Origin of the sequence: Corynebacterium simulans, assembly GCF_001586215.1 — a bacterium.
GTDB lineage: Bacteria > Actinomycetota > Actinomycetes > Mycobacteriales > Mycobacteriaceae > Corynebacterium > Corynebacterium simulans.
In genome coordinates, this window is sequence record NZ_CP014634.1 from 1669712 (window position 1) to 2131084 (window position 461373).

Below are 461373 nucleotides of genomic sequence, written 5' to 3' on the forward strand. Positions count from 1 at the left end.
ACCTCGACCCACGCAAGTACGACTCCCGCGCTTTGCACCGCCGCGTCGATGTCGAATACAACGGCTGGTGGATGTGCCTCTTCCCGCGCGTCGTAGCTGAGACCAACGGCCAGCCGCTGCCGCTGTTTATTAAGTGGGATGACACCGAGTACTCCCTGCGCGCAGCCGCTAACGGCTTCCCAACCGTGACTTGGCCAGGCGCTGCCATCTGGCACATGGCGTGGGCGGACAAGGACGACGCCATCGATTGGCAGGCGTACTTCCACCTGCGCAACCGCCTCATCGTCGCTGCGATGTACCACGACGGCGACGTCAAGGGCATTACGAAGTCCATCTTCAAGTCCACCCTCAAGCACACGATGTGCATGGAATACTCCACCATGGCTATCCAGCTGGAAGCTATGAAGGACTTCTTGGCCGGCCCAGATCACCTCTTCGACATCCTGGAATCCTCCCTGCCGCGCATCGCGGAAATCCGCAAGAACTACTCCGATGCCGTCATCATCGAGTCTGCCGACCAACTGCCAGCTCCGACCGGCGCGCCGGGCGTACCGACCCGCAACATCGGCGGCCGCCTCGGCAAGGTCAAGAAGCTGCCATGGCTGCTGAAGTCCGCAAAGCACCTGGTCACCAAGGAAGACCGCGCGCACCACGAGGCGCCGCAGCTCAACCTCACCCCAGACGAAGCGCGCTGGTTCACCCTGTCCCGCGTGGACTCCGCAACAGTTTCCACCGCAGGTGGCACCGGCGTGGCCTTCCGCAAACGCGACCGCGATCTGGCCACCGACCTCGTCAAGCAGACCCGCGGCCTGCTCAAGGAGATCGAGGAGAACTTCGACGATCTGAAGGCGCAGTATCGCGCCGCGATGCCGGAGCTGACCTCCCGCGAATCCTGGAAGAAGGTATTCGATGCCCAGTAAGCTTTCTGTAGCGGAATCACACGTTCTGGAAAGCATCCAGAACGCAGCTTTCGACGTCCCTGGAGTTGTACCTGCCGCCCGCGGCCTTAGCCACTTGGGTGAGCATGCCCTGGGCTGGATGGGAACTTCCGCTCTCATGTACGTGGTCAATCGCGCGGACAAAGCGAAGGCTCGCCAGTGGGCATACGTCGGCGCGAGTGCTTTTACCGCCCATGCGGCCAGCGTTGTGTTAAAGCGCATCGTTCGCCGCAAGCGTCCCGATTACCCGTACGTGCGTGTGGGCGTGGCAACGCCGTCTAAGCTGTCGTTTCCTTCTTCTCACTCGACGTCGACAACCGCGTTCCTCGTCGCCGTCGCGCATCTTTTGTCCACCCCAGCGCCGCTTGTCGGCGTGCCCGTGATGATGGCTTCGCGTATGGTGCTCGGAGTGCATTATCCAACGGATACCGCGGTTGGAGCTGCGATCGGCGCAGTCACCGCAGAGGCATTAACTCGCTACGAAAGGAAGACCGCGTGAGCGATTCCCACCACGACGACGGTACGCAGCGCGTGTTCCACTCTGAACCGCATACCGCAGGCATCGACACTGGCCGCAAGCGTAAGCCGCCGAAGAACCTCGCCGACGGAATGGTAAAGGCCCTCCGCCCAAAGCAGTGGGTCAAAAATGTCCTCGTCCTCGCTGCTCCAGCAGCAGCGGGTGCGGACGCACTGTTCCATTCGCGCGTGCTTCTCGACGTCCTCCTTGCCTTCATCGTCTTCTGCATGGGCGCGTCCTCGATTTACCTCATCAATGACGCACGCGACGTCGAAGCTGACCGCGCGCACCCGACCAAGCGTTTCCGCCCGATTGCCGCCGGCGTCCTACCGGTTGGCCTGGCCTACGCCATGGCGGCAGTGCTCATCGTTGGCTCCATTGCTTTGTCCTTCCTGGCCACCGCTGGCCCACAGCTGGCAATCGTGATGGCTGTGTACATCGCTTTGCAGCTGGGCTACTGCTTTGGCTGGAAGCACATGCCGGTTATCGACATCGCGCTGGTTTCCTCTGGCTTCATGCTGCGCACAATGGCCGGTGGCGTTGCCGCGGGCATCGTCTTGTCGCAGTGGTTCCTGTTGGTTGCGGCATTCGGCTCGCTGTTTATGGCTTCCGGTAAGCGCTACTCCGAGATTCTTCTTGCGGAGCGCACCGGCGCCAAGATTCGCAAGTCCCTCGAGGGCTACACGCCGACCTACCTACGCTTCGTCTGGACCCTTGCGGCTACCGCTTTGGTCATGTCCTACTCGCTGTGGGGCTTCCAGCTTTCCAACGCCGCCGATGGCCCAGCTGGCGTCTGGTACCAGGTTTCGATGGTTCCGTTTACCATCGCTGTGCTGCGCTATGCCGCTGACGTCGACCGTGGCAATGGCGGTGCACCTGATGAAATCGCCCTGGAAGACCGCGCACTGCAAGTCCTTGCGCTCGCGTGGCTGGCCTGCATCGCTATGGCGGTCTACATCATGCCGATGCTGTAGAGAACAGGGTTCTCTACAGGGGCAGGGCGCTCTACAGGAACGGAATATGACACCATAAAGAATGTATTCTGGCAGCACAAAGCTAGGAATATAACCAAATAAGATGGGTAATGTTAAACTTTTACCCCGTGAATAACACTAATAACAAGAATCTGGTCCGGCTCAGCGCCGCGGCATCGGTGATTGTTATTGGTGTTTTTTCTTTTTGGGGTGGCTTCGTACGCCGCTGGATTTCCGACGATGGCCTCATCGTCCTGCGCACCGTACGCAACCTCGAAGCCGGAAATGGCCCCGTGTTCAACATGGGCGAGCGCGTCGAGGCTAACACTTCCACGCTCTGGCAGTACCTGATTCTGCTGCTGCGCTGGATCACTGGCGCCGACCTCGCAGGCATTGCCATCTACTTAGGGCTTTTCCTTGCTGTCTGTGCGATGGCGCTCGGCGCATTTGCCACCGCTGGTCTTGTTTCGCGGGGCAAGAGCGCAACCCTCGTCGCTCCTGCCGGCGCACTGGTCTACCTCGCGTTGCCACCAGCTCGCGACTTTTTCACCTCCGGCCTCGAATGGGGCCTAGCCATCTTCTATCTGGCCGTGCTGTGGTGGATGCTGCTGAAGTGGGCTCGGGGCGTCGACAAGCATGCGGCGAATGCCAGCGACTCCATGCCATATTGGCTGGCTGTCTGGGCTGGTCTGTCCTGGCTCGTGCGCCCAGAGCTCGCTCTCTATGGCGGGTTGGTTGGTGTGCTGCTGCTGGCTGCCCACCGTAATTGGAAAGCATGGCTCGGCATTCTCGCTGCGGCGCTGCCTTTGCCGCTGGGCTACCAGATTTTCCGCATGGGCTACTACGGCCTACTTACCCCGCACACTGCGGTGGCGAAGTCCGCATCCGGCGCAGTGTGGAGCCACGGCTTTAACTATTTGGGCGACTTCGCTCTGCCTTATGCGCTCTACGTACCGCTCATTGTCCTCGCTGCGTGGGCGCTGTGGAGCCTGCGTCGTGAACTGCGTCCCAGTGGGTTTCGTACTCCGGCCACCGCAGCCTACCTTTTGCTCGCGGCCGGTCTTTTGCATCTGATTTATGTCCTGCGCGTCGGCGGTGACTTCATGCATGGCCGAATGCTTTTGTTGCCGCTTTTCGCTTTGCTGTTGCCGGTCTTCGTCCTCCCGTTGCGTTCGATTCTTGGGGGTCTAACCGCTGCTATCTGCGCAGTCTGGGCATGCGTGATTGTTCTGCGTGGGCATTCCGTTGACTGGGATGATTTTTCTGGCCCGCTCAACATCGTCGACGAGCGTGAGTTCTGGACGCATGCCACCAAGCGCCAAACCGGCCACCCGCCGCGCTCGCTGGAAGACTTCGGCCACATGCGCTTTATTGAGCACTACAAAGAGGGCATGGATGAGCTCGAAGCTGGCGACGCCCTTGCCGTTCTTTATGCCAAGAAGGGTGAGGAGGATGCCTATGGCTGGATGGGCATCGAACGAGACCCCAGCATTGATGAATTACCCACGGTCTACTTCATCAACATGGGCATGACTTCTATGTACGCACCGCTCGAGGTGCGCGTGCTCGATGACATCGGCTTGGCGACGCCGCTCGCCGCCCGCCAACCACGCATCGCCGACGGCCGCATTGGTCACGACAAGAGCCTGCCGACATATTGGCAGGCGGCGCAGACCGCGGTGGATATCGACGAGCTGCCGTCCTGGTACGACAAGGAAGAAACCCGGAAGGCACGCAAGGCGCTGCAGACAGAGGACTTCCAGAAGCTGTTTGCCACCTACAAAGATCCGCTTGATGCGAAGAGATTTTTCGAAAACATCAAATTCGCGCTAACCGACGGCCGCACCCTGACTTTTTCTGAAGATCCTGACGATTACCTTGGGAAACGATAGGGATTTAATCTCCGTTACGGCGTGGCAGCTTCCCTAAACTGCCCTGCGCCTACTCAGTTAACGTGGTTCTGGATGGAACTTTCCTGGCTAAGTGGGTTAAGCTGCTAGAGATTCCTCGTTATATTTCTGTGACGTTAACGTTTCCAGATGTGGCGACGATATGTGTCAGTAGCACTAAATTTTTCTATCTAGCTCTTGTTGAGAAGTACATAAAGGAGAGACATGACTTCACTGAGTTCGGGTCTCAAGGCGCGTGTTCTCACAGTCGTGATGGCCGTTGCGGTCGCGCTTGGACTCGCTGTTGCTGCCGGTAGCCAGGAAGCGTCCGCTGCAAACCGCGACTTTTTGCGTGCCGATGCCACGGGCACCTGTGACTGGGATGCCGTCGGTTGGTGGGTGCAGCGCTGTGACGTTTGGTCCCCAGCAATGGGCCGCAACATTCCGGTGCAGATTCAGCCGGCTAAGAACGGCGGCAACGCTGGTCTGTACTTGCTCGATGGCCTGCGCGCGACGAACCGCACCAACGCTTGGGTTAACGACGTAAACGCTGCCCGCACCTACGAGCCGCACAACATCACCCTCGTAATGCCGGTTGGCGGAGAAGCCTCCTTCTACGCTGACTGGGAGGGCCCGGCTACCTACAACGCTGTTTCCCCGATCAACTACAAGTGGGAAACCTTCCTGACCTCCGAGCTCCCAGGCTACCTGGAGCGCAACTTCGGCGTTGCTCGTAACAACAACTCTATTGCTGGTCTGTCCATGGGCGGCACCGCAGCCATCACCCTGGCCGGCAAGCACCCAGGCCAGTTCCGCCAGGTTCTGTCCTACTCTGGTTACCTGACCACCACCTTGCCAGGTGCACAGACCTTCATGCGTCTCGCGCTTCTCGACGCCGGCGGATTTAACATCAACGCAATGTACGGTTCTCTGGTTAGCCCGCGCCGTTTCGAGAACGATCCGTTCCGCGTCATGGGCGGTCTGCGCAACACTGACGTCTACATCTCTGCAGCTTCCGGTATCCCAGGCGCAGGCGATGCAGGTTACTTGCCGCAGCATCAGCTGTCTGGCGCCGTTTTGGAGATGTTCGCTGGTGCGACCACCCGCATCTGGGAGGCTAAGGCTCGTGCAACTGGTCTGCGCGTGACTTCCAACTACCCAATGCAGGGCCTGCACAACTGGGCACAGTTTGGCTACCAGTTGGAGCACTCTAAGCCACAGGTTCTCAATGTGATGAACGCTTGGTAAGCATCTAGGGAATTCGTTAGGAAATCGCTCCGGCGAATTGTCCTAGATGGGTTCTTAACCGGCCGCAGGTTTTCCTGCGGCCGGTTTTGTGTTTTTGGCGTGTTCCTCTTCCAAAAGTCTCAAGTTCAACTTAAACTTGAGCGCACGATAGACAGCACTTCGCGGCCTAGATGAGGAAAGTCCGGAGGAGGGGAACCTTCGGAAAACCACGCCTAGTCCGCTACCTCGACATTAAAACCTCGACTTCATACAAGGACTCATCTATGCGTAAAAATGCGTCTGCATCCAGCCTGCGCTCTCCAGGTTCCCCGACCAAGGCTCGTAAGGGTCTGGCCATCGCAGCTTTGCCTACTGCTGTAGCGGTGGGCTTGTCTCTCCTGCCGAATGCAACGGCTCAGTCCTCCCTTGGTTCATTGACGCAGAACCTGGGTAGCTCCAACCTATCTGATGCTTTCGCTCCTGGCACCCCGCCGGAGCGCACTCCGATTCAGACCGAGTACCCAGAGGTTGAGGGGCTTCCGGAAGGCGTCGATATTTCCCGCGTGGAATACCTGACCAACCGCAACCTGCGCGTCTACATCAAGTCCGCAGCGATGCCGGACAAGGAGCAGGTTGTCCAGATCCAGCTTGCTCGTGACTGGTACTCCAGCCCGGATAAGAGGTTCCCAGAGGTATGGGCACTCGACGGCCTGCGCGCACGCGATGACGAGTCCGGCTGGACCATTGAGACCGACATCGAGACTCAGTTCGCTGACCGCAACGTCAACCTCATCATGCCGGTGGGCGGCGAGTCCTCTTTCTACTCTGACTGGCAGAAGCCGGACAATGGCCGCAACTACAAGTGGGAGACCTTCCTGACCAAGGAGCTCGTCCCGATTCTCGATAAGGCCTACCGTTCCAACCAGAAGCGCGCCGTTACCGGCATCTCCATGGGCGGTACCGCGGCTATGAACTTGGCGGAGCGTAACCCGCACCTGTTCAAGTTCGTTGGTTCCTTCTCTGGCTACCTGGACACCACCACGCAGGGCATGCCTGAGGCTATCGCCGCAGCCCAGATGGATGCTGGCGGATTCACCTCCACCAACATGTGGGGCCCGCACTACTCTCAGGATTGGATCGACCATGATCCGAAGCTGGGCATCGAAGCACTCAAGGACATGAAGGTCTACGTCTCCGCCGGCTCCGGTAAGGACGACTACGGCAATCTGAAGTCCGTGGCAAAGGGCCCCGCAAATGCTGCTGGCGTTGGTCTCGAGGTAATCTCCCGTATGTCTACCCAGACCTTCGTCGATTACGCGAAGCGCGCCGGTGTGCCAGTTGTTTCCCGCTTCCGCCCATCTGGCGTTCACAGCTGGGAATACTGGCAGTTTGAAATGCGCGAGGCTTGGCCAGTCATGGCTGACGCCCTCGGCATCGCTAAGGAAGACCGCGGCGCAGATTGCACCCCGGTTGGAGCTATCGCAGAGGCAACCAAGTCCGGCATCCTGGGCTCCTGCCTGAACAACGAGTACGACGTCGCCGGCGGAAAGGCCGAAGACTTCCAGGCGGGTACCGCTTACTGGTCCCCAGAGACCGGCGCACACGCCATCTTTGGCCGCATCGGCGCACGTTACGCAGAAAGCGGCGGACCGACCTCCTGGCTGGGCTTCCCAACCACCGGCGAGACCAAGACCCCAGACGGCAAGGGCCGCTTCGTCCACTTCCAGCACGGCTCCATCTACTGGACCGCAGAAACCGGCGCTTGGGCTATTCCAGGTGACATGGTTGAGGCATGGGGCAAGAACGGCTTCGAAGGCGGCGACCTTAAGTACCCAACCGGCCCGGTCACTAAGGTCGGCGAGGGCTTCGCACAGGACTTCCAGAATGGCGTTCTGACCCGTAACCCGGATGAGTCCCACTCCATCGTCCACGGTGCTATCGGTGCCAAGTACAAGGAGCTGGGCGGCCCGTCCTCCCCGCTGGGCTTCCCGAAGGGTGGCGAAAAGCCAATCAAGGGCGGCTTCTTCCAGGAGTTCGAGCACGGCAACATCTACTGGTCCGCTGAATCCGGTGCGCACTACATTCTGTACGGCGCAATCATGGACGAGTGGGGCAAGCGCGGCTTCGAGCAGGGCGAGTTCGGCTGGCCAACCAGTGACTACAACCAGATTGCAGCCGGCGGCATCTCCCAGACCTTCCAGCACGGTGAGATCCGCGAAATCATGGGCAGCGTTCAGGCGGAAAAGAAGTAATCATGCGTACCTCCTTCCGGGTTCCTGTAATGTGCGCAGCCTTCATGGCTGCAGCACTCGGCCTAAGCGCCTGTGGTTCCGCAACGGTTGAAAGCGAGAACTCTCCCGAGCAGACGAAAGTCGCCCCGCTCGAGCGTTCTTCGCAGCCTGCAAGTGCTTCGGAAAGCGCCTCTGAAGCTAGCTCGCAGTCGGCGGATTCTTCGGACGAAAAGTCCTCTTCGGAATCCAGCGCTGCTTCGGCAAGCGATGAGCCTGAAGACCGTGGCGCCCGGGAAATCTCCGCTATCCCTTCGCCTAGCCAGACTCAGGGACCTGAGCAAGATTTCCTAGCTGCAGTTCAGAAAGCTGGAGTAGAAACAGAAGGTGCAGAAGATCAAATCATCGGTGCAGGCCAAGCTGCATGCAACGAAGGCGATGCCGTAACCATCCCCGCTGTTGCAGGTCAGCTCATCGAGCAAGGCCGCGCACCTTTGTCACATGAGGAGCTAACCGCCGTCCTCACGGCCCAAGCGCGCGGCACCCTGTGTGCTAAATAAGGTAGAAATTTATGCGAAAAACACTCACGGTTGTTGCCGTCCTCGTCGTATTAGCTGTCATCGGCGCGGGAGCGGTTCACTTCTTAAACGCCAACAAGGCAGGAGAATCCAACAATCTGAGTGAGCCGGCGCCCACCGAGCAGGGCGGGGGAGTCGAGGCCCCTGCCCAGCCGGATTGGTGCCCGCGCTTCGAAGTGATTTCTGCCCCTGGCACTTGGGAATCTAAGGCCGATGATGACCCCATCAACCCGAGCGCCAACCCCAAGTCCTTCATGCTTTCCATCAGCAACCCGCTGAAGGAGGCCTACGTTCCTGAAGACGTAAAGGTCTGGACGCTCCCTTATACCGCGCAGTTTAAAAACATCAACGCTCAACAGGAGATGAGCTACGACGAATCTCGTGATGAGGGTACCTCTCGCCTCGAGGGCGAGCTGACCACCATGCACGAGAACTGCCCAGCCACCAAGTTCATCATTGCCGGTTTCTCTCAGGGCGCTGTCATTGCGGGCGACGTCGCAGACCGCATCGGTGGTGGCAATGGCCCAATCCCAGCCGAGGCTGTCTCGGGCGTTGCGTTGGTGGCAGATGGGCGCCGCCAAGCAGGTGTAGGCCAGAACCCCGGCGTGCCCGTTGCTGGTGTCGGTGCAGAGATTGCTCTGCAGCCGGTTGGCATGCTCATCCAGGGCATCGTTCCTGGCGCATCCATGCGTGGTCCACGCGCAAACGGCTTCGGTTCCTTGGCAGATCGCACCTTCCAGATTTGTGCACCTGATGACTCCATCTGCGACGCCCCACTCGATGGCCCAAACGGCCTTGAGCGCGCACGCGGGCTCATTGAAGCAAACGGTGTGCATGCAATGTATGCCACCAACCCGAACGTGATTCCGGGTACCACTGCTAACCAATGGGTCGTCGGCTGGGCGCGGGAAATTATCGACCGCACCTAACTTCGTTCAAACTTAAAACGGCCGCGTTATGTAACACTGCGCGTCTCCGAGATGATATTTTTAATGTCAAAAGTAAACAATCTAAGCCCAAAAGGAGATTAGATGGACCTCCAAGCATTGATTGGCCAGTTCTTTGACGGGAATGGTCGCATTGTTCTGCCGCCTCACTTGACCCTGCCGGGGCTTGGTGAGCACGTCTTTGAAATGGAACAACAATCAGGAGTTCCTGATCGCCCGGTTTTGCGCCAGTGGCTTTTTGATGATGACCCCGCTGGTACTCCGCGCGATTTCACCCGCTCAGAGGTAAACAAGCGAATCAAGGTTGTGGCCGCGCGCCTGCAGCAGGTCGGCGCAGTAGGGGACCGTGTAGCCATCCTCGCTGGTAACTCTCCGGAGTACCTGTTTGGCTTCATGGGTGCGATGTATGCCGGAATGACTCCGCTGCCACTCTATGATCCCAACGAGCCCGGCCACTCCGAGCACCTGCGCGCAGTCTTTGGTGATTCGAATCCTTCGATTGTGCTGACTAACAACGTTTCTGCAGCCGCAGTTCGCCGCTACTTCGCAGACTTGCCGTCGGCGCAGCGCCCACGCGTGATTTCCATCGATTCTCTGCCGGATTCGCTCGCGGCTTCGTGGAAGAATCCAGTTGAACAAGGCGCCGGTGAGGGAGCAGCAGCGCCCGTCGACGCTCCCGCTTTCCTCCAGTACACCTCCGGCTCTACCCGCACTCCAGCGGGCGTGTTGCTGACTAACCGCTCGATTTTGACGAATGTGCTGCAGATTTTTGCTGCGGTACACATTAAGATGCCGCCGCGCATCGTTTCCTGGCTGCCGTTGCACCACGATATGGGCATTATTTTGGCTTCTTTCGCCACCATTTTGGGCTTGAACTTCGAGATGATGACACCGCGTGACTTTGTGCAGCAGCCGAAGCGTTGGGTACGCCAGATTAGCCGCCAGCCAGGCGATGAAAGCTTCGCAGGAATTTATGCCGTGGTTCCGAACTTTGCTCTGGAGCTAGCTGCTCGTTATGGCGCACCGGTTGCGGGTGAGGATATTGATCTGTCGCATGTCGATGGCATTGTCATCGGCTCCGAACCTGTAACAGAGACTGCAGTGGACAATTTCTGGGAGGTCTTTAGCGAATACGGGCTCAAGCGCGAGGCTATGCGTCCTTCCTACGGCCTGGCAGAAGCTTCGCTGATGGTGGCTACTCCGCAGGAAGGCGAGCGCCCGCTCATCACGCACTTCAACCGTGAGCAGTTGACGGCAGGCAAGGCCGTTGTGGAGGACAAGTCCGAGCAGACGGTGGCTTTTGCATCAAATGGTCAGGGCATGCCTGCTCAGTATCTGACGATCGTGGATCCAGAAACCAAGGCTGAGCTTGCCGACGCCCAGATTGGCGAGCTGTGGTTGCACGGCGACAACATGGCGGCCGGTTACCTGGGCCGCGAGGACGAGACAGCTTCTACTTTCCGGAATACTTTGGCCACGCGCCTGCCAGAGGGCTCCCGCGTTGTTGGGGCGCCGGAAGATGACAAGTGGATGGCCACGGGCGACCTTGCCACCATCGTGGATGGTCACCTCTACATCACGGGCCGTTTGAAGGACTTGATCGTGGTTGCAGGACGAAACCACTACCCGCAAGATATCGAGGCAACCGTCCAGGAGGCCTCGGCGCATGTGCGACCAGATTCCATCGCTGCTTTCTCCGTGGAAGGTGGAAATACCGAGCAGCTAGTGCTGCTGATCGAACGTGCTGATGATGCAGATTCTGCAGGCGATGAAGCAGCGACCGAGGTTATTCGTACCGCCGTCTCGAAGGCACACGGTATTACGCCGGAGGTCATTCGCTGGTTTAGTGCGCATGAAATCAATCGCACTTCTTCTGGGAAGATTGCACGCCGTGTAGCAAAGAAGCACTTCCTCGCGAGCTAACGCCGCGCTCTAATCGCTTTTACACCTCTGCTGTATTGCACTGCCATATAGCAGAGGTGAGTTGTTATCGTGACAGAAGTTAACAAAATGAGACAATAAAGCGATAAAGATTGCAGGCATGCGGCAACCAGTGCTGTGCAGAATTGTGCGGAAACTCCCCATTTATAGAAAGCTAATTTAGATGACTGTTGAAGAACTACGAGGCTGGCTACGCAATTGGGTCGCGCAAACCACCGGCCTATCCGCTGAGGAAATTACTGATAGCAAGCCTCTAGAAAACTTCGGGTTGTCCTCCCGCGATGCAGTAGTTCTCTCCGGTGAGCTGGAGAACCTACTCGGGATGAAGTTAGAACCGACTGTCGCTTATGAATACCCGACTATCGCACAGCTCGCTGACCGTCTGGTCAACGGCGTAGCATCCTCGAGCAACTCCGCGGTCGATTCCAGCAGCGGTGCCGCCTCCACGCGCAATGCCGGCATCATTGGCGGCGATATCGCGATTATCGGTGAAGCTGGCCGTTTCCCCGGAGCACAGAACGTCAAAGAGTTCTGGGACATGTTGGTCGAAGGCCGTGCCGGAACCGGCCCGCTACCTATGGGCCGCTGGTCGGAGTACGCCGCAGAGCCGACGGTCTCGGAAAAGATTGCTAACCAGAACACCGATGGTGGTTACCTCGAAGACATTGCTAGCTTCGATGCGGAGTTCTTTGGGCTTTCTCCCCTCGAAGCCGCGAACATGGACCCTCAGCAGCGCATTCTTCTTGAACTAGCTTGGGAAGCGCTCGAGGACGCAGGGCTTCCAGCCAACCAGCTGCGCGGCACTGCAACGGGCGTGTACATGGGTTCGACTAACAATGACTACGGCATGCTCATCGTCGCTGACCCTGCAGAGGCGCACCCTTATGCCATGACCGGCACTTCTTCTGCAGTGGTGGCCAACCGCATCTCCTACGCACTGGACCTGCGTGGCCCTTCCATCAACGTGGACACTGCATGCTCTTCCTCGCTGGTCGCTGTTAGCCAAGCCGTCAATGACCTGCGCACAGGTGCCTCTGACGTAGCTTTGGCCGGCGGCGTTAACATCCTCGCTGCTCCGCACGCCTCGACTGGATTTAGCGAACTTGGCGTTATCTCCCCGACCAGCGCTATCCACGCTTTCTCCGACGACGCCGACGGTATCGTCCGCTCTGATGCCGCCGGCGTTTTGGTGCTCAAGCGTCTCGCCGATGCTGAGCGCGATGGCGATAACATCCTCGCCGTCATCAAGGGCACTGCCGTTAACTCCGACGGCCACTCCAACGGACTAACCGCCCCGAACCCAGACGCGCAGGTTGACGTCCTCGAGCGCGCCTACGCCGACGCTGGTATTGACCCGCAGCTAGTCGACTACGTCGAAGCACACGGCACCGGCACCATCCTCGGAGACCCAATCGAGGCCACCGCCCTTGGCCGTGTTCTCGGTTCCGGGCGCGAAATGGCAGCGCCGATGCTTCTCGGTTCTGCGAAGTCGAACATCGGTCACTCTGAATCCGCTGCCGGCGTAGTTGGCCTCATTAAGGTCATCGAGTCGATGCGCCACGGCGTCATCCCGCCAAGCATCAACTTCTCCGCCCCAAACCGCTACATCGATTTCGACAACGAGCACCTCGAAGTCGTTGAGGATCCCCGCGAGTGGCCGGAATATTCGGGTCAAAAAGTCGCTGGTGTTTCAGGCTTCGGCTTCGGTGGCACTAACGCGCACGTCGTCCTCACCGACTACCGCGGCCTGACTGCCGAGACCGCAGCGCAGGTCAACATCGACGAGGGCGCTCCAGTCTCCCTGCCGATTTCCGGTCTTCTGCCATCCCGTCGCGCGGCTGCTGCAGGCCAGATCGCTGACTACATCGAGCAAGAACATCCTGACCTGCTTTCTCTCGCGCGCACTCTTGCGCGCCGAAACCATGCACGCTCCCGTGCAGTGGTGACGGGCGTCAGCGAAGAGGACGTCGTCAAGCGTTTGCGTCAGGTAGCCGACGGCAAAGTCTCCATGGGAATCGCCTCTGCAGATTCCCCGTCTGTACCAGGCCCCGTCTTTATCTACTCCGGCTTCGGTTCCCAGCACCGCAAGATGATTAAGGACGTTCTCGAGATTTCTCCAGCGTTTAAGGAACGCTTGGAAGAACTCGACCGAATCGTCGAATTCGAGTCCGGGTGGTCCATCCTCGACATCGTTACCGACGACGCCCAGACCTATAACACCGAAACCGCCCAGGTAGCGATTACCGCAATCCAGATTGCTTTGACGGACCTTCTTGCATCCTTCGGTGTTCGTCCGGCGGGTGTTATCGGTATGTCCATGGGCGAAATCGCTGCTGCCTACGCTTCCGGCGGTATCACTGCAGAAGACGCCATGCTTATCGCCGCTCACCGTTCCCGCTTGATGGGCGAAGGTGAAAACTCGCTCGGTGAGGAAGAACAGGGCGCAATGGCTGTTGTCGAGCTTACTGCTGCTGAAATCGAAGCTCTGGACGGCAACATTGAACCTGCCGTCTACACCGGCCCTGGTATGACAACTGTTGGAGGTCCGCGTCCTGAGGTCCTCGCTTTGGTGGAAAAGCTGGAAGCAGAAGGAAAGTTCGCACGCGCGCTTAACGTGAAGGGTGCAGGACATACCTCGGCTGTGGACCCAATTCTGGGCGAGCTGTATGCAGACATCGCTGGTATCGAACCACGGCCGCTGCACACGACGCTGTACAGCTCTGTCGACCGCGGTGAAATCTACCGCCCAGGTGCCCTTGTCCACGATGAGGATTACTGGATTCGTATGACTCGCCAGCCGGTCATGCTGCAGGATGCTACGGAAGCCGCTTTTGCCTCTGGGCATACGCAGATTGTGGAAATATCACCGAACCCGATTGCGTTGATGGGGCTAATGTCGACTGCTTTTGCGGTTGGTAAGTCTGATGCGCAGTTGCTGTTTAGCTTGAAGCGGAAGGTCGATCCGACGGAGTCTTTGTTGGACCTTCTGGCGAAGCTGTATGTGGCTGGCGCACCGGTAGACTACACGGCGGTCTTTGGTTCGGGCGCGCTTGTCGACGCCCCTCACACCCAGTTCAAGCGCCAGCGCTTCTGGACGAATGCCCGTCCTTCTTCTGGCATCTCTGGTTTGCCAGGTGCGCGGGTTAACCTGCCGGAGGGCAAGGTTGCGTTCTCGACGAATGCAGACCAAGCTCCTTCTGCTCTGGCAATTTTGGAGGCTGCTGCTGAGGCAGTTACCCCGGGCTCGCAGATTGTGGCTTCGGAGGAGCACGGTGACTTGCCGCCGCAGGGTGAGGTAACCACTGTGGTGTCGAAGTCATTGGGCGGCCTGTCGATTGCGGTTTACTTTGTGAACGGTCCGGCTACGCAGCTGGTGGCAGAAGGCTTTGCATCTGCGCTGAACTTGACTGAAGCTTCTATTCCGGGCGTGGCTGCGATTGCCGAACCTGCCGCACCGAGTGCACCGGCGTCGTTTACTGATGTGAGCGATGTGGAGGCTGTGCGTTGGGACCCATCGAAGGAGACTGTGGAGGAGCGGCTTTCGCTGATCGTCTCTGAGTCAATGGGCTACGACGTTTCTGACCTGCCGCGTGAGTTGCCGCTAATCGACCTAGGCCTGGACTCGTTGATGGGCATGCGTATTAAGAATCGCGTGGAAAATGATTTCCAGATTCCACCGATGCAGGTGCAAGCGCTTCGCGACGCCTCCCTCGCCGATGTCATCACCATGGTCGAGGATGCCGTTGCTGGTAAGTCTGTTGCTGGTGCTGCCGAGACCGGCGCCGTGGACGTCGGCGCTGGAGAAGTCGGCGCCGTGGACACCGGCAATGCAGGAGCCAACTCTGCAGAATCTAGCGCTGCGGAGGTAGGCGATGTAGAAGCCGATGCTGAAAAGGACGGCGTCGACAAGCACGATGCAGAAAACAGCGCTGAAGGCGTGGGTGTTGCCCCTCGTGATGCCTCGGAGCGCATGGTCTTTGGTACCTGGGCAACGTTTACGGGCAAGGCAGCAGCGGGCGTGACCTCTCAGCTTCCGCAGATTGATGAGTCTGTAGCGGCGGATATCGCGCAGCGCCTGAGCGAGCGCGCCGGCATCGAAGTCACAACTCAGCAAGTCCTCGATGCACAGACCTTGGAGCCTTTGGCAGACCTCGTACGCGAGGGGCTGGAGACTGAGGTCGAAGGCAACATCCGCGTTCTGCGTGAAGCCGAGGGGCCCGCTGTCTTCATGTTCCACCCAGCTGGCGGAACGACGGTTGTCTACCAGCCACTGGCGCGTCGACTGCCAAGCGATGTCGCAGTTTACGGTGTCGAAAGGCTCGAAGGCTCCTTGGAGGAGCGCGCTACTGCCTATATAGATGACATCATCAAGTACGCCCGCGGCCGCAAGGTAGTTCTCGGCGGCTGGTCCTTCGGTGGTGCTTTGGCTTATGAGGTTGCCTACCAGCTAGCGGACCGCACAAAGCGCGGTGAGGAAAGCGCAGAGGTTGCTTTCATTGCTCTGCTCGATACCACTCAGCCTTCAGATCCTGCTCCGGATACTCTCGAGGAGACTAAGGCGCGGTGGGGTCGTTACGCTGCCTTCGCAAAGAAGACTTATGGCCTAGACTTCGAGCCGCCATACGAGATGCTCGAGACCATGGGCGAGGATGCTTTGATGACCATGCTCGCAGAGTTCCTGTCCAACACGGATGCTTCTGAGCACGGCCTGGCTGCTGGTGTCCTGGAACACCAACGTGCGTCCTTCGTGGACAATCAGATTCTGGGCAAGCTGGATATGCAGCGTTGGGCTGATGTTGACGTTCCGGTGATTTTGTTCCGCTCGGAGCGCATGCATGACGGTGCCATTGAACTCGAACCGCGGTATGCCGAGATTGACCCGGATGGCGGCTGGGGCGCTATCGTTGAAGATCTGGAAATCGTGCAGCTGCAGGGCGATCACCTAGCAGTTCCTGATGAGCCGGCTATCGGTATCGTGGGCAAGCACATCAATGATTGGATCGAGGAGAAGATTCGGTAGTGACTACTACTGCTCATAAGCTGGAAGACCTGCGCCAGCGCTTGGAACGCGCGCAGGACCCAGGCAGCGAGCGCTCCCGCAAGCGCCGCGATGACGCCGGCCGCTCAACCCCACGCCAGCGTATTAATGCGCTGCTAGACGAGGGATCTTTTGTTGAAACGGGTGCTTTGGCAAAGACCCCGGGTGACCCGGACGCGATTTACTCGGACGGTGTCGTCACCGGTTATGGTCGCGTGAATGGCCGCCCAGTGTGCATCTATGCGCACGATAAGACGGTTTATGGCGGTTCGGTTGGCGTCATCTTCGGTAAGAAGGTTACCGAGATTATGGACATGGCCATCAAGATCGGCTGCCCAGTAATTGGTATTCAGGACTCCGGTGGCGCGCGTATTCAGGATGCGGTGACTTCGCTGGCGATGTATTCGGAAATTGCGCGTCGCCAGCTGCCACTTAGTGGTCGTAGCCCGCAGATTTCCATCATGATGGGTAAGTCTGCTGGCGGTGCTGTGTACGCCCCGGTTACTACTGACTTCGTTATCGCAGTCGATGGTGAGGCCGAGATGTATGTGACCGGCCCTAACGTCATCAAGGAGGTCACGGGTGAGGAGATTACTTCCCATGACCTTGGTTCTGCGCGCCAGCAGGAGCTAAACGGAAACGTTAGCGCTGTGGTTGCCTCGGAAGACGATGCTTTCGATTTGGTACGAGACTTGCTGGACCATCTGCCGCTGACTTGTTTCGATGAGGCGCCGGAGTTTGCAGCTCCCGAGGATTCGGAGCTCGAAGATCCAGAGCTCAATGAGTTCATGCCTGACGACACAAACGCGGGCTATGACATGTTGGAGCTTTTGGCACAGCTTGGTGATGACGAAGAAATCATCGAGCTACAAGAAAACTACGCGCCGAACATGATTACCGCCTTTGGTCGAATTGATGGCAAGGCTGTCGGTTTTGTTGCCAATAACCCGATGCATCTGGCCGGTTGTATCGATGCCGATGCTGCGGATAAGGGCGCGCGCTTTATCCGTATTTGCGATGCTTATAACATTCCGCTCGTCTTCGTCGTTGATACTCCGGGCTACCTGCCGGGCGTTGAGCAGGAGAAGGCCGGTCTGATTCACCGCGGCGCTAAGTTCGCATTCGCGGTGGTGGAGGCAACGGTGCCTAAGGTATCGCTGATTGTGCGTAAGGCTTATGGCGGCGCTTATGCGGTTATGGGTTCGAAGAACCTGACCGGCGATATCAACTTGGCATGGCCTACCGCTCAGATTGCGGTTATGGGTTCGGCAGCTGCCGTTGTGATGATTGCGGGCAAGCAGCTCGAAGCTGCAGAGACCCCGGAACAGCGTGCATTGACGAAGAAGATGTTTATGGACTTCTATGACGAGACCATGACCGCTCCTTATGTCGCTGCAGAGCGCGGCTACTTGGATGCGATGGTGGAGCCGAGCCAATCGCGTTTGGCATTGCGTCAGGCATTGCGCCAGCTGGCCACGAAGACCGAAAGCGACTTGCCTAAGAAGCACACCATCGCGCCGATGTAACGCCCTAAAGGGGAGCGGACGATAAAGGTGGATGAAACGACCTCAGAAATGAAGGAGAAAGTAAATGTTGCTGTCTAGCGCACTCGATATCGTCGGTGAAATCATCAACTACGCCGTTATGATTTTCAACCAGGGCGCAGCAATGTTCAGCTAAGAACTTCTGCCAGAAGCCTTTCTGGCAGCCGAAAGCAGTCTTCCCACAGGGCAACTTGTGGGAAGACTCTTTTTGTATAACGGGGTTTACATTGCGGGGCTGGGAATTACGACTGGTCTGCCACCGCCGGGCGGCAGCCAACATATTCGACCTCTCAAGCGGCCCATTCTTCCGCGGCCGGTTGGTTTATCGGGCGAGTCATCGTTGATGGCGTTGTGGTAGTGGCATAACGGAACCAAGTTATTGATGTTCGTCATCCCGCCGTCTTCCCATCTATCAAGATGATGGAATTGGCATTCGTTGGCTGGGCGCCGGCACCCCAACCATGCACAGGTGGGATGCTCAGCGGCCAACATGGTGCGCTGCTTTGCTGAAGCGAAACGCCGAGTGCGGTATAAGTTAACCGGGCCCACTTCCGGATGGACGAGCGTGACGAAGCCGATGTCTGCGAAACGCTTCTGGATGAACTCAGCGCCGCTTAGCGTTCCGCCATCTGTGGCCAAGAGCTGGATATCGTCGCCGTCACCGCGGGCGATTTTATCTAGCTGTTCCAAGCGCACAATCACGTGTGTATGCAGCTGCGGCGCGCTGGAGCCAGCACCGCTAAATACCCGGCGGACTGCTCCGAGCAAGTCGGGGCCGGCTGCAGATGCTTCAGCCGCTGTTGCGGCGGCAGTGGGGTCTTTAGCAGTGGCTTTGATGGTGCCGAATAAATCGGCAATAGCGCGCGGGGAGTCAGTGATAACAAGGCTGTGTGGGCCATTATCGCGCCGTAGCACCTTTACCCCGCGGGCAACCTGCGGTGGTTTCCTTAGCTCTTTAAGGCGGGCGACAGCCACCTTGGCAATATCGCGCTCCCTGGTGGCACACAGTTCTTCGCGCAGCCGCCAAGCTTTGCGCTTATCTTTTACGCGGCCGACGTACCTTTCAATCTCTCGCAGCGATTCCAAAGAGTGCGAAGTATTTCGCGCCGCGCGCTGCATGGCGCTGAAAGCAGTCTTTCCAAAATAGATTTCATGCAAGGACAACAAGGACTGCGCAAAAGACTCGGTGGCGCCCATCGCCACCAACTCGCTGCGGTTGTGGCCCGCACATAACGAGACCACGTGCATACCGCGCGCAAGTACCCCGAGTAAGTCCCCCAACTTCATGCCCCACACCATAAACGGGGTGGGGTGGCCCCGCAACCGGAACTAGTGGCGGCGGGAAGCGAGTGCGGCGATACCTCGCCAGCCGAAGAAGAACAGTGCCGACATCGTGGTTGCAACGATAAGGAAGCTGTAGTGCGGAAGGCGGCCATTAACCAGCATCCATAGAGCCATTCCGCCAATTACAGCAGAAAGCCAAACCACGAGGCCTTCCTTCCAACGACCTTCCATTTTGGTGGCGAGGATGATGACCCAACCAATTAGTGCGCCTACAGTCCACGGCCAGAAAGCATCGACCCAGCTACTGAAGGAGAGCCCTCCATGCGCAATTCGGGCGAGAACGGCGAAGATGGCGAGGGCGATGATGTCGATAATCGGTGCTGTGCGCATGAGTGTTTAAGTGTCCTTTCGATTCAGCGCTTGGTAGGTCAGCCCCTTGCTGGCGTAATGCACAAAGTAGATGACCCAGCCAATGATAGTGACCAGAGCAAAGGAAATAAGGCGGTAGATAATCGCAGCGGAAGTGGCATGAGCTGCAGTCAGGCCCGTAGCCACCAGCGGTGCGATAAGAGCGGCCTCCACCGTTCCAAGACCACCCGGTGTAACCTGCGCCGAGCCCGCCAGCTTTGCGGCGAGGAAAGCGAGGGCGATGCCGGCCATCGTTGTGTGGTCTTCAGCGGCGCGTAGCCAAGGGATTTCTCCAGTAATGGCCCACACGCTGGCCCATAAAGCGAGCATGTCGCACAGGCGGTGCAACAGCGAGGAGATACAAATGACCGCAAACGGGCCGCGGCTCAAGTGCACCTCGTCAAGGTTGTTTACTTCCTGGCGGACGCGCGCTAGCTTCGCACCCTTGAGAACTCGCTGGTGGTTTAGCCAGCGCTGAATGGTTGCCGGGTGGGATGTAATCCAGAAGATAGCGCCCATTGCGGCCAGCATGAGGACGATGGTGGTCAGCAACGACCCCAGCGCCATATCGGCGTTCAAGAAAAACACACCGGCGACGCCGATGAGAGCCAGGAACATCGAGGAAATGATCGATGACAGGAACAGGAAGTAGCTACACAAAGCCACCGAGGCGCCCCAACCACGCTGCACCTGGAAAGTCAGGATCGCAGCGAAGGCCGGGCCTGCGGGAAGGGTGGTGGACCAGGAATTCGAGGCCAGCGTAATCGCATAAGTTTCCCGCAGCGGGACCTCAATCTTGCCGGCCTTGATGAGCAGACGCATGACCTCCGCCATGCCGGCAATAGACCCGAATGCGAATAACACAACCAATACAACAGGCAGTGGCTCCGCATGCCGAAGGCGGCTTAGGCCCTCGGCGATAAAACTCAGGTGGTCACGAAAGAACCATCCGAGTGCAATCAGGATGAGCAGCGAAACAATCCAGGTCAACCAGTTCTTTTTCATCGCTCTCCCGTGCGCTTATCGGCTTGGAGGCGTTGCATGAGCTCACTAAATGGGATGAGGGAAGAGTCTTCCGCGAGGGAACGGCCACTGCGTTCAGGGCCATCGTACTTGTCCTGGGCTGGGGCGGGTTCGCGGCCGTGACCCAACTTGTCGTAAGCGCGATGGATGAAGCGGGGCGCCCACCAGTTGTCTTCCCGCAGCAAGTGCATGACGGCGGGGACGAGCAGCATGCGGACGATGGTGGCGTCGATAAGCAGTGCAAAAATCATGCCGAAAGCGATGTACTTCATCATCACGATGTCGGAAAAGCCGAAAGCGCCTGCCACCACAATCATGATGAGAGCCGCAGCCGTGATAATGCCTCCGGTGTGCGCAGTGCCGATGGCGATGGCTTCATCTGTATCGGCACCGTCCGTACGACGGCGAGCCTCCACCATGCGGGAGACTAGGAAGACCTCGTAATCGGTGGAAAGACCGAAGACGATGGCAATGATAAGCACCAGAATTGGACTCATCAGCGGGCCGGCAGTAAAGCTCAAAGCGCTCGCTCCCAAGCCGTCGACGAACATCAGGGTCAAAATGCCCAGCGTTGCGCCGAGGGAGAGCAGCGTCATCAAGATGGCCTTAATCGGCAAGATGAAAGAGCCGAAAACTAGAGACATCAGCACGAATGTTGCCAGTACGACGTAGAGAGCCATCCACGGCAGCTTGTGGAAAAGGGCATCCAAAGACTCAACCTCCATGGCCGGAGTGCCTCCCACGTAGAGCTCAACGCCTTCAGGGGCTTCCACCTGCTCGAGTTCGTGGACGATACGGGCGTAGTCATCACGGTCCTTGATACCTGCGGCAAGGACGGTGGTGCCGTCCTTCGTTGGAGTAACAGGGCCCATCGGCTTGGTGAGGCCTTCGAGCTGGCGTACTTGCATGACGACGTCGACAAGCTGCTGATTGGTGGCGTTAGTTACCACTAGCTTTACCGGCTCAGTGCGGAAGGACGGGAACTGTTCATTGAACTCGTCCTGAGCCATGCGGGTTTCATGTTGTGGCGGCAGGTAGGTCTCGTTGATGCCGCCGAACTTAACACCAAGAACTGGCAAGGTAAGGGCAATGAGCAGGCCGCAGATGGCCACGGTCATGAGCTTGGCATGGCGCATGGCCCAACGAGGAAGCTTGTACCACACTGTGTCTTCTAAGCGGCGGGCCTTTCGAGAAGTCTTGCGCACGGCGAACTTGTCGATGCGCTTGCCCAGCAGGCCGAAAAGCGCCGGCAAGACGGTCACAGACAACAGCGCTGCCAGGCCAACTGCAGAGATTGAGCCATAAGCCACGGACTTCAGGAAGGCCTGCGGGAACAGGAAAAGACCAGACAACGCCACGGTCACCATGCCCGCGGAAAAGACCACGGTTTGGCCGGCTGTGGCGGTCGTGGTGGCAACGGCATCGGGGGTCGAGCGGCCTTTATCCAGCTCCTCGCGGAAGCGGGAGACCATGAACAGGCCGTAGTCGATAGCAAGGCCCAAACCGAGCAGCGTTACGACGGCCTGGGCAAAGACGTTGACCTGCTGGAAGCCAGCGAGCACAGACAAAATACCCAGCGAGCCCAAGATAGAAAGGCCACCTACAACAAGCGGCATGCAGGCAGCGACAACCGAGCCGAAGACAATCAGCAGTAGGAGACCAACCAACGGAAGGGCTGCTTTTTCAGCGCGGGAGATGTCGTTGGCCATGCCCTCATCGAGAGCATCGGCCACAGCGGTAGCACCAGCGACTTTGACCGGGATGTCGGTGGCGGTGAGGTCGCTTTCAATCGCGCGGAAGTCCTTCAGCGTCTGTTCGCCGTCGCCTTTGAGGCTGATGGCGGCAAAGGCAGTGCTGTGGTCCCGATTGACCAAGTTTGGGTTCTTGGTATCGAAGTAGCTGGTGATTCCATCGATTTCCTGCGGGTGCTGTTCTTTTAGCGTTGCGAGGTGGTCCTTTGCTGCGGCAAAGTTCTGATCAGGATCAGAAAACAGCAAAATGACATCGCCGGAGTTGTCGCGCCCGAAGGTTTCCTGTTCGATGCGGGCTGCGCTTGTCGACGCCGCGCCGGGGTCCTCCCAGCCTTCCTGGCTCATGCGCTCGCCTAAGCGAGTGCCGAAGCCGATGAAAAGCAGCAGGATGACGCCAACAATGACGAGCGGGACGACTTTGCGATGCGCATAGGAAAAGCGGCCCCAAGCGTAGAACATGGTCCTCCTAACGCTGCTTGAGTAGGGCGGTGAGCGGGCGGAATGGTTGCAACCAGGCGCCGCCTTCTGGCAGGTTGTCGAGGTTGATGCGCGGCAGTGGCTCGCGGAAGACGCCTTCGATGTCCTCGAGGTCGACGAATTCGATGTCATCGTGTGTCACGGCCCAGGAGGCATGCTCGTGGAAGCCGAGAACGCAGACGGGCTTGCCCTCGGCTGCGATTTCCTCGAGGAGGGGCTGGAAATTCTGGCCGTCGGCGGAGGCGACGATGACGCCTTCGAGTTTGTCGCGGTTGGCCTGGATGTAATCCACCATGTCTGGATCGACATCGTCGTCCTCGTGCAGCTTCGGCTTGGCAAAGACTGCGAAGCCGACGTTACGGATCGCCTCGACCCACGGGCGGATGACGTCAGCGCCGCCAGGGGTGACGTTGGTGAAGACGGCAGCTTCTGGCTGGGCGTCGTTCTGCAGAGCGATATCGACGAGCCAGCGGCCGATGGCATCAAAACGTGGGCGGTGCGCTGCTGTTGGGCGGCCACCGAGGATGGCGCCTAGCCCCATGTCCATGTTGGGGGCGTCCCAGATGAGTAGGTAGGAACCTTGCATTAGATCTTCTCCCACAGGTACTCGGTGATGACGTGGTCTTTGTCGAGGCCCTTGCCCTCGAACTTGGTGATGAGCTGGCGGTCAGTCAGCTGCGGGCACTCGGGCCATGGCCAGCCTTTGTAGCGGAGGGTGGGCTCTACCTCGACGAGTTCGTTGATCCACTCTGCGTACCCCGCGTGGTCGGTAGCGACGTGCAGAACACCGCCCTTTTTCAGACGGGAGGCAAAAAGGTTGAGGGTGCCGGATTGGATGATGCGGCGCTTGTGGTGGCGGGCCTTCGGCCATGGGTCGGGGAAGAAGACACGGATGCCGTCCAAGGATTCTGGCGCAAACATGCGGACCATCACCTCGATACCGTCGCCGCGGATCATGCGGATGTTGTCGATGTCGTTGCGAACGACAGAGCCTAGGAGCTTGGCAAGGCCGGGCTTGTAGAGCTCGACGGCGATGATGTTGGTGTCCTGCTCGAGCGGTGCCATAGCGGCGGTGGAAGTGCCGGTGCCGGACCCGATTTCGACGATAGTCTTGGCGCCGGTGCGGCCGAACCAAGAATCGATGTCGAGGCGTTCGTCGGCAAGCATTGCTCCTAGGCGCGGCCAGTGCTCTTCGAAGAGGGCATTCTGGTTGTCAGTGAGCGTGCCGCGTCGGAAGGTGACGTTGCCGAGGCGTGGGTAATCGAGGTCGTTGCCGAATTTAGCGTTGAAGTCGGTCTGCAGCGGGCGGCCGTGAGGCATTTCGCCGGCTGGGGAGTTTTGAGGATTATCTGCAGTATTCATTGCTCTTTATTGTTCCCTGTGCTTATGTCTCTAACAAAGTGCCGCGCCGCTTTTCGCTGGGTGGTGGAGGGAACTTTACGCGGTGGATATAACCGGGTTGAGTCTCGAGGGGTGGATTATTCCAGACAAAGCTGCGCCCACTTCTGAACATTTCAGCCCCGTATTGGGGTGGGGTGAGGGGCTGTATGCTGTATGTCACAACGGCATACGCTTGGTTAAGTTGTGGTGAACGGCATGGTTATAACCATATTGGCTTTGAATGCCTAATTTTGACCCTAATTCGCGGCGACGTGGGGTTAATCTTGTGGTGAAAGACCCGTGGGGGACGTGTGCTCCGGCCAAGAACCCGGTAGATGTTCCTCGGCGGTAAAAATCCTCACGAACCGGACCACTAGGAGATTCTTAGATGACCGCCACCATTAAAGGCCTCGTCGGCGAGTTGCCAACGAGCAACGAAAAGCTCATTTCTTGGATTAGCGAAAGTGTTGAACTCTTCCAGCCGGAGCGCGTGGTCTTCGTAGACGGCTCCCAGGAAGAAGCAGATCGTCTGGCAGGCGAGCTCGTCGAAAAGGGCACGCTCATCAAGCTGAACGAGGAAAAGCGCCCGAACTCCTACTTGGCTCGCTCTAACCCTTCCGACGTCGCGCGTGTGGAGTCCCGCACTTTCATCTGCACTGAGTCTGAGGAAGATGCGGGCCCTACCAACAACTGGGCACCGCCGGCGGCGATGAAGGAGGAGATGACGGAGGCATTCCGCGGCTCCATGAAGGGCCGCACCATGTACGTCGTTCCTTTCTGCATGGGGCCAATCAGCGACCCAGAGCCAAAGCTGGGTGTGCAGCTGACTGACTCCGAGTACGTCGTTTTGTCCATGCGCATCATGACCCGCATGGGAGCACAGGCCCTGAAGAAGATCGGTGCGGACGGCGACTTCGTGCACGCTCTGCACTCTGTAGGCGCTCCTTTGGAGGAGGGCCAGGAGGATGTGGCTTGGCCGTGCAACGAGACCAAGTACATCACCCAGTTCCCAGAGACCAAGGAAATCTGGTCCTATGGTTCCGGTTACGGCGGAAACGCCATCTTGGCCAAGAAGTGCTACGCGCTGCGTATCGCTTCTGTTATGGGCAAAGAAGAGGGCTGGATGGCTGAGCACATGCTCATCCTGAAGCTGACCAACCCAGAGGGCAAGAACTACCACGTTGCGGCGGCTTTCCCGTCTGCTTGTGGCAAGACCAACCTCGCGATGATCACCCCGACCATCCCGGGCTGGTCCGCAGAGGTTGTCGGTGACGACATCGCGTGGATGCACCTGCGCGAGGACGGCCTGTACGCCGTCAACCCAGAGAACGGCTTCTTCGGCGTTGCGCCGGGCACCAACTACGATTCCAACCCGATTGCCATGAAGACCATGGAGCCGGGCAACACCATCTTCACCAACGTTGCGCTTACCGACGACGGCGATGTCTGGTGGGAGGACATGGGCGAGGCTCCAGCCCACCTCATCGACTGGCTCGGCAATGACTGGACCCCTGAGTCCACCACCAATGCGGCACACCCGAACTCTCGCTACTGCGTTCCGATTACCCAGTGCCCGACCGCCGCACCAGAGTTCGATGACTGGAAGGGCGTCAAGATTGATGCCATCCTGTTCGGCGGCCGCCGTGCAGATACTGTTCCACTGGTTACCCAGGCATTCAGCTGGAACCACGGCACGATGATCGGCTCCCTGCTGGCTTCCGGCCAGACCGCTGCCGCAGAGGGTAAGGTCGGCGCACTGCGCCACGATCCAATGGCTATGCTGCCGTTCATCGGCTACAACGCTGGCGATTACCTGCAGCACTGGATTGACATGGGCGAAAAGGGTGGCGACCGTATGCCGTCCATCTTCCTGGTCAACTGGTTCCGCCGTGGTGAGGATGGCCGCTTCCTGTGGCCGGGCTTCGGTGAGAACTCCCGCGTTCTGAAGTGGATTGTGGATCGCATCGAGGGCAAGGCTGAGGCTGTCGAGACCGTCGTCGGCCACACCGCTCGCGCTGAGGACATCGACATCGAGGGCCTCGACTTCGATATCCAAGATGTCCGCGAGGCACTGTCCGTCAACGCTTCCGACTGGGCTGGAGACATGGAAGACAATACCGAGTGGCTGCACTTCCTGGGCTCCCGCGTTCCTTCCGAGGTGTGGGACGAGTTTAATGCTTTGAAGTCCCGCGTGGAAAACGCCTAATCTTCTTACTTCCCGCGATTGGCTAACTCTAAAACAGTTAGCTGATTGCTGAAGAGGCTGACGTCAGGCTGTTTGGGCCTCTAGGGTCTGGTTCCGATCGTGCATCGGAGCCAGACCCTTTGTGTTATTTCGGGCAAATGGTAGGTCAAACAATGGTGCAGCTGTAGTTATTTTTACCCACGACGAACGTGTTCGGAAACAATGTTTCCGAACGTTTGAATTGGATACATTTTGCGGGGAATCGGGTTCAGCGGCGTAGCACGAGGACGAGGTTTGAGGTAAGGAACTCGCGCAGGACGGGCACCCGCGTGACCCACCACGCCCAGCTGGGGTGGTAGCGCGGGAACGTCGCTACTAGCGTCGAACTATCCACTGAGGCGCCGCCAGGTGCGGCGCCACTGCTGGTGATAGCTTCCGCCCACTTAAGGCCCTCGCGGGCAGAGACCGCGAAAAGCGAAGTGCCGAAGACGTTCTTCGGCAGGTGGCCGTGGCGGCGGGTATAGCGATCGCGGGCGAAGGCGCCGCCGACGTAGTGCTCCCACAGGCCGGTCTCATGCCCGCCGAAGGGGCCCAGCCACACGGTGTAGCTGAGCACAACCAATCCGCCGGGCTTGGTCACGCGCAACATCTCTTCTCCCATATCCCACGGATGCGGGATATGTTCGGCCACGTTGGAGGAGTAGGTGATGTCGAAGGTATCTGCAGCAAAGGGCAGCTGCGTGCCATCTCCGCGCACCGCGTTGGTCAGCTGGATTCCCGCGGCCGACATCTCGCCCGCATCGGGCTCAACGCCAAAGTAGCGCGCCCCGCGGCGGGCGAAGGCCTCTGCGAAATAGCCCGGGCCGCCGCCTACGTCGAGAACGCGCGCGCCGGCGAGTTGGGTGCCGACGTCGTGGCAAAGGGCGTCGATGAGCAGTGCAGTGTCTTCGGCCAGACCGCCGTAGAAAATTTCCGGCGCAGTCTGCTCAAAGCGGAAAGAACGTAGCAGGCGCCACGAACGCGCGAGCGTGGCCAAGGCACGGGTTTGTTTCATAACCCACTAGGCTAGTAGTTCGACATGAAGATTCTTTTACTGTGCTGGCGTGATTCCACCCACCCGCAGGGCGGTGGCTCGGAACGCTATCTGGAGCGCGTCGGGGAGTATCTGGCGGCGCAAGGCCACGAGGTGGTCTTCCGCACCGCGCGGCACATGAATGCTGCAAAGCGTGAGCATCGCGAAGGCTTTTTATATTCTCGCGGCGGTGCCAAGTTCAGCGTGTATCCGCGCGCGTGGCTAGCCATTTTGGCCGGGCGCTTGGGGCTTGGCGACGCCAAGAACATCGATGTCATCGTCGATACCCAGAACGGCATTCCTTTCTTCGCCAAACTGGTCTCGAAAGCGCCAACTGTTTTGCTCACCCATCATTGTCATCGCGAACAATGGCCGGTTGCGGGCCCGCTCTTGGCGCGTTTGGGATGGTTCTTGGAGTCGAAGGTTGCGCCAAGTGTCTACCGCAATAGCCCTTATGTAACGGTCTCGCAGGCTTCGAAGCAGGATTTGGAAGAGCTGGGAATTAAAGGCGCGCACATCATCGAAAATGGTGTCGACCCACTGCCAGAACATGTGCCGACCCTGCAACGCGAGACGGCCATCCATCTGGTGACGCTCTCGCGGTTGGTTCCGCACAAGCAGATTGAACATGCGATGGACACGGTGGCAAAGATGCCTGGCGCGGTCCTCGACGTCATCGGTTCCGGCTGGTGGGAAGCGCAGCTGCGTGAGTACGCCGAGCGCATTGGAGTGGCCTCGCGGGTTCGCTTCCGCGGGCAGGTTACCGAGGACTATAAGCACGCTTTGCTTGCGCTTGCCGACGTCCACCTCATGCCCTCGCGCAAAGAAGGCTGGGGGCTGGCAGTGATGGAGGCCGCGCAGCACGGTGTGCCGACGGTGGGCTATTCCTTCGGGCTGCGCGATAGCGTCATCCCGGGCCAGACTGGCGTGCTGGTCGATACCGAGGAAGAGTTTGTGCGGGCAGTCCGCGAGCTTGTTGCGGATGCGAATTTACGCCGTCAGTTGGGCGAGAATGCCCGTGAGCTGGCAGCACACTACTCCTGGGAGAAGACGGGGCGCGCTTTTGAGAAGTTGCTAACGCAGACCGCTCGTGCGACGGCGGGTAGCCAGAAGGCCCGGACGGACTAGCAGCCAGAGCACTAAGCAGGCCAGCGGGCTGGCCACCCAGGCGGCGGTAAGAGCCCACGGAACCTTGGGCGCGGGGGCGGGTGGCTCGGCGACGATGCGGCCGTCAACAACCACCGCGCCCACGCCGAGTTGGGCGAGCTTATCTAAGTCCTGGTCCTGCCAAGCTTGCAGCGCCGCGCGGTAGGCGGGCTGGGCTTGGTCGACCACAACGCCGTCGACGCGCAGTTCGCCGGATTCCAGTTTGTTCACGGCCTTCGAATACGGGTCGACTGCGGTGGTGCCGTCGGACAAAGTGACGAGGGAGGGGCGTTGCGGGAAGAGTGCTAGCCGGCCGTCTAGCTCTTCGACGAGCTGGTGATCAATGCCGCTGGGGCGTGGCGTGAGGACAGCTAGCTCGCGTGGAGTGTCGGGAGCCTGAAGCAGGCAGGCGAGGAGTGCCAAGGCCGCGGGGAGGTTAGGCAGGGCGCCGATACCGGCGACGTAGAGGGGTAGGGCAAGTAGCGTTAGCTTGGAGGCGTCGCGAAGCAGGCCCGCGCCGGGGACCGTTTCAATCAGCCACGCCAGTGCGCCGGGGCAAGCCCAGGAAATAAGCGCGCTGCCGAGGCCTACGGCGGCGAGGAGGAGCAGGGGGCGTCGGCAAGCGGGGGCGAGGCGGCGGGCGCCGAGCAGCGCAACAGCTGCAACCACGAGCCCTGCGAGCGCAAAGCCGTGGTGGCGGGAGTCGGGAACGGCGTCGGCGCTCCAGATGCCGCTGAGACCAAGGAGAGCGCCGACGGTGCCCACGCCAGCTTCCGCGCGAGGCGCGAATGCAGCCACCTGCGCGGCAGCCGGACCGGGAACTGCGTTGTTGGTAATCGCCGGCACCAGCCACGGCAGGCACAGCGCCACGCCACCCGCGGCGAGCTTGAAACGGCCAGTAACAAGGGCGATTAGCACGCCGAATACGCCGCCGGTGGGAGTAAGGGAACTTGCCCACAGACTCAGCCACGCGGGAATCGCGCGCTTGTGCAGGCACGCCCATGCAAGAACTGGCGCGAGCCATCCCGCAATCGCAAGGGACCAGTGCCCCAGGAGCAGGCGCTCGACGATGAAAGGATTGGCCACCGCACAAGCCATCGCAGCGGCGGCGGAAAGCGAAGTGCGGGCCCACTTCGCGGCAACGTATGCGCTAGCACTTGCAGAAGCGGTGACGAGCACGCGTGCGAACCAATCACCGCCCAGCAAAGCTAACGCGCCGTCCTGGGGCGCATTACGCGCGGGCAGCGAACCCAGCCCAAAGTTGGAGGCGGTAAAACCGGGGTTGTGGAGTAGAACCATATCGCGCCAGACCAACTCGCCGGGCAGGAAAAACGGCCAGCACACTGCCACCACGAGCAGGGCGCCCCACAGCCCTAGGCCCCAGCGCGCGGACCTGCGGCGCGCGGATCTGCGGCGCGCGGGTTTAGGCGCCGACACGGTGGCGGCGCATGTACATAAAGGCGGCATAGGCCAGCAAGATAACGCCGATGACCTTGCCTAACCAGCCGACGATGCTGAGAATCTTCACGTTGTTGATGGTCGTGCGCACCGTGTCCAAACGTTCCTTCTTGGTGGCATCGGACCAGTTCAAGTTGGCCTGGAAGAGGGAGCGGTCGGCAGTGTCGTCCTCGGCAACCATCTTCTTCGCCTGGTCCTGGTCGGTGGCGAGGAAAATCTTTATGTCCTCATGAGCATCGACGATGGTGCCGGTGGTTGGTTCTACCCAGACGTCACGCGTGACCGTGTAGAAAGGCTCGAGGCTGACGTGCTCGGTGGGGTCCAGCCCGAAGCGGCGCAGCGACTCCTCATCGAACATCGCCTGCGCCGGGCCGGAGCGCTGTAGCTTCTCTGGGCTCGTGCGTGTGGCTTTCTCATCGGGGGTTTGCTGCTGCAAGACACCCAGCGAATAGGCCAAGGCAACCGGCTCAATTTCCTGGTGGAAGATGTAGGTCGGAATCGTCTCGCGCTTTTCGGTGCCGGTGAAGTCGATGGGCGCTGTGGTCTGCGTCATCGGATCGAAATACGGGTAGCTGCGCTGTTCCGCCTTAGCCGGGAAGAAGTAGCTGATGCCATCGCGCGAAAAGTCGTGGCCTGCCGCAGAGATATTCAGCGGGGCGATATCAACCTGCTGTGAGCTATTGGGCCCTGCTACCGGATAAGCTGATTCGCGGTTGAGCAGAGAGTTTTCCTTGATCTCCGCGATAGTCTGGCCATTCGAGGTGACCTGGAGGAGGGAATCGGCGGAAGCCACGGCGTCGTCGGCAGTAGGCGAGGTGCGGGTGGTGCGTTTGAGCGAAACGTCTCGTTCCTCTGCATAGCAATAGAGTGGAGCATCCTTGGCATCGCAGTCAGGGTTGCCATGGGTATCCGCTGGCTTCTTGTGTTGCACAGCGCGGCTGACGTTGATTGCTGGGCCCTGGGTAGGAGCGGTGTCGATGGTGAAGTTTAAGTCATCTGGCAGCGGCCGGGCTTGATTGTTGTACAACGGCGGCAGCACAGAACCGAGGAGCAAAAAGACGATTGCGGCGACGATCACCTTCGTCATCCGCGAGCTCCAGTTAATCAGCCGCTTCATTACAGTAGAGTTCCAATCAGTTTACGTGCGCCGTGCATTATGAGGAGGAAGGAAAATTAGTGTGGCTTCCCATTCTTCCTTAAAGAGCCTACCCCGCCATATTTCTGAGTTGGATGGTATGCGAGGCTGCGCTGCTTTGGGAATTGTGGTCACGCATGTCTCCTTTCAAACGGGCACCGGTTGGGGGATTGCGGAGCGTTTCGATTACTTCGTTTCGGTGTTCTTTGCGCTGAGCGCTTTCCTGCTGTGGCGCCGGCGCGCCCTGCACAGCCCGCGGGATTATGCGTGGTCCCGCGTGGGACGCCTGGCGCCTGCGTATCTGGTGTGCGTGGTGCTGGTATTCGCACTGCTTCCCGACGCCCATTCCGCCACCGCTACCCAGCTATTCAGCAACCTAACGGGCACGCAGATTTATGTAGTCGACGGTCTGGCGCCGGGGCTTACGCAACTGTGGTCGCTGTGTGTGGAGTTCGCGTTTTATCTGGTGCTGCCGCTGCTGGCGGCGGTGATGCGCGGATGGTCGCGGCGGCGCAGGGCGTGGGCCATTGCCGTGGCGGCGGTACTGAGCTGGGGCTGGGGGTTTGTTCCCTTCGTGGCTGATTACGCCAAGGGGGACGTGAATTCGCAGATTTGGCCGCCGGCGTATGCCTCGTGGTTTGCAGTCGGGATGCTGCTGGCTGAAGCAGAAACTGCGCGCGGGCAGTTTCCTGGGTGGCTAAAACGTGCGCTGCGGATGCGGTGGGCGTGGTGGCTGGCGGCGTGTGGCTGCCTGTGGCTGGCTAGCCGCGAGTGGTTTGGCCCGCGGGGTTTGGCGCATCCGGAGCCAGGTGAGTTCGCGCGACGCATCATGGTGGGCGCGGTCTTTGCGGTGTGCGTGATGGCGCCTGTGGCTTTGGCCCCACGGAAGTCTTCGTTGCTGAGCAACCAGTGGGGGCAGGCTTTGGGGCGTTGGTCCTACTCGCTGTTTTTGTGGCACGTTGCGGTGTTGTCGGTGGTCTTTCCCTTGCTGGGAGTGCCGTTGTTTTCGGGCAAGGTCGTGGACTTCTGCGTGGTCTTCGCGGTGACGGTGGCGGGCAGCCTGCTGGTCTCGGCCGTTAGCTACGCCGTGGTGGAAGAACCCGGAAGGCGGTTGGTTGGTCAGTTCGCGCGGCGGCTGGGCCACAGGACGCAGGCTAGCGAGGCAGCGCACAAGCAGGTCACGAGGACCGAATCGCCGGCATAGCTGCCGCTGGCCCACGGCGCGCGGGCAAGCATGGTCCCAGCCGCCGCCGTCAGGGCGGCGGCTAAAGGAGCAGCGCTTAGCGACGTCCATCTCAACACCACCCACGCAGCTACACCCGCGAGTACGGCGGGCAGGCCGAGCAGGCTGAGCGTACCCAGGCCGCATACTGCAGCGAGAATGTGGGCGCCGCGGCCATCGTCTGGCTGCCACGGCGCGGTGGGGCGGCGGCGAAGAGAAAGCAGGCAGCCGGCCACGGTCAGCAGGGCCAGCGCGCCGCCTAAGCCAAGCGCGGCCTTATAGGTACGCGCCGCGGCAAAGCTCATGCGGAAGCTACCGCTTCTGCCTGCGGGAATAACAAAAGCCTGGAGGGAAGCGTTGATCTCTCGCGGCGCGAGGTCGATGCTGCCGGCCTCCGAATCGAGGTGGCCCTGCAGGCCGGGGTTAAACGCATTGCCGGTGATAAGCAGCCGGTCCTGCCCCGTGGCTTCGATGGTGCCGGAGGTTCGTTTGCTGGCGGCGGCCGGTGACCAGCCCACCTCGCGCAGGCTGATCCATCCGCCGGTGCTGCGCACGCGGTGGGTGCCGGAGCGGAGGGTGAGGTGCGCACCGGGGTTATAACGCACACCGTCGATAAGCACGGGCTTGCGGGCGTCCAGCTCCAACCGCATGGTGCGGGGCACCGTGAAGTCACGGATGAGGATACGGGTGTCCTGGGCTAGCTGCTGGAAGAAGAACTGGTGGACGTCCGGGGAAGTCGCCGGAACGGTGACCACGCGCTCGATGGGGGAGCCCACGACCTGCGCGTTGGCGATGCCCACGCGCTCGGAAAGATCGATGCGGATGCTGCGGGTATCCCCACCCGGCACGCGCACTTCTCGGGAGCGGTAGGGCTTGAGCTTAACCTTGACCTTCGCGCTTCCCGAGCGCACGGTGACCTCGGTGTGGGCAGTGGCCATGAGCTTGACCACCGGCGCGTGCCACGCCGGCGTATTCGGGTCCTTGTTTAGCTCCAGCCAGCCGGTATCGCCGGGGGCGGGCCACCAGGCGGTGGAATTTTCGCCGTCAACAGCAGCGGTGCGCGAGCGCGCGGGATTGGCGCCGCCGAAGGCATCGGCGTCGGCAGCCGAGGAAGAAGCGCGGACTGTGCCGCCGTGCGAAACCACCTTTGTCAGCGGCCCGGCGGAGGGGTAGTCGCGCAGGCGGTTATTCACCGTCGAGGGATCTCCCTCGGCCAAAGGCGCGGAGATGGGCCCGTCGAGGGTGCCGTAGTTGCGGTCGGTCAGCGTGGGCGTATCGGTGACGATGTCGGCGTCACGATCGACGAGCTCGTAGGCAGGAGCCGAACCGTCACCATGGGCATCCAGGAAGGCCAGGGACTCCCCGCCGCCGGCCACGCGGACGGGATTGGCGGAGGTCAGTGTGCCTACGGCGTCGTCGGCAGGCGGGAGGATGATGACCTCCACCTCGTCATCAGGGCCGAAGGAGTGGACCTGCCCGCCGTAGGAGGAAGCATCGCGCCAGGCCGCCAGCGGGGAGTCATCGCGGCCGTTCGCGCCTTCTGTAGACGCTAAGTCGTGGCGCAGCAGCACCGCACCGATGCCGAGGCGGCGCAGCGCGGCGCTACCGGTGGCGGGATCTTCGTGGAGGGCTGCCACCACGCCGTCGAGTCCGCGAATGGCCTCGGGTGGGACGAGGGGGATGGCGTCGCGGACGGCCCACGGGACGTCGAGAAGCGGCTGTGCCGGCTCATCGCGTGTCCAACCCCAGTTTTGGCGTGCGAAAGAAGCCTCGGGGAACAGCAGCGTGCGCGTGCCCTGGGCATGGGTGTTGAGGAAGTCCGCAGCCTCGTGCCAGTACTCCGGGACCTTTTCGTAGGCGCCCTTGGGAAGCAGGCGCCCAGTCCACGCGGGCGAGAAGGACGCGCAAGCAATGGCGGCCACCAGCACCGCCACCGCTTGGCGACGCCCCGGCCGCAACCACTCGTCCCGCACCCGCGGCAGGGGCAGGGCGGAGGTTGCCGCGGCGAAACCGAGCAGCAGGGGGATGCGCACGAGCGGATCGAACTTGTGGAGGTTTCTTAGCGCGGCGAGCGGGCCGTCGAGCGCGTGGAGATACCAGGCGGCGTGGGTGCCGAGGATAGCGATGCCCACGCAGGCCATGACCGGCCAGACTCGTGGCAGTCGTGCTAGGCCGTAGAGGCCAATTGCTGCCACCGTCATGGTGACCAGCCCGAAGAAAGGCTGGGTGGCCAGTGCATATCCGGCTACGCGCTCCGTGTCGACGAAGGGTGCCCAGCTGGTGGTGCCGCGGAGAATTTCCGGCAGGTTTAGCCAGCGGGTGGTGACATAGGAAGACTCGATGAACTCAGTAAACGGCGGGGCGTAGCGCCCCAGCACCAAAAGCGGCACTATCCACCACAGAGAAACCGCTGCGCAGCCAGCCAGCCACACAAGGCCGGGACGCCAGGCTCGGCGGTACAAAAGCACCACCGCTGCCGGAACACACGCCGCGAGGGTAGCGGTGGCATTGACCGCGCCCATCGCTGCCACCGGCAAAACTGCTGCCGCAGCGCAGCGCCACGTTAGCTCCCGGCGCAAGAAGGGCAGGATGACCCACGGCGCCAGCATGACCGGCCAGGTCTCCGAGGAAATTGCGCCTATCGTAGTCAGCGCGCGGGGCGAAAGCGCGTACAGCAGCGCCGCAAGAAAAGGCCAGACGGGCGAAATCTCCCGCCTAATGCCCTCCCTCCTAAGGCCTCTGAACTGCGGAGGAAGAGACGCATAAATCAGCCGGTGGAAGCCCCAAAAGCCCACGCCTAGGACGAGTAACCACCACAAGCGCTGAGCTACCCAATCCGGCAGCGGCGAGGTAAGAAGAAAAAACGGGCCCTGCGGGAAAAGATAACCATAAGCCTGGTTCTGTAACTGGCCGAGCGTAAAGACCTCGGTATAGGCGCTGGTCGCCCCGCGTAGAAAGCCTAGGGGGTTAGCGGTGAGATCGTGCTTGGTATCCGCCGCAACCAAGCCAAAGGGCTGGGTAAATACGAAAACAGCGAGAGCTAAAAGCCCGCCTATGCGCCAGCGGGACTGCGCATTCATTAGTTCCTAGAGCCGTACTCCGGGCCGCCCATTACGGCATCAGAAGCGGAAACTGCACCGTCCGACGGAACTGCATCAGCATTAGAAAACTGCGCGATGCCGATGATGGTGATGACGCCGAGGGCGATGCCCACGACGGTGCTGCCCACGGCGGGGCCGAGGGTGCGCTTGTTGAGGGAGTCCGTCTCGAGTGCCATAAACCCACATCCTAGCAGCTACCTGCTAGAAATTTAGCTATCTTCTTCCTCCGCGTCGTCGTCCAACTCGGGCGGAACAATAAAGACCGGAAGGCCAGCGTTACGCACGATGTGCTCGGCCGTGGAGTTGGTCCACCAGCCGCGGAAGCCACTGAGAGCGCGGGTGCCGGTGACGATGATATCGACGTCGAGTTCTTGCGCGGCGTCGACAATAGCGGAGGCAATCGTGGTCACCGACTCCACCAAGTGGGCGCGGCCGGAAAGGCCCAGGTTTTCTGCAACCTCGACTCCTTGCCTACAAATCCGCAGCGCTTCCTCATAGGCCGGATCATCTTCCACCGCTTCCGGCGCCACCGTGGACTGGTGCATGCCAGTACGGCTGACCGCACGCGCTGCCTGACGGGCCATCGGCTCCCACGCCGTCAAAATCTCGACGTGGCGCGGGCGCAGCAGGCGGGCTGCGTGCTCCATCGCGCGGGCTGCCCGAGTGGAGCCGTCGTAAGCAATTAACATCGTCTCACCGTTACTCATGGATGCCATACTAACCCCCTCCGCGGGCATATCGCTGGGAATCGTGCACACTGGAAGACATGGAACTTTCCCCGTCCCCGATGTTCTCGGCCCGCACTGCGGCTACCGCTGTCCTCACGCTTGGGCTTGGTTTTGGCCTGGCTTCCTGCGATAGCGAGCAGCCGGAAAGTACGCAGGAGCCCGCGGCGTCGAGCTCGGCGCCTGGTGCGGCGTCGGCAAGCGCGGCACCGAGTACAACCCCCAGCGAGGAAGTGCCTGTGCCCGTGGACCGCCGCCAGCTGGCCGCATCGGTGCTCATGCCGCCCGCGGTGAACTACGACGACGCGCTGGCCAAACTGCAGGCCGGCGCCGGCGGAATCTTCATCCCCAGCTGGGCAGACCCGGCGCTGCTCAGCGAGCCAGGACGCGACATTAACGCCCTGCGTGCGGCAGTGGGCCGCGATTTCCAAGTCTCCATTGATTTCGAAGGCGGGCGTGTACAGCGCTTTTCCGAAATCCTCGGCGAGCATCCCGCGCCTGCGCAGATGGCCGCCGAGCATAGCCCAGAAGAGGTCGAGCAGATGGGGGCCGAGATCGGGCGCGTGCTGAAAGAACACGGCATCAACGTGGACTTCGCGCCGGTTCTCGACGTCGATGGTGGCGAACTCGAAGTAGTAGGCGACCGTTCCTTTTCCACCGACCCCAAGCAGGCCGGCGAGTACGGCGCGGCTTTTGCCCGCGGCCTGGAATCGGCGGGAGTAAAGGCTGTGTTCAAGCACTTCCCAGGTCACGGCCGCGCTTCCGGTGACACCCATCTCGGCGAGGCTGTGACTCCGCCGCTGGAGGAGCTTTACGGCCACGAGTTTGTGCCTTTCCAGGAGGCGATCCCGGCGGCTCCTGCGGCGGGACTCATGATGGGGCACCTCGTTGTGCCGGGGCTGGGCGACGGGCAAACCCCCGCCTCCATCAATCCCGCGGCATACCAGCTTGCGCGCGAGCAGCTGCACTATGGCGGGCCTATCTACACCGATGACATCGGCGGCATGGCCTCTATCGCAGACACCATGAACGTCCCGCAGGCGGTGGTGGCTGCGCTGGCTAGCGGCGCGGATATGCCACTGTGGTCCACGGATGCTGAATTCCCCGCGGCTGTCGATGCGGTGGCCGCAGCACTCGATGACGGCACGCTCACCGATGTGCAGCTGCAAGCCTCCGCCCAACGGCTTACGGGTGGAAAATTGCCCGAATAGTAAGAGCTGATCAGGACCTTACTAGGAAAGTTTCAGCTTGAACGATAGTCTTTAAGGCGTGAAAAAGGCAGTAGGAAAGCAAACTGGCAAAGGCTGGCACATCACACTCGGTGTGATTGTCGGCCTTCTCCTCATCGCAGGCATCGCCTATGGGTGGGATGTAGTTGCGAATCAGGGCAAGGTCCCGCGCGCGACGTCGGTTGGCGGCGTCGACATTTCCGGAATGGAGCGCACCGCAGCGGTTGAAAAGCTGGAGCGGGAGCTTGGCGACGTCGAGACCAAGCCTGTCTCGGTCACCTCTGGAGAAAAGTCATCCCAGCTGGTGCCGAATGAATCCGGCTTATTTTTGAACTATCAAAAGGCCGTGGACGGTATCCCTGATGCTTCCTATAATCCGTTTAGCCGCCTGTACAGCTTCGTGAAATCCACCAAGGAAATCCCGGTGACCGTGGACGTTGATGCAGCGGCTTTGGACAGCAATTTGGAACGGGTAAAGAAGGAACTTTCCTTCGAGCCGAAGGACGGCATGCTGGAGCTAAACAACGGCGGTCTGAAGGCAACTAAGCCGGTCCTTGGCCAGACCGTGGATGATGCGGATCTGAAGAAGTCGGTGAAGGAGAACTGGTTGGACCCAGCCGGCGTTGAGGTGGCTCCTGTTGTTGTGGAGCCGGCGATTAACGACGACGCGATTGAAGCAATGCGCACCGGTGACGTCGCGAAGGCTTTGGATAACCCGCTGACCTTGAACGGTGAGAACAATGTCTCCGGCACGCTGCACAAGGATGAGATCGCGCAGTTTGTTTCCATCGAGGCAAAAGACGGCAAGCTGGAACTGAAGGTGGATACCCCGAAGGCGCAGCAGTTGTTTGAAGAGCACATGGATGGCTCGCAGGTGCCAGGCCAGAATGCCAAGATTTCCTTCAGCGGCAGCAAGATGAACGTGACTCCTTCGGTCGATGGCTCGATTATCGACTGGGAGAAGACCATGAAGGATTTCGACAAGCGCGTTAAGGGCGACGAGCGCACCTGGGATGCGGACTACAAGCCGGATCCGGCGGAGTACACCACGGAAATGGCGGAGAAGGCAACCTTCAACGACACTGTTTCTGAGTTTTCTACCGGTGGCTTTTCGGGCGCTTCGGGTGAGAACATCCGCCGCGTGGCGGAGGAAGTAAACGGCGCTGTTGTCAGCCCGGGCGAGACTTTCTCTCTTAACGGCTACACCGGCCCGCGCGGTACTGCGCAGGGCTATGTGGAATCCGGCATCATTATTGATGGCCACTCCGGTACTGCAGTGGGCGGCGGCATCTCGCAGTTCGCCACCACGTTGTACAACGCTGCCTACTTCGCTGGCATGGAAGATGTGGCGCACACGCCGCACTCATACTACATCTCACGCTACCCGGCGGGCCGTGAGGCTACCGTGTACGAGGGTGCTATCGACCTGCAGTTTAAGAACACCACGAACACCCCGGTCCGCATTGAGACCAGCTTCGGTGGCGGCAAGATCACCGTCCGCTTCAAGGGCGTGAAGACCTACAACGTGGAGTCTGTCAACAACGGTCGCTGGGCCACTACCCAGCCAACCCGTATGTCGGTGGGTGAGGATTGCTCGCCGTCGTCAGGCGCGCCGGGCTTTACTACCTCGGATACCCGCATTATTAAGGACCTCTCCGGCCGCGAGATTTCGCGCGAAACCACCACCACGGTCTACGACCCGCAGCCCATCGTCTCCTGCGGTTAGGTCATGGCTCGGCCGATGCACACCGCGGTGAAGGACCCGGCGGACGTCGATCAGCTGGCCCAGCACCCGATTGCCTTTCGCCGCGTGGCCGGCCTTTTCGCAGCCCACCGCGGCACGCTGCTTGTGGTGGTAGCGCTCATCATCGCGACCTCTGGGCTGACGGTGGTGCAGCCTTTCTTGGTGCGCCGCACCGTGGATGAGGCCATTCCCAACCACGACACCGCACTGCTTCTGTGGTTGGTTGGCGGCATGCTGGCCATCACCGTGGTCTCCCAAGCCATTGGCGTTATCCAGTCCTTTTTATCCGCGCGGGTGGGGCACACCATCATGCACGAGCTGCGCACGCAGGTCTTTGCCAACCTGCAGCGCCAATCGCTGCAGTTCTTCACCAATAACCGCGGCGGCGAAATCCAGTCCCGCCTGACCAATGACATCGCGGCGATGCGCGGCATGGTGACCACAACCGCGACATCCGTGGCCAGCAACCTCACCATGACTGTGGCTACGTTGGTGGCGATGGTGGCGCTTTCGCCTACCCTCTCGCTTTTGTCCCTGGTGGTACTGCCGCCTGCAGTGTGGCTGACCCGCCGCGCCGCCGTTCTGCGCCGCAGCCTCATGGAGAAAAACAGCCGCGCGCAGGCGACGCTGCAGCAGACCATTTCGGAGAACCTGTCCGTGTCCGGCATGCGCCTGGCGGCCACGCTGGGTGCGCAGGAGCGCGTCTATGACGGCTTTGAGAAAACCTCCCGCTCCCTCATCCGTTTGGAGCTGGAATCGCAGTTGGCCGGGCGCTGGCGCATGGCGCTGACGCAAATCATCTTCGGCGTGATGCCGGCCCTGATTTACCTGGCGGCCGGCTTGCGCCCGGGCATTACGATTGGCACGCTCATCGCCTTTTCCACCCTGCAGACCCAGATCTTCCGTCCCATTACCGGCCTGCTCAACGTGGGCGCGCAGTGGGTGGCGTCGATGGCGCTGTTTAGCCGCATCTTCGAGTACCTGGACCTGGAGCCCGAACTCACCGAGGCCACCCAGCCCGCCCAGCTTGCCGACGCCTCCCTCACCCTCCAGCACGTCTCCTACCGCTACCCCGGCACCGACACCGACGCGCTTTCCGACGTCTCCCTTTCCATCCCCGCCCACACCACCACCGCGCTAGTGGGGCATACCGGGTCCGGCAAGTCCACGGTGGCCGCACTGTTGGCGCGCTTAGCCGACCCCACCGAAGGCACCGTGCACCTGGGCGGGGTCGACCTGCGCGATATTCCACCTGAGCAGCGCGCGGAGGTCGTTGGCGTGGTCTCCCAGGAGACCTACCTGATTCACGGCACGGTGCGGGAGAACCTCCTCTTCGCGCAGCCGAATGCGAGTGAGGAACAGATGTGGGCGGCGCTTAACGCCGCGCGCGTGGACGAGGTCATCGCCGCGCTGCCGGAAGGTCTGGACACAGTGGTGGGCTCGCGCGGCTACCGCTTCTCCGGCGGTGAGCAGCAGCGCCTTTCGCTTGCCCGCACGTTGCTGCGCCAACCACGGGTGCTCATCTTGGATGAGGCCACCTCCGCCCTCGACAACGAGACGGAGCGCGCCATCCAGGAGGCAGTGCTTGGCGCGAATGCTACCCGCTTGGTCATCGCCCACCGCCTGTCCACTATCCGCGATGCCGACCAGATCATCGTCCTCGACGCTGGCCGCGTGGTCGAGCGCGGCACCCACGCCGAGCTGCTTGCGTGCGGCGGTGCCTATGCGGCGCTTCTTCGTGCTGTCGACGAGGCTCAGAGTACGTAGAGAGCTCTTGTCAGGAATCTTAACGCTATTAACTCTTTGGTACGTGGGCTGTTGAAGGCTGAGAATCTAAATGAGTTCAGGGTACCTTGAGCGCTCTTGGTGACGCTTCCTTTTATGGGTCATCAAAGGGGATGTTCTACCTGGTGGTATTGGCAGCATATATGGTTCGTTTCGTCGTCGTTGGAAGGTGCTCTCTGGGAAGCTACTCTCCTGCGTGAAGCTTGCATTCTATGTAACGGGTGTAAAATCGAGCAGGCTTACCCCCTTAAAGGGGCAATGTGTTCAATTTCACACGAAACTAGATGACGTCTCGAAAGCATTAGTTGAACTGCAGAAGGAGTCTTCACGTTTGGGTGGACCGTGCGGATTCTTGAGAAGTTTAGCCGGTTTTGCGGGGGAGGAGCTTTAGTCGGGGACTTTGCCCAACACGCTGGGATAGCATCTAGTTATGTAATCCACAGGCTATCGTTAGTTAAGGTTGGCGCCTGCGTAGACGTTTCCACCTGAAAACTACTCTCGGCAGGTGAAAGATTCTTAGCAACGAGTCAGGTCATGGTGCGTGAACCGTGGGGAATGGATTGCACACAGCCAATGGGGCGCGGTGCCTCATTTCAGAACTCGTGTAAAGGACCAATTTCCGTGAACAAGATCTCTCGTACCGCTCGTTCGGTTACCTTCGCTGCCGTCGTTGGCCTCTCTATGGGTATCTCCGCTCCGGGGGCCCTGGCGCAAGACGGTACTGCTGTTGAGCAGCCTGCCGGTGAGCAGGGTGCTGTAAACAAGGCAAACATCAATTTCTCCAAGAAGGGCTCGATCACCCTCTACAAGAAGAAGGGCGCCGAGACCACTAATCCGGCCACTGGTAAGGAAATGACGGGCGTCCCGGGTGAGGCTCTGTCTGGCGTGACCTACAAGATCACCAAGCTCGATTACGATCTGCAGAACGGTGATTGGGCAACGTTCCCGAAGTCGGCTGCTGACGTCAAGGACGAAAATAAGACTACGGATACCAAAGAAGCAAAGACCGACGATGACGGCAAGGCAGCTTTCACTGACCTGCCATTGGGCATCTACTTGGTAGAGGAAACTAACGCTCCGGCCGGCATCGTTGCTGGTGCCCCGTTTATCGTGTCGGTGCCGATGGTCAACAAGTCTTCCGATTCGTGGAACTACGACGTCATCGCATACCCGAAGAACACGGAAACCAAGACCGAGAAGACTGTCCAGGATGCTGGCAAGAACATCCAGGACGAGTACCGGTACACCATCAATGCGGATGCCCCGACCTGGGCTGAGGGGAAGAAGCTGACTGCCTTCCGCTTTGAGGATCAGCTGGACAAGCGCCTGGACTTCCAAGCGGTCACTGAGGTTAAGGCTGGTGATACGGTTCTCACTGCGGGTGACTACACGGTCAATGACCCGAAGGCCAACGGCAACAAGCTTGTCGTAACCCTTACCGAGCAGGGCCTTGCCAAGGTCAAGTCCGGTGCCAAGATGTCCCTGACCTTCGAGGTTAAGCGCAAGGCGGTTGGCGACACCACTGAGCTGAAGAACCAGGCTGATGTCATCTTCAATAGCCCGAACACCGGCAAGGAAGTCAAGAACCAGACCAACGAGGTCGTGACCTATCACGGCAAGCTCAAGGTTGTTAAGAAGGACGGCAAGGAAGCCGACAAGGTCCTGGAAGGCGCTGTGTTTGAGCTCTATCAGTGCACCTCGGCCTCCGAGCTGGGTTCCAAGATCAAGATTGGTAACGCAGAGAATTGGACCACCGGCGCTGACGGTACCTTCACCATCGATGGCCTGCACGTCACCGACTTCGAGGACAACAAGGAAGCACCGGCTACCAAGAAGTTCTGCCTGAAGGAGACCAAGGCTCCGGCCGGCTACGCGCTGCCGGAGAAAGACGTTACTGAGATTGACTTCACCCGCGACAAGATCGCGGAGATTGGTGAACTGAACGGTGACGACAAGATTACCCTCGTGTCCGAGATCGACAACATTAAGCAGGACACCCCGAACCTGCCGATGACCGGTGGCGCCGGTGTGGGCATCCTGGCTGCTATTGGCGCAGCGATTGTTGCTGCTGGTGCTTGGTTCGCTCGTCGTACCGCGCGCAACTAATAGCCGGGCATAGTTCCGGTGGCGCAGACTGTCCATGATGGTCTGCGCTGCGGGTCGGGTAATCAAAATATGGTGCTCGACCCAGTGAGGGGACTGGGCTAGGTATAGACTTCAGTCCCCTTCATTCTCTTTCGTTGTAATCCCGGTCGCGCTGCGCTAGCGCGTGGGACATTCTTTTGGGTGGTGCGGGTCGTTGACTACGGTGGTAGGCCAAAATGCAGGCCGACGGCACAGGCGCCGTGGAGGCCTAGTCCTTCCGGCGGTAGTCGTTGTCGTCGGGTTGTTGGTGATGCTGTACCCAGTGGTCTCGACCGCATGGAACAATTGGAATGCCTCAAGGGTGGCGCAGGAATATGCGCGACTGGATAAAGAGACACCGGCGCAGGTTCAGGATTCGGTTTGGGATGCTGCGCATGCATACAACGAGGAGCATACGTCGGGTCCGATTCTGGATCCGTGGCTGAACCGTATCGGGGTAGACAATCCCGACTATGAGGCTTATTTGAAGCAGTTGGGTGAGACCGAAGCGATGGCCCGCCTCGTGTTCCCGGAGGTAGACGTTGATCTTCCGGTATTTCATGGCACCGCAGATAAGACACTGCAGCGTGGACTGGGACATTTATATGGTTCTGATTTGCCGGTAGGCGGATCAGGAACCCACTCCGTCATTACGGGGCATACGGGTCTGGCAAATTCGACGATGTTTGATCACCTCGACTCTGCCACCGAGGGAGACGTGTTCTACATCCAGGTTGCTGGCCACAAATTGAAGTACGTCGTCGACAGCATTCAAGTGGTTCTGCCGAGTGAGGTTGATGGTCTACGGCCAGTCGCCGATCAGGATTACGTCACGCTGATTACCTGCACCCCGTACGGGATCAACACACATCGCTTGTTGGTACGTGGCCATCAGGTTCCTATGGAGCCGGGGGAGGAGTCGGTATTTGAAGGCTCCCACGGCCCGGGTTGGCAATGGTGGATGTACGCACTGTTGGCTGCGGTGATTGTCATTGGTTGCTGGCTGGTGTGGTGGCTGCGACGGCAGAAGGCGGCCGGAGCGCAAGAAATTATTGGTGAGGAAAGTAGCGTGCGGGAGTAAGGCGATGAAGAGGTTGACAAATACTTGGTCGGCCCGAATGGTTGCCGTCGGAGTAGCGTGTGCAATTGCGTTCGCTGGGCCGGGCATGGTTGCTGCGGGTGCGGTACAGGTTGCCGGGCAGCAGTCCACTGGTGCGGAACGCACTTCGGCTACGGATACAGTGACAATCCGGCTGACACAAGGCAATCCCAACGACGATGGCCAGGCGCCCTCGGGAAAAATCCAAGGTGTCACAATTCATCTGGACCGGCTTGCCGGTTTGGACCCGACCAACGCTGACGACGCAGCCCGCGTACGGAACGCGAATCTCGACGAGGTTCGTGATTGGCGCACCGATGTGCACGTGGATCTGGTCACCAATGCCAATGGCGAGGTGACGTTTGATGGTCTAGCTCATGGCTTCTATGTGGTGACGTCTACAGCGCCGGATGATTCCTACCGAGAGATAAACCCGTTTGTGGTGGCGGTTCCATTCCACACGGTGGTAGATAACCCGAAACCAGTACCAGGAGTAATCGTGGCTAAGACCCACAAACCGGGTGAAACGCCGACGCCACCCACGTCGTCATCTGCTCCGAGCGCTCCGCCGTCACGCCCGGATACCCCGCAAACACCTCCGAACTATCCACCGACTAAACCAGGGAAGCCACCTCACCAACCCGAGACAACGCCGCCGGGTACTCCAAGTGCCGGTAAGACCTCAACCCCAGTAACGCCGTCGGGCAATGGTGGCTCATTGGCGATGACCGGTGCACAGGTAATCGGTGTAGTAGCCGCAGCGTTGGCATTGATTGCCACTGGTTTCGTGATGATTGCCTTTAGCCGTAGGAAGAATTCAGAAAGCGAGGGACGGTAATGTCCTGGACAGATTCTCATCTGGTCGAGCCGGTAGCGTATCGCTGGCGCGTCGTAGGGGCGTTCGCTGCAGTGCTGGCCCTAGTTTTTAGCGTCGCTGCGCCGGCTGCTCTTCCAGGTTTCATTGGCGCTGTCGCCGAGGCACAAACCACAGCGTTGCGTGTCGAGCTTGATTCCGCAGACCAACTGAGCCTGACTGTTGGCGACTCCGCAACATTTGAAGGCCACTTTGTTGACGCCGGAACCGTGGAGGAGTTGGAATTCACTGTTGAGACTGCAGGACTGGAGTTCGACGGCTCGGCCTACACACTGACTATCGACGGCGAAGTGATCCCCGTCCGCGAAGGAGACAACCTCGTTGTAAAATCAACCAGTTCTTCAGTGACTTTCCGAATCGCTGGCCTTTCTACTGACGTGCCAGCAGGGGCAGCTTTCTCACTGAAGATCCCAGCGGTCGCAGAGGAATCCGAACTGAGCGGGATGTCCGTCGACGTGCGTGGAGTAGCCGAGGAGACTACCAGCACGTCATCACCTGAATCCAGCGAAGCCTTAGAAGCCCCTTCGGAGGTGACTGAGCCGCTTGATATTGCTGACGTTGACGCGGCCCCAGCCCGTCTGATGGCGGCGCCGAACATTACCCCGTACGCTGCAGGCGACCGCACCATCACGATGGTAAACGATGGATACGTGCTTAAGGGAAGCCGATATATCCCGAACTTTAAGATTCCGTCCGGTGAGCTTTTTGGCGGCCAGCTGTCCATTCCGCAAGGCACGGTGGTTACCCTCAAATCCAGCGTTAACAGTTATTTATCGACTAACCCTGATGACCTGACGATCTATTACACCGGTGCCAACGGAGGTTGGTATGAGGCGAAGGTGACCTACAAAAGGATTAGCGCCAAGGAATACCAAGTCATCCTGCCGCAGATTACTATTGGTGGCACCGCACAGATTCAGTTTAAGGGTGTTCACCGCGGGCCAGACAATACAGTGTTTACAGCTTCCTTCACTGTTCCTGCGAAAGAAGAGTGCCAAGATCCGGTTACAAGCAGGCAGCCAAAGCGCGAGCTCACCCCAGCTGAATTTGCTGACGGTAGCCCTGTCTACGTTGTGACCAGTGAGCCTGCAGGCCGGACCCGCGATACCTCTGTCCTGCGCCGGCAGATCGACCAGGGCCGCGATTACCGGCAAGTAGGCGAGAAGACCCCATGGGTTTATAACTCTCTAGCATTCAATTCGAGCGACAACTGGCTCTACGCGGTGAGCCAGATTCGCGGCGAAAATGGTGATCCTTGCTACCCAGCAGGACATCTCCTGCAGATTAATCCGGCGACCGGTGTGGTACATAACCTTGGGCCTATCCTTACGTCCGGAAGCACCGGTACCCCTTTCGAAACGAGCAGCGACCGGGATCTGCTTAACGCGGGCGTGTATACCAGCGAGGGTTTCTTCGTGGCTAACACGTCTAACTCTGGTACTCGGCGCCTTTATAGAATCGATGTCGATAATGTCACTGCTAAACGCGTGTTCGGAAACCAGCAGTCTTTTTCGGAGGACTGGGCGGTGCTCCCGCAAGCCCAGAAGTACATGTGGGGCTTCCAGAGTAGAGGTAAGGCCGGCGACAAGCTGATTCTTGAACGCATCGATACTCAGACCGGGGCAGTCAAGACCTGGGATCTCACGGGAATCAAGACTTTGGACGGGCGCACTATCTCCAACCCCTCCTCCTCGTGGGGCAAGGCATGGACCTATTCCAATGGAAACCTAGGGTTTGGATCGGGTAGTTCGAATGCGAATCAGCTGGGTTTTGAGCTAAAAATCAGTAACCCGGACTCCGAAAGTCCGACGTTCGAGTTGGTCAACATAATGAACAACCTGCCTGCTTCATTTAACACGGATGCTGCTTCCGATCTGGTGCCGCCGCCGCCAGCGCTGCAATCCAACATTGCAGTGAAGAAGCAACGCTCCGAGACCAAGGTGGTAAACGGCGAGGTCCGTACTTTCTGGACCATTTCGGTGGAAAACACCTCAGCTAACGCCAGCTCGGGAGGCACGTTCTGGGAGTACCTACCAACGGATACTCACTATGGGGTGAATGCTTCCGGTCCCACTGCTAAGTTCGAAGGCTTTGGGCCTGGATCCACACTCGTCAACGGGCGTAATCCAGGGCCTAACGAGATTGGCCCGGGGGCCGGTATTTATGCAGGCATGACTGTCCCGTCCGGAGCGGACGGTGAGTCCCGATACATGATGGGCTATGTTGGTACACTTCCAGGACACGCGAAGGTAGAGTATGTCGTCTCTGCGCCGGCGCGAACGGATAAAAACGGCAACCTCAAGACGGTGTGTAGCCCGAACAAAGTGGCTTTCCAAGCCACTGATGGTGAGGCCGGTAGCGACAACGTTGCTACTGAAGCCTGCTTCAGCAAGGTTGCTGTCGACAGTGCACCGCAACCTGTTCCTGGTGCGGCGAATGAATATACCGCGAAGTACAACGTCGTAGTAGCCGCCCCGGATGCTCCCGGCTTCGACACCAATGAGGTGATCTACGGAAAGCTGACGGATACCCCGAAGTTCGTTGGTGCCGCCACGGTTACTGGGGCCACTGTGGTCTTCAAGGACGAGTTCAACAAGACCAGCCAGCCGCAGTCGTACCAGGGGGCCGGTCCGTATGAACTCAACAAGAACGACACTCCAAAGATCATTAAGCCCAAGGGCGTCAATGGAAGCTCCGGGCAGCACGTCTACGAGGTGACGGTGCGCTTCAAGCTGGATCGAACCAAATTGAATAGCACATCCGTCCCTGCCGGGTACCCGAGTCAGCCTGCCGGTAACTCCCGCTGCTACACCAAGGGTGGCCTACATGAACCCAACTTTGGCCTCATGAACGAGGCAGAGATGGGTGGTTGGAAAGACACCTCTTGTATCCCGCTGGAGAGCAAACAGATGGATGTCCTGCTTGAGAAGGTTAGCTATGATCCAGCCGCGCCGGACAAGATCCAAACCGACGGGTTGCTCGGTGGCGCGCAGTTCACCGTCCACCGCGGTGACGCTGATGGAAACCTGAAGCTAAACCCAGATGGCAGCGTCAACACTGATGCTAACCCCGTGGTGAAGCAGTCCACGACCACCACCACAGGCCGCGTCAAGCTCGAAGGCTTGGACGCCCCTGGCGTGTACTACCTCATCGAGACTAAGGCGCCGAACGGCTATAACCTACTGCCCACGCCGATCAAGTTCTCCACGGAATGGGATCAGAACGGCAATGCAGTCATCAAGGTTCTCTCCGGAGGCACAGCGATCACCAGTAATAGGTGCGCTGAGTCCGACACTGCTGCCAATTGCGTAAAGAAGGTCGGCATCCTTCAGGTCGCCGACATCACCAAGGGTGCACTGCCCAAGACCGGTGGTGAGGGCGTAGGCCTGTGGGCGCTCGCTGGTGGCGCGATTGTCGCGGCAGGGTGCCTCGCTTTGCGACGCCGCTGGGTATAGAACCACCGCTTGCGGCTACTTTTAGAAAAGGCCCGCTCTTCCAGGGAAGGGCGGGCCTTATTGCATGTTCATTGGCGGTTAGGAGTCTTGCGGGTCGTCGTCAAGCGCGGTGTCCTTGGCGTTGCTGACATATTTGCGCCACCAGTAGATGAGCAGAAGCACGATGATGGCAGCGGCAGCCAGGATGGCCCACATCCACCACTGCCAGTGAACACCCGAGCTGTTGAATGCGGCCTCGTCTTCCGGATCCATCGGCACTCGGTGGCCGGTGACGAGCAAGCGGTGGGTATTTACGCCGTAGGGAGTGCAGGTAATGAGCGTAACGAGGTCCTGGCCAGGCTCACGGTGAAGCGAGCTGGTGTCTGCGGGCTCGACGACGCGAATATCGTGCACCTCGTACTTGAGCTTCTCGCCGCCGGCGGCGATATAGAAAGCATCACCCTTCTTGACCTTGGTCAGGTTGTCCCACAGCGTGGCGTTTTGTAGGCCCGTGTGAGCGGAAAGTGCTGCGTGCCGGCCCTCACCATCACCTACGCCGCCGACAGGTAAGTCCGTGCCATAGAGGTGGCCAGCGCCGCGAGAAAGTGCCTTTTCTGAGGTGCCGTGATAAATGGGCAGATCGGAATTGATGGAGGGGATAACAATGCGGCCCATGGCATCGGTCTCCGACAATACAGACAGGTATTGGCGGTAGCGCTGGTATTCGGGAGAGTCTTCGTCATCGGTGGTGGTCCAAGCGTCTTCCACACTGATGTGGCCCAGCTGGGCATTGTAGGCCTGTGCCTCGTCCCACGCGGTGTGCAGTACCTCAGGCGGGGCTTGCTTCTCCAGTTTGGCGTATTCCTCCGCGGCGCGGGATTGGGTGTGGTTGTTCCACTGCGTGGCCACGACGGGGTAGAGCAAGACACCGAGACCGACGAGGATCAGAATTAACGCAATGATGGCGTTGGGGTTGACGACGCCCTTCTTCTTGGGTGCGTCGCTGATTTCCGCTGGTTCGTGCTTGCCCATTGTGTCCTGCCTGTGTGGGGGTCTGTTGCCGCGCGTCCTAGGGGTTGACGTGGGGTACATAACGTGAGTGTTAGAACCTCAGACTAGATCGGAGAGAATCCGAAACTGTGCCTAGTCGCCGATAACGAAGCACAGGGCTTCATACCGATTTAGAGTGGCCTCATCGATGGCTAAGTTTTGATCAACCGCGCACAGTTCGCGGAGTTCATCGATTGTGCGGGGCGCAAGCTCTTGGAGTAGATGCTCACACTCAGCGCGAAGATCCGCTGTGGTTTTGGGCGTGAAGATAGGGGCTGTCATGGTCCATCCTGTAAGTATGAAATTAGTCCATGAACTGGGAAAATAAGTGGAGCCGACGACGGGAATCGAACCCGCGCCAGCAGCTTGGGAAGCTGCAGTTCTACCATTAAACTACGTCGGCGCAATGCATCTTGTGCATCGTCGTAAAGCTTAGCACCGCCGCCGCCTAAGGCCATAAAAGGCCCAGTGGGGAGGTAGACTATCAACCGTGCTTCTTTCTGATCGTGATATCCGTGCCGCCATTTCCGCTGATGCTCCCGAGCGTTTGAGCATCGACCCTTTCGACGCCGAGATGGTCCAGCCTTCCTCCATCGATGTGCGCTTGGACAAGTTCTTCCGCGTGTTTAATAACTCGCGCTATACGCATATTGACCCCAAGCAGGAGATGCCGGACCTCACCAGTGAGGTGGAGGTGGCCGAGGGTGATGCCTTCGTCCTACACCCCGGCGAGTTCGTGCTGGGCGCCACGCTGGAAAAGTTCACCTTGCCGGCCAACCTGGCAGGCCGCTTGGAGGGCAAGTCCTCCCTGGGTCGCCTAGGCTTGCTGACGCACTCCACGGCAGGCTTCATCGATCCGGGCTTCTCCGGACATATCACACTCGAGCTGTCCAACACCGCTAACCTGCCCATTTCGCTGTGGCCCGGGATGAAGGTGGGCCAGTTGGCTATCTTTAAGATGTCTTCGCCGGCGGAGGCTCCGTATGGTTCCGGCGCGCTGGGCTCGAAGTACCAGGGCCAGCGTGGACCGACGCCGTCGAAGTCCTATCTGAACTTCCGTTAAACTTTTCGTTCTCGCCGCGCGCTTCAGGTCAACCGCGCCTAAAATTCCCGGTTATGCGTATGACTGTGATTGGTACCGGCTACCTAGGTGCGACTCACGCCGCCTGTATGGCGGAGCTCGGCCACGAGGTACTCGGTGTAGATGTTGATGAAAGCAAGATTGAAGCTCTCAAGAACGGCCGCGTGCCGTTCTACGAGCCCGGCCTGCCGGAGGTACTCGAGCGCAACATCGAGGCCGGCCGCCTAGATTTTTCCACCAGCTATGACGACGCCGCGGAGTTCGCCAACGTGCACTTCCTCGGCGTTGGCACCCCGCAGGCCCACGGCTCCTACGCCGCGGATCTCACCTACGTGAAGTCTGTCATCACGGAGCTCGTACCGCGCCTCAAAGGCGAGCACGTCATCTTTGGTAAGTCCACCGTTCCCGTGGGAACTGCGGCGGAGCTGCAGGAGATGGCGAATGAGTTGGCCCAGGAGGGCAGCCACGTGGAAATCGCGTGGAACCCAGAGTTTCTGCGCGAGGGCTATGCAGTAAAGGACACCATCACTCCAGACCGCATCGTTTTGGGCGTGCGGGGCGGGCAGTCCCGCGGCGAGGCTGTAGCCCGTGAAGTCTATGCCAAGCCGTTGGCGCAGGATACGCCGTTTATTGTGACTGACCTGCAGACTGCCGAGCTGGTCAAGGTCTCTGCGAATGCGTTTCTGGCCACCAAGATTTCCTTCATCAACGCCGTGTCTGAAATCTGCGAGATTGCGGGCGCGGACGTCGTAAAGCTTGCCGATGCTATCGGTTACGACGAGCGCATCGGCCGTAAGTTCTTGGGCGCGGGTCTGGGCTTCGGCGGTGGCTGCCTGCCGAAGGATATTCGTGCGTTCATGGCACGTGCCGGCGAGTTGGGCGCGGACCAAGCGCTGACCTTCCTGCGTGAGGTCGATGCCATCAACATGCGTCGCCGTGACCGCACCGTGGACATGGCTAAAGAGGCCTTCCAAGGTTCGCTGTTAGGCCACCGCGTGACAGTTCTGGGATGCGCTTTCAAACCGAACTCTGACGACGTTCGCGATTCGCCAGCGTTGTCCGTGGCGGGCTCTTTGTCCTTGGCTGGCGCTGCGGTTACCGTCTATGACCCAGAGGGCATGGATAACGCCCGCAAGGTATTTCCTACGTTGAACTACGCCGCTGACTGTGAGGAAGCTCTGCGCGAGAGCGAGCTGGTTATTCTCGCCACCGAATGGCAAGAATTCCGCCAACTGGACCCTGCCGAGGTGGCGGAGCTGGTCACCAACAAGCACATCATCGACGGCCGCAACGTCCTAGACGTTGAGGCGTGGAAGCAGGCCGGCTGGACCATCGAGGCGCTGGGCCGCAGCCTCTAGCGAACGGACAGGGCGCTATTAGTAGCGTCAGGTTCGGGACCCGCCTCACGCTGCGGGATGGTCAGCGCTGCGATGAGAGTGGTGATGGGCACTGCTAGGGTCAGTGCCATTGCACCCACGGCGGAGCGCAGGAGCTCGGTGGCTACGAGGTCGCTGGAAAGAATCTGGCCCGCCGGGCGCTGAGCTGCTGTAATCAGCATGAGCAGCGGCACTGACGCGCCGGTATATGTGAGGACGATGGTGTAGACCATGGAAGCGATATGGTCGCGGCCGACCTTCATGGCGGACTTGAACAGCTCCGCAGGGCCTGCTTCGGGGTTGAGCTCATTGAGCTCGCGGACGGTGGAGGCCTGCGCGATGGAGATATCGTTGAGGCTGCCCAGCGCGCCGATGATGAAGCCGCAGAGCAGGACACCCACGATGGAAACTCCGGGCATGTAGAGCAGGATCTTGAGGTTGTCTTCGGAGCTAAGCCCCTGCAGGCTCGTTGAGTTGATAGTGGAGCTGGCCAGGAAAGCCGCCAGCAGCAGGGCGATGAGTGCACCGCCCAAAGCAGAGGCGGACTTCCAGTTGAACCCGTGCACGAGTGGTACAACGATGAAGATGATGGCGGCGCTGGTTACCAATGCCAGGCCCAGCGGGCTGCTTCCCTCTACGAGCGCGGGAAGCAAGTAGAAGAATACGATTGCCAGCGAAATTGCCAGGCCAATGAGCGAGCGTAAGCCGTGCCATGCCGCAAAAGCAATGATGACGATAGCGGCGATGATGGCCCAGAGGACGAGGTTGCCGCTGCGTTGATAATCAGCAAAGGCATAGTCTACGTCCCCGTTGGGGCCGGTGGCCTCGGAGAGCAGGATCTTGTCGCCTTCGTGCAAGTCTGGGTCGCCTGCGACACCAAAGTGCACCAGCTGGGTCATCTTGCCTGCGTTGTCCCCGGAGGTGATATCGATGAGGGAGCGGGTGCAATCGCCGCCCGGCTCAGCGGGTATGAGGGGCGCTTTGTCGAAGGCCTTGCCGGTCTGATCCGACTGGCAGATGGCGTGGTCGACAGTCTTGACCGTGCCCTCGGCCTGCGGATGGTTCAGAGCGTAGGTCTGCGAGAACTCTGCGCTCGTGTGCTCTACCGAGGAAGTGGTAGGGCGCAGGATAATAGTGCCGATGATGGTCGCAAGGACGGCCAGCGCAAGCCCGATGAGCAGCGCAAGACGCCACGGGTTGTGGTTCGTCGATAAAGAAAGGCGGCCTCCACTAGGAAAGGAGACCACCGGCTTGGAAGCCGTCGTATGTTTGCCCATGCAGCTTATTGTGAACGATTGTCAGTTCAAATGGCAACTGCACACAAAAATTGCAAACAAATACGAGGCCTTTCACTTAGAAAGGCGGCTTGAGCTACTGGCGGTAGCTGGCCAGGAAGTTGCCGAGGCGCTCGATAGCGTTTTCCAGCTGGGAAGCCCACGGCAGGGTAACCACGCGGAAGTGGTCCGGGTTTGGCCAGTTAAAACCAGTGCCCTGGACCATCAGGATCTTCTCCGAGCGCAGGATATCCAGCATCAACTTGGAATCGTCGTGAATCTCGTAGACATTCGGGTCAAGGCGCGGGAAGCAGTACAAAGCACCCATCGGCTTGGTGACGGAAACGCCCGGGATCTCGTTGAGCTTCTCGTAGGCCACGTTGCGCTGCTTGAGCAGGCGACCGCCCTCGCCCGTGAGCCCGTAGATGGACTGTCGTCCGCCGAGGGCTACCTGGATTGCGTGCTGCGCCGGAACGTTTGGGCACAGGCGGGTGCCCGCCAGTAGGTCGAGCCCCTCGATGAAACCACGCGCGTGGCTCTTCGGGCCGGTCAGCACCATCCAACCAGCGCGGTAGCCCGCCACACGATAAGCCTTGGACAGGCCGTTGAAGGTAATCGTCAGCAGATCCGGAGCGAGGGACGCGATCGAGATGTGCTTCGCGCCGTCGTAAAGAATGCGATCGTAAATCTCATCCGCCAAAATTAGCAGGTTGTACTCACGCGCTACGTCTACAATGCGCTGCAGAACCTCACGGGAGTAGACGGCGCCCGTTGGGTTATTCGGGTTGATGACCACGATGGCCTTAGTCTTTTCCGTGACCTTCACACGGATATCCTCGATCGAAGGATTCCAATCATCCTCCTCATCACACAGGTAGTGCACCGGCGTACCGCCCGCTAGGGAGGTGGCGGCAGTCCACAAAGGGTAATCGGGAGCTGGGATGAGTACCTCGTCGCCGTCGTTAAGCAGCGCCTGCGTGGTCATGGTGATGAGCTCAGAAACACCATTGCCCAAGTAGACATCGTTGACGTCGAAGTGCGGGAAATCCTCCAGCTCGTAGCGGGTGACAATCGCGCGGCGTGCCGGAATGATTCCCTTCGACGTGGAATAGCCCTGGGAAGTCGGCAGCGCTGCGATCATGTCGCGCATGATGACGTCCGGGGCATCGAAACCGAATACGGCAGGATTGCCGGTGTTCAGCTTGAGGATGCTGTGGCCGTCTAGCTCCATGCGCTCCGCCTCCGCAGAGACCTCACCACGGATGTCATACGCGACGCCTTGAAGCTTGGTGGATTGGTCAAAAATGCGGTTGTTCGGTGTAGTCATGGAAAATATTCTGCCACTTACAGGCTATTAAGGTCTCAACTAGACTACTTTTTGTTCCATTGCTCAAGCTTGCGCTTGGCCAGATTCATGGCCTCGCTGGTCAGCTCACCTGCTTGGCGGCGCCTCTCCGCCCACTGCGCTTGCTCCAAAGCCTTCTGCTGGGCGCGCTCTTGGGCCGTTAGTTGCAAAAACTCGCGGCGGTGCTGGCGCTCAATCTTGCGCGGGGAGGGCTGGTGCCAGGACTCTGGGCCGATTTTGGCGACGTAGAGCATAATCCACAGCGCTGGGATGAGGAACAGTGCGCCCACGCCGCTGAGGAGAGCAATCGTGCCGGCGGTTTCGGAAACGACGAAGCAGGTGGTGGCGGCGAAGGTTAAGGCCATCGAGCCAATCAGCGCGGTGGCCAGGCGCGGCTTTTTGCTGGACTGATAGGCACGCTTGACCTCGCCACGGGAATAGACCTTGATTTCGGTGGAAGATACGGCTGGAATATCGGCAAACAGCGGCACGAGTTCGCGGCGCGTGTTCGCGCGCATGACGTCGTCGGAGCGCTCCTCGAATTCTTTCATGCTGAGCCTGCCCTCGCCGACGGCGCGGGCGAGATCGTTGATGGCGTCGGTCTTCTCTGCGTCGGAAAGCCGCATTGAAGAGGAAGGATCGAAGGGCGAGGAACCGTAGCTGTGAGTCACAAATTCTACTATAGGAAAACTATTTGCCTTTGTGGTCAGCTGTTAGTGATCAGCTTTCTTCTGCTTCGATTCCGGCTGAGGTTTAGGCTCTGCGGGTTCGTTTTCTTGCTTGCCTTTGACCAAGCTAGATAAGAGCGGGAAGAGCGCTACAGTCAGCGCGCCACCGGCAACAAAGATAGAGGCGGTTTCGGTATCGACGATTTTGGAGCTGACCGCGATGGTCATGACAGCGACGATGATCGGAAGACCCGTGGCGGCGTAAAGGGCGACCTGCAGGCGCTCGCGGGTGGTTTCGATATCGGAGCCGGTGTGGTGGATGTTCTCACGCAGGAATACCGGCAGGCCGCGGGTGACCAGAATCAGCGCGGGGATGCCGATGACCTTGAGAGGGCTATTGGCGATGACGTGCCAATCGATGGCCATGCCGGAGACCACAAAGAAGACGGGGATCAGCATGGAATAGCAGACCACATCGAGGCGGGTTTCGAGGCGCTTGTGGAACTCGTCCGGAATGATCCGGTTGAGGATGATGCCTGCGGCGAAGGCACCGAGGACGATGTCGAGCTCGAAGACCGAGGTCACGGCCATGAGGATGGCCAGGATCAGGATGATGAGGCGGAGGATGGTTTGGTTTGTGGAACCTGCGCCGGAAAGGAACGCCGTCTTGAGCCACGGCACTGCGACGATGAGCGCGCGCGGCATGACCGCAACGACGACCGCGATGATGATGAAGGCCAGCAGAATTAGCATCGTGGTCAAGGTGGAGCGGGTACCGAGCAGCAGAGCCATGGCGGTAATCGGTGCGACCTCGCCGATGGCGCCGTGGATGACGACGGAATTGCCCACCTTGGTGCCGAGGAGCTTGTCCTGCTTGAGCATTGGGGTGATGGTGCCCAAGGCCGTGGAGGTAAGCGCGATGGCCATGACGATGGCACTCGGAATGTCATCGAGCAGGAAATAAGCACCCACGAGACATGCCACCATGCAGATAAACCAGGTGGAAAAGCCGGTGACGGCTTGTTTAGATTTCAGCGTCGCAAGATCGATTTCGAATCCCGCGAGGAGGAACAAAGCGCCGACGCCCAGCTCTTTGAGCATGCCGATACCAGGGTCCTCGTGTGCGAGGTCTAATACAGACGGTCCCAGGATCATGCCGAACAAGATAAGCAGTGCCACGGCGGGCATCTTGTTTTTCAGCATGAAAGAAACCAGTGGCGCTAGGAGGGCGGCGGCCATGATCCAAGCGAAGGAGACGAGGGACGGGGTGTAGTCAGCTTCCCCAGATGCGAGCACCAATGTGTCGGCGGCTCTAGTCGCGACATTAAGCATGTCAACAGCGTACGCGTCGAATCTTCCATGTGCCTATTCGGCGAAGCATGTGCCTTTTCCACCTAGTCCTGTCTATCTGCTGATAGCCCCTTTACTCGGCTCCTTTTATCAAGCTCCCCTTGCTGCCAAATGCCTTGATTTTCGGTTGATTCGGCTTTTAGCTACTCGATAAACAACCATTTGCAACGGACCGGATGACCGGGACCATTTGGCCAAAACGACGAAAGGGCAGCCTGGGTATCCCAGACTGTCCTCGTGAATGGCCAACCAGCTTTACTCTGACGCTGGCGGCTTGGGCGCAGCTGGTGGCTGTGGCGCTGCGGGTGGCTTGGGCGCTGCGGGTGGCTGCGGCGCTGTTGGCGGCTTTGGCGCGGCCGGTGGTTCAGGCGTGGCTGCCGCAGGTGGCTTTGGCGCAGTCGGTGCTGCAGGTGCAGCGGGCGCCGGGGCACTAGGCGCCGACGGCGCAGCTGGTGGTTTCGGAGCAGCAGCCGCTGGGGGAGTAGGAGCACTCGAGGCCATCGGTGCTGGAGCTGCAGGTGGTTGTGGTGCAGCTGGCGCGGCCGGTGGAGTTGGAGCTGGCGCCGAGGGAGCGGCTGGTGCGGCTGGTGCGGCGGGCGCCGAGGGAGCGGCAGGTGCAGCAGGAGCAGCCGGGGCAGCGTCTGCGGGCGCAGCTGGCGCTGCAGGCACGGCCGGAGAAGGTGTAGAGGGGGCAGCTGGGGTTGCGGAAGCGGCCGAAGCAGACGCAGCTGGGGCGGAATCGGCAGATGCTGGGCGCTCCGCGGAAGTCGCAGGCGTCTGGGAAGGCGCCTTGCGGCGGATTGGCGTGCCGAGGAACGCCTTCGGCCGCGGCTCGGGGAGGGCGCCGTCGGCGTCGGCGACGGAAGCGCGGAGCATGAGGGCAACGTCGGTGACGGCAGGTGCAGCGGACGCTGCTGCAGAACCGGGGGCGTCGGCAAGCGCTTTAACGCCGCCGGTGAACATGACGTTGCAGAATGGACAACCCGTGGCAATCTCCTCCGCGCCGGTGGCGCTGGCCTGCTCCGCGCGGAACTCGTTGATGCGGGTGCCTAGCTTTTCCTCCATGAACATGCGCGCGCCGCCAGCGCCACAGCAGAAGGCCTCGTCGCGGTTACGGTCCATCTCACGGAGGGAAACGCCAGTGGCTTCCAGCAGCTCACGCGGCGGATCGAAGACCTTGTTGTGGCGGCCCAAGAAGCACGGATCGTGGTAGGTAATTGGCTTGCGGTTTTCCGGGGTACGCGGGATCGGCTTGAGCAGGCCCTCACGCACTAGGCGGTTGAGCAGCTGGGTGTGGTGGAAGACGTCGAAGTGCCCATCGAAGTCTGGGTACTCGTTACGCAGCGTGTTGAAGCAGTGCGGGCAGGTGGTGATGATCTTGCGCTGGCCTTCCGGAACGCCTTCGAAAGCGTTGTTTAGGGTCTCAACGTTTTGCTGCGCCATCATCTGGAACAGGAACTCGTTGCCAGCACGGCGCGCGGGATCGCCGGTGCAGGTCTCACCAGTAGAAAGCACGCCGAACTTCACGCCCGCCGTGTGCAGCAGGTCCACCACGGCGCGGGTGGTCTTGCGGCCCTGTTCGTCGTAGGCACCGGCGCAGCCGACCCAGAACAGGTACTCCATGTCGGCAAAGTCCGTGGCGTCCTCGCCGATGATAGGCACCTCGATGCCGTCGGCGCGTGCCTCATCGATCCAGGCGCGGCGCTCAGAGTTATTGCGGCCCCACGGGTTGCCCTTGGTCTCAATGTTCTTGAACAGTCCGGTCAACTCAGAGGGGAAGTCGGATTCCGCCAAGACCTTGAAGCGGCGCAGGTCAGCGATGTGGTCGATGTGCTCGATGTCGGTCGGGCACTGGTCCACGCAGGCGCCGCAGTTGGTGCAGGACCAGAGGACGTCGTCGTCAATAGCGTTTGCCATTGCCAACACGTTGACGCCCTCGTGCGGGTTGTAGTTCTCGACGGCGGCATCGCGCATGTCCATCACGAACTTCTTCGGACTCAGCGGCTTCTCGGTGTTCCACGCCGGGCAAAGGTCTTGGCAGCGGCCGCACTCGGTGCACGAGGTGGTATCGAGCAGCATCTTCCAGCTGCCGGGGGCGATGTCTTCTTCGAGGTCCGGGGTCGGAAGGGAGCCGAGTGCCTTGTCGCCGCTGACGTTGCGTTGGAAGAAGATGTTGAAAAACGCCATGAAGCGGTGCCACATGACGCCCCAGGTGAAGTGGCGCGAAATCAGGAAGATGAAAATCAGGCCGGTAAGCAGCTTGAACAGCGCGAAGAAGGACACCAGCGCCGGTGAGGCGGGAAGCAGCTTGGCCAGGTGGCTGGAAAGGAAATCCGCCCACGGGGAGCCGTGGCCAAACGCCGCGATTTTCGACGCCTTGACCAGCAGCATTCCAAGCCCCTCCAGGAAGACCACGGCCTCGACGATGCGGGCAGGGCCTGGCTGGGAGTTGTAGAAACGGGAGCCGCGCTCGGTGTGTCCATACTTGAGGCGAACGCCGATGAGGAAGCTAATGCCCACAACGGTGGCGATACCGAGGACCTCTTCGATGAAGTGATAGACCGACCAATGCGATAGCAGCGGCCAGCCTCGCGACGGCGCGAAGGTCTGGATATAGGCTTCAAACCAGACGAGGATGCCGAAGAGGAACCCCACCATGACTGCCCAGTGTGCCGCGTTGACGAAGGGCCGGCCCTTGAAGTGCGTGTGGCCGAATACTTCCACCACGACCCGCCACAGGCGCTTGCCTAGGTGGTCGAAACGCTGCAGCAGAGTTGGCCCGCCGGAGCGAATGAAAGCGAACATGCCCCATGCGCGGTACGCAAAGTAGCCCCACACGGGGATCGAAACGAGGATGGCTAGCCAACCGAAGACGGCTGTCATTTCACGGACTCCTTATAAAGTTGCGCGCAGATATAAACAGCCTAAACGGTGGGCGCGCAAAGATGGGAGTCGGTATTCATCGCGGTTTCGAACCGAGCCCAGCCGGCAAACGCGAGGCACAGCTTTTCGACGCTCTCGCCGAAAGGCTAGTCTTCCTCGGCGAACTGCGCCTGATTAAGCCGCCAGTAGGCGCCTTCGCGGGCAAGCAGCTCGGCGTGGGTGCCTTGCTCGACGATGCGGCCTTCCTCCATGACGAGGATGAGGTCCGCATCCCGGATGGTGGAAAGACGGTGGGCGATGACGAAGGAGGCGCGGTCGGCGCGCAGCGCATTCATCGCGTGCTGGACGAGCATCTCGGTGCGGGTATCCACAGAGGAGGTGGCCTCGTCGAGGATGAGCAACGCCGGCTGGGCCAGGAAGGCGCGTGCGATGGTGATAAGTTGGCGCTCGCCAGCAGAGATAGCGCCGGCGTCTTGGTCGATGAGTGTGTCGTAGCCATCGGGCAAAGCGCGCACGAAGCGGTCCACGTAGGTGGCCTTTGCGGCTTCGATGACCTCCTCGTCGGTGGCATCTAGGCGGCCGTAGCGGATGTTTTCCTTGATGGTGCCCTCAAAGAGCACGGCGTCCTGGAGCACCATGCCCACCTGCGAGCGCAGTTCGGTGCGCGACATTTCGGCGGTGTCATTGCCATCGATGGTGATGGTGCCGGAATTCAGCTCGTAGAAGCGCATGATGAGGTTGACCAGCGTGGTCTTGCCCGCGCCGGTAGGCCCGACGATGGCGGCGGTCTGGCCCGGCTCAACGCGCAGGTTGAGATCCTCGATGAGCGGCTTGTCTTCCGAGTAGGAGAAGTCCACGCTGCGGAACTCCACCAAGCCCCGCGCGCGGCCTTCGAAGTGCGAGGTCGCGGTGTCCGGGCGCTGTTCCTCAGCGTCGAGGAATTCGAAGACGCGCTCGGCGGAAGCAACACCGGATTGGATCTGCTGCATCATGCCGCCCAGCTGGCCCAGCGGCTGGTTGAACTCGCGGGAGTACTGAATGAAGGCCTGCGCGCTACCCAAGGTGAGCTGGCCGTGGGCCACGCGCAGCGCGCCCATCACGGCGATGACCACGTAGGACAGATAAGAGATGAACTGCATGACCGGCATCATCATGCCGGAGAGGAACTGCGCTTGCGATGCAGATTTATAAAGCTCCTCATTGCGCTCATCGAATTCTTCGGTCATGGCGTCCATGCGGCCATAGACCAAGGCGAGGTCGTGCCCGGAGAAGGCCTCTTCCACCTGGCCGTTGAGTTGGCCGGTGGCACGCCACTGGGTGGCGAATTGCCTCTGCGAGCGCGAGCCGATGACACCAATGACGATGCCGGTCAGCGGCAGCGAAAGCAGAGCCACCAGCGCGAGCTGCCAAGACACGGAGAACATCATGACGGTAATTCCCACCACCATGAGCAGGTCGTAGAAGACCTGCGAGACCGCTTGCTGGAGCGCGGTCTGGATATTGTCGGCGTCGTTTGTCGTGCGCGAGAGCAGGTCGCCGCGGGAGTTGGTGTCGAAGTAGTTCAGCGGCAGCGCGTTGACCTTGGCCTGGATGCGTTGGCGCAGGTCATAGACCGCGCGCATCACCAATGAGTTGAGAATATGACCCTGCCACCACTGGAAGAGCGCGGAGACCAAGTACATCGCGATGACGATGGTGATGATGCGGCCCAACTGCGTGAAGTCGATGCCCAGGCCCGGGCGCAGGTCCATGGCGGAAGCCATGTCCGCGAAGGTGTCCTTTCCTTCCGCCCGCAGGCCCTCGATGACCTGCTCCTTGCTGGTGCCCGCCGGCAGCTGTTTGGAAAGCACGCCGGCGAAGATGACGTCGGTTGCCTTGCCCATCACCTTCGGTGCGTAGACCGCGAGGAATACGCAGACGATGTTCATCAATGCGATGATGATAAGCCGCGATTTGAAGGGCATGAGCAGCCCGAACAAGCGCTTCGCGGAAGGCCAGAATGCCTTAGCCTTGCGTGGGGCGTTGCCGGACCAATCGTCCCCGGCGGTCTTGGCTTCGAGTTCGTGGAGCTCTTCTTCGGTCATGCCGTGCGCATCTTGTGCAGTGCTTGCCATTACTGCTCACCTCCTACTGGTGTGGCTTGAGAATCGACGATTTCCTTATAAGTTTCAGAGCTTTCGACCAGCTCGGCGTGGGTGCCACGGGCGACGATGCGGCCGGCTTCCATGACCAGGATTTGGTCGGCGTCCATGATGGAGGACACGCGCTGGGCGACGACCACCATCGTGGCGTCGGCAAGCAGCGGGCTCTCGTGCAGGGCCTGACGTACGTTCGCGTCGGTGACCACGTCAAGGGCAGAGAAGGAGTCGTCAAAGAGCAGCACCTTCGGTCGCGCAACGAGCATGCGCGCGATGGATAGGCGCTGACGCTGGCCGCCGGAGACATTGGTTCCGCCTTGGGAAATGGGCATGTCCAGGCCCTTTTCGTCCCTCTCCACGAAGTTTGCTTGGGCGATGCGCAGCGCTTCCCACAGCTCTTCGTCGGTGGCTTCAGGGCGGCCGAGGCGCAGGTTAGAGGCCACGCTTCCGCTAAACAGGTAGGGCTTTTGCGGCACGAGGGACACGCGCTTGACGATGTCCTGTCGGTCCATGCGGGAGACATCCGCGCCGTCGAGAAGCACTTGGCCCTCGGTGGGCAGATACAAACGCGGAATCAGGTGCAGCAGGGTGGACTTGCCGGAGCCAGTGGAGCCGATGATGGCGGTGGTCTGGCCGGGGCGGGCGGTGAAGGAGATGTCGTGGAGGACCGGGGCGTCGGCGCCGGCGTAGGTGAATGTGACGTCGCGGAACTCGACGACGCCGTCGTTGCGCTCCGGCGTTACGTTCTTCGCAGGCTCGACGATGGAAGGCTCGTGCTCCAGTACCTCGGTGATGCGCTTAGCGCAGATAATGGCGCGGGGCAGCATCATGGCCATGAACGTGCCCATCATGACGGCGGCGAGGATTTGCAGCAGGTATTGCAAGAACGCGGTCAGCGCGCCGACTTCCACAAGGCCCTCATCCACGCGGTGGCCGCCGAACCACAGCACGGCGCCGGTAGCGACGTTGAGGATGACAGTGATGATGGGGAACATCAGGATGAAAATCTGGCCGATCTTCAAGGAAAGTTGCGTGAGATCGTGGTTGGCCTTGGTGAAGCGCTCGGTCTCGTGGGCCTCGCGGACGAAGGCGCGCACGACACGAATGCCCACGATTTGTTCGCGGAGGGTGCCGTTTAGGGAATCGAGTTTGTCCTGCATGCTGCGGAAAAGCGGCATGAGCTTGGCGATGAGCGCGGAAATCACGCCGAGGAGAACCGCCACGGCGACCCAGACCAACCAGGACAATCCGGCATCCTCGCGCACCGCCATGACGATGCCGCCGATGGACATGATGGGTGCGGCCACCATGAAGTCCAACATCATCAGGTAAACCATCTGCACCTGCTGGACGTCGTTCGTGCCGCGCGTGATGAGGGTGGGCGTGCCGTAGTGGCCCATGTCCTCGGCGGAGAAACGAGCGACGCGGCGAAAGACCTCGCTGCGCAGGTCGCGGCCGACGCCCATGGCGGTGCGGGCTCCAAACCACACGGCGGCGACGGCGGTAATGACTTGGGCGAAAGCTACGGCGAGCATGATGCCGCCGGTGTGCCAGATATAGTCGATGTCCACCTTGACCACGCCGTTGTCGATGATGTCAGCGTTGAGCGAGGGCAGATACAAGGTGGCGGCGGTGGATAGTGCTTGGAGCACAATGACTGCAAGCACGAAGCCACCATAGGGTTTTGATCGAGAGACCAGAATGCGAACTAGCTCCACTAGACCGACCTTTACTTAAGAATTGAAATTAACTCGGTCGAGTCTAATGCGAATGTGAAGAATGTGACTAGCCGCGTGCAGGTGGTATCGGCTGAATCACGTTTGAGTGCTAAAAGCAGACTGGCGCAAGTTGCGCGCGGCGGGTGACGGTGGCCCAGTCTTCGGGTTGCTCGGTGGGCTGGCGCAGACGAGGTCCACACACATGCCGGCGCCGATGAGCCTTTCAGCTGTGGATAGCGCCGCCGGGCCATCGCCGACGATTGCGACACGCTGCATGGAAACCTCCTTGATCTATTGTTTATAGACCGTTTTGTCTAATAATCTAGTCCGACCTGTTCAGTTCTGGCAATTTTTATTCTTGCATTGCCCCAAGCTCATCGGACTATTCGCGTGTTCAGCGCGCAATGTCTCCTGCACGAATGCGCCGCCTTGCCTAAAGTGAGTCGGCATGACCCAATCGTTAAACCTGCTGGACGGCGACAAGCCCTACCGCGACCCCAGCATTAGCCCGGAAGGCACGCGCGATACCGCGCCGCTCAACCAAGATATTGCCGCGAAAAACGAGCGCCTTGTCGATGAATGGGCGGACAAGCTCTATGCAGAATCCGCCGAAAACATCATGGCGTGGGCTGCAGAGCACGCGCCGGGCCGGCTGGCAGTGACGATGTCGATGGAAAACACGGTGCTGGCGGAGCTCGCGCACCGCGCACAGCTGGACGCAGACCTGCTCTTTATCGACACTGGCTGGCACTTTCCGGAGACGTTGGCTGTGGCCAACGAGGTTGAGGAGCGCTATGCGGATCTTCCTCTAGTCCGCGTGAAGCCGCTGCTGAGCCCGGAGGAGCAGGACGAAATCTATGGTCCGCGGCTCTATGCACGTGATACCAGCGCATATAACCGTATGCGCAAAGTGGAACCGCTGAACATGGCGATGGACCCATACGTTGGTTGGGTGACCGGTCTGCGCCGCGCGGATTCTGAACATCGCGCCACGGCCCCAGCGCTGAGCCTGGACCAGCACGGAAGGTTAAAGATTTCGCCGATGATTACCTGGGATTTGGAAGATACGGATCGCTATATTGCGGACAATGATCTGATTATCCATCCCTTGACGCTGAAAGGCTATCGCTCTATCGGCTGTGCGCCTTTGACCTTCCCGGTGGGTAAGGGCGAGGACGCTCGTTCCGGCAGGATTTTTGGAGACGGCAAGACAGAATGCGGGTTGCACGAATGACACAGAAAAACACACTTTCGCCCCACTTAAAGGACTTGGAAAATGAGTCCATCCACATCCTGCGCGAGGTAGCAGGCCAGTTCGATAAGGTCGGCCTGCTTTTCTCCGGCGGCAAGGATTCCGTGGTGGTCTTCGAATTGGCGCGCCGTGCCTTTGCGCCGGCGGTGGTGCCTTTCGAGCTTTTGCACGTGGATACTGGGCATAACTTCCCAGAGGTCATCGAATTCCGTGACCGCTTGGTTGCTGAGACCGGTGCGCGCCTGCACGTGGCTAAGGTACAAGATTGGATTGACCGCGGCGAGCTGCAGGAACGCCCTGATGGTACACGCAATCCGCTGCAGTCGGTGCCGCTGGTTGAAACCATCGCGCAGCGCCAGTACGACGCCGTGCTGGGCGGTGCCCGCCGCGACGAGGAGCGGGCACGTGCGAAGGAACGCATCTTCTCCATCCGCGACTCCTTTGGCGGCTGGGATCCGCGCCGCCAGCGCCCAGAGCTGTGGGATCTCTACAACGGCGGCAAGATGGCCGGTGAGAACGTGCGCGTTTTCCCAATCTCCAACTGGACCGAGTCTGATATCTGGGAGTACATCGGCGCACGCGAGCTGCAGCTTCCTTCCATCTATTACTCCCACGAACGCGAGCTGTTCAATCGCAATGGCATGTGGCTGTGCCCAGGCGAGTGGGGCGGCCCGCGCGAGGGCGAGGAGCTTAAAAAGAAGACCGTGCGCTATCGCACCGTGGGCGATATGTCCTGCACTGGCGCCGTTGAATCCACGGCCTCGACCCCGGAGGAAATCCTGGCGGAGATTTCCGTTTCCACCCTGTCCGAGCGCGGCGCGACCCGCGCGGATGACAAACTTTCTGAATCCGCCATGGAAGACCGCAAGAAGGAAGGCTACTTCTGATGACTAATTCTTCACTCGTCGAACGCCTCACCACCCGCGAGACGCTGCGCCTGTGCACTGCGGGTTCTGTGGACGACGGTAAGTCCACGTTTGTTGGCCGCCTTCTTTATGACACCAAGTCTGTGCTGGCGGACCAGGTAGAATCCATGGAACGCTCCTCGGCGGACCGCGGTTTCGACGGCATGGATTTGAGCTTGCTTGTCGACGGCCTGCGTGCCGAGCGCGAGCAGGGCATCACGATCGATGTGGCCTACCGCTACTTTGCGACGGACAAGCGCACCTTCATCTTGGCGGATACCCCGGGCCATGTGCAGTACACACGCAACACGGTCACCGGCATGTCTACCTCCCAGGCAGTGGTGCTGCTTATCGACGCCCGACACGGCGTCGTCGAGCAGACGCGTCGCCACCTGAACGTGGCTGCGCTGCTGGGCGTGCGCCACGTGATTCTTGCAGTCAACAAGATTGACCTGGTGGATTATGATGAGGCTACGTTCCGCGCGATTGAGGCGGAGTTTGGTGAGATTGCACGTCGCCTGGGAATTACAGATTCCACGGTCATCCCGATTTCCGCTCTGAAGGGTGATAACGTCGTGGAGAAATCCGCGTCGATGCAGTGGTACACCGGCCCGACGGTGCTGGAAACCCTTGAGACCATCCCGGTGGCCGGTGGCCGCGCGGAGGAGCTGGATTTCCGTTTCCCCATTCAGCACGTGATTCGCGAGCATGCCTCGGACTACCGCGGCTACGCGGGACGCATCAAGGCGGGCACGGTTGCGGTCGGTGACGAGGTGACCGCGCCGCATGGTCGGACGACGAAGGTAACTCACATCGACACCACCGACGGCGAACTTGGCCCCGACGAGCGCGCGACCGCCGGTGATTCGGTGGTGCTGCGTTTGGCCGATGAAATTGACCTAACTCGTGGTGACCTGCTGGCGGGCAGCGCCCGCCCGGCCGATGTCCGTGAGTTTGCTGCGACTGCGGTGGTGCTCACAGAAAAGGACATCACGCCGGGGCAGATGCTCAAGCTGCGCTATGGAACCTCGCTGGTCAAGGCCCGCGTGGCATCGGTAGACCGCATCCTGGACTTGGATGGTGTGGCTGACGATGAGGCGCCGGAGAAGGCGAGCCTCAACGATATCGCGTACATCACCGTGCAAACGCAGGCTGAGCTGCCTGTTGAGGACTACGCGGCGCGCGGCGCGGTGGGTAACTTCTTGCTCATCGACCAGGCCAATGGCAACACCCTGGCCGCGGGCTTCGTGGGCAAGCGCCTGCGCGGCTAGGGCTTCACTGGTGCAACGGTAGAATTCTTTAATGTGATTGATTACAGCGCCCGCATTCTGTTTGTTGCTGCCGTCGAAAAAGAAGCAGCCGCTCTTCCGGAAGGCACGCCTTTACTCGTTACGGGCATTGGTACTCTGCCTGCGGCAATTTCGCTCACGGAGTACCTCACCGTCGCGCGTGAGGAGGGTACTTTGCCGGAGCGGGTGGTCAACATCGGTACGGTGGGCGCGCTGCGCGATGGTCTGGATGGGGTCTATGAGGTTGACCGCGTGGTCAAACACGACTTCCAACTCAAAGTGTTAAGCGATATCTCCCGCTACCTGCTGCCTGCGGTTATTGAGCTTCCCACGAGTGGCAAGTTCCCGGTTCAGGGTCTGGCCACTGGTGACATGTTTGTTTCTGACACCGCTACTCGTGACCGCTTGGCTGTCGACTCTGGACTTTGTGACATGGAGGGCTACGCCATTGTCGCAGTGTGTCAGCGCTTTGGCGTACCAGTCACCCTGTTGAAGCAAGTATCTGACCCAGCCAACGAGTCCTCCGTTGGCGCGTGGGATGATGCGCTTCCCCGAGCTGCACATGAGCTAGCTGATGCTGTGCGGGAATTGGGCTTTCTACCGCGCTCCTAGCTCGGCGGAATTGGGGCCGGTGCAATTTGGTCCGGCCTTAGATGGTCCGGCCCCAAATGGTGAGGAACAAATGGTGAGGTCACGCCACATGCGTCCCAGCAGGTAACTGTAGCCGCAGGAGTTGTGGGGTGACCTCACCATTTGGAGAGCGGGTCCGCGAAGAGGACTAAGCGGAAGCCTTCGGCGCAATCATGTTGTAAAGCTCGCGGACCTTGGCGCGTGGGGAATCCGGGTCGAGTTTCTCCACGGAGCGGGCGGCGTCGAGCTCTGGGCTGCTGCCGGAAGCATCGATGTGGGCCTCGGCGTCTTCCTTCTGCTTCTGCAGGCGGGCCTTGCGCTTCGGCTTCGGGGCGCCGGTGACAATCTCCGCCTCGTTCGGGTCAACCTCGCCAGCGCGAATGGAGGTAACCAGCGCCTGGTAACGGAAGGTGACGCCAATGGTCGCCGCCACCGGCACCGCGAGGAATGCGCCGATAATGCCAGCCAGCGCAGAGCCCACCGTGACAGACAGAAGGATGACCGCAGCGTGCAGGCCCATAGCCTTGGACTGCAGGATCGGCTGTAGGACATTGCCCTCAATCTGCTGGACTGCAACGACCACGAGCAGGGCAAGCAGTGCGGTTGTCAGGCCGTGGGAAACCAGGGCCACGATAACGGCGAGGGCACCGGCGGTAATCGCACCGACCAGCGGAATGAAGCTCGCGAAGAAAGTCACGACACCGATGACGAATGCCAGCGGTACCTGCAGGACCATGAGGCCGAGGCCGATGAGAACGGCATCGACAAGCGCGACGGTGGCCTGGGCCTGGATGTAGCCCGAGAGCGTCTTCCAAATGCGGTTGCACAGCTCAGTCAAGTGCCAACCGGCCGGGAATCCGGTGTACTTGCGCATCCACGGTAGGAACTTCTCGCCTTCCTTAATAAAGAAGAAGGTCAGGAAGAGCATGATGACGATGGTCACCACGATGGAGCTGACCGTGGAGAAGCCGCTCATGACGCCGGTGGCGATGTGGGAGGCCTGGCCCTTAACCGCGTTGGTGACATCATCGATGAGTTGCTGAACCTTGGTCTCATCAATATCGACAGGGAGCTTCTCGCCGAGCTTGATGAGCTCATCGATGCCGCCTTGGGCCTGGTGGATTAAGTCCTGGCTCTGGTTTTTCACGGTCGGCGCCATTGCGGCGAAGATGCCGGTGACGATGGCGAAGAAGCCCAGCAGAGTCGTGGCTGCGGCCAGCGCGCCGGGGAAGCGCAGCTTCGTGCGCATCCATGCGGTCACAGGGTAGAGGACCGTGGCGACCAAGATGGCCAGGATGACTGGCAGGAGGCCGGTCCATAGGAACTTCAGCAGGTAACCAGCAATGGCCGCAGCCGCGATGATGAGGATAAATCGACCAGAGGCCTTTGCCAGCGTGCGGAAATCTTTTGCTAGGACCTCCGTCTTCAGGTCCTCGCGAATCGGCTTCGGCGCATCGGAGCCCACGCCCTCGGCGTCATTGCTGACGAGTGGCTGCGGTAGCCGGTGCTCGGCATTCTCAGCGCCCTGTGGGACTGCCACGGAGTCTTTGGCAGATGAGGCAGATGTATCTTTGGAATTCACCTGACCTATCTTGCCATATGAATACATCTGCCCGTCTCCTAAAAGTGCAGGAGACGGGCGATTGCTACGCAGCCACGGTTGGCTGCTGGTAGCGGCTGGGCGCCGGGTTAGCGCTCGATGCCGGCGACGGAGCGGATGATGCCGAAGCGGTGCATGGTCACCGATACGGCCTGTTCCAGCAGGTAAGGCAGCAGCTCACGACGGCCGTCGGCCAGAACTGGCTGGTCAAGAATGACGGAGTTGGACTCCACGGCTGCCTCGCGAGCGGTGTCCGCGACGGCGCCCAGCGTGCGTACACGAGCAGACTCGGCGCGGGAGAGCTCGGATGCGAAGGCGGCATCGGAAAGCTGGCGCACCTCGATGCCCAGGACCGCGAGCTGCTCTGCGACGGCCGGGGTAGCGGAGAACTCCACCTTGGTTCCGGTGACTGCGGCGGCGAGCACCTGGCGGATGACGTCGCGCAGTGCGAAGCCTTCGCCGATGCGCACGCGCAGCTTGTCCAGCAGCGGTACGTAGCGGAAGATGTTCGCCTCCGAAATCAGGCCGGTGCGGTCATGGTCGCGGCCGAATTCTTCCATCCAGGCCAGCTGGTCGAGCTCGGCGGCGCGCCAGAGCCATTCGACGTCGGCGTCGGAAAGCGCGGCGCGGCTTGCCAGGTTACGCAGCTCGTTGGCCACCGCCGTTGGGACGTCGACCTCGCGTGGGCGCAGCTCGCCGTCTGCCCAGGAGCCCATCTGCGGCACGTAGTTCGGGCCGCCTGCCTTGGCGCCTGGGCCCATGACGGACTTCTTCCAGCCTCCGAAGGACTGACGCTGGACAATGGCGCCGGTGATGCCGCGGTTGACGTAGGCGTTGCCGACCTCGACGTTGTCGATCCAGTACTGGATCTCATCGTCGTCGAGGGAGTGGATGCCGCCGGTCAGACCGTAGCCGGTGGAGTTCTGCCACTCGATGGCTTGCTCGAGGGTTTCGGCGTGCATGATGCCGAGCACTGGGCCGAAGCACTCGTTGAGGTGGAACCAGGAGCCCGGCTTCACACCATCGCGGATGCCTGGGGACCACAGGGTGCCTTCCTCGTTGAGCTTTTCCGGCTTGAGCAGCCAGCTCTCGCCTGGCTCCAGCTGGGTAAGGCCGCGCAGTAGCTTCTCGCTTGGTGCCTCGGCCAGGCCGTTCATGGTGGTGGTGATGTCATAGCCTGGGCCTACCTTGAGGGTGCGCACGGCGTCGAGAAGCTGGTCGCGCAGGCGCTCGGAAGTGCCGGCGGCGCCGACGAAGATGACCAGGGAGGAAGCAGAGCACTTCTGACCAGAGTGGCCGAATGCGGAGAGATAAAGATCCGCAATAGCCAGGTCAGGGTCCGCAGCCGGGGTGATGATGAGCGCGTTTTTGCCGGAGGTCTCCGCCATGAGGTTCATCTCTGGACGCCAGGAGCGGAAGAGCTTGCCGGTATCGGATGCGCCGGTCAGGATGACAGCATCGACATCCGCGTGGGAGATGAGAGCCTTGCCTGCTTCGCCCTCATCGGTGAGCACGAGCTGGACGAGGTCGCGGTCGAGGCCGTGCTCCTCCAACGCGGCGTGTACGCACTCGACTGCCACCTTGGCACAGTGGACAACCTGTGGCGCCGGCTTGATGATGACGGCGGAACCCGCAGCTAGGGCGGAGAGCATGCCGCCTACCGGAATAGCGATAGGGAAGTTCCACGGTGGGGTGACCACGGTGACGCGGTTCGGGGTGAACTTAGAGCGTGCCTCATCGAGCAGGCGAGCAGAGTGTGCGTAGTAGACGGCGAAGTCGATGGCCTCAGAGATTTCTGGGTCGGTCTGCGTGATGGTCTTGTTGGCCTCGTAGGCTGCGACGTTGATGAGACGGGAGCGGGTAGCCGCCAGCTTGTCTGCCACGGTCTCGAGGACGGCAGCGCGCTCTGCGCCGGGCTTGGCGCCCCACGCGTCGGCAAGCGAAGAGGCGGTGGCAACTGCCGCGTTCACGGCCTCCGGATCGGTGACCTCGTCGATGCCGTGGTGGCCTGGGTCCTGGCTCAGCAGCTTATGCGCCCACTCGCGGTTGGCTTCCAGGGCTGGGTCGGTGTCCGGCTCGTTGGTGAAGCGGCCACCGCGTGGGGCCTGGCGGCCTTCACCCGCAGCCTCTTCTTCGATGCGGTTCTGGGTGCGCTCTGGGCCGGCGAAGGTCTCCCAGCGGTTTTCTACTGCCGCGCGGAAGTGAGCTTCCTGCTGCTCAATCGGGGTGCCGGCACGCTTGTTGCCACGGGAATCGCGCTCCGGTTCATCCGGCGCGAACAGCGCGTAGAGGAAGTTCTGGCTGGCGGAGTTCTCCTCCAAGCGGCGGACTAGGTAAGACACGGCAACGTCGAAGTCCTCCGCGTGGACGACCGGGGTGTAGAGGATCTGGCGGCCCTCGTAGACCTCGCGGACTGCAGCCTGTTGTGCCGGGGACATGCCCTGCAGCATCTCGGAGTCGAGCATGTGCAGCACGCCGCGGGCGTTGCCGAGCTCGTAGCCCAAAGCGGCGGTGAACAGGTTGTGGGTAGCAACGCCGATACGCACGGAGTCGGCGAACTCCGGGCGCACGATGTAATCCAGCAGGCGGTAGTAGTTCGCATCCACGTCTGCCTTGTCGGTGTAGGTAGCAACCGGCCAGCCATGGACCTCACCCTGGACGTGCTCCATGGACAGGTTCGCGCCCTTCACGATGCGGACCTTGACCTTGGCGCCGCCGGTTGCCACGCGCTCCTTGGCAAACTCCGCTACTTCCTGCAGGGCCTCGAAGGTATCTGGCAGGTAAGCCTGCAAGACGATGCCAGCTTCTAGGTTCTTGAATTCCGGCTCGGAGAGCAGCTCCTTGAACAGGCGGATGGTCAGGTGAAGGTCGTGGTACTCCTCCATATCCAGGTTGATGAATACGTTAGGAGAGCGCTTGACGGCCTCTTCATACAGTGGGCGCAAGCGCTCCTTCAGGCGCTCGACGGAACCATCGATGTCCCATGGGTTGAGCTGGGCCACCATGGAAGAAGCCTTGACGGAAACGTAGGTGACCTTTGGGTTCTTGATCAGGTCGAGCGTGCGCTTTGCACGGGAGCGGGCCTCGTCCTCGCCCAGAACTGCCTCGCCCAGCAGGTTGAGGTTGAGGTGCTCACCGGATTCGGCTGCCTTATCCAGCATCTTGTCCAAGGACTCGGACTCAGCGTCCAAAACGAGGTGGCCTACCATCTGGCGCATGCGCAGGCGTGCCAGCGGCATGACCAGGTTCGGCAAAATGGGGCCAAAGAAACCACCCATGCCAACCAGGGTGCCGTTGATAAGGCCTAGGGAGGCTGGGTCGAATCGCTGGGTGATCTTCTTCAGTGCGTTGGCTGCGACCTTATCGTCTTCCGGGCGCATGACTCGGTCGACGAAGTCCATGGTGAATGCGACGCCTTCAGAGTCGCGGAGCAGCTGGGCCAGCTGCTCGGTTCCCTTATCCTGTTCGCCTTCGCTGGCACGCAGCCAGGAATGGGCGCGGGTAACGGCCGCGTCGACGCAGGCCTCGACGTCGCCGGATTCAGGAAGGCGGGTGTGTGCAGAAGTTGTCATAAGCAGTGTGTACCTCAGGTGAATACCTGGCGCTTCCACGCGCTTTTAAATAGATGGGTGCCTTTTAAAGACAGGTATGCAAAAGCTATCTGCGCGCGGAAAGCGTCCAGAGCCGGTTTGATTACTTAATTTCAAGAAGTTGAAAGTGCGGTCTCTAGCGCAGCGTCTGCGCGCAATGCACCGGTGGGCGGTCACCCTGGCGACGGGTACGAGAATGATTCGAATTCATCGCAACCGTCCTTTCCAAATGTTTCCGCACCAATTGCCCTTCCGCTCCGCCAGCGCCTGCCAGCGCCTTTAAAATCCCCGCCGGTAACTGCGAAAATTTGCGCATTCGGGCAGGCGAGAACTTAAGAGGAAAGGGAGTGTGAAGGAGTCAGCTTAGTGAGCTGGATTAAATAAAGTGCGAACCTGTGATCGGTATCGCTAATCGAAAATTAGCGGTCGAAAGGCAGGTTGGTCAAGAGGAGGGGAGTAAGGGGGTAGAGAAATCTTTTCCACCTATAGTCCAAATAGATTTTGGGCCGTTCAACTGGGGGAATATAGAAAATTTCAAAAAAGTTGAGCGAAGTGGGAACAACTTTGGGTTAAGCGCGGTTGAAGAGGTTGAGTGGATCGCGCTCAGGTTCTTGTAGCAAACACCGAAACTTCTGTTAGAGTGGCGCAAGAGCCAACGAGAAGTTGAGCCACCTGAAATCAACTTAAAGCTAAAAACAGTCTTCTAAGACAAGCAAGGAGAAAATTCATGGGACGCGCAGTAGGCATTGACCTCGGTACCACCAACTCGGTTGTTTCCGTTCTGGAAGGTGGCGAGGCTACCGTCATCGCTAACTCTGAGGGTGCACGTACCACCCCATCCGTCGTTGCTTTTGCAAAGAACGGCGAAATCCTGGTCGGCCAGTCCGCCAAGAACCAGGCTGTCACCAACGTTGACCGCACTATCCGCTCCGTCAAGCGCCACATTGGTACTGACTGGACCATCGACATCGATGACAAGAAGTACACCCCGCAGGAGATCTCCGCTCGTACCTTGATGAAGCTCAAGCGCGACGCAGAGGCATACCTCGGCGAGGATGTCACCGACGCAGTTATTACTGTCCCGGCATACTTCGAGGACTCCCAGCGTCAGGCCACCAAGGAAGCCGGTCAGATTGCAGGCCTGAACGTCCTGCGTATCGTCAACGAGCCAACTGCGGCTGCATTGGCATACGGCCTGGAAAAGGGCGAGCAGGAGCAGACCATCCTGGTCTTCGACCTGGGCGGCGGCACCTTCGACGTTTCCCTGTTGGAAATCGGCGACGGCGTCGTTGAGGTTATGGCAACCGCTGGTGACAACCAGCTCGGTGGCGATGACTGGGATCAGCGCATCGTTGACTGGCTCGTTGAGAAGTTCAAGTCCGCTAACGGCATCGACCTGACCAAGGACAAGATGGCCCTGCAGCGTCTGCGCGAGGCCGCTGAGAAGGCAAAGATTGAGCTGTCTTCCTCCCAGTCCGCAAACATCAACCTGCCGTACATCACCGTTGACTCCGAGAAGAACCCGCTCTTCCTGGATGAGACCCTGTCCCGTACCGAGTTCCAGAAGATCACCCAGGATCTGCTGGACCGCACCAAGGCTCCGTTCAACCAGGTCATCAAGGATGCAGGCCTGTCCCTGTCCGAGGTTGACCACGTCGTTCTCGTCGGCGGTTCCACCCGTATGCCGGCTGTTTCCGAGCTGGTCAAGGAACTGACCGGCCGCGAGCCAAACAAGGGCGTTAACCCGGACGAGGTCGTTGCAGTGGGCGCTGCTCTGCAGGCAGGCGTTCTGCGCGGCGAGGTCAAGGACGTGCTGCTTCTCGACGTCACCCCACTGTCCCTCGGCATCGAGACCAAGGGCGGCGTGATGACCAAGCTCATCGAGCGCAACACCACTATTCCGACCAAGAAGTCCGAGACCTTCACCACCGCGGAAGACAACCAGCCTTCCGTTCAGATCCAGGTCTTCCAGGGTGAGCGCGAGATGGCTTCCGCTAACAAGCTGCTCGGCTCCTTCGAGCTCGGTGGCATCGCTCCGGCACCGCGTGGCGTCCCACAGATCGAGGTCACCTTCGACATCGACGCCAACGGCATCGTCTCCGTTTCCGCTAAGGACAAGGGCACCGGCAAGGAAAACACCATCAAGATTCAGGATGGTTCCGGCCTGTCCCAGGAAGAGATCGACCGCATGGTCAAGGACGCTGAGGCACACGCCGAAGAGGATAAGAAGCGCCGCGAGGAGCAGGAGCTGCGTAACCAGGCAGAGTCCACCTCCTACCAGACCCGCAAGTTCCTGGATGAGAACTCCGACAAGGTTTCCGAGGACGTTAAGACCCAGGTCACCGAGGCTGCCGACGCCGTCGATGAGGCTCTGAAGGGCGATGACATCGAGGCCATCAAGTCCGCAGTTGAGAAGCTGGGCACCGTCTCCCAGGAGATGGGCAAGCAGATCTACGAGGCACAGGCCGCTGAGGCCGGTGCTGAGGGCGCCGCAGCTGGTGCCGAGTCCGACCCAAACGTTGTTGACGCAGAGGTAGTCGACGAAGACGAGACCAAGGATGGCGACAAGTAATGACTCAGAACAGCGGAATGCCGCAAAACCCAGGCGACCCGGACAACACTGATCCAGAGGTAACCTCGGCGGACCGCGCTGAGGCAGCTGCCGCGGAAGCACAAGAGGCTCAGGCTGCACAGGACGCGCAGGCTGACTCCGCCGAAGAGGCAGAACTTGATCCAACTTTGGATGCGGATATGGAAGCCGCGCTTGCCGACGTCTCCGCAGAAGACGCAGCCGACCAGGCTGAGGCAGCAGCCGACGCTGCCGCTGACCAGGGCAACTCCCTAGAGGCGCAGCTGGCTGAGCGCACCGAGGATCTGCAGCGTCTGAATGCGGAGTACACCAACTACCGCCGCCGCACCGAGCGCGAGCGCCAGGCTGTCATCGAGGCTTCCAAGGCCAAAGTCCTGGCAGAATTCCTGCCTATCCTTGATGACCTAGAGCTCGCACGTCAGCACGGCGACCTCGAGGAGGGCCCACTGAAGGCTATCTCCGACAAGCTCTCCGGCGTGCTGGAGAAGAACCAGCTGCAGCCATTCGGCGAAGAAGGCGACGCCTTCGACCCGGAAATCCATGAGGCTGTGCAGGATCTCTCTAGTGGTGGCGAGCAGGCAGTCGGTACCGTTCTACGCCGTGGCTACAAGGTAGGCGAGAAGCTGGTGCGCACCGCGATGGTAATCATCGCGGATGCACCGGACGCCTCCACGGAGGCCGGCGAGGGCAGTGCTGAATCTGCCGGTTCGGAATCTGCTTCCGAATAGTGCGAGGTGGCGTCAGGGCTTAAACAAACAAATGCCTTGGCGCCATTTCACTGTTTAGTGAACTTAGAACAAATCTTATTTAGTTATATTTTGTCCCCAATAGCCGCCAAAGCTGGCGGTTTCAAGGAAGGAGGGGATGCCCAGTGAGCGCCAAACCCGAATGGGCAGACAAGGATTATTATGCGGATCTGGGGGTCTCCTCGTCCGCTACGCCAGAAGAAATCAAGCGCAGCTACCGCAAGCTAGCGCGCGAAAACCACCCCGATACCAACCCGGATAACCCCGCGGCAGCCGATAAGTTTAAGCGCGCTGCCGAAGCCTATGATGTGCTTTCCGACGCCACGATGCGTAAGGAATACGACCAGTTCAAGGCCATGCTGCGCAACGGCGGTGGGTTTGGACGGATGGGAGGCGCCGGGTTCCCCGGCGGGTTTCGATCTTCGCACATGGGCCAAGGATCTGCGGAAGAATTCGACCTCTCCGACCTCTTCGGAGGAAGAACGCCTGGAGGAGCGGCTCAAGGCGGCGGTTTTGGGGATATCTTCGGTAGCGTTTTCAACCGCGGCGGTAGTGCTGGCCACACAGCTCGGCCGTCGCGGGGGGCCGACGTCGAAACGGAAATAACCCTCGAATTCCGGGAGGCTGCCACCGGCACCACTATCCCGCTGCAGCTAACTGGCGACGCCCCCTGCACCACGTGCCATGGCTCCGGTTCCAAGTCAGGTAAGACGAGCTCCTGCAAGAACTGTAAAGGCACTGGCTTTACCTCTGAGAACCGCGGAACCTTCGGCTTCTCCGCGCCGTGCACTGAGTGTGGCGGCACCGGTCAGAAGATTGAGGATCCATGCGCGGACTGCAATGGTTCCGGCACCGTGCACCGCACGCGCTCTATCACCGTGCGTATTCCGGCAGGCGTCATCGACGGCCAGAAAGTGCGCTTGGCCGGTCAGGGCGAGGCAGGCCCCAATGGCACGCCAGCGGGCGATCTCTTCGTCGCGGTGAAGGTAAAGCCGGACAAGATTTTCACCCGTGAGGGCGACGATTTGCATGTTACGGTGCCGGTTTCCTTCGCGGAATTGGCGTTGGGTGACACCATTACTGTGCCAACCCTGGATTCGCCGGTTCGCGTGAAAGTGCCGGCGGGCACCCCCGATGGCCGTACGCTGCGCGTGCGCAATCGCGGCATCGAGAAGCGCGGCGGCAAGGCCGGCGACCTTCTGGTTACCGTCCAGGTCACCGTCCCGACCCACCTTGATGGCGCCGCCACGAGTGCGCTGCGCACCTACGCGCAGGCGGAGCGCGACTCCGGTTTCGACCCGCGCGCGGGCTGGGAAGGCAACGTCGCCCATGGAAGCGCCGCAGGTAGCGCATAAAAGGAAGGTGCAACGATGAGCAAGGAAAATCAGGCAGGGGCCAACGCGGTCTATGTCATCTCCGTTGCCGCTGAGCTGTCCGGAATGCACGCGCAGACCCTGCGCACCTACGATCGCATCGGCTTGGTCTCGCCCGCCCGTACTCAGGGCGGCGGGCGCCGCTACTCCGACCGTGACATCGAGTTGCTGCGCAAGATCCAGACTTTGTCGCACGACGAGGGCGTTAACCTCGCTGGAATCAAGTCCATCATTGAGCTGACCGAGGAGCGCGACCAGCTAGAGGCCGAGCGCGATGCATTGCTCGCTGAGGTTCAGCAGCTGCGCGAACGGGTTGGTGAACGCCAGCCGCGCGGCGAGCTCGTGCACGTGCCGCGCTCGACGTCAGTGGTCATGTGGACCCCACGCCGCAGCCGCCGGCGCGTCGAAGCCGGCCACGAAGGCTAGCTTTTAGCCTCCACAATCTTTCCGAGACCCCGCAGAAATGCGGGGTCTTTGAAGTATGAGATGTGGTCTCCTGGCAGGCGGTTTGCGCCTGGTAGTGGGGAAGCCCCAAAGTTGGGAGTGCTCGGATCCGGGCCGTGAATGCCACCGCGCGGGCCGGTAACCACGCCGATGGGATCGTGCGCATTCGTTGCGGCCCAGCTGCGTGCCTGAATGTCATCGGCGCTTTCGGCGGTGGTGCCAGGGCTGCCCACGAAGACCACGTCTTCGGCCACGCCGGGCGCCTTCGCGGCTTTTCCTGCCACGACGGAACCATAGGAATAACCCACCACTATCCGCTGTGAGCGGGAAAAGCGTTTGCCTAATGAGCGTTGAAAGCGGCGTAGGTCCTGCGCGCCACGTGCCGCCGGGGAATCGTGGCCTGCCTGTGCGAGGCTGTCTGGTGCGCGGTAGCCAATCCAGGCCACCGCGGGACCGCCCGTTGCACGCGCTACTGCCCGCGCGCGATCGATACTGCTTTGCCAGCCGGACGGATCCGAAGAATGCACCCCGGAGACCACCGTGGAAACGCTCGCCGCGGAAGTGCCCAGCTGGCCGGGATCGACCAGTGCTGCAACGCGACCGGGCCCGGCTTCAAGCAGCTGCACGTCCGGATTGCTCTCCGCTAGCGCGACGGCCTCTGGCGGGGCGGTGCTCATAAGCATCTGGTGGATGGCCTCGATGGGTAGCTCCTCGTAATCCTCCAGATAGCCGCCGCCGGTGGGCAGCTCTGGCGTGCACAGCGCATCTATTTCTCGGGCGCATGCCCAATCCAGGCCGTCGCCCAAAGCATCGAGCGCATTCAGCATCGCGCCTATCTGGCTGCTCCACGGTTCTATCTCATCCATCCGTGCTAGCAGGCGGGTGGCCTCGGCGCGCAATTGTTCGACCCGAGCCAGGATGGGCGCATAGGCGCGAAGAGTCTCTGCCGCAGCCTCCATGCTCTGAGCGGGTAGTTCGAGTTGTTCCGTGGTGTTTGTCAGCTGGGCGCGCGCGGCGTCGGCAAAAGCGCCAATTATTTCTAGGTCATGCCAACTATTGTGTAGTCCTTGTTTGAAAACGTGCAGGTTAGCAGCGCCAGACTGCATTTCTTGAGAGGCTAAATAAAGGCTTAGCGCGCGTCTCACGGCAGCCCTCCGTCCAGCTTGTTGGCTAGGGAGGCATCGATTTTTCTGCTGTGCCTGATGAACTCATCGAGGTCTTGGAGCATGGCGTCGTGTTGCTTAGCGTTAGCGGCAAGCTGACCGTCCCAGTGTTTTGCCACGCGCGCTAGGGCGCTGGCCGTGCGCGGATACTCGGGCGGCGGCGGGGTAGTGAAGCGGTGCCTTTGGCCCATGTGGGAGCGGATGGTGTTGCGTGCGTTGTCAGCGATGTAGAAATCCATACCTCAAGCTTTGTGGGCCAAGTTCAGTAATTTCTAGACCCAATTTCTGATTAGGGCGAAATCTGTGGATAACTCATCGCGACTCGGCTAGTTTGGGGTGTCATGTTGGTAGCAGCAGTGCAAATTTTGACCGGCGGTAACCTCGAGGAGAACCTTGAGCTGGCCGTGGAGAAGATCCGTGAGGCCGCTGAGAATGGTGCGCAACTGATCGTGTTGCCTGAGGCCACGTCCCAGGCCTTCGGGGCTGGCCGCTTAGACGAGCAGGCCCAGGGCCTTGATGGTTCCTTCGTCACCACCATCCGTGCGGTAGCGCAGCAGCTGGGGGTCACCGTCGTGCTTGGCATGTTCAGCCCAGCGGACACCGTTGAGCGTGATGGCAAGACCATCAACCGCGTGAGCAACACCGCGCTCATCGCGGGCCCGGACGTTCTTGGCGGTTACGACAAAATCCACACTTATGACGCCTTCAATTACAAGGAATCCGATACCGTGCGCGCGGGTGAGGCGCTCGTGGCTTTCGACGTCGCGGGCATTACCGTTGGCGTGGCCACCTGTTATGACATCCGCTTCCCAGAGCAGTTCAAGGAGCTGGCTCGCCAGGGCGCGCAGGTAATCGTCGTTCCTACTAGCTGGGCTGACGGTCCCGGCAAGCTGGAGCAGTGGCGTCTGCTCACCGCGGCGCGTGCTCTAGACTCCACCTCTTATATCGTGGCTGCGGGCCAAGCCCGTCCAGGCGGCGCGGAGATGGCTGGCCAAGACTCTGGTCCCACCGGCATTGGCCATTCAGTAGTTGTAGCCCCCGATGGCACCCGCGTAGTCGAGGCCGGCTACGAGCCGGAGATCATCTACGCCGAGATCGACTCCGACCTCGTTGCCCTGACCCGCAAAGCGCTGCCGGTCCTCGAGGCTTAAGTTTGCGTCCACTCCGACTTCTTCCAGGCCGCCCACGCATCCCAGTCCTCCCAGCCGTCTAGGTCTGCGGCGGATGCGGCCCACTCGTGGCCGCGCTGCCAGGATTGGGCGTGGATATTGCCAGCTGGGATGCCGGCTGCTAGGAGGGATTCGCGTGCCACCTCGACTCGGTCGGCGGGGCCTACCAAGATGAAGCGCTTGTCCTTGGCTCCGTCCTTCTCGTGGTCCTTCTCGTGGCGTAGCACCACGGCGATTGGGTCTTGGGATTCGCCGGCGGTTTCGGATGCGAAGCCCTCTGCCTGCGGCTGCGCGCCGAGCAGCCAGGGATCCTGCTCGCTGCGGGAAATGCTATGAAACGAAAGCTCAGGCAAGAGGGCCTGGAGATTAGCCTGGAAGTGGGTGTCGTAGTGTTCGCCAGGGGAAGAAGCCACGCTGTAGACGCTGAGGTTCTTCGGCACTTCGCCGGCAGCCAAGCAATCTAGGAGAGCGGCGCGGGCGCCCGCCCATCCCGTGCCGAAGCTTATGAGCGCGGTGGCCTTGCCGTCGTGCAAGTTCGGAAAGTTTCCGGCAGGGTTACCCAGGGTCCACCAATCGCCGGGCTTTGCCTTGGCCAGCATAGAGGAGGCGTCGCCAGCCAGCGCAATGTGGAAGAGCAGCTGGCCCGTAGTGTCCGCCGGATGCGCCGGGGTCAGCATGCGCCAGGTGCCGGGCAGCAGCTGCGAGGTGATGGGAAAATGCTGGCCCGCCTCGTATTCGATGGGCGCACCGGATTCCAGCCGCACCACCGCAGTATTGCGGTTGGGGTGTTCTACGGCGACTACCTGCGCGCTGTGGGCCGGGGCGATGCCGGCGATGTCGGCAGCATGCGCCGCCTGTGCCATCGTGGTGCACACAGTGTGGACGGCGCGCTTTGCCACCACTAGCTGGTGCTGAGTCAGTCCCAACGCGATAAACCCCTCGTTCAGGGAGGCCTCGAACTTGGGATAAATCTCTGTGGGGAAGCCGTGGCGGCGGTGCTCCTTGCCTAGCTCGCGGACGCGCTCGATGGTCTCTTCTGGGAGGAAGCCGGCATCGTCAGCCGCATCCAATATCCACGCCACTGCAGGCGCCAGTGCCGGGTGGGTATCACGCATGGATAGAGCGAAGATTTGGCGCGACTCCGCGACGGTGGCAAAGAAGTGCTGATGCACCGCATCGCGGTAATCGTCAGCGTGCCTGCGGATGTGTTCGCCCAATTCCTTCATGCTGGCCCATCCTACTTGCCCGCGGCCGCGGGCGATCTGGTTTAGGGAAGCCGCTTCGAGGTGGCTTCTCCGTATGATGAGCGCATGGAGGTCGCACTACCGCACGAAGTTCGTCGAGCGGGCCGTTCGTATCTGGACGCCGCCGATCGGCTGCTGCCTGGAGCGATCACGGGTGTCGTGGTGGGCGGTTCTGTTGCGCTGGGTGCGTATCGCCCGAAGGCCAGCGACATCGACCTGATCGCCACGCTTGATGACGCCTGGCGGGAGCGCTCCGACCTGATCCCACGCCTGCGCGCTCTGCACCTCTCCCAGCTCCCGCGGCTGCTCGGGCGAGCTGTTCGAGGAATGGGCATCAGCGCGTGCTGCAACACCTCGTTCGTGTGGGACTCGGAGATCACGCGCCCTGTGACACAGATCGAGCCGATCGCTTCCCACGTGGGCGAGATCTTCAACCCCAGGGGCGCGTTCGATGTGAATCCCGTGATCTGGCACGAGCTCGAGCACGGCGGCATCGCGCTACGGGGAGGGGACGTCTCGACCTGGGGCCTAGACCCGCAGCCCGACGAGCTCCGGCCATGGACCCTGAACAACCTGCTGGGGTACTGGAAGCCGCTGATGCTGCGCACCGAGAGAGGGCGTGGAGCCCTCGGAGCCGGGAGGGTTCAATGGCGGCTCCTCGGACCTGCGCGGATGCACGCGACGCTCACGACGGGTGAGGTCATCAGCAAGCAGGAGGCCGGAGCGCGTGCTCTCGGATTGTTCCCTCATCACGCACCGATCCTCGGCGTAGCACTTGCTCATCTCAGCGGAGAGAATGCTCCAAGCGCTCCACCGAAAAGCGAATGGCGACGACTGACTGCCGTCTGCATGCGCGAGATCATCTCCAGGTCGGAGCAGCTTCCGAGCTGAACTTGACGCCACCTTCGGCCTGTTTCTGGCGCTAACTCGCGACGGGCTGGTGGAGCTGGGGATTGAGCCGGAAGGCCAGGTGGCCTACGTCTGGAACCTCGCACGATTGTGCGGTTTCCCTTTTCTATGCGGTGCCTAAGTGCTCAGCGAAGCGATTAAACGGCAAGGAAAACTTGAGTCTGCTACGCTCAGGCAGGGAAGAAAAGAAAATTTGAAGTTGAGTGGAACAAACTCAACTTTGGATGCGTTGTTGTAAATATCAGGCAATAAACCTTCTAATAAACAACTTCCAAGGAGGAAGCAATGAGTGCTTTCAACCCCACCACCAAGACCCAAGAGGCCTTACAGCAGGCGCTGCAGACCGCCTCTTCCAACGGCAATCCGGACATTCGCCCGGCGCACCTACTAGCGGCCATCCTTAGCCAAGAAGACGGCATCGCCGCACCGGTCCTCAAGGCCACCGGCGTCGATCCGGAAACCGTGCTCAAGGAGGCGCGCGCACTTGTGGATTCCTATCCCAAGGCTGAGGGCTCTGGGATGGCGAACCCGAACTTTAACCGCGACGGTCTCAACGTCTTGACCCGCGCGCAGGAGCTGGCGGGCGAATTGGGCGATGAGTACGTCTCCACCGAGGTTCTTCTCGCTGCTATCGCCGGCTCTAAGACTGACGCCGCCGAGCTGCTTACCGGCCGCGGCGCTACCTTTGATGCGCTGAAGGGCGCTTTCCCTTCGGTGCGCGGGGCCGCGAAGGTCACCTCTGAGAACCCAGAGGAGCAGTTCCAGGCGCTGGAGAAGTACGCCACCGACCTAACCGCCCGTGCGCGGGAGGGCAAGATTGACCCGGTTATCGGCCGCGACCAGGAAATTCGCCGCGTCGTGCAGGTGCTTTCCCGCCGCACAAAGAACAACCCAGTCCTTATCGGTGAGCCGGGCGTGGGCAAGACCGCCATCGTGGAGGGCCTGGCTCGCCGCATCGTGGCACGCGACGTCCCGGAGTCCCTCAAGGGCAAGACCTTGCTGAGCCTCGACTTGGGCTCCATGGTCGCCGGCGCGAAGTACCGGGGCGAGTTCGAGGAGCGCTTGAAGGCAGTGCTGGATGAGATCAAGGCCTCGGAAGGCCAGATCATCACCTTCATCGACGAGCTGCACACCATCGTCGGCGCGGGCGCCACGGGCGAGGGTTCCATGGACGCTGGCAACATGATTAAGCCGATGCTGGCCCGCGGTGAGCTGCGCCTGGTGGGCGCTACCACCTTGGACGAGTACCGCAAGTACATCGAGAAGGACGCCGCTTTGGAGCGCCGCTTCCAGCAGGTCTATGCGGCTGAGCCCTCTGTTGAAGATACCGTGGGCATCCTGCGTGGCCTGAAGGAGCGCTACGAGGTCCACCACGGTGTGCGCATCATGGACTCCGCGCTGGTTTCTGCAGCTGAGCTGTCTAATCGCTACATCACCAATCGCTTCCTGCCAGACAAGGCAATCGACTTGGTCGACGAGGCTGGTTCCCGCCTGCGCATGGAGATTGACTCCTCCCCGCAGGAGATCGACGAGTTGGAGCGCGTCGTGCGCCGAATGGAGATCGAGGAGCTGGCGCTGAAGAAGGAAAAGGACGCCGCCAGCCAGGACCGTCTGAGCAAGCTGCAGCAGGAGCTTGCCGACGAACGCGAAAAGCTCGGGGAGCTCAAGGCTCGCTGGGCCAACGAGAAGAAGGCTATCGATGAAGTCCAGCACGCCAAGGAGGAGTTGGAGGATCTGAAGCGCCAGGCCGAGATTGCCGAGCGCGACGGTGACTACGAGAAGACTTCCGAGCTGCGTTATGGTCGCATTCCCGAGTTGGAGAAGCAGCTTGCCGACGCCGAGGTGCGCGCCAACGCACAGTCCAACACCATGCTGGTAGAGGAGGTCACCCCAGACACCATCGCTGAGGTGGTTTCCGCGTGGACCGGCATTCCGGCCGGCAAGATGCTGCAGGGTGAGACCCAGAAGCTGCTCAACATGGAGGCCGAGCTAGGCCGCCGCGTGGTGGGTCAGAAAGAAGCGGTCAAGGCCGTCTCCGATGCCGTGCGTCGCGCCCGTGCGGGCGTTGCGGACCCGGATCGTCCGACCGGCTCCTTCCTCTTCCTTGGGCCTACGGGCGTGGGTAAGACGGAGCTGGCCAAGGCTCTGGCGGACTTCCTCTTCGACGATGAGTCCGCGATGGTGCGCATCGACATGTCTGAGTACGGGGAGAAGCACTCCGTGGCTCGCCTCGTCGGTGCCCCTCCGGGATACGTTGGTTACGATGCCGGCGGCCAGCTCACTGAGGCTGTGCGTCGCCGTCCGTACACGCTCGTGCTTTTCGACGAAGTGGAAAAGGCGCACCAGGACGTCTTCGACGTTCTGCTGCAGGTCCTCGATGAGGGCCGCCTGACCGACGGCCAGGGCCGCACCGTGGACTTCCGCAACACTGTCATCATCCTGACCTCGAACCTCGGTGCCGGTGGCACCAAGGAGGAGGTCATGGAGGCCGTCAAGCGCAACTTCAAGCCGGAGTTCATCAACCGTCTCGATGACGTCGTGATGTTCGAGTCCCTGTCCTCGGAGCTGCTGGCCGGCATCGTCGACATCCAGCTCGATGCTCTGGCATCGAGGTTGCGAGGGCGCCGCCTGAACCTGCAGGTTTCCGACGCCGCGAAGCTGTGGCTCGCCGAGCGCGGCTACGACCCTGCTTACGGCGCCCGCCCGCTGCGCCGCCTGGTGCAGCAGGCCATCGGTGACCAACTCGCCCGCCAGCTTTTGGCCGGCGAGGTCATGGACGGCGACACCGTCCACGTTGACGTCGCTGACGGCGGCGAGCACCTGGAGCTCAATAGCAAGCGCGGCTAACCTGCGTAAGAAGCGCCGAAGTGCTCATGGCCCTAGAATCTAGAGCCATGAGCAATTTGGTTTCTCCAAGCGAACTCCAGCAATCCATTTACCGCGGCGAGCGCGTCGCACTTCTTGCATCTTTGTGGGCACCAGGTGAGGGTGAGGCATACAACCAGTTCGCCTCCCTGCACATTCCTACCGCGCAGTTCGCCGACGCTGCGCACTCCTTCGTCGGCCTTCCTGGCTCCAAGGTGGGCCGTAACCCGTTGGTGAACCCGGAGCGCTTGAAGGAGAGCTGCGAGGCATGGGGACTGCGTCCCGATTGGGAGATCGTGGTCTACGACGAAGGCCGTGGCCTCTTCGCTGCACGCGCTTGGTGGACCCTGCGCTGGGCGGGCTTTAAGAACGTACGCATGCTCGATGGTGGCTTGGCTAATTGGCGCCGCCAGGGCTTTGCCACCCTTACGGGCCCAGGAAACCTGGGCCTTGCCACCGAGGTCGAAATCACGCCGGGCTCTATGCCGACTGCCACGATTGAGGACGTTAAGGCCCACGACGGCCTGCTCATCGATACTCGTACGGCAAACCGCTTCGCTGGCCGCCGTGAGCACCTCGATCTGAAGGCCGGCCACATCCCCGGTGCAGTGAACCTGCCGGAGCGCCAGTTCCACAACGAAGACAAGACCATCAAATCTGACGAGGAAATCCTAGAGATCCTCGACAACGCTGGCATCACCAAGGAAAACGTCAAGGACGCCATCATTTACTCTGGTTCCGGTAACCACTCCGCGCTGACCATCGGCATCCTTGAGGGCCTTGGATTTACCGGCCTGCGCCACTTCGTCGGTGGCTGGTCCCAGTGGTCCGCAGACCCATCCAACCCGGTCGAGCGTGGCGACCGCACGACTGTATAAATAACCTGCGTAAATCAACCAGCGCGCCAGCCTACTCACCCCAAGACTTCCTCCTAAAGCCTACTCACCCCAAGACTTCCTACTAAAGTCTTGGGGTGATGCCTATTCTGATCCTTGCCCTAGTCCTCGCCGCGGCCGGCGTCGCGCTTCTCCTCCTCGACAAGCGCCAGCGCACCAACCAACTTGACGGCACTACCCCTGTCGAGAGCCTCGAATCGCCAGAGTCTCCCACCGCTGACGAGGCACAGGAAGCCGAAACGTTTGAACCGCACGAGGAAGGACTTGCGTCTGCGGAGAACGCAGTGGAGCAAGAGCCTGCCTCAGTACAAGAGCCTGCCCCAGTAGAGAAGGACCAGGCGGCCCCTGAAACAGCTATGGCAGAGCAGCAGGCGGCGCCGGAGCGCAAGAACGAGCACCTGCTGCGTGCGCGTGACTTGGTGCCCGGGTCGCTGCGCCGTGAGCGCAAGGCATGGGGCGAGCATCACCAATTCGAGTACACCAAGCAGGATGACTATCTGGCTGATGAATGGATGCGTGGCGCAGCGGCCCTGGGGGCGGCGCCGAAGGATATCGTGGCAGGGTTCGTGCATGGTCACGAGATGCTGCTGATGGACTTGGGCGGCATCAACGTTATGGCGATGCGCACCGGTGCGGCATCAGACATCGTGGTGGATTTCCGCCGCATCGGCCTTACAGAAGAACACTTTTCGGAGGACCTGATCAAGGTCGACGACGTTGAAGGATTCGAGATGTTCGCAACCGACGCGGGCGTCGGCAAGCGGCTCATCGATGAGCGCCTGGAAGTGGCCCTCGAGCAGATGCCCGAGGAGGTCACCGCGGCGTGGATGGAATCCGAATGGGTGCTTGCCCAAACCACCAAGCACGCGCGCGGCGCGCAGTGGGATGCCATGCTGGCGCCGCTGGCAAAACTTGCCGATTGTGCCCGAGTTCTGCCGCCGCGTTCGGCCGCGATGCAGGTGCTGCGCGTGGCTGAGCTGGACCCGAGCCGCGAGATCCCCGAGCCGCCGCAGCCCGAGCCGACCGGGCCCACCCTTGTGCCGGACCACGAGGAAATCCAGCGCCCGCACATCCAGCGCCCGGAAGAGCCGGTAGAGCTGCCGAGCCGCACCCGCAGTGAGACCCTCGGCGAGGTTGACCACAGCGCGCTGGGTGCGGACGAAGTCGACGCCATTGCCGACGGCCGCGAGCGCCCCCTGCTCGATAAGGCGCAAGCGCGCATGCGCCGTGATCTCAACGGCCGCTCGACCATCTTCGGCGACGAAGAAGCAAACGAGTAGTCTTAAAGCGATAATCCCGCAAAACATGGCGGGACAAGAAGCGGCATAAGAAACCAAAAGGAGCGCCATGAGCTTGGATGCACAGAAAAAGGCCCGTCTGGCAGAGCTGGTCAAGGAACTGGCTGTTGTACACGGCAAGGTCACCTTGTCCTCCGGCAAGGAGGCTGATTACTACGTTGACCTGCGCCGCGCCACCCTTCAGCACGAGGCTTCCCGCCTCATCGGCTCCTTGCTGCGCGAGCTGACCGCGGACTGGGACTACGTGGCAGTTGGCGGCCTGACCCTGGGCGCTGACCCCGTCGCTACCTCCATCATGCATGCCGACGGCCGCGATATCGACGCCTTCGTGGTGCGCAAGGAAGCCAAGAAGCACGGCATGCAGCGCCGCATTGAGGGCTTCGACGTCACCGGCGCTAAGGTCCTCGTGGTCGAGGACACCACCACCACCGGCAACTCCCCGCTGACCGCCGTCGAGGCACTGCGCGAGGCAGGCGCCGAGGTCGTCGGTGTGGCCACCGTTGTGGATCGTGCAACCGGCGCCGGCGAAGTTATCGCCGCTGAGGGCCTGGAGTACCGCTACCTGCTGAGCTTGGAAGACCTTGACCTCGCCTAATAACCCATCCGCGCAAGAGACTGTAGAGACAGGCAAGGGCCCTACCGAGTGGAACGAAGGCCGCCACGGCGTCGGGCCGTGGGAGGGCCCCTGGCCAGACGGCGCGCAGTATGACCCAGAGCTGCTGCGCGAGGGTGATCGCCGCAACGTGGTCGACGCCTACCGTTACTGGAGCAGGGAAGCGATCACCGCGGACATCGATAAGCGCCGGCACGCCCTGCACATCGCCATCGAGAACTTCGAGAACGATTCCAACATCGGAACCGTGGTGCGCACCGCGAATGCCTTCGCCGTCGACACCGTGCATATCGTGGGGCGCCGCCGTTGGAATCGCCGTGGGGCCATGGTCACTGACCGCTACCAGCACCTGCAGCATCATGCCACGGTGGAGGAGCTTTTGCAGTGGGCCAACGCCGAAGGGCTAACTGTTGTCGCCATCGATAACACCCCCGGATGCGTCCCCCTTGAAACAGCCGAGCTGCCGGAGCGCTGCCTGCTTTTGTTTGGACAAGAAGGCCCCGGCGTTACCCAAGCAGCCCAAGATGCAGCGTTAATGACCTGTTCCATTGCCCAATTTGGCTCGACTCGTTCGATCAACGCGGGCGTCGCCGCGGGCATCGCCATGCATGCGTGGATTCGTCAGCATGCTGACTTAGAAAAAGCGTGGTAAATCGTTATCTCAAGTAGATACGATGGAGTAACGAAACCATTATCGAGAGTGATAGATCTACAGTGGAAGAGACATGGGCACACCGCGCGGACCTCGCGGAAACCGCCATCAATGAACGCCATGCGCAAAACGTATGGTCGATTCCGCGTACCAATCTTGCGGTCGTCAGCTGGCCGCCGACTGGTAAGGAGAAGCTCTTCGTCCACTGGCACTACTGGTGGCAAGCTCATTACCTCGATTGCCTGGTAGACGCCGCGCTGCGTAACAACACCAAGGCGCGCCGCGCCCGCATCGTGGACACCATGCGCGGTATCCGTATTCGTAACATGAGCCAGCTTACGAAGAATCGTTATTACGACGACAAGGCGTGGCTGGCCCTGGCTATGGAGCGTGCCGAGCAGCTCAAGCGCATCAAGCCGCATAAGCGCCTAGGCTCCTTGCAGCGCAACATCCTGGAAGGTACCGACCCCCAAATCGGCGTGCTGCCGTGGCGCGAGGGCGAGACCTTCCTGAACGTGCCATCCAACGGCCCCGGCGCCATCATGCTTGCCCGCATGGGGCGCATCGACGAGGCCCGCCACATCGTGGACTGGATCTATGACCATCTGGTTGATGATGACGGCTTCATCATGGACGGCGTGCGCATGCGTATGGACGGTCCGGAAATCGTGAAGGCTATCCACCCGTATTGCCAGGGCGTGGTTCTGGGCGCCTGCCTGGAAATTGCATTGGCACTGCGTGAGAAGGCTGGGTTGACCTCCCTGGAGAGCATCGACACCATTCAGGAAGCCGAGCTGGCAGCGGATACGATGCACTACATCACCAACATCCGTGGCCTAGTGCAGGCGGTGGCAACCGGAATGGCTACTCCGTCCGGCGTTATCAACTGGATGACGGGCGACGGCGATGGTGGCCTGTTCAAAGGCATCCTCGTGCGCTACCTTGCGGACGTTGCTGTGCGATTGCCGGGCGATTCCCCGGCTAACCGCGCCACCAAGAAGCTTGCGGCTCGCATGGTCGTGGCCTCTGCTGAATCCGTGTGGGAACACCGCTTGGAGGTAGATGGTCTACCTATCTTCGGCTCCGACTGGACCACCGATGCTCGCCTGCCACATAACTATGGCTTCGGGCCGAATACCGTCGGCGAAAAGGTAGGCATCATCCGTGTTGCAGAGCGCGATCTTTCGGTCCAATTGTCGGGCTGGATGCTGCTCGAGGCCTGCGCACGAGTCATGAAACACCAGTCCCAAGAAAAATAAAATCGCATTACAACCGTACTATTTTGTGGTTTCACCTGCGTATCGGCAACCGCCCACCAGGCGCCTGCCTGCATTAAGGAAGTTCACAAAAATTCTGGCGGCGAAACCGGGCAAAAACAGGCATACTTGGGATTTGGAACGTGATTGCCCCAACACACTAAGGATGGAACTTCATGCCAATCGCAACTCCTGAGGTCTATAACCAGATGCTGGATACCGCCAAGCAGGGCGGTTTTGCATTCCCGGCCATCAACTGCACCTCTTCTGAGACCATCAACGCGGCTCTGCGCGGTTTCGCAGAAGCTGAGTCTGACGGCATTATCCAGTTCTCCACTGGCGGCGCTGAGTTCGGCTCTGGCCTTTCTGTGAAGAACAAGGTGGCAGGTGCTCAGGCTCTGGCAGCTTTCGCTCACGAGGCGGCAAAGCACTACGGCATCAACGTTGCGCTGCACACCGACCACTGCCAGAAGGAAGTTCTGGACGAGTACGTCCGCCCCCTCATCGCCATCTCCCAGGAGCGCGTTGACCGCGGCGAGCTGCCTTTGTTCCAGTCCCACATGTGGGATGGCTCCGCAATCCCAATCGACGAGAACCTCGTCATCGCCCAGGAGCTGCTGGAGAAGGCACGCAAGGCAAACATCATCCTCGAGGCTGAGATCGGCGTCGTTGGCGGCGAAGAGGACGGCGTCCAAGCTAAGGCCGGCGCAAACCTCTACACCTCCGTTGAGGATTTTGAAAAGACCATCGATGCACTCGGTACCGGCGAGAAGGGCCGCTACTTGCTGGCCGCTACCTTCGGCAACGTCCACGGCGTTTACAAGCCGGGCAACGTGAAGCTGCGCCCAGAGGTTCTCGACGAAGGCCAGAAGGCCGCCGTCAAGAAGCTCGGCCTGGAAGAGGGCTCCAAGCCATTCGACTTCGTGTTCCACGGCGGCTCCGGCTCCGAGAAGGAAAAGATCGAGCAGGCTCTGTCCTACGGCGTTGTGAAGATGAACGTTGACACCGATACTCAGTACGCGTTCACCAATCCGGTTGCCCGCCACATGTTCGCTAACTACGACGGCGTCTTCAAGATCGACGGCGAGGTTGGCAACAAGAAGGTCTACGACCCACGCTCCTACATGAAGAAGGCAGAGCAGTCCATGGCTGAGCGCGTGGTTGAGGCCTGCACCGACCTGCACTCCGTGGGCAAGTCCATCTCCAAGTAAGACTGACCACTAAACCCACACCACACAGAGCCGTTCCCCCACACCCCGCAGCCGCAGGGAACCCCGCAGCCGCTGGGAACCCCGCAGCCGCTGGGAGGGAGGAGCGGCTTTGCTGTGTTTAGCGTCAAAGAATGCGCCGGCAAAGTCCCCGACCAACATCCTCGCCCGAGTCAAACCGGAATCAAAACCCAAATGGTGAGGTCACCGCACAACAAAAGGGACTAGTGTAAACCAATGGGGCAAATGAGGCCCGCAAGTGGTGAGGTGACCTCACCATCTAGAGTGAACCCAGCCACGACCCAGGCCGAACCCAGCCACGACCCAGGCCGAATCCAGCCACGACCCAGGCCGACCTCAACCAGAGCCAAGCAATCCACACGGGCGAACTAAGATAAGGAAACCATGGCGGAAGCAAAGGATAAGAGCACCAAGGACCGGGTCAAGCTGACCACGCGCCAACAGCTGCGCAGCTTTGACCGCTCGGTTAAATCCCGTTTTGCGCGCGTGAAGTCCCGCTTCCTCTACATCGTCCAGTCCACCCTCGGCGCCGGCCTGGCCTTCTTCGTCGCGCACGTCGTCTTCGGCCACGCTCAGCCGTTCTTCGCGCCGATGTCCGTCATCATCATCTTGGGCCTGTCCGGCGGGGACCGCCTTAAACGCGCGGTGGATCTCTCCATCGGCGGCATCGTCGGCGTTATCGTGGGCACCCTCCTGGTTGACGGCCTGGGCACCGGCCCTATCCACATGACCATAATCATCGGTTGCTCGCTGCTCATCGCGTCCTTCGTGACCGAGTCGCAGCTCATCAGCAACCAAGTGGCCATCGGCGCCATCCTGATCGCCACCATCATGCCCCCGGAGGAGATGGGCGGACTCTCCCGCGCCATCGATGCCATCATCGGCGCCTTCATCGGCATCTGCATGGTCGCCCTCATCCCGACCTCCCCACTGCGCGCCGTGCGTAAGGAAGTATCCAAGGTTCTGCGGGTGGCTTCTGCAGTGCTTTCCGACGTCGCCGGTGGCCTCCGCGACGGCGATAAGAAGGCGATCCTGGAAGCTCGTGACGCCGTCCGCGGTACGCAGAGCGATATCAATGACATGCTCCAGGCGGCCAAGGGCAGCGCCGAGACCGTCAAGGTTTCCCCATTCCTGTGGAGCTGGCAGCGCAACATCCGCTCCCTGGAGCGCATCCTCACCCCGGTGGACAACGCCATCCGCGGTGTGCGCGTGCTTTCCCGCCGGGCCTTGGTGCTTTCGGAGGACGGCGACCACGTCACCGAAGCCCAGCTTGACCTCATCGACGAGCTTTCCGACGTCACGTATGAGCTCGCCGAGCTCTACGGCCGGGCCAGCAGCAAGGAATCGCGGGCCAACGAGGCCGTGGTCATCCCGGAGATTGTGTACCGCTTACGCGTCCTTGGTGCGAACGCCACCATGGACGTGCTTGGCGAGGACGGCGTTCTTTCCGCCTACTCACTCCTCGCGCAGACCCGGTCCATCATCGTTGACCTGCTGATGGTCTGCGGCATGTCCCGCGAATCAGCCGTGGCGCAGCTTGCCCCCACCTCTGATCATCCGGCCTACCCACCGGAAGTGCTCGACGCCGACTAAACGCACGAAGTAAAGCCGTAATAATTAAGGCCGTACAACCTGCAGATCACGCAGATGCCGGTAGAAAGTCACGCGCTTGACGGCTCGCTTTGCGCTGACGCCATCGACAATCACGCGCAACTCCGGGCCGCCCGCTTGCACCGCGCGGCCGGTACAGATGCTGGATTCATCGAGCTGACCGGAGGCGATGGGGGAGGAGAACTTCGATCGCAGCCATCCGCCGAAGCCGGACTTTGCGACTTCAGCAAGCCCTAGGTCTGCAGATTCAGCAACGGGGGAGATAGCCTTCGCTGCCAAAATTCCCGGTGCATCAATCATTGGTACCAACCGGGCACCATACGTACCGATGCCGGCCTTGCCGGTACCTTCGTGGCGGACGACAACATGATCATCCACGATGATCTCGCCGGTGATGTCCGTGTTATTCCATTCGGAAATCGAAGCCGAGCCTGCCACGGCAAGACCTGCATCATTGCGGATGAGTGGCACTGGGTGAACCGGTGCTGAAAGCGCAACGCTGAGCGCAGATTGCAGATCAGTAGGCAGACCCCAGTTGCGGGCAGCGGGCGAAGAAGAATCCGTGGGCACATAGGCGAGCTCGGTCCACAGGTAGTCGCCGCGCATCATGCGGCTAAGAACTGCGCTCAAGGCGGCGTCGTCTCCAACCACGACGATGCGTAGTGGTTCCACCAAGTGGGGCGCTTGCGGCGCGAAGGCGGGGGTACTCAAATGCCGGACGTCTGGCTGGGCGGCAATCTCATCGAGGGAAGGGGTGGGATCTTCCGGCAGTGCGGTCTTCGCGGCTATATCTAGCGGACGAAGCTCGGAGCGGGTTGGAACCGCGCTGACGTCGAGAATTTCTGCGTGTGGGGGCAAATCCAGGCTGAGTCTGCTACCGCAACGAACAACGATTAGGGTCACCGTGAGTTACCTTGCCTTTCCCAGCGAATCACCCCGCGAATTGGGGCATAACTTCTACACCCTACAACGCAAATTACCCCCCTTGATAACCGCCAATTGGGGTGGAGGGGGCCACATGGGGATATATTTTTAGTCCACACTACTTTCAACTTCACATTTTATTTATCTTCGTGCTGTGGCACACAGGTAACTATCCCGACAACTTCACGGAGGCTTCATCTTGGCAATTGAATTCACCATGATCCAGTCCATCGGCATCGCTGTCGTGTTGCTCTTGCTGGGTATTTGGCTCAAGCAGCGGATCTACTTCTTTGAGCGTTTTGCTATTCCGGCCCCGGTTATCGGTGGCTTCCTCTTTGCTTTGATCAACCTGGTGCTGCACCAGACTGGTATCGCTGAGATTACGTTCGATACCACGCTGCAGAGCTTCTTCATGGTTATCTTCTTCACCACGGTGGGCTACGGCGCATCGTTGAAGGTGCTGCGCGCCGCCGGCCCGAAGGTAATGGTCTTCCTCGTTGTGGCGATTGTTCTGACCATTCTGCAGAACGTCGTTGCCGTGGGCCTGGCTCCAATCGTTGGTGTCGATGCCAAGTTGGCTTTGATGACGGGCTCCGTTTCCATGACCGGTGGTCATGGTGTTTCGGGCGGTATCGCGCCTCTCGTCGAGCAGTCTGGTGTTAGCGGTGCAGAAACCGTGGCTTACACCGCAGCTACCTTCGGCCTCATCATGGGCTCGCTCATGGGCGGCCCGCTGGCTAACCGCCTGATTACCAAGGGCAACCTGATGGATCAGAAAGCAGCAAAGGTCGATATCGATGAGTCGCTGATTGCTCACGTCGCCCGCAAGCTGCGCGGCGACGCCATGCTGCACGCCTTCGTGATGATTCTAGTTTCCATGCTCATCGGTAGCTTCGTGACCGATGCGATGAACCACTTCGTGGGCATGCTCACCGATAAGGCAGCCTTCCCGCTTTACTTCGGCTCCATGATCGTGGCGATTATCCTGCGCTTCATCAATGACTCCCGTGAGCAGAAGGAATACAAGGAACTGGTCCCAACCCAAGAGGTTGAGATCCTCGGTGTTATTGGCTTGAACTTCTTCCTGGCGATGGCTCTTATGAACATCAAGCTCTGGGAGCTCGCTGAACTGGCTGTCCCGATGCTCATCCTGCTGGTGGGCCAGACGGCACTCATGTGGCTGTTTGCCAACTTTGTCACCTTCCGCGTCATGGGCCGCGACTACGACGCCGCGGTTCTTACCGCTGGCCACTGCGGCTTCGGTATGGGCGCTACCCCGAACGGCATGGCAAACATGGACTCCGTGGTCACCAAGTTCAAGGAATCCAAGCTGGCTTTCTTCATCCTGCCGATCATTGGTGGCATGTTCATCGACTTCGCGAACATCGTTAATATCTTGGTATTCCTGAACATCGCGTAAACGCGGTGAGGCAGCCGTGTTAAAAATGAGAGCTGTCAATTAATACCCGTCTGCACACTTCTAGGGGTAAAGTGGTTGCGTATTTGGCTTCAATCATTAGGAAGTGACACCCAGACATGGCAGCAATCGTCATCGTTGGCGCTCAATGGGGCGACGAAGGTAAAGGTAAGGCCACCGATATCCTCGGTGGCAAGGTTGACTACGTAGTCAAGCCGAATGGCGGCAATAACGCTGGCCATACTGTTGTAGTTGGCGGCGAGAAGTATGAGCTCAAGCTCCTTCCCGCCGGCATTCTCTCTGAGAATGCAACTCCGGTATTGGGCAACGGCGTTGTTATTAATCTTGAAGCTCTCTTTGATGAGATCGACGGCCTTGAGGCACGCGGCGCGAATGCCTCGCGCCTGCGAATCTCCGCGAACGCTCACCTGGTAGCGCCGTACCACCAGACCCTGGACCGCGTGCAGGAGCGTTTCTTGGGCAAGCGCGCCATTGGCACCACGGGCCGCGGTATTGGCCCGGCTTACTCCGATAAGGTCGCTCGCATCGGTATCCGCGTGCAGGATATCTTCGATGAGTCCATCCTGCGGCAAAAGGTTGAGTCTGCGCTGGACATCAAGAACCAGATGCTGGTGAAGATGTACAACCGCAAGGCCATCGATCCGGAGCAGGTTGTGGAGTACTTCCTGAGCTACCGCGATCGCCTGCGCCCGATGGTTATTGAGGCCGAACTGGAGCTGAACCAAGCCCTGGATGCCGGCAAGCACGTCCTCATGGAGGGCGGCCAGGCCACCATGCTGGATGTGGATCACGGCACCTACCCGTTCGTTACGTCCTCGAACCCTTCTGCCGGCGGTGCTTCAGTTGGCTCCGGTATTGGCCCGACCCGCATTAAGACCTCGCTGGGCATCATCAAGGCCTACACCACTCGCGTGGGCGCCGGCCCGTTCCCCACCGAGCTCTTTGACAAGTGGGGCGAGTACCTACAGACCACCGGTGGTGAGATCGGTGTTAACACCGGCCGTAAGCGCCGCTGTGGCTGGTACGACTCCGTCATTGCGCGCTATGCCACGCGCGTTAATGGCTTCACCGATTACTTCCTGACCAAGCTAGATGTATTGACAGGAATTGGTGAGATTCCGATCTGCGTGGCTTACGACGTTGATGGCAAGCGCTACGATGAGATGCCGCTGACCCAGTCTGAGTTCCATCACGCCACGCCAATCTTTGAGACCATGCCGGCATGGGATGAGGACATCACGGGCTGCAAGACCTTTGAGGAGCTTCCGCAGAAGGCTCAGGACTACGTCCTGCGTCTGGAGGAACTCTCTGGCTGCCGCATCTCCTACATTGGTGTCGGCCCCGGCCGCGACCAGACCATCGTGCGCCACGACGTCATGCAAGACCAGTAAGGCGCCAACAAGTTCAAGCCGCACAACCTCAGGCACCGCCTCACGGCGACGGTGCCAGCCAATAACCGCCCCACTTCTCCTACAGCATCGTGCACACAACCATCAGCACGCACCATGCATAGGGAAGCGGGGCGGTTTGTGTTCTTATGGCTACATTTGTGCGTTCAATACGCCCTGCTTGGTGCCGCCTCCGGCAACGCCGCTTACCCATGCGCTGGACAAAACACCCCCGTAAGGAGTTTATTCCTGGGGAAATGTTACGGATGTGGCGATGTGAGATATTTAACAATATTAATCGCGTGTCGCGATCGGAGCAAATAAGGGCAGGTCAAGCATATGTCTTAACTTGTTGTCCCCAAAAAAGTTGTATTCATGGAATTTTCAGGGTTCTGTACGGTTTCTTTAATTCGTGAATGGCGTTAACGTTGGGGACGAGTTTGTTCATCGACCCTTGGAACCTCTGATCTTCTTCCAAGGTGGCAAATGTGAGCTGCTCTCGGTTGCGTAAGCCGGTTTTACCCCTTGCGCGGTCGCGCACCCCTAGCGTGATCAATACTTTCAAGTCTTAAGGAAAGGACTTCTTGATATGAACAAGAAGGCAATCAAGCGTACTGCTGTACGCCGTCGCGGCACTACGATTGCTGCCGCGGCGCTCTCTGTTGCACTGGTTGCTCCGTTTGTACATCCTGTTGTTGCACCGCAGACGGCCGCCGTGGCGTCTGCTGCTGAGATCACTGATGCAGATGGTAACTACATTCCGGCGGATACTGGGCGAATTTACGACAACGGTGAGGATGACGGCCTGCGATATGCCGGCCTTTTGCCGGAGTTCGTGGATGCACAGCAAAACGACCCGCAGTACGTGTTCAAGGTTCCGCATTTGAGGAAATCGGTTTGGAATACCGGTAAGACCCCGGAGGGGGATACAGATGCGAACGGTCAGTTCATCCGTTTCCGTGACAAGGCGCTGTACGACGAGATTTCGCGCATCGAGCTGGTGGGTGTGAATGGTGATCACCAGGGGTCGTTTGTAAAGCGTGATCCTCAAGGCTCCGAGTGGGGTCTGAAGTTCGAGGCCTCCAAGAACTTTCCAGGTGCCTCGGGCGTTCCGTATGCGTCCTACATTCAAATCTTCCTGAAGAACGGGACCCCTATTACCGATCTGGCTCTTCCGAAGGAGGGTTCCCAGGTTGACTACTACTGGGTTCGCAAGGACGGCCGGATCTTCAACAACTCCGTCCAGCACGTAAACATTGTGGATCAGGGGCAACTTGCTGCTGATACCAACGTACCGGCGGAAACCTTCGAAGGTACGGGCGCGAATGTTTACCACAACGGTATCTCGAAACAGCTGAAGTATGATCAGAGGAACGGGGTCATTAAGTCCACCACAACCGCTACTATGGCGGGTAGGAACTTCGGTGGAAACAGCTATTGGAACTGGATGCTCAATGAGTACATCAGCCCAGATGTAGCAAAGCACATCACCGACGTCACGGTCTACAAATCTGACATGGAAGGCAATCCAGTAAAGGGTGCCAAGAAATGGAAGATGGACTTCGACAAGGAAACCGGTTTCGCGACCACCGCGACTCGGCCCGAACTGTCCTACAAGCCACACGAGCCTGGCATCGATGCCAAAACCAAGGATGAAGTGTGGGCCAACATGGACAGTATCGTGGGCATCCCCGCTAATGTGACCGGTAGCTACACCATCGAGTATCAGCTTGAGGAGGGGGCTGAAAACCTTGCCAACTCCCCGTATGGCAAGCGCATCGACACCACCTCCTGGATCTCCGTGGACTTCACTGATGCGTGGCCGAAGACGTTGCCGAACGAGGATAAGCAGGACAGTGGCGCCGATCCGACGCTGCTGAAGAACACGCTGAAGTTCGACTACCTCAACATTGCCGATTCTGACGGTGATGGCCTCACCGACGACTACGAACGTGAGTTGGGTACGGACCCGTCAGTCGAAGATACGGATGGCGATGGTATCCGCGATGACGTGGAGGTCCTTACCGATGACACCGATCCGTTAGACCCGAAGTCTTTCCTCCCTGCTGCTCCACAGCCGGAAGCTAAGCAAGTTCTCCCACAGCCTGAGTCTCTGTCCGGCACGATTGCTCGCGAACAGGATAAGGACACCAAGGGCGAGGATATTCCGCTGCTTGATGTCACCAATGCGGATGCGGCGCCGGTGAAGATTGTTGCTGTTCCTACCGACAAGCTGAGTGAAGACGAGAACGGTAAGCCGACTTTCGACGCTGCAGACGCCATTGACGTCGCAACGCTTGATGACGTCGCCGCGATTAAGAAGGGTAAATTTACTTCCGGCAAGCTTGAACTGCAAGACGGTACGGATTACACCCTCGTTGCGGAGTCCCCGAATGGCGAGCGCACCAAGGGCGGTACGTTCAAGGCCACCAAGGATGCCCCGACTGAAGCAACCGCGACCCCGTCCATCGAACCAGTGAAGGCTGATGACACCAAGGTCACTGTCACGGCTCCTGCAGGCAGTGAGGTGAAAGTAACCCTCCCGTCCGGTAAGGAAGTCACCGCAACCGAGGACCCGGACAAACCGGGTACCTTCACTGCAGGCATTCCTGAGGGCGAAAAGCTCAAGGAAAACGATGAGATCTCGGCTACTGCAACGGAGGATGGTAAGAAGCCTTCCGAGCCGGCAACCGTAAAGGTTGAGGCTGCGGACGCACCGGGGCCGGAGACCCCAACCGACCCTGAGGCTGATAAGACCTACGGCGTTGACTACCCAGCACTGCAGAACCTTGCCGTGGACGGCGAGAACGCCACCGCTAAGGTTTCTCCGAAGCTGACCCTCAACGGTGAGGCCGTGGATACCTTGCCTGAGGGATCCACGTTCACGGCAGATACCTCCAACGCCCCTGAGGGCACAGAGGTGACCTTCGATGAGAATGGTGTTGCAAACATCACCGTTCCGAAGCAGGAGCCGGGTGCGCCAGCCAAGGTTTTTGAGTTGCCGATTACCGCGACTATCGACGGCACTGAGTACACCGATACCGTCGTTGTTAACGTTCCTGCCGGCGATGAGAAGCCGGCGCCGAAGGATTTGGTCATCGACAAGCTCAAGGGCCAGGAAGCATGGTCCGATGATGCCATCACTCCGATTCAGGTCTCGGCCAAGACAGCTGATGGTGCGGCGCTGTCCAACCCCACGTATGAGCTCGTCGGCGCACCCGAGGGAATCTCCATCGATGAGAATGGCAAGATTACGGGTACTCCTGCGTACAACAAGGACGCGGCTGACCTCGTGACCGAGGACGGCAACGCCGTCTACAACGTCACCGTGAAAGTCACCGATGGTGAGAGCACCGGCACGCAAACCTTCCCGCTCGTGGTCAAGGACGCCACCGCGGACACTGACGGCGATGGCCTGACGGACAAGGAAGAAGCCGAAAAGGGCACCGACCCGAAGAAGGCCGACACTGATGGTGATGGTCTGACCGATAAGGAAGAGGTTGACGGTTCCAAGAACAACGGCCAGCCGACCGATCCGACCAACGCAGACAGCGACGGTGACGGCGTTAGCGACGGCGACGAGGTCAACAACACTGATGCTGAGGGCAACCCTGCCCCCACTGATCCGAATGATGCGAATGATAAGCCTGCTGGTGAGTCTGAGGGTAAGACCTCGGTTGAGGGTGCTGAGAACCCGAAGACTGTGAATCCGTCTGATGAGAAGCAGGACACTGGTGTGAAGGTCACCAACCCGGGTGAGGACACCGAGGTTTCTGCTACCGATGAGGATGGCAACAAGGTTCCGGCTGAGATTGACGAGAACGGCAACGTTGTTGTTACTCCGGGTAAGAAGGTTGATGGTCCGATTACCGTAGTTGTTAAGGATCCGGATCTGCCGGGTGGCAAGGTCGAGGCCGAGGTTCCGGTTAAGGGCCACGAGAAGGGCCAGGACAACAACGGTAACGGTAAGCCTGCTGGTGAGTCTGAGGGTAAGACCTCGGTTGAGGGTGCTGAGAACCCGAAGACTGTGAATCCGTCTGATGAGAAGCAGGACACTGGTGTGAAGGTCACCAACCCGGGTGAGGACACCGAGGTTTCTGCTACCGATGAGGATGGCAACAAGGTTCCGGCTGAGATTGACGAGAACGGCAACGTTGTTGTTACTCCGGGTAAGAAGGTTGATGGTCCGATTACCGTAGTTGTTAAGGATCCGGATCTGCCGGGTGGCAAGGTCGAGGCCGAGGTTCCGGTTAAGGGCCACGAGAAGGGCCAGGACAACAACGGCAACGGCACGCCTGCTGGTGAGCAACCGGGAGAGCCGAACGAGCCTACTCCGAATGAGAACCAGCGTTGCTTGGCTACTGGTCTGGGTGTTGGTATCCCGCTGCTGTTCCTGATTCCGGTTGGTTTGGCTTCCCAGCTGAACATTCCGGGTCTGAAGGACTTTGTTGCTCCGATTGATAGCCAGATTCAGGCTTTGAATACTCAGCTGCAGAAGCAGGCTGGTGTGTTCAATGGCCCGCTGGCTGGCCAGGTTGCTGGTATTGATGCGCAGCTGAAGCGCTTCGGTATCAATGGCAGCACCCTTGCTTTGGTTGCTGCTGGTGCGCTGGCTATCGGCCTTATCGCTGATGCTTGTGCTCCGGGTGCAGGTTCTTCCAACGGTTCCTCCAAGTAAGAGAGACGCTGACGCACGCCGAGGGCCAGTCGGCCCTTAGGGGCCGGCTGACACATAGAAGGTCAGTCTAAAGACCAAGCCCCCTTTTCCACCGTTTCCCTGCGGTGGGGAAGGGGGCTTTGGTGATCCTGGGGCGAAGGGCGTGTTGTGTGCTGGTGCTCGGGTGAGGGAACGGTGAGATTGGGTAGGTGGGGGTTTGGGGGACGTCGCCAAGCAATGCAGCGCTAGAAGTGTGCGATAATTCGAGAATGACTACCGTAGGCGACATCGCAGGCCACATCGGAACCCCTCTGACAGGAAACGCCACCAAGGTGCTTCTTTTGGGGGCGGGCGAGTTGGGCAAGCAGTTGGTAATTGCCTTTCAAAACTTAGGGCTGGAGGTCCACGCCGTGGACCGCTACGCAGGAGCGCCGGCGCAGCAGCTCGCGCACTTTAGCTACATCGCAGATATCAGGGACCCGCACAAGGTGTGGGAGCTTACAGAGCGAATCAAGCCGGACTACGTGGTCCCGGAGGTCGAGACCGTCGCGGTGGAGGCGCTGAAGCGTATCGAGGAATTCGGCACCACCGTCGTGCCGACGGCGCGGGCCTGTGAGCTCACACAGTGCCGTGAGAGCGTGCGTGAGGTGGCTGAGAGCATCGGCCTGCCGGTTACGGCCTATCGCTTTGCTGAGTCCGCTGAGCAGCTGCAGGAGGCGGTGGGGGAGCTGGGACTGCCGTGCATCGTGAAGCCGGATATTACGACCTCCGGCAAGGGGCACGTCCTTCTTAAGGAAGAAGAAGATGTGGAGGAGGCCTGGGCCATGGTGCGCCACGTGTCCTCCGATAATAAGCGCGTGGTGGTGGAGCGCTTCGTTGACTTTGATTATGAGGTCACGCTCCTTGCTGTACGCTCCATTGACCCGGCTACGGGCAAGATGGCCACGTGGTTCAGTGAGCCCATTGGCCACCGCCACGAGAACGGTGACTTGGTGGAGTCCTGGCAGCCCATGGCGATGAGTAAGGATGCGCTGGCGAATGCGCGCTCCGTCGCGGCGCGTATCTCCAACGAGTTGGGTGGGCGCGGCGTCTACGGCGTTGAGCTCTTCGTGGCGGGCGATGAGGTGTACTTCTCCTCCGTCTCACCGCGTCCTTTGGATACCGCCATGCTGACCGGCTACACGCAGCGCTTCTCTGAGTTTGAGCTTCATGTCCGCGCGATTTTGGGCTTCCCCATTGACGTGACGATGGTCAGCCCTGGTGCTGCGGTCATCCTGCACGCGGACGCTGAGCTTGACGACGTCTCCTTCACCGGCCTCGACACCGCCCTATCCTATGAAGAGACCGACGTGCGCCTGTTTGGCAAGCCCTGGGCCTACGCCGGACGCCGCATGGGCATGGTGGCTACGACCGCCGAGGACGTTGAGACCGCCCGCGACAGGGCAGCGCTCGCGGCCGGGAAGATTACTGTTGGGCCGAATACTGATAAAACCGTCCACGGTGACTCACAGCCGGTGGAACCGACGCCCAATGCAGTCTCCGATATTGAGGTCATTGAAGTCCCGGAACCGGTGGTCGATGTCGATCCGAAGCTGACCCGCTCCGCCGATGACTAGGCCTAGTTAAGCGGAGGACTCCTCTAGCCGCGCGATATGCAGCGTCAGGTAGGAGACTTCATCGGGGGTTAAAGTGCTGTCGAGGCGCAGCTCAATCAGGTTGGCTACCATCTGGGCGGTCTCGACGGCATCGGGGTAGCGCGCGGAGATGGCGGTGGCCACCTGGCGGTCGTCGGAGTCGAGCTGCTGGTGCTCCGCCATGCGCACGAAGAGATAGCGCAGGTGGGTAATGAAGCGGGCGACGGAGATATCTTCGCTGTTGAGCTCCGTATCGTTGTGAGATCCGATAACGGCCAGAATCTGTTGGATGAGGCCCGTCATGCGGTAGGTGCCGGAGAGATCCCCCACCGCGAACCCGGCGTTGACCAGGTGGAGGGTGATGGCCACGGCCTCATCAGGAGCCAGAGGTTTGTGCAGGCCGCTGTTGATGGCGGCGAGTAGCTGTTGCGCGAGGGAAAAATCGTCGGCGTAGAGGTGGCGGACCTCCGCTTCCAGTGGATAGGACACGGTGTTGCCGCGGCTGACTGCGCCGTGGATGTGATCCGCAATTGCCACGACCAGTGTGAGCTTGCTACGCAGTGTCTCCGACATGTCGACGGAGTGCATGGCGTCGATGACTAGCTGGACGTATTCGCCGGGAATACCGGCAATCATGGCGGCCAGGTGGTCCGGATCGCGGCCGGAATCAGGGACGAAGACCTTCACCACCTTGGCCGGGTCAATCTCAGCACCAGGTTTGGCTTGGAAGCCGATGCCGCGGCCGGTGACAATGACGTCTTCCGCACCGCGCCGCGCGAGCACGACGTTGTTATTGAACACGCGCAACAGTTGCACAGGGCACCTTTCTGGTTGGGGTTAACCGGTTAGGGCGAAAACGACTAAAGCCGGCCACGATGGTGGTTCCATCGAGCCAGCTTAGTCAGGGTTCGTTAGAGGCGTGCTAAAGGTTTCCTAGTGGGTCCTTTAGCGGGTCGTGGTGATGACCGTATCGCCAGCGGCGGCGTGGTTCAGACCAGCCGGGGTGACGGCGGACAGCGCCTTGGTGTTGGTGACGGCCAAGACGATGGTGGTGTCGTAGCCGGCTTCGGTGACCTTGGCAAAGTCAACGGTGGCAAGCAGCTCGCCCTGCTTGACCGTGTCGCCCTTCTTGACGGCTGGGGCGAAACCTTCGCCCTTCATCTTCACGGTGTTGATGCCGATGTGGACGAGGACCTCCACGCCGTCCTCGGTCTTGATGCCGTAGGCGTGGCCGGACTTCATGGCACTCATGACGGTGCCGCTGACGGGGGCGTAGACCTCGTTGCTCTCGGGGACGATGCCCACGCCATCACCCAGTGTGCCGGCGGAGAAGACCGGGTCATCGATCTCAGCCATGGGGACAACCTTGCCGGTCGACGGCGAAGCGATGTCGGTGGTGGTACCAGCGGCAGGCTCAGCCGCCTTGGCGGGGGCGTCTTCCTTGGTGGCCGTTGCGGTGGCAGCACCGGCGCCAGCGCCGGCAGCGGTGGTTGCGGGGGCGTCGGCAAGCGCGGCGTTGTCGGCGGTGTTGGCGTTGTCGAGCTCGGCCTTTTCGGCTGCCTCGCGGGCGGCCTTAGCCTCAGCGCGCTCCTCCGGGGAGCGGTAGTCAGTGATGAAGACCGCCAGGAAGGCCACGACGAATGCCACAGCAATGGCGATGGCGTACTTGGCCATCGGGCTAAACACAGAGATGGTGAGCACGGAGGTGAAGACGAAGGCATCCGTGGTGATGCCGTTGGAGCCCAGGGTCAAAAGTGCCACGGTCAGGCCACCGGCAAAGCAGCCCACCAGCATGCGCGGGTAGATGCGCTTGTAACGCAGGTGAATGCCGTAGAGAGAAGGCTCGGAGACGCCGCCCAGCAGGCCCGCAACCAATGCGGAGCCGGCGGTCTGACGCATCACGGTGTCTTTGTCGCGGATGGACAGTGCCAGCACGGCGGCGGTGGCGCCGAAGCAGGCGAAGTTCCAAGCACCCATTGGGCCCTGGATGAAGTCATAGCCCAAGGTCTGGATGTTTACCAGCATCAAGGCGTTCAGTGGCCAGTGCAGACCCAGCGGAACCAGGAACGGGTAGATCATCGGGATAGCCAGGGCGAAGACGAATGGAACGTTGTCATTCATCCAGGACAGGCCGGCGCCGATGCCGTTACCGGCCCATACGCCGAACGGGCCGATGATAAATGCCGTGAGAGGGATGACGATGAGCATAGTGAAGAACGGGACGAACACCATGTGCAGAGCCGAAGGAATGATCTTCTGGAAGAAGCGGTAGACCAGCGCTGCCACAAAAGCCATCATCAACGGCACGAAGACATTGCCGCCGTACCCCGGAAGCTGCATGGTCATGCCGAAGATAGGAATGGAGCACTGCTCGCTGCCCAACGTATCGTTGACCACGCACTGGACGGCAGGGTTCTCAGAAAGGCCCAAGAACTCCGGAGTCAGCAGGGCGGCCATGATGGCGCCCGGGACCCATGGGTCGATGCGCAGCTTCTTGCCGGCGTTGTAGGCCACCATCAGCGGCAGGAAGTAGAAGACGGAGCGCCACATGGCGTCGACGAAGAACCACGAGGCGGGCTTGTCCTCGGCGCGGAAGTCGACGATTCCGAATGCGTCGAGGATCGACGCGAAGGCGATAATCAGCGAGGCGCCAAGCAACACACCCAGAATTGGCCGGAAAGAATCGGACAAGTACTCGAAGAACTCGTCCATAAAAGGAACCTTGCCCTTCGCCTTCGAGCGGGCCGCGGCTTTGATGTCCGCATCCGAAGCGCCGCCGCCTTTCATCTCCGGCAAAGCGTTGATCTCGTCGTAGACGGTAGCGACGTCGCCACCGATAACTACCTGGTAATTTGAGCCGCCTTGCGGCACGGCGCCGAGCACCTTGGGGATGGCGTCGAGCGCTTCCTTGTCGGCTTTCGAGGCGTCGTTAAGCTGGAAGCGCAGGCGGGTGGCGCAGTGCGTGAAAGAGGCAATGTTTTGCGCGCCGCCGATGCCATCCAGGATGGCCTCAGCTGTAGAGCGCGTTTGCGTCGACATGAGATTTCCTTTCGAACTTCTTACCGGGCGCAATGCAGTTCGCGACGTCCCTGGGGCCTACCCAGGAGGCTAAAAACTACAAAAGACCCAGGAAGCTGGGTCTTTGAATTTCACAGTTCAGTGGAATGCGCAGCGCGCACAGCATCCTAGGTCTTGCCCGAAGTAACAATCCTTATAAATTCAACCTACTCTGCGGCTCTCACTCTGAGCAATTTATGTGACTCACCACACCACTTTTCCGGGCGGCTGGGCGATTGGAGGTTCCTAAATGTGTTTTAGATTGCACTAAGCCTTTTTAAAACGGCTAAATTCGGACATCTCCAGTATGGTGAAGAGGTCACTGTATGTTGTGCCTCGTGACGCGCAACACACAACATCGTCTACTCTTTGGAAAGAGAAAGGCTAGCAGTAAATGTCTTCACAGAACTCCGCACTCGTGAGCGTCATTGGCCGTGGTTTTGACGGCCTCGATATCGCCTCCCTGGCAACCGACCTCGGCGCGACCTTCGCGCAGCTCGATGACCTGGGCACCACCCTGGACCAGATTCTGGTCACCGTTCCAGAAGGCGACGTCGTGTTGCAGGGCACGGGTGTGATGGACTTTGATGCCAAGGCCGCAGCGGCCCTGGGCATCCCGTTCGTTCTGATTTCCAACGCTCCGCAGCGAACCTCCGACCTGGCCCTTGCACATGCCCGTTCCCTGGGCGCTGAGGTAGTAGGCGCGTTTACCGACGTCGCGTCTGTCCCCGGTGCGCTCGCGGCCATCGAGTCCGTCGCGCCGGTCATGAGCGCGGAGGTCTTCCAGAAGCAGCTGCTCGACCAGGCCCGTGCCGCCGGTGCACACATCGTTCTGCCGGAAGGCGAGGATGACCGCATTATCGAGGCAGCCGGAGCGCTTATGGCGGGCAAGGTGGCGAAGCTGACCATCCTGGGTGATGAGGCGGACGTCGCCAAGCGTGCGGAGCTCCTCGGCGTGGATCTCACCGGCGTAGACGTCATTGACCACCTGAACTCCCCGCTGGCAGAGGAGTTCGCGGCCGACTTCGCGGAGCTGCGCAAGAAGAAGGGCGTTACCCTCGAGCAGGCGCGCGAGACCATGAAGGATGTTTCCTACTTTGCCACCATGATGGTGCACAAGGGCCTGGCAGACGGCATGGTTTCCGGCGCTGCGCACACCACCGCGCACACGATTAAGCCTTCCTTCCAGATCATCAAGACCGCGCCTGGTGCATCCGTTGTTTCCTCCATCTTTTTGATGGTGATGCGCGGACGCCTGTGGGCTTTCGGTGACTGCGCGGTCAACCCGAACCCGACCGCCGAGCAGCTGGGTGAAATCGCCGTGGTTTCTGCGAAGACCGCAGCGCAGTTCGGCATCGACCCACGCGTGGCCATGCTGTCTTACTCCACCGGCACCTCTGGCTCCGGCCCGGACGTCGACCGTGCAGTTGCTGCTGTTGAGGCTGCCCGCGGTATCGATTCCTCCGTCAAGGTGGATGGCCCGCTGCAGTTCGACGCCGCTTGTGACCCAGGCGTTGCTGCCAAGAAGGCACCGGAGTCCGAGGTGGCTGGACAGGCAAACGTCTTCATCTTCCCGGACCTGGAGGCGGGCAACATCGGCTACAAGACCGCCCAGCGTACCGGCGGCGCACTGGCAGTCGGCCCGATTCTGCAGGGCCTGAACAAGCCGGTCAACGACCTTTCCCGCGGCGCTACCGTTCCGGACATCATCAACACCGTCGCAATCACGGCTATCCAGGCAGGAGTCAAGTAAATGGCCTACGTACTCGTTCTTAACTCAGGATCTTCCTCAGTCAAGTTCCAGCTGGTTGACCCAGCAGGCAAGGCTACCGACGCCCCGCTGGTCTCCGGCCTTGTGGAGCAGGTCGGCGAGCCGATGGGTGCCGTCACCGTCAAGACTGGTGGCGAGGAATACAAGGAAGAGCTGGAGATTCCTACCCACTCTTTCGGCCTGGAGCGCGCGTTCGACATTATGCATCAGCACAATGTCGGCCCGATGGACGTTGAGGTCATCGCTGTGGGCCACCGTGTTGTGCACGGCGGCCGCCTCTTCTCCGATCCACAGCTGATTACGGACCAGATTGAGTCCATGATTGAGGACCTCATCCCGCTGGCTCCGCTGCACAACCCGGCCAACCTGGACGGCATTCGCGTGGCTCGCAAGATGCTGCCGAACATCCCGCACGTGGCCGTGTTCGATACCGCGTTCTTCAACACCCTGCCGCCGGCTGCTGCGCTTTACGCCATCAACAACGAGGTGGCCTCCAAGTACGACATCCGTCGCTACGGCTTCCACGGCACCTCCCACGAGTTCGTCTCCCAGCAGGTACCGCGCCTTCTGGATAAGGACCCGAAGCGCGTCAACCAGATCACGCTGCACCTGGGCAACGGTGCTTCGGCAGCCGCAATCCGCCACGGCCGCCCGATTGACACCTCGATGGGCCTTACCCCGCTGGCTGGTCTGGCAATGGGTACCCGTTCTGGTGACATTGACCCGGGCATCATCTTCCACCTCTCCCGCCAGGCGGGCATGTCTATCGATGAGATTGACAACCTGCTCAACAAGCAATCCGGTGTGAAGGGCATTTCTGGCGTCAACGACTTCCGTGTGCTGCGTGAGCGCATCGAAGCCGAGGACCAGGATGCATGGCTGGCATACAACATCTACATCCACCAGCTGCGCCGCTTCATCGGCTCGTACATGATTGCGCTGGGCCGCCTGGATGCGATCACCTTCACCGCGGGTGTGGGCGAAAACGACACTGAGGTGCGCCAGGATTCGCTGTTCAACCTGGGAATGTATGGCATCCACTTTGATAAGGAAGCAAACCTTGTCCGCTCGAAGGAGCCGCGCATGATTTCCACGCCGGACTCGCCGGTCAAGGTCTTCGTGGTGCCGACCAACGAGGAGCTGGCTATCGCACAGAAGTCCGCTGAAATCGCCGATATGGCGCGTGAGGCGGGGCTGTACTAGTCCGCGTTTGGAAGGGGCCAACCTGGTGGTTGGCCCCTTCGTCGCGATGAGTTATCCACAGATTTGACCTGTTGCGCCAATTCCCTCTTGCGCTAGTACTGGCCCTGCTAGTGGACTAGCCCTATGGAACAATTCGGGGGAGTAGTAGAAGGGCAGTCGCTGCCTTGGCATGAAGAGCAGCTGGCGCGGTGTTTGCGGGCGGGCCATAGTGCTAGGCGGGCGGTTCTCGTAGGAGTTTCGGCGGCGCGGGTGCATGGGCTGTGGGTCCTCCCGCCGCGGTGCGGCGAGGAGCCGGTGATGCTCGCTCTGCGCTCCGGCGTTATGCCGCCACGGAGAGACTGGGGCCACGGCCGAAGCTACAAGAAGATGCGTCTGCCAGATTCTATGGTCGAGAAGGTTCAGGGCGTTCGCGTGACGTCTGCTTTGCGCGCCGCGTTGGATGTCGCGCGCTTCGAAGGCTGGATTCGCGGCTTCGTGGCGCTCGAATCATGGTTCCGGATGCACCCTGAACTCGATGTCGAGGCTGCCAAGGCTATGGCAATGGATTGCCTCGAAACTATGGGGCGGGTCAAAGATATCGCTGAAGCACGTCGAGCTATATCGCTTCTTTCTGGTCAATGCGAGTCGCCCTACGAGGCATTATGCATCGCGTTATTGGCACACGCAAAGATGGGTCATTCCATCCAACAGCAAGTCTGGGTGATTCCCAGTGTTCGGGTTGATGTTCTGATTGATGGTTGGCTGGTATTGGAAATTGATGGAGCCGTGAAGTATGACGGCGAAACCTATGACTCGGATACCCGGCGGGTAATCGTGGAAGAGCGTCGCCGCGAGGTGCGATTGCAGAATGCCGGCTACACGGTATTCCGTGTGACTTCGACTGAGCTGTTTCATCAGCCGCAGAAGTTCCTCGCAGATTTGCGGGCAACTTGGGTGTCTGGCCGTGAGCGGGGACTGCAGCAAGTGGTGCGCCAGGCGTAGGCGTTTTCGCGTTTCCTCTCACCAGGGATCCTCACCATTTGCAGGTAGTTGGCTTAAATGGTGAGGTCGAGCTGTAACTCCTGTGACTGACGTCGTCTGCTGGGGCTGGTGATCGCTCACCTCACCATGTGGTCCTCACCATTTGGGCTGCGGCACGACGTGAATAGTCAAATGGTGAGGTCGCGATGTGGCTAGTGGAGTCAGTGTTCATGGTTGGGGCTAGTGATGGCTATTGAGGTGACGTTCGGGACGGTTGACCTCACCATTTGGAAGGGCAGACATGGCGGAAGGCAGAGCCATCGAGGGGAGCCGCGGAGGCGGCCCAGGCTAAAAGTTGGTCACAGGCCGCACTTGGTTCGCCAGGTCCACCAGCGCGTAGCGGTGCCGCGCGAAGGGCGCCTGCCGGGCCAAGGCACGCAGAGTATCGGCCAAGCCGTAGCGTAAGCCACGCTGCGTGAAGGCGAACTCGAAGAGGTCGTTCGGAGAGGCCGCTGCATCGAGGTCACAGTCGCGGAGGAAGTTCAGGCCCGCGGAGATGACTGCCGCCTTGACCTGCAAGAATCGCGGCTCATTTTGTGGGATCTCCTCCAGACGGCGGGCAGCGCGGCGGATACGAGACTCGGAAAGATCGTGCAGTACCAGTTGCAAAATGGTGGTCAGCCGGGCCATGCGGTAGTGGCGCGAGGCGTTGGGCACGCGATCTAGCGTCGCCACGGCCAGCTCCACCTGCTGCTCCGAGCGCATCTGGCGGGCCAGGCCGAAAGCGGAAGAGACCGTGGTCGGGTAGGTGGCCCACACGATTCCGTACAGACGCATCGAGTTAAAACGCAGGTGAGCCGGGTCATCGGTGACGTGATCCCAGATTCCTCGATCGTCGGTAAACAGTTCGTTCGGCAGCTCGTCCAGGCTGGTAGTGAGGTTCGCACATGCCCGCGCGATGGCAGGATCGATGAGCGAGACTTCGTTGTAGCCCAGCTGCTGCAAGATGAGCTCGTTAATCGCCGCGATAGCCAGCTTCGGCGCCGGCTCGCCCGGCAGCAGGTTGAGGACGTTCGCGAAGTGCACTTGGGCGGCGCGATACTCGTCGAGAAGCAGCACGGCGACGCCGGAGTACCACTGGAAGCGCCAATCGTTTCCGAGCTTGTCCTCGATCGAGGCGAGCCATTCGCGGGCCTGGCCGGTATAGCCCAGGTCGATCATGGAACGCACCACGCCGAGCGGGATTTCTGCGGATTCCTCGTACTCCGGAGCCTGCATGGCCTGGCGCAGCGTTTCGAGGGCTTCCTGCGGCTCCGTGTAGGAAGCACCCTGCAGGAGCGCGGCGCCCACGTCGGAGCGGTCCACGAGGGGCGCCGGCAGCGCCGAGACCACCTCGGAGGCGGTGATGCGCACGGTGCGGTCGATGCCGTCAATCAGCTGGTCCGTGCGAAAGACCAGGTGCTTGGTGCCGAAGGTCGTACGCTGTGGGGAAAACAGCGAGTGCTGCGAGGGATGCTGAACGCCATCGCGCAGGGCGATGACCTCGCGGAGCACACCAAAGAGCTGGTTCCGCAGCTGCGATACGCTCTGAAAGCGCTTGGCCGGATCTGGGTCCGTGGCGCGCAGCAGCAGCCGGTAGAAGGAGAGGTAGCGGCGCAGCAGCGGCTCGTCGGCAGGGGAGGGCAGTCCGGGTAAGTAGACGCCGTCTTCCTGCGGCAGATGGAAGGTCAGGCAGGCCAGCGTGCGGCCGATGGTGTAAATATCCGAGGCTACCGAGGGGCCATCCTTGGCAATCTCTGGGGCTTGGAAGCCCTTCGTGCCGTAGATGTGCCCGAAGGCGCCGATGCCGGAGACCGCGCCAAGGTCAATCAGCTTGACCTGGTCCTCGGTGATGATGATGTTCGAGGGTTTTAAGTCGTTGTAGACCACCCCGCGCGCATGGAGATAGTCCAGCGCCGGCAGCAGCTCCAAGATGTAGGCAATCGCGGTATCGACCGGGAACAGGTGGTCTGCCTGGTCGTTGCGCCGCTGTTTGAGCGAGGGGCCGCCCACGTACTCCATTACGATGAAGCCGCCGTCCACGCGGGGGTCATCGATGAAGTTGAAAATCTTCACGATTCCCGGGTGCGTAATATCCGCCAGGAACTCGCGTTCGACCTCCGCAGTGGCGGTCTCGTCTGATGACTTTTCCGCCTGCATGCCCTTGAGCACCACGATGCGCCCGGAGACGAAGTGGTCATTAGCCAGGTAAATCCAGCCCAGACCGCCGTGGGCAATAACGCCCAGAATTTCGTACTGACCTGCCACGATATCGCCGGGAGAAAGCTGCGGCGGGGCGACCTTCTCCTTTACGGGGTCGATGAGCGCCTCCGTAGGGTTGCGCGGCACGATGAAAGGCAAGCGCGCCATGCCGTCGGCCACCTCGCGGTCGGTGCGCTTGGCCGCACGCCGCTGGCGGAAAGTATCGATGGCCGCGCGCCGCGAGCGCTGCGAGGCATCCTCCTGCTTGCGGCGGTCACGCAGCTGCCCCAGCTCCGCAATCAGGGCGCCGATATTATCCGGGTCGTTGAAGTCGCTGTCCGCATCCGCACCGTCCTCGTCCGCGAAGGGGTCGAAGGCCACGGCCGAGGTACCCTCCTCATCCGCAAACGGGTCGAAGGGTACTGCTTGGGTGGCATCATGCGCCGCGCTTGCCGACGCCGCACTGGACGCCGTGTGCATTACCGCCGCCGTCGCCTGATCATCCGCGCGCTCGTTGGGCTCTTCCAGCTTCTCCGGCTCCAAGTGGTCGAGCTCGTCCTCGCTGAAGTTATGGCCTTGAGTAGGGCTCAACGCTTATGCCTCCTCATCGTTTACGTAGTCAGGGCTGCCCAAAGCCGGCTTGGGCAGGTAGTCACCGAGCCAGCGATCAAAAATCTTGTCCCAGGCGCCGTCGCTGCGGATGCGCTCCAGGGTGGAATTGACCTGGCGCAGCAGCGGCCGCGAATCATGGGTGGAATCGGGCTTGCGCACGGCCACGCCGTAGTCCTCCGTGGTCAGCGGCTCGCCGACGATCGAGGTATAGGAGTCTTGGGCCACCATGCCGGAGAGGAGAGCGTCGTCAGCCACCACGCCGTCGACCTGGTTGAGCTGCAGCGCCATGAGGCAGTCTCCCCAGGCGCGGGTCTGCAGGATATTCGCGGTGGAGGCCGCACGGCGGATGGTGTCCACGATGGTGGAGCCCTGGACCGCGCACAGCGTCTTGCCAGCGGTGTCATCGATGGAGCGGATGCCGGAGCTGGTCAGCACCAAAAGGCGGGTCTTGGTGGTCATATACGGCGCGGAGAACGCAACCTCACGCTGACGCTCGGCGCTAATGGACATCGTGCGAATGACAATATCCACGCTTTCATCGTTGAGCGCTCTCGTGCGCTCTGAGGACTCGACGAAGCGGAAGTCAACCTTGTCCGGGTCGCCGAAGATATCGCGGGCAATCTCGCGTGCGATATCCACCTCAAAACCACGTACCTCGCCCGTGGCGGTGTCGCGGTAGCTCATCAGGTTATTGGAGCGGTCCACGCCGACGATGATGCGCCCGCGTTTATAAATGGCAGGAATTCTTTCCTTCGCGCTCTTGCCGTCCGGTTTGTAGGTGCCCTTCAGCGGCGTGTCCAATACCGGCCGGGGCTCGGCGCTGCCGGCGGGCTCGAAGATGGAGTTATCGGGAAGGGGAGGGCCTGCCTCCGCGTCTAAGGAAGCGCGCGGAATCCTTTCTTCCTCGCTGCCTAAATCGGGGACACCGCAGGAGGCGGCACACAGGGCGGCCGCAGATAAGACGGCTAGAAGGCGAGTGGAATGAGCCATTAGAGGTACTCCTGGAGTCGCGGACGAATACCCAACCAGACGGCGATGATAGCGCCCATGGTCAGCAAGAATACGGCCGTGGCCACCATGGTCATCGCGTTGAGGCCTTCTTCCAGATAGGAACGCATGGCCTCGCGCGCCTCGCCGATGAGCTCCGCCAGCGCGGAATCCACGTCGTTGAAGGAGCTCGCGGTGGTCGGAGCGCCGTCCGGGGTAATCGCCGTGGCTTCGTGGATAGCGTCGTCATAGTGGCCGTCGGCAAGCGCGTTCATGAAGACCTCGTGCGAGGCCTCCCATTCTTTGGTGGCGCTTTGTGCGGCTGGCAGGAGGGCGGGATCGGTGACGGGAATGTCGTTGTCGGCAAGCGCGGCTTCGTAGTCCTCGAGGGCCTGGTTGATGGAATAGACCGTCGAGCCAAAGCGCACCGTCATGTCGGACTCGGAGGAGCGCAGGACCAGCGCCAGGGTCTCCGAGGTGCGGGTCTGCTGGGCCTCAATCCGGGAGGCGGTGAGCGAGTCCCACGGACGGGAGACCGTTTCGAAGCCGTGATAGCCGGAGCTCCAGGTGGCGAAGTTCGCCATCGCGGCCCAGGAAAGCGCCAGGAAGAGCAGCACGCTGGCGGCCAAGAAGCCACGGTTGAAGCGGCGGCGCGTCAGGCGCCACAGCCACCACTGCGCGACAAAGAGGAAGAAAAGCGCCGCCACTAAGCCGGAAAGCGGGACCCACTGGGGGCTGGTCAGGCGCTGCTGTTGCTCCTTGACCTTGGCCGTGGTGAGTGAGAAAAGCTCGGCGGCCGCGGGCAGGATCTTGTCACTCATCAGCGAAGAGGCGTTGGACATATACGAGTTCGCCACCGCATTGCCCGCGCGGTGGTTGGTTCGCGCCTTTTCCACCAGGGCGGTATAGACGGGCAGCTCGCGCTGGATAAAGGTGACCAGCTCGCGAATGCGGGCGTCGTTAGTGTTGGTGCCCAAAACGGACTCGGTGGCCGCCACGGAGGCAGCGTCGATGGCCTTGTTATAGCGCTTGCGGTTGATCTCGGAGTCCACGCCCGCCTGGACGAAGCCCGTGGTGGCGACGGTATCCGCCAGCGAAAGGTTGGTGTAGAGGTGGTGCGCCGCGTTAGACATCGGCTCGGTGGAATTGAGCAGCTCGTCCAAGGCCTCGTGGCGGCTGGCGGAAGTATTCGACATCGACAAGCCGGCGGCGGCGAGCGCCACCGTCAGAATCACAGTGACGGTAAAAAGCTTGCCTGGGGTAGTGGCCGCGAAGTGGTAGAGACGGCGGGCCAACCGCGCCGGGCCAGCGAAGGAGTTCATGGCCAGCTGCGTGGCGTTGTTGAAGGCCGGGGTAGCGGGCTCGGTGACTTCGTCGAGCCAGTGATCGCCTGGATGCGCTTCGTGCGCGGCCGGATGCTCGCTGGGACGTGCGGCAGCATCCTCCAACCCTGTGCCAGTCATTCCCATAGAATAGCGCAGTTCCGCGCCGCTTTGGTGATGCACGCCACCGCTGTGCGCTGTCGCTGCACGCTGTCGCATGCAGCGAGAGGATCGTAGGATGGGCGCCATGAAGCAAGGAGAGCACATAAGTGGCGATGGCTGGGCAGCCGGCCCGGGCGGGATAAAGCTATGGGGCAAGTTTGGCGCGGCCGGGCTTTTCCTCCTTGCCGGCGAGCGCGTGCTGCTCCAGCACCGTGCGGAGTGGACCAACCACGGCGGCACCTGGGGCATTCCCGGCGGCGCGCGGGATTTCCACGAAAGCGCCGTTGCGGCTGCACTGCGAGAAACGCAGGAGGAATGCGCCATCGCGCCTGCCGACGTCCTGGTGCTCGGCGAGCGCGTCACCGCCGGGCCCTATCCCGCAGTGGGGGAGCTGCCCGGCAACTGGACCTATACCACCGTCATCGCACGCACCCGCGATGATGAGCCGTTGGACGTTATTGCCAACGAGGAGTCCAACGAGCTGCGCTGGGTGCACCTCGACGAGGTGGAAGAATTACCTCTGTTGGGGGCATTTCGTGAGGCCATTCCCTCCTTGCGGGCCTTTATCGCGGGCCAACCTCGGTGAGGAAGAAGAAACTATGGCACCCTTGACAGCATGATTGAAGTTGAGGGACTGACGAAACAATATAAGTCTGTCCGTGCAGTAGACGACCTCACCTTTAAGGTGGAGCCAGGCATCGTGACCGGCTTTCTAGGTCCGAACGGTGCGGGCAAGTCGACGACCATGCGCATGATTCTGGGCCTGGATAGCCCCACGGCGGGCCAGGCCCGTATTAACGGCAAGGCCTACCGCGAGTTGAAGAGCCCGCTGCGGGAGGTCGGCGCGCTGCTCGATGCCAAGGCCGTGCACCCGAACCGCACCGCGGCCAACCACCTGAAGTGGATGGCGCAGTCCAACGGCATTCCTGCTTCCCGCGTGGACGAGGTGCTGGGGCTGGTTGGGCTTTCCGACGTCGCCGGTAAGAAGGCCGGCGGCTTCTCCCTCGGCATGGGCCAGCGCCTCGGCCTGGCCGGCGCCCTGCTGGGTGACCCGGGAATCCTCATCCTGGACGAGCCGGTCAACGGCCTCGATCCAGAAGGTATTCGCTGGGTTCGCTCCCTGGTTCGCGCGCTCGCGGCAGAGGGCCGTACCGTCTTGATTTCCTCCCACCTGTTGTCGGAGATGTCCATGACCGCAGACCACCTCGTGGTCATCGGCCGTGGCCGCCTAGTGGCTAGCCAGTCCACCTATGACTTTGTAAAGCAGCACTCGGATTCCTCCGTTATCGTGCGCTCCGATCACCTCGAAGAGTTCGGCGGCGCGCTGCGTGAGGCCAACGTGGCTTATACAGACGGCAGCGACGAGGAAGGTCGCAAGACCCTCATCATCAATGACGTCAGCACCGATTTCATCGGCCAGCTGGCATATTCCACAGGCGTTCCGCTCAACGAGCTAAGCCTGAAGCGCGCTTCGCTGGAGGATGCGTTCATGCGCATGACCGGCGAGGACGTGCAGTACCACGCCAGCACCCCCGGTGCTGGGCAGCCGAACCAGCCTAACCAGCCTGCCGCATAGGAGGAATGCTAAAAGTGATTATCAATACCCTCCGCGCCGAGTGGACCAAGCTGCGCACCACCAAGTCCTTCTACTGGACCACCGGCCTGATTTTTCTCCTGTCCTTCCTGTGGGCGCTGTTCAACGGTCTCAACGCTGAGATGGACCCAGCGATGCCGATTAGCCCGCTTACTGCCGAGGGCATGAACTCCATCCTGCTGATGCTGGGCATCCCGATCATCATGATCCAGGCCATCATGATCGTGACCACCGAATACCGCTTCGGACTGCAGTCCACGGTCTTCATGGCGAACCCGAATCGCTCCATCGTCGCGCTGGTCAAGCTCCTGATGTACGCGGTTATTGCCGCAGTCATCCTGTTCCTGGCTCTGGTGCTGATTTACTTTGTCTCGGACCTTTCCGCATCCAAGGAAATCGCGGACATCTACAAGCCTTTCGAAGAAGACGGCGGCAAGCGCGCACTGTGGCTCCTCCCGCTGCTGGGCTTTATGGTCGTGATCTTTGTGCAGGGCTTGGGCTGGCTGCTGCGCCAGACCGCTGGCACCGTGGCACTGTCCCTGATTCTCTACCTGGGCATTGAGAACGTCGTGCGCCTGCTGCCGAAGGTCGGCGACGACTTCATCCCCTACATGCCATTTTCCGCCTTCGGCAACTGGGCTTCGGACACTGTGCCGGAAAACGTCCCATGGGACTCCTCGGCGGGAAGCGCCATCGTCTTCATCGTTTGGGCGGTAGCGCTGTGGATCCTCGGCGTCTTCGTGCTTGAAAAGCGAGACGCATGATCTCTTAGCCACTCCTGGCTACCCTGGCGCTGTTGTCTTCAACAGCGCCTTTTGTCACTCGTCGCCATTTGCAGCGTGCTTCCTCACCATTTGGCTATCTACCCAGGGCTGAAAACCCAGACCTCCTGTTCGTGGATCGCTGCGCTTGCCGACGCCCCTCATTCCAGCAGAGAGCTGCATTTCCAGGTCTGGGTATTTAGTGGGGAAGGGGCCAAACGCGACGGGAGCGCAGGCAGTGTGCGGGGGAGGGCGGCCCAGGCGGCGCTGACGGTGCCGGTGGCGCTATTGCAGCGCCGAGGTCAGGCGCATCACGTTGTCCATGTAACGGCGCACGAAGCCGCGCTCGTTCCATTCCTCCAAGGTCAGCTCATGGCACACCGCGCGGTAGTTGCTAGCAAGCTGGTTAAACTCCGCCAATAAGTTGCCCTTGGCCACCAGCATCGTGGATTCGTAGTTCAAACCGAAAGAACGCATGTCCATATTCGAGGAGCCGAACATGCACAGCGGGTGGCGGCCCGGCTCGTCTGGGTCCGTCATGATGAACTTCGAATGCAGCACGAAAGGCTCTGGGAATTGGAAGATCCGCACCCCTGCCTCCAAAAGTGCCTGGTAGTAGGAGGACTGCGCGTGGTTGACCATGAACTGGTCCGCCTTGGCCGAGACATAAAGCTCCACGTCCACGCCGCGATAGCAGGCAGTGGTGACCGCCTCCATCAAAGATTCATCGGGCACGAAATAAGGCGAAACCATTACCAGGCGGTCTTTGGCGTGGTGCACCAGTGAGTTGAACATGCGCAGGTTCGGCTCCGTGGTGTAACCCGGGCCGGACGGGATGAGCTGGAGGAAGTTGGAGTCCTCGGTATCCGCGTCGTCGTAAGGCAGTAGCTCCAAGGAAAGCTCTTCTTCTGATTCCAGGTACCAGTCCACCGCAAAGACCGCCGACATGGAGGTGACCACCGGGCCGGTGAGCTCTACCATGTAGTCCACCCAGTAGCGGTCCTTGGTGCGGTAGCTGCGCTTAATCATGTTCATCGAGCCCAGAAAGCCCGTTTGGCCGTCGATGATGACCAATTTGCGGTGGTTGCGCAGGTCAGGACGGCGGAAACGAAGCTTGTGCAGCTGCAGCGGCAGCATCAAGTGCCAGTCGACGCCGATGGCGGTTAGGCGCCGGCCGAATTTCCAATAGCCGTGGTACTTCAGGCTGCCAATCTGGTCTAAAAGCAGCTTGACTTCCACGCCCCGCGAGCGGGCGCGTTTGAGAGCCTGGTAGAAGACATCGGTGGCCTCGTCCCAGGATTGGATATAAATCTCGATGTAGACGTACTTCTCGGCGCGGTCGACGGCGCTGGAAATCGCGCGTATTGCCTCGTCGTAGTCGGCGTAAATGCCACGATTGTGGCCCACGAGCGCCGGGAAACCCGTCAGATTGCGATTGAGCGCAATGACGGATTCCACCTCCGGAGAAAGCCTGCCCAGCGGATGATTCGGCGTACTCGCCGTGACGTCTTCCATCAGGTCATGGGCCTCCTGCTGGATGCGGTGGCGGCGGCGATTGATATATGGCGAGCCCATCAGTAAGAACAGCGGCAGGCCCACGATGGGCAGCAGCAAAATAGCCAGCAGCCAGGCCGTGGAGCTCGAGGGTCGGCGGCCTTCGGGCACAAATCCGATGGCCAAGATTTTGATGCCGTAGTCCAAGATGAGGAAAAACAGCTGCCAGAAAGAAAGATCGATGTTTAGTGAGAAGTCCATGCCCCGGTAGGTGCTCCTAACGCACCGAATCGAAGTCAGGCAGATCGAAATCTGCCAGCAGCGGGCAGTGGTCAGAGGTCTTGTCGCCGGCGCGTTCTACCATGTCTACCTGCGCAGTTTTCACCGTCGCGGCCAAGGACTTCGAGGCCAGCTGGAAATCGATGCGCATGCCCTCGTTCTTCTGAAAGCGCATCGACTTGTAGTCAAAGTAGGTCCAGCGCTGCTCTTCCGTAAAACGCCGCGTAACCTCCTCTAGGCCTGCCTCCTCCAGCATCTGGAAGGCCGCACGCTCTGGCTCCGTAACATGGGTCTTGCCGCGGAAGGCCTCGATATCCCAGACGTCCTCATCGCGCGGGGCAATGTTGAAATCGCCGGTGAGCAGCAGCTTCGACTGTGCGCGGCTCTCACTGTAGTGTGCCAGCGCGTAGAGGAAGCGCAGCTTGTAGTCGTAGTGGCGGTCGGTGATTTCGCGGCCATTGGGCACATAGAGCGACCAGATCTCTACGCCGCGAATCCGCGCGCCCACCGCACGGGCTTCCAAATCCTGCGGCTTTTCTGGGTCCTTGGCAAAGCCTGGCTGGCCGGGGAAGGAGTAGAAGACTTCCTCCGGCTCCGCCTTGGAGACGATGGCCACGCCGTTCCACTGGTTCAGCCCGTGATGGGTGACGTGGTAGCCGGCGGCTTCGAATTCCATAACGGGGAACTTATCGTCGGCAACCTTGGTCTCCTGCAGGCACAACACGTCGATGTCGTGTTTGGCCAGCAGGTCTACCGCCCGCTGCACGCGGGTGCGGACCGAGTTGATGTTCCATGTGGCTATGCGCATGGACTACAGGGTACCGCCTTTGCGCACGGCATACCTACGGCGATGGTGTTCTAAGAATCCGACTTCACTAAGGAGGGCCAACGCTGTGCTTTCCGACGCCTCCACCTCCACGAATGCATTCTCCGCACCGTGTGCTTTGCCCCAGGCCAAAAGCGCCTCCAGCTGTGAGGCGGTGGCATTGCCAAGCAGTGAGATTCCTAGCCACACGCGCTCGTCGCCGGATTGGCTGAGCGTGGCGTCGAAAAGCTCGGAGTCAAGGTGTGGCTCGGCGCTCACGGTGTCGAGGGAGCGGGTAAGCACGAGGACCTCGGGCTCGAGTTGCCATGCCGCGGGCTCGTTATCGAGTACGCGCAATGCCGCCTTGCCGATGCGCTCCGGGATGGCCAGGCGGGTGGGCAGGTTGTGCTCGGCGTAGAAGGCGTCGATTTCTTCCATGGGCGCGGGCATGAAACCTGCGGAGGGGCCCAGAGGAATGGCGGAATCGGTGCCTGCGCCGAAGCGCATGAGCCATTGGCCATCATTGGTCCAGACTTTCGTCCCGCCGCGCGCTGCCGCGGCGGCCACCTCGACGGCGCGGATATCGGAGTTGCGCACCGTGCGCGGCGAGAGCTTCTTGATGATCTTCAGCTGCTCGGCGGGGATTTCCACCGCCTCCAAGTCGGAAGGGTAGCCACCCACCGCCTGCGGCCGGATGACAAGCGGCGAGGTGCTCAGCACATGGCCTATGACATCGGAGTGGGTGCCGCCGAATTCGCGCCGGGCAACCACGCGGTCGCCGACGCTGACGGCATCAGAACGGAAGATATAGCTCATGTCGATTAAAGGCGATTAGGGGCGATTAGGGGCGCAGCCTATTTACGCGCCGTGGCCGAAGGGATCCTCGTCCTCGCCTGGCATCCATGTCCAGCCGGCCTCGGTCCAACCGTTGCGCTTGATGGTTTTCTTGGCCTGGCGCTTGAAGCGGCCGGTGAGCACGTCGGTGTAGACGTAGCCGTCCAGGTGGCCGGTCTCGTGCTGGAGCATGCGCGCGAAGAATCCATATCCTTCGATGGAAATGTCGTTGCCGTGCTCGTCCTTGCCTGTAACGCGGGCCCAGTCGGCGCGGCCGGTGGGGAAGCCCTCACCGGGCACGGAGAGGCAGCCTTCGTCCTCGGAGCCGTCGTCGGCAGGCATGCCCTCGGGAATCTCGGAGGTCTCCAGCACCGGGTTGATGACGCAGCCCTTGCGCATGCCGCTTTCTCCAGCACCAAGCTGCTTGGCGCTACCGTTTGGGCCGTCGGTGTCAGGGCAGTGGTAGACAAACAGGCGCTTGTTCACTCCTACCTGGTTGGCGGCAAGGCCGACGCCATGGGCGACGTCCATGGTCTCGTACATGTCGGCGATGAGCTGCTGCAGCTCCGGGGAGTCAATGGGCTCAGTGACCGGCTCGGTGGGATTGTGCAGAACCGGGTCGCCGTGGATAACGATGGGGCGAATAGTCATGCCCTACAGTTTAGGCATGCAATCCTTGTCAGACCTAGACGCGGCCATTTTGGAGTTCGAATCGCATGCCCCGCGTGGTATCGGGCCTAAGGAAGAGGCCATTCGCGCGGAGCTGGATATCTCGCCGGTGCGTTATCACCAGCGCTTGAACGTGCTTCTCGACGCCCCCGCTGCCGCCGAGGCCTATCCGGTGCTGGTTGCGCGCTTGCGGCGCGTGCGGGACGGCCGTCAGGAGGTGCGGCGCGCCGCGCGGGAGGATGCACCAGATTTCCCTAATTAGAGACTAGGGTTGCTGCTGTGACTAATGTGAATTCAGATAAAGCAGCAGAATCCACCTCCACGCCGAGCAAACAGGCGGGTGCGCACCGCAGCTCGTCTAGCGGCCTGCCGCTGCGCGGCTTCGCAATGGTGCTCATTGCCGTTGCTGTCATGCTCGGCATGTGGGGCCTTTACACGCTGACCTCCAAAGACTCCACCGATACTGCCCAGACCGGCAGCACCGGCGTCGCCACGCTGCCGGCTCCCGCCGAGGGCGAGCCCGGCGCACAGGGCGGCCCATCTGCGCAGCCGGGTGCTGCCGGCAGTGCCGCGCGGGGCACGCAGGATGCCAAGGCTGGCCAAGACGCAGCCGGACAGCCTGCCAAGGAAGGCCAGGATGCAGCCGGCCGTGAAGCAGCCAACAAGGACGGTGCCGCTGCCGGCGCTGCAGGTGCAGAAAGCGCTGCGGGTGCCGAGCGCGCCGCCAAGGACATCCCGGTCAACGTCTTTAATAACTCCGGCCGCGCGAACTTCGCTGCAGAGCAGGCAGATAAGCTGAAGGACGAGGGTTTCAAGATCGGCGAGGTAGGCAATCTGGCCGGTGACATCCTCACCGTTCCGCAGACCACCGTCTACTTCCCAGCAGGCGATAAGGACGCAGAGCGCCTCGCACGCGAGACCGCAGCGCAGCTCTACGGCGCGCAATCTATCCCGGAGGGCGCCATCGCCGAGTACCCGGCAGAGCTCAAGGCTGAATTCACCAAGGGCAACGCAGTCGTTGCAGTTCTGGCCATCCCGCAGGCCTAAAAGATTCATAAGATAGATGCACGGTGGAATAAAAGACAAATTCCACCGTGCATTTAATGTATAAGAAAATGCTCTAGCTGGGCCTTGCTGCGGATAGACTCACAAGGGTGAACATTTCGGAAGAATCCTTCACCCGTTCGGCTGGGCCCACCTTGGGCGTTGAATGGGAAGTAGCCCTCGTCGATCCGCTCTCTTGGGATCTGGTCCCACGCGGCGCCGAGCTGATTGACCGCGTGCAGGCGGCCACGCCCGAAGTCCAGCTGGAGAAGGAATTCCTCCAAAACACCGTGGAACTGGTCACCGGAATTTGTCACACGGTGCCGGAAGCAATCACGGATTTGTCGCACAAGCTAGAGCATGTGCGTGCCGCCGCCCAGGAAATGGGCGTGGCCCTGTGGGCCTCCGGCGGACACCCTTTCACGGACTACCGCGAGAACCCTGTCTCGGATAAGGCAAGCTACTCCGAGATCATCAACCGCACCCAGTATTGGGGCAAGCAGATGCTGCTGTGGGGAACCCACGTGCACGTGGGTATCCGCCACGAAGACCGCGTGTGGCCCATCATCAATGCGCTGATGACCAAGTATCCGCACCTGCTTGCAATCTCTGCCTGCTCGCCAGGCTGGGAGGGCATGGACACTGGTTATGCTTCCAACCGCACCATGCTCTATCAGCAGCTGCCCACCGCCGGCATGCCTTATCAGTTTGCGGATTGGCGCGAGTGGCAGGACTATATGCGGGATCAAGCCATCTCTGGCGTTATCAACCACACCGGCTCGATGCACTTCGATATTCGCCCGGCGGCAAAGTGGGGCACCATCGAGGTGCGTATCTCGGATGCCTCTTCTAATCTCCGCGAGCTTTCGGCCATCGTCGCGCTCACGCATTGCTTGGTGGTCCACTATGACCGCATGCTTGATACAGATCAGGAGCTGCCCACGCTGCAGCCGTGGCACGTGGCTGAGAATAAGTGGCGCGCCGCCCGCTATGGCATGGACGCCTTGGTGATTACCTCTCGCGCCACGGATGAGCGCTGGGTCAAAGACGAGTTGGTTGACTTGGTCGAGGAGCTAACGCCTCTGGCCCGCGAGCTGGGCTGCGAGGCCGAGCTGCAGCTCATCCACGAAATCATCGAGCGCGGGGCCGGCTATGAACGCCAGCGCCGCCTCTACGAGGAGACCGGCAGCTGGCAGAAGGTCGTGGAGGCCACGAGTAAGGAGATGGATAGCCTCCGTCCGCTCTAGGCCCCTTAAGGCTCGGCCTACTTGCGCACTACCGGAATGCGCACGTCGGTGGGGTAGTCCGCCACTTTACTATGGCGTGCGGCATGCTTGCCGGATGGCTTGCCGTGCGGGAAGCACCCCCAAATGCCATAAACCGCGATGTAGAGGAAGCAGGCAAAAGGCCACAGCAACCATGCCCACGGATGCAAGTTCTCCATGGCCTCTAGGCCATGGGAGGACATCAAGCGCCACACCGGTGGGGAGACGAAGGGCAGCTCCACGAGCAGCAACGCCACGAAGGATGCCAGGCCCGCCAGCTGCGCGCCCCAGAAGGAGGGCAGACGCTTGCCGACGGCCTCATTGACCGCGAGCATCACCCATACGCCGAGCGGTACTACCCAGACGAAGTGGTGGTACCAGGAAAAAGGCGAGACCAAGCAGGTGGCCAAGCCCGCCAGCGCCAGCGCGGCGGAGGAATTCTTATTGATCCACGCGGTGCGCAGCGCCAGCATGGTCACCATCACCACGATGACCACAGCCAGGACCCACAGTGCGGTGTTCTCTTCGCCGTTGAGACGCGCGATGATAGAGCGCAATGACTTCGCACCGGGGTGGTCCAGGTTGCCCACGCGATCAGAATTGAACATCTTATCCGTCCAGAAATCCCGGGCATCGGGGATCGTCTGCACGCCCACGTAGACGGTAAAGAAGAAGGTAAACACGCAAGCGAAGGCGGACCACCAGCGCTTCTGGAATAACAAAACCAGGCCCATGAAAGCAGGCGTTAGCTTCATGCCGGCGGCAAGGCCGATGCCGATGCCAGGCAGGCGCAACTTACGCGGCAGCAGGTCGAGGGAGACCAGGAACATCAAAAGGATGTTGATCTGGCCATAGAAGAAGGTGCCGTTTACCGGATCAGTAGCCAAGCTGCTGATGAGCAGCGCGAGGCCTACGAACCAAGAGGCTGGGCCCATCTTGTAGCCACGCTCGCGGATGACCAGCATGATAACGGCGAAAAGAGCGATGCCCGTGATCCACTGCCAGGTCACCATCAGGCCATGGTCGGAAAAACCAGCCATCCACTCGAAGAACCAGCCTGCGAACGGCGGGTAGGTGAAAGGAAAGTTGTGGATATACGGGGCGTCGTAAAGATCGCCGCCCGCCTTCACGTCGGCGCCGGCGAGCTGGTAGATCTTCAGATCGAAGGGAATCCTGCCAAAGAAGGCGCGCCCGCGCTCATCCGAGACGTTGAAGCGGTAAATCACGAAGGCGGCGAAGGCCGTCAGGGCAGTAGCCAACGTGGGCAAGCCGTAGAGCTTTTTCACCTGCTGTTCCCTTCAAAGGTTATTTCTTACGCAAAGAACGGGTTGCTGGTTTGTCGTTTCGGGACATCAGTTCCGGCGACCCGTAGAGACCCTCGCGGCGAGCGATACGAGAAGTGCGCTGCGCCGTAACGGGACTCGTAATCATGGCAAACAGTACCAGCAACAACAGGATTCCCAGATCACCACGCTCTGCTGGGCCGAAGGAATCTGCGCCGGTGACGCGGAAGAATGCGCCCAGGATGCTCAAAATGAGACCGGTCGTCTGCGGCTTAGAAACGGCATGCACGCGCGACATGGTGTCAGGAAAGCGCGCGACGCCGATCGCGGCAGCCAGCACCAAAAGCGCACCGGCGAGGATCAAGATGATCGAGATGATGTCGGCGAAAAGGTGGTAACTCACTTGGCATCCCTCTTTCGGAATCTGGTGACAGACACGGTGGAGATAAATCCTAAAAGGGCCACGACCAGCATCGCGGAGACCACCGAGGTGTTCAGAGTCCAACAAATGTAGGTGGCCATCGCGCATTGAAACATGGCTACGAGCCCGTCCATGCCCACCAGGCGGTCCAGCGAATTGGGGCCAGTGATAATCCGCCAGGTGGTAATCAGGAAGGCCACGACCAAGATGCCGGCGGCCACGCCCAGAAGAATGTCATAAAGCTGGGGATCCATTAGGGGTGGCTCCTTTCAAAAATCTCAATCATGCTTGCTTCGAGCCCCGCGACGTTCGCGATTTCGCGCTCTATAGCGGCTTCCGACGCCGCGTCCAGGATGTGGATGGTCAGCATGCGGTTGGCGATGTCGATATCGGTCACCGTGCCGCCTGGCTGCAGGTTGTACAGGCAAACCGCCAGTGACAAGACGAACTCGCTGTCTAGGCGCATCGGCAGCTCGAGGATGGCCGTCTTCGGCGGGTCCTGCGGGCGCACCGCCAGCCAGGCCACCTTGAACGAGGCGTGGAATAGGTCGATGGTCCAGCCCACCATGAATAAGGCGAGCTTGCCCCAGGAGACCTTCAGCTCGGCAATCGGCATGGCCGGCAGTGGCAGCGCAAGCACCACGAACAGGCCCACCAATAGTCCGCCAACTAGGTTGGCTACGGTGACCGCACCCATGAGTAGGCACCACATGGCGGTGATCCACGCGATAAACCAGGGGCGGAAGCGGTGGCGGAGTCCAGCAAATTTCATTACTTCGCCTCGCTTTCGGTGGGTTGTGACTTGGGCTGCGCCTTAGGCGCCGTCTCTACTGCCGGAGCTGGGTCCTTGATGGGCGCCCGGCGGACTTCAAAAGAATCCTGCTCGTTGGTGTAGCGATCCTTCTGGTCCTTGTGCCGGGTGGGGTTATCTGCGTTATCGCCCAGGACCGCGTAGCGGTAGATGGAATCATCCTGTGCAGACTCGGCGGCGCGGCTGGTCACGCCGGAGATCGGGCCAGCCAGGAAGGTGATGGACACCGAGGCCAGCACCAGCAGGCAGGTGGAAGCCAGCATGCCAAAGGGCACGCGGCCGACGTCTTGGCGCTCGTCGAATTCGACGACATCCGTGACGTCGGAAAGCGGCGATGGACGCGCCATCACGATGTTGCCTTCCGGGGCGTCGGCGCGGTCCCGTAGGAAGCCCTTGGACCAGACCAAAACCATGACGTAGAGGGTAAGCAGGGAGGTCACTACGGCACCGCCGATGACCACCCAGGCCTGCCAGGAACCCTCGTTGGCGCCGGCCTGCAGGAGGATGACCTTGCCCAGGAATCCGGAAAATGGCGGGATGCCACCCAGGTTCATCGCCGGAATGAAATACAAAATGGCGATGAGCGGCGCGGTATAAATCAGCGAGCCCAGGCGCCGCAGGGAAGAGGTGCCCGCCTGGCGCTCGATGAGGCCGACTACCAGGAACAGTGCGGTCTGGACCAGAATGTGGTGCACCGCGTAGAAGATGGCACCGGACAGGCCCTCGGCAGTGCCCAGCGAGACGCCGAAAATCATGTAGCCAATGTGGCTGACCAAGGTAAAAGACAAAAGTCGCTTGATATCGGACTGTGCGATGGCGCCCAAGATACCCACCAGCATCGTGGCGAGAGCAACCCACATGAGCAGCTGGTCCAGCCCGCCAGCGGTGAAGATGGAGGTGCGGGCGCGGATAATTGCGTAGACGCCGACCTTGGTGAGCAAGCCCGCGAAGACTGCCGTCACCAGCGAAGGCGCGGTGGGGTAGGAGTCCGGCAGCCACGCCTCGAGCGGGAAGACGGCGGCCTTGATACCGAAGGCGATGAGCAGGACCGAGAAAATCGCGGTGCGGGTACCGGCCGGGATTTCCTCCATGCGCATCCCGATCTGCGCCATGTTCATGGTGCCGACCGCGGCGTAGATATAGCCCAGCGCCAGCACGAATATCAGCGAGGAAGCCATCGAGACCATCACATAGCCCACGCCCGCGCGCACGCGCGCCGGGGAAGCGCCCAGCGTCAGCAGCACGTAGGAAGCCACGAGGAAGATCTCAAAGCCGACGTAGAGGTTGAAGAGATCGCCTGCCAAGAAGGACACGTTCACGCCCATGGTCAGCAGCATGTACGTGGGCAGGAAGACCGCCACCGGCTCGTCCTTGGAACCGTCGCGAATACCCTGCGAGATGGCGTACCACATCACCGAAAACAGCACTACGGACGAGGTAAATAGCATCACGGCGGAAAGGCGGTCAGCCACCAGCGTGATGCCCACCGGCGCGTCCCAGCCGCCCACCTGGAGCGTTTGAATGCCGGCCGTATCGGCGATGAAGATCAGCAGTGCGTTCGCGGCGGCGAGCAACAGCAGCGAGAAGAATGCGATCTGGCGCTGCACGCCGGTAAAGCGCGCGCACAGCATGGTCAGGGCCGCAGCCAGTGCCGGGATTATAACCGGCATGGGGATGAGGAAGCCGGTATAGGGCAGCAGGAAGTTAACCAGCGGAAGCAGCGTCTCAGTCATCGTTTGCCTCCTTTACTGGCTCTTCGAAAAAGTCGGGGCCAAAGGCGTCGCCCTGCTTGGTGGCGCGGCCGGTGGTTGGGTCATTGGAAGCATCGTGGTCCGGTGCCGCCGCGGCGTTGCCAGGGCGGGTGGCCATCGCTGCAATCGCGGTATCTTCCGCGTCATCCTCAATGACGTCGGCGGTGCGGTAGCGGTACTGGCGGTAGGCCAGGGTCAGGATGAAGCCGGTCAGTGCCATGGAAATGACGATGGCCGTCAGAATCATGCCTTGGGCCAAGGGATCGGCGATTTGATCGCCATACTGGGCGGTCTCGCGGCCGTCGATAGGCGGCGAACCCGCCTTGCCGCCGGCCTGCAGCATGAGCAGGTTAGCGCCGTTACCGAGCAGCAAAATGCCCAGCAGCATCTTGGTCATCGCGCGGTCCAGCATGAGGTAGACGCCGGTACCGCACAGCACGCCCGCGGCGAGGAGAAGGAACAGGTTTGCTTCCATGTTTATTTCTCCTTTCCGGAGGTCATTGTTCGGCTTGCGGATTGCGCCGTGGCGCGGTTGCGCTGGCGGCGCGCGAGGGAGCGGGCGCGGTCGCGGGCGCGCTGCTTACGCATGTCCTCTTCCTCGTCGAGCTTGGCGCCCAGCGAGTTCAGGATGTAGAGCGTGAGCCCCACGACGATGAGGTAGACCCCGGCGTCGAAGACCAAGGCCGAAGGTAGTGAGACATCGCCCACCAGCGGCACCGGCAGCTTGGTGTAGCCGGTGGTCAGCGGCGGATGGCCGAAGGCAAAGGGGACTACCACCGAGGCGATCGAAATCAGCAGGCCGGTGCCCATGGTGCGCCCGCCGTCGATTGGCAGTGCCTCATCGAGCTCCGTGCGGCCGCCGGCGAGGTAGCGCAGGATGAGCGCGAGCGCGGCCACCAGGCCACCGGCGAAACCGCCGCCCGGCGCGTTGTGGCCAGAGAAGTAGAAGTAGAGCGAAAGTGCAATCATTGAGGGGAAGAGCAAGCGCGTGGTGACGTCCACCATGAGCGAACGGTTCAGCGCCTGCTCGGATTCCGCACCGGCTGCCAGCCAGCGACGCCCGGTCACGCGCAGCGTAGGACGCCGCGAGGAGCGGGTAAAGGACTGGGTGCGGTAGATCAGCGAGGCGATGCCGGTGGCCGCGATGACCAGGACGGTGATCTCGCCGAAGGTATCCCACGCACGCAGGTCCACCAGCAGCACGTTGACGGTGTTTGCGCCGTGGCCGATTTCCTTGGCCAGCTCCGGCATGAAGGTGGAGATGGACTCGCTGCGACGGGCATTGATGGAGAACATGCCCACCAAGGTCACGCTAAGGCCAACGCCAACGGCAAGCCAGGCGCGCAGGCGCGAGACCTTGGGGTCTTGCTTCCAATCGGTGTTTGCCGGCATGCGGCGCAGCACCAGCATGAACAGCACCATGATGATGGTCTCCACGAGCAGCTGGGTTAGCGCCAAATCCGGTGCGCCGTGCAGGGCGAAGATGAAGGACAGACCATAGCCGGTCACGCCGACGATGATGACGCCGGAGAGGCGGTTATCGGTCACCGTGGCCGCAATTGCCGCGACCATGATGATGACGGCGGCGACTATCTGCCATGGGTTTTCCGCGACTTCCATGTGCACGTTGGTCAGATCGCCGCGGATCAGCATGATGACCGGCAGGATCATGAGCGTGCCGAAGATGATGGACATGTTCATCTGCAGCGAACCGCGCTGGGTGGAGGCGGTGGTGCGCAGCGAGAGGGTGCGCAACGCCTGGAGCACGGAATCGTAGGCGGCGTCGGCTGAGCCCAGCGCCGGGTACTGGAACTGCCACTTGGCCACCACATTGCGCTGCCAGTGCACGATGAATCCCACCACCACGATGAGCAGCGACAGGCCCAGCAGGATGGTGATGCCGTGCCACAGCGCTAGGTGGGTGTGCTCGTGGTGGCCGAAGAGATTGTCCAGGTGCTGGTTGATGCCGAGGGAAAGCGGGTTTGGCTGCAGGCCCAAGAAGATGGTCAGCGCGGTCAAGATTGCCGGCGGAATCCACAGCAGCGGGGCGAGCGCATGCATGTTCTCCACGGCTTCGGAGGTGCCCAGACGCTCGCCGTCTTTATCCTTCTTTACGGCGAAGGCGCCCCACAGGAAACGTAGCGCATAAGCCATGGTGAGCATAGAGCCCACCACGACGCCGACGAGCAGCATGTTGCGCGGCATTCCTACGAGGAGGGACTCGTGGAGGATGGCCTCCAGCGTTGCCTCCTTGGCCACGAATCCCAGCAGCGGTGGGATACCAGCCATGGACAGCGCGGGGATGATGGCCAGCAGATACAGTCCCGGTTTAGCGCGGCCAAGGCCGGAAAGCTTGGCGATGTCGCGCGTGCCCGAAGCATGGTCGATGGCGCCGACAATCATGAACAAAGCAGCCTTGAACAGCGAGTGCGCGAAGGTCAGTGCCAGGCCTGCTTGTAGCGCCTCCCGGGAGCCGATGGACACGATGGAGGTGATAAAACCGAGCTGGGAGACGGTGCCATAGGCCAGAATCAGCTTGAGATCGCGCTGCTTTAGGGCCATCCAGCCGCCCAGCAGCATGGTGAAAAGGCCCAAAGGAATGATCACCAGGTGCCAGGTGGCTACCTCGTGCAGCTCAGGGGCGAGGCGGGTGACCAGGTAGATGCCTGCCTTAACCATTGCGGCGGAGTGCAGGTAGGCCGAAACCGGTGTTGGCGCTGCCATGGCGCCGGGCAGCCAGAAATGGGCGGGGGCGATGGCGGACTTACTGATCGCACCGGCCAGGATAAGGACGATAGCGATCGTGATATAAGGCGTCTGTGTGATCTGCTCGAAATCTGTGAGTGCACTAAAGGTCCACTGGCCGGTCTGGCGGCCCAGCAAAATGATGCCCATGAGCATGGCCAAGCCGCCCAGGGTGGTGATCATCAGCGCCTGCTGGGCCGCACGCCTTGAGGAAGCTCGTTCTCCGTAGTAGCTGACGAGGAGGAAGGAAAGCAGGGAAGTGATTTCCCAGAAGACGTACATCATCAAGATGTTGTCTGAAACCACCAAGCCAAACATGGCGGTGGCAAAGGCCGTCATCTGCGCGCCAAACATGGCCAAGCGGCGACGGTTGTGGTCGAAGTAGCTCCAGCAGTACAAAAGCACGAGCGCGCCTATACCTAAGATGATGAGGCTAAACAGTGCCGATAGCCCATCCATCCGCAGGGTGATGTTGAGGTTGGCGTCCGGCATCCATTCCAGGTTGTACTGCAGCGAGTTGCCGTCATTGAACGTGGAGTTTGTCAGCTGGCTGAGTACCCAGAAAAAACCCGCGCCTGGGGCGATGGCAAGAATGCCGAAGGCAGGCCTGCCCAAGTAATAGATCAAAAATGGCGCGAGGACTGTGGCCAGAATTAGAGCACTCAGCACTGCTATCACAGTTAGGCCGGATCTCCTTTGCAAGATGGAGACGCGCGAGCATTTTTAGGCGCACGTGCGACGTTGTGTGTACACGAAATCGAGCATGCGCCGATGAAGACATCTAGGCCACCGAAAAGACCTGGTTGATGAACCACTGTGAAAAGGAAACCCCACTAGAGGGGTGCCGCTGGCAGCGTCAACGCCCTGCCTCAAAAGAAAGTAGGGGGCGTGTCACATTTGGCGCAGCCAATACGGCCACTATACCGGCATAACCGGCAAAAGTCACAGGTTTTTAATTAGACAGTATTATATGGGGCTATTTTGGCTGAATACAGCCTCAATAGCCCCATGAGCTCAAGGCAGTCACAGCGCCTGCTGTGCGGTCTGCCGCGCGATTAGGCGAAGCGCTGGAGGAAATAAGCCTCGGCGGTGGCGATCTTTTCGATCTCGTTTGGATCGACGGACTCGTTTGCCGAGTGGATGGTGGCCTGCGGATCCTCCACTCCGAAAAGTGCGATCTCCGCGTTCGGGTGCTTTTCCTGCAGCTCTACGGTCAGCGGGATGGAACCACCCATGCCCTGGGAGATGGTCGCAGTGCCGTATGCCTCAGCTAGGCACTCGCCGAGCAGCGCTGCGGCTGGCTTTGTAGGATCGGTCTCGAAACCGCGGTTGGCCTCCAGAATGTCGACCTTGATGTGAGCGCCCCACGGAACGTGGTTCTTCAGGTGCTCGGCAATGGCCTCGGCAGTGGCGCGCGGATCCATGGTGGCCGGGGTGCGTAGGTTCAGGTTTGCAGCGGCGGTAGCCGGAACGGCATTGACGGCCTCGGCAACCGGGGTAGAGGTAAAGCCGGTGACTGTCACTGCCGGGCGGGCCCAGATCATGTCGCCGATTTCGGTGGCGCCGGCTGGATCTTGTGAGCCCATGATTTGGGTGCCCTCAAGCATCTGCGCGTCGGTGCGGAAATCTTCCGGCTTATAAGCGGTGGTCTGGCCCTCAGCCAGCGGCCAGGTGCCGGCGCAATCGACGCCGTCGATAGTCGTGCGGCCGTGCTCGTCGCTCAGGGAATCGAGTGCGCGCATCAGCGCCTTAACGGCATCTGGAGCGGCGCCGCCAAACTGGCCGGAGTGTACGCCGGCTTCGAGGGTGTCTACCTGGACATAGATCTGCGCGCCGCCGCGCAGGGAGGTGGTCAGCGTGGGCTGGCCAGCTTTGGCGTTGCCGGCATCGGCGATGAGGATGGCGTCGGCAGTGAAAAGCTCTGGGCGCTCCTCGATGAGTGCGGACAGGCCTTCGCCGCCGCGTTCCTCAGAACCCTCGATGAGGAAGGTCAGGTTGAGGTCGGTGCCACCGTTTGCGTCGATAGCGCGCAGGGCGGCCAGGTGCATGGCGATGTTGCCCTTGCAGTCTGCCGCGCCGCGGCCATACCAGCGGGTATCGCCGGAAGGTGCAGTGCGCTCGGTCAGGGTCAGCGGGTCAGATTCCCATGGCTCGCGTGGGCCGACCGGGACTACGTCGTAATGGGAGTAAAGCAGGACGGTCTTGGCACCCTCTTTGCCGGCGCGCTTGCCGACGAGTGCGGTAGAACCGTCCGCAGTCTTCACCGCCTCGACCTTGACGCCGGCGTCAGTAAGGGTCTTTTCAACCCACTGCGCTGCCTTCTGGGCATCTTCCTCGAGGCCCGGCTCGTTGTGTACGGAGTTGAAAGAAACGAGTTCTTTGAGCTGCGCGAAGATATTCGCGCGATCATTTGCGATGTAGTCAGAAATAGCAGTCATGTTGTCCAACATACTCGCAGGTTTGGACACGCACGCCAGGTGCCGTTCGGGAAACCTGTCCGAAAATTAGTATTGACTGATCGTTTGAGATCGTGCCCGGGTGAACTAGAGTTCTAAGAATATTTAATTCCCATAATTAGATACTCATACCTTCACATCGGTTTCTCGTTAGAAAGGTCTCGGCATGGCACATGACGCCGTCCAGGCTTCCCCCGCATCTTCGTCCCACTTACCAGGGGCAACCGGCAATGATGCAAGTTCTTTGCACGAGCTGACGCTGCGCGGCATCCTAATCGGTGGACTCATCACGTTGGTCTTTACCGCAGCCAACGTCTATCTCGGCCTCAAGGTCGGCCTGACCTTCGCCACCTCGATTCCGGCAGCCGTTATTTCTATGGCTGTGCTGCGTCGCTTTGCCGGGCACAATGTCAAAGAAAACAACATTGTGCAGACCATCGCTTCTGCGGCCGGCACTCTTTCTGCCATCATCTTCGTCCTGCCGGGCCTGGTCATGGTGGGCTACTGGAAGGGATTTAGCTTCTGGGAGACCGCAGCTGTCTGCGCCATCGGTGGCGTGCTCGGCGTGATGTACTCGATCCCGCTGCGCCGCGCGCTGATTACCGGCTCTGACCTGCCCTACCCGGAGGGCGTTGCCGCCGCTGAGGTTCTCAAGGTAGGCGATAGTAACGGTGCGTCGGAAGCCGCTGCGGAAGAAAACGCCCAGGGCTTGCGCGTCATCTTGGTTGGCGGCGTTATCTCCGCGGTGATGGCGCTGTTGGCTGCGATGAAGGCAGCAGCCTCCTCAGTCTCGACCTACTTCAGGCTGGGTTCTGGTGCCACCACCTTGGGTACCTCGCTGTCGCTGGCACTCATCGGTGTGGGCCACCTCGTTGGCCCGGCCGTCGGCTTTGCCATGCTCATCGGCGTCACCATTTCCTACTTCTTCCTGCTGCCGATGCACACTGCGGGCGATGCCTCTGGCCTGGACGCCACTGCGCTGGCTGATACCGTCGATTCCGTTTTCTCCGGCGAGATCCGCTTCATCGGTGTCGGTGCCATGGCCATCGCCGCGATCTGGACGCTGATCAAGATCACCGGCCCGATCATCAAGGGCATTTCTGAGTCTCTGGCTTCCTCCCGCGAGCGCAGGGAAGGTCACACCGTCGATGTCTCCGAGCGCGACATCCCGTTCCCGTACGTGCTTGGCACCATCGTCATCTTGATGGTTCCGATTGCGCTACTACTGTGGGACTTCGTACGCGGCACGGATATCCACGAGCACATGGTCGTGCTGATTACAGTCTCGGTGCTGTTTACCTTGCTGGTTGGCCTCATCGTCGCTTCCGTGTGCGGCTACATGGCCGGCCTGATTGGTGCGTCTAACTCGCCGATTTCTTCCGTTGGCATCATCGCCGTGCTGGCTACCTCACTGCTGATTGCCGCGGTAACTCGCGGCAGCAGCGCGGACCCGCTTTCGCTGGTGGCTTATACTCTCTTCACCGCGGCCATCGTCTTCGGCATCGCCACGATTTCGAATGACAACCTGCAGGACCTGAAGACCGGTCAGCTCGTTGGCGCGACGCCGTGGAAGCAGCAGGTTGCGCTGATTATTGGCGTCCTCTTCGGCTCCGTTGTCATTCCACCGATTCTGCAGATCATGCTCAACGGCTTCGGCTTCCAAGGCATGGAAGGCGCGGGCGAGGACGCTCTCGCTGCTCCGCAAGCTGCGCTGATGTCTTCGGTGGCATCGGGCATCTTCGATAACTCCCTAGACTGGAACCTCATCTTCACCGGTGCCGTCATCGGCGCGGTTCTCATTGTTATTGATGAAGTTCTGCGTAAGACCACCAAGAAGTTCTCCCTTTCCCCACTGGCCGTGGGTATGGGCATGTATCTTCCGGCCGCGCTGACCATCATCATCCCGATTGGCGCAATCCTGGGATACTTCTACGACAAGTGGGCGGCAAGGCAGGCTAATCCGGACTTCTCCAAGCGTATGGGTACCTTGCTGGCAACCGGCCTCATCGTTGGTGAGTCGCTGTTCGGCGTGGTCAATGCCGCCATCATCGCGGCAGCCGGCGGCGAGTCCCCGCTGGAGATCTTCGAAGGTGGCACCTCCGCCAACGTCTTCGGCCTCATCCTGTTCATCACAGTACTGGGCTTTATGTACCGTTGGACCGCCAAGAAGGTGAAGAAGGCCGAGTAGAACCGCGAAAATGCGAAGAACCCAGTAGGCTCCGCAAACTCCGCAACTTAATTTCTGACACGAACACCCTCCGGAACGCTCACAGCGAACGTACTGGAGGGTGTTCGTGTCTTTCCTTGCACTCGTAGTAGTCGAGTGCCAGAATGGTCGCTAGCACTCCCACCGGGTAAGTGCCAGAAAATCTCATCTATGTGGTTGAGGCTGGTTAACACTCACCAGCCGTGCCGTCGCGGGCGTCCGTATAGATACAGACGTGAGTGTCGTCCTAAACAAATCAAGGAGCACAAACACAATGGCAAAGCTTATTGCTTTCGATGAAGAGGCACGTCGCGGCCTTGAGCGTGGTCTGAACACGCTGGCCGACGCAGTAAAGGTCACCCTCGGCCCGAAGGGCCGTAACGTCGTCCTGGAGAAGTCCTGGGGCGCTCCGACCATCACCAACGATGGCGTCTCCATCGCTCGCGAGATCGAGCTGGAAGATCCTTATGAGAAGATCGGCGCTGAGCTGGTTAAGGAAGTAGCAAAGAAGACTGACGATGTTGCCGGTGACGGCACCACCACCGCTACTGTTCTGGCACAGGCGCTCGTACGCGAGGGTCTGCGCAACGTTGCAGCAGGCTCCAACCCGATGGGCATCAAGCGCGGCATCGAGACCGCTACCAAGGCAGTCGTTGACTCCCTGCTTTCTTCCGCTAAGGAGATTGAGACCCAGGAAGAGATCGCTACCACCGCTGGTATCTCCGCCGCTGACCCGGCAATCGGCGCCAAGATCGCTGAGGCTATGTACACCGTGGGTAACGGCTCCGTGAACAAGGACTCCGTTATCACCGTTGAAGAGTCCAACACCTTCGGCGTGGACCTCGAGGTAACCGAGGGCATGCGCTTCGACAAGGGCTACATCTCCGGCTACTTTGCAACCGACATGGAGCGTCAGGAGGCAGTCCTCGAGGATCCGTACATCCTGCTGGTTTCTTCCAAGATCTCTAACATCAAGGACCTCGTTCCGCTGCTGGAGAAGGTCATGCAGACCGGCAAGCCGCTGCTGATCATCGCCGAGGACGTTGAGGGTGAAGCACTGTCCACCCTCGTCGTGAACAAGATCCGTGGCACCTTCAAGTCCGTTGCTGTTAAGGCTCCGGGCTTCGGAGATCGCCGCAAGGCTACCCTGCAGGATATGGCCATCCTGACCGGCGGCCAGGTCATCTCCGAAGAGGTTGGCCTTTCCCTCGAGACCGCGGAGATTGAGTACCTCGGCCAGGCACGCAAGGTTGTTGTCACCAAGGATGACACCACCATCGTCCAGGGTGCTGGCAACCAGGAGCAGATCGACGGCCGCATCAAGCAGATCCGCGCTGAGATTGAGAACTCCGATTCTGATTACGACCGTGAGAAGCTGCAGGAGCGTCTGGCCAAGCTGGCTGGTGGCGTTGCTGTCCTGAAGGTCGGCGCTGCAACTGAGGTGGAGCTCAAGGAGCGCAAGCACCGCATTGAGGACGCAGTCCGTAACGCAAAGGCTGCCGTTGAAGAGGGCATCGTTGCCGGCGGTGGCGTCGCCCTCCTGCAGGCTGCTTCCGCTCTGGATGCGCTGAATGACCTGACCGGTGATGAAGCAACCGGCGTCAAGATCGTTCGTGAGGCACTGTCTGCGCCGTTGAAGCAGATTGCTCACAACGCTGGCCTGGAGCCGGGCGTTGTTGCTGACAAGGTTGCATCCCTGCCAGCAGGCGAGGGCCTGAATGCAGCTACCGGCGAGTACGTTGACCTGATGTCCGCTGGCATCAATGACCCGGTCAAGGTCACCCGCTCCGCACTGCAGAACGCTGCCTCCATCGCAGCGCTCTTCCTGACCACTGAGGCTGTCGTTGCTGACAAGCCGCAGCCTGCTGGTGCAGGCGCTGGCATGCCTGACGCTGACGCTATGGGCGGCATGGGCTTCTAATAGCGCCAAACCTCGAAAGGCGTCCATGTAGCTCCGTGCGAGCTAGATGTTGTCGATTTAAGGCGCCCTACGTGAGATAAAGAACGTCTCTCGTAGGGCGCTTTCGCGTGTCGCTACACGGAAAGATGAAAAGTGTGATTCCAAACCTCAACTTTCACACTAGACAACAATTTTCACAGCTAGCGGCCCATTTTTGAGGCTGAATGGCGGTTGATTGGTTGCGCCTTCGCCTCTATTTGACTGCCTGGAACTCCGGGCGAAAGCGAAAACGGCCAATCTGGGGTCTTTGGTGCACCCCCGCATTGGGGCAATTTTGGAACCGATTTTCCGCTGAATTTCTGAATTTTGGACCGTGTTCATCGGAGCGTTCCTGATGTTTGTTACGCACGTTTGCCAAAGAATTTGATCAATTCTGTCCAGCGTCAGAAAACCCGCTGGTAATAGGCATATCGATTAACTTTTGGGCAAGAAATGACTTAGAGTATGCTGTGTGTAAAGTGACGGTTGGGAACTGTGGGGAGCTTTCCCGAGATTTAAAAACTCGAGAGTTTCGGATTGATCTTTGAGCGCTGTGTGACAAAATAGTTACTTGTGACGCCCACAGAGGGTGTCTGCAAATCCGCAATACCCTCGGGTGTAAATACCCGAAACCTATCCAAGGAGTTCATTATGGACCTCTCCATGATTCAGACCCACCTCGACAACTTCGTTGACACCTGGGAAGGCTGGGGCAAGATCCTGGGCAACGTTGGTTCCTTCTTCCAGAACACCATCAAAGTCTTCGACTTCCTGTCCTCCGAGCCTGAGGCATCTGACTTCTTCCCAGGCACCTCTTCCCTGATTGCTGAGAACAAGTAATTCATTTACTTCTCATCGGGGCCTTTTAGGTTCTGATCTTCAATCTTCAAATACTAGTCCTAAGGAGATAAAATGGACGGCTTCATTAACTTCGCAATCGGTTCTTCCGAGTTCGCAAACGACCTGAACATCTACGCAACCCTGATCGATCCGCTCGTTCAGATTGCTAAGGGCGCTTCCCAGCTGATCGGCATGTTCGTCTAAGAACATCCATCGCGTAAGCGATTCTAAGAGCCTCACCTTTTGGTGGGGCTCTTTTGCTATGTCTGGGTGGGGGAGGGCTTAGGGGTAAATCGGTGGAGTTGCGGTGTAATTTAACGCGCCGAATAGTTGGGTGACCGGTAAACTTTTAAGTATGGCTGATATTAAAGACGACGAACTTCCCGAGATCGACCTTGCTAAGACCGACGGCTACGTCGTCGATGATTCTGATGAGGATGACCCAGCGCTGATCATGCCGGATGGTTCCCCCATCGATACCTGGCGAGAGAACTACCCTTATGAAGAGCGCATGTCGCGCGATGAGTATGAGGCCACCAAGCGCGCGCTGCAGATTGAGCTTCTGAAGTGGCAGAACTGGACCAAGGAAACCGGCCAGCGCCACATCATCTTGTTTGAGGGCCGTGACGCAGCAGGCAAGGGTGGCACAATCAAGCGCTTCAACGAGCATCTGAACCCGCGTGGTGCGCGCACCGTCGCACTGGAAAAGCCTTCCCCGCGTGAGTCCACCTCGTGGTACTTCCAGCGCTACATTCAGCACTTCCCAGCTGGCGGCGAGATCGTCTTCTTCGACCGTTCCTGGTACAACCGCTCCGGCGTCGAGCGCGTCATGGGCTTTTGCACCGAGTCCCAGCACGCAGAGTTCCTGCGCGAAGTGCCGATGCTCGAAAACATGATTCTTGGTTCCGGTATCTCCCTGACCAAGCTGTGGTTCTCCGTTACTCGTAAGGAGCAGCGCACCCGCTTCGCTATTCGTCAAATTGACCCAGTGCGTCAGTGGAAGCTTTCCCCGATGGATCTGGCTTCCCTCGACAAGTGGGACGACTACACCAGCGCGAAAGAGGAGCAGTTCCGCTACACGGATACTGAAGAATCGCCGTGGATCACCATCAAGTCCAACGACAAGAAGCGCGCCCGCATTAACGCTATGCGCTACGTGCTCTCCAAGTTCGAATACACCAACAAGGACCATGAACTGGTCGGCGAGCCTGACCCGCTCATCGTTATGCGCGGCCGTGACCAAATTGGTGACTAACGTTAGTTTCGCCGTGAGGCCCTAGGTTGGCTCTAAAGCCGAAGGCTGGACGCACGATGCATCCAGCCTTTTGCTTTGCGCCCCATCGCCCTAAGTGCCAAATCATGGGCCTACGATGGCTAAATCTTCCCACGATTTGGCATCTAGGCAGGCAAGCCGGCGAAAAATGCCGCTGCAGCCAATTCCGCAGAGGATAATCGGCGGCAGGCCGGGCCTAGTCCCACGGCTCAATTGGATTGCCCTGCCATACGGAGTTGGCGGGCACGCGGTCGCCGCGCATGACGAGCGAGCCGGGGCCGACGGTGCCGGCGTCGCCAAGCAGCGATGCTGGCAGTGCGACCGAGTGGGCAGCAAGGGTCGCGCCGTCTTCGATGGTGACGGTATCCAAGCTCATAACGCGGTCCTGGAAGAGGTGGGTCTGCACCACGGTGCCGGGGCCCACGGAAGCGCCCTTGCCCACGTAACAGAGATCCGTCTCCGGGAACCAGTAGGAATCGATCCAGGCGCCCGCGCCGATCTTTACGCCCAGCGCGCGCAGGCCGAGATTGATCTCCCCAGTGCCCAGCGTGTGCTGGAAGAACCACGGCGCCGCGACGGCCTCAACGAAGGTGTCCTGCAGCTCGTTGAGCCACACGAACGCGGACCACAGTGGGTGGTCGGCCGCGCGGTGCTTGCCCACGCAGATCCACTTCACGGCCACGGTGATAGCCATGCTGACCGCGCCAATTGCCATAAGCAGCAGTCCAGAGACAGCCCAGGCAAGGCCCACACCGTAGTTATCCACGAGCACGTACATGGTGGCTAACGTTGCTGCCAGCAGCATCGCCGAGGTCATCGGCGCAAGCAGGCGCATGGTCTCAACGAGACCGCGGGCCGCCTTCACTCCGAAGCCAGGGTTATAGGTCAGGGACTCGCCCTGCACGCCCTCAACGCTGGCCTCCACGCGGCGCATGCGCTCCGGCGGCGAACCCCACCAGTTCGAGCCCGACTTGGACTTCTTCGGCGTCGAGGAGAGCACCGCAACCAGCGAGTTCTTACCCAGCTTGCGGCCCGGGCCCGTGATGCCGGAGTTGCCCACGAAGGAGCGCTTGCCCACCTTGGTCTCGCCCGTGAGCATCCAGCCGCCGCCCAGCTCGTAGCCGCCGATCATCGTGTCGTCGGCCAGGAAGGCGCCGTCCTTGATGTCCGTCAGCTTCGGAATCATCACTGCTGTGGAAATCTCCACGTCTTTGCCGATCTTCGCGCCCAGCGAGCGCAGCCACGTCGGGGTTAGCTGCGAGGCGTAGAGCGGGAAGAGCGTCGTGCGGGCTTCGTCCATGAGACGCTCAACGGACCACAGGCGCCAGCCGGCAGCAGACCGTACCGGAGCCACGCCAGGCTTGAGGCCGATGGACAGAATCCGCACGCCCAGCCAGGTCTGCGCCATGAAGCAGGCGAATGCCGCCAGTGCGCCTAGCGGCGCGAAGAAGATCGAGCCGATGAAGTCGTTGCCCGCGGTCATGCTAAGGCCTGCGACAACGACGGCCGCGCCCACAGCGAGAGCTACCACCGGCTGGATGGCCAGCAGGATCGACGTTGCGCCGTAGAACGCAACCCACCACGGGCGGCGCTTCGGCGGCTCGGCGGGGAAGCGGTGCTTGGAGCGGCCTACCTTCTTGGCAGGCGAACCGGACCAGCGCTGACCGTCCTTGATCTTCTTTCGAGCCGTGACCGTGGAGCCGGCCTCCACGTGGGCGTACTTGCCCACATTGGTGCCCGGCAGCAGGGTAGATCGCGCACCAACGCGCGCGCCTTCGCCAACGTTGATGGCGCCAACGTGCAGTACGTCGCCGTCGAGCCAGTAGCCAGAAAGATCCACTTCCGGCTCGATAGCCGCGTGGTCACCCAACTTGAGCAGGCCCGTCACCGGGGGAAGAGAGTGCAGGTCAACGCCGCGGCCAATCTTCACGCCGAGTAGGCGCGCGTAGTTGTTCACCCACGTCGCGCCCGCAATCGAGCGCGAGCCCGAGGCATCAGCCCAGCGCTCCGCGGCCCAAATGCGCAGGTGCGCCGAGCCTCCGCGCGGGTAGTCGCCCGGCTTGATTCCCGCAGTGATAAGGCGCGCGCCGATGCCGCCTATCGGGATGCGGCCAATCGGAGTCGCAAAGAGCACCACCATGACGGCAACCAGCCACCACGGGGTAGTCAGCGCCCAATCCGCACCGAGCGCGTTCGCCACATTCGAGCCAAGCAGCAGCCAGGTCAGCCACGAAGTCGCAGCCAAGGTCATCACCGGAATCTGGATGAGCGTCTGCACCACGCGCGTGCCCATGCCCACCTTGCGCACCGTGCGTTTGGGCGCAGCCGAAGGCCGCTCCTCGACGCCGCCGATGTGCTCGGCCAGCGAGCCTAGGCGCGGGTGGTCGTAGAGGTCACGCACCGCCACGGTGGGGTAGCGCTCACGGATGCGGCCTACCAACGTCGCCGCGGCCAGCGAGGTGCCGCCCAGCGAGAAGAAGTCCGCGTTCTCATCCGAGACGGAAACGCCCAGCGTTTCCACCCACAGCTGCGCCAGCCACTGCTCGGTCTGGGTAAGGCCCGCGGCCTCCACACCCACGCCTGGAAGTGGCCACGGCAGGGCCTTCTTATCCACCTTGCCCGAGGTGCGAACCGGCAGCTCTTCCATCACGCAGATGCGAGGGACGAGTGCAGCCGGCATGGTCTCGGCCAGACGCTCGTGCGCGGCTTTTTCGTCAAAGCCCTTCGCCTCATCCTCCAAGGAAACGTAGCCCACCAGCACGGACTCGCCGCCCGGCGTCTTCTGCACTGCCACCGCGGAGTTATAGACGTTCGGCAGGGCCGCCACGTTGGCTTCGACCTCGCCGAGCTCGATGCGCCGGCCGCCAATCTTGACCTGGTCATCGATACGACCCACGAAGTACAGGCCGTCTTCCTCCAGACGGACGTGGTCGCCCGTGCGGTACGCGCGCTCCCACGCCATAGAGTCCAGCGGCGCGTACTTTTCCGCATCCTTTGCCGGATCCAAGTAGCGAGCCAAGCCGACGCCGCCGATAACCAGCTCGCCGACTTCGCCCACGCTCACCGGGAAGCCTTGCTTATCCACGACCACCAAGTCCCAGCCGTTCAAAGGCAAGCCGATGGAAACCGGCTGGCCCGGCACCATGCGCTGGGCACAAGCGACGACCGTCGCCTCCGTCGGGCCGTATGTATTCCACATCTCACGCTCGTCTGTTGCCAGGCGGTCTACCAGCTCCTGGGAACAGGCCTCGCCGCCGACGATGAGCAGGCGGATATTGTCCAGCGCCTCCGCCGGCCACAGGCCCGCCAAGGTCGGCACCGTGGAAACAACCGTGATGTCGCGGCGGATGAGCCACGGGCCTAAGTCCATGCCGGAGCGCACCAAAGAGCGTGGCGCCGGCACCAGGCAGGCACCGTGGCCCCAGGCCAGCCACATCTCCTCACAAGAAGCGTCGAATGCCACCGACAGGCCGGCTAGCACACGGTCGTCGGGGCCAAGCGGGCCTTGTGGGTGATCGACCAAAAACAGCGCCGCCTCGGCATCCACGAAAGCGGCCGCGGAGCGGTGGGTGACGGCCACGCCCTTCGGCTTGCCCGTGGAACCGGAGGTAAAGATGATCCACGCGGTGTCATCCGGCGTCGGTGCACCCTGGTGGGCGTCCTTTCCTACGCGCTCAGCTGAACGCAGCGAGCGGAAGCCCTCATCCGTAAACAGGCCATCGATGTCGGCCTCGCCAAAGACCATCTCGGCGCGCTCGTCGGGATCGTCCGCGTCGACCGGCACATAGGCCGCGCCCGCAGCCAAGGTAGCCAGAATCGCGAGATAGAGCTCTCGCTTGCCGGAGGTCATGCGGATGCCGATGCGGTCGCCGCGGCAGACGCCGTTGGCCTGCAGCTCGGCGGCCCATGCCTGGACGTCGGTGATGAGCTCTGAGTAGGTGAGCACCTCGCCGTCGTCAAGCGCGGCGGCGTCCGGGTTTAGCTCTGCAGTGGTTTGCACGATGTCCCACAGTGTGCGCTCGCGCGGCGCGCGATCCCGCAACAGGTATTGCTCCGGAATATGCACGATGCCCGCGCCGGGCTGCCGGGAATCTAAAAGGTCTTCGGGCAGCGCGTGGCGCCCGGTACTAGCGTCCTCTTCCGCCATTTAAGCATCACCCTCGCTTGAAGACATGATGGCGCGGGCCAGCTTGCGCAGGTGCTTGAGCTGCTTGGAGGTGGACTCGTCGAGGGCTTCGTCCTCGGCTGCGGCGACGAGCTCCGCGAGCTCCTTGTGGGCCTTCACGCCTTTCTTGGTGGAAGCCACGATCTGACGGCGGCGATCCTTCGGGTCGCGCTCGCGCTTGGCCCAGTTGCGCTCCTCCAGGGAATCGATGAGGCGCACCATGTCGGAGGCGTCGATCGCGAGGGTCTCGGAGAGCGCGGACTGGGAAGCAACGTCACCATCGACGAGGCAGGTAAGTACCCAGTACTCGCGGATGGTGGTCTGCCGGGTGCTGAGCGCTTGCTCGACGCCGTCGCGGGTGCGGCGGCGGAGGCGCTCCAGCTGGAAGGAAGGAGACTCTAGGAGCGCGGTAGGGATGGAAATAGAATTCAATGAAGGCATGCCGATGATTCTAACGCGCCTACGGCGGAACACCTAAATTATGGGTTATGGCCCATTAGTTTTACGCCGAGGCTAGCTTCTGAACAATGAGGGTGTTAAGGGATACGCCCTCTCGCTCCGCTTCAATGGTGAGGCTCCGGTGGAGCGATTGAGGGATGCGAAGGTTGAACTTTCCGGAAAAGCTGCGTTGGCCAAAAGGTTCTGGGGCTTGCTCATTGTTGCGTTGCATATCTTCTAGAGTTTCTTCGACGATGCTGCGCAGCTCGGACTCAGCGGTAGCTGCAGTGGAGTCGAGCCATGACAAGGAGGGGAACTCTAGGACTGTGGCAACGAATTCTCCATCCTCTTCGGACCACGCGGTTTGGTAGGTGTATTTGTCTGCGAGGTTCATGGTCTGCTCCTAGAAATAGAAGTCGCACTCAAGTTGCAGCTCAGAGAAGCGAACATTATTCCGAGAAGTCCGCATCTTGATGAGGATCTTTTCTATCTTTGAAACCACACTTTAGTGGTACCGTAAATGGTACCACTACTGTGTGGGGTAAACCATGGGACAACCTTGGGCCTTCCAACCATCCGTTCCGCCCTCGACGTTGATGACGTCCCAGCCCTTGGTGTGCTCCAGGTACTGGCACACCTGCATGCTGCGTCCGCCTAGGTGGCAGATGACGTAGATGTCTCGGTCCGGGTCAATCTCGTCGAGGCGCTCGACGAGGTCTCCCATCGGGATGTGCGTGGCGCCCTGGGCGTGCTCGGTGTTCCACTCGTGGTCCTCGCGGACGTCGATAAGCTGGGCGTTCTCTGGTACTTCCTGGGGCGTTACGTTTCTCATGCCCCATACCCTAGTCACGCGGAGGGCCTAGTGTTGCTACTCCACTCGTCGCGTCCATGGAAGAGCTTCAAACTCTGCGCGGTCTCCGTTCACAAACCGCTCAAGGAGGGACAAGGCTTCGTCGATGTCCTCAAGGAGCATCTGGAAGCTTTCCTCCTCACCGTTGTTGTGGCCCCATTCGACGAGGTAGCGCGCTGCTCCTGTTTCTGAGGGTTCCACGCGGTCGACCTGGCAGTAATCGCCCGGAACTATTCGGTCAAAGGCCGCTACCCACGCTCCCACTTCGGGGAAGCCGTCCTGGCGAACTGCTTCGAGAAGGTCATCGTTGAAAAGATATGCGGCCGAGCCGAAGACCGTGGCATTGACCATGAAGCGCTCTTCCTCAGGGATATCTGAGGACGACTTCTGATCTTGCCAATTCACTTTGTCCACCAATTGCGCTGGGGAGTAGGTGAATTCAACCATCACACCCAGAGCAAGGGGCAGTGGGGTAGAAGGGATTTCGTGTAGTTTCCCGTCGGGGGTGACAAGGTCAAGCGAAACGTTGTCGCCCGTGTAGGTGGTTGCCAAGGTATAACGCTCCTGGAAGTCCACCTGACTCCCGGATCGAACCTCAAGCTTCCATCCTGTGAAGAAGCGAAGCCCAGCTTCGAGTACGGAGGAGGATGTAGCCACCTCCCAAGTGTTCACATACAACTTATCCGCGAGTAGCTTCAACTGGCAGCTCTCAGCCCCTGGAAGCGGCTTGCCCGACGGGTTATACAGCGCCAGGGAATCATCGACAACAAGCGAAATGCCATAGTCCTGTGCCAGATGAGTTAGTCTCTCGATCGTGACCGTCCTGACGTCAGCAGGGATGAGCAGCCGAGTAAGTGCTTGGGCCTCTACCTGTTCCTCAGCGAGGAGGATTTCGCTTCCGAGCTTTGTGTTAATCCTCTCAATGTATTTCTGCATCCGAGGGCTGGGCTCGCCATTATGGTCAGCGCGGATGCGGTGCATCATGCATACTGATGCTTCAGTCCACTGTTCCTCGCGCTCTGGTAGCTCCATTGCTGTGACCGTGGTGTACGGCGCGGGATCCGAAGATGAAGAGTCCGGGAAGACCGTGGAAATCATCTCGCCGTTGCCGTCTAAATAGTGCTCCGCCACTGCGATGACTTCGTCTGCAATATCGAAGGTCTGCACATTGTCGGTGCCGAGGTTATCGTAAACCTTTGCGGTCCACTGTCCCTGTGTATTGCGGCCGTAGGCCAGGGAAAATGTTGGCCATTTGTGCAGGTGGACCATCACGCCTTCGGGGAGCTCCTTCACCGCGTCCAGCCGGCGCCAGGGTGTTTCGTGGCGGAATGAAGGATCCAGGATAGGTTTTGATGCGCGCTGAGAAAGCGGCTCCCATGCGAATTCTTCGATCAACGGGTTGCGATCACTGAAGGAAAGCAGAATTTCTCGTGCTTCTTCGTAAGTATCGACAGTGAGTGTGCGGAATACCGGTTCAGTGGCCTCTGGAGGGAGGCTGGACCATATCAGTTCGAACTGGCCGCTTGCGCGCACGTGCATGGACATTTCGAGGCCGTAGCTTCGTTCTTCCGAGCCATAGTTGATTACCTGAATCCACGTCTGTTCGGACATCGGCAGGCGGAGTGCGTCTTCAAAGGCGCGATCAAGCATAGGTCTGCTGACCTGTCGCCACATAGTTCCCATGCAGTTCCTGATGGAGGAAAGGCCATTGCTGCTCGTGGGGATTCCAGTCGCATTAAAGAGGATGTCTGTGGTTCCAATGAAGACCACCAAGCCGTGGTAATACGCCAACAAAGCTAGCTTTTCTTGGAGCTCTAAATTGCTGGAATCCATCGTGACCGTGACGGCCGAATGCGCGGGCACGTCCTGTCCGAAGAGCTTGGAGAGTGCCGCCGATGCCTCTTCCATTTCTGGATCCGGCTTACGAAAGGAATCCAGCCCTTCCGTCTGTATTAACTCCAGAAAATAGTCATGGTCGGCAATTAATTCTTTCTTAAAGCGCACGATGTTGAGCTGCACGTCCATTAAGCGGGGTCCTTCCGGGGTGGGTTGGGCAAGGGCACGAACAAGCTTATATGTCTTGCGTCACAGTTTTCTTGGGATCCTCTGGACGGTCTCTGTCAGGGCGCTCTTGTCGACGGTGGGCGGGCGCGGGCTTTAGCGGTGCGCTGAAAGGTACTCCAAGATTGCCTTGACGCGGCGGTTGTCTTCGCTGGGATCTAAACGCAGCTTGGTGAAGATATTGGAGACGTGCTTGGCCACCGCGGCGGAAGAAAGGACGAGCTCGGCGGCGATGTCCTTGTTGGACTTGCCGCGGGACATGAGTTCGAGCACCTCGCGCTCGCGCGGGGTGAGCTCACCCAAGCCGCTGCGCCCGGAGCTCATTAAAGCCTGAGCCACGGTGGGGTCGATGACGGTGCCGCCCTGGGCCACCACGTCCAGGCTGGAGAGGAAGTCGCGCACTTCGGAGACGCGGTCTTTCAGAAGGTAGCCGGTGCCGGCATCGGGGGAGTCGAAGAGCTCCACCGCGTATGCGGGGGCCACATATTGGGAGAGCACCATGACGGGCAGGCCCGGGTATGCGTTTCTTAAGTTCACGGCGGCTTTCAAGCCGTCGTCGCCCATGCCCGGCGGCATGCGCACGTCCGTGATGACGATGTCCGGAAGCTCATCGCGCAGCTTGTCCACCACCGCCTCAAGCGCCGGGGCGGAGTCCGCCTGGCCCACAATTAAATGCCCGCGGCGCTCCAACAGGCCGGCGAGGCCCTCGCGCAGAATGGCGGAGTCATCCGCCACGACGATTCTCAAACTCATTGGTGAACTCCTGACTGTCCGCGATCGAGAAGAAGGGGAATCGAGCACGTCAGCCTCGTCGGCCCGCCCGGGGGAGAGCTCAGCGTCATCTCTCCGCCGAAAGCGACGAGGCGCTCGGCCATCCCCGCTAAGCCGTGACCTTGTAAAACCTGTGCGCCACCCGGCCCCTCATCCACCACGGTGATTTTCAAGGAGGCATCCGCGGTCACTAAAACGGAGACCGGCGCGCCGGGCGCGTGCTTGGCAGCGTTGGTTAAAGCCTCCGTGCCGAAGAAGTAGCCGCAGGCCAACACGGAAGCGGATAGCTTGGGCAAAGGATGCGGGGCGAAGACGCTGACGTGGGGGCCGTGGGAAGAAGCAGCGTCGGCAAGCGCGGCCACCAAACCATGATCCTGCAGGACCTGGGGGTGGATGCCGTGCACCGTGGCGCGCAAGGACTTGAGGCCGCGGTCCACGTCCTGCTTGGCCGCGGTGAGGAGCTCGGCGAGGTCTGCGGGGGCGTCGAGAAGAGCCTCCCCCAACTTCATGCTCGCGGCCACGAGGTATTGCTGCGCGCCATCGTGCAGGTCGCGCTCGATGCGAGCGCGCTCCACCTCATAGGCGTCCGCGATGGCGCGGCGCGAGGCCGTGAGCTGCGCAATCTGCTGCGCCTGCTGCTGCTCGTGCGTGGTGGAATGGGGCTTCTTACGGAACACGGTGCTAAGCATATCGGGCGACGGTCCCGTCAGGGGTAGTGCTGGCACTACCTTAAAGAGCAACGCTAGGGCTGTTCTTTCCGCGGGCCCGGCACGGTGGAATGAGAGACATGGCAAAGACACTTTCCCTGACAGACATCACCAAGGATTTCGGCGGCGGCCCGGTGCTCGCTGGAATCTCCCTCGACATTGAACCGGGCGAGCTCGTGGCCGTCATGGGGCCGTCCGGCTCCGGCAAATCCACGCTGCTGCACTGCATGTCCGGCGTGCTGACGCCTACGCACGGCAGCGTGCGCTACGGCGACGAGGAGCTCTCCGCGCTTGGCGACGGCCCCCGCTCCCGCACCCGCCTGCGCAACTTCGGCTTCGTCTTCCAAGACGGCCAGCTGCTGCCGGAGCTGAGCAACGTGGACAACGTGGCGCTGCCCGCCATGCTCAACGGAGTATCGCGTGGGGCTGCCCGCAAGCGCGCGATGGAGCTTCTTGGTCAGCTTGGCCTTGGCGGTTTGGCGGATCGTCGCCCGGCGCAGGTCTCCGGTGGCCAGGCGCAGCGCGTGACCATCGCGCGTGCACTGGTGGCAAATCCGGGCATCGTCTTCGCCGACGAGCCCACCGGTGCGCTGGACCAGTCCACCGGCCACGAGGTGATGCAGATGCTCACGACCATCGTGCGCCAGTCGGGTGCCAGCCTGGTCATGGTCACGCATGACCCGAAGGTGGCCGATTGGATGCAGCGCCGCGTGGAGATTCGCGATGGCATCATTCACGACGACCGCCGCCTTGGGGTGATTCGATGAACACCGCGACCCTAGTTATGGACCTGCAGCGCGAATCTATTCGCGCGCGCTCAGGCACGGGAATCGTCTCGATGCTGGCGATTGTGAGCTTGACCATTGGCTCCGCCATCGCCTTCCTCGTTGCGGGTGGTACCTGGATGTTCTGGCAGCGCGCCCAGCACGTCGAGGATGCCGCCCCGGCACTCAAGGAGGCCTTCGGCAACGATATTACGGCCTGTTTTTATATCTGGTTCGCCCTAGCCCTTTTTGCCTGCGCGTTCATTCTTCCGGCGCTGTTTAACCTCACAGCCCAAGCAGCCGTCCTCGGTGCGTCCGGCAGGGAGCAGCGCCTGGCCACCCTGCGCCTGTTGGGGCTGAGCTCCCGGCAGGTGGAGCGCATGGCCATTGTGGAGACCGGCCTCCAGGCGGTGATCGGCATCGTGCTCGGTGGGCTGATCAGCCTGCTCGTCGCGCCGGTCTTCACCCAGCTGGATTTCCAGATGCGCCCCATCGCTCTGTCCGAGCTTCTCCTCCCGTGGTGGGGCTACCTCGCCGTGGCGGGTGTGCTTTTCCTGCTGGCCATCGGCGCCGCATTCGTCGGCATGCAGCGCGTGCGTGTGAGCCCGCTGGGCGTGGCCAAGCGTCAGATGCCCGCGGCTTACCGCTGGTGGCGCGCCATCGTCTTCCTCATCATCGTGGCGGCCGGTGGGGTTTTCCTCTTCGGCAAGGCGGGCCCGCCGACCGCCATGGTCATCGTGGTCATGTTCGGCATGCTGATGAGCATCAACCTCATCGCTCCCTTCATCCTGCAGCTCGGCGCGCACATCTTGTCCCTCTTCCCAGGCACCGCGCACTTCGTGGCCTGCCAGCGCGTGGCGGGCAATGCGCGCCCCGCCTGGCGGCGGAGTGCTGCCATCGGCTTCTTCGGTTACTTGGCGGGATTCCTCGTTGCCGCGCCCCTGGGCGCAGACGCTTTGGCCCTATCTCTGAAGGAAGACCCGGGGACGAACGTGGTGTTCAAGGACATCTCCACCGGTGTCTTGTTAACCCTCATCTTCGGCTTCACGCTGACCACCATGTCCATCATCCTGGGACAGGTCTCCGGCATTTTTGAGGACAAGGAGCTCATCCGCTCCCTGGATCTCATGGGCGTGCCGCGCGGCTTCCAGTTCCGCTCCGGTGCCTGGACCGTCATGGGCCCGGTCGTGGGCTTGAGCTTCTTCGGCTTCCTCTTCGGCGGTGGCATCGCCTCGCTGATGTTCTTCTCCGGCCTCGATTCAAGCGACGTCGACGTGAGCGCTCGCCTGCTTATGGCCTTCGGCTTCCTGGCGGTGGGCTGGGTGGTCACGCTTCTTGCCATTGTCCTTGTTGAACCGTTGCGCGGCTACGTGCTGCGCACAGGAGGTCGAAAAGAATGAAAACTGTACTGAAAATTTTGGCGGACTCTTAGTCGTTGCCTTTATCGCGGTGCTCGCCGCCGTGTACTTCCTCGGCCCCTCCTATGGCGGGGCGCTCCTGGGCAAGCCCTATATTCTTTTCAACACCAGCGAAAAACGTATCAACACCGCGATGGTGGATACCGCAGCGTATACCGGAATCTATGGCGAGAGCGAAGAATTTCAGCGCGCCCGCGAGGCCTTCAAAGAGGACCCGACCAACGCGGAGCTCCTCGTTGCCGCCATCGATGCCGCCGGCGGCAAGCACTCCAAGGTCTTTAACACCGAGAAGGAAAAGGCCATCGACAACGCCGAGCCCTCGGTTTCCTTCGAGGACGGCATCCTGCGCGCCACCGTCCCGTCTATCGGCCGCCACGATGATGGCCAGGCCTATGCCGATACCTTGGCTCAAGGCCTGACTGCCCACCCGGAGGCCTGTGCCGCCGTGGTGGATCTGCGTGGCAACGACGGCGGCGATATGGGCCCGATGTACGCGGGCTTAAGCCCCCTGCTGCCGGATGGCACCGCGCTCTCCTTCGTCAGCCGCATGGGCACATCTGACGTGGTCATCGACGGCAATTCCGTCACCGGCGGCGGCACGCCCACCACCACGTCGGGCGGCAAACTTGAGGTTCCCGTCGCCGTGATTACCGACGACGAAACCGCCTCCTCCGCCGAAGCCGCCCTCCTGGCCTTCCGCGGGCTGGACAACGTGCGCACCTTCGGCGAGCCGACCGCCGGCTACGCCTCCGCGAACGTGGTTCTGGATTACCCGGACGGCCGCTCGCTCATGCTCACCACGGCCAAAGACAAGGCGCGCACCGGCGAGGAATTCGCCGAGGACCCCATCGCCCCCGATGCCCCGGAATCCGAGCTCGATTCTTGGCTCGCTTCCCGCTGTGGCTCCTAAGCACGTTGCGGCTTCCTAGCCGCAACGCTCGCCTTCCCACCGCCAGTAGTGGTGCCACTTCCACGGCGGAGGAACGAACTCGCCCCGCCGTTTGATGACCGCGAGGACCTGGTGCACAGCGACGTCAAGGTGGTGCTCAATCGTGGCGGCGGTGAAGTGGAGGGGCAGGTAGCCGCGCTGAATGGCGTCGTTAAGCTTCTGGCGGTCGATTTCGAAGCGCTGCCGGTTCTCGCCTTTGTGATACGCATAGCCGTCCACCTCGATGGCAACCTTGTGTTCCTCTAGCACCAAGTCCCAGCGGTAGGGCCCAACCCGCACGTTGTTGCGGACTTTGACGTGGGGTTCAAGGCCCCGGGTGAGGTCGCGCTCCGGCTTGCTATCCGCCCCGACGATGGCCTTCTCCAACACCTCACGCGTGTGCTTGGGCAGGCGGCGAAAGTCCAGCTGCTCGGTCTCGATGCGCGAGCGCCCGTGTGGCCCAGCGAAGAAGGCCTCGATGAAGGCCACGCCATCCTCCTGCGCCATGGCCTCAATGCATTACAGCGGGCTGCACACGTTTACCCCGTTCATACTGCCCAGCGCCTTGGGCCGTGCCCGCCGGCTGCGGAAATACGTGCTTGATGCCATCGTTCCTGCACGCAGGAAGTGAAGCGGAAAAGTCAGTTCTTGGCCAAGATACTGCTGAGCGGCGGAATAGCCGTCTAAAGCTGAGTCCGGCCAGCGCCGCGAGACGACTTCAGCGAGCTCGCGCGGCGTTGGCACCGCAGATAAATACAGACCGCGGCAAATCTTGATTGCCTGCCCCTTAGCAGCGCGGCGAGTCCCCGCGCGTCCCTCGAAAATTTCCATGTGCCCCCGACGAGTACGTTTCTAACAAATAAGCCCCCAGAAACCGCTGTTTTCGGCCCCCTATTTGATCGAATCGTACGTCACGAACGAGGAGTTGTCGCGGTGACAAAGAAAAAGGACGTTTCGATCAACTAAGGCCTCTCAAACCCTCGGATTTTGAGCCCTATTTGATCGAAACGTCCCTAGAAACGTGAATTACTTGAAGCGAGCGATAGCCTCTTCGAGGATCTTCTCCGCCTCAGCCTTGTCGCCCCAGCCAGAGCCGGTAACTTCCTTGTTCGGCTCCAAGTCCTTGTAGTGGACGAAGAAGTGCTCGATCTCGTCCTTGATGGAATCCTCAACATCGTTGATGTCCTGGTAGCGCTCCCAGCGAGGATCATCGATGACGCAAAGCAGCTTGTCGTCGCCGCCGGCCTCGTCGGTCATCTTGAAGACGCCGAGGACGCGAGCCTCAACAACAACGCCCGGGAAAACTGGCTCCGGCAGGATAACGAGAGCGTCGAGCGGGTCACCGTCCTCACCCAGGGTGTGGTCGATGAAACCGTAATCAGCCGGGTATGCCATTGGGGTGAACAGGTAGCGGTCGAGGTGAACCTTGCCGGTCTCGTGGTCAACCTCGTACTTGTTGCGGGAGCCCTTTGGGATCTCGATGGTTACTTCAACGCTCACTGCGTATTCCTCCATACAAATTGTGGGTACTGGGGGATTGCGGCCGAGAATATTCGGCATCATCAATCGCTGCCAATAGTCTACCGTGCCCCATTATCGCGCTAGGGTGAAAGGCGATGAAAGCGAAGCATATGTGGTGGACGGGCACGGCCGTGGTGATGGCCGCTGCCATTGCAGGCACGGCTGCACTCGGGGTAAACATCCAGAGCGCCTACAACAATTTGGACCACGGGACCCCGTATTCTCAGCCCACGCCGGCGACACCTTTGCAGGTTGCCCAGCCCGGTGAGGTGGATTTAGAAGCGCTGAAGGCCCGCCTTGATTCCCAGGCTAAGGACCCCGCGTTGGCGACGTTCGGCGCGCAGGTCATCGACACCACCAGCGATGAGTTGGTGTGGGAGCGCGACGCCCAGCGCCCGCTGACGCCGGCATCTTCCACCAAGGTGTTAACCCTTGCCGCAGCCACGTTGGCACTCGGCGAGGACGAACGGATCACCACGCAGGTCCTGCAGGGCGAGGAGGAAGGCACGGTTGTGCTGCGCGCGGCTGGCGACGTCTGGATGACCTCCGCACAGCTCGATGACCTTGCCGCCCAGGTGGGAAACGCTAAGCGCGTGGTGCTGGATACTTCCGCATGGGCAGGCCCGCAACAGGCGCCGGGTTGGGACCCCGAGAATGTCGACGAGGGCTTCGTGGCGCCTATGCAGCCCGCGATGCTTTACGGCGGCCGCGTCGGCGCCACGACTGGCGACGTCCCACGTAGCCACACCCCGGCCACGGATCTTGCGCATGCACTGGCAAAACGCTTAGGCACCGACAAAGTCGAGGAAGGCGATGCCCCGCAGGCCGGCGTCGTGCTCGGTGAGGTGCACTCCGCGCCGCTGGCCGAACGCGCGCAGGAAGCCGCGAAGCATTCCGACAACGTCATGACCGAGGCCATTGCCCGCGAGCTGGCCACGGCCCGTGGAAAGGAAGCTAGCTTCCAAGGCGCTACCGAGGCCACCCGCGAGGTGCTCGAAGAAAACGACATCGACTTAAACGGCGTGAATATTAAGGACAACTCCGGGCTGTCCACCGAGAACCGCATCCCGGCGGCAGTGCTGACGCGCATCGTGGACATCGCCGCGACGAACGACGCCCTGCGCCCCCTGCTGGGTTATCTTCCGCTGGCCGGCGGCGAGGGAACCTTGTACGAGCGCTACGGCGATTCGCCTGCCCGCGGCTATGTTCGCGCCAAGACTGGCACGCTGACCGGCGTCTCTGCGCTGGCTGGTACCGCACAGGGCCAGTCCGGCCGCGTCTATGCCTTCGCCTTTTTGGTCAACGACGGTGACATCTTGGCCGCCCGCAAGGCCCAAGACGCGCTGGCCAGCGTGCTACATGAGTTCTAAATACGCGGCAAAGCCCTTCTGGCCGCGAGTTTCGCCAAACTTTCTGGCCTGCCGCCGCGCGGTGGTGGAGTGGGCGCAGGAGGCAAAGCCACAAGAGAGCATAGCCGTGGGGCTCTCTGGCGGCGCCGATTCTTTGGCACTGACCGCGGCCTTGGTGGCCGAGGGCTTCGAGGTACAAGCCCTGTGCGTCGATCATGGCCTGCAGCCGGGTTCTGCCGAGCAAGCCGGGAAGGCCGCCGGCCAAGCAGAAAGCTTGGGCGCGCGGGCAGAAGTACTGAAGGTGGAGGTTGCAGATCGAGGCTCCCTGGAGGCCGCCGCGAGACTAGCGCGCTACCAGGCTTTCGCCGGTGCGACGCGGCTGCCCGTGGCCGTGGCGCATACCGCTGACGACCAAGCCGAGACCCTGCTGCTTGGCGCGCTGCGCGGCAAGGTCGCCGGCATGCTGCCTGCCGCCGAGATTGAGGGCGTGCGCGTGGTGCGCCCCCTGCTGCAGGTCCGCCGCGCGCAGACGCTTGCCGCCTGCGAAGAGCTGGGTCTTGCGGTTTGGCATGACCCGCAAAACCGCGATACCTCCTTCCGCCGCGTGGCGCTGCGCCGCGAGATCATCCCGCAGCTTTCCCAGCTGATCGGGGGAGACGCCGTGCCCGCACTCGCCCAGGCGGCGGGGGATGCCGCGCTTGACGACGCCGCGTTAAGTAACGCGGCGTTGAGTAAGGCGGCGTTAAGCAACGCGGCACCGGGAAGCGAAGGCCTCGACGCTGCGGAGTTGGCAGCTCTTAGCGAACCGGTGCGACGGCGTATCCTGGCTGCGTGGCTGCATGAGCAGGGGGCGGAAGTAACCCGTGAGGTGCTGCGCGGCGTCGGCAAGCTGTGCACCAACTGGCACGGACAGGGAGGCGTGGCCGTGGCGCCGAGCCTGAAAGAGCAAAAAATCATGGGGCAGAGGTTGGAAGTAAGAAGGGTTGGTGGCAAACTGGCACTATTGCCCGGTCACTAAAGGAGCGCAAGCGTGCACGACAAAAAAGATTTCAACGTCCCAGCAAATGCTTACGGCAAAGACGTCGAAGCCGTCCTCATTGGCGAGGAAGAGCTGCAAGCACGAATCCAGGAAATGGCGGATAACGTAGCCGCTAAATATAAGGACGCAGAGGAAGAACTCATCCTCGTTTGCGTGCTCAAGGGAGCCGTTTTCTTCATGACGGACTTCGCGCGCAAGCTGTCTATTCCTTCCCAGATGGAGTTCATGGCGGTTTCTTCCTACGGCAACGCCACCTCCTCTTCCGGCGTGGTCCGCATCTTGAAGGACCTTGACCGCGACATCGAAGGCCGCGACGTTCTCATCGTTGAGGACATCATCGACTCTGGCCTCACCCTGTCCTGGCTGATCCGCAACCTCAAGGGCCGCAACCCGCGCTCCCTCGAGGTGGTCACCTTGCTGCGTAAGCCGGAGGTCATTCGTGCCGAGATCGATCTGTTCGATGTTGGATTCGATATTCCGAACGAGTTCGTCATCGGCTACGGTCTCGACTACGCGGAGCGTTACCGCGACCTGCCTTACGTCGGCACCTTGCATCCAGACGTCTACACCAACAAATAGGGATTACTAGGTACAAATAGGTACTAATGAAAAACAAGAAACTCCTTCGCTACGGCGGAATCGCAGCGCTTGTACTCGTAGCGCTTTATGCATTCACCTTCTTTACCAACGATGCACGCAACTACGTCCAGGTGGAGACATCCGTAGCGGTCAAGCAGCTGACGGACAAAAACGTCGCTGAGGCGCAAATCGACGACCGCGAACAGCAGCTGCGCCTCAAGCTCAAAAAGCCAGTGACGGTGGAAGAGCGCGAGGGCGTCGAAGAAATCATCGCCAAGTACCCGGCCCGCGCCGGCGAACAGATCTTTAACTCTGTTAAGGACTCCGGCGCGGAGAAGTACCAGACCAAGGTCACCCAGGAATCTTTCCTGGGCTCGATGGTCAGCTTCCTGTTGCCGATGATCATCCTGTTCGCGTTCCTGTTCTGGTTCATGTCCCGCATGCAGCAAAACGGCGGCGGGATGTTCGGTATCGGCGGCTCCAAGGCCAAGGAGCTGACCAAGGACATGCCCACCAACACGTTCGAGGACGTGGCTGGTGCCGATGAAGCAGTGGACGAGCTGCAGGAAATCAAGGATTTCTTGGACGAGCCCGAGCGCTACCATGCCCTCGGCGCGAAGATTCCGCGCGGCGTGTTGCTCTACGGCCCTCCCGGCACAGGTAAGACGCTGCTGGCCCGCGCCGTTGCGGGCGAGGCGGGAGTTCCTTTCTTCTCCATCTCCGGCTCGGACTTCGTGGAGATGTTCGTCGGCGTGGGTGCTTCCCGCGTGCGCGACCTGTTTAAGCAGGCGAAGGAAAACAGCCCGTGCATCATCTTCGTCGACGAGATTGACGCCGTGGGCCGCCAGCGTGGCTCCGGCACCGGCGGCGGACATGACGAGCGCGAGCAGACCCTGAACCAGCTGCTGGTGGAAATGGACGGCTTCGGCGACCGCGAGGGCGTCATCCTCATCGCGGCCACCAACCGCCCAGACATCCTGGACCCGGCGCTGCTGCGCCCGGGCCGCTTCGACCGCCAGATTCCGGTTACTAACCCAGACCTGGCTGGCCGCGAGGAGATTCTGCGCGTCCACGCTAAGGACAAGCCTTTGGCCAAGGAAGTCGACGTCGCCCAGCTGGCCAAGCGCACCGCCGGTATGTCCGGCGCGGACCTGGCTAACGTCCTGAACGAGGCTGCACTTTTGACCGCCCGCATTGGCGGCAATGTGATTACTTATGACGCTCTCGAGGAGGCCACCGACCGCGTCGTCGGCGGTCCGCGCCGCCAAGGCAAGATCATCTCCGAGCACGAGAAGAAGGTCACCGCGTACCACGAGGGCGGCCACACCTTGGCCGCTTGGGCGCTCAAGGACATTGAGCGCGTTTACAAGGTCACCATCTTGGCCCGTGGCCGCACCGGTGGCCACGCGATGACCTCGCAGGAAGACGACAAGGGCATGTACACCCGCGACGAGCTCTTCTCCCGCTTGGTCTTTGCCATGGGCGGCCGTGCTGCCGAGGAGCTCGTGTTCGGCGCGCCGACAACCGGCGCCTCCTCTGATATTGAAAACGCCACCAAGATCGCTCGTTCCATGCTGACCGAGTACGGCTTCTCCCCGGACCTTGGCACCGTGAAATACGGCAAGGAGCAGGGCGACCCATTCGGCTACGGCATGGGCGGCGGTTCCATCGAGTACTCCGAAGACGTGGCTACCCGCATCGACGAGCAGATGCGCTACTTGTTGGATCGCGCGCATCAGCAGGCCTACGACATCTTGGCGGAGCACCGCGACTACCTGGATAAGCTCGCGGAGATGCTGCTGGACAAGGAGACCCTCCGTCGCCCCGACCTGGAGGGCATCTTTGAGGGCATCGAGCCACGCGCGGCTTTCGACGTCTTCCCGAACGAGGACGATCGCTTCCCGCGCCAGGCTGGCCGCGAGCCAGTCAAGACTCCGGCCGAGTTGGCCAAGGAACGCGGCGAGGAGCTGCCACCGCGCATGACTTTGGTTGAGGCTTCCCGTGCGGCACGCGAGCGTCGCCTAGCAGGCCAGGACCCACAGCCCACCGGCGAGATTGGCTTCAACTTTGGCCAGCACGCGGGCGACAAGGTCGATAGCGAGAAAAACACTTTCTTCGCACCAGAAGAAAAACAAGCCGAAAAGCCGGCACAGCCTGCTCCGGCTCCCGAAACTCCCGCTGGCCAGGCCCCGAGCGACCGCCCGACCACCGAAATTCCCCGCGTCGGCAGCCGCCACGCCAAGCCGCAGCCTGACCGCGACCAGTGGTCCAGCTTCGGCGAGAACCAGCGTGCCAATAACCCGTACAACGCGCCTCGCTCTGGCAACCAGGGCCAGGCCAGTCCCTACAAGGATTCAGATGAGCAATAACATCCCCGCCAGGGGCGAATTTGATCAGGCCCGCGCGGAGGCAGCGATCCGCGAGTTGCTCATCGCAGTAGGGGAGGACCCCGACCGCGAGGGCCTGCAGGAGACGCCAGCCCGAGTCGCGCGCGCTTACAAGGAAGTCTTCGCCGGCCTGCACGCGGACCCAACCGAGGTCCTGCACAAGACCTTCGCCGAGGAGCACCAAGAACTGGTCTTGGTGCGCGATATCCCGATTTACTCCACCTGCGAGCACCACCTGGTGCCTTTCTACGGCGTGGCGCACATCGGCTACATCCCGGGCCCAGACGGCCAGGTCACCGGCCTGTCCAAGCTAGCCCGCCTGGCCGATATGTACGCCAAGCGTCCGCAAGTCCAGGAGCGTCTGACCTCCCAGATTGCCGATGCCCTGGTGGAGGTCCTCCACGCGCAATCTGTCATCGTGGTCATCGAATGCGAGCACCTGTGCATGGCCATGCGCGGCATCCGCAAGCCTGGCGCTACCACCACGACCTCGGCCGTCCGCGGCGGTTTCAAGTCCAATGCCGCTTCCCGCGCTGAGGTAATGAGCCTTATTAGGAGCTAGAAATGACTGTCAGTGACTTGACCGTCCCGGGCCGCACGCTGGTCATGGGAATCGTGAACGTCACCGAGGATTCTTTTTCTGACGGCGGGCGGTGGCTCAACATCGACGCCGCGATTGAGCACGCCCGCGAATTGGTCGCGGCGGGTGCAGACATCATCGATGTTGGCGGCGAATCCACCCGCCCCGGCGCAGTCCGCGTGGACGCGAAGGACGAGGAAAACCGCGTGGTTCCGGTCATCCGCGCGCTGCACGAGGAGGGCATCAAAACCTCCGTGGATACGATGCGTGCGTCGGTGGCGGCGGCGTCGGCAAGCGCGGGCGTGGACCTCATCAACGATGTCTCCGGCGGGCTTGCGGACCCTGACATGCTGGCCGTGATGGTCGATAGCGCGCTGCCCGTGTGTCTGATGCACTGGCGTACCGTACAGTTCGGCTCCGCCGCCGGCAGTGCGGACCATGGCGGCGATGTCGTGCGCGACGTGCACGAACGCCTAGCGCAGCTGAGCGACGCCGCCCTTGCAGCAGGCGTGCGCGCTGACAACATCGTCCTGGATCCGGGCCTGGGCTTTGCCAAGACTCCGCAGGATAACTGGGCGTTATTGAAGGCACTGCCGAGCTTCCTTGAGGGCGAGTTTCCGATTCTCGTGGGCGCTTCCCGCAAGCGCTTCCTCGCCGCCATCCGTGAGGACCGCGGCGCGGAAGCCTCGCCCGTGCTCGCCGATCCCGCCACCGCCGCTGTCACCGCAATCTCCGCGCAAATGGGCGCGTGGGGCGTGCGCGTGCACGAGGTCGGCGTCTCCCGCGATGCCGTCGACGTCGCCGCCGCGTGGAACGCTGGCTTGGCCTATTCTGGCGGCGTAAACGCCACCCGCAGCTACACCAACGGCGCTGCGTCTAAGGAAGGAAACCGCTAATGGCAGACCGCATCGAACTGACCGGCCTGGAGTGCTTTGGCTACCACGGTGTCTTCGAAGAAGAAAAGCGCGAGGGTCAGCCCTTCCTGGTGGACATCACCTGCTGGACTGAGTTCCCAACCACAGATGACCTTGCGAACACCGTAAGCTACGCCGAGCTTGCCGACGTCGCGGCGGACATCGTCGAGGGCCCGTCGCGCGATCTCATCGAGACCGTGGCCAACGAGGTGGCCGATACCGTGATGCAGCGTTATGACCTGCTGCATGCGGTCGAGGTGACCATTCATAAGCCGAAGGCGCCGATTCCGCGCACCTTCGCCGACGTCGCCGTCGTGGCGCGTCGCTCGCGAAAGAGCATGCGAGGAGGCAAGTGACGATGCGCGCGGTACTTTCGATTGGCTCCAACATGGATGACCGCCGCGCATTGCTGCAGACGGTCTTCGACGAGTTCGCCGCGGAAACCGTGGCAGCCTCGCCCATTTATTCCACCCCGCCGTGGGGTGTTACGGACCAGGACGAGTTCCTTAACGCGGTGCTCATCGTGGACGTAGAGGAGAGCCCATTGGAGTTGCTGCGCCGCGGCCAGGCCCTTGAGCAGGCCGCCGAGCGCGTCCGCGTGCGCCACTGGGGCCCGCGCACCCTGGACGTGGACATCGTGCAGGTAGAAGGCGTGACCTCTAGCGATCCGGAACTGACGCTTCCGCATCCTTATGCCCACGAGCGCGCCTTCGTGCTGGTGCCATGGCTGGCTGCGGACCCAGATGCGCGGCTTGGCGATACCCCGGTTGCAGACCTCATCGCTGCGCTCGACCCGGCCGAGGTAGAGCAGGTGAAGCTGGCATGAAGCGGACGTCGATAGGCTGGCTTGTCGGAGTAGGGCTCTTCGTTGCCGCTGCGGCTGCGATTTTGACCTCCCGCTTTTATGGCTCCATGCTGGCCATCCCGGCGACTGTCTCCATTTCCCTGTGGGCCGTGACGGCCGTGTGTGTCTTTTTGACGTGGAAGGTGCGCCAAGCCAAGAGCAAAGAACACGGTATTGGTCTAGATAACTCGCAGCTCAATCCCATGACCATCGCGCAGTTTCTGCTCGTGGGCAAAGCCTCGGCGTGGACCGGCGCCATCGTCGGCGGCGGCTACTTGGGCATGTTGGTCTATGTGCTTCCTCATGCGAATGAGCTGGTGGCCGCCGCTAGTGACCTTACGGGCGTGCTGACTTCCGCTCTCGGCGGCATCGCCATGGCAGTGGCTGGCGTGGTCTTGGAACGCCACTGCGAGGTGCCGCCCGACGCGCTGGGGCAGACTTAGTGGGCTAATTAAAGGATCGGACTGTAAATTGGTTTCCATGACTGCTCCGACCCCTGAACCACAGCAATCCGCCCCCAAGAAAGCAGACGCCGGCTCGATTGGCCTTATTGCACTGGTGATTTTGGCCGTCATCGCCAGCTTGGTCATGCTCATTTCGGGCTCTGCTAGTGCTTTGAAACTGGCGCTCATCGCCGCATTGTGGGCGGCTGTCCTGGGCTTTTTCATGGTGGTGCGCTACCGCCGCGAGGCCGCGGAATCGGCCGCGCTGCTGGAATCTGAGCGCGCCCGCAAGGTCGAGCCAACCCAGGGCGATTCCGACATTATGGAGGAAATTCGGCGGGAGCTGGCCTCCATCCGCGCCCAGATTGAGGAGCTGTCTGGCCGCGAGTTCACCTATGAGCCAGCCGCGCTGCACGCAGAGGCACGTCGCATCATGGAGCTTGAGGAAAAGACCCGCGAGCCAGAGGTCAACTTCACCCAGGCTTCCAAGGGTGCGCCAACTGCCGACGCCGTCGCCGGCCGCCTCGGCTCCCAGCCCAGCGCCCGCACCCCGCAGCACAACCCGCTGGATGACATCATCTCCCAAAAGGTCCAACAGCGCGTTCAGCAGCCGGCGCAGGCGCAGACCCAGCAGTCCCAGCAGGCGCAGCAGGCGCAGCACCAGGCCCAGGAGCGCGCCCGCCAGAACTTCGGCCGTCCGACCTTCCCAGCGCAGGGGCAGGCACAGCAGGCACAGCAGGCACAACAGCCGCAACGCCAGCAAGCGGTCTCCCAGCCGCAAGCTAAGCCGGCCTCCGCAAAGCCGAGCCAGCACTTCCCAGGCGGCCAGCCGCAGAAGTCCCCGGAGTCTACTTTCGACACCGCTTCTTTCCAGACCGTGCGCTGGGATGGCCAGCAGGGCCAGCAGGCACAGCCGCAGCCGCAGCAGGCAAGGGCGGCGCAGCACGCTAGCCATAAGCACCGCGCGCCGGAGCAGGAAGGATCCCGCGGCCGTCGCCGTAGCGACGAGGCACGCGAGGGCTCTGTCTCAGTGGCCGAGCTCATGGCCGCAATGAAAAAGAAGAAGTAAATGCGCGCACCGCGGATGCGCGTCGCGCTCTTCGGAAACTCGCAAGCCGGCCAGCTTCTCGCTGAGGAGATGCGCATGGTCGGCCACACCGTGGAGTCGCTCACAGAACTAACCGAGCTACAGGACTATCAAGCACTCATCATCGCGCTTGGCGATGCCCGCTTGGAGCAGGCCGTCGACATGCTCGAAACCTACGTGCACGACGGCCTCATCGTCTTTCACACTTGCCTTTCCCGCGGAGTGCAGGTGCTCGATCCCCTAGAGACTCGCGGCTGCGTCGTCGCCGCCATCGCGCCGTGTCATGCGCGCCGCTGGGCCACCACGACTATCGACGAGCTTGGCCAAACCATCGCCGAGCTGGTGTTGGGGGAGTTCCAAGCCAGCGGGGCGTCGCTAAGCGATAGCGAAAGGCCCGCGTTTGCCGCCCGCGTGTACTATGCCCAGATGATGACCGAGCTGGCCGTGCGCGCGAACGAGGATGTATTCAGCGAGACTCTGGTCAAAAGCGCCGAGGCCCTCGAAGCGGCCGAAAGCGCCGAAATCATCGCGGCGTATCGAGGCATCACCGAGCCCGGAATGCGCCGCGCCTTCGTCGAAGCGGCCCGTCGATTCGGCGAGGTCTTTCGCCGCGAAGAACTAGAAATGTGGGCGCTACAGGAGGAGAACCGATGAACATCGTCGAGGACATCGAACGCATTCGCATGGTGGGCAGCGCCTACCGCAAGACCGGCCGCCGCGTGGTTCTGGTTCCCCTGGGTCGCGGCGTGCACGCGGGGCATCTGGCGCTGGTGCAGGCCGCCCGCCGGATTCGCGGCGCGGTGGTCGTCGTGGCGCTCACCGACCTGCAGGATGCGCAGCTGCTTGGCGAAGTCGACGTCGTCTGGCATGCGCCCCAAGCCCCCGAACGCACGCGGATCGTGCCGCAGTGGCATGGCATGGAGGACATTAGCGTTGAGCTAACGCGCATTATTGGTCTGATTGGTGCGCTTGCGCCAAGCGACGTCGTCATGGGCGAGAAGGATTACGAGCTGCTCGTCGCGACCCAGCAGGCGTGCACCGACCTGCACTTGGGCGTGCGTGTCCAGGGCGTGCCGGCGGTACGCATGGCTGATGGCGTGGTGATGAGCCTGCGCAATGCGGACGTGGCGCCGGAGGCTCGCGAGCAAGCTAGTGCGTTGTCGGCGGCGCTGACCGCGGGTGCCTATGCGGCCGAATCTGGTGCTGAGAAGGTACTTGAGGTAACGCGCGAGGTGCTGGCTGCTGCAGGTGTGGAACCGGAGTACTTGGAACTGCGCGGCCGTGACTTGGGCGAGCCGCCGGCTGAGGGCGACGCGCGCCTCTTTGTCGCGGCCACACTCGGCGGGGTGCGGCTGATCGATAGCGTCGGCTTGCCATTGGGTATCGGTTTCCGCAATTTGGAGAACCAAGATAGCTAGTCTGGGATCCATGAAGATTGGATTTCTGGGCGCAGGCGCCATTGGCGGTTACTTTGGCGGCACTCTTTCGCAGGCAGGCCATGAGGTGGGCTACGTAGCCCGCGGCAAGACCCTTGAAGCCCTGCACTCGGGGCTCACGCTTATCGACGCCTCCGATAACGAAACCCTCATCCCCTCCCCACCGGCGGCGGAAACGTTTGCCGAGCTAATTGAGCAATTGGGCGGACTCGACGTGGCGATTATCGCCACGAAAGCGCTGCCGGGGAATGACACTTTCGGCCCTGATCCGGAATCGCTCACGGGTATTCCCGTGGTGACCACTCATAATTCGGTGGAGATTCCGTACTTGGCTGCAGCTCGTTTCGGTGAGGGAAATGTGCTGGCTGGTGTTGCTCGCGTCTTCGCGACCCGCCTAGGGCCGGCGAAGATTAAGCGCAACCCCGGTCCGTTGAGCTTGGCATTCGGCCCGATGGCGGGCTCGATTCCGGTGGGGCAGCAGTTGGCTGCTGCTTTGAACGAAGCCGGCGCCCGGGGCAAATATCATGCGGAACCATTGGTCGATGTGTGGGCCAAGGCCATGTTCGTAACCACCACGGGCACTTTGGGCGCATTGGTTGATCGGTCGATTGGTTACCTCGTCGACGAAATCCCGGGGCAGTTGGAGGCCTTCATGCGCGAGGTCGAGATTGTCGCTCGAGCGTTGGACGTCGCGCTGCCGAATAACGTGGTGGAGCAGACGATGGGTTTCGCCCGCGAACAGTATCCGCAGGCCACGACATCAATGCAGCGTGATATCAAGGACCGTTTGCCCAACGAGCTCGATGCCCAGGTCGGCGCCATTCGCCGGATGGGCCAGCGCGCTGGAGTTGCGACCCCGCTCTTCGACTTTGCTCAGGACGTGTTGGAGGCCCAGCTCCGCAACTAGCGCGCCCGCCCTCACTGAGCAAACACCCAGGCCTGGAACTGCACCCCTGGAAACCCAGACCTCCTGTTCGCGGTGCGCTGTCATTTTTCGCGCCCGGACCGCGACCTTGAGGTCTTGGTATCCAGGACTGGGTAAATGGAAAGTGGTGGAGCAGCGGCGAGGTAGTGCGCGCCACAAATACAAATGGTGAGGTCACCCCGTAACCACTGAGGCCTGTGTTGACCAGAGTGATTATTGTTGGGTGACCTCACCATTTGGTCCTCACCATTTAGTTAGGCAGCAGCCAAATGGTGAGGTGGTGGCCAAATGACTAGGCAGCGGCCAAAGGCGAGCGGCGAAAAGGAGAGCGAGCTAGTTAACGCCAATCTTGCCGTCTTTCCATACCACAACCACGGCCGGGCGCGGGGTGGTCTTGCCACCGTCAGGCCAGTGGGAGGTCGCGGCGTCGAAGGTGGCGTCGTCAGCCTCGCCCGGGTGCTGGACGTTGACCATGACGCGGTCGTCGTCAACGATTGGGCCACAGGTCTCTGCGCCGGCCGGAACCGTGAGGAAGCACTTCAGCTCGCCGCGGGTATCGCCGCTGGTGGTGACCGCATAGAGGCCGTCGTTGCTGTCCAGTGCGTTGCCGTCAGTGGTAATCCACAGGTTGCCGTGGTTGTCGAAGGCCAGGTTGTCCGGGCAGGAAATCGGGGAGACCTTGGACTTATCGAAACCGCCGAAGTAGGTGTTGGCTTCATTCGGGTCGCCGCAAACCAAGAAGAGGTTCCAGGTGAAGGACTCGCCGACGTGGTCATCATCAATTTCCATGACCATGCCGTTCTTGTTCTCCTTGACTGGAGCCCATTCCTTGGCATCTTCCTTGTTCTTCTTGGCGTTCTCGCCGGTAGCGCCGCGGTAGGAGTTATTGGTCAGCGCCACGTAGACCTTGTGGGAATCCGGGTGGACCTGGATGTCCTCAGGGCGGTCCATCTTGGTAGCCCCCACCTTGTCAGCAGCTTCACGGGTAAAGATCGCAACCTCTTCCGCGCTGAAGCCATCAACGTGAGATTCAAACTTGTTGTTCTCCGTGTCAGAGGTCAGCAGCTTGACCCACTTGCCCTTGCCGTCGAAGGCGCCGTCCTCAGGCAGAACGCCCGAGCCGTCGATTTCGTCCTCAGGGGAGTTGCCCTCCATCACGGCGACGTACAGGGTGCCGTGGTCCAGGATGGAGAGGTTGTGCTCGATGTTGCCCTCTTCGTACTTCTTGGTGGAGATGAACTTGTAGATGTATTCGAAGCGGGAGTCATCGCCGGAGTAGCAGACCACGGTGCCGTCATCAGCGATGTGGATGTTGCCTGCCTCGTGCTTGAAGCGGCCCAGCGCGGTGTGCTTGACCGGAGTAGAGGTTGGGTCCAGCGGGTTAATCTCAACGATCCAGCCGAAGCGGTTTGGCTCGTTTGGCTCCTTGGAGCAGTCGAAGCGGTCGTCGAAGCGCTCCCACTTGCGGGCGGTTTCCTTGTCCTCAATACCGAAGCGCTCCAGCGACTTCTTTGCCTTCTCGTCCTTGATATCGCCAGCAGCGAAGTACTGGTCAAAGTTCTCCTCGCCAGACAGCATGGTGTTCCATGGGGTCACGCCGCCGGAGCAGTTGTTCAGCGTGCCGCTTACGGTCTCACCCTTTGGATCGGCCTTGGTCTTGACCAGGTCGCTGCCCTTAGCAGGGCCAACCAGCTGGAACGGGGTAGTTGCAGTAATGCGGCGGTTTAGCGGGCCGAACTCGCGCTTGAGCTCGCCGGTATCGCCAACCTTGGAGACCTCCAGGATGGTGTGGCCGTGGCCAGCCCAGCCGATCTTGACCTGCTCTTCGGTGGGGTTCTCCGGGTCATAATCCGGGAACATCATCGGCTCGGTGGTGTACTCGTGGGAGCACATGTAGACCAGACGCTCCGGGTTGTCCGGGTGCTCGATGAGGCCCGCGAAGTCATTGTTGAAGCCGAACTGCTTTTTCGCAGCTTCCGCAGTTTGCTTATCGACGTCGAATTCCGGTGCCCCCTCAATCACCGGGTCACCCCAGGCGATGAGCACCGACTGCTCGTAGCCCTTCGGTACAACGACCTCGTCCTTGGTGTTTGGCTGGACCGCATCGAACTGCATGCCCTCTGCGGAGGTGAGCTCGACGTTGGCCTCGGTAGTCTTGCCGGCACCTGCGTTGCCCTCGGAGTCACCCGGGCCAGCGCCGTCGCCAGAGCAGGCGGCCAAGGCTGCCGAACCGCCTACTGCAACCACGCTGAGGCCGCCCGCGCGCAGTGCGGTACGGCGAGAAAGCGGGGTGGTGAAACGGTCACCGAAGTAGGAGTTGTTGGAAGGGTTATCGCATTCGCCCAAGCAGGCGTTGCCGCACTTGTAGGTGCAGGTCAGCGAGGAACGCGAGGAAGTAAAAAGGTTAAGGCCCTTGAGTGCCATAATGTGATGCTCCTGATTTCATGTTTTAAGTCATGAGGTTTGCCGGAGCATATTTAAGCGCATCTGCATTTACAGCCTGTGTAATCGAAATGTCATTTGAATGAACACTCGTTAAACGGGTACGAGATCACACTGTCTTAAGGGGATCGACTACCCTAGACAATCGTGAGCGAGCAGAAGAATACCCCCGAAGTAAACGACGTCCCTGAGCAGCTGCGCATCCGCCGCGAAAAGCGCGAGCGCCTGCTGGCTGAAGGCACCGAGGCATACCCGGTCACCGTTGACCGCACCATTGCCATGAAGGACCTTCGCCACAAGTTCCAAGTCCTGGCAGAAGACCAAGAGCCGGGCCAGGAAGCCGACGTAACCTACCTGCACGCAGGCGACGAGACCGAGATCGAGCACGCCATCGCCGGCCGCCTTATCTTCATGCGCAACACCGGCAAACTTTGTTTTGCCACCCTGCAGGACGGTGACGGCACCCAGGTACAGGCCATGCTTTCTTTGGCCGAGGTCGGCGAAGAGCAGCTGGCTGCCTGGAAATCCGACGTTGACTTGGGAGACTTCATCTCCGTGCGCGGCCGCGTCATCGCTTCGCGCCGCGGCGAGCTTTCCATCATGGCGACCAAGTGGACCATGGCGGCGAAGTCCCTGCGCCCGCTGCCCGTTTCCTTCGCGGACATGAATGAAGAGACCCGCGTGCGCCAGCGCTACAACGATCTCATCGTGCGCGAGGAGGCTCGCAAGAACGCGATGACCCGCGTGAAGGTCATGCGCGCGCTGCGTAACTACATGGAGGATCAGGGTTTCGTCGAGATCGAGACCCCGATGCTGCAGACCTTGCACGGTGGCGCGGCAGCTCGCCCGTTCGTGACCCACTCCAACGCTCTCGACATCGACCTTTACCTGCGCATTGCGCCGGAGTTGTACTTGAAGCGCGCCGTCGTTGGCGGCATCGACCGCGTCTTCGAGATCAATCGCAACTTCCGTAACGAGGGCGTCGACCGCTCCCACTCTCCGGAGTTCGCCATGCTAGAGACCTACGCGGCCTGGGGCGATTACAACGATTGTGCTCGCACCACCCGCGAGTCCATCCAGGCTGTGGCCGAGGCCGTCTTCGGCTCCCACAAGGTCACCTTGGCTGATGGCACCGAGTATGACTTCGGCGGCGAGGAATGGCCGGAGATCGAGATGTACCCATCCCTGAACGAGGCACTTGCCCGCAAGTTCCCGGGCCAGCCGGAGGTCACCATCGACTCCACCGTGGAAGAGCTCAAAGAGATTGCCAAGGTCATCGGCCTGGACGTTCCAAAGAACGGCGGTTGGGGCCACGGCAAGCTGGTCGAGGAGATTTGGGAAGTCCTGTGCGAGGACCAGCTCGAGGGCCCAATCTTTGTCAAGAACTTCCCGGTTGAGACCTCCCCGCTGACCCGTCAGCACCGCTCCATCCCGGGCGTTACCGAGAAGTGGGATCTCTATGTCCGCGGCTTCGAGTTGGCCACCGGCTACTCCGAGCTGGTGGACCCGGTTATCCAGCGCGAGCGTTTCGAGGATCAGGCCCGCCTGGCCGCCGGCGGCGACGATGAAGCCATGGTTCTCGACGAGGACTTCCTGGCCGCCATGGAGCAGGGTATGCCTCCAACAGCCGGTACCGGCATGGGCATGGACCGCCTGCTCATGGCACTTACCGGCCTGGGCATCCGCGAGACGGTTCTCTTCCCAATCGTGAAACCGGAAAAGTAGACGGCTTTAGCAGGCTGGAATCTCGGCTGCGGATTCCAGCTCGCCCCGATAGAAAATCACAAAATTCGAGTGTTTTCCGTCGGGGTAGAATCCGGTGAGGTCGTCTGCATAAGCCACGACCTCTAAGCTGCAGCGATCGCCTTCCTTGCGCGCACTACCCCGCCCAGGGGAGGCTTTTTGAAATCGCTGCGCGCGTCGGAGGAGGCAAATTCCAGCACGCTTATCTGCTGGCGCGGGCTGGAGCAGCTTATCGACGCCTCCATCGGCGCCTCCGCTGCCACCTCCTGCGGGTTGCATTTCAGGCCTTCCCAGCCGGTGCCGCCTTCCTTCTCGCCCACAATTTGGGGATATTCTGCTGCGATTTCCTTTTGCGTTCCGCTCCAGTCTTCTTTGGCTAGGTAATTCCATGCACCGGCCACGCCGATGCCGCAGAGACCGAGTACCATCGCGGCTAGAAGCCATTTGCGCGCTGTACTCTTGCGCCGCGGGGTAGCGGTGGGCGTGGTCAGCTCCTCGATGAACTCCTGTGCGCTGGTATAGCGGCGCGCCCGATTTTCCGCGAGAGCCTTGTGCAGCACCGTGTTGATGTGCTCAGCAAAGTCTTGGTTGCGCGGGCCTAAGTCCTGCGCGGTGATTTCCGGAATCAGGCGCGAATGCGCCCATTGCTGCTGGTTGTAGTGCTCGCGCAGATTCTCCAGTGTGAGCATTTCTAGCGCGATGAGTGCGAGGGCATAGCGATCGCTCGCCGCGGTGGCGGAGGGCGCCTTTGCGCTAAGCGACGTCGGATAGAGCTCCGGTGCCAAATAGGCATCCGTGCCCACGCGCATGCCCTCGGAGGTGATGCGATTATCCTCTTCGTAGAGCACAATACCGAAGTCTGTCAGGACCGTCGCCGAGGGGCGCGGATCATCGGGGACCAGGATATTTGCGGGTTTCACATCGCGGTGGACAACCGGCGTGGGAAGGCTGGCCAGGTAGTCCAATGCCTGTGCGATAGGTTCGAGATAGATAGCAACCTCGGCCAAGTCGAAGTGGAGCCCTGCGGCCTTGCGGACCTTCAGGACGTCGTAAAGCGTGCCGCCCTCTACGTAGCGCATGACAAAATAGGGCAAACCTTCCGTCGTGCCGCCGGTGTAAACCGGAACGATGGCGGAGTGGCTGAGGTGGCTCATGCGCCGCATCTCCGCGCGGAAACGCTCGCGTGCATCGGGGCTGGGGTGGCCTTGATGACCTTGATGGCTACGTCGCGTTCCAAGTCCTTTTGGCGCGCGTAGTACACGCGCCCCATGCCGCCCTCAGCGATGAGGCGGATGTCGGTGTAGCGCTCGTCGATTCCTCGGCCAGTTCCTTGGTAGAAGGAATCACCACGCGCGGCACGGCGCTGGGATCCTTGAGAAGCGGGCGCGCGAGAGCTTCGAGCACGCGGCGCTGCTCGTAATTGGGCTCGAAAGTATTCCGGGTAAATTCTGCGTTTGGCAGGCTATCTACCTCGGGTTCTGTGACAGGGGTGCCCTGCACGAGCTCTAATTCATAGCGCATCATCTTGGTGGAAAAACGCAAAAGCGAGGAGCCAAGTGGAATGATGGCGGTGGTTTGGGGAACAACGCGGATAGGAGAATAAGCGCGGTTGCTGGTCGAAGACATCGTGACGGTCAGGAAATTGCCGATGTTTTTGACCAATCACACTCCGTCCGATTCGAAGAAGTGGAGAAAATGGCGGTGTACGGCTAAATCATCTTTCCAACTACATTGCCGCACTCGGGAGAACTCCCCAGATCGCCTTTGAAGTGTCTTTTCTCACAAACGCCTGGTCTTGCTGCAAGATGCGCGCGGGACTGCCCTAATCTCTGTCTTCGTGTCCCAAAATTCTTCTGCTCCCGATTCCTTGTCCCGCGACGTAGTTATTAACCTCACGATTCTGGTCTTGGGCGCCATGATTATGATCTTGAACGAGACCTCGTTGTCGGTGGCATTGCCTGCCGTCATGGCAGACTTTTCCATCCCGGCGACGGCGGCGCAGTGGCTGACCACGGGTTTCATGCTGACCATGGGTGTGGTCATTCCCACCACGGGGTACCTGCTGGAGCGCTTTAGCACCAGGCAGATCTTCTTTGCTTCGACCGGACTCTTCCTCGCCGGCACCGTGATTGCGGCGCCGGCGCCAGCCTTCTTGGTCTTGCTTGGCGGACGCGTGGTGCAGGCGGCGGGCACGGCGCTAATGATTCCGACGTTGATGACGGTGGCTATGACCCTGGTTCCGCCGCAGCGCCGTGGATCGGTGATGGGCATCATCTCGATTGTCATTTCGGTGGCTCCCGCCCTAGGCCCCACGGTGGGCGGCGCGATTGTTAATGCTTTGAGCTGGCACTTCATCTTCTGGGCGATGGCCCCGCTGATGGCGTTGCTGGTGGTAGCGGGCATGGCCAAGCTTGTCGACGTCGGGGAAAGCCGCGATACCCCGCTGGACCCATTGTCGGTGGTGCTTTCGGTATTCGCCTTCGGCGGGCTGGTCTACGGGCTTTCATCCATCGAAAAGATGCTGGAAGGCGACGGCCTGGTGGAAATTATCGCCACCGTGGTGGGCGCGGTGGCTTTGGTTGTCTTTGCTAAGCGACAGCTAGCGTTGGGCAAGGAGAACCACGCGCTGATGGACTTGCGCCCCTTCCGCGTGCACAATTACACGATTGCCGTGGTCATCATGCTGGTTTCCTTTGGGCTGATGCTGGGCTCGGTGACGGTCTTGCCGATTTACCTGCAAACCTCCCTCGGCGTTTCCGCCTTGGTTACTGGCCTGGTGGTGATGCCGGGCGGCCTGCTGCAGGGCCTTGTCTCGCCATTTGTGGGGCGCATCTATGACTCTCATGGCCCGCGCCCGTTGATGATTCCCGGCGCCATCCTGCTGGTGTTGGGGCTTGGCGCGATGGCAACGCTGGGGGAGGGCTCTCCGGTGTGGCTTGTGGTGGTCATGCACGTGACCTTTGCGGTGGGTATTGGCCTTATGATGACTCCGCTTATGACTACGGCTTTGTCCTCGCTGCCGAATGAGCTCTACTCGCATGGCTCGGCAATCATGAACACTCTGCAGCAGCTCGCCGGTGCGATGGGCACGGCCTTCCTAGTGGTTTTCTTGACCCGCGGCACTGTTGCTGGCATGGAGGCGGGCATGGACGAAGCCGTCGCCACCGCACAGGGCACGCATTGGGCATTCTTGTTCGCGGCCGTCGCATCGCTTGTGGCACTCGTGCTCGCGCCGATGCTGCGCCCAGTTCCGCAGGATTAGCCTCTAGCTAGCAGGGGGAGAGGAACTCCGCACGGTTGGAGAGGATACGCGGGTTGCCACCCAGGCGGGAAGCAGCGAAGCACAGCCTATCGGTGTCGAAGCCATAGTCGATGACCACCGGGTAGACCTTGCCCTCTGCTACCTCGCCGCGCACAGATGGGCAGATACCTGGGTTGTAGTATTCCGCACCGGGGTAGGCAGCGACTGAGCGCTCAAGCTGTGGAAGGGCCTCTTCCGGGCTTCCGGCCACGACGGAATCGACGATGAGCACGCCGTGGCCGTCGCAAGCAACGGCGGAAGGATTAAATCCAGCGGGCAAGTCCGAGCTGGAATTTTTAGTTGCAGGAGCCGTGTATTCCTGCGTGACCGTCTGCTCCACGGTCTCGGTTATGGTTGCAGCTTCTTCAGATTTCTCGCTCTCAGTGCGTCGGCTGCTTTTAGAATTCTCATCCTCTTTCGCGGTGCTCTCAGTTGTAGGGGCTTCGGCAAGTGGGGCTAGCTGGGATTGCGCATTTTCTTTGGCACCGCCTAGCATTCGCATGGCCAGAACACTGCCACCTACCAGTGCAATAAGTGCTAGGACTGCGACGGCAACCGCGATGTAGATGGTCTTGTTTTCCTGCGATTTATCCATGGTCGCTGCTCCTTTAGGCGCACAATTGCATCTTTAGGCGCGCGTTCTCCGCGTCTGCGCCCCAGATAATGAAGGCGGACTGGGTGCCAGGCACTGCCATGTAATAGGTCGGCTCCTCGGCGTTCGGGGCTTCGAAGCTCTGGACGGTGCACTGACCATTGGAAAGCTCGGTGGGATCAGAAGGCAGGATGGCGTCGCGGGCTTCCACGGATTCGTAGGAGGCGACAGAATAGCTTAGGTCCTCGCCCTCACAGGTGATCTTCGCCAGCTGGCCTTCCTCCGGCTCGCGGTGGTGGCACTTGGTATCGCCATAGCCGGAGGTGCCGCTGCGCGAGCCCAGCAGGCCAGGGTAGGCCTCTGCGAGGTTGCTTTCATCATCGTTCCAGCCCGGGTACTGCTTGAAGAAGAAGATGCCGGCGGCGGCGAGAACGACCACTGCCAGTGCGGCGCACAGCGCGATGAGGCCGGTCTTCTTGCCAGAGCCGGACTTCTTTTCTGCAACCGGTGTAGCAAATTCCGCGCCGTGTGGTTGGCCCTGCATCTGCCCCTGCGGCTGGCCTTGTGGGTAGCCTTGCTGGAACCCCTGCTGGTACTGGCCTTGCTGCATCATCGGCTGCTGTTGCGGCATGTACTGCGGTGGCATCTGCTGCTGCGGGGCCTGCTGCGCTGGCTGAGGCTGCGTCTGCGGGTGGGTTTGCTCGCGGGTTGCCGCAGCTTGCGGGCTGGCGAACTGGGAAGCAAAACCTGTACCTGCGGCATCAGCTGCTCCCGCTGCAGCGACGCCCGCTGCAGCGGTACCCGTGGAAGTAGAGGCGTGACGCAGGGCGTCGATAACCGAGCCAGCCGAGTTGAACTGGGAATCTGGCTTGAACTCCGGATGCGCAGACTTAATGAGCTCCGCAAAGCGCTGCGTGACCTGCTCAGCGGTGACGTTGCCCACGCCCGGGCCTACCGCACACAGCACCGCATTGCTGCGCGAACCCGTAACCATGATGCGGCGCGGATGCAGCGCATGCATGGCAAAGCCCGCCTGGTTGTTCTGCAACAGGTAATCCATTGCCTCGGCCAAAGGAGTAAAAACTGAAAGCGCCTCGGTCTTGGTGAGATGCTGCGCGCCTAGGCCAGAGCCGGTGAAGGCAGAAAGCGCCTCTCCGGAAAGTGCGGCGCGCACCAGAAAGTCCTGGCCCTTTTCTGTGGTTCCGGTGCCGACGAGCGGGGCGATGGAGCGATGGTGGACGTCGGAAAGCGCGGAGGCTTGCTTAACCGCACCGCGGTGGTTGGGCTCAAAAAGCTCGACCGTCATTGGCTTATTAGAGGAGTCCACGACACCGAAAAGCGTGGAGACCGGGGATTCGTCCATTACGGAAAGCTGACGAAGTTGATGCTGAGTAGAGAAGAACTCAGGGAGCTTTTTCACAGGGATTCATCCTTTAAAGGCAAGCGGTATAGGGTGCGTTTCTTAATTAAGAGTAACGGCCAAACGGACATCGCTAAGCGAAAAGGGGCATACAAGTGGCATAAACTTCCTGTTCGCTACCGGCGTACAGTGGTGTGAGCTGGGGAAATGGGTATATAGATGGGTGGGTTTTAAAAACGGCGAATTGCATGTCCAGTCAGCGCGTTAGAGTGGATGACACATTATTAGCGAAAGCATAGAGGTATAAGGCAATGTTCGAGAGGTTTACTGACCGTGCTCGCCGCGTCATCGTTTTGGCGCAGGAGGAAGCACGCATGCTCAACCACAACTACATCGGCACCGAGCACATCCTGCTCGGCCTCATCCATGAGGGTGAAGGCGTTGCCGCAAAGGCCCTCGAGTCCATGGGCATCTCGCTCGAGGACGTGCGCCGCGAGGTTGAGGAAATCATTGGCCACGGCTCCCAGCCGCACACCGGCCACATTCCGTTTACCCCACGCGCTAAGAAGGTCTTGGAGCTTTCCCTGCGCGAGGGCCTGCAGATGGGCCACAAGTACATCGGCACCGAGTTCCTCCTGCTCGGCCTCATCCGTGAGGGTGAAGGCGTTGCTGCGCAGGTGCTGATCAAGCTCGGTGCTGACCTGCCACGCGTGCGTCAGCAGGTTATCCAGCTGCTTTCTGGTTACGAGGGTGGCAATGGTGAAAATGACGGCCAGTCCCAGGGCGGTCCCGTCGGCGCTGGCGCCGGCGTTGGTTCTGGCGGCCGCACCGCGCCGTCGGGTTCCGGTGAGCGTTCCAACTCCCTGGTGCTGGACCAGTTCGGCCGTAACCTCACCCAGGCAGCCAAGGACGGCAAGCTTGACCCAGTTGTCGGCCGCGAGTCCGAGGTTGAGCGCATCATGCAGGTGCTTTCCCGCCGTACCAAGAACAACCCGGTCCTCATCGGTGAGCCGGGCGTTGGTAAGACCGCCGTCGTTGAGGGCCTGGCTCTCGACATCGTCAACGGCAAGGTCCCAGAGACCCTGAAGGATAAGCAGCTTTACTCGCTGGACTTGGGTTCCCTCGTTGCAGGTTCCCGTTACCGCGGTGACTTTGAGGAACGCCTGAAGAAGGTCCTGAAGGAGATTAACCAGCGCGGTGACATCATCCTGTTCATCGATGAGATCCACACCCTCGTTGGTGCAGGTGCCGCAGAGGGCGCTATCGATGCTGCTTCGCTGCTGAAGCCGAAGCTGGCCCGTGGCGAGCTGCAGACCATCGGTGCAACCACGCTCGATGAGTACCGCAAACACATCGAGAAGGATGCTGCACTGGAGCGTCGCTTCCAGCCGGTCAAGGTGGACGAGCCATCCTTGGATGACACCATCCTGATTCTCAAGGGCCTGCGCGATAAGTACGAGGCACACCACCGCGTCTCCTACACCGATGAAGCACTGAAGGCTGCGGCATCGTTGTCTGACCGCTACATTAATGACCGCTTCCTGCCGGACAAGGCAGTTGACCTCCTCGACGAGGCCGGCGCCCGCATGCGCATCAAGCGCATGACCGCGCCGGAAGGCCTGCGTGAGGTCGATGAGCGCATTGCCCAGGTGCGCAAGGAAAAGGAAACCGCCATCGATGCTCAAGACTTCGAGAAGGCAGCTGGCCTGCGTGACCAGGAGCGCAAGCTCGGTGAAGAGCGCGCGGAGAAGGAAAAGCAGTGGCGCTCTGGCGACCTCGAGGAGATCGCCGAGGTAGGCGAGGACCAAATCGCAGAGGTTCTGGCGCACTGGACCGGCATCCCTGTGCTCAAGCTGACGGAGAAGGAATCCTCCCGTCTGCTGCACATGGAAGAGGAGCTGCACAAGCGCATTATTGGCCAGGACGATGCCGTCAAGGCCGTCTCCCGTGCTATCCGCCGTACCCGTGCAGGCCTCAAGGACCCACGCCGTCCTTCCGGCTCCTTCATCTTCGCCGGCCCGTCCGGCGTTGGTAAGACGGAGCTTTCCAAGTCCCTGGCTAACTTCCTGTTCGGCTCCGATGATGACCTCATCCAGATCGACATGGGTGAGTTCCACGACCGTTTCACCGCGTCCCGCCTCTTCGGTGCTCCTCCGGGATACGTCGGCTACGAAGAGGGCGGCCAGCTCACCGAGAAGGTTCGCCGCAAGCCATTCTCCGTGGTTCTCTTCGACGAGATCGAGAAGGCCCACAAGGAGATTTACAACACCTTGCTGCAGGTCCTCGAGGATGGCCGCCTGACCGACGGTCAGGGTCGCATCGTGGACTTCAAGAACACCGTTCTGATCTTCACCTCGAACCTGGGCACCCAGGACATTTCCAAGGCCGTAGGCTTGGGCTTCACCGGCTCCTCTGAGAACGACGCTGATGCGCAGTACGAGCGCATGAAGAACAAGGTCAACGATGAGCTGAAGAAGCACTTCCGCCCAGAGTTCCTGAACCGCATCGACGAGATCGTGGTCTTCCACCAGCTCACTCAGGAGCAGATCGTCGAGATGGTTGAGCTTCTCATCGGCCGCGTGGAGAAGCAGCTGGCTGAGCGCGACATGGGCATCGAGCTGACCCAGAAAGCAAAGGACCTGCTGGCAAAGCGCGGCTTTGACCCAGTCCTCGGTGCGCGCCCGCTGCGTCGCACCATCCAGCGCGAGATTGAGGATCAGCTCTCTGAGAAGATTCTCTTCGGCGAAATCGGCGCCGGTGAAATCATCACCGTCGACGTGGAGAACTGGGATGGTGAGTCCAAGGACAACTCCAAGGCCACCTTCACCTTCACGCCGCGTCCACGCCCACTGCCGGAGGGCACCTTTGAGGATGACCTCGCTGACGCTGAGGTGCGCGAGAACGAGGAAGAGACTACCGCTGCAGATTCCACCGACACCCCGGATATCCTCTCCAGCGACGTCTTGCCAGAGTCCAATGATGACGACGGCGAGGGCAACCCACCAGCAGCTGGTGCTGGCCAGCCGCTCTAAGGCTCGCCGCTAGCTGAAAAGCAAAAGGGGCGCCTGCGTACAACATGAGTACGCAGGCGCTCCTTTCGTTTGCCTTCTTCTAGATTCGCTTAGTTTCTGTTCTCTGCTCTACTCTGCAGATTCTGCTTCGGTGCTTAGGGTCTCTTCGAGCCAATCGATTGCTGGTTCATATTGTCCGATAAGACCTGCGATGTGACCGCCGGCAACGCGGGAGGAGAGTGCACCGCCGCGGTCTTCGAGGGTTTCTACTTCACCGCCGAGCTCCTGCCAGTCGGTGGCTAGCTGCATTGCTTGGGCGTGGTCCACGATGTCGTCGTTGGGCGCGCTGCCCACCAAAACCTTGCCGGCCGGGCGCAGATTGCCGATGCGTTGTGCTTCCAGCACGGAGCGCACCCGCTCATCCGAGGTAATGAACTCACTCATCGAAACTCCAGTGTCGGTGAGCTCGGACAGATCCGTCATGGACCAGCGCATCGAGGAATCCACGATGCAGGAGCGGGAGTTTTCTTCCAACCAGTGCTTGCCCTTCGCATTGAAGTACTCATCAACCGCGGCGGAAAAATCCTGCGAACGGGCGCTAAATCCTTCAATGGCATAGGCCAAGTTCGGCCCAAGCCTTGGGGAACCGGCGAGCACCTTCACTAGGTCTGCCGGAGGAGCGCCCGCAAAGGTCGCACGTAGGTCTAGCTCCGGCGCATATTCCGGAACGAGCTCAGCCGCGGCGGCTGCGGCACCGCCGCCCTGGGAATAGCCAAAGAACGCGACGGGCCCAGATGCGGCGGCCCGTGCGGCGTCGATAAGCGCGTGTCCTTGCTCAAGGCGGTTGGCATAGGTGTGCACGCCCGGGGTACCCAAACCAATGTAGTCCGTGATGACCAGGCGCATTCCGCGGTCCAAGAACTTGGAATACAACGGGGATTCATAGTTGACATTGATGGAAGAACCCAACAACGAGACCGGGCCTAAAAAGTCTTTGCTTCGCGAAGGCGCACAACTATCCGCCATTCCCCGGGTGCCCGGAGCCATCACCACCGTGGGAGCCTCACCCGGGCCTTCCCACTGCTCAGTCGGCTCCATGACGGTGCCCGAAACATAAGTGGGAGTGCCATCTTCAAGCCGGGAGGAATAAAGAATGCGTTCGACCCCGGGCGCTATGTTCTCGCGGCGCAGCACGGTGCCGGGCTCAGCATTGGCGACGCCCTCGGGCTCATCTTCGTAGAAATCCGCCACGAGGGCGCTGCTGAGCGAGGAACCCGCCATAGAGGAGCCAGAACTCAGCGCAGCCTGAGCCGGCATGCTCGGTGCAAAGAGGAGCAAGCTGGTGACAGTAGGGGTAAGAAGGCGCAGGAAATTCACGGATTCCAGTCTACTGGCATGGGGGATTTTCTCCGGGCTGAGGCGTGCGATTGCGGCTTTGCCGCCCTAGATGCCAAATCGTGACCGAATCTGCGGGCGTTGTCCCGTCGATTTGGCATGTAGGCACATTGAGTAGGGCGCTAAGGCGCCGCAATGCGATAGCGCGCTGAGACCACCGCGCTAAACTGTATAGCCATGGGCATTCAATACCGATCTCGTAAGAAAACCGGCAAGAATAGCTGGATCAACATCTCCGGCTCTGGGGCATCCATGTCCACCAAGGTGGGGCCGGTGACCTTCAACTCCCGCGGCGGCATGTGGATCAACCTGCCTGGCGGGCTGAACTTCCGGGGACGCTGGCGCTAAATTACAAGGTCGCAACCATGGAAGAACCTACGAGTGACTATGTCCGCATGGGCATTGAAGCCGACGTTGTGCTGCGCCTTGGCATGCTGCTTATGGGCGCCGGCACGTCGGGCTATCGTGCGCTGCGCGGAATGAAGCGCGCGGCCCGCGCTCTAGGTTTTTCCCGGTTGGACGCCAACGTAGGCGTTACCCAAATTACGTGCACCTTCCATAAGGGGCGAGCTTTTCGCACCGTGGTGGCGCAGCAGCATTCGCCAGCTGTCGACGCATCTCGTATCGAAGCCCTTGAGGATCTCACCCATAATCGCCTCTACGCCGGCATTACTGCGGAAGAACTCGATGCTTTCCTCGATGACATCGAGTCTCACGTGCGCAAGCGCTGGAATGGTTTTACCTTGGCCACTGCCGCGGGCGTGGCCTGCGCTTCCTTCTCAGTGCTTAACTATTTCCAGTCCTATGTTGTCTTCTTGGTCGCGCTCGCTGCCTTTTGCGGGCAGTTTGTCAGGTGGGCGCTGCATCATAAGCACGTGCACCAGATCGGCTGCATTGTGGCAGGTGGCGCCACGGCGAGCTTGGTCTACTTCCTGAGCACCGAGCTTTTGTCTATTGCTGGCTTAGCCAATCCCACAGACTTCTCCTCGGGCTATGTAGCCGCAGTACTTTTCCTGATTCCCGGCTTCCCGCTGTTTTCCGCGCTGATTGATTTGGCGCGCTTTGACTTTGACGCCGGCATGGCGCGGCTTAGCTACGCACTGACCGTCATCATCGCGGCTACCTTCACGGTGGCCATGGTCAGCTGGTTCACGGAACTTACCCCAATTGCGCCGCCACCTGTGCCCGATGCCAGCTGGTACGCAGCCGCCATCCTGGCTAGCTTCTTAGGCATCGCCGGCTTTGCCTTCCTGTTTAATTCCTCGCGGCGCATGGTGATTGCCGCCGCAATAGTAGGCACCGTAGCCAACATGGTGCGCTTGGGCATCCTAGAGCTGGGAGTGACCAGCTACTTCGCAGCTTTCGTGGGCGGCACGATCATCGGTCTGCTGGGCGGGCGCGTGGCGCGCACCATGCATCTGCCACGTATCACCACCACGGTTCCCGCCGCAGTCATCATGATTCCCGGCGCAGCGATGTTCCGCTCTGTCTATCACTTGAATGCCGGCAACATGGATCAAGCGTTGTCCAATCTCGCCACAGCCTCGATGGTTGTGCTCTCCATCGGCTGCGGCCTTATCTTCGCGCGCCTGCTTACTGATAAAGACTGGTCGCTGGGCCGGCTTATCGATTTCTCGCGCCAACCACACGATTCGCGCTACTAAAACGCCGCATTAATGGGGCAGGTGGAAAAGGCCCTGGGAATCTTGCTCCGCGAGGCCGTCGTCAAGCAGCGAAGCCAACGACCGCGAGCGTTGCGCCGCATCGGACCACACCACATCGATTTTGCTCTTCGGCACTGGGGCATCGGCGCCGCGCAGGACATCCAGAATCAGCCCACGCACCTGGCGGTCGGTGCCTTGGAACTTCTGCACGCGTTTTTTGGCCCTAGAAAGCTCGGCCTCACTAGGCTGCGGGCAGCCCGCTAGCTGCCAGGCACAACCTTCGCGTAGCGGGCACCCTTCACAATTGGGGGCCTTTGCCGTGCAGACCAAAGCACCGAGTTCCATGAGCGCGGCTGAAAAGCGTGGACCATTTTCTGGCGGGAGGAGTTTTTCCACGGCGGAAAGTTCCTTCTTCGAAGGCTGTGGCTGCAGGAAGCGGCCGTCCACGGCGCGCGCGTAAACTCGGCGCACATTGGTATCAACCACCGGCACGTTGCGCTTGTAGTGGAAACAAGCCACCGCCCGCGCCGTGTAATCGCCGATGCCGGGCAGCTTCAGCAGCTTCTCGACGTCGCTTGGCACCGGCTTTTCACCTATGGCCTGTGCACACTCCCACAAGCGCAACGCGCGCCGGGGATAACCCAGCTTGCCCCACGCGCGCAGCGCCTCCGCGCGGGAGGCCGCCGCGAAGTCGGCCGGGGTAGGCCACCGCTGCATCCATTCCTCCCACACCGGAGCCACACGTGCGACTGGAGTCTGTTGGCTCATGACCTCACTGAGCAGGACGCCCCACGCGGAGGTGCCGGGGCGGCGCCAGGGGAGGGGACGCTCGGCTGAATCAAACCAGTCCAAAAGAGCAGCGGTGTTAATCATCGGGAAACAGTGTAAGCCAGCCTGCGTTCAGGACTACAGTTGAATCCATGCCACTTTCAAAAGTCCCGAAAGATCCCCAAAAAGTTTGGGAAGCCCTACAAGCTGGAAACGAGCGCCTGGTCAGTGGAAACGCTATCTCCGTCAACACTGAGTCGCGCCTCCGCGCCCGGCTAACCCGAGGCCAAGACCCGCGCGTCATCGTGCTGGCATGCTCCGATTCGCGCGCCCCGATTGAGCACGTATTTAACATCGGTTTCGGCGATGCCTTCGTCATTCGTACCGCCGGCCATATCCTGGACAACGCGGTGCTTGCCTCGCTGGACTATGCCTTGGAGAACCTAAACGCCAACCTTCTCGTGGTGATGGGTCACCAGTCCTGCGGTGCGGTGGGTGCGGCCTCGGCGTTCCTGAACGGAGATATCAACCTGCCGACCGGGCTGCAGCGACCCATCATTGAGAAGGTCGCGGCTTCGGCGCTGCAGGCCAAGCGCCAAGGCCGTGAGACTAGGCCCGATTTCGAGCGCGAGAACACGGCCCAAACGGTCTCTCAGATCATCGCTGATGTGCCGGCGGCGCGGCGGCTTCTCGACGCCGGCACGCTCGGCGTTGTCGGCCTGCGCTACCTGCTGGAAGATTCCAGCGTGGAAACGGTGGTGCGCCACGGCGTGGACTAGGGCCATTTAGGCCTAGACACGCGGCGAGGGCTGGTGCAAGTTTGTCTGTGTCACCCCTTAAAATCGGAAGCGTGACTGATAACCGACGCAAACCCCTGCCCCAAGAGATCTACATGCGCCGCCGCGTTGCTGCGCTGATTGGACTTTTGGTGCTCGTCGGGCTGCTCATCTGGGCAGCGACCAGCATGTTCGGCGGCTCCGATGAGTCGGTGCCTACCGCTGCTACCAGCGCCCGCGGCTCGGAGGCTGCGCCGGAGACCAGCAAGACGAGCGCTGCCCCAACTAGTGACGCGGCATCGAGCAGCGTAAGCGCCGCGCCGAGCAGTGCGGAAAGCAGCGCCGACAGCAGCGCTGCAAACCCAAGCGAGTCTTCGCCTTATCCGGCGCCTAGCGCAGGCGCGGAGCCGGCTAAGAATACCTGCGCCTTGGAGGACTTGGAGATCGTAGGTACTGTCAGCCAACCTAGCTACAGTGAGGGCGAGTACCCAACCTTCTTCATGGAAGTCAAGAACCCTACCGCCGCTGATTGCGTGATTGACCTAGATAAGGACATCCTGCGCTTTGAGGTCTATGACCTTTCCACCAATGAGAAGAAGTGGGCTGATACTGACTGCTTCCCGCCGGTGGATACTGGTGAGGTCACCTTCGAGCCAGGAAAGCAGCGCACCTTCCAGGCTGATTGGTCCCGTAAAATGTCCCAGCCAAACCAGTGCAATGACCGTGCACCGGCCCCGGTGGGTGGCTACTTCATGCACGCAGTTATTGGTAACCACGCCTCGAAGGCAGAAACCTTCAACCTCGATAGCTAGCGCAAAAGGGCGATGGCCTCGCCCAAAGTTCCAGCTTGCAGCACCCGTATCCCGGCGGCATCCACCTTGCCCGCCGGGACGATTGCGTTTTCATAGCCCAAGCGCGCGGCCTCGCTCAAGCGGCGATCCAGGTTGGGCACGCGGCGCAGCTCGCCAGCCAGGCCCACCTCACCGATGACCACCGTCTTGGGCGGTAGCGGCTTTTCATGCAAAGAGGACCAGGTGGCAAGCGCTACGGCAAGATCCGTGGCAGTCTCCTGGATGCGCACGCCGCCCACGGTGGCGACGTAGGCGTCTTTGTCATTAGTGCGCTCTCCTGCGCGTGCCTGCAGAACCGCCAGCACCATGGGCACGCGGTTGGAGTCCAATCCCGTGACCACGCGGCGCGGGTTCTTTGCCACTGGATCCACGGTGAGCGCCTGAACCTCCGCGAGCATGGGACGTACACCGTCCATGGCAACGGTGACCGCGGAGCCATCCGGCGTGCTCCCGCGGTGGGAGAGGAAGAGCCCAGAAGGATCTGCTACCTCGCGAATGCCGCCGGAAGTCTGCTCGAAACATCCCACTTCATCGGTGGCGCCGAAGCGGTTCTTGATGCCGCGCAGCATGCGTAGGCTGGACTGCCTGTCACCCTCGAAGTTCAACACCACGTCAACCAAGTGCTCGAGTACGCGGGGACCTGCAACGTTGCCGTCCTTGGTTACGTGGCCCACAAGCAGCACCGGAATGCCGGTGGACTTTGCCAGGGTGGTTAGCGCCGCAGTGACCGCGCGTGACTGGGCCACGCCGCCCGCTACGCTCTCGACGCCTGCCGCATGCATGGTCTGTACAGAGTCCACGATGATAAGGCTGGGCTTGAGTTGTTCAACGTGGCCGAAGACTACGTCCAAGTTAGACTCGGCGGCTAGGTAGAGGGTCTCGTGGAGCGCGTCAGTGCGCTCGGCACGCGCCCTTACTTGGCCCGCTGACTCCTCTGCGGTGACATATAGTGCCGTGCGTTCGAGCTGCGCCCACCTTGAAGCCACCTCCAGTAGCAACGTGGACTTACCAACGCCGGGCTCGCCGGCCATGAGTACAACCGAGCCTGGAACGATGCCTTTGCCCAAAACACGGTCTAACTCGCCGATACCCGTGTTGATGGTCTTAGTAGCACTCGCCCCAATCTTGGTGATGGGTTGCGCCGGGCTGGAAGGCGTTAGACCCTTGACCATCTGCCCGGTCACCGCAGCCGAGGCAGCCGTGCCCTCAGAAGCAGCCGGGGCGGATTCCTGCAGCGTTCCCCACGAGCCGCAATCTGGGCAGCGGCCTAGCCACTTCGGAGAGACGTAGCCACACTCGGAACAGGTGTGGATTGGACGAGATTTCTTAGCCATGCCAGTAACTCTAAAACACCCACCGGACACGAGCGCCAACGAGAAACCCCGCACTTAAAAGTGCGGGGTCGAAGGGCTAATTTAAGGGCTTATTTCACCCGGAGGCTTAGTGGTGAGATGCCTCAGGGGATTCGGTGGTAAAGCCCTCGGTGGACTCAACGTCGCGGTTGTACTCACCGGACTTCAGCGGGGAAGCGGCAACAGCTGCGTCCACCTCGATGGTGCCGTTGTTGAAGGTGAAGGTAACCGGGCGGGAGCCGGCGTAGCCAAAGTCCTCATTCTCGAGGGAGGTCTCGACGTACTGAACGTTCTTGTTCTTCTTGTCCTTCTTCAGCTCTTCCAGGTTCTTGGCGGAATCAGCGATGATGGACTGGTCACGGGCCATCGGCTTCGTGGAGCCCAACTCTACGTCCTGGCCATCGACGGAAACGGACTCCAGGGTGACGTCAGAAACGTCGTAGCCCTGGTTGACGGCAACGAACTTCAGGGAAGTCTCACCGGAATCCGGCTCAACCTGGATAGTGACGTCGCGGACTGCGACAGCGCCGTCCTCGGTAGCAGCGGAGGAACCATCGACAGCCGCAACCTTCTGGGAAGTTTGAGTGATGTGGCCTGCCGAGCAGGAAGCCAGAGCCAGCGCAGACAGGGCGGTTACGGAAATGATGGCACCGCGACGAGCGGCGGTCTTCAAGGGCTGCACTTTGAGGGTCCTCCATAGATTGCGATCACAAAGCTTATCAACGCTTTAGCCTAGTACCTTTCCGCCCCAAGTACACAGTTTCCTCTAAACCCGTTGGGTAGGTGGCGGGGTAATACGGGGGTAGACCATGGGCGTCGACAAGCGCAAAAGCTCTACGTGCTAAACTAGTTGCCCTGTATGCGTGCCGCGCGAGGCACGAACATTAAACAAGGAGTGGGAATGGAATTTAAGGTCGGAGAGGTCGTCGTCTACCCGCACCACGGTGCTGCCAGGATTACTGACATTGAGCAGCGTGAGATGGGCGGCGAGACCCTGGAGTTCCTCGTCCTCCAGATCAACCAGTCTGACCTTGTGGTTCGAGTGCCTTCGAAGAACGCCGAGACCGTCGGTGTGCGTGACGTCGTGGGCAAGGAAGGCCTCGAGCGCGTCTTCTCCGTTTTGCGTGAGCTCGACGTGGAAGAGGCCGGCAACTGGTCCCGCCGTTACAAGGCAAACCAGGAGCGCCTAGCCTCTGGTGACATCAACAAGGTCGCGGAAGTGGTTCGTGACCTGTGGCGCCGTGACCAGGATCGCGGCCTGTCTGCTGGTGAGAAGCGCATGCTTACCAAGGCTCGCCAGATTCTCGTGGGCGAGCTCGCGCTGGCTTCCCCGGTCGATGAAAAGAAGGCCGACACCATGATGGAAGAAATCGATGCCACCATCGAGCGTCACCGCGCTGCCGGCATCGTGGAGGATAAGTCCATCACCACCGATATCGACAACGACATCGATCTCGATGACCTCTCCTTCGACGACGAAGACTAAGGTCTACGGCCTCATCGCGGCCGCAGGCATGGGCACCCGCTTGGGCGCCGAATTGCCGAAGGCTTATGTTGAGCTGGAAGGCCGCACTTTGCTGGAGCGTTCTGCGGCGGCCATGGGGGAGGTCTGTGACGAGCTGATCGTCACCGTCAGCCCCGAGATGGAAGAGCACGCACGCGCCCTGCTGCCCAGCGCTCACTTGGTCCACGGCGGCGGCGAGCGCGCTGACTCCGTATGGGCTGGCCTCCAACACATCCCCGACGATGCCATCGTCCTCATTCACGACGCCGCCCGCGCGCTAACCCCGCCCGAGATGATCGCGCGCGTTGCCGAGGCCGTGCGCAGCGTCCCCGCGGTCGTCCCGGTGGTGCCGGTCGCGGACACCATCAAGGTCGTCGACGAGCACCGCGTCGTATCCACCCCGGACCGTTCAAAGCTGCGCGCGGTCCAAACCCCGCAGGGCTTCCGCGTGGCTAAGCTGCGCGAAGCGAACGAAGCCTATTTCTCAGGCCAGCAAGATTTCGTGGCCACTGACGATGCCAGCTTGATGGAATGGTTTGGCGTCCCCGTCACGACCGTCGAGGGCGACCCACTAGCTTTCAAAATCACCACGCCCATCGATCTCACGCTGGCCACGGCGATTTTAAACAAGGAGCTCTCATGACCCAGCCCATCATCCCGCGCGTAGGCATTGCCACCGACGCCCACCAGATTGAGGAAGGCAAGCCCTGCTGGATTGCTGGGCTGCTTTTCGACGACGCCGATGGCTGCGAGGGCCACTCCGACGGCGACGTGGTCAGCCACGCGCTTGTCGACGCCCTCTTGTCCGCCGCCAACCTCGGTGACTTGGGCTCGTTCGTGGGTGTGGGGCGCAAAGAATACGACAACGTTTCGGGCGAGCGCCTGCTGCGCGAGTGCCGTGAACTGCTTGAAGAAAATGGCTTCGTGATTGGTAACGCCGCAGCTCAGCTGGTGGGACAAACCCCGAAGATGGGCCCGCGCCGCGAAGAGGCCGAGCACGTGCTCAGTGAGATTTTAGGCGCTCCCGTTTCCGTCTCCGCTACCACCACCGACCACCTGGGCTTCACCGGCCGCTCCGAAGGCCGCGCCGCGGTGGCGACGGCGGTGGTCTGGAAGCAGTAATTCCCGGGAAAGGCGCGCGCGGAAGGCGTATCGCTGTGTCTTAAAGCAACCGCAAACAGCCAAGAGCCCATAGCCTAGAATGGTCAGGGTGAGTAACCTACGCATTTATGACACCGCCACCCGTAGCCAACGCGATTTCGTGCCCGTTAAAGAGGGCCACGCCTCGATTTACTTGTGTGGTGCCACCCCGCAGGCACAGCCGCACATCGGCCACCTGCGCTCCGGCGTAGCCTTTGACATTCTGCGCCGCTGGCTCATGGCGCAGGGCCTGGACGTCGCCTTCGTGCGCAACGTCACCGACATCGATGACAAGATTCTCACTAAGGCCGCTGATAATGGCCGCCCCTGGTGGGAGTGGGTTTCCACCTACGAGCGCGAGTTCACCAAGGCCTACAACACCCTGGGCGTCCTGCCGCCATCGGTAGAGCCGCGCGCCACGGGATTCGTTACCCAAATGGTGGACTACATGCAGCGGCTTATCGACGCCGGCTTTGCCTACGCGGTATCTGACGATACCGCGGGGGCAGACGGAGCCGGTTCCGTCTACTTCGACGTCCAAGCCTGGGTCGCGGCCGAAAATTCTGATTACGGCTCCCTGTCCGGCAACCGCGTCGAGGAGATGGAGCAGGGCGAAGACCCAGAGGCTCTCAAGCGTGGAAAGCGCGGGCCGCAGGACTTCGCGCTGTGGAAGGCCGCCAAACCCGGCGAGCCTTCTTGGCCTACCCCGTGGGGCCGTGGACGCCCCGGCTGGCATTTGGAGTGCTCGGCTATGTCCACCTACTACTTGGGCGGCGAATTCGACATTCACTGCGGTGGCCTCGACCTGCAGTTCCCGCACCACGAGAACGAGGTCGCGCAGTCCCATGCCGCCGGCGATAAGTTTGCCAATTACTGGATGCATAACCACTGGGTGACCATGTCCGGCGAGAAGATGTCCAAGTCCTTGGGCAACGTCTTGTCGGTTCCCAACATGCTGGAGCTTGTCCGCCCGGTTGAGCTGCGCTACTATCTGGGCTCCGCGCACTACCGCTCCGTGCTGGAATACTCTGAGGCGGCCCTCACCGAGGCCGCTGCCGGCTACCGCCGTATCGAGGACTTCGTGAACAAGTTCGACGATCTAGCGCTGGGCGAGTGGACCTCGGCCTTCGAGGACGCCATGAACGATGACATCGCCGTTCCGCGCGCTCTGGCCGAGATTCACACCAACGTGCGCGCAGGCAACAAGGCCCTGGGCGCTGGCGATGAAGCTCAGGCACGGCAAATCGCCGAATCGGTCCGCGCCATGGCCGCAGTGCTGGGCTTTGATCCTTTGGCTGAACAGTGGAAAGATGGGGCGTCGACAAGCACTGCGGATACAGCGCTGGACGCACTCGTCCAAGCAGAACTGGAGCGCCGCACCCAAGCCCGCGCGGAGAAGGACTGGGCCACTGCGGACGCCGTCCGCGACCGCCTCGCCGCAGCTGGCATCACCATCACTGACACTGCCGACGGCCCCACCTGGTCGCTGGCCTAAGGAGAATTCATGGCACGTACGCACGGCCGCGGCGGCGCGGGCATCCGCAAGACAAACAAGAAAGGCGCCACTAAGGGCAGTGGCGGCCAGGTAAAGAAGGGCCTTGAGGGCAAGGGCCCAACGCCTAAGGCAGAGGATCGCGTCTACCACGCGAAGCACAAGGCCAAGCTGGAGCGCGAGCGCCGTAACTCGGGCCGCCACCAGAAGGAGACGGCGGAGATGGTCGTCGGCCGTAACCCGGTTGTCGAGTGCCTGCACGCAAAGGTGCCTGCTACCTCGCTGTACGTCGTGCAGGGCACCCGCAACGATGCGCGCCTGTCGGAGGCCGTGGCCATTGCGAATTCCCGCAACATTCCTATCCTTGAGATTCAGCGTCACGAGATGGATCGCATGACCGGCAACGGTATGCACCAGGGCATTGGCCTGCAGATTCCGCCTTATAAGTACGCCGATTTCCATGACCTGATGGACCGCGCGAAGGACGCTGGCGAGCCTGGCATGTTTGTCATTCTGGATAACATCACCGACCCGCGTAACTTGGGCGCGGTTATCCGCTCCGTTGCGGCGTTCGGCGGCCACGGCGTCATCATTCCGGAGCGCCGTTCGGCTTCGGTTACGGCGGTGGCTTGGCGTACCTCTGCTGGTACCGCAGCTCGCCTGCCCGTCGCGCGCGTGACTAACGTGACCCGCACCGTGCAGGAATTCCAGAAAGCCGGTTACCAGGTCGTTGGCCTGGACGCCGGCGGCGAGCACACGCTCGACACCTATGCGGGTGGCAAGGATCCCGTGGTCATCGTCATCGGCTCTGAGGGAAAGGGCATCTCCCGCTTGGTCCGCGAGAACTGCGATGTCATCATGTCCATCCCGATGACCGCCTGGGTTGAGTCCTTAAACGCATCCGTTGCTGCGGGTGCAGTGCTTTCGGAGTTTGCTCGGCAGCGTCGCGCTGCGAAGTAACACGTAAATTGGAAGGCGTCGCGTTGTGCGGCGCCTTTTTGCTGTTTTACTCGGCCTGGTTTTAGCTTTTGGGCAGGGCTAAGTAGCAAAATGTGTGTCCGCTACGGCGTGTCGTGGGTACGTATCTCCAGGTATAAAGCCTCCTAGGGGCTACGTGGCTTCCATCATTGTGAGCACAAGGTGTGCGCCTCGGACATCGCACATACCAGTTTGTGTGCGCCTCGTTTGAGGCGTCGTAGAGGGCCGGTATGAAGCCTTTAAGCGTTCTACCTGCAATGCGCTGCAGGTAGCTAATCTAAACCGTTGCATTCCGCTCTGATGAACCCCCGCGACAATGAAGTTGTATTCACGGCTTCTAAGAGTCGGATGCTGTGGACTACCACAGACTCACATCGAAAGCGGTATTTCGCTATCTAACCTGGCTTATTTTGAAGCGTCCTGGGTTTAGTTCCGCTTCTTTTACTACCCCGTACTGACGGGCTGGGTGAGATAGTACTCGATTTCTACCTCCTGCGGGGTGGCGTAGTCCAATGCTTCGTGAAGGCGCTTGGTGTTCCACCAATGCACCCACCGCAAGGTGGCCAGTTCGACTTCCCCACCGATGTCCACGGGCCGTGGGCGTGAATGAGTTCAGCTTTGTAAAGCCCGTTGACTGTCTCGGCGAGAGCGTTGTCATAAGAATCTCCGACCGTTCCGACGCTCGGCCGGATTCCGCTAGTGCGGTGGAATACTTCAGTGACATGTACTGGCTGCCTCAATCGCTATGGTGAATCAGCTGGTTTCCATGGATTCGTCCTGCAGTCGTTAACGCATGTTCCAATGCCTCCATGGGCAGCGTATCGGTACGCATCGTCGAGCGTGTAGCAACACCAACGAGCCATCTGCCGACGACATGGCTGCGGCCTTCTTCGCTAGCTCGAGCCGCGGCGCAAAGATTATTGCTCCAATCCTGGCTGTCATCGCAGTCCTTGGCGGTGCTGCCTACGACCTCATCCCCACCATCAACCGCGTCTTTAGTCTCAACATCCCCGCAGCCACAGCTGCCAAAGATTCCGGGCCTGAACTAGTCCCCGTTCGCCCTCTGTCCCTCGTCTCACATTGAGGCGGGGATTTTCTGTTACGTTGGCACATTTCGCGGCGGCCTCTATTTGTTAGAAACGTCGCTTGAATGATTCGGCTTCGCTGTGTGGCCAACAGCGATCTAGTTATGGACAAACCGTTCTGGAATGAGTAGTATGAAACTCATGGGGCGGCCTCGTAAATTTAATGAAAGAGAAGTTCTTGCCGGCGCGATCACGTTATTTGGCACGAGCGGATTCACTGCAGTCTCCGTGGATGATGTGGTGAATCAGCTGGGACTTAACCGGTCCAGTTTCTACAACCTCTTCGGCTCGAAACATGGACTGTTTCGTGCAGCAGCTGAAACGGTGTGCGCTGAAGCTGAAGGCGGCCGACTGTCGGATGCTGCAAAGGACTTCGTGGTGGTGGCACTGGTTGAGGTGGCGCCAGTCAGTAAGGATTTACGCGAGCTTATCCAGCGGGCTTATGAACTGTGCTTCACCGGCCCGGAATCGCTAGGACAGCATGTGCTGGCCCGTGCACAAGGACGCAAACACTAAGGAGAGCCATTATGAACAACAAACTCACTCTGACAGATACAGAGCTCATCATCGAACCACTCGGGCTAGACAAGCTTTGGTCTCTGACCGGCAGCATCACGGTTCCGTGGGAGCATGTGCGAGGCGCTACCCATGACCCGGGCATGAAGCACGAGCCTAAAGGTCTTCGCGCGCCAGGGCTGCGCAGCGGACAGAAGCTAGCGGGCACCTTCCACACGGGTGGCGGCCGACAATTCTGGAACATCAGCGGCTATGAGAATGCCGTTGTCATCGAGCTTAAAGACGAGCATTTCGATCGGCTCATCGTGTCCTTGAATAATCCGACTGAATGTGCAACGCGCATCAATGAAAAGGCTCAGGCTGTCTGAACCCGCCACGAATTGTCGTCCACTATTTACCATGAATGACACGTTTAGGTTGAAAGGATCTTGGTTCCGGAGTTGAAGTGTTCCAAGTCTTGTCCCATCTATCCAGACGGAACAGAATCTGGGACACTTCACTTACCTGAGGTAGGAACTAAGCCCAGGACGCTTCAGCTATAAGCCGAAGAAGTCCTCCACCACTTGGGCCGCGATGAAGCTATCGGTATTCGGGCCCAAGCGCGCGTCGAGCTCGTTGCCCGAGGGGATGACGTGGCCCACGCCTTCCATGGTCCACAGTTCGACGGGGTTGTCACCTTCCCAGGAATGCAAAGACACATCAGAAAACGGGCGGGTTACCTTGGCCTTAGAGCAACCGTTCATCGTGGCGAAGCGCTGCGCAGTCCACAACGCGGAAGTAACCTCGCCGCGGGAGCTATTGGCGAGGCCAGCTTGGCCGCCTTCATAAGGCGCTAGCGGATCCGCAGTGCCGTGCATCATGAGAATTGGGGTGGGCTTATAACCATCGGGATTAGACGGCGCATGGTTAGAGCCGCTGCCCATCGTCGATGCGAAGATGCAGGCGCCGTCGAGGAAGCCGGGGGCGTCGAAAAGCAGGCGAATTACCATCTGCCCACCGTTGGAATAACCGCATGCGTAGGTGCGCTGCGTGCCGTACTCGTGGTGGATTGTATCCACCACGTGCTGGAGGAACGCGACGTCGTCAATGCCAAGCTCACGGGCCTTGACCGGAAGCACCGCGCGGGCGTCGTTGAAGTGCCTGTCCACGCCGTCGGGGTAGACAACCACCGTGCCTGTACGGGCGGCGAGCTCATCAAAAGTGCCGTTTGTAAAGCGCCGCATCACGCTGCCATTTTGCAGCGAACCGTGGAGTAAAAGCAGCAGGTTCGGGCCGGGATTCTCCGGCGCGACGACGGTGTACTTACGCTTTCGGCCCTGAAATTCCACGATGGTCATGGAGCAAAAGTTTAGTCGGGGTGAGCGCAGGTTTCGTCGTGCGTGCTGGTGTGGTGGCGTTCGGCATCGCTGCGGCCCTCAAAATGGGACTTCTTAACGCGTGCTGCTGCGATGTCGTCGCGCACGGCACGGCGGTTGCGCAGCCAGCCGATGAGACGGCAAACCAGGTAAATGACAAAAGAAATCGTGGTCACGAAGACCGAGACCGGCAAGCCTGGTGCTAGCGAGAGGATAAGGCCACCCACGGCGGCGACCTCGGCGAAAAGCGTGGACCACAGCACCGCGCGCACCGGCGAGGAGGTGATCTGCACCGCCGCTGCGCCTGGCGTAATCAGCAGCGCCATGACCAACAGCGAACCGACAATCTGCACCGACTGCGCCGCGGTAAGGCCCACCAGAATGGCAAAGCCTACGGAGATAGTGCGCACCGGTACGCCGGCTGCCTGCGCCATGACCGGGTCGGCGGAAGCGAAAAGCAGCGGGCGCCAGAAGAGCAACACGACGCCCACGATGATGACGGTAGTCAGCGCCAGCAGCCACACCGAGGCTGCGGAAACACCCACGATCTGGCCGGTCAGCAGCGTCATCGCCATATTGGAATTGCCCGGGTAGAGGTGCAAGAAGAGCACCGATAGGCCAAGGCCAAAGCTCATCACCACGCCAATAGCGCTGTCTTGCTGGCCTTTCAGCCCCAACACCGCCAGGATGATGGCGGCCACGATGGCGCCCGCGATGGCACCAAAGCCTAAGTTAAATCCGAAAAGCAGGGCAGCCGAAGCGCCCATCAGGGCGAGCTCAGACGTCGCGTGCACCGAAAAGGACATCTGGCGCAGCACGATGAGCGAGGTCATCACACCAGACAAGATTCCCAGCAGCGCGCACGCCCACAGGGAAGACTGCACGAAATCGACGCCGAGCAGATACTGGGTGTCTTCGAAAAACTTATTAGACAACGATGAGTCTCCCATCGACCTCGATGACGTTGACCTTGGAACCATACAGCTCAGACAAGACATCCGAGCGCATAACCTCATCCACAGCGCCAAACATGTGGCCATGCGGGGCGATGTAGAGCACCTTATCCACCACGCCTAGCACCGGGTTGATGCCGTGCGTCACGAACAACACGGAGGTGCCGCGTTCTTTGCGCCAGCGGTCGAGCTTTTCCACGGTCGCTTGCTGGCGGGCAGGATCGAGCGAGAGTAATGGTTCGTCGGCAAGGATGAGCTGCGGGTCATTGGCCAGCGCCTGGGCCTGCCTGATGAGCTGTTGCTGACCGCCCGAAAGCTGCCCCACGCGGCGCTCGGCGATGCCCGTGGCACCCACCTCGGCGAGGAGTTCGTCGACGCGGGCGCGGGAGGGGCGTCGCTTAGCGATGGCCCCGTGTGCCAACGACAGTGAGACCAAATCCCGGGCGCGCATGGGAAGATCCTGCGGAAACATGCGCTGCTGCGGAATGAAACCAACCCGCGAATTGACGTCCACGCGCCCGCTGGTGAGCTGGCGCGTGCCCAGGATGGTGCCCAGCAAGGTGGACTTGCCCACGCCGTTTGGCCCCAAGACGGCGATGAATTCGCTCTTGTCGACGCCCAGGTTGAGCCCCGACCACAGCGGCTCCACGGCCGCTTCATGAAATTGAACCAGCACTAAGCTGCCTCGATGTGGTCCACGGCCTGCTCGTAGTAGTCGAGGAAGTTCGTGCCCTCTGGTGGGGTCTCGCCGATTTCCACGATAGGGATGTGGCGCTCCTCAGCTGCCTTGTGGATGCGCGAGGAGATATCGGTCTCGGTCTGTGGGTTATAAATCAGCAGATCGACCTTGTCTTCCTTGATGGCCTCTAGGAAGCGTGCGAGGTCGGCGGCAGTCGGCTCGCCCTCAGACACGGTGGCCTTGCGGAAGCCCTCCGGCGTCACGTCCAAAGCAGGGGTGTACTTCATGATGTAGTCCGCAATCGGCTCGGTCTGCGCATAGTTGAGCTTCGGCAGCTTCTCGACACGCTTCTTAATGTCCTCGACGCGCTCCAACAGCGGGTCTGCAGATGCCTTGGCCTCTGGGTTGGCCTCATTGACTAGGTCGGCGACCTCGGTGGCCACTTTCTCGATGGCGGCAGCGTCGTACCAGACGTGCTCGTTGCCCTCGATGTTGGTGACCTTGGAGGGCTCCTTCTTGGCGATGACCTTGGCCTCTGCCGCGGTGACGACGTCCGGCTCTTCGTCGAGCTTGCCGTGGTCGGTCAGAGGGAGGGCGTGGATGATCTCGTCCTGGTTCTTTACTGCCTGGTACAGCCAGGAATCGTATCCGCCTCCGCCGACGATGAGGACGTCGGCTTCGTTGGCCTTAGCGATGTCTGCCGCGGTGGGCTCGAAGTGGTGCGGGTCGACGCCGTTGCCCTTGACGATTGGCTCGACCTCAATCTTGACGTCTTGCCTCTGTGCGGAGTCGATGACTTCCTGGGCCACATCTGCCCAGATGGAGGTGGAGGCGACGACCTTGATGGTGTCCTCGTCGGCGCTATCGGTACTGGAGCAACCGGCCAGGGTGAGGCTGGCTGCACACAGGAGAGCGGCGGGCGCAGCCAGGGATTTAAGGGAAAAACTCATGCCCTCTAGTTTGCGTTTGTTGAAAATTGTTGTCAAATGGAAATGTATTGAAAATCCGCTCGCTAAAGACCTTGCCTGAAACGCGAAACGCAGAGGTGAACAGGGTAGGGTAGCCAGCATGGTAAAACGCAGCCAGAATCGGAAAACGCTAGCCTCGCTGGCTGCTGAATTGGGTGTTTCGCGTACCACCGTTTCCAATGCATATAATCGCCCAGACCAGCTGGCCCCAGCCACGCGCGAGCGCATTCTCTCCGCGGCCGCAGCCCACGGCTACACGGGCCCCGACCCCACCGCGCGCAGCCTGCGCACCCGCCGCGCGGGCTCCACGGGGGTCCTCCTGACCGAGCACTTGTCCTACGCCTTCGAGGACGCCGCCTCCGTTGATTTTCTAGCCGGCATGGCAGAGGCATCCACGGGTGCCGCGACCACCCTAACTCTGATTCCCGCAGGGCCCGACGCCCCTTCCGACGACGCTGCCGCCCTCCTCACCCGCGCCGCCGTGGATGGCTTCGTTATCTACTCGGTCTCGTCCGAATCCGTGGAAGCGGCGCGAACGCGTGGTCTTCCGCTGGTGGTCTGCGATCAGCCCAAGGACTCTGGCCTTCCCTTCGTGGGCATCGATGACCGAGAGGCAATCAAACCCGCCGCCCGCGCGTTGCTCGCGGCCGGCCATCGCCGCATTGGCATCCTGTGCATTCGTCTCCACCACGAGCGCATCGATGGTTTCGTGAGCCCGGAGCAGGTCGAACGCGCAGACATGCACGTCCAGCGCGACCGCGTGCTGGGCGCTCTCGATGTATTTGCACAGGCAGGCATTGGCGAGATTCCCATTGTCACCCGCCACATCAACGATGCGAGCACCGCGCGCGCTGCCGCGGAAGAGCTGCTTGCCGCGCGCCCTGAGCTGACCGCCGTGCTGTGCACCACCGACTCGATGGCGCTCGGCGTGCTCGGCGTCTTGCGCGATGCTGGCCTCGCGGCACCGAAAGACCTCTCCGTGACGGGGTTTGACGGCATCACCACCGCCTTGCTGGCGGGGCTTACTACCGTGGTCCAGCCGAATAAAGCCAAAGGCGCGGCGGCAGGCCACATGTTGGCCGAGCACATCGACGCCGCGCTTTCCGAGACTGCCCCAGCGCACGACCACAAGCTGCTGCCCACCCGCTTCAACGAGGGGACCACGGTGGGCTCGCCGCGCGAGCAGCATTTATTGGATTGGCGGCTCTAGTCGGCACACTTTGCCAAATATTGCGCCAAAACTTGCCGAAATCAGCGCCTTGTTTGGCAAAATGTACCGCGCTTGCCCTATTTACCGCGCTTGCCCTGTTTATCGCGCATCACGCTTAAGCGCCGAGGTGAACCGCGCGGGCCGCAGCGAGCTCCTCCAAGAAATCAGACACAGCCGCAATATCCGGAACGCGGTGTGCGGCTAGCGTCTCGCCCTCGCCAACCTTCACGCCCAGGTCTGGTGGCTGATTCAAAACCGCGAATCCGTCTTCATCGGTGACGTCATCTCCCAGGAAGACGGTGGCGGTGGCGCCGACGCGCTCGCGCAACTCGGAAATCCATGAGCCCTTCGTGGCCTGGGTGGCGGAGAACTCGATGACAGACTTGCCGGCAGTCATGGGGAAACCGGCTGGGTCGAGTGCGCGGCCAGCAGCGTAGGCCTCGGCGGCTAGCTCTGGGTCTGTAAGCTCCAAGCGGCGCAGGTGGAACACGCGCTGGAAAGGCTTAATCTCAATTTCTGCGCCAGGAAAGCGCTCCATCAGCTCACGGATTTCTGCTTCCTTGCGGTCCAAGTGCGCCTGGGCTTCCGGCGAAAGGGAAGAGTCCTGCCACGAGGATTCCGCGCCGTGGGAGCCGCCCAACAGAACCGGCTCGCGCAGCGGGAAGACGCGCTTTAGCCCTTCCAAGTGGCGCCCAGAAAGCGCAGCTACCGTGGTATCCGGCAGCTGCGCCAGACGCTCTAGGGCAGCCAACGACCGCGGCTCGGCGTGAACCTCATAGATGTCATTGGCAAAACCGGCGAGGGTGCCATCAAAGTCAGAAACTACGGCCAGATGCTTGGTTGCTGCGAGCTTTTCAATCATGCACTCATCCTAAAACAGCCCTAAAGCGAGACCATACGAATAGCGGGGGAGTCCACCTCGGCGGTATCCAGAGTCAGCACCAGCTGATTATTCGGGTTAAGCCGAACCTCAAAATCATGGTCTTCCGCCAACAGATTGCGCAATAAGTTATCTGCCCATAGCGCCGAGCCGGTGCAATCGTCGGGACGGGTATCCATTCGCACCTTATCGATGTGCATGGTGTCCGCGTCGCGGATATTGGCGGCATCCTCGGCCTCGCTGTAGGAGACCTTGGCTTGGAACGGCGCACAGCCAGTAGAGCCCACAATGGAGGATTCGCCGAAGCTCATTTGTGGCACCGCCTTAGCGGTCTGCGGAATCGCAGAAGGCTCATCCGGCTTGGTGTAGATAGCCACTACTTGCCAGTCCTTGCCCACGATTCTCTCGTCACCGCGTGGCTGCGGCCCTGAATCCTCGGAGCCGCAGGCGCTAAGTGTCATTGATGCGGCGAGAAGTGCCGCTGTAATTACTCGCTTCACTTGTTCTTCGCTGCTTTCTCTAGGGCGCTCAAAAAGGCGCGCGACCATACATCCACGTCGTGTTGGACCACCTGTGCGTGCAGGTCGAGCATGTGCTGGCGCATGGTGTCGGGTGAATCATCAAGCGCCTTCAATGCGCTGAGCAGGGCGCGTTTGATGGACTCTATGTCGAAAGGGTTGCATAGGTTGGCCTGCTTGAGCTCCGCGGCGGCGCCGGCAAACTCGGAGAGCACCAATGCACCGCGGCCGTCGTCGTGGCAGGCCACATACTCCTTGGCCACCAGGTTCATGCCGTCTTTGAAGGGGGTGACCAGCATGACGTCGGCAAGCCGGTAGTACTTGCGTAGCATGTCCTTGTCCACTGCGCGGTGCACGTAGTGGACCACTGGCCGCCCAATCTGGCCGAAGCGCCCATTGATGCGGCCTACGGCTTCCTCGACCTGCGAGCGGGTCACGCGGTAATGGTCGATGCGCTCGCGCGAAGGCGTGGCAATTTGTACCAGCGTAACCTCGCTCGGATCCAGCGCCTGCGACTCCAGCAGCTCCTCGAAAGCTTTGAGACGCTGCAGGATTCCCTTGGTGTAGTCCAGCCTATCGACGCCCAAGATGACGCGGTGGTGGCCGCCGAATTCCGCACGCAGCTTGGCGACGTCGCGGTCCTCCGCCTTACTGAACCGCGTCATGTCGGAGGACTTGATGGAGATCGGGAACGCGCCCACGCCAACGGTGCGGCCATCGACCTTGATGCCGGCAGTGATGTCGCGGGTGCTGACCTCGCCCGTGACCTCTAAGCCGAGTCGAGTGGCCAGCTCTAAGAAGTTACGGGCATTGGATTCGAGGTGGAATCCGATGACATCGGCGCCCATCAACCCGCGGACGACCTCTTCGCGCCATGGCAGTTGCAGGAAGAGATCTGCGGAAGGGAATGGAATATGCAGGAAGAAGCCGATGGTGAGATCGGGGCGTAGTTGGCGCAGAATGCCTGGCAGCAGCTGCAGCTGATAGTCCTGTACCCACACCGTGGCGTTGGGCGCTGCGACCTTTGCTACTTCCTCGGCAAAGCGCAGGTTGACCTCGCGATAGGAGTACCACCACTCGCGCTTGTACTGCGGGGTGACGATGAGGTCGTGGTAGAGCGGCCACAGGGTGGCGTTGGAAAAGCCTTCGTAGAAGCCCTCATAATCCACGTCGGTTAGCTTGACCGGGTGCAGCAGCACACCGTTTTCGGTGTGGGAAGGTTCCGGGGCGTCGTTTGTGATGCCTGGCCAGCCCACCCAGCAGCCTTGCTCGGCCTCCAGCACTGGCGACAAAGCAGTAACCAAGCCGCCAGGCGAGGCCTTCCAGGTGCGGGTGCCGTCCGGTTGGATCTCCAGATCCACGGGGAGGCGGTTGGCCACCACCACGAAGGAATTGTCGTGGCCAGACATTGTTCTTAGGCCTTCTTCGTGGTCTTCTTAGAAGCCTTCTTGGCGGTCTTCTTCGTGGACTTCTTGGTCGACTTCTTCGTTGCCTTCTTGGTGGTCTTCTTCGAAGATTTCTTGGTTGCCTTCTTCGAGGACTTCTTAGAGGTCTTCTTTGGCGCAGCGTCTTCCTGCTCTGCAAGGACCTTCTTGTGTACCAAGCCATCTGGCTCGACGCCGAGCATGGACATCAAGGTCACGCCATCGAGGAAGTCCTCAGCATAAGTAGCGACGATGCGGCGCGCAGCGCGGGCGGTCTCCTCCTCGACTGCATTGTTCTGGTCTGCAGCGGGCTGAGTGTCAGTGACCTTTGGTGGCACGAAGTCCTCCTGAACGAGTTGTGAAAGCTTTCAGACCGCATATTCTACGCCATGCGGCCGTGCGGTGCGGATTCGGGGCTATGTGCGCAGAGATCTATTTTGTGGGCCTGGGTTATGGCGCCGGGCACGGCGAGGATTTCGCCCTAACTGCCAAATCGGTGCCGTGCAGGGAAGGCGAGTTCAGGTGGTGAATGCATCTATACAGCTAGGAGGTTGTGTAGATGTCAAGTGATAAGAGGCTGTGTGAGCGGTACGTGGAGGCGTATCTGCATGATGCGCGTCCGATGTCGGTGATCCTGAAGGAGTTGGGGGTCTCGAAGGCTACGGCGAAGGTGTGGCGTCAGGCTGAGGGCCTTAGCCGTGGTCAGCGTCAGCGGAGTCTGACTGAGAATAAATTCAAAGATCAGTACCAAAAGGTCGTTGCTCTTGTAGAAAGCGGCCAGTCTGCGCATAGCGCACTGAAAGAGACTGGTTTCCCACAGACTGCTTACCGATACCTTGCCCAAGACGGTATCGAACTCGCTAATACCAGTCGCGGTGGAGCCATACAACGCGAGCGGGATCGCATCGCTAAAGCTTTGAAACTTGTTGACGCTGGAAAAAGCTATAAACAGGCTGGCCAGGTGGTTGATCGCTGCGGGGCCCGACCCCCGGAAAGTGGACACATCGGGGGCTGGCTATGCTGCTGTGGTCAGTATAGCCGAAGTCTCGGCTTCAAAGACATCAGGAGCTACGAGATTGCACCAGGAGTGCCGCCGGCGCGTGTTGTAGCGCATGCACCACCGGAAGACCTCTTGACGACAGCTAATTGGGTTGTTAAAGACTTTCCGATCACGCAGTACTTCCCGCTTTAAGGTGGCGTTAAAGGATTCTGCCAGGGCATTATCGGCACTCGTTCCAACCGCGCCCATGGACTGGCGCACACCTAACGACGAGCAGTAGTTCCTAAAGGCTTGTGAGGTGTACACGCTGCCGTGATCGGAATGGAAAATAGTCCCATCAAGACTGCCGCGCACGCCGTGTGCGTGGGCTAGAGCATCGATAACTAGTGAGACCCGCATGTGGTCTGCGAGTGCATAACCTGCAAGTTTACGTGAATACGTGTCAATGACTGTGGCAAGGTACATGTTTTTGCCTCCCCTACACGGCAGGTAAGTAATGTCACCGACATACACACGATTTGGCTCGCCAGCTGTGAACTTGCGGCCTACTAGATCTGGCATGACACGGTGACCAGGCTTACGCCTGGTAGTAATGCATCGACGCCGTTTGCTAAAGCCTTTTAACCCCATGGATTTCATGATGCGTGCAACTTTCTTGTGATTGATCGGGGTATACGTCGTGTCCTCCTTGAGGCTTGCGGCGATGCGTTTAGCACCATAAAGCCCGTGCTCATCATCGAAGATGGTCTTGATTCTTGCACCAATAACGGCATCAGAATACATCTTTAACCTGCGTTTTTTACGGGTGCTCACCCACTTGTAAAACGAGGAACGATTCAGCTTTAACACATCGCACATCCGCTTAACCGAGTACTCGGTTCGGTGGTCATCGACAAACTGGAAGCGGATCACCAGTGAGTCTCTTCGGCAAAATATTTCGCGGCCTTACGCAGGATGTCGCGTTCTTCGCGCAGCTTAGAGACTTCTTTTTCCAGCTGACGGATTCGCGCAGAATCATTCGCCGCTTGGGCTTGATCGTGCACGGCCTTCGTGCGGGCACGTTTGCCAGTGCCGTACTTTTTGACCCAAGAATGTAGCGAGGCACGGTTGATACCGAGCTCAGCTGATGCTGAGTTCAGCGAGAGATCCTCGTTGTTCTCATAGAGGGCTACGGCATCGCGTTTGAACTGTTCGGAGTACCTGGACATGGTGGTAGATTACCTTTCTTCCCAGCTCGACTGGGCTGGATATCAGGTGTCCACCACATGGGGGTCAGGTCCCATCGATGCCATGCTTGCTGCCATCCACGAACAGACCGTATCCATTGCCGGCGCAGAATACGCCGAACTTGGCGTAGCAATGTCCGCCACAGATGCACTAACCAAACTCGAGCATCGTAAAGAAATCGAAGCGCAGGTACTCAAGCTGATTCAGGACATTCCGCAGACCGAGATTCTTTTATCCATGCCTGGTATCGGCCCGCGTAGCGCAGCGCAGATCCTCATGACTGTTGGCGATATGTCCGACTTCCCCGATGCAGCGCACCTAGCATCCTATGCAGGGCTATCACCGCGGACGAATCAGTCAGGAACGTCTATCATGTCGAATTCGCCTAACCGGGCTGGCAACAAAAAATTAAAGAACGCCCTATGGCAATCGTCCTTTGCATCGATCAGATTCCACGAGCGTTCCCGGCAATTCTATGAACGAAAACGCAAAGAAGGCAAAAGACACAACGCCGCAGTCGTCGCACTCGCACGCCGACGCCTCAACGTCCTCTTCGCCATGATGCGAAACGGAGAGCTCTACAGAGACATCCCCACAGTCCAGGAGGCCGCAGCAGCCTAGAACCAACAGACCCTCACCTCAAGCCGATTGCACAGCAAGCCCAATCGGCTCCTCACCATGCCCGAAAACAACATCCACAAGGAAAAGCAGAAACCCTTCACACCCCCCCAACAAACTCACCCACGGAATTGACAAACTATATAGGAACACCTCCCTGGGCGATGGTGCAGGCGCGGAGAGCGCCGCTGTTGCCGATGCCGCGCCCAACACCGCGACGGTAGTAGAGTACCCGCTGCCGGTGCAGGAGTTTGCGGTGACCCGCTACGATTTGCCCGCCGGCACCACGGTTTCCACGCAGCTTCCCGGACCGGCCATCGCCCTGGCTACTTCTGGTGTGGTCACGGTAAACGACCTGGAGCTAGCCCCGGGCGAGGCCGCCTGGTTGCCGGTAACCGGCGGCGACACTACCCGCCTTAGCGCGGCCGCGGGTAAAGATTCGCAGCTCTTTATCGCGGCGGCGCGCCCTGCGCGGCAAGTAGCGCTACCGCGCCGCTGGGGACGCCGCCGCGCGACAAGTAGCACTGTCGCGCTAACCGGCGCTATTTACGACATGGTGGGGCGGCGGAACGCAGCTGCGGCGGCTAGCAGCACTACGGTGAGTGCTACCATCCAGGCCACGAAAGCCCAGACTGCGGTGCCGGGCTGGCCGGTGGCAAGGATTTCGGCGCTTGGCGTGCCGTCGATGGCGGCGCCGGCGCGGGCGGCGAAGGTAAGCGGATTCCACCGGGCGATGGGTTGAACCACACCAGCGAATTGCTCCACGGGCACGAGGCCGCCGTTAAGTGCCATGGCCGCCATGATGATGGGGGCCGGGCCAATGGCGGCCTCCGGGGTGGCGCACATCGCGCCCACCATGGCCGATAGCGAGGCGGCCACCACCGCGCCGAAGATGATGACTAACAGCACCCAGCCAAACCCGGCCAGCGTGTGAATACGCAGGCCAGAAGCCACGGAAGCCAGCAGCACCGCGCAGCCGGAGATAAGGCTGCGTAAGGAATCGAAACACCAGCGGCCGAAGATCTCCGGGCTGGTGCCGTAGCGCGTGGTCGCGATGCGGGTGGTGATACCGCGTTGGCGTTCCTTAATTATCTGCGCGGCGGCGGAGGTGCCATTCATCAGTTCGCTGGAAAGGATGAGCGCGATGGTAAGCGGTAACGCGTCGAGCGTGGCAGAGCCTTGCGAGGCCGCCATGAGGTCGCCAAACAGCCACCGCATGACCAGGAACATCAAAACGGGACCAGCCACGGTATTGGTAATTACCGCGCTATCGCGGCGGGCGGCGCGCAGGTGCCTTCCAAAATGCGTGGCGACAGTGGACAGCCAGGTGGTGTCGTGCGACACGGTGGCGGTGGTGTGGTTAGTCATGTTTCCTCCCCTGGAAAGCGGTGATAAAGCCCCATACGCCAACGACGGTCATGGCGATGAGCCAGCACAGTGCTTCGACTCCGCGCGCCCCCAGGGCAGCGCCACCTAGTAGGTTGCGGGCGGTGTCCAAGATGGGAGATAGCGGTACGTGCCGGATGATGGGGCCAATGCCGCCGGGCAGCGCATCCGCAGGCACGAATGCGGTGGAGAACATCACCATGACCAGCACGAGGTTTTGGAAGAGCAAGGACGCCGAGGTGGGCTTGGGGGCCAACAGGCAGGAGCCATCGATAAACGCGGAGAGGATGATGGTGAGGGCGGCGAAAAGGGCGATGGTAAGGATAATACGACCCGGTCCGGCAGCGTAGCGGGCACCGAGCAGGATCGTGGTGAGGACGACGATGCTGCACGACCACGCGGCGCGGGTGAGATCTGCCAGCAGCCGGCCGACGACCGTGGCCCAGGCGGGCGTCCCGGTGGCGCGGATGCGGTCGTGGATGCCGTTTTCGGCGTCACGCGTAATCGCCAAGGAGGAGCCCCCGGCGGCGAACACAATCGCCTGAATAACGCCGGCGGGCAGGAGGAAGGCGGCGTAATCGATGCCGAGTTCCGTCGAAGCCTTGGCGAAGGTGGCGTAAAAGATGACCATGAACAGGCTGGGTATTGCCACGGCGGAAACCATTACGGCCTTGTTGCGGACGGTGCGCAGGACATTGCGGTGCCACGAGGCAGCGACTGCTCCGAGCGCGTTCACTGGGAGCCTCCACCGGTGTGGGGAGCCTGCTGCGCGATGTCGCCGGACCCGGCGATAGCGAAGTAGACATCGTCCAAGGAGGGCGGAACCAAGGAGACGTCCGCGACCGAGGTGTCGTCGCCATCCCACAAGGCCAGCGCCCGGACTAGGGTGCGGTGGCCATCGGGCGCATCGACGCGCAATACGGTGTCCTCTTGGCGGCAGTCGATGCGGTGTTCTTGCAAGGTGTGGGTGAGGCGTGCGGCATCGTCCGGGCTAGACATCGTGATGAGGCACACCGTGGTGCCATAGCGGTCCTTGAGCTCGGCGGGGGTGCCTTCGTCGAGCACCTTGCCTCCGGCGAGCACGGCGACGCGGTCTGCGAGCTGGTCAGCTTCTTCCAGGTATTGGGTAGTAAGCAGGATCGAGGTGCCGTCGGCCGCCAGCCCGCGGACGGTATCCCACACGGAGCTGCGCGCGGCGGGGTCGAGGCCCGTGGTCGGCTCGTCGAGGAACAGCAGCGCGGGCGGGACAGTGAGGGAGGCGGCGATATCTAACCGCCGGCGCATGCCGCCCGAGTATGCCGAAACCAGGCGGTCGGCGGCGCCAACCAGATCGAAGCGCTCAAGAAGTTCCGCGGCGCGGGCCTTCGCATCGCTAGCTTTAAGCCCTGCCAGGCGGCCAAAGAAGATGAGGTTTTCCTTGCCGGTAAGCTCCTCATCCACTGCGGCGTATTGCCCGGTCAGCGCGATGGAAGCGCGCACCTTGGAAGGATCCGTGGCTAAGTTGTGGCCATCGATGATGGCGGTTCCGCCCGTGGCGGGCAGCAGCGTGGAAAGGACATTGACCAAGGTTGTCTTGCCGGCACCATTGGCGCCTAGGACGGCGAGGATGCCCCCGCGCGGAATGGCGAGGGTCACACCGCGCAGGATTTCCGTTCGCTTCTTGACTTTTCCCAGGCTACATCGCAGATCTTGGACATCAAGCACCAGGTCGCGGCCTTTTGCGTGGGCGCTGGTTGAGGGGACTGCGGTGGCGCTGGGGTCACCGCTAGCGGTTGCCGTGGTGGGGTTTTCTTTCATGATTCATCCCTGGATATACGTCAACGGTCTATTAGACGGCGCACCGATTCTCCTACCGCAGAAGGAAAACCGATTATTGCCCGCGAACGATGGATTGTGGTCCACGGAGCAAGCGCCTGGGGTAGTGCCAACTAATCCTTAGAAAATGATGTATGTCTAGCGGCACCGGGTCGTGCACAGCGCCCCGCAGGAGAGGGCTGCACAGGTCGGCTGATCGGCGGCGACGCTGCAGGTTGCTGCAAAGTTGAGCATACCATAATTAGGCATGGCATGCTTGACAATTAAGTCGAAGGCCTGTAAGCTACCAAGTGTGAGCTAAGAATCTGGGTATTCCGACTAGTCAGGGTCAAACCGCGTGGCTGACCGTAATTCGTATTGTGGCTCGCGCCTCTCAAGCACAAAGGAGTATCCATGGATTCTCGAGAGCAAATCGAAGATAGGATTCTCTGCGGTCAGCCCTTCCGCCCTATTGAGGACCCGGATCTCTATTACGAGATGATGGAGGCGGCGGAGAAGTGTCACGATCTCAACCAGCTTCGTCCACTTCAAACAGCGGAGAAGCAGGCAGTGATGGCAGACCTGCTTGGTGAACTGGGGGAGCGCTTAATGGTTTTCCTGCCATTTCATGTCCAATATGGCTCGAAAATCAAGGTCGGAGATGGCGTGACCTTCAATCGAGGAACGACGGTACTTGATATGGCCCCGGTGACATTTGGCAATGAGGTCATGGTTGGTCCATGGTGTTCCTTCTTTGCTGGCAATCACGCCTTAGACCCCGTAGAGCGGCAATACATGGTGTGTACCGGGGGTGCGATCACCATACAAGACCATGTGTGGCTTGGTGGCAATTGCACGGTAACTGCGGGTGTCACGATTGGGCATGGTGCAGTAATTGGTGCTGGCAGTGTTGTGACAAGAGATATTCCGCCCATGGTACTCGCAGCCGGTAATCCGTGCCGAGTCATTCGTGATATTGGCCCGGAAGATAAGCTCATGGGGGAGTCTTGGGTTCCTGAGTGGCCTAGTTGGATTACGGATTGAGACGGCTGTGAAAGTTCTCGCGGTCGTCCTGGGTTCTGAGGGTGATATGCTGCCATTTGCGCACCTTGGTGTCGCACTTCGAGATCGTGGCCACCAGTTTGTTTTGGCTGGGTTTAGCGAATTCGGCGGGAGTTTTCGTGCAAACGGGGTGGACTACATCGAGTTACCCGGTGATTACCGGGCGTTAATGAAGCGCCTTTTGGGCGATAGTAAAGGCATGATGGACACTGTCTTAGGTATCCGTGAGATGATATCTGACGCCCACGTTTTCGATGTGTTAGAGCATGCCATGGATGGCGTTGACGTGGTCATGTACACCCAATTCAGTGAAGTTGCTCGGTTGTTAGGGGCTGCACGCGGAGTCCCCAGCGTTCGGGTGCAGGTTTTCCCTACCGAACCCTGCCTCCGTTACAGCCTCGTGGATCCGCGAAAACTGGACGGCTCTGTCGGAGCTCTGGTCACCCACTGGATGTCCAATACTCTGATGGCTTGGGCGATGCGCCCAGTGATAGCGGCATGGCGCCGTAGGTTGGGGCTGCGTCAGCGAGCGCTCTCCTCTCCACCAACCACGATCTACCAATTCAGTCCCGCGTTGAGTCCGCCGGCGCCGGAATGGAAAAACCACATTCACGTCACTGGCGAGTGGCTTGACCCGCACCACAGTGAACTCGCCCTAGACCCAGCAGTCGAGGAGTTTGTGGCTGCCGGCTCGGCCCCGGTTCTGGCAAGCTTTGGGAGTATGGTCTCAGATCGCGTTTATGACCTTCAACGATGGACTCGAGACGCGTGCATCGAGCATGGTCTGCGGGCGATAATCGTCGATCCCGATCATGAGCCTGGTGTGAGAGAAGGAATCCTCACCGTCGCCCGGGTCCCGTTCGCGACTGTGCTTCCGTGGTGCCGTGCAGGCATCTGCCACGGCTCACTGGGCACCACCGGGGCGATCCTGCGCGCCGGCAAGCCGTGCCTTGCGGTTGCATTCGGTGGTGACCAACACTTCCATGCCAACGCAGTTTGTCGAAACGGTGCCGGGCCGAACTATATTGACGCCCAGCGAGGCGAACTGAGTGCCCAGTCCCTGGCCGCCGGAATTGCCGATTTGGTAAGTGGAGCATACGACTCCGCAGCCCGCAGGATGCCCGAGTTGCTTGCCACAGACCCGGGTACCGTCGCAGCAGTAGAAATCGTGCTTAATCAGTCCGACCTAGCGAAAGGCGAAAAATGACAGAAATCAGCTGCGAGGGAGTCTTTCCGTTTGTGGCCGGACATCGCACTGGAACCCTCTTGTTTTGCTTCCATCACGCAGGAGGCAGCGCTTCCGTCTATCGTGGATGGGTGGGGGTCAACCCAAGCATTGACGTGGTGCCGGTGGAGCTTCCCGGAAAGGCAACCCGTCGCCGAGAGAAATGGGTAAGCGACTTTGACAAGCTCGCCGATATGTGCGCAACCGAGATAGTAGATCTGGCGGCGGGCGCGCCGATTGCGTTGTACGGCCACTCCATGGGGGCAGCGCTGGCCTACCAGGTTGCTGCCTGCCTGCAGCAGATGCATCGGCCCACTATACCGGAAGCCGTGGTGGTGGCCGCACGGCAGGCGCCCGGAGAAACCGTGCCTGGGGAATACCACTCGTCAATGGGGTTCGGTGCGCTGCGCAGGGAGTTTGAGAAGGTAGGTGGCACACCACCTGAGATCCTTGCCAATGATGATGTGATGAAGCTGCTGCTCGCTGACATTCGTCGCGATTATGTGTTACACGAGGGCTTTCACCATGCAACCACGGTGCTTCGCTCTCCTGTGCTGGCATTGGCGGGGGATAGCGACCCAGCTGTCAGCCCAGAGATGCTTTCCCGGTGGGAAAATTTTACCAGCGGTAGTTTTGAACTGAAGGTCCTGCCGGGTGGGCATTTCTTCCCGCTCGATACTGGAACCGAGTTCCTCGACCTGCTTGCCGGTTTTCTAGCGGGAATTACTGGGAACACTGCCTGGTTAGCGCGGAACAATGCGTGATTGTGACTGTTAAGTAAAGAGGCCCCGATGACCGAACAAAAACCACCCATTACCTTTAGGCAAATATCTCAACCTGCCCACCGGCAGATCACGGTGTCGCTGCTATTGGCGGTGCTGGCGGCGGTTTTGTCGCTGGTGCCGGTAATCGTGCTGGTTGAGCTGGTGCGCACCGTAATGCTGTCCTTCCAGGGAGAGCCGATAGATGCGTCAAAGCTGTGGCTGCTAGTCGCGGCGCTCATGGTGGCCACCGTCCTACATGGACAGGCAACCGTGAAGAGCCTCCAGGTAAGCCACCAGGCCGACGGCCTTTTGGGCGAGCACTTACGCCAGCAGCAGATTACCAAGCTGGGTAGGCTCCCGCTGTCTTGGTTTACGCGGACACCTTCGGGGACTGTGAAAACCTACATCGAAGACGACGTCACCAAGATCCACCAGCTCATCGCCCACGCGCCGCACGATTATTCGGCCGGTGTACTCGTACCGCTATTGAGCCTGGGATACATGTTCGTGGTGGACTGGCGGATAGGCCTGCTGGGCCTGGTACCACTGCTGTTGGCAGTGGCCACCATGCCGTTTATGATGCGCGAGTTTCAAGAAAAGGCGGAGAAATTTAAGTCCAGCCAGAAGCAGCTAGACGCCGCCGTCGTAGAGTTGGTGCGCGGCATCCCGGTTATCAAGGTGTTTGTTCCGGAAGGCTACGACGAGAGCATTTTCCTTAGTCGTTCCCGGAGTTTTGGTGGGTTCTATCGCGAGTGGTTGCACGCCACCGTACACCCCACCGCTTTGATGAAGATCTTCACCTCCACCGGGTTTGGCCTGCTGGTGGTAGCCGCGGCCAGCCCGTGGCTCATCACGTCTGCGGGCGTACCAGTGGCCGATGTGCTGGCAGCGTTTTTGTTCATCAACAACATCGCCGCGCCTCTGCTTATGCTTTCGCGCACTAACATCATGTTTTCGGAGGCGAAGGCTGCCGCGGCGGATCTCACCGAGTTCTTCAACATCCCGGTATTGCCGCCCGCTGCTGGCGGCAGGGAGCCTGCAAACGCCGGAATTGAGTTGAAAGATTTAAGCTTCTCCTACGTGCCGGACACCCCGGTGCTTTCCGGCATTAACCAAAAACTTACCGCCGGCAGCATCACTGCGGTGGTGGGACCTTCCGGCTCGGGGAAGTCCACGTTAGCCGCGCTCATCCCCCGGCTATTAGACCCCACGGAGGGGTCGGTGCGCATTGGTGGCGTCCCTAGTACTGATCTCCGATCTGACCAGCTCTACCGTAGGGTAGGGTTCGTCTTCCAGGACCCTTACCTTATGCGGATGAGCGTGCGGGATAACATTCGCCTCGCTCACCCGGAGGCCACCGACGCAGACGTGGTTCGCGCCGCCCGCGCCGCCCAGATTCATGAGCGCATTACCCATCTGCCGCGCGGCTACGACTCGGTGGTGGGAGAGGACGCGCAGCTTTCCGGTGGCGAGCAGCAGCGGCTGGCTATTGCCCGGTCCATCTTGCTCGACGCGCCGATCCTCGTGTTGGATGAGGCCACCGCTTTTGCGGATCCGGACTCCGAGGCCGCGATCCAGCGGGCCATTACCGAGCTGGTGGCCGGGCGCACGCTAGTAGTTATCGCACACCGGCTCCACACGATCACCGGCGCTGACCGGATCCTCATGCTGGAAAACGGTGAGGTCACCGAAGCAGGCACTCACGAAGAGTTAGTGGCGGCAGGCAAGGGCTACGCCACGATGTGGGCACGCTACCAAACCGCGCAGGCGGGCATCCAAGGGGAGGAAAAATAATGATCCGCACGCTCTATTCACTGGGCAGTCCGGCTGATCGTCGCCGTCTGGTGCTGGTCCTTACGCTAATTGGGATTTCCGCGGTGGCGTTGGCCATTGGCCTTATCCTCATTGCACTGTTTTTGGACACGCTGTTTAGCGAAGATCCCGCGCAGGCCGCAGCATGGTTGCCCTGGATCATTATCTCCGTCCTCGTCTACGCCGCCGCAGACTGGCCCACTGAGGTTATTGCCCAGGACCTGGGGCATGATTACGTGCTGCGCATCCACCGGCTTATCGCCGATCGCACGGCACAGCTACCCCTGGGCTATTTTGAAGAAGATCGCGCCGGCCAGATCGGTGTTGTAGCCACCAGCGGTGCGCTGTTTGCCGCTAACGCGCCGGCAATGATGCTGCGGCCCATGCTGCACGGTGCTGCCTCGGCCGGTTTGGCTTGCGTGTTTCTCATCGCCGTGGACTGGCGGCTGGGGCTGGTTACCGTTGCAGTGGCTGCCGTGGTGTGGTTCGCCTATAACCGCCTAATGCGGCAGTACCGCGTGGCAGAGCGCCAGAAGGGCGAGCGCAACGAGCACGGCGCCGCGGAGGTGCTGGAGTTCGCCCAGGTGCAGCCGGTGCTGCGCACGGCTGGGCCGGATTCGCTGGGGGAGCGCGCCGTGCGCGCCTCGATTCGAGAGCAGCTTAGCGCCCAGCAGCACACCCAGAAGACAGGTGAGATGATCATGGGTCGTCTGGCTTTAATCATCATGGTCGGTACCGTGGTCATTGATGCCCTGGCCACCGTGCTACTTCTCAACCACTGGCTAGAAGCAGGCACCTACATTGGCGTCATTGTGTTGGTGTTCATCCTGGCTCGCGTTGCTATGTCGGGCATACCCTACGGCGAGGGCTTGGAATCCGCGCGCAATACCTTAGATGAGATCCAAAAGATCCTCGATGCGCGGGTGTTGCCGGAGCCTGCGGTTCCGGCGGCGCCACGCGACTATGGCATCGAGTTCGATGGGGTGGGCTTTGGCTACGAACCCAACACCCCAGTGGTCCGCGACGTGAGTTTCCGCGTGGCGCCCGGAACTACTACTGCGTTGGTGGGTCCCAGCGGCTGTGGCAAGAGCACCTTGCTAAAACTTGCGGCACGCTTCTATGACGTTGACCAGGGGACCATCCGTATCGGTGGTGTGGATATTCGCGATCTTGGCTCCCGGGCGGTGTTGGATTCGCTGGCTATGGTGTTCCAATACGTGTACCTCTTCGAGGACACACTGTATGAAAACATCCGCCTGGGCTGCCACAATGCAACGCGGGAGGAGGTGCTCCGCGCAGCGGAGTTGGCCGGTGTCACCGAGATTGCCCGGCAGCTGCCGCAGGGGTTTGACACCCTGATTAGCGAGGGCGGGCAGAATCTCTCCGGTGGTGAGCGTCAGCGTGTCTCCATCGCTCGTGCGCTACTGAAGGACGCGCGGATCGTGCTGCTTGATGAGGCGACTAGCTCTCTAGACGTGCAGAATGAGCACCTTGTGATGCGCGGTATGAAAACGCTTTCTGCCGAGCGCACCATCGTCGTCATTGCGCACCGGCTGCACACCATCCGCGACGCGGACCAGATTGTGATGATGAGTCCCTCCGGCACCGTGGAGTCTATCGGCAACCACGAGGAACTCATGGAGAGTTCCCCACGCTACCGCAGCTTCTGGGGTGAAAAGAGCGACGCCACCAGCTGGAAGCTGTAGGGACTAGCTGTCGCGGCCGCGTAGATACCGCACCGTGCGCGCCAGTGCGAGATCATCGCACGGTTCGCAGGCGGTAAGGCGGCCTTTTTCCACGCGCAGGAGAAGATCGCAGCACCGCGCCACCAGCTCCATGTCATGGGTTACTACCAAAACGGTCTTGCCCTGCCGGGCTAGGGCGTCTAGCAGGTGGGCCACCCGGTGCATGCGGCACAGGTCCAGCCCGCTGGTGGGTTCATCGAAGACGATTACCTCGCGCTCACTTAGGACTGCTGAGGCGATGGCCACGCGCTGGCGTTCGCCGCCCGAAAGCGACATCGGGTGCCGGGCCCGCTTGTCCGCGAGATCAAGTGCACCAAGCACCTCGGTAAGGCGCGCTTCGTTTTTCCCATCCGGTCCACTGGTGCCGATGATTACGTCGGACTCCACGCTCTCCCCGAAAAGCTGGTGGTTTACGTCCTGCATTACTAAATAGGACTGGCGCAGGCGCTGCCGGGGACCCGAGAGCGAGCGGTTATTGATGTCCACCACGCCGGTGGCCTTAGATTCCAGGCCAGTCAGAACGCGCACAAAGGTAGATTTTCCGGCCCCGTTGCGTCCTACCACGCCGATGACTTGCCCTTGCGGCAACTCCGTGTGGCTGATGCTCAGGGATGGCTCTGTAGCCTTGGGGTAGGTGAACTGTAGCTTTTTGAGCACCATCGTGCCACTTGAAGGGCGTGGCTCGCGGGTCACCTCGGGGACCTGCTGCGCTGAGCGCAAGCCCATGCGGTACAGTTCGGCCTTGTCTAGGGTGCGAAACTCCGAGCCGCTGAGATCATGAGCGATCTGCCCGTCCTGCATAACCAGCACTCGGTCCACGATGTCAACTAGGTAGGAAAGCCGATGCTCAGCGATCAGGACGGTGCGGCCCTGTGTCTTCCACTGCGCGACGATGCGGCGCAGCTCATCGACGGCGGCGAGGTCGAGATTTGATGATGGTTCGTCTAGTAGTAGTACCTGTGGGTGCATCGCGGCCACTGAAGCGCATGCTATTTTTTGTTTCTGGCCGCCGGAAAGTGTGAACAGGTGCCGGTCGAGGAGATGAACCATGCCGAAATCTGCGGAAAGTTCCCCAATACGCTGTCGAATCTCGTTGGGCGCCACGCCGAGGTTTTCGCAGCCAAAGGCGAGTTCGCTGGCTACTTCCAGCGTGAAAAATTGCGACTTGGGGTTTTGGAACACTGAGCCTACGCGTTCGGCGATGTCGTGTGGGTGGGCATGAGTGATGTCTTCGTCGTCCAGCAGCACCTCCCCCGAAATCTGGGCGTCGCAGAACGTGTGCGCCACGCCGTTTATCAGGCGTAGCAGGCTGGACTTACCGCAGCCTGATTCGCCACACACTAGAACTAGTTCGCCCTTCGCCACGGTGAGATTTACGTGGTGCAGCACCGGCTCCGCTGTGTTTTGACCATAGGATAGTGACACATCGTGCAGCTTTATCACGGCAGCATCACTATATTTACCAGTAGTAGGATCAGGGACACGACGAGCACGCTTATGACTATTGCGTCGCCTACGCGGAAGCCTATCTCGCACAGCGTGGTTCGTCGGCGAGGCGAGCCCAATCCGCGGGTCACTGCAGACATAGCCAGCTCGTTGCCGATGCTCACAACGGACGCCAACAGTGGCACAAAGCGGTATTCGAGCATAGCGATCGGGTTGCGCAGGCCCGAGATGCCACGCATCTGCATGGCGGTGCGGATATCGCGGTATTCCTCGAGAATCGTCGGGAAGAACCGGAACATGATGGACGTGGGGATGGTCAGGGCGTCGGGGCTCCGCATGCGCTGCATCGCGGCCATGAATTCGCTGGCCGAGACGGTGCGTAGTAGGTACCAGCAGCACGTGATGCCAGGGAGGATGAGCGAAAGCCCTGCGAACCACGTAGCGCACACGTCCACGATGATGTGGCGCTCGGGCAGGGCCTGTACCACCACCGCAGGAAAGCCAGCGAGCACCGCGAAGGTGAGTGCGTATCGCAGTGCAGCGGCCACCATGCCGGAGGCGAGGAAAAGTGCCCCGGGAACGGCAATGAGCATCCACCGGGCGGTGCTGCCCAGCGCCCCACTGGACCCGGCCGGTGAGATGAGCACCGAGGACACCACGAGGATGACCAGCACCGTGGTGCGTGGGTCCAGATGGAGTCCCGCTGTGTGCGTGCCTGATCCGGGCAAAGTGGGCGACATCAGGCGATTCCTGCTCGCTGGAAGTGCTTGGTGAAGATGCGCCGGCCGAGGATCCCGCCGAGGATCCCGCAGACGAAGGTTACTATCACAATGATGAGGAATAGCCAAGTCATCTGGCCAATAGAGGTGAGGCCATCCGCGAAACTAGCACCATATTTGGTCTGCATGCCGCTGCTCTCTATGTAGCGCCGAGTGGTGAAGAAAAGCGGAATATATGATGCGGTGGGTGACACTGCTATAAAGGCATAGGCGATCACACTGTGTATTGCGCTCGTATACTTGCCGGCGCGCAAAATTAACTCGGCAAACACGGCCATGACCAAGCTGAGCAGCAGTGGCCATATGCCTAAACCAAGCAGCAGGCTGGCGAGGCCGCTGAGAAGAAGGAATATGAAGACCATGCCGGGCTTGTGCACCTTGGCCAAGAACAGCATCATCGGGATGCCCAGGATGAGGGCCTGAACGCTGGTGATCATCACGTAGGTGATGGGGGTGATGCCGATGAAGGCGATGACCACGCCGGCTACCAAGTTGATGACGAAGAAGATGCCGATGTTCATCAGGTCGGTGATGTTCAGCCGTCCTGCTTTTGCATCTTTCGGGGTGGTGTGGGGAGTACTGGGCATGATGTTTCCTTTCAGATTAGGCTGCTTGTGCGTAGCACTGGGTTGGGGGCAAGTGGCTTGTCAGGTGAGTGAAACAGGTGTGGCATGAACTCTAAATTTCGCCTTCTTCTACGTCGCTGCCGACGATGTTGGCGATCAGGTCGGACAATTCTCGGACCGTTGGATGGTTGAATACGTCACGTATGGAGATCTCTACTGACATTTCTCGACGAATCGAGTTAGTAAGCCGCACGGCCGTGAGCGAGTCGGCACCGATGGTGAAGAAGTCATCGTCGATGCTGATCTCCTTGGGCCCGAGGAGTTCTTGCAAGATGGTAACGATACCCGAATCTCGGTGATTACGAGAGCGTTCCCTTGTTTGTGGTTGTTCAAAGGTTTTTCCTTCTAAACTCTTGCGATCAATCTTGCCGTTCCAAGACCGTGGTAGCCCATCAATGCGTGATATCACGCGTGGACGCATATAGGCAGGGAGAGACTCGGCGAGGTGGTTATTGAGTGCTGCCATGTTAAAGCCCTCATGCGTAACAACGTAGAGAACAATGCCATGGTCGTTGACAGCGACGCAATCGCGGAGTTCGTTGAATTTTCGTGCTGTTGACTCGATCTCACCGAGTTCGATGCGGTAGCCGTTGACCTTAACCTGACCGTCCTCGCGCCCCAGGAAGATGATGTGACCAAGGTGATTGTAGAGGGCCTTGTCGCCCGTGCGGTACATTCGTTCGCCGGTGCGGGGGTGGGTGATGAATGATGCTGCGGTCTTCTCTGGGTCCTTCCAGTACCCCATGGCCAGGCCACGTCCGGCAATGTAAAGGTCTCCCGGCACATGCGTGGGTCGGGGGTTCAGGGCCTCATCGAGGATGTACATTCGCTGATTTGCCAGCGGCGTTCCATAGGGAATGCTGGTACGCGAGGCATCATCGACGCCTACCTCGTACCAGTTTGACCATATCGATGCCTCGGTAGCACCCCCAGCAGCGAAAACTGTGCAGTCCCGGAAGAGGGTGCTGACCTGGTAAGCGATATTTACAGGTATCCAATCTCCGCTGAGTAGTGCCGACCGTACGGAGGAACCAATGAGGCTCCGTTCGCGGAGGTGTTCCACGTACATCGAAAAAAGTGCTGGCACAGAGTTCCACAGCGTCACCGAGTGCGTAGTTACGGCATCTGCCCAGCACTGCGGATCACGTTTGTCTGCTGGAGATGGCAACACCAAGGTAGCACCCCGCGCGAACATCCCGAAGATGTCGTATACCGATAGATCGAAGTTTAGCTCTGAAATCCCCAATATCCGGTCGGTCGGAGTCACCCCGAGGCGTTCGTTGACATCGACAATCGTATTGACCGCCGACTCGTGGGTGATGGCTACTCCTTTGGGAGTGCCCGTCGTACCAGACGTGTAGATGACGTACGCAAGCGAGCTGGGTGTCGGACTCGATTCGCTTAAGGCCTGGTCACCTGGCCGATGCCGGGCGACATCGGCCAGAGTGATGACTGTGCAGTGCTCGGCTAACGCAGCGAAATCATCGTCCGGATGGTCCATCGCAACAATGGATGCACCCGCATCGTTGATGATGGAAGTGTTACGCCCCACCGGTTGGTCCACGCTCAGCGGCAAGTAGGCGCATCCGGCCTTCATTGCGCCTAGTACCGCTGCGATCTGTTGTGCGGACTTTTCCATCATGATGCCAACGAGATCACCAGGCGCCGGGTCAGTTGCAGCAATAAGCTGGGCCCACTTATCCGACTGCTCATTGAGTTGCTCGTATGTCCATTGCGTGGTGGCGTCTATCACCGCGAGGTTGTCACCATGCTCGGCAAGTCCCTTCTGATACAGCCCCAGTAGGCTCTTATCCGCTCCGGGGAGTTCCCGGTCTGTGTCGTTGATTCGATCTGCGGTGGGCGCGTTGGTCGTCGGAGCTATGGTACTGGTGGGCGCGTTCCAGAGTTCAGGGGACTCTGCGAGGTGCGAGAGAGTGGCTGTAAGGCTGGTGAAAAGCTCCGCCACCATGTCGTCGGGGAAGATCGCCTCGACCGCGTCCATATTCAGCATCAGGCCACCATCGTGTTCATAGACCTGGAGGTCCATCCATACCTGTGGCGTCTGCGATAGGCCATGATCGATTACGCCCAGGTAAGGACTCTGATCTGACTCGGGGTGCTCCACGACGCCCAGGCCACACGTGAAGACCACCGGCATGGTTACCCGAGCACCGCGTTGCTTAGTAAGCATTCGCTGCACCGACACGCCGGAGACACTGCCGTGATCGAGATTGCTGAACATGCGCCTGTGTAGCGCTGCAGCGCGGTCCCGGAACGATGGTGCACACTGGGTATCCACGCTGAGAATAGATAGGCTGGTGAAGTCGCCAACTATGTGGTCAACCTCGGGGGCGAACCGAGTGCGGTCGAACCGGGTCAGGTTGATGCTAAGTCGCGGCTCATCGCTGTACCTCGCTAGGACTTCGGCGTATACCTCGGCTAGGAATACGGCTTCGGTCATCCCCTCCTCACGTACCCGTTGCTTAATCCGGCGCCACTTCGCAGCGTCCACCAGGGCGTGGTGGCGGCAAAACTGCGAGGTATTAGCGCCGTTTGTGTCGGTCACCGGCAACTGCGGTGCAGGATAAATAGTATCCACTGCCGATTCCCAATAGGCTTGGTCACGCTTATGGATGTCGCTGTGTGACAGTTCAATCGTGGCTTCGACATAGTCTTTAAATGAATAGGGGATTGCCGGATCGAGACTGTCTACGCCGTGGTCGTAGGCCTGCTTCCACTCACGGAAAATGTGGAACATGCTCCAGCCGTCGATAAACAAGTTATCGAAACTTAAAAGCAGTCGACCCGCGTCGGGCTCGGCTACGTAGCGCACGTCAAAGCATGGCCACTGAGTGGGATCAAACTTCTGGCGGGACATTTCCTCTCGGATTTCATCGAGAGTATCCTCATTGTCGGCGTTGCCGGAGCGAATGAGGGCAATGCGGTAGCGTGGTACTTCGGGCAACACACGCTGACTCAATCCGTCCTCACACACGACGGTGCGCAGCATGGGATGGCGTTTAATCAGGGCATTGAACGCGTCTTCCACTCGCTCCGGGTCTAGGCAGGCAGTGGACATTTCAAAGTAACAGTGGCTGGAAACGTCGCCGAGTTCGATGGCTCCAGAGCTGCCGATGAGATAGGACTGCTGCACCTCAGTCAGCGGGAACGGAGCGTACTGTTCAGACCCGTGAACAATCTTGGGAAGATCCGATTGCTGGTGGGGGACTTCGGCTATCTGGTCAATTCGGGCGGCCATGTCGCGCAGCAACGGAACGTCAAAGATATTCTCTAACGGAAATTCCACGCCAAAACACTGTTCGATGGTACGGCGCAGGCGTGTTGCTGTGAGAGAGTCACCACCCAAGCGAAAGTAGTCTGAGTTCACGTTGGAGCTGGTGTGCAGCAGCTCATCCCAGATATCGATGAGCCGTTTCTCGGTGGCGGTGTGCGGAAGTTCGGTGACAGCGGGCTCGTTGTCGAAGTATTCCGGCACTAATGCTGTGAGCGCTTTGCGGTCAATCTTGCCGTTGCTGGTGAGTGGAAACTTCGCTAGCTCCAGGATGCGTTTCGGTAGCATGTACTCCGGAAGGCGGGTGGCCAGTAGGTTTGTAGCCTTGGCATAGTCAGAATCGCATAGTGTGACCGATTCGTTGGAACTAGCGCGTTCGGCGATGATAAGCGCCGTCGTTTTAGTGATCTCTACATGCTCTACAGGTTTCCACCCAGTGCGCTGCAGGATTTCTTTCCAGCTGCGGGCGCTGAGTAGTACTGTACCGGTTTCGGCCCGAGCGTCCGTGGTATTGTTGGCAATAAATGCGGCGGTGATATCGGACATCGGGGAGGGGGCAGTGGGCTCTACCACCACCATCGTTGCTCCAGGGGCGCTGAGGCCCCAGGCCTCACAGAGCGTTTTCTCGATGTCCTCGCTCTGGTGCAGCGTCTGGTTGCACAGCACCAAGTCCGCCTTCGTCACTGCCTCCCCAGGAATCGGTTGGGGCGTGCTAGTGACTCCGAGCTGGCGGTACGTGAAGGTGTTACCAACACGTTGTCCGGCATGTTCGAGGTGATGACGATAGGGATCAGCGAGCACGTATGCGCTCGTCCCCGCGATAGCCGCGTAGTCCGCAGAGGCCTCGGGCCGGCGTGACCCGATCTCAAGAATCTTGAGCTCGCTGGTTGAGTGGGTACTGCATTCACGCACAACCGCGCCGAGGACCCGGTGAACCAACCGACCCAACGGACGGGTTGCGAGGAATTGCTCCACCGACATCGAATCTGGGCTTTGGATGAACTCAGCGATACTGCGCTGCTTCTCCGCCATTACGAAGGCTTGCTCGAAGGGGGTGACAAAACGCTCTAACGCGCCGAACGACTCGTCGTCTAGAAGCAAGTCTGCGGTAGCCGGGTGTTCATCTGCTTTGCCTAGCCATGTCTGCCAGCGATTACGGTGTTCGCGGAGGTGGTTTGGGGTCCCCACGCCGGTGAGTTGCTCCTCCCAGCGTCGCATCACTGAGAAGGCATATGCGGTCTGTAAATGCTCATCGTGCTCGACGGACGTGCGGATGTCGCCCTCGGTCAGCACGTCGTTGACTTTGGCGCGCAATGACGTCGCAAACTGCTCCGGAGTAGTTCGGGCAACATGTGACGGTGTGAACTGAGCAAACGTAACCAAAGATGGTGACGATGATGCACCTTGGTGCGTGATACACACGGCACGCTCTATTGGCAGCAACGCTTCACACGCGGACTCGATCTCGCCGAGTTCGATGCGGTGGCCACGAACTTTGACTTGGTTATCCGAGCGGCCTAAAAACTCGATCGTCCCATCGGCCCAGAACCGGCCCATATCGCCTGTGCGGTACCAACGTGAGTCCTCCGAGATTACGAACTTAGTTTCGGTGAGTCCGGGGTCGCCGACATATTGTGTAGCTACGCCCAGGCCGCCAATCCACAGCTCCCCCACAGAATAATCGGGACAGTCCTGGCCATTGCTGGACACCACCCGGTACATCTGTTTGGCAAGCGGCCGACCATAGGGAATTGAGGTCCACTCGGGTGACACTACATCGAGGTCGAGACCATTGGACCAGATAGATGCCTCCGTCGCACCGCCCATAGCTAATAGGTGTGCCTGCGGGGTAACCGTGCGCATGCGCTCAGGCAGGCTGGTATCAATCCAGTCGCCAGATAGCAGAACATGGCGTATGCTGCTGAGCTTGCCCGGTGTCCGATCAGCCGCAGATAAAAGCATCTCAAACAAAGTAGGCACCGAATTCCAGATAGTTATGCCTAAACTATCCACCAGCGATACCCACTTCTTGGCGTCGCGGCGCGCATCATCTGGGATGGTTACCAGTTCGCCGCCAGCAGAAAGGAGCCCGAAGGCGTCGTACACCGAGAGATCGAAATCAAAGGAAGATACGCTTAGTAGGCGGTCTGTCGGACCAACGCCCAGGCGACGGTTGATCTCGCTAATGGTGTTCCATGCAGCACCGTGGCAAATCTCGACTCCTTTTGGTGTTCCAGTGGTCCCAGAGGTGTAGATTACATAGGCTGGGTCTTGTGGATGCAGCTGCGGAAGATTGGCTGTGCCGGTAGCGCTCGTGAAATCTACTACCTGAACTGCAGTTTCGCTCAGAACCTTATCGGGTCGGTCAGTAATCAGATGCGTTACTTGGCTTGCCCCCAAGAGAGCGGCAATACGAGATTCCGGTTGCTGTAGACTCACCGGTACATATGCTCCGCCCGCCATCATCGCGGCTAGCGCACCAATAATCTGGCGAGGACCACGCTCCACCATCACTGCAATCAAAGCGCCTCGCCCAACCCCGGAATTCACCAAAGCAGAGGCGATGGTGGTGGCTTGCTCTTCCAAATCTTGGTAGGTAATAACGTCGCCGCTTGCACTGCGAATGGCCGTGGCCTGGGGGTGGCACCGTGCAGCGGCAATCACCTCATCGACAAGGGTGGTGTCAGGCAGCCGCCAAGAGGCAACTTCGGCACGTGACGCTCGACGGGCCTGCGCTCCTGGGCTCTCTACCGGGTCTGAATGCGAGAGATCGTCGGTGATTGCCTTGTCAATCTCCATCACTAGGGTGGCGAAGAGATCGTCCAGCATCTTCTCGGGGAACAACTGTTCAACTGCGTCGCAGACGATTAGGAAGCCGTTGACGGTGGTGAAGACTTGGAGGTCAATCCACACCTGGGGGGTCTGGGAGATCATGTAGCTAATCTCTCCGAAGGTATCTATAAACTCTTGGCCAACCAGTGGGTCTCCCAGGTTGCAGGAGAACACCACGGGAGCCAAAACTTGCTCACCTCTGGAAGCACGTAGGTCTCGCAGCACCCGCACCGCCGAATACTGTGAATGTGACGAATCCTCATAGAAAGAGGCCTGTATATCCTTGAGGTCCTCGCTGAAAGTGCGGCGTGTGGACTGATCGATACTGGTGAGTGTCAGGGCGGTAAAGTCTGCGACGACATTCTTTATCGCTGTGTCTGAACCGCGGTTGAACAGAGGTACGGCCATGAGGAATTTTTTATTCTCGCTCCATTGGCCGATGGTGCGGGCGTAGGCGGTCAGCAACACCATTGCTGGGGTAGTAGCGTGGTGTTCACACACCTCACGCAAGCGCGACCAAGTTGCCGAATCGAATGATCGACTGCGGCGTACAAACCGGTGTGCTTGTTCCTCGTTGGTGCCGTGGCTCATCGGCAAGGTTGGGGCACCCGGCAACTCGGAGAGGCGATTGCGCCAGTATGCCTGGTCACGGTCGATATCGGCGACGCCTTCGCGAGCGTGTCCAGCGAGGTAGCGAGCGAAACTCCACGACGGGTCGGCGTCGGGGGCTTCACCGGTGGCGTAATGGTGGGCGAGGTCGTGCAAGATAATTTGGAAACTCTGCACATCGCACACAAGCAGGTCGATATCGAAGTGAATAACTGCTACATCCTGAGGGAGGAGGCTGACTTCTAAAGATACCACATGGCCGGTAGCTATGTCCAACAGTCGGTGCGAAAGGCGTTCGCGCGTGGATAGCAGAGCTTCTTCGCGCGTGGACTCGTCCATCTTGGTGAGGTCATGAACGAGGATGGTGGGGTGGGGCGGCTCTGGCAGCACATATTGCTTGCCATCTTCGGTGTAGCAGGCGCGCAACATCGGGTGGGAACGTAGCAGCGTCAGCCAGCTTTGTTGCAATCGGTCGATATTGATACTGCGGGATTCGACCTCTACGTAGCCGTGGGTGCCCACCCCGCCCAGTTGCTGCGAGGAATTGCGGCCAATCCAATAGGCGTATTGGACATCTGTGAGGTCAAAGGGTACGGAATCGTCGATGGGAGCGGCAAACCCATCTTTGGGGGACTCAATGGCGTCAGTGCTGTGGTTTGGTGTGGATTCTACAAGCATCTTCGCCCACTGCCTTACCGTTGGGGCGCGCATGAAATCTCCAAAGGAGACGCGGTGTCCCTGTTTCATCCAATCAGCGAGCAGACGGACTGTTGGAAGTGACTCCAGGCCGTGGGAGAGCAGGTTGTCGTCGATGCCGATTTCGGCATCTTCGCCGAGGATCTGGTGGAGCGAGGCGAGGAGTTCTTCGCGAATTTGTTCCTCTTTGATCATGGTCTTGTCCTCTCAGCTTTGTTCGGATTCACGGTCAGTAAATTGCGCTGCCGCGAGAGCACGCAGCTTTTTCTTGTCGACCTTGCCGATGTTGATCAGTGGAATTTCGTCGACAGTGATCACCTGGTCCGGCACCTTGTATCGGGCTACGCCTCGGGTGAGGAAATCATCCAGAATGGCGGAGCGGTTAACGCCTGGTTGGGCGACGATGGCTGCAACGGTGCGCTCTCCCAGTGCTCTATCTGGCATTGGGAAGACGGCTGCAGCACTAATGCCTGGAGTTCCAGACAAGAGTGTCTCGACCTCAGAAGGGGAGACGTTTTCGCCCAGGCGATTGATCTGTTCAACCACGCGCCCGCACAGCACCAGGTTGCCGTCCTCGGTAAGGTAGCCACGGTCACCGGTGCGGAAGAAACCATCCTCGGTGAAACAGTCCGGGGTATCGCGGTTTCCTTCGTAGCCGAAGAAAGTATAAGGGCCCTTTTCTAGTATCTCTCCCGGCTCGCCTCCCGGGCCATCGATTACCAACTCGTCAGCATCAGAGATGGGACGACCTTGCGTGCCAAGAATCACCGCTGGAGGGTCATCAATACGCGTGAACGTAGTGATGCCTTCACCCATGCCATAACCCTGGTGGATACGCACACCGAAACGATCCTGTATTGCCTCACCTAAGCCGTCGTTAAGCGCCGCTGCGCCAATGATAATTCGCTCCAAGGAAGAGAAATCTGCGGGAAACCACTCTGCGGCCTCCACCCACACCTGGGCTACCGCAGGAACTAGTGCAGTCAGCGTGACCCCGTGGGTCGCAATGGCCGGAAACGCCTCATCGAAGGCTGCGCTGGTGCACAGAACCACAGTGCCGCCCGAAAGCAAGGTGCCCAGAATCCCGGGCTGAGCTAAGGCGAAATCATGAGAGGTAGATAGAACCGCCAAGTATACCGTATCTGGCCCGACGCCGCAGCACTGTGCCGCCGCACGGGTGTTATATGCATACGCCTCATGTACCCGGGGAATTATTTTTGGCATGTTCGTGGTTCCGCCAGACAAAAGATTCAGCGCAACGCTGCGTGGATCCGGCCACTTAGTAGGCGGAGAACATTTGGTAGAAATCGGGGCAGTGAAGAGACCTGGCAGAACTCGGTACGAGGACTCCTTGTCGTGCGTGGGTCCGTTATCGGCCCACAGTTCTTTGAGTCCGAGCTCGCCGGGTCCCATAGCCTCTACCATGGCTACGGTGTCAAAACCGAGATGGTCGCGGCCACCGATATAAGCAACTGGGTGTAAAGACTCACACAACGCTGCAACTTCGGCCTCTCTATGCGCGGGAAGCAGCAGGGTTGGGATAGCACCCACGCGCATCAGCGCAAGCAGAGTCACCACATACGCTGCGGTGTTTGGCAGTTGCAGTAGCACGTGGTCTCCTGGCGAGAGGCCGCTTTCTCGTAGCTCCTCGGTGAACACACAAAGTGATTGCTCGAGTTGTGCGTAGGTCAGGTGTGCGTCGTCAGCGATGACAGCTACATGGTCCGAATAAATCTCGGATGATTCGAACAGTTCCTGGCACAGGCTTTTTCGGGCCAGGTGGCCGGTGCCTTCGTAATGCTTCAACACACTGTTGCGGTCGATATCGCGCCCTCTCATGCAAACTCCAAATCAATCGTGCCTGTGCCGGAACGGCAGGTGAGGCCGCCGTCGACACCAACGTGCTTACAAATGCTTAATGTCTTCTCACTGGCCGCAAAATCGATGTCGGTTATGTGGGTAATCCCGTTAGGATGCGGGGTGCTGCGATGGGTATCAATGGCAAAGGGGGTCACGAAAAGCGGGATCGCCCAGTCGTCGGGTGACAGACACCAGCAGGCGAGCCGTCTGCCAGCGGGATCCTTGCGGGAGAACGGGATTGTCAGGCTCTTGGTTTGATGAGAATCAAAAATCTCCTTTATGTGGTCAAATTCCTTGCGCTGCGCCTCCAGTACCACCCGTGAGTACCCCTGTGACATGGTGGAGAATCTGTCATAGGAGTCGACGAATTTTCCATTGCCAGTAAGGTGTAAAAGTTGGCGGAAAAACGGTGGTACGTCGGCTCGCTCTCGTATCTCCAGGTAGGGACCCTCGCAGAAATAAATAAGCGCGCTTGCAGCGTTTTTCTGTTGTCCTGGTTCAACGTCAAAGCCGCGCGAACGGAAGTAATTAATTGAGTTCTCTAGGTCGTCTGCTTTATAGATAATGTGTCCCACATTAGCCATTTCGTTGTTCCCTCTCCGTGAAGAACGGAAGTAGTGAGGGTACGTTCTCCTGTAGCAGGCAGGTGGCATGAGAACCGGCCACGGCATGTATCTGCAGGTTGCCGAGCACGGTCGCTGGCCAATCGATGTCTCCGCCTAGGCTCGGGTAAAAACCAGTTACACCTTCGGTAGGCTGCAGTACGACTACATCACCGAAATAGACATCGGGGACGTAGTCGATGGTTCCGAGTAACGAATGCCGGAAGACATCGTATAGGATGTCCAGCATCCCGCGAGTGGACTCGGAGTCTGTGTCGAATTCACGGATGCTTCGGTAGATGAGTTTGCGGCGCGCCCTGGGACTCAACACCGCCATCTTTTGGAAGAATTCCCCGATATCTGCGTATGGGCCTTCAAGGGTACACAGTTCTTCGTCACTGATATTGCGGTTGATGCCATCAAGGGTGTGCTCCAGGGCTGCTGCGAGGGTTTTGAGGTCGAAGTTCGCCCCCATTGCACTTAGGTCAGCGTTGAAAATGCACCCATAGGCGAGCTCACACAGCAGTTCATTAGTGACCCGGTGCGGGCACTGGTGGGTGCTGATGCAAGTTACCTGGCGCACGTCGCGGCCGAGTTCGGTGAGCGCCTTCGCGGTCTCCAGCGCTAACATACCGCCAATGCAGTAGCCGACCAACTGATAAGATTCCATATCCAACTCATCAAGTTCCTGGGCGTAGCTCTGGGCCAGATCCCTGATCAGCGTACGGGTTGTGTAGTCCAGGAATCGATCTGCGTCACCAGCGGTAAAACCAACGTGGGCAATCTCTGGCTGGCGTTGAAGCAGTTCGGGCATCAAGAACTCGTAGTCCTTCAGGCGGCCAGTGCCAGCGTGGATCATCACGCGGCAGAACATTGCGTCCTTCGGCAATCGGTATACATGCAGATTTGAAGACCCAGTTGGAGAGCCACTGGCTACAGTAGACAGAGCAGTCAGTTCAGGGGAGGTATGATTAGCAGAATTAACGGCTTTTAATGCTTCGGGTTGACAGCTACTTCCTGCAGCCTGTGCTAGCGCGGAAATGCCTGCGATGGTTGGCACCTTGAGTACGCCACGCATAAGGGCGTCCCACGTGTGCTGCTGTAGGCCAGGTATTTCTTGGCGGAGCCGGGTTACCGTTTCGGCCATGAGCAGTGAGTCACCCCCAAGCGCATAGAAGTCATCATTGCGCCCAACCTCCGTGGTGTCGAGGACATCGCGCCAGATAGTCGCTATCTGCTCTTCCGTTTCGTTGCGTGGAGGATCGATCCGGTTGTTGGGGCTTCCCACCGGTTCTAAGCAGAGTTGCGCTAGGGCCTTGCGGTCTACCTTGCCATTTGAGGTTAACGGCAATTCCGGTAGTACATTGACGGAAGCCGGAACCATGTAACCCGGTAGGTGAGCACGCAGGTAGCCCAGAATGTCTTCACTGTTGAGCGTGGGGACATCGTCGTCATCGGCACCAACGATGATGAGTCGTTGCCCGCATTCGCGCAACGGGTCACTAGTGTTTGGGTACTCCGCGATGCGGTGCATCTGGGTATCCCTGAAGACCTGATCCCACTGCGCGTCCTCGATGAACACCTTGTGTGATTCCGCACGGTGGTCCGTGAAATCAACCAGATTCATCTTGATGGACACCGAGATAAGGGCTGCGTAAAGTTCAGTGATCGGCTCTACTATGACGATCACGCCCCCGGGGCGGCGCAGCTGCTTTAAGCGGGTGAATGACTCCTCGATATTTACTGAATTATGCAGTACGTTGGCGCACAAAATGATGTCGTAACCGCCGAACTCTACATCTTGCGATGTGCAGTCTGAGTTCATATCAAACAGGCCATAGGTCATGGCATCACAATGCGCGAACATTTTTTGGGCTTTATGTAGGAAGAATGTCGAAATATCGGTGAAGCGGTATTCGATTACGTTCTCGGGGAGTCGGCTAACAATTTTTTCCGTCGTAGCACCTATGCCAGCGCCGACCTCGAGGATCCTTACCGGATGATCAGCGTGGTGCTCGGCAATGCCGATCACTGCCTCTGCGGCCGCAGCATTCATCGCCTTGCTAATGCGGTTTTCGCCGTAAATGGTGCGGGCGTTATGGGTATCTCCCTCCGGGAAGAACACCTCGGTGGGACTGATCTCTCCGCGCAACTGGGAAAGAAGCGCCTCAGCTGCGTGCCGTTGGTAATTGAATAATTCCTTACTGTTATTGATTTCCGCTTCCATGTTGCCGAACTGATCCCAGGCCTCTCCGAACACGAAGAAGTCCAGGGTCTGTTGGCTGACAGTCCAACCCTCATCATCCTTAGTGGCTAAGCCTTCTCCAGTCAGAATATTGAGCCAACGGGTTATGAGTTCGCGATACTCTTCGGAGGGATGGATCGCCGCGGTGATTTCCGTAAGAGTGTGGTATTTTCCTGCAACGAGGAAAACACCGGCTTGTTGGAAAGCCGCGAGCAAAGCAGCCATCGCGGCTTCGTTTCCCAGCCGCATCCATGTGGCAAATATTCCCGTGTCAAGGCTCGTATCTGCAGGTGTCCAGCGCTGCTCAAGCATTGTACGGAGCTCCGAGTTTCTGATTTGCCCAGCATCCTTGAGCTCATCTTTGTCGCTCTGTGCATCAGTGACGAAAGCATGTAGTTTAATTGGGTCACTGGTTTCCTGGGTGAGTACTATAGCGCGTTCGACGAAGTCGTTGGATTCGAGGACTCCTTCTATCTCGCCGGTTTCCACTCGATAGCCGTTGATTTTTAGTTGATTGTCCCGACGGCCGTGAAACTCGATTACGCCGTCTGGGCGGTAGCTTCCTATATCCCCGGTAGCGTACATACGTGTGCCATGCTTTTCGGAAAAGAAAAATTTCTCTGCTGTGGAGGTTGGATCGTTGAGGTAACCGGTGGCTAGGCTTTCCCCGGAAATATGGATTTGCCCTCGCACCCAGTCCGGACACTCATTGCAGGCCTCGTCGAGCACCCACATTCCTTGGTTGGGTAACGCGGTACCATATGGTATGCTAGTTTCATTTGTGTGACAGGTCATCGGGTGGAAAATCGACCATATTCCGCCCTCCGTGGCGCCGCCGAGGCTGATGAGTTCAGCATTAGGGAAGTGGGGTGCAGCATGCGCTGGGAGAGTGCCCGGGATCCTGTCTCCGGACAGCATAACCAGGTCTAGGCTGAGGATGTTCGGGTGACGGGTCACCTCTACCTCTCGCACAAGCATTTGGAACAGTGCAGGAACAGAGTTCCAGGTATCGACGTTGTTATCAACAAGGAAATCGATCCATTTGCTGGGGTTTCGCGATTCCTCGTCTAACGGCAGGACCAAAGTGCCACCGCTTGCGAAGGTACCGAAGATGTCATACACGGATAAGTCAAAGGATAACTTCGATACCCCCAATACCGTGCGTCTTTTATTTCGGCCGAGGAGATTGTTCACGCTATCTATGGTGTTCATTGCAGCCGAGTGCGTAACGACAACACCTTTTGGAATTCCGGTGCTGCCTGAGGTGAAGATGATGTAGGCGGTTTCGGTGGGGGAAACCGGTGAGGCTATGGTGCCACTGTACTGTATCGGGCTGAGAGTATCGACGTTGATGTTGGAGATATCGGTATTTTCTTCGGAGAAATGAGAATTAGTGATGACGTTGGCAGGACGACACGCTTCTATCATTGAACGTTGGCGGATTGCGGGTTGCTCGTGATCGATCGGCACGTAGGCTGCACCAGTTGATACCACGGCAACAGCGGCAGCTATTTGCCATACTCCGTTACCTAGGACGATGGCAATGTAATCTCCGGGACCGACATCAGAGAGCTCATGCTGTAATGCCCCGACGTAGCCAGCCAGATGTTGGTAGCTGTAGGTTTTTCCGCCACACACCAGCGCTGGCTGGTGTGGGTGCTGCTGGACGTTATCCCAAAACCCGTCGTGGAGGCATCGGGTGGTCTGCTGTACGTGGGTTTTGTGAATGCGGTTACGGATGGCGATCGTCTTATCGGGCAAGTGGACTGAATCAGTTTCCTGCCACGCCGAACCGTCGTCGACCAGGCGATCGAGTAGGTCGGTAAATGACTCCCACATGTCGTCGATCAACGCCGGTTCAAAGACGTCCTCTCGCACGTCCCAGTTGACGTTGCAAGAGCCTCCGTCCTGGAATGCCTGACAGTCAATCCATACCTGCGGCGTTCGGCTTACGCCGGAGACAAGGTTGTAGGCCGGACCATTGTTGTGCGGTGTGTCTGCACCCAACGCGCTGGTGAATACTACCGGGATTACCGCGGGCTGCCCGGTAGTGCGGGCTATATCGCGCAACACGTCAACCCCGGAATACGCAGCGTGTGATAGCTCTTCGGATAGCTGCTCCTGGGTTGCGTGCACGCGCTCACTAAAGGTTCCAGTGTGCGGATGGCAAGCATGTAGGGTCATCTCGGTAAAGTCTCCGATAATACGGTTGATTCCGGCAATGGCAGAATCTCGGTTCATCGAAGTGACATTGACGCAAAAGTCACTTGTGGAGGACCAACGGCGCAGTACATCGGCGTAGGCGGTAAGTAGCGTCGCCGAAGGAGTGACGCCGTGAGTGCTTGCTGCGTCGGTGAGCTTTGACCATGCTGCTGGCGAGCATCGCCAGGTACGCCGGGTGAAACGCACCGGCATTTCGGATGTGCGATCGGCTGAGGTCAGCGTCGGCAGTAAGGGTTTGCCGGACAACGAGGGGATGATCTCGGACCAGTACTTTTTTGCATTGGTGCGTGCAGCGAAGCCAGCGGCACTCTGGCTGTGGTGGTTACGGGAGGTGATTATATCCCGAAACGTGGTGTCCTCTAGTTCCGGTAGAACGTTACCTGCGTAGAGAGTTAGAAGTTCCTCGACCATCACCCTCACGCTTACAAAGTCGGCGATGATCATGTCCACCGAAAACTGTAGGATGCTGCATTCGTCAAATTGCAAAAGCTGGAATTCGTGCAGTGGCCAGGTGCCCAACGGGTAGCTACGGTTTTCCAATTTTGCGCGGTGACGAAGATACTCGGCGTCCGGGACATCTGGGTTGTGGCCCGCGAGGTCTACAGCTTGTAGCACCGGCAAACTGCGAGATTTAACCACCTGCAGCGAATCCGGTGGAACGACCACTGCAGAGAGCATGTCATGGCGCTGGATGAGTTCGTGCCAGGCCTGTTCAAGGCGGCTGCGATCAAGGCGTTCCGTTCGTATTTCGGCGTAGCTGTGGCACCCGGTGCCACCCAGATCATAGCCTTCGTTCTGACCGGTTGCGTATGCGCGCTGAATATCGGTCATGGGGAAGGGGGCGAACCGTGCTTGCTCATCATGCGGAACGGCCTCCCGCTCACGCAACCATGCCAAAACCTTTTCCTTATTTGACCTTAAGGCCGCGAGGTCTTCCTCGCGCAAGGAACCCTTGGGTGAACGGTAGTTGAGTCGATCGCCGTTCACCCATAGCGCTATACCGCGGGATTCAAGGTCGTTAATCAGCGCTGTGACATCCATGTTATCTCTCCTGTGTTCCGGTGGTTGGGGTTGTTTCGCTCAATGGGGGAGGTATGAGACTCCCCCAGCGGCCACATCAGACTCTCGAGACTGAGTGGTTCGGCATGCATAGCTGCTTGGACGGTACATGTGGGACCCAGTAATTGTCCGGTGCGCGCCCAGACTGCGCACAATGCCAGGAGGTATTCGGCTTCTTGCGCTTCGTTCTTGGAGCACGCCAACTTGTCATATACTTCGTTCAGAAACTCCGCAATGCCTGCAGGCCAGGTATGGTCGTAGAGGGCGACACGGGTAACGCACGGCTCGATAAGGAGATTCTCATGCAACTGTAGAGTGCTCAAACGATCATCGGCAGCAGTGCTTAGCAAGCCAGCTTGATCTCGTGGGATTGGGGTGTTTGGGTGCCAGATGATGGTTCCGTCAGTCTCGGTGAGCACCAGATTTCCGGCGTGCGTGAAAACAGTTATTCGATGCCCCACGTGAGCGAAATCGTCTGGCTTTTCTGGGTCGTTGTGATTAACCACGCGCAAGCAGAGCGGGGTTTTGCGTATCGAACCGGTGAGCGTAGTGAATATTCCGGTAACTTGGGTGTCGTCATCAAAGCTCCATGGGGTAAAACCGCCGGTAATCCTTCCGATGATATCGAGCGTTGAGAATAGAAAGTGAATGCTACATTCGGCGTCTATGTGGATGATTTTGAACTGCCTGGTTAGTGTTGTTGCGATTTCCAAGTACCGGGATATGGTTGGATTCCAGCGGTAGAAGGTGTTGAGCTTGAACTGCACGTTATTTTTCGCTGCCATCCGGTAGCAATCTACAGAGTCTTTCTTGTGGATCGGGTGCTCCATCACTACATGCTTGCCACGGCTTAAAAACTCTAGGGCGAGCTGCGTGCCGGAACCGCCAACGACGCTAGATCTGACCACCACACAGGCAAGATCAAAAGCGGGGAGATCTTCGATCTTGGTACACAGAGGTACGCCTAGCTGCTCTGCCAGCCGGCGCGACTGTTCGCTGCCCTGAGATAGGATTGCTACCAGCGAAAATTTATCCGCAAGCTTTTTTATCCCGTTGATGTATATACGGCCAAATGTTGTGCCGCATACGACGACGCGTACAGTGTTCATGCGACGGGCCTTTCTAGGTTCTGAGCCGAAATACCGGGGTTTTTAAATGAAGCCTGCATCGTCGTCATCACTCCATTGAGGTGCGTCGGTAGTTGCTGTAGGGCCGACGATTTTAATGTCGACGTTGTAAGAGGCCAGTGACGAGAGGACAGTTTGAGGGGCCGGCAGCTCATAGCCCCATTTCGGCCCGGTTAGTAGTTCGTCGCGGATAACGCTTTTTGTCGCTTCCGCAACAAAAAGAGCGGTGATGAAGGTGGAGTCCGGTGCGTGGACACTGCCTGAGACGCGAACAGGGCGGCCCCGTAGGGTGCCGTGGACAGTGGCTTGGATGGCAAACCAGTGGTTCTTTCCGGCATCGAGTTTGGTCTTCGCTGCAGCTATGTCTGCGCACAAATTCATGAGCGTGGTTGGGTCTGATATGTCGGTTTGTGAGAGCGCACGTAAAAGTAACTGCTGGGTGTCCCGGTCCGGTATGGCCGTGACCCCTATGAGGCGCGGAATAGAGAAATCTTGGGCCATCTTGCGTAGCTCGTTGGTGACGAACGGGCTTGCTATGAGTCCGTCATCGCTTGGGAAAGGTTCCAGATCTTCAGCGTGGATGCTCCCAGGTTGGTAAGCCACGAGGTCGCCGTCGACAATCATCTTCCCAGGATGTCCGTAGGAGTTGTGGGTACTTAGCACCACATCGACCAGACCCGACAGCCCGCCCCGGTCGCGTCCACCAGTGCAGAGAGTTACCGATTGACAGTCGTCGATTAGGCCCGCCAGGTGGCGTAGTAATAGACCGCTGAGACCGGGGGTAGCGCCGGCGTTGACCACGCACGGACGGTTGGTGGGATAGTTGTCGAATGAGTTGGCTCCGAACGGGTCTATATAGCCCACTGAGTCTGGTAGTGCCGACGCTACTGAGGTCTTGAGAAGACATGACGGTCCGGCGCAGTTGACGACGACATCAAGGTCACGGGAAAATTTGTTGACAGATTCCTCGTCGTGAGCGTCAACGATAGCGGTGCGCTCATCTGATGTGTGGTGAGACCGATTCCCGCAGTTCACCATATGTCCGCTAGCGCGCAACAGTGCGGCTACTTGGCGGCCTACTTCGCCATGCGAACCGAGAACCCCCACTCTTGCCGTCTCTCCTGTGCGAACCACTCAATGTCCTTTTCTTAGCGAGCACATAACGCCAAATAGGGCCTGTTTAGGTTAGGCTACCCTGCGCGGCAATGAGTTGCAATAGATAGAGGGTAAAACGGCTCTTCCCAATCTAGAGTGCGTAGCAACATAGCTACCTGGCTGGGGGTAGGGGTCGTTGGGCCGGGTCAAAAGGATAGGCAGGGGGTGTTTTGGTGGTGTCGTGGCATAGCAAGAGGCCCTAGACGGTGCAAGATGGTCGTTATCACACAGTCCATCCAGCCACCTAGGGCCCTGACCATGAACTTGTGCAGGTATCAAGCTCCGGGTTTCGTAGAGGCTGTTTTTCTTGGTTTTCTACGCCACAGAGGATGCGACAGCGGTGGTGGTGGGGACCTGACCCCCATGTGGTGGACACCTGATATCCAGCCCAGTCGAGCTGGGAAGAAAGGTAATCTACCACCATGTCCAGGTACTCCGAACAGTTCAAACGCGATGCCGTAGCCCTCTATGAGAACAACTAGGATCTCTCGCTGAACTCAGCATCAGCTGAGCTCGGTATCAACCGTGCCTCGCTACATTCTTGGGTCAAAAAGTACGGCACTGGCAAACGTGCCCGCACGAAGGCCGTGCACGATCAAGCCCAAGCGGCGAATGATTCTGCGCGAATCCGTCAGCTGGAAAAAGAAGTCTCTAAGCTGCGCGAAGAACGCGACATCCTGCGTAAGGCCGCGAAATATTTTGCCGAAGAGACTCACTGGTGATCCGCTTCCAGTTTGTCGATGACCACCGAACCGAGTACTCGGTTAAGCGGATGTGCGATGTGTTAAAGCTGAATCGTTCCTCGTTTTACAAGTGGGTGAGCACCCGTAAAAAACGCAGGTTAAAGATGTATTCTGATGCCGTTATTGGTGCAAGAATCAAGACCATCTTCGATGATGAGCACGGGCTTTATGGTGCTAAACGCATCGCCGCAAGCCTCAAGGAGGACACGACGTATACCCCGATCAATCACAAGAAAGTTGCACGCATCATGAAATCCATGGGGTTAAAAGGCTTTAGCAAACGGCGTCGATGCATTACTACCAGGCGTAAGCCTTGAAGTGCCCCAGGTTTTGTTCCGTTTGAGTAGATGGGAAAATTTGGAACATGCCGAGAAAATTTGATCAGGATGCGAAGGACCGTGTGGTCCGTCTCGTGGAAGACCGCATCCTGGCGGAGAACATTTCCATGCAGGCAGCCTGCAAGATCGTGGCACCAAAGCTGGGCGTCTCGTGGCACACGGCGAGGCAATGGACGCAGGCCGCTCGTCGCGAAGGTCGTGTTGTGGAATCAATGCCCGAGGACCTTGCTGCAGAAAACGCACGGTTGCGTCGAGAAAATCAAGAGCTGCGGGACACCAACGAGTTGTTGAAAGCCGCTTCGGCTTTTTTCGCATCCGAACTCGACCCGAAACGTCGGAAATGATCCGGTTCATTGATGAGCATCGGAATCGTTTCTCAGTCGAGTTCATCTGCCAGACGTTAAACACCCATCGTGAAGGCGGCTTCCTTACTTCGCGCGGGTACCGCCAGTCTAAAGCCCGTGGATTAAGTGCTCGTCGCCTTCGCGATGCTGTGCTGATTGAACACATTAGTGCTGTTCATCGCGATAATTACGGTGTCTACGGTGTGCGGAAAATGTGGCATGCTCTCCGCCGTGACGGAATTGATATCGGTCGTGAACAAACTGCTCGGTTGATGCGCCTGGCCGGTGTTTCTGGCAAAGGCAAAGGCAGGTCACCTATCACAACCCGTAAGCCTAACGTGCCTGATCTGCGCCCAGACTTGGTAAATCGTGAATTTAGGGCTCCTGGCCCTCATCGGCTGTGGGTGGCGGACATTACCTACGTGCGCACCAGGAAAGGCTTTGTGTACACCGCGTTCGTGACCGATGTATTCTCCCGGAGGATCGTCGGATGGGCGCTGTCGGATTCGATGCGCACCGAAGCCTTGCCGCTGCAAGCGCTCAACCAGGCGATCGTGTGCGCCAAAGAAACAACGGGCTTGATTCACCATTCAGACCACGGCTCACAATATGTGAGCATCGTCTACAACGAGCGCCTGGCTGAGCACGGTATCGCAGCGTCGACTGGGACGGTGGGTGACTCCTATGACAAGGACCGCGCAGTTCCAGGGCATTGGGAAGGCGATCTCATCATCGGACAAGGAGGAACCACTGCACTTGTAACCTGTGTAGAACGCAGTACTCGCTACACCATGATCCGCAAACTAGATGTTCATGATTCCGCCACGACTGTCGATAAGTTGATCGAGATGTTTACCGGCAAAATACGCAACATCACTAAAACTCTGGCCTGGGACCAAGGCGTAGAACTAGCCCAAGTAGACAAGCTGAGCATCGCACGTGGACTAGCAGTCTACTTCTGTGATCCACACTCGCCGTGGCAACGTCCTACCAACGAAAACACCAACGGGCTAGTCAGAGACTTCCTGCCCGAAGGAAGCGACTTTAGTGCCCTGACCGACAAGGATGTCCAACACATTCAAGACCTTCTCAACGGGCGCCCCAGAAAAGTCCTCAACTGGTATAAACCAGAAGAGAAGATACAAGAACTATTCAAGTGATGCATCCACCACTTGAAACCGCCGAACTTTTTTGCTCACGATTTGGCATCTGGGGCGGTTTCGGCCGCATCTTCGGCGCCGTCTGCAGCGGGTTGTGCGCTCTCACCGTTTTGCGGTTGGGCCTCCCACTGCGTGGTAACCGGCCACATTTCGGTGATGGACTCCCATTCTTCCTTCCAGTCTTCGCCGATGGCTTGGTCTTGGAGCATGCGTACCTGCTTGGCAGGCATCGGCGGCTTGGGCCCCAGCTTCGGAGGCAGGACGGGGCGGTTGACTTTGGGCGCGAAGGGGGAAAGCGGCACGCGCGGAATGCGTGGTTTGTGGGCAGCCAGGCGGCTGGCCTGGCGGAAGGAGAAGTGGCCCACGCGCTTGATGGTGGCATAAGGGCGGAAGTACTGCGGGCGACGCAGGCGGCGGGCCACGCGTTCGCCCAGCACAACTCCGGCAGCCAGCGCACCAGCGATGGCTAGCGCTCGTGACAGGTTGGTAAAGCCGGAGATCATCTGCTCATTCAGCGAGGCGTACATGCCGCGGTAGAGGGTAAGGCCAGGCAGCATCGGCGTATAGCCCACGATCATTGTGATGAGCGGCGGCATCATGTAGCGGCGCGAGAGCAGGCCGCCGGCCAGGCCCACCGCCGTGGCGGAGATGCCGCAGGCTACGACGTCGCTCACACCGAAAGGAATGACTACGAAGTAGTAGAAGAGCATACCGGCGCCCGCGGTAAGGCCAGAGACGGTGACCTCAATCCAGGAAGCGCCGCAGGCCAGGGCGAAGGCGCCCGAACCGATGCTGCCGCAGAGGATGAGCAGCGGGACCTGGTGATAGACCGGCGGCGCGAGCGTGGCCAGAGGCGGCAGGGTAAAGCCCATCCAGTCAGAGAACTGAATGCCCACGCCGACGCCGGCGATGATCGCGCCGGTGGCCAGCATGGCTTCGAAGAAGCGAGCGGCCGATGTTACCGGTGCGCGGGTGATGCCGTCGACCAAACATTGCACCAGGGTAAGGCCGGCGACGAGCACAATAATGCCTGAACCAATGATCTGGGAAGGCGAGAAGGTAATGCCGATTCCGGCGGCCACGTTGTAGAGGATCGCCGCCGGTACGACGGCGAGGAATCCGCCCATGATGTTTTGGTAGAAGGGCGGCACGCGGAACCTTGCCGCCCAGGCGTTGACGCCCATAACCAGCAAAGAGACGAAAAACGCCATGACGCCCACCAAGGCGTCGCCGCCGAGCATCACGGAGAGAATGCCACCCATAACGCCCCAGCCCAAAAGGACAGTAGAAGTCCGATAAGGCGGCTTCATGTTGTTGATCTCGTCCAAGACGTGCTCGGCCATGGCCGGTGGTGTGGCGCCCGAGCGGATCGAGTAGATCAGGCGGTCTACCGCGGAAAGCTTGGAAAAGTCCACCGAAATTGAAGGGGCCACGCGGAATACGTGTAGGTTACGGCGGTTAGAACCCGTGCCCATCGCGGTGTGAATGGTGATGGTATTCATCATGATGTCCACATGGCAGTAGTGGAGACCATAGGAAGAAGCCACCAGATGAATCTGTGCCTTGGCATCAGAGTTGGCAGTGCCGGCGCTGATTAGGATTTCGCCCACGCGTGCAGCGATTTCCATGACACCAGTGACCTGCGCGGCGTCGGTTAGATCGACTGGCGCTAGCGGCGATGGTGGTGGTGCGGCCTTTGCCGCATCGATGGTGGCAACGTAGCCGGAAGAAGCGCTAAAACGCTCCCTCAGCGCGGAAATAAATGACACGCAACAAACCCTTAAAAACCGATTGAGACTCTTGCTTGCACTCTATCCGCTGGGGTTGCGCGACGCACGGGCCACCCCAGTGTTTTCGTCCGCTCGCCTGCTCGGGTACGATTCTTCGCAGCGGTTCAATCCGCGGTGCTGGAGTGGCGCAATTGGTAGCGCAACGCACTTGTAATGCGTAGGTTGCGAGTTCAAGTCTCGTCTCCAGCTCAATGGCCCTGGTGAAATTTATTTCTACCGGGGCTAATTTCATTGGAAAGCAACGCCGAGCTTCTGACTTGGCAGTCGCCGACTGAGATTAATACCCCGTGACAATTGTCATCGCCGACTAATGACAATTGCTATACGTACTCTTCGCGGTGTCGCATGAGACTTGAACCATGGCAAACACGGAGTCCACGTTAAGAGTTGAATCACTAACAAAGTCATTTGGTGAGGTTTGTGCAGTAAAGGACCTCAGTTTCTCGATTGAGCGCGGTGAGGTCGTAGCCCTTTTGGGACCTAATGGTGCGGGTAAGACTTCCACCATCGATCTCATCTTGGGCCTAAGCAAACCAGATTCAGGAAACATTGAAGTATGCGGGATGACGCCGCGCAACGCGGTGGTGCTCGGTCGAGTTTCTGCAATGATGCAGTCGGGAGGCCTGCTTCCTAACTTAAAGGTTCGCGAAACGGTTGAGCTTATGGCCAGTTTCCATCGTGATTCCTTAAGCGCAGAGGAAGCGTTAGAACGCGCTGGTGCTGGCGAGTTTGCAGAACGGTACGTGGGTAAATGCTCAGGAGGCCAGCAACAAAAGCTACGTTTTGCAATGGCTTTGGTCAGCAATCCTGAACTCATCGTCTTAGACGAACCTACAGCTGGCGTGGATGTAGAAGCTCGACGCGATTTTTGGGCGAATATACGTGAAGATGCTCGCGAGGGACGAACCGTTATCTTCGCTACCCATTATTTGGAAGAAGCCGACGATTTTGCAGATCGAATCGTGATGATGAATCACGGTGTCCTTGTAGCGGACGGCAGCCCACAGGAGCTACGAGCGCAAGTTTCAGGAAAAACAATTCATGCCAAACTTCAAGCTTCGCAGTCAGAAGTGGAACAAGCATTAAGAGATTTTCCTCAGATATCGCTCGATATGCGCAGGGAAGAATTCGTTTTGGTAGCCGAGGATACTGACAAAATCGCACGCTTGCTTTTAACTCGAGGTCTTGCGAGAGACATCAGCATTACTGCGCGCAGCCTTGATGACGCCTTTATCGACCTAGCTCATCAGGAAAGGTAGATATGTATTTATACAAATTGGAAATGAAGCGCATTTTGCGCAATGTCCGTGGTCTAGTTTTCGTCGTGGTTATCCCCATTGCCTTTCTGTTCATATTTGCTACTGCAGACTATGCACAGCAGGAATATGGGAATGGAAACTGGGCAGCAAATATCTTAATAAGTCTTGCCCTTTATGCTGGGTTAATGGCGACTGCTGGAACTGGTGCAGCAGTTGGCATCGAAAGAGCAAGTGGGTGGAGTCGACAGCTGCGCTTAACTCCTCTTCGCCCAATTAACTATGTAGGAGCTAAAGCCACAGCGGGATTAGCTCTGAGCGGTATAGCCTTGCTCACGGTTTATATCTGTGGACCGCTGGTCCATGCACACATGCCGGCTCTGGCTTGGGCTCAGTCTTTTGTCATCGCATGGTTGGGCTCAATCATTTTTATGTCTTTTGGGTTGTTCATGGGATACCTTTTGCCTGCAGAGACCACAATGCAGGTAGTTGGGCCTTTGTTAGCGTTGCTGTCTTTCCTCGGGGGAGTATTTATGCCACTGACTCCTGGATCGACTTTCGACAAGATTGGAAGTCTTACCCCGCTCTACGGACTTCATAAGTTGGCGCTTTCGCCGATGGACGCGAGCAACTTTTCGTGGGCTGCAGTGGCCAATGTTGTGGTTTGGCTGTTCGTATTCTTGGTCGGTGCAGCCCGGAAGATGCGCTATGATACGGCTCGGGTTTAGCTAAGATGAAAAAGTGATGACTCGGTATATTACCTGGCCAAACAGTATTTGGGCCATTTTCTGGTTGGCCCTTACTGTTCCAATTCTTTTGACGGTTCGAAGCCACCCGTATCCGGTTTCAAGCGCGGTTCTTGTTCTTTGCTGCGTATTTTGTCTCATTGGTTCCTGGGCTATCGCAATCGATGATCTGCGCCTAGGTGTGATGCGGGTCAATCTCCGTGCAGTTTCGTTGTTAGTGGTTGGAACCTTTCTCGCACTGATCGTGCTTAATCTTGTCGGAACCGATGCGATTCAACTTGCATACTTCATTGCCTCGGCTGTTGCATTTGTATTTCCGTGGCAGGTTTCCCTGCCTTTTACTGCAGTCGCCGCGATAGCGATTCCTCAGTCGCTATGGCCGTTCGGCCACTTGTCTTTGATTACAACCGGCATTGCCTGTTTAGCAAGCCGAATGGCGATTATTAGCCAAGCGCAAAGGAAGATACAGGAAGCTCGATCCCAAGAACTCGAAGTAAACGAAGAGCGCAACCGCATGGCTCGCGACATGCACGATATTTTGGGACATTCTCTCACAACGGTGACACTTAAAGCGGAGCTTGCAAAGAAGCTCATTGAGCTCGACCCGAATACGGCGAAGTCACAAATTGCAGAAATTGAGGAAATCTCGAGGTCTGCGCTGGCAGAAGTTCGCACCGCAATAAATGGCTATCGAGAGCTCAGCCTTTCCGGTGAACTAGCTCGGGCATTAAGCCTCCTTCAAAGCGCAGGTATTAAAGCGAAGATGCCGAATTCGGTAGATGAAGTACAGGTTGATTTGAGGGAAGTGTTTGCTTGGGTAGTGCGTGAAGGGACTACGAATGTTGTCCGACATTCCGGTGCAAAGAGATGCTCCATCAGTCTGACCTCCAAATCTGTATTGATTGAAGACGACGGAGTCGGAATAGCAGAGATAAGGGAAGGAAATGGTCTGCGAGGGCTGCGGGAGCGATGCCAAAATAACGGAGTCGAATTGTGCTTGGGTGAAACCACCATGGGAGGTCTGAAGCTTACAGCCCAGGCCGTTCAAACCGGGCCATGGGCTAAGGAGCATTAATGATAAAAGTGATGCTTGCTGATGATCAGGCTATGGTGCGAGGCGCATTAAGCGCCTTGCTTAGCTTGGAAAGTGACATTGAGGTAGTGGCCGACGTTGGCGACGGAAGCGAGGTCATGGAGGTCGCCTCGGTGGCTTGTCCTGATGTTATTTTGATGGATGTAGATATGCCGAATGTGGACGGTCTGACTGCTACGAAACGCCTTAGAGAAGCGCTACCGCAGGTAAAGATATTGATAGTTACAACGTTCGGGCGCCCGGGTTTCTTGCGTCGCGCGGTTTCCGCGGGAGCACATGGCTTCATCGTTAAAGACGCGCCTGCCGCAGAGCTCGCTGATGCGGTGCGCCGAGTTCACTCCGGCTTGCGTGTAGTTGATCCCAAACTTGCTGCAGATTCTTTTCTATTCGGTGAATCGCCTCTCACCGTTCGAGAATCCGAAGTGCTTCAAGCAGCCGCCGATGGTGCGGTCGTCGCGGAAATCGCGAAGCGGGTTAACTTATCGGAGGGCACGGTGCGCAATCACTTGTCGCGTGCGATGGCTAAGACTGGTGCTGACACTCGTGCAGCGGCAGTAAATCTTGCCATTGAGCGGGGCTGGATTATCAGTTGACGTTGCTTAATCTTTAAGCGGTGCGGTTTGTAGCTTTCCTGAATCTAGGAATTCCAAGACGAGTTCCACTGTCTTTTTGCGAGTAGCTGTGGGTATCTTTCGTTCAGTCAAGTGGTCGTGGACCCAGAGGCCATTGCCAAGGATGGTGGCGATGAGCGCGGTTTGGTCATCAGCTGCCGGATCTGGCAGCCAGCGCTTGTCGACGTCGCGCCATTGTTCCATGAAGTCCGGGTGTTGCTGAGAGTGGATGCTCATCAGCAATTCGATCAGAGGGTCGTTCTTGCCTAGGGATTGCACGAGTGCGCGCAGGCGCTCCTTTTTGTCTAGCTCCGCGGCCTGCTTGCCGCCGGCTAGCTCTTCGAGTTCCGCTTCCCAGCGCGCGGCGCAGAAGCGGTGGCACTCGATGAGTAGATCGTGGCGGGAAGGAAAGTGATAGATGAGCCCGGACTTTGACATTCCCGTGGCGGTTGCCAGCGCGTCGTAGGTCACGGCATGCACGCCCTCGTTCTCGATGATGGTGAGGGCGGCTTTTAGCACTTCGGTCTTTTTACTGATGCGCGGCATCGTAGCCTCCCGACTTCGGGTTGTTTTTAAACAAATAGCCGGTCACTGCGGCGAAGAGCAGCATCATCGCGAGCAAGCCGCCGAGGGTCGTGAGGTAAGCGTTGTCGTAGGCGGCTGCGGCGAGGTCGTGGGTCGCGGCGTCGTAAAGCGCCTGCATGCCCTCGATATCCGCGGTTAGATTGCGGGAGTAAAGCAAAGGCACAATGGAGCCGGTGATAGCGATGGATAGCAGCGTGCCGAGCTCGTAGGAGACCTCCTCGACGCCTGCGGCCATGCCGGAACGATAGGGTGGTGCCGCGCCGATGATGGCGGTTGAGGCCACGGACATCGTGAGCCCCGCGCCGATGCCCATGCAGAGCAGCCCCGCAACGAAGCACCAAAAGATGCCGTGGTGGCCCGCCCACATCGCGATGGCGATGCCCGCAGCCATGAAAACAAACCCGCCGGCGATGATGGGCAGAAAGCCCCAGCGGTGCAGGTTGGCGCCGCCTAGGGTGGACATCGGAAGTGCCGCAATCGCCACCGCAGAAATGGTGATTCCCGCATGCAGGGGGCTTAAACCATTGACCATCTGCAGCTTCTGCGTGGTGAGCATCTCCAGCCCGGACATGCCAAACATTGCGCCGCCCGCGGCAATGACGCCGCCTGTGAAGATGGGGGAGCGGAAGATGTCGAAGGTGAGCATCGGCTCAGAAAGCTGCTTTTGGCGGCGTGCAAACGCGAAGCTGCCGATGCCGCAGGCCACCAGCGCGCCGCCGGCCAGCCCATAATGGGAACCCGCCACCGACTTAATGGCCAGCACCAGGGAAGAAAGCGTAATAAGCGCATAGAGCGAGGATGCGAAATCCCAGTGCTTGTCCGGGTTCGGTTGGTTGGGCGGTGCCAAAAGGAAGGTCAGCAAGAGCGCGACGAGCACGATGGGCACGTTGATGAGAAAGACCGAGCCCCACCAGAAGTGCTCGAGGAGGAATCCGCCGACGGTAGGGCCGGCTGCAGCGCCCACGACCGCAACGGAGGCCCAGATGCCGATCGCGGTGTTGCGCTCGATTTCATCGTCGAAGGTCAGGCGAATCAGTGCCAAAGTAGCGGGCATCATCACGGCAGCGCCGAGGCCCAAGAATGCGCGTGCAGCCACCAAGAACCACGCGCCGGGGGCGAGCGCGGCGGCGAGGGATGCGCTGCCGAAAAGCACAAGGCCGATGACGAACATGCGGCGATGCCCAATGCGATCTCCCAGGGTGCCCGTGCCCAGCAATAAGCCGGCCAGCACTAACGCATAGGCGTTGATGATCCATAGCTGCTGGGTAGAGGTGGTGTGGAGCTGATCCGTCAGTGCCGGGAGGGCGGTGTAAAGGATTGAGTTATCGAGGCCGACCATGAGTAGGCCGAGCGAGATCACGGCAAAGAAAGTCCAGCGCTGTACGGCGGTGGACTCGGTGGTAGTGGCGGTGCTATTGGAATGGACTAAATCGGTGGCGGACATCGTATGAAAATGTACCGAACGTTCATTATAGTTTCAAACGCTCGAATGTGGCCTGTGTTTTGTATCACCAGTCAGGGGGCTTGGTGAGTCTTGAGTAAAAAGCTGGCACAAAGGGGAATTAATAAGGACACTGGATGGAGAAACTATTTACTATTCCTGAAAGAAGTAGTGATATGGCAAAGAATTACGCAGAACAGATCGTAGAAACTCTCGAGGCGCAAGGCGTCGAGCGCATTTATGGTCTGGTTGGTGACTCCCTGAACCCAATCGTGGATGCGGTGCGCCGTTCCTCCATCGAATGGGTCCACGTCCGCAACGAGGAAGCTGCTGCTTTTGCTGCTGAGGCAGACTCTCTGACCACCGGCAAGCTCGCCGTGTGTGCGGCTTCCTGCGGCCCGGGCAACACCCACTTGGTGCAGGGGCTTTACGACGCCCACCGCAACGGCGCCAAGGTTCTGGCCATCGCATCCCACATCCCATCTCGCCAGATTGGCTCCAAGTTCTTCCAGGAGACCCACCCGGAGATGCTCTTCACCGAGTGCTCCGCTTACTGCGAGATGGTCAACTCCGCTGACCAGGGCGGTGTCATTTTGCACCACGCTATCCAGTCCACCATGGCTGGCAAGGGCGTTTCCGTGCTCGTTATCCCAGGCGACGTTTCCACGCAGGAGGCTGAAGATGATACCTTCACCACCTCCACCATCTCCGCTGGACGTCCAGTTGTCTTCCCGGATCCGGCTGAAGCAGCCGCGCTAACCCAGGCTATTAATGAGGCTAAGACCGTCGCGCTCTTCGTCGGTGCTGGCGTCAAGGATGCCCGCGAGCAGGTGCTGGCGCTGGCGGAAAAGATTAAGGCGCCAATCGGCCACGCGCTGGGCGGCAAGATGTACATCCAGTACGACAACCCGTTCGACGTCGGCATGTCCGGCCTTCTGGGCTACGGCGCGGCACACGACGCCACCCACGAGGCCGACCTGCTTATCCTTCTGGGCACCGACTTCCCGTACAACGACTTCTTGCCCAAGGGCAACGTCGCACAGGTCGACATTGACGGCTCCCACATCGGCCGCCGCACCAAGATTAAGTACCCGGTTACCGGTGACGTGGCTGCCACCATCGAGAACATCCTTCCGCACATTGATGAGAAGAAGGATCGCCGCTTCCTCGACAAGATGCTCAAGGAGCACTACAACAAGCTCAACCACGTGGTGGAGGCATACACTAAGAAGGCTGAGAAGATGAAGCCTATCCACCCAGAGTTCGTGGCCAACATCATCGATGAAGAAGCAGCTGACAACGCCGTCTTCACCGTCGACACCGGCATGTGCAACGTCTGGGGCGCTCGCTACATCACCCCGAATGGCAAGCGTGAGCAGATCGGTTCCTTCCGCCACGGCACCATGGCTAACGCACTGCCGATGGCCATCGGCGCACAGGCCGCTAACGAAGGTCGCCAGGTCATCTCCTTCTCCGGTGATGGTGGACTGTCCATGCTGATGGGTGAGCTGCTGACTGTGAAGCTGCACAACCTGCCGGTGAAGACCTTCGTCTTCAACAACTCCTCGCTGGGCATGGTCAAGCTGGAGATGCTGGTCCAGGGTCTGCCAGAGCACGAGACCGACCATGAGCACGTGGATTATGCCGCGATCGCAGAGGCTGCCGGCATCAAGCACATCCACATCGAGGACCCGAAGAAGGCCCGCAAGCAGATTCGCGAGGCCATGGATTTCGATGGCCCGGTTCTGGTTGACATGATCACCGACCCGAACGCTCTTTCCATCCCGCCGACACTGACCTTCGAGCAGCTGCTGGGCTTCTCCAAGGCCGCCACCCGCACCGTCTTTGGCGGCGGCGTTGGTCAGATGCTGCAGCTCGCGCAGTCCAACCTGCGCAACATTCCGCGCCCGTAGGCGGCTAGCCGCTAGTCCGCTACGTACTCCATCGTTTCGAACCGTGCAGTTTCGGGTGTAGCCGTCAAGAACATTTCGGCAAGGCCTGAAGACTGCACCATGGTGTGGAAAGAAAGCGCGTCTTCCTTTTCACTGAGATCAGGAAATGCGCCCCACAGTCTGACCGTCCGCCCGTCATGGAGCTGTCGGTTCCACAAATCCAAGTGGTACCACGTGCTCTCTCCAGAAGGGTCTATGCTCCTGCGGGATTGAATTCCGACTCCGGTGAGAACGGTTCCTTCGGGCAGCATGTCGCTTTCAAAGACCTCGTTGGTGAGTTGGTCGATGAATCGGAACTGTTCTTCGGACAACGTGAGTTTCTTGCGCACTTGGAATCCTTCTTCAGATTGGTTGCCGTGATTGCCATCGGTGAAGTCGACTTGGTGTTCACCTTACGTATTCCGGCCTGGTTGTTGGCGCCGTTGGCTAGGATGGGAGTTCACAGGTGATGTCCAGACTCCCTTCAGCGCCCTTGGAAGGCTGGGTGTCATTATTGCGAAATAGCAACAAGCACTCGCTGAAGGAAGTAACAAGAGCTAATGGACGACAATAAAGAAGTAAAAGTCCTCGTCGTTGATGATGAGCCCAACATCGTGGAGTTACTCACCGTTTCCCTGAAGTTCCAGGGTTTCGAAGTATTCAGCGCAAACTCCGGCACTGAGGCGCTGCGGGTGGCCCGCGAGGTTAATCCTGATGCCTACATCATGGACGTCATGATGCCGGGCATGGACGGCTTCGAGCTGCTTGGCAAGCTGCGTCAGGAAGGCCTCGACGGCCCGGTGCTTTACTTGACCGCAAAGGACAGCGTCGATCAGCGCATCCATGGCCTGACCATCGGTGCCGATGATTACGTGACTAAGCCGTTCAGCCTGGAAGAGGTTATCACCCGCCTGCGCGTTATCCTGCGCCGCGGCGCGAACGTCGATGACGCAAACAGTGACGCCACCATTTCCTATGCTGACCTCACCTTGAATGATGACACCCACGAGGTCACCAAGGGAGGCGAAATCATCGAGCTGTCCCCAACCGAGTTCAACCTTCTGCGCTACCTCATGCAGAACAAGGAAGTGGTGCTGTCCAAGTCCAAGATCTTGGACAACGTCTGGCACTACGACTTCGGCGGCGATGGCAACGTAGTCGAGTCCTATATCTCCTACCTGCGCCGCAAGATCGACACCGGCGATACGCAGCTTATTCATACTGTTCGCGGCGTCGGCTATGTTCTGCGCATGCCGCGTAACTAGTAGTTCGCCACAGTCCTTTTTCGAGTACTAATACATGAGCACTACCCACTCGGCGGCGGAATCTACGCTGCCTGAAACCCCGTCCGTTGCGGTTCCCTCCGGGGAGCGCGCTAAGCGACGCCGCGTGCAGCGCCCCAAAGCGATGCCGCTGCGCACGTGGCTTTTGGTGCTCATGGTCTTGGTCTCTGGCCTCGGCCTGGCGGGTGCCTCTTTGGCGGTGTCCTCGATTATGTCCGACGTCATGTATGGCAACGTCGATGATCAGCTAAAGGATGCCACCAACGGCTGGGCGCGCAATATGAGCAACGACTACTATTTGGGGGACTACTCTAGGCGCCCGCCTACGGAATACGTGGCGCTTAGCTACCTGCCGAATGGCACCGTTTTATACACCGGCCCCAAGACCAGCATGCCGGACGCGAAGAACCTCTACATCGGTGACGAGCCTGCCACCGTCGGTTCCGTTGGAAACGACGAAACCAAGTGGCGCGCCGTGGCCATCAAGGTCGATGGCACCGTGACCGTAGTGGCCAAGGATCTCACCCACGAGCGGCTTATTCTCCGCGGTCTAGCGATCGTGCAAATAATCATCACTGCCGTGGTCATGGGCATTATCGCCGTGGTGGGCATGTGGTTTATCCGCCGCGCGCTGCGCCCGCTGCGCGTCGTTGAAAAGACCGCCTCCGAGATTGCCGCGGGTGACTTGGACAAGCGTGTGCCGGAGTGGCCGAAGCACACCGAGGTTGGTCAGCTCTCGGCTGCACTCAACGTGATGCTGGGTCAGCTGCAGCGCTCAGTTGTCCAAGCTCAAGATAAAGAGGAGCAGATGCGCCGTTTCGTCGGCGATGCTTCCCACGAGCTACGCACCCCGCTGACCAGTTTGCGTGGCTACACCGAGCTTTATCGCTCCGGCGCCACCAAGGATGTGGATCTCGTCTTTTCCAAGATCGATGACGAGTCCAAGCGAATGTCGCTATTGGTGGAGGACCTGCTTTCTCTGACCCGCGCCGAGGGCTCGCGCCTGGACATGCGCACTGTGGATATGCTGGAGCTGGTGCTTTCCGTCGGTTCCTCCGCGCGTGCCGCGTTTGCCGGCCGCCAGATCGACGTGGTTAACGAGACCCACGATATTCCGGTGGTCAAAGGCGACCCTGATCGCCTGCACCAGGTGCTGCTCAACCTCGTCTCCAACGGCATTCGCCACGGTGGCGAGGAAGCCAAGGTCAAACTCACCATCCGCGAAGAGGGCGAGGGCACAGACAAGGCAGTGCTTATCGACGTCGCCGATGACGGCAAGGGCATGTCCCCCGAGGACACCAGCCACATCTTTGAGCGTTTCTATCGCGCGGATTCTTCCCGCACCCGCGATACCGGCGGCTCGGGCTTGGGCCTGGCCATCGTGAAATCTTTGGTGGAGCAGCACGGCGGCAGCATTGCCGTTAGCTCCCAGCTGGGGGAGGGCTCCACCTTTACGGTGCGCCTCCCAGCTTCATAATTAATCGGCCGCTAACGAGGCCTTCTCACGAGGACGCTGCTAGTTAGCGGCGTCCTTCTTCGTCGGTGCCCAAGTGCTGGCGAATACGCGTCGCTGCCTCATCCATGGCGGCAGGATCGGTGGCGTCGGCAGCAAATGCCTTGGCGAAGTCATACTCTTCCATCTTCTCGGTGGGGAAGAGGTGGATGTGGGTATGTGGCACGTCGAAGCCGGCGATGATGTAGCCAGTGCGTGGCGAGTTAAACGCCGTCTTGATAGCGGCGCCAATCTCCAGTGCCACCTCGTTGAGGTGTGCCCAGGTCTGTGGGTCGAGGTCGGTCCACTTATCTATCTCCTCAATCGGAACCACCAGAGTGTGGCCGTAGTTGAGGGGCTCGATGGATAAAAAGGCCACGCAGGTCTCGTCGCGGTAGACAAAGCGTGCAGGCAGTTCACCATTAATAATCTTGGTAAATACAGAAGACATGGTGACTAGGCTACCTCCAGTTAAGATGGACGGCATGCGCATTCTCGTAATTGGCTCGGGCGGCCGCGAACACGCCCTGCTCAAAGGTCTCAAGGCAGATCCACTGACCACTGAACTCCACGTTGCCCCAGGCTCGCCGAACTTCGATTCCCTGGCCACGGTGCATCCTGAGTACTCCAAGGTTGATGACCCAGCACAGATGCTGGAGCTGGCGCAGAAAATTGACGCCGAGCTCGTCGTCGTTGGCCCCGAGGTGCCGCTGGTTGCCGGCGTCGCAGATGAGCTGCGCGCCAACGGCATCGCCGTCTTCGGCCCCTCCAAGGAGGCCGCGCAGATTGAGGGCTCCAAGGCCTTTGCCAAGGACGTCATGAATGCTGCTGGCGTTCGCACCGCTCGCGCGGAGCAGCTGGTGCCGGGGGCTTCCGACGCCGACATTGAGTCCGCCCTCGACCGTTTCGGCCCGCACTTCGTGGTGAAAGATGACGGCCTCGCCGGCGGCAAGGGCGTCGTTGTCACCGACGACCGCGCTGCCGCGAAGGAACATGTAAACGAGGTTCACGCGGCAGGAAACCCGGTCCTGCTCGAGTCCTTCCTCGATGGCCCAGAAGTTTCCCTGTTCTGCTTGGTCGACGGCGAGACCGTCGTTCCGTTGCTCCCAGCGCAGGACCACAAGCGCGCCTACGACAATGACGAAGGCCCCAACACCGGCGGCATGGGCGCCTATACGCCGCTGCCGTGGCTGCCTGCCGACGGCGTGCAGCGCATCGTCGACGAAGTCTGCAAGCCAGTTGCCGCCGAAATGGTGCGCCGCGGCACCCCGTACTCCGGCCTGCTTTATGCCGGCCTCGCGTGGGGCAAGGAGGGCATCGCCGTTGTCGAGTTCAACTGCCGCTTCGGCGACCCAGAAACCCAGGCAGTTCTTTCCATGCTCGAGTCCCCGCTGGCTGAGGCGCTTAACGCCACCGCCGCCGGCAAGCTTGCCGAGCTGGACGAGCTGAAGTGGAAGGACGGCTACGCCGTTACCGTCGTCCTGGCCGCTGAGGGCTACCCAGCCTCCCCGCGTAAGGGCGACGTCATCACCGGCCCGGGCCTGGATGATCCGAACAAGGTCCTCCACGCCGGTACCTCGCAAGCCGAAGGCTCGCGCGGTGTTGAAGAGGAAGTCGATGTCATCTCCAACGGCGGCCGCGTGCTCAACGTCCTGGGCCAGGGCGCCACACTCGCCGAGGCCCGCGCCGCCGCCTACGAGGTGCTAGAAGGCCTTAAGTTGGACGGCAGCTTCTACCGTCGCGACATCGGAAAGCGTGCCGAAGACGGCGAGATTTCCATCTAGCTTTTCTCTCGCACCCCCGTATAGCCCAGCTTGCTACCAAAAGGTACAGGCTGGGCTTTGTACATGGAATAATGTTTCCCGTGGCTGAAAAGAAGAACATTTCCAACGTCCTATCCTCCCGCTATGCCTCCGCAGAGCTTTCCAATATTTGGAGCCCGGAGTACAAGATCATCCTGGAGCGCCAGCTGTGGATCGCCGTCATGCGCGCGCAAAAGGATTTGGGAGTCGATATTCCAGCAGAGGCCATTGCGGCCTACGAGTCCGTGGTTGAGCAGGTGGACCTCGAGTCCATCGCTGCCCGTGAGCGCGTAACGCGCCACGACGTCAAGGCCCGCATCGAGGAGTTCAACGCCCTCGCTGGCTTTGAGCACATCCACAAGGGCATGACCAGCCGAGATCTCACCGAGAACGTCGAGCAGCTGCAGATTCATTCCTCGCTGCGCCTCATCCGTGACAAGGCCATCGCGGTCGTCGCGCGCATCGGCAAGCATGCGGCTGCTTACCAGTCTCAGGTCATGGCCGGCCGTTCCCACAACGTTGCTGCTCAGGCCACCACCCTGGGCAAACGCTTTGCTTCCGCAGCCGATGAGATGCTGCTGGGCATCGAGCGCGTCGAATCGCTCCTGGCTGCCTATCCGCTGCGCGGCATCAAGGGCCCGATGGGCACCTCCCAGGACATGCTCGACCTGATGGGCGGCTCCGAGGACAAGCTGGCCTCCCTGGAGACTGCGATTGCTGATCACCTGGGCTTCCACCGCATCTTCAACTCCGTTGGTCAGGTTTACCCACGCTCCCTCGATTTCGACGCCGTTTCCGCGCTGGTTGAGCTGGGCGCCGGCCCGTCTTCCTTGGCCACCACCATCCGCTTGATGGCTGGCAATGAGACCGTCACCGAGGGCTTCAAGGAAGGCCAGGTTGGCTCTTCCGCGATGCCACACAAGATGAACGCCCGTTCCTGCGAGCGCGTGTGTGGCTTCCAGGTCATCCTGCGCGGCTACCTCACCATGGTTGCGGATCTCTCCGGTCAGCAGTGGAACGAGGGCGACGTATTCTGCTCCGTGGTGCGCCGCGTTGCGCTTCCCGACGCCTTCTTTGCCCTCGACGGCCAGTTCGAAACCTTCCTGACCGTGCTGGACGAGTTCGGTGCCTTCCCTGCGATGATCGACCGCGAGCTCGAGCGCTACCTGCCTTTCCTTGCCACCACCCGCATCCTGATGGCGGCCGTGCGTGCCGGCGTCGGCCGCGAGACCGCGCACGAGGTCATCAAGGAAAACGCCGTCGCAGTGGCGCTGAACATGCGCGAAAACGGCGGCGATCAGGACTTGGTCGAGCGCCTTGCCGCCGACGAGCGCCTGCCGATGTCCGCCGAGGACCTGGAGGCTGCCTTGGCCGATAAGCACGCCTTCATCGGCGCCGCGGAGTCCCAGGTCAACCAGGTTCTTACCCGCATCAACAACCTGGTCAGCGAGCACCCGAAGGCCGCCGCTTATACCCCAGGCGAGATTCTCTAAAAGCGAATTAGGATAGGACTCATGCGCCCAGAACTTTCTTCTTATAAGCACCTTGCTTCCGGCAAGGTCCGTGACATCTACGACGTCGACGAGAACACCCTGCTGATGGTCGTCTCTGACCGCATCTCGGCCTACGACCACTCCCTGGACCCGGCTATCCCGGACAAGGGGCGTGTTCTGACCGCGACCTCGAAGTTCTTCTTCGACGTCATCGATTTTCCGAATCACCTCGCCGGCCCGCTTGATGACGAGCGCATCCCGGAGGAGGTGCTGGGCCGCGCCATGGTGGTCAAGAAACTCGACATGCTGCCTTTCGAGTGCGTCGCGCGCGGCTACCTCACTGGTTCCGGCCTAAAGGAGTATAAGGAAAGCGGTACCGTTTGCGGCATCGAGCTGCCGGAGGGCCTTACCGAGGCCTCCCGCCTGCCAGAGCCGATCTTTACCCCGGCCACCAAGGCGGAGCAGGGCGAGCATGATGAGAACGTGTCCTTTGACGCGGTCGTCGCCAAGCTGGGTAAAGAGCGTGCGGAAGAGCTGCGCGCTGCCACCCTGCGCATCTATTCCGAGGCCGCCCGCATCGCGGAGGAGAAGGGAATCATCCTGGCCGATACCAAGTTCGAGTTTGGCCTCGATGAAAATGGCACCCTGATTCTGGCCGATGAGGTCCTAACCCCGGATTCCTCCCGCTACTGGCCGGCCGATACGTATGAGGAGGGCAAGGTTCAGCCTTCCTTCGACAAGCAGTACGTGCGCAACTGGCTGACCTCCCCGGAATCCGGCTGGGACCAGGCTTCTGATACCAAGCCGCCGCGCCTGCCTGACGACGTCGTCGAGGCCACCCGTGCGCGCTACGTCGAGGCTTACGAGCGTCTTTCGGGAAACTCCTTCTAGGGCCTAGAGCCTTTGTTACGGTCGGGTTTCGAGAAATCTCACTACAAATAAGCCCCCTAATCTAGCGAGGAGAACATGACTGAATTGACCCCGCCGATTGCCGCAAAACACCCCATCACCCGCGAGTTTCATGGCCGCAGCTTCGTGGATGATTACGAGTGGATGCGGGATAAAGAATCCGCAGAAACGCTCGATTATCTGCGCGCGGAGAATGCTTATACTGAGCAGGAGACTGCGCACCTTAAAGAGCTGACTGAGAACATCTTCCAGGAAGTAAAGTCGCGTGTGAAGCAAACGGACATGTCCGTGCCTTCGCGCAGGGGCCAGTACTGGTATTACGGCCGCTCTGTCGAGGGCAAGAACTATGGCATTAGCTGCCGCGTTCCGGTGGCCGAAGGTGCTGACCCGTGGACCGCTCCCGTTATTCCAGAAGAAGGCGCTCCTGAGGGCGAGGAAATCCTCCTAGATGCCAATGAGCTAGCAAAAGGCACCGAATTCTTCGCGATGGGCGCCTCCACCGTCTCTGACTCCGGCAACCTGCTGGCTTATTCCGTGGATACCGCTGGCGACGAGCGTTTTTCTCTGGTCATCAAGGACTTGCGTACCGGCGAGCTGCTCTCCGACCGCCTCGAAGGCATCTTCTACGGTGCAGCCTGGGTGGGCGATGACTACATCTTTTACACCACGGTCGATGATGCCTGGCGCCCAGATACCGTCTGGCGCCACAAGGTGGGAACCGAGCAGTCCGAAGACGTGCAGGTCATGTATGAAGCCGACGAGCACTTTAATATCGGCGTCGGCAGTATTCGCAGCGAGAAGTACCTGTTCATCGTCATCGGCTCGAAGCTGACCTCAGAGACCTGGGTGCTGGATCGCACGGACCCGGAAGGCGAATTCCAGGTTCTGTGGCAGCGCGAAGCAGGTGTTGACTACGACGTCGACTATGCCGAGATTGACGGCCAGGCCTATTGGTTTGTCACCCACAACGCATCAGGTCCGAACTTCACCCTGGCCACCACGCCGCTGGCCGTAGGGGAGGACCTCGCACCGCTCCGCGAGCTCGATGTGCTGATTCCGCATCGCGAGGATGTGCGCCTGGAAGGCGTGGATACCTATCGCGACCAGGTCGTCGTAGGCTACCGCCGCGCCGGCATCGGGCGTGCCGCAATCATGGATGTACGCCATGGTTGGTCCGAATTTAAGGAATTAAACTTCAACGAAGAGCTCTACACCGTGAGCGTTGGCGGCAACCCGGAATGGGATGCACCGGTACTGCGGGTGAGCTACACCTCCTTCATCCAGCCTTCGCAGCTTTTCGATTACCGCGTTGAGACTGGCGAGTACACCTTGCTCAAGGAACAAGAAGTCCCGGGCGGTTACAACAAGGATGACTACGTTGCCTACCGCATGTGGACGCAGGCTTCCGACGGCACGCAGATTCCGGTCTCCATCGTGCACCGCGCTGATCTTGACCGCACCAAAGTTAACCCGACGCTTCTCTACGGATACGGCTCTTATGAGGCCAGCATGGACCCGTACTTCTCCGTCTTCCGTCTGTCCTTGATGGATCGCGGCATGATCTTCGCCATGGCGCACGTCCGCGGCGGCGGCGAGATGGGTCGTACCTGGTACGACGACGGCAAGCTTCTGCAGAAAAAGAACACCTTCACAGACTTCATCGCGGTGGCCGATGACCTCATTGCGCGCGGTGTCACCACCGCAGATCAGATGGTGGCGGAAGGCGGCTCCGCCGGTGGCCTGCTGATGGGCGCGGTGGCGAACATGGCCCCGGACCGCTTCACGGCCATCCAGGCCTCTGTGCCCTTCGTGGACCCGCTGACTTCCATCCTGAAGCCGGAGCTACCGCTGACGGTCATCGAGTGGGAAGAGTGGGGCGACCCGTACCACGACCCAGAGGTCTATGACTATATGAAGTCCTATGCGCCTTACGAGAACGTCACTGCGCAGAACTACCCGGACATTTTGGCGATTACCTCGCTAAACGACACTCGCGTGCTCTACGTGGAACCGGCGAAGTGGATTGCCAAGCTGCGTGATACCGCAGCGGGCGGGCAGTTCCTGCTCAAGACGGAGATGGTTGCTGGCCACGGTGGCGTTTCTGGACGCTATGACAAGTGGCGCCAGAATGCCTTCGAATACGCGTGGACCATTAACAAGGCCACGGGGTTGAAAGCTTAGACGCTCCTCGCCGCGCGGACTCGCGGTGGCTGTGCGATAATTGCACTTATGCATGGCCACCTTCTAGTTTCGATTTCTAGCATCTTTTCTGACACGCGGAAGCAAACTAGTAACCTCCTCAAAGAACTAGACCGGGAAGAAATCCCGGTCTCTTTGCTGGTTGCCCCACACATTGATGGCAATTGGCACCTGGCCAAAGATGACAAGACCTTAGGCTTTCTCAAAGAGCAGGAATCCGCGGGTAGGTTACTCATCCTGAATGGCTTCGACCAAGCGGTGCAAGGTCGTCGCGCCGAGTTCGCTAACCTCGACTCGCACGAGGCCAATCTCCGTTTGAAGGGCGCCACGCGGCAGATGGCCAAGCTGGGCTTCGAGTCGAGCATCTTCGCACCTCCACGCTGGCGTATGTCGCCTGGCACCTTGGAGGTCCTACCGAACTTTGCTTTCGACGTCGCGGCCTCCACGCGTGGCATTCACGAGCTGCGTTCCGGCAAGTTCCACCAGACCCGCAACCTGTCCTTCGGCGAGGGCTTCGGTGCTGCAAAGTGGTGGCGCCGCAACATTATTCGCGCAGCTGAGCGCTCCGCGCTGCGCGGCAACACCGTGCGTCTTTCTATCTCTGGCCGCAACCTTAATGACAGGAAAGTGGTCTCTGACTTCATCAAGGCGGTTGACCGCGCCGCGAGCGCCGGCGCGCAGCCCGCGGACTACGGCGTCTTTTTGGCGAAGCGTTAAAAGCCTCCCGCGGAAGTGCACGCCACGCGTGCAAAGCGTGCCCTGAACGCACGCCGAACGCACAAAAGCGTGCACCGAACGCGCAAAAGCGCACAATTTGCCAATTAGACTGCTGAATCCGCGCTAATTCAGGGCATTATATGGCAAATTGTGCGTAAGGGGGAAACGCTCCGGGGAAAGCACCCCGGAGGAGACGCTCCCGGGAGCCTAGAGCTTGAGGAAATCCCGGACCTGCGGTGGCAGGGCGTCGATGAGCTGGGGCGCCAGGAACTTCATCGAACCGCCGAGCAACATTGCGATGCCGGGGACGGCAACCGCAAGGATCAATGCGATGATGCCGCCGGTGCTCGAACCAGAGCTAGAGCCGTTGCTGGAGCTGGAGCCTTTGTTGGTGCCGGGCTTGCTGTCTGGGTTGGTGTCTGGTTCTTCGTCTGGGGTAGCGGCCGCCTCGCCCAGGCTGAAGCCGACCTTGACCGGGTCGTGGTCGGAGGCGCGGAACGGGGAGTCGTCGTAGAAGTCCACGATGTTGTAATTGCGGCGAGAGTACTCAAAGGCCACCGGCTCGTCGGCATTGATGTTCCACACCTGGGCGTCGGTTACCTTGCCAGATGCAACCTCGTTGGCCAGGACGTGGTCGAGAGAACCCAACAGGCCAGAGAACTGGTAAGAGGCATCTGCGTGGAAGTCCTCAGCGGGAACGGTGTAGCCGCTGTCGCGGAAGACATCGATGGCATCGCCGTGGGTATAGGTGTTGAGGTCACCCATCACGAAGGTGGCCTTGTCCTGCCAATCTGGCTGCTTAGCCAGGTGCTCAAGAACGGCTTCGGCCTGTGCCTTGCGCACGTTGGGGTTGTTGCCCTGGCCGTCGCCGGTGTCGGCGTCGCCCTTAACAACGGAACCCTTGGACTTGAAATGGTTGGCCACGGCCACGAAAGTCTCGTCATCCGCGGCGTCGACTGGCGCGAACTCCTGCGCTAGCGGCTCGCGAGCGGTTCCAGTGAAGCGGTCGTCGACGAAGATGCGGGATTCACCAACTGGCATGACGCGTTCCTTTTTATAGATGAACGCGGTGCGGATGACGTCCACGGTGTCCGGCAGCTTCTCCGGGGAGGCCACGTAGGCCCACTTCTCGGAACCAGCGGCCGCGTTGAGCTCGTCTGTCAGGTGCGCCAAGGCTTGGTCACGCTTGGACTTGTCGCCGGTGACGCCGTAGCCGTCTTCGATTTCAGAAAGGGCGATGACGTCGGCATCAAGACCGTTTACGGCCGCGACAATCTTGCGCTGCTGGTTCTCGAAGGCCTCCGCGGTATAAGCACCGCGGGTCGTGCCGCGCTTGACGGTGACCGGGTTGCCGTCCATGTCATCGTAAGAGCTGCCGCCGTATTCCTCGCCAAGGGAGGTGAAGTAGTTCAATACGTTGAAGGCACCAATGGTGTATTCGCCTTCGACGTCGAGTGCGTGCAGTTCCTTTTCGCGGGAGTCTTCCCAGGTAATCGGCAAATCGCTGCCTGCCGTATTGCCCGTTACCGGTGCGGTGGGCTGGTAGCGCCACTGTTCATGGGAGTAACCCACGATGACTGGGTGCTGGAAAGTTACCTGGTCAGTGGTGCGCAAGGATTTGATGGTTTGTGCGTTGTCCTGCGCGATATATGGCAGCGGGGTGGATTGGTCAGACTCGAGGTAGTTTTTCGTACGGCCATCGTCCAGCGTGACCAGCTTGGCGGCGTTGGAAGCGGCAAGTTTCTGTAGGTCGGAGTCTGGGTCAGTCGACGGGTCATAAAGGTCCGACGGCTGGCGGAGTGCCTCCGTGCCCGGCGCCAGGCCTACCTCGCCATACTGGTTGAGCGCGTAGTTGTTGGTCACGGTGTGGGTGCCAGGCAGTACCAGCATGTGCTCGTAGGCCTCACGGGCGACGTCGCCTTCTGGCAGAGTCTCTAGCTCTAGCGCGGTGACTTCTGGCAGGGGAGCATCGAGCTTCTCGACGGCATCTGCGGTTAGCTGGGTGGCATCATAGAACTCCGAGACCTTGCCAGAAACCTGCACGGAATCCCCGAGCTGCGGATAAGCAGACGTTTCCTTGTTACCCATGTAAATAAACAGCGCCGGGGAAGCAGCGGGAGCCTCGCTTCCGGTGCCGCCGGTCTGGATGGTGAAGCCGTTGATGCCGCCCTCGGACCACACGCCAGTGACGACGCCCTTGGTCGTGACGTTCTGGTCTTTAACCGGAGACTGAGCGCCGGTTCCCTGGATTTCTTCGATGCTTAGCTCGCGGCCGGGGTCTGCAGGCTGCGTTGGTTCCTCTGGCTCAGCGGGCGTGGTTGGTTCGTTTCCGGAAGGCGTAGGAGTTGGCGTGCCGACATGGAAATCGGCAGCGTTGTCGTCGGTATCGGTGCCCGCCTCATCGCGAGAGACTGACTCTGCATTGGAGGTGCTTGGGGCAGGGGTGCCTTCTGCCAGCTGGGCGGAACCGTAACCGGCGAGGTCAACCTCGTTGCCGGAGGCGTCGTAAAGCTTGACCGATCCCTTCGAACCGGACAGGTTCAGGGAGGACTCCGCGTCTGGGGTAGGCAGTGGCGTGGAGCCGCCGTTGCCCTGGCCAGCCTGAATCAGGTAGTGCTTGCCAGCCGGAATCGCGCCGCTGAGAGCAGCCTTGCCGCCCGAGTTGCCACCGGCGGAAAAGTACTCGACGGACCAACCATCCAGCGAGACCGCGGCTTCGGTGGGGTTGAAGAGCTCGATGAAGTCGTGGGTAAAGGTCGCACCAGAGTTTCCGCCGCCGCCGTAAACCTCAGAAAGGACCACGGCATCACCTGCGGGGGCTGCATGGGCGGGGACGGTGAGAGTGGAGAAAGTGGAGATGAGCGCGGTCAAAGAAAGCGCGTGGAGAGAACGAGAGCGCATGAGAAACCTTGCAATAGGAGATATATGACCATTTGTTTCTAAGGCACCGCGTCGGGCTTGCCAAGCGTTCATCCCCCAGATGTCTTGGGGGTTTACATGCATGCCCAAAAAGTTTGTCTTGCGGTTCATCGGGTGTTTACGTGGGCTTCGCGGGGCAGGGGCGTGCGAACTGCGCACAATTTGCCAAGCAAGCCCGGAAAATCAGCAAATTTGGGCGCACTATTTGGCAAATTGTGCCCACGCGAGGCGTCGGCGCCAGTAATCCCCCGAACCAAACCACCCCCAACCCGCCGCCCTATAGAATTGGTTCTCGTTCCCCGCGGGAAATACTGTGGGCACTAAGTCGACTACCGAGTTAAAACTTGAGCTGAATGAAACTGGAGGCACGATGGTTCAGCGCGTGTATGTGGAAAATCGCGAGGGCGGGCATGCCGCTGCATTATCGAAGGAGTACGGCGTCAACGTGCGCGTGCTCAATCGCTACGACGTAGAGGGCGCCACCGATTCCGAATTTGCTACCGCGGTCAAGTTGGTTCTTTCAGAACCGCAGGTAGACACTACTTTTCCCACGCTGGACGAGGCTGGAGTTGCAGGCGGGGTTCTCGCCGTTGAACCGCTTCCAGGCCAGTTTGATCAGCGCGCTGATTCCGCGGCACAGTGCATTCAGTTCCTCTTTGAAAAGGAGCGCCCCCGCGTACGCACCGCGGTGGTCTATGCGGTAGATGGTGAGATTCCTGCCGCAATGCGCAAGGATCTGATTAACCCCGTCGAGTCCCGTGAAGCAGCGCTGGAGCTGCCGGAGACTTTGGCATTGCACGTTGATACCCCCGCCGACGTAGAGACCCTTGAGGGTTTCACTGCGCTTTCCGACGCCGCCCTCCCCGAATTCGTCGCATCCCACGGCCTGGCCATGGACGCTGACGACGCCACCTTGATTCGTAACTACTTTGCCTCCGAAGACCGCGAACCCACCATCACCGAGCTCAAGGTGATTGATACCTACTGGTCCGACCACTGCCGCCACACCACCTTCGAGACCGTCCTCGATTCCATTACCTTCAATGAGCCGGCCGTTGAGGCCGCTTACCAGGACTACCTCGCAGCCCGCGAGTCCATCGGCCGCGCTAAGCCGGTGACTTTGATGGACATGGGCACCATCGCTGGTAAGGTGCTGCGTGCCACGGGCAAGCTCGACGCCATGGACGTCTCCGAGGAGATCAACGCCTGCACCGTTCATGTCACCATTACCGTGGATGGCAAGGAAGAGCCGTGGCTGCTGCTGTTTAAGAACGAGACCCACAACCACCCAACCGAAATCGAGCCTTTTGGCGGCGCTGCTACCTGCATCGGTGGCGCAATCCGCGACCCGCTGTCTGGCCGCGGTTATGTCTACGGCGCGATGCGCATCTCCGGCTCCGGTAACCCGCTGGAGACCACCACTCGCGCCGGCAAGCTGCCGCAGAAGACCATTGCCCGCGTGGCAGCTGCCGGAAATTCCTCCTACGGCAACCAGATTGGCTTGGCTACCGGCCTAGTTGATGAGGTCTATCACCCGGGATACGTCGCCAAGCACCTCGAAATGGGTGCGGTAGTGGCGGGCGCACCGGCGGCGAACGTACGTCGCGAAGTTCCGGCGGCGGGTGACCTCGTGGTGCTCGTCGGCGGTGCAACGGGCCGTGACGGTATCGGCGGAGCTACTGGTTCCTCCAAGTCGCACACCGTGGAGTCGCTGACCACCGCGGGCGCGGAGGTGCAGAAGGGTAATGCGCCGGAGGAGCGAAAGCTCCAGCGCCTGTTCCGCAACCCGGAGTTTTCCAAGCTCATCAAGCGCTGTAATGACTTCGGCGCCGGCGGCGTCGCCGTCGCAGTGGGCGAGCTGGCGGATTCGCTGGAGATCAACCTCGATGCGGTCCCGAAGAAGTACGAGGGCCTGAACGGCACCGAGCTGGCTCTGTCCGAGTCCCAGGAGCGCATGGCCACCGTCGTTGAGGCAGGCGACCTCGACAAGCTGATCGCGCTGGCTAACGAGGAGAACCTCAACGCCGTGGTCGTTGCGGAGGTCACTGACTCTGGCCGCATGCGCATGCATTGGCGCGGCAACACCATCGTTGACCTTTCCCGCGAATTCCTAAACACCAACGGCGCCGACAAGCACGTCGACATCGAGGTTGCCCCCGCCGCTGATTGGCGCGGCGCGGCCCGCGAGTGGGCACGCGAGGAAGACTTCTCCGCTTCCTTTATCTCCATGGCGTCCGACCTCAACGTGGCTTCCAAGCAGGGCCTGTCGGAGCGCTTCGACTCCACCGTCGGCGCCGGCACCGTGCTGATGCCTTTCGGCGGTACGCGTCAGGCCACCCCGATCCAGGCCACGGCACACACCCTGCCGGCGCTGGGAGAGACCACCAACTGCTCTGTGATGTCCTGGGGCTATAACCCATACGTCACCGAGGCCAGCCCCTTCCACGGGGCTTACCTCGCGGTGGTGGAGTCGGTGTCCAAGCTGATTGCTACCGGCGCCTCCTTTGATGAGACCTACTTGTCCTTCCAGGAGTACTTCGAGCGCATGGACTCCGCTGCGGCTTGGGGCAAGCCGGCCGCCGCGCTGCTGGGCACCATCAAGGCCCAGCTTGGCCTCGGCGTCGCCGCGATTGGCGGCAAGGACTCCATGTCCGGCACCTTCGAAGAGCTCAGCGTCCCACCGACGGTCATCTCGGTTGCCGTCAGCCACGACGATGCCACTCACATGGTGCCGAACTACTTCAAGGCAGCGGGTCACAAGGTCACGCTCTTCCAGCCGGAGATCGCTGGCGCAGAGGATACTGCGCTGGCCGGCCTGCCCACCCCAGATTCCCTGGTTGCCAACTTCCGCACCGTGACGGAGCTGCTGCGCTCCGGCAAGGTCATCTCCGCTTACACCCCGGGCTTCGGCGGCCCTGCCGAGTCCGTGCTGAAGATGGGCTTGGGCGAGGGCATCGGCTTCGCCTTTACTGACGACGCCCCGCTCTACGACTATGCCTACGGCGCCTTCGTCCTGGAGTGGGCAGACGGCGAGGAGCCAACCGCGGGCTCGGTTATTGGTGAGACCGCCGAGGGCGGCTTCACCTACCGCGGCACCGAGGTTTCCTTTGCCGACGCTGAGGCCGCCTACCTGGGCACTCTCGAAGAGATCTACCCGAGCTTCATTGAGCAGACTGGTTCGGTCTCCCTGGCAGACGCCACTTCTTCGGTCTCCGGATCTGAGGCGCCGACCATCACCCCGACCCACGGTGGCGCCAAGGCTTCCGCTCTCATCCCGGTCTTCCCGGGTACCAACTGCGAGTACGACTCCGCCCGCGCGCTGCGTCGCGCTGGCATCGAGCCGGAGATCCTCGTGGTGCGCAACCGCACCCCGGAAGACATCGCTGAGTCCGTCGACCGCATGGCCGCGGCTTTGGATCGCTCCCAGATGCTCTTCCTGCCGGGCGGCTTCTCTGGCGGCGACGAGCCGGACGGTTCCGCGAAGTTCATCACGTCCTTCCTGCGTAACCCGTCGCTTACCGCGGGTGTGCAGGGGCTTCTCGACGAGCGCGGTGGCCTGGTCCTCGGCATCTGCAATGGCTTCCAGGCGCTGATCAAGCTGGGCTTGGTGCCGTTCGGCAAGATTACTGAGCCGGGCACTGAGACCCCGACGCTAACCTTCAACACGATTGGTCGCCACCAGTCGCGTATTTCGCGTGTGCGCGTGGTCAATAACGCATCGCCGTGGCTGTCCAAGATTAACGAGGGTGATGTCTTCACCGTCCCGATTTCTCACGGCGAAGGCCGCATCACCGCTGGTGAGTCCGAATGGGAGCGTCTAAAGGCAGCTGCCGTTACCCAGTACGTCGACGTTGCAGGCAACCCGCTGATGGATATCTCCGTTAACCCGAACGGTGGCCTCTTCGCCCTTGAGGGCATCATGTCCGAGGACGGCCGCGTCCTGGGCAAGATGGGCCACTCTGAACGCATCTCGGCATCTACCTACAAGAACGTGCCGGGCGAGTACGATATGAAGCTCTTCGAGTCTGCAGCAGAGTACTTCCGCAAGTAGTTCCGAGCCCGGCTGGTTGGGTCCCCCTGGTTGGGTCTCATTCCTTGGCTCCCTTTGCTAGCAAAGGGAGCCTTTTTTACCCCAAAACACAAAACTCCACTCGCAATAGGACCCAACCAATGGGACCCAAAGACGGGGACCCAAAGACGGGGACCCAAAGACGGGGACCCAACCGGGGTGGAAGCCTCAGAGCGAATGGAGTTCGTGATGCCCAGGAGAAATCGCGTGAGCGCCGCGACTTAAGCGCCGATTGCGCGCGCGATGGTCTGCGCCCAGCTGACCTTCATCTCGTGTGTAAAGAGCCCGAAGGAGTGCGAACCCTGCTCGCTGTAGTAGCGGTTAACGTTCACGCCGGCGCGGCGCGCGTTGTGCGTGAAGGTCTCGGTGCACTGGTTGGCAACCACCTCAACTGCACGCGGGCCAACGCTGGTCACCGGGTTGATGTTGTTGCCGTCAATTGGACCCGGGTTGCCGGATGCAGAAGCCACGAAGACATCTACACCGCGCAGGCGACCCGGATTGAAGTTCGGGTCATGGTCCGCCCACTGCGGCGAGCCCGGCAGACCCCACGCGTTGAAAGAGGAGCCGCCTCCGTAAGCCATCATTGCCGTCGAGGTCAGAACGCCCGTCGGATCAGAGCGCACTGGGCAGCCAGAGTAGGAAGCGGCCGCCTTGAAACGCTGTGGCGCATGCGCCGCGATATCGAGCGCCGCCGCACCGGTGGAGGAGAGGCCGCCGATGGCATCGCGGCCGGTGCCGTGGAATTCGGCGTCGATAAGCGGCGGAAGCTCCTGGGTCATGTAAGTGTTCCACTTGTTTACGCCCAGGATTGGGTCGGCCTGGTTCCAGTCCGTGTACAGCGAGTATGGGCCGCCAAGCGGCATGACTACGTTGACGTTTTTATCCGCGAACCATGGTCCGACGTCGGTATGCGTCATCCAGTTCATGCCCTCCTGGCCGCCCTGGATGCCAGGCAGGAGATAGAAGCTCGGGCGCGGTTGGTCGCCGCCCGGCAGCAGCACGTTGTTGGTGATGATTTCGCGGTTGGCAGGAGACCATACGTCGACGACCCAGTGGTTGCCGTTGATGTGGCGTTTGCCCACGATCTTGGCCTGGTCACCCAGCCAAGGCTGCGGGTTGGTCACGCGCGAGGAGACCTTCTCTAAGTGGCTCGACTGAGCCATGGCAGGGGTGGTGGTTGAGCCGATCGTCAACGCGAGGACGCCGGCGGCAGCGACGGACTTGAGCAGGGTTCCAATGGAGCGTGAGGAAGTCATAGTGGGAGCAAGTGTACAAGGATTTTTCAGCTTGTATAAGTATTTCCCAGGGAAAGTGGAAAAAAGATTCAACTACTGGGGCAAAAGTGGCACGTGCTATTCGATGTCGAGTGTTTGCCCGAGCGTCGTCTCCCAGGTCTTGTACAGCTGCGCTCCGAAGAAGTCGTAGTCGGTCGAATCCGGCCAGGCCTCGCCGATTTTGGCGCCGGTGCAAAATTTAATACGCATAACAAAATAGTGGGCATTCCCTTGAAAGCGTCCGGCGGGCTCCGTATAGTTACAGCAACGTAAGTTTTCTCCGAAGTGAGGCGGCTACCCATTGATGGCTAACAAGGAAAACACTTTGCTATTAGCAGGGGTGGGGCAGGCGCCACCTGAGGGGCTCGTTGAGCGGCGTTATTTCATCGCTGACCGTGGCCCGCGCCCCCTCACTCGCGGCTGGGGTCACTTCTTTGCCGCGATTTGTTCGGTGATCGCATCTACTGTGCTGATTACCTATTCCTGGATGACGCTGCCCTGGTGGCACGCGCTAGCCGTTACCGTCTACGGCGTCGGCGTAGTGGGCTTGTTTGGCGTGTCCGCCCTTTATCACCGTTGGCCATGGCCGAGTTTGCGGGCAGTGCGTTGGTGGCGTCGGGCGGATCACGCAACCATCGCTGTTTTTATTGCGGCGACGTATACGCCGCTGTGTGCCATCGTCTTAGACGTGAAGCAGGCATCGCTCATGTTGGCTATTGCTTGGGCTGGGGCAATATTGGGTGTCATCCTGAATCTGTTGTGGATAGACCATCCACGCTGGCTCGATGTGGTGGTCTATCTGGCATTGGGATGGTTGGTGGTCCCACTCATTCCCACCCTGTGGGGTGCCGCTGGCGCCGTAGTTGTGTGGCTGCTTTTTGCCGGCGGAGTGATCTATTCGCTCGGCGCTTTGGCTTATGGCTTCAAATGGCCGGGCCGCAACGCCCGGTGGTATGGCTACCACGAGCACTTCCACAGCGCGACTATCGCGGCTGCGGTTGTGCACATGGTGGCCATTTGGATGGTCGTGGCGGCCTAGGCGTTCAATTGGGGGCAGGCACCTAATCGCGCAGCGGGTCCACACCGGCTTCGGTGAGCATCGGAATGTTGGATACCTCGGAAGGCAGGCCGAACGCGTCAACAAGAACCACGGACCACGGTGCCAAAGAATCCACCAGATCATTGATTGCAGCGCGGGCGGCCTTCATACGGCCGGCCGGAAGCAAGTTGTGCTCCTGATACCAGCCGGCGTGCTCGACCAGCGTGGACAGAACGAATAGGTGACGTAGCTGCTCAAAGACCTGGCGTGCGAGGGAACCTACCTCCAGGCGGTCTTCCGCCTCAATCATCGCTTGGACCAGCAGCGTATCTACACGGGCCCAGCCTGCCGCGATGAGGTGATCCTGGCACTGGTCCACGATGGCGGCTGCCTGCACCTTGTCGGCCTTGCGGGCCGGCTGGATGCGACGAACGAGAGAAAGCAGGACGGACTGGGCACGGTCGTCGATGAGCTTGGCTTGGTAGACGGCGTCGAAAAGCGATGCCTCGTTCGGATTGACCAGGTCCACCAGGCCCTGCAGGCGCGTGGTGAAACCAGTGCGGCGGCGGACCACTTCAGTGGCGGTCGTAGCGGCATAGCGCACGGTATCCCATGGAGACATGTCATTCATCGCACGACCGTAAGCGGTGAGCAAGTTCTTGCCCACCATCTGAATCAGCACGGTGTTATCGCCCTCAAAGGTGGCGAAGACATCGGAGTCGGCGCGGTAGGTGGTCAGGCGGTTTTCTGACATATAACCTGCGCCGCCGCAGGCCTCACGGCATTCCTGAATCGTGCGGATGGCGTGCTGGGTTTGTGCGGCTTTAATCGCGCCGGCCAAAGACTCCATCTCGCGGGAGGCATACTTTTGCTCCTCTGTGGGCGTGGTCACGGACCACGAGCCTGCCTCCTGGCTGTCATTCATCTCCTGGTAGCGCTCCAGAATTTGGTTGTGCAGCAGGTGCAGCGCATAAGAGCGCGCCAGCGGGATGAGCAGGCGGCGGCGGTGCTGGCGGTGATCGATAAGGTGCTTTTCGGCGCCGGTTGCGCCTTCGAATTGGCGGCGGCGGTTGGCGTAGCGCACCGCGATGTCTAGCGAGGCCTCCGTGGCGGCGCCCGCGGCACCAGCCACGCCCATGCGCCCGCGGATCAGCGTGCCGAGCATGGTGAAGAAGCGGGCGTTGGGGTTTTCAATCGGCGAGGAATACCTGCCCTTTTCATCGACGTCTGCGAAGCGGTTGAGCAGGTTCACACGCGGTACGCGCACGTTGTCGAAGCGGAGCGTGCCATTATCGACGCCCACGAGTCCACCCTTGTGGCCGTGATCGCCCAAGGTGATGCCCGGCAGCGCGTTGCCTTGCTCGTCACGAATCGGAACGATGATGGCGTGCACGCCGTGGGTGCGGCCATCGCTTTCCGGGGTCATAAGCTGCGTGAACACGACGGCGGCACGGCCGTCCTGGGCGGCGTTGCCGATGTAGTTCTTCACCGCGGTATCGCTCGGGGTATTGATGATGAATTCATCGGTTTCCGGGTCGTAGTTCGCCGTGGTCTCAAGGGATTGCACATCAGAGCCGTGGCCGCGTTCGGTCATGGCGAAACAACCAGGTAGCTCCAGGGATGCGGCCTTTTGAATCCACTCGATGTGGCGCTCGGTGCCGAGCTGGTCGAGGGCGCCGCCCCACAGTCCCCACTGCACGCCGGACTTGATGGCGAGTGAGCCGTCGACCCAAGCCAGGCCTTCGAGTGTGAAAGTGGAAAGAATCGGTTTGCCAGGCCCGCCATTGTCGCGGCGCAGACCTTTTTGGAAACCGCCGAAGTCGCGCACCTTAGCGAGATTGTTGAAGGTATGCGCGCGCTGCTCGGCGACGGAGAGATCTGGATGCGGGAAGAGCTCCGGGTCATTGATGAACTTGCGTAGCTCCTGGCGGAAGGCGGCGTGTGGGCCATCGAGTAGGTTGCCCAGCTCGGTAGCTACGGATGGCTTCGGTGTCTTGGGCAGGCGGCGCGGGCTGCGCGGCTCTGCTTGGGCGGTGGTGGAACGAAGATTTGCGCGGTTTGCCTCGGTGGAGGAAGCAGCGCTGGAATCCTTGCTTTGAGTCTTGAGGAGTGCCATGGTTTTTCCTTCTTTGGGCGGCTGCTTTTGGCAGCCGGGGATTTTTGGGGTGCGGGTTAGCGTTCGATGATGGCGGCCACGCCTTGGCCGCCGGCGGCGCAGATGGAGATAAGAGCGCGGCCGCCGCCTGCTTCCTGCAGGACCTTCCCGGCGGTGGCGAGGATGCGCGCCCCGGTGGCCGCGAAGGGGTGGCCGGCAGCCAGCGAAGAACCCTTGACGTTGAGCTTGCTGCGGTCGATGGGGCCGAGTGCGCCGGGCAGGCCGAGGCGCTCGCGGCAGTAAGTCTCGTCCTCCCACGCATTCAGGGTGGCAAGGACTTGTGAGGCGAAGGCTTCGTGGATTTCGTAGAAGTCGAAATCTTGCAGGGTGAGGTTGTTGCGCTCGAGGAGGCGCGGCACCGCATAGGTCGGCGCCATGAGAAGGCCGTCTCCGCCGTGTAGGAAGTCCACTGCGGCGGTCTCGGAATCAACTAGGTAGGCAAGCGGCTCGAGGTTATGGTTTGCGGCCCAGGATTCGCTGCCTAGGAGGGTGACTGCCGCGCCGTCGGTAAGCGGCGTCGAATTGCCGGCGGTCATTGTGGCCTGGGTGCCGTGCTGCTCGGCATCGCGCTTTCCAAAGACCGGCTTTAGCTGGCCGAGCTTTTCTGGCGTGGAGTCAGGACGGAGGTTGGTATCGCGGTTAACACCCATGAAGCCGGTGCTGAGGTCGTTAAAGAAACCTTCCTCCCAGGCCTGATGGAGCTTCTGGTGAGAAGCGAGCGCGAGCTTGTCCTGGTCAGCGCGGCTTATGCCCATTTCGCGGGCCGTGATAGCCGCGTGGTCGCCCATGGAAAGCCCCGTGCGCGGCTCGCCGTTTTGGGGCTGCTCGGGCGCGAGCTGGGCGGGGCGAATTGAGCCGATGAGCTTTGCGCGTTGGGAAAAAGTCTTTGCGCGGCTGAGTCTGATGAGGGTGCGTCGCAGGGAATCGTTGACGGCGAGCGGGGCGTCCGAGATGGTATCGGTGCCGCCAGCGATGCCGGATTCGATGCGGCCGCGGGCAATGGCGTCACCAACATGGATGGCGGCGGCCAATGAGGTGCAGCAGGCCTGCTGCATGTCGAGTGCCGGGGTAGTAGAAGTAAGCGCCGAGCCAAGGACTACCTCGCGGGTGAGGTTGAAGTCTCGCGAGTGCTTGAGTACCGCGCCTGCTGCTACGAGCCCTAACCGTTCCTCGTGCAGGCCGAAGCGCGCGACGAGTCCGTCGAGGGCGCTGGTGAGCATGTCTTGATTGGAGGCGTGCGCGTATTCCTTGTTGGAACGGGCAAACGGAATGCGGTTGCCGCCCAGGATTGCGACGCGGGGCGAACTGCTGGTCATTGCGACTCCTTGCTGGGAAACCAGAGGTAGAAAAGTTTTCACTGGAATGTTCTAAATCACACTCCGAATGATAGTGTTAGTTGTATCACTCAATTAACTAACCCTGCAACCTCTTGCAAAAAGGCTTGCAACCTTGTTAAAGGAAGGATTTCGAATGCCCAAACTCAATTTCGCTGAGAAACTAATCAACTCTCCAGTAGCCGCGAAGGTGGGCGTGCCGCAGGGCTATCCGCTGCGCCGCTTCACCTCCGGGGAGCCGGCTTTAGACGCCCCAGTGGTCATTGGTTCTGCAGGAGCGGGCCACATCGCCCACTTCCTTTCCACTGCGCTCGCAGTGGACTATCAGCTGCTTTCGGTGGAGGCGGAAACTGCCCGGGGTGCGCTGGTATTCGACGCCACCGGAATCGAGGAGCCAGAGCAGCTGCGGGAGCTCTACGATTTCTTCCATCCGCAGCTGCGCAACCTCGCACCGAATGCACGCTTGCTGGTCATCGGCACTACCCCGGAGAAAACCGCGACCATCGATGCCCGCATTGCCGCCCGCGCCCTCGAGGGTTTCACGCGTTCGCTGGCTAAGGAGATGCGCAAAGGCGGTACCGTGAACCTCATTTGGGTCGAACCCGGCGCCACGGCGGAAATCGAATCCACGGTGCGCTTCTTCCTCTCCGGTAAGTCAGCGTTCGTAGACGGCCAGGTGGTGCGCGTGAAGGCCGCTACCGCCGCGGCGGACGCAGACTGGCAGGCGCCTTCTCAAGACCGTCTTGCCGTGGTCACCGGCGCAGCCCGGGGCATCGGCGCCACTATCGCGGAGGTGCTGGCGCGCGATGGCGCGCAAGTCATCTGCATCGACGTCCCCGCCGCGAGCGAGCACCTCAGCAAAACGGCAAACAAGGTCAAGGGCACCGCGCTACCGCTGGACGTTACTGACCCGGGTGCTGCCGCGACCATCGCAAAGCATGCGCAGCGCCACTATGGCCGCCCCATCGACGTCATCGTCCACAATGCCGGCATTACCCGTGACAAGCTGCTGGCCAATATGAACGAGGGGCAGTGGGACGCCGTCCTCGCCGTTAACCTCATAGCTCCAGTGCGTATCACCGAGGCGCTGCTGGATAGCGGAGATCTTGCAACCGGGGCAGCGGTGGTGGGCGTGTCTTCCATGGCGGGAATCTCCGGCAACCGCGGTCAGACCAATTACGCCACCACCAAGGCCGGCATCATTGGGCTGGTTGATGCCCTCACCCCGGTACTGGCAGACAACGGTTCGACCATCAACGCGGTGGCGCCGGGATTTATCGAAACTGCCATGACCGCAGCCATGCCCACCGGCCCACGTGAGATTGGCCGCCGCATCAATTCCCTGCAGCAGGGCGGCTTGCCAGTTGACGTCGCCGAGACCGTCGCCTACTTCGCTGCCCCGGCCTCCGCGGCGGTCACGGGTAACACCGTGCGCGTGTGCGGCCAGAACATGATGGGAGCGTAAATGCTAGACCGCAATGTGCAGAACCTGAAAGAGATTCCGCAGCTTTCCACGCTTTACCGCAAGCAGGTGATAAAGGCGCTGCCCGGTGTTGCGGGAAAACGCGTTATCGATGACCCACCAATTGCCTACCGGGTAGAAGGCGTACACATTGATCCGGAGCATCTTGCTGCTTACTGCCAAGCAGTGGGTTTCCGCCTGGGCAACGAGGTTCCGGTTACCTACCCTTATGCGCTGGCCTTCCCGCTAGCGGTCAAAGTCATGGACTCGCCGGGTTTTCCTTTCCCCGCCATGGGCATCGTTCATCTTTCAAACAAGATTGAACAATTCCGCCCTTTGCACGTGGAAGATACTTTTACCATCGACGTCCACGCGGAGAACCTGCGCAGCCACCGCAAGGGGCTGGTGCTCGACATGATTACCTCCATTTATGTAGAAGGCATCTTGGTCTGGCAGCAAACCTCCGCATTCTTAGGGCCCAAAGCGCACTTTTCTTCCTCCACCCCGGCAGATGTGCAGGTAAGGCCAGAAGCTGCCCGCTTCCTGCCGCAGCCGGAAAAGCCCGCGCCGGAGGTAACGGCCATGGCAACGCTGCGTTTTAACCCGGAAGCCGTAAAGACCTACGCGGCCGCTTCCGGGGATAAGAACCCCATTCACACCTCCCGGCTGGGCGCGAAGGCCTTTGGTTTTCCGAACACGATTGCCCATGGCATGTTCACCCACGCCAAGATGCTCACTGCGTTTGAGGGGCGCCTGCCCGATGCAGTGCGCGTGCAGGCAGACTTCTACAAGCCGGTCATATTGCCCGCCACCACGGCGCTTTTTAAACAAAAAGAAGGCTCCGGTTGGAACGCGCAGCTGCGCCAGGCCAAAAACGTAGAAAAGCTCCACGTTGCCGTCAACGTGGAGCCAGCGCACTAATCCAAGTGCTGGTGCTGCGGAGCCACAACCAGTGGCTTCGGGGAGTACTTTCCGCGTAGCTCGCGCAGGATGCCGGCGTGCTCCCACAGCGCCTTGTCCTCTGCCGTCTTCGGCGTGAACTGACGGGCTGCCATCGGCTGCCAGTCGGCGTCCATCGCCATATAAGAAACCGTGGCGTGGATGGCGGTCTCCAGATTCTGGCGTCCACCGCGCGGGTTGCCAGAGCGGACGTGGATGGACATCTGCATGGAGCGCGCATCGGTGCGCATCATGCGGGCATCCACCTCGATGAGGTCACCGATGGCAATCGGCTGGTAGAAGCGAATACCGCCGGCATAAACGGCCACGGTGTGCTCGCCCGACCACTCCATGGTGCAGGCCGCGCCCGCCTCATCGATCCACTCCATGGCGGTGCCGCCGTGGACCTTGCCGCCCCAATTGACGTCGGTCGGCTTTGCTAGGAAGCGGTTGATCATGCGCGGGGCGTCGGAAGGCCCGTCATAAGTCTGCTTTTCCATCTCATCCTCGATGGCGCGGCGCAGCTCGATGCGGGACTCGGCCGCCTCCCAGACACGACGTTGGTCGTCGGAAGTCGGCTCAAACGGTGGCACAGGGGTGGACTTACCCGTTTCCGGATCCTTCGCCACGAAAATAACCAAGCAATCGCAAGCGCGCGTGAAGATGCCATCGCGTGGGTCTGCGGAAAGGACTTCGTTGACGATGTGCATCGAAGAACGGCCTGTCATGGCGATTCGCGAGCGCACCTCCACCAAGTGCCCGGAAGGAATCGGGCGAGTGAAATGGATGTGACCCACATAGGCGGTAACGCAGTAGGCACCGGACCACTGGACCGCGCACGCATACGCTGCCTTGTCGATCCACTCCAAGACGCGGCCGCCGCCAATGCCCTGCGCACCAGCGATGGTCATATCCGTGGGCGCCGCCATGAATCGGAGGGTGATCGATGGCGACTTCGCGGTTTCAGTATTCTCTTGTTCCGGAAGGGTTAGTGACATGCATAGAAAGTTATCAGGGAGGCCGAATTAGCGCATGAAAAATAAGGTAGACCCAGCGGCCACGCGCGCTGCCGTGGTGGCGGTCCAAGACTGGATAAAACGCCCCGATGAGGTGGAAAAACCAGGTAGGGCATTGCTTGCCGATGCCGTCCGTCGCACCGCCCGCACCCTCGAAGCCGACGCGCCGGGCCATTCCGTGGAGCTGCGGGTGCCCCCATTCGTGGCAGTCCAATGCATCGAAGGTCCTCGCCATACGAGGGGTACCCCACCCAATGTGGTGGAGATGGACCCATTGACGTGGTTGCAGCTGGCCACGGGCCTGCTCCGCTGGGAGGAGGCCGTTTCCGCCGCTCGCCTCGAAGCTTCCGGCTCCCGCTCTGGCGAAATCGCAGGATGGCTGCCAGTCATTCCGTTAGTTTCTACTGCCCACAACGACTAGGATTAGCGCCGTGGTAGCTGAAAGAACTCCCCATATCACCAATCTCGATGATCACAACGAGACCGAACCTCGCGAGGAATGCGGCGTCTTTGGCGTCTGGGCTCCGGGGGAAGAGATCTCGAAGCTGACCTACTTCGGTCTCTTCGCCTTGCAGCACCGTGGCCAGGAGGCCGCCGGTATCGCAGTCGGTGACGATGACAGTCTTGTCGTCTTCAAGGATATGGGCCTGGTGTCCAATATCTTCGATGAATCCATCCTGGCCTCTCTTCAAGGCAACGTCGCCGTAGGGCATACCCGGTACTCCACCGCAGGCGGCAAGGAATGGGCCAACGTGCAGCCCATGTTTGCCACCACCTCCAATGGCATCGACATTGCCTTGGGCCATAATGGCAACCTTGTTAACTACTTGGAGCTGCGCGAGGAAGCAGTAGAGCGCGGGCTGGTTGCACCGCAGCAAGAGTCGGTTTCCGATTCCATGTGCTTGTCCATGCTGCTTGCCGACGGCGTGAGTGATAGCGTCAGCGTCTTCGAATCCGCTCGTGCGCTGCTCCCGCGCGTGAAGGGCGCATTCTGCCTGACCTTTACCGATGGGCACACGCTTTACGCTGCGCGCGACCCGCACGGCGTGCGCCCGCTGGTGCTGGGTCGTTTGCCAAAGGGCTGGGTCGTGGCTTCGGAGACTTGTGCGCTCGACATCGTCGGCGCGCAGTTCATCCGCGAGATTGAACCGGGCGAGCTCATCTCCATCGACGAAGCCGGCATCCGCTCCGAGAAGTTTGCGGAGCCAACCCGCCACGGCTGCGTTTTCGAGTATGTGTACTTGGCGCGTCCTGACACCGACATCAAGGGCCGTTCGGTGAATGCGACCCGAGTGGAAATCGGGCGTCGCCTAGCGCGGCAATACCCGGCGCCGAACGCGGATCTAGTCATTCCAGTGCCTGAGTCCGGTAACCCGGCGGCTGTGGGCTATGCCCGGGAGTCCGGAATCACCTTCGCGCACGGCCTGGTGAAGAATGCGTACGTTGGCCGCACCTTCATTCAGCCCACCCAGACGCTGCGCCAGCTGGGCATTCGCCTGAAGCTGAACCCGCTGCGCGAGGTCATTGAGGGCAAGTCCCTGGTGGTCGTGGATGACTCTATCGTGCGTGGCAACACCCAGCGCGCGCTGATTCGCATGCTGCGCGAGGCGGGCGCGGCGGAGGTGCACGTGCGCATCGCTTCGCCGCCAGTGAAGTGGCCATGCTTCTATGGCATTGACTTCGCCTCCCCGGGCGAGCTCATTGCGAATGCGAATCCGTCGGATGACCCAGAGGTAGTCTGCAAGACTATCTGTGACGCCATCGGTGCGGACTCCCTCGGCTTCGTCTCCATCGATGAGATGGTCGCCGCGACCCAGCAGCCTCACCATGAGCTGTGCACCGCCTGCTTTGACGGTGTCTACCCACTCGGCCTCCCGGCCGGCAACCCGAACGCTGAGGCCGTGCGCTCCCTGCTCGGCGAAGAATCCTAAAACACAAGGCAAGGAACAAAAATGAGCGAGAATACTTACGCGGCAGCTGGCGTCAGCATCGAAGAAGGCGACCGTGCCGTCACCCTGTTTGCGCCGCACGCAAAGCGTGCAACCCGCCCGGAGGTCATGGGCGGCCTGGGCGGCTTCGCGGGCCTGTTCAAGCTGGGCGAATACAAAGAGCCGGTCCTGGCTGCAGGCTCCGATGGCGTTGGCACCAAGCTGGCCGTTGCGCAGGCGATGGACGTCCACGACACCATCGGTATCGACCTGGTTGCAATGTGCGTCGATGACCTCGTGGTGTGCGGCGCGGAGCCGCTATTCCTGCAGGACTACATCGCCGTGGGCAAGGTCGTGCCGGAGAAGGTCGCAGAGATTGTGAAGGGTATCGCTGAGGGCTGCGTGCAGGCAGGCGCTGCGCTCCTCGGCGGCGAGACCGCTGAGCACCCAGGTGTTATGGACCCAGAAGAATACGACGTCTCCGCAACCGCCGTGGGTGTAGTCGAGGCAGATTCCATCCTGGGCCCGGACAAGGTCCGTGACGGCGATGTCCTCATCGCGATGGCCTCTTCCGGCCTGCACTCCAACGGCTACTCCCTGGCTCGCTACGTCCTGCTGGAGCAGGCAGGTCTACCGCTCGATGGACACATCGAGGAGCTTGGCCGCACCCTCGGCGAGGAGCTGCTGGAGCCGACTCGCATCTACGCCAAGGACTGCCTGGCTCTGACCGCTGAGTGCAACGTTTCCACCTTCTGCCACGTCACCGGCGGTGGCCTGGCCGGTAACCTGGAGCGCGTCATTCCGGAGGGCCTGACCGCTGAAGTTAACCGTTCCACCTGGACCCCGGGCCAGATCTTCAAGACCATCGCTTCTGTGGGCAAGGTTTCCCTGGAGGAGATGGAGAAGACCTTCAACATGGGCGTTGGCATGATTGCCGTCGTCGCTCCGGAGGATCGCGAGCGCGCCCTGGCTATGATGGCTGCCCGCCACGTTGATGCGTGGGAACTCGGCACCATCCGCGCCGCTGGCGAGGGCGAAGAGCGCGTCATCATGAACGGCGAGCACCCGAACTACTAAGCCCCGCCCAACCACTTCTGCTTTCGGCCTTCCATTCTCTGCCACATCGCGGTGGAGGAGGGGAGGCCGTTTGTGGTTTTCCTCTTCCGGTGCCGGTTTTCCTGCGCTTCCGCTCGGCTCTTCGGCGTTTTCGCGCGGATGGTAAAACCGCACCATTTAGGGCCGTCTGTTCCGCGGCCGCCAAATGCAGTCGAAGCCTAGTGCGCTTTCCAAATGGTGAGGTCGCACCGTAACCGCTGTGACTACAGTGGGCTCCTGGGGCGGGTGACTCCTCACCTCACCATTTGTTCCTCACCATTTGGAAATGCCGGCCGAGGGAAGGCCGAGGGAAGGCCGAGGGAAGAGTAGGGGCAGCCCAGGCAGACCAGGGAAGCGGCCGTGAAGAGCAGGGTAGCGCGGGAAAGAGCCAGGCAGCGGCCAAAAGCAAAAGGCCGCAACCACGCGAAGCGGCTGCGGCCTACAGCTGGAGTCCCAGCGGCGAAAAGGAAAGCGCCTTAGCGCTGGTCCTCCTCGTCGTCTTCGTCCCACTCGTCGACGTAGTCGGCGTAAGGATCCTCGTCCTCGTAATCGTGGGAGTTGTTCGGGTTTTGGGAGGCAAGCTCCCGCTGGAGCGAATCCAGATCCATTTCAGGCGAATTGTACTTCAGCTGGCGTGCAACTTTGGTCTGCTTTGCCTTTGCGCGTCCGCGTCCCATGTGCATGACCCCCTTGAGGTGAGTAGGGCGTTCCAGGGATTCTTGGACGCCCCATCGGCTTAAATCTAAAAGTGTATCTTCCTGTTAGACACAATAGCCTGTGTGACGAAAAAATTCCGCACCACCCCCCTACATATGCCAAAACGAGTGGGATAACTCGCGCAGAGGGCTAAATGAGTTATCGGCCACGCAACTTTTCTACCGCAGCTCGTCCCGCCTTTGGGCCCTCATCGACTGGGAGCGAGTCATTTTCTACGGATGCAGCGACATCCCCAATGGCCAGTTGCTGGCCACCCAAAGCCGAGCGCTTGACCAGCGCGAGTGCGATGGGGCCAAAGTCGCAGTCATCGACCACTGTTCCGAGACGTCCCACGCGGCGCCCGCCAAGAGTAACGTCTGCACCAATCTCCGGACGAGTAGGTGCCGAGCCATCCAGATAAAGCATCACCAAAAGCCGCGGCGAGCGGCCGAGATTCTCCACCCGGGCGACGGTCTCTTGGCCGCGGTAGCAACCCTTGTTCAGGTGCACGAATGCCGGCGCATCCCCGCGTGAAATCCAGTGCGGGACCTCGTGGGCAATCGCCTTTGCGTCCAGGTCCGCGGCGAGTTCCGGCTCCAGCGCCTTTACACGCTCGGCGGTGTAGGCCATTAGCCCCACCAAGGTTCCGCCAGCCGATTCCAGTTCCGCCACGGCTGCCTCTAGGTCTTCACGCGGGACGAGATAGTCCGTGCGCTGCGGGCCGCGCCAGGCGACGTCGCGCGACACCACCGCGCTTGCTGGCGCCGGCAGGGCAGAACCCAGCACGGTGATGACTGCCAAGGGTGCTTCTTCCACAGTCACCTGGGACCAGAAGATCATCTTGGTCAAAAATTCCAGCAGAGAAGAAAACTGGGCTTCTGGAACATCCAGGTAGAAGGCCTCGTCAACTCGGGTGAGATCCATGTGGTGGAGCACGTGGCCCTGTATGTCTAGGTCGAGGGCGCCGGCGCTGAAGCCAGAGGGGGCGTCGTCAAGCTTTTGCGATAACAGGTTATTGAGGAAGGTCGCAGCCTCTGGGCCCCCGACCTTGATGACGCGGCGCTGGGAGCGGTCCACGATCCCGGAGCCGGTTTCGATGTTCCTTTGCTCCTTGAGCGGGTTACCGTAGTGCCAGGCGACGCCCACGGCGTCGATTGCAGTGGCGTCTTGGAACTCAGCGGCGCCTGTGCGCGCTAAAAGTGGCGAAGAATAACTCACGAGATCCGATGGTAGGGCATAATAAAAATTATGGAGTTCACGCCTCGAAAAGAGCCGGTCATCTACGTTGTTGAGCCCTATGGTGGCTCTGTGCGCAAGCATCTTCCGTCGCTGCCACTTATCTATTGGGATGACGCCGCTGTCACTCGTGGCGACGGCATCTTTGAGTCGCTGCTGGTGCGTGATGGCAAGGTGGCTAACCTTGCCCGGCATAGCGCGCGCTTTGTGAACTCAGCGCGGGCCCTCGAGCTGCCGGAACCGCAGATTGAAAAGTGGAAGGAAGCCACCGAACTCGCCATCGCGGATTACTTCGGCGGTGATGAGATAGGCGAGGCCAAGTGCACGTGGACTTATACCCGCGGGCGTGCATCGACGGGCCACCCGAGCGCCTGGGTTGTGGTGCAGGCAATCGATAAAAAGCTACTTGAGCAGCGCGAGAAGGGCGTCAAGGTAATGACCACCCCGCGCCTGTGGCACGTGGCCGAGGAATTGCCCGCCAAGACGCTGAACTACGCTGCCACCATGGCTACCTTGCGCCTGGCAAAGGGGAAGGGATTTGACGACGTCATCTTCGTCGACCCAGACAGTGGCATCGTTTTGGAAGGCGCCACCTCCACCGTCGTGGCAGTGCGTGGAAACAAGCTGCGCACCCCGGCAGCGAAGGGGATTCTCTCCGGCACCACGCAGGCTGCGCTCTTCGAATACGCGCAGCAGCAGGGCTATCGCTGCAAGGCTAAAGAAATCACGCCGGAGTATCTTGAGCGCTGCGATTCGGTGTGGCTGGTCTCTTCAGTGCGCACCGCCGTACGCGTTACAAACCTCAATGGCTCAAAGCTAAAGGCCCCGGATAACGCTGCGGAAATCCGAGGCCTGCTTGATGCCGCGCTTGCGCGGTAGGGCTTAAACTAGCCTGCTACGCGCTCAAGCTCAGCGGACATGTATGGGCGCATCTCGCCGTCGACCATGCGCTCGTCGACCCAACCCAGGTTGTTGTTCGGCATCAAGCCGTACATGCGCTTGCCTGGGCCGAAGTTCTTCGGTCCGGTTTCGGTAACCATGGTGGACGCGGACTCGAGCTGCCATGCACGCTCGTTGAAAGGCTCGCCGTAAAAGATCTCCACGATTCCGTTAGAGGAGGTGTAGGTCATCTCGATCTCGTCCTTCAAGGAGATTCGCCAGTAACCGGATTCGCGGATATCGGCACCCTGCGGCTTGCCCTCGGTGTCGATGCGCCAGGTGCGGGAGCTATAAGTTAGGTAATTCTCGCCGTCGTGGCTGACAATAAGTTGCTGACCAAAGGTGTACTGCTCGCCGGAAGCATCGTGGGCCTGGCCTTCGCCCTGCCAGACGCCTACGAGGGGAAGAAGGGCTAGCAGGCCGTCGTGAAGCGACGGGCCCTGACGCAGGTTAGCGGTTTCCTGCGGCAGAGGGTTGTTGCCGACTTCCATGGCCGGGATGTTGCGGTTCGCTGCGTCCTTCCATGCTTCGGCGGCATTGTTGACAGCGTCGTTGCCATTTAGCTTTTCGTTGCTATTTTCGCTCATGACGCACCAGCCTAGTCGTCTTAAAGGGATATAAACCACTAGGCTGGTTCGCTGTGCGAGTATTAATGATTTCAAATCCGAACTCGACTTCGCAGAGCGATGCATTATTCAGGCAGGTCATCCCGCTGCTGCGCGATGTCGAAGGCGCCCACCTGCGCATGCAATTTACCCATTATGCGGGGCATGCAGAAGAGATCGTGCGCGGTCTTCGGCGTGCGGATTATGACGCCATTGTCGTCTTTGGCGGCGACGGCACGGTCAATGAAGTTGTCAACGGATTGCTCGGTCCGGCAGATAATGACCAGCGCCCGGCTCCGGAGGAGCTGCCGGTGCTCGGCGTTATTCCGACTGGTTCCGCCAACGTCTTCGTCCGTGCTTTAGGCATTCCGAATACTCCTGTGGAGGCTGCCCACGTACTGGCACGCCTGCTGGAGCGCGATACCCGCCGCACCATTCGCCTTGGCACCTGGAACGAGCGCTGGTTCGCGGTCAACGCCGGCTTCGGCCTCGATGCGGATGTCTTGGCGCGCGTCGATCGTGCCCGTGAGATGGGTTTTGCAGCCACCCCGTTGCGTTATCTGGCGGTCTCCGCGCAGGCTTACCTGCGTGCGCGCGTCATTCCGCCGGAGATTTCCGTCCATGCGGTCAATCGTGATGGCAAGGAAATTACCGCGCACAAGGTGCCTTTGATGTTTACCTCCAATACCAACCCGTGGACCTTCTTGGGCCCGCTGCCGGTGGTTACTAACCCGCGCAATTCCTTTGACAAGGGTCTGGGGCTCTTCGGCGTTTCTGACTTGGGCGGCATTCACGGTTTGGTGGGCATGCTGCACCTGATGGGCGTTGATCGCAAGCGTGTGTTGAGCAAGATTACTCAGGCCCGCGCATTGCAATTCGACGATGCACAGGTGGTCGAATTGGAAACGCCGACCCCGAAGCGCTTCCAAGCCGATGGTGAGTCCGAAGGCAAGTTCACCAAGGTGCATTTGGAGTCGGTGGCAGATGCCATCGAGGTCTTTGCGCCTTCGCAGCCGCGCCCGCCGCATGAGCGCAGCGTGCGCGAGATTCTTCGCGATCTGGTGCGAATTAAGTAGCGCTAGCTGGCCTGACCAACGCGCTGGGCGGTATCCACGGCGCGCCTTTCCGCGTCCTTCACCGCCTTTTCCTCCGAACCCTCGATTTCGAGTGGGGACAGCTGGGTGGACTTCAACTTGATGTTGCGGCGCTGCACCTCAAAGGTGATGGAGCCACCATGCAGTTTCACGGACGTCGCCTGTGCAGGCAGCGGTAGGTCGCGGGTGTCGAATTGCATCGAGAAGGCCTTCTTTAAGCGCGGATCCTCAGTGTCGTAGACATTCATGTGGAATTGCTCGCCAACCAGGCGCAGCGCGACCTTTGCCGTTGACTTCTTTTTATCTCCCGGCAGCGTACCCGTCAGCTCTGCCTCGGCTGCGGTACCGCCGATAGGGGAGATGTTGTCAGGGTTTGCAATCGAAAGATCGGTAATGCCCATCAGCCTGCCCAGCGCCACGCCATCTAGGCTGATGCTGCGGGTGTAGGTCGAGACGGGGGCACCTTCGAACTTCCCGCTAAAGACCTGCTGCGGGGTAATGGTGATATCGCGCATGGTGGTTGAAGCATTGACCATGCCCAGCTTTGGCACCTCGACGTCGAGAGATTGCACCTCGAGATAAGGAATCTCTTTGGTCAGCGTGGCGAGCGTATAAGGAAAGCCGCCGATGTAGACGTCGGGAGTATTTTCGAGGCGCGAGACCGCCTTCGATTCTTGGGCCACGGTGTGCTCTGCGTGCATGGCCACCGCAGAATCCGAAAGCCAGGCGAGGGTGCCCACGATGGCGACGATGCCGAGGCGGACAACGTTGCGGTTGATTTGCAGAACAGTCACTCTTCTATTCTTACCGCACGTACGCTGGTGGGTATGAATATCGAAAATTATCAACTTCCAGAGTGCCCAGAACTCGCAGGAAGGCTCAAGAAAATCGCTGATTTAGCACGGGGCGTCGACGGTATTGCGCCCCTGTCGGAGCAATTCATATTGGGCCTGGATGACGCGCACTTGGAACACACGCACTTGGTGCTCAGCGACGCCACGGAGCCGATAGGCCTTGCGGCTGTCGCCGGAGACGATGCTGAGATGTTTATCCACCCCGATTATCGTGGCCGTGGCTGGGGCAACGAGCTTCTTAACGCCGTGCGGGCGATAAAGCCTGCAGCAAATGTCTGGGCGCATGGCAATCTGCCGGCAGCCCAGGCTGTGGCGCAGAATAACCACATGGAAAAGGTGCGTCAGCTTCTGGTCATGGAGGTTGCCGGTAAGGATTTGGCGGAGCACTCCATGCTTGGCGACGCCCCGTATACTCCCGCCAACTTCACCGATTCGGTAGAGCGGTGGGGCACGGACTTGGTCGAGCAGGAATGGGTGCGTGCCAACAACGAAGCCTTTTCCTGGCACCCGGAGCAAGGCGGATGGGATATAGAGCGTTTGCACCGCGGGATGGAAGCGGAATGGTTCGATCCGGCAGATGTCCTTTTCTATTGGGACACCAAGAAAGGCGATGATGGGGCAGCCCCCGTGCTGGCCGGATTCCACTGGACCAAATGGCACAAGGAGGAAATTGATGAGTTTGGTGAGGTTTATGTGATCGGCATTTCGGAGGCCTATCGCGGTCAAGGTTTGGGAAAGCCTTTGCTGCGTTATGGTCTGAATCGAATGGTGGAAAAGGGTGCTGACCGGGTAATTCTCTACGTAGAAGCGGATAATAAACCGGCTGTAAAGCTCTATGAGCGCCTCGGGTTTAGCGTTATTGAAGACCATTCTGTCTATTCGGGGCGTGATTAGTCTCACCAACTTTGGTGACATGTTCATTTGTTGTTTACCTGAAATCACCTCTGCGGTTAACCCACCCCGAATAGCTTTAGTTTTCGTGAGTTAACCGCGGTGTTGGTAGTTCTCTTTCAACTCTTTCGCTTTTACCAATGCGATGTGCGGTTTGCTCGATAACAATCTCTGTTCTGCTTTGGAAAGGTTTCCCGTGATCCGCAACTTCAAGCGCACCGCTGCAATTTTCGGCATTGTTGCCGCAACCTCCACCGGCCTTGTTGCCTGCTCTGAATCCGGTTCGGGCTCTGAGGGCGGCTCTGAGGTCTCCGGTGACCTCACCGGTGAGGGCGCATCCTCCCAGAAGAGCGCAATGTCCGTCTTCGAGAAGGCCTTCCTGGACGAGCACCCTGACGCTAACTTCTCCTACACCTCCTCCGGCTCCGGCGCTGGCGTTGAGGCTTTCACCAACGGCACCGTTGACTTCGCTGGTTCCGACTCCGCTCTGAAGGAGGACAAGGGTGAGGTTGAGGCTGCCAAGAAGCGTTGCGAGGGCAACGACGCATGGCACCTACCAACCACCATCGGCCCGGTTGCAATCGCATACAACCTGGGTGACAAGGAAGTAAACCTGAAGACCGAGACCCTGGCAAAGATCTTCAAGGGCGAGATCACCAAGTGGAATGACGAAGAGATCAAGGCTTCCAACGAGGGTGTTGACCTCCCAGATACCGACATCACTGTCATCTTCCGTTCTGACGAGTCCGGTACCTCCGACAACTTCCAGAAGTTCCTGAAGACCGCCACCGGCAACTGGGACAACGAGGGCAAGCAGTTCCCGGACGCTGTCGGCGAGGGTGCAAACGGTTCCTCCGGCGTTGCTGACCAGGTTGCTTCCATCGAAGGTGCAATCACCTACGTTGAGGCTGGCTACGCACACCAGAAGGAATCTGACGGCGTCAAGATTGCCAAGATCGACTTCGGCAACGGCCCGGTTGAGCTGTCCAACGAAACCGTCGGCGTTGCACTCGACAACCTGAAGTTCAAGGAGACCGGCTCCGAGCACAACATGGTTGTTGACTCTGAGGCTCTCTTCGGCTCCGACACCAAGGGTTCCTACCCGCTCATCCTGACCACCTACAACATCGTTTGCTCCGCTGGTTACGATGAGGAGACCTCCGCGCTGGTCAAGGCTTTCTTCAAGACCGTTCTGGATAACCAGAGCTCCGACCTCGAGTCCGCTGGATTCATTCCTGTTACCGGTGACCACCTCGAGCGTCTGAAGTCTGCTGTTGACGCAATCCAGTAATTTGCTGGATACGCAATAAAAGACAGCACTGCCCGCCCCCAAATCCGTTCATCAGAGCGCCTTTGGGGGCTGCGGTGTGTTGCACATTAATTCCCACAGTTTCCGTTGAAAAGGATTTCGTAGTCTCATGGCAGACAACAATCTCACCACGGCGCCACCAAATGAGCAGACAGAAGCCGCCTCGCGGCCTGCTTCTTCTGCTGGTAGCTCCGAGGCCGCAATCGTGAAGTCCGGTTCGGGTGTAAAACGCCCAGGTGACCGAATTTTCGAGTTTCTCTCCACCGCCTCCGCAACCTTAATCACCGTGATGATCGCTGCCATTGCAGCCTTCCTGATTTGGCGCGCAGTGCCTGCACTGAACGTCAACGAGGGCGGCTTCCTAGGCTTTTTCACCTACGGTCAGCGCTGGGAGACTAACAACACTGACGCAATGCAGTTCGGTATCCCGACCATGTTCGGCTCCACGGTGCTCATCTCCGTTGTTGCCTTGCTGATCGCGATGCCGGTTGCGCTTGGCATTGCTATCTTCCTTTCCAACTACGCTCCGGCCCGCGCAGTGAAGCCGCTTGGCTTCTTGGTCGACATGCTCGCTGCAGTTCCGTCCATCGTTTACGGTCTGTGGGGCTGGCAGGTTCTTGGCCCGGCTCTTTCAGGCTTTTATAAGTGGATTCATTCGTGGGCTGGCGGCTTCTTCCTGTTCACCACCTACGACAACTCGCCTTCCTTCGAGACCGGCCGCAACATCTTCACCGGTGGCATCGTGCTGGCAGTGATGATTCTGCCCATCATCGCCGCCACCGCGCGTGAGGTCTTTGTGCAGACCCCTCCGGGCCAGATTGAGTCCGCGTTGGCGCTGGGCGCTACCCGCTGGGAAGTTATCCGCATGACCGTCCTGCCTTTTGGTATGTCCGGTTACATCGCCGGTTCCATGCTGGGCCTGGGCCGTGCGCTGGGTGAGACTATGGCGCTGTACATGGTTGTCTCGCCGCTGATTGATTTCCGCTTCTCGCTTTTCGACGGCGGTACTACCTTCGCTACTGCGATCGCTCTGGCAGCTTCCGAGTTCGGTAACGAGATGCGTGCGGGTGCTTATATCGCAGCCGGCCTCATGCTGTTCCTGCTGACCTTCGTGGTCAATGCCATTGCCCGTTCCATCGTGAAGAAGAAGTAGGAAGAGGTAAACCTGAATGTCTACCCCAGTAAAGACCCTTCCGCAGAACTCCGGATCGGCGTTCCTTGATATTTCCGGCGGCCGCAAGACCGCCAACAACATCGCCACCTTCGTCGTGTGGGCCACGATGATCATCGCGATGATTCCACTCGTCTGGGTGCTCTGGGAGCTTTTTGCTCGCGGTGCCGGCGCCATTTTCAATCCTGAATGGTGGACTACCTCGCAGCGCGGAATCCTTGATACCGAGGCTGGCGGCGGTGCATTGCACGCGATTATCGGTACCTTCGTCCAGACCCTCCTGGCAACCATCATTTCCGTCCCGATTGGCATCTTCACCGCTATCTACTTGGTGGAGTATTCCCGCGGCGGTCTGCTGAGCCGCCTGACCACCTTCATGGTCGACATCCTTTCTGGTGTTCCTTCCATCGTCGCTGCGTTGTTCGTCTTCGCAATGTGGATCACGCTCTTCGGCTTCGACCGTTCCGGCATGGCAGTGGCGCTTTCTCTGGTGCTGCTGATGATTCCAATCGTCGTTCGTAACACGGAGGAGATGCTGCGCGTCGTCCCGATGGACCTGCGTGAGGCTTCCTATGCGCTGGGAGTGCCGAAGTGGAAGACCATCGCCCGCATCGTTCTGCCAACCGCTCTGTCCGGCATCGTCACCGGCATCATGCTGGCCGTTGCCCGCGTCATGGGTGAGTCCGCTCCGGTTCTGGTCTTGGTCGGCTCGACCTCTTCCATCAACTGGGACGCAATGGATGGCGCAATGTCTTCCTTGCCGCTGATGATGCTTGATATGTACAAGTCCGGCGCCCAGCCGGCCGTTCTGGACAAGCTGTGGGGCGCGGCACTGACGCTGGTCCTGCTGATTGCAATCCTCAACATTGCGGCGCGCTTCGTTTCTGCGAAGTTCTCCGTCAAGAAGTAACACGCCCGCCCGCCACACCTAAAGCCCCTCAACAGGAGTAATTCAAAAAATGTCAAAGCTTGAGCTCAATGACGTGAACATCTACTACGGTGATTTCCACGCCGTACAGAACGTCAACATGCAGATCCCAGCACAGGCAGTTACTGCGTTCATCGGCCCTTCCGGCTGCGGTAAGTCCACCGTTCTGCGCACCATCAACCGCATGCACGAGGTCATCCCTGGCGCTTCCGTCAAGGGTGAGATCCTGCTCGACGGCCAGAACATCTACGGCCCAAAGGTTGACCCAGTCTCCGTCCGTAACACCATCGGCATGGTCTTCCAGAAGGCAAACCCGTTCCCAACCATGTCCATCGAGGACAACGTTGTCGCCGGCCTGCGTCTGTCCGGTGAGAAGAACAAGAAGAAGCTGAAGGAAGTCGCCGAGAAGTCCCTGCGTGGCGCAAACCTATGGGATGAGGTTAAGGACCGTCTGGACAAGCCGGGCGGCGGCCTGTCCGGTGGTCAGCAGCAGCGTCTGTGCATCGCTCGCGCGATTGCCGTGGAGCCAGAGGTTCTCCTCATGGACGAGCCTTGCTCTGCACTGGACCCAATTTCCACCTTGGCCGTTGAGGACCTTATCCACGAGCTGAAGGAAAGCTTCACCATCGTTATCGTGACCCACAACATGCAGCAGGCAGCGCGTGTGTCCGACAAGACCGGTTTCTTCTCCCTCGAGGCCACCGGCAAGCCGGGCCACCTGGTGGAGTTCGATGACACCACCACCATTTTCAAGAACCCGTCTAAGAAGGACACTGAGGACTACATCTCCGGCCGCTTCGGCTAAGCCTTAGTTGCCGTTTCGGCGTAGTTGGTAGGGGCAATCCGCGTAGTTGGTCGGGGTTTTCCGGATAGATGGTAGGGCTCTCTGTTTTCGGTCATTGTATAGGTGGCGTTGGCACAACTTGTGCCGGCGCGTCATCACCTTTCATGACCTTAAGGAGGGCCTTTCATGGCCAACTTCAAAGACATCATGGCGATGTGTTTGGACGGGGGAAGCTATGCTGCCATCTCTGCGGCGTTGGGATGTTCCAACCGGGATATTGCCAAAACCAAGACACTGATTGCGGACCTGAGCATCACCAAGGAGTCGTTTGCTCAGCTGGATCCATCATTCTTCGACGAGCACTTCAGCGACCATCGCGGGGCCCGTCGCAAGCGCTACGACCAGCCAGACTTCGAAAAGCTCGCCAAGCGACTAGCCAATAACAAGCACTTGACCCGCCACAAGCTCTGGCTGGACTACGTTGCTGCACCTGTCGGTGAAGGCGAGTCGAAGTATCAGTACTCCCAGTTTTGCGAACGCCTGCGCACCCACATCCGCACCACTGGAATGACCTCGATTATCGAACACGAGCCAGGCCAGGAACTCTATGTCGACTGGGCCGGCGACAAGGTTTCCATCATTGACAAGGCCATCGGTGAAGTCGGCATGAAAGCCAGCTTATTCGTGGCCATCTGCCCCTATTCTTCACTGTTGTTTGTGACAGCAACAGCTAACGAGAAGATGGACAACTGGATTTCCTGCCATGTGAAAGCCTTAGACTACCTCGGTAAATGCCCTGGCATCATCGTTCCTGACAACGCACCGACCGCGACTTATCGGCCGGTGAAGAACAAGCCCGGCCGGCGCATTCAACAACGCTACGCGGACTTCGCCGACTACTACGACATCCTGCTCGTACCGGCCCGACCTGGAAAACCTCGGGATAAGGCCGCTGTGGAACGCGCCGTCCAACTCGTCTACTCGCGCATCCTCGGCTACTTCGATGGGATCACCTTCTACAGTCTTGATGAACTCAATGAGGCTATCGCCCAGCGCGTCGACGACATCAACATGAATATGCCTAGGCCCGATGGGATAACCCGTAAAGAGTTGTTTGATGCTGATGAAGCGCCCATGATGCGTGACTTACCAGATACCCCGTTTACGGAAGTGTCCTGGCGAAACGTCAAAGTCGACCGTAACTGGCACATCTGCTGCGACTACCAGTACTACTCAGTGCCGTTCCAATACATCGGCAAAACCCTGCGGGCACGGCTGACCAACAGCCTGGTGAGCATCTTCGACGGCGACGACCTAGTCGCAGAGCACTCACGTATGCACGGGTTCAAGTACCGCTATTGCACTGACCCAGCCCATACCCCGGATAAGGACATTGCCGGGGTCAAACCTCTTACCCGTGACGAGCTGCTTGCTCGAGCATCATCATTTGGGCCGGCAACGGCCAAGGTCGTCTCCTCAATTTTGGAACGCAACGCCAAAGCCGTACCCCGCGGGCTACACACTGCCCGCAACGTGCTCGTCAAGCTGGGCAACAAGCACAACAAGACCACGCTTGAGCCTGCCTGCCAGCAAGTCATTGACCATAGCCTGGCACCCAACATGCAGGTCATCGCGCGGATTCAGGCCGACATCGCCCGCAACGGTCACACCCTCAACCAAACGCCAGCCGTCCAGGCCGATCACGCCCAGTCGCGCATTGTGGATATCACCGCAATCCCTGATGCAGTATTCCTGCGCCCAGCCAGCCACTACGACATCCCGAAGAAGGAGGCCTAGACCATCATGACCACCATCAACCTTGACGATGACATCCGAGCTACACTGCGTAAACTGCGTCTTTCCACCTTCGCTGATATCTTTTTCGACCTAGTCGCCGCCGATGACGCCAACACCGCTCTACCGGAGGAAATCTTCCTCAAAGCCGTGGAAGAAACCGCGGCCAAGCGCCGGCAAACCAACATCGCAAAAGCCATCACCCAGGCGAAATTCCGCTATCCGGGAGCAACACTCGCCGAGCTGATCAACCCAGATGAACGAGGGTTGAATCTACGCCAGCTCAAACGACTAGCCGCAACACCCTGGCGCGACGAACCTTCCAATGTGCACGTCCTAGCGCCCACCGGTGCGGGTAAAACCTACATCGCCTGCGCTATCGGTATTGCTGCTTGCCAGGCTGAATACAGTGTCGCGTACTACCGGCTGGATCAGCTCGTCGATGAATTAGGGGCCTTCCTGCCAGCAGATGAACGCTATGTAGCTAAAATGCGCAAGCTACAAAACATTGATGTACTCATCCTCGATGATTTCCTGACCATAGGAATCAACCAGCGCGGACAAGAAGACCTAACCAAGATCATATTCGACCGCGACGGCAGACTGCCGACCATCATCGTCTCCCAGACAACCGCCGCCTACTGGGTGAAGAAACTACCCGACCCCATCGGCGCGGACTCACTGGTCAGCAGACTCAATGCCGGACAGCGCATCGAACTCGGCGACTACGACATGCGCCAACACCTGGCAAGCGCCACATATGGCGCCAACGAGTAGTCGATCGGATTAGAAGCCCGGCCGCTGGCCCCAACAGGGCCAGCGGCCCGGCCCTACCACCTAGTCGGAATCCAGCCCTACCACCGTTCCGCAACACCCCTACCAACAAGCCGCTCTCAGCACTTAGTAGCTTCCATGTAGCAGACGGATAAACCCCGCTTCCTTTGAAACAAGAGGGAAGCGGGGTTTAGCGTTATTAGAGACAGTGAAGATTGATCTAGATAGATAGTTTTCGTGAAACGCCTGTAGTTGGATTGAATGTGCTTCAGCGTTGCCTTAAAGGTCTAGCTACCTAGTGAGGATTAATGGCGGAACTGGCGCTCGAGCTCGGCCATGCGGGACTCGAACTCTTTGTCCCTTTCTTCCTCGCTCAATTTGGCCATATAGGCCTCCGGAGCGAGCCCGGTGGACAGGTAAATGATGCGGCCGGCCACGCTGACGCAGTGATCGGCGAAACGCTCGTAGTAGCGGGTCATTTGGGCAGTTTCCACGGCCTCGCGCACGCTTGCTTCCCACTCTCGATTCGTCAAGATGGACAAAAGGTAGTGGTTGATGTCATCTACCGCATCATCTTCAGAGGCCATCCGCAGGGCGGTATCGGGGTCCGGAGTCACTAAGATTTCGCGCAACATCCTAATCATGTCGTCGTTTAAGCGTGCGAGCTCCTCAAAATAGCCGATGTACTCTGCGGGCACCACGTTTTCTGGGTGGCGGCGGCGGGCAGCCGATGCCACGTGCTGGGCCAGACGACCCATGCGGTGGAGGTCTTCCACGATGTAGATGGAGGAGACGACCTGGCGGAGATCCTTGGCCATGGGATTTTCGAGCGCGAGCAGCAAGACAGCGCGCTCCTCGCAGCGGTTGCGGACTTCGTCCAGTTCCTCGCGCAAAGACATGGCCTCTTCAGCGGCGTGGAGTTCGGAGTCAATCAGCGCTTCAGAGGCGAGCTTTAAGGTTTTATGGACGATGTCGCACATGATAATGAGGTCGTGCGAGAAGCTATCTAGATGTTCGCGATATGCGGTGCGCATGTCGGAAATGATAGACCACTTTTTGGTCTAATGCTCGTTATGGCTTTATCTATCCGCCCGAATGCATAATTTCCGCACCTTCCGGAACAGTTGCGTCCTCTGGATCGTCCAGCCAACCCTCGGGTAGAACCACCTTGGCGGGTGAGCCTTGACGTCCACGTGCGCCATCCGCGTCGTCGGCAAGCGCCTGCGAATCGGCCCACGGTGCCAGCAATTCGCGCAGGTTATCTACCGAATCCACCCGCGAAAGGCCCGAGCGTACCTCGCCTCCCACGGGGAATCCGCGCAGGTACCAACCCACGTGCTTGCGGATATCGCGGCTGGACTGACGCTCGCCATCGTGCTGCGCCAGCAGCTCCGCATGCCTAATCATAATCTGCGTCACTTCGCCCAAGGTTGGCTCGGAAGGAATTGGCTCGCCACGCAGCTCCGCAGACAGTTCCGCGAAGAGCCACGGGCGGCCGAGGCAGCCGCGCCCGACGACGACGCCGTCGCAGCCCGTCTGCTCCATCATGGCGCGGGCATCGGTGGCTTTGAAGATATCGCCGTTGCCCAGCACCGGGATGCCGGTATCGGCCAGGTGCTCCTTGAGGCGTGCGATCTCATTCCAATCGGCGTGACCGGAGTAGCGCTGAGCGGCTGTGCGCCCGTGCAAGGCGACGGCCGCGGCACCCTCCTCCACTGCGATGCGTCCTGCGTCCAAGTGTGTGTGGTGCTCGTCGTCGATGCCCACGCGCATCTTCACGGTAACCGGAATGTCGGTGCCCTCTGTGGCCTTAACTGCGGCGGCGACGATGTTGCCGAAGAGTCGGCGCTTATAGGGCAGAGCTGAGCCGCCACCGCGACGAGTTACCTTGGGCACGGGGCAGCCGAAATTCATGTCGATGTGATCGGCCAAGTTTTCATCCACGATCATCTTTGCTGCCTTGTAGGTGTACTCCGGATCGACGGTGTACAGCTGTAGCGAGCGTGGATTTTCATCTGGCCCGAACGTGGTCATGTGCATGGTCTTTTCATTGCGCTCGACCAACGCGCGAGCGGTGACCATCTCGCATACATATAGTCCGGAGACCGTTCCGGTCTTCGCAATTTCTTGTTCCCGGCAGAGCGTGCGGAAGGCCACGTTGGTTACGCCCGCCATAGGGGCTAGGACAACGGGGGAGTTGAGCTCGATTTTTCCGATTGCAAGATTCACGCAGCCAATTGTGCTCTTTGGGCAGGTGGCGTGGCAAGTTTGGCGCGTCGTTGTGACGGGGGTGTGTAAGTTTGCGAAGTTTTCGGTAAAACCTCAACAAGTTCGCTAATGTGGTGCATGTAACTTAAAGGGGCTGATCGTGTCGTACGGTTGGCCCTATATATAAAGGAGGATTTACTTTGACCGATAGGATCGGATACGCGCCGTTTAAGGAACTTGTCGTTTCTGCTGAAGAAGCTGCAAAGTTTGTCAATCACGGTGACCGCGTCGGTATCTCTGGCTTTACCGGTGCGGGCTACCCAAAGGCGCTGCCTACCGCCATCGCTGAAAAGGCAAAGGCTGCACACGCTGCTGGTGAGGAATTCAAGATCGATGTCTTCTCCGGCGCTTCCACCGCACCGGATTGTGACGGTGTGCTGGCAGAGGCGGACGCATTGCGCTTCCGCTCTCCGTACAACTCCGATCCGACTCTGCGTAACAAGGCCAACGCAGGCGAGATTCTTTACCAGGACATTCACCTTTCTCACTCCGGCCAGCAGGTAGAGGAGGGCTTCTACGGCGATTTCCAGGTCGCAATCATCGAGGTTGTCCGCATCCTGGAAGACGGCAACATCATCCCGTCTTCTGCAGTGGGCAATAACCTGGAATACATCGAGGCTGCAGACAAGATTATTCTCGAGGTAAACACCTGGCAGTCCGAGAACCTCGAGGGCATGCACGACATTTACAAGATCGAGAAGCTGCCTAACCGCCAGCCAATCCCGATCACCAAGGTTGATGACCGCATCGGTACCCCGTACATCGAGCTGCCGACCGAAAAGGTTGTCGCAGTCGTTGAGACCAACGCTCCGGACCGCAACGCACCATTTAAGGCTCCGGATGAGGTGTCCGAGAAGATCGCTGCTAACTTCATCGAGTTCCTCGAAGGCGAGGTTGCTGCTGGCCGCCTAGAGTATGACAAGTTCATCATGCAGTCCGGCGTGGGTAATGTCCCTAACGCCGTGATGGCAGGCCTGCTGGAGTCCAAGTTTGAAAACATTCAGGCCTACACCGAGGTCATCCAGGACGGCATGCTCGACCTTATCGACGCCGGCAAGATGTCTGTCGCTTCCGCTACCTCCTTTGCACTTTCCCCGGAGTACGCAGAGAAGATGAACGCTGAGGCAGAGCGCTACCGCAAGCACATCATCCTGCGTCCGCAGCAGGTCTCCAACCACCCTGAGGTCATCCGCCGCGTGGGTCTTATCTCCTCCAACGGCATGATTGAGGCCGATATTTACGGCAACATCAACTCCACCAACGTTGGCGGCTCCCGCATTATGAACGGCACCGGCGGCTCCGGTGACTTCACCCGCAACGGTTACATCTCCACCTTTGTTTCCCCGTCTGTGGCAAAGGGCGGCGCAATCTCCGCGATTGTTCCTTTCGTTTCCCACACTGACCACACCGAGCACGACACCATGGTCATCATCACCGAGTACGGTGTCGCTGACCTGCGTGGTCTCGCACCGCGTGAGCGCGTGGAAAAGGTCATCGCTGTGGCGCACCCGGATTACCGTCCGCTGCTGGAGGAGTACTACGAGCGTGCTTCCGCCAACAAGTTCGTCCACACCCCGCACGATCTGAAGACTGCCTTCGACTTCCAGATCAACTTCGCCGAAAAGGGCGATATGCGCGGCTAAGCAAACTCAGCGGCATTTAGCCCCCTGACGAGCAAACATGACTGGCTCCCCGCAATAAAGTGGGGGCCAGTTTCGTTTCTTAAGCGGGGCCTACTAAAATGGTTTCGCGATGGGCCTTTAGCTCAGCTGGTAGAGCTACGGACTTTTAATCCGCAGGTCCCGGGTTCGAGCCCCGGAGGGCCCACATTTGATTCCCCTTGGTAAAGCCAAGGGGAATTTTTTATGCCCACCTTGTGCCTTGATATATCTCATTTATTTATGTAAGAATAGCCAAGCTTTAGGTATTAATATCATCTCTCCCTGTTCGGTGCTGAAAGCAAACTTTTGTTCAGGTAAGGCAAGTCTCTCTTGCCTAGTTCTCAGAAAGAGATGTGAAATCCGGTGAAGAAGATAGTCGTAGCAGGGCAGCCGGATCCGGACCTGGGTTCACGTTCTCTCAACAGGTGCTATGGGGGTTGGGATCGAGGTGGCTGGGGGCGTCAGGCTGCAGGCAACTATCATGCCGATATTCATACGTTTGATTGGAACCGTTTGACCATCAATTGGAGGAAAGTCGTATGGTAGATACGATTCGAGTTGATGCTTTAAAGATAAGACGTTCAAACAAAACAATTCTGGATATACCGCAGTTGACGATAGATGAACGTCCGACGCTTCTTCTTGGGGCAAACGGTGCGGGAAAGTCGACTCTTTTTTCCGCCCTGGCATCAGATTCTTCTCGGCACAACGGGGTCGTCTTAAGGGTGGGCTCTATATCGTTACTCGAGCAGAAATTCATGCCGATTGTGGGTTTCACTTCTGGAGAATACTGCGCTTATGTTGCGTGGCTGTTTGGTCAGGATAGGAAAATCGCAAAGAAACATAGCTTGGAGTGGCTAAACTTTGTTGATCTGTCGAGGGTTGCCGATCAGAGATGCGAAAGTCTTAGCGGAGGGGAACGCTCTAGATTGGCAATCGCTACAGCATTGAATTCTGGGGCGAAAACTCTGCTTCTTGATGAGCCTAGTGCGGCGCTTGATCCCCTTAGCAAGGAGCTCATTACAAAGATTTATCAAAAGATCGTGGAAATGGGGCATAATTTAGTTGTCTCCACCCATGATGCAGGTGAACTGCAGAAACCATTTGAGCGCGTTCTTGTCCTTGACAAAGGCAAGTTGCGATTCGATGGTTCAAGGTCAGAATTCATACATTTAGCATCAGAATTAGACGACAATCCAGTGCACAATCTCGCACGCTCTTTTGTGCGGAGGAGGAACGATGATGGTTCCTAGATTCGGATTCAGGCATTGGTTTCGACGCCCGTCATTGTGGATTTGTCTTGCTGGAATTGTTCTCAGTGCAGTTCCTATATCAGAGCTTGGGAAAACAGCCTATTTCCAGTCAAACGCTGCCCAATCTACTTTAGTGTTCGTTGTTATTGCTCCAGCGGTTTCTGCCGGAATGGCTTGGGAAGCATCACGTTTTCGCGAAATTGCGCAATTGGGGCGAAGCTCTGTAGTTCGTATCTTTAGAGACCGAATGCTTTTATGGTCGCTAGTTTTTCCCGTTGGCTACGTAATGGCTAACCTAGCCCAAAGTGCTGAATCGTTATCGTTCGCGTCCAAATTCTTTTGGATGATGCTGGCGTACTCATGCGTCGTAGGTATTTGCTGGGTGTTGATTGGAAGCGCACTTGGCTTTTCGCTTAAGCCTCTTATTTCTGTCTGTGCTGCGGTTGCGCTTGCATATACTTGGTATGCGATCGTTCCAGCCACTTCTCCGGGGGTTTTGAGGCATTTAGCTGGCGACTTCTTGGCGTGCTGTTCTCTGGATACAACGCTAGATGTGAAAGCAATCGGTATAGCAGTTGCGGGGATTGTGGGAGTGACGCTGCTCGTAGTTTCGGCTGCGGCTTTGCTTAGGCACCGAAGAAAGCTGTACATGGCAGCTTTGCTTTTAGGACTTCTGGCTATCGTAGGTTCTACGTTTTGGGCTCAGAAACTTACAGAATTTGGCCTTGTACAAAGGGACTCTGCGCAGATTGTCTGTGTTTCGGATGTCTGCGCGTGGCCGGAGGTTCCAAAAGAAAACATATTACTGAACATCCAGGCGCGGGAAGCCTTCTCTAAAATAGTGCCAGCTGAGTGGGGAGATTTCTCAAATCGACCGGTGGTGTGGGGAGATTTTTCAGAAGATCACTTAAGCCTAAGTAGCCAACCAACTCTGGAAGGAGTCGTTGGAGAGTTTGTGGATCAAGTCGGAACTGCGGAATTGATTCGTGCAAATGTGCAAATTTGTGGAATTCCGGCGAAAGATTTGGGAATTTCGGTTAGTGGCCTCCCTTGGGATCCTAACCGACAAGTTGACGTAAGCGATGTTGTTCAACGTATCGAGCAGTCGACCTGTGGAGTTAGCGGTTAGCCTGTGAAATCATTTGCGTTCTTGTACTTCCATGGTCACAGAGTTTTTGTGGTCTTGCTGATGATGTTGTTTATTGGTTTAGCTCTAGCCTTCTCTGAAGGCTGGCTGCTACGACTTCCCTGGCTTAGCGGCACTGCAGGGGTGAATGTCGGTACCATATGTTCATTTGCTTATGCGGCGTTGCCAGTAACTTTGTTCCGTAATCAGATTTCGGAGTTAGAAGCTCGTTCTCCAAGGAAGTGGTTAGTCGTAGACAGCACGCTTCTCGTTGTCTTGTGGAGCGTCCCTTGGGTATTTTCCCTGACCGGCGTAGGAAGCGTCAGGTTTGCTTATGTATCCACCGTCCTTATGGGAATAACATTTTTCGCAGGCAAATATTTGAACGTGGATACACTCGCATTGTTGCTTATAGCGCAACTCGTCTTGCAAACGGCTCTTTGGCTATCGGCATCCGAAACGAAATGGCGTTTTGTTCTTTTTGCCCTTGCTGTCCCGCCAGGCCATGTCCCACTTTTAATAAGTGGCCTTTCGCTCCTTGTGAGTATTCCTTCTTTGCACAAATTCAAACGGGCTGGAGCTTAGTCAGTGCCGGCAGGCTAGAACTGCTCCTTTCCCTGTCTAGGGGCAAGGGGGAGCTCATGCTCAATCTAGTCAGACCTTTGAAGTGTTGCTGAAGATTCGCATGATGTGTTGGTTGGGGGCGTTAGCTCTTAACCAGCTTGCGAATAGCCGTCATGGCTTCCTCGAGCTTTTCCTTGGCCAGTTCACCGTCTTCGGCAGCGGCACCGGCTACGCAGTGCTCTATGTGGTCTTGGAGGAGCGTTAAGGAGACATTTTCCAGCGCGGAGGTTACTGCGGAGATCTGTGTGATGATGTCAATGCAGTATTTGTCTTCTTCGATCATGCGGTGGATGCCGCGCGTTTGACCTTCGATGCGCTTCAAACGCGCCAAATACTTCGCTTTGTTTTTGCTGTCCGCGTTATACCCATGCACGTGAGGCTCATGGCAGGCGCAGGTATTTTGCTGGTCAGACATGGTTTTCTGCGTTCATCTAGGGGTTCCTTTCAGGGCGATTTTGTAACGCGCGATTACTCCAGTATATTTTTAAGGCGTTGCTCCAAGGCAATGGGCCCCCATCGTCTAGCGGCCTAGGACACCGCCCTTTCACGGCGGCGGCACGGGTTCGAATCCCGTTGGGGGTACGAAGCTTCTTGCTTCATGCCGACCTTTTAAAGGTCAAAATTCAATATGGCCCTGTGGCGCAGTTGGTTAGCGCGCCGCCCTGTCACGGCGGAGGTCGCGGGTTCAAGTCCCGTCAGGGTCGCCATATTGATAAGCCGGTTCCAGTGATGGAGCCGGCTTTTTCTTTTGCTTTCTTTCGTTTAAGTCCCCGCTCGAGATCTACTGGGGCCATCACTGTGTAGGGGTGAGTTGGGGTGGGGGAGTTGTTTCACCGGGGCGGGGCTTAGAGGCGCGGCGCGTGCTTCAAAAACGTCTTTATGGCGACGTAGAGGGCCGCTGAAGCCGTGAGGTGTGGCTCGGCTCGAAGAGGCGGCGTCGGCAAGCGCACGCGCCTTTACAGCGCCTTATATGGCTTGGCCTGAAATCTTTGCGTGTGCGCCTGCCTATATTTTGCGTTGCCTCATGCGGCCTTTTGAAAAACTGGTGCGCAAGAGTAGAGAAAACCGCAGTTAAACTGCAGATTTGTTTGATTTCAGCAACGTTGTGTAAAGTAACTATCCGTGCCCAATGAGGTACGAAAAATTGAAAAATGGCCCTGTGGCGCAGTTGGTTAGCGCGCCGCCCTGTCACGGCGGAGGTCGCGGGTTCAAGTCCCGTCAGGGTCGCCGAAGTCACTTGTGGCTTCTGGCCAGATAGCTCAGTCGGTAGAGCACACGCCTGAAAAGTGTGGGGTCGCCAGTTCGATCCTGGCTCTGGCCACAAATCAACCCCCTTCTGTAGAAGGGGGTTCTTTTGGTTTGCAGAAATGGTTTAATGGGCCACATGACTACTTCTGTTGCACACCAAACTGACGCCTCCCGTTTCGTAATTGCCGTCGATGGGGAAGAGGCCGGCTTCGCGGAGTACGTCGACACTGCAGAAACCCGCGATTTCCACCACACCGTGGTCCACGAGGGCTTCCAAGGCCAAGGCCTGTCCAAACCGCTCATCAAGGCCGCTCTGGAGGATGAATCCACCGCCGGCAAGCGCGTCATCGCCAGCTGTTCTGCCGTCGCGAGCTTCATCGAGAAGAACCCGGAATACCAGCACCTGCTCGAGAACTAAAACCTAAAAGTGGGCCCCACGTTCGTGTGGGGCCCACTTTGCCGCGCTTGGCGACGTCGCAAAGCAACAGCTAGATGTAATAGTCGGGGTCGACGAGCTTGATGCGCTCTTCCTTCTTACGCGGACGGTTCTTTGCTGGAATGCCAATAGCAATGTGCTCTGCTGGCACATCCTTGGTGACAACTGCGTTTGCGCCAATAGCAGAGCCCTCACCGATGGTGATGGGGCCTAGCACCTTAGCGCCAGCGCCAATCGTGACGTTGTCTTGGACAGTGGGGTGGCGCTTGGTTTGGGTGAGCACCTGGCCGCCCAACGTGACGCCGTGATAGATCATCACACCCTCGCCGATTTCGGCGGTCTCACCAATGACGATTCCCATGCCATGGTCGATGAAGAACCGACGTCCAATGGTGGCTCCAGGGTGGATTTCGATTCCGGTCCAGAAGCGATTGATTTGCGCAAGGATGCGCGCAGGGCCGCGCCAACCGCGCTTCCACATCCAATGACAGATGCGGTGCACCCAGATGGCATGCAGGCCAGAGTAGACTATGGCGTTCTCCACATCTCCTCGGGCCGCGGGATCATGGTCACGGGCATTCGCCAAATCCTCGCGAATCATCTTTAGGACGTTCATGTGGTACATACTACTGGCAAAGAAAAAGCACCCACCAACAAGATGGGTGCTTTTCATTCAAACGACAGGAAAATTATGCCTCGCGGATGTCCTCAAACAGGACGGTGGAGACATAACGCTCACCAAAGTCCGGCAGAACCGCAACGATGGTCTTGCCCTCGAACTCTGGGCGAGCAGCCAGCTTGAGTGCTGCGGAGATGTTTGCGCCGGCGGAAATGCCCACCAGTAGGCCTTCCTCGGTAGCTAGCTTGCGGGAGGTCTCAATTGCCTCTTCGTTGGTGGCGGTCATGACCTCGTCGAGCAGCTCGCGGTCTAGTACCTCTGGGACGAAGTTTGCGCCGATGCCCTGAATCTTGTGCGGGCCAGCGTGGCCTTCAGACAAAACAGGGGAGTCAGCCGGCTCGACGGCAACTAGGTGGAGGTCGGCATTCTTGGACTTCAGGTAGCGACCAACACCGGTGACGGTGCCGCCGGTGCCGACGCCGGCGACGAAAGCATCAACCTTGCCTTCGGCGTCGTTCCAGATCTCTGGGCCGGTGGTTGCCTCGTGGATCTTCGGGTTTGCCTTGTTGGCGAACTGGGAAGCCAGGATGGCGTTGTCGTTGTTGGCGATGATCTCATTCGCCTTGTCGACGGCGCCCTTCATGCCGGCTGCACCTGGGGTCAGGACGATCTCTGCGCCATAAGCACGCAGCAGCACCTTGCGCTCGTTGGACATGGTCTCCGGCATGGTGAGGATGACCTTGTAGCCAAGGGTGGCGCCAGCGAAGGCGAGCGCGATGCCGGTGTTGCCGGAGGTGGCCTCGACGATGGTGCCGCCCGGCTTGAGCTCGCCGGCTTCTACCGCGGCGTCGATAATAGCCTTGCCAATGCGGTCCTTAACGGAGTTAGCAGGGTTGAAGGATTCGACCTTCACCAGCACCTCTGCGCCGAGGCCCTCCGTCAGGCGGTTCAGGCGAACCAGTGGGGTATTGCCGATGGTTTCCAGAATGTTGTTGTAGACAGCCACTTTGAGGACTCCTTGGAAAATATCTTCGTGCGTACCCTAGCTACTGTACACCACGCTACTAGACAAAGCGGTACATAACTTCTGAACCGATCATTCGGGCACTGGCTGTGGGATTTGGATCGCGCTTTGGCAGTAAGGCGATTTATTCTTACCCCCATTGGCCGGTTATACTGCGGGGAACGTGTTCTTTTACCCCCGAATCGCATGGTGGGTATGGGTGCACCTACTGGTTACCCCCAACTAGGAGAGAGATTCTCATGGAGCCGCATCGCCTCAAAGATGACGACGAAGCCGTACGCGCCGCACTGTCTTCCCTGAAGACCGCAACCGGCATTCCCGTCACGATGTACGGAACCCTGCTTCCCGATAATCGTCTGCAGATCACCCAGTGGGTCGGCCTGCGCACGCCGGCTTTGCAAAACCTGATCAGTGACGCCGGAGTCGGAGTGGGCGGCCGTGTTGTCAGCACGCGCCGTGCAGTAGGTGTTTCGGACTACGCTCGTGCGACCACCATTTCGCATGAAAATGACCGCTACATCCAGGACGAAGGGCTGCATTCCATCGTGGCTGTTCCGGTCACGGTGCAGCGTGAGATCCGCGGTGTCCTCTATGTCGGCGTGCACTCTCCGGTACGCCTGGGAGACAAGGTTATTGAGGAAGTAACCATGACCGCCCGTTGTCTGGAGCAGGATTTGGCGGTTAATTCCGCGATGCGCCGCGCCGATGGCGGTAAGGGCGGCGCTGCCCGCGGCCACGTCATGAATGGCGCGGAGTGGGAGCAGGTGCGCTCCACGCACTCCAAGCTGCGAATGTTGGCTAACCGCGTAGACGACGAGGATCTGCGCAAGGAACTTGAGGCTTTGTGCGATCAGATGGTTTCTCCGGTCCGCGTTAAGCAGTCTACGAAGCTTTCCGCCCGTGAGCTTGATGTCCTGTCTTGCGTGGCGCTTGGCCACACCAACGTCGAGGCGGCTGAGGAAATGGGCATCGGTGCAGAGACCGTGAAGTCCTATTTGCGCTCTGTGATGCGCAAACTCGGTGCGCATACCCGTTACGAAGCGGTCAATGCCGCTCGCCGTATCGGCGCATTGCCCTGATATACATGGTTCTTCTACCCGGATGCCCCTGAAACTTGCAGAAGTTTTTCAGGGGCATCCGGTAGTTTAGGAAGATGTGAAAGACCAATTTATTGTCTCTGGTGGTGCACGGCTCGAAGGCACGGTTGTAGTTGATGGCGCGAAAAACAGCGTCCTGAAGCTCATGGCCGCCTCGCTTTTGGCGGAAGGCACCACGACGTTGACCAACTGTCCGCAGATTCTCGACGTCCCGTTGATGCGCAAGGTTCTAGAAGGCCTAGGCTGCGAAGTAACTATCGACGGCGACGTCGTTACGATTACCGTCCCCGAAAAGCTCCACTCGAACGCGGACTTCGATGCTGTACGTCAGTTCCGCGCTTCTGTTTGCGTGCTGGGACCCCTGACCTCTCGCTGCGGTCATGCGAAGATTGCCCTCCCCGGTGGCGATGCCATCGGTTCGCGCCCGCTGGATATGCACCAATCGGGTCTGGAGAAGATGGGTGCACGTACCCATATTGAGCATGGCGCGGTAGTAGCTGTGGCCGATGAGCTCCACGGCGCCAACATTCGCTTGGACTTCCCATCCGTCGGTGCAACCGAGAACATTCTTACCGCCGCTGTTCTCGCAGACGGTGAGACCGTCTTGCGTAATGCAGCCCGAGAGCCAGAGATCGTTGATCTGTGCATGATGCTCAAGGAGATGGGCGCAGATATCGAGGGCGAAGGCACCTCCACCATCACGATCCGCGGCGTGGAAAAGCTGCATCCCACCGAACACAAGGTGATTGGTGACCGCATTGTTGCCGGTACCTGGGCCTATGCTGCAGCGATGACGCAGGGGGATATCACCGTCGGCGGTATCGCGCCGCGTCACCTGCACCTTCCATTGGAGAAGTTGAAGTCCGCCGGCGCGGAAATCGAGGACTACGACAACGGTTTCCGCGTTCGCATGAACGGCCGACCAACTGCGGTGGATTACCAAACGCTTCCATTCCCGGGTTTCCCAACTGACTTGCAGCCAATGGCGATTGGCCTATCTGCCGTAGCCGAAGGCACCACCGTCATCACCGAGAACGTCTTCGAGTCGAGATTCCGCTTCGTTGATGAGATGCTCCGTCTCGGCGCCGATGCGCAGGTGGATGGCCACCACGTTGTCATTCGTGGTCAGCAGCGACTTTCTTCCACCCATGTTTGGAGCTCCGATATTCGTGCCGGCGCCGGGTTGGTGCTCTCCGCACTGTGCGCAGATGAAATAACGACCGTTCACGACGTCTTCCACATCGATCGTGGCTACCCGCACTTCGTTGAGAATCTCTCGCGTTTGGGCGCTGACATCAAGCGCACACAGGAGCCGAAGGCCTACTAAGCGCTTGCCGACGCCCCGTCTATCCCTAGTATGCGCCTAAAAATGCGGTTTGTACTGGGGATTTGTATTGTTCGTGGGGTGGGGGCTAAATTAATTCAAGTCGCAACGAGGTGGCCGCAAGGTTAACAAGTTGAGACGAGGATGAATTCTTCTTCACGGATTTGACACTAATCAAAGAAGTGAGTAAGTTATTCCGAGTCGCTTCGAGAGCGAGGAGCTGGATGGAAGGCTTCTGGTTGTCGTTGTCGTGATGATGTCTGAGAACTCAATAGTGTGCCAATGTACTTTTTTCTGCATTGTGTGGTTGATTGTGATTGTGCTGGTCATTCTGGATGTTTGGCTGGTGTGGTGTGTGCCGGATCGGGCCTTGTGGGCGCGATTGTAAATAATTAAGTTTGTTTGGTATGCATTTTTAAGTCATGTTGGCTGCATTTTTGTGGTTTGACTGCCCCCTTTATTTTTGCCCCGTCGGGTTGGGGGTGGTTGTGATTTTTCTTTGTATAGTAATTTTTTGGATTTGCCAGCCTTATTGAGCATTCATTGTGATGGGTGTTTGGTTGGTTTGTCTTTTTGTTAGGTTTGGGCTTTTCACGGCCTGATTTTTTGGCTTTGTGCTGAAATTTTTTTGTGGAGAGTTTGATCCTGGCTCAGGACGAACGCTGGCGGCGTGCTTAACACATGCAAGTCGAACGGAAAGGCCTCAGCTTGCTGGGGTACTCGAGTGGCGAACGGGTGAGTAACACGTGGGTGATCTGCCTTGCACTTCGGGATAAGCTTGGGAAACTGGGTCTAATACCGGATAGGACAGCTGTTTAGTGTCAGTTGTGGAAAGTTTTTTCGGTGCAAGATGAGCTCGCGGCCTATCAGCTTGTTGGTGGGGTAATGGCCTACCAAGGCGTCGACGGGTAGCCGGCCTGAGAGGGTGGACGGCCACATTGGGACTGAGATACGGCCCAGACTCCTACGGGAGGCAGCAGTGGGGAATATTGCACAATGGGCGGAAGCCTGATGCAGCGACGCCGCGTGGGGGATGAAGGCCTTCGGGTTGTAAACTCCTTTCGACAGGGACGAAGCTTTTGTGACGGTACCTGTATAAGAAGCACCGGCTAACTACGTGCCAGCAGCCGCGGTAATACGTAGGGTGCGAGCGTTGTCCGGAATTACTGGGCGTAAAGAGCTCGTAGGTGGTTTGTCGCGTCGTCTGTGAAATTCCGGGGCTTAACTCCGGGCGTGCAGGCGATACGGGCTGACTTGAGTGCTGTAGGGGAGACTGGAATTCCTGGTGTAGCGGTGAAATGCGCAGATATCAGGAGGAACACCGATGGCGAAGGCAGGTCTCTGGGCAGTAACTGACGCTGAGGAGCGAAAGCATGGGTAGCGAACAGGATTAGATACCCTGGTAGTCCATGCCGTAAACGGTGGGCGCTAGGTGTAGGGGGCTTCCACGTCTTCTGTGCCGTAGCTAACGCATTAAGCGCCCGCCTGGGGAGTACGGCCGCAAGGCTAAAACTCAAAGGAATTGACGGGGGCCCGCACAAGCGGCGGAGCATGTGGATTAATTCGATGCAACGCGAAGAACCTTACCTGGGCTTGACATATAGCGGATCGCTGCAGAGATGTAGTTTCCCTTTGTGGTCGTTATACAGGTGGTGCATGGTTGTCGTCAGCTCGTGTCGTGAGATGTTGGGTTAAGTCCCGCAACGAGCGCAACCCTTGTCTTATGTTGCCAGCATTTGGTTGGGGACTCATGAGAGACTGCCGGGGTCAACTCGGAGGAAGGTGGGGACGACGTCAAATCATCATGCCCCTTATGTCCAGGGCTTCACACATGCTACAATGGTCGGTACAACGCGCAGCGACACTGTGAGGTGGAGCGAATCGCTGAAAGCCGGCCTTAGTTCGGATTGGGGTCTGCAACTCGACCCCATGAAGTCGGAGTCGCTAGTAATCGCAGATCAGCAACGCTGCGGTGAATACGTTCCCGGGCCTTGTACACACCGCCCGTCACGTCATGAAAGTTGGTAACACCCGAAGCCAGTGGCTCAAACTCGTTAGGGAGCTGTCGAAGGTGGGATCGGCGATTGGGACGAAGTCGTAACAAGGTAGCCGTACCGGAAGGTGCGGCTGGATCACCTCCTTTCTAAGGAGCATTATTTTGCCCACAGTTGTGGGTGTGTTGGTTGAGTGCACATGTGTTGTGCTGCCAACGGTATTTTTTAATCGGGTGGAGACACACCTTAAACAAGAGCAGTTAGTCGTTTATTACACAGTGTGGGAATAGTTTTTAGGTACGTGGTGCATTGTTGGGTGTCTGGGGCATTATTGTCCTGGTGTTGCCTAGTTGCTGACGCAATCATGGTTTGTTGTGTGGTTGTTGTTGGTGGTTGGGTGTTGTGTGAGAACTGTATAGTGGACGCGAGCATCCCCAAATGATGGTGCTTTTTAAGGCAGTGTTGTTTGGGTGTGTAATTTCTTTATTCTTTTGTGTTTTGTGTAGTTCACGCCAGCACGATAGTTAAGGAATGGGCTGTTTGCTTTGTTTCTTGTTGTTGTGTTGGTTGTGTGTTCGTTATTTAGGGCGCATGGTGGATGCCTTGGCATGCTGAGCCGATGAAGGACGTGAAAGGCTGCGTTAAGCCTCGGGGAGTTGTCAATTAAGCGTTGATCCGAGGATGTCCGAATGGGGAAACCTGGCACTTGTTATGGAGTGTTACCCTTCAGTGAATTCATAGCTGTTGTGGGGGCAACGCGGGGAAGTGAAACATCTCAGTACCCGTAGGAGAAGAAAATAATAATGATTCTGCTAGTAGTGGCGAACGAACGTGGATGAGGCTAAACCGTGTGCATGTGATACTTGGTAGGGTTGTGTGTGCGGTGTTGTGGGCCTTGATGTGCAGCGACTACCATCGTTGCGTCTTGTTGTTGATGTTAGGTGAAGTGGTGTGGAAACGCCTGCCGTAGAGGGTGATAGTCCTGTAGCTGAAGACATTGATGATGGGGTTGTCAAGTTGCCCGAGTAGCAGCGGGCTCGTGGAATCTGCTGTGAATCTGCCGGGACCACCCGGTAAGCCTAAATACTCAGTGTGACCGATAGTGGATAGTACCGTGAGGGAATGGTGAAAAGTACCCCGGGAGGGGAGTGAAATAGTTCCTGAAACCATGTGCTTACAATCCGTCAGAGCACCTTTTGTGTGTGATGGCGTGCCTTTTGAAGAATGAGCCTGCGAGTCAGCGGCATGTCGCGAGGTTAACCCGTGTGGGGTAGCCGTAGGGAAACCGAATCCCAATGGGGTGGCAAGTGGCATGTCCTGGACCCGAAGCGGGGTGATCTACCCATGGCCAGTGTGAAGCAGCAGTAAGATGCTGTGGAGGCGCGAACCCACGTAGGTTGAAAACTGCGGGGATGAGCTGTGGGTAGGGGTGAAAGGCCAATCAAACTCCGTGATAGCTGGTTCTCCCCGAAATGCATTTAGGTGCAGCGTCGCATTAGCTTGGTGGAGGTAGAGCTACTGGTTGGTTGAGCGGGACTACAATCTTAGCAATGTCAGCCAAACTCCGAATGCCATTAATGTGTTGTGCGGCAGTGAGACTGTGGGGGATAAGCTTCATAGTCGAGAGGGAAACAGCCCAGATCGCCGGTTAAGGCCCCTAAGGGTGTGCTAAGTGGAAAAGGATGTGGGATCGCGAAGACAGCCAGGAGGTTGGCTTAGAAGCAGCCATCCTTGAAAGAGTGCGTAATAGCTCACTGGTCGAGTGGTTCTGCGCCGACAATGTAGTGGGGCTCAAGCACACCGCCGAAGCCGCGGCAATAATATTTTATTGGGTAGGGGAGCGTCGTGCACGTGTTGAAGCGTTACCGTAAGGAGGCGTGGAGTGTGTGCGAGTGAGAATGCAGGCATGAGTAACGAATTGGAAGGTGAGAATCCTTCCCGCCGGATGACTAAGGGTTCCTGGGTCAAGTTCGTCTTCCCAGGGTGAGTCGGGACCTAAGGCGAGGCCGACAGGCGTAGTCGATGGATAACCAGTTGATATTCTGGTACCCGAGTATATGCGCCCCTGATAAAGCACTGATACTAACCACCACAAGCACCTTTTGATGACACTTTGTGTTGTTGGTTGGTGTGCGTCGTGGGGCCTGATGTGTGGTTCAAGCGATGGGGTGACACAGTGGGGTAGCCATGCCACTTACTGGATTGTTGGTGTAAGCGTGTAGCTTAGGGTGTAGGTAAATCCGCATTCTTTTAGGTGAGACGTGATGCGTAGCCTTAATTGGTGAAGTTGGTGATCCCGTGCTGTCGAGAAAAGCCTCTAGCGATGTATATACTCGGCCCGTACCCCAAACCGACACAGGTAGTCAGGTTGAAAATACTAAGGCGTTCGGGTGAACTGTGGTTAAGGAACTCGGCAAAATGCCCCGTAACTTCGGGAGAAGGGGGACCACATGGCGTTAACACTCTTGCGGTGATAAGCGTTGTGGGGTCGCAGAGAATAGAGGGGAGCGACTGTTTATCAAAAACACAGGTCCATGCGAAGACGTTAAGTTGATGTATATGGACTGACGCCTGCCCGGTGCTGGAAGGTTAAGAGGACCGGTTAGCCCATCTTTGATGGGCGAAGCTGAGAATTTAAGCCCCAGTAAACGGCGGTGGTAACTATAACCATCCTAAGGTAGCGAAATTCCTTGTCGGGTAAGTTCCGACCTGCACGAATGGCGTAACGACTCCCCTGCTGTCTCAACCACAGGCCCGGTGAAATTGCACTACGAGTAAAGATGCTCGTTACGCGCGGCAGGACGAAAAGACCCCGGGACCTTCACTATAGCTTGGTATTGGTGTTCGGTTCGGTTTGTGTAGGATAGGTGGGAGACTGTGAAGCTATCACGCCAGTGGTGGTGGAGTCGTTGTTGAAATACCACTCTGATCGGATTGGATACCTTAACCTTGGCCCATGATCTGGGTTGGGGACAGTGCCTGGTGGGTAGTTTAACTGGGGCGGTTGCCTCCCAAAATGTAACGGAGGCGCCCAAAGGTTCCCTCAGCCTGGTTGGCAATCAGGTGGTGAGTGTAAGTGCACAAGGGAGCTTGACTGTGAGAGTGACAGCTCGAACAGGGACGAAAGTCGGGACTAGTGATCCGGCACCTACTTGTGGATGTGGTGTCGCTCAACGGATAAAAGGTACCCCGGGGATAACAGGCTGATCTTCCCCAAGAGTCCATATCGACGGGATGGTTTGGCACCTCGATGTCGGCTCGTCGCATCCTGGGGCTGGAGTAGGTCCCAAGGGTTGGGCTGTTCGCCCATTAAAGCGGCACGCGAGCTGGGTTCAGAACGTCGTGAGACAGTTCGGTCTCTATCCGCCGCGCGCGTTGAAACTTGAAGAAGGCTGTCCCTAGTACGAGAGGACCGGGACGGACGTACCTCTAGTGTGCCAGTTGTTCCGCCAGGGGCATCGCTGGTTGGCTACGTACGGAAGGGATAACCGCTGAAAGCATCTAAGCGGGAAGCCTGTTTTAAGATGAGGTTTCATTCGAGGTCCCCTAAAGACTATGGGGTTGATAGGCCAGACATGGAAGCATCGCAAGATGTGAAGTCTACTGGTACTAATAGACCAAAACAAACACACACAACGTGCAACACACAAACAAACAAAAAAGATGATTACGTCATGCACGCGTCCACTATGCAGTATCTGACACAACACTTAAAAGGGCAACACAGCCCCGAAAGTTTGTCGGTGGTTAATAGCGGCAGGGAAACGCCCGGACCCATTCCGAACCCGGAAGCTAAGCCTGCCCGCGCTGATGGTACTGCAACCGGGAGGTTGTGGGAGAGTAAGTTACCGCCGACATAAAACAATAAACACACAACTCAATACACAAAGAAGGAAGGCAAGCAACCAAACATGCTGGTTGCTTCCCTTCCTTCTTTTTCGTTTTCTACTATTGAACCAACACCAGCCAGCCACGACTATCGGCACGACGTTCCCCTTCGCCTTATCGTTTGTCGACCTGCATTCGAGCCATCCAACCAGCCCACAACGCCCGGTTACAGCGGCTTTAATGGTTCGAATACTGCTTATTTCAGCACGGAAACTATTAACCGGCATCTCCGGTCTGCGCGCAGCGGGGAAAGCGGAGTAGTTCAACGTAGCGTTGATGAACCTTGGAGAAGAATAGGAATCTTCTTAGCAGTCATACGTCGGTCGAATGTGGCAGCTAGACTAGGACGGATAGCTTTAAAATCACCATTAACCAGAGGAGATTTCCTGCATGTGTCCACCGGAGAGGGCAGCGGCGCGCGCCGTCGAACTGTTTAAGCAATACGGACAAGGCGATACCGCTGTTACCGCATTGGACCATGTCAACGTGGTCTTCGAGCGCAATAAATTTACTGCCATCATGGGACCGTCGGGCTCAGGTAAGTCCACGCTGATGCACACCATGGCCGGTCTTGATTCAGCTACTAGTGGCTCAGCCTTCATCGGTGACACGGATATGTCGCAGCTAAATGACAAGTCCATCACCGCACTGCGCCGTGACCGCCTAGGGTTCATCTTCCAGTCTTTCAACTTGGTACCAACCCTAACTGCGGCGGAGAACATTACCTTGCCAATGAACATCGCTGGCAAAGAAGTAGATAAGTCCTGGTTCGATGAGGTGACTACCCGCCTGGGATTGGCACAGCGCCTGAGCCACCGTCCAGCAGAGCTTTCCGGCGGCCAGCAGCAGCGCGTGGCGTGTGCGCGTGCGCTTGTATCCCGCCCAGAGATCATCTTCGGCGATGAGCCCACCGGCAACCTTGATTCCAATTCTTCCGCGGAGGTTTTGGCTATTCTGCGCACCGCAGTAGATCAAGATGACCAGACCGTCGTCATTGTCACCCACGATGCCAAGGCTGCTTCCTATGCGGATCGCGTCGTATTCTTGGCCGACGGCAAGCTTGTCAACGAGCTACAGAACCCAACCATGGAATCCATCCATAAGGTCATGGCGGAGATCGAAAGCTAATGGCAAGGAATACCACCATGCGCAAGGTTTCCTTGCGCAACATCGTCGCCCATAAGCTCCGCCTTGCGTTGACGCTGCTCGCAGTGGTCCTTGGCACCGCCTTCATCGCGGGCTCTTTCATGTTCACCAATTCCCTGTCGAATACTTTCGATGCGGCGGTTACCAATGCTTTTACTGGCGTTGACGCCGCCGTCAGTAAGAAGGATTCTGGCCCGGACCTGGATGAGAAGATGCGCCAGGACCTAGCCAACGATGACAAGGTTGGCAAGGTCAACATCGAGAGTGCCCAAAATGTCGTCGTAGCCAACGACAAGGCCGAGGCATTCCAGACCACCGGCGGTGGGGCGAGCGTTAGGCCCTACTACAAGGCCGAAGAGTCGGTAGGTGAGCCCGGCGAGATTATAGAGGGCGAGGCGCCCCAAGGCACTGGCGAGGTCACCATCAACGATGCCGCAGCAGAAAAGTACGGCGTCACCGTTGGCCAAAAGCTGCTCGTTGTCCACCCCGACAAACGTGATGAGGTCACTGTCGCCGGCATCGAGAAGCCAGCCGTGGATGCAGGTCCAAGTATTACCCTGCAGATGGATAACAAGGCCTTCGTTGAACGCTACGGAAACTCTCAGCAGCTGAAGGTCTCTGCCGCTGAGGGTGTAAGCCCAGAGCAGCTCGTCGATCATCTCAACGCCACCTACGACGTTGAGGCGGAGTCCGGCGAAAAGCTTGCAGAGGAAATGTCGGATGCTATTTCTTCGGCGCTGAAGTTCGTCAATTACTTCCTCATTGCCTTCGGCCTTATCGCGCTGTTGGTAGGCACCTTCATCATTGCGAACACCTTCTCCATGATCGTCGCACAGCGCACCAAAGAGTTCGCGCTGTTGCGTGCGCTGGGCGCATCGCGCCGACAAATTACCCGCTCGGTCGTCGTTGAGTCCTTCATCGTGGGCTTTTTGGGCTCCGCGGTGGGCGTCGTCGCCGGCATGGGCCTGGTGGCGATCATCAAGGCTGTGCTTGCATCCCGTGGCATGCCTGCAGATAGCGGCCTCGGATTGAGCCCGCTTGCGGTCATCGTGCCCATCATTCTGGGCACCGTGGTTACGGTGGTTTCCGCATGGGCACCAGCCCGCCGTGCGGGTGCAGTCGAGCCGGTTGAGGCCATGCGCACCACGGAGTCCGCAGCGGCGAGCTCGCTGAAGGTGCGCACGATCGTCGGCGGCTTGCTCATGGGCTTGGGCGTCATCTTCGTCATCGCCGGCGTGCTTGTCGACGCCGCGACTGGCATCCGCGCCGGCCTCGTCGGCCTGGGCGCGCTTAACTTGCTCGTCGGCTTCAGCCTCGCAGGCCCCGCACTTTCACTACCCATCGTTCCTACCTTGGGCCGAGTTATCGGAGCGCCTTTCGGGGCCATCGGCAAGCTGGCGTCTACCAACTCCAAGCGCAACCCGCGCCGTACCGCTGCAACCGCCTTCGCGCTTACCCTTGGCGTTGCCCTCGTGACTGCCATCGGCATGCTGGGCGCCACTATGAAGTCCTCCGTTGCGGAGACGATGGAGAAGGACATCAGTGCCGATTACCTGCTCTCCGGGCCTTCTCAGGGCAGTTTCCCCACTCCGGTAGAGACTGGCGAGCGCGCCGCCAAGGCCGAGGGCGCTGGCGAAGTCGTTACCGTTGGCACCGCGCCGGTGAAGGTCGAAGACCAAGCCTCGTTGAACTATGGCCCTGAATACACCATGTCGGAGACGGTTGATTCCAACCCACAAAACATCTTCATGCTCAATATGGTGGAAGGCGATAGCGACATCGCCGAGGGCGGTTTCATCGCCGATGCCACCACCGCAGGCGAGCAAGGCTGGAAGGTCGGCGAGAGCTACGAGCTTTCTGGCATGGTTCCGGGTAAGACTACAAAGGTCGAGCTGAAGGGCATTTACGAGGACTTCCAGATGCTGCCCAAGCTGGCGGTTTCCCAAAAGGACGTCGAGAAGCTACTGCCTGGCGACGCCCTGACCGTAGCGATGGTTGGAGTCAATGCGGCAGAGGGCGTCGACTTGGAGCAACTGCGCACCAACCTGGAGGAATCTGTCAAGGACCTCGTGGTGGTGCAGGTGGCTTCCGGTGAAGAATACGCCGGCGAGGCCGCAAGCATGATTAACCAGATGCTGACCATTCTCTACGCGCTGTTGGCGCTTGCGGTCATCATCGCGGTGCTTGGCATCGTCAATACGCTGACCCTGGGCGTTATCGAACGCCGTCAGGAAATTGGCATGCTGCGCGCCGTTGGTACCCAGCGCCGTCAGATCCGCACGATGATCACCCTGGAGTCCGTCCAGATTGCAGTATTCGGCGCAGTGGTGGGCATGATTCTGGGCCTGGGCCTGGGCTGGGCCTTTATCAAGGTACTGTCCGAAGAGGGGCTTGGTGGCGCCGTTATTCCGTGGGGCATGCTGACCATCTTGCTGGCAGGCTCTGCCGTGGTTGGCGTGCTGGCCGCGCTATGGCCAGCACATGGTGCATCCAAGACTCCGCCTTTGGATGCAATCGCGGACTAGAAGTTCTGATAGATAATCGGAGCCCACATCGCCCCGCGCCAAGCTAGAACGATGCCCAGCGCGAGGGTGAAGAAGAGGTACTGGATACACTTCCAGTACCTCTTCTCTTTAAGCATTTCTCCGAGCTCCTTGGCAAGGGTCGACCACGTGGAAAGCCCGCCGGCGAATCCGACGATGGCTAGGGGATAGAGGACCTCGCTAAGCGCGCCGCTTACTTGCTCAATAAAGCCGTAGGCCAAACCGATAGCGAGCGCGCCACACATATTTGCGGCGAAGGTGCTAACCGGAGAGGGCAGTACCTTGGTGAAACCGTAGCGGGCCATGCCGCCGAGGAAGGCGCCGGAGAGGATGTAGAGAACAATCACTTGGCGCCTACCTTGTCACCCAGGAGATAGGCCATAACGCAACCAACCACTGTTGCCAGCACGTAGCAGCCAGCCTGCGTGGCAGTAACGGAGGCGGTTAGGAAAGCGAACGTGGCGAAGCTGGTAAAGCCGCCGAGTACGCCCGTGCCCCAGAAGGGTCCCGGCTTGAAATAACCCATCAGGGCGCTGCCCAAGATATTTATTAAAAGCAGCGGAATCAGTCCTCCGCCCAGCAGGGATGACAAAAAATAGCGGGCCACGGCGCCTAACGCGGCACCGGACCCGACTACTAGTGCTTGAGGCATGGCCTACATATTACTTCCACTCCATCTGCTGGGAACGGACGAACGCCTCAACTTCCTCAACTGGCTTGTTGAGCTTGGGATCAAACTTCAAATAGGCCTTGGTCTCGCGGGCGATGAGAACGAATGGACCCCAAATCACCCCGGCGATGCTTTCGAGAATATTTGTCACTGATTCCATGCTGAAAAACTACTACGTGACAGAAAATAAACGAGGGGATTTGTGGATCTGGTTCACATTTTCCCCCTTGTGGGGGTTAAAAGTCCTGCAAAACTCCACGTGGCTTGGCAAGCTTAGGCCACACCTTTATCACGCTTTTATATCCCCCTATAAGGAGCAGTCCATGGCACATGAACGAGCTGGCCAGCTTGCGCAACCAAGTGACCTCATCGATATCGCGGAACTTGTCACCGCCTACTACACCCGTGTTCCCGATGTAGAAAACCCGGATCAGCAGGTGGTCTTCGGTACCTCTGGTCACCGCGGTTCGGCCTTGGACGCTGCTTTCAATGAACAGCACATTCTGGCGATTACCCAGGCCATCGTGGATTACCGTAAAGAGCAGGGCACCCGGGGCGCAATCTTTGTCGGCCGCGATACCCATGCGCTTTCGGAGCCAGCCATGGTCTCTGCACTGGAGGTCCTGCTTGCAAATGAGGTTGAGGTGCGTGTCGACGACCGTGGCCGCTACACCCCGACCCCTGCTATCTCGCATGCCATCCTGACGCACCCGGGTACTGACGGCATCGTCATTACGCCTTCGCATAACCCGCCACGCGATGGCGGCTTCAAGTACAACCCACCAACGGGCGGGCCCGCCGATACTGTTGCCACGGATTGGATTGCGGCGCGCGCCAATGACTATCTGCGAGAAGGTCTTGCCGGTGTTGCCCGTGTAAACGTTTCCGGCGTGTTGGACGAGCGCTGCGTAAAGCACAATTACGTCGATTCTTACGTGGCCGATCTGCGAAACGTCGTGGACATGGATGCCATCAAGAAGGCCGGCCTGCGCATCGGCGCTGACCCGATGGGCGGTGCCTCGGTGGACTATTGGGCGGCCATTGCCGAGCATTACGATCTGGACCTTACGGTGGTAAATCCGGCGGTGGATGGAACCTTCCGCTTCATGACGCTCGATACCGATGGCTTGATTCGCATGGATTGCTCCTCGCCGAACGCTATGGCCTCGCTCATCGCAAACCGCGAAAAGTTCGACCTGGCCACCGGCAACGACGCGGATGCGGACCGCCATGGCATCGTCACCCCGGATGCCGGGCTGATGAATCCAAACCACTACCTCGCAGTGGCCATTGACTACCTGTTTAGTCACCGCCCACAGTGGGGCAATGCTGGCGTGGGCAAGACGTTGGTTTCTTCCTCCATGGTGGACCGTGTCGTCGCCAAGCTCGGGCGCGAGCTGGTTGAGGTGCCTGTCGGCTTCAAGTGGTTTGTGCCTGGCCTTCTAGATGGCAGCATCGGCTTCGGCGGGGAGGAATCTGCTGGTGCTTCCTTCCTGCGTTTCGATGGCTCCGTGTGGTCTACCGATAAAGATGGCATCATCATGGATTTGCTCGCTGCTGAAATCACTGCGGTAACCGGCAAGAGCCCGTCGCAGCGCTACGCGGAGCTGGCTGAAGAATTCGGCGCCCCAGCTTATGCGCGCACCGATGCACCCGCTGACCGCGCGCAAAAAGCCATCCTGAAAAAGCTTTCCCCGCAGCAGGTAGAGGCCACAGAGCTAGCCGGCGAGGAAATCACCGCTAAGCTCACCGAGGCGCCCGGAAATGGGGCTGCCATCGGTGGCCTTAAGGTGACAACCCGCAATGCTTGGTTTGCCGCGCGCCCATCCGGCACGGAAGATAAATACAAGATTTACGCGGAGTCTTTCCTGGGTGAGGGACATCTCAGGAAAGTGCAAGAAGAAGCACAGGCACTTGTTACCCAAGTACTAGAAGTTTAGGGCTAAACTATCTCGGGTGACTAAGAAAATCGACAAGAAGCTGATCCTGGACGTCATCAGTGCGTTCGCTCGCTTCTACATGGCTTATATCTGGATTAAAGCCGGTTACGCCAAGTTGGGTGAAAATCTTTCAGTAACCCAATCTATTAGTGCTTATGAAATCTTCACACCCGAGTGGTCTGAATATCTTGCGCATCTAATCGCCCCATTGGAAATCTGTGGTGGCGTCCTGCTGCTTCTAGGTCTTTTCTTGCGTCCGTCCTCTAAGGTTGCCACTTTTGTTCTTTTGCTGTTCATGATCGGCATCGGGCAAGCTTGGGGCCGCGGTTTGGGAATTGATTGCGGATGCTTCACAGTCAATCCTGACGAAGATGCGCAAGTGATGAACTATATGCAGACTCTTGCTCGTGATACGTTCTACCTCATCTTGACGGTGTGGACGATTAAGCGTCCGTTCAACAAATTTGCGTTGCACCCTTAGACTCTTAGAACAAGCCATTTAAAAGGAGAATGCCAGTGGCAAAAGTAACTAACCCGAATAGCAAGGGTAACTCGGGCTTTATCTGGGCAGTTGGAGTTCTGCTCGTTATCGCGGCCGTCGTTATTGGATACATCGTTATCAGCGGCAAGGACGCAAAGTCCGACAAGATTGCAGAAAACGCAGTCGACGTCACCATGGAAACCTCTGTTGATGACAACGGAGTTGTGACGTTGAAGAGCGCAAAGACCAAGGAAAGCACCCCAGAAGTAGACCTCTACGAGGACTTTTCTTGCCCTCACTGCGCTGAGCTCGCTGAAGGTAGCGACAAGCCGATGAAGGAAGCCGTAGAAAACGGCGAGCTCGTGGTCAACATTCATACGTTGAACTTCTTGGATCTGCGCGGTGTCGACCTTGAGAAGTTCATGTCTGATGAAAGCATCAAGCTCGAGGGACATTCCTCGAAGGCTGCATCCGTGATGGACATTATTGCTCGCTCCGGTGATGCGAAAACCTACTGGAATATGCGCGCCTACCTTCTTGAGAACCAGCAGTCTGTCGGCTCCTGGGACTTTGACGACTTTGCAGAAGCGGCAAAGGGCTTTGGTGCGGACGACGATGTTACCAAGAAGGTCAAGAACACCAACGTGGATGCCGGCAACGAAAATGGTCGCGCTAACGCCAAGAAGCTGAAGGATACGACTGGTTCTGTGTCTTCGCCGCGTGTACTGAAGAACGGCAAGGATATCGATCCTCCTAAGGGTACGCCGGTGTCTCAGTGGAACTTCGTTGAGCAGGTTGTTAAGTAAGACAGCCTGATACTTAACCAGAATTCAATGGGCAGCCCGTTCCGGCTGCCCATTTTGCTGTCCAACAGGCGATTTGGTTTAGCTCGATGGCCTTTGGTACCTTTATCTCAGTTGCTAGCGCGAGTGCTTCGCGTTAGGAATGGGGCTATGGCGCAGCTGGTAGCGCATCACACTGGCAGTGTGGGGGTCACGGGTTCGAATCCCGTTAGCTCCACAGATGAGGGCCGTCACTTTTTGTGGCGGCCCTTCTTGTGTTTTCGCGTGTCAGTAACGCGTACCGTGGTTGGTATGGAGACTTTTAATAAGCGCGTTCGCACTGCCGACCAAGCTGGCGCCGAGGCAGCGGGGCTGCGGTGGCTGGCGCAGGCGCGGTCTGACGTTGTTGTTGAGGTAGTAGGGGTGGGGGAGCGCTCGATTAGCACCCGTCGCGTTGCCGAGGCGCGGCCGACGGCTAATGCCGCGCAGGCTTTCGGGCGGGCGCTGCGGGAGGTGCACGCTTCTGGTGCGGATGCTTTCGGTGCGGCCCCGGAGGGGTGGACGGGCCGCAATTATATTGGCCGTGTTGAGCAGGAATGCCGGCCGGTCGAGCACTGGGGCGATTTTTATGTGCACCAGCGGGTGCTGCCCTTCGTGGAGGCTAATGGTGCGCTGGATGAGGGCTACCGGGACGTCGTCAAGCGCACCTGCGATGCGGTGCTAAAGCGGCATTGGGATGGGTGTCCCGCGCGCATCCATGGCGATTTATGGGCTGGCAACGTGCTTTTTACTGCCGATAGCGCGGTCATGATTGACCCGGCCGCCCACGGCGGGCACCCGCTGACAGATCTGGCCATGCTTGATCTTTTTGGCGTGCCCTACCTGGACGATATCTACCGCGGATATGGGCTGGCGCCCGATGAAAAGCGTTGGTTCCCGCTCCATCAGCTACATCCCCTTGCGGTACACGCGCTGACCCATGGCGTGGCCTATCATCGCGCGCTTGGCGACGCCGCGCATGCCGCCCTGGAGCTTTTAGAAGGGTAGGCAGGCCGAGTTAAACCCAGTGCGCGTTTATAGGGAGTGCGGGCCCGGCGGCATGATGCGCTTGTGCGCGCCGCGATGCCAGAGCTCTTCGATACGGGTACGGGCAGAGTCCGGGACCTCTTTGCCCTCAAGGTAGTCATCGATATGAGCGTAACTTACCCCGAGAGCTTCCTCGTCGGGCAGCTGCGGGCGGTCTTCCTCTAAATCTGCCGTGGGGATTTTCTTCCACGTCGACTCCGGCGCACCCAGGTGGCGCAGCAGCTGGGCACCCTGGCGCTTGTTGAGCCCTTCCAGCGGCACGAGGTCGGCCGCACCATCGCCCCACTTGGTGAAGAAGGCCGCGAGGTTCTCAGCAGCGTGATCGGTGCCGATGACCAGCGCGCCGACCTCACCGGCGATGGCGTACTGTGCTGTCATGCGCAGACGGGCCTTGACGTTTCCGCGGTTGAAATCCCCTAAGCCCGGCTTGTCCAGGCTCTTCGCCACGGCGTCGTCAATGCCCTGCGTGGCTGGGGCAATATCCACCGTTAGACGATGATCCGGCTGGATGAAATCAAGGGCAATCTGTGCGTCCGCTTCATCGACCTGCACGCCGTGCGGCAGACGTACAGCCCAGAACTGCGTGCCTTCCACCTTCTCCACCGCCATTTGTGCCAAGCGGCCGGCGAGGGTGGAATCTTGCCCGCCTGAAATGCCCAGGACGAAACCTTTGGCGCCAGTGTTGCGCAGATAATCCGCAAGGAAGTTAACGCGCGATTCCACTTCTTGTTCTGGATCGATTAAGGGTTTAACACCCAGGGCTTTTATGATGCTTTCTTGCAACGGAAGTCCAGTTTGCGACATGACGCCCATGGTAGCGGGCTGCAAGGATGAACGAGTGAGAATTAAAACCTATGTCAAAGTCGTCGCCGCAGTCGCCGCACTAGGTGGCCTCCTCTTTGGCTACGACACCGGCGTTATGTCCGGTGCGCTGCTATTCATCGGTCCCGAATTCGACATGAATGCCAACCAGGAGGGCTGGGTTACCTCCATGCTCTTAGTTGGCGCCGCCGTCGGCGCGCTCGTTGCCGGCCGCGTCGCGGATGCAATCGGCCGCCGCAAGACCCTGATTCTCGGTGGCGCAGTATTCGTCGCTGGTTCGGTGTGGTGTGCGCTTGCCGGTTCTGTTGTGGCACTAGCTGCCGCCCGCACCTTCCTGGGGGTTGCGGTAGGCGCAGTATCCATTGTTTCGCCGATGTATATCTCCGAAATTTCCCCAGCGCGTGCCCGCGGGCGCCTGGTTTCGCTGAATACCTTGATGATCGTTGTCGGTCAGCTGGTGGCCTACCTGGTCAACTCCGCGCTCGCCGGCACCGGCTCATGGCGGTGGATGCTAGGTCTTGCCGCCGTTCCTGGCGCCATGCTCGCCGTGGGCATGACCTTCCTGCCTGATACACCGGCCTGGCTGCTAAAGAAGCATCGCATCGACGAGGCCTGGAAGCTTGCCGCGCGCGTCGGTATCTCTGGAACCGAGCTCGGAACCGCTGGGGCGGCGGGAGCTTCCGGAGCCGCAAAACGCGGCGAATGGGCGCGCCTAAAGGAAGAACGCTGGCTGCAAGTGACCGTGCTGCTTGCCATGCTGATGGGGCTTACTCAGCAGATAACCGGCGTTAATGCCATCGTGTACTTTGCCCCGACCATGATGAGTCAGGTGGGTATTTCTACAGCGAACGCCGTGTATACCTCCATCCTCATCGGCACCGTCTCCGTAGTCGCCTGCTGGTTGGGCCTGAAAGTCGTCGACCGCATCGGGCGCAAGCGCCTGCTCAGCATCGGCCTGACCGGAAACGTCATTTCCTTGGTCGTTCTTTCCATCGCGTACCGCTTTGCCGAGGGCTCAACACCTATGGCGTTGTTGTCGCTGGCGTTTATGGCCCTTTTCATTGCTTTCCAGCAGGCCGCTGTATCGCCGACCACCTGGCTGCTCATCTCCGAGCTCGTTCCCCCTGAGGTCCGCGGCATCGGCATGGGTATCGCCGGGCTTTCCCTGTGGGTAACCAACTGGGCGGTCGCGCAGTTCTTCCTGCCAATGGTCGAGTGGTTGACTGGTCCCGTTGCCTTTATGATCTTTGCTTTCTTAGGCTTTGCGGCGATCGCTTATACCAAGCTGTTGGTGCCGGAGACGATGGGCCGTAGTCTGGAAGAAGTAGGCGATGAGATGCAGGAGCGCTACGCTAATTAATCAGTGTTTTGGTTATGGCGCGCGCGTGGGGTAAGATTTTTCCTCGTGTCATGGCCGTAACTTTGATGGCTGTGCTTTAAAAGTATTCAACCGCATGAAGTTTGCGCATAACGAAAGGAGCGCCCGATGAAGGTTCGTAAGTCTCTTCGGTCGCTGAAGAAGAAGCCGGGCGCCCAGGTTATTCGCCGCCACGGTAAGGTCTTCGTGATCAACAAGAAGGATCCGCGCTTCAAGGCTCGCCAGGGCTAGAAGCATCGGCTTTCTTGATTAGAAGCACCCTCCTAGGACTTCGGTTCTAGGCGGGTGCTTTTCTTTTACGCTTGCCGACGTCGCCTTGGCTGCCCGATCCGCATCTCCTGTTGCGGGTGTTTTTAAAACGATCGGTGGGCAAAGAATTGGTGACAATAGTGTTCTTTGTCACAACTTTAGGTTGCCGGCAGGTAAACTTGCAGGAGTCTCATCGGTGTAATTTCATGGCCGAGCGTCGGGCGGGTCAACATGTGGGGTCTGGGTAGATAACATGCTGGGAATATCACGAATGTAACTACTATATGTAGTATGGGTTGCAGCTTTTTGCCACAAAGTATAGTGTCGTTCGTGTCGTTCCGGTGGGCTGGATAAAGCGCTAAAGGCGCACCTAGTTAGGCCGGATAACCCTTAAAAACTTGAACTAGCGTCAAAGGACTTTCATCATGAGCATCACTCTCTACACCAAGCCAGCTTGCGTCCAGTGCAACGCTACTAAGAAGGCCCTCGACCGTGCTGGCCTTGAATACACCTCTGTAGACGTCACCCTTGATGATGATGCTCGTGACTACGTCATGGCACTGGGGTATGTGCAGGCGCCGGTCGTTGAGGCTAATGGTGAGCACTGGTCTGGCTTCCGCCCAGAGCGCATCAAGGAGCTGGCCGCTCTAAGCGCCACCGCTTAAACGGGGCAGGGCTTATAGCAATGTTGGTTGTGTATTTTTCCTCCGCAACGGAAAATACCCGCCGTTTCGTTGACAAGCTGGGCCTGCCAAGCGCCCGCATCCCGCTGCGCAAGAATGATGAACCGCTCATTGTGAGTGAGCCTTATGTTCTTGTCTGCCCCACCTACGGGGGAGGGGCCTCTATTAGCCGCGAGAACTCTCGCCCTGTTCCGGGGCAAGTCATTCGCTTTCTCAACAATGAGCACAACCGCGGCCTCATCCGCGCGGTTATCTCCGGCGGAAACAGTAACTTCGGCGCAGACTTTGGCAAGGCCGGAGACGTAATCTCCGCCAAGTGCAAGGTGCCCTACGTTTATCGCTTCGAGTTACTTGGTACCGATGAAGACGTTAAGATTTGTAGGGAAGGCCTGCTGGCGAACGCAACGGCCCTAGGGCTGGAAGCCGCTGCCTAAACTTATAAAAAATAGGTAACTGTGCAATGCGCAGTTACCTTACATATTTTTCTAAACCGTTTCTCACCGCGGCGTAAGACATGCGCTGCCAAGCAAAGGAAGGCTCCAAAAGCCGTGACAACGCAATTGGGCAAGACCGTAGCCGAACCCGTGAAGCCAGAAGAACAGCTTGATTACCACGCTCTGAATGCCCTGCTGAACCTTTACGACGAAGAGGGCAAGATTCAGTTCGATAAGGACCACGAGGCTGCCAACCAGTTCTTCCTGCAGCATGTCAACCAGAACACGGTCTACTTCCACGACTTGGAAGAAAAGATGCGTTACTTGGTGGAAAACAAGTACTACGAGCCAGCTCTGCTCGAGCAGTACGACTTTGACTTCATCAAGTCCCTTTTCAAGCGCGCTTATTCCTATAAATTCCGCTTCAAGTCCTTCTTGGGTGCGTACAAGTATTACACCTCTTATACGCTCAAGACTTTTGACGGCCGCCGTTACCTCGAGCGCTTCGAGGACCGCGTTTCTATGACTGCTCTGTTCTTGGCAGACGGTGACACCACCATCGCTGAGCACCTAGTCGACGAAATCATGACCGGCCGCTTCCAGCCGGCAACCCCGACCTTCCTCAACGCTGGCAAGGCGCAGCGCGGCGAGCTCGTTTCCTGCTTCCTCCTGCGTATCGAGGACAACATGGAGTCCATCGGCCGTTCCATTAACTCTGCGCTGCAGCTTTCCAAGCGCGGCGGCGGCGTGGCACTCTTACTGTCCAACATCCGCGAGGCCGGCGCTCCGATCAAGCACATCGAGAACCAGTCCTCCGGCGTTATCCCAGTCATGAAGCTGTTGGAGGATTCCTTCTCCTACGCAAACCAGTTGGGTGCGCGTCAGGGCGCAGGTGCTGTTTACCTCAACGCACACCACCCGGACATCATGAACTTCCTCGACACTAAGCGTGAGAATGCTGACGAGAAGATTCGTATCAAGACTCTCTCTCTGGGCGTTGTCATCCCTGATATCACCTTCGAGCTGGCCAAGAATAATGACGACATGTACCTGTTCTCGCCATACGACGTTGAGCGCGTCTACGGCAAGGCCTTCGGTGACATCTCCATCACCGAGCACTACGAAGAGATGGTCGAGGACCCACGCATCCGCAAGAAGAAGGTCAATGCTCGTCACTTCTTCCAGACCATCGCCGAGCTGCAGTTCGAATCCGGTTACCCGTACATCATGTTCGAGGACACCGTGAATAACGCGAACCCGGTCAAGACCGGTCGCATCAACATGTCCAACCTCTGCTCGGAAATCCTGCAGGTCAACTCTCCGTCCGTATTTGCCGACGATCTCAGCTACGAGACCATGGGCTCCGATATCTCCTGCAACCTCGGTTCGCTGAATATCGCCACCACCATGGATTCCCCAGACTTCGCTCTGACCGTCGAGACCGCCATCCGTGGTCTAACCGCAGTGGCTGATAAGACCGCTATCAACTCCGTACCTTCCGTGCGCAAGGGCAACGATGATTCTCACGCCATCGGCCTTGGCCAGATGAACCTCCACGGTTTCCTAGGGCGCGAGCACATCGAGTACGGCTCCGAGGAAGCACTGGACTTCACCAACGCCTACTTCGCCGCGGTTCTCTACGCTGCTCTGCGCGCTTCCAACAAGATTGCCCGCGAGCGCGGCGAGTACTTCTCCGAGTTCCCGCAGTCTGAGTACGCCTCCGGTGAGTTCTTCGATCGTTATGACCCAGCCGAGTTTGCCCCACGTACTGCACGTGTGCAGGAGCTTTTCGACGCCTCGTCTATCCACACCCCAACTGCGGAAGACTGGGCTGCGCTGAAGGCGGACGTCGCCAAGCATGGCCTCTACAACCGCAACCTACAGGCAGTGCCGCCGACAGGCTCCATTTCTTACATCAACAACTCGACCTCTTCGATTCACCCAATTGCGTCGAAGATCGAAATCCGTAAGGAAGGCAAGATCGGCCGCGTCTACTACCCGGCGCCGCACATGGACAACGACAATCTGGAGTACTTCAAGGACTCCTACGAGATTGGCTACGAAAAGATCATCGATACCTACGCTGCCGCCACCAAGTACGTGGATCAGGGCTTGTCGCTGACCTTGTTCTTCAAGGACACTGCCACCACCCGCGATATCAACAGGGCGCAGATTTACGCATGGCGCAAGGGCATCAAGACCTTGTATTACATCCGCCTGCGTCAGATGGCGCTTGAAGGAACCGAAGTCGAAGGCTGCGTTTCCTGCATGCTCTAACGGTAAAGAGTCCTCACCTTAACGGGTGAGGACTCTACTTTAGTTCTTTTGCTTGTTTCGCTCTTTTCGCTTTGCTTGTTTGCTTCTTTCCCCTTGCTTGTCGCAAAGGAGCCTTTTAAGCCTTCGCTCCGGCGCTTGCGCGGGCCTCGTCCAGGATGGAGCGCGCGATAGTCTCCGCCTCGTCTGGGCGTTGCTCCGCGATGGCGCGTGCCAACTCTTGATGCAAGTGCGCGGTGCCGGCGATGGGGTTGCGCTTTTCCGAACCGAAAACTGACTTTCCTTTGAGCATTGAGAGTAGGGAAGGGGTAAGTGCCGCGAACATCTCGTTGCCCGAAGCGTGCAGCACCATACTGTGGAAGCGCAGATCCGTTGCTAGCTCTTCGCCAACTCGGCGGGAAGGCTTCATCTCCAACTCGTGGAGACGCTCTGCGAGCTCCAGGATCTCTTCTCTTTCCTCTTCTGTTGATTCCGTGGCGGCCATCCTTGCGGCGATCGGTTCGATGGCAAGGCGGAGCTGATTGAGAGAATTGAGCTGCTTTTTCTGGGAAGCCTCGCAAGCTAGGCGCCAGTTAATAATCGATTGATCGAATACGGACCACTCGCTCAACGGCAGAACCGTAATACCGACGCGCCGTGAGGAAGAAACCATGCCTAGCTGCTCCAGAGCGCGCATAGCCTCGCGGGCAACGGTGCGCGAAATGTCGAAACGAACGCAGATATCCTGCAAGGTGAAGCGCTGGCCGGTTTCAATGGCGCCGCTTACTATTTCTGCGCCGATTTCGTCTAGAACCGTATTGAGCAGGGGAGTAGGAGACTCGCTGGTGCTGGTCACTGTAGGGGATCCTCCTTTTGTGAGACCGCAGTTTGAGAGTGCACGAGGCAAAGCGGAAAGAGAATAATTTCCGGCATTCATAAGCCAATCTTGAAACGTAAATACATCTTAAGCGATTGCCGAATCGATCGCTTTCAATGCGTGCAATAGTTTTTGAATTGCGTTCAACCTCTAAACTTTCGGGGTGCGCTCCAAAGTTGTATTTCCCGGCTTTTCTAAGGCCCAGATTAGGCAGCCTTTGATTCCGCCCTTGAGACCACGTTTAGGCCGCATTTGAGACCGCCGTTTAGACCGCTTTCTAAAGCTGCAGCGCTCATTGTTGGCAGGGCCTAGGATGGTATGCTCGTCGGAGAATGGTTAACCGCAGTTAGCCCAAGATGAATTCCGTTTAAGAAGAAGGTGGAGTCTGACCGTGTCGCACGAGTATGACGAGTACATCGCTAGCCACGCAGAGCCTGTGAAGGCTATTAACTGGAACACCGTTCCAGACGATAAAGATTCCGAGGTCTGGGACCGCCTTACCGGCAACTTCTGGTTGCCAGAGAAGGTGCCTGTTTCCAACGACTTGCAGTCTTGGAAGACCTTGACCGAGCACGAGCAGCAGACCACCATGCGTGTCTTCGCGGGTCTTACCCTCCTCGACACCATTCAGGGCACCGTTGGTGCTGTCTCTTTGCTGCCGGATGCAAAGACTCCGCACGAGGAAGCCGTCTACACCAACATCGCTTTCATGGAGTCCGTTCACGCGAAGTCCTACTCAAACATCTTTATGACGCTGGCTTCTACTCCGATGATCAACGATGCATTCCGCTGGTCGGAGGAAAACGAGAATCTTCAGCGCAAGGCAAAGATCGTCATGTCCTACTACAAGGGCGCCGATCCGCTGAAGAAGAAGGTCGCCTCCACTTTGCTTGAGTCCTTCCTCTTCTACTCCGGCTTCTATCTGCCGATGTACTTCTCTTCCCGCGCTAAGCTCACCAACACCGCGGACATCATCCGCCTGATTATCCGCGATGAAGCAGTTCACGGCTACTACATCGGCTACAAGTTCCAGAATGGCTACAACGAGCTTTCTGAAGCGGAGCAGGCAGAAATTAAGGAATACACTTTCGATCTTCTCTACGATCTCTACGACAACGAGATTGACTACACCGAAGATCTTTACGACGAGCTCGGTTGGACCGAAGACGTCAAGCGCTTCCTGCGATACAACGCCAACAAGGCGCTGAACAACCTTGGCTTTGAGGGGCTGTTCCCGGCAGACGAGACCCGGGTTTCCCCGGCCATCTTGTCTTCGTTGTCTCCGAACGCGGACGAGAACCATGACTTCTTCTCTGGCTCTGGTTCCTCTTACGTCATTGGTAAGGCAGAAGACACCACCGATGAGGACTGGGACTTCTAACTCGCCCCGCCTTTTTACCTGGCTCCCTTGAGTCGCATGTTTAACAGTGTCTCTTGAGCGTTGGGAGCCACGCGCACTTCCAAGGATTAATCAATCTTCCGGTTGATTACCTTAGGGGGTGCGTTTCGTCGTTTTAACGCCAGGCAACCGCAAAAACTTGTGGCGAGAATCACGCGGAAGCGCAATGGTTTTGGGGCAGGTTTTCGGCCGGCGGCCGTCGTGCTGGGAATTTTCGAAAAATACTGCCTAAAAACGGGGTTAACTAGCTTCTATGGCCATTGGGGAAAGCTGGAAATTTCACAGCGAAGTCCCCTAATATAAGTCGAGTAAACCTAGGTGTTGTGGCGCTAGGTCCTATTTTTGGGCTTTGGCGTGAACGACACTTGTTCTTCAGGAGGAAATTAATGACCGCTGTGGCGCCAAGGCTCGACGATTACGTCGCGCCAACTCGTCCGGAGCCTACTGGCAATGCCAAGACCGGCTCTAAGGCTTGGGTAATGCTCACCACCACCGACCACAAGCAGCTGGGCATCATGTACTTGATTATGTCCTTCAGCTTCTTCTTCCTCGGTGGCTTCATGGCCCTGTTGATTCGTGCTGAGCTTTTCAGCCCGGGTCTGCAGTTCCTGTCCAACGAGCAGTTCAACCAGCTGTTCACCATGCACGGCACTGTGATGCTGCTGCTGTTCGCAACTCCCGTTGTGTGGGGTTTCGGTAACTACATCCTGCCGCTGCAGATTGGCGCGCCGGACGTTGCCTTCCCACGTCTGAACGCATTTGGCTTCTGGATCACCCTGACTGGCGGCATCGTTATGCTGCTGGGCTTTGTCACCCCGGGCGGTGCAGCTGACTTCGGCTGGACCATGTACGTCCCGCTTGCCGACGCCGTCCACACCCCAGGCATCGGTGCCGACATGTGGATTGTCGGTGTTGGCGCTACCGGTGTTGGCACCATTGCTTCCGCAGTCAACATGATCACCACCATCCTCACCCTGCGTGCGCCTGGCATGACCATGTTCCGCCTGCCGGTATTCACCTGGTGTATCTTCACTGCTTCCGTCATCGTTCTGATGATCTTCCCGCTGCTGACCTCTGCAGCACTGGGCATCCTGTATGACCGCAAGCTCGGCGGCCACATCTACGACTCCGCTAACGGCGGCGCCATCCTGTGGCAGCACCTCTTCTGGTTCTTCGGCCACCCTGAGGTTTACGTCCTGGCACTTCCGTTCTTCGGCGTTATCTCCGAGGTCGTTCCGGTCTTCTCCCGTAAGCCAGTCTTTGGCTACATCGGCCTGGTGTTCGCGGTTCTGGCCATCGGCTCCCTGTCCATGGCTGTGTGGGCGCACCACATGTTCGTTACCGGCGCTATCCTGCTGCCGTTCTTCTCCTTCATGACCTTCCTCATCGCGGTTCCGACCGGCGTTAAGTTCTTCAACTGGGTAGGCACCATGTGGAAGGGCCACATCACCTGGGATACCCCGATGATCTTCGCTATGGGCTTCATGTCCACCTTCCTCTTCGGCGGTATGACCGGCGTTATGCTCGCTTCCCCGGCACTGGACTTCCACCTTGCTGAGTCCTACTTCCTGATTGCGCACTTCCACTACACCCTGTTCGGTACGGTTGTGTTCTCCGCGTTCGCAGGTCTGTACTTCTGGTTCCCGAAGATGACCGGCCGCATGCTCGACGAGCGCCTCGGCAAGATTCACTTCTGGCTGACCTTCATCGGCTTCCACGGCACCTTCCTTATCCAGCACTGGGTGGGCAACATGGGTATGCCACGTCGTTACGCTGACTACCTCGAGTCTGATGGCTTCACCGTCTACAACCAGATCTCCACGATCTTCTCCTTCGTTCTCGGCGCATCCGTTATCCCGCTGGTTTGGAACGTCTTCAAGTCCTGGCGCTACGGCGAGATCGTTACCGTTGATGACCCTTGGGGCTACGGTAACTCCCTCGAGTGGGCTACCTCCTGCCCGCCGCCGCGCCACAACTTCGTTTCCCTGCCGCGTATCCGCTCTGAGCGTCCTGCCTTCGAGCTGCACTACCCGCACATGGTTAAGCGCATGCGCGAGGAAGCACACGTCGGCCACCACTAGAGCTTTTAGCACCGACTGTTAAGCACTAGAGCTAGCCGCTTTACTCCTGACAACCGCCTCCCCAACTGCACTGGCAATGGGGGAGGCGGTTTTGTGCGTTCAAGGCACTATCCAAGTCGAATGTTTGGCGATTACTCCCATTTCCATCGATTCGCGTGGGATACTAACCGAGTGGATTATCAAGCTGACAACGTAAAGGATCCCGCGTGTGATACCTTCGCGGTGATTACGACTTCCGGTCCCGATAAGCCTGGCGTATCGGCGGCATTCTTCCGAGTGCTCTCTTCGCATAGCGCGGAGCTTGTCGATGTCGAGCAAGCCATCTTTTCGGGCCGCATCTCGCTTTCGGCCTATGTCCGTCTTGCTGGCGAAAGATTGCCGCAACTGGAACACGGCCTGCGCAATACGTTGAGTATCTATAGCCAACAGGTGACTCTATCTGTAGAAGAGGCAGAGTCCGGCTCCCGCCCGCGTTCGACTCACTCGGTGGTGATTCTGGGGGAGCAGCTATCAGCCCAGACTATGTCATCACTTGCTCAGTGCCTGGCAAACTTCGATGCGAATATCGATCGTATTCGCGGGTTGTCGACTTCCCCGCTTTTAGGATTCGAACTATTCATTACCTTGGAAGGCTCTGCCGATCCAGTCCGTGCAGCTTTGGCGCAGTTGTCGAAGGAGCTTGGCGTTGACATCGCGATCGAGAGAGCAGGCCTGCAGCGTAGGGCAAAGCGCCTCGTGTGCTTCGATTGCGATTCCACGCTTATCACAGGAGAGGTCATCGAAATGTTGGCCGCTCACGCAGGCAAAGAAGCAGAAGTCGCTGCAGTAACCGAAAGGGCAATGCGGGGCGAGCTCGATTTTGAGCAGTCTCTTCGTGAGCGTGTAGCTACTTTGGCTGGCTTGGACGTGGAAGTAGTCGACGAAGTTGCTCAGCAGTTGGAGCTTACCCCAGGAGCGCGGACAACCGTGCGAACCCTAAAGCGGATGGGATATCGCACTGCTGTAGTCTCCGGCGGATTTATCCAAGTGCTGGAAACCCTCGCCAAGGAACTGGAGCTTGACTATGTGCGCGCTAATACCCTGGAGATCGTCGACGGGAAGCTCACCGGCCGTGTTATCGGCAAGGTCGTTGACCGAAAGGCGAAGGAAGAGTTCCTTCGCGAGTTCGCCGCGGACTCGGGTCTCCTGATGAGCCAAACAGTCGCAGTTGGGGATGGCGCTAATGACATCGATATGATCACTGCTGCGGGCCTTGGAATCGCGTTCAATGCGAAACCTGCGCTTAAAGAAGTCGCTGATGCTTCCGTCAATCATCCGTATATGGACGAAATTCTCCAGATTCTTGGGGTGCCCGCAGAGGAGATTGCAATTGACTAGCTTTGATGTTGCGCATGCACGTCTGGTGAGCGCCATGGACTCGCGCAACTGGCGTGACGACCCAGAAGATCCTGCAAAGCCAGAAACCGTTCAAGCAATGCAGATTGCGTTGCATATCCCGAAGCAGCCCGTTCCGAGCCGTACTGAGGTGCTGGAAGCCGCCGCCCAGGCAGTGGTAGCGGTTTGCCTCGATGAGCGCGCCGGCGAGGATGGTGCCTTTTCAGCAGCGCTCGCGCAATGGTACGGACACCGCATCCGCAAGGTCGCACGCCGCGCGCGGAACAAAGCATGGAGCGATGTCCAACAGCTACCTGGCGTTACCGTTAGCGATCGTGCTCGTGCTTTTGTGCCTTCTGCGGTCGCTGATGTTGAACCGGCCATCCGGAAACTACAGATCGGTCACACCGACTTAGAGCGGGACGAACCAGGCCCAGCATTACCGGATACGCCGGTTATTTACGTCGATGGTTCGCTAGGAATGTCGGTCGGTAAAGCAGCGGCCCAGGTGGGGCATGGGTCGATGATGCTTGCGGCGACAATGAGCCTCGACGAGGCGCAGGCGTGGGCTGAGCGCGACTTCGCGCTTTCAGTACGCGAGGTAAGCCACGCCGACTTCCAAGAAGCCTGCGCGCACCCTAATGCCGTTGTCATTCGCGACGCCGGCTTTACTGAGGTCGCCCCTGACTCTGCTACTGTGTGCGCGCTGCCACGAGCCGTTTAAGGGCTTCTTTTACAGTCCCGGAATTGGTTGTTGTCCAAAAACGCGGCATGGATGCTTTCAGGAATCCGCCGTAGCGTTTGGTTTCGAGGCGGTTATCCAAGACTGCGACGACGCCGCGGTCATTGATCGAGCGCAATAACCGCCCAGCTCCCTGTGCCATGAGCAGTGCCGCATGAGTTGCAGATACCTCCATGAACCCACTGCGCCCTGCTGCCTGCGCGGCCTCGGTACGCGCTTGCATGAGGGGATTATCGGGGCGGGGGAAGGGGATGCGGTCAATCAGCACGAGCGAGCAGGAAGGCCCCGGCACGTCGACGCCCTGCCAGAGCGTGAGCGTACCGAAGAGGCAAGAATTTTCGTTCTTGCTGAATTTATCGACAAGCGCTCCAATTGAGTCTTCACCTTGGACATAAATATCGAAAGGGAGCTTGGCTTTGAGTTCCTGTGCCGCCTGCTCTGCAGCGCGTCGCGAGGAGAATAACCCGAGGGTCCGGCCGCCTGCGGCCATGATGAGCTCACGCATTTCCTCGAGTGTCTCTGGAGCAAGCCCATCGCGGCCAGGCTGCGGCAAGTGCTTGGCCACGTAAAGGATTCCCTTCTTCGCAGGATCAAAAGGCGTGCCCGCATCGAGGGAATCCCACGTTCCCTTCGGCATGCCCCATTGCGCGGCCATGGCATCGAAGCGGCCACCTAGCGCGAGGGTCGCCGAGGTAAGCACAACAGTTTGCTCACCGAAGAGTTTCTCGTGCAGCATTCCGGCGATGGATAAGGGAGCTACAGCCAACGCATCGATCATCGAACGCTCATCGCGCTCTACCCACACCACGTCCTCCTGCGCGGAAGGATCACCGGTGGCGAAGACATCCAGAATACGGGCAACTGCCTCAGACATAGTGACCAAGTGATTGGCCAAGTTCTGGCGTTCGGCGAAGGTTTCTGGATCATTCGCCTGCTCACCTTCAGGCGCGCGAGCGATGGCTTCTTTGCAATCACGCAGGGTATCGCCCAAAGAGGTCAACTGTTGCTTGGCATTGTCCGGCATATCGATCCAGCGGCCGGGCGGAAACTCGCCCAGAAGCATCACGAATTCATCGGCCATCTGCGAAAGCCTTTGGTCTTTGCCTTGCGCACCAAGTGATTTGGCGCGGTTAGCCGCCATCTTGATTGCACGACCGGTGATTTCCGCAGTAGACACCGAGGTGATACGCCCATCGAGTTCGTGGGCCTCATCGATGATTACAACTTCGTGCTCGGGGAGAATATTGATATCCGATACCGCATCGATGGCAAGCAGGGCGTGGTTCGTCACCACGATGTTGACATCCGCTGCTTTTCGCCGCGCCGCCTCAGCAAAGCATTCCTCACCGTGCGGGCAACGCGATGCGCCGAGGCATTCGGCAGAAGTGACAGAAACTTGGCGCCAAGCTAAGTCGGGGACGCCAGGGTCAAGATCGTCGCGGTCACCCGATTCGGTCTCATCCGCCCACTCATAGATGCGCTGAATATGCCGACCCATTCGGGAGACTTCTTGTTCTTCCATCAGGGCTTCTTCCGCCGCCAATTCCTCGGCTCGCGCCACCTTGTTCATACAGAGGTAGTTGGAACGGCCCTTCATGATTGCGAATGTGGGCTCAACTTCCATTACTGCTTTCAGAGCGTCGACCAATCGCGGAAGGTCACGCTCAACAAGCTGACGCTGCAGCGCCAAGGTAGCAGTTGAGACGATGACGGTGTGCCCGGAGTTCTGCGCATGTCTGATCGCCGGAACTAGATAAGCCAGCGACTTGCCCGTACCTGTGCCAGCCTGTACGGCAAGATGGCGCTCTGACTCGAGCGCGCGCGTGACTGCATTTGCCATCTTCATCTGGCCATCACGCCGCGCGCCGCCGAGCGCTTCGACGGCAGTATCGAGGAGCAGTTCCGTGGTTTGATTCAAAGGCTGGTCGCTCACTCGACACAGTCTAGCTACTTGCCACACTAAGTAAGAACCATGAGGCTTAGCCAACGGCAGCAATGCCGGAGCAATGCTGAAGGCATGCCGAATTGGCCTTTCGAGCTGTGCTTGAAAGGCTAGGGCTAAGCTCGAAAGGCTAGGGCTAATCAACTCGGCACGCGATGGGTTCAGCGAAAGGCGGGATGAACATAACGCCTTGTTTAGTTCGCCGATAAGTAGCATGTTCTGCTTTCAGGCCGTTGTGGTAACGACACAAGGGCAATAGGTTTCCGGCATTTGTTTCGCCTCCCGACTTCCAAGGGGTGATGTGGTCAACCTGGCAGTCTGTGCCGGGAATCGTACATCCGGGATGCGCGCATTGTGGAAATGTCGAAAGCACCATGTCCCTTTGTTTCGCATTGGCAAAACGCTGCATACGGTACTGATTAACTGGCCCGTGCCGCGGATGAACGAGGGTTGCAAGCCCATGCTGGGCTAAGCGTTCAGCGACAAAATCGGTGCCGTTGCGCACCGTACCGTCGGTTGCTCTCAGCTGTATTTCTTCGCCAGCGCCTTGTGCGATTTGGGTGAGTTCGTCGAGCGTAATGATGACGTTGGCTACACGCGCTGGGGCAGGAGCGACGTCGTTAAGCGAGGCCTCACCCCGTCCTAATTTTTCGAAGCCTCTTAGGATTGCCGACTCACTAGGGGTAACGGAATCGCTAAGGCCGGTGATCCGCTGGAGAGCATCCTTCAGCCAAGGTTTGTCGGTGGTAATGGCCAGCCGCATCCATCCGTTCGCGCCGTGGGAAAAGCTGGCGCGTGGTTTCCGCGGTGGCTTCTTGATGAGTTTGCGGGCGGTGGCGTCGATAAGGTGCTCCGGTGTGGCACAAAGGCGAGCGCGTATCTGCCAGGAGTTGCGTACCTTCGCTAGTTTGCCCTCGATCTTCTCTAGAACGCGCAGGCTATGGCCTTGGGACTGAGCATTTGCGCGGGCTGCGGCCTGGAGGCGTGTGGCATGAGTCTTTCCGTAATAAACCTCGGCGAGGCGCACGGCCATGGTTGCATCGACACGGCTTACACCCATGCGCGTGAGAGCGCGGACGTCTAGACCAGCGATGGGCTCAAGGCTGGTGACGTCGAGCCGCAACGCTGCGATAAGCGGTGGGTGCGTGGTTGTCATAGCCCTGACAGTAGGGGCTGCCAGGAAGACAAAACAAGAGGCATTTTTCTGCCTGTGGATAACTCGCGGCTGGTCTAGTCTGGTGCCTAGCCGCCCGGTCAGCTTCGTTTATTCGTCAACAAAGTTATCCACAGCTGTGCTACGTTCATTGCAGTTTTCGCAACTCAGCTGTGGCTTTGCCAGCGGTATTAGGAGTGCTCGGGAAATCCCACCAGGCGGGTTGGAACTGCCGGCTCATCACGAGTAAGCGCAAGGCCTTCCCACGGCAGGGTGGTAATCGCTTGGGCACGATATTCGCGGGCCTGGTGCAGGTTGGGCAGTCCCTCGACAATCTCTCCGTCACGCATTAGCGGGACTGTCATCTCGCGGGTGGAAAGAGTGCCAGTGTCAGGATCCGCGGCGTCGAAAGGCAGCACAATCTCCTCGACCGCGACACCTGTGGAGCGGTAGGTGCGCAAAGCACGCTTGGCGCCGCCTTGCGATTGCTTCGAAGAAGAACGCTTTGCCACCGGATGGCCCTCTACCTCAACGACCTTGTAGACCATGCCGGCAGTTGGCGCGCCGGAGCCGGTAACGACGGAGGTACCCACGCCGTAGACGTCAACCGGATCGCCACGTAGGCCCGCGATGGCGAACTCGTCGAGGTCGGAGGAGACCACAATCTTGGTGTTGTGGTTGCCTAGGTCGTCGAGTTGTTTGCGCACGCGGCGGGTAACTGGGCCGAGATCGCCGGAATCGATACGTACTCCGCCCAACTGCGGACCAGCTACTTTCACTGCGGTTTCGACACCCTTGGTGATGTCATAGGTATCGACCAAGAGGGTGGTATCGACTCCGAGCGTTTCAATCTGGGAGCGAAACGCTGCTTCCTCATTGTGTGAGCCATCCTTGTTGACGTGCGCTAGTGTCCAAGCGTGGGCAGCGGTGCCAGAGACGGGTATGTCGTAGCGGTATCCGGCCTCCAGATTCGAGGTGGCGTTGAAGCCCGCCAGGTAGGCGGCGCGGGCAGCGGTGACTGCGGCATATTCGTGGGTGCGGCGGGAGCCCATTTCAATGATGGGGCGCCCATCTGCAGCGGTAACCATTCGCGAGGCTGCCGACGCCACTGCCGAGTCGGAGTTCATGATTGACAGGATGACGGTCTCTAGGATTAGGCACTCGCCGAAGGTACCCCGAACGGTAAGCAGGGGAGTGTTAGGGAAATAAATCTCGCCCTCGCGGTAGCCGTCGATGTGACCGGAAAAGCGGTAGTTGCGCAGGTACTCTTTGGTCTGCTCATCGAGAAAGTCCATCTGCGCCAGCTGCTGTGCGGTGAACTGGAAATCTCGAACCGCACGTAGCACACGCTCAGTGCCGGCGACCACGCCATAACGCCGCTCATTGGGCAGCCGACGGGCAAAAACTTCGCAGGTCACTTGGCGGTGCGCGGAACCGTCTTTGAGCGCTGCTTGGAGCATAGTCAGCTCGTACTTATCGGTCAGCAGCGCTGTGGAGCGGTCAGGGTCGGAGGGAAAAGTATGTTCGGCGATGTTAGTCACATCGGAAATGGTACCTAGCGGCCAACTTCTTAGCAGCGATTACTCCTTTAATCTTTTAATGCATGTGTAGAAATTTCGATAGGGTAGAAGGCATGAATGCGCACTTTGCTCTACCTGGTGGTTCTGTCCGCCTGGGGTCGCCCATGGCCACTCCGGAATTAGATGAGGCCATCGAGGTCGATGTTGCAACCAGCGAAAACCTCCCTTGGATGTGCATTGTTTGGGACGACCCAGTCAATCTGATGAGCTACGTTTCCTACGTCTTCCAGACGGTTTTGGGCTACGACAAAATGCGCGCAAACGAGCTGATGATGCAGGTCCATACTGAGGGCAAGGCTGCGGTATCGACGGGCGAGCGCGACAAAGTCGAGGCAGACGTAAAGAAGCTGCAGATTGCTGGTCTGTGGGCCACTATGCAGCAGGCAGGCTAGGAAGGCACAGTCAGATGCAGGCTTGGAAAAAGAAGAAGTCGCTGATGCGCGCGGTGCGTTACACCACCATTTTGGAGCCGATGGAGCGCGAGGTTTTAGGTGACCTCACCTCTACCGTCTCTGAGGCGATTATTGCCCGTGCTCAGTCTGCCCCGCAGGATGAGCTTGCGCAGATGCTGGATATGCCAACTGGGCATACGGAAGCGCCGGAAGACCCTTCCTTGGCTCGTCTTTTCCCTGACTTTGAGAAGCCGGGGGATGAGGAATACGAAGGCGATAACTCTCTTCTGCGTTCTTTGCATGAAAATGACATTGCGCGCGCAAAGCTGAAGAACCTGCAGGTTATTAACACCGCGTTGGGGCCGACGGGCGGCGTGGAGGTCACTATCAGCGAGGAAGAAGCGCATGCCTTCCTTACGGGTTTGAACGATCTGCGTTTGTTTGTGGCTGCAGGCGATGTCCCGGAGGAATCGATGAGCGAGGACCGCGACATGCTCGTGGAATGGTTGGCTTATTGCCAAGATTCCCTGCTGCAGGTGTTGATGGACTAGATCATGGCGCTTATCTCCATTGGCCATGTCAGCAGGCATGACACTGGCGTCACGGTTTTATATTGCGGCGCCGAAGGAGCGCTCGCGAGCGTCGACGTTCGTGGCGGCGGCCCAGGCACGCGGGAGACGGATCTCCTCGAGCCACACAACACGGTTGAGCGCGTGCATGCCATCACTTTGGCTGGCGGTTCTGCTTTTGGGCTCGCGGCTGCCGACGGCGTGATGAACGAGCTAGCTTCCCAAGGCATCGGTTTCCCTGTGCTGGGTGAGGACAAGCCTGGTCCGCGGGTGCCGATTGTGCCGGCGGCGGTGATTTTCGATCTCCTTGTTGGTGCTGAGCGCCCCACAGCAGCTGATGGAGCGGAGGCGGTGCGGCGCGCTATTGCGGAACATGATGATTCGACGGGCAGCGTAGGCGCTGGTGTGGGCGCTACTGCTGGCAAGCTTCGCGGCGGTTTGGGCTTGACGGAGCAGCAGGTACGCACGCCGATGGGGCAGTTTACGGTTGGTGCCGTGGTGGTAGCGAACCCAGTGGGCAACGTTGTGGACGCAGAGACTGGGCGCCTATTTGGTGCGCCGCATGCCGCGCCTATCGACGTCGCGCGTTTCGGCCAGCTGCAGCACCCCGCGGAGTCCAAGCTCAACACCACGATTGGAGCAGTGTTTTGCGACGCCCCGGTAACCAAGGCTCAAGCCAAGCGCTTGGCCATGGTGGGCCATGACGGTATCGCTCGGGCAGTGCGTCCGGCGCATTCGCCGTTGGACGGGGACACGCTTTTCGCGCTGTCGACTGCCACGGAAAACGGTGGGGTTGATACCGCGACGCAAGCGGCGCTATGCGATGCTGCGGCGGGGGTTGTCGAACAAGCGATAGTCGAGGCAATCGTGAAAGCGGCTCCTGGCCTGGGCTTAGAGGCCTATAGCTCCATGCTGGACTAAAGTTATTGCCATTATGACTTCAGGTGATTCCTCGCGTTCTACCGCTTTGAAAAATCGTGGCGATTCAAAAAATTACACACGCGGCGGACGCATCCGCACAGGCCTGGGGATTGCCGTGGCCTTTTTGGTTGTGGAATGGGCCGTGCAGTTGGTCAACTACGTGCTTTTTAATGGCAACTTGGCCAACTACGGCATCCACCCGCTGGATTTCAACGGTATCTGGGGCATCTTTACGGCGCCGTTGCTGCATGCGAACTTTGAGCATCTCATCGGCAATTCGGTGCCGGGCGCTATCTTTTGCTTCCTCATTGGTCTTTCTGGCAGAAAAGCCTGGTGGGAGGTCACGATCATCACGGTGCTGATTGCCGGCATAGGCACTTGGCTCCTCGGCGGGCCTGGTACCTCGCACATCGGTGCTTCTTCTTTGGTTTATGGCTGGCTGAGCTATCTCATCGTGCGTGGCCTGTTTAACCGTTCTTTCGCCCAAACGGCATTGGGCGTATTCCTCGGTTTTGCTTATTCGGGCTTGGTGTGGGGCGTGCTGCCGGTCTATGAGGGAGTCTCGTGGCAAGGGCACCTCTTCGGCGCGATCGGGGGTATCGCGGCGGGTATGATCATCACTTCCGACGACCCAGTGAAGGTGGCGAAGAAGTAAATGGCATCCGCTGCATCCCCGATCGGTATTTTCGATTCCGGCGTGGGCGGTCTCACGGTTGCGCGAACGATCATTGAGCAGCTGCCCAACGAGTCCATCATCTACATAGGCGATACCGCGCATTCGCCGTACGGCCCGCGGCCCATCGCTGAGGTGCGCGAGCTATCTACCGCCATTGCAGATGAACTCGTAGAACGCGGCTGCAAGATGATCGTCATCGCTTGCAATACCGCCACGGCGGCCTTCTTGCACGATGCCCGCGAGCGCTATGACATCCCAGTTGTTGAGGTCATCCGCCCGGCAGTCCGACGCGCCATCGCTACTACGCGCAATGGCAAAATCGGCGTTATCGGTACTGAGGGCACCGTGAACTCTGGTGCCTATCAAGACCTTTTCGCTGTCAACCCACACATCGAGGCGCATGCGGTGGCGTGTCCGGACTTTGTAGGTTTTGTCGAGCGGGGGATTACTGCCGGCCGCCAGATTCTCGGCGTCGCTGAGGGCTACCTCGCACCGCTGCAGTCCGCGGGTGTCGACACCCTGGTGCTCGGCTGCACGCATTACCCACTGCTGACTGGCGTCATCCAGCTGGCCATGGGCGAATCCGTCACCCTCGTTTCTTCTGCAGAAGAAACAGCCAAGGACGTCATGCGTATCCTTACTGAAACCGACATGCTGGCGCCGGAAGACGCCACTCCGATCCGTAAATTTGAATCGACCGGTGACCCAGAGACCTTTTCACGTTTGGCTTCCCGCTTCTTAGGCCCGCAATTGTGACCTACCGCGCGTGACACGGTTTCACGTCTTTTTCACCCCAATCCCAGCAATCGGGAAGGTTTCGTGGAACTATTGGACACATGAAGCTGACGATTCTTGGCTGTTCCGGCTCCGTCCCAGTCCCGGGAAACGCCGCCTCTGGGTATCTGGTGTCCTTTCCTGATGCGCCATCAATCGTGATGGATATGGGGCCTGGAACTTTGGCGCGCCTGCAAGAAGTCCAAGACCCCTGCGATGCGCATGTCGCATTTAGCCATCTTCACGCCGACCACTGCATGGACTTTCCCTCGTTGATGGTATGGCGTCGCTTCCATCCCACGGCACCTGCGCCTTCGCGTAATTTTTGCCTTGGGCCGTCTTATACGCCACAGCACCTGGGTCGTCTTTCCTCTGACGAAGTCGACGGTGTCGACGATATGTCGGATACCTTCGCCTTTTCCCCGTGGGTAGACCGCGAGCGTCAGCTCATCGATGACGTTTATATGACTCCTTTTAAGGTCATTCACCCAGTAGAGACGTATTCGTTGCGCATGGAGCATGCGAAGACCGGTAAGACCATTACTTACTCCGGCGATACCTGCCCAACCCCCGCGCTTGTCGATGCTGCCCGCAACGCCGATCTCTTCTTATGCGAGGCCGCATGGGGAGCGACGTCGGAAGGCAAGGCACCTAATATGCATATGTCGGGCGCGGAGGCAGGCCGCGTGGCACGCGAGGCGGGCGTAGCAAAGCTGGTGCTCGTTCACCTTCAGCCATGGGGAGATAGTTCAGAAACCCTGCGTGCAGCACAGACGGAGTTCGACGGCGAGATCGTCTTGGGCGCGCCGGGCATGGAGTTTGAGCTCTAGTACCCTTGGGTGCATGACTGATTTTTCTCGTGCTGATGGTCGCGCGCTAGACCAAATGCGAAGCGTGCGTATTACCCGTAACTTCACCACCAACCCGGCAGGTTCCGTGCTCGTCGAGTTTGGCAACACCCGCGTGATGTGCACCGCCTCCGTGGAGTTTGGCGTGCCGCGCTTTAAGAAGGACTCCGGCGAGGGCTGGTTGACCGCTGAGTACTCGATGTTGCCGGCAGCAACGCACGACCGAATGCCTCGCGAGTCCATGAAGGGCAAAGTCAAGGGCCGTACCCACGAGATTTCCCGCTTGGTCGGGCGCTCTCTGCGTGCTGCCGTGGACCTTTCCGAGCTGGGCGAGAACACCATCCAGCTCGACTGCGACGTTCTGCAGGCAGACGGCGGTACCCGCACGGCTTCGATTACCGGTGCGTACGTGGCCTTGGCAGATGCTATCGAGTACCTGAAGTCCGAGGGCGTCGTGCCGGGCGAGCCGCTGCTGGACCCAATCGCCGCGGTATCCGTGGGCATCATCGATGGCGAGATTTGCCTCGACCTGCCTTATGAAGAAGATTCCCGCGCGGAGGTCGACCTGAACGTGGTGATGCAGGAAGGCGGCGACTTCGTGGAGATTCAGGGCACCGGCGAACACGGCTTGTTCGGCCGCGCTGAGCTGAACTCCATGCTGGATGTGGCACAGAAGGGCTGCACCGAGCTGATTGCTGCGCAGAAGGCTGCTTTGGGATGGTAAAGCTTCTCGTCGCATCGAATAATAAGAAGAAACTTGGCGAGCTCGAACGCATCCTCGCAGACGCGGGAATCGAAGGCGTCGAGCTGCTACCACTTTCCGCTGTGCCGGCGTATGACGAACCGGTGGAGGACGGACGCACGTTTGCCGATAACGCACTGATTAAAGCCCGTGCTGGCGTTGCCAATACTGGTATCGCCACGATTGCGGATGACTCGGGTATCGCCGTCGAAGAGCTCAATGGAATGCCGGGCGTGCTCTCCGCGCGCTGGTCTGGCCAGCACGGCGATGACCAAGCCAACAACGAGCTGCTTCTCGCACAGATGGCTGATGTTCCCGACGAACGCCGCCAAGCCGCCTTTGTCTCCGTGTGCGCATTGGTCACGCCAGACGGCGCGGAACACGTGGCTGAGGGCCGGTGGCCAGGAATGCTGCTGCGCGCACCAAAGGGCGAGAATGGCTTCGGCTATGACCCGCTTTTCCAGCCGGAGGGCGAGCAGCGCTCCTCGGCGCAAATGAGCCCGGAGGAAAAGAACGCGGTTTCCCACCGCGGGCGTGCGCTGGCGCAGCTTACTAGCGCCATCGCCAAGCTGGCGTAGCTTTACCCCGGATACACTTAAGGCCCAGCAGATGCTGGGCCTTTTCTAGCTTAAAGCTGGAATTGCTCGGTGACTTCGCGGCGTCGCTTGTATTCCATCCAGAAGGATAGGAAAGGCACAACGCCGGCTAGGGCAGTAGTGATGAGCTTGCCTGCCGGCCACAGCGCACGCGGGCCGAGGATGAGAATCGAAAGCAAGTAAATCATGTAAGCCACGCCGTGGGCCTGGGCAATGTAGAGGCCCCAGTGCGGAATCTCCACGCCGACGATGTACTCGAGAACCATGCGCGCAACCAAGAGAAGTAGGAAGATACCGGTCACGGTTGCGGCGATGGAAAAGAACTTGAGTGGGCCGCGGATGCGGGCCTTACGGTCTGGGTGGATTTGGTTAGTCATGGCCCTACTTTCTAATTCTGGTCGTCGCCACGCCTGCGGCGCTGTTGGTTTAAGGCGTTAAAGGTTTCTACGTCCATCTGTGGGCGCTGCGGCAAGAAGTCCTCATCGATCTTAGTGACTTCGCCTTGCTCGGACTTTGCTTGGTGCTGGTAGTCCGTGACACCCATTTCGGCGGCTTCGTTCTCTGCCTCGATGCGCTCATTTTCATAACCTAGGGCGGTCTTATACGCATAAACCACAAAGACAGCGAAGAGTGGCCATTGGAAGGCATAGCCTAAATTTTGGAAGGTGCCGGAGCCGGAGCGGAAGCGCGTCCACTGCCAGTAGGCGAGCAATAAAAAGAGCACCACGAAAAACGCGATGAGGACGATATGCCACCATCGCACTTTCAGCTTCTGCCGCTTTGGCGCTTTGTTATTACTCACCCGTAACAGCCTACTCAACACAAACAAAAAACTGGATTCGGGTGCGCCAGTTTTAGCGTGGGCGTAGAAAACATGTAAACTACTTTCGTTGCAAGCGCCCGTGGCGGAATTGGCAGACGCGCTAGATTTAGGTTCTAGTGTCTTATGACGTGAGAGTTCAAGTCTCTCCGGGCGCACGCTTAGCCTCCGTGTCACACGGAGGCTTTTTGCCGTTCAGGGCTTATTTCTTGGCGCCATGAACATTTCACGTGAAGGTAATACTTTCGCAACCTAAGTTTCTTAGGCTCTTGAGGTCCCCTCGGAATCTCATACGGAGAAAATTCATGGTCCTCTCGCATCGTAAAATCGGCATTCTTGTTATCTCTTCGCTGTGCGCAAGCAGCCTCGTTGCCCCACATGCGCTGGCGCAGTCTGCTTCGGAAGGCTCACGCTTTACACTCGGCGTGCTTCCCGATACGCAGTTCTACTCTCGCTATTCCACCCCTGAGACTGGCAACCTCGCGCAGGAGCGCTACGGAAGTGAGCCTTATCGGGCGCAAACCGAATGGCTTGCGGAAAACAAAGACGCCCTAAATATGCAGTTTGCTACTCACTTGGGCGATGTCGTGGACCAGTCTGATGTGGAAGGGGAGTGGAAGGTCGCCGACGAGGCGATGCGTACGCTCGACCAGTCGGATCTTAACTACTCCATCCTTCCTGGCAATCACGACCTGACCGGCGATGCTTCCTACCAGCCTTTCAACCAGTGGTTTGGGGCTGACCGCGCCAAGGAGGCCAACTCGACGTTCCAGGAACGCTTCACTGGGGTCGATTCTGATTCCGAGTACCACATTTTTGAAGCCGAAGGCCAAGAGTATTTGGTCTTGGCCCTTGCATGGCGCGCCAACAACGAGGTGCTGGATTGGGCGCAGCAGGCTATCGATGAACACCCTGACCTTCCGGTAATCCTGACTACCCATGAGGTCTTGAACATTGATGGCTCCGGTGAGGTTTTCTATTCAGACGATTATGGCAAGCACTTGTGGGACGATTTCATCAGTAAAAACGACCAGATTTTCCTCACCATGGGTGGTCATCACCATGGCGCAGGCTACCGAGTGGACAAGAACGACTACGGACACGATGTTGTAGCTATCTTGCAGGATTATCAGATGGCCTATCAGGGCGGAAACGGCCTTTTGGGCGTCCTTGAGTTTGATCTCACCGGCAACGAACTCGAGATGGCAGCGCTTTCGCCATGGGTCGCGCAGAAGCCCCAGGAAGAACTCACGCAATTCGATGAGCTGATTTTGGAGGGCAAGGGCGATAGTTACAAGATTCCGTTCAATTTCGCGGAACGCTTCGCTGATTTTGACCCGCAGTTCCAGGTCGGTGATGAAAACAATGGCGATTTGGCGCAGGAGGCGCGCGATATCGTGTCTGCCGGTTATCGGCCATACGAAATTAAGGCCGATGAGCTTCCGCAGGGTCCGGATGACTTTGTGAAAAATGACAACACTGTCTTCCATTGGCGTCCAGGTGAGGCAAAGGACAAGGAAGGTGCAGCGCTTAACGACGGCGCACCTGCCGGCGCTGGCACCATCATTCCGGATATTGCGGGTGAGGGTGACTTGCATCGTGAAGGCGGCGTCGTTGGCGCAGACCGGGTGACGTATAGCTCGGACCATCACCCATTGTCGTCGGATAGCGGCTCGCTTTATTGGGCTGACCCGGCCGGCAAACCTACGACTGCGGAGTTTAAGTCGGCCAAGGATGCAGCTATTAATCGCTTTGATTCCGATTCGGGCTATACCTTTGAGTCTTTTGTGAAGCTGCCGGAGGACTTTGATGGCGAAAAGCATGGCTGGGGCAGTGCGATTTCGCGGGATTCGCAGATTTCCAAGTTAGTACCGGGCTCGACGGATACTGATCCCACCGTGATGTTCGGTGTGTCGAACTTGCGGGAGTTGCGCTGGTGGGCAGAGCCGGAAGAAGGAAGCGGCTCGACTGTGTGGTCGCACGAGGTGCCGAAGGACGAGTGGATGCACATTGCTGTGGTCAACGACCCAGAAAAGGACACCGTGGAGATGTTCATCAACGGTGCGCCGATTTTGCGTAATGCCAAGGGAGCGGAGGGGCTGTTGCCGCGTGACCTGCAGTGGGTAATGGGCGCAGGCCGCGGAGAAGGCCACCCACAAGACCCGTGGTACGGCTGGATCGGCGAGACCCGTCTGAGCAGCGGCGTGCTGGATAAGGAACAGTGGCTAACTGCTCGGGATCATGATGCTGATGCATCTGCCAACGGATCGGCTTCGGGATCGGCATCTGGGTCTTCCACTGGCTCTGCGGCGGGCCTGTCGAGCGGGGCGTCGAGTAGCGGCGGCGTCCTAGCCGCGGTGGTGGTGGGCCTTTTGGCGGTAGTCGGTGGAGGCTTTGCGCTGGCGAATTTCTTGAGCCGAACATTGGGAATTCCGCTGCCACGGTTGCCTTTCTAAAGCTTGCGAAAATCGCGATCGGAAGTGGAAACAATCGGGCGCAGAATGTGATTTTGTGCCCGATTTATCCTGTTGCTGAAGTAAATAAACACAATGTGCATTAAGAATCTGAGCTGGTGTTTAGCTATAGAAATTCGCAACAATGGTTTTCTTCCGATCGGCAGGTAATTCGGAAATCGCTGATAAAAAAGCTATCAATGCGATGTGGGGAAGCTTACGATCGGGGGCAATTTACCCCCGATCTAAACGGTATGTCCGTCTTTTATGAAATTGATGACCTGCGCGGGCATCGAATAAACACGGATGTGCTCTGTTACACAATTGCTCAAGTAGGAGGGTGTAGTCACGGCTCCTAAAATTGGAGACAAGAGGCGCTCGTCGCTTAGAAGGTGAGACCAAAGTTTCCGGCAGGAAACGCGTGGAACACAGTGACAGGAAACAGCGGCAAGGCGCCCCGAATCACTTGAATGAAATGTGTCAAACAAGAAGGGAGTCACAATCGTGACCACCGCAACGCAACCGCTGCAGTTTGAAGCCTGGAAAGGATTCGAGCCTGGTCCATGGACTGAAGGCATCAACGTCCGGGACTTCATCCAGCGCAACTACACTCCGTACGATGGAGACGCTTCCTTCCTCGCGGGCCCAACCGAAAAGACCCAGCGCACGTGGGACACCCTCGAAAAGGACTACCTGTCAGTAGAGCGCCAAAAGCGCATTTTCGATGTGGATACCCACACCCCAACTGACATCGATGCTTTCCCGGCCGGCTACATCTCTGAGGATGACGACGTCATCGTCGGCCTGCAGACCGACACTCCGCTCAAGCGTGCCATGATGCCAAACGGCGGCTGGCGCATGGTTGAGCAGGCCATCCGTGAGGCAGGCAAGGAGCCGGAGGAAGACATCAAGAAGATCTTCACCCGCTACCGCAAGACCCACAACGACGCTGTCTTCGATATCTACACCCCACGTATTCGTGCGGCTCGATCATCACACATCATCACCGGTCTGCCTGACGCATACGGTCGCGGCCGCATCATCGGTGACTACCGCCGCGTGGCTCTCTACGGTGTCGACTACCTGATTGCCGAGAAGGACGCCAAGAAGCACGAGGTCGGCGAGCTCGGTTTCAGCGAGCACTGGGCACGCTACCGCGAGGAGCACGCAGAGCAGATCAAGGCTCTGAAGAAGCTCAAGGTCATGGCACAGTCCTACGGCTTCGACATCTCCGGTCCTGCAAAGACTGCTCACGAAGCTGTTCAGTGGACCTACTTCGGCTACTTGGCTTCCATCAAGTCCCAGGACGGCGCCGCAATGTCCATCGGCCGCCTGTCTGCATTCTTCGACTGCTACTTCGAGCGCGACCTCGCAGCCGGCATCATCACCGAAGAGGACGCACAGGAAATCATCGACCAGCTCGTTCTGAAGCTGCGCATCGTTCGCTTCCTGCGCACCGAGGACTACGACCAGATCTTCTCCGGCGACCCATACTGGGCAACTTGGTCTGACGCTGGTTTCGGCAATGACGGCCGCCACATGGTTACCAAGACCTCCTTCCGTCTGCTGCAGACCCTGGTCAACCTTGGCCCGTCACCAGAGCCAAACATCACCATTTTCTGGGACCCAGCACTGCCAGAGGGCTACAAGAAGTTCTGTGCTCACATCTCGATCACCACTTCTTCCATCCAGTACGAGTCTGACAAGCAGATTCGTGAGCAGTGGGGCGACGACGCAGCGATTGCTTGCTGTGTTTCCCCGATGGAAGTTGGCAAGCAGATGCAGTTCTTCGGCGCTCGCGTTAACGCTGCAAAGGCCCTGCTCTACGCCATCAACGGCGGCCGCGACGAGGTCACCGGCAAGCAGGTTGTCGAGGGCTACGACGCTATCCAGGGCGACGGCCCGCTCGACTTCGACGAGGTTTGGAAGAAGTACGAGGAGATGCTCGACTGGGTAGTCGGCACCTACGTCGAGGCTCTGAACATCATCCACTTCTGCCACGATAAGTACGCTTACGAGGCAATCGAGATGGCGCTGCACGATTCCAACATCGTCCGCTCCATGGGCTGCGGCATCGCTGGTCTGTCCATCGTGGCTGACTCGCTGTCCGCCATCAAGTACGCTAAGGTTTACCCGGTCCGTGACGAGTCCGGCCTCATCGTTGACTACAAGACCGAGGGCGACTTCCCGTTCTACGGCAACGATGATGACCGCGCCGACGACATCGCTGCAACCATCGTCCACACCGTGATGGATAAGATTAAGGCCATCCCGATGTACCGCAACGCAATTCCAACCCAGTCCGTTCTGACCATTACCTCCAACGTGGTCTACGGCAAGGCAACCGGTGCTTTCCCATCCGGCCACAAGGCAGGTACCCCGTTCGCACCGGGCGCAAACCCAGAGAACGGCGCCGACAGCCACGGCATGGTCGCTTCCATGCTGTCGGTGGGCAAGCTGGACTACAAGGATGCGTTGGATGGCATCTCGCTGACCAACACCATTACCCCGTCTGGTCTCGGCCGCACTCCGGAGGAGCGCATCGACAACCTGGTGGGCGTGCTGGACGCAGGCTTCATCATGGAGTCCGAGTAAGCCACCCCGGCAATCAAGTTTCCCCCATTCAACCTCAACTCACTTCAAGGAGTATCACCATGGCAACCCCAACTTTCGACGAGCGCTTGGCAGACATGAAGGCTAACCGCGACGAGCACCAGATGAACGCGGGCCTGTACCACGCAAACATCAACGTTCTGGACAAGGCAACCCTCGAGGACGCTGTCGAGCACCCAGAGAAGTACCCGAACCTGACCGTCCGTGTTTCTGGCTACGCAGTTAACTTCGTCAAGCTGACCAAGGAGCAGCAGCTCGACGTTATCTCCCGTACCTTCCACCAGGGTTCATAAAAAATGGCTGATGGCATTACTGGAGTCGTGCACCTCGACCCCCAAGCGGGCGAGAAGGTGCGCGGTGCGGCCGTCGGCCTAGGTACCGATAACTCCCTCGACGAGATCAAGCGCCCGGAGCTCATGGAGGCACGCCGTACTGGTGATATCGCCTTAGTGCACTCCTGGGAGCTGGTGACCTCCGTCGATGGTCCCGGTACCCGCATGACGATGTTCATGTCCGGTTGTCCACTGCGCTGTCAGTACTGCCACAACCCAGACACCATGGAGATGAAGGTGGGCACCCTCGAGCGCATCGAGGACGTCGTCAAGCGCATCAAGCGCTACAAGCCCATCTTCAAGGCTTCCGGTGGCGGTCTGACCATCTCAGGTGGCGAGCCGTTGTTCCAGATTGCGTTCACGCGCCGCGTGCTCAAGGAAGTCCACGATGCGGGTATCCATACCACCATCGATACCTCGGGCTTTTTGGGTATGCGCCTGCGGGACGAGGACTTGGAAAACATCGATCTTGTGCTTCTCGACGTCAAGTCTGGCGACGAAGAAACCTACAAAAAGGTCACTCGCCGCGAGCTGCAGCCAACCATCGATTTCGGTGACCGGCTGTCGGCGATGGGTAAGCCGGTGTGGATCCGCTTCGTAGTGGTTCCAGGCCTGACGGATTCCCCGGAAAATGTGCGAAACGTCGCCGAGATCGTGGGGCGTTGGAGCAACAACGTCGAGCGTATCGAGGTGCTTCCGTTCCACAACATGGGTGCTGATAAGTGGCATGAACTGGGCTATCCGTACACCCTCGAGGATACGAAGCCGCCAAAGCCGGAGGATATCGAAGCAATTCGAGACGTCTTCCGTGCAAAGGGATTCACCGTTTACTAAACGAGTGTTCCCTGAATAAGAAAAGTTTTTAGCGCTGCGCCACTATGGTGCGGCGCTAAACTTTTATCTATGACTCGTCGATTTGGATACCCAGTTAAAGAGCACACACTTTCCGTCCCGTGGGACTACAACGACCCGCAACAGGGCACGCTTAAACTCTATGCTCGCGAAATCGGCGACCCGGATAAGCCCGCCATTCTCTATAACCAGGGCGGGCCAGGCTTCCCAGCCCCGCGTCCACTGGGGGCGTCAGGTGTCATCGGCAAGGGCCTGGAGCGCTACCGCTGGATCCTCATGGATCAGCGTGGCACCGGCCGCAGTCATCGCATTGATGAGCTTTCCGAGGCCGCCGACTTAAGCGTCGAGCGCCTTAAACTACTGCGCCAGGACAACATCGTGCGCGATGCGGAGCGGCTGCGTGAGTACCTTGGCATCGACAAATGGTCTTTGTTCGGCCAGTCCTTTGGCGGATTCTGCATCACGAGCTACGTCTCCTTGTTCCCCGAGTCAGTGGACAAGGCCTTCCTGACCGGCGGCCTACCGACCCTGGACAAGGGCGCAGACGATCTTTACCGTTCCACGTTCACCAAGCTCAAGGTGCGCCAACAACGCTTCTTCGACTACGTACCTTTCGCGCAGCAGCGCATCGCGGAAATCATCGATCACCTGGACAACTCGCAGGAGGTTTTGCCTACTGGGGAGCGCTTGAGCTCGCTTCGCTTCCGCACCATCGGCATCGAGCTGGGCCGCGGCTCTGGATTCGATTCCCTGGGCTACCTGCTTGAGGAACCCTTCCGCACCGTGGGTGGGGAGAAGCGCTTGCGCTCCGATTTCCTCCACGAGGTCGGTGCTCGCGTGAGCTTCCAGGGTGGGCCATTGTATGCGGCCATCCACGAATCCATATATGGCAGTGTGGGCGGCCAGCACGTCACGGGCTGGGCGGCGCACCGCGTGCGCGAAGAGTTCCCGGAGTTTGCCGAGTCAGGCACGTGGCTGACAGGCGAGCACATCTTCCCGTGGCAGTTCGATGAGGATCCGGCGCTGCATGCCTTCAAGGATTCGGCAGAAGCGTTGGCGCAGCTTGAGTGGGACGCTGCGCCTTACGACGCCGCGGCATTGGGCAACGCCGAAGTGCAGGCCGCCGCAGCTGTCTATCTGGATGACATCTTCGTGCCCTTCGAAGAGTCGATGCAGACCGCTAGCGCCTACCGTGACCTGCGCCCAATGGTGACTAACAAGTTCCAACATAACGGAATCGGCCACGACGGCGAGGGCATTCTGGGCGAGCTTTTCCGCTTGGTTGATGACCACTAGAACACCCGTTTGCGCCGGCCGGCCCCGGTCGGTCGTCGATCAGTTCCTGCGCCAGGCGGTGGCGGCACGACGCTGCACAGAGTGGAAGATGGAAAAGCAGACGGCGGACTTGGCGCTCGCTGCCTAGCCCCTTGTCTTATTCGATAGCAGTTTCATTAAGACTCTTCTTTCCTGCTCGCACACTTATTCAAGGTGTGGCAAGGTGGGGAGAGAATCAAGAATTGAACAAAGAATTGAACGAGAGGAAGAACCAATGATCGGAATGATTGTTGTTGGCGTTGTTCTGCTGGCGATTGTTTTGACCATTTTTGATGGCTACTACATCGTGCGCACCCGTGAGGCTGCCATTGTGGAGCGCCTGGGTAAGTTCGTGACCGTGGCGCACGCTGGCCTGCACTTCAAGCTGCCGTGGGTTGATCGCGTGCGCGACAAGATCAGCCTGCAGGTGCGCCAGCTCGATGTCATGGTGGAGACCAAGACCAAGGACAACGTCTTCGTTCAGATTCCGGTCGCCGTTCAATACGAGGTTGTTCAAGGTCGCGAGCGCGAGGCCTACTACATGCTCTCCAACCACGAACAGCAGATTGTGGCCTACGTGCAGGATAACGTTCGTTCCTCGGTTGCCAATATGGACTTGGATGATTCCTTCTCATCCAAGGACACCATTGCACAAAACGTCGCAATGTCCTTGCGCGATAACATGGCCGCTTATGGCTGGCACTTCGTAAACACCCTGGTTACCGATATTCGCCCGGATACCCGCGTGCGCGAGTCGATGAACTCCATTAACGCTGCGCAGCGTGAGCGCGAGGCGGCTATCGCACAGGCTGAGGCGGAGAAGATTCGCGTGGTTAAGGAAGCCGAAGGTGCCGCTGAGGCAAAGAAGCTGCAGGGTCGCGGTGTGGCTGAGCAGCGTAAGGAGATTGTCGAAGGCATTGCGCAGCAGTACGAGATGCTGCGTGCTGCAGGCGTTCAGGAAAACCCGGAGACCCTCATGCTTGTCTCCCAGTACCTGGACGCGATGGTCGACGTCGCCGACCGTTCTCACACCAACGTCCTCTACATGCCTTCGAATCCAGGCGGCATGCAGGATCTCTTCGGCGGCATGCGCGACGTATTGCTTTCGACTCAGGCTATTAACAACGAAGCCTCTGATGGACTCGACCGCGAGCAGCGCAAGCGCTTGGAGCAGCTGCGTGCGCAGAAGGCGCAGCGCGCGCAGCAGGAGGCGCGCGAGGTGCAGCAGCGCGCTGAGCACGCCTTTGAGCAGGCTCCTTACGGCGGCCAGCAGCCACAGGCTCCACAGCAGCAGGGTCAGCACCCACAAAACGCACGTCAATACTTTGATGAGCTGCGCAAGCACCTCAAGGATGAGGGTTAGTACTTCCGTGGAAGGACTCTAAGGATCGCACCTGCAAGCCGTCTTCGGTGAAGTTGGATTTATCTAACCACGCCTCGAAGACGGCTTTTTTGCAGCCATTCGGCGTCGGTGATGGAAAGCCACTCGGTGTCGCGGGAGCGACCTTTGTAAACCATGTGGTTGCGGAATATGCCCTCCGGAACAAATCCCAAGCGTACAGCGGTGTTGCGGGAAGGCTGCTTGAGATGCTTGGAATAGTAGACCCATCCCATCTCCACGCTGCCGTGCTCGGGCACTGCGTTGATGAGTGAAATTGAGCCAATGGCTTGCTCAGCTATCGCCGTGCGAAACTCAGCAGAGTCCTCGAATGGGCCGGAACCATTGAAGTAGGTCAAATAGTGCTTTGGAGCTCGCCTTCGAAAGCTGCCACCATGTCGTCGCCGTGCTTGTCAGCATCCAACGGCTCGAGGCGGCAATAGCGACCCTCCAGCGTTACAGGTTGGGGAAGCGAACGAGTGGTCTAATTCTTGGGTCTAATGGGTTGGTCGAGTTTGTTGATACGTGTCGTGTTGACATCCTAAAGGTGCTCGTTCCCCCACGCCGGCGGCGACGCTAGTTCGCTGGGCATGCGGCGAGTAATCCTGCGAGCGCGTCGCGCTCAGCCTCGGTGACCCACAGCCCGTAGGTTGACTTCACATCGATGATTCGCTGGGCGTAAGAGCAGCGGTAGCCATTGTTCGGCGGCAGCCAGGTTGCTGCGTCGCCTGCGGATTTCTGCTGATTAAGTGGGCCGTCGACCGCGAGGAGATTGCGCGGGTCGTTGGCAAAGTCGCGGCGCTTTTCCGGTGACCATTCTTGGGCGCCTTTTTGCCAGGCGTCGGCAAGCGGGACTACGTGGTCGATCTGAACCTTGTCTGAAGTGTCTTGCCCGCGCTGGAAGCTGATCTCCGTGCCGGAATAGGGATCGTGCAGCGTACCTGTCAGGACCACGCAGTCATGAGTGTTTTCTTTGAGCGTGATATCCACGAGGTCACGGCGCAGAATGTCGTTTCGCGTATCGCAGCCGTTGTGGCCAAATTCCACGGTGACATCGTCAGACCACGCCTGCCCGAACTGCTCACGTTCGTAGTCAGTCTTTGGCGCGCGGCCCTTAACCGGCAGTGCGTTGAGCTGTTCTAATGCAGGATTTGGTGCAGGTGCCGCGGGGGTGTTGGGTGCATTGTCCAGACTATCGTTTGCAGTGGTTGTGGGCGCAGTCGCTGAGGTGGACGAAGTCGGGGCGTCGAGAGTTGCGCCAAAGATGACGAGAGCTGCGACGATGAGGTTGAGGATGCCGACTATGTAGTACGGGCGAAAAGGGGAGCGGGCTGCCATGATGGGGATGATTTTAGCGGCTAGACTGGCGCCGGTAATGAGTATTGATAGGTTCTTTGATGAATACACGCAACAGCGCGGGATTGTCCGCAGTGCGCTTGTGGTTCCGGCGAGTGCATGTGAGATTTATGCAGAGGTAGAGCCCGAAGGTCCTGCCGGGGAAGGCATGCGACGGGGCCAATCGCGCGTGGAACTAAAGCGTGCTGAAGAGCTAGTTTCCCAGCTCTTGGGTGATTTCTAGCCGTATTCTCGCCGCCGTGATTTACGAGCGGCACCCACACACGCCGTCAAAAGATGATGGTTTCCTCATGATTTTGTGGCATGCTGTTTTTCTGACTTTCTGATACAAAACAATTCTGGCCGCACTCGCATAGGAGCAGCAACCACAGTGAGTACCACCCCGCGTACCGAAACTACGACCATTATCCAGCCGCATTCCACAGGAAAACGCTTGGTCAACCGCCTAGACGCCGAACCTTTCGCGCTGTCATTTTCGGGCCAGGGCTATGCCTGGCTTCCCAATCTGCAGGCATCCATCGCCGCAGGCGCAGGCACCCGCCTTGCCGGGCACCTGAAGCAGGCGGAAAAGATCCTCGAGCCACTCGCAGACGATCTCGCCGCCGCCTTCCCGCACGGCTTTGCCCCGCTCGAGTGGGCAGCACCAGCGAACTCGCCGCGCATTAACCTGGCGGATTCTGCTATCTCTACCCCGGGCATCGTCACCGCCCAGGTTGGTGTGCTCGAAGCGCTTTCTGCCCAGGGGCTCGACGTCTCGCAGGCGGTCGCGGCCATTGGTCATTCCCAGGGCACCTTGAGCACGTTTGTTGCCACCGGCCGCGCCGAAGCCGGCGAGGTCATCGTTTTGGCGCAGCTCATCGGTGCCGCTATCACGCGTACAGCCCGCACTCATGGTTTGGTCCGCAACGCTGAGGGTTCTCCTATGGTGGCAGTCTCCGGTGCCACTCAAGAGCAGATTGAAAAGGCTGGCGGTCGTATCGGCCTGCGCAATGGCCGCGACAAGTTCATCATCGTCGGTACCCCGGCGGAGGTAGCCGCAGTTCAAGGCCGCCTCGAAGCGGCGGCCTCCAAGGACGCTAAGCTCGTCGAATCCAAGCAGCGCGGCGGCGCCCCGTTCGCACCTCGCTTTAGCCAGCTCGACATCCAGGCTGCCTACCACCACCCGGCAATGGAAGAGGCCGTTGCGCAGGTCATCGTGTGGGGTAAAACCGCAGGTCTTGATCCCGTGCTCGTGGAGGAGGGCGCCCGCGCCGTCCTCACCGACATCGTCGATTGGCCAGCCCGCGTCACCGAGGCCATCGAGGCAGGCGCCCGCTGGATCTTCGAGTGCGGCCCTGATGGTGGCGTCGAGCCGCTGACCCGAGACATCGTCGCAGGACGAGGAATCGGCACCTTGGTGGTGTGCGGTTCGCAAGGGCAGTCGCAGCTTTTCGACGCCGGCCAGGCACCCGCCCTGCCCATGTCCTGGGAGCGCTTCCGTCCGACCTTGCGCGCAGGTCGCCTTTTCACCAAGTTCACCGAGGCAACCGGCTATTCGCCAGTCATGCTGCCCGGCATGACCCCTTCCACCGTCGACCCAGAAATCGTGGCTGCAGCAGCCAACGCTGGTCACTGGGCAGAGCTCGCAGGCGGTGGCCAGACTACCAACGCCTTGCTGGCACGCAACTTGGAGAAGCTAGAGGAACTCCTCGAGCCAGGCGTGAACGCACAGTTCAACGCCATGTATCTCTCCGCATCGCAGTGGCGCCGCCAGATCGCTGGCGAGCGCGCCCTACCCAAGGCACGCGCAAACGGTGCGCCCATCAACGGCGTGGTTGTCTCTGCTGGTATCCCACCGCTCGATGAGGCAGTGGAACTCGTAGAATCTCTGCACGCGGACAACTTCCCGTGGGTCGCATTCAAGCCAGGCACCATCAAGCAGATCGACCAAGTACTGCGCATCGCCGAGCAGGCCCCAGGACTTATCATCATGCAGGTCGAAGGCGGTCACGCCGGTGGCCACCACTCGTGGGAGGACCTCGACGAGCTGCTCGCTGCCACCTATGGTCGCATCCGCGAGCACGACAACGTGGTGCTGGCCGTCGGCGGCGGCATCGGCACCCCAGCCCGCGGCGTTCAGTACCTGCTGGGCACCTGGGCACACAAGCAGGGGCTGCCGGATGCGCCTGTCGACGCCATCATGGTGGGCACCGCCGCCATGGCGACCAAGGAATCCACCGCTTCCGAATCCGTGAAGCGCGCACTCGTGGCCGCGCAGCCGACCGTCCAGAACGACGGCTGGGCCGGCGTGGGCGCTGCAGCCCAGGACTTCGGCGGCTCCGTGACCTCCGGACTGTCCCAGCTGGGCGCGGACATCCACGAGATCGACAACTCCTTCGCACGCGCCGGGCGCCTGCTCGACGAGGTCGCGGGCGACGCTGAGGCCGTGGCCGCACGTCGTGACGAGATCATCGAGGCCATCGGCAAGACCTGCAAGCCTTACTTCGGCGACCTTGACTCTATGACCTACGCGCAGTGGCTCGAGCGCTACCTTGAGCTTTCCTACATGGGGCAGTGGGTCGACGAATCCTGGTTCCAGCGCTTCGTCGCGATGGTGGAGCGCACCGAGGCCCGCCTCAACCCGGCGGACCACGGCGAGATTGAACTTCAGGTCACCGCAGAGCGCGAGAACCCGGAGCAGGCAGTCAAGCAGCTGCGCGAGCTCCTGGGCAGCGCCGCCCTCGACCAGCTCGTCCACCCAGGCGACGCCGCGTGGTTCCTGCAGCTGCTCAACCAGAAGGGCAAGCCCGCCAACTTCGTCCCCGTCATCGACGCGGAGGTCCGCCGTCTGTGGCGCCAGGACTCCCTGTGGCAGGCCCACGACGAGCGCTACGACGCCGACCAAGTTTGCATCATCCCAGGCACCACCGCAGTCGGCGGCATCGAGCGCGCTGACGAGCCGGTGGCTGAGCTGCTTGCCCGCTTCGAGCAGGCCGCAACAGATGAGCTGACCCAGGCCGGTGTACAAGACAAACCAGAGCACTCGGACTTCGACACAATCCTCAAGGCACCAATGGTCAATTGGGCAGGCCGCGAGCAGCTCAACCCGCTTCGCCTCGTGCTTAGCACCGGCCAGTTCCTGGCTGAGTCGATCGAGAGCAAAGACAACGGCTCCCGCTTTCAGAAGCTTGCCGAAGGCGAGTACTGGCTGAGCGTCCCGCTCAAGGGCGCGATTGCAGGCGCGCAGCTGCGCCTGCGCATCACCCCACCGCAGATTCCGGGCGCCTCGCCGCTTATCACCGAGGCCGATGCCGCTGAGTCCATGCGCGAGCTGGCTCGCGTCGCCGCGGGCGGCACCCTGCCGGAGGTAACCGGTGGCACCGCCATCTGGTCCGGCGAGCTCAGCGCCGCGGATTCCGCGGACTATGAAAACGTCACCGCGGGCTATGCACCTGCCGACGCCCTTTCCGCAGACGTTGCCGAGGGCGCACACGTGGCCCCAGACGTCCTCGTGGGCAAGGCCTGGCCAGCCGTGTTCGCGGTCATCGCCAATGCAGTTACCGAAGACGGAACCAACGTCGTTGAAGGCCTGCTCAACCTGGTCCACCTGGAGCACAACCTCGAACTCAAGTCCGCGCTGCCGCGCGAGGCGAAGCTGCGCATCACCGCCACCGCGGGCGAGGTCCGCGACACCCCAGTCGGCCGCGTCGTCGACGTCGCAGTAGATATTGAGACGGCCACCGATGGTGCTTCCGTAGCTGGTGCAGACACCGCAGGTACCCCGGTTGCGCGCCTCTTCGAGCGCTTCGCCATCCAAGGCCGTCGCGGCGAGCAGGAACTCGGCGCAGCGGACTCCGTCGCAGGTGAAGCGTCCACCACTGCGGAAAAGCCGCGCAGCTTCCGCCACGAAATGACCGTGACCGCCCCGCAGTCGATGCACCCATTCGCCGTGGTCACGGGCGACCGCAACCCCATCCACGTTGCCGATCTCGCCGCCCAGCTGGCTGGCCTGAAGGATGGCGTCATCGTCCACGGCATGTGGACCTCCGCGCTGGCGCAGCTGGCTGCAGCTTTCGACGGCGCCGCAGTCCGTGAGTGGAGCGCCACCATGCAGGCGCCTGTCCTGCCCGGCGCGCAGGTCACCTTCGTGGTCGAGCGCGTGGGCCTGGACACCCGCCCAGGCTTCGGCGAGGTCCGAGCCGTCACCGCTTCCGTCGACGGCGTTCCGGTCCTTGAGGCTCGCGCAACTGTCGCTGACAAGCTGACCTTCTACGGCTTCCCCGGCCAGGGCATCCAGTCGCAGGGGATGGGCATGGACGCCTTCGCGGCGTCGTCAAGCGCCCGCTCCGTGTGGGAACGCGCGGACAAGCACACCCGCTCCAAGTTGGGATTTTCCATCCTGGAGATCGTGCGCAACAATCCGCAGTCCGTCACTGTGCGCGGCGAGGAGTTCACGCACCCGGACGGAGCTCTTTTCCTGACCCAGTTCACGCAGGTAGCCATGGCTACCCTGGGCTGCGCGCAGATCGCCGAGATGCAGGAGGCCGGCGTCCTTGACTCCGGCGCCTACTTTGCGGGCCACTCCGTGGGCGAGTACAACGCCCTTGCCGCCTACGCGCAGGTGCTCTCCCTCGAAGCAGTCGTGGAGATCGTCTACGCCCGTGGCCTGACCATGCACCGCCTGGTCGAGCGCGACGCCGAGGGGAACTCCAACTATGGACTGGCGGCGCTGCGTCCGAACAAGATCGGCGTCTCCGCCAAGGACGTGTTCCCGTACGTTGCTGAGATTTCCGCGCAGACCGGCGAGTTCCTGGAGATCGTCAACTACAACATTGCAGGCGTGCAGTACGCCGTCGCCGGTACTCGCGCGGGGCTTAACGCCCTGCGTGCCGACGCCGAGCGCCGCGCGCCGGGGGCGCGTGCCTTCATCCAGATCCCGGGCATCGACGTGCCGTTCCACTCCTCTCATCTGCTGGGCGGCGTGCCTGCCTTCCGCGAGCACCTCGATTCCCTGATTCCGGCGGACATCGACCTGGATATCCTCGTGGGCCACTACGTGCCGAACCTGGTCGCGCGTCCATTTGAGCTCACTGAAGAATTCGTGCAGGCCATTGACTCCGTGGTGGACTCTGAGCCCGTCAAGGCCATCCTGTCTGACTTCGCGGGCGCCCTTGAGAACCCGGTTCAGTTGGGCCGCACCTTGCTCATTGAGCTTTTGGCCTGGCAGTTCGCTTCACCTGTCCGATGGATCGAAACCCAGGATCTCCTGCTTAGCGAGCCGGGCACCATCGGCGGCGCTGGCACCCCGGGCCTGGGCGTGGGGCGCTTTGTCGAGGTGGGCGTGGGTTCCTCGCCAACGCTGGCGAACATGCTGGGCCAGACCCTGCGCCTGCCGCAGTATGCAGGCCACGGCATCGAGGTGCTCAACATCGAGCGCGACCGCGATGTCGTCTTCGCTGAGGATGCCATCGCTCGCCCGGAGCCGGAGCAGACTGCAGCGGCTCAATCTGGTGCCGAGGGTGGTGCTGTCGAATCTGACGCTACCGCAGCAAGCCTGGTCCCTGAGACCTCGGCAGCAGCGGAGACCACGACCCTCGTGGCTCCGGTTCCGGCACCTGCTGCGGGTGGCGAGACCCCAGCGGATAAGCCGTTGAGCGCGCAGTTCGCCACCGAAATGCTCGTGGCGGTGTGGACCAAGGTTCGCCTGGATCAGATGGGTCCTGCCGATACCATCGAACTGCTCGTCGAGGGCGTGTCCTCCCGCCGCAACCAGCTCCTGCTGGATCTGGGGGTGGAGTTCGGCCTGGGCGCTATCGATGGCGCGGCCGATGCTGCGCTGTCGGAACTCAAGGAGACTGTCGCAGGCATGGCCAAGGGCTATAAGGCCTTTGGCCCGGTCCTGGGCGAGCAGGTAGCTGATGCGCTGCGCCGCCTTACTGGACCTGCCGGAAAGAAGCCTGGCTACGTGGCTGAGCGCGTCACCGGCGCCTGGGGCTTGGGCGAAGGCTGGGCAGACCGCGTCATCGCTGAGCTTGTCCTCGGCACTCGCGAGGGCGCGTCCCTACGCGGCGGCGACCTGGCCACGCTCGGCACGGGCGCTGCGAATGCCAAGGAGCTGGATGCGCTTATCGACGCCGCCGTGACCGCCGCCGGACAGCGCGAGGGGATTAGCATCGCGATGCCTTCCGCGGGTGGTGCCGCGGGCGGTGGGGTAGTGGACTCCGCGGCTTTGGATGCCTACACCGCGGAAATGACCGATACCCTTGCAGAGACCGCCCGCACCTTGCTGTCCAAGCTGGGAGTTGCGGCGCCTGCCACCGAGTTCTCGGAAGTAGATGAGAACGCCGCACTGGCGGAGCTAGTCTCCCGTGAGCTGGGCTCCGATTGGGCCAAGCAGGTGGCGCCGTCCTTCGATGCGGATAAAGCAGTGCTTCTTGACGACCGCTGGGCTTCTGCCCGCGAGGATCTTGCGCGTGTTGCCGCGGGCGAGCTCAACGCTGCGGACGTCGATGTTCTGGGCGCTGGCGAAGCCGTGGCGCGGCTGGCGGAGCACTTTGGGCTGCCGGATCACGCGCAGGAAGCGCGTGTGGATGCCGCTAGCTTGACCATGAGCAACGACGTTGCCGTGGTTACTGGTGGCTCCCCGAACTCGATTGCGGCCGCTATCATCGGCGAGCTCCTCAACGAGGGCGCCACTGTGGTGGCAACCACCTCGCGCCTAAACCATGACCGCGTGGAGTTCTACAAGGAGCTCTACCGCACGCACGCCGCTGGTTCCGCCGCGTTGTGGGTGGTCCCTGCGAACTTGAGCTCCTTTAAAGATCTCGACGCCTTGGTGGAGTGGATTGGTAACGAGCAGACAGCCACAGTGGGTGGCAAGTCCAAGCTGGTCAAGCCGGCGCTGGTGCCGACCTTGCTCTTCCCGTTCGCTGCTCCGCGCGTGCAGGGCACGCTGGCCGACGCCGGCGCCCAGGCCGAGTCGCAGATGCGTCTGCTGCTGTGGTCGGTGGAGAAGCTCATCGCGGGCCTGTCTCAGCTGGGCGCGGATACCCACGTGGGCCAGCGCCTGCACGTGGTGCTGCCAGGCAGCCCGAACCGTGGTCGCTTCGGTGGCGACGGCGCCTATGGTGAGGCCAAGGCGGCACTCGACGCCCTGGTTACCCGCTGGAAGGCAGAGCCTGTCTGGGGCGAGCGCACCTCGCTGGTCCACGCCCACATTGGTTGGGTACGTGGCACTGGCCTGATGGGCGGAAACGACCCAATGGTCGAGCTTGTCGAGGCCAAGGGCGTGGAAACCTACTCCACCGAGGAAATGGCTATCAAGCTGGTCGACGGCGGCGCCAACTCCGATGTGCGTGAGCAGGCGGCCCAGGGTCCAGTCACCCTTGACTTCACCGGCGGGCTGGGCGAGGCCGACCTCAACCTGCCTGAACTGGCCCGCGAGGCCACGCAGCGTGCGGAGCAAACAAGCGCATCCAATGGCGGCGTCATCCGGGCCCCGAAGACGGTGCAAGCACTGCCGAACCCGCTGTCCCCGTTGCAGTGGACCACGCCAGACTTCAGCGGCGTGACGCAGTCGTTCGATGACATGGTCGTCATCGTCGGCGCAGGTGAGCTCGGTCCGCTGGGTTCCTCGCGTACCCGCTTCGAGGTCGAGCTCTCCGGCGAGCTTTCCGCTGCCGGCGTGCTTGAGCTGGCCTGGACCACGGGCCTTATCAAGTGGGATGCGCAGTCGGCCCAGTGGATCGTTCTGGAGACCGGCGAAGCCATTGCCGAGGAAGACGTCTACGAACAGTTCCATGACCAAGTGATGGCCAACATCGGCGTGCGCCGCTACCACGATGACTTCGGCCCGCACATGCCGATGGTGGACAACCTCGCACCTGAATTGACCACCATTTACCTGGAGAAGCCGCTGACCTTCACCGTGGACGATGAAGCAACCGCCAAGTCCTTCGTAGAAGAAGTTGAGGGCGCTACGGCGCACTTCGATGGTGAGGAATGGCAGGTTACCCGCCCGGCCGGCTCGCCAGTGCGTGTGCCGCGCCGCGTGGCAATGTCGCGCTTCGTCGGCGGCCAGGTACCCACCGGATTCGACCCGGCGGTCTATGGCATCCCGGCCGACATGATCGACAACCTCGACCGCGTGGCGCTGTGGAACATCGTGTGCACCGTGGATGCATTCCTCTCGGCGGGCTTCAGCCCGGCAGAGCTGCTCGCGAGCGTTCACCCCGCACGCGTGTCCTCGACGCAGGGCACCGGCATGGGCGGCATGGCCTCCCTGCGCTCGCTCTACGTGGATAAGCTGCTGGCGCAGTCGCGCCCGAACGACATCCTGCAGGAAGCCCTGCCGAATGTGGTGGCAGCGCACGTGATGCAGTCCTACGTGGGCGGCTACGGCCAGATGGTCCACCCGGTTGCAGCCTGCGCTACCGCTGCGGTCTCCGTGGAGGAAGCGATGGATAAGCTGCGCCTGCACAAGGCAGACTTCGTGGTCGCTGGTGGTATCGATGACTTGTCCATCGAAGGCATCACAGGCTTCGGAGACATGGCGGCCACCGCGGATTCCGCGGAGATGGAAGCCAAGGGAATCGACCACAAGTACTTCTCCCGCGCAAACGACCGACGCCGTGGCGGCTTCATCGAGTCTGAAGGTGGCGGCACCCTGCTGTTGGCCCGTGGCTCATTCGCCGCGGAGCAGGGACTGCCGGTTCTGGGCGTGGTGGCCTTCGCGGAGTCCTTCGCGGACGGCGCTCACACCTCCATCCCCGCGCCGGGATTGGGCGCGCTGTCTGCTGCCCGTGGCGGCGTGGATTCCCGCTTGGCGCAGGCCCTGCGTGCTCATGGCGTCACGCCGGATGAGGTGTCCATCATCTCCAAGCACGACACCTCGACTAATGCGAATGACCCGAACGAGTCGGATCTACACGAGCGCATTGCTGCCGCGATGGGACGCAATAGCGGCAACCCGATGTACGTGATTTCGCAGAAGACCCTGACTGGCCACGCCAAGGGTGGTGCCGCCGCGTTCCAGATGGTTGGCCTGACGCAGGTCCTGCGTGAGGGCATCCTGCCGCCGAACCGCTCCCTGGATTGCGTGGACCCGGTGCTGGCTAAGCATGAGCACCTGGTTTGGCTACGTCATCAGCTGGACCTGCGCGGAAACCAGGCAAAAGCGCCGAAGGCTGGCCTTGTTACTTCGCTGGGATTCGGCCACGTCTCCGCTCTGGTGGCGGTGGTGCACCCCGGTGCGTTCTTGGTGGCATTGGCTGCGGCGCGCGGTAGCGATGCGGCAACACGGTGGGAAGCGCGAGCTCAGGCACGTGAGCGCGCCGGGCTGCGTCGTATTGAGTCCGCCATGCGCGGTGGGGCAGCGCTCTATGAGCGCCCCGTCGACCGCAACCTGGGCGGGACTGGTGACGCCGTGAAGGAACGAGAAGCCCGTGTCCTCCTTGATGACAGCGCACGCTTGCAGGGTGGTGTGCTTAGCCTCGGGAAAGGATAAAAACCTTTAGGACTGCGGTTTAGGGAGGGCACCCCAGCTTGTGGGGTAGCCCTCTTCTTGTGTGTTGTTCGCGCAAAACGGGGGTGAAATTCGCCGCGAAAGTGCCAGCGTGTTCCGTCTGAAACGATAAAGATGCAGGTCATGAGGTTTGAGTAGCTGCTTGCGGTGGGGCACTATGCAAGGGTGAAGTTCAACGTTAAAGCAAGCAAGATTGTGGGAACTGTGGCTTTGGTAGCCGCACTTGGGGGATGTTCGGCTACAGGCGGTGCCCCGCGTGCTGACGAAGAAGGCGGCCTCGCCGGGGGAGTGGACACCGAGCGCATCGTGGTGTCGATGATCTCCCACGGCGCCCCTGGTGATACCTACTGGGACTTGGTCCGCAAGGGCGCCGAGGACGCTGCCAAGAAGGACAACATCGAGCTGCGCTACTCCTCCGACCCACAGGCGCCGAACCAGGCTAACCTCGTCCAATCCGCCATCGATTCCGGCGTCGACGGCATCGCCGTAACCATGCCGAACGCGGGTGCCATCGGCCCAGTGGCCAAAAAGGCTTCCGAGGCTGGAATTCCCACCGTCGGCCTGAATGCCGGCATGGATGAGTATCAAAAGTACGGCATGAGCGCTTTCTTTGGTCAAGAAGAAAAGGTAGCTGGCAACAAGGCGGGTGAGCGCCTGAAATCCGAGGGCGCGAAGCACACGCTGTGCGTTATCCACGAGCAAGGCAACAAGTCCCAGGAGGACCGCTGCGCTGGTCTCAAGAAGGGGCAGGGCAGCAAGGTGGAACTGCTCTACGTCAACGGTCAGGATCTCACTGCCGCGCAGTCCACGCTGAACGCTAAGCTCGCCCAGGATAAGTCCATCGACTGGGTCATGGCGCTCCAGGCGCCCGTCGCGCTTCGCGCGGTCGACGCTATTGCCGACGCCGGTGCATCCGCCAAGGTCGCCACCTTCGATACCAACGCTGAGCTTGTCGACGCCATCGCCCAAGGCGACGTCGCCTGGGCCGTGGATCAGCAGCCTTATATGCAGGGCTACCTCGCAGTCGATGCGCTGTGGCTTGCGCACCGCAATGGTTCGACCGTCGGCGGTGGCCGCCCGGTCTATACCGGCCCATCCTTCGTTGACGAGAACAACGTTGACGTGATTTCTGAATCTGCGAAGGAAGGCCTGCGATGACAGTTCGGACCACGCAAGTAGCAAACGCTGCGGCTAAAGCTGCGGCAAAGGGCGAGGAAAATACGGCGTCGCCAAGCGCGGATGGAAGGCTGCACAAGCGCAGCCTGAGCACGAGAATCATGCGCCGCCCCGAACTGGCCAGCGTGCTCGGCGCGCTCGTCATCTTCGCGCTGTTTATGGCAGTCGCGCCCTCGTTCCGCTCGATGGAGGCCTTCTCCACGGTGCTCTATGCCAGCTCCACGCTCGGCATCGTCGCGCTTGCCGTGGGCCTTTTGATGATTGGTAACGAGTTTGACTTATCGTCCGGCGTTGCCGTAACCACTGCGGCGCTGGTGGCCACCATGCTCAACTACAACCTGCACCTAAACTCCTGGGTGGGCGCGGGGCTCTCGCTGCTGGTCGCACTTTCCATCGGCGCCCTAAATGGCCTGCTCGTGGTGCACACGAAGATTGATTCTTTCCTTATCACTCTCGCTGCTTTCCTTATGTTGCAGGGCTTAAACCTCGCAGTAACGAAGCTGATTACCGGCCAAGTGGCCACCCCGTCCATTGCGGATATGGAGGGTTTTCCTACAGCGCAGACCATATTCGCTGGGACCATCCACATCGGTACACTCAGCATTCGCTCCACCGTCTTGTGGTGGATTTTCTTCGTGGCGCTGGCCTCCTTCGTGCTGTACAAGACCCGCTTTGGTAACTGGGTCTTTGCCGTCGGCGGCGATGCAGAAGCAGCGCGCGCAGTGGGCGTTCCGGTGCGCCGTGTGAAGGTGATTTTGTTTATGCTCGTCGGCTTCGCCGCGTGGTTCGTCGGCATGCATACCCTCTTTGCTTTCGATTCAATTCAGGCGGGTCAAGGCATTGGTAACGAATTCCTCTACATCATCGCGGCCGTCATCGGCGGCTGCTCCATGACTGGCGGACGCGGCACCGCAGTGGGCACCGCTATTGGCGCAGTCATCTTCGGCATGACCAACCAAGGCATCGTGTATGCCGGCTGGAACCCGGACTGGTTCAAGTTCTTCCTCGGCGCCATGTTGCTGTTTGCGGTGCTGACCAATAGTTCCGTGGCTAATTTCAACAAGCGAAAGTAGGGCAGACCATCATGACTACTACAGCTATTGAGCTGCGTGAGATTGAGCAATCATTCGGCAACTTTCAGGCGCTGCGCGGGATTTCCATGAAACTGGTCCCTGGCACGGTCACGTGCGTGCTGGGCGATAACGGCGCCGGCAAGTCCACGCTGATCAAAATTTTGTCCGGCCTGAATACTCCAACAGGCGGGCAGCTGCTTGTCGACGACGCGCCCACCACCTTCTCTAACCCCCGCGACGCGTTGGACGCGGGCATTGCCACCGTCTACCAAGACTTGGCACTCGTGCCGCAGCTTTCGGTCTGGCGTAACTTCTTCTTGGGCCAGGAGCTTACGGGCCGTTTCGGCGGGCTGCAGGAGAAGAAAATGCGCGCCATCGCCCGCGAGCAGCTGGCGCAGATGGGCGTGGAGCTGCCCGACATCGACGTCGAGTTGGAGGCGCTTTCCGGCGGGCAGCGCCAGGTGGTCGCGATTGCCCGTGCCATTTATTTCGGCGCGCGCTACATCGTGCTGGACGAGCCGACTGCAGCACTAGGCGTCAAGCAATCCGGCATGGTGCTGCGCTTTATCGCGGCGGCCAAGCAGCGCGGCATGGGCGTGGTCTTTATTACCCACAACCCGCAGCACGCTTACCTGGTGGGAGATCGCTTCGTGGTCTTAAACCTCGGCGAGGTGGCACTGAACGCTGACAAGGCCGACGTGAGCGTCGAAGAGCTGACGAAGTGGATGGCCGGTGGCGCAGAGATGGAAACCCTCAAGGCGGAGTTGGCCAGCTAGAATAAGCGGCCATGAGCCAAGCAACCTTCGCCGTGGGCACGGACCTCGTTTGTATCTCCGAGTTTGCCCGGCAGCTGGAGCTGCCAGGCACTCGCTTCGAGGGCGTCTTTAGCCCCACGGAGTTGCGCGTGGCAGCGACGAAGCCGAGTCCACAGCGCCGCGCTGAGCATTTGGCCGGACGCTGGGCGGCAAAGGAAGCCTTCATCAAAGCGTGGTCCCAGGCCCTCTATGGGCGCCCGCCGGTGCTTCCAGAAGAAGAGGTGCGTTGGGCAGAAATTGAGGTCCAGCCCGACGCCTGGGGCAGGGTAGCTATCTCGCTTAAAGGCGCAATCCGCGAGCATGTCGCAGCCAGCCTGGGCCAGTTTTTCACCTCGCTGAGCATTAGCCACGATGGTGATTACGCCACCGCGACGGTGCTGCTGCGGTTTGTTCCAGCTGGTTAGCTCGTCGCTACAGCAAAGAGATAGGCGATGAGCATGCGCTTGATTTCGCGCACGACGTCATCAAAGTTCTCCGGCTCCCCCGAAGCCGCGTAATTGAGCATGGAGACCACCGTGTGCACCAAGAAACCGGAAAGTTCGATGCGTTCGTCATAGCTCATCTGCTGGGCAAGCGGCTCCAAGATATCTGCCAAGGGCTTGAGCATCTGCAGCTCGGTATCGGCGGCGGTAGCTCGAGTGCCAGGGGTGGACTGCACCGCATGCCAGACTGCCCGGCGCGAAGGATCCTCACGCCACATACGGGCCAGATGGTCGATGAACTCGTCCAAGAAATCCGGCCACTGCAGGGCCGGGACATGCTCGGAGAAGCGGCGGATTTCCTCCAGGTTGCCCGCGGTATCTTGACGGTCTAGTTCGCAGATGAGCACATATTTATTGGCGAAGAACTGATACAGCGTGCCGATGGGAACCTCGGCGCGGCGGGAGACTTCGTCGAAGGTGAAGGACTCAAAGCCGACGTCGACAAGCACGCTTCGCGCAGCCTTGAGGATTCGATTGAACTTCTCGCGGCTGCGTGCTTGGGCGGGGCGCCGGCGGGGAACCAGCAGCTCTGTGTCCTGCTTAGTGCTCATTTGTTTGTTTAGGAAAGCCCCTTCATCACGCGAGCCACGTGGCCGGTGGCCTTGACGTTGTAGAGTGCCTGGCCGATGGTGCCATCGGCCTCGACCAAGAAGGTGGAGCGGATAACGCCCTGGACTACCTTGCCGTAGTTCTTCTTCTCACCAAATGCGCCGTATGCGCTCATGACCTCTTTGTCAGGATCTGAAAGCAGCGGGAAGTTCAGCTCGTGGTCTGCGCGGAACTTGGCCAGGGCCTCCGGCTTATCAGGGGAGATGCCAACAACGGCAATGTCTAGACCATTGAGCTGCTCGAGAGCATCCCGGAAGTCACAAGCCTCCTTGGTACAACCCGGGGTATTGGCGCGCGGGTAGAAGTACACAAGCACGCGCTTTCCTGCGTAATCGCTAAGGCTGACGGAGTTGCCTTCGTCATCGCTCAAAGTAAAGGTGGGGGCGGTATCTCCGATTTCCAAACGCTTTGCTTCAGTCATGCTCTCAACCATACCGTGCACACCGGCGGGCAAACACTGTAGACTTGTTCCTTGATTGACTCGGTGGAAGCTGAGCCATTAACGCCATTAATGCGAAAACAAATTCAGGAGTTACAACGTGGCACGCGACATTAACGACATTCAGCGCGACATCGAGCGCACCCGCCGCCAGCTGGCTAGCACCCTCGACGAGCTCGCGGATCGCAGCAAGCCGCAGAACTTGGTTGATGACGCAAAGGGCGCCGCAACCGAGAAGCTGCAGGACCGCAACGTACAGATGGCACTCGCCGGCGTCGGCGCAGCAGTAGTTGGCCTTATCGCTTTTTCTGTATTCCGTTCCAAGCGTCGCAAGAATGACCTGAAGGAACTGCAGCGCCTGCTCGCTGAGCGCCGCTAACTCGGCGCGGAATTAACCGCTTTTAGCTGACCTTTGCCCCTGCCTCTAGCAGTTCGGCAAAGGTCTTTTTTGCGCGCTCTTCGCTCACCGGCGCGCAGTAATTTTCTAGAACGTTGACGTCAAAGCCCTCTTTTAATGCATCGAGAGCGGTGGCGCGCACGCAGTGATCGGTGGCGATTCCCACGATGTCGAGGCTCTTAACACCACGGTCGCGCAGCCACTGCGCGAGGCTTGCTCCATCGTCGGTGCACTCGGCCTCAAAGCCGGAGTAGGCAGCGGTGTAGGCGCCTTTGTGGAAGTAGGCGTCGATGGGGGCGTCGGCAAGCGCAGCGTGCATGGCCGCACCCTGGCTGCCTGCAACGCAATGCACTGGCCAGGTATCGATGAAATCCGGCTCGGTGGCAAAGTGCCCCTCCGGCTCGATGTGCCAATCCTGGGTAGCCACGACGATGTCATACGGCGTTTCACGCACAAGCTTTGCGATGTCGCGGGCTACCGCATCGCCGCGACTCGTTGCGAGAGCGCCGCCGGGGCAGAAGTCATTTTGTACGTCCACAATCACAAGAACCTGAGGAGTGCTGTTCATGCGGGCTAGCATAGTCATCCGTAAGCTAGAGCGAGATGAAAACACCAATTCCTTTTTACTTACGGGAAATCCTCGACCATGTCCGTGATGATGAACGCGGAAAAGTAGCGGACTATATCCCAGAGCTTGCGGTTGCGAACCCGGACTACCTAGGCGCGGCGATGTGCACCACCACCGGCCACGTCTATTGGGCAGGCGATGCAGATATCGAGTTCACCATGCAGTCCATCTCCAAGCCTTTTGTGTATGCGCTTGCATTGCAGGAGCTGGGGCTGGAAGCGGTGCGCTCGATTGTGGGAATGGAGCCTTCCGGTGAGGCCTTCAACGAGTTGTCTTTGAACCGCGACGACCACCGCCCGGTCAACCCGATGATCAACGCGGGCGCAATTGCGGTCACGCAGCTCATCAACGGCGTGGACTCGGGCGTCGATGAACGTGTTGAGCGTATCCGCAGCTACATGTCGCGTCTGGCGGGCCATGAGCTGCATATTGACGAAAGCGTTTCCGGCTCTGAGCTTGAAAATGCGGAACGCAACCTCGCGCTCGCGCACATGCTGCGCAATTACAACATTATTGAGGACGAAGCCCACGATGCGGTGCTGACTTATACCAGGCAGTGCTCTATCCGCGTGACAGTCAAAGACCTCGCGGTGATGTCTGCGACGCTGGCTAACGGCGGCCGTCACCCGATAACCGATGACAAGATCCTCGATGCCGACGTTTGCCGCCTCACGCTGGCGCTGATGAGCTCGGCAGGCATGTACGACGGCGCGGGTCGCTGGATGGCGGAGGTCGGCATTCCGGCGAAGTCGGGCGTGGCAGGCGGCCTGCTGGGTACGCTGCCGGGCCAGCTGGGTGTGGCTACCTTCTCGCCGCGTCTGAATGAGGAAGGCAACTCCGTGCGCGGCGTGGAAGCCTTCAAGCTTTTGTCTAAGGACATGGGTTTGCATCTGATGTCCACTGAGGAGCGCTACGGCGTGCAGCCAATCCGCCACATCGTGGACGAAGACACCGCGACGGTTATCTACCTGCAGGGCGTTCTCAACTTCAACGCCGCGGAGACCGTCCTGCACGAGCTGGAGCGCTATGACTTGAGCGCCGCCAAGGTGGTCTTGGAGCTTTCCAACGTCACCGCGACTAACCGCATGGGGCGCCGCATGCTGAAGGAGGGCCTGCGCCGCATCCGCGAGTCGGGCTTCGATATCGAGCTGGTTGACCCAGACCAGGAGCTCGAGGACCTCAAGATGTCCGACGGCACCGAGGTTCCAGTTGGCGATCCGGAGGACTATCAGATTGCGGGCGAGCCAATCTAACGCTTTCTGTGGCGTGGTGCTGCCTCCTCCTGCGCCCGCAGTGGCAAATGGTGAGGTCGCCCCGCGGCCAATGGGGTGCGTGTTAACTGGTGGGGCTGGTGACGGCTGACCTCACCATCCTTTCCTCACCATTTGGAAAATCGACCTCACCATCTAGGTTTGTCTGCATTTGGAGTTCAGGCGGGTGGCCGATTCCGGAGAAGATTAAGGGCGTTTTCCGTGGGGCGAATCGAGCCTTTTCTAAAAACGTAAAATCGCGCCGCTTCTGCTGATATAACTGTTTGCTGGTGGGGATGCGGCGCCTCGGCGGAGGTGGCAAAATGAAAAATCTCGCGGCCTCCATGAAAGGAAACCGCGAGATTCTGTACTGTGCGCCATCAGGGACTTGAACCCCGAACCCACTGATTAAGAGTCAGTTGCTCTGCCAATTGAGCTAATGGCGCTTATGTTGTCTGGCTGGTTTGTTTGCCTGCCGTGCAACGAGAAATAACTTTAACACCCACTATTCAAAACTGTAAAATCGCCAGGCCATTGTGTGTTTTTAGGGTGTTTTATGGTGGTTTAATAGGGCTTCAAGATCCGCCATCGAAGAAGGCGGGTGGGGCAGGGGTGTTCTTCTTATAACAATTGATTAACGCGTGAAGCGCCGTGTGGTGTTTTGAAGGTGTGCGATATACGCTAATTGAGAAATTCTGACCGTCTTATATGCACAAATTTTAAAGGGCCCAAGTGTTTAATTCCCTCTCTCTCGCTCGTCGCGTCCTTGCCACTACCGCTGTAGCCCTAACAGCCACTGTTGCGGCAGCGTGCACCATTGATTCTTCCGCTCAAGATAATGCCGCTGAACAAGCCGCTTCCGCTGATGGCAGCCAGGGTGGTGCAGAGCAGTCGCAAGCGCCAAAGGCGAAGGAACTGCAGTTCTCCGTTAAAGACGGTGCGAAAGACGTCGATCCTTCCGAGCTCGTCACGGTAAAGACCGAGGGTAAGCTGAAGTCCGTCACCATGACCAATGAGCTTGGCGTTGAGGTTGCGGAAAAGCTTTCCTCTGACGCGAAGACCTGGTCCACCGATGAGGTTCTGGGCTATAACCACACCTACACAATCAAAGCCGCCGACGTTGATGGAAACGAAAAGACCATCACCTTCAGCACCCCGCAGGCGGCGGGTGTCTCTGAGGTTGCGCTTTCCCCGATTCCGGGCGCCGAAGTGGGCGTTGGTCAGGTCATCGGCGTGCGCTTTGGCAACTACGTCACCGACCGCAAGGCTGCCGAGGAAGCAATCACCGTCAAGACCACCCCAGAGGTTGAAGGCGCCTTCTACTGGATCAATGACCAGGAAGTGCGCTGGCGTCCGAAGGATTACTGGCAGCCAGGCACCAAGGTTGAGGTCAACGTTGATCTCTACGGCCGCAACTTGGGCGGCGGCATCTATGGCGGCGAGGACGCTTCCACCAACTTCACCATCGGTGACCGTGTGATTTCCCTGGTGGACAACGCCACCAAGACTATGAAGGTATTTAAGAACGGCCAACTGCTGCGCGAGATTCCGGTTTCCCTGGGCACCGATGGCCAGTGGGATACTCCGAATGGCCGCTACATCATCGGCGATGAGTACGAGTCGTTGGTCATGGACTCCAGCACCTTTGGCTTGGCTGTCGACGCCGGCGGCTACCGTACCTCCGTCAATTACGCTACGCAGATGTCCTACTCCGGCATCTACGTTCACTCCGCACCGTGGTCCATCGGCGCACAGGGCGTCTACAACCAGTCCCACGGCTGCATCAACCTCTCCCCGGAGGCCGCGCAGTGGTTCCAGTCTGTGGTCAAGCGCGGCGACATCGTCCGCGTCTTCAACACTGGCGGTGCGCAGCTCAACCCATTCGATGGCTTGGGCGATTGGAACATGGACTGGGATACTTGGTCCAAGGGCAATACCAACGCCAACGCTTAAAGTAGAGCTTCAAGCAGCGGTTAACGCAGAGCTTTAAGCGGGATAAAAGGAACTCAGCGGCGACGCTGTGGCGTCGCCGTGCATGCGTTTGAGCACATTCTCGGCGGAAATCAGGCACATCGGAACGCCCACTCCGGGCACTGTCGTGGCACCGGCATAGTACAGCCCGGCAACCTTGGAAGAGACGTTCTTTCCGCGCAAGAACGCAGACTGCGCCAGCGTGTGCGCCGGGCCGATCGAGCCGCCGCGCCAGGCGTGATAGCGTTCTGCGAAATCCGCTGGGCCCAGCGTGCGGCGGATTACGATGCGCTCTTCCAAGTCTGCGATACCGGCCCAATCACCAATCTGCTTCACCGCAGCGTCAGCGATGGCCTCCACGCGGGCGGAAGGACTATCGCGGTAGGCGTTGCCATGTCCCAGCGCGGAATCAGCCGGCACTGGCACGAGCACGAAGAGATTCTCGTGGCCTTCCGGCGCCACATCGGGGTCCGTCGCCGAGGTCTTGGAGATGTAGATGGAGCGCGAACAGTCCAGCGGACGGGCTGGCTCAGGGCCGTGATAGACCGCGCGGAAGTCCGGGGCCCAGTCCTTGCTAAACAACAGCGTGTGGTGTGAAAACTCCGGAAGCTTGCCCGTCACTCCGAGCAGCACCAGCACGGTTCCAAGCCCCGCATCCCGCCCGGCAAAATACTTTTCCGGGTAGGTGCGCAGGCGTTGTGGGAGGAGCGCGTTCTCGGTGTGGTGAAGATCGGCGGCGGAAACCACGGCGTCGGCAAGCAGCTTTTGCGTGCCGGAGGCGTCGGTGATGCGCACGCCCGTCGCGCGCGGGGAGGCGCCCGCTGTGAGGATGCTGGTGACCTCCGCGCCCAAGCGGAACTGCACGCCGGCGAGCTGGGCCTGCTTGGCGATGGCGCGTACCACCGCATCGAAGCCACCCAGCGGGTAGCGCACGCCCTCGACCAAGTCCGTGTGGCTCATCAGCGAGTACAACGCCGGCGCCGCCGCGGGTTCGCTGGATAAGAACACCGCTGGATAGCTGAGCACCTGGCGCAGCCGGTAATCGCTAAAGGACTGCGCCACATGTTTGTCCAGCGTCCGTACAAGGAGCTGCGCCAGCATACCTAGCCGGGAGCGAACCGCGGGGCCTAAAAGCTCGCGGGGACTGCTGAAAGTGGTGTAAAGGAACTTCGATAGTGCCACGTTGTAGATGTCGCTGGCCTGGGCGAGGTAGGCGCGGATGCGGGCGCCGGCGCCGGGTTCGATGGACTCGAAGAGTTTGGCGACTTTCTCAACGCCGGTCTCGACGTCGAGGAAGTCACCATCGTCGTTGTAGACGCGGTAGGCGGGGCTGAGATCGATAAGCTCGAGCTCTGCCTGCGTGGACGTGCCACAGAGCTCAAAGAAGTGGTCGAATGCCTCTGGCATCAGGTACCAGGAAGGGCCCGTATCCCAACGAAAGCCCGCTTCTGTCAGGCTGCCCGCGCGGCCGCCCACCTCTTCTAGTTTGTCCACTACGGTGACCTTCTTGCCATCGCGCGCAAGCAACGCTGCGGTGGCAAGGCCGGCGACGCCTGCCCCGATGACGATGACGGTCTCGGGCTGCCCGCTGGAGTGGGCGGTAGAAAGGCGGGGCAGTTTCATCAGTTGCTCTTTCTTAAAGAATGCAAGGTGGCGCGGGTTAAAAGTGACAGCTTGCGTGGGGTGCTGACGCGGGTGCGTTGGGAAAAGACGGCGTCGGCAGGCAGTGCTGCAAGGTCGTTGGTCAAGGCCTCGAAAAGGTCAGTGGCGGCGGTGACACCGACACGCGCCGAGAATGGAAGCCTGCCGGTAACGGCGCGGGCAGTGGCGAGATCGCTGCGGATATCGGCGATGAGCAGGTCTTTGTCCTGCGTGCTCAAGCCGCCGTCGCCTGCCTGCGGGAAGTAGCTGCGGCCAAGTTGTGCGGTATCCGCGCCGAGGTCGCGCAAAAAGTTGACCTTTTGAAAGGCGGCGCCGAGGCGCCGTGCACCCGTCTCGAGCTGGCTCAGCTCGGGGCCAGAAACTGGATGATCCACCAAGAAAGCAGACAGGCACAAAAGCCCAATGACCTCCGCGGAGCCGTAGATATAGGCCTCGAGATCTTCCTCGTCGACGTAATCGCACTGGTGAAGGTCGCGGCGCATCGACGCGAAGAAGGCCCGAATGTGCTCATTCTTGAACCCGCAGCGCCTGGCGGAAATGCCATAGGCATGCAGAACCGGATCAGTGTGAAAGCGTTGCGAAGGCGCGCGCAGAACCGCCTCTTCGTATGCATTGAGAGTCTGTTCGACTTCTGTTGTGTTAAGGCCCGCGGCGGTTGCGGCGCCGTCGACGATTTCATCCGCTATGCGAACCACGGCATAAAGATTGCGGATATCGGTGCGTGTGCGGGGAGCGAGCAGCTCGGAGGCAAAGGAAAAGCTCGTGGAATAGGCCGCGATGATTTGTGCTGCGGCTCTTTGGGCACTTTGGTCATAGCGTGGCAAAGGCTGAGTGGGGAAGCGAGAAATCCCAAACACAATCGGCCACCTTAATCCACGGGGCTAAAAATAGCGCGAGAAAAGTATAAGGCCCTAACCTGAAAAATAACAGGTTAGGGCCCTCATCGGGGTGGCTGACGGGGCTCGAACCCGCGACACCCAGGATCACAACCTGGTGCTCTACCAGCTGAACTACAGCCACCATCGCTGCCTTAAAAGCAGCACGGATAAGATTAACTCACGCCGCGTAAATTACAAAAACGCCTGGTAGTCAGTGGTAGTTGACTCCTTGAGATCCGCTGCTTCCGCGGAGGAGGGACCGTCGTCGGTGCGGAACACACTGCGGCGGTAGTAGTCCAACTCGCGGATGGACTCGATGATGTCCTGGAGCGCGCGGTGCGCCATGCCTTTGTCTGGCTGGTTGTAATAAGCGCGCGGGAACCAACGGCGGCTGAGCTCCTTGATGGTGGAAACGTCAATCATGCGGTAGTGCAGCGCTTCATCCAAGCGCGGCATGTAGGCGCGAATGAAGGTGCGGTCGGTGGCGATGGAGTTGCCTGCCAGGGGGGCAGGATGCTCGGGGTCGCAGTGCTCAGCGATGAGCGCCAGGACGGCATCTTCGGCTTCCCGCAGAGTGGTGGTGGATTCGCGGATTTCCTTATCCAGGCCGGAGTTGGCGTGCATGTTGGTGACAAAGTCATCCATCTCAGTGAGCTCCGCTTCCGTGGCATGGACCACTAGGTCGATTCCCTCACCAATGACGTTGAGGTTGCCATCAGTGATGATGGCGGCCACCTCCACGATGACGTGGCGCTTCGGGTCCAGCCCTGTCATCTCCAAGTCAATCCAGACGAGTCGGTCATTCTTCGGGGCGATGTCAGTCATGGGTTTAACCTTAGTCTTCCTAGAGCCGCGCTTGTCGACGCCTCCCTTCCCACCGTCTGATTTAATCCACCGGCGTGGAAGGTGTGGCGGGGGTAGGCAAAGGGTGTGTTTTGGTGCAGATAGTTCAGTTTTTCTAAATGGTTTGTCTTAGCGGTATTGACGGTCCTTGAGCTGTGCATTAAATTTCGTTCAACCGACAGGTAATGTGAAGAATTAGATTCTTCCAAAACATTTTCGTGATTATCCTCACAAAGTTCGATTGAAGTAGTGCATGATTCTTTATGTCACTCTTTATGTTAGAGATCACACTTTTAGAAAGTAGGTTCCCTCATATGGCCGGGTTCTTGGATGTTCTCAACTCCCTCATTTGGTCCCCAGCACTCGTGTTCCTGTGCTTGGGCGCCGGTGTCTATTTCACGATCGTGACCAAGGGGTTGCAGATTCGCTGTATTCCCGACATGATTGCGCAGCTGAAGAACGGCGAGAAATCAGACTCCGGTGTTTCTTCCTTCCAGTCCCTGATGATTTCCCTCGCCGGTCGCGTCGGCGTCGGCAATATTGCCGGTGTTGCCACGGCGATCGCCTTCGGTGGCCCAGGTGCTGTCTTTTGGATGTGGGCGGTGTCGCTGTTGGGGTCCGCTACCTCGTTCGTGGAATGTACTCTCGCCCAGGTCTACAAGGAAAAGGATCAGGACACCGGCGAGTACCGCGGTGGCCCGGCGTACTACATCGAAAAGGCTTACCGTCACACCTCTGTGGGCCCGTTCATGCTGGTCTACGGCATCATCTTCGCTGTCGCCATGACTCTGGCTACCAGCTACTTTCTCCCAGGCATCCAGGCCAACGGTGTGGCCGCTGCAGTGGGGAACGCCTGGGGTGTCAACGTCACCTGGTCCGCAGTCATCCTGGCTGGCGTCTTGGCCTTCATCATCATCGGTGGCGTCAAGCGTATCGCTAACTTCACCTCGCTCATCGTTCCATTCATGGCCGGCGCTTATATCATCATTGCGCTGACCATCCTGTTCATGAACTTCGGCGACATTCCACACGTTTTTGGCCTCATCTTCAAGTCTGCATTTGACATGGAAGCAGGATTCGCGGGCATGCTGGGCTCTGCAATCATGTGGGGCGTAAAGCGCGGTATCTACTCCAACGAGGCAGGCCAGGGCACCGGCCCGCAGTCGGCAGCAGCTGCTGAGGTTTCCCACCCAGCAAAGCAGGGCTTCGTTCAAGCATTCGCCGTCTACGTCGATACCCTCTTCGTCTGCTCGGCCACCGCCTTCATCATCATCTCCACTGACATGTACAAGGTCTTCGAAGGCGAGTCCGAGGGCGGCGCCGTTCGCTACGCCGGCTCCCTGCCTGACGGCATTGAGGTCGGCCCAGGCTTCGTTCAATCCGGTATGGACTCGGTATTCAACGGGGTCGGCGCTTCCTTCGTGGCAATTGCTATCGCGTTCTTCGCCTTCACCACCGTTCTGGCTTACTACTACATGGCAGAGACCAACCTCACCTACTTCAACCGCTGGATCAAGAATGCTGGCGCACGCCGCGCGCTGGTGTGGGTCCTGCGCGGCCTCATCATCATCTCCGTCATCATTGGTGCTACCACCACCCCGGGCTCCGCGTGGGCATTGGGCGACATCGGAGTGGGCGCCACCGCATGGCTTAACATCATCGCCGTCCTCTTCCTCCAGGTCCCGGCACTCAAGTGCCTCAAGGACTACAGCGCGCAGAAGAAGGCTGGCAAGGATCCGGTCTTCGACCCTGAAGCTCTGGGCATCAAGAACGCCGACTTCTGGGTAGAGCGCAAGAACGCTCGCTCTTCCTCTGTAGTTGAGTAAGGCACACCAAAAGCAGGCTCGCGGAAAGGGTGGGAGTGCCTTAGGCCATCTTTGAGTAGAAGCTGCCGATGAGCGGTGCGGCAATCGGGGTAGGAATGATTTGGCCAAGCGTATTCATGGCCTTCGACAGCGGGCCTGGCACCACGCGGCGCTGGTTGCGAGCCATAGCCTCTAGGGTCTCTGCGGAGCAGGACTCGTAGGTGGTCCACAGGAAGTCAGGAACTACCTTATCTACGATGGACTGCTCTTCTTCCGGGATGACGGCATCGCGCACCGGGCCGGGGGCTAGCAAGGTACAGCTGACGCCAGATCCTTTGAGCTCGTAGTGCAGCGCCTCGGTGAAAGCGTTGACGCCTGCCTTTGTAAATACATAGGTGGCGTTGTTCGGGATGGAGACGTTGCCCGCTGCAGAACCAACGTTGCAGATAGCGCCGGAGCGACGCGGCAGCATCTGGTCCAAAGCGGCGCGGGTCAGGCGGTGCACGGCCTTGCCGTTGAGATCGAATTGCTTGTTCTCATAGTCCCAGTCCTGGTCCATGAATTTGCCAAAGCTGGCGATGCCCGCGGAGTTGACGATGATGGAAATCTCTTTGCCGGCCATGAACTCGATGACGCGGTCGACGTCGGCTTCCTTTGCTAAGTCGGCGGCCAGAGCGATCGCATCGATCTCGTGCTTCGTCTTCAGTTCATCCGCGATGCGCTCGAGGACTTCCTGGCGGCGCGCCACCAAAATGACGTTATAACCGCGGGCGGCCAGATCGCGCGCCATCGCCTCGCCGATGCCCTGGCTAGCGCCCGTAAGTAGCGCATAGGAATTGCGGGTGGGTGCGGGAAGACCTGCGTTTTTAGCCATTGTGATTGTGTCCTTTCGCCGAAAAGAAGTTTTCAACCAGCGTAGACGAAAGCAAAACATCAGGGTGATTCTCGGGGTTTTACCTGATGCGTGTGGCCTGCCGAGAAGCTTTAATGGAAGGCGCACACTAAGAAGAAAGGACAATCATGAATACCCGTTTGACCCGCTCGAGCACAGATTTGTACATCGGAGGCGTGTGCGGCGGCATTGCTCAGACCTACAACCTGGATCCCACGTTGGTGCGCATCCTCTTCGTTGTTGCCACTTTGGCAGGCTTTTCCGGTGTGCTGGCTTATATCATCCTGTGGGTCGTGATGCCGGTAGGCAGCTAAGCCCTACTGCAGTGGCCCAAAGCCCATGAACCTATGCCAGGTTTCCCATTCATCGCGGAGCCTGGCGGCGTGGTGTGCGGGGCTGGCGACGTCGTCGATAAGCACCGCGTCCTGCATGCGCACGCCATTGTCGAAGAACAACGCCGCGTGCCCGGAAGCGCCATAGCGCACGACAGGAACGAGGTTGAGGCCGTCGAAGGAAAGATGCGCATTCGGGCGCACATCAAGGCCCGCGATGGCGGCAAGCGTCGGCGCCAGGTCCATCGGGGAGACTAGCTCTGGGCACGGCTCCACCAGCTTTTGATCCGTAACACCCGGCCACGACAGCGACATCGGCGAGGGCCCGCCGCTTAAGGAACACACAGCAAGGACGCTGTGCTTGGCGACGTCGCGCAACCGCGCCGGCTCCGCAGGTTCCTCGAGCAGCCGGAACACGGGCTGCTCAGCAGTGCCGGGGGCCGAGTCGATGTCCTCGCTGATACGGTAGCCGGCCTCGCGGAAGATATCGGTGATACGGGTTGTGGCGCCGCGCTGCGGATACTGGCCGGTCAGAACCGAGTTGCGCGATTGTGCGTATTCCGGCGAAGGCGCCCATGCGTTGGCAAAACGCATGCCGATGAGCGCTTCTTCTGGGGCAGTGACGAAGGTGGCCAGCGTGATATCCATGCTTTGTCATTTTAGGCGCGCTTACTAATCCAGACCGATAAAACCAAAGAAAAGGCCACCAATCTGTGGAAGAAACTTTCCAGTAAAGTGGCCTTTTCGGCGGTGCCCCCAGCAGGACTCGAACCCGCGACACATGGGGTAGAAACCCACTGCTCTAATCCGCTGAGCTATGGAGGCTTAGGCCTTCATCTTAGATCAGCCAGCCTCGCGCGCTAAAAGTAGGGCTTAGCGTCTTAGGCCTTGTCCGCTTCTGCCGAGTGGGCGGACTTGTGAAGAAGGGTTTCTTCGCTCTCGCCGCCAACGGAAAGGATGAGATCTACCAGCTGGTTGGCGGCAGGGGAAAGGTCGCGGTCGCGGCGGTAGATGAGCAAGGACTGCATCGGTGGGATGCCTTCTGCAATCTCGCGGAGGTGAATGCCGCGGTGGTTGAGCGCCTGCGCCGAGCTGGGGACAAGGCACACGCCGATGCCGCCGGAAACCAGCGGGAGGCCGGTCTGGAGGGTAGAGATTTCTTGGACGCGGCTAGGGACGGCGTCCGGGTGCTTGGCAAAGACCTGGTCCAGCAGCTCAGGAAGGCCAACGAATTCAGGGTTGCGCGGAGGCAGGATCCACGTTTCTTCCGCGATGTCGTGAAGGGAAACAGGGTTGGGCAGGTGCTGGAGGCGATCCGGTACAGCGACGCGGAATTCCATCTCGCTGGCTACATGGACGTTGAGCTCGTCGTGGTAACGCTGGGCAAATGCGTGTGGGTCAGTCGAAGGCATCAGGCCTAGGTCGATGGAGCCTTCGAGGATGCGGCGCAGGGTTATGGTCGGTTCCGGATCGTCCAAGAAGATGTTGACCTCAGGGGCGCGTTCCACCATGCGGTGAAGAACCTCTGGCATAAACAGCCAGTTGAACTCCGGCGCAGATGCGATAGAGACGCTGCCGGCGGCGCCGCTGGCGATCTCGGTGATGCGCTGTGCGGCGTCGCTAAGCAGGGTGTCCATCTTCGCTGCGATGGAATAGAGGTAGTCGCCCGCTTCGGTGGTCTTAACACCGGCGCGGCCGCGGGTCAGGAGTCGAACGTCAAGCTCCTTTTCGAGCTTACGGATAGAGAGACTGAGAGAAGGCTGAGTCATATCTAGAGCTTCAGCCGCATGAGTGAAAGATCCGTAGTCCACTACGGAACGAAAGTAGAGTAGCTGGCGTGAATCCATAGGGGATAATTATGCCAGAACTTAAAAGATTATTCGTTTTAGGTAAGAAGACGGTTTGGGCGGTAGACTGCGCCTATGGAAAAGCGGGAAGAAACTGCCAGCTCAGCGGCTCGCGCGGCTTCGGCAACGGATTCACCGGCGCAGGGCGCTGCGTCCAAGAACACAGTTTTCAAAGGTGGAAAACGTGGCGCCAAAGGTGCTACAACGGTCTACCTCGCGGCTCTTATCGTTTCAGGGCTGGTTGCTGGTGTCATTTCCCTGTTCTTTCTGGCGGAGTCACTCGCGGCATTGGGCATTCCCGATCCCGGGCGTTTGACCACATTCGGCCTGCCATTTTTCCGCGGCGTCGCCTGGATTTTAATGGCGCTGTCGGTGGGCTCGTACATGGTTTCAGCCTTTCTCGTTGCGCCGCAAATTCCTAAAAAAGACAATGATTGTCTCATTGAGTCGCGCTTAAGCGTCGATGGACACATCGCCGCCCGCGCCGGCGCCCTGGCAGCTTTTGGCGTGGCAGTGGTATCTCTGCTGGAAGTGCCGCTGGTTATGTCCGATCTGACGGGCACGCCTTTCCTCAAAGTCCTCAACCCGCAGCTGATGAGCATGGCGATGGATAGCATTTCCACCTCCCAGGCCTGGTTGGTTACAGCCGCCATCGCGGTTGTTGCCGGCGTGCTGGGCCTGGTTTCTAAGAAATGGTCCCTGCAGCCCATTGCGTTTTTCTTCGCACTCATGCAGATTGTGCCCCTCGGCATGGAAGGTCACTCTGCTTCCGGCGGCGATCATGATTACGGCACGAACTCCCTGCTCTTCCACCTTTTCTTCATGGTGCTTTGGGTGGGTGGATTGCTGGGGCTTATAGCCCATAGTCGCCGTCTGGGACCAGACATGCCTACGGCTGTGCGCCGCTACTCGGTGGTTGCTTTCATCTCCATCGTGGCTATGGCCGCCTCCGGCGTGATTAATGCGCTCATCCGCGTTGAGCTAGCAGACCTGTTTAGCACCCGCTATGGCCTTATCATCGTCACCAAGGCGGTGCTTACTGTTCTGCTTGCCGTCTTTGGACTAGCGCATCGCCAGATCACCATGCCGCAGCTGGAGCGCCGTCCGCTGCTTTTCCGCCGCGTCGCATTCGTGGAAATCCTCGTGATGGCAGCCACCGTGGGCGTGGCTATTTCCATGGGCCGCACGCCGCCCCCGCCGCCGCGCGATCCGAACCTGAACAACATGCAGGTGCTCTTGGGCTACGAGCTTCTCGACGCCCCGACGGTGACCAACGTCTGGACCATGTACCGCTATGACCTCATGTTTGGCACTTTGGGGCTCGTGCTTGCTGCCGCCTATGGCTACGCGCTGCTGCGCCTGCGCCGCCGCGGCCTTAACTGGTCGCGGGTCCGAACCACCTGGTTTATGCTGGGCGCCTTAGGCCTGACCTTCATCATGAGCTCGGGCATCGGCCTTTATATCCCGGCGCTTTATTCCATACACATGCTGGGGCATATGCTCCTTTCCATGGCGGTTCCGCTCTTCCTCGTGCTCGGCGCACCGCTGACCTTGGTGATGGAGGCCTTTGAGCCCGGCGCGCCGGGGCGTCCCACTGTCCATGACTTGGCGGTGGCGGTAACTAAGTCGAAGCTTTTGAAGTTTCTTACCCATCCGGCGGTCAATCTGATTCAGTTCCTGACCTTTTTGTACGTGCTCTACCTTTATCCGGAGCTGTATCAGTTCGCGGTTTCTGAGCATGCCGGCCACGTAATCATGAACTGGGTCTTCTTGGTCTCGGGCTATATCTATTACTGGGAGGTTATCGGCCCGGATCCGTTGCCGTTCCGCGCGCCGACTAACCTGCGCCTTCTGGTGTTGTTCTTCTCGATGCCGCTGCACCTTTTCGCCGGCGTCTACCTGATGCAGCTGCAGAGCGTGCTCGGCGTGGAGTTTTATGAGTCGCTGGGGCTGCCGTGGCACCCGGACTTGCTGCAGGATCAGCGCGTGGGCGGCGGCATCGCGTGGGGCTTTGGCCAGTTCCCGTTGGTCATCGTCTTTGGCAAACTTTTTTTGGACTGGCTGCGCGATGACCGTGCTACCGCTCGCCGCCACGATGCAAAGGCAGAGGTCGACGGCGATGCGGAGCTGGAGGATTACAACGAAATGTTGCGCCGCATGAGTGAGGGCGACGCCACTGGATTCCGGCAGCAGTAATCGTTGCAGTAGAGCCGGTTATTTTTCTGAGCGAAGTTCTTTTTGTGGATAGATCCCCTGCCGCTTCGGGCAGGGGATTAACTTTTGTTGACGCTTCCAACAAGTTATCCACAGCTAGGAAAATCGGCCCTTGTGACAGTGCTAGGACGCTAGCGATGATTCGAGCAAGGAAGGCATTTACACGACCTCCTTAAAACACCGCGAGGCAGGAAGACCTGTACTCACAAGTTTCGCTAGCTCAGCAAAGGGTTTTCTAAAGCACATGTCTCAGCTACCAATCACCATCACCGGCCACCTCACGCACGAACCCGAGCTCATTAAAGTCAACACCGACATGTACAAGGCGCGCCTGCGCGTGGCATCGTCCCGCCGCATCCCGGTGGATAACGCGGACAACGGAGTCCGCGAGTGGCGCGATACCGACCTCATCTACATCGACGTGGAGCTGTGGGGTCAGTTCGCGATCAACGTTAAGAAGTCATTGCACCGCGGAATGCCGGTCATCGTGGTCGGCTCGGTCTGCTCCGATTCCTGGCTGGCGCCCGATGGCCAGAATAAGTTCCGCACCTTTATCAAGGCTTTCTATGTCGGCCTAGACCTAAACCGCTACGTTATCTCCTCCCGCAAGCTCGAGCGCGTCTATGAAACCGACGGATTGGAGGCACCTGCTTCGGGCGAGACGATGCCGGAAGTCGATGTGGACAGGACGGCGTCGATGGCCGCAGGTGCCGGCACCCAAGACCATGACGATAAGCACGACACCGCAGCCGATCGCCGTCAAGCTGCGCATAGTAAGGCGAATACAGCCGAGGAGTCGTTCGAGGAGACCGAGGCGCCCGCCGAGCAATCGGTAGGCAGCTAAGCACCGCCTTGTGGATGCCTGCGACCTGGGCGCCCCGGGGAGGTGCAAAGCGGGGGATTGAAATCACACGCTAATCCCAGCCCGGGGCGCTAGGTACATCCATGTCATGTACTCTTTGTTGTGTTATAAACCATTCCCAAGTTCAAGCAAAGGGTGAAACATGGGCGAATTCATCTACACGATGAAAAACGTGCGTAAGGCAGTCGGCGAGAAGCTCATTCTCGACAATGTAACGATGGCCTTCTACCCAGGCGCCAAGATTGGCGTCGTCGGCCCGAATGGTGCAGGTAAGTCCTCCATTCTGAAGATTATGGCCGGCATTGATCAGCCTTCCAACGGTGAAGCATTCATCGACCCGGGCAAGACCGTGGGCATCCTCATGCAGGAGCCACCGCTCAACGAGGAAAAGACCGTCCGCGGCAACGTGGAAGAGGGCCTCGGTGACATCTTCGAGAAGAAGCAGCGCTTCGAAGCTATCGCGGAAGAGATGGCTACCAACTACACCGACGAGCTCATGGAAGAAATGGGCAAGCTGCAGGAGGAGCTGGACGCTGCCGACGCCTGGGAGGTCGACTCCAAGATCGAGCAGGCCATGGAAGCGCTGCGCTGCCCGCCTTCCGATGCCCCGGTAAACAACCTTTCCGGTGGTGAGCGCCGCCGCGTTGCGCTGGCGAAGCTGCTGCTTTCCGAGCCTGACCTGTTGCTGCTCGACGAGCCAACCAACCACCTGGACGCCGAGTCCGTGGAGTGGCTGGAAAAGCACCTTGCTGACTATCCGGGTGCCGTCCTAGCCGTTACCCACGACCGTTACTTCCTCGACCACGTCGCGGGTTGGATCTGTGAGGTTGACCGCGGCAAGCTCTACCCATACGAGGGCAACTACTCCACCTACCTGGAGAAGAAGGCCGAGCGTCTCGAGGTTGCTGGCGCCAAGGATAAGAAGCTGCAAAAGCGCCTGAAGGAAGAGCTCGCCTGGGTTCGTTCCGGTGCCAAGGCACGCCAGGCAAAGAACAAGGCTCGTCTCCAGCGCTATGAGGAGATGGCTGCTGAGGCTGAGCAGTACCGCAAGCTCGACTTCGAAGAAATCCAGATCCCAACCCCTCCACGCCTGGGTAACAAGGTTGTTGAGGTTAAGAATCTGGTCAAGGGCTTCGATGGTCGCACCCTGATCAAGGATCTCTCCTTCACCCTGCCGCGTAACGGCATCGTGGGCGTCATCGGCCCGAACGGCGTCGGTAAGTCCACCCTGTTCAAGACCATCGTTGGCTTGGAGCAGCCGGACGAGGGCACCGTCGAGGTTGGCGAGACCGTCAAACTGTCCTACGTTGACCAGGGCCGCGAGAACATTGACCCAGAGGCAACCGTCTGGGAGGTCGTTTCTGACGGATTGGATTACATCCACGTCGGCCAGAACGAAATGCCTTCTCGTGCATACCTGTCCGCATTCGGTTTCAAGGGCCCGGACCAACAGAAGCCTTCCAAGGTGCTCTCCGGTGGTGAGCGCAACCGCCTGAACCTGGCGCTGACCCTGAAAGAGGGCGGCAACCTGATCCTCCTCGATGAGCCAACCAACGACCTGGACGTCGAGACCCTGGGCTCCCTGGAAAACGCTCTAGAGAAGTTCCCGGGCTGTGCAGTGGTCATTTCCCACGACCGCTGGTTCCTGGACCGCACATGTACCCACATCCTCGCGTGGGAGGGCAACGTTGCAGAAGGCCAGTGGTTCTGGTTCGAGGGCAACTTCGGTGATTATGAGAAGAACAAGATCGAGCGCCTCGGTGAAGACGCTGCTCGCCCGAGCCGTGTTACCCACCGCAAGCTGACCCGATAAGAGTGACTACTAGCTAGTAAAAGGAATCAATGTCTTCTGAAAAGGTGCACGCCCATTCTGTAGGCGTACGGTGGTCGGACTTCGACATGTACGGCCACATGATGAACGCCAACTATATCGAGTTGGCGCAGGAGGCCCGCCTGGCATTTGCCATGGACCATTTCTACAAGCAGGGTTTGGAACTCATTGCGTTCGTGCGTCATCTCGACGTCGACTATGTTCGCCCGCTGAAGTGGGATGGAAAGAATTCCACCGTCACCGTAGAGACTGCTGTGGTACGCCTGGGCAATACCTCGTTTACCACCCGGCAGGAAATCAAAGACGGTGCTGGCAACGTAACTTGCGTGGTCACCTGCACTCAGGTGGTCATCGATAAGGCAACGCAGGCGCCGCGTCCCGTCTCCGAGGAAGAGAAGAAAATCATCACGGAGAATGCTTTGGTTAAGCTGGACGCATAGCGCGAGCCAAATCCGGCTCGCTGCGTGAGCAGTTTGTCTAGGAGGGTCCGCAGACCATGGTTCATGAATCACTCGAATTATTAAGTGGTGGACCTGGTTTGCGGGCCCTTCTCGCACGTGCGGTGGGGCTGGATGCTTCAGCGGTGGTGCGCTTGCGCCAATTCGACGCCCAGACCGTCGAGGCCTTCGTTACCACCCCGTTCGAGGTCGTCGCCGCCCGCCGCATAGAGGCCGTTGTGTCCCGCGATGGGGCAGTGGTTTCCGCGCAGACCCTGCATGATGCGCTTGTGCTCGCCGGGATTGAGTCTGCGACGCTGGACCTAGGCCCAGCCCGCGATCCTTCTTGGCCCGGTGCGCTGCCGCCAGCCACGGGCTTTCAGCTCATCGATACCCTGCCCGTCGAGGTGGTCCGTGAGCTCTCGGATAAAGGCCAACAGTTAGCACGCCAGTTCTCTGGCCCAATGGGCCCGCCCGCCAGCTTGCTGAACCAGACCGTGGTCACGGTTAGCGGCGGTGCGGAGCAAGAGGTAGAAATCCCTATGCGGATGATCTTTGCCTGCACGAGCCTAGGCCTAATTCCCGGTTTTGCTGCGCCCATGGATATCCCACGCCATCTGCGTGTCTCCGGCCTCGGTCGGTGGGTGCGCGTCGATGCGCCCTTCGGTAGCGTTTATCGCTCGACGCGCTTGTCCCTCTTCTAACTCGCTACAAAAGCGCCGCGGGCCCTCCGAAAGCCGTCCGCCGAGCGGGCCAAAAGAGTGGCTGAGCTCGAAAAATACACGGTTTATTTGCGTCATTCTAAGGATGGTAGCGGTGTGCTATGGCCCCCGCGAGCCGTGGTAAAAAATCACACTCGAAACCATTTGTGTTGTGCGTTACTCTTTGAGGAGGAGTGTATCCATCAAGATTATCTTGTTTAAGGAGTTCTAGAATGCGCATTGGCGTCCCTAAAGAAATTATGAATAACGAAAACCGCGTGGCTCTGACCCCACTTGCGGTGCAAACACTCGTAAAGGATGGACACGAGGTGCTGGTGGAAACCGGCGCTGGCGTGGGCGCTTCCTTCCCTGATAGCGATTACGAGGACGCCGGTGCGCGCATCATGCCTACCGCCGCAGAGACTTGGGAGCAGGCGGAGATGGTGGTCAAGGTCAAGGAGCCGCAGGCCTCCGAATATGGCTACCTGCGCCCAGACCTCATCGTGTTTACCTACCTGCACCTGGCGGCGGACCGGCCGCTTACCGATGCCCTCGTAGAAGCCAAGACCACCTCGGTGGCCTACGAGACTGTTACCGACCGCCACGGCACCTTGCCGCTTCTTACTCCGATGTCCCAGGTGGCGGGACGTCTCGCGGTGATGGAGGGGGTGCACCACCTCTTGTCCACGCAGGGCGGCCGCGGCGTGCTGTTGTCGGGCGTTCCGGGCACGCAGGCCGCCCGCGTCGTCGTCATTGGCGGTGGCCAGGTCGGTGCCTCGGCCGTGGCTATGGCCCGCGGCCTCCGTGCTGAGGTGACGGTTCTGGACCTGGATCCGCATGTGCTGCAGCGCTTCGACGAGCAGTACCAGGGCACCGTCCGTACGCTCATTTCTGACCCAGCCACCCTGGAGGCGGAGCTCCTAGAAGCCGATCTCGTCATCGGCGCTGTCCTCGTGCCAGGCGCCGCTGCACCGAAGTTGGTGCGCGAGGAAACGGTCAAGAAGATGAAGCCGGGAGCTGTGCTTGTCGACGTCGCGATTGACCAAGGCGGCTGCTTCGAGAACTCGCGCAAGACTTCGCACGATGAGCCGACCTTCAAGGTGCACGACACTTTGTTCTACTGCGTGGCCAACATGCCGGGCGCGGTGGCTAACACCTCTGCGCGGGCGCTGAACTCGGCAACTCTGCCGTACATTCGCGCAGTCGCAGCGCAGGGTGTCGATGGTGCTATCGAGCGCTTCCCAGGCTTGTCCGGCGGTGTAATGACCCGTGACGGCAAGCTCATTTCTGAGCCGGTGCGTCGGGCCTTTAATTGGGAGGATTAAACCCTAGCGATTGATGAGCATCTGCGCCACGCGCTGCATGTGATCCCAAATCATGTGGCGATAGGCCGGCGGAATCGTCTGCTCATCAATCTCCGCCAGTGAATTGCCCATGAGCTCTAACCAGCGGTCGTGGGCCTGCTGGTCCACGGGGTACGGGGCATGGCGCATGCGCAGGCGCGGATGCCCGCGGTTTTCGCTGAAAAGCTGCGGGCCGCCCCAGTACTGAACCAAGAACCATTTGAGGCGCTCCTCAGCGCCCTCCCAATCGGCATCGGGGTACATCGGGCCGATGACGTCATCGTTGCGAACTTGGGCATAGAAACCGTGGACCAACTTTTCGAAGGTTTCCATGCCGCCGATTGCCTCATAAACGCTGGCTGGCTGCTTTTCAGACGGCATGATTTAAGACTCGTTTCCTGGGTTCGAAGGGTTGAGGCTTTCTACCTGTGTGTCTGGAGCCTCGTCCAAGTCAAAGAAGGTCACACCCTGTGGGTATGGGGTATCGATGTCGTTGGCATGCATCGCGTTGAGAATCTTCGACTGCAGTTTGCGCTGCACGCCCCACTGCTTTCCTGGCAAGGTCTTGACCACGACGCGGAAGGACATATGGTCGACCTCGAGGCTGGAAATTCCGTTGACGTCGGGCTTGCCCAGGAGGTCGTCGCGGATGGCGTCGTCAAGCGCGGCTTCTTCAACCGTCTTGGAGATGACGTCAAAGGCCTTATCTGGGTCGTTGGAAAGCGCGACCGGAACCTGCACGCGGGCTACAGAATAATGGTCGGAATGGTTAGCCACCTGCAGGATCTCGCCATTGCGGACGTACCACAGGGCGCCGTCGATATCGCGCACGGTAGTGATGCGCAGGGAAATCGATTCCACGTCGCCGAAGACACCGTTGCCCAAATCGATGGTGTCGCCGATGCCGTACTGATCCTCCAACAACATGAAGATGCCGGAGAGGAAGTCCTTGACCAGTGACTGAGCGCCGAAACCAAGGGCAACACCGACCACACCTGCGGAGGCTACGAGTGGGGCAACGTTGACGCCGACCTCGTCCAGGATTGCGAGCACGGCCCAGACCCAGATGAAAATGCCCGCGGCGGAACGGCCCACGCTAGCCAAAGTCTGCAGGCGGGAAACGCGGCGCGCCTCGTGGGACTTGGACAGTGCGGTTTCCTGTTTTGCAGCTTTGCGGCGTGGGCGAATCTGGGACTTCAGGCGGCCGTTTTTGATGCTGTTATCTGCCAGCTTCGTGATGAGGCGGCGTAGCAACCAGTGGCCGACGAGCGCGATGAGAAGGATGATAGCCACGCGGATGGGCTTATCCACGAGCCATGCCTGGGTGGTTTCGTTTTCCCACAAGCCGGTGAGGTTATCTACTGCCTCTTGTGGAGTGGTCTCGCTTTGGGCGAGCGTCAGATGCGGTGCGAAATTAGGACTCATAGTGCTTTCTATTTGGGGAAAGTGTGCGGGGGCGCGCGGTGACGGGGCTAGCAACGATGGGCTAGCGAAATCTGCTACGCGCAGCCACACCATGGTACGTAAAGGGCAATCGTTGGGCATGGCCCACGGGCTCGACGTTGTCTCAAGTTTCAGCTCAGCGTTGCGTTAAGTGCTGCAATGAATTTAAAGAAGCAATCCACGGGCAAAGTGGACAGCTTTGTCTACAATTTTCAGACATGACTGTTAAGCGTGCTTCTGGATTCCACTCTCGCTCCATCCATGCTGGCTACCAGCCCGATAGCCACATGGGCAGCATCAACGTACCGATTTATGCCTCGACCACCTTTCAACAAGATGGTCTGGCGCAGTTGCGCGGCGGCTATGAATACGGGCGCGTGGCTAACCCCACGGTGCGCTCGCTCGAGTTAACGCTTGCCGCATTAGAGAATGCGCAATATGCGCGGGCTTTTTCATCTGGCATGGCGGCCATCGATACGCTGTTGCGCATTATCTTGCGCCCGGGTGACCACGCTATCTTGGGGAATGATGCTTATGGCGGAATGTATCGCCTGCTCAACAACGACTATGGGCAGTGGGGCATTGAGCTTGACATCGTAGATACATCCGACGCCGCGGCGGTTGCTGGGGCCATCCGCGAAAACACCAAGCTGATTTGGCTGGAAACGCCAACAAACCCGGCGCTGAATATCACTGACATCGCCGCAGTTGCCGCGTGCAAGGGCGGCGCCCAGGTGGTCGTGGACAATACCTTTGCCACTCCATACCTGCAGAATCCGCTTGAACTGGGCGCGGACCACGTGGTGCATTCCACCACCAAATACTTGGGCGGCCATTCTGATGTGTTGGGCGGAGCAGTGGTGACAAACTCTGCAGAAATGGACGAGCGCTTGCTGTACTTCCAGGGCAACGTCGGTGCGGTGTCTTCGCCCTTCGATGCATATCTCACCGCCCGCGGCATTAAGACGCTGGGGCTGCGGATGGATAGGCACTGTGAAAACGCGCAGGCAGTAGCCGAATACTTGGAATCGCGGCCCGAAGTAAAACAGGTGCTGTATCCGGGGCTGCCGACGCATCCGGGACATGAATTGGCTGCACGGCAAATGCGCGGCTTCGGCGGCATGATGTCGGCGCGCTTCCATAGCGAGGAGCACGCAAAGCAGATTTGCCTGAACACGAAGCTGGTCTCACTCGCGGAGTCGCTGGGCGGCGTGGAATCGCTGATTGAGCATCCGCAGAACATGACCCATGTTTCGGCCGCGGGCTCCGAGCTGGTTCCGCCGGCGGACTTGGTGCGCATCTCGGTCGGCATCGAGGATATCGCCGATCTTATTGCGGACTTCGAGCAGGCATTGGACACGTTGGGTTAGGGAGGCGGCGGCCTTACTCGAACAGATACCCAGGGCTGGGCACCCAGACCTCCTAGATAGCCTCGTTGGATTTTTCATCAGCCGCGAAGTCGAACTGGAGGTCTTGGTTTCCAGCCCTGGGTATTTGAGTAAATGGTGAGGATGGAAAGGGCGCAGGGGCGCGCTAGCGAAGTGCCGCTAACAGCGAGCCGGCGGTGCGGTCGGTCTCCTGCAGCATCAGTGGGTCGGTGCCAGGCATCGGGGAGATGGTGGTATCCGGCCACTGTGAGTAGGTAGGGATGCCGATGACGTGCAGGCGCGGGTCGACGCTGCCGTCGGGGCGAACCACCTTGCGCTCCCACGTGGTCTCTGGGGAACCGGTGGGGTTGCCATGGTCCAGGAAGGGGCGAACGCGGTCCTTAAGCGATACCGCTAGCGGGTCGGCTGGGCGGCGCACGTCGGGAGAGTGCATCCACGCATCAATCAGCCACGGGCTCGAAGCAGCGCGTGGGCCGGAAGTCAGCGTGAATTCGTCGTCCCAGCTCAGTGCGGGGCAACCTCCCAAGAAGGAGACCACGCCAGCGTCCACGAGAGCGAGCAGCTGGCGGACGCGGAACAGGGGTGGGCCGGAGCCGACCATCTGGCCAAAGGCCATGAACTCTTTGTAATTGCTGGTGCGTGACTCCCAGTCCAGGCGGCCCTCAGAGCTTGCGATGGCAGAGGGCTTGCGGGCGGAGGAAACCGCCCACAGTGCAGACTTCAGCGGGGAATCCTGAGCGGCATCGGCAGCGATGATATCGCCCGCCAAGCTGTCCGCGATGTACGCGGTGAGCTCTTCTGCGGTGGAACCCGTGAAAGCATCCAATGGATTGACCCAGTGGGAGAGATCGAGCGGCTCGGCAGAAACATCCTTGAGTGCCGCATTGAGCTCCTGGGAGATGCCGACGATGTTTTGGGAATTGAGTTTCGCCGCATCGAGGCGCGCGATGATCTCTTCCAGTGGAACCTGCAGTGCCGCAGAGTTAACGCGGGCCTGTGTTTCGTAGTACTCGGCATAAGCATCGCGAGCGATGTGGGGGAGTAGGTCGCGGCCGAAATCGATTTCGCCGCCTTCTACCTTCGCGAGTTGTTCGCGGAAGCGCATAAGTTTCGCGCGCGGTGGGAGTGAGTGATAGTCAGACTTGGGAATATAGGGGTAGCCGCGGCCCGAGGAGGCGATGAGGTGCGGCTCGTTGCCGGAAGGCTCGTAGCGCAGGCCGGAGCGAGTGGACGCGTCTTCGTGGAAGACACCGCCGCGGTCGATGGTCAGCAGTGCCATGATGTCGAAGAAACCCATGCCCAGGCCGCGCACCAAGACGTCTTGGTTGGCAGGGATTTCGGCAATGTCCTGTTCCACCGGGTTATCAGGGCGTACCCAGTGAAGTGAGTCGGAGGCGGCGGTGGCCTCAGCAAGGTGCTGCTCAGAGTCGTTTAGACCCGGCACCTGCCAGCCATAAGCCAGCACGGTGGAATCGGCGGTGACGCTAGAGCCGTCGGCAAGCTCGATGACGTCCTGCGTGCCTTCTTCGCGCACAGCAACCGCGCGGGAGGGGTGATTTGAGACGGTGACAGTATCTGGCAACTGTGCCAATGCCACCTCAAAAGTCCAGCGCAGATAAGCGCCATAGAGCGCGCGGGAAGGGTTGGACTCGGGGCGGCTGGACTCAATTTCGGCGCGGAAGGACTCGTCGATGGTGACGGGGTGGGCGTCGAAAAGCGCCTGCTTTTCTGGAGAGATGCCCTCACGCTCACCGCGCAGTAGCTGAATCCACTCGTACTGAATGGGGCCCTCGAGAACCGGGGCGCTCATGGTGGAGCCGGGCTCGGTGAACAGCGTGACGGCACCGGCGAGGGTGTTCATGCACAGCGTCTGGGTTTGTTCGGTGTCCCAGATGCGGCCGGCGCCGAACTGGGCGTCGTCGATGAGATGCAGTGTGAGGGCGGGAGAGTCGCTGCGGGCATTGAGGTGCGCGGCCAACCGCTCTATCACGGAGATGCCGCGAGGCCCCATGCCAACGATGGCGATGGAGGGGGTTGAATCTGGCGAAATCATTTAATTCATCCTTTGAGGCGAGCTTGTGGGCTCGCCGTTTGAGAATTTTTCTAGACCGGACTGTCTATGGAATTAATACTAACATGTCTATGTTGTGTTAATTTGCATGGCTAATAGCAACCTCTTTAAAACTCGAAGGCTTTAGAAAGTGAAACTGATTCGCACCATCGCCAGCGTGGTGGGTGCCGCGGCCCTTCTCACAGGATGCGCGACATCGGCCGGCGCGGGTTCTGGAGATGAAGACAACGTCCTGACCTATCTCGAACCGCAGTTCTTCCGCACGCTGTATCCGCCAGCGGCCGGCTTTTATCCCAATGGTGGCGTGGTCAATCAGCTCACCGACCGTCTGCTGTACCAGGACCCGGAGACCCTTGAGCTTTCTCCATGGATCGCCACGGAGATGCCAAAGGTCAACGAGGACGCCACCGAGTACACATTTAACATCCGCACGGATGTGACTTACTCCGACGGCAGCCCGCTGACCGCAGAAAACGTGGTGCGCAACTTCGATCTTTATGGCTTGGGCGATACCGAGCGAACCCTGACGGCCTCGGAGCAGATTGCCAATTATGAGCGCGGCGAAGTAGTCGACGAAGACACTGTGAAGTTCTACTTCTCTGAGCCTTCGCCGGGCTTTTTGCAGGCGACTTCCTCCTATAACGCAGGCCTACTCGCAGATAGCTCCTTGCAGTTGGACAATGAAGGCTTTGGTCCCGGTAATGCAAAGAAGTTCGTGGGTTCTGGCCCCTTCGTGGTCGACGAAGAAAAGATCGGCACCGACCTCGTGCTTAAAACCCGCGAGGACTATGACTGGGCGCCACCGGCCGTAGAGCACCAGGGCCGCGCCGACATCGACGGCGTGCATTACATCCTGGCAGCCGAGGAATCCGTGCGCACGGGCGCCATCATCTCCGGCCAGGCAGACATCGCACGCCAGATCTCTGCCCCGCAGGAGTCGCTGCTGGAAGACAAGGGTGTAGAAATCTTCTCCCGCGGCACCAATGCGATTAACAACCAGCTGGGATTCCGCTTCAATCACCCATTCCTGCGCGATAAGCGCGTGCGCGAGGCCATCATTCACGGCATCGACCGCGAGGAAATCATCCGCGTGCTCTTCTCCGAGTCCTACCCGCTGGCCAAGTCTTCTGTGGCCGAGACCGGCTTGGGTTTCAAGGATCAGTCGGCGGCCTATACCTTCGACCCGGAGGAATCGAAGCGCCTGCTTGACGAAGCCGGCTGGAAGCCCGGCCCCGATGGCATCCGCGTCAAGGACGGCAAGCGCCTAGTGCTGCGCTCGAATACCGCGCTGCCGCAGCCGCGTTCCAAGGAAGTCATGACGATGGTCCAAGATCAGCTGGGCAAGCTGGGTATCGCCATCGAGATTAACCCGGGCGACCAGGCAACTCAGAACGCAGATGCGAAGTCCATCGACAAGGTGCAGCTCTACCACATCATGGTCGGCCGCGCGGACTATGACGTTATTGCCTCCATGTACTCGGTGAACAACCGCGACGCCCTGCTCAACCAGGACGAAGAGGGCAATCCTCTCGATGCGGAGCTGGAAGAGCTGCTGGGCAAAGTGACCTCCAGCCCCAAGTCTGAAGACCGCAAGAAGGCCGTCGAAGAGGTGCAGGATTACCTCACCGAGCAGGCCTATCTCATTCCTCTTTTCGAGGAACCGCAGGTCTTCGCGGTATCGCCGGAGGTTTCCGGTTTCCACACCGAGTCGGTGGCCCGCCCGTGGTTCTACGAGGTCAGCTTGAATCAGGAGGAGAAGTAAATGACTGCTCGACAACTAGCTGCCCGCATCGGGCAGGCACTCGTGGTGCTGCTCGTGACTTACACGGTGGCCTTCTTCCTGCTTTCCGCTCTGCCTTCCGACGCCGTGATGTCGCGCTTTGGCGACCCAGCACTGGGCCTTTCGGAGGCGGAGATTGTTGCCATCCGGGAGGAAATGGGCGTCGATAAGCCGCTGCTCGTGCAGTTCTCTACCGGGCTCGCAGGCTTTTTCACCGGCCATTTCGGTAACTCTACGCAGACGGGCGCGGCGGTATCGACGCTGATTGCCGATGCCCTCCCGCACACCCTTATCCTCGCCGCGTGCACGATTGGCCTGGCCATCGTCGTGGCGCTCAGCGTGGCCTTCCTGGCTACCTTGCCGGGCCTCGGCGCGATTGCGACCTTTTTCCGCGGGCTGCCATCTTTCATGGTCTCCCTGCCCGGTTTCTGGATTGGCATCCTGCTTATCCAGGTCTTTTCCTTCCAGTTGGGCTGGGTGCGCATCATCGAACCTTCCAGGGTAGAGGGCCTTATCCTGCCGACCTTGACGCTGTCGGTGCCGATGGCCGCACCACTTATCCAGGTGCTGATTCGCTCCATCGACGAGACTCAGTCGATGCCTTTCGTGCAGGCAGTGCGCGCTCGTGGTGCTACAGAAGCTTGGATTTTCTGGCGCGACATTCTGCGCAACTCCCTGCTGCCGGCGTTGACCATGGCGGGCCTGCTCTTCGGTGAGCTCGTAGGCGGCGCCGTGGTGACGGAGACCGTCTTTGGCCGCAACGGCCTGGGCTATATGACTGCCCAGGCAGTCTCGAACCGCGATACGCCGGTGCTGCTGGCCGTGGTTCTGATCGCGGCTACCGCTTACGTCATCATCAACCTCGTGGTGGATCTGCTCTACCCAGTCCTGGACGTGCGCCTGCGCCGTCCTGCCACCGCTACTGCAGGATCGACCGAATCCGCGAAGGGAGCCCGCGCATGAGCGTTCCAACCTCGAATAACACAAACGCGCGACCCACGCAGCTGCGCCGCAACCGCCACCACGTCTCGCGCGCACAGCGCAACCCGTGGACCAGCCCAGCCTCCATCCTTGCGCTGGTGATCCTCGCGGTGGCCTTCCTAGCGGCCTTGGTGCCGGGCCTTTTCACCAACTCGGATCCTTATGCCGGCACCGACGTCGCTCTTTTGCACCCCAGCTCTGAGCACTGGTTCGGCACCGACGCGGTAGGCCGCGACCTATATGCCCGCGTGGTCTATGGTGCGCGTCAGTCACTCATTGGCGCGCTCATCGCCGTGGCAGTGGGCCTCGTGGTCGGCACCTTGCTCGGCCTGCTGGCCGGCTCGCTGCGCGGCTGGGTGGATGCGGTCATCATGCGCGTGGTGGACGTGTTACTTTCCATCCCGGGCATCCTGCTTTCCCTGTCTATCATCATCGTGCTGGGCTTTGGTTCCCTGCAGGCCGCCGTCGCGGTGGGTGCGACCTCTATTGCCACCTTCGCCCGTCTGGCCCGCTCGCAGGTGATGTCCGTGGCCGACTCCGACTACATTGAGGCCGCCTACGGCGCCGGCGCGACCCCCATGCAGGTCATGGCGCGCCACATCCTGCCGAATTCCCTGACCCCGGTCATCGCCCTGGCTACTTTGCAGCTTGGTTCTGCAATCTTGCAGCTTTCCATCCTCGGCTTTTTGGGCTACGGCGCTCCGGCCCCGACTCCGGAGTGGGGCCTCATCATCGCCGAAGGCCGCGATTTCATGGCCACCGCTTGGTGGCTCATTATCCTGCCGGGCCTGGCCATCGTGGCCGTAGTGGTCTCTGCCAACCGTCTATCCCAAAACTTCCGAGCGGAGGCTTAGAAAAACAATGACAGTTAAAGAGACAGCTAAAGACAAGGCTGCACAGAATAGTCCTTTGCTCACCATCCGTGACTTGAACGTCTCCTACACTACGGCCGCGGGCGAAGTCCCAGCCGTGCAGGGCGTTAGCCTGGAAGTCCATCCAGGGGAGATCACCGCCATCGTGGGTGAGTCCGGCTCCGGCAAGTCCACCTCCGCCATGGCCGCCATCGGCCTACTCGCGCCCAACGCGCAGGTCGACGCCGGAACGATCGCCTTCAAGGGGGCCAACGTCACCGATTACACCAATGCGCAGTGGCGCAAGCTCCGCGGGCGCGCAATTGGACTCATCCCGCAGGATCCCAACAACTCGCTGAATCCGCTCAAGACCATTGGTGCATCCATCGAGGAAGGCATGGCCATCCACGGCATCGGCAGCGCCGCTAGCCGCAAGCAGCGCGCGATTAAGCTGCTGGAGAAAGTGGGCATCGACGAACCTGCGCGCCGCTATGGCCAGTACCCGCACGAGCTCTCCGGCGGCATGAAGCAGCGCGTGCTCATCGCGGCAGCGGTGGCGCTGGAGCCAGAACTCATCATTGCCGACGAGCCGACTTCGGCACTCGACGTGACGGTGCAGAAGGTCATCTTGGACCTGCTTGATGAAATGCGCCAGGAGCCCGGCGTGGGCATCTTGTTCATCACCCACGATCTCGCCGTGGCAGGTGACCGTGCGAACCGCATCGTCGTCATGGAAAAGGGCCAAGTTCGCGAGTCCGGGCAGGCCGCGCGCGTGCTCACCGATCCGCAGCATGCCTACTCACGCCGCCTGCTTGCCGACGCCCCGTCGCTTTCTGTAGCCGAGGTCCCGCACTCTTCGAGCGTGGCGCGGCCTGCCAGCAAAGAACCTGTTGCTGAAACCGTGCTCAAGGTCCGCGACCTCACCCAGCGCTACGGCGACTTCGTGGCTTTGGATGGCGTGAGTTTCGACGTGGCGAAAGGAACCGCCCACGCGCTGGTGGGCGAGTCTGGCTCCGGAAAAACCACCACGGGACGCTCCATTTCTTTGTTCAATTCGCCGACCTCGGGCTCTATCGAACTGCTCGATGCAGCTGGTAGTACCACCGAGCTGACCAAGCTGAAGGGCAAGGCGCTGCGCGAGGCGCGTAAGTCCGTCCAGCTCGTCTACCAGAACCCGTATTCCTCCCTGGACCCACGCCAGAGCATCGGTGACGCCATCGCTGAGCCGCTGCGCAACCTCGCGGGCGCTAGCAAGTCCAAGGCTAAGGCCCGCGCGCAGGAGTTCCTGGAGCTCGTCGCGCTCGACCCACAGCACTATGACCGCCGCCCGCGCGAGCTGTCCGGCGGCCAGCGCCAGCGCGTGGCCATTGCCCGCGCCATGATCGTGGAACCGGAGTTGGTGGTGCTTGACGAGGCAGTCTCCGCCCTCGACGTGACCGTCCAGGCGCAGATCCTGCGCCTGTTGGCGCAGCTGCAAAATGAACTGCAGTTGAGCTACGTCTTCATCTCCCACGACCTCGCCGTGGTCAACCAGATCTCCGATACGGTCTCGGTGCTCTCCCATGGCAAGCAGGTAGAGTCGGGCCGGACCGCTGAGGTATTTGCGAACCCGCGCTCCGAGTTCACGCGCACGCTAATCGACGCCATCCCCGGCCAGCGTTATCGCGCCGGGGACTTAAACCTAGGGCTGTAAGCACCGCCGCTCCTACGCGGCGGGTAAGGCCTTAAAAACCTTAAGAGCCTAAAACCTTAAAACAAGGAAAGGAAGTTTCATGGCAGACATCATCAACCAACTAGCCGGGGCAAGCCCGGAGCTAGTGCAGCTGCGCGCACGCCGGCCCGATGCTTTGGCGAATGCGCAGCTTTCCTTCCAAGCCCTGCTGGAGCCAGAGGAGCCCGGCACCTTTAGCTATGCGCAGCGCTATGCCGTGGCGGCTTTCTTGAGCGGCATTTACCAGGCTAAAAGCGCCGGCGAGTTTTACGGGGATCTGCTTGCTGATGAGGCCACGGAGACTCTGCAGGGAGCCGTCCAGGCCGCCATTGAGCACGGCACTACTTCTGGTCCTTATGCCGCACCGGCCGATATTTCGGGCGAGGGCGCAGGCTTTATCACCTTCGGTGAGATTGCCGGCCTAGACGAGCGCTTGGCCGCTGCCTTCGATTTTGCACATCTTCTGGCATTCCACCCTAAGGACGCTTCCGCGGAGGCCATCGGCCACCTGCAGGCTGCCGGTTGGTCTGAGGATGACATCGTGAGCCTGTCCCAGCTCATTGCATTCCTTTCCTTCCAGCTGCGCGTCATCCACGGGCTGAAGGTCTTGGGTGGTGATGAATCCACCGCCCCCGAGACCACCCGTATTGAGGGCGCTTCCGACCCAGGCTGGCAGCTGCACGAGCACACGCTTAACCCAGAGACCCACGCTCCGCAGGGCTTTGTTGCCCACTCGCTGGGCTGGAAGCCGTGGTTTACACCGCTGTCCAAGGAGGAGCTCACCCAAGAGCAGATCGATGCACTCATCCGCCCAGAGCGCATCGACTCCGAGTACTTCCGCCTGCTGGCCCGCGATGCTGCGGCGCTGAAGGCCCGTACGCTCACGGACTTGGATATCTTCTACAACACCGACGGCGGCTTGGGCCGTGCCGAGCGCGAGCTGGCCGCCACCGTGGTTTCCCGATTCAACGGCTGCGAGTTCTGCGCCTCGGTGCACCAGCAGCGTTCCAAGGATGAGGGCGGCGATGCCGCGGCCATCGATAGGCTGCTTTTCGAAGGCCTCGACGCCGATTTAGGAAGCGATGCATGGGGCGTGATTCGCGACGCCGTGCGTGAGCTGACGCGTTCGCCCTTCAGCTTCAACTCCGGATGCGTGGCCAAGCTGCGCAGCGTGGGCTTCGATGACCTGGCAATCATTGACCTCATCAACTCTGCGTCCTTCTTCAACTGGGCCAACCGCCTCATGCTTACCCTCGGCGCGCCGGATGTACCGAAGCGTTATCGCTAGAATCGGGAAACCTAAACAAGCGCAAACATAGTTAGGAAGGCGAGTAAATCATGGCAAATACCAAGATCGCAGTAGTAACCGGCGCTACCGGCGGCATGGGCCGAGAGATCATCGAGGACCTCGCGCGCGACCACCATGTCTATGCGCTGGGACGCCGCGCCGAGGAGCTGCCGGAAGCCGCGAACATCACCCCGGTAGCGCTCGACTTGCTGGAGCTTCTTGACCCCAAAACCGCGCTGCCAGAGCCGCTGCAGGCCCTCGACCGCGTCGACGTTCTGGTACACGCGGCCGCTCGCGCCGATAAGCACTCCGTCGAGTCCGCACGCCCGCAGGACTGGCAGGCACAGATGGACTTAAACGTCCACGTTCCCGCTGAACTAAGCCGCCGCCTGCTGCCGCAGTTGCGCGCGGCTGATGGGGAAGGCCTCGTGGTCTTCATCAACTCTGGTGCCGGTATCCACAGCTACGGCGACAATGTCATCTATGCCGCGACCAAGCATGCGCTTTACGCGCTTGCCGACGGCCTGCGCCTCTCCGAGCTCGGTATCCGCGTTTCCACCGTGGCCCCAGGCCCTACCGATACCCCAATGCTGCAAGGCTTGCAGGACTACGACCCAGCGCACGTCATCGCGCCCGTCGAGGTGGCCAATGCCATCCGCGCTGCGGTGGATGCAGGCTCTACCACCCAGCTCACCGAGATCCGCGTGCGCCCGCGCGTGGAGCTTGCGCAACGCAAGAACCTCAAAGGATAGGCGCAAGAACTAGCTAGAAAACTAGTTTAAAACCGAAGCAAATTTGTAGTTAACGCTTGGGCGGGGGATGTGCACCACGGTGGTGCCTTTCCTCGCCCTAATTCACATCTGCTCGAGATGCGAAAGCTCGGCTGCGTTGTAGACTTCTGAAATTGTGACTACTTCAAGCCGCCGCCGACCTGCCTATTTGGTGATCGCGGATTCGCTGCGCTGCAAGATCGAAACCCAGCAACTCAAGCCAGGCGAGCGTTTCCCCACTGAACGCGAATTGGTCCAGGAATACAACGTTGCCCGCATGACCGTGCGCCACGCGTTGGACATCTTGCAGATCGAGGGCTTAATTGATCGCAAACGCGGCCGTACCGGTGGCACTTTTGTACGCGCTATCCCGCCCACGCTTAGCCTGACTAGTCATGAAGGCATTCTGCTGCAGCTGCGGGATCGTGGATTCCTAACGCGCGTTGAAGTAGTAGCGCTGCACAAGACAGAAGTGCTCTCCCATATGGCCGCGACCCTCGGGGTAGAGGAGGGCACGCTCGTGTGGGAACTCAAGGGCGTGCACTACGTGGATGACGCCCCGATCAGCGTCTCGAAGTACACCATCCCCGTGCAGCTGGTTCCAGACCTTGATGAGCGCGATCTCCACCAGCCTTTGCTGGAGACCTTAGAAAACTGTGGTCTAAAAATGGCGCACAAGCGCGATCGCATCGTAGCCGCTACCGCCCGAGCAGAGGAGCAAAAACTGCTCGGCGTGGGCCGTTCGCACCCATTGCTGCGCTTTAGCCGCGTCATCAAGCAGTCCGATGGCACCGTTATGGCGATAAACGAGGAAACTTTGCGCTCCGATATCGCCAACGTGGAGGTCATCGTCGGCGAGGACCCATCACCCGGACAGGTACCTCACCTCGACTAATTAGCGTGCCTTTTATGCTTCCTGCGCATCTACCGCACGATTGCGCAGCGCACGAGCCATACGGTCGCGCTGCTCGGTAACCGCACGGCGCAGGCCGCCGGCTAGGTCGCGCTGCAGGAAGGCATCAGCCTCATCCAGGCTCTGCTGCGAGATAGCCCAGGATGGGAACAAACCAGTCACGGAGGTCAGTCCGATCTCGGTGGACTGGGAAGCCCAAATCTTTTCTGCCACATCGAAGAACTCGGAAGTCGGCAACAGCTCGTCAGCGCCGGGGTAGGTAAGGCCCTCTAGCTTCGAAGTCAGCTCGCGGTTGCTCAGCTCGCCCTCGACAATTTCTTCCCACACCGCGCGCTTGTTTTCCGTGGTGTTGACCGCGGCGCGCGCACGCACTGCGGCTTGGTGGCCGGTCGCGGAGTTATCGCGAGCCAGCTGCGCATCGATGGCAGCCGGGACATCGTCAAGCGCGCCGTCGGCAGCCAGCGCTGCGATTGCGTACCAACGCAGGCCCTCGTCATCGGAGGAGCCCAGAACATCCTGCAGGAAGGCGCGGGTGCCTTCGGTCAGGCGAATCTTGGCCAGCGCCTGCGCGAAGACGATGGAACGCTCTGGATCTTCGTCCTGCGTGCCGGAGAGCAGGGCGTCGGCAAGCAGCGTCGACTCCTTGGCCCACGCTGGGTCCGCGTAGTTGAATTGCGCCGAAGCCGCCTGCTGCACGATGCGCTCGAGCACCGCCAGCTCGGTCTCTGCCGCCGCGCCGCGCGCTACGAGCGCCACGAAGTCGCGGGCGCGCATGGTGCCGCCGCGGGTCATCTCCCATGCTGCGGACCAGCACAGAGTACGCGCCATTGGGTCGGCGAACTTGTCGATGTTTTCGACCATGAATTCCAGCGACTTGGAATCCAGCTCGATGAGCGCGTAAGTCAGATCATCGTCGTTTGGCAGCAGGAAGTCGATGTCTTGTTCCTTGCGGCCTACAAGCTGCGGAATATCGGTGTACTCGCCGTCGATATCCATCTCGATGCGATCGGTGCGAACGGCCTTGCCATCTACCAAGTTGTAGATGCCCACGCCTGCGCGGTGGGTGCGCAGCGTCTCGCCACGCTGGACCAGCTGTGCGGTGGTGATGACCCCGGCGTCGTCAGTGTCTAGCTCAACTGCAAACGTGTTGATGCCGGTGGTCTTGAGCCATTGCTTAGCCCAGAAGCTCAAATCGCGGCCACTGGACTCGGCCAGGGAGGCAAGAAGATCGTCGAAGGTGGCATTAGAGAAAGCATGCGCCTTGAAGTGGCGGCGCACCCCGGCAAAGAAGTTCTCGCGGCCCACATAAGCCTGCAGCTGCTTGAGCACGGAAGCTCCCTTAGCGTAAGTGATGCCGTCGAAGTTCTGCTCCACGGTCTCGATGTCGGAGGCATCGGTGGAAATCGGGTGCGTGGTGGGCAGCTGATCCTGCTGATAAGCCCAGGACTTTTCCACGTTGGCGAAGGTGACCCATGCGGTGTCGTACTGGGTTTCCTCAGCCTGGGAGATGGCGGCGGACCAGGTGGCGAAGGACTCGTTGAGCCACAGGTCATCCCACCATTCCATGGTGACCAAGTCACCAAACCACATGTGCGCCAGCTCGTGGAGGATGGTGTCAGCGCGGCGCTCGTACTTGTAGTGGGTGGCCTTGGAGCTAAAGACGTACTCGTCGCGGATGGTCACGCAGCCGGCGTTCTCCATGGCGCCGGCGTTGAACTCCGGCACGAAGATTTGGTCATACTTGCCAAAGGGATAAGCAAAGCCGAAGTTACGGTGGTAGAAGTCGAAGCCCTGCTTGGTTTCAGTAAGGATGCGCTCTGCGTCAAGGTGCTCTGCTAGGGAGGCGCGGCAGTAGACCGCCAGCGGGACGGAAACCTTCTCAGCGGCATTGCCTTCTGGGTGCTCAGTTAGTTCGCCGTTCCAGGTATCGGTGACCTCGAAGTAGGGGCCGGCGCACAGGGCAACCAGGTAGGTAGAAAGCGGGTAATCAATCTCCGTGGACCAGGTTTGGGCACCAGCCTTGCCCTCGATTGGTGCGACGGTGGTGGGGCCATTGGTGATGATTGTCCAGTCTGCCGGGGCATCGAAAGCCAGCGAATAAGTGGCCTTCATATTGGGCTGGTCGAAGCAAGCGAAGACGCGCTTGGCATCGGCAGTTTCAAACTGGGTGTAGAGGTATACCTTGCCGTCTGCTGGATCGACGAAGCGGTGTAGGCCCTCACCGGTGTGGGAATAAGGAATCTTGGCTACAACCTTGAGCTCATAATCTGCTACCTGCAGCCCGGACAGCGGGATTCCGTACTCGGCCTCATAAGCCTTGGTGGGCAGGGGAGCGCCGTTCAAGCGAACCTCTAGCAGCTCCTCGCCGCGCAGATCGATGAACGTGGAGCCAGCCTGCTTGGCGCGAAAGGTCACGGTAGTCGTGGAGATGAAATGCGTTTCGGAATTAACCTTGGAACTAACAAGGTCTAGGTGGACGTCGTAGTGGGAAACGTCGATCATCTGTGAGCGGCGCGTGGCCTCTTCGCGAGTGAGGTTAATCGAGGTCATAGGCTAATTACTCCTCCTTGTAGCAATTGAGTTTCTGCATCCACCCTAGTCGTGCCCGTAGGGTGGGAAAGGCCAGTTAGCAATGAATTTGTATAAAAGGAGTCCACATGGCTGAGTCTGTGAAGTTTTGGTTCGATTGCAGCTGCCCGTTTGCTTGGGCCACCTCCCGTTGGATCAAGGAAGTAGAAAAGGTCCGCGATATCGAGGTCACCTTCGTGCCGATGTCGCTTTCCGTGCTTAACGACGGCCGCGATTTGGACCCGGATTACATGGAAATGATGAAGGCAAACTGGGGCCCGGCCCGCGTCGCCACGAAGATCGCCGTCGCGGCCCCTGAAAAGGTCGATGCCTATTACACCGCGATGGGCAATCTCATCCACGGCCAGGAACAGGGCGGTAAGAAAGGCTTCGGCGCTTATGATGAAATCATTGCGCAGGCGCTGGAAGAGGCTGGCTTGCCGCCAGATTACGCCGAGGTGGCAAACACAGAGGATGTTGACGATAAGCTGCGCGAGTTCCACAATGCCGCCATCAACGAGGTCGGCGATGAAGTAGGAACCCCAGTGGTCAAGCTCGGCGATACCGCATTCTTCGGCCCGGTAATCACCCGCGTGCCAGAAGGTGAGGAAGCCGGCGAAATCTTCGATGCTTCCGTCCGTCTCGCGCAGTACCCATATTTCTTCGAACTAAAGCGCACCCGCACCGAAATGCCGCAGGTGAGTCAGAAGTAACTTGGGCTAGCACCCCGAACTTAATGCTTGACGCGGGTGTTTGCCCATGCCGCGAAAGCAAATACTGCTGAAAATGCCGTGACGAACGGGATGAAAAAGCTCAGCAGGGCAAAGCCCCCGGCACCCACCATGAGGTTCCGGGGCTTTGGGCTGTCTGTGCTCATTCCCGTGACCAGTGCCAGAGCGGCCATGACAAAGGGGGCGATGCGCGAGACGACGATCATGGCAGCGCGCGCAGTCTCCGGCGAGACGCTGAGCGAATCGAGGCGCTCCTGGAACAAGAAGGTCCAAAGGACCTCGACCAAGACCAAGACGGTAAAGGCCAAGCCGATGACGAAGTAACGCTTGCCGGTGCGGGAAGGCTCGTTGAGGTGCAGATTCGTGGTGGAGAGGAACAACAGCACCAGCAACGTGGCTATGGGCGCCACCATGCCTGCGATGTTGATGATGGGCAGCGTCATCTGCGCGGAGTATTCCTCCCACGCTGAGTGCGCCCAGGTAGCCCACGACGCCGCGCCAATCAGTGCAGTAATTCCCACCCGGAGGTCACGGTGCGCGGGGAAGCAGTAGAACGCTCCGAGCACGATGTGGGTGAGGGTAATCAACATAGTGCCCACGAGCGGCCCCACAAAGGGCGGAAAAATGAGCGGAAAAATCGCTAGCAAGAACACGCTGGCGATGAAGATGCCAATTACTAGTCGGGTGTCGAAGCGGTCATTCATGGGGGCGCCGCCACCTTTCATCAGAGGTATCCCTGGAGGCATGCATTAACGGGGGTTGATTATTGCTAGAACGTCGATCATAGCAACAGGGCTGCTCGCGAGACTGTAGTATCTGGGGCATGCGCGTTTATTTAGGAGCAGACCACGCAGGGTTCGAGATGAAGAACGTCATCGTTGAACACCTGAAGAAGCAGGGCCACGACGTCATCGATTGTGGCGCACACGTTTACGACGCTGAGGATGATTACCCAGCTTTTTGCATTGAGGCGGCACTGCGTACCGTCAACGATCCCGGTTCCTTGGGCATCGTGCTCGGTGGTTCCGGCAACGGTGAGCAGATTGCAGCCAACAAGGTAAAGGGCGCACGATGCGCACTGGCTTGGTCCCCAGAAACCGCCCGCTTGGCTCGCGAGCACAACAACGCTCAGCTGATCGGCATCGGCGGCCGCATGCACTCTGAAGAAGAAGCACTGGCCATCGTGGATGCTTTCCTCGAGCAGGAGTGGTCCGCGGCGGATCGCCACCAGCGCCGCATCGACATCCTGGCTGAGTACGAGCGCACTGAGATTCCCCCGGAACTGCCTGAGGCTTAGTTCCTTCAAGGTGCCTTCTAGGAGCCTTAAAGTACCAAAACTGCTAAACGCGCCTTCACTTTTCTTCGCCCGCTCACTGGATGTGGGGGGACAAGGGGAGATGAAGGCGCTTTTTAGATGCCTAGCTAAGCTGACTCGCGCTGTCTAGTTTTCGCGCTGCTTAGCTAGCGTTGAACTCGTTCGGGTGCGGGCCGCCGCGGCCTTCCTCGCCAAGATCCAGATCCGTGATGGCAGCCATCTCATCCTCGGTTAGCTCAAAGCCAAAGACGTCGAAGTTTTCCGCAATGCGCTCTGGGTTCGCGGACTTCGGGAACAAGATGACGTCATTTTGCAGGTGCCAGCGGATGATGACCTGCGCAGGGGAGACCCCATATTTCTTGGCAGGCTCGGTAATCTCATCAATCTCGAAAAGGTCCGTCTGGCCCTGGCCGAGTGGGCCCCACGCCTCAATCTTGACGCCGTGTGCACGGAAAGCGTCCAATTCGCGCCAACGCTGTAGGTACGGGTGCAGCTCAACCTGGTTGACCACCGGGGTAACAGAGGTGTGGGTTTCCAGCTGCTCTAAGTGCTCGAGCTCGAAGTTGGAAACGCCGATGGATTTGGCCTTGCCGGCCTTTTGCAGCTCAATCATCTGCTTCCATGCCTCGACGTAGTTGCCGTTTTCTGGGCATGGCCAGTGGATGAGATAAAGATCGACGTAGTCGAGGCCTAGCTTCTGCAAAGACTCATCGAGGGCCTCTGCGGCGTTGGTCTGGCTATCGTTCCACAGCTTGGTGGTAATAAATAGCTCCTCGCGCGGAATATCGGAGTTAGCGATGGCGCGGCCTACGCCCTCCTCGTTGCCATAAACGGCAGCGGTATCGATGTGGCGATAGCCCACGCGCAGGGCTTCAGCGACGAGCTCTTCGGTCTTTTCTGGATCGACCTTGAAGACGCCGAAGCCAAGCTGTGGGATTTCGTTACCGTCGTGGAGTTTCATCATTGGTACAGACATGGCTCCCAGACTACGTTGCGAGTGAACAACTTAGCAGAAGCCAAGCTCAGCGGAACAAAATAGCCACGAAAATTTACGTATTAATTATTGCTCGGGTGGGGCAGTTGCTGGGCGCCCAGTGTGGGGGGCGAGAACTAGAAATCGAAATCGAAGTCAAAGAGACCGTCGTCGCCATCGCCGCCGTCGAAGAGGCCGTCGAAGAGTCCGCCGCCATCTTCGCCGTCACCGCCCGTGTCTCCGGCGATGTCACCACCGCCTAACTCGCCGCCGCCCCAGTCGCCGCTTTCAGCAGCTGCTGCCGAGTAGCCAATGCCGGACATGCCGCTGAACATGGCATTGAACATCATGGAGTAGCCCATCATCCATACGCCGGTGCTCAGTGCGTCGGCCCACCATGGGCGGGAGTACCAACCAGCCGGAACCGGGCGGCCTGCAACCACGCCGCCGGGGTAGTAGTTCGGCGTCTCGCTGGATGCATAAGGCGAAGCGGTAATCGTCTGGCCGTCTGCCTCAACTGTGCGCTTTTCAGTGACCTTGCCAGCCTGGCGCTGGCCCTCCAACGGTGGGAGCTCTGGACCTGCATCCATGCCCATGATTTCGCGCGCTGCGTTGACATAGTGCATGCCCTCTAGCGCGGATTCGCGCGCCAGATTCGCCTGCTTGACGGTGTTGGCGCGGGAAATCGCGGCATTGGCCGCGGTGAAACGCTCGGAAGCATCTGCCATGGCTTGTGTGGAAGCAGCGTCGGTGCCGGAAATCTGCATGACCTGACCACCCAGGCGCTCAGTCCAGCGGCGGGCATCTGCCAATGCGTCCTCGAAGCGCTGCGCTTCAAGCTCTTCGCGCCTTTTCTTCTGTCCGCGCGAAGCAAAGTAGGCGGCGCCGCCGCCGACGGCAATAAGCAGGATAATTGGTGTCAAGAAAACTCACTTCCAAATCTTGATGGGCAACACACGTTGAACGCCTTCCAAGCCTAGTTAGTTCCCCACGTTGACGGGCCCGGTTTTATTTTCTGCCGGCAAGTGCGCTAAAGTGGTTCGCACGTCAAACATCGCTGGATGTTGGACTGTGGGAATGTCGTATAGTGGCTAATACCTCAGCCTTCCAAGCTGAAGACGCGGGTTCGATTCCCGTCATTCCCTCCACGCAAAATAGCCCCACCACCTGCACAAACAGAGGGTGGGGCTTCACTTGTACCGGCCTGTACCGGGACCCGTGGTAGCTAGGAGGGTAGCTGGACGCAGTGGGCACCAAAATGAAAGCCCCCGTCGATGACAACCCGTGCGCAAGAATAGCCCGGCCCCTGGACCTACTCTCCCCGCCAGTAATCGGGCAACAAAAAGACCCCCACCCGCGTGGGTGAGGGTCAAAATTCAAAGGCTTTCACAAGCCTAGTCAGCATCCGGATAGGTGCTGATTTTCCACTCGGGGTAGGTCATCATCGGCGGGGGTGGCAGGGTGATGTCTTTTTCCACTGCCCAGAACTGAAGTTTCCGCCAGTACGCCGCCACGTAGAGCTGGTACTCGTGATGGATGCGGTCTTTGGCGCGCAGCTCCCCCACCTCATCATCCAGACGCTGAATCGTCTCCTCCAGCCGGTCCAAACGCCGCGCATCCGACGCCTCATCGGCGGCGATTGCCTCCTGCTTGTGACGCTCCAAGGCGCGGGACATAGTACCGAAAATACCGCCGTAGTCGGCGGCGATGACGTTGGATCAATACGCGGAATTGTGGGATGACGGGTTGGATGAGATTGCCAGCGTTTTGGATGGAAGTTTTTCGGATGCAGTCAAATTGCAGTCACGCTTTTACTATCCTTTACCCCCGCGCTACCCCCGCTCTTGACCATGACCGCGCCATGACCGATAATGAGTATATCAGGCAAGGGAAACAGTCCCAGCCACAACCGGAAAGAGAGTCCGAAAATGAACAGCCAGCCACTTACCCCAGAAGAAGCCCACAAGCGCATGCGCGAGGAAAACCTCCGCGAAGCCGAGGAAAACGCCCGCCTCTATGAGGAAAAGAACACCCAGCAGGTAAAAGACGCCCTCCAAGAACTCGGCACCGCCACCTGGGACCAGGTACAGCAATGGGGACCAGCCCACAACATCCGCCCACTCACCCGCGAAGTGGCTGGCGAAGTCCTCAAGAAGCTCATCGAAAATGGTGAAGTAATCCAGGCCACCGACCCAGAGACCGGCGAGCCAGCATTCGGCAAGGGCCGCCGCGGCGCCAAGGCCAAGCTCTGGACCCTCGCCTAACCACCAGCCCCACGGTGTGGGGCTACCCACCACTTCCACAGAAAAGAGACTGAAAATGAACCCCACCGCCACTTTCGCCAAGCTAGTAGCCACCAACCCACAGAAGAACGCACACGACTTCGAGAACACCCTGGGCAAGCATCTGGGCCTTGACGGTAGCCAGATGACGCGCATCCGCAATGAAGTCCAAGAGCTAATTCTTAGCACCACCGCGAAGTACATGCAGGCCATGGATGAAGCGCAAAAAGAAATGGGCCTATTGCCGCCAGATACGGAGCCTGAAACACAGGAAGAATTTATGGCAGAATGCCGTGAGCTAGCGGCTAGCTTCACTCCGCGAGCGCTTCAGGATTTTGATTTCAACGCTTTCGATTTCGACTGGGCCTTGGGTGATTCCGCAGCCGCGGAACGCGGCGACAGCAAGCACTTTGAAACCAAGCAGGCTATTCACGCTGCTGTTGTGGAGCATCTTGTGAAGTGGGAGCCGGCCAACTAAAAAATAAAGCCCCGCGCTGGGCGGGGCGTACCTCCACGTAAGCGGAGAAGGTGACTCCAAGTCAATGAAATACGAAGTACCTCCGCAGGTGCGGAGAAAGTCACGCCCCTAACTATATACGAGAAGAAAAGACGCCGCTATGTTCACTATCACTGCCAAGAATAACCGCGTTACTGCTACTGATTTCGAGGGCCTGCGCGCCGCACTACTTGATGAGCTTTTTAATTCCGGTCGTGAGGATTGCAGCCAGTGGGAGGATTGGGTTGAAGCGGTTTACCCCGCCGATACTTCCGAGGTGGATGGGGATTACACGCCGCCCGCTCCGCGTGAGCTTTCGCAGGAGAATCTAGAAAGTTTCGCAGCCTGGGTCTTCGATACCCCAAGTGCTCGCCTCATCCAGGGCGAGCCACCAACCCCCGCCACACTGCAGGCTATCCACGAATTTATCGGCTGGTCGCTGGATGATGCCGCCGAGTCACTGGATGTTTCGAAGCGTACCTATCAGCGGTGGCTATCCGGGCAGATGGTTGCCCCGCCGCGTGTTGAGGGTGAGATGCGCCGGGCCGCACACCAGGTTATCGACCGTGCTAAGCACCTGGCCGCCAGTGACAGCATTGCTTTCAATCTTGATGATGACCCCGCCGAACGCCGCGCACACGCCCTGGCTGAGGTTCTCTACAGGAATTAAAACGCAGAAAAGACCCCCACCTAATGGTGAGGGTCAATTTTAGATGTCGTGCGCGATTTCTTCCGGGGCGGGCACGGTCTCCCGCGAGTCTGGGTAGTGCAAATGCAGCTGCCGAATGTGGCTGACAGCTAGCCAGTACCGACTTTTGATGTAATCAATACGCTCCCTTAGGGTTTCCACCTGGGATTCAAGCGAGCTAATCTTTTCATCCTGCTTATTTAGGTCGGCGCGCATCTCTTCCGTGAAAGCTTTCCAATCAGGCCCGGATTGCTCAATTTGCTTGGTCTCTTTTTGCGACCGCGCTGAGACTTTTTGCCCGTAGACCATACCCGCAGTGGTGATGAGAGCGACGAGAGCTGAGCTGAGAAGTGAAGCTAGAGACACGCGCTCACCTCATCTCATCTCTGGAATCTGGATTCGCTCCCTGCCATACGCGTACAAGGTCAGAAAAACAACGCCGAGATAATTCAGGGCGCTAACCCAAGCACGCGGAGTATCACCCAAGATTGTGCCCATGAGAAAGCTCATCGCCCACGCCGCATGAAGCCCCACCGCGAGCCCCACCGCCGCCGGTAGAAGCTTTGGAATGAAAGTCGCGGCGAGACAAAATGCACCGGCAGCGATCCAAATACTCGCCCATAAGGTGGGGCTTGCCCAACCCTCCAAATAGTGAGCAGGCGTGCGGGCTGGATTAATCAGGGGCGGCACATAGGAAAGCCCACGAATGATGGTGAGAAGAGCGAGGATAGCCAGCCCGGCTTCATCTGATTTGAACCAATTTTCAAAGCAACGCCGCATCATGCCTCGTTTGTGGTGGGGCCGTTGTAGACGGGCAGAGTGGGGGTTTGTGGTGCTGCTTGTTGCTCCCGGTATTCTGCCTGCGCTGCAAGACGCGGCGCCATAGACGGCGTGACACCATCAACAGTCAGGCGGTTAACCAGCGCGGTGATGAAATAACCGATGGCACCTGCAGCAAAAATCGTCCACGTTGGGGCGTCCGCAAGCATGACTGGTAGCGCGCCAGCAACCCACGCCACCGCCTGCAGGGCAAGCATGATGGAGCCCTTATAGCGTAGCCACCAGGGCTGCTCCTTAAGCTCCGTGGCTACCGCGTCCGCGATGCGCTCCGAGACGCTGTTAATCACTGCTTGGTTGTAGTGGCGTGCCATTACTTCCTCTTTTCCTTGAGTTCATCCACATCGGCTTGAATCTGTGCGAGCTGCTGGCGGATAGCCGCGAGCGCGTCCACGATGGTCAAATTCTGTCCTTTGTCGTTCTGACCAAGCTGTGCCCAGCCCTTGCCGCCGGGGCCGCGAAGCTGAGTCCAAATCTCCTGCAAGGCTTGAATTTGCGGGCCTAAATAGCCGCTAATCCAGTCGGTGAAAAACTTTGTTGTTAACATGTCTCCTGCTTTCTCATGTTGTGCTGCTTTTACTGGCTCGGCATACGCGTAGCCCTTGGGTGGGATTAGGCTTGCCAGCTGCTCGTGGCTAATCCAATACCCGTATGGGCTGAATCCGCTGTCTGCTACCCAGTAGCGGCGCCCGCCGCCGTCTTCGCCGTAGCCCATGATTGCGATGTAGTGGTAGACGGTGCCGCCGCCGTAGGCGGGGCTGATGGTGGACGGTGCTACCGCACGCGGGTAATTGCTGGGCGGTGCTACGATGTTTGCCACGACGCCATGACCGCCGTTGATTGAACCGGTGATGTCTTCCCACAGTTGCTGCTTTTGAGCCGGGCTTGGCGGGTCATTGGGCATTTCGCGCACTTTGTATCCCGCGCCCGGCATGTACTTATTGAGCACCGGGGCAATGAGCCCGATCCAATCGGTGCCGCCAGTATCCGTTCCCAGTTGTGTGCCGAGGTCGCTCTCCGTAATAAGCTTTCCAGTCTTTGACCTAATCACGGTCTGTGAGCTGGCCGGACCGCAGTTATAGAACGTGTCCTGGCGTACTTGGTCGCGCTCGTAGTCGAGTACTTTCTCCACGGTTGGTTTACCTCCATCGGGTAGTAGGCGTGCCCCAAATGTCAGAGCACGGTTGTAGCGGGCACGGCGATCCGACAAGCCGTTGAGGCCGCCGTTAATAGCCCGCGTAGCCCCCTCCAAATCGCCAGCGTCGGCCAGGGCGTTGAGCTGCGGGCGCGCCGCCGTCCAGTAGTAAGTGGCGGCAAGGAACCCCCAGTGCGGCTCTTCGAGCCGTTCGGGATGGGCTTCGAAGTCGATGTCTGTGAGTCCGCGTGAGTGCGCCCAGCGGGTGAAAGCGCGGTAATTACTGCGGCCGGTCAGCTGAATAGGGCCACGGCCAGCAAATTTCACCCCGTCGCCGCGATACACGTTGCCGAGGTCGCTGCGCCCCTCGTACTCCGCGCCGCTAGCAATCTCCCGCATGTAGCGCAGACCTACAGACTCATGGCCAAGCTGTGCGCACCACATGGCTGCACGCTTCACAGTGGTAACCCCAGCTTCGCGCATGGCGGTATTAAACCCATCGATTAACCGCGTGTAGCCTCCGTCAGGCAGATCGCCGCCCATGACCTCACGCAGCGTTTGCGCATCCATAGTTTGCCCTCCTTTGGGCATGAAATTAGCCCCATGACCTGTGCGGTCAGGGGCTAATGACTAGCTCTTAATCGGGTCGAAAAGGTCCGGCATTTTATCCGGCGGGAATTCCGGCAGGGCGGTATGCCCGTATCGGGCGCGGTACGCCCTGCCGTGATACTCATAAACTATGCCGTGCATTACAAAAATTCCAGGCTCCCACGTACTCATGCGAGCTTCTTCCAGCCAGCCGGGTAAGCATCCGGGCTATACGCATTCGCATCAATAAGCGACTCGTACACGGCACCTTATAAGTCACCTTGAATCCCTTAGCGTAAACATTATGAGCACCAGACGGTTGCTTAAACTCGGCGGGCGGCTTCGGCTTTAGATAGGCCCTCGCGTTCGCGTGCATGTTGGAGTAGTTGGCCAGCAGGCCACTGCTGGGGTGTGGTCATGGGTATGAGCGTAGCAGTGGTGGCGATCCTAATCTTGCACGGTACGGTCTAGTACATTATAATACTGGGTATGGGTTCAAAATGAGCCCACCTAGTACCGGACGGTACAGCCCTGCAAGGCAGAAAGGAATCACCATATGGCCTATGAGAACGGTGGCCTTTATAACCAGAAGGAGGCGTGCCAGTATCTTGGCGGCATCTCACGGAATACGCTTTATCTACTTCGACGGGACGGGCTACTCGCGGAGACCAAACTAGGGTGGCGAGTCTTCTTCAAGAAAGACGATCTAGATCGCTGCATTGAGATGCAGGAAATGCTCAAAGCAGCCTAAAACGTAAAAAGACCCCTCGGAGCTGCAACTCCATAAGTGAGGGGCCGCATCGGCAGAAAGGAATCTAAACACGATGCACAAACATGATAACACCCCAATGTCGGCGCACGAAACGACGGATCGCGACCCGTACGAGAAAGTCCTACTCCAGGCCGTCGTCCTGAAGCGCCTGAACGGCATTCACAAGGAGTTCAAGGACAGCATCACCCGCGACATGGAGCCCGGCGACAAGCGCACAGTAAAGAACGCCCAGGGCCTTGAGCTGGGCAGCGTGTCGAAGTCCGCGCCCGGCATGAAAGCGGTCTGCACCGACAGTGCCGTGCTTCTTGCCATGGCTGAGGAGCAGGGCCGAGAGATTGTTGACGGCCTGCCCGCTCCCTCCGATCCCCGCCACGAGGAAATTATTCGCCTCCTCATGGAGCTTGGGCGCACTGACCTACTTGAATCCGCTGTCGTGAAAGAGGATGCGGACGCAATCGCCGCGAAAGTTCTCGAGGACTGGCAGATTACCGGCGACCTCCCGGCCGGGTGGGAGATACGAGAGGCATCAACTAGCCGAATGTCTATTACCCCGAAGCGCACTAAGGCAGCCCGCGCCGCGATAGACAGGCTTGTTCAGTCTACGGGCGCAATTCTTGAAATCACCGACGGAAAGGACTCCTAGCCATGCAGTTCACCACACGTAAACCATCGTGTAAGGCCTCATTCCCTCTCATGCTCCTTGCGGGTATTGAGGGCGCCGGTAAGACGTGGGCCGCTGTGGAGGCGACCGGCATGGAGTCCGTAGACCGCGCCTTCTTCATCGAGGTTGGGGAGTCCCAGGCAGACGCCTACGGCGCTGTGCCGGGCGCTGACTTTGAAATCATCGAGCACGACGGAACCGTCGGGCAGATTCGTGGGGCTATCCAGTGGGCCTCCCAGCAGGCCCCGGCCGAGGGCAAGCATAACCTGCTCATCATCGACTCGATGACTGAAATCTGGCAGCTGCTACAGGACAACGGCCAAGAGGAAGCGAACCGGCGTGCCCGCAGCAAGGGACGCAAGGTGCCGGAGGAGGGTGTACGCCTCAGCCTGGACCTGTGGAGTCAGATTAAGTCCACATGGAACGGCCTCTTGCAGCAGTGCCGCCAGTTCCCGGGCCCGGTGCTCATGACCTCCCGCCTGGAGTTGGTGACGGCGGTGGACGAGAAGGGCAACCCGACGCGGGATAAATTCTGGAAGGTTCAGGCGGAGAAGAATCTACCGTTCCACTGCCAGGTTGTGGTTCAGGCGAGGGCTCCGCGCCAGTGGACGATGACGAAGATCGCTACCACGGTCCCCGAGCTCCAGCTCCAGCCCGGTGATGAGATGACGTTCAATGACTTCTCGGTGGCGAAGCTGCTGGACGGTATGGGGATTGGGGCGGATGCCGCCCCGACTACGTTTGTGGAGACCCGCCCCGATGGGGAGTTCAGTGAGGAGAAGCAGGCCGCTAAGGCCGCTGAGGAGCAGGCGGAGGAGCGGAAGGCATACGTCCTTAAGCAGACTCAGGGGCTACTCCGGGCCGAGTCCTCTGGGGACGTGGAAACGCTTCGTAGGGCGCTGCGATACTACGAGTCGCGTTCGGATCGTGAGCTCGTTGGCATGGCCCGCGAGACACTCGACCGCCTAGAGAAGTCCCAGCGCATGGAGAAGGCTCAGGAGACCGTCGGGGAAGTGTTGGACGGTGAGGTGGTCGAGCCGACCGCCGACGCCGCCTAGCTACCTTCCTCACTGCCCTAGGCCGGTGGGATTGCAGACCCCTGGCGGGTGCCTGCGCCACCGGCCTAGGCGTTTGTGCCCTGCGGCCCGGGCCATACAAGGGCCGCCCTAAAATAATCCATGTACCCCGCCTGTATACGGCTGCAACCGTGAGCGGTGTGGGGGAGTAGCAGAAAGGAATCTTTGGGATGAAGCGATCCCCGATGAAGCGCCGCCCTCGCCGTGGCGGCAGAATGCCCCAAGAGGTCTATGAGATCACGATGTTCAAGCGCGCTCGTGGGCTTTGTGAAGCCGGGCTGCCGGGGTGTGAAAAGAACGCTACTGACTTCCATCATCGGCAGCGTCGGCAGCGTGGCAATGACACGGTTGTGAACTCGGCTGCATTGTGCCGCGCCTGCCACCACCTGATTACCCACGTGTCCCCCGCAGCGGGGCGGGAGCGCGGTCTTATAGTTCACTCGCACCACCCAGATCCGGGCAGTGTGCCGATGTGCGTGCGCGGCCGGTGGGTCATGCTACGGCCTGACGGTGGCATGGAGGCCACGGAGGCGAGGCCGTGACGATTCACCCAGACGTCCACTATGAGGGTGTGCGGTTCGCTAGTGTCCCGCACCAACTCCTTGAAGAGGTGGCCGACCCGGTCGCTATCGCGCTGTATGCGCACCTCATGAAGTTTGCGGACTGGTCTACCGGCCTCGCCCATCCGAAACGGGAGACTTTGGCGAAGCTCATGGGCTATAAGACGACTAAGGCTGTCGATGCCGCTGTAAAGACTCTCGCTAAGGCCGGTTGGCTGGAGGCGTTTCCGCGTTGGTCTCGGTGGAATGAGGAGACGAACACACTGGAGGTCATCTATGAGTCCCGCAAGGGATTCAATCAGACGTCGAACGGGTACCGGCTGTTTGACCGGCCACGCCGTAGTGATGGGGTGGGTACCCCAGAGGGACCCCACCCCCTACCCACTAGTGCCCCCTCCCCATCCCCTCAGGGGTACACAAACAAAAACCATAAGAACGAGAACCATAGAACTAAAGATATTGATCATCCTGCGGATGATCGCTTCACCGAGTTCTGGGACACGGTTCCGAGAAAGGTTGGCAAGGGGGCGGCACGCAAGGCGTGGACGAAAGCGGTAAAGAAGGCCGACCCTCAGGTCATCATTGAGGGGATGCGCCAGTATCGGGATGACCCGAACCGGGCCGACGAGTTCACCGCTCATCCCTCGTCTTGGCTGAATGCGGAAAGGTGGGATGATGACCCGCTCCCAGCAAGGAGAGGGAGTCAGCGAGCCCCGAGCTTTTTGGACTTCGCCCCGTCTCGCTCTACGCCCCGAAATCAGCGGTTCGACGCCCCGTATACCGGCGAACTGCCCGGCTCTACACATTCACCCCTCCCGCCCGGTATTGAGCCGCCTACGGGCCCGCAAACGCTATTTGAGGAGTACCCAGAATGAGCACACCACAGCAGCGTGAGCTAGCCGCCTACGTCCTGGAGTACGGCAAGCGCCTAGCCCCGGATAGGTTTCCGCAGCCGTCGGCTGAGGTGGTGGACGCGTGGGCTGATGTTCTCGCTACGGTGTCTTTGCCTCCTCAGGTGTGGCCGGATGCGGTGAAGCTGTGGGCGTTGGAGCTGGCCGGGCCTCGTATGGTGACGCCGCGTGACCTTAAGCAGGCGGCGTTTGCGGTGCGTGACAGGTGGGAGTCCGATCCGGTTCGGAAGCGCCAGCTGGATGCGCACCGTGAGCGGTTGCGCGAGGAGCGTGACGCGCAGTTAGCGGCGGGGACTTTCGGGGAGCTTCGGGGCTATAAGCCGTTGGAGGTTGGTCACGCTGGGGAGGTTGATACGGCGGGTATTGTGGAGCGTATTAAGCGTGGTTTACGAGGGGGGAGGGGCAGTTCGTAGCACTCAATTTTACTTTTTGTAAACTGTCATCTATACTTAAACATGTCAGCAAGAAAGCCCCTGCAAGGGCAAGCAGAAAGGAAGAAAAATGAACTCCACCGACTACTACGTCGCCTACAACATCACCAGCGAATCCGACCTCGACATGGTGACCATGGGAGGCCAGCCCAAGTACCACCTCGGCGGGAACTCCTACATGCGCCGCGTCACCATCATCGAGGCCTACACCAAGGCCGATAAAGACACCTTCGAGCGCATCATCAGCATCAGCGAGAACGGCGCGGAGGTCGAGGTTTACGACTGGACACCAGCTGACTGCGACATGTACGTGAAGGTGAACAGCTAACGACCAGCACGGGAGGGGCGCGCATTCCCCCAATCACGCGCACTACATGAACCCCTGCAAGGGCAAGCAGAAAGGAATCAACTATGGACCTCGCAGAAGTCACCCACGAGTACATCGCAAGCGTCACCGTCACGACCCGAACCTATGACCTGTACCGGGACGTTTTCATCTACGACAACGGTGAGCGCCGCCCCTGCTACACGCTCCGCAGCCCGAAGGATGAATCCAAGTACTGGGCAGGTCACAACCTCACGAGTGCGGACAGCGCCGCCGCGGGAACCTACATGTTCACCACCGTCATGGGAACCCCAATCAAGCGCAATGGTGAGATCGTCAAGTTCTTCATCGCGGGCGACATGATCGAGCGAGTCAAATAATAATCCCTGGAGGGGGGCGCATTCCACGAATCACGCCTACACCAAGCCCCTGCAAGGGCACCCCAAAAAAGAAAGGAATCACATGTTCACCGAGCACATCGTGTACAGGCACTATGAGCTTGAATACGAAATGACCGTCACCAACAACGGCACCTCACAGGGCAAAGACGCCGTAATTGAATACACCGGGCACGGAGACGGCCCCGTCAAGCTCACCCCATTCTGGAATTCATCTAACAATAAGTGGTGGGTTGAAGTTGAGATCCTGCCACACACCGCGTCCGGCTCCCTGGTATTCCGCTCGTATATCGAAGAGCTAGAAATCGCTACCCACATGGCTCAAGAGTGCGAAGAAATACTCAACGGTGTGAGCCGATAGCCAACCGACCACAATATAAGTTCACACACACTGCCACCTGCAAGTGGCAAGCAGAAAAGGAATCATCATGAGCGACGAAATCATGGATAAAATCTTTATCGATTTAATCCTATTCATAATTCTTGTCGGAATCCCGATTCTAATCGGGGTACAGGCAGCACATGTCTTTAATTGGGGCGTAGGTATTCTAATTGGCCTACTGGTCGCTGCAGTCGCGCTATACGGTACTTATAGCTTCGCCACACAACCCGTAGACGACGCGACGGTGGCGTAAAACACATGAGCACACGAACCGCTTACCTTGCCGATATTTGCCGAAGTGATGAAGAGCTAACGGTAGTAGAAAAAATGCTACTCAGCAGCCTGCAAACAGGCCGGGCAACACTCCGTGATGATGTAGCGCAGAAAGCAACCGACTTCCGTATCAAATACGGACGCAAGGGCGCCGATCTGGCAGCACGCGAACTCCGCCCGCTTGCCCTGGCACTACTCGCACACACAGAAAGGATAGGGAAATGAGCCGGAAAGAAAAGATCACAGACCTGGACAAGTTCGCCACTAAGAATTTCCTACAGCCCTACGGTGACCCGCGCAGCGAGGAATTTAAGCCCGTGCGCAATGAGCACAGCATCCGCACCGTATGGGCACTAATCAAGGAATACCCAGAGTGGGCAGAGCAAGCGATTCAACGCGCCCGCCGTATCTGGCCGCAAGGGAAAACAATCAGATTTCCCACGTACGTCAAACACCCGTTTGTTGGCTGGTTCATGGACGAGCTAAGGAAAAAACAATGACCAACATCGACCGCGCCGCGGATGTAATCGCCAAGGCATCTAGCTACGGCGAAGCAACAGTAGACAGGTACGGCATGGAGGTAGCCCAAGCACTCGCACTCCACGCCGCCGAACACACAGCAAAGGAACAAGCATGACTATTCAAGGATTCCGCATAACCAACAAGGGCCGCGCAGCCCTGATAGCGATGCGGGAAAACAATAAGCAGGATGAAGAAGTCCCGGCTCACTATCGCATAGCAGATGCACTCGCTGAGGCGGGCCTACTCGCGCCAGAACTGCCGGAACCGAACGACCCCGGAATTTTCGCACTCAACGGTAAGGGGTGGTTACCGGGAGGTCCAGACGGCCCCAGCGTGTGGACAGCACCAGGCAGCCTAATCATGGTGCAGCGGATTGAACCCGGCGACCTTACCTCTGACGAAGCACGAAAACTAGCCTACGCACTACTCGCCGCCGCCGACTACGCGGAGGAGCAAGCATGACACGCAAGCAGTACCGCATCGTGGGGGAAATACCCAAGAATTATGACGCCAATGCATTGCTACAGCATGGAAGAAGCGAAGCGCTTTATGGAGGCGGCGGGAGACCTATCGTCTCACATGGCAATACAGACGCGCACCGTCACCGAATGAGAGGCCATGCCCAATGACTAGCATCACCCCAGAGCAAGCACGTCGCCTAATCAACGCGGATAGCCGCAGCACACACGGCCCTAACACCAACTGCCACGCCTGCAAAGCAATAAAACAGCACGCGTGGGAAATGGCCCACCAAATCGCAGGCATGACCTACGAATACGCCGTGCAAGCCCGCATCCAAGAAAACGGGCAGTGGCACCAAGTCACCGAATGGAACGATGACCCTAACCCCTACAAGCCCGGGTACGTGGCGAAGCACAACGAACGCATATTCCGCCGATTAGTAGGCCCTACAGAGGAGGTACACGATGCCTAAAACACCTACAGGAATGACCTACGAATACGCCCTGCAATACAAAGACCAAGACGGCGAATGGGAATATCCCGAAGCCTCACCGTGGAGGGACACAGCTGAAGAAGCCCGCGAGGAGGAGCGAACGCTACAACTTACAGGCTTCACTACACGCATCATCCGCCGCCTCGTCTCCCAACCCGAAGAGGTACAACTATGAGCAATAAGTGGAGAGTGACTATTCACCAATCGAACCGCAACGGCTCCAGTAGCCCGAAGTGCCGGTGGGTTGTTGACCCGCCCGGATACAATCACAAGAACCGCAATTGGGGCGACTACCGCTGGCACGTAGCAGGCGGCAAGTGGTTCGCATGGGGTAGCAAGACATCCAAGCGTGAAGCTTGGGAGCAAGCCATCGCCTACGCAGACCGCAGGGCAAGAACGCGAGAATATGTGCTACCACGCCAGCCACTACCGCTAACACTGCCGGGGGTAGAAGACGAAGACGCGCTGATATACGTCACAAACGGCAAAAACGGCTGCGTCTACCTCAAGGATGAGGATCACAGCGAGACGCTAACGCTTTACGCACGCGAACTCCGCCCCCTCGCCCTAGCACTACTCGCACACACAGAAAGGATAAGCAAATGACCAACATCGAACTTGACTTTCCAGCCAGTCATGACACCCGCCGATTCACCCACCACGGATACGAATGTGCGGTTCTGATGGGGCCGATGACCATCAACGGGTACGTTGCCCTCCCAGACGGGCACCCGTGGCTCGACTATCCAGACTCGCTGGAACTCCACCCCGACATCGACGTCCACGGCGGAATCACCTACCACACAGGCAACACCATCGGCTTCGACACCAATCACTTCGGTGACGGCCAGCACCCCGATGCCCCATACGGGCACCCGTTCCGCTTCACCGGCCATATCTGGAATTGGGAGGAAGTCGAAGCAGAAACCCGCCACCTAGCAGACCAAGCAAAGGGCACCACCAATGCCTAACCCAACCCGTCAAGAAATCATCAACGCACACACATCGCTTGAAACTTTACTCAATGTTGCAAGTGGCGGGACATCACTCGGCCCGTTCGCGATTACATCTATGAGCCACGACATCCTTGCCGTCCTCCCACCCAAGCCACAACCCACCATGGCTGATGTGAACTGGGAACACGGCAAGCACTTCCTGACCGTCGCAGAAGACACCCGCAATGAAGAGCGCTACATCATGCTGCGCCCCGAGCTGAGTGAGTATATCCGCTGTATCAGCGAAGACCCTTACAGCCCAACTGAGGCAATCCTAGGCAAACACCTCATACCGACAGACGACAAATACCGACTCAACTGGGAGATGCTCTAAATGACCAACCCAACCCGTAAAGAAATCATCGAGGCGTACAGGGAGATAGACATGCTCCTGGGCCACTACGACGACCGGAACCCCGGGCGAGTACCGGAGTGCCGCGCCATTATTGAGAAAGCCCTCCCGCCGCGACCACAGCCCACCATGGCTGACGTGGTATGGAACGATGAAGAGCACTTCTTGGCCGAGGCGAGAATAAAGAATGGGCCGCTAGTAGCCATGATTGGGAAAGACCAAGAGCAGTGGATTACCTGCATCCCTATTGAGACTGACTACTCATTGCTGTGCAAGAGAACAGAGTTTGAGGGATACCTGACCCCAACGGGTAAGCACTACCGACTCCAGGAGGCGCAGGATGACTAACCCAACCCGTGAAGAGATTATCCGCGCACACGAGACGCTTGATGATCTCTGCGATTGTCTAAAGATGGGGTGGAGTGCTAGTCCAGCATCCATTAAAGCCAGCAAAGACACCGTAAAGAAAGCCCTCCCACCCAAGCCGTTCCCCACCATGGCGGATATTGAATGGCTTGAAAGCGTGCACTACCTCGCAGAAGCGAAACACAAAGACGGACGAACCGTCATAATGCTCACCCGAGATTCTTCTACACGTATCAACTTCATTTGGAACGAATCAATCGATGCCACACACCCCCAGAATCTCACCCCGACTGGCAGGATGTACACACTCACAGAGGTGCAAGGTTGATAACCAGACTCGCGCCGCGAACATCATCGCCCACGGCATGAAAAACGACGACAGCCCCGCACGCATCGCAAAGCACCTAGCTGATTACGGGCTACTCGCACCAGACCTGCCGACCCTGAGTAGCGATTACGCCAGCATAGAAGTGCCAACCCGCCGCACCTTAATCATGGATGATGCTGACTGCCCAACCCTCTATGAGAACGAGGACAGTATTTTGGTAGGCACCGTGAACGGTGAGGTCAATTTCTCACTCGGGGTGCATGATGAAGTCTCTGTCACCTTGCCCGCTGACAAAGCTGAGAGCTTCGCCCTCGCTGTACTCGCAGCAGCCCAATACGCAAAGGACACACACCATGCCTAACCCAGCCCGCCAGGAAATCCTAGACGCGCAGCTCGCCCGCCAATGGGCGGAGTGGAATAAGTCCTGTGAAGTCAGCTCGCCCGAAATTCAGGCCGCAGCTAACTTCATCCTCGCCAACACCACCCCTCCGACCATGGCCGAGGTCGAATGGGACGATGATAAGCACTTCCTCGCGGAGGCGGAGAACGCCTTGGGGATGCGCTTCCTCATGGTCTGCAAGCACGACAGCTTTAACATCCGATGTCTAGGTAGCTCCACCCTCCAAGGGCGAATCATCGGGGCAGAGTTCCTCACCCCGACTGGTAAGCGCTACACCCTCACAGAGGTGCAGGAATGAGCACCGGCCCGTGGCATCGCTGGTTCGCTTGGCATCCCGTCAGAACCGAAGAGCACGGGTGGCGCTGGCTCCGCACCGTAGAACGCAGAAAAATCACCGGCCCCACGTTCACCCCATACGAAAAGCCGTATCTGTGGGAGTACCGCCCCACGCCCGACAACAGGAAAGAAACATGACCACACTCGACGATCTCACGCCCTTGCAGCGCCAGGAATTAATCGGAACATGGGTAGACGTTAAAGGAAGCACACAACTACACATCTACCTGGGCGAGTTCACCAGCAATACCGGTATCCGCCACGGTGCGCGGCTATTCAACCCCACCTACACAGACACCTACGCCGCCTTCGAGGGCTGCACCCCACGCCCTGACCTGCCCCGCGCCTGGGCACCACACGGCAAACCAGCAGCAGGGGAGTGGGAATACGCCGTGCAATACCTGACCCCGGACGGGTGGAAATACAGCCGCCCATCGTGGGAAAATCGCTGGCAGGATAGCGAAGCCGTGCAAGAAGTCCGCGCCCACCGCGACCACCCCGGACAAGAAACACGCCTCGTCCGCCGCCTCGTCTCCCAGCCGGAGGCGATGGAAACGTGAGGTTGCACCTAATGCCGGTAAACAGACAGAAAAATGAAAGAAACGAATATCATGGATTCCATGACCAACGACACTCAAGACCAAGCACTCGAGGATGCGATAGAAGCACACAAAGCAGTAGAAGATCTAAAGCTACAACTTCAAGAGCTAAAAAATCAGCGAACCATGGCAGTACGACGAGCTAAAACAGCAGGCGTACCGATGGGCACCATATCAAAGGTGCTTGGAATTTCACCGACCATGGCGACACTCATTTACAAGAATGAAAGATAACTAGAATGCGTAAAATTTTCTCTCTCGCTCTCATAGCAGCAGCGTGCTCGCTGGCGGCTTGTGGTTCGTCCCCAGAGGCAACCGAAGCCATGCATGAGGCAACAAAAACTACTCATGAGAAGCCGTCCAAGGTTGATCCTGGCGAATTTGAGACCGCTATCCAGGTACTCACCTATCTTCAAACGCAAAATGTCACCTGCAACGACACTGGCAGCACCGAGCAAGGACTCACCTGTAGCACTTCAAGCGTTGCCTATATCGTAAACGGCGGGCAGGACAAGACCACGGTTAAAGCTATGGTTGATGGGGCCTCAACGGTAGAGAACACCGCCGTTATCTATGGCGATAATTGGTATATCACTTGCACTGGAATCACAGCTCCTACAGCTTGCCTGTCTGCCGGTTCGGGCCTTGTTGGGTACGAGAAATCAGGATTCTAAATCATTTTGCGGCGGCTGCAACCGTCGCGGGGCTGACCGCCCCAAAAAATCAGAAAGGATACACTCATGACCATTCAAGATGTCACCATTGTTGGCAATATCTGCTCTGATGTAGAGCTGCGCTACACTCCGCAGGGCACTCCGGTGGCCCAGTTCAATGTCGCGGTGAACGACCGACGCTTCAACAGCGAGACGAACCAGTGGGAGAACGGCGACGCTACGTTCTACCGCGTGAGCGCATGGAAGCAGCTAGGGGAGCACGCCTCAGAAACGCTCGCTAAGGGCATGGAGGTTATCGTCAAGGGCAAGTTTACGGCCCGCAACTACACGACCAGGGAAGGTGTTGAGCGCACCTCGCTGGAGGTGACCGTGAACCCCGGCAAGGGTGCCCTTGGCCCGTCGTTGATGTGGATGGTGGGCAGTATGTCGAAGGCCCAGCAGGGCGGCGGGCAGCAGGCCCAGCAGCAGGACCCGTGGAATAGTGCCCCGCAGGGCGGCTTTAGTGGTGGGGACTCGGAGCCGCCGTTCTAATAGGTGGCCTGCGAATATTTCCGCAGCGGGGGCGCGTGTCGCCCCTGTGTTCTAATAATGCCTTCGTTAGCCGCCGAGAGTGAGGAGACGTCATGCCGCCTACCGTTATTGAGTCCTCTAGTGGCATTGTCCGCGTGGAGTCGTTTACTGATACGACGCCGGGGGATGAGTACGCCGCTGTGTCGCTGGAAGTCGCCGGTGTTCAGGTTGATTTGAGTGCGGATCAGGCTGAGGAGTTAGCGGCCGGGTTGCGGGCGCATGGAGGGTATCTTTCCGCCACCCCCCGTTAGTCTCATCGTGTCCTAGACTGTCCTGTGGGGCTAGGAGTATTGGCACACAAGATCGAACCGTGAACAATAGCTCACGACACAAGAATCCCACCCGCATCACTAGGGAACGTCGTGAAGCCAGCCTGCACCAACACCAAGAACCGAGCATTCATAAACCCCGCCAGAGCACCACACAACAGCATCCAGGCAGCGCTCAAAATGTGCCACCACTGCCCACTCCTCAAACACTGCGCCTCCCAAGCCCTCACCTCCGGCACCAGCCTAAGCGAGGACTGCCGCGCCCCCGCCGCCGATGTCATACAGGCCGGAGTCATCTGCCACGGCGACCTTGACACCGCCTACAAGCTCGCCGCCATAGCGCAGGTTGACGTCCCCGCCTACCTCATCGAGACGACACACCGCGACAACATCGGCGCACGGCGCCCCGACAGGTGCCGCAACTGCGACCGCCCGATGGTGAAGTGGAACCGCCATGAGGAACAACCGGAGGGCTATCAGATGCACTACGCCCGGGGCTTCTGCACCGCCTGCCGCTCCGCATACGCCCAGTGGAAGAAGGACAACCCGACCGAGCAATGCGGGCTGAGGAAGCCGATAGACCGCAAACGCCACTCTGCCCCACCCCGTAAACGAGGGGCCGTCACTATCCAACCGACCTTATTTGAGATTCCAGCATGACCACACCGTTCCTCATGTCCTACCCGGACAGCCCGAAGCACCTGGCGACTATCGAGCTCCCGTGGGAGAAACCGCCGCTGAGCCTGAATGATTCCGCCCCGGCGTCGAAGGGCGCCGTATGGGGGCGTGCTGCGAAGAAGCGGGAGATCCAGCAGGCCGTTCATCTCCTCGCCCGTAACGTCAGAATGCCGGAGGGCATGGGCTATTTGATTGTCCAGCTGCACTATCGACCCCGCGATAATCGGGGCCGGGATACGGATAATGTGGCGGCGTCCGGGAAGCCGATTTATGACGCGCTATCTAGGGGGTCGAAGCAGATTCCCGGCTTGGGGTTGGTGCCGGATGATTTGCCTAGGTTTATGGGGAAGCCGGAGCCGGTCATTTGGCCTGCCGTGAAGGGGCTGAGGGGTCGTATGTGGATGGATTTATGGGTGTGCGAGAGCGCCCCTGAGCCTTACATTAGGGCAGGCTAGAGAGCTCAATTTTACTTTTTGTAAACCGTGATCTATACTTAGATATGTAAGCAAGAACAGCCCCTGCAAGGGCAAGCAGAAAGGAAGAAAAAATGAACACCAAGCTCGCTAACCTCAACACTCTTGGCAAGGAAATCAACTCCACCCAGGAAATCATCATGAGCGCTTTCGAGACCCACATCGACCACATCAACACCGGCAGGCTCATCGCCGAGGTGCCGGACACCGCAGCGCTGAACAAGATGTACGCACGCCGCATCGAGATGGTAAACGAGCTCAACGCCATGGGTGTTGATACCGAGCAGGTCATGGCCGCAGCCAAGGGCAAGCTCAACGACTAGCCCGCGCAAGGTGGGGAGCGCATACCTAAATCACGCTCACACTCCTGCAAGAGTCCAAAGAAAGGAATCACCCATGAACTCCTACACCTGCTACCAAGGCCAACTCGCAGAAGCCCGCATGGCCCCATACGACGAGTACAACTATCTCGTCGAGGTCGTGCTCTGGTGTGAGGACGGAACCGACATCACGCACCAGCTAGTAGTCAGCGCAGCCAGCTCAGACTTCTGCGACCTACTAGAGGGACTCGAAACCGAAGCATACGAAACCGACATCCCAAATTTTGCGGAACTGCTCAAAACTCATGAGCTGGGCGAACTTCACATGATTGACGGCCCACTCTAAACCAGAGCTAGCGCTCATCGGCCGCTAACCGGGTCTACGCCCAGGTAAACGGCAGCGGCGAATGGAACTGGGTCGGGGGCGTTATATCGATGAGTTGCGATGCGTAGCGATGGGACGGGATTAAGCATGAGTCAAGGCACCGCGATAGCCACCTGGACTCTCACATTCGGTGAAGAGAATACCGTCCAGTGGCGTTTGTATCAGGGCGAAGAATTACGGGGGATGTTCATTACCAAAGATGACGCACTCCACTATCTAGACGAAATCAGTAAAGGGACATTTAAGCGATGACTAATCAGAGAAAAGATTTTCACATGACGTCGTTGGAAGCGTGGCAGCAACTTAACCGGGTGGAAGCTGGTGGGCGCGTGCCTCAAGATGTTGCCGTCGCATCGCTAAAAGAGGTAGAGGGCATGCGATATGAGTACGCCGCCCAAGTCTGGCGGCCACTACTCGAAAAGTGGCTATTTGTGGGGTCATATGGATTGTGGGAACGGCCGCGCCGCGCCCGCTGGTACATGCTCCCCACTACCGCCGAGCGCATGGCTATTGAAAGGCACCCGGGCGAGCGGGTGCGGATTGTGGCGCGTGCCTACAGTCAGCCCATCGTCATGAGTGAGGAAGAGCGCGAGGAAGAATGTTTAACTCTCTAATAAACCTGCTATCCGCCTACGCCTACACCCCGGACGGTGGCGTAGCTGACCCTAATCACCCCGTCTACATCCTGCTGTGGGCACTGAAGGTGATGGCATGACTGTTCTCTGTACCCGCACCACTACCATCATGCCACCATATAAACCCCGCGCTGGGGAGGTGCAGCGCGTCAAGGTGGACGGCACCGTAGAATCGTGCACTCAAGCTCGCCGCGACCGCCCCGAACCCGAACACCTCCAATTCCAGGAGCCGGAGCCGGGCCTCTTCCGCCGCTGCCACCAGTTCTACAAGCACGACCACTATGGCGAACCGACTCATCCGAAACCTATGTGGGAAGTCTTCGAACTCTGGTACGAGGAATCATGAAGATAGGCAGCATGTTCGCAGGCTATGGCGGACTCGACCTAGGCCTCATGCAAGTATTCCCCAACGCCACTGCTTGTAGATCATCCCGTGCGTTCCCTACACTCGCGGTTCCCAGAAAGTAAATCGGCCACCAATCCCGAATTTATTGAATGGATTATGGGCCTACCTGCCGGGTGGGTAACTCAAGTGCCGGGGCTTCGACGCACACAGCAAATCAAGGCGTCAGGTAATCGCGTGTGCCCGCAGCAAGGGGCGGCGGCGTTACGCAACATGCTTTTAAGTCAAGAAACATGAAAGGAAAAAATTATGTGCAACAACTCGATTGAAGTTCCGTTTACTCTCGCCCCGGGAGCGCAGCCGCCGCGTCGCGCTCATGCTAGTGACGCGGGTTGGGATCTTTCTCTAATGGTGAATGTGAAGATTCCGGTCAACGGGCACGTTGTGGCGTCTACGGGCGTGTCTGTGGACATTCCTGATGGGTACGTGGGAAAAGTGTTTGTTCGGTCGTCGCTTGGCTTTAAGCGGCACGTAGTGCTTTCTAACGGCACGGGGATCATTGACGCGGGTTACACGGGGGAGATTATGGTGTCGCTTCATAATGAGGGGACGGCCCCGGTGTGGTTGCGCGGTGGTGAGCGTGTGGCGCAGCTTGTTGTGGAGAAACTACCCGTGGTGGGGTTTGTGGAAGTTGAAGAATTAGGCGCTTCGGAGCGCGGCGTTGGTGGGTTTGGATCTACTGGTTTGTAGTGCTTAAACGGCTCAATTTTACAAATTGTAACTGGCGTATTATAGTGATTCATGTAAGCAACAAGGGGCTGCAACCCCAAGCAGAAAGGAAACAAAATGTCCATCATCGTAAACACCACCGCACAGGCCGAATTCCTCTCCAACCTTGACCGCGTAAGCCGCCAGCTGCAGAACGAACTCGAAACCGTAGAACGCGACACCCAGAACTACATGGACGCAATCGCACGCGGCGAGTACTGCCACTTCACCCCGAACTCCTCCAACGTTGAGGCACTCGCAGCAAAGCGCAACGTCCTCATTGAGCTGGCATCCGCCCTGAACCTTGAAGCTGAATGGCTTCAGGTAGCACTGACCGGCAAGTCCGCTTTCTACGAAGTCGCCTAACACCTCACGGGTGGAGAGCGCATACCGCTAATCACACTCACAACGCCCCTGCAAGGGCATCGCAGAAAGGAAATATAATGGCGGACCCATACCTCGCTATCAAGGGCCTAACCGCACTCGCAGAATCGCTAGGATTCAGCATCACCCCCTCAAGCACCGGCCCATACATCTACACCAGCCTAGATACATTCCTCAAGCTGGACACCGAAATCAACGAGGGTTGGGGTTCCGATGAGGAATACAACACCTATTACTTCGATCTAGACAACCCACAGGGGATAGGAGACTGCGCGGCGCTCCTCACCCGCCTAGCCGAGCACCAGCCCGAAACCGTATAAGCGCCTGCAAGCGCGCAACAATCAGCACAGAAAGGAATCACACAATGTTCAAGCGCAAGGGCCGCCACTGGCCTCACAACCTGACTAGCCCACGTCACGCACGGGTGCTCATTGCCGAGAACCGTCCCGCAGAGAAAGGCAACGCGGGGAAGTGACCCACAAAATCACCTACAGAGTGCAGCGCTGGGGCCGAGAAGATGACACCTGGTCATGGTTCGGCGCCAGCGAGCACACCACCCCCAACGGGGCCGTAGAGGAAATGAACCGGATGGAAACACTATTCCCCCGCGACGTGTTCAGAGTCGTTGAATGCCACGTACAGGAGGTTATTTACCGTGTTCCGGCAGCCGACAGGTAAGACCACAGTGTTCTGCGCGGTAGGCGACGACGTCCGTGAAGTCGGCACCTACAGGTCCAAATGGGCCGCAAACTTCCGCGTCCGCATCCTCGCCGAAGCCGGTATTGAGGCGTGGACGAAACCAGAAATTAGAGTTCTATTCAACGAGGCAAATTGCTAATGCGGAAAAAATATCACGATTTTTACCACTGGACTGAGGATGCGAAATGCAGCTCGTTACATCCGGACGCGTTCGATCTTCAAGGCGATAACTGCACACTCGAATCTAAGCGGATTACGGCTCGCAAGATGTGTGAGGGGTGCCCCGTTATCGCGAAGTGTGCCCAGGATGTTTTAGAGAATGATTCCTATGGGCTCGTACGTGCTGGGCTGTGGACTCACGGCTGGATGTGTGGCGGCCCTTTGAACCGGAGCAGAAAGGGGGGCGCGCTAGTGAAAGAGCTCCAATTCATCGCCGCCACCGGCCGCCTTCCGGCATAAGGAGCCGAAAACAGCCCGACTGGCAGACACCAGGGTTCGAGTCCCTGGGCGGGCACTAGCGCCACCTGCAAGCGGCGCACAACCACCAAGCAGAAAGGAACCACCATGAGCATCGAGCAACGCCTTAACCAAGAAGTGCAGGTTTACCGCCTCGGCGACGGGCTTAGCTTCACCCCCACCAGCAAGCACCCTACCGGCGTACTAATCGGCGTCTTCTACCACGAGGGAGCCCAAATCGGCAAGGGGTACCTGACGGTCAACGGCGACCAGTACGACGCGATACTCGGGTGCCACTAATGGCTATCAAAAAATCACCCCTCTGGCACTCACGCGAAGAGTTCGCGGGGCTTCTCGCGGACCACGAGGCCCTAAATTATCTTCGCTCAGCCGAGCACATGAAGCTAGAAATCTGCACGCTTCATCTGCCGCCTCACATCAAACGGAAGGTGCGCGCCGCCGCCGACGAGTGGGGCATCTCCCGGAACGGGATGCTCGTTGAAATCGTGCTCGGCTACCTATCCTCCGACACCCAGTATGTGCCGGAGAACCGCTTAGCAGTGAACGTTAGGACGGCGGCGCAGGGCTCCTACCGGCTGCCTACACCGGCGATTGACCACATGCGGTGGCTTGCCGACGCTAGGGGAATATCAATGTCGCAGCTGACTGCCGACATGGTCGTTGAGTACTTCAACGACTCCGAGACTGAAGATGACGCAGAGGCTGAGGACGATGCGGCATGAGGTACGATGTCTGGTTCAACTTCAATCGGCCAGCAGTCGCTGAGATTAGAGTCCTCAACGGCGACACGATAGAGACAGTGGACTGGTTCTATATCCCCGCTGGTTGTCTCGTAGATAGCCCGTCCAGCCCGGGGGATTGGCATACCTTACGCACGTGGGAGCTGAGGTGGCTGTTTAAGAGTTACGGCTGGCGGCTTATGTCCGAAGGGGATTCTGTGTGGGCCGAGAAACTTTAGCGGGGTTCCGCTGACCGCCATCGGACCCCCATTAACCTCCGTAATATGGACGTAAAGGACACTACGGGCCGTTTAGAGCACCTACCAATAGCTCAGCTTCATCCATACACCCGAAACCCTCGTAAGGGCAGTATTCCGGTAATTAAAGACAGTCTAAAGAGTCATGGGCAGTTTAAGCCTTTGCTAGTCAACATCGGCACTCAAACCGGAGAAGAATGGTCTGTACTGGCGGGCAACCACACGCTCGCCGCCATGCGCGAGCTGAACATGGAGGCCCAGAAGGAAGGTCGAGACCAGCCGCACCTCATGGTCCCGTGCTACGTCATCGACGTTGACGCCACCCAAGCCGCTGAGATTGTCTTGGTGGACAATAGAACATCTGACGAGGCCACCTACAACGATGAAGCCCTCCTCGACCTGCTTGACTGGCTGCCAGACCTCGACGCCACCGGCTACACACAGGAAGATCTCACCGCCCTAGAGGACGCCCTCAACACCACAGAGGAACCAGCTGAGGAGGACGTGACGAACCCCTACGGGGACTTCATCACCATCCGGCTACAACTCCCCCCACACCTCGCGCAGCAATGGCTCACACACACCACCGCGTTCGATAGCGACGAGGAGGCCCTCGAGTACCTCCTCGACCACAACAGCCAGGGGGCGGGCCAGTGAACGTTATTGTCACCTACGTCATCGCCGGAGTCATCCACTACGAGGAGCACGAAAACATCCTCACAGTCACCATAGGGGAGGCTGGGGAGCTCAACATCGTAGACAGCAACGGCGACACCACCCGCACTTACGCCCCCGGCGTGTGGAAGACCGTCGATTACCGAGACGTTTCATGAGCCACACCGACACCACCTGGCTATGCGTCAGCAAACAGGGAGACCGCTTCAACCCGAAGAAGATGGTCATACTCTCCGAACACCGAACCCTCGGCCAGGCAAGAGGAACCGCACCCATCCACGCCATAAGCGGTATCCCAGACGTCCGCCTCGTCCGCCGTGAAACCACCTACACCGCTATGGGATACAGCGACTCTAAAGGCCATTGAAGACGTTTCTAAAACCTGCTTCTACCTGGACTTTTGCAAGAAAAACAACTATACTTAAATAAAGCATACCAACGCCCCTGCAAGGGCATGCAGAAAGGAACAGATAATGACTAACGGTCATATCGAAGTCACTATGGCTACATGTAGCTACAGCGAGTATTCGCCAAAACTTGGTGCAGCTGTGCGCGCTAGCCGACGAATACGTATCCAGTAACACTTAACCCACAAATGTCACAAAAGTGCGCCAAACGACCGTATAGACCACGCAAACGGGACGTAACACCGTAACACTAACGGAAGTAACACATATGGCTAGACAAAAACACATAAGCAAGAAACGACGCGAACGAATGGCGAAAGTTCTCAACCAACGAGAACAAGGATTAACCTATGAACGAATAGCGGAAGAACATGGCATCAGCCGCCCCCAGGCATATCGAGACGTACAAGACGCCCTCAAGGAAATAACGAGAGAGCCAGCAGAGGCAGTAAGAACCATCGAGATACGCCGATGCGAAGAACAACACCTGCGCCTCAACGCTGAACTAGGACGACTACTGAGAAACCTCAACGCGAGCACCAAGGCGGGAGTCTCGCTAGATTTACGGACAGTTGACCAAGTTCGAAGAATCATCGAGACGCAAGACAAGATTGGGCGTACTCGACAGAGGCTTTACGGCATTGACACTGGCATTGTCGTAGACGCCTCGGTAGACGTCACCGCATCAATCAGGGATGCGTTTCAAACTATTATGGAAGCCGATCCGAGCGAGTTTGAAGAAGGCATAGGGTCGGAGACTTAGGAGTAAACAATGGGGCTGTCTGTGCGTCAGAAACTTGCGCTCAACCAGTCCACCGCAAAGTTTAACCTCTGGTACGGCAGCGTCCGATCCTCTAAAACGTATGCCCAAAGATGGGACTTTATATCGCGAATGGCTGACGATAGTCCGGTCGAAGGCGACAGGATCGTCGTCGGCTATTCAACGAACACGCTGTGGAGAAACTTTTTTCAGCCAATCTTCCAGATGGACAGTTATAGGGCTGTGGCGCCTCATCTTCACTACAGCAAAAACGCGCCGTTCGGGTCACTTTTCGGCAAGCCGTTTACAGTTGTCGGCGCGAGCAATGAAAGTAGTGCGGCCTCGATTCAGGGCATGACAGTGCAGGACTGCTGGTGGGACGAGGCGGAGCTGTCACCAGAATCATTCTTTGACATGCTGAACACGCGCCTATCCTTAGACCGATCGCGAGTATTAGCGACCTGCAACCCTGGAACCTCAGCTCACTATCTGAAACGCCGCGTAGTAGACCAAGCAGATGCCGAACGCTACCACGTCGAGAAATTTCTACTCCGAGAGAATCCGGCACTGAGCCGACAGGTAGTTGCAGATCTGGAGTCCACGTTTACGGGGCTCTTTTACCGACGAATGATTCTTGGAGAGTGGGTTGCAGCAGAGGGCGCTGTTTACCAATCGTGGGACGAAGAGGCAATGGTGGAAAAGTCGTCCAAGGTGGAGGAGATTCTTTCAGTCGGGGTTGATATTGGTACCACGCACCCGTCCGCAGGCTATGCCCTCGGCATAGACAGCGACGGGGTACTCAAGATTGTTTCTGAATGGTCACCTAATATCGTCGAGGGCATGTCGGGTACGCTCCCACTATCAGATCATCAATTAGCAGACAGCTTTGAGGCTTGGCTTGAAGAGCTGCCACAACGGCCCCGCTACATGTATGTTGATCCAGCCGCGAAGAGCTTTCGCCAGGAGTTGAAAGTGCGTGGTATCCGCACCTACCAAGCCGCTAATTCTGTTGTGTCTGGCATTAGGACTATCGACTCTTTGTTAACTGGCGGGCAGTTGAAGATCGACAGTTCGTGCATCCAGCTCATTAAAGAGATTCCCGAGTATAGGTGGGACCCCTCGGCCTCGGCACGTGGCGAGGATAAACCTATCAAAGAGAAGGATGACCACTGCGACGCTTTCCGGTACGCCGTGTTTTCATGCAAGCATCTATGGGTTCGACGTGTACGGAAGGCGAAGGCACGGCTCCTCTAAAGTAACTGACCGCAGCCTCAATAGTCAGATCGTTAGGGCCGTGCAAGGGCGTTGTGCCGCATCGCATTCGGGTACGCAAGCCACCCCGCGCCAGCCATGCAGCGGGCCGACAATGGGGCGGATAGGCCACTATCCGCACTCGTTCCCCAATGGCTAGGCTGCGCGCTCCGTCGCCAACTTCGACGGTTGACGGGGGCTGCGCTCTTGCACACCCCGGCAGACGTAGCCAAGGAGGAACACCCATGCCAATGCCAGCCCCGAACACGCCGTGGCCACCCGAGGAGTACGCCCCGGCCCTTGAAGCGATCCGTAGGGATGATGCGTTAATCTCCGGCGACACAGACGTCATTAATGAGCGTCGGGCTAGGCAGTACGGCAGGCCATACACTCACCGCACCCAGTTCAACGGGGGCGTGGTCGGGGCGGCGTCCCGCGCCTTCCTTGGTAAACCGCAGCGCCACACGCCCGACTCATCGCACCTTGTGACGCATCATTTGCCCATCGCCGACGAGCTCACCACAGCCCTAGCCGACTACATGGCGGGCAAACCTCCGCAGGCGAAACTCTCCGTCGAGGATGAGGACAACACGGAGGCTGCCGAGGCTCTAGACCGGCTTGTGTCCTCAGACCGCTTCGCCTCCGACTGGTGGGGAGCCGTATATAGGGCCGGGTCACACGGCTGGGTATATGGCCGCGTGGTATGGAACCAGTCGGTAGACCCGCACCCATGGATTGAATGGGTTGACGCGGATAACGGCATGGCCGAGTTTGAGAACGGACGGCAGACAGCAATCCTATTCTGGGACACGTACCAGCACGACGACGACTATTTCCGCCTCCTCCAGCGGCACACACCCGGCCAGATTGAATACCAGTTGTTCAAGGGCTCAGGCAGTGGTCTTGGCCAGCCGGTGCCGTATGACGAGATACCGGAATCCGCATACCTCATGGAGCTGGAGGGCCTACGGGAGGGCACCGTCCTGCCAACCGGGTCGGAGCTGATTACCGCCGACATGCTGGACAACTACAGGCCCCGCCACACCTGGAGGCAGAAGAAACTACTGCGCTACTACCACACGTCGGACGTGGCGCGGGCCGCCGGAATCTTCGAGAACATCGACCACAACTGGTCGCAACTCCAGCACGAGGTTGAGGCGGCCCGGGGGCGTCTCTTCGTCTCCGAGGAACTGCTAGACAGTGACGGCCCTGGGCAGGGCTCGTATCTAGATTGGTTCCGCGACGTCTACAAGGCGTCAATGAATGGAAACATGGACGAGAAGCCAACCTTCGAGCAGATCCAGTTTGACATGCGTGTCGAGCAATACCTCACACTCATCGACTCCGGTATCCGTAAGGCGGTATCTGCGTTGGGCCTATCGCCCTTCACTGTAGACATGGATGCGCAGGCAACCGGCGACATGACGGCGACTGAGACCCGGGCCCGCACCCGCCGCACCCGTGCCACCGCCGACACTAAGGGCCGCCACGAGCGCGCCCACCTCTCTCACATCCTCACCGCCTACCTGCACATGGACGCCCTACTGAACGGCTACACACCGCCAACGAAGCCCGTGGTGGTGTCCCTCCCAGACCAGATAGAGGTGTCGGAGCAGGAGCTGACCGGAAGTGTTACCGCTATTTATACATCTGGCCTGATGTCTCTACATGCTGCGATTACCAAATTGCACCCCGAGTGGACCCCCGAGGAGGTGTTGGCAGAAGAGAACCGAATCAATAAGGAACGTGCCGCAATCATGCCAGAAGATCCTCTGCTTAATCTTGCAGAAGATATGCCTATTAGCCCAGGTGAATAAACCATGACGGACGAACTTGAACGTCAGGCAATGCGCCTCAGTATTTTGTTTGAGGAGGCTGGCTTAATCGCGCTTCGAGAGCTTTCGGAGGCCTTAAAGCGCGGTAACTGGAATGATGTACACCATGTGCTGAAGCGTGATAAAGAGTTGCGAAGGTTGTCGGCCCGAATAGCGCGGGTTATGAATACCGCTTCGCAAAAGTCATCCTTAGTCATCGACCAGTTGGCGATGGAGGAATACAGCCAGGCTATTGAAGAGGTTTTTAGCGAGGTTAACTTCGCTAGCACCCCTTACCCTACGTATGCTGCCATTAACACGGTACAGGCCCTCTCAGGCACAGCTACGGCCAAGATTGCTTCTACTACTCTGCAAGTTGTTCGTGATGTAACAGATGTTTACAGGTCGATCACTACGCAGACAGTGCAGTCTGCGATCATTGCCGGGGTTGACCATAGGACGGCAATGAGGCACGCCCTCAACCAATACGCAGATCGCGGCATCACCGCATTTGTTGATAGGGCCGGGCGTAGGTGGTCGCTTGACTCCTACGTGGACATGTCTGTGAGGACGATGCGGAATCAGGCCACCCAGGAGGGGCACCTATCCGGCTATGAACAGGCGGGTGTTGAGTTGGTGCGCGCTTCGTGGCATACGGCCTCGGCGCCGCAGTGCTACCCGTTTCAGAATGAACTTTTGGCGATCTCGGGCGGGGCAGGGGTGCGGGAGATGGTAGACCCAGCTACAGGCAATAAAGTCACCGTGACGGTTAAGGACACGCTGAGGGGTGCTATCAGCAAGGGGTATCACCATGTGAACTGTCGGCACCGCGATACTGCCTACACTCCCGGCGACCCAACACCACAAGTGCCAATGGACAGCCCGGCTGAGAACAAGCGCAAGTACAAGGCGACCCAGAAGCAGCGGCACATGGAGCGGCAGCTACGCCGCTGGAAACGCCGCGAAGCCGTAGCCCTCTCCCCGCTTGATAGGGACACTGCCCGCGCCAAAACCAAAGAGTGGAACCGGCGCATCCGGGAGCACGTCAACAATCACGAGCACCTCACCCGGTGGTCGCACCGCGAACGACCGCGCAGCTGACCGCACACACAATTCCCTCATGATGTGGGGCAGTGGCAGACCAGGAGTTACCACAAAGCAACCATACGAAGGGACACCGCATGTCAGACACCACCGCCTCCGTCACCGACGAGCAGAACACTGAGAACGCCACCCAGCAGCCGGGGCAGGAAGAAGGCCAGGAGCCCACCAGCCCACAGCACAACGAGGAGGGGGATGACCGTATCTCCCAACTCAACGCTGAGGCCGCGAAGTGGCGTACCAAGTTCCGCGAGCAGGAAAAGGCGACCGCCGAGTTCGAGAAACGCCAGCAGGAAATTGAGCAGCAGTTCGAGTCCTACAAGCAGAACCTGGCTAAGGTCATGGGCCTCGCGGAGGAGGAAGACGTCGAGGACCTTGGCAAGAAGTACCAGGAGCAGGCTAAGGCCGCCGACGAGCGCTACAACCAGCTGAGGCAGCGGGTAGCGCTCACCGAAGCGGTACAGAAGGCCAAGGCCGACCCGGATCTGACTGTCCCCTTCATTAAGGGCGGTGAAGCATTCAACGCCCTTGACCCGTCCGCCGATGACTACGAAGCCCAGGTGGCTGAACTCGTCTCGGAGACGGTGGCAGCAACCCCGAAGCTGCGCGCCCAGGTGGCGCCCGCATCTTCCGGTAACGCTCCGACACCATCCGAAAACAGTGGCTCCCGCAGGCTCACCGTAGAAGACCTGGACAACATGTCCCCTGAGGAAATCTACGAGGCGCGTAAGGCCGGGAAGCTAAACCACCTATTCTAAGGAGATACGCGCATGTCTGTCGCATCCTTTATCCCTAAGCTGTGGGCTCCGGAACTTCTCGTTCCGTTCAAGAAGTCCAGCATCTACACCCAGCCGGGCATCGCTGATACCAAGTACCAGCCGATGCTCCAGAACAGTGGCGACACCGTGGAGATCAACTCCATTGGTAAGGCCACTATCAAGAACCATGACCGTACCAAGGATCTTGAGTACGATGACCTGACCACGACCTCTGCGAAGCTGGTCATGGACCAGGAGCGGTACTACGGTTTCCGCGTCTCCGACGTTGACCGTGTACAGGCGGCCGGTGACTTCGCTTCCGCCGCCACTAACCAGCACGGTTCGGAGATGGCCGACGAGATTGATAAGGCAGTAGCCGCATCCCTTAAGGCGGACGCGGGTAACAAGCTGCCGAACCAGCCGGTATTCGACGGCGCCGACTTCTATCGACCCTCCGATGGCCAGCTCACCGCGTGGGACGTTGTTCGCAAGCTTGCCACCGAGCTGAATAAGGTTTCCGCACCCACCGCCCAGCGCTGGATCGTGGTCGGCCCGAACTTTGGCTCCGCCCTTCTCGCAGACCGCCGTGTCACCCAGGCAGACGCCGCAGGCACTGACATTGTGGCCCGTAATGGCCTCATCTCGTCTATCTCGCAGCTCGGCCTGAACGTTTACCAGTCCAACAATGCCCCGGTCACCGCAGGCCGCGAGGGCATTGTGGCGGGTGTTCCCGGAGCACTTGCGTTCGCTACCCAGCTCCGCGAGCTCGAGGCATTCCGTGACCCGGATCGCTTCGGCGATATCGTCCGTGGCCTTCAGGTCTTCGGCGCGAAGGTCGTCAACCCGAAGGGCCTCGTCTATGTGGAGGCTGACGTGAAGCCGGGAACCCTCGGCTCCGCTGCTGCATCCACCCCGGCAGCCTAAAGGCGGGCGGTAGTGTCACGCCCCTGGTTGCCACCGGCACGGCGGCCTAGGGCTGGCGCTACATAGGGCGGTCTACCCATCCTCTAGATAGGTGCTAGGGGGTCGTTGGGTAGCCCGCCCTTTTTCATACCTACAGCACAATACTGTTTCCCCCTCTGGAGGTGGGGATAGGTGAATCTTGAAATGAATTACATTGACCGGACTGAGCTTATCGCTGACGCTATTCCCGGCACCTACGAAGGTTTAGAAGATGCTCAGCTAGACAGTCTCATTACCCGGGCATCGATGCTGATGCGCCGCTACACCAAATCCGCCGTCTACGCGGTAGACGAGTACGGTATGCCGACAAGTGAGCGTATTCGGGCGGCATTCCGTGACGCTACGAGCGCCCAGGTTCTTGCTTGGGTTGAGGCCGGGGTTGTGGGGGAGTTGTCTACTGGCGGCGCCAATGTGGAGGCGTCCGTGGCCTCCTCATCTAACAACGGCTCGTCGGTGTCGTTCGATAACAGTGTGTCTACCGCAGCCCGTACTCGCCTTCTTGCTGGGGAGCCGTCCGAGGGGGCGCTCCTCATCCTTGAGGACGCCGGGCTTGTTGGTGCCCAGCCATGGATTCGGGTGTAGTGGCGATGCGTAGCAACACGAGCGATACCCTGGCGCGCCTGTGGTTTAGGCATGAGGTGAAGCTGCAGGGTGAGGAGATACGAACTGCTAGGGGTGTCGCCTACGGGCCTGAGCGTACCGTCATGGCGTCCATCAACATGCAGTCCCGTGTGGTGCAATCCGGTGTAGGGCACGGGGAGGAAGTCACCGTGGCGGGAACGCTCAACTGGGATGTGGAAGGCCCACTACCGGCTATCGGCTCGACGGTGACGATACCGGAGGAGTTCGGGGCGAAACCACAGCGCAAAGTTGTCACAGCCCGCAGGGCCTACACCGGCACCGGGCTCACACCGGACCACGTGGAGGTGACTATCCTATGAGCCTTCGACTCAACACCGAGCAGGTGAAGCAGCGGGTCAAGCAAGGCGCGGTTCGTGGCGTGTCGGAGGCGGCGCGTGTCGTTGAGGCAGCAGCCATCCCCCTCACACCGCTGGGCGAAACCGGCAACCTACGCCAGTCCGCACAAACCGTTCCCGGCACGGATACAGGCGGGAAGGTTGAGGGCGCTGTCCGCTACGACGGCCTGCCCTACATCCGTCGCCAGCATGAGGAAACCACGTGGAACCACCCGCGTGCGGGCCAGGCTAAATACCTGGAAACGGCGCGGGCTCAGAACGCCGAGAGGGTCGCACAGATTGTGCGAAACCACATTAAGGGGATGATCTAGGTGTCCGAGTACAACACGCAGGCCAGCCCGCGCCCCGCCACCCATGAGGACTTCGCGGACCACCTCGCCACCTATCTGCACAATCAGGGCGTGTGCGCTGACCCACTAGAAAATCAGCAAGACGGGGAACTACCCGCCGTATTCATCGGCAGGTTTGTTGACCAACCAGACCGCGCAATCTGTATCTTCAACGTGACGATTAGTAACACGTGGTCGAATAGCAACCCCACCGCTCGGTTCAGTATTGCGTGCCGCGGCGGGGCTGAAGATCAACTCACACCGGCCAACACCGCGGGGAAAATCTTTACCGCTTTGCATGACCGCACCTACTTTGAGTTGACCGCAGGGCACGGCGTTTTAGCCTGTGAGCGGGTCATAAATGATCCACAAGTGCCGGATTCAAATACCCGCTGGTACAGCATCGACACCTACGAGGCAGTGCTAGCAATCCCATCTATCTAGGAGATGACATGGCAATTGCAAAGTACGCTACTGCACCCAATTCGTGCGAGCTGAATAAGCAGCTCAATCGTGGCTGGGTGCTGCAGGTTAAGCCGGTCGGCTCGGATGCGTCCGAATACCGGTTTGTTCGCGGTCTGACTTCTCTGTCCCCGAACATCGAGACCAACACGGTCGATGCGTCGGACATCGATTCTAACGGCTGGACTTCCGAGATTAAGACCTCCCGCTCGCTAACCGTCTCCGCTGAGGGCCAGTTTGCGCGCAAGGGCGACCTTGATTTGCTGACTGAGGATCAGCAGCTCCTGAAGTACACCGGAGAAGAGCTGGGCGACCACGGCAAGATCGACTTCCGTATCTGGCGCTCTGATATTGACGAGGGCTGGGAGGGCACCGCTAACAACAGCTTCAAGTCCGGTTCTGGCGGCGCTAATGATCTGCGCACTTTCACCTCTGATTTGAAGTCCTCCTGTGAGCCGACCCGTATCCACTCGGTTAAGGTTGGCGCGGAGAAGAAGCCGTCTGAGAAGATTAACGAGGAAGAGATCCTTAAGGCAATCACTCCAAAGGGTGTCGCGCCGGGTAATACTGACACCGCTGGCGAGCACTCCCCGGGCGCCTCGGCGGGTACTGGCGAGAACACCTCAGGCGCTACCGGCTAGAATGATATTTGGCCCTAACGCTTTAACCGTTGTTTAACGGCAACGCGTAGTTAACCCTCATGGTTTTTATTGACCGTGGGGGTTAATTCTTTTCCTGCCTATCTGACCGCACACGCCACTGATTAAGAATTAGTGGCGTGACCGAAAGCAACCAGCAAGGAAAGAAACACGGCCATGACTAACTTTGGCAACCTTGAAGAGCAACTCGACCCATTCGACGTCTACTTCACCTATAAGGGCAAGCAGTACGGATTCAGCCCAAGTGTGGAGGATGTTCTCGCATTCCAGATTGACCTTAACCGCTCTCGCACGAAGGGCACTACCGAGATGGATGTGTGGAATCGTGTGATTGCGTTGTCGGGTGGCAAGATGAGCAAGACCGGCAAGATTTCCGGTGGTGTTCTTGAAGAGCTAACCGGCGACGGTGTGCCGTTCTGGGGTTGCCCGCAAATCGTGGACACGTAGTGGAGCTACCTAGTGGTTAGGCAGCTATTTCTTTTCTACTGGTGGTTAGACCAATGTGGTTTTCGAAGTCGACGGGGCTGACCATCCCGAGTGCAGAGTGCCGGCGTCGGCGGTTGTAGACGACTTCAATCCAGTAGGCAACGGCCTTGCGTGCAGCATCACGGGTCGCCCAGCGCTGCCGGTCATAGAATTCAGTCTTTAGCGTCGACCAGAACGACTCAGCCATCGCGTTATCGAAGCACACACCAGTACGCCCCACAGACTGGGCAATGCCCAGGTTGCGGCAGACCTCCCAGAGCTTCTCACTGGTAAATTGCGTTCCGCGGTCAGCGTGAAACACCAGCCCATCAGGAACATCACCGCGTAGCGTATGCGCCATCCGCAGGGCCCGTTCAACCAGGTGTGTGTCTTGAACGCTATCCATAGCCCAGCCCAGTACCCTGCGGGAATGACCATCGCGGACCGCGCACAAGTACAACCAGCCCTCACCGGTGCGCAGGTAGGTAATATCTGACATCCACACTCGGTTGAGCTGACCAGTATCAAACATGCGCTTGACCAGGTCAGGAAGAGTTGACTTACGCTTGGCTTGAATCGTTGTCACCGGGACAAAGGCACGCGGTGAAATCCCTTCAATGCCCATCATGCGCATCCGTTTAGCCACAGTCTTGCGATTCAAGGTGATCTGGTAGCGCTCGGCAAGCTCTGCGGTGATCCGCGGAGCACCATAAACCTCATCGGAGTCTTTCCAAATCTGATGAATCTTTCGGTCAACATCATCGTAAAATGCTGCCCGATCATCTTCGCCGGATAGTCGTTTCTGCTGCGCATGGGCCCATTTGTAGTATCCAGACCGAGATACTTTTAATAGTCGTGCCATGCGCTTGATGCTGTAGTTCGCCTTCTCCTGCTGCATTAGTTCGAACTTTTCTGCTCGCGTTGCTTCGCGGCGAAGAAGGCTGTCGCTTTTGACAAAAACTCGTTATCCATCTTGGCTTCTGCCAGCTCCCGGCGCAGACGAGCATTCTCAGCTCGGAGGTCAGCCTCGCTCATCCCATCGGAGGATCCTCGGCGTTCACGTTCGAGTTTGACCCACCGGCCCAAAAGCCCGGCGGAAACACCGATTTCCTTAGCCACATGAGCGATCGGTCGCTCTGACTCGATTACCAGGTTCGCGGCTTCACGCCGGTACTCCGGCGTGTACTTCTTGCGCTGTTGACTCACAATGAACATCCTCTCTTACGGACACAAGATCCGTACAAATAGGGTGTCCACTAAACGAGGGTAACCTCAGTTCAGTGTGATTGACCGCTTTGTTCAGGCAGTCCACCTCAAGTACGCAAACAATAACGACATTGCCAAGGCGTACTTTGAGACTGGCGAGCTGGGAAAAGCGCTAGAGAAGTTGAAGAGCGACGCCCAACAGAACCAGGAGACCCAGACGGATGCTGGCGAGACCAATGGGGGCGCTTAAGGCGTGATGAAGATGGTTGGGCGTGGGCGCAGGACTCCGAATTTTGGTATGACCCCTACGCTGGGGCCTACTCGGATAATGACCCGGGTGGTGGCCCGCCCGACCTGTTTATTCTAGAAACTTACGGTGAGTATGTCCGTGAGTGGTGGGCGGAGAAGATTCAAGACCGCCCTCATGTGGATGAAGAGAAACTCACCTGGGCGAATCTGTTGTCTCATTGGGATGAGATAGAGACTGACTTTCATCACTTTTTTGACGTGGATTTTGGTTCACGTATTTTAGCTGACCGCCGCTGGCGTTGGTTCACAATACGCCTAGTAAGGCTACTAAGCGAAGATACGGCTATTGCGCGTGTTCTTGGCTTACGTGATAGACCCAACCAGCAGGAGTGAGTATGGCAGCGCTAGACCTCGGAGACCTCGGCTTCAAGATCAAAGTTGACACTGCGGAGTTTGACTCCGCGTTGTCAAAGATTGAGTCTAAGGCCCGCGGTCTAGATAAGACTCTAGAGGCTACCGGCAAGCGCAAAATTAGCGTTAAGGCCGACTCCGGTAGCCTTGGCAAGATTGAGTCTGCCGCTAAGTCTGCGGGTAGCGCTGTTGACGCGGTTAACGGCAAGCGTGTTTCACCGCAGGCAGATAGTGGCCAGCTAGATAAGGTTGCGACGGCTGCGAAGTCCGCGGGCGATGCGATTGATTCCGCATCGGGCAAGAGCGTCTCTCCGAAGTCTGACACCGGCCAGTTAGAAAAAGTTACTTCCGCCGCGAAGTCTGCCGACGATGCGGTTGAGGCGCTCGCGGGCAAGAAAGCCACTCCGCTTGTTGATCCCGCGCCGTTGGAGAAAGTCGCGGGCAAGTCCCGTGAAGCGGCATCCGCAACGGAAGAATTAGCCCATTCTGCTAACCCGCTCGGGGGCATGTTTAGCAGCGCCGCGTCCTCCGCCGCGGGCATGATGGGCGCCCTTGCGGGAGTTGGTGGCGTCGCTAGCGCGTTCGGCAAGATTATGTCTACCGGCATGGAGTTTCAATCGTCCATGAACACCATGTCGGCCGTGTCTGGCGCTACCGGCGAACAGTTGGCTGCGGTGTCTGCTAAGGCCCGCGAGTTGGGCACGGATGCGTCGCTGACGGCTACCTCGGCTACGGATGCTTCGCAGGCAATGACGGAGTTGGCTAAGGGCGGCTTCACGGTTGAACAGTCCATGTCTGCGGCTAAGGGCACACTCCAATTAGCGGCTGCTGCTGGTGTTGAAGCGGCGGACGCGGCCACTATTCAATCGCAGGCGCTACAGGCGTTCAGTCTCGGCGCTGGGGACGCGGCGCGTGTGTCAGATATTCTCGCGGGTGCGGCTAACGCCTCGTCTGCCGAGATGACCGGCATCGCGCAGGGTCTGCAGCAGTCGGGCACGGTTGCGCACCAGTTCGGTCTTTCGATTGAGGACACGGCCACGTCGCTGGCGATGTTGGCTAATGCTGGTATTCAAGGTTCGGATGCTGGCACGTTGCTTAAGACCACGCTGTTGTCTGTCACGGATCAGGGCAAGCCCGCGCAGGAGGCTATCGAAAAGCTTGGGCTAACCGTCTACGACTCCAACGGCAAGTTCGTTGGCATGGCTTCGCTACTTGAGCAGCTTAAGCTGGCGTCCAAGGCCATGACGGATGAGCAGTATCAGGCCGCCACCGCCACCTTGTTCGGTTCCGATGCTATGCGCCTGTCTGGTATCGCAGCACAGCAAGGCGCCCAGGGCTTTAACAAGCTCAAGGAAGCAGTCACCCGCCAGGGCCAGGCCGCTGAGGTCGCAGCCGCGCAGACGCAAGGCCTGCCGGGCGTGTGGGAGCGCTTCCAGAACACTATGGAAGATCTCTGGCTGGGCATGTTCGACAACATGGATGACCAGCTGGTTTCTGTCGGAAACTCCGCTGTTGACATGGTGGAGGGCGTCGCACCAGAACTTGAGAAAATGGCTCACCTCACTGGCGATGCTATGAAACTGTCTGTTGGCGGCGTCGCTAAAGCGGTTGAGGTGTGGGGCAAACTCCCCGGCCCGGTTAAAGAGGCCGCTACTGCTATGGCGCTTGTTGCTGCGGCGGTTAAGTCTTACAGCAAGTTCAGCATGGTTTCTACCGCGGTTGACGGTTTGACTGGCTCGTTTAAGCGCACCCGCGGTGGTATCTCTGATTTCACTTCCGCTTTTGGCGAGGCGTATTCCTACGCTCGCCAGGCCAATCCAGAATTGTCGCGCACTGGCGCTGCTTTGCAGGTACTTGGTGGTAAGGGCGGCGTGGCCGCTGCTGGTATGGGCAAACTCAAGGGCGCCGCCGCTGGCGTGCTTGAGATGCTTGGCGGCCCGTGGGGCGTGGCTTTTGCTGCGGCTGGCGCGGCTGTTGCGTCCGCTGTTGATTATGTTCAGGCGGCAGACCAAGCAGAGAAGAATCTTGCCGAGTCGTCCGTTAAGGCGGCTAAGGCGCACGACCAGCTAGCTACTGCTATTGCTGGTACTAAGGGCGCGTTGTCTGGTGACGGTTTGGCTGCCGCTGTTGATATGGCTAACGCTAAGCTCACGGAGTTTGAAGAGCGCGGCAAGCTCGCTTCTAAGTGGCAGTCATCTTTCATTGAAAAGGGCGCCTACCGCGAGGAGGATTACCAGCGCCACCTTAAGGAAGAAACTTACGCTGGTTCTAGCGCTGATTCTAACGCCCGCCGTAAGGCCACGGAGGACACTAAGAACGGCTATAAAGAGCTTCAGTCCGCTATGGAAGAGCTGAAGATGAGCAAGGAGGATGTTGATAAGGCGATCGCTGTTGGCGGCGAGTCTTACGACAATCTCATTTCTCATCTGCGCTCCACTGGCGATTCTGGTAATTGGGCGGCGGATCGTCTTGCTGAAAGCCGCACTAGTATGCAGCAGGCTATTGATGCCGCTCGTCAGCTTGACCCGTCGGCGGCTCAGGCGGCTGCCGGTATTGACGTGTTGGCGGATTCTTCCGCGTCGGCTGACGATAAGCTCTCCGCTTTGAAGTCCACTATGCGGGCGATGGGTCTGCTTTCGCAGACTGCGGATCAAGCCATGATGGAAATGGCGGACACCGTAGAAGAGATTGGGAACAGTGTTTCCAATCTGGGTCAGGGTACGGATGGTCTGGGCGATAAGCTGTTTGACGGCGATAAGCTGAATGTTCAGAACGATAACGCCCGCCAGTTGTCGTCCACGCTGTCGGATATGTCGGATCAGCTCATGAATGTTGGCGTCGCTGGTGGTGACGTTAACGAGGCGTGGGACACGATGATTCCTGTGCTGGATGATATTCGCGCACAGATGGGTTTGACGGGTGAAGAGTTCGACGCCCAGTGGTCTCACATTCTTGAGTCTTACGGTCTCGCGCCGGATGTTGTTCATACTTTGGTGGAGTTGGACGGCGCTAGCGAGGCTGTCCAGTCGTTGGGTGATTTGTGGGCTGGCCTTTATAAGGTTGAAGAGGGAGCCACTATTCCGATTGACCCGCCGAACCCTGACGTTGTTGCGGTGATGGATGAGCTGGGGATTAAGTACCAGGAGGTTAAAGACGCTTCCGGTGAAACGATCCAGTTTAAGGTGACGGCTCCTAGCGATGAAGTTAAGGGCCAGTTGGATGAAATCACTACCAAGATGGCGGAAATTGATGATGATTCCATCACGATTGAAGCGATCATGGATCCGACTCAAGTTGAGATGGGTGCGGCGGAGGTTGAGTCTCTGCTGCAGGATTTGGATATTAAAAACCCGTCTCCGCAGGCGCAGCTAGTTATTGATGACTTAAAAGCTAATCACTCTATCGCCATGGGTGATTTGGAGTATCTGAATCAGCAGTCAGCTAACCCGGTTGCTGATTTGGATAAGCTGCTACTTGATAACGGTATTAACACCGCTCATGGGCAGTTGGACGGGCTTAATGCTCATTCCACTAATTCGCATGTTGATGCCAACACCGACTCGTTCACGACCAAGGTCGGCGCAGCGATCCGTTTGATTAACTCCGTGCCGCTCACCAAGCGCGTTCAGTTCATTGGTGAAGTTGTTGGCTCCGCTTGGAATCGTATTCGCGGCAACGCTAACGGCGGTATTGCAGGATTCGCAGCCGGTGGCGAACTACCTCGCCTAGCGATTGGCGGCGATGCCGGTTACCGCTTGCCGCTTAGTGGCCCAGGAACAAACACCGTTGATGGATTCCTTGGCGTTGACGGCTCCGGTATGCCTATTGCCCGCGTAGATGCTGGGGAGTGGGTTATTAATCGTCGTTCCTCGGCTCAGTTTGGCGCAGCGCTAGCGGCGTTGAATGCGGGTAACGCGCAGCTGGCGCTCATGGAGTTGTTGCGTAATCTTCCAGCGCACGCCGATGGTGGCATGACTAAATCGGAGCAGGTTAAGGAAGTACTCGCGCCGTACAATAACGGCCCGTACCTCATGGGTGGATTCTCCCCGAGCGCGTTTGATTGCTCTGGCGCGGTTGCGGCTGGCGTTAACGCTTATTTGGGTCTTGACCCGTTCGATTCTCGCATGTCTACGGTTAATGAGGGCCAGTGGCTTGCGGCTAAGGGCTTCGAGAACGGCCCGGGCAACGGCAAGCAGTTGGCTGTTGCTTGGTATGACTACGGCGGAGGCGCTAACGGCCACACGGCGATGATGCTGCCGGATGGAACCTATATTGAGTCTGGCGGTAACACGGGCCAGGGTATGACGATCGGTGGCGCGGCTGGCCCGTTGGAGGGTCGCGGATTCACTAATTTCATGTATCTGCCGGGTTCTGATTCTGATTCTGGCGAGCTGACTGGTGATCTAGGCGAGACTGATGGTCTCGGGACGACTCTCGAGGATTTTGGTGGCGGCGCGTCCGCTAAATCACGACCCAAGGCTACGGCGCGTAAAGCATCGGCACCCGTGGCCGGGCAGATGTTTAATCATCCTGGGTTTGCGTCGAATATCCCGGGCGCCACCGTTGGTAGCTCTCTGGGTGGTCACCGTGCTGCGGTTCAGGCCGCCGCTGATAAGTACGGTGTTGGAGCGCAGGCAGCCGGTGTCATGAACTGGTCTAACCCGTTTGTTGGTTCTAACAGTTTCCGCGATGAGATTGGTGAGCCTGGGTCTAAGCAGATTCTTTCGATTGCTAAGCAGCTAGAAAAGCAGTTTGGTCAAAAGGGAATTGCGGCGCAGGTTGAAGCGGCGTTGAGTGCTAAGACACCGAACTGGGATGTGTGGCTCCGTGTTAACGAGGACACGATCGACGCTTTTAACCGTCTTGAAGAGGCTAAGGCCGACGTCAAGAATGGTGTTAATGATGTTGCGGAGGCCGAGGAGAAACTAGCGGAGCTGAAAAAGAAGTCTAAGGACTCCAAAGATGACGCTGCGGATAAACTCGCCGATGCGTATAAGGCGCTAGATAAGGCTAAGAGAAAAGAGCTAACTAAGTCTTACACCCAGCAGGATAAGACGGAGGAAATCGAAAAGGCTCAAAAGAAGATTGATGAGCTGAAGGAAAAATCTTCCGAGAACGCCAATAAGGCGGCGCAGCAAATCGCCGACGCCGAGCAAGAGATCATTAACGCTCGCGAGGATGAGAAAGAATCTCTCCGTGAGCTTAAAGAGGCTCAACTCCAGTACAACACCGCGTTGCAGATGGCGCCTATTAAGGCGGTTGCGTCCTTGACGGATAAAATCGCGGAGGGCTTCGGGGCTATTGCGGAAAGTCTTGAGCTTATGGCGACCAACATGGATCACGCTAATGAGCTTATCGATGCCCGCCAAGATTCAGAACTCGCTGACGTTAACGCCAAGCAGGATGCTTTAGACGCGGCGCGTAAGCTACGCCAGTTGGAGCGCGATAACTCAAATGAGCGCCATAAAGAGGTGCTAGACCAGCAGCAGGCCGAGTTTGATTTGGCTATGGCGCGCCATGACTACAATTCGCAGTATTCCGACCTTGAGGTCAATCTTGCCGAGCTGCGGGCTAAGGGCATTCTGGATGTTTCGCAGCGCGCTATGGACACGGATCGCCTGGCGATGATTTCCGCTTCCGGTGTGGCCGTTGCAGAAAAGCAGTTGGAGTTAACCCGAGCGCAGGCCGCTAAGGGCGAGTTTGAACGCCAGGTCGCTTTGCAAGAGGCCACCTATGAGGTGAACTTTCAAGAGGAAATGGCGCGCATTCAGCATGAGCGCCTGGCTGTTGCTACACAGGAGCTGGCGGACGCCGCGGCTGCCGCCGCTGGCAAGTTGGGCGGCTCGGCTAGCGCTCTCGCGCAGGAGACTCAAGGCAAGCAGAAAACCGCCGCTGGCGCCGCTGGCGTTATTGGTGGTCTTGCACAGTTGGCTGGCGCTGTTTTCATGACCGTGGCTACCGGCGGCGCTGCGCTACCGGCTGCGCTGGCGTTGGGCGCTTCGGGCCTTAAGACCGCCGTCGAGGGCGGCAAGAACATTGCCGAGGGCAAGGCGCAGGCAGACGCTTACAAAAAGCAAGCCAAAGAGGAATACGACGCCCTATCTAAGGATGATAAGGCCCGCGTTGACGCCGCCCGCGCCGGTCTCGCAATCGGAGCTATTGCCGGTGGTGCTGTCGGTATGGCCGGTGGTTCGTCGGATGATGTGAATAACATGTTTGACGCCACTAGCGGTATTTTTAATCTGCCGTTGTATCAAAAGCAGATGACCGAGAAATACGGTGCCGAGGCTGCGGCGTTGATGACTGCGAAGAAAAAAGCGGAGCTTGATCGCCGTGAAAAGACGGCGCAGTTGGAGCGCGCTAAGGCGGCGTTTGACTTATCGGACTCGACGGCAAAGCAGGCGGACGCCCTGGCCGATATGCAAGACACGCTACAAAAGCAGCTTAATGAGTTGCAGCAGGAGAATAAGCAGCTCGCCGGGATTGACGACAAAATTGGGGGCAAGAATAAGTCTGTTCTCATGAGTATTGGCGGTTCCGGTTGGGGCGTGAACTCCACGGACGGCATGATGCTCGGGGCTAGCACCGGCGGGTTTGGCGGCGTGACCCGTGATGAGGTTGGGGCATGGTCGTCTCTGAACGTTGAGAACGGCTGGAATACGGCGGAGATTATGCGGCCGCTTGTTGATTCGATTAAGGACACAGCGGCGGACGCTGCGGCGGCGTCTCGCGGTGTTGTTGAGGGCTTGCCGGAGACTGTGGCGGAGGGCCGTTATGCGAAGTTGCTGGCTGAAAAGTCGGTTGTACCTGGCGCTGTTGATGCCGCGGGCCGGTCTGTGCTTGCGGCGCAGCGTGAAGCGGCCGACGCGGCGTATGAGGCCGCTGCGAAGCGCGTGCTTGCCGAGATGGGTGGTGGTGACACTACGAATATCGGAACACAGTTCACGGGCGCGGTGTCGGTTAATGCGAAGTTGGAGGACACGGTTCTCGATGGGTTACGTGCTATGGCGGCGAATAAGTAGGAGAATGAATCATGAGTAAAGTTTGGGATAAGAAATTCCGTCTCACATTGTGGGGCGTTGACGTGGAGCCGTTAGCGTTGTCGCGCCCGCGGAAGTGCCGTGAGGGGCTATTCCTTTCGGAGGTGCCGGACGGGCTACAGGGATTCGATAAGCGCCACTTGTGGGATGAAGCGTCTGGTTCGTGGCACGGCATGAGTACCGACACAAATCAGATCAAGCTAGAAGTCATGGCTAAGGGCCGCGATGTGCGCGGGTACATGGATAGATTGTTAACCGCGCTGGGTGACGGATCACACCCAATCGGCCTGTCTGTTGTGTCTGCGGAGTGGGGCTACCGCTGGTATCGAATGAGGGTCGCTAGCGTGTCGCAAATTGATTGGGGGCAGTCCCCCGGCGGGTCACGGTTCGCTAAGTGCTCGGTGATTCTTGAGTTCGCGGGGGACACAACCCGCCGGTTCAAAGAGCGCGTCACGCTTGCAAAAGATTCAAAGTTCGGGCGTGTTGAATTCCGCGTTGATGGTGACCAGCCAGTGTGGCCCAAGTTCACCGTGACCGGCTCTCACGGTGGTGTTCGATTGCGTCTGACCGCGCAGGATGAGTGGCAGACTGTGCCGTACCGGGCCGGTGGTTGGGTGATTGATTCTCACCCCGCCAGGCGGCACGTTACCGACATCGACGGCAAACCTGACTTTTCGCAGATTGTCCCGTTCTGGCCCGAGCCAGTTCCGGTCATAAATAGCAAAGCGACCGTTGAGATAGAGGCAACGCGCCCCGGCTCGGACTTCCAGCTACACATCGACTATGTACCGGAGTTCAGCAGAGCATGGTAGTCAAGTACAGCCCCCGTCATGAGATTATCGACCTAAGAGTTTGGAACCCGGCGATGACCTCATGGTGGGGGCTTACTGACTTTCAGGACTTTAGTCTTGAGGGCCGTGCTGATTGGACTGTCACCGCGGGTTCGGTAACCGTGTCTGCGGATCATGCGCTGGCGCCGCGTTTGCGCTCCGCCCGCCACGTGCCGGTGCCTATCTCATTCGCTATGAACGGTGTTAGGTGGGACGGTGCGGTTGAGTCTGTAGAGACGGGCAAAAAGGATGACGGCAGCGAATACGTCATTGCACGGTTCCTGTCTGACCATAAGCACTTTGGCAGGATGTTGGCTCGCGGCCCGATTGTGTCCGCTGCGGATGATTCCTCGGAAACGTTAACGGACCCCATCGGCAAGATTACCAAGCGGCTTGTTTCTACCGGCGCGGTGCGTACCGGCCTACCAACCTACATTCTGATTGATGATGACGGCGATACGGTTGAGGTTGAAGTCCGCACCGAGGATTACGTCACGGATGTTGTGGCGGACGCCCTGGCGGGGTCTAATTCGTTTGTTGAGGTTCGGAAACTTCTACCCGAGCAACCGATCCCAGGCAACGGCGTGGTTGAGCACTATTCGGGTGTTATGGAGCGCCAGTGGGAGCAGTACCAACTTGATGCGGGTTATTGGGCTAACGCGGCTACTAGCCCGCGTATCAAGGGCGTTACCGTCGGTTCCCAGTCGCCTGCGTACCCGGATAATTCTTGGGCTGGCAAGGGCATGAGGGATAAGGATTCCATGCCGCTATCGGAGCCGATGAGCGGCGTTTGTTTCCACCCGTTTGAAACGATTGTTAATCGTCCGCTTGGGTATTATGCGGAGGTTGACCCGGCGAATGTGCATGTTGTGACGCGGCAGCAGATTGAGAACGGGCCGGGCGCTGCGGCTGGCAGGCCGCACTACGTGACGCACTTTAAGGCCGGTACTCTCGATGTGGTTTCCGCGCCACATATTACGCAGTGCGTGGAGAAGCGTTTTCTAAAGCGTGTTGACGGCACGCCATACACGTCAGAGCGTGAGGCGCTTAGTCGCTTCACTACCGTTGATGCTTACGCATGGAAAGACGGCATAAGCTGGTTCCTAGCCACCTCGGAAGAGTTCGAGAAAGATAACCAGAAATACAAGCCACGCGGAGCTAACCAAAAGCAAACACCCGGCATCCTAGTTTGGCAACACGCGGGCCGTGACCGTCGCGGCGTCGTATTCTCATCCGCTCCGGGCGGCGGGCTTAAAGCATGGTCTGCTACGGAAAGCTCACCAGACGGAGCGATGCTTATCGCCGGTGGGCAGATGGACGCACAGACTATCGCCGCTTTGGAATCCGGTGTACTTAAGCCAAAGGGCACGGTTCAGAGCGTTGATGAGTCTACGGCGTCGGCTATTCTCCCCGCGTCCGCTGGACTGCCTAGCGCGGTAGAACAATTAGACATTGACGTTCAGCCGAACGCCACTATTTCCGGCACTGAAGTGTCTTTCTCTAAGGCCGGAGGCCGGGTTGATATTAATCAGGCGGGGCCGTTCTTCCTCCGCGAAAAGTACATGAATCTGTCGTCTACTGGTGGCGCTAATCCGGTGTCGGAGATTGCGCGGGAGTGGGCGAAGTCGCAGGGTTCAACCACGATGACATTCACCCCAGGGCACCACCAGACTGTTGTTTTCGGTGATGATGTGACCTTGCCGGATGGTCGTATAGTGCCGGGTTGGAAGCCGGGGGATCGCGTCTCGTTTGTTGATGGGACGACGCGTGTATCCGAAGTGATTATGGGGTTCAGTGTTCGGGCCGGGGCGAATGAGCCGGTCACGGTTGAGCCGATTTTAGGCCGTGAGGTTAACGGCGTGTTGTCTGGGTTGCGGCGTCGTATTGAAGAGAATGAGCGCGCCGCGAAGAAAGCGTTTCTTGCCCCGCCGCGAAAGGTGCCACGCGGTGCTGTTAAAGCGATTGCGGATGAATCGGCGTCTCGGGTTGAAAAGTCGCTGGTTCAGGCCTCTAAAGACTTATCTAATGAGATTGCTAAGACGGTTAAGACCGCCGATTTTGCGGAGTATTCAGCTGAGCTACAAGCGAAGTTGTGGGGTGCGCAGGGCGAGTTTAATAAGATCTCGGCGGAGTTTCAGGAGAAGCAGGAGCTTATTAACGCGCAACAAAAATTGATTGATGCGCAGCAAGATAAGATCGCTACGGCGTTGACGGAGCAGGTGGTGCTGGCGAGCCGATTGTCTGCGGCGAATGCGAAAGCGATTGAAGTGCAAAAGGAAGCGGAGCGTAAACGCCCACGCCTCGTGTTTGCTAAATACCCGGCGTATAACCCTAGTTATGTTGATTCGGAGGGTTATCTCCGTATTGAGCCTTATAGCACTGGCGATCGTGGGTTTAAGCTCGCGTGTTTGGGTGATTGGACTGGCACGATGGTTGTGCGTGCTACGGCGATTGGCCCGCTGTCGGCTAATTCCATTGATTCAATACGGTGCCGTGTTACTTCTAGTTCTCGCGTGTTTAATGGCACGCCGGAGGCTCTGCAGATGAGTTATAACACGCTTGATGTAACTATCTACCCTGACTAATAGACGGCCCGTGACCGCGGGACGAATGGTCGCATAATGAGGCTAATTTCAAAGCGTCATTAGGAGGCCACGTGACTGATTTCAACGGCAAGGTACAAGGCAATTTCGTTGACGATGATGATATTGTCCGCACCGGCCGGGTGATGATTGAGCTTAACGGCTATGGCTTTATGCAAGTGCCGATCCCTACCGGGTTGAAGCAGGCGTGGGATGATTTGCGTGGCGAATCTTCGACTAATTTGCAGGAGATTCGGAGCAAGACGTCGCAGGCTGTTAGCTCTGCTGATTCGGCGTCTAAGAGTGCAGCGGCTGCTAAATCGTCGGAGTCTAACGCGGCATCGTCTAAGAATGTGGCGGCGTCGTCGGCTTCCGCTGCGGCTGGGTCGGCGTCGGCTGCTAAGACTTCGGAGACTAACGCGTCTAATTCTGCCGCTGCGGCTAAATCGTCGGAGCAGGCGGCGGCCGGTTCGGCTACGGAGGCTAAGACATCGGCTTCTGCGGCTAAGCAGTCGGAGTCTAACGCGGCTTCATCTAAGAGTGCGGCGGCTGGTTCCGCGGCGGAGGCTAAGACATCGGCGTCGGCTGCTAAGCAAGACGCTGATAGGGCTGCGGCGGCGCGCACCGCGACGGAAAATATCGCTAAGTCCACCTCGTGGAATGGTGACCAGCTCACGGTAAATGGTAAAACCTCCCCCCACTTGAAAGGTGATAAGGGAGATAAGGGCGACCCAGGGGATGTTACTAACGTCACGTGGGATGTGGTGAAGAATAAGCCCGCAACGTTCCCGCCGAGCACACATACTCACACGTCGATTCAGATCACTGACGCTACTAACGCGGCGACCGCGAACATGGTTGTAAAGCGTGACGCTAGCGGGCGTGCGCAGTTTTCAGACCCGTCGTCGGGCGCCGATGCGGCAACTAAGGCCTATGTTGATGCGCAGGATGTGAAGATCGGTGCGCTTGGTAGTGGGGTGGATTTGAATACGGTCACCACGACCGGGGCGTACCATCAGAATCTTACTGCGAACGCGCAAAATGGTAAGAATTATCCCATCGGCCAGGCTGGCCTGCTTGAGGTTTTTAATCCCGATGCCAGCATGACTTACCAGCGTTACACCGTTTATGGCGGCTACAACCAGGTGTTTACTCGCGGTCTCTACAGCAACGCATGGGGCGCGTGGAAAGAGGTATCTACAGCTGGGCATACTCATGTATCCGCGGATATTTCGGACGCTCAAAACGGGTACACGTTAACGTCCACGGCTACGAACGGCCGCAAGCTGGTACAGATTTCCTCCAACGGCACGCTTGAGGTTCACGCCAACAATATGACCAACGGTAACGGTAACGCGGTGGTCAACAAGGCCTATGTGGATAGCTTGGCGACTGAAGTTCGCGCTTTTGCCGCGTCCCGCGCCGTGGTGAAACAGGTCACCTCCCCACCGTCATCTTTTGAGTCTGGCGTGCTTTACGTCATCCCGGAGTGATCGGCATGAGTGTTCATTTTGGGGGCAAAAAGGTAAAAGAGCTGTACTACGGCGGTAAGAAGGTTAAGGAAGCGTGGTACGGGGGACAAAAAGTCTACGGGGCTGCGGGCGGAAGAATTTTCGGCAAGTGGACCACGAATTTCAATTACGTGGTGGGCGACCGTGTGGCGCATAGGGGAATTATGTATGAGTGCATTGAAGCGCATACCTCTGATAGAGGAGACTACCCTTCATCTGCGACGAACCAGCCTGGCTATGGCTGGGACCAATATACGTTCTGGAAGCAGATCGGCTACGCCTACGAATTCGGGTTTTAAGGAGTAAATAATGAGCGTTGAGCAAGTCAAAGAATCTATTCAGCAGCTCACCGATTCTGAGGTAGAACAGCTGGGTGTGTGGATCTACGGGGAGGAAATGAACCGCCGCGCAGCCCAGCCCGCGATAGAACAAGCCCAGGCGGATATCGTCACCGAGCTACAAGACGCAGGGAAGCTGGAGAAACCGGAGGTGGCCACGGAGGAGCAAGCCAAGAAGGACGCGGCACGAGTACCGGAATGGCGCAACCCCGGCACCGACCACGAGCTGATGTATCGCTACGGTGACGTGGTTCGCTACCAGGGTAAGCTCGTGCGCTCTACCCATAAGGGGCTGAATCACTGGGAGCCGGGCACGCACGGTGTGGATGAGCACATCTGGTTGGACATCACCGACCGATACACCAACCCCCAGCCAGAAGAACCGGGCGTCGGCGAAGTGCGCCAGTTTGCCCCTGGCCTCGACGTGGCGGAGGGCGACATCATATCCTACGAGGGTGCCCACTACCGGGTACTCTCCGCACACACCACCGCCACACACTGGCCACCAGACACGGCCCACGCCCTTTTTGAAAAACTCTAACCACAAGCCCCTGACCGCGCTGCGGTTGGGGGTTTACTCATTCCCAAAGGAGGGCAAATTGAAAGATTGGAAAACGCTAGAACCCGACCGGGTACGCCTATCTGCCGTTACGCCTTGCAGGGCGATACTGGGGTGTACTGTAGTGGCTGGCTTCCCGGCCACACCCTGTACTATACAGTACTATCCTGTACTTTGTAAAATTTTCGGCCTAACCACTGCTACGCTCATCCTATGACCACACCCCAGCAGTGGCCTGCTGGCCAACTACTCCAACACGCCCGCGAACGCGAAGGACTATCCAAAGCCGAAGCCGCACGACGATCCCGCCTATCAGAATCCTGGTGGCGACGACTCGAAACCGGAATCAACATCCGAGACGGCAAAAAGATCCCCATCACCCCCACCCCGGAAGCGCTAGCGAAAGCCGCCCAAGCCGTCAACCTCCCTATCAACCAGGTACTCGAGGCGGCGGGCCTCGCCCCGGAGCGGGAAAACCCGGAAGACCTACAAGCCGAAGCGGCGCAGCTCCTCAAGGCCCTACCTATTCCACTACAGAGAGAAGCTGTCGCCTATCTCAGGGGGCTGACCGTAGGAAGTCGGCAGGGCTAACCTCTCCGCATACTGGGCTAGCGCGGCCTGCGCCTGCGCCCGCCCCACATGCACATATCCCAGCGTCGTATCTACAGTGGACTGGCCAAGAATGACCCCAATCACCTGAGGCGGTACCCCGCACTCGGCCAGTAGAGACGCCGCTGTATGCCTAGCTGTATGAAGGTCAACGACCGGGAGCCCCGCCGACTTTAAGGCAGACTTCCACCTGGAAAGCGCAACTTTCGGGCGTAGTGGATACCCGCGCTCGGATACCCACATGAGCCCCCACCGGTTCGACGGTGTAGCCTGCACATGCTGCCAGAGCATCGCATCCAGCGGGGGCGGCACGTGCACCAGACGTACCGAGGATGAGGTCTTCGGAGGGGCCAAAATCAGATTCCCCCACAGGGGCTCATGGTCATACCCGGGAGGTAGCGCAAGGCCACGGGTGGGGCACTTGCTCGGCGTCACGTCATCGCTACACCGGCACTCCTCACCATGCGCCCAGGACACCTCTACGAGCGCCCTATCTAGCTCGGCCGTGCACCCGGCCGGGGAGAAGTTCACCTTCGAGCGCCGCAACCCCAGAAGCTCGCCCTTACGGGGCCCGAGGAAGAGGAACGCGGCCCACAATGTGGCGAACGGGTCGCCGGACTGGGCCGAGTGGACTATAAGATGCCGCGCCTCGTCCGCCGTGAGCGACGTCCTCTTCTTCGATACTGCCCTAGGTCGCGGCACCTGAGAGCACGGGTTCCGCTCGATGAGTCCGCGCTTCACCGCATCCTCCATACAGACAGACAGCGACGACCTCACCATCTGAACCGTCCGGCTGGAAACGAGGGCATCTCTTACCGCTTTATCTAGCTCCCGAACCTCGTCCGCCCCGACGTCGCTGAGCTTGTATTGGCCGAGCGTCGGGATGATGTACTTGCTCGCGTAGGACTTATGATTACGCAGATTGTTCGGGGAGAAGGTTTCGGCTGCCGTGGTTTCGAGCCACCGGGTGACGTGAGTTTCGACGGTGATTTCTTCCGGTGTGGAGCGGCCTTTTTTGAGCTTGATGAATAGCTCGTTCCTACGCCTCACGCATTCCGGTTTAGTCTTGGCAGAGACGGTGCGGCGCACCTGCCGTCCCTTGCCGTCGTAACCAACGGTGATAGCGGCGCGGTACCGGCCGTCCTTGGTCTGGTATATGGAGCCCATGGTGAGGTCTCGTACTGGTCGCATTCGAACATCCTGAGTCGGTTGGTAGCTAGGTTCGGTAGCTAATTTTGTAGCTGCCTTCCGATACAGGCTAGTACACGCTAGTACAAGCGTGCTAGCTGGGCCCTTCTGCGATAAACCCGAAAACCCGCCCTGTACTGGTACAGGAAAAACATGACGCTCAGACTTCCAAGCTGAAGACGCGGGTTCGATTCCCGTCATTCCCTCCAATTTTTAAATCTCGAGTCAACGTTTCATGCAAATGTTGGCTCGAGATTTGTCGTTTTCCACCTTGCGGCCAAATCCAAGTGAAGGGGGTATAAAGCGTGCTTGTTTGGCCGAAACCCCCAAATGGTGAGGTGACAAACCTACATGGTGAGGTCTAAAAGGTGAGGTCAGTAGACTCCAGCCACAGCCGTTATCACCAGGCACAGAATTGACGGCGCGACCTCACCATCTAGGAATGGGCAACCTCACCATCTGGTTTAGGGCAAGGCCCACGCCCCACAGTGCGATGTTGTGGGGCTTCGCTGAACGGGCTGCGGAGACGTTGCCGATGCAGTGGGTCGATGCAGTGGAACGGCGCCGCAAAACAAGCGCTAAAACTCGCGCTTTAAGGCGTTAATTTGCATAATTGACCGTTGTGACGGGGAGGAAATTAATAGCTTTTAACCTGCGGAAATGCTCTTAAGTGGGGGTCGGTGTTAGGTCATTTGGAGATATGCCGCTACACTATTTCGAGTATGCAACGCACCCACGGCGAAAAGCATGACATGTTTTAGAAGATCGTGGAGGCCTACATACGGGGCGTGGCGCAGTTTGGTAGCGCACCTGCTTTGGGAGCAGGGGGTCGCAGGTTCAAATCCTGTCGCCCCGACGTATGGGGGTCTGGGAATACCCTTAAAGTATTTCCAGACCCCTTATTTACATTCTGAACCAATTTATGCCAGGAGAGTTTCTCGTGAAGACCACCGTAGACAAGCTGAGCGATACCCGCGTCAAGCTCACCGTCAACGTTCCGTTTGCTGAGCTGGACAAGGAAATCGATCAGGCCTACGCGGCGATCGCACAACAGGTTTCTATCCCAGGTTTCCGTAAGGGTAAGGCTCCGCGCCAGCTTATCGACGCCCGCTTTGGTCGCGGCCCGATTCTCGAGCAGGTTGTCAATGACATGCTGCCGACCCGTTACGAGCAGGCAGTTCAGGAAAACGGCCTGAAGGTTATCGGCCAGCCAGAGGTTGACATCGCGAAGATAGAGGACAACGACTTCGTCGAGTTCACCGCTGAGGTTGACATCCGCCCGGAGATCGAGGTTCCGGACTTCTCCAAGCTGTCTGTTACCGTTCCGGCTCTGGAGGCTAAGGAAGAGGACGTCGACAAGGCTCTCGAGGACTTGGCAGCACGCTTTGGTGAGCTCAAGGACACCAAGCGCAAGATGAAGACCGGCGACTTCGCCATCATCGACATCGTTACCGAGATCGACGGCGAGAAGCTGGAAGAGGCATCCTACGAAGGCATGTCCTACCAGATTGGTGATGACGACCTCATCAAGGGCCTTGACACCGCACTGCGCGGCATGAAGACCGACGAGGACAACGAGTTCACCTCCACCATCCAGTCCGGTGACCACGCTGGTGAAGAAGCAACCATCAAGGTTCACGTTCAGCAGACCAAGGAGCGCAAGCTTCCGGAACTGGACGATGAGTTCGCACAGATGGCTTCCGAGTTCGACACCATGGACGAGCTGCGCGAGTCCACCAAGACCCGTGTTGAGGAGTCCAAGAAGGCTGAGCAGGCTGCGAACATCCGCGACGAGGTTCTGAAGGCTGCTCTCGACGGCGTTAAGTTCGAGCTGCCGACCTCCGTCGTTGACGAGCAGGTTCACGCACAGCTGCACCAGATCCTGGGCCAGCTGGCTCACGACGAGAAGGCATTCGCACAGCTGCTTGAGGCGCAGGGCACCACCCGCGAGGAGTTTGATAAGGAAGCTCGCGAGTCCGCTGAAGAGTCCGTCCGCACCCAGCTGTTCCTGGATGCCGTTGCTGAGGAAGAGCAGCCTGAGGTCTCCCAGCAGGAGCTGACCGACCACATCCTGTTCACCGCTCAGTCCTACGGCATGGACCCGAACCAGTTCATTCAGCAGCTGCAGTCCAATGGCCAGATTGCAAACCTCTTCTCTGATGTTCGCCGTGGCAAGGCTCTCGCAGCCGCTATCTGCCGCGTTGACGTCAAGGACGAGGACGGCAACAAGGTTGACGTCGACCAGTACTTCGGCGAGGTCGAAGAAGAGGGCGCTGAAGATGCTACCGAGGAGAAGTAGGTTTCTTTCGTAGCGAGCGGTTTCTAGCGCACTAGCAAACCCCGGATTCATGAATGAGTCCGGGGTTTGCGTGATCGTGAACGCCCTCTAGAGATGTGCGTGGGTCCTAGCTGGTTAAGGCATTGTCCACCAGAGCCAGGAAGCGCATGACGTAGTCCTTTACAAATTCTGCGGTGTGTTCATTAAGACGGCCCGAGTCTTCGAAAAGGGTGGGTGATTGGCCGAGGAATACCTCGGGCTGCCCAGGAAAAGGCATATCAAAGTAAGACAGGGCCAATCGGAGGTTCTTTTGTGAGCTATACCCACCCATGCGCCCTACAGAATGGCTGATGATTCCTGCGGGGAGGTTCTTCCAAGCCACATCTGAGTTGGGTTTAGAACCGATGTCCACCGCGTTTTTGAGGCATGCGGGGATTGTGCGGTTGTTTTCGGGCGTAATGAAAAGGACTCCGCTAGAGTTCTTGATGGTGTCGCGGAAGGTGGTGTACTCGGCCGGAGTTGGCTTGTCCGTGACCGCGGGATCATCGTAGTCGAAGTCATAAAGGGGTAAGTTGCGGATTTCGAGGATGTTTGCCTCGTAGTCTTTCGGGATCATTGTGAGTACTTCGTGCGCAATCTTGCGCGCAATTGATCCGCGACGCAGGCTACCTACGATAACGGTGATGCGTGGGGTGGAAGTCATGCTGAACCTTCTTTCTTCATTGGGGCTGGATTAAGGGAGAAAAGGCTTGCAACCGAAAGCTGGGGGCGGGCCGGCACTGTGGGCGGCAGCGAGAAATCCCTCTATTTTGTCATCTTCTTCATTGCGGAAATACAGTTCAATGAGGCCCAAGAGCCCTCCCAGGACGGCCTCGCGTGCGGCCGAGCTTTGTAGCAGCCGCAATGCCGCAGGTTGGTTTCCTTCACGAATAGTCTCAAACAATGCAATGGTTTCAAGCCAGCTTCCTTGGTCTGGTCGTGGGAAGGGTTTAGAAATCCCAGTCATCATCACTCGTTTCTTCAGCGGTACCAATGACATAGGAGGAGCCTGAACCAGAGAAGAAGTCATGGTTCTCGTCTGCTCCAGGAGCTAGGGCGGCGAGAATTTCTGGGTTAACTTCCGTTTCCTCAGGTGGGAAGTAATCTGGGTAGCCCAAGTTCATCAGGGCCTTATTTGCGTTATAGCGAACGAAGACGGCCACATCGTCCATGAGTCCTAATGGTTCATATAGTTCGCCGGAGTATTCCAGCTCTAGGGAATAGAGCTCCTCGAGCAAAGAGATGGTGAAATTCTTCATCTCTTTTTGCCTTTGAGGAGAAGAAGATTCTAGGCCACGCTGGTATTTATATCCCGAGTAGTAACCGTGTACTGCCTTGTCACGCAGAATGAGGCGAATCATGTCTGCCGTATTGGTCAGGGTGGCGTGGACAGAAAAGTGTAAGGGGAGATAGAAACCCGCGTATAGAAGGAGCGAAGAAAGAAGCGTCGATGATACCTTGCGCTTGAGCGGATCCGGCCCGAAATAGTGCGTGAGGACTTTCTTGGCACGTGCTTGGAGAAGGTCATTATTCACCGCCCAGCGGTAGGCTTCGTCAATTTCCTTTGTGCTGCTTAGCGTAGAAAACACTGAAGAATAAGAACGGGCGTGAACTGATTGCATGAAGGCAATGTTGGTGTAAACGGCCTGCTCATGCTCGGTGCGGGCGTCTTGAATTTGGCAGATTTCTCCCACGGTAGCCTGCACGGTATCTAAAGTGGTCAGGCCTGTGAACACCCGCATGGTGAGGTTACGCTCTGAGGGCGTCATTTTCTGCCAGGCTGAGAGATCATTAGAAAGCGGCACTTTCTCCGGCAGCCAGAAATTGGCGGTGAGCCGGTTCCATACTTCAAGATCCTTTTCGTCACTCACACGGTTCCAATTGATGGGGCGGATGCGGGCTGAGGGATCATGTCGGAAGCTCGGAGGCGTAACAGAGATGCTAGTTAACGCAGCAGCGTTCGATGCTGAAGTCATTACTTTTTCCTTTCGGGTGAATTGGTAGTGCAAAAGATGGGAGGGCAGCGCTCCTATAAAGCGCAGGAGACGCAGCCTTCGACCTCAGTGCCTTGGAGCGCGGATTGGCGTAAACGGATGTAGTACAAGGTCTTGATGCCGGCCTTCCAGGCATAGATTTGCGCCCTGTTGATATCCCTAGTGGTGCTGTCGGCAGTAAAGAACAAGGTCAGAGAAAGGCCTTGGTCCACGTGCTGCGTGGCCATGGCGTAGGTATCAATGATTTTCTCGTATCCCACGGTGAAAGAGTCCTCGAAATACTCCACATTGTCGTTGGTCATTTCCGGTGCGGGGAAATACACGCGCCCCAATCGGCCTTCCTTGCGAATTTCGATCTTGGAGGCAATCGGGTGGATGGATGCAGTCGAATCATTGATGTAGGCAATTGATCCAGTGGGTGGAACTGCCTGTAGATAGGCGTTATATATTCCGTCTCGGGCCACCTGATTCTTTAATTTCAGCCAGTCCTCGCGTGTAGGAATCCGCACGCCTGCTTCATGGAAAAGCTGCTCTACTCGCTTGGTGGCAGGGACCCATTCCTGTTTGAGATACTTGTCGAAGAATGCGCCGGAGGCATAAGCAGAGTCTTCAAAACCCTGGAATCGCTGACCTTTCTCTACCGCTAACGCATGGGATGTGCGCAGCGCATGATAGGTCACAGTCAGGAAATAGAAGTTGGTAAAGTCCAAAGCCTCGGCGCAGCCATAGGGAATCCGTTTGGAAGCAAGGAAACCATGGAGATTCATCTGCCCCAAACCAATCGCGTGCATGGATTTATTGCCTTTAGCAATGGAAGGAACTGCTTCGATATCGGTAAGATCTGAGACTTGGGTGAGCGCGCGCACTGCGGTTTCTACAGTTGCTCCAAAATCCGGTGATGCAAAGGCCTTAGCGATGTTGAGCGAACCCAGATTGCATGAAATGTCTTGGCCGATGGTGGCGTAGTTGCCAGATGGGCCAAAAGTGGATGGCGCGTTGACTTGAAGGATCTCGCTACACAGGTTGGACATATTGATACGCCCTTTGAGGGGATTAGAGCGATTGACCGTATCTTCGAAGAGGATATAGGGGTATCCAGATTCAAATTGAAGCTCAGCAAGCGTAGTGAAAAACTCCCTGGCCTTGATGGTGGTGTGCGAAATTCGCGGATTGGTCACCAGCTCGTCGTAATGCTCGGTGATAGACATGTCGGACATGGGCACGCCGTATTCGCGAGCAATGTCATAAGGACTAAACAGATGCATGTCCTTGTTCTCTTTGGCCAGGCGAAACGTTATATCCGGAATAACGACACCCAGTGAAAGGGTCTTGATGCGAACTTTTTCATCTGCATTTTCCCGTTTGGTATCGAGGAAGCGAAGAATATCTGGGTGATGCGCATGCAGGTAGACAGCCCCAGCGCCCTGGCGGGCCCCCAGTTGGTTGGCATAGCTGAAACTATCTTCCAGAATCTTCATAACTGGGACTACGCCGGATGCTTGGTTCTCAATCTTTTTGATCGGGGCTCCGGATTCGCGCAGATTGCTTAGCAATAGGGCCACGCCACCGCCGCGTTTTGATAGCTGTAGCGCGGAGTTCACACTGCGGCCAATGCTTTCCAAGTTGTCTTCTATTCGCAGGAGGAAGCAAGACACCATTTCGCCGCGCTGAGCCTTGCCTGCGTTGAGAAAAGTAGGGGTGGCGGGCTGGAATCGTCCGGACATGATGTCGTCCACCAGTTTCTCTGCAAGAACTTTGTCGCCTTGTGCCAGGTAAAGAGCTGTGGTGGTGACGCGTTCTTCGTAGCCTTCAAGGAGTGTTGAGCCGTCAAAGGTTTTTAGCGCGTAGGAAGTAAAGAACTTAAATGCGCCGAGGAATGTGCGGAACCGATGCTGGGCGCGATGTGCTCTGTCATATATGGCGCACAGGAACTCGTCCTCGTAAAGTTCGAGGAAACCCCGCTCGTAGTATTCATTATCTACTAACCATTCCAGGCGTTCCGTGGTGGAGCTAAATGTGCGCATGCGGGGAGCAACATGGTGGGTTAAATAATCCTGTACTGCCTCAATATCTTTGTCGAACTGAATTCTCCCGGAAGAATCGAATAAGTTCAGCTGCGCGTTGAGCGCATGGTAACTTTTGCGCTTACCAACGCCGCCTTCGTCGTTAGCACCGGTGGTGATGCGATGGGCTGCGTCAACAGGCTGCGTGGGTGTGGTCTGCGGAGGGGTCATTGTGTAGTCCAATCTGTGTGGTCCGGACGTGTTCTTCATCTTTTGACGTGTTCTTGCTGTTCCCAAAACTTGTGAAGACCTTGTTTTACGGTGTCAATATCTTTTTGGGTGCCGAGTAGCTCGAAGTGATACAGCTCGGGCACGTGGCACTTGGCGGAAATGATTTGGCCGGCTACGCAGTAGGCGTTTCCGAAATTGGTGTTTCCTGAGGAAATGACGCCGCGGATAAAGGATCGATTGATTGGGTCGTTAAGGAAAGTGATGACCTGTTTAGGAACCGCGCGTTTGAGAGAGCCGCCTCCGTAGGTGGGGACGACGAGTACATACGGGTGTGAAACCTGGATCATTCCGTTTTTCTTGGGCCGTAGTGGAATTCGCACTGCGGGTCTGCCTAGGCGTTCAACAAATCTTTTTGTGTTTTCAGAAACGCTCGAAAAGTACACCAAATCTGGTGAGTCTGACATAGCAATCCTGCTCATCCTGGCCTGAGCCATTCGTGGGATATGTGATATCCGAAAGCGTAACTACGTGTGAGCGTAGTTGCAAACTACGTTGCAACGTATATTTTAAAAGGGCAGGTAATGTTAGGTTTAGGTGGAGGGGGATGGCTTTTATGGGGTATGAGGAGCTACAAAAACTGCGTCGGTAGCCGGGCGTCCGAGCAGTACCCACGGAGTGCTACCAAATACTCGCACTTCGAGTGATTCTGAAAAGGGGGCTCCTTCGCGCGTGTCTAGAACGGCACCCGTGACGATGCCGTGTTCTTTCAGGAAAGCTAGTAGTTGTGGGTCGGAATCGGAGATTCGTTCAACGATCACCTGAGATTGTGCTCCGCTGTCAGAGAGCCGGTGTGCACGAGGAATCGTGATGTTCCCATCAACTGTGGGAATAGGATCGCCGTGTGGATCCCTACTGGGAAAATTGAGGAACTTGTCCACGCGCTCTATCAGCATGTCCGACACTGCGTGTTCGAGGTTTTCTGCTTCGTCATGGACTTCGTCCCATGTATAGTCCAATGCCTGTACCAAGAAAGATTCAAGCAATCGGTGACGGCGCACCATATCCAATGCATACTGTCTACCCCGATCGGTGAGCTCCACTGCTCCGTAAGGTGTGTGTGATACCAACCCTTGCTTGGTCATTTTGCGCACTGCATCGGAGACTGAGGAGAGTTTGAGCCCTAACTGTGCTGAAATAAGCGTGGCGGTTACGGGCTCAGATGACCATTCCTTTAGCCCCCAGATGGCTTTCAAATAATTCTGTGTGCTAGTGGAAAGCTCGGAAACAGACATGGGGAAATCTTAACCCAGCACCTTAGTGTGTGCTGACGTAGCGCTCCCAACGCTCATAGCGAACAGGGGCCAAATTTGAGAAGAATGTCGGTAAGGTGGGGCCAGTTAAAAATTCTTCAATTGAAGGAGCATCATTAATGTCTGAGAAGATTTCAATGAACTCATCCGCTACTGGTATGAGCCTGGGCGATAGCGTCTATGAGCGCCTCTTGCGCGAGCGCATTATCTTCCTGGGAACCCAGGTGGATGATGAGATTGCGAACAAGCTGTGCGCCCAGATTCTCCTGCTGTCCGCAGAGGATCCCACGCGCGATATTTCGCTTTATATCAATTCGCCGGGTGGCTCCGTTACCGCGGGCATGGCCATCTACGACACGATGAAGTACTCGCCGTGCGATATTGCCACCTATGGCATGGGTCTGGCAGCTTCCATGGGCCAGTTCTTGCTCTCCGGCGGCACCAAGGGCAAGCGCTACGCTCTGCCACATGCTCGCATCATGATGCACCAGCCTTCCGCTGGCGTGGGTGGCACCGCTGCTGACATCGCCATCCAGGCCGAGCAGTTTGCGCAGACCAAGCGCGAGATGGCTGAGCTCATCGCTGAGCACACCGGCCAGTCTTTCGAGCAGATTACCCGCGACTCCGACCGTGACCGTTGGTTTACTGCACAGCAGGCCAAGGAGTACGGCATCGTCGACCATGTCATCGAATCCGTCAACGGCCCGATCAACAACTAGGGATTAAGGAGATCCACTACTATGTCTAATATGCAGATGCCTTCTTCCCGCTACGTCCTGCCGGAGTTTGTCGAGCAGAACGCACAAGGCTCTAAGACCACCAACCCATACTCCAAGCTCTTTGAGGAGCGCATCATCTTCCTAGGCACCCAGGTTGATGACACCTCGGCGAATGACATCATGGCGCAGCTGCTGGTTCTGGAATCCCAGGATCCTGACCGCGACATCACCATGTACATCAACTCCCCGGGCGGCTCCTTTACTGCGCTGATGGCCATCTACGACACCATGCGCTACGTCCGCCCAGACGTGCAGACCGTCTGCCTGGGCCAGGCTGCATCTGCTGCAGCCGTCCTGCTGGCTGCGGGTGCTCCGGGTAAGCGCGCTGCGTTGCCGAACTCCCGCGTGCTGATTCACCAGCCACGCACCCAGGGCACCCAGGGCCAGGTTTCTGACCTAGAGATCGAGGCTAACGAGATCGAGCGCATGCGCCGCCTCATGGAGACCACCCTCGCTGAGCACACCGGCCGCACCGCAGACCAGGTCCGTGAGGACACTGACCGCGACAAGATCCTGACCGCTCAGGAAGCCGTTGAGTACGGCATCATCGATACCGTCTTTGATTACCGCAAGCTCAACGCCTAAAACGCAGTCGTTAAGCTAAAGCCCTTGCACCGTATTTGTGGTGCAAGGGCTTTGGTTTTAGTTCTTTAGGGTTTCTATAGGGCTTGGCGCGTCACCCAAACCCGTTCTACGGATGGATGTGCCTAGGCAGCCGCCACATCAGCACAACGCTGACGATGATAGCGATACCGCTGAAAATGAATAGGCCTGGGTACGGTGCCTCGATTGGGATACTGAAGGTGTATGCGGCCCAGTTTATCGCGATTGCTAGGAAATAGACTAGGAGAATGCCTCCAGCGGCGGTGATGGTTCGCATAGCGATACTTCTATTGTCAAGCGCTTTGAAGAGCATCCCTATCGCCGTGCCAGCATAGCCCGCACCGTTGGGGCCGATAACGCCGTAGATTCCGGGGGGCTAGTGCTTCGGCTAGAAGCGGTGCGACGAAATCCTCGTGTAATGCGGCACGATGCTTTTCTGCAACGCGGGTGCGGTCGCCGGGGGCGAGCTGGCCGGACATGATCATGTCGCGGATGCCGCTGGCGAGTTGTTGGTAGAGGGGGGAGGTTGATGCTCCGACCCTTGGTCGATTCGGCTGCAAATATGGGGGTGAACGGTTTCGCAGTGCGGGGCCGTGACGTGGATTTTCTGCAGCTGCGTGTCTTAACAATTATTTCGGGCAACCAACCGATTTGTTGTTACCGAGAATTAGTGGTCAACTATTTATATGTCAGATCACAATACGCAGCTGTCTGGCGCGACAGCACATAAAGCGGAGTCTGAAGAAAGACTGTTCTTCGGGCATCCGTGGGGCCTAGCCAACCTCTTTGGCATCGAGATGTGGGAGCGTTTCAGCTTCTACGGCATGCAGTCGATCGTCTTGCTCTATATGTACTACTCCGTTACCGATGGCGGACTGGGCATGGACAAGACCGCTGCAACGTCGGTGGTTGGTGCCTACGGCGGTCTGGTCTATATGGCCTGCCTTCTGGCCTCTTTGGTTGCAGACCGAATTTTGGGCCCGGAGCGCA

404 protein-coding genes, 14 tRNA genes, 3 rRNA genes and 5 pseudogenes (2 of these 426 only partly in view) are annotated in these 461373 nt (G+C 59.2%); 274 read left to right on the forward strand and 152 right to left on the reverse strand.

Going from position 1 to position 461373, the window contains the following annotated elements; genetic code table 11:
• The 11 genes from WM42_RS07885 to WM42_RS07935 form a co-directional block, all read left to right on the forward strand.
• Positions 1-920 carry the end of a glycosyltransferase gene (locus WM42_RS07885; RefSeq protein WP_062036820.1) on the forward strand. 1060 nt of this gene lie to the left of the window's left edge, so the window shows 920 of its 1980 coding nt (coding positions 1061-1980); its start codon lies beyond the left edge, outside the window; the stop codon is at positions 918-920.
• A complete protein-coding gene (locus WM42_RS07890; RefSeq protein ID WP_061925049.1) occupies positions 910-1437 on the forward strand; it encodes a phosphatase PAP2 family protein in 528 nt (175 codons plus the stop codon). Before WM42_RS07885 ends, WM42_RS07890 begins: the two co-directional genes overlap by 11 nt.
• A complete protein-coding gene (locus WM42_RS07895) occupies positions 1434-2429 on the forward strand; it encodes a decaprenyl-phosphate phosphoribosyltransferase (RefSeq protein WP_062036823.1) in 996 nt (331 codons plus the stop codon). The genes WM42_RS07890 and WM42_RS07895 overlap by 4 nt, the downstream gene beginning before the upstream one ends.
• A gap of 110 nt (positions 2430-2539) precedes the next feature.
• On the forward strand, positions 2540-4321 hold the full coding sequence (locus tag WM42_RS07900; protein ID WP_062036827.1) for an arabinofuranosyltransferase AftB family protein: 1782 nt from the start codon (positions 2540-2542) through the stop codon (positions 4319-4321).
• A 222-nt stretch (positions 4322-4543) separates the two neighbouring features.
• Positions 4544-5566 carry an alpha/beta hydrolase gene (locus tag WM42_RS07905; RefSeq protein ID WP_062036830.1) on the forward strand — a complete coding sequence of 341 codons (1023 nt, stop codon included), beginning with the start codon at positions 4544-4546 and terminating at the stop codon, positions 5564-5566.
• A 263-nt stretch (positions 5567-5829) separates the two neighbouring features.
• A complete protein-coding gene (locus tag WM42_RS07910; RefSeq protein WP_062036833.1) occupies positions 5830-7797 on the forward strand; it encodes an alpha/beta hydrolase-fold protein in 1968 nt (655 codons plus the stop codon).
• 44 nt (positions 7798-7841) lie between these two features.
• Positions 7842-8333, forward strand: a complete 492-nt coding sequence (locus WM42_RS07915; protein WP_235591233.1) for a DUF732 domain-containing protein — start codon at positions 7842-7844, stop codon at positions 8331-8333.
• An 11-nt stretch (positions 8334-8344) separates the two neighbouring features.
• On the forward strand, positions 8345-9280 hold the full coding sequence (locus tag WM42_RS07920) for a cutinase family protein (protein ID WP_062036839.1): 936 nt from the start codon (positions 8345-8347) through the stop codon (positions 9278-9280).
• A gap of 102 nt (positions 9281-9382) precedes the next feature.
• Complete coding sequence (locus WM42_RS07925; RefSeq protein WP_062036842.1) at positions 9383-11221, forward strand: FadD32-like long-chain-fatty-acid--AMP ligase; 1839 nt, start codon at positions 9383-9385, stop codon at positions 11219-11221.
• A gap of 181 nt (positions 11222-11402) precedes the next feature.
• Positions 11403-16259 carry a type I polyketide synthase gene (locus WM42_RS07930; RefSeq protein WP_062036845.1) on the forward strand — a complete coding sequence of 1619 codons (4857 nt, stop codon included), beginning with the start codon at positions 11403-11405 and terminating at the stop codon, positions 16257-16259.
• Complete coding sequence (locus WM42_RS07935) at positions 16259-17803, forward strand: acyl-CoA carboxylase subunit beta (protein WP_062036855.1); 1545 nt, start codon at positions 16259-16261, stop codon at positions 17801-17803. Before WM42_RS07930 ends, WM42_RS07935 begins: the two co-directional genes overlap by 1 nt.
• A 240-nt stretch (positions 17804-18043) precedes the next feature.
• Here the strand turns inward: WM42_RS07935 and WM42_RS07940 are convergent, their stop codons facing one another.
• From WM42_RS07940 to trmB, 6 genes are read right to left on the reverse strand one after another with little or no spacing between them, the layout of a single operon-like run.
• Positions 18044-19108 carry an HNH endonuclease signature motif containing protein gene (locus tag WM42_RS07940; protein WP_062036858.1) on the reverse strand — a complete coding sequence of 355 codons (1065 nt, stop codon included), beginning with the start codon at positions 19106-19108 and terminating at the stop codon, positions 18044-18046.
• Positions 19109-19150: 42 nt separating this feature from the next.
• On the reverse strand, positions 19151-19495 hold the full coding sequence (locus WM42_RS07945; protein ID WP_062036861.1) for a DUF3054 domain-containing protein: 345 nt from the start codon (positions 19493-19495) through the stop codon (positions 19151-19153).
• A 6-nt stretch (positions 19496-19501) separates the two neighbouring features.
• On the reverse strand, positions 19502-20518 hold the full coding sequence (locus WM42_RS07950) for a lysylphosphatidylglycerol synthase transmembrane domain-containing protein (RefSeq protein WP_062036864.1): 1017 nt from the start codon (positions 20516-20518) through the stop codon (positions 19502-19504).
• Positions 20515-22746 carry an MMPL family transporter gene (locus WM42_RS07955; RefSeq protein ID WP_062036867.1) on the reverse strand — a complete coding sequence of 744 codons (2232 nt, stop codon included), beginning with the start codon at positions 22744-22746 and terminating at the stop codon, positions 20515-20517. Before WM42_RS07955 ends, WM42_RS07950 begins: the two co-directional genes overlap by 4 nt.
• Positions 22747-22753: 7 nt before the next feature.
• Entirely contained in the window at positions 22754-23350 is a 597-nt protein-coding gene (locus WM42_RS07960) for an NYN domain-containing protein (protein ID WP_062036870.1), read from the reverse strand.
• A complete protein-coding gene (gene trmB / locus WM42_RS07965; RefSeq protein WP_062036873.1) occupies positions 23350-24126 on the reverse strand; it encodes a tRNA (guanosine(46)-N7)-methyltransferase TrmB in 777 nt (258 codons plus the stop codon). Before trmB ends, WM42_RS07960 begins: the two co-directional genes overlap by 1 nt.
• 406 nt (positions 24127-24532) lie before the next feature.
• On the opposite strand from trmB, the gene WM42_RS07970 reads away from it, so the two are divergent.
• Complete coding sequence (locus WM42_RS07970) at positions 24533-26350, forward strand: phosphoenolpyruvate carboxykinase (GTP) (protein WP_062036876.1); 1818 nt, start codon at positions 24533-24535, stop codon at positions 26348-26350.
• A 247-nt stretch (positions 26351-26597) separates the two neighbouring features.
• Here the strand turns inward: WM42_RS07970 and WM42_RS07975 are convergent, their stop codons facing one another.
• The gene (locus tag WM42_RS07975) at positions 26598-27383 is read right to left on the reverse strand and encodes a class I SAM-dependent methyltransferase (RefSeq protein WP_062036880.1); all 786 of its coding nucleotides are present in this window, start codon (positions 27381-27383) and stop codon (positions 26598-26600) included.
• Positions 27384-27407: 24 nt separating this feature from the next.
• On the opposite strand from WM42_RS07975, the gene WM42_RS07980 reads away from it, so the two are divergent.
• Complete coding sequence (locus tag WM42_RS07980; RefSeq protein ID WP_062036883.1) at positions 27408-28529, forward strand: glycosyltransferase family 4 protein; 1122 nt, start codon at positions 27408-27410, stop codon at positions 28527-28529.
• On the opposite strand, the gene WM42_RS07985 is transcribed toward WM42_RS07980, so the two are convergent.
• Both WM42_RS07985 and WM42_RS07990 read right to left on the reverse strand, forming a co-directional pair.
• Positions 28476-29984 (reverse strand): MmpA family trehalose lipid delivery protein, encoded by a 1509-nt coding sequence (locus tag WM42_RS07985; protein ID WP_235591234.1) that lies wholly within the window; start codon positions 29982-29984, stop codon positions 28476-28478. The two genes, WM42_RS07980 and WM42_RS07985, sit on opposite strands and share 54 nt — an antisense overlap.
• Positions 29971-31122, reverse strand: a complete 1152-nt coding sequence (locus WM42_RS07990) for a PorA family protein (RefSeq protein ID WP_062036886.1) — start codon at positions 31120-31122, stop codon at positions 29971-29973. The genes WM42_RS07985 and WM42_RS07990 overlap by 14 nt, the downstream gene beginning before the upstream one ends.
• A 61-nt stretch (positions 31123-31183) precedes the next feature.
• On the opposite strand from WM42_RS07990, the gene WM42_RS07995 reads away from it, so the two are divergent.
• Positions 31184-32344, forward strand: coding sequence for an acyltransferase family protein (locus WM42_RS07995; RefSeq protein ID WP_235591235.1), 1161 nt, complete (start codon positions 31184-31186; stop codon positions 32342-32344).
• Here WM42_RS07995 and WM42_RS08000 read toward each other — a convergent pair.
• From WM42_RS08000 to WM42_RS08010, 3 genes are read right to left on the reverse strand one after another with little or no spacing between them, the layout of a single operon-like run.
• Positions 32260-35442 (reverse strand): alpha-(1->3)-arabinofuranosyltransferase domain-containing protein, encoded by a 3183-nt coding sequence (locus WM42_RS08000; RefSeq protein WP_062036892.1) that lies wholly within the window; start codon positions 35440-35442, stop codon positions 32260-32262. The genes WM42_RS07995 and WM42_RS08000 overlap by 85 nt on opposite strands.
• Positions 35442-35639: a DUF2613 domain-containing protein gene (locus WM42_RS08005; protein ID WP_061924980.1), complete on the reverse strand. Its 198-nt coding sequence runs from the start codon at positions 35637-35639 to the stop codon at positions 35442-35444. The genes WM42_RS08000 and WM42_RS08005 overlap by 1 nt, the downstream gene beginning before the upstream one ends.
• A gap of 33 nt (positions 35640-35672) precedes the next feature.
• The gene (locus WM42_RS08010) at positions 35673-36170 is read right to left on the reverse strand and encodes a universal stress protein (RefSeq protein ID WP_061925158.1); all 498 of its coding nucleotides are present in this window, start codon (positions 36168-36170) and stop codon (positions 35673-35675) included.
• 59 nt (positions 36171-36229) lie between these two features.
• Between WM42_RS08010 and WM42_RS08015 the strand changes: the two genes are divergently transcribed.
• The 7 genes from WM42_RS08015 to WM42_RS08040 all read left to right on the forward strand — a co-directional run bounded on the left by WM42_RS08015 (position 36230) and on the right by WM42_RS08040 (position 48498).
• Positions 36230-37399: a glycoside hydrolase family 3 N-terminal domain-containing protein gene (locus WM42_RS08015; RefSeq protein WP_235591236.1), complete on the forward strand. Its 1170-nt coding sequence runs from the start codon at positions 36230-36232 to the stop codon at positions 37397-37399.
• Between the two features lie 58 nt (positions 37400-37457).
• Complete coding sequence (locus tag WM42_RS08020; protein ID WP_201057355.1) at positions 37458-39143, forward strand: VanW family protein; 1686 nt, start codon at positions 37458-37460, stop codon at positions 39141-39143.
• A 3-nt stretch (positions 39144-39146) separates the two neighbouring features.
• Positions 39147-40928, forward strand: a complete 1782-nt coding sequence (locus WM42_RS08025; RefSeq protein ID WP_062036899.1) for an ABC transporter ATP-binding protein — start codon at positions 39147-39149, stop codon at positions 40926-40928.
• Positions 40929-41567: 639 nt separating this feature from the next.
• Positions 41568-43052 (forward strand): SpaH/EbpB family LPXTG-anchored major pilin, encoded by a 1485-nt coding sequence (locus WM42_RS08030; RefSeq protein WP_062036902.1) that lies wholly within the window; start codon positions 41568-41570, stop codon positions 43050-43052.
• Between the two features lie 193 nt (positions 43053-43245).
• The gene (locus WM42_RS08035) at positions 43246-44151 is read left to right on the forward strand and encodes a class C sortase (protein ID WP_235591237.1); all 906 of its coding nucleotides are present in this window, start codon (positions 43246-43248) and stop codon (positions 44149-44151) included.
• 4 nt (positions 44152-44155) lie between these two features.
• A complete protein-coding gene (locus WM42_RS13035) occupies positions 44156-45007 on the forward strand; it encodes an isopeptide-forming domain-containing protein (protein ID WP_082787656.1) in 852 nt (283 codons plus the stop codon).
• Positions 45007-48498, forward strand: coding sequence for a DUF6923 family protein (locus WM42_RS08040; RefSeq protein ID WP_062036909.1), 3492 nt, complete (start codon positions 45007-45009; stop codon positions 48496-48498). Before WM42_RS13035 ends, WM42_RS08040 begins: the two co-directional genes overlap by 1 nt.
• A gap of 78 nt (positions 48499-48576) precedes the next feature.
• On the opposite strand, the gene WM42_RS08045 is transcribed toward WM42_RS08040, so the two are convergent.
• Both WM42_RS08045 and WM42_RS08055 read right to left on the reverse strand, forming a co-directional pair.
• Complete coding sequence (locus tag WM42_RS08045; RefSeq protein ID WP_062036912.1) at positions 48577-49509, reverse strand: class C sortase; 933 nt, start codon at positions 49507-49509, stop codon at positions 48577-48579.
• Positions 49510-49856: 347 nt separating this feature from the next.
• Positions 49857-49930: transfer RNA gene (locus tag WM42_RS08055), tRNA-Gly, on the reverse strand.
• A gap of 87 nt (positions 49931-50017) precedes the next feature.
• Between WM42_RS08055 and dcd the strand changes: the two genes are divergently transcribed.
• A complete protein-coding gene (gene dcd, locus WM42_RS08060; RefSeq protein WP_062036915.1) occupies positions 50018-50590 on the forward strand; it encodes a dCTP deaminase in 573 nt (190 codons plus the stop codon).
• A gap of 53 nt (positions 50591-50643) precedes the next feature.
• Positions 50644-51966, forward strand: a complete 1323-nt coding sequence (locus tag WM42_RS08065; protein ID WP_062036918.1) for a UDP-glucose dehydrogenase family protein — start codon at positions 50644-50646, stop codon at positions 51964-51966.
• On the opposite strand, the gene WM42_RS08070 is transcribed toward WM42_RS08065, so the two are convergent.
• The 8 genes from WM42_RS08070 to WM42_RS13405 all read right to left on the reverse strand — a co-directional run bounded on the left by WM42_RS08070 (position 51963) and on the right by WM42_RS13405 (position 63636).
• Positions 51963-53261, reverse strand: coding sequence for a YibE/F family protein (locus WM42_RS08070; protein WP_082787657.1), 1299 nt, complete (start codon positions 53259-53261; stop codon positions 51963-51965). The two genes, WM42_RS08065 and WM42_RS08070, sit on opposite strands and share 4 nt — an antisense overlap.
• Positions 53262-53355: 94 nt before the next feature.
• On the reverse strand, positions 53356-54585 hold the full coding sequence (locus WM42_RS08075) for a pyridoxal phosphate-dependent aminotransferase (RefSeq protein WP_062036921.1): 1230 nt from the start codon (positions 54583-54585) through the stop codon (positions 53356-53358).
• 44 nt (positions 54586-54629) lie between these two features.
• Entirely contained in the window at positions 54630-55274 is a 645-nt protein-coding gene (locus WM42_RS08080) for a DUF1707 SHOCT-like domain-containing protein (RefSeq protein ID WP_235591238.1), read from the reverse strand.
• Positions 55275-55316: 42 nt separating this feature from the next.
• Positions 55317-56603: a cation:proton antiporter gene (locus tag WM42_RS08085; protein ID WP_062036925.1), complete on the reverse strand. Its 1287-nt coding sequence runs from the start codon at positions 56601-56603 to the stop codon at positions 55317-55319.
• 273 nt (positions 56604-56876) lie between these two features.
• Positions 56877-59504 (reverse strand): (Fe-S)-binding protein, encoded by a 2628-nt coding sequence (locus WM42_RS08090; RefSeq protein ID WP_062036928.1) that lies wholly within the window; start codon positions 59502-59504, stop codon positions 56877-56879.
• Positions 59505-59650: 146 nt separating this feature from the next.
• Positions 59651-61618: an ABC transporter ATP-binding protein gene (locus WM42_RS08095; protein WP_062036931.1), complete on the reverse strand. Its 1968-nt coding sequence runs from the start codon at positions 61616-61618 to the stop codon at positions 59651-59653.
• Complete coding sequence (locus WM42_RS08100; protein ID WP_062036934.1) at positions 61618-63360, reverse strand: ABC transporter ATP-binding protein; 1743 nt, start codon at positions 63358-63360, stop codon at positions 61618-61620. Before WM42_RS08100 ends, WM42_RS08095 begins: the two co-directional genes overlap by 1 nt.
• A 96-nt stretch (positions 63361-63456) precedes the next feature.
• Positions 63457-63636, reverse strand: coding sequence for a hypothetical protein (locus WM42_RS13405; RefSeq protein ID WP_062036937.1), 180 nt, complete (start codon positions 63634-63636; stop codon positions 63457-63459).
• Positions 63637-63808: 172 nt separating this feature from the next.
• On the opposite strand from WM42_RS13405, the gene WM42_RS08110 reads away from it, so the two are divergent.
• From WM42_RS08110 to WM42_RS08125, 4 genes are read left to right on the forward strand one after another with little or no spacing between them, the layout of a single operon-like run.
• Complete coding sequence (locus WM42_RS08110; protein ID WP_062036940.1) at positions 63809-64594, forward strand: phosphoadenylyl-sulfate reductase; 786 nt, start codon at positions 63809-63811, stop codon at positions 64592-64594.
• Positions 64591-65499 carry a sulfate adenylyltransferase subunit CysD gene (gene cysD, locus WM42_RS08115; RefSeq protein ID WP_062036943.1) on the forward strand — a complete coding sequence of 303 codons (909 nt, stop codon included), beginning with the start codon at positions 64591-64593 and terminating at the stop codon, positions 65497-65499. The genes WM42_RS08110 and cysD overlap by 4 nt, the downstream gene beginning before the upstream one ends.
• Positions 65499-66788 carry a sulfate adenylyltransferase subunit 1 gene (locus WM42_RS08120; protein WP_062036946.1) on the forward strand — a complete coding sequence of 430 codons (1290 nt, stop codon included), beginning with the start codon at positions 65499-65501 and terminating at the stop codon, positions 66786-66788. The genes cysD and WM42_RS08120 overlap by 1 nt, the downstream gene beginning before the upstream one ends.
• Before the next feature lie 33 nt (positions 66789-66821).
• A complete protein-coding gene (locus WM42_RS08125) occupies positions 66822-67418 on the forward strand; it encodes a nucleosidase (RefSeq protein ID WP_062036950.1) in 597 nt (198 codons plus the stop codon).
• A 166-nt stretch (positions 67419-67584) separates the two neighbouring features.
• Here WM42_RS08125 and WM42_RS08130 read toward each other — a convergent pair whose 3' ends face one another.
• Both WM42_RS08130 and WM42_RS08135 read right to left on the reverse strand, forming a co-directional pair.
• Positions 67585-69018: an AI-2E family transporter gene (locus tag WM42_RS08130; RefSeq protein ID WP_235591239.1), complete on the reverse strand. Its 1434-nt coding sequence runs from the start codon at positions 69016-69018 to the stop codon at positions 67585-67587.
• A 107-nt stretch (positions 69019-69125) separates the two neighbouring features.
• The gene (locus WM42_RS08135; protein ID WP_062036957.1) at positions 69126-72608 is read right to left on the reverse strand and encodes a proline dehydrogenase family protein; all 3483 of its coding nucleotides are present in this window, start codon (positions 72606-72608) and stop codon (positions 69126-69128) included.
• 745 nt (positions 72609-73353) lie between these two features.
• Here WM42_RS08135 and dnaK point away from each other — a divergent pair.
• From dnaK to WM42_RS08160, 4 genes are all read left to right on the forward strand, one after another.
• Positions 73354-75198 carry a molecular chaperone DnaK gene (dnaK, locus tag WM42_RS08145; protein WP_062036964.1) on the forward strand — a complete coding sequence of 615 codons (1845 nt, stop codon included), beginning with the start codon at positions 73354-73356 and terminating at the stop codon, positions 75196-75198.
• Entirely contained in the window at positions 75198-75944 is a 747-nt protein-coding gene (gene grpE / locus WM42_RS08150) for a nucleotide exchange factor GrpE (protein ID WP_062036966.1), read from the forward strand. Before dnaK ends, grpE begins: the two co-directional genes overlap by 1 nt.
• A 143-nt stretch (positions 75945-76087) precedes the next feature.
• A complete protein-coding gene (gene dnaJ, locus WM42_RS08155; RefSeq protein ID WP_061924930.1) occupies positions 76088-77317 on the forward strand; it encodes a molecular chaperone DnaJ in 1230 nt (409 codons plus the stop codon).
• A gap of 15 nt (positions 77318-77332) precedes the next feature.
• Positions 77333-77761, forward strand: coding sequence for a heat shock protein transcriptional repressor HspR (locus tag WM42_RS08160; RefSeq protein WP_062036969.1), 429 nt, complete (start codon positions 77333-77335; stop codon positions 77759-77761).
• Here WM42_RS08160 and WM42_RS08165 read toward each other — a convergent pair.
• A complete protein-coding gene (locus WM42_RS08165; protein ID WP_062036972.1) occupies positions 77758-78885 on the reverse strand; it encodes an alpha/beta hydrolase in 1128 nt (375 codons plus the stop codon). The two genes, WM42_RS08160 and WM42_RS08165, sit on opposite strands and share 4 nt — an antisense overlap.
• A 35-nt stretch (positions 78886-78920) precedes the next feature.
• A complete protein-coding gene (locus WM42_RS08170; protein ID WP_062036975.1) occupies positions 78921-79181 on the reverse strand; it encodes a hypothetical protein in 261 nt (86 codons plus the stop codon).
• Between the two features lie 102 nt (positions 79182-79283).
• Here WM42_RS08170 and WM42_RS08175 point away from each other — a divergent pair, with 102 nt between their 5' ends.
• Positions 79284-80093 carry a carbon-nitrogen hydrolase family protein gene (locus tag WM42_RS08175; protein WP_062036978.1) on the forward strand — a complete coding sequence of 270 codons (810 nt, stop codon included), beginning with the start codon at positions 79284-79286 and terminating at the stop codon, positions 80091-80093.
• Here the strand turns inward: WM42_RS08175 and WM42_RS08180 are convergent.
• Positions 80090-81337, reverse strand: coding sequence for an FAD-binding oxidoreductase (locus tag WM42_RS08180; protein WP_062036982.1), 1248 nt, complete (start codon positions 81335-81337; stop codon positions 80090-80092). The two genes, WM42_RS08175 and WM42_RS08180, sit on opposite strands and share 4 nt — an antisense overlap.
• 84 nt (positions 81338-81421) lie before the next feature.
• Here WM42_RS08180 and WM42_RS08185 point away from each other — a divergent pair, with 84 nt between their 5' ends.
• From WM42_RS08185 to WM42_RS08225, 9 genes are all read left to right on the forward strand, one after another.
• On the forward strand, positions 81422-82246 hold the full coding sequence (locus tag WM42_RS08185; protein ID WP_062036985.1) for an aminoglycoside adenylyltransferase domain-containing protein: 825 nt from the start codon (positions 81422-81424) through the stop codon (positions 82244-82246).
• Between the two features lie 303 nt (positions 82247-82549).
• Positions 82550-85111, forward strand: coding sequence for an ATP-dependent chaperone ClpB (clpB, locus tag WM42_RS08190; protein ID WP_062036988.1), 2562 nt, complete (start codon positions 82550-82552; stop codon positions 85109-85111).
• Positions 85112-85158: 47 nt separating this feature from the next.
• On the forward strand, positions 85159-86007 hold the full coding sequence (locus WM42_RS08195; RefSeq protein ID WP_062036991.1) for a sulfurtransferase: 849 nt from the start codon (positions 85159-85161) through the stop codon (positions 86005-86007).
• Positions 86008-86105: 98 nt separating this feature from the next.
• Positions 86106-87305 (forward strand): type III secretion system chaperone family protein, encoded by a 1200-nt coding sequence (locus tag WM42_RS08200; protein ID WP_062036995.1) that lies wholly within the window; start codon positions 86106-86108, stop codon positions 87303-87305.
• 67 nt (positions 87306-87372) lie between these two features.
• Positions 87373-87918 (forward strand): orotate phosphoribosyltransferase, encoded by a 546-nt coding sequence (gene pyrE / locus WM42_RS08205; protein WP_062036999.1) that lies wholly within the window; start codon positions 87373-87375, stop codon positions 87916-87918.
• Entirely contained in the window at positions 87905-88588 is a 684-nt protein-coding gene (locus WM42_RS08210) for a TrmH family RNA methyltransferase (RefSeq protein ID WP_062037002.1), read from the forward strand. The genes pyrE and WM42_RS08210 overlap by 14 nt, the downstream gene beginning before the upstream one ends.
• A gap of 62 nt (positions 88589-88650) precedes the next feature.
• A complete protein-coding gene (locus tag WM42_RS08215; RefSeq protein ID WP_062037004.1) occupies positions 88651-89847 on the forward strand; it encodes a glycoside hydrolase family 76 protein in 1197 nt (398 codons plus the stop codon).
• A gap of 173 nt (positions 89848-90020) precedes the next feature.
• A complete protein-coding gene (fbaA, locus tag WM42_RS08220) occupies positions 90021-91055 on the forward strand; it encodes a class II fructose-bisphosphate aldolase (protein ID WP_061924895.1) in 1035 nt (344 codons plus the stop codon).
• 402 nt (positions 91056-91457) lie between these two features.
• Complete coding sequence (locus WM42_RS08225) at positions 91458-92666, forward strand: FUSC family protein (RefSeq protein WP_062037006.1); 1209 nt, start codon at positions 91458-91460, stop codon at positions 92664-92666.
• Positions 92667-92690: 24 nt separating this feature from the next.
• Here the strand turns inward: WM42_RS08225 and WM42_RS08230 are convergent, their stop codons facing one another.
• Positions 92691-93587 (reverse strand): hypothetical protein, encoded by an 897-nt coding sequence (locus tag WM42_RS08230; RefSeq protein ID WP_062037009.1) that lies wholly within the window; start codon positions 93585-93587, stop codon positions 92691-92693.
• A gap of 220 nt (positions 93588-93807) precedes the next feature.
• Between WM42_RS08230 and gltS the strand changes: the two genes are divergently transcribed.
• The 4 genes from gltS to purT all read left to right on the forward strand — a co-directional run bounded on the left by gltS (position 93808) and on the right by purT (position 102707).
• Positions 93808-95028 (forward strand): sodium/glutamate symporter, encoded by a 1221-nt coding sequence (gltS, locus tag WM42_RS08235; RefSeq protein ID WP_210385623.1) that lies wholly within the window; start codon positions 93808-93810, stop codon positions 95026-95028.
• A gap of 116 nt (positions 95029-95144) precedes the next feature.
• Complete coding sequence (locus tag WM42_RS08240; protein WP_062037015.1) at positions 95145-96437, forward strand: adenylosuccinate synthase; 1293 nt, start codon at positions 95145-95147, stop codon at positions 96435-96437.
• Positions 96438-97023: 586 nt separating this feature from the next.
• Complete coding sequence (locus WM42_RS08250; RefSeq protein WP_062037021.1) at positions 97024-101112, forward strand: hypothetical protein; 4089 nt, start codon at positions 97024-97026, stop codon at positions 101110-101112.
• A gap of 248 nt (positions 101113-101360) precedes the next feature.
• A complete protein-coding gene (purT, locus tag WM42_RS08255; RefSeq protein ID WP_082787658.1) occupies positions 101361-102707 on the forward strand; it encodes a formate-dependent phosphoribosylglycinamide formyltransferase in 1347 nt (448 codons plus the stop codon).
• Positions 102708-102713: 6 nt separating this feature from the next.
• Here the strand turns inward: purT and WM42_RS08260 are convergent, their stop codons facing one another.
• Together WM42_RS08260 and WM42_RS08265 are read right to left on the reverse strand one after the other, a co-directional pair.
• The gene (locus tag WM42_RS08260; RefSeq protein WP_062037024.1) at positions 102714-103541 is read right to left on the reverse strand and encodes a PRD domain-containing protein; all 828 of its coding nucleotides are present in this window, start codon (positions 103539-103541) and stop codon (positions 102714-102716) included.
• A 129-nt stretch (positions 103542-103670) separates the two neighbouring features.
• Positions 103671-105764 (reverse strand): glucose PTS transporter subunit IIA, encoded by a 2094-nt coding sequence (locus WM42_RS08265; protein ID WP_062037027.1) that lies wholly within the window; start codon positions 105762-105764, stop codon positions 103671-103673.
• 412 nt (positions 105765-106176) lie between these two features.
• On the opposite strand from WM42_RS08265, the gene pta reads away from it, so the two are divergent.
• From pta to WM42_RS08280, 3 genes are all read left to right on the forward strand, one after another.
• Positions 106177-107535 (forward strand): phosphate acetyltransferase, encoded by a 1359-nt coding sequence (gene pta, locus WM42_RS08270; protein WP_061924832.1) that lies wholly within the window; start codon positions 106177-106179, stop codon positions 107533-107535.
• Positions 107536-108756 carry an acetate kinase gene (locus WM42_RS08275; RefSeq protein WP_061924828.1) on the forward strand — a complete coding sequence of 407 codons (1221 nt, stop codon included), beginning with the start codon at positions 107536-107538 and terminating at the stop codon, positions 108754-108756. It begins immediately after the preceding gene.
• A 123-nt stretch (positions 108757-108879) separates the two neighbouring features.
• Positions 108880-109737 carry a hypothetical protein gene (locus WM42_RS08280; protein WP_145915048.1) on the forward strand — a complete coding sequence of 286 codons (858 nt, stop codon included), beginning with the start codon at positions 108880-108882 and terminating at the stop codon, positions 109735-109737.
• Positions 109738-110064: 327 nt separating this feature from the next.
• On the opposite strand, the gene WM42_RS08285 is transcribed toward WM42_RS08280, so the two are convergent.
• The 3 genes from WM42_RS08285 to WM42_RS08295 form a co-directional block, all read right to left on the reverse strand.
• Positions 110065-112437 (reverse strand): serine/threonine protein kinase, encoded by a 2373-nt coding sequence (locus WM42_RS08285; RefSeq protein ID WP_432416272.1) that lies wholly within the window; start codon positions 112435-112437, stop codon positions 110065-110067.
• 114 nt (positions 112438-112551) lie between these two features.
• A complete protein-coding gene (locus tag WM42_RS08290) occupies positions 112552-113559 on the reverse strand; it encodes a glutamate ABC transporter substrate-binding protein (protein WP_062037037.1) in 1008 nt (335 codons plus the stop codon).
• On the reverse strand, positions 113559-115019 hold the full coding sequence (locus tag WM42_RS08295; protein ID WP_201057358.1) for a GlnX family signal transduction membrane protein: 1461 nt from the start codon (positions 115017-115019) through the stop codon (positions 113559-113561). Before WM42_RS08295 ends, WM42_RS08290 begins: the two co-directional genes overlap by 1 nt.
• A gap of 97 nt (positions 115020-115116) precedes the next feature.
• Here WM42_RS08295 and WM42_RS08300 point away from each other — a divergent pair, with 97 nt between their 5' ends.
• The 3 genes from WM42_RS08300 to WM42_RS08310 are packed head-to-tail and all read left to right on the forward strand — an operon-like array spanning position 115117 to position 117398.
• Positions 115117-115626 carry an NUDIX domain-containing protein gene (locus WM42_RS08300; protein ID WP_062037040.1) on the forward strand — a complete coding sequence of 170 codons (510 nt, stop codon included), beginning with the start codon at positions 115117-115119 and terminating at the stop codon, positions 115624-115626.
• A gap of 30 nt (positions 115627-115656) precedes the next feature.
• Positions 115657-116616, forward strand: a complete 960-nt coding sequence (locus WM42_RS08305; protein ID WP_062037043.1) for an ABC transporter ATP-binding protein — start codon at positions 115657-115659, stop codon at positions 116614-116616.
• 5 nt (positions 116617-116621) lie between these two features.
• A complete protein-coding gene (locus tag WM42_RS08310) occupies positions 116622-117398 on the forward strand; it encodes an ABC transporter permease (RefSeq protein WP_235591240.1) in 777 nt (258 codons plus the stop codon).
• Between the two features lie 282 nt (positions 117399-117680).
• Here WM42_RS08310 and WM42_RS08315 read toward each other — a convergent pair whose 3' ends face one another.
• Genes WM42_RS08315 through WM42_RS08330 form a run of 4 tightly spaced genes read right to left on the reverse strand, consistent with a single transcriptional unit; the run spans position 117681 to position 121458 of the window.
• Positions 117681-119150, reverse strand: a complete 1470-nt coding sequence (locus WM42_RS08315) for a phospholipase D-like domain-containing protein (protein ID WP_062037046.1) — start codon at positions 119148-119150, stop codon at positions 117681-117683.
• A gap of 16 nt (positions 119151-119166) precedes the next feature.
• The gene (locus WM42_RS08320; RefSeq protein WP_062037049.1) at positions 119167-119976 is read right to left on the reverse strand and encodes an exodeoxyribonuclease III; all 810 of its coding nucleotides are present in this window, start codon (positions 119974-119976) and stop codon (positions 119167-119169) included.
• Between the two features lie 3 nt (positions 119977-119979).
• Positions 119980-120789, reverse strand: a complete 810-nt coding sequence (locus WM42_RS08325; protein ID WP_062037052.1) for a GNAT family N-acetyltransferase, cg3035/Rv0428c family — start codon at positions 120787-120789, stop codon at positions 119980-119982.
• Between the two features lie 42 nt (positions 120790-120831).
• On the reverse strand, positions 120832-121458 hold the full coding sequence (locus WM42_RS08330; protein WP_061924803.1) for a peptide deformylase: 627 nt from the start codon (positions 121456-121458) through the stop codon (positions 120832-120834).
• 16 nt (positions 121459-121474) lie between these two features.
• Between WM42_RS08330 and WM42_RS08335 the strand changes: the two genes are divergently transcribed.
• The 3 genes from WM42_RS08335 (at position 121475) to WM42_RS08345 (ending at position 123767) form a co-directional block, all read left to right on the forward strand.
• Positions 121475-121738, forward strand: coding sequence for a DUF3263 domain-containing protein (locus WM42_RS08335; protein WP_062039327.1), 264 nt, complete (start codon positions 121475-121477; stop codon positions 121736-121738).
• A gap of 17 nt (positions 121739-121755) precedes the next feature.
• A complete protein-coding gene (locus WM42_RS08340) occupies positions 121756-122523 on the forward strand; it encodes a LytR C-terminal domain-containing protein (RefSeq protein WP_062037055.1) in 768 nt (255 codons plus the stop codon).
• A 107-nt stretch (positions 122524-122630) separates the two neighbouring features.
• Positions 122631-123767: a glutamate--cysteine ligase gene (locus WM42_RS08345; RefSeq protein ID WP_062037058.1), complete on the forward strand. Its 1137-nt coding sequence runs from the start codon at positions 122631-122633 to the stop codon at positions 123765-123767.
• Positions 123768-123784: 17 nt separating this feature from the next.
• Here the strand turns inward: WM42_RS08345 and WM42_RS08350 are convergent, their stop codons facing one another.
• The 8 genes from WM42_RS08350 to WM42_RS08385 form a co-directional block, all read right to left on the reverse strand.
• The gene (locus tag WM42_RS08350; protein WP_082787659.1) at positions 123785-125071 is read right to left on the reverse strand and encodes a glycosyltransferase 87 family protein; all 1287 of its coding nucleotides are present in this window, start codon (positions 125069-125071) and stop codon (positions 123785-123787) included.
• A 19-nt stretch (positions 125072-125090) separates the two neighbouring features.
• Entirely contained in the window at positions 125091-125471 is a 381-nt protein-coding gene (locus tag WM42_RS08355) for a monovalent cation/H(+) antiporter subunit G (RefSeq protein WP_062037062.1), read from the reverse strand.
• A complete protein-coding gene (locus WM42_RS08360) occupies positions 125468-125743 on the reverse strand; it encodes a monovalent cation/H+ antiporter complex subunit F (protein WP_062037065.1) in 276 nt (91 codons plus the stop codon). Before WM42_RS08360 ends, WM42_RS08355 begins: the two co-directional genes overlap by 4 nt.
• Complete coding sequence (locus tag WM42_RS08365) at positions 125743-126261, reverse strand: Na+/H+ antiporter subunit E (RefSeq protein WP_062037069.1); 519 nt, start codon at positions 126259-126261, stop codon at positions 125743-125745. Before WM42_RS08365 ends, WM42_RS08360 begins: the two co-directional genes overlap by 1 nt.
• The gene (locus WM42_RS08370; RefSeq protein WP_062037072.1) at positions 126261-128033 is read right to left on the reverse strand and encodes a Na+/H+ antiporter subunit D; all 1773 of its coding nucleotides are present in this window, start codon (positions 128031-128033) and stop codon (positions 126261-126263) included. The genes WM42_RS08365 and WM42_RS08370 overlap by 1 nt, the downstream gene beginning before the upstream one ends.
• The gene (locus WM42_RS08375; protein ID WP_062037077.1) at positions 128026-128526 is read right to left on the reverse strand and encodes a Na(+)/H(+) antiporter subunit C; all 501 of its coding nucleotides are present in this window, start codon (positions 128524-128526) and stop codon (positions 128026-128028) included. The genes WM42_RS08370 and WM42_RS08375 overlap by 8 nt, the downstream gene beginning before the upstream one ends.
• A gap of 2 nt (positions 128527-128528) precedes the next feature.
• Positions 128529-131474: a Na+/H+ antiporter subunit A gene (locus WM42_RS08380; protein WP_062037080.1), complete on the reverse strand. Its 2946-nt coding sequence runs from the start codon at positions 131472-131474 to the stop codon at positions 128529-128531.
• A gap of 377 nt (positions 131475-131851) precedes the next feature.
• Entirely contained in the window at positions 131852-133234 is a 1383-nt protein-coding gene (locus WM42_RS08385; RefSeq protein WP_062039330.1) for a dipeptidase, read from the reverse strand.
• Between the two features lie 184 nt (positions 133235-133418).
• Here WM42_RS08385 and WM42_RS08390 point away from each other — a divergent pair, with 184 nt between their 5' ends.
• The 5 genes from WM42_RS08390 to ppk2 all read left to right on the forward strand — a co-directional run bounded on the left by WM42_RS08390 (position 133419) and on the right by ppk2 (position 139492).
• Positions 133419-135440, forward strand: coding sequence for an OPT family oligopeptide transporter (locus tag WM42_RS08390; RefSeq protein ID WP_082787660.1), 2022 nt, complete (start codon positions 133419-133421; stop codon positions 135438-135440).
• Positions 135441-135732: 292 nt separating this feature from the next.
• Positions 135733-137379, forward strand: coding sequence for a chaperonin GroEL (groL, locus tag WM42_RS08395; protein ID WP_061924773.1), 1647 nt, complete (start codon positions 135733-135735; stop codon positions 137377-137379).
• A gap of 669 nt (positions 137380-138048) precedes the next feature.
• The gene (locus WM42_RS08400; RefSeq protein ID WP_061924768.1) at positions 138049-138237 is read left to right on the forward strand and encodes a hypothetical protein; all 189 of its coding nucleotides are present in this window, start codon (positions 138049-138051) and stop codon (positions 138235-138237) included.
• Positions 138238-138309: 72 nt separating this feature from the next.
• Positions 138310-138441, forward strand: a complete 132-nt coding sequence (locus WM42_RS13760; RefSeq protein ID WP_256366445.1) for a hypothetical protein — start codon at positions 138310-138312, stop codon at positions 138439-138441.
• A gap of 151 nt (positions 138442-138592) precedes the next feature.
• Positions 138593-139492, forward strand: a complete 900-nt coding sequence (ppk2, locus tag WM42_RS08405; RefSeq protein ID WP_062037083.1) for a polyphosphate kinase 2 — start codon at positions 138593-138595, stop codon at positions 139490-139492.
• 214 nt (positions 139493-139706) lie between these two features.
• Here ppk2 and WM42_RS08410 read toward each other — a convergent pair whose 3' ends face one another.
• The 7 genes from WM42_RS08410 to WM42_RS08440 all read right to left on the reverse strand — a co-directional run bounded on the left by WM42_RS08410 (position 139707) and on the right by WM42_RS08440 (position 148484).
• Positions 139707-143657 carry a Pls/PosA family non-ribosomal peptide synthetase gene (locus WM42_RS08410; protein WP_062037086.1) on the reverse strand — a complete coding sequence of 1317 codons (3951 nt, stop codon included), beginning with the start codon at positions 143655-143657 and terminating at the stop codon, positions 139707-139709.
• Positions 143658-144116, reverse strand: coding sequence for a MarR family winged helix-turn-helix transcriptional regulator (locus tag WM42_RS08415; protein ID WP_062037089.1), 459 nt, complete (start codon positions 144114-144116; stop codon positions 143658-143660).
• Between the two features lie 61 nt (positions 144117-144177).
• The gene (locus WM42_RS08420) at positions 144178-144507 is read right to left on the reverse strand and encodes a type II toxin-antitoxin system HicB family antitoxin (protein WP_062037092.1); all 330 of its coding nucleotides are present in this window, start codon (positions 144505-144507) and stop codon (positions 144178-144180) included.
• Positions 144508-144642: 135 nt separating this feature from the next.
• Complete coding sequence (locus tag WM42_RS08425; RefSeq protein ID WP_062037095.1) at positions 144643-144945, reverse strand: rhodanese-like domain-containing protein; 303 nt, start codon at positions 144943-144945, stop codon at positions 144643-144645.
• Positions 144946-144981: 36 nt separating this feature from the next.
• Entirely contained in the window at positions 144982-146988 is a 2007-nt protein-coding gene (locus WM42_RS08430; RefSeq protein WP_062037098.1) for a hypothetical protein, read from the reverse strand.
• 132 nt (positions 146989-147120) lie between these two features.
• Positions 147121-147777: a LuxR C-terminal-related transcriptional regulator gene (locus WM42_RS08435; RefSeq protein ID WP_062037101.1), complete on the reverse strand. Its 657-nt coding sequence runs from the start codon at positions 147775-147777 to the stop codon at positions 147121-147123.
• Positions 147774-148484, reverse strand: coding sequence for a sensor histidine kinase (locus WM42_RS08440; RefSeq protein ID WP_062037104.1), 711 nt, complete (start codon positions 148482-148484; stop codon positions 147774-147776). The genes WM42_RS08435 and WM42_RS08440 overlap by 4 nt, the downstream gene beginning before the upstream one ends.
• Before the next feature lie 98 nt (positions 148485-148582).
• On the opposite strand from WM42_RS08440, the gene WM42_RS08445 reads away from it, so the two are divergent.
• From WM42_RS08445 to WM42_RS08455, 3 genes are read left to right on the forward strand one after another with little or no spacing between them, the layout of a single operon-like run.
• Positions 148583-149269 (forward strand): ABC transporter ATP-binding protein, encoded by a 687-nt coding sequence (locus WM42_RS08445; protein WP_062037107.1) that lies wholly within the window; start codon positions 148583-148585, stop codon positions 149267-149269.
• On the forward strand, positions 149266-150666 hold the full coding sequence (locus WM42_RS08450) for an FtsX-like permease family protein (RefSeq protein WP_062037110.1): 1401 nt from the start codon (positions 149266-149268) through the stop codon (positions 150664-150666). The genes WM42_RS08445 and WM42_RS08450 overlap by 4 nt, the downstream gene beginning before the upstream one ends.
• A 49-nt stretch (positions 150667-150715) precedes the next feature.
• Complete coding sequence (locus tag WM42_RS08455) at positions 150716-151594, forward strand: S41 family peptidase (RefSeq protein WP_235591241.1); 879 nt, start codon at positions 150716-150718, stop codon at positions 151592-151594.
• Positions 151595-151609: 15 nt separating this feature from the next.
• On the opposite strand, the gene WM42_RS13695 is transcribed toward WM42_RS08455, so the two are convergent.
• The 3 genes from WM42_RS13695 to WM42_RS08465 all read right to left on the reverse strand — a co-directional run bounded on the left by WM42_RS13695 (position 151610) and on the right by WM42_RS08465 (position 153112).
• A complete protein-coding gene (locus WM42_RS13695; RefSeq protein ID WP_235591242.1) occupies positions 151610-152119 on the reverse strand; it encodes a DUF559 domain-containing protein in 510 nt (169 codons plus the stop codon).
• Between the two features lie 12 nt (positions 152120-152131).
• Complete coding sequence (locus WM42_RS13700; RefSeq protein WP_235591243.1) at positions 152132-152443, reverse strand: hypothetical protein; 312 nt, start codon at positions 152441-152443, stop codon at positions 152132-152134.
• Positions 152444-152638: 195 nt separating this feature from the next.
• Positions 152639-153112 carry an inorganic diphosphatase gene (locus WM42_RS08465; RefSeq protein ID WP_062037114.1) on the reverse strand — a complete coding sequence of 158 codons (474 nt, stop codon included), beginning with the start codon at positions 153110-153112 and terminating at the stop codon, positions 152639-152641.
• 116 nt (positions 153113-153228) lie between these two features.
• Here WM42_RS08465 and dacB point away from each other — a divergent pair, with 116 nt between their 5' ends.
• From dacB to WM42_RS08530, 13 genes are read left to right on the forward strand one after another with little or no spacing between them, the layout of a single operon-like run.
• Positions 153229-154503 carry a D-alanyl-D-alanine carboxypeptidase/D-alanyl-D-alanine endopeptidase gene (dacB, locus tag WM42_RS08470; protein ID WP_062037118.1) on the forward strand — a complete coding sequence of 425 codons (1275 nt, stop codon included), beginning with the start codon at positions 153229-153231 and terminating at the stop codon, positions 154501-154503.
• Positions 154493-155500 carry a tRNA lysidine(34) synthetase TilS gene (tilS, locus tag WM42_RS08475; RefSeq protein ID WP_062037121.1) on the forward strand — a complete coding sequence of 336 codons (1008 nt, stop codon included), beginning with the start codon at positions 154493-154495 and terminating at the stop codon, positions 155498-155500. The genes dacB and tilS overlap by 11 nt, the downstream gene beginning before the upstream one ends.
• Positions 155501-155512: 12 nt before the next feature.
• Complete coding sequence (gene hpt / locus WM42_RS08480; protein WP_061924728.1) at positions 155513-156100, forward strand: hypoxanthine phosphoribosyltransferase; 588 nt, start codon at positions 155513-155515, stop codon at positions 156098-156100.
• 26 nt (positions 156101-156126) lie between these two features.
• On the forward strand, positions 156127-158469 hold the full coding sequence (gene ftsH / locus WM42_RS08485) for an ATP-dependent zinc metalloprotease FtsH (RefSeq protein WP_062037124.1): 2343 nt from the start codon (positions 156127-156129) through the stop codon (positions 158467-158469).
• Positions 158459-159049 (forward strand): GTP cyclohydrolase I FolE, encoded by a 591-nt coding sequence (gene folE, locus WM42_RS08490; RefSeq protein ID WP_062037128.1) that lies wholly within the window; start codon positions 158459-158461, stop codon positions 159047-159049. Before ftsH ends, folE begins: the two co-directional genes overlap by 11 nt.
• A 2-nt stretch (positions 159050-159051) precedes the next feature.
• Positions 159052-159963, forward strand: coding sequence for a dihydropteroate synthase (gene folP, locus WM42_RS08495; protein ID WP_062037131.1), 912 nt, complete (start codon positions 159052-159054; stop codon positions 159961-159963).
• Positions 159963-160337 carry a dihydroneopterin aldolase gene (gene folB, locus WM42_RS08500; protein WP_061924717.1) on the forward strand — a complete coding sequence of 125 codons (375 nt, stop codon included), beginning with the start codon at positions 159963-159965 and terminating at the stop codon, positions 160335-160337. Before folP ends, folB begins: the two co-directional genes overlap by 1 nt.
• Before the next feature lie 2 nt (positions 160338-160339).
• Complete coding sequence (gene folK / locus WM42_RS08505; protein WP_062037134.1) at positions 160340-160807, forward strand: 2-amino-4-hydroxy-6-hydroxymethyldihydropteridine diphosphokinase; 468 nt, start codon at positions 160340-160342, stop codon at positions 160805-160807.
• A complete protein-coding gene (locus WM42_RS08510) occupies positions 160804-161268 on the forward strand; it encodes a DUF3180 domain-containing protein (RefSeq protein WP_061924713.1) in 465 nt (154 codons plus the stop codon). The genes folK and WM42_RS08510 overlap by 4 nt, the downstream gene beginning before the upstream one ends.
• Positions 161269-161305: 37 nt before the next feature.
• Positions 161306-162337: a DUF6779 domain-containing protein gene (locus WM42_RS08515; RefSeq protein WP_062037137.1), complete on the forward strand. Its 1032-nt coding sequence runs from the start codon at positions 161306-161308 to the stop codon at positions 162335-162337.
• Positions 162338-163009 (forward strand): 6PGD fold domain-containing protein, encoded by a 672-nt coding sequence (locus tag WM42_RS08520; protein WP_201040757.1) that lies wholly within the window; start codon positions 162338-162340, stop codon positions 163007-163009. It abuts the gene before it with no gap.
• Positions 163006-163773 (forward strand): pantoate--beta-alanine ligase, encoded by a 768-nt coding sequence (locus WM42_RS08525; RefSeq protein WP_061924708.1) that lies wholly within the window; start codon positions 163006-163008, stop codon positions 163771-163773. Before WM42_RS08520 ends, WM42_RS08525 begins: the two co-directional genes overlap by 4 nt.
• Before the next feature lie 10 nt (positions 163774-163783).
• Entirely contained in the window at positions 163784-164698 is a 915-nt protein-coding gene (locus WM42_RS08530) for a 2-dehydropantoate 2-reductase (protein WP_062037140.1), read from the forward strand.
• 351 nt (positions 164699-165049) lie between these two features.
• Here WM42_RS08530 and WM42_RS08535 read toward each other — a convergent pair whose 3' ends face one another.
• Positions 165050-167140 (reverse strand): PhoX family protein, encoded by a 2091-nt coding sequence (locus WM42_RS08535; protein ID WP_062037143.1) that lies wholly within the window; start codon positions 167138-167140, stop codon positions 165050-165052.
• 165 nt (positions 167141-167305) lie between these two features.
• Between WM42_RS08535 and lysS the strand changes: the two genes are divergently transcribed.
• Entirely contained in the window at positions 167306-168883 is a 1578-nt protein-coding gene (gene lysS, locus WM42_RS08540; protein ID WP_062037146.1) for a lysine--tRNA ligase, read from the forward strand.
• Positions 168884-169005: 122 nt separating this feature from the next.
• On the opposite strand, the gene WM42_RS08545 is transcribed toward lysS, so the two are convergent.
• Together WM42_RS08545 and WM42_RS08550 are read right to left on the reverse strand one after the other, a co-directional pair.
• Complete coding sequence (locus WM42_RS08545) at positions 169006-170055, reverse strand: serine/threonine-protein kinase (RefSeq protein ID WP_062037149.1); 1050 nt, start codon at positions 170053-170055, stop codon at positions 169006-169008.
• A 67-nt stretch (positions 170056-170122) separates the two neighbouring features.
• Positions 170123-170563: a hypothetical protein gene (locus tag WM42_RS08550; protein ID WP_062037152.1), complete on the reverse strand. Its 441-nt coding sequence runs from the start codon at positions 170561-170563 to the stop codon at positions 170123-170125.
• 175 nt (positions 170564-170738) lie between these two features.
• On the opposite strand from WM42_RS08550, the gene WM42_RS08555 reads away from it, so the two are divergent.
• Positions 170739-172163: an MDR family MFS transporter gene (locus WM42_RS08555; protein ID WP_256366446.1), complete on the forward strand. Its 1425-nt coding sequence runs from the start codon at positions 170739-170741 to the stop codon at positions 172161-172163.
• Positions 172164-172170: 7 nt separating this feature from the next.
• Here the strand turns inward: WM42_RS08555 and WM42_RS08560 are convergent, their stop codons facing one another.
• Together WM42_RS08560 and WM42_RS08565 are read right to left on the reverse strand one after the other, a co-directional pair.
• Entirely contained in the window at positions 172171-172797 is a 627-nt protein-coding gene (locus tag WM42_RS08560) for a hypothetical protein (protein ID WP_062037156.1), read from the reverse strand.
• Between the two features lie 13 nt (positions 172798-172810).
• A complete protein-coding gene (locus tag WM42_RS08565; RefSeq protein WP_062037159.1) occupies positions 172811-174214 on the reverse strand; it encodes a hypothetical protein in 1404 nt (467 codons plus the stop codon).
• A gap of 251 nt (positions 174215-174465) precedes the next feature.
• Here WM42_RS08565 and WM42_RS08570 point away from each other — a divergent pair, with 251 nt between their 5' ends.
• A complete protein-coding gene (locus WM42_RS08570) occupies positions 174466-177186 on the forward strand; it encodes an ATP-dependent Clp protease ATP-binding subunit (protein ID WP_062037163.1) in 2721 nt (906 codons plus the stop codon).
• A gap of 108 nt (positions 177187-177294) precedes the next feature.
• On the opposite strand, the gene WM42_RS08575 is transcribed toward WM42_RS08570, so the two are convergent.
• On the reverse strand, positions 177295-178542 hold the full coding sequence (locus tag WM42_RS08575) for a lipase family protein (protein WP_062037167.1): 1248 nt from the start codon (positions 178540-178542) through the stop codon (positions 177295-177297).
• Positions 178543-178737: 195 nt separating this feature from the next.
• Between WM42_RS08575 and WM42_RS13045 the strand changes: the two genes are divergently transcribed.
• Together WM42_RS13045 and WM42_RS08580 are read left to right on the forward strand one after the other, a co-directional pair.
• Complete coding sequence (locus tag WM42_RS13045) at positions 178738-178908, forward strand: DUF4236 domain-containing protein (RefSeq protein WP_005529875.1); 171 nt, start codon at positions 178738-178740, stop codon at positions 178906-178908.
• A 47-nt stretch (positions 178909-178955) separates the two neighbouring features.
• Positions 178956-180224, forward strand: coding sequence for a threonine/serine exporter family protein (locus WM42_RS08580; RefSeq protein ID WP_061924672.1), 1269 nt, complete (start codon positions 178956-178958; stop codon positions 180222-180224).
• A 9-nt stretch (positions 180225-180233) separates the two neighbouring features.
• Here the strand turns inward: WM42_RS08580 and WM42_RS08585 are convergent, their stop codons facing one another.
• The gene (locus tag WM42_RS08585; RefSeq protein ID WP_201057360.1) at positions 180234-181097 is read right to left on the reverse strand and encodes an HhH-GPD family protein; all 864 of its coding nucleotides are present in this window, start codon (positions 181095-181097) and stop codon (positions 180234-180236) included.
• Between the two features lie 47 nt (positions 181098-181144).
• Here WM42_RS08585 and WM42_RS08590 point away from each other — a divergent pair, with 47 nt between their 5' ends.
• Complete coding sequence (locus WM42_RS08590; RefSeq protein WP_062037170.1) at positions 181145-181771, forward strand: carbonic anhydrase; 627 nt, start codon at positions 181145-181147, stop codon at positions 181769-181771.
• Positions 181772-181842: 71 nt separating this feature from the next.
• Positions 181843-182580, forward strand: coding sequence for a hypothetical protein (locus WM42_RS08595; protein ID WP_082787662.1), 738 nt, complete (start codon positions 181843-181845; stop codon positions 182578-182580).
• Here the strand turns inward: WM42_RS08595 and radA are convergent.
• Both radA and WM42_RS08605 read right to left on the reverse strand, forming a co-directional pair.
• The gene (gene radA, locus WM42_RS08600; RefSeq protein ID WP_062037176.1) at positions 182577-183953 is read right to left on the reverse strand and encodes a DNA repair protein RadA; all 1377 of its coding nucleotides are present in this window, start codon (positions 183951-183953) and stop codon (positions 182577-182579) included. The genes WM42_RS08595 and radA overlap by 4 nt on opposite strands.
• A gap of 106 nt (positions 183954-184059) precedes the next feature.
• Entirely contained in the window at positions 184060-184653 is a 594-nt protein-coding gene (locus WM42_RS08605) for a hypothetical protein (protein WP_061924658.1), read from the reverse strand.
• Positions 184654-184872: 219 nt separating this feature from the next.
• Between WM42_RS08605 and WM42_RS08610 the strand changes: the two genes are divergently transcribed.
• The 5 genes from WM42_RS08610 (at position 184873) to rlmB (ending at position 189067) form a co-directional block, all read left to right on the forward strand.
• Entirely contained in the window at positions 184873-185457 is a 585-nt protein-coding gene (locus WM42_RS08610) for a CarD family transcriptional regulator (protein WP_061924655.1), read from the forward strand.
• A complete protein-coding gene (gene ispD, locus WM42_RS08615) occupies positions 185429-186118 on the forward strand; it encodes a 2-C-methyl-D-erythritol 4-phosphate cytidylyltransferase (protein WP_062037179.1) in 690 nt (229 codons plus the stop codon). Before WM42_RS08610 ends, ispD begins: the two co-directional genes overlap by 29 nt.
• A complete protein-coding gene (gene ispF / locus WM42_RS08620) occupies positions 186115-186597 on the forward strand; it encodes a 2-C-methyl-D-erythritol 2,4-cyclodiphosphate synthase (protein WP_062037182.1) in 483 nt (160 codons plus the stop codon). The genes ispD and ispF overlap by 4 nt, the downstream gene beginning before the upstream one ends.
• A gap of 88 nt (positions 186598-186685) precedes the next feature.
• On the forward strand, positions 186686-188110 hold the full coding sequence (cysS, locus tag WM42_RS08625) for a cysteine--tRNA ligase (protein WP_432416264.1): 1425 nt from the start codon (positions 186686-186688) through the stop codon (positions 188108-188110).
• 9 nt (positions 188111-188119) lie between these two features.
• Positions 188120-189067: a 23S rRNA (guanosine(2251)-2'-O)-methyltransferase RlmB gene (rlmB, locus tag WM42_RS08630; RefSeq protein ID WP_062037186.1), complete on the forward strand. Its 948-nt coding sequence runs from the start codon at positions 188120-188122 to the stop codon at positions 189065-189067.
• Positions 189068-189529: 462 nt separating this feature from the next.
• Here the strand turns inward: rlmB and WM42_RS13285 are convergent.
• Positions 189530-189959, reverse strand: a pseudogene (locus WM42_RS13285) (integrase core domain-containing protein); the annotation flags it as partial.
• Between WM42_RS13285 and WM42_RS08640 the strand changes: the two are divergent.
• From WM42_RS08640 to WM42_RS08650, 3 genes are all read left to right on the forward strand, one after another.
• Entirely contained in the window at positions 189879-190169 is a 291-nt protein-coding gene (locus WM42_RS08640) for a hypothetical protein (protein WP_145915050.1), read from the forward strand. The pseudogene WM42_RS13285 and the gene WM42_RS08640 overlap by 81 nt on opposite strands.
• A gap of 133 nt (positions 190170-190302) precedes the next feature.
• Positions 190303-190686, forward strand: a complete 384-nt coding sequence (locus tag WM42_RS08645) for a TetR/AcrR family transcriptional regulator (RefSeq protein ID WP_235591244.1) — start codon at positions 190303-190305, stop codon at positions 190684-190686.
• 11 nt (positions 190687-190697) lie between these two features.
• On the forward strand, positions 190698-191054 hold the full coding sequence (locus tag WM42_RS08650) for a hypothetical protein (protein WP_062037194.1): 357 nt from the start codon (positions 190698-190700) through the stop codon (positions 191052-191054).
• Positions 191055-191222: 168 nt separating this feature from the next.
• Here WM42_RS08650 and WM42_RS08655 read toward each other — a convergent pair whose 3' ends face one another.
• From WM42_RS08655 to WM42_RS08670, 4 genes are read right to left on the reverse strand one after another with little or no spacing between them, the layout of a single operon-like run.
• Positions 191223-192023, reverse strand: coding sequence for a CE1 family esterase (locus WM42_RS08655; RefSeq protein WP_062037196.1), 801 nt, complete (start codon positions 192021-192023; stop codon positions 191223-191225).
• Positions 192024-192034: 11 nt separating this feature from the next.
• Entirely contained in the window at positions 192035-192991 is a 957-nt protein-coding gene (locus tag WM42_RS08660; RefSeq protein WP_201057362.1) for a metal ABC transporter permease, read from the reverse strand.
• On the reverse strand, positions 192969-193670 hold the full coding sequence (locus WM42_RS08665) for a metal ABC transporter ATP-binding protein (protein WP_062037201.1): 702 nt from the start codon (positions 193668-193670) through the stop codon (positions 192969-192971). The genes WM42_RS08660 and WM42_RS08665 overlap by 23 nt, the downstream gene beginning before the upstream one ends.
• Positions 193670-194623 (reverse strand): metal ABC transporter solute-binding protein, Zn/Mn family, encoded by a 954-nt coding sequence (locus WM42_RS08670; protein WP_062037204.1) that lies wholly within the window; start codon positions 194621-194623, stop codon positions 193670-193672. The genes WM42_RS08665 and WM42_RS08670 overlap by 1 nt, the downstream gene beginning before the upstream one ends.
• Positions 194624-194741: 118 nt before the next feature.
• On the opposite strand from WM42_RS08670, the gene WM42_RS08675 reads away from it, so the two are divergent.
• Positions 194742-195851 carry a LacI family DNA-binding transcriptional regulator gene (locus tag WM42_RS08675; RefSeq protein ID WP_062037207.1) on the forward strand — a complete coding sequence of 370 codons (1110 nt, stop codon included), beginning with the start codon at positions 194742-194744 and terminating at the stop codon, positions 195849-195851.
• A 115-nt stretch (positions 195852-195966) separates the two neighbouring features.
• Here WM42_RS08675 and otsB read toward each other — a convergent pair whose 3' ends face one another.
• The 5 genes from otsB to WM42_RS08705 form a co-directional block, all read right to left on the reverse strand.
• The gene (gene otsB / locus WM42_RS08680; RefSeq protein WP_062037210.1) at positions 195967-196713 is read right to left on the reverse strand and encodes a trehalose-phosphatase; all 747 of its coding nucleotides are present in this window, start codon (positions 196711-196713) and stop codon (positions 195967-195969) included.
• Positions 196714-196733: 20 nt separating this feature from the next.
• Positions 196734-197231 carry a metal ABC transporter substrate-binding protein gene (locus WM42_RS08685; RefSeq protein ID WP_235591083.1) on the reverse strand — a complete coding sequence of 166 codons (498 nt, stop codon included), beginning with the start codon at positions 197229-197231 and terminating at the stop codon, positions 196734-196736.
• The gene (locus tag WM42_RS08690) at positions 197228-198658 is read right to left on the reverse strand and encodes an alpha,alpha-trehalose-phosphate synthase (UDP-forming) (RefSeq protein ID WP_062037213.1); all 1431 of its coding nucleotides are present in this window, start codon (positions 198656-198658) and stop codon (positions 197228-197230) included. The genes WM42_RS08685 and WM42_RS08690 overlap by 4 nt, the downstream gene beginning before the upstream one ends.
• Positions 198659-198663: 5 nt before the next feature.
• The gene (locus tag WM42_RS08695) at positions 198664-199011 is read right to left on the reverse strand and encodes a hypothetical protein (protein ID WP_062037217.1); all 348 of its coding nucleotides are present in this window, start codon (positions 199009-199011) and stop codon (positions 198664-198666) included.
• A 677-nt stretch (positions 199012-199688) separates the two neighbouring features.
• Positions 199689-200881 (reverse strand): IS3 family transposase gene (locus WM42_RS08705; RefSeq protein ID WP_145915032.1). Its coding sequence is split into 2 segments (ribosomal slippage): positions 199689-200602 and positions 200602-200881, totalling 1194 coding nucleotides; the frame shifts between segments, so codons are not numbered across the junction.
• A 73-nt stretch (positions 200882-200954) separates the two neighbouring features.
• Between WM42_RS08705 and WM42_RS08715 the strand changes: the two are divergent.
• Positions 200955-201521, forward strand: a pseudogene (locus WM42_RS08715) (transposase); the annotation flags it as partial.
• Positions 201522-202064: 543 nt separating this feature from the next.
• Here WM42_RS08715 and WM42_RS08720 read toward each other — a convergent pair.
• The 3 genes from WM42_RS08720 to WM42_RS08730 are packed head-to-tail and all read right to left on the reverse strand — an operon-like array spanning position 202065 to position 204701.
• The gene (locus tag WM42_RS08720; RefSeq protein WP_014303356.1) at positions 202065-202886 is read right to left on the reverse strand and encodes an ABC transporter permease; all 822 of its coding nucleotides are present in this window, start codon (positions 202884-202886) and stop codon (positions 202065-202067) included.
• Positions 202879-203640 (reverse strand): ABC transporter permease, encoded by a 762-nt coding sequence (locus tag WM42_RS08725; RefSeq protein WP_014303357.1) that lies wholly within the window; start codon positions 203638-203640, stop codon positions 202879-202881. Before WM42_RS08725 ends, WM42_RS08720 begins: the two co-directional genes overlap by 8 nt.
• On the reverse strand, positions 203637-204701 hold the full coding sequence (locus tag WM42_RS08730) for an ATP-binding cassette domain-containing protein (protein ID WP_014303358.1): 1065 nt from the start codon (positions 204699-204701) through the stop codon (positions 203637-203639). The genes WM42_RS08725 and WM42_RS08730 overlap by 4 nt, the downstream gene beginning before the upstream one ends.
• 411 nt (positions 204702-205112) lie before the next feature.
• Here WM42_RS08730 and WM42_RS08735 point away from each other — a divergent pair, with 411 nt between their 5' ends.
• From WM42_RS08735 to WM42_RS08755, 5 genes are all read left to right on the forward strand, one after another.
• Positions 205113-205742: a sugar O-acetyltransferase gene (locus tag WM42_RS08735; RefSeq protein ID WP_062037223.1), complete on the forward strand. Its 630-nt coding sequence runs from the start codon at positions 205113-205115 to the stop codon at positions 205740-205742.
• A 217-nt stretch (positions 205743-205959) separates the two neighbouring features.
• Positions 205960-206967: a glycosyltransferase gene (locus tag WM42_RS08740; protein ID WP_224784049.1), complete on the forward strand. Its 1008-nt coding sequence runs from the start codon at positions 205960-205962 to the stop codon at positions 206965-206967.
• Positions 206964-207749, forward strand: coding sequence for a thioesterase II family protein (locus WM42_RS08745; protein ID WP_023018093.1), 786 nt, complete (start codon positions 206964-206966; stop codon positions 207747-207749). The genes WM42_RS08740 and WM42_RS08745 overlap by 4 nt, the downstream gene beginning before the upstream one ends.
• 27 nt (positions 207750-207776) lie before the next feature.
• Positions 207777-209543, forward strand: coding sequence for an ABC transporter ATP-binding protein (locus WM42_RS08750; protein WP_034970331.1), 1767 nt, complete (start codon positions 207777-207779; stop codon positions 209541-209543).
• Positions 209543-211267 carry an ABC transporter ATP-binding protein gene (locus WM42_RS08755; protein ID WP_061926046.1) on the forward strand — a complete coding sequence of 575 codons (1725 nt, stop codon included), beginning with the start codon at positions 209543-209545 and terminating at the stop codon, positions 211265-211267. Before WM42_RS08750 ends, WM42_RS08755 begins: the two co-directional genes overlap by 1 nt.
• Before the next feature lie 3 nt (positions 211268-211270).
• On the opposite strand, the gene WM42_RS08760 is transcribed toward WM42_RS08755, so the two are convergent.
• From WM42_RS08760 to WM42_RS13810, 10 genes and pseudogenes are all read right to left on the reverse strand, one after another.
• Positions 211271-212731, reverse strand: coding sequence for an ABC transporter ATP-binding protein (locus WM42_RS08760; protein WP_227917020.1), 1461 nt, complete (start codon positions 212729-212731; stop codon positions 211271-211273).
• A 14-nt stretch (positions 212732-212745) separates the two neighbouring features.
• Positions 212746-213492, reverse strand: a complete 747-nt coding sequence (locus WM42_RS08765) for an energy-coupling factor transporter transmembrane component T (protein WP_014303365.1) — start codon at positions 213490-213492, stop codon at positions 212746-212748.
• Positions 213492-214118 (reverse strand): MptD family putative ECF transporter S component, encoded by a 627-nt coding sequence (locus tag WM42_RS08770; protein ID WP_014307391.1) that lies wholly within the window; start codon positions 214116-214118, stop codon positions 213492-213494. The genes WM42_RS08765 and WM42_RS08770 overlap by 1 nt, the downstream gene beginning before the upstream one ends.
• A gap of 91 nt (positions 214119-214209) precedes the next feature.
• Entirely contained in the window at positions 214210-221781 is a 7572-nt protein-coding gene (locus WM42_RS08775; protein ID WP_062037226.1) for a non-ribosomal peptide synthetase, read from the reverse strand.
• A gap of 12 nt (positions 221782-221793) precedes the next feature.
• Complete coding sequence (locus WM42_RS08780) at positions 221794-223425, reverse strand: AMP-binding protein (protein WP_014303368.1); 1632 nt, start codon at positions 223423-223425, stop codon at positions 221794-221796.
• Positions 223422-224030 (reverse strand): VOC family protein, encoded by a 609-nt coding sequence (locus tag WM42_RS08785; RefSeq protein ID WP_062037230.1) that lies wholly within the window; start codon positions 224028-224030, stop codon positions 223422-223424. Before WM42_RS08785 ends, WM42_RS08780 begins: the two co-directional genes overlap by 4 nt.
• On the reverse strand, positions 224023-229557 hold the full coding sequence (locus tag WM42_RS08790) for a non-ribosomal peptide synthetase (RefSeq protein WP_061926059.1): 5535 nt from the start codon (positions 229555-229557) through the stop codon (positions 224023-224025). Before WM42_RS08790 ends, WM42_RS08785 begins: the two co-directional genes overlap by 8 nt.
• A complete protein-coding gene (locus tag WM42_RS08795; RefSeq protein ID WP_014303371.1) occupies positions 229539-230684 on the reverse strand; it encodes a Gfo/Idh/MocA family oxidoreductase in 1146 nt (381 codons plus the stop codon). Before WM42_RS08795 ends, WM42_RS08790 begins: the two co-directional genes overlap by 19 nt.
• 42 nt (positions 230685-230726) lie before the next feature.
• Entirely contained in the window at positions 230727-231326 is a 600-nt protein-coding gene (locus WM42_RS13705) for a hypothetical protein (protein WP_235591245.1), read from the reverse strand.
• A 339-nt stretch (positions 231327-231665) separates the two neighbouring features.
• A pseudogene (locus WM42_RS13810) lies at positions 231666-231836 on the reverse strand (hypothetical protein); the annotation flags it as partial.
• 608 nt (positions 231837-232444) lie between these two features.
• Between WM42_RS13810 and WM42_RS13765 the strand changes: the two are divergent.
• From WM42_RS13765 to WM42_RS13290, 4 genes and pseudogenes are all read left to right on the forward strand, one after another.
• Entirely contained in the window at positions 232445-232579 is a 135-nt protein-coding gene (locus WM42_RS13765) for a hypothetical protein (protein WP_256364733.1), read from the forward strand.
• On the forward strand, positions 232576-232917 hold the full coding sequence (locus WM42_RS08810) for an IS3 family transposase (RefSeq protein ID WP_082787663.1): 342 nt from the start codon (positions 232576-232578) through the stop codon (positions 232915-232917). Before WM42_RS13765 ends, WM42_RS08810 begins: the two co-directional genes overlap by 4 nt.
• 1 nt (position 232918) lies before the next feature.
• Positions 232919-233282: pseudogene (locus WM42_RS13710) on the forward strand (transposase).
• Positions 233279-234442 (forward strand): IS3 family transposase, encoded by a 1164-nt coding sequence (locus tag WM42_RS13290; RefSeq protein ID WP_141744869.1) that lies wholly within the window; start codon positions 233279-233281, stop codon positions 234440-234442. Before WM42_RS13710 ends, WM42_RS13290 begins: the two are co-directional and overlap by 4 nt.
• A gap of 35 nt (positions 234443-234477) precedes the next feature.
• Here WM42_RS13290 and thrE read toward each other — a convergent pair whose 3' ends face one another.
• Complete coding sequence (gene thrE / locus WM42_RS08825; RefSeq protein ID WP_082787664.1) at positions 234478-236211, reverse strand: threonine/serine exporter ThrE; 1734 nt, start codon at positions 236209-236211, stop codon at positions 234478-234480.
• 137 nt (positions 236212-236348) lie between these two features.
• On the opposite strand from thrE, the gene WM42_RS08830 reads away from it, so the two are divergent.
• The 5 genes from WM42_RS08830 (at position 236349) to WM42_RS08850 (ending at position 239920) form a co-directional block, all read left to right on the forward strand.
• Positions 236349-236421 (forward strand) — tRNA-Thr (locus WM42_RS08830).
• Between the two features lie 170 nt (positions 236422-236591).
• A complete protein-coding gene (locus tag WM42_RS08835) occupies positions 236592-237491 on the forward strand; it encodes an ABC transporter ATP-binding protein (RefSeq protein ID WP_061924602.1) in 900 nt (299 codons plus the stop codon).
• Positions 237492-237493: 2 nt separating this feature from the next.
• Complete coding sequence (locus WM42_RS08840; protein ID WP_061924599.1) at positions 237494-238216, forward strand: ABC transporter permease; 723 nt, start codon at positions 237494-237496, stop codon at positions 238214-238216.
• A 16-nt stretch (positions 238217-238232) separates the two neighbouring features.
• Positions 238233-239309, forward strand: coding sequence for a sensor histidine kinase (locus WM42_RS08845; RefSeq protein WP_082787665.1), 1077 nt, complete (start codon positions 238233-238235; stop codon positions 239307-239309).
• Positions 239309-239920, forward strand: coding sequence for a response regulator transcription factor (locus WM42_RS08850; protein ID WP_061924591.1), 612 nt, complete (start codon positions 239309-239311; stop codon positions 239918-239920). The genes WM42_RS08845 and WM42_RS08850 overlap by 1 nt, the downstream gene beginning before the upstream one ends.
• Positions 239921-239926: 6 nt before the next feature.
• On the opposite strand, the gene WM42_RS08855 is transcribed toward WM42_RS08850, so the two are convergent.
• Positions 239927-240484 (reverse strand): TetR/AcrR family transcriptional regulator, encoded by a 558-nt coding sequence (locus WM42_RS08855; protein WP_061924588.1) that lies wholly within the window; start codon positions 240482-240484, stop codon positions 239927-239929.
• Positions 240468-241967 carry an MFS transporter gene (locus tag WM42_RS08860; protein ID WP_062037255.1) on the reverse strand — a complete coding sequence of 500 codons (1500 nt, stop codon included), beginning with the start codon at positions 241965-241967 and terminating at the stop codon, positions 240468-240470. The genes WM42_RS08855 and WM42_RS08860 overlap by 17 nt, the downstream gene beginning before the upstream one ends.
• A 173-nt stretch (positions 241968-242140) precedes the next feature.
• On the opposite strand from WM42_RS08860, the gene WM42_RS08865 reads away from it, so the two are divergent.
• A complete protein-coding gene (locus tag WM42_RS08865) occupies positions 242141-243877 on the forward strand; it encodes a pyruvate dehydrogenase (RefSeq protein WP_061924585.1) in 1737 nt (578 codons plus the stop codon).
• An 11-nt stretch (positions 243878-243888) separates the two neighbouring features.
• Here the strand turns inward: WM42_RS08865 and WM42_RS08870 are convergent, their stop codons facing one another.
• Positions 243889-244245, reverse strand: a complete 357-nt coding sequence (locus WM42_RS08870) for a hypothetical protein (RefSeq protein WP_061924582.1) — start codon at positions 244243-244245, stop codon at positions 243889-243891.
• Positions 244246-244455: 210 nt separating this feature from the next.
• On the opposite strand from WM42_RS08870, the gene WM42_RS08875 reads away from it, so the two are divergent.
• Both WM42_RS08875 and WM42_RS08880 read left to right on the forward strand, forming a co-directional pair.
• Positions 244456-245160, forward strand: a complete 705-nt coding sequence (locus WM42_RS08875; RefSeq protein WP_061924579.1) for a response regulator transcription factor — start codon at positions 244456-244458, stop codon at positions 245158-245160.
• Positions 245161-245194: 34 nt separating this feature from the next.
• Entirely contained in the window at positions 245195-246655 is a 1461-nt protein-coding gene (locus WM42_RS08880) for a sensor histidine kinase (RefSeq protein WP_082778650.1), read from the forward strand.
• A 43-nt stretch (positions 246656-246698) separates the two neighbouring features.
• Here the strand turns inward: WM42_RS08880 and WM42_RS08885 are convergent, their stop codons facing one another.
• Positions 246699-247121, reverse strand: coding sequence for an HIT family protein (locus tag WM42_RS08885; protein ID WP_061924576.1), 423 nt, complete (start codon positions 247119-247121; stop codon positions 246699-246701).
• 34 nt (positions 247122-247155) lie between these two features.
• Here WM42_RS08885 and purD point away from each other — a divergent pair, with 34 nt between their 5' ends.
• The 5 genes from purD (at position 247156) to WM42_RS08910 (ending at position 253790) form a co-directional block, all read left to right on the forward strand.
• On the forward strand, positions 247156-248454 hold the full coding sequence (gene purD / locus WM42_RS08890; RefSeq protein WP_062039345.1) for a phosphoribosylamine--glycine ligase: 1299 nt from the start codon (positions 247156-247158) through the stop codon (positions 248452-248454).
• Between the two features lie 71 nt (positions 248455-248525).
• Complete coding sequence (gene purB / locus WM42_RS08895) at positions 248526-249965, forward strand: adenylosuccinate lyase (protein ID WP_061924572.1); 1440 nt, start codon at positions 248526-248528, stop codon at positions 249963-249965.
• Between the two features lie 21 nt (positions 249966-249986).
• Positions 249987-250856 carry a phosphoribosylaminoimidazolesuccinocarboxamide synthase gene (locus WM42_RS08900; RefSeq protein WP_062037258.1) on the forward strand — a complete coding sequence of 290 codons (870 nt, stop codon included), beginning with the start codon at positions 249987-249989 and terminating at the stop codon, positions 250854-250856.
• 75 nt (positions 250857-250931) lie between these two features.
• Positions 250932-253055 (forward strand): S9 family peptidase, encoded by a 2124-nt coding sequence (locus WM42_RS08905; protein ID WP_062037262.1) that lies wholly within the window; start codon positions 250932-250934, stop codon positions 253053-253055.
• 48 nt (positions 253056-253103) lie between these two features.
• Positions 253104-253790 (forward strand): DUF2334 domain-containing protein, encoded by a 687-nt coding sequence (locus tag WM42_RS08910; RefSeq protein ID WP_062037265.1) that lies wholly within the window; start codon positions 253104-253106, stop codon positions 253788-253790.
• Between the two features lie 207 nt (positions 253791-253997).
• On the opposite strand, the gene WM42_RS08915 is transcribed toward WM42_RS08910, so the two are convergent.
• Positions 253998-256691, reverse strand: coding sequence for an ExeM/NucH family extracellular endonuclease (locus tag WM42_RS08915; protein WP_062037268.1), 2694 nt, complete (start codon positions 256689-256691; stop codon positions 253998-254000).
• Between the two features lie 331 nt (positions 256692-257022).
• On the opposite strand from WM42_RS08915, the gene WM42_RS08920 reads away from it, so the two are divergent.
• Positions 257023-260760: a phosphoribosylformylglycinamidine synthase gene (locus WM42_RS08920; RefSeq protein ID WP_235591246.1), complete on the forward strand. Its 3738-nt coding sequence runs from the start codon at positions 257023-257025 to the stop codon at positions 260758-260760.
• Between the two features lie 239 nt (positions 260761-260999).
• Here WM42_RS08920 and WM42_RS08925 read toward each other — a convergent pair whose 3' ends face one another.
• Positions 261000-262037, reverse strand: a complete 1038-nt coding sequence (locus tag WM42_RS08925) for an alpha/beta hydrolase (RefSeq protein ID WP_062037277.1) — start codon at positions 262035-262037, stop codon at positions 261000-261002.
• A gap of 96 nt (positions 262038-262133) precedes the next feature.
• Entirely contained in the window at positions 262134-262265 is a 132-nt protein-coding gene (locus WM42_RS13770; RefSeq protein WP_256366447.1) for a hypothetical protein, read from the reverse strand.
• 94 nt (positions 262266-262359) lie between these two features.
• Here WM42_RS13770 and trhA point away from each other — a divergent pair, with 94 nt between their 5' ends.
• The gene (trhA, locus tag WM42_RS08930; protein WP_062037281.1) at positions 262360-263094 is read left to right on the forward strand and encodes a PAQR family membrane homeostasis protein TrhA; all 735 of its coding nucleotides are present in this window, start codon (positions 262360-262362) and stop codon (positions 263092-263094) included.
• Positions 263095-263116: 22 nt separating this feature from the next.
• On the opposite strand, the gene WM42_RS08935 is transcribed toward trhA, so the two are convergent.
• Positions 263117-265210: an acyl-CoA dehydrogenase family protein gene (locus WM42_RS08935; protein ID WP_062037286.1), complete on the reverse strand. Its 2094-nt coding sequence runs from the start codon at positions 265208-265210 to the stop codon at positions 263117-263119.
• 56 nt (positions 265211-265266) lie between these two features.
• Positions 265267-266565, reverse strand: a complete 1299-nt coding sequence (locus tag WM42_RS08940; protein WP_062037291.1) for an acetyl-CoA C-acetyltransferase — start codon at positions 266563-266565, stop codon at positions 265267-265269.
• A 154-nt stretch (positions 266566-266719) separates the two neighbouring features.
• Here WM42_RS08940 and WM42_RS08945 point away from each other — a divergent pair, with 154 nt between their 5' ends.
• On the forward strand, positions 266720-268048 hold the full coding sequence (locus WM42_RS08945) for a 3-oxoacyl-ACP reductase (protein ID WP_062037295.1): 1329 nt from the start codon (positions 266720-266722) through the stop codon (positions 268046-268048).
• Positions 268049-268966, forward strand: a complete 918-nt coding sequence (locus tag WM42_RS08950; protein WP_062037299.1) for a MaoC/PaaZ C-terminal domain-containing protein — start codon at positions 268049-268051, stop codon at positions 268964-268966.
• On the opposite strand, the gene WM42_RS08955 is transcribed toward WM42_RS08950, so the two are convergent.
• The gene (locus WM42_RS08955; RefSeq protein WP_062037303.1) at positions 268963-269982 is read right to left on the reverse strand and encodes an acyl-CoA thioesterase; all 1020 of its coding nucleotides are present in this window, start codon (positions 269980-269982) and stop codon (positions 268963-268965) included. The two genes, WM42_RS08950 and WM42_RS08955, sit on opposite strands and share 4 nt — an antisense overlap.
• A gap of 34 nt (positions 269983-270016) precedes the next feature.
• Between WM42_RS08955 and WM42_RS08960 the strand changes: the two genes are divergently transcribed.
• The 3 genes from WM42_RS08960 to purM are packed head-to-tail and all read left to right on the forward strand — an operon-like array spanning position 270017 to position 273005.
• Positions 270017-270421: a sterol carrier family protein gene (locus WM42_RS08960; RefSeq protein WP_062037306.1), complete on the forward strand. Its 405-nt coding sequence runs from the start codon at positions 270017-270019 to the stop codon at positions 270419-270421.
• Positions 270422-270431: 10 nt separating this feature from the next.
• On the forward strand, positions 270432-271931 hold the full coding sequence (purF, locus tag WM42_RS08965; RefSeq protein WP_062037309.1) for an amidophosphoribosyltransferase: 1500 nt from the start codon (positions 270432-270434) through the stop codon (positions 271929-271931).
• Positions 271932-271952: 21 nt separating this feature from the next.
• Positions 271953-273005 (forward strand): phosphoribosylformylglycinamidine cyclo-ligase, encoded by a 1053-nt coding sequence (gene purM / locus WM42_RS08970; RefSeq protein WP_061924525.1) that lies wholly within the window; start codon positions 271953-271955, stop codon positions 273003-273005.
• 494 nt (positions 273006-273499) lie between these two features.
• Here purM and WM42_RS08975 read toward each other — a convergent pair whose 3' ends face one another.
• Positions 273500-273700 (reverse strand): DUF3073 domain-containing protein, encoded by a 201-nt coding sequence (locus tag WM42_RS08975; protein WP_179294342.1) that lies wholly within the window; start codon positions 273698-273700, stop codon positions 273500-273502.
• A gap of 178 nt (positions 273701-273878) precedes the next feature.
• Positions 273879-274937 carry a CAF17-like 4Fe-4S cluster assembly/insertion protein YgfZ gene (ygfZ, locus tag WM42_RS08980; RefSeq protein WP_062037312.1) on the reverse strand — a complete coding sequence of 353 codons (1059 nt, stop codon included), beginning with the start codon at positions 274935-274937 and terminating at the stop codon, positions 273879-273881.
• A 30-nt stretch (positions 274938-274967) separates the two neighbouring features.
• Here ygfZ and WM42_RS08985 point away from each other — a divergent pair, with 30 nt between their 5' ends.
• Positions 274968-275834: an aminodeoxychorismate lyase gene (locus WM42_RS08985; protein WP_062037315.1), complete on the forward strand. Its 867-nt coding sequence runs from the start codon at positions 274968-274970 to the stop codon at positions 275832-275834.
• An 8-nt stretch (positions 275835-275842) separates the two neighbouring features.
• Here WM42_RS08985 and WM42_RS08990 read toward each other — a convergent pair whose 3' ends face one another.
• Positions 275843-276481: a heme-binding beta-barrel domain-containing protein gene (locus tag WM42_RS08990; RefSeq protein WP_062037318.1), complete on the reverse strand. Its 639-nt coding sequence runs from the start codon at positions 276479-276481 to the stop codon at positions 275843-275845.
• A 65-nt stretch (positions 276482-276546) separates the two neighbouring features.
• Here WM42_RS08990 and WM42_RS08995 point away from each other — a divergent pair, with 65 nt between their 5' ends.
• Complete coding sequence (locus WM42_RS08995) at positions 276547-277575, forward strand: diacylglycerol/lipid kinase family protein (RefSeq protein ID WP_201057367.1); 1029 nt, start codon at positions 276547-276549, stop codon at positions 277573-277575.
• A gap of 2 nt (positions 277576-277577) precedes the next feature.
• On the opposite strand, the gene WM42_RS09000 is transcribed toward WM42_RS08995, so the two are convergent.
• A complete protein-coding gene (locus WM42_RS09000; RefSeq protein WP_062037325.1) occupies positions 277578-278387 on the reverse strand; it encodes an LmeA family phospholipid-binding protein in 810 nt (269 codons plus the stop codon).
• Between the two features lie 33 nt (positions 278388-278420).
• Between WM42_RS09000 and mshD the strand changes: the two genes are divergently transcribed.
• The 7 genes from mshD (at position 278421) to WM42_RS09035 (ending at position 286101) form a co-directional block, all read left to right on the forward strand.
• Positions 278421-279341 (forward strand): mycothiol synthase, encoded by a 921-nt coding sequence (mshD, locus tag WM42_RS09005; protein WP_062037328.1) that lies wholly within the window; start codon positions 278421-278423, stop codon positions 279339-279341.
• A 193-nt stretch (positions 279342-279534) separates the two neighbouring features.
• Complete coding sequence (pstS, locus tag WM42_RS09010; RefSeq protein ID WP_062037331.1) at positions 279535-280629, forward strand: phosphate ABC transporter substrate-binding protein PstS; 1095 nt, start codon at positions 279535-279537, stop codon at positions 280627-280629.
• Between the two features lie 127 nt (positions 280630-280756).
• A complete protein-coding gene (gene pstC / locus WM42_RS09015; protein ID WP_061924504.1) occupies positions 280757-281800 on the forward strand; it encodes a phosphate ABC transporter permease subunit PstC in 1044 nt (347 codons plus the stop codon).
• A 16-nt stretch (positions 281801-281816) separates the two neighbouring features.
• Positions 281817-282728 (forward strand): phosphate ABC transporter permease PstA, encoded by a 912-nt coding sequence (pstA, locus tag WM42_RS09020; protein WP_062037334.1) that lies wholly within the window; start codon positions 281817-281819, stop codon positions 282726-282728.
• 49 nt (positions 282729-282777) lie between these two features.
• Positions 282778-283551: a phosphate ABC transporter ATP-binding protein PstB gene (gene pstB / locus WM42_RS09025; RefSeq protein ID WP_062037337.1), complete on the forward strand. Its 774-nt coding sequence runs from the start codon at positions 282778-282780 to the stop codon at positions 283549-283551.
• A 165-nt stretch (positions 283552-283716) separates the two neighbouring features.
• On the forward strand, positions 283717-285327 hold the full coding sequence (gene istA / locus WM42_RS09030) for an IS21 family transposase (protein WP_062035370.1): 1611 nt from the start codon (positions 283717-283719) through the stop codon (positions 285325-285327).
• 6 nt (positions 285328-285333) lie between these two features.
• Positions 285334-286101, forward strand: a complete 768-nt coding sequence (locus WM42_RS09035; protein WP_062034988.1) for an ATP-binding protein — start codon at positions 285334-285336, stop codon at positions 286099-286101.
• Positions 286102-286403: 302 nt separating this feature from the next.
• Here WM42_RS09035 and phoU read toward each other — a convergent pair whose 3' ends face one another.
• Both phoU and dusB read right to left on the reverse strand, forming a co-directional pair.
• Positions 286404-287132, reverse strand: a complete 729-nt coding sequence (phoU, locus tag WM42_RS09040; RefSeq protein WP_062037340.1) for a phosphate signaling complex protein PhoU — start codon at positions 287130-287132, stop codon at positions 286404-286406.
• A gap of 49 nt (positions 287133-287181) precedes the next feature.
• Positions 287182-288327 (reverse strand): tRNA dihydrouridine synthase DusB, encoded by a 1146-nt coding sequence (dusB, locus tag WM42_RS09045; RefSeq protein ID WP_062037343.1) that lies wholly within the window; start codon positions 288325-288327, stop codon positions 287182-287184.
• 179 nt (positions 288328-288506) lie between these two features.
• Between dusB and scpC the strand changes: the two genes are divergently transcribed.
• From scpC to WM42_RS13295, 5 genes are all read left to right on the forward strand, one after another.
• Positions 288507-290009 (forward strand): succinyl-CoA:acetate CoA-transferase ScpC, encoded by a 1503-nt coding sequence (gene scpC, locus WM42_RS09050; protein ID WP_061924487.1) that lies wholly within the window; start codon positions 288507-288509, stop codon positions 290007-290009.
• Between the two features lie 111 nt (positions 290010-290120).
• Positions 290121-290193, forward strand: a tRNA-Lys gene (locus WM42_RS09055).
• Between the two features lie 373 nt (positions 290194-290566).
• A complete protein-coding gene (locus WM42_RS09060) occupies positions 290567-291280 on the forward strand; it encodes an ATP-binding cassette domain-containing protein (protein WP_062037347.1) in 714 nt (237 codons plus the stop codon).
• The gene (locus tag WM42_RS09065; protein WP_141741013.1) at positions 291267-292409 is read left to right on the forward strand and encodes a hypothetical protein; all 1143 of its coding nucleotides are present in this window, start codon (positions 291267-291269) and stop codon (positions 292407-292409) included. Before WM42_RS09060 ends, WM42_RS09065 begins: the two co-directional genes overlap by 14 nt.
• Positions 292410-292412: 3 nt before the next feature.
• The gene (locus WM42_RS13295) at positions 292413-292991 is read left to right on the forward strand and encodes a hypothetical protein (protein ID WP_141741014.1); all 579 of its coding nucleotides are present in this window, start codon (positions 292413-292415) and stop codon (positions 292989-292991) included.
• A 121-nt stretch (positions 292992-293112) separates the two neighbouring features.
• Here the strand turns inward: WM42_RS13295 and WM42_RS09070 are convergent, their stop codons facing one another.
• Entirely contained in the window at positions 293113-293445 is a 333-nt protein-coding gene (locus tag WM42_RS09070; RefSeq protein WP_062037355.1) for a metal-sensitive transcriptional regulator, read from the reverse strand.
• A gap of 94 nt (positions 293446-293539) precedes the next feature.
• Between WM42_RS09070 and WM42_RS09075 the strand changes: the two genes are divergently transcribed.
• From WM42_RS09075 to WM42_RS09095, 5 genes are all read left to right on the forward strand, one after another.
• Positions 293540-293612, forward strand: a tRNA-Glu gene (locus WM42_RS09075).
• Between the two features lie 48 nt (positions 293613-293660).
• Positions 293661-293737, forward strand: a tRNA-Asp gene (locus tag WM42_RS09080).
• Positions 293738-294183: 446 nt separating this feature from the next.
• A tRNA-Asp gene (locus tag WM42_RS09085) sits at positions 294184-294257 on the forward strand.
• 21 nt (positions 294258-294278) lie between these two features.
• Positions 294279-294351 (forward strand) — tRNA-Phe (locus tag WM42_RS09090).
• A 54-nt stretch (positions 294352-294405) separates the two neighbouring features.
• Positions 294406-294696, forward strand: coding sequence for a GNAT family N-acetyltransferase (locus WM42_RS09095; RefSeq protein WP_061924476.1), 291 nt, complete (start codon positions 294406-294408; stop codon positions 294694-294696).
• Positions 294697-294766: 70 nt separating this feature from the next.
• Here WM42_RS09095 and epsC read toward each other — a convergent pair whose 3' ends face one another.
• Complete coding sequence (gene epsC / locus WM42_RS09100; protein WP_096337004.1) at positions 294767-295330, reverse strand: serine O-acetyltransferase EpsC; 564 nt, start codon at positions 295328-295330, stop codon at positions 294767-294769.
• Between the two features lie 73 nt (positions 295331-295403).
• Positions 295404-296339, reverse strand: a complete 936-nt coding sequence (gene cysK / locus WM42_RS09105; RefSeq protein ID WP_062037359.1) for a cysteine synthase A — start codon at positions 296337-296339, stop codon at positions 295404-295406.
• Positions 296340-296596: 257 nt separating this feature from the next.
• On the opposite strand from cysK, the gene ramA reads away from it, so the two are divergent.
• The 7 genes from ramA (at position 296597) to WM42_RS09140 (ending at position 308331) form a co-directional block, all read left to right on the forward strand.
• A complete protein-coding gene (gene ramA / locus WM42_RS09110) occupies positions 296597-297436 on the forward strand; it encodes an acetate metabolism transcriptional regulator RamA (protein ID WP_061924468.1) in 840 nt (279 codons plus the stop codon).
• 76 nt (positions 297437-297512) lie between these two features.
• Positions 297513-298781: a UDP-N-acetylglucosamine 1-carboxyvinyltransferase gene (gene murA / locus WM42_RS09115; protein ID WP_062037362.1), complete on the forward strand. Its 1269-nt coding sequence runs from the start codon at positions 297513-297515 to the stop codon at positions 298779-298781.
• Between the two features lie 624 nt (positions 298782-299405).
• Positions 299406-300921 (forward strand): 16S ribosomal RNA (locus WM42_RS09120).
• 422 nt (positions 300922-301343) lie between these two features.
• Positions 301344-304404, forward strand: a 23S ribosomal RNA gene (locus WM42_RS09125).
• A gap of 107 nt (positions 304405-304511) precedes the next feature.
• Positions 304512-304629: ribosomal RNA gene (gene rrf, locus WM42_RS09130) — 5S ribosomal RNA — on the forward strand.
• Together the 16S, 23S and 5S rRNA genes form the textbook arrangement of a ribosomal RNA operon.
• A gap of 421 nt (positions 304630-305050) precedes the next feature.
• Positions 305051-305788: an ABC transporter ATP-binding protein gene (locus tag WM42_RS09135; protein ID WP_062037365.1), complete on the forward strand. Its 738-nt coding sequence runs from the start codon at positions 305051-305053 to the stop codon at positions 305786-305788.
• On the forward strand, positions 305788-308331 hold the full coding sequence (locus tag WM42_RS09140) for an ABC transporter permease (protein WP_062037369.1): 2544 nt from the start codon (positions 305788-305790) through the stop codon (positions 308329-308331). Before WM42_RS09135 ends, WM42_RS09140 begins: the two co-directional genes overlap by 1 nt.
• Here WM42_RS09140 and WM42_RS09145 read toward each other — a convergent pair.
• The 3 genes from WM42_RS09145 to WM42_RS13370 are packed head-to-tail and all read right to left on the reverse strand — an operon-like array spanning position 308328 to position 309170.
• Positions 308328-308696, reverse strand: coding sequence for a fluoride efflux transporter FluC (locus tag WM42_RS09145; RefSeq protein WP_082787668.1), 369 nt, complete (start codon positions 308694-308696; stop codon positions 308328-308330). The genes WM42_RS09140 and WM42_RS09145 overlap by 4 nt on opposite strands.
• Positions 308693-309001, reverse strand: a complete 309-nt coding sequence (locus WM42_RS09150) for a fluoride efflux transporter family protein (RefSeq protein ID WP_062037374.1) — start codon at positions 308999-309001, stop codon at positions 308693-308695. The genes WM42_RS09145 and WM42_RS09150 overlap by 4 nt, the downstream gene beginning before the upstream one ends.
• A 10-nt stretch (positions 309002-309011) precedes the next feature.
• Entirely contained in the window at positions 309012-309170 is a 159-nt protein-coding gene (locus WM42_RS13370) for a hypothetical protein (RefSeq protein WP_158510270.1), read from the reverse strand.
• Between the two features lie 172 nt (positions 309171-309342).
• On the opposite strand from WM42_RS13370, the gene pgm reads away from it, so the two are divergent.
• The 5 genes from pgm to WM42_RS09175 all read left to right on the forward strand — a co-directional run bounded on the left by pgm (position 309343) and on the right by WM42_RS09175 (position 313269).
• Positions 309343-310959 (forward strand): phosphoglucomutase (alpha-D-glucose-1,6-bisphosphate-dependent), encoded by a 1617-nt coding sequence (gene pgm, locus WM42_RS09155; protein WP_062037377.1) that lies wholly within the window; start codon positions 309343-309345, stop codon positions 310957-310959.
• Between the two features lie 16 nt (positions 310960-310975).
• On the forward strand, positions 310976-311440 hold the full coding sequence (locus tag WM42_RS09160; RefSeq protein ID WP_062037380.1) for a MauE/DoxX family redox-associated membrane protein: 465 nt from the start codon (positions 310976-310978) through the stop codon (positions 311438-311440).
• A 29-nt stretch (positions 311441-311469) separates the two neighbouring features.
• Entirely contained in the window at positions 311470-312246 is a 777-nt protein-coding gene (locus WM42_RS09165) for a DsbA family protein (RefSeq protein ID WP_070497994.1), read from the forward strand.
• A gap of 141 nt (positions 312247-312387) precedes the next feature.
• A tRNA-Ala gene (locus tag WM42_RS09170) sits at positions 312388-312460 on the forward strand.
• Positions 312461-312534: 74 nt separating this feature from the next.
• Positions 312535-313269 (forward strand): fructosamine kinase family protein, encoded by a 735-nt coding sequence (locus tag WM42_RS09175; RefSeq protein WP_062037387.1) that lies wholly within the window; start codon positions 312535-312537, stop codon positions 313267-313269.
• A 27-nt stretch (positions 313270-313296) separates the two neighbouring features.
• Here WM42_RS09175 and nadE read toward each other — a convergent pair whose 3' ends face one another.
• Positions 313297-314121 carry an NAD(+) synthase gene (gene nadE / locus WM42_RS09180; protein ID WP_062037391.1) on the reverse strand — a complete coding sequence of 275 codons (825 nt, stop codon included), beginning with the start codon at positions 314119-314121 and terminating at the stop codon, positions 313297-313299.
• Here nadE and WM42_RS09185 point away from each other — a divergent pair.
• The 5 genes from WM42_RS09185 (at position 314120) to nrdE (WM42_RS09205) (ending at position 319151) form a co-directional block, all read left to right on the forward strand.
• Positions 314120-315490 (forward strand): sugar porter family MFS transporter, encoded by a 1371-nt coding sequence (locus WM42_RS09185; protein WP_062039351.1) that lies wholly within the window; start codon positions 314120-314122, stop codon positions 315488-315490. The genes nadE and WM42_RS09185 overlap by 2 nt on opposite strands.
• Positions 315491-315616: 126 nt before the next feature.
• Positions 315617-315739, forward strand: coding sequence for a type B 50S ribosomal protein L36 (gene ykgO, locus WM42_RS09190; protein ID WP_003847162.1), 123 nt, complete (start codon positions 315617-315619; stop codon positions 315737-315739).
• A gap of 443 nt (positions 315740-316182) precedes the next feature.
• Positions 316183-316422, forward strand: coding sequence for a glutaredoxin-like protein NrdH (gene nrdH / locus WM42_RS09195; protein ID WP_061924430.1), 240 nt, complete (start codon positions 316183-316185; stop codon positions 316420-316422).
• A gap of 20 nt (positions 316423-316442) precedes the next feature.
• Complete coding sequence (gene nrdI, locus WM42_RS09200) at positions 316443-316874, forward strand: class Ib ribonucleoside-diphosphate reductase assembly flavoprotein NrdI (RefSeq protein WP_062037394.1); 432 nt, start codon at positions 316443-316445, stop codon at positions 316872-316874.
• Positions 316875-316988: 114 nt separating this feature from the next.
• Positions 316989-319151, forward strand: a complete 2163-nt coding sequence (gene nrdE / locus WM42_RS09205; protein WP_062037398.1) for a class 1b ribonucleoside-diphosphate reductase subunit alpha — start codon at positions 316989-316991, stop codon at positions 319149-319151.
• 115 nt (positions 319152-319266) lie between these two features.
• Here the strand turns inward: nrdE (WM42_RS09205) and WM42_RS09210 are convergent, their stop codons facing one another.
• Entirely contained in the window at positions 319267-319983 is a 717-nt protein-coding gene (locus WM42_RS09210) for a FadR/GntR family transcriptional regulator (protein ID WP_062037402.1), read from the reverse strand.
• Positions 319984-320395: 412 nt separating this feature from the next.
• On the opposite strand from WM42_RS09210, the gene nrdF (WM42_RS09215) reads away from it, so the two are divergent.
• From nrdF (WM42_RS09215) to WM42_RS09230, 4 genes are all read left to right on the forward strand, one after another.
• Positions 320396-321385: a class 1b ribonucleoside-diphosphate reductase subunit beta gene (nrdF, locus tag WM42_RS09215; RefSeq protein ID WP_061924418.1), complete on the forward strand. Its 990-nt coding sequence runs from the start codon at positions 320396-320398 to the stop codon at positions 321383-321385.
• Between the two features lie 404 nt (positions 321386-321789).
• Positions 321790-323484, forward strand: a complete 1695-nt coding sequence (gene ctaD / locus WM42_RS09220; protein WP_062037405.1) for an aa3-type cytochrome oxidase subunit I — start codon at positions 321790-321792, stop codon at positions 323482-323484.
• A 171-nt stretch (positions 323485-323655) separates the two neighbouring features.
• Positions 323656-324861, forward strand: a complete 1206-nt coding sequence (gene serB / locus WM42_RS09225; RefSeq protein ID WP_062039360.1) for a phosphoserine phosphatase SerB — start codon at positions 323656-323658, stop codon at positions 324859-324861.
• A gap of 34 nt (positions 324862-324895) precedes the next feature.
• Positions 324896-325582, forward strand: a complete 687-nt coding sequence (locus WM42_RS09230) for a peptidyl-tRNA hydrolase (protein ID WP_062039357.1) — start codon at positions 324896-324898, stop codon at positions 325580-325582.
• Here the strand turns inward: WM42_RS09230 and WM42_RS09235 are convergent.
• From WM42_RS09235 to WM42_RS09245, 3 genes are all read right to left on the reverse strand, one after another.
• Entirely contained in the window at positions 325551-327533 is a 1983-nt protein-coding gene (locus WM42_RS09235; protein ID WP_371326203.1) for an ATP-dependent DNA helicase, read from the reverse strand. The genes WM42_RS09230 and WM42_RS09235 overlap by 32 nt on opposite strands.
• Before the next feature lie 145 nt (positions 327534-327678).
• A complete protein-coding gene (locus tag WM42_RS09240; protein ID WP_062037408.1) occupies positions 327679-328698 on the reverse strand; it encodes an HNH endonuclease signature motif containing protein in 1020 nt (339 codons plus the stop codon).
• A 188-nt stretch (positions 328699-328886) separates the two neighbouring features.
• A complete protein-coding gene (locus WM42_RS09245; protein ID WP_235591349.1) occupies positions 328887-330155 on the reverse strand; it encodes a nicotinate phosphoribosyltransferase in 1269 nt (422 codons plus the stop codon).
• Between the two features lie 173 nt (positions 330156-330328).
• Between WM42_RS09245 and clpS the strand changes: the two genes are divergently transcribed.
• The 8 genes from clpS to rdgB all read left to right on the forward strand — a co-directional run bounded on the left by clpS (position 330329) and on the right by rdgB (position 335775).
• Positions 330329-330667, forward strand: a complete 339-nt coding sequence (clpS, locus tag WM42_RS09250; RefSeq protein ID WP_201057369.1) for an ATP-dependent Clp protease adapter ClpS — start codon at positions 330329-330331, stop codon at positions 330665-330667.
• Positions 330668-330681: 14 nt separating this feature from the next.
• Positions 330682-331218 carry a DUF2017 domain-containing protein gene (locus tag WM42_RS09255; protein ID WP_062037416.1) on the forward strand — a complete coding sequence of 179 codons (537 nt, stop codon included), beginning with the start codon at positions 330682-330684 and terminating at the stop codon, positions 331216-331218.
• A 3-nt stretch (positions 331219-331221) separates the two neighbouring features.
• Positions 331222-332157 (forward strand): P1 family peptidase, encoded by a 936-nt coding sequence (locus tag WM42_RS09260; RefSeq protein WP_201057371.1) that lies wholly within the window; start codon positions 331222-331224, stop codon positions 332155-332157.
• Between the two features lie 13 nt (positions 332158-332170).
• Positions 332171-332812, forward strand: a complete 642-nt coding sequence (locus WM42_RS09265; protein ID WP_062037420.1) for a rhomboid family intramembrane serine protease — start codon at positions 332171-332173, stop codon at positions 332810-332812.
• Positions 332813-333589: a glutamate racemase gene (murI, locus tag WM42_RS09270; RefSeq protein WP_062037423.1), complete on the forward strand. Its 777-nt coding sequence runs from the start codon at positions 332813-332815 to the stop codon at positions 333587-333589. It abuts the gene before it with no gap.
• An 80-nt stretch (positions 333590-333669) separates the two neighbouring features.
• Positions 333670-334437: an MBL fold metallo-hydrolase gene (locus WM42_RS09275; protein ID WP_062037425.1), complete on the forward strand. Its 768-nt coding sequence runs from the start codon at positions 333670-333672 to the stop codon at positions 334435-334437.
• A 13-nt stretch (positions 334438-334450) separates the two neighbouring features.
• Entirely contained in the window at positions 334451-335179 is a 729-nt protein-coding gene (rph, locus tag WM42_RS09280) for a ribonuclease PH (RefSeq protein ID WP_061924392.1), read from the forward strand.
• Entirely contained in the window at positions 335173-335775 is a 603-nt protein-coding gene (gene rdgB / locus WM42_RS09285; protein ID WP_062037428.1) for an RdgB/HAM1 family non-canonical purine NTP pyrophosphatase, read from the forward strand. Before rph ends, rdgB begins: the two co-directional genes overlap by 7 nt.
• Positions 335776-335825: 50 nt before the next feature.
• Here rdgB and WM42_RS09290 read toward each other — a convergent pair whose 3' ends face one another.
• Positions 335826-336170, reverse strand: a complete 345-nt coding sequence (locus tag WM42_RS09290) for a DUF3817 domain-containing protein (RefSeq protein ID WP_062037431.1) — start codon at positions 336168-336170, stop codon at positions 335826-335828.
• 11 nt (positions 336171-336181) lie between these two features.
• On the reverse strand, positions 336182-336595 hold the full coding sequence (locus WM42_RS09295; protein ID WP_061924384.1) for a hypothetical protein: 414 nt from the start codon (positions 336593-336595) through the stop codon (positions 336182-336184).
• A 94-nt stretch (positions 336596-336689) separates the two neighbouring features.
• Between WM42_RS09295 and WM42_RS09300 the strand changes: the two genes are divergently transcribed.
• The 7 genes from WM42_RS09300 (at position 336690) to WM42_RS09330 (ending at position 345540) form a co-directional block, all read left to right on the forward strand.
• Positions 336690-336771 (forward strand) — tRNA-Leu (locus tag WM42_RS09300).
• A 147-nt stretch (positions 336772-336918) separates the two neighbouring features.
• Complete coding sequence (locus WM42_RS09305) at positions 336919-339069, forward strand: LamG-like jellyroll fold domain-containing protein (protein ID WP_062037434.1); 2151 nt, start codon at positions 336919-336921, stop codon at positions 339067-339069.
• Between the two features lie 501 nt (positions 339070-339570).
• The gene (pflB, locus tag WM42_RS09310; RefSeq protein ID WP_062037437.1) at positions 339571-341661 is read left to right on the forward strand and encodes a formate C-acetyltransferase; all 2091 of its coding nucleotides are present in this window, start codon (positions 339571-339573) and stop codon (positions 341659-341661) included.
• 59 nt (positions 341662-341720) lie between these two features.
• Positions 341721-341972, forward strand: a complete 252-nt coding sequence (gene grcA2, locus WM42_RS13740; protein ID WP_061924374.1) for an autonomous glycyl radical cofactor GrcA2 — start codon at positions 341721-341723, stop codon at positions 341970-341972.
• A gap of 3 nt (positions 341973-341975) precedes the next feature.
• The gene (gene pflA, locus WM42_RS09320) at positions 341976-342845 is read left to right on the forward strand and encodes a pyruvate formate-lyase-activating protein (RefSeq protein ID WP_062037440.1); all 870 of its coding nucleotides are present in this window, start codon (positions 341976-341978) and stop codon (positions 342843-342845) included.
• Positions 342846-342914: 69 nt separating this feature from the next.
• Positions 342915-344159, forward strand: a complete 1245-nt coding sequence (locus WM42_RS09325; RefSeq protein WP_062037443.1) for an alpha/beta fold hydrolase — start codon at positions 342915-342917, stop codon at positions 344157-344159.
• A gap of 253 nt (positions 344160-344412) precedes the next feature.
• Positions 344413-345540, forward strand: a complete 1128-nt coding sequence (locus WM42_RS09330) for an SPFH domain-containing protein (RefSeq protein ID WP_062037446.1) — start codon at positions 344413-344415, stop codon at positions 345538-345540.
• Positions 345541-345599: 59 nt separating this feature from the next.
• Here WM42_RS09330 and WM42_RS09335 read toward each other — a convergent pair whose 3' ends face one another.
• On the reverse strand, positions 345600-345914 hold the full coding sequence (locus tag WM42_RS09335) for a GNAT family N-acetyltransferase (RefSeq protein WP_062037449.1): 315 nt from the start codon (positions 345912-345914) through the stop codon (positions 345600-345602).
• Positions 345915-346131: 217 nt separating this feature from the next.
• The gene (locus WM42_RS09340) at positions 346132-346893 is read right to left on the reverse strand and encodes an HNH endonuclease family protein (protein ID WP_062037453.1); all 762 of its coding nucleotides are present in this window, start codon (positions 346891-346893) and stop codon (positions 346132-346134) included.
• Between the two features lie 37 nt (positions 346894-346930).
• On the opposite strand from WM42_RS09340, the gene WM42_RS09345 reads away from it, so the two are divergent.
• From WM42_RS09345 to acpS, 6 genes are all read left to right on the forward strand, one after another.
• A complete protein-coding gene (locus tag WM42_RS09345) occupies positions 346931-347134 on the forward strand; it encodes a hypothetical protein (RefSeq protein ID WP_145915051.1) in 204 nt (67 codons plus the stop codon).
• A 147-nt stretch (positions 347135-347281) separates the two neighbouring features.
• Complete coding sequence (locus WM42_RS09350; protein WP_082787672.1) at positions 347282-356395, forward strand: type I polyketide synthase; 9114 nt, start codon at positions 347282-347284, stop codon at positions 356393-356395.
• 210 nt (positions 356396-356605) lie between these two features.
• Positions 356606-357571, forward strand: a complete 966-nt coding sequence (locus WM42_RS09355; protein WP_371326206.1) for a substrate-binding domain-containing protein — start codon at positions 356606-356608, stop codon at positions 357569-357571.
• Between the two features lie 119 nt (positions 357572-357690).
• On the forward strand, positions 357691-358662 hold the full coding sequence (locus WM42_RS09360; RefSeq protein WP_201057460.1) for an ABC transporter permease: 972 nt from the start codon (positions 357691-357693) through the stop codon (positions 358660-358662).
• An 11-nt stretch (positions 358663-358673) separates the two neighbouring features.
• A complete protein-coding gene (locus WM42_RS09365) occupies positions 358674-359438 on the forward strand; it encodes an ATP-binding cassette domain-containing protein (protein ID WP_062037462.1) in 765 nt (254 codons plus the stop codon).
• A gap of 11 nt (positions 359439-359449) precedes the next feature.
• On the forward strand, positions 359450-359881 hold the full coding sequence (gene acpS, locus WM42_RS09370; RefSeq protein WP_062037465.1) for a holo-ACP synthase AcpS: 432 nt from the start codon (positions 359450-359452) through the stop codon (positions 359879-359881).
• On the opposite strand, the gene WM42_RS09375 is transcribed toward acpS, so the two are convergent.
• On the reverse strand, positions 359878-360510 hold the full coding sequence (locus WM42_RS09375; RefSeq protein WP_062037469.1) for a TetR/AcrR family transcriptional regulator: 633 nt from the start codon (positions 360508-360510) through the stop codon (positions 359878-359880). The genes acpS and WM42_RS09375 overlap by 4 nt on opposite strands.
• Positions 360511-360518: 8 nt before the next feature.
• Positions 360519-360989: a thioredoxin-dependent thiol peroxidase gene (bcp, locus tag WM42_RS09380; protein ID WP_062039372.1), complete on the reverse strand. Its 471-nt coding sequence runs from the start codon at positions 360987-360989 to the stop codon at positions 360519-360521.
• Between the two features lie 118 nt (positions 360990-361107).
• On the opposite strand from bcp, the gene WM42_RS09385 reads away from it, so the two are divergent.
• On the forward strand, positions 361108-361386 hold the full coding sequence (locus WM42_RS09385; RefSeq protein ID WP_062037472.1) for a DUF3618 domain-containing protein: 279 nt from the start codon (positions 361108-361110) through the stop codon (positions 361384-361386).
• A gap of 22 nt (positions 361387-361408) precedes the next feature.
• Here WM42_RS09385 and WM42_RS09390 read toward each other — a convergent pair whose 3' ends face one another.
• Complete coding sequence (locus tag WM42_RS09390; RefSeq protein ID WP_062039375.1) at positions 361409-361972, reverse strand: isochorismatase family protein; 564 nt, start codon at positions 361970-361972, stop codon at positions 361409-361411.
• 35 nt (positions 361973-362007) lie between these two features.
• Between WM42_RS09390 and WM42_RS09395 the strand changes: the two genes are divergently transcribed.
• Positions 362008-363285, forward strand: coding sequence for a glutaminase (locus tag WM42_RS09395; protein WP_062037476.1), 1278 nt, complete (start codon positions 362008-362010; stop codon positions 363283-363285).
• A 370-nt stretch (positions 363286-363655) separates the two neighbouring features.
• On the opposite strand, the gene WM42_RS09405 is transcribed toward WM42_RS09395, so the two are convergent.
• Positions 363656-363728, reverse strand: a tRNA-Lys gene (locus WM42_RS09405).
• A gap of 286 nt (positions 363729-364014) precedes the next feature.
• Here WM42_RS09405 and WM42_RS09410 point away from each other — a divergent pair.
• Positions 364015-365235, forward strand: a complete 1221-nt coding sequence (locus WM42_RS09410; protein ID WP_062037481.1) for a L,D-transpeptidase — start codon at positions 364015-364017, stop codon at positions 365233-365235.
• Between the two features lie 33 nt (positions 365236-365268).
• On the opposite strand, the gene crtI is transcribed toward WM42_RS09410, so the two are convergent.
• The 4 genes from crtI to orn all read right to left on the reverse strand — a co-directional run bounded on the left by crtI (position 365269) and on the right by orn (position 368618).
• Positions 365269-366876, reverse strand: coding sequence for a phytoene desaturase family protein (gene crtI, locus WM42_RS09415; RefSeq protein ID WP_062037485.1), 1608 nt, complete (start codon positions 366874-366876; stop codon positions 365269-365271).
• Positions 366876-367772: a phytoene/squalene synthase family protein gene (locus WM42_RS09420; protein ID WP_235591248.1), complete on the reverse strand. Its 897-nt coding sequence runs from the start codon at positions 367770-367772 to the stop codon at positions 366876-366878. The genes crtI and WM42_RS09420 overlap by 1 nt, the downstream gene beginning before the upstream one ends.
• A 90-nt stretch (positions 367773-367862) precedes the next feature.
• Positions 367863-367935: transfer RNA gene (locus WM42_RS09425), tRNA-His, on the reverse strand.
• A gap of 50 nt (positions 367936-367985) precedes the next feature.
• On the reverse strand, positions 367986-368618 hold the full coding sequence (orn, locus tag WM42_RS09430) for an oligoribonuclease (RefSeq protein WP_062037488.1): 633 nt from the start codon (positions 368616-368618) through the stop codon (positions 367986-367988).
• 332 nt (positions 368619-368950) lie between these two features.
• Between orn and WM42_RS09435 the strand changes: the two genes are divergently transcribed.
• Positions 368951-370462 carry an alanine/glycine:cation symporter family protein gene (locus WM42_RS09435; RefSeq protein ID WP_062037491.1) on the forward strand — a complete coding sequence of 504 codons (1512 nt, stop codon included), beginning with the start codon at positions 368951-368953 and terminating at the stop codon, positions 370460-370462.
• Positions 370463-370502: 40 nt separating this feature from the next.
• Here the strand turns inward: WM42_RS09435 and cmrA are convergent, their stop codons facing one another.
• Complete coding sequence (gene cmrA, locus WM42_RS09440) at positions 370503-371315, reverse strand: mycolate reductase (RefSeq protein ID WP_062037495.1); 813 nt, start codon at positions 371313-371315, stop codon at positions 370503-370505.
• A 146-nt stretch (positions 371316-371461) separates the two neighbouring features.
• Between cmrA and WM42_RS09445 the strand changes: the two genes are divergently transcribed.
• A complete protein-coding gene (locus WM42_RS09445; RefSeq protein ID WP_201057373.1) occupies positions 371462-371647 on the forward strand; it encodes a PspC domain-containing protein in 186 nt (61 codons plus the stop codon).
• A 3-nt stretch (positions 371648-371650) separates the two neighbouring features.
• Here WM42_RS09445 and WM42_RS09450 read toward each other — a convergent pair whose 3' ends face one another.
• The 3 genes from WM42_RS09450 to WM42_RS09460 all read right to left on the reverse strand — a co-directional run bounded on the left by WM42_RS09450 (position 371651) and on the right by WM42_RS09460 (position 373512).
• Positions 371651-372313 carry a hypothetical protein gene (locus WM42_RS09450; RefSeq protein ID WP_062037501.1) on the reverse strand — a complete coding sequence of 221 codons (663 nt, stop codon included), beginning with the start codon at positions 372311-372313 and terminating at the stop codon, positions 371651-371653.
• A gap of 103 nt (positions 372314-372416) precedes the next feature.
• Positions 372417-372490 (reverse strand) — tRNA-Arg (locus tag WM42_RS09455).
• 56 nt (positions 372491-372546) lie between these two features.
• Positions 372547-373512, reverse strand: coding sequence for a LysR family transcriptional regulator (locus tag WM42_RS09460; RefSeq protein ID WP_062037505.1), 966 nt, complete (start codon positions 373510-373512; stop codon positions 372547-372549).
• 75 nt (positions 373513-373587) lie between these two features.
• Here WM42_RS09460 and WM42_RS09465 point away from each other — a divergent pair, with 75 nt between their 5' ends.
• From WM42_RS09465 to ald, 6 genes are all read left to right on the forward strand, one after another.
• On the forward strand, positions 373588-375708 hold the full coding sequence (locus WM42_RS09465) for a bifunctional copper resistance protein CopD/cytochrome c oxidase assembly protein (RefSeq protein ID WP_062037508.1): 2121 nt from the start codon (positions 373588-373590) through the stop codon (positions 375706-375708).
• Between the two features lie 262 nt (positions 375709-375970).
• Positions 375971-376570 (forward strand): single-stranded DNA-binding protein, encoded by a 600-nt coding sequence (locus WM42_RS09470; protein ID WP_062037511.1) that lies wholly within the window; start codon positions 375971-375973, stop codon positions 376568-376570.
• A gap of 160 nt (positions 376571-376730) precedes the next feature.
• Entirely contained in the window at positions 376731-378401 is a 1671-nt protein-coding gene (ettA, locus tag WM42_RS09475; RefSeq protein ID WP_062037514.1) for an energy-dependent translational throttle protein EttA, read from the forward strand.
• 29 nt (positions 378402-378430) lie between these two features.
• Positions 378431-378859: an acyl-CoA thioesterase gene (locus WM42_RS09480; protein ID WP_062037517.1), complete on the forward strand. Its 429-nt coding sequence runs from the start codon at positions 378431-378433 to the stop codon at positions 378857-378859.
• A gap of 56 nt (positions 378860-378915) precedes the next feature.
• On the forward strand, positions 378916-379560 hold the full coding sequence (locus WM42_RS09485; protein ID WP_062037520.1) for a DUF8185 domain-containing protein: 645 nt from the start codon (positions 378916-378918) through the stop codon (positions 379558-379560).
• Between the two features lie 230 nt (positions 379561-379790).
• Positions 379791-380882: an alanine dehydrogenase gene (gene ald / locus WM42_RS09490; protein ID WP_061924230.1), complete on the forward strand. Its 1092-nt coding sequence runs from the start codon at positions 379791-379793 to the stop codon at positions 380880-380882.
• Positions 380883-380885: 3 nt separating this feature from the next.
• Here ald and WM42_RS09495 read toward each other — a convergent pair whose 3' ends face one another.
• Together WM42_RS09495 and WM42_RS09500 are read right to left on the reverse strand one after the other, a co-directional pair.
• A complete protein-coding gene (locus tag WM42_RS09495) occupies positions 380886-381281 on the reverse strand; it encodes a globin (RefSeq protein ID WP_062037523.1) in 396 nt (131 codons plus the stop codon).
• 3 nt (positions 381282-381284) lie between these two features.
• On the reverse strand, positions 381285-382325 hold the full coding sequence (locus WM42_RS09500; protein ID WP_062037527.1) for a mechanosensitive ion channel family protein: 1041 nt from the start codon (positions 382323-382325) through the stop codon (positions 381285-381287).
• Between the two features lie 236 nt (positions 382326-382561).
• Between WM42_RS09500 and WM42_RS09505 the strand changes: the two genes are divergently transcribed.
• Positions 382562-383713 (forward strand): cystathionine gamma-synthase, encoded by a 1152-nt coding sequence (locus WM42_RS09505; protein WP_062037530.1) that lies wholly within the window; start codon positions 382562-382564, stop codon positions 383711-383713.
• A gap of 163 nt (positions 383714-383876) precedes the next feature.
• Here WM42_RS09505 and WM42_RS09510 read toward each other — a convergent pair whose 3' ends face one another.
• On the reverse strand, positions 383877-385784 hold the full coding sequence (locus tag WM42_RS09510) for an FAD/NAD(P)-binding protein (protein WP_062037533.1): 1908 nt from the start codon (positions 385782-385784) through the stop codon (positions 383877-383879).
• A 148-nt stretch (positions 385785-385932) separates the two neighbouring features.
• Between WM42_RS09510 and WM42_RS09515 the strand changes: the two genes are divergently transcribed.
• The 7 genes from WM42_RS09515 to WM42_RS09545 all read left to right on the forward strand — a co-directional run bounded on the left by WM42_RS09515 (position 385933) and on the right by WM42_RS09545 (position 394078).
• Positions 385933-387564 carry a TIGR04028 family ABC transporter substrate-binding protein gene (locus WM42_RS09515; RefSeq protein ID WP_062037536.1) on the forward strand — a complete coding sequence of 544 codons (1632 nt, stop codon included), beginning with the start codon at positions 385933-385935 and terminating at the stop codon, positions 387562-387564.
• Entirely contained in the window at positions 387565-388545 is a 981-nt protein-coding gene (locus tag WM42_RS09520; protein WP_062037539.1) for an ABC transporter permease, read from the forward strand.
• Positions 388542-389417, forward strand: coding sequence for an ABC transporter permease (locus WM42_RS09525; RefSeq protein WP_062037543.1), 876 nt, complete (start codon positions 388542-388544; stop codon positions 389415-389417). The genes WM42_RS09520 and WM42_RS09525 overlap by 4 nt, the downstream gene beginning before the upstream one ends.
• 7 nt (positions 389418-389424) lie before the next feature.
• Positions 389425-391107, forward strand: a complete 1683-nt coding sequence (locus WM42_RS09530; protein ID WP_062037547.1) for a dipeptide ABC transporter ATP-binding protein — start codon at positions 389425-389427, stop codon at positions 391105-391107.
• A 79-nt stretch (positions 391108-391186) separates the two neighbouring features.
• Positions 391187-392413 carry an alkylhydroperoxidase domain protein gene (locus tag WM42_RS09535; protein WP_062037550.1) on the forward strand — a complete coding sequence of 409 codons (1227 nt, stop codon included), beginning with the start codon at positions 391187-391189 and terminating at the stop codon, positions 392411-392413.
• 50 nt (positions 392414-392463) lie between these two features.
• Positions 392464-393165: an SDR family oxidoreductase gene (locus WM42_RS09540; RefSeq protein WP_062037553.1), complete on the forward strand. Its 702-nt coding sequence runs from the start codon at positions 392464-392466 to the stop codon at positions 393163-393165.
• Between the two features lie 154 nt (positions 393166-393319).
• Positions 393320-394078, forward strand: coding sequence for a GntR family transcriptional regulator (locus WM42_RS09545; protein WP_062037557.1), 759 nt, complete (start codon positions 393320-393322; stop codon positions 394076-394078).
• Between the two features lie 12 nt (positions 394079-394090).
• Here the strand turns inward: WM42_RS09545 and pepN are convergent, their stop codons facing one another.
• On the reverse strand, positions 394091-396646 hold the full coding sequence (gene pepN, locus WM42_RS09550) for an aminopeptidase N (protein ID WP_062037561.1): 2556 nt from the start codon (positions 396644-396646) through the stop codon (positions 394091-394093).
• A 107-nt stretch (positions 396647-396753) separates the two neighbouring features.
• Between pepN and WM42_RS09555 the strand changes: the two genes are divergently transcribed.
• Positions 396754-397377 carry a mycothiol-dependent nitroreductase Rv2466c family protein gene (locus tag WM42_RS09555; RefSeq protein ID WP_062037564.1) on the forward strand — a complete coding sequence of 208 codons (624 nt, stop codon included), beginning with the start codon at positions 396754-396756 and terminating at the stop codon, positions 397375-397377.
• 20 nt (positions 397378-397397) lie between these two features.
• Here WM42_RS09555 and WM42_RS09560 read toward each other — a convergent pair whose 3' ends face one another.
• Positions 397398-398099 carry a hypothetical protein gene (locus WM42_RS09560; RefSeq protein WP_062037568.1) on the reverse strand — a complete coding sequence of 234 codons (702 nt, stop codon included), beginning with the start codon at positions 398097-398099 and terminating at the stop codon, positions 397398-397400.
• Positions 398100-398218: 119 nt separating this feature from the next.
• Between WM42_RS09560 and WM42_RS09565 the strand changes: the two genes are divergently transcribed.
• Positions 398219-398692, forward strand: coding sequence for a ribose-5-phosphate isomerase (locus WM42_RS09565; RefSeq protein ID WP_061924185.1), 474 nt, complete (start codon positions 398219-398221; stop codon positions 398690-398692).
• A 160-nt stretch (positions 398693-398852) separates the two neighbouring features.
• Here the strand turns inward: WM42_RS09565 and WM42_RS09570 are convergent, their stop codons facing one another.
• Together WM42_RS09570 and WM42_RS09575 are read right to left on the reverse strand one after the other, a co-directional pair.
• Positions 398853-399686, reverse strand: coding sequence for an aldo/keto reductase (locus WM42_RS09570; protein WP_062037572.1), 834 nt, complete (start codon positions 399684-399686; stop codon positions 398853-398855).
• Between the two features lie 134 nt (positions 399687-399820).
• A complete protein-coding gene (locus WM42_RS09575; protein ID WP_062037575.1) occupies positions 399821-400606 on the reverse strand; it encodes a hypothetical protein in 786 nt (261 codons plus the stop codon).
• Positions 400607-400756: 150 nt separating this feature from the next.
• Between WM42_RS09575 and WM42_RS09580 the strand changes: the two genes are divergently transcribed.
• A tRNA-Gly gene (locus tag WM42_RS09580) sits at positions 400757-400831 on the forward strand.
• Between the two features lie 246 nt (positions 400832-401077).
• Here the strand turns inward: WM42_RS09580 and WM42_RS09585 are convergent.
• On the reverse strand, positions 401078-401359 hold the full coding sequence (locus WM42_RS09585; RefSeq protein WP_235591249.1) for a hypothetical protein: 282 nt from the start codon (positions 401357-401359) through the stop codon (positions 401078-401080).
• Between the two features lie 252 nt (positions 401360-401611).
• Here WM42_RS09585 and WM42_RS09590 point away from each other — a divergent pair, with 252 nt between their 5' ends.
• From WM42_RS09590 to WM42_RS09600, 3 genes are all read left to right on the forward strand, one after another.
• Positions 401612-401947 carry a hypothetical protein gene (locus tag WM42_RS09590; protein WP_062037578.1) on the forward strand — a complete coding sequence of 112 codons (336 nt, stop codon included), beginning with the start codon at positions 401612-401614 and terminating at the stop codon, positions 401945-401947.
• Positions 401948-402002: 55 nt separating this feature from the next.
• Positions 402003-402443, forward strand: coding sequence for a hypothetical protein (locus WM42_RS09595; protein ID WP_062037581.1), 441 nt, complete (start codon positions 402003-402005; stop codon positions 402441-402443).
• Positions 402444-402582: 139 nt separating this feature from the next.
• Positions 402583-403131: a helix-turn-helix domain-containing protein gene (locus WM42_RS09600; protein WP_062037584.1), complete on the forward strand. Its 549-nt coding sequence runs from the start codon at positions 402583-402585 to the stop codon at positions 403129-403131.
• 39 nt (positions 403132-403170) lie between these two features.
• Here the strand turns inward: WM42_RS09600 and WM42_RS09605 are convergent, their stop codons facing one another.
• The 4 genes from WM42_RS09605 to WM42_RS13465 are packed head-to-tail and all read right to left on the reverse strand — an operon-like array spanning position 403171 to position 405691.
• Positions 403171-403515, reverse strand: coding sequence for a hypothetical protein (locus tag WM42_RS09605; RefSeq protein ID WP_062037587.1), 345 nt, complete (start codon positions 403513-403515; stop codon positions 403171-403173).
• A 9-nt stretch (positions 403516-403524) separates the two neighbouring features.
• Entirely contained in the window at positions 403525-403932 is a 408-nt protein-coding gene (locus tag WM42_RS09610; protein ID WP_145915052.1) for a hypothetical protein, read from the reverse strand.
• On the reverse strand, positions 403929-404300 hold the full coding sequence (locus WM42_RS09615) for a hypothetical protein (protein WP_062037593.1): 372 nt from the start codon (positions 404298-404300) through the stop codon (positions 403929-403931). The genes WM42_RS09610 and WM42_RS09615 overlap by 4 nt, the downstream gene beginning before the upstream one ends.
• Positions 404300-405691 (reverse strand): C39 family peptidase, encoded by a 1392-nt coding sequence (locus tag WM42_RS13465; protein WP_167599042.1) that lies wholly within the window; start codon positions 405689-405691, stop codon positions 404300-404302. Before WM42_RS13465 ends, WM42_RS09615 begins: the two co-directional genes overlap by 1 nt.
• A gap of 574 nt (positions 405692-406265) precedes the next feature.
• On the opposite strand from WM42_RS13465, the gene WM42_RS09625 reads away from it, so the two are divergent.
• The 28 genes and pseudogenes from WM42_RS09625 to WM42_RS13715 all read left to right on the forward strand — a co-directional run.
• Positions 406266-406460 (forward strand): helix-turn-helix domain-containing protein, encoded by a 195-nt coding sequence (locus WM42_RS09625; RefSeq protein ID WP_062037600.1) that lies wholly within the window; start codon positions 406266-406268, stop codon positions 406458-406460.
• A gap of 73 nt (positions 406461-406533) precedes the next feature.
• Positions 406534-407124, forward strand: a complete 591-nt coding sequence (locus WM42_RS09630; protein ID WP_062037603.1) for a hypothetical protein — start codon at positions 406534-406536, stop codon at positions 407122-407124.
• 50 nt (positions 407125-407174) lie between these two features.
• Positions 407175-408200 carry a hypothetical protein gene (locus tag WM42_RS09635; protein ID WP_235591250.1) on the forward strand — a complete coding sequence of 342 codons (1026 nt, stop codon included), beginning with the start codon at positions 407175-407177 and terminating at the stop codon, positions 408198-408200.
• A 188-nt stretch (positions 408201-408388) separates the two neighbouring features.
• The gene (locus WM42_RS09640) at positions 408389-408760 is read left to right on the forward strand and encodes a hypothetical protein (protein WP_062037609.1); all 372 of its coding nucleotides are present in this window, start codon (positions 408389-408391) and stop codon (positions 408758-408760) included.
• A gap of 107 nt (positions 408761-408867) precedes the next feature.
• Positions 408868-409653, forward strand: a complete 786-nt coding sequence (locus WM42_RS09645; RefSeq protein ID WP_235591352.1) for an LvrA C-terminal domain-related protein — start codon at positions 408868-408870, stop codon at positions 409651-409653.
• Positions 409650-410102, forward strand: a complete 453-nt coding sequence (locus tag WM42_RS09650) for a hypothetical protein (protein ID WP_062037615.1) — start codon at positions 409650-409652, stop codon at positions 410100-410102. Before WM42_RS09645 ends, WM42_RS09650 begins: the two co-directional genes overlap by 4 nt.
• An 88-nt stretch (positions 410103-410190) precedes the next feature.
• Positions 410191-410448, forward strand: a complete 258-nt coding sequence (locus tag WM42_RS09655) for a hypothetical protein (protein WP_062037618.1) — start codon at positions 410191-410193, stop codon at positions 410446-410448.
• Positions 410449-410531: 83 nt separating this feature from the next.
• Positions 410532-410825: a hypothetical protein gene (locus tag WM42_RS09660; RefSeq protein ID WP_062037621.1), complete on the forward strand. Its 294-nt coding sequence runs from the start codon at positions 410532-410534 to the stop codon at positions 410823-410825.
• Positions 410826-410907: 82 nt separating this feature from the next.
• Positions 410908-411204, forward strand: a complete 297-nt coding sequence (locus WM42_RS09665) for a hypothetical protein (RefSeq protein ID WP_062037624.1) — start codon at positions 410908-410910, stop codon at positions 411202-411204.
• 67 nt (positions 411205-411271) lie between these two features.
• A complete protein-coding gene (locus WM42_RS09670; protein ID WP_062037627.1) occupies positions 411272-411478 on the forward strand; it encodes a hypothetical protein in 207 nt (68 codons plus the stop codon).
• 5 nt (positions 411479-411483) lie between these two features.
• A complete protein-coding gene (locus WM42_RS13310; RefSeq protein WP_145915053.1) occupies positions 411484-411723 on the forward strand; it encodes a hypothetical protein in 240 nt (79 codons plus the stop codon).
• Complete coding sequence (locus WM42_RS09675; RefSeq protein WP_062037630.1) at positions 411720-411998, forward strand: RNA-binding protein; 279 nt, start codon at positions 411720-411722, stop codon at positions 411996-411998. The genes WM42_RS13310 and WM42_RS09675 overlap by 4 nt, the downstream gene beginning before the upstream one ends.
• A complete protein-coding gene (locus WM42_RS13375) occupies positions 411995-412135 on the forward strand; it encodes a hypothetical protein (RefSeq protein WP_158510271.1) in 141 nt (46 codons plus the stop codon). Before WM42_RS09675 ends, WM42_RS13375 begins: the two co-directional genes overlap by 4 nt.
• Positions 412132-412482 carry a hypothetical protein gene (locus tag WM42_RS09680; RefSeq protein WP_062037632.1) on the forward strand — a complete coding sequence of 117 codons (351 nt, stop codon included), beginning with the start codon at positions 412132-412134 and terminating at the stop codon, positions 412480-412482. Before WM42_RS13375 ends, WM42_RS09680 begins: the two co-directional genes overlap by 4 nt.
• 163 nt (positions 412483-412645) lie before the next feature.
• On the forward strand, positions 412646-412954 hold the full coding sequence (locus WM42_RS13315; protein WP_145915054.1) for a hypothetical protein: 309 nt from the start codon (positions 412646-412648) through the stop codon (positions 412952-412954).
• The gene (locus WM42_RS09690; RefSeq protein WP_145915055.1) at positions 412947-413150 is read left to right on the forward strand and encodes a hypothetical protein; all 204 of its coding nucleotides are present in this window, start codon (positions 412947-412949) and stop codon (positions 413148-413150) included. Before WM42_RS13315 ends, WM42_RS09690 begins: the two co-directional genes overlap by 8 nt.
• On the forward strand, positions 413147-413581 hold the full coding sequence (locus tag WM42_RS09695; protein WP_062037638.1) for a hypothetical protein: 435 nt from the start codon (positions 413147-413149) through the stop codon (positions 413579-413581). Before WM42_RS09690 ends, WM42_RS09695 begins: the two co-directional genes overlap by 4 nt.
• Positions 413578-413946, forward strand: coding sequence for a hypothetical protein (locus WM42_RS09700; RefSeq protein ID WP_062037640.1), 369 nt, complete (start codon positions 413578-413580; stop codon positions 413944-413946). Before WM42_RS09695 ends, WM42_RS09700 begins: the two co-directional genes overlap by 4 nt.
• Positions 413947-414046: 100 nt before the next feature.
• The gene (locus tag WM42_RS09705; RefSeq protein ID WP_158510272.1) at positions 414047-414304 is read left to right on the forward strand and encodes a hypothetical protein; all 258 of its coding nucleotides are present in this window, start codon (positions 414047-414049) and stop codon (positions 414302-414304) included.
• Complete coding sequence (locus WM42_RS09710) at positions 414305-414670, forward strand: hypothetical protein (protein ID WP_062037646.1); 366 nt, start codon at positions 414305-414307, stop codon at positions 414668-414670.
• Positions 414663-415016 (forward strand): hypothetical protein, encoded by a 354-nt coding sequence (locus WM42_RS13410; RefSeq protein ID WP_062037649.1) that lies wholly within the window; start codon positions 414663-414665, stop codon positions 415014-415016. Before WM42_RS09710 ends, WM42_RS13410 begins: the two co-directional genes overlap by 8 nt.
• Before the next feature lie 37 nt (positions 415017-415053).
• On the forward strand, positions 415054-415377 hold the full coding sequence (locus WM42_RS09720; RefSeq protein ID WP_062037652.1) for a hypothetical protein: 324 nt from the start codon (positions 415054-415056) through the stop codon (positions 415375-415377).
• A complete protein-coding gene (locus WM42_RS09725; protein ID WP_062037655.1) occupies positions 415370-415714 on the forward strand; it encodes a hypothetical protein in 345 nt (114 codons plus the stop codon). The genes WM42_RS09720 and WM42_RS09725 overlap by 8 nt, the downstream gene beginning before the upstream one ends.
• A gap of 172 nt (positions 415715-415886) precedes the next feature.
• Positions 415887-416312: a hypothetical protein gene (locus WM42_RS09730; RefSeq protein ID WP_062037658.1), complete on the forward strand. Its 426-nt coding sequence runs from the start codon at positions 415887-415889 to the stop codon at positions 416310-416312.
• A gap of 60 nt (positions 416313-416372) precedes the next feature.
• On the forward strand, positions 416373-416585 hold the full coding sequence (locus WM42_RS09735) for a hypothetical protein (protein ID WP_145915056.1): 213 nt from the start codon (positions 416373-416375) through the stop codon (positions 416583-416585).
• 5 nt (positions 416586-416590) lie between these two features.
• On the forward strand, positions 416591-417025 hold the full coding sequence (locus WM42_RS09740; protein ID WP_062037664.1) for a lipoprotein: 435 nt from the start codon (positions 416591-416593) through the stop codon (positions 417023-417025).
• A gap of 66 nt (positions 417026-417091) precedes the next feature.
• Positions 417092-417556, forward strand: a complete 465-nt coding sequence (gene ssb, locus WM42_RS09745) for a single-stranded DNA-binding protein (protein WP_062037667.1) — start codon at positions 417092-417094, stop codon at positions 417554-417556.
• Between the two features lie 401 nt (positions 417557-417957).
• A pseudogene (locus WM42_RS13715) lies at positions 417958-418041 on the forward strand (WhiB family transcriptional regulator); the annotation flags it as partial.
• 66 nt (positions 418042-418107) lie between these two features.
• Here WM42_RS13715 and WM42_RS13720 read toward each other — a convergent pair.
• The gene (locus WM42_RS13720; protein WP_235591359.1) at positions 418108-418320 is read right to left on the reverse strand and encodes a hypothetical protein; all 213 of its coding nucleotides are present in this window, start codon (positions 418318-418320) and stop codon (positions 418108-418110) included.
• Positions 418321-418520: 200 nt separating this feature from the next.
• Between WM42_RS13720 and WM42_RS09760 the strand changes: the two genes are divergently transcribed.
• From WM42_RS09760 to WM42_RS09905, 26 genes are all read left to right on the forward strand, one after another.
• The gene (locus WM42_RS09760; protein WP_062037676.1) at positions 418521-418997 is read left to right on the forward strand and encodes a RusA family crossover junction endodeoxyribonuclease; all 477 of its coding nucleotides are present in this window, start codon (positions 418521-418523) and stop codon (positions 418995-418997) included.
• A gap of 92 nt (positions 418998-419089) precedes the next feature.
• Complete coding sequence (locus WM42_RS09765; protein WP_062037679.1) at positions 419090-419338, forward strand: hypothetical protein; 249 nt, start codon at positions 419090-419092, stop codon at positions 419336-419338.
• 73 nt (positions 419339-419411) lie between these two features.
• Positions 419412-419681, forward strand: a complete 270-nt coding sequence (locus WM42_RS09770) for a hypothetical protein (protein WP_062037682.1) — start codon at positions 419412-419414, stop codon at positions 419679-419681.
• Between the two features lie 287 nt (positions 419682-419968).
• Positions 419969-420334 carry a hypothetical protein gene (locus WM42_RS09780; protein ID WP_062037688.1) on the forward strand — a complete coding sequence of 122 codons (366 nt, stop codon included), beginning with the start codon at positions 419969-419971 and terminating at the stop codon, positions 420332-420334.
• Between the two features lie 97 nt (positions 420335-420431).
• On the forward strand, positions 420432-420701 hold the full coding sequence (locus tag WM42_RS13070) for a hypothetical protein (RefSeq protein ID WP_082787675.1): 270 nt from the start codon (positions 420432-420434) through the stop codon (positions 420699-420701).
• Between the two features lie 306 nt (positions 420702-421007).
• A complete protein-coding gene (gene dut / locus WM42_RS09790; protein WP_235591251.1) occupies positions 421008-421448 on the forward strand; it encodes a dUTP diphosphatase in 441 nt (146 codons plus the stop codon).
• 96 nt (positions 421449-421544) lie between these two features.
• Positions 421545-421832: a hypothetical protein gene (locus WM42_RS09795; protein ID WP_062037695.1), complete on the forward strand. Its 288-nt coding sequence runs from the start codon at positions 421545-421547 to the stop codon at positions 421830-421832.
• Between the two features lie 77 nt (positions 421833-421909).
• The gene (locus WM42_RS09800; RefSeq protein ID WP_062037698.1) at positions 421910-422170 is read left to right on the forward strand and encodes a hypothetical protein; all 261 of its coding nucleotides are present in this window, start codon (positions 421910-421912) and stop codon (positions 422168-422170) included.
• A gap of 517 nt (positions 422171-422687) precedes the next feature.
• Complete coding sequence (locus WM42_RS13875; protein WP_062037707.1) at positions 422688-423008, forward strand: WhiB family transcriptional regulator; 321 nt, start codon at positions 422688-422690, stop codon at positions 423006-423008.
• 105 nt (positions 423009-423113) lie between these two features.
• A complete protein-coding gene (locus tag WM42_RS09820; RefSeq protein WP_062037710.1) occupies positions 423114-423305 on the forward strand; it encodes a hypothetical protein in 192 nt (63 codons plus the stop codon).
• Positions 423305-423748: a hypothetical protein gene (locus WM42_RS09825; protein WP_062037713.1), complete on the forward strand. Its 444-nt coding sequence runs from the start codon at positions 423305-423307 to the stop codon at positions 423746-423748. The genes WM42_RS09820 and WM42_RS09825 overlap by 1 nt, the downstream gene beginning before the upstream one ends.
• Before the next feature lie 281 nt (positions 423749-424029).
• Positions 424030-424659, forward strand: coding sequence for a ParB/RepB/Spo0J family partition protein (locus WM42_RS09835; protein ID WP_062037718.1), 630 nt, complete (start codon positions 424030-424032; stop codon positions 424657-424659).
• Complete coding sequence (locus tag WM42_RS09840; protein ID WP_062037722.1) at positions 424656-424835, forward strand: hypothetical protein; 180 nt, start codon at positions 424656-424658, stop codon at positions 424833-424835. The genes WM42_RS09835 and WM42_RS09840 overlap by 4 nt, the downstream gene beginning before the upstream one ends.
• The gene (locus WM42_RS13320) at positions 424832-425044 is read left to right on the forward strand and encodes a hypothetical protein (protein WP_145915057.1); all 213 of its coding nucleotides are present in this window, start codon (positions 424832-424834) and stop codon (positions 425042-425044) included. The genes WM42_RS09840 and WM42_RS13320 overlap by 4 nt, the downstream gene beginning before the upstream one ends.
• Positions 425045-425352: 308 nt before the next feature.
• Entirely contained in the window at positions 425353-425847 is a 495-nt protein-coding gene (locus WM42_RS09850) for a helix-turn-helix domain-containing protein (RefSeq protein WP_145915058.1), read from the forward strand.
• A gap of 9 nt (positions 425848-425856) precedes the next feature.
• A complete protein-coding gene (locus WM42_RS09855) occupies positions 425857-427098 on the forward strand; it encodes a PBSX family phage terminase large subunit (RefSeq protein WP_062037730.1) in 1242 nt (413 codons plus the stop codon).
• Between the two features lie 242 nt (positions 427099-427340).
• Positions 427341-428912, forward strand: a complete 1572-nt coding sequence (locus tag WM42_RS09860) for a hypothetical protein (RefSeq protein ID WP_062037733.1) — start codon at positions 427341-427343, stop codon at positions 428910-428912.
• Positions 428913-428915: 3 nt separating this feature from the next.
• On the forward strand, positions 428916-430010 hold the full coding sequence (locus tag WM42_RS09865; protein WP_062037736.1) for a phage minor capsid protein: 1095 nt from the start codon (positions 428916-428918) through the stop codon (positions 430008-430010).
• An 80-nt stretch (positions 430011-430090) separates the two neighbouring features.
• Positions 430091-430768: a hypothetical protein gene (locus WM42_RS09870; RefSeq protein ID WP_062037739.1), complete on the forward strand. Its 678-nt coding sequence runs from the start codon at positions 430091-430093 to the stop codon at positions 430766-430768.
• A 12-nt stretch (positions 430769-430780) separates the two neighbouring features.
• On the forward strand, positions 430781-431692 hold the full coding sequence (locus WM42_RS09875; protein WP_062037742.1) for a phage capsid protein: 912 nt from the start codon (positions 430781-430783) through the stop codon (positions 431690-431692).
• A 183-nt stretch (positions 431693-431875) separates the two neighbouring features.
• Positions 431876-432313: a hypothetical protein gene (locus WM42_RS09880; protein WP_235591252.1), complete on the forward strand. Its 438-nt coding sequence runs from the start codon at positions 431876-431878 to the stop codon at positions 432311-432313.
• On the forward strand, positions 432298-432672 hold the full coding sequence (locus WM42_RS09885; RefSeq protein ID WP_062037748.1) for a hypothetical protein: 375 nt from the start codon (positions 432298-432300) through the stop codon (positions 432670-432672). Before WM42_RS09880 ends, WM42_RS09885 begins: the two co-directional genes overlap by 16 nt.
• Positions 432669-433019: a hypothetical protein gene (locus WM42_RS09890; RefSeq protein WP_062037751.1), complete on the forward strand. Its 351-nt coding sequence runs from the start codon at positions 432669-432671 to the stop codon at positions 433017-433019. The genes WM42_RS09885 and WM42_RS09890 overlap by 4 nt, the downstream gene beginning before the upstream one ends.
• Complete coding sequence (locus WM42_RS09895) at positions 433020-433481, forward strand: phage tail terminator protein (RefSeq protein ID WP_062037754.1); 462 nt, start codon at positions 433020-433022, stop codon at positions 433479-433481. It abuts the gene before it with no gap.
• 8 nt (positions 433482-433489) lie between these two features.
• A complete protein-coding gene (locus WM42_RS09900; RefSeq protein WP_062037757.1) occupies positions 433490-434140 on the forward strand; it encodes a phage tail tube protein in 651 nt (216 codons plus the stop codon).
• 174 nt (positions 434141-434314) lie between these two features.
• The gene (locus WM42_RS09905) at positions 434315-434605 is read left to right on the forward strand and encodes a hypothetical protein (RefSeq protein WP_062037761.1); all 291 of its coding nucleotides are present in this window, start codon (positions 434315-434317) and stop codon (positions 434603-434605) included.
• Positions 434606-434621: 16 nt separating this feature from the next.
• On the opposite strand, the gene WM42_RS09910 is transcribed toward WM42_RS09905, so the two are convergent.
• Positions 434622-435838 (reverse strand): IS3 family transposase gene (locus tag WM42_RS09910; protein WP_115021451.1). Its coding sequence is split into 2 segments (ribosomal slippage): positions 434622-435577 and positions 435577-435838, totalling 1218 coding nucleotides; the frame shifts between segments, so codons are not numbered across the junction.
• A gap of 67 nt (positions 435839-435905) precedes the next feature.
• Here WM42_RS09910 and WM42_RS13380 point away from each other — a divergent pair.
• The 8 genes from WM42_RS13380 to WM42_RS13080 all read left to right on the forward strand — a co-directional run bounded on the left by WM42_RS13380 (position 435906) and on the right by WM42_RS13080 (position 449940).
• A complete protein-coding gene (locus WM42_RS13380; protein ID WP_158510273.1) occupies positions 435906-436079 on the forward strand; it encodes a hypothetical protein in 174 nt (57 codons plus the stop codon).
• Between the two features lie 394 nt (positions 436080-436473).
• A complete protein-coding gene (locus WM42_RS09920) occupies positions 436474-443511 on the forward strand; it encodes a phage tail tape measure protein (RefSeq protein WP_062037764.1) in 7038 nt (2345 codons plus the stop codon).
• 11 nt (positions 443512-443522) lie between these two features.
• A complete protein-coding gene (locus WM42_RS09925; protein WP_062037767.1) occupies positions 443523-444341 on the forward strand; it encodes a hypothetical protein in 819 nt (272 codons plus the stop codon).
• Positions 444342-444394: 53 nt separating this feature from the next.
• Positions 444395-446944 carry an OmpH family outer membrane protein gene (locus WM42_RS09930; RefSeq protein ID WP_062037770.1) on the forward strand — a complete coding sequence of 850 codons (2550 nt, stop codon included), beginning with the start codon at positions 444395-444397 and terminating at the stop codon, positions 446942-446944.
• Between the two features lie 71 nt (positions 446945-447015).
• Positions 447016-448434, forward strand: coding sequence for a pyocin knob domain-containing protein (locus tag WM42_RS09935; RefSeq protein WP_062037773.1), 1419 nt, complete (start codon positions 447016-447018; stop codon positions 448432-448434).
• A gap of 5 nt (positions 448435-448439) precedes the next feature.
• The gene (locus WM42_RS09940; protein WP_145915060.1) at positions 448440-448751 is read left to right on the forward strand and encodes a carbohydrate-binding protein; all 312 of its coding nucleotides are present in this window, start codon (positions 448440-448442) and stop codon (positions 448749-448751) included.
• Between the two features lie 10 nt (positions 448752-448761).
• A complete protein-coding gene (locus WM42_RS09945) occupies positions 448762-449331 on the forward strand; it encodes a carbohydrate-binding protein (protein WP_062037779.1) in 570 nt (189 codons plus the stop codon).
• Between the two features lie 231 nt (positions 449332-449562).
• Complete coding sequence (locus WM42_RS13080; protein ID WP_082787677.1) at positions 449563-449940, forward strand: helix-turn-helix domain-containing protein; 378 nt, start codon at positions 449563-449565, stop codon at positions 449938-449940.
• Here the strand turns inward: WM42_RS13080 and WM42_RS09950 are convergent.
• On the reverse strand, positions 449881-451149 hold the full coding sequence (locus tag WM42_RS09950; RefSeq protein ID WP_062037782.1) for a tyrosine-type recombinase/integrase: 1269 nt from the start codon (positions 451147-451149) through the stop codon (positions 449881-449883). The genes WM42_RS13080 and WM42_RS09950 overlap by 60 nt on opposite strands.
• Before the next feature lie 779 nt (positions 451150-451928).
• Between WM42_RS09950 and WM42_RS09955 the strand changes: the two genes are divergently transcribed.
• Both WM42_RS09955 and tig read left to right on the forward strand, forming a co-directional pair.
• Positions 451929-452002, forward strand: a tRNA-Pro gene (locus WM42_RS09955).
• 84 nt (positions 452003-452086) lie between these two features.
• Positions 452087-453445 (forward strand): trigger factor, encoded by a 1359-nt coding sequence (gene tig, locus WM42_RS09960; protein WP_062037785.1) that lies wholly within the window; start codon positions 452087-452089, stop codon positions 453443-453445.
• 106 nt (positions 453446-453551) lie between these two features.
• Here tig and WM42_RS09965 read toward each other — a convergent pair whose 3' ends face one another.
• The 5 genes from WM42_RS09965 to WM42_RS09990 form a co-directional block, all read right to left on the reverse strand.
• On the reverse strand, positions 453552-454127 hold the full coding sequence (locus WM42_RS09965) for an NADPH-dependent FMN reductase (protein ID WP_061924173.1): 576 nt from the start codon (positions 454125-454127) through the stop codon (positions 453552-453554).
• 286 nt (positions 454128-454413) lie between these two features.
• A complete protein-coding gene (gene nrdF / locus WM42_RS09975) occupies positions 454414-455439 on the reverse strand; it encodes a class 1b ribonucleoside-diphosphate reductase subunit beta (protein ID WP_082787678.1) in 1026 nt (341 codons plus the stop codon).
• A 53-nt stretch (positions 455440-455492) separates the two neighbouring features.
• Positions 455493-457691 carry a class 1b ribonucleoside-diphosphate reductase subunit alpha gene (gene nrdE, locus WM42_RS09980; RefSeq protein WP_062037791.1) on the reverse strand — a complete coding sequence of 733 codons (2199 nt, stop codon included), beginning with the start codon at positions 457689-457691 and terminating at the stop codon, positions 455493-455495.
• Between the two features lie 35 nt (positions 457692-457726).
• Positions 457727-458185 carry a class Ib ribonucleoside-diphosphate reductase assembly flavoprotein NrdI gene (gene nrdI, locus WM42_RS09985; RefSeq protein ID WP_062037794.1) on the reverse strand — a complete coding sequence of 153 codons (459 nt, stop codon included), beginning with the start codon at positions 458183-458185 and terminating at the stop codon, positions 457727-457729.
• A gap of 117 nt (positions 458186-458302) precedes the next feature.
• Positions 458303-458983, reverse strand: coding sequence for a metal-dependent transcriptional regulator (locus tag WM42_RS09990; RefSeq protein ID WP_062037796.1), 681 nt, complete (start codon positions 458981-458983; stop codon positions 458303-458305).
• Positions 458984-459120: 137 nt separating this feature from the next.
• Here WM42_RS09990 and WM42_RS09995 point away from each other — a divergent pair, with 137 nt between their 5' ends.
• Both WM42_RS09995 and WM42_RS10000 read left to right on the forward strand, forming a co-directional pair.
• Positions 459121-459720: an ATP-dependent Clp protease proteolytic subunit gene (locus WM42_RS09995; protein WP_062037799.1), complete on the forward strand. Its 600-nt coding sequence runs from the start codon at positions 459121-459123 to the stop codon at positions 459718-459720.
• A 21-nt stretch (positions 459721-459741) separates the two neighbouring features.
• Positions 459742-460365: an ATP-dependent Clp protease proteolytic subunit gene (locus tag WM42_RS10000; protein ID WP_062037803.1), complete on the forward strand. Its 624-nt coding sequence runs from the start codon at positions 459742-459744 to the stop codon at positions 460363-460365.
• Positions 460366-460471: 106 nt separating this feature from the next.
• On the opposite strand, the gene WM42_RS10005 is transcribed toward WM42_RS10000, so the two are convergent.
• Positions 460472-460660, reverse strand: a complete 189-nt coding sequence (locus WM42_RS10005; RefSeq protein WP_145915061.1) for a hypothetical protein — start codon at positions 460658-460660, stop codon at positions 460472-460474.
• A 409-nt stretch (positions 460661-461069) separates the two neighbouring features.
• Between WM42_RS10005 and WM42_RS10010 the strand changes: the two genes are divergently transcribed.
• Positions 461070-461373, forward strand: partial view of a peptide MFS transporter gene (locus tag WM42_RS10010; protein ID WP_062037810.1) — the 5' portion only. The gene runs 1196 nt beyond the window's last position; 304 of the gene's 1500 nt are visible here — the first part of the coding sequence; the start codon lies at positions 461070-461072; the stop codon falls past the right edge of the window.

Coding starts and splice junctions, on each gene's coding strand:
- WM42_RS08515 (WP_062037137.1), top strand. CDS start 161,306: ATGACTGCTCCGACCCCTGAACCACAGCAATCCGCCCCCAAGAAAGCA.
- WM42_RS09880 (WP_235591252.1), top strand. CDS start 431,876: ATGAATTACATTGACCGGACTGAGCTTATCGCTGACGCTATTCCCGGC.
- WM42_RS07940 (WP_062036858.1), bottom strand. CDS start 19,108: ATGAAGTTGGGGGACTTACTCGGGGTACTTGCGCGCGGTATGCACGTG.
- tilS (WP_062037121.1), top strand. CDS start 154,493: ATGAGTTCTAAATACGCGGCAAAGCCCTTCTGGCCGCGAGTTTCGCCA.
- WM42_RS08585 (WP_201057360.1), bottom strand. CDS start 181,097: ATGATTAACACCGCTGCTCTTTTGGACTGGTTTGATTCAGCCGAGCGT.
- dnaK (WP_062036964.1), top strand. CDS start 73,354: ATGGGACGCGCAGTAGGCATTGACCTCGGTACCACCAACTCGGTTGTT.
- rdgB (WP_062037428.1), top strand. CDS start 335,173: ATGGTAAAGCTTCTCGTCGCATCGAATAATAAGAAGAAACTTGGCGAG.
- WM42_RS07945 (WP_062036861.1), bottom strand. CDS start 19,495: ATGCGCACAGCACCGATTATCGACATCATCGCCCTCGCCATCTTCGCC.
- WM42_RS13695 (WP_235591242.1), bottom strand. CDS start 152,119: ATGGCGCAGGAGGATGGCGTGGCCTTCATCGAGGCCTTCTTCGCTGGG.
- WM42_RS08290 (WP_062037037.1), bottom strand. CDS start 113,559: ATGGCTCATTCCACTCGCCTTCTAGCCGTCTTATCTGCGGCCGCCCTG.
- WM42_RS08525 (WP_061924708.1), top strand. CDS start 163,006: ATGAACATCGTCGAGGACATCGAACGCATTCGCATGGTGGGCAGCGCC.
- WM42_RS08670 (WP_062037204.1), bottom strand. CDS start 194,623: ATGAGTTTTTCCCTTAAATCCCTGGCTGCGCCCGCCGCTCTCCTGTGT.
- WM42_RS08335 (WP_062039327.1), top strand. CDS start 121,475: ATGCAATCCTTGTCAGACCTAGACGCGGCCATTTTGGAGTTCGAATCG.
- WM42_RS09390 (WP_062039375.1), bottom strand. CDS start 361,972: ATGAACAGCACTCCTCAGGTTCTTGTGATTGTGGACGTACAAAATGAC.
- WM42_RS09615 (WP_062037593.1), bottom strand. CDS start 404,300: ATGGCACGCCACTACAACCAAGCAGTGATTAACAGCGTCTCGGAGCGC.
- WM42_RS09240 (WP_062037408.1), bottom strand. CDS start 328,698: ATGACAACCACGCACCCACCGCTTATCGCAGCGTTGCGGCTCGACGTC.
- WM42_RS08750 (WP_034970331.1), top strand. CDS start 207,777: ATGACCGAACAAAAACCACCCATTACCTTTAGGCAAATATCTCAACCT.
- WM42_RS09670 (WP_062037627.1), top strand. CDS start 411,272: ATGAGCGACGAAATCATGGATAAAATCTTTATCGATTTAATCCTATTC.
- WM42_RS08590 (WP_062037170.1), top strand. CDS start 181,145: ATGCCACTTTCAAAAGTCCCGAAAGATCCCCAAAAAGTTTGGGAAGCC.
- ettA (WP_062037514.1), top strand. CDS start 376,731: ATGGGCGAATTCATCTACACGATGAAAAACGTGCGTAAGGCAGTCGGC.
- WM42_RS08730 (WP_014303358.1), bottom strand. CDS start 204,701: ATGAAAGAAAACCCCACCACGGCAACCGCTAGCGGTGACCCCAGCGCC.
- WM42_RS08945 (WP_062037295.1), top strand. CDS start 266,720: ATGCCCAAACTCAATTTCGCTGAGAAACTAATCAACTCTCCAGTAGCC.
- cysD (WP_062036943.1), top strand. CDS start 64,591: ATGACACAGAAAAACACACTTTCGCCCCACTTAAAGGACTTGGAAAAT.
- epsC (WP_096337004.1), bottom strand. CDS start 295,330: ATGAACGTCCTAAAGATGATTCGCGAGGATTTGGCGAATGCCCGTGAC.
- WM42_RS08690 (WP_062037213.1), bottom strand. CDS start 198,658: ATGTCTGGCCACGACAATTCCTTCGTGGTGGTGGCCAACCGCCTCCCC.
- WM42_RS07915 (WP_235591233.1), top strand. CDS start 7,842: ATGGCTGCAGCACTCGGCCTAAGCGCCTGTGGTTCCGCAACGGTTGAA.
- WM42_RS08320 (WP_062037049.1), bottom strand. CDS start 119,976: ATGCGCATAGCCACATGGAACATCAACTCGGTCCGCACCCGCGTGCAG.
- WM42_RS08365 (WP_062037069.1), bottom strand. CDS start 126,261: ATGAAATTTGCTGGACTCCGCCACCGCTTCCGCCCCTGGTTTATCGCG.
- ispD (WP_062037179.1), top strand. CDS start 185,429: ATGACCTCTCCTTCGACGACGAAGACTAAGGTCTACGGCCTCATCGCG.
- WM42_RS09875 (WP_062037742.1), top strand. CDS start 430,781: ATGTCTGTCGCATCCTTTATCCCTAAGCTGTGGGCTCCGGAACTTCTC.
- pstB (WP_062037337.1), top strand. CDS start 282,778: ATGTCAAAGCTTGAGCTCAATGACGTGAACATCTACTACGGTGATTTC.
- WM42_RS08275 (WP_061924828.1), top strand. CDS start 107,536: ATGGCCTACGTACTCGTTCTTAACTCAGGATCTTCCTCAGTCAAGTTC.
- nrdF (WP_082787678.1), bottom strand. CDS start 455,439: ATGACTTCAGCATCGAACGCTGCTGCGTTAACTAGCATCTCTGTTACG.
- WM42_RS08780 (WP_014303368.1), bottom strand. CDS start 223,425: ATGAGAGGGCGCGATATCGACCGCAACAGTGTGTTGAAGCATTACGAA.
- WM42_RS07990 (WP_062036886.1), bottom strand. CDS start 31,122: ATGAAGCGGCTGATTAACTGGAGCTCGCGGATGACGAAGGTGATCGTC.
- WM42_RS08975 (WP_179294342.1), bottom strand. CDS start 273,700: ATGGGACGCGGACGCGCAAAGGCAAAGCAGACCAAAGTTGCACGCCAG.
- WM42_RS09255 (WP_062037416.1), top strand. CDS start 330,682: ATGCAGGCTTGGAAAAAGAAGAAGTCGCTGATGCGCGCGGTGCGTTAC.
- WM42_RS08915 (WP_062037268.1), bottom strand. CDS start 256,691: ATGCGCTCTCGTTCTCTCCACGCGCTTTCTTTGACCGCGCTCATCTCC.
- WM42_RS09150 (WP_062037374.1), bottom strand. CDS start 309,001: ATGCCTCAAGCACTAGTAGTCGGGTCCGGTGCCGCGTTAGGCGCCGTG.
- istA (WP_062035370.1), top strand. CDS start 283,717: ATGGCCAACTTCAAAGACATCATGGCGATGTGTTTGGACGGGGGAAGC.
- ykgO (WP_003847162.1), top strand. CDS start 315,617: ATGAAGGTTCGTAAGTCTCTTCGGTCGCTGAAGAAGAAGCCGGGCGCC.
- clpS (WP_201057369.1), top strand. CDS start 330,329: ATGAATGCGCACTTTGCTCTACCTGGTGGTTCTGTCCGCCTGGGGTCG.
- WM42_RS09690 (WP_145915055.1), top strand. CDS start 412,947: ATGCCTAAAACACCTACAGGAATGACCTACGAATACGCCCTGCAATAC.
- WM42_RS08390 (WP_082787660.1), top strand. CDS start 133,419: ATGGCACATGACGCCGTCCAGGCTTCCCCCGCATCTTCGTCCCACTTA.
- WM42_RS07950 (WP_062036864.1), bottom strand. CDS start 20,518: ATGAAAAAGAACTGGTTGACCTGGATTGTTTCGCTGCTCATCCTGATT.
- WM42_RS09230 (WP_062039357.1), top strand. CDS start 324,896: ATGGACTCGCGCAACTGGCGTGACGACCCAGAAGATCCTGCAAAGCCA.
- WM42_RS09665 (WP_062037624.1), top strand. CDS start 410,908: ATGTTCACCGAGCACATCGTGTACAGGCACTATGAGCTTGAATACGAA.
- WM42_RS08265 (WP_062037027.1), bottom strand. CDS start 105,764: ATGTCGACGCAAACGCGCTCTACAGCTGAGGCCATCCTGGATGGCATC.
- WM42_RS09945 (WP_062037779.1), top strand. CDS start 448,762: ATGAGCGTTGAGCAAGTCAAAGAATCTATTCAGCAGCTCACCGATTCT.
- nrdI (WP_062037794.1), bottom strand. CDS start 458,185: ATGGCTCAGGCCAGGATGAGCAGGATTGCTATGTCAGACTCACCAGAT.
- WM42_RS09825 (WP_062037713.1), top strand. CDS start 423,305: ATGGCTATCAAAAAATCACCCCTCTGGCACTCACGCGAAGAGTTCGCG.
- WM42_RS09950 (WP_062037782.1), bottom strand. CDS start 451,149: ATGCGACCAGTACGAGACCTCACCATGGGCTCCATATACCAGACCAAG.
- WM42_RS08200 (WP_062036995.1), top strand. CDS start 86,106: ATGCCTATTCTGATCCTTGCCCTAGTCCTCGCCGCGGCCGGCGTCGCG.
- WM42_RS08535 (WP_062037143.1), bottom strand. CDS start 167,140: ATGGCACTCAAGGGCCTTAACCTTTTTACTTCCTCGCGTTCCTCGCTG.
- WM42_RS09530 (WP_062037547.1), top strand. CDS start 389,425: ATGACAGTTAAAGAGACAGCTAAAGACAAGGCTGCACAGAATAGTCCT.
- WM42_RS08160 (WP_062036969.1), top strand. CDS start 77,333: ATGAGCAAGGAAAATCAGGCAGGGGCCAACGCGGTCTATGTCATCTCC.
- WM42_RS07905 (WP_062036830.1), top strand. CDS start 4,544: ATGACTTCACTGAGTTCGGGTCTCAAGGCGCGTGTTCTCACAGTCGTG.
- WM42_RS08720 (WP_014303356.1), bottom strand. CDS start 202,886: ATGACTAACCACACCACCGCCACCGTGTCGCACGACACCACCTGGCTG.
- WM42_RS13410 (WP_062037649.1), top strand. CDS start 414,663: ATGACTAACCCAACCCGTGAAGAGATTATCCGCGCACACGAGACGCTT.
- WM42_RS07955 (WP_062036867.1), bottom strand. CDS start 22,746: ATGTTCTACGCTTGGGGCCGCTTTTCCTATGCGCATCGCAAAGTCGTC.
- ald (WP_061924230.1), top strand. CDS start 379,791: ATGCGCATTGGCGTCCCTAAAGAAATTATGAATAACGAAAACCGCGTG.
- WM42_RS08745 (WP_023018093.1), top strand. CDS start 206,964: ATGACAGAAATCAGCTGCGAGGGAGTCTTTCCGTTTGTGGCCGGACAT.
- pgm (WP_062037377.1), top strand. CDS start 309,343: ATGGCACATGAACGAGCTGGCCAGCTTGCGCAACCAAGTGACCTCATC.
- WM42_RS09655 (WP_062037618.1), top strand. CDS start 410,191: ATGAACTCCACCGACTACTACGTCGCCTACAACATCACCAGCGAATCC.
- WM42_RS09625 (WP_062037600.1), top strand. CDS start 406,266: ATGGCCTATGAGAACGGTGGCCTTTATAACCAGAAGGAGGCGTGCCAG.
- WM42_RS09885 (WP_062037748.1), top strand. CDS start 432,298: ATGGATTCGGGTGTAGTGGCGATGCGTAGCAACACGAGCGATACCCTG.
- WM42_RS09365 (WP_062037462.1), top strand. CDS start 358,674: ATGACTACTACAGCTATTGAGCTGCGTGAGATTGAGCAATCATTCGGC.
- WM42_RS09290 (WP_062037431.1), bottom strand. CDS start 336,170: ATGACTAACCAAATCCACCCAGACCGTAAGGCCCGCATCCGCGGCCCA.
- WM42_RS09860 (WP_062037733.1), top strand. CDS start 427,341: ATGCCAATGCCAGCCCCGAACACGCCGTGGCCACCCGAGGAGTACGCC.
- WM42_RS08315 (WP_062037046.1), bottom strand. CDS start 119,150: ATGGACTTCTCACTAAACATCGATCTTTCTTTCTGGCAGCTGTTTTTC.
- WM42_RS09695 (WP_062037638.1), top strand. CDS start 413,147: ATGAGCAATAAGTGGAGAGTGACTATTCACCAATCGAACCGCAACGGC.
- WM42_RS09610 (WP_145915052.1), bottom strand. CDS start 403,932: ATGATGCGGCGTTGCTTTGAAAATTGGTTCAAATCAGATGAAGCCGGG.
- purB (WP_061924572.1), top strand. CDS start 248,526: ATGTTTCCCGTGGCTGAAAAGAAGAACATTTCCAACGTCCTATCCTCC.
- WM42_RS09325 (WP_062037443.1), top strand. CDS start 342,915: ATGACTCGTCGATTTGGATACCCAGTTAAAGAGCACACACTTTCCGTC.
- WM42_RS09720 (WP_062037652.1), top strand. CDS start 415,054: ATGAAAAACGACGACAGCCCCGCACGCATCGCAAAGCACCTAGCTGAT.
- WM42_RS08065 (WP_062036918.1), top strand. CDS start 50,644: ATGCGTATGACTGTGATTGGTACCGGCTACCTAGGTGCGACTCACGCC.
- WM42_RS09820 (WP_062037710.1), top strand. CDS start 423,114: ATGAGCATCGAGCAACGCCTTAACCAAGAAGTGCAGGTTTACCGCCTC.
- WM42_RS13310 (WP_145915053.1), top strand. CDS start 411,484: ATGAGCACACGAACCGCTTACCTTGCCGATATTTGCCGAAGTGATGAA.
- WM42_RS09760 (WP_062037676.1), top strand. CDS start 418,521: ATGACCACACCGTTCCTCATGTCCTACCCGGACAGCCCGAAGCACCTG.
- WM42_RS09260 (WP_201057371.1), top strand. CDS start 331,222: ATGGCGCTTATCTCCATTGGCCATGTCAGCAGGCATGACACTGGCGTC.
- WM42_RS07925 (WP_062036842.1), top strand. CDS start 9,383: ATGGACCTCCAAGCATTGATTGGCCAGTTCTTTGACGGGAATGGTCGC.
- WM42_RS13045 (WP_005529875.1), top strand. CDS start 178,738: ATGGGCATTCAATACCGATCTCGTAAGAAAACCGGCAAGAATAGCTGG.
- WM42_RS09795 (WP_062037695.1), top strand. CDS start 421,545: ATGTCCATCATCGTAAACACCACCGCACAGGCCGAATTCCTCTCCAAC.
- WM42_RS07960 (WP_062036870.1), bottom strand. CDS start 23,350: ATGCAAGGTTCCTACCTACTCATCTGGGACGCCCCCAACATGGACATG.
- WM42_RS08400 (WP_061924768.1), top strand. CDS start 138,049: ATGGACCTCTCCATGATTCAGACCCACCTCGACAACTTCGTTGACACC.
- WM42_RS08985 (WP_062037315.1), top strand. CDS start 274,968: ATGGAGTTCACGCCTCGAAAAGAGCCGGTCATCTACGTTGTTGAGCCC.
- WM42_RS08360 (WP_062037065.1), bottom strand. CDS start 125,743: ATGGATCCCCAGCTTTATGACATTCTTCTGGGCGTGGCCGCCGGCATC.
- WM42_RS08085 (WP_062036925.1), bottom strand. CDS start 56,603: ATGCTTAATGTCGCGACTAGAGCCGCCGACACATTGGTGCTCGCATCT.
- WM42_RS09535 (WP_062037550.1), top strand. CDS start 391,187: ATGGCAGACATCATCAACCAACTAGCCGGGGCAAGCCCGGAGCTAGTG.
- pstA (WP_062037334.1), top strand. CDS start 281,817: ATGTCTACCCCAGTAAAGACCCTTCCGCAGAACTCCGGATCGGCGTTC.
- WM42_RS09940 (WP_145915060.1), top strand. CDS start 448,440: ATGAGTGTTCATTTTGGGGGCAAAAAGGTAAAAGAGCTGTACTACGGC.
- WM42_RS09990 (WP_062037796.1), bottom strand. CDS start 458,983: ATGTCTGTTTCCGAGCTTTCCACTAGCACACAGAATTATTTGAAAGCC.
- WM42_RS09650 (WP_062037615.1), top strand. CDS start 409,650: ATGAGCACACCACAGCAGCGTGAGCTAGCCGCCTACGTCCTGGAGTAC.
- WM42_RS08445 (WP_062037107.1), top strand. CDS start 148,583: ATGGCAAAGACACTTTCCCTGACAGACATCACCAAGGATTTCGGCGGC.
- orn (WP_062037488.1), bottom strand. CDS start 368,618: ATGACTGACATCGCCCCGAAGAATGACCGACTCGTCTGGATTGACTTG.
- WM42_RS09265 (WP_062037420.1), top strand. CDS start 332,171: ATGACTTCAGGTGATTCCTCGCGTTCTACCGCTTTGAAAAATCGTGGC.
- WM42_RS08880 (WP_082778650.1), top strand. CDS start 245,195: ATGAGCACTACCCACTCGGCGGCGGAATCTACGCTGCCTGAAACCCCG.
- WM42_RS08950 (WP_062037299.1), top strand. CDS start 268,049: ATGCTAGACCGCAATGTGCAGAACCTGAAAGAGATTCCGCAGCTTTCC.
- WM42_RS08740 (WP_224784049.1), top strand. CDS start 205,960: ATGATGGACACTGTCTTAGGTATCCGTGAGATGATATCTGACGCCCAC.
- WM42_RS08755 (WP_061926046.1), top strand. CDS start 209,543: ATGATCCGCACGCTCTATTCACTGGGCAGTCCGGCTGATCGTCGCCGT.
- WM42_RS09850 (WP_145915058.1), top strand. CDS start 425,353: ATGGCTAGACAAAAACACATAAGCAAGAAACGACGCGAACGAATGGCG.
- WM42_RS08905 (WP_062037262.1), top strand. CDS start 250,932: ATGACTGAATTGACCCCGCCGATTGCCGCAAAACACCCCATCACCCGC.
- WM42_RS09060 (WP_062037347.1), top strand. CDS start 290,567: ATGGTAGATACGATTCGAGTTGATGCTTTAAAGATAAGACGTTCAAAC.
- WM42_RS09275 (WP_062037425.1), top strand. CDS start 333,670: ATGAAGCTGACGATTCTTGGCTGTTCCGGCTCCGTCCCAGTCCCGGGA.
- WM42_RS10005 (WP_145915061.1), bottom strand. CDS start 460,660: ATGCGAACCATCACCGCCGCTGGAGGCATTCTCCTAGTCTATTTCCTA.
- acpS (WP_062037465.1), top strand. CDS start 359,450: ATGAGCCAAGCAACCTTCGCCGTGGGCACGGACCTCGTTTGTATCTCC.
- WM42_RS07910 (WP_062036833.1), top strand. CDS start 5,830: ATGCGTAAAAATGCGTCTGCATCCAGCCTGCGCTCTCCAGGTTCCCCG.
- trhA (WP_062037281.1), top strand. CDS start 262,360: ATGGCTAACAAGGAAAACACTTTGCTATTAGCAGGGGTGGGGCAGGCG.
- WM42_RS13080 (WP_082787677.1), top strand. CDS start 449,563: ATGACCACACCCCAGCAGTGGCCTGCTGGCCAACTACTCCAACACGCC.
- murI (WP_062037423.1), top strand. CDS start 332,813: ATGGCATCCGCTGCATCCCCGATCGGTATTTTCGATTCCGGCGTGGGC.
- nrdH (WP_061924430.1), top strand. CDS start 316,183: ATGAGCATCACTCTCTACACCAAGCCAGCTTGCGTCCAGTGCAACGCT.
- WM42_RS09835 (WP_062037718.1), top strand. CDS start 424,030: ATGGACGTAAAGGACACTACGGGCCGTTTAGAGCACCTACCAATAGCT.
- WM42_RS08450 (WP_062037110.1), top strand. CDS start 149,266: ATGAACACCGCGACCCTAGTTATGGACCTGCAGCGCGAATCTATTCGC.
- WM42_RS08875 (WP_061924579.1), top strand. CDS start 244,456: ATGGACGACAATAAAGAAGTAAAAGTCCTCGTCGTTGATGATGAGCCC.
- WM42_RS08640 (WP_145915050.1), top strand. CDS start 189,879: ATGTTCCAATGCCTCCATGGGCAGCGTATCGGTACGCATCGTCGAGCG.
- WM42_RS08885 (WP_061924576.1), bottom strand. CDS start 247,121: ATGTCTTCTGTATTTACCAAGATTATTAATGGTGAACTGCCTGCACGC.
- WM42_RS09345 (WP_145915051.1), top strand. CDS start 346,931: ATGAGTATTGATAGGTTCTTTGATGAATACACGCAACAGCGCGGGATT.
- WM42_RS08835 (WP_061924602.1), top strand. CDS start 236,592: ATGGCAAACACGGAGTCCACGTTAAGAGTTGAATCACTAACAAAGTCA.
- WM42_RS08285 (WP_432416272.1), bottom strand. CDS start 112,437: ATGCACACGGCGTCCAGTGCGGCGTCGGCAAGCGCGGCGCATGATGCC.
- pta (WP_061924832.1), top strand. CDS start 106,177: ATGTCTTCACAGAACTCCGCACTCGTGAGCGTCATTGGCCGTGGTTTT.
- WM42_RS08580 (WP_061924672.1), top strand. CDS start 178,956: ATGGGCATTGAAGCCGACGTTGTGCTGCGCCTTGGCATGCTGCTTATG.
- WM42_RS08305 (WP_062037043.1), top strand. CDS start 115,657: ATGATTGAAGTTGAGGGACTGACGAAACAATATAAGTCTGTCCGTGCA.
- WM42_RS09035 (WP_062034988.1), top strand. CDS start 285,334: ATGACCACCATCAACCTTGACGATGACATCCGAGCTACACTGCGTAAA.
- WM42_RS13700 (WP_235591243.1), bottom strand. CDS start 152,443: ATGGAAATTTTCGAGGGACGCGCGGGGACTCGCCGCGCTGCTAAGGGG.
- WM42_RS08910 (WP_062037265.1), top strand. CDS start 253,104: ATGCATGGCCACCTTCTAGTTTCGATTTCTAGCATCTTTTCTGACACG.
- WM42_RS08845 (WP_082787665.1), top strand. CDS start 238,233: ATGACTCGGTATATTACCTGGCCAAACAGTATTTGGGCCATTTTCTGG.
- WM42_RS09635 (WP_235591250.1), top strand. CDS start 407,175: ATGCTCCTTGCGGGTATTGAGGGCGCCGGTAAGACGTGGGCCGCTGTG.
- WM42_RS13315 (WP_145915054.1), top strand. CDS start 412,646: ATGACTAGCATCACCCCAGAGCAAGCACGTCGCCTAATCAACGCGGAT.
- WM42_RS09735 (WP_145915056.1), top strand. CDS start 416,373: ATGACCAACGACACTCAAGACCAAGCACTCGAGGATGCGATAGAAGCA.
- WM42_RS09540 (WP_062037553.1), top strand. CDS start 392,464: ATGGCAAATACCAAGATCGCAGTAGTAACCGGCGCTACCGGCGGCATG.
- WM42_RS09740 (WP_062037664.1), top strand. CDS start 416,591: ATGCGTAAAATTTTCTCTCTCGCTCTCATAGCAGCAGCGTGCTCGCTG.
- WM42_RS08180 (WP_062036982.1), bottom strand. CDS start 81,337: ATGAAGGAATTGGGCGAACACATCCGCAGGCACGCTGACGATTACCGC.
- WM42_RS08440 (WP_062037104.1), bottom strand. CDS start 148,484: ATGCTTAGCACCGTGTTCCGTAAGAAGCCCCATTCCACCACGCACGAG.
- WM42_RS08940 (WP_062037291.1), bottom strand. CDS start 266,565: ATGACCAGCAGTTCGCCCCGCGTCGCAATCCTGGGCGGCAACCGCATT.
- WM42_RS09140 (WP_062037369.1), top strand. CDS start 305,788: ATGGCAAGGAATACCACCATGCGCAAGGTTTCCTTGCGCAACATCGTC.
- WM42_RS09555 (WP_062037564.1), top strand. CDS start 396,754: ATGGCTGAGTCTGTGAAGTTTTGGTTCGATTGCAGCTGCCCGTTTGCT.
- WM42_RS08560 (WP_062037156.1), bottom strand. CDS start 172,797: ATGGATAAATCGCAGGAAAACAAGACCATCTACATCGCGGTTGCCGTC.
- WM42_RS08195 (WP_062036991.1), top strand. CDS start 85,159: ATGAGCAATTTGGTTTCTCCAAGCGAACTCCAGCAATCCATTTACCGC.
- WM42_RS08000 (WP_062036892.1), bottom strand. CDS start 35,442: ATGAATGCGCAGTCCCGCTGGCGCATAGGCGGGCTTTTAGCTCTCGCT.
- WM42_RS13290 (WP_141744869.1), top strand. CDS start 233,279: ATGATCCGGTTCATTGATGAGCATCGGAATCGTTTCTCAGTCGAGTTC.
- pflA (WP_062037440.1), top strand. CDS start 341,976: ATGGCTGATGGCATTACTGGAGTCGTGCACCTCGACCCCCAAGCGGGC.
- WM42_RS08095 (WP_062036931.1), bottom strand. CDS start 61,618: ATGGCAAGCACTGCACAAGATGCGCACGGCATGACCGAAGAAGAGCTC.
- grpE (WP_062036966.1), top strand. CDS start 75,198: ATGACTCAGAACAGCGGAATGCCGCAAAACCCAGGCGACCCGGACAAC.
- WM42_RS08170 (WP_062036975.1), bottom strand. CDS start 79,181: ATGGATTTCTACATCGCTGACAACGCACGCAACACCATCCGCTCCCAC.
- WM42_RS09520 (WP_062037539.1), top strand. CDS start 387,565: ATGACTGCTCGACAACTAGCTGCCCGCATCGGGCAGGCACTCGTGGTG.
- WM42_RS09900 (WP_062037757.1), top strand. CDS start 433,490: ATGGCAATTGCAAAGTACGCTACTGCACCCAATTCGTGCGAGCTGAAT.
- WM42_RS08175 (WP_062036978.1), top strand. CDS start 79,284: ATGTTGGTAGCAGCAGTGCAAATTTTGACCGGCGGTAACCTCGAGGAG.
- WM42_RS08375 (WP_062037077.1), bottom strand. CDS start 128,526: ATGGAAGCAAACCTGTTCCTTCTCCTCGCCGCGGGCGTGCTGTGCGGT.
- WM42_RS08860 (WP_062037255.1), bottom strand. CDS start 241,967: ATGTCCGCCACCGATTTAGTCCATTCCAATAGCACCGCCACTACCACC.
- folB (WP_061924717.1), top strand. CDS start 159,963: ATGGCAGACCGCATCGAACTGACCGGCCTGGAGTGCTTTGGCTACCAC.
- WM42_RS08040 (WP_062036909.1), top strand. CDS start 45,007: ATGTCCTGGACAGATTCTCATCTGGTCGAGCCGGTAGCGTATCGCTGG.
- WM42_RS08790 (WP_061926059.1), bottom strand. CDS start 229,557: ATGGATGTCACAGCGCTGATTAACGACCTTGAATCCCGCGGTATAGCG.
- WM42_RS13875 (WP_062037707.1), top strand. CDS start 422,688: ATGCGGAAAAAATATCACGATTTTTACCACTGGACTGAGGATGCGAAA.
- WM42_RS13405 (WP_062036937.1), bottom strand. CDS start 63,636: ATGCAGCGTGTCGCAATCGTCGGCGATGGCCCGGCGGCGCTATCCACA.
- WM42_RS08310 (WP_235591240.1), top strand. CDS start 116,622: ATGCTAAAAGTGATTATCAATACCCTCCGCGCCGAGTGGACCAAGCTG.
- WM42_RS13035 (WP_082787656.1), top strand. CDS start 44,156: ATGAAGAGGTTGACAAATACTTGGTCGGCCCGAATGGTTGCCGTCGGA.
- WM42_RS08165 (WP_062036972.1), bottom strand. CDS start 78,885: ATGCAGTCTGGCGCTGCTAACCTGCACGTTTTCAAACAAGGACTACAC.
- WM42_RS09505 (WP_062037530.1), top strand. CDS start 382,562: ATGACTGTTAAGCGTGCTTCTGGATTCCACTCTCGCTCCATCCATGCT.
- WM42_RS09500 (WP_062037527.1), bottom strand. CDS start 382,325: ATGAGTCCTAATTTCGCACCGCATCTGACGCTCGCCCAAAGCGAGACC.
- WM42_RS09675 (WP_062037630.1), top strand. CDS start 411,720: ATGAGCCGGAAAGAAAAGATCACAGACCTGGACAAGTTCGCCACTAAG.
- pstC (WP_061924504.1), top strand. CDS start 280,757: ATGGCAGACAACAATCTCACCACGGCGCCACCAAATGAGCAGACAGAA.
- WM42_RS09435 (WP_062037491.1), top strand. CDS start 368,951: ATGGCCGGGTTCTTGGATGTTCTCAACTCCCTCATTTGGTCCCCAGCA.
- WM42_RS09305 (WP_062037434.1), top strand. CDS start 336,919: ATGGTCCTCTCGCATCGTAAAATCGGCATTCTTGTTATCTCTTCGCTG.
- WM42_RS08645 (WP_235591244.1), top strand. CDS start 190,303: ATGAAACTCATGGGGCGGCCTCGTAAATTTAATGAAAGAGAAGTTCTT.
- WM42_RS09660 (WP_062037621.1), top strand. CDS start 410,532: ATGGACCTCGCAGAAGTCACCCACGAGTACATCGCAAGCGTCACCGTC.
- WM42_RS13465 (WP_167599042.1), bottom strand. CDS start 405,691: ATGGATGCGCAAACGCTGCGTGAGGTCATGGGCGGCGATCTGCCTGAC.
- WM42_RS09135 (WP_062037365.1), top strand. CDS start 305,051: ATGTGTCCACCGGAGAGGGCAGCGGCGCGCGCCGTCGAACTGTTTAAG.
- WM42_RS09770 (WP_062037682.1), top strand. CDS start 419,412: ATGAACTCCTACACCTGCTACCAAGGCCAACTCGCAGAAGCCCGCATG.
- WM42_RS08435 (WP_062037101.1), bottom strand. CDS start 147,777: ATGAGTTTGAGAATCGTCGTGGCGGATGACTCCGCCATTCTGCGCGAG.
- WM42_RS08655 (WP_062037196.1), bottom strand. CDS start 192,023: ATGACCATCGTGGAATTTCAGGGCCGAAAGCGTAAGTACACCGTCGTC.
- nrdI (WP_062037394.1), top strand. CDS start 316,443: ATGTTGGTTGTGTATTTTTCCTCCGCAACGGAAAATACCCGCCGTTTC.
- WM42_RS09855 (WP_062037730.1), top strand. CDS start 425,857: ATGGGGCTGTCTGTGCGTCAGAAACTTGCGCTCAACCAGTCCACCGCA.
- WM42_RS08005 (WP_061924980.1), bottom strand. CDS start 35,639: ATGGCACTCGAGACGGACTCCCTCAACAAGCGCACCCTCGGCCCCGCC.
- WM42_RS08610 (WP_061924655.1), top strand. CDS start 184,873: ATGGAATTTAAGGTCGGAGAGGTCGTCGTCTACCCGCACCACGGTGCT.
- WM42_RS08865 (WP_061924585.1), top strand. CDS start 242,141: ATGGCAAAGAATTACGCAGAACAGATCGTAGAAACTCTCGAGGCGCAA.
- ssb (WP_062037667.1), top strand. CDS start 417,092: ATGACCATTCAAGATGTCACCATTGTTGGCAATATCTGCTCTGATGTA.
- WM42_RS08520 (WP_201040757.1), top strand. CDS start 162,338: ATGCGCGCACCGCGGATGCGCGTCGCGCTCTTCGGAAACTCGCAAGCC.
- WM42_RS09730 (WP_062037658.1), top strand. CDS start 415,887: ATGACCACACTCGACGATCTCACGCCCTTGCAGCGCCAGGAATTAATC.
- WM42_RS09445 (WP_201057373.1), top strand. CDS start 371,462: ATGAATACCCGTTTGACCCGCTCGAGCACAGATTTGTACATCGGAGGC.
- WM42_RS10000 (WP_062037803.1), top strand. CDS start 459,742: ATGTCTAATATGCAGATGCCTTCTTCCCGCTACGTCCTGCCGGAGTTT.
- WM42_RS08990 (WP_062037318.1), bottom strand. CDS start 276,481: ATGAGCGAAAATAGCAACGAAAAGCTAAATGGCAACGACGCTGTCAAC.
- WM42_RS13705 (WP_235591245.1), bottom strand. CDS start 231,326: ATGATTGTCGACGGCGACCTCGTGGCTTACCAACCTGGGAGCATCCAC.
- WM42_RS09865 (WP_062037736.1), top strand. CDS start 428,916: ATGACGGACGAACTTGAACGTCAGGCAATGCGCCTCAGTATTTTGTTT.
- WM42_RS07970 (WP_062036876.1), top strand. CDS start 24,533: ATGACCGCCACCATTAAAGGCCTCGTCGGCGAGTTGCCAACGAGCAAC.
- grcA2 (WP_061924374.1), top strand. CDS start 341,721: ATGGCAACCCCAACTTTCGACGAGCGCTTGGCAGACATGAAGGCTAAC.
- WM42_RS08070 (WP_082787657.1), bottom strand. CDS start 53,261: ATGGGCAAACATACGACGGCTTCCAAGCCGGTGGTCTCCTTTCCTAGT.
- WM42_RS08570 (WP_062037163.1), top strand. CDS start 174,466: ATGTTCGAGAGGTTTACTGACCGTGCTCGCCGCGTCATCGTTTTGGCG.
- WM42_RS08675 (WP_062037207.1), top strand. CDS start 194,742: ATGGTAAAACGCAGCCAGAATCGGAAAACGCTAGCCTCGCTGGCTGCT.
- folE (WP_062037128.1), top strand. CDS start 158,459: ATGAGCAATAACATCCCCGCCAGGGGCGAATTTGATCAGGCCCGCGCG.
- WM42_RS09925 (WP_062037767.1), top strand. CDS start 443,523: ATGAGTAAAGTTTGGGATAAGAAATTCCGTCTCACATTGTGGGGCGTT.
- rlmB (WP_062037186.1), top strand. CDS start 188,120: ATGGCACGTACGCACGGCCGCGGCGGCGCGGGCATCCGCAAGACAAAC.
- WM42_RS09800 (WP_062037698.1), top strand. CDS start 421,910: ATGGCGGACCCATACCTCGCTATCAAGGGCCTAACCGCACTCGCAGAA.
- WM42_RS09700 (WP_062037640.1), top strand. CDS start 413,578: ATGACCAACATCGAACTTGACTTTCCAGCCAGTCATGACACCCGCCGA.
- WM42_RS09395 (WP_062037476.1), top strand. CDS start 362,008: ATGAAAACACCAATTCCTTTTTACTTACGGGAAATCCTCGACCATGTC.
- purD (WP_062039345.1), top strand. CDS start 247,156: ATGCGCATTCTCGTAATTGGCTCGGGCGGCCGCGAACACGCCCTGCTC.
- WM42_RS09065 (WP_141741013.1), top strand. CDS start 291,267: ATGATGGTTCCTAGATTCGGATTCAGGCATTGGTTTCGACGCCCGTCA.
- WM42_RS08280 (WP_145915048.1), top strand. CDS start 108,880: ATGGAACAATTCGGGGGAGTAGTAGAAGGGCAGTCGCTGCCTTGGCAT.
- WM42_RS07890 (WP_061925049.1), top strand. CDS start 910: ATGCCCAGTAAGCTTTCTGTAGCGGAATCACACGTTCTGGAAAGCATC.
- WM42_RS09725 (WP_062037655.1), top strand. CDS start 415,370: ATGCCTAACCCAGCCCGCCAGGAAATCCTAGACGCGCAGCTCGCCCGC.
- WM42_RS09330 (WP_062037446.1), top strand. CDS start 344,413: ATGATCGGAATGATTGTTGTTGGCGTTGTTCTGCTGGCGATTGTTTTG.
- WM42_RS08545 (WP_062037149.1), bottom strand. CDS start 170,055: ATGAGCCACCTCAGCCACTCCGCCATCGTTCCGGTTTACACCGGCGGC.
- WM42_RS08510 (WP_061924713.1), top strand. CDS start 160,804: ATGAAGCGGACGTCGATAGGCTGGCTTGTCGGAGTAGGGCTCTTCGTT.
- WM42_RS08765 (WP_014303365.1), bottom strand. CDS start 213,492: ATGTCGCCCACTTTGCCCGGATCAGGCACGCACACAGCGGGACTCCAT.
- WM42_RS08840 (WP_061924599.1), top strand. CDS start 237,494: ATGTATTTATACAAATTGGAAATGAAGCGCATTTTGCGCAATGTCCGT.
- folK (WP_062037134.1), top strand. CDS start 160,340: ATGCGCGCGGTACTTTCGATTGGCTCCAACATGGATGACCGCCGCGCA.
- mshD (WP_062037328.1), top strand. CDS start 278,421: ATGAATATCGAAAATTATCAACTTCCAGAGTGCCCAGAACTCGCAGGA.
- nrdE (WP_062037791.1), bottom strand. CDS start 457,691: ATGACCCCTCCGCAGACCACACCCACGCAGCCTGTTGACGCAGCCCAT.
- WM42_RS13070 (WP_082787675.1), top strand. CDS start 420,432: ATGACTGTTCTCTGTACCCGCACCACTACCATCATGCCACCATATAAA.
- WM42_RS08025 (WP_062036899.1), top strand. CDS start 39,147: ATGGCTCGGCCGATGCACACCGCGGTGAAGGACCCGGCGGACGTCGAT.
- WM42_RS09630 (WP_062037603.1), top strand. CDS start 406,534: ATGCACAAACATGATAACACCCCAATGTCGGCGCACGAAACGACGGAT.
- WM42_RS09590 (WP_062037578.1), top strand. CDS start 401,612: ATGAACAGCCAGCCACTTACCCCAGAAGAAGCCCACAAGCGCATGCGC.
- trmB (WP_062036873.1), bottom strand. CDS start 24,126: ATGAATACTGCAGATAATCCTCAAAACTCCCCAGCCGGCGAAATGCCT.
- WM42_RS09070 (WP_062037355.1), bottom strand. CDS start 293,445: ATGTCTGACCAGCAAAATACCTGCGCCTGCCATGAGCCTCACGTGCAT.
- WM42_RS08425 (WP_062037095.1), bottom strand. CDS start 144,945: ATGAGAAACGTAACGCCCCAGGAAGTACCAGAGAACGCCCAGCTTATC.
- WM42_RS09595 (WP_062037581.1), top strand. CDS start 402,003: ATGAACCCCACCGCCACTTTCGCCAAGCTAGTAGCCACCAACCCACAG.
- WM42_RS09965 (WP_061924173.1), bottom strand. CDS start 454,127: ATGACTTCCACCCCACGCATCACCGTTATCGTAGGTAGCCTGCGTCGC.
- WM42_RS08925 (WP_062037277.1), bottom strand. CDS start 262,037: ATGACTTCCTCACGCTCCATTGGAACCCTGCTCAAGTCCGTCGCTGCC.
- WM42_RS08385 (WP_062039330.1), bottom strand. CDS start 133,234: ATGACTGCTATTTCTGACTACATCGCAAATGATCGCGCGAATATCTTC.
- WM42_RS09485 (WP_062037520.1), top strand. CDS start 378,916: ATGGTTCATGAATCACTCGAATTATTAAGTGGTGGACCTGGTTTGCGG.
- WM42_RS09245 (WP_235591349.1), bottom strand. CDS start 330,155: ATGCTCCAAGCAGCGCTCAAAGACGGTTCCGCGCACCGCCAAGTGACC.
- WM42_RS08010 (WP_061925158.1), bottom strand. CDS start 36,170: ATGAGTAACGGTGAGACGATGTTAATTGCTTACGACGGCTCCACTCGG.
- WM42_RS08045 (WP_062036912.1), bottom strand. CDS start 49,509: ATGGGCAAGCACGAACCAGCGGAAATCAGCGACGCACCCAAGAAGAAG.
- WM42_RS08240 (WP_062037015.1), top strand. CDS start 95,145: ATGGCAGCAATCGTCATCGTTGGCGCTCAATGGGGCGACGAAGGTAAA.
- WM42_RS08650 (WP_062037194.1), top strand. CDS start 190,698: ATGAACAACAAACTCACTCTGACAGATACAGAGCTCATCATCGAACCA.
- otsB (WP_062037210.1), bottom strand. CDS start 196,713: ATGATTGAAAAGCTCGCAGCAACCAAGCATCTGGCCGTAGTTTCTGAC.
- WM42_RS09470 (WP_062037511.1), top strand. CDS start 375,971: ATGTCTCAGCTACCAATCACCATCACCGGCCACCTCACGCACGAACCC.
- WM42_RS08410 (WP_062037086.1), bottom strand. CDS start 143,657: ATGGCGGAAGAGGACGCTAGTACCGGGCGCCACGCGCTGCCCGAAGAC.
- WM42_RS07920 (WP_062036839.1), top strand. CDS start 8,345: ATGCGAAAAACACTCACGGTTGTTGCCGTCCTCGTCGTATTAGCTGTC.
- WM42_RS09600 (WP_062037584.1), top strand. CDS start 402,583: ATGTTCACTATCACTGCCAAGAATAACCGCGTTACTGCTACTGATTTC.
- WM42_RS07930 (WP_062036845.1), top strand. CDS start 11,403: ATGACTGTTGAAGAACTACGAGGCTGGCTACGCAATTGGGTCGCGCAA.
- WM42_RS09095 (WP_061924476.1), top strand. CDS start 294,406: ATGGGCCACATGACTACTTCTGTTGCACACCAAACTGACGCCTCCCGT.
- WM42_RS08330 (WP_061924803.1), bottom strand. CDS start 121,458: ATGACTATTCGCCCCATCGTTATCCACGGCGACCCGGTTCTGCACAAT.
- WM42_RS09995 (WP_062037799.1), top strand. CDS start 459,121: ATGTCTGAGAAGATTTCAATGAACTCATCCGCTACTGGTATGAGCCTG.
- bcp (WP_062039372.1), bottom strand. CDS start 360,989: ATGACTGAAGCAAAGCGTTTGGAAATCGGAGATACCGCCCCCACCTTT.
- WM42_RS09570 (WP_062037572.1), bottom strand. CDS start 399,686: ATGTCTGTACCAATGATGAAACTCCACGACGGTAACGAAATCCCACAG.
- ramA (WP_061924468.1), top strand. CDS start 296,597: ATGGAGCCGCATCGCCTCAAAGATGACGACGAAGCCGTACGCGCCGCA.
- WM42_RS07975 (WP_062036880.1), bottom strand. CDS start 27,383: ATGAAACAAACCCGTGCCTTGGCCACGCTCGCGCGTTCGTGGCGCCTG.
- WM42_RS09890 (WP_062037751.1), top strand. CDS start 432,669: ATGAGCCTTCGACTCAACACCGAGCAGGTGAAGCAGCGGGTCAAGCAA.
- WM42_RS09565 (WP_061924185.1), top strand. CDS start 398,219: ATGCGCGTTTATTTAGGAGCAGACCACGCAGGGTTCGAGATGAAGAAC.
- WM42_RS08785 (WP_062037230.1), bottom strand. CDS start 224,030: ATGGCTAATGTGGGACACATTATCTATAAAGCAGACGACCTAGAGAAC.
- WM42_RS09450 (WP_062037501.1), bottom strand. CDS start 372,313: ATGGATATCACGCTGGCCACCTTCGTCACTGCCCCAGAAGAAGCGCTC.
- rph (WP_061924392.1), top strand. CDS start 334,451: ATGACTGATTTTTCTCGTGCTGATGGTCGCGCGCTAGACCAAATGCGA.
- WM42_RS09510 (WP_062037533.1), bottom strand. CDS start 385,784: ATGATTTCGCCAGATTCAACCCCCTCCATCGCCATCGTTGGCATGGGG.
- WM42_RS08430 (WP_062037098.1), bottom strand. CDS start 146,988: ATGGACGTGCAGCTCAACATCGTGCGCTTTAAGAAAGAATTAATTGCC.
- WM42_RS13720 (WP_235591359.1), bottom strand. CDS start 418,320: ATGGCGGTTCCACTTCACCATCGGGCGGTCGCAGTTGCGGCACCTGTC.
- cmrA (WP_062037495.1), bottom strand. CDS start 371,315: ATGGCTAAAAACGCAGGTCTTCCCGCACCCACCCGCAATTCCTATGCG.
- WM42_RS09175 (WP_062037387.1), top strand. CDS start 312,535: ATGGAGACTTTTAATAAGCGCGTTCGCACTGCCGACCAAGCTGGCGCC.
- WM42_RS08850 (WP_061924591.1), top strand. CDS start 239,309: ATGATAAAAGTGATGCTTGCTGATGATCAGGCTATGGTGCGAGGCGCA.
- WM42_RS08960 (WP_062037306.1), top strand. CDS start 270,017: ATGAAAAATAAGGTAGACCCAGCGGCCACGCGCGCTGCCGTGGTGGCG.
- WM42_RS08795 (WP_014303371.1), bottom strand. CDS start 230,684: ATGAACACTGTACGCGTCGTCGTATGCGGCACAACATTTGGCCGTATA.
- WM42_RS09710 (WP_062037646.1), top strand. CDS start 414,305: ATGACCAACCCAACCCGTAAAGAAATCATCGAGGCGTACAGGGAGATA.
- WM42_RS08300 (WP_062037040.1), top strand. CDS start 115,117: ATGGGCGCCATGAAGCAAGGAGAGCACATAAGTGGCGATGGCTGGGCA.
- WM42_RS09185 (WP_062039351.1), top strand. CDS start 314,120: ATGGTAGCGGGCTGCAAGGATGAACGAGTGAGAATTAAAACCTATGTC.
- WM42_RS08420 (WP_062037092.1), bottom strand. CDS start 144,507: ATGAACCTCGCAGACAAATACACCTACCAAACCGCGTGGTCCGAAGAG.
- WM42_RS09680 (WP_062037632.1), top strand. CDS start 412,132: ATGACTATTCAAGGATTCCGCATAACCAACAAGGGCCGCGCAGCCCTG.
- WM42_RS13760 (WP_256366445.1), top strand. CDS start 138,310: ATGGACGGCTTCATTAACTTCGCAATCGGTTCTTCCGAGTTCGCAAAC.
- WM42_RS09360 (WP_201057460.1), top strand. CDS start 357,691: ATGCGCCGCCCCGAACTGGCCAGCGTGCTCGGCGCGCTCGTCATCTTC.
- purT (WP_082787658.1), top strand. CDS start 101,361: ATGACTACCGTAGGCGACATCGCAGGCCACATCGGAACCCCTCTGACA.
- WM42_RS08660 (WP_201057362.1), bottom strand. CDS start 192,991: ATGGGAGACTCATCGTTGTCTAATAAGTTTTTCGAAGACACCCAGTAT.
- WM42_RS08995 (WP_201057367.1), top strand. CDS start 276,547: ATGATTTCAAATCCGAACTCGACTTCGCAGAGCGATGCATTATTCAGG.
- ctaD (WP_062037405.1), top strand. CDS start 321,790: ATGACCGCTGTGGCGCCAAGGCTCGACGATTACGTCGCGCCAACTCGT.
- WM42_RS08110 (WP_062036940.1), top strand. CDS start 63,809: ATGACCCAATCGTTAAACCTGCTGGACGGCGACAAGCCCTACCGCGAC.
- WM42_RS08855 (WP_061924588.1), bottom strand. CDS start 240,484: ATGCCGCGCATCAGTAAAAAGACCGAAGTGCTAAAAGCCGCCCTCACC.
- WM42_RS08775 (WP_062037226.1), bottom strand. CDS start 221,781: ATGATCAAAGAGGAACAAATTCGCGAAGAACTCCTCGCCTCGCTCCAC.
- WM42_RS09525 (WP_062037543.1), top strand. CDS start 388,542: ATGAGCGTTCCAACCTCGAATAACACAAACGCGCGACCCACGCAGCTG.
- WM42_RS08295 (WP_201057358.1), bottom strand. CDS start 115,019: ATGACTGGCACAGGGTTGGAGGATGCTGCCGCACGTCCCAGCGAGCAT.
- nadE (WP_062037391.1), bottom strand. CDS start 314,121: ATGGGCGTCATGTCGCAAACTGGACTTCCGTTGCAAGAAAGCATCATA.
- WM42_RS08530 (WP_062037140.1), top strand. CDS start 163,784: ATGAAGATTGGATTTCTGGGCGCAGGCGCCATTGGCGGTTACTTTGGC.
- WM42_RS09930 (WP_062037770.1), top strand. CDS start 444,395: ATGACCTCATGGTGGGGGCTTACTGACTTTCAGGACTTTAGTCTTGAG.
- WM42_RS09165 (WP_070497994.1), top strand. CDS start 311,470: ATGCCAGTGGCAAAAGTAACTAACCCGAATAGCAAGGGTAACTCGGGC.
- ispF (WP_062037182.1), top strand. CDS start 186,115: ATGACCCAGCCCATCATCCCGCGCGTAGGCATTGCCACCGACGCCCAC.
- WM42_RS09375 (WP_062037469.1), bottom strand. CDS start 360,510: ATGAGCACTAAGCAGGACACAGAGCTGCTGGTTCCCCGCCGGCGCCCC.
- WM42_RS08225 (WP_062037006.1), top strand. CDS start 91,458: ATGGCGGAAGCAAAGGATAAGAGCACCAAGGACCGGGTCAAGCTGACC.
- WM42_RS08135 (WP_062036957.1), bottom strand. CDS start 72,608: ATGACAACTTCTGCACACACCCGCCTTCCTGAATCCGGCGACGTCGAG.
- WM42_RS09340 (WP_062037453.1), bottom strand. CDS start 346,893: ATGGCAGCCCGCTCCCCTTTTCGCCCGTACTACATAGTCGGCATCCTC.
- folP (WP_062037131.1), top strand. CDS start 159,052: ATGACTGTCAGTGACTTGACCGTCCCGGGCCGCACGCTGGTCATGGGA.
- WM42_RS13770 (WP_256366447.1), bottom strand. CDS start 262,265: ATGCGTATTAAATTTTGCACCGGCGCCAAAATCGGCGAGGCCTGGCCG.
- WM42_RS08185 (WP_062036985.1), top strand. CDS start 81,422: ATGGAGGTCGCACTACCGCACGAAGTTCGTCGAGCGGGCCGTTCGTAT.
- phoU (WP_062037340.1), bottom strand. CDS start 287,132: ATGCGCACCGCATATCGCGAACATCTAGATAGCTTCTCGCACGACCTC.
- WM42_RS09460 (WP_062037505.1), bottom strand. CDS start 373,512: ATGGATTCACGCCAGCTACTCTACTTTCGTTCCGTAGTGGACTACGGA.
- groL (WP_061924773.1), top strand. CDS start 135,733: ATGGCAAAGCTTATTGCTTTCGATGAAGAGGCACGTCGCGGCCTTGAG.
- WM42_RS09645 (WP_235591352.1), top strand. CDS start 408,868: ATGAAGTTTGCGGACTGGTCTACCGGCCTCGCCCATCCGAAACGGGAG.
- WM42_RS09640 (WP_062037609.1), top strand. CDS start 408,389: ATGAAGCGATCCCCGATGAAGCGCCGCCCTCGCCGTGGCGGCAGAATG.
- WM42_RS09495 (WP_062037523.1), bottom strand. CDS start 381,281: ATGCCGTCTGAAAAGCAGCCAGCCAGCGTTTATGAGGCAATCGGCGGC.
- dut (WP_235591251.1), top strand. CDS start 421,008: ATGTGCAACAACTCGATTGAAGTTCCGTTTACTCTCGCCCCGGGAGCG.
- fbaA (WP_061924895.1), top strand. CDS start 90,021: ATGCCAATCGCAACTCCTGAGGTCTATAACCAGATGCTGGATACCGCC.
- WM42_RS08935 (WP_062037286.1), bottom strand. CDS start 265,210: ATGGCACTCCTCAAGACTCAAAGCAAGGATTCCAGCGCTGCTTCCTCC.
- WM42_RS07980 (WP_062036883.1), top strand. CDS start 27,408: ATGAAGATTCTTTTACTGTGCTGGCGTGATTCCACCCACCCGCAGGGC.
- radA (WP_062037176.1), bottom strand. CDS start 183,953: ATGGCTAAGAAATCTCGTCCAATCCACACCTGTTCCGAGTGTGGCTAC.
- dacB (WP_062037118.1), top strand. CDS start 153,229: ATGAAAGCGAAGCATATGTGGTGGACGGGCACGGCCGTGGTGATGGCC.
- WM42_RS09780 (WP_062037688.1), top strand. CDS start 419,969: ATGACTAATCAGAGAAAAGATTTTCACATGACGTCGTTGGAAGCGTGG.
- WM42_RS08735 (WP_062037223.1), top strand. CDS start 205,113: ATGGATTCTCGAGAGCAAATCGAAGATAGGATTCTCTGCGGTCAGCCC.
- WM42_RS09870 (WP_062037739.1), top strand. CDS start 430,091: ATGTCAGACACCACCGCCTCCGTCACCGACGAGCAGAACACTGAGAAC.
- WM42_RS13375 (WP_158510271.1), top strand. CDS start 411,995: ATGACCAACATCGACCGCGCCGCGGATGTAATCGCCAAGGCATCTAGC.
- pepN (WP_062037561.1), bottom strand. CDS start 396,646: ATGACCTCGATTAACCTCACTCGCGAAGAGGCCACGCGCCGCTCACAG.
- WM42_RS08120 (WP_062036946.1), top strand. CDS start 65,499: ATGACTAATTCTTCACTCGTCGAACGCCTCACCACCCGCGAGACGCTG.
- WM42_RS09480 (WP_062037517.1), top strand. CDS start 378,431: ATGTCTTCTGAAAAGGTGCACGCCCATTCTGTAGGCGTACGGTGGTCG.
- WM42_RS09560 (WP_062037568.1), bottom strand. CDS start 398,099: ATGAATGACCGCTTCGACACCCGACTAGTAATTGGCATCTTCATCGCC.
- ftsH (WP_062037124.1), top strand. CDS start 156,127: ATGAAAAACAAGAAACTCCTTCGCTACGGCGGAATCGCAGCGCTTGTA.
- WM42_RS08075 (WP_062036921.1), bottom strand. CDS start 54,585: ATGACTACACCGAACAACCGCATTTTTGACCAATCCACCAAGCTTCAA.
- crtI (WP_062037485.1), bottom strand. CDS start 366,876: ATGAAACTGCCCCGCCTTTCTACCGCCCACTCCAGCGGGCAGCCCGAG.
- WM42_RS09585 (WP_235591249.1), bottom strand. CDS start 401,359: ATGTCCCGCGCCTTGGAGCGTCACAAGCAGGAGGCAATCGCCGCCGAT.
- WM42_RS09920 (WP_062037764.1), top strand. CDS start 436,474: ATGGCAGCGCTAGACCTCGGAGACCTCGGCTTCAAGATCAAAGTTGAC.
- WM42_RS09765 (WP_062037679.1), top strand. CDS start 419,090: ATGAACACCAAGCTCGCTAACCTCAACACTCTTGGCAAGGAAATCAAC.
- WM42_RS09465 (WP_062037508.1), top strand. CDS start 373,588: ATGGAAAAGCGGGAAGAAACTGCCAGCTCAGCGGCTCGCGCGGCTTCG.
- WM42_RS08770 (WP_014307391.1), bottom strand. CDS start 214,118: ATGCCCAGTACTCCCCACACCACCCCGAAAGATGCAAAAGCAGGACGG.
- WM42_RS08370 (WP_062037072.1), bottom strand. CDS start 128,033: ATGACTGAGACGCTGCTTCCGCTGGTTAACTTCCTGCTGCCCTATACC.
- WM42_RS13320 (WP_145915057.1), top strand. CDS start 424,832: ATGAGCCACACCGACACCACCTGGCTATGCGTCAGCAAACAGGGAGAC.
- WM42_RS09705 (WP_158510272.1), top strand. CDS start 414,047: ATGAGCCACGACATCCTTGCCGTCCTCCCACCCAAGCCACAACCCACC.
- ppk2 (WP_062037083.1), top strand. CDS start 138,593: ATGGCTGATATTAAAGACGACGAACTTCCCGAGATCGACCTTGCTAAG.
- purM (WP_061924525.1), top strand. CDS start 271,953: ATGAGCGAGAATACTTACGCGGCAGCTGGCGTCAGCATCGAAGAAGGC.
- WM42_RS07900 (WP_062036827.1), top strand. CDS start 2,540: ATGTTAAACTTTTACCCCGTGAATAACACTAATAACAAGAATCTGGTC.
- WM42_RS08900 (WP_062037258.1), top strand. CDS start 249,987: ATGCGCCCAGAACTTTCTTCTTATAAGCACCTTGCTTCCGGCAAGGTC.
- WM42_RS08325 (WP_062037052.1), bottom strand. CDS start 120,789: ATGAGCTATATCTTCCGTTCTGATGCCGTCAGCGTCGGCGACCGCGTG.
- WM42_RS09905 (WP_062037761.1), top strand. CDS start 434,315: ATGACTAACTTTGGCAACCTTGAAGAGCAACTCGACCCATTCGACGTC.
- pyrE (WP_062036999.1), top strand. CDS start 87,373: ATGAGCTTGGATGCACAGAAAAAGGCCCGTCTGGCAGAGCTGGTCAAG.
- WM42_RS08015 (WP_235591236.1), top strand. CDS start 36,230: ATGGAACTTTCCCCGTCCCCGATGTTCTCGGCCCGCACTGCGGCTACC.
- WM42_RS08955 (WP_062037303.1), bottom strand. CDS start 269,982: ATGTCACTAACCCTTCCGGAACAAGAGAATACTGAAACCGCGAAGTCG.
- WM42_RS08090 (WP_062036928.1), bottom strand. CDS start 59,504: ATGACAGCCGTCTTCGGTTGGCTAGCCATCCTCGTTTCGATCCCCGTG.
- clpB (WP_062036988.1), top strand. CDS start 82,550: ATGAGTGCTTTCAACCCCACCACCAAGACCCAAGAGGCCTTACAGCAG.
- WM42_RS08415 (WP_062037089.1), bottom strand. CDS start 144,116: ATGCCTTCATTGAATTCTATTTCCATCCCTACCGCGCTCCTAGAGTCT.
- WM42_RS08250 (WP_062037021.1), top strand. CDS start 97,024: ATGAACAAGAAGGCAATCAAGCGTACTGCTGTACGCCGTCGCGGCACT.